Here is a 330,517-nt window from a genome sequence, read left to right on the forward strand (position 1 = left end):
GAACCCAAGACCCCAACATTAAAAGTGTTGTGCTCTACCTGCTGAGCTAGCGAATCAGACCTTATTGCTGTTAAGCGGGTGCAAAGATAGCTACTTTTGTTTAAAAAACAAATGGATTAAGGGAAAAAGTTTTGAGAACGACTTCTGCTTTTACTCTTCTTGTTGATTATCAGTCTGTTCAAACTTGTGAATTTTTTCTCTGTTTATGATGAAACGTTGATAGTAGGAGAGCATAAGGGTGGTAAGCGGAAGTGCTATAATCATACCCAGCATCCCCATCAATGACCCCCAAATCGATAAAGACAGTAGGATGATGGCAGGGTTCAGGCCCGTAATTTTCCCCATGACACGCGGTACGATGAATCCGTCTTGAATGGCTTGTACTATGATGAATACCGCAAGGGCCGATGCAATGATAATCCAGAAGTTTCCTCCCGTATCCGCTGCTTTCAGTATGGCCAGCACGATGGTAGGTATAAAGCCGATAATCTGTAAATAGGGCACTAGGTTTAAAGCACCGATGAACAAGCCGAGCCCAATGGCCAGTGGGAAATCAATAATCAGAAAACCTATACTGAACAGAATACCTACACACAATGCCACGAATGCTTGTCCGCGGAAGTATCTGTTCATGCCGTCTTTTACATCGTTCATCACACTGACTACGAAAGGCCGGTATTTTTGCGGTACCAGGTGGGTCCATCCTTCGGCAATGCTTTCGTAATCCAGCAATATGAAAACTATATAGAGAAGAATGAGGAAGAAAGTGAAGAAGCTGAACAGCAGATTGACGGATTCTGACAACAAGGACCAGAGCCGGGGAACGGTTTCCTTGATGGCGTTCAGCATATTCTCTTCCTTGAACAATTGGGTGACGAACTGGGTGTCTATGTTCTCACGGAGGAATTCAGAGAGTGTTTTGGGCACATTGCCGTCGTGGGTTCCGTTGGAAAAGTAGTCTATTACCAAATCTTTTACCCTGACGAATTCGTCCATCATGGGAGGCACAAGCAGATAGAAGGCGGTTCCTCCTACAATCAGAATACTGAACAAGGCGCAGAAAATGGATATGACCCGGTTCTTGAGCCTTAATCTGTACTGGAAGAAGGTGACCAGGGGGTAAATCAGATAGGCTATGAGCCATGCGATGAAGAATGGCAGCAATACGCCGCTCAAACGCTTGAAGAGCATAAGGATGCCGATAATGATGACACCGAGTATGACACCGCGGATAAAACTGTCGAATGTAATCTTTTTGCGTTCCATAATGCTCTGTTTTTTGTATTTGTTAATGACCGCTTTCCTTTTGGTCGGCTTGGATGGCTTGCTGATAGCACTCTCGGCATAGCGGTTCATACTCTTCGGTTTCCCCCAGCAGTACTTGTTTGTCGTTCTTGACGGTACGGTGGGAGAACGAGGCGAGTTGGCCGCATTTCACACAGATGGCATGTACTTTGGAAACTTCGTCTGCAATGGCACACAGTCCCGGCATAGGACCGAATGGAATACCCCGGAAGTCCATGTCCAGTCCGGCAACAATGACGCGTATACCATTGTTGGCAAGCTGGTTGCATACATCAATCAGGCCACTGTCAAAGAACTGGGCTTCGTCAATGCCCACTACATCTATCTCTGAAGTGAAGAGCAGAATGCTGGCAGACGAGTCGATGGGAGTGGAGGCTATGGAATGACTGTCATGCGATACGACATCGGCTTCGGAATAACGGGTGTCTATGGCAGGCTTGAATATCTCTACGCGTTGTTTGGCAAATTTTGCCCGTTTCAGTCTCCTTATCAGCTCTTCGGTTTTGCCGGAGAACATGGAACCGCAAATGACCTCAATTCTTCCCCTGCGTTTGGTTTCCTGTATATGATCTTCTGAAAATAATACCATGTTTTCAAGTGTTATATTTAAGCGCAAAAGTAACACTTTTGTTTGCTTTCCGATATTTTTTCATTATTTATTTCTACATTTGTAGCGTTAACACGGACTGTGTAAAGGATATGCAAACCCTATTAAACGACATAGAATTAGATATTCAGGAATTGAAATGTTTGATGCAGGCCATTTCAAGTGATGCCAATCCGACATTGAAGATTGTGGCAAAACGGAATATCCAGCAGATGAAGGCACGCTTGGAGGCGTTGCAAGAACTGCTTGAGGAGGCGCCAACGGCTGTTGTGTCGCCCCTGGAGGAACCCCCTGCTGTTACTACTCCTTTGACCGAACCGGTTTCTCCGGTCGAATCGGTTATTCCTGATACAGTGAAGATGGTATGTGAGGAACCGGAAACAGTTCCTATTTTGGCAGAACGCATCAAGCCTGCCAAGGATTTGAAACATGCCATCAGTCTGAACGATTCATTCCGTTTTGTCCGCGAACTGTTCGCAGGCGATGCTGCACGGATGAATGAAGTGGTACGACGTTTGGGTGAGGCTCCTTCTTTGGACAAGGCTATGGATATTTTTGCTTCGGAAGTGCACCCGGATGAAGAAAATGAAGCCGCCGTCGATTTTATGGAACTCCTCAAAAAATATTTCAGCTAAACGACCGATAAGTATGGGAAAACTTTATGTAGTGCCTACCCCGGTAGGAAATTTGGAAGATATGACATTCCGTGCTATCCGGATTCTGAAAGAAGTGGATTTGATTCTTGCTGAGGATACACGTACCTCCGGCATATTGCTGAAACACTTCGAAATAAAGAATGCGATGCAATCTCACCATAAATTTAATGAACATAAAACGGTTGAAAGTGTTGTTAATAGAATAAAGGGGGGAGAAACTGTAGCTTTGATTTCGGATGCAGGTACGCCAGGTATATCCGACCCGGGCTTTCTGGTAGTCAGAGAGTGTGTGCGTAACGGCATCGAAGTGCAATGCTTGCCGGGAGCGACAGCTTTTGTACCGGCATTGGTGGCTTCCGGACTGCCGAATGAGAAGTTCTGTTTTGAAGGTTTCCTTCCACAGAAGAAAGGAAGGATGACCCGCCTGAAGGCATTGGCCGAGGAGTGTCGTACCATGGTGTTCTATGAGTCTCCCCACAGATTGGTAAAAGCTTTGACGCAGTTTGCCGAACATTTCGGTGCCGAACGTCAGGCTTCTGTTTCGCGGGAAATCTCAAAGATGCACGAAGAAACGGTGCGTGGAACGCTTACAGAATTGATTGAACATTTCACGGCGAACGAACCGCGCGGTGAAATTGTGATTGTAGTAACAGGAATAGACGATTAAATAACTTCATTAACCAAACGTAAAACGAAAGCGTATGAAAAAGTTAGCAGTTTTAATTGTATGCGCGGCTGTAATGGCTTCGTGTGACAGCTTCTCTGGTGGCAGTAAGAACCAGCTGAAAGCTGAAAATGATTCTTTATTGATGGAACTGACTCAGCGTAATGCTGAATTGGACGAGATGATGGGCACTTTCAATGATATTTCAGAGGGATTCCGCCAGATTAATGCAGCAGAGAGCCGTGTGGATTTGCAGCGTGGTGCTGTGGCAGAAGGCTCTTTGAATGCCAAGCAGCAGATTGCGTCGGATATTGAATTTATCCGTAAGCAGATGGAAGAGAACAAGGAACAGATTGCCAAATTACAGTCCATGCTGAAGAACAGTAAAAATAACTCTGCCCAGTTGAAGAGGGCTGTGGAGTCCCTGACTCAGGAGTTGGTGGCAAAGACCCAGCGTATCGAGGAATTGCAGGCTGAGCTGGCTTCCAAGAATATCCGTATCCAGGAACTGGATGCTGCCGTAACCGGTTTGTCTACTGAGAAAGAAGAATTGACTGCCGAAAATGAGGCGAAGGCTCAAACCGTTGCCGAACAAGATAAGGCACTCAATACGGCTTGGTTTGTATTTGGTACGAAGAAAGAGTTGAAGGACCAGAAGATATTGACAAATACCGGACTTTTCAAAAAAGGCCAGGTGCTGAAAGATTCTGATATCAACAAGGACTACTTTACACAAGTGGATATCCGTACGACAAAAGAGATTAAACTATACTCCAAAGATGCTGATATCTTGACCACTCATCCTGCTGGCTCTTATGCGTTGGAGAAAGATGATAAAGGACAGCTGACTTTGAAGATTACAAATCCGAAAGACTTCTGGAGTGTGTCCAAGTATTTGGTAATCCAAGTAAAATAACACTGTTATAAGATTGATACAGAACGGACGCAGGTTATTGGAATTGATAATCTGCGTCTATTTTTATATATACCTTTCCTTTAAGTTATGGCATCTCAATATAAAAACCTCTTTTTTGATCTGGACGATACGCTTTGGGCATTTTCCCTTAATGCACGTGATACATTCGAAGAAATGTATCACAAGTATGACTATGGTCGTTTCTTTCGCTCTTTCCTGCATTTCTATACTCTTTATCAGCATCGTAATACAGAACTCTGGGAAGAATACGGTAGAGGGCAGGTCAGTAAGGAAGAGTTGAACCGCCAGCGTTTCCTATATCCTCTGGAGGCAGTAGGGGCGAGGGATGTTGCTTTGGCTGAGGCTTTTTCTGATGATTTCTTTTCGGTCATTCCCACAAAAAATCGGCTGATGCCGCATGCTTATGAGGTGCTGGAATATTTGGCGGGGAAATATAACCTCTATATCCTTTCCAATGGTTTCCAAGAACTGCAATGTCATAAGATGCGTTCGGCAGGTATCGACCGCTTTTTTAAGAAGATTGTTCTCTCTGATGACATCGGTATCTTGAAGCCCTGGCCCGAAATCTTTCATTTTGCACTTTCTGCCACACAATCCGAGGTGCATGATTCTTTGATGATAGGCGATAGTTGGGAAAATGATGTGATAGGAGCCAAAGGAGTGGGTATGCACCAAGTGTTTTATAATGTAACCGGGAAGGAAGAACTGCCTTTTCAACCGACTTATCATATCAGTAATCTGAAAGAATTGATGCAGATTTTGTGACATTGAAATTTTTAATTGTACTTTTGTCTGCAGAAACGTATATTATACAGCTATGGACACAATCTTACCTTTCGCTCTACTTTGTTTTACCTCCTTCTTTACGTTGACAAACCCTCTCGGCACCATGCCGGTGTTTTTGACCATGACGCATGGAATGACGGACCGTGAACGGCAGTCGGTAGTATCGCGCGCCACTTTGGTTGCCTTTATTACGATTATGGTCTTTACGTTTGCGGGACAGTTCCTCTTTAAGTTCTTCGGTATCTCTACCAATGGTTTCCGTATTGCCGGTGGAGTTATTATCTTTAAGATTGGCTTCGATATGCTGCAAGCCCGTTATACTCCAATGAAGCTGAAAGACGAGGAAATCAAGACTTATGCCGATGATATTTCCATTACTCCTCTTGGAATTCCGATGCTTTGTGGTCCCGGTGCCATAGCCAATGCCATTGTGCTGATGCAGGATGCCCACACCATTCAGATGAAAGGAGTTCTTATAGGAATGATTGCCTTTATTTATCTGATTACCTTTTTCATATTGCGTGCTTCCACGCGGTTGGTCAAAATTTTGGGTGAGACGGGAAACAATGTGATGATGCGCCTAATGGGACTTATCCTGATGGTTATTGCCGTTGAGTGTTTTGTCAGCGGAGTGAAACCTATATTGGTGGATATATTGAAAGAAGGAGGCATACCATCACTGGCACACCTCCTCTAAACACTTTATTTATAAAAACACATTGGGAAAATTCCCAAGTTTCTTTAGGCTACTATTGATTAATAGCCTGGATTTTGTTCTATGTTCGGATTGGCATTGATTTCACCGACGGGAATCAACGGGAGCGCTTTCTTGGAGTCGCGGTTGAATGTACGCGCTTCTTCGCTCAATACGTCGTGCCATCCTCTGTCATTAACGTCCGTGTAGCGTGTAACGGTTTCACCTCGGCGCATAACATCGAAGTAGCGCTGTCCTTCACCTACAAGTTCCTTGCGGCGTTCGATGTAGATGCGGTCTAATGTGATGTTTCCGCTGGTTACTTGTTTGCTTTCATCCGTTGTGCGGTTGGAGATGATATCGTTCAGCAAGTTGGCAGCCTTGTTCTTGTCTCCGGCTTGGAAAGCTGCTTCTGCTGCTGACAAGTAAACTTCTGACAAGCGCAGCAATGGGACATTGGAGTAACGTACATCTCCGTTTACAGCAGGCATTTTGTTGATGTAAACTTTACGTTTGTCAAATCCTCCTGCTGCCGCTGCCAATAATATGTCGTTACGGATGTCTGCCGGGTCGGATGTAAGCATGTCAGAGAAGTCTTTTGTGACAATTACATCTCCATATCCGGGAGAAGCGCCAGCCTTGTCTGCATATAAGTAGGCAATACCTTCACGGTCTGTCCAGTCAGTATTGTTGTTGATGGAAATCTCGAACATGATTTCTTTTGAATGATTGGCATCACTTTTGCTCCATGCAGCAACATATTCTGACGGTTCCCAAAGTTTGTAAGACGAGTTTGATATGATGTCTTCAGCTACGGATAAAGCCTTGCTCCATTCGCCTTTTGTCATATATACACGTACCTGCAAGGCTTTGGCAGCCCAAAGGTTGACATAACCCACTTCATTGGTTTTGGGCAGTGCATTTGAGTTGATTGCATCTGTCAAATCCTTTTCAATAGCCTCATAACATTGGGCTACCGTGCTGCGGCTTGGCTTTTCTGTCGATTCCAGCGGGGAGGTAGCGATGGGCACACCGGGTGAGCTGCCTTGATCTACCGTATAAGGTTTACCGTAGATACGTGTAAGGTCAAACAGTGCCATGGCGCGCAGAACTTTTGCTTCTGCATCATATTGGTCAATAGTGGCTTTTGCCTCTGCCGCGTCGGTCAGGTTGCCACTTTCTGCTGCCTGAATCAGACGGTTGGCGCGTGCTATGACTACATAAGGCATCTGCCATACGGCTGTTGAGGTGGTGAAATTGTCGGCAGTTGTATATTCCATATAGTAGTAGAAGTTTGCTCTTCCACTTCCACCGTTATATTCATATTGGATATCTTCCCCTCTCATGTCACCGTATACGAACATGAGGCGTCCATAATAATTAATCAGGCTACTGTTACCTTTAACGGCAGCATAAAGTCCCGTCCGCACATTGGCCAAATCATCGCTGTTCTTGATTGCGGTTTCAGCATCTATTCCGTCTGCGGGTGACTGATCCAGCCAACTGTTGAGGCATGATGAAGTGCTGACTGCCATAGCTGCGCAAAGCGTTGCTGTGTATAATGTCTTTAATATTTTCATTTTCGTATCTTTATTAGTTAGAAATTCAATTCTATTCCGAATGTATATGTTCTCAATGCCGGAGTCTCAAATGTGCATAGTCCGTCTACACGCATTTCCGGATCTACAAATAAGTCTTTAGATTTCCATGTAAGCAGGTTGGACCCCGAGAAGTAAATTCTTGCCTTGCTAAGTCCAAGCTTGTTGATATAGTTTTGCGGAATGCTTACACCTAATGTGAGGTTCTTCAGACGTAGATAATCAGTAGGCATCAGCCAGCGTGAAGACAGTGAAGCTACGCTTCCATATTCAAATTTAGGCAATGTGGCATTCGTGTCGCCCGGGCCGGTCCACATCTTTGAGATGTCGTAGTATGTCGGTACGGCACCACCGTATAGATGTGAACCGCCATTGGAGTGCTGCCAAGTGGAGTAGTCAAAAGCATCACCACCCAATGAATAAGTGAAAGTGAAGCCCAAGTCGATAAACTTCCATTTGAGGTTGTTGGTAAGACCACCTTCTATACTAGCCTGATGCCTGCCTACAATAGTTTTGTTGGCTTCAGAGATATTTGTAGTTGTCTTGCGGGCATTCTCTGTTCCGTCATTCAGATAGAACATTTCTTTACCGGTCTCGGCGTCGACTCCGGCGTATTCATAAACATAGTATGAATAGTAAGGTTCGCCTACACGGTGAATCAGCGGTCCTGATACGATTTCATTCTGCTGGCCATCCAATTTGGTCAGTTTGTTGCTGTTGTGTGCCATGTTCAGAGAAGTGGTCCACGTGAAATCCTTGTTTCTGAAATTGGTTGATGTAATGGTCAACTCAAAACCGGAGTTCTTCAGTGAACCGATGTTTTGCGGGGTGGTATACCCATAATTGCCATCATAATATCCGCCGACTTGTGATACGGGGAGGTCATATATAAGGTCGCTGGTTTTACGCTGATAGTAGTCGAATGTTACAGAGATACGGTCGATGAATGAAAGGTCGAGACCGATATTCCATGTTTTGTTCTTTTCCCATTTCAGGTCCGGGTTTGCAATTCCGACGATGGACATTCCTGACTGTCCATTGTATATGATTCCGTATTTATAAAGATTCATATAAGCGTAATAGTCTGATGGTTGCGTTCCGTTTACACCGTATGACACACGGAGCTTTCCATCTGTCAATACATTCTTGACAGGATTCAGGAAACTTTCGTCTATGAATCTCCATGCTCCGGAAACCGACCAGAAACTTCCCCAACGGTTTTCTCTTGCCAGACGTGAACTTCCGTCGGTACGATAGCTGAGACCGAGATAATATCTGTCTGCGTAGTTATAATTGGCACGTCCGAGGAACGAAGTCATGCGATAGCTCTGTCTGTTGGTTTCGGCACTTGTTGAACCGGCATTTGTCAATTCGTACAAATCACCCGGATAGTCTTGGCCTGCCATGTAGTTGAAAGCATATTCCGTATCTTGTGTTTCAAAACCAAGCAGGGCGTCAATATTGTGCAGACCGAAAGAGTTGATGTAAGAGAGCTGGGTTTGTGTATTCAGCTGGTCATTACGATTGACGATACGCTGCATGACACCACCGGGGGCACCATTGTTTGAGTGTCTGTCCCAAAGAACGTCATTGGTTCCTTGTGCGTAATCATAAGCAATCTTTTCACTTAAATTCAACTTGTCCCAAATATTGTAGGTCAACTTGATTGTATTGAATGCCTTCATCAGGGTATAAACGTCAGAGCTGTGTTCTCTTTCATACAAAGGATTGACTCCAAATACGCCGCAACCATTGTTTAATGTGCCGTCTTCATTATAAGGGGTTGATGAGGGGCTTTGGAAGAATGCGTAATTGGCCACAGGTCCATCATAGGAGGTAGCTTCATTAGTTTTGTTTTGTCTTACTTTTGAGAATTGGCTTGTAACCTGAACTTCAAAGTCTCCAAACTTATGAGTGAGGTTTGCATTACCAGTGAAACGTTCCAGACCTTGTTTGTAAATGATACCTTCCTGATTGGTATAAGCAGCTGAGGTGTAGAACTTGGTACGGTCGTTACCGCCAGATACGCTCAACTGGTAGTTCTGATGAGAACCGTTACGGAAAAGCAGGTCTTTCCAATCCGTCCATCCGGTCGAGGGTTTTGAAGCAAAATCCTCGATGTTCTGGTCTGCAAAAGTTGCGGCATCTGCATCGGACATGTTTCCGGTGTATAACCCGTAATTCTTGAGACCGGTCCATAAGAGTTCGCGGCGCGAGTCACCGTCGAGCATAGGACGATAATCTATTGCCATGTTTGAGAAACCCCAGTCGGAACGGAAACTTACATTTGTTTTGCCTTGTTTTCCGCTTTTCGTCGTAATGACCACAACACCGTTAGCAGCACGCGAGCCGTAAAGAGAGGCAGCAGCCGCATCTTTGATAACTGTGATAGACTCGATGTCATTGGTATTGAGTGAAGACAAAATATCAGTTCCTGCATCACTATAAGTGAACTCGGATAAGTCTCCACTTGTGACCGGTGTTCCGTCAATAACATAAAGCGGATTGTTTCCGGCATTGATGGAACCCATACCACGTACACGGATACTGCTTACAGAACCCGGATTACTTGAACTTGAGCCAAAAGTAACACCAGCGACATTACCAGAAAGTTTGTCGGCAACAGAAAGAACAGGTACATCTTCCAAGGTGGAAGTGTTTACAGTAGAAGCAGCTCCGGTAAACGATGCTTTCTTAAATGTACCGTAACCGGTAACTACAACCTCTTCAAGCAGCTCAGAATCGGATTTCAAAATTACCTTTACATGAGGTTTAATCGTTACTTCTTGGGTTTGCATACCAACAAACGAAATCACCAGAGTTTTCGCGGAACTACAATATATGTATATTGTTGAAAATTAATAATTTACAATCATTATAAAACAAGGCTTACTCTATTATATATTCTATATAAAGGTATATGGCGAAGGGAGGTAAGTGGTTTGAAGTACCCATTTCATACCATTTTGAATAATTAAAAGCTGATAATAAGCACGTTATTATTAAATTTCATTCTACCCTTTTAATTTGTGATGTACTAATTAACCCAACAAATGTTTTTTATTCAAGAATAACGATAAATTATATAGAGGAATTTATCTTGAAATATAGATTTTATCCATAAAAGTCCCAAAATTCTTTTTTGTTGAGAAATATTTAGTTTACATATATTATTTATAATGTATGAATGCGGAATATACATAGAAATATTCAATTATAATTGAAATGTTTTATATCTTTGCATATAAACTAAATCATGTTTGAATATGAAAAATTATATCTCCCGTCCTTTATACATAAAGAGAATTGAACCGTTTATTGATAAAAGTATAATAAAAGTAATAACCGGCCAACGTAGGATAGGTAAAAGCTACATTCTTTTACAGATATCAGATATCATAAAGAAAAACATACCGGAAGCCAATATCATTTTTGTAGATAAAGAGCAACTTGCCTTCACGGAAATTAGGAACTACATGGATCTTTATCAATATGTTTTAAAGAAGGTTACTGGGTATAATCATAACTATCTTTTTGTAGATGAAATCCAAGAGATTGAAGAATTCCAATTGTGTCTGCGGAGTTTATTGAACGAAAATAAATGTGATATCTATTGCACCGGAAGTAATGCTAAAATGCTGTCCAGTGAACTTGCTACTCAATTGGCAGGAAGATATATAGAATTTCCCATTCACTCACTTAGCTATGGGGAATTCTTAACTTTCAATCAACGCCAAGACTCCACCGAAAGTCTAAAACTCTATCTTACATTCGGAGGTATGCCATACATTCATAATCTAACAATGGACAAGAATGTCATATTCGAGTATTTGAGAAACGTTTATTCTACTATCCTACTAAAAGATGTGGTTGCACGTGAATCAATCCGGAATGTATCTTTTTTGGAGAATCTCGTAGCTTATCTGATAGATAATACCGGCTCTCTTTTTTCTGCCCAGAATATTAGTAAATATTTAAAGTCGCAACACGTCAACATTCCCACGCAGACAATTCTGAACTATCTAAAGGCACTGTGCAATAGTTTCTTTATTTACAAAATTCAACGAGCTGAAATCCGAGGGATGAAAATCTTTGAGATTGGTGAGAAATATTATTTTGAAGATTTGGGATTACATAATTCCATACAGCATTTTGATTTTCGAAAAGACATCAACAAGTTAATGGAAAATGTTGTATGCATTGATTTATTAAGATATGGATATGAAGTATATGTCGGAAAGAGTGGCAATAAGGAAATTGATTTCATTGCTTCCAAGGACGACCATAAAGTCTATATCCAAGTAGCATATATGCTTCCCGATGATGCAACTGTTAGGCGAGAATTTGGCAATCTTTTGGAAATAGCAGACAATTACCCCAAATATGTAGTTACAATGGATGAAATGCAAAGCGGGGGAAATTACAAAGGAATTAAACAGATTTCACTGCGAAACTTTTTGTTGGCAGAGGATAAAGAAAGATTGTAAATCTATAATTTAATTTCCAATATGAGAAGAGTAAATCAACAGATTTCCTCTGACAGATTATATGAAACAAAGTTGGAGAATCGATACAAAAGCATTGTGATATTTGCATTATAATAAGATTATAATTTTTTTTGTATAAAGCATTCACTTTATGGAGAAGAATACCCTTTCATAACCAATGGATATATATCCGCTGAATATTTTTGTGACCGTGTAGCTGAAACCGGAACATTAACCCGTTATATCACAAATGGTAACAATGTAGCTTTAATATCTTCTCGTCGTTTAGGAAAGACGGGCTTAATAGAACATTGTTTTCATCAAAAAACATATCGAAAAGGAATATTATATTTTCTTGATTGATATATATGCGACTAAGAATCTTCAAGAGTTTGTTTTTGAGCTTGGCAAAGGAATTATGAATGGTCTGAAACCACGAGGTAGAAAAGCGTGGGATTTGTTTTTAAGTTGCTTGTCATCGCTTCGGGCGGGAATTTCATTTGATTTTGCAGGAAATCCCGGTTGGAATTTGGAGATGGGAGATATAAAAACTCCTTCTATTACTTTGGATGAAATTTTTTATTATTTGGAGAAGGCCGACAAGCCCTGCCTGGTGGCTATTGACGAATTTCAAGCTATTGCCAAATATCCGGAAAAAATATTGAAGCTGTATTGCGTACCCATATTCAGCATTGCGCAAATGCAAGATTTATTTATGCAGGTTCCCAACGGCATATGATGGGCGAAATATTCACAAGTCCAGCACGCCCTTTCTATCAAAGTACAGCCATCATGGAATTACATCCAATAGACATAGGAACTTACACAAAGTTTATTAGGAAACATTTCCTCATAGCCAATAAAGACATTACAGAAGAAACTGTTCAGAACGTATATGAACGTTTTGAGGGCATTACATGGTATATTCAATTCATCTCCAACTCATTGTATGCAATGACAGCTACAGGTGAAATTTGTACGGCAGACAAAGTGAGCATAGCGATCGAAAACATTTAGTCTCAGTTGAATTTTACTTATTCCTCTCTTCTTTATCAACTTCCTCCCAAACAAAAGGAGGTATTGTTTGCCATTTGCAAAGAAGGAAAAGCAAGGGAAATAACTTCTTCCAGATTCTTGAAAACCTATAAATTGACAGCCAGCTCAGTACAAGGAGCTATAAAAGGATTGTTGGACAAGGATTTTGTTACTTGTGAACTTGGAGAATACAAGGTTTACGATAAATTCTTTGAAATATGGTTATTGAAGCAGTCTAAATAAGATTGATATGTCAGTGCATCTGCAATGATTTGTGTTGCCCTCTTTATACAACAAGAACCAGATTTCGTTATATTAAAAAAGGAGAGTATTCTAAATTTAGATACTCTCCCTCTTTTATTCATCTGATTTGCACAATCTAATGTGGCACTTTATCATTTCTGCAAATTGGGATTATTCGTTACTTCACGCTCTGGAATTTCAAAGATCAATCTGGAGTCATCGTATGAGATTGTTTCACCAGTCAATGCGTAGTTGTTGTCACCACGTACCATTGATTTGTGGAAACGTTTCAAGGTAAGTAAACCTCGTCCTTCGGCCCACATTTCTACACGCCAGTTGTAGTATATGTTTTCCAGTAATTGATCAGCATTCATATTGTCCACTTCTGCAGCCGTGGCCTGATCCCGCTGTTCTAATAGAGCCTTCAATGCTGCTTTTGCCTCGGGCAGATGATTTGCCCGTGCATTGGCTTCAGCATTTATCAGGTACATCTCTTCAACTCGCATGTAAACAATATCATTTGTCCATGTACGGTCTCCCATTGCTTTTCTTCCGGCATCATAAAATTTATACCAGCTAATCAATACAGACGGATGAAACCACTGTTTACGAGTATCTGTTTCAGGTATTTCATTATACAGATTATGGTCTATCATTTTATAATCACCTGCAGAACAGTAGCTATAAGTGAAATAATCTACCTGTCCCCAGAATGTGGGCAAACCTCCGGTGTTATCTTTGGTAATATCAAATGCCCACATCCATGAACCGATATTGATACTCCGGAATCCAGATTCGATAATTTCAGTTTCACTCATCAAAGGATATCCTGAGTTATTGATAATATCGGAAGTTAATGCAGCAGCATTCTCATATTCACCTTTGGTCAAATAAACATAGGCAAGTATTCCTTTAGCTGTCCATTGGTCGATTTGGTCCTTAGTGCCGTTGGGACGACCAATACCTGCTGATTCCAACTCTTCCAAAATATTTATTGATTCCTTCAAGTCGATAATAACCCGTTCATACACTTCCTCCACTGTGGAGAGTCCTAATGTCTCTGCTGTGGTTTGAGAACGGTAAAGAGGTATGGCCTTAGCATTTTTATCAATATCGTAAGGTTTTGCATATAAATTCACCAAATTGAAATACGAATGAGCCCTCAAAGCTTTTGCTTGTGCATAATAATTTTGGTTATCCTCATTAGCCGGTACACTTTCATCTCCTCCTACAGTGTCAAATATTTCATTGCAGGCCTTGATGATGCGGTAATAATACCTCCACAGCATGTAGGTTCTATTTTTTGTGGTAGTATTACACTGCAATCTAGCTGCATCGCTAAACCAGCCGTAGGTTTCTCCGCTCATTGCCAGATCCCCACTCATTAAATCTGTGGCAATATCAATGGATTTTTGTCCGAAATCGTCGTGATTCGTCGTACCGCCTGTCTGCCAGGCAAATGTTGTGGAATACGTACCTAATGCCTGACCTAACATGATATTAGGATTCCACACTGCATTTTCTTTTATCTGGTCAGATGAAATATATCCATTTGGATCTTCCTCCAGAAAAGATTCTTTACAGCCAGAAAGCACCAAGGCTACTAATGCAGAACAAGCTGCTATTTTATATATTACATTTCTCATATTCAAATGATTTTATTGTTAGAACTGAATCTTAATACCTCCCATAATAGTACTCAATGGAGCATACTGACTTCTGTCAGAGCCTCCGGAATCCTCATTAGGATCTGTACTGACGGTATTTCCTGCCATTGAGACAAATCCCTTACGAGCCGAAATGAACATCAGGTTGTCACCGGAAACATAAACCGACAAGGAACCAATGTTCATTCTATTCATCCATTTTTTAGGGAATGTGTAGGATAATCTTACATTGGATAAATTCAAATAAGAACGACTGGTAATGAACCGAGTAGAAGATGCATTTGTATATTCGTCATATCCGGAAGTTAAACGTGGCACGTCTGTTATATCACCCGGCTTTTGCCAACGATTTTCAATGTCATTATGCCAGTTTCCACTACCAGGTGTATTGTTAGACATTAATGTAGCATATACACCGTCGTAAGCATATCCTCCTAAGCTATAGGAGAAAGTCGTATTTAATTCGAAACCTTTAACAGCTAAATCAAAACCGAATCCCCCTTGTAAAGTCGGAATACCTGATTTCCCGACATATTTCTTAGTTGCGTTGTTATAATCGGAGGTCTTTTCTACTTCCAAACGCTCTATCTTATTGTTTTGCTGGTAAGTTACCATATCTGTAATCAAGTCCTTGCTTCCATCGGCTTTTACATTATAGTATGAGTTGTATAATGCCATACCGGTTTCTGGATCTACACCGGCATATTCTCTTATATAGAAATCATACAGAGAATGTCCTTTCGACCATCCGTAAGCACCTTGTATCTCCAATGGCTTTTCTTTTCCTGTGGTATCATCCATAGGCATCTGGGTCATTTTATTCTTATAATGTCCACCATTAACACGTAAATCAAGACTTATATCATTCGTTTTCACAAGATGTGCCACCAAAGAAAATTCGAGACCCTTATTGACCATTTTACCGTCATTGACGGGGTATTGTGCATATCCCAGCGATGGAGATACTTGCTTTAGGAACAACATATCTTTGGTAGTCTTATTGTAGTATTCCACTTCACCTTCCAAAATATCGGCTATATTAAACTCGATACCAGTATTCCATGTTTCGCTGCGTTCCCATGTCAAATCAGGATTACCTTTATATTTAAAGCTAAAACTGATTTCATCATTCAGGTTACCGATCGTATACAAATCATTGTAAGGATAATAACCTGCAATGGTAGGATTGGTGATAAAGTCTTGGTTACCCAACACACCCCAACTTAACTTGTATTTCAAATTCTTCAACCAGCTCACGTCTTTCATGAAATTTTCGTTAGTGATGGCCCAGGCGGCGCCGATAGAACCGAATGTTCCCCATTTCTGCCCTTTGGCAAAACGTGATGAACCATCACGTCTTAATGTTCCATGAAAGAAATATTTATCGTTATAATCATATCTAATTTGTCCGAAGTAGCTTTCCATGTCAAACCCGTAGGTTTGAGAATCCATATAGTCCATAATTACAGCATTAGACCATTCTGTATTGTTAGGACGAACAATCTTTGATTTCTGGCCATAGTTGTCAGATGACTTGTAGAATGTAGATTCATGCGCAACGAATGCATCGAGATTGTGCACACCAAAACTTTTCTTCCATGACAATATCTGGTTTGACGTGAAGCTGAAGAATGTACTCATGTTTTTGAAAATACGTCCTAACCCCTCTGCATCACCATAATATGGATTTGTCAATTCATTGTTTTTTGTACCAAGATATTGCAATCCAAAGTTTACCGTTCCTTTGAAGTCTTTCAAGAAAGTTGCTTCAAACATGGCATTTCCGTTGAATGAATGAGACTGGTACTCATTCTTGTCCAATTGAATCGCTCCGGCTGGATTTACGCCTGAAGCGTAAGGACGTCCATAACCTTCAGCCATACCATAATCATACAGATATCCTCCGACCACATTATCCTTTATTTTATTGCCATCTGCATCACGTTGGAATACCGGAAATATGGAAGGCATAAAATTAATGAATTGGAAACCATTGTTCATGTTGTCACCTTGACCGGGCTTATTCAGTTCCATATAGCTATAAGCCATATTAACATTTGATTTCAACCATGAGGTGATGTCTTGAGACAGATTGGAACGGGCATTAAAACGTTCAAAATCCGAACCTATATAGTATCCTTCATCTTTCAAGTAACCGAAAGAGGTATAATGTGATAACTTGTCGCTACCTCCTGATATCTTAACATTGGCTTCTACTTTTTCTCCTGTACGGAAAATATAATCTTCCCATTTCTCCGGAGTAAATTTGCGGACTACACCTGCCTTCATTCTTCCAGTAACAGGATCTATCAGATTTTTACCTTCAGCCTTCCACATATTATATACGGGGGCAATACCGTAATCTGCATCAAAAAGGTCTTCGCTTGCATATTGTTTGGCAGTAGCTTCATCCTTAGGATTGTTCGCGCGGTACATATATTTGTTTTTAATACCTTCCCATGTCAGTTCAAGAAACCTTTCAGGATTTTCCATCGTGTCATAAAGAGGAATTATACGGGTGTTGATACCATATTTTACATTTGCCTCAACCTGCGTTTTTCCTTTTTTACCTCTTTTGGTGGTCAGCAAAATTACTCCATTGGCAGCTCTTGAACCATATAGAGCTGTTGCTGTTGCGTCCTTCAATACGGTAGTTGACTCTATGTCTGAAGGATCAATTCCACTTAAATCTGAACCAAAGGGGATTCCATCCACTACATACAGCGGAGCACGGCTTGAATTTACAGAACCTAAACCGCGAATTCTGATGCTTGCATTTGAGCCGGGTTGTCCACTAGTTGAAATAACTTGTACACCTGCTACTTCACCGGTTAGCGCTTTAGATAATTCGGACGGATTTTTGTTAGCAATACGGTCTCCTTTAATTTCAGTAGCGGAACCTGTGAAGGATCTTTTTGTAGCAGTACCATAGGCAACAACTACAACTTCATCCAAAAGTTCAGTATCACTCTGCATGACAACCCGTACATGCGGCTTAATTGTAACCTCTTGAGTCTGCATGCCGATGTACGAAATTACCAGAGTTTTCGCGGAACTACAATGTGTATAATATATTGATAATAAAGAATATACAATAAGTCAAAGAATTGGCTAAAACAAGGAATACTCTTTTCAAAGCTGTCCTATATGGGTCTACAATAAACAAAACCTTACTTATGTGATACCATTAATAAATGTAATATTTTGATTAATAGCTGTTTGAGTGTCAATTAATGTACTACGGTTGTAAAATTAGTATTCCTCTTTTTAAAAGAATGGGTAATTATGTCAATATCTATTATTTGTTTGTTTTTCGTTGAATATTTACTTGTATTACTTATTTCATCCATAAGAATATTGCATTTCATGTAAATACTATTTTAAATTACAGAATAACCATTCCCATTTCAGATAGAGATAAATATTAGTTTATTCCTATTTCAAATATAGGAAGTCTGTGTTTGCTGTATAAAAAACTAATGAACTTATGAGATCATTTCTAAAGGAGCTTAATAAATTACTTTATAGTTTCTTGTGTAAAAGTTCAAGGAGAAATTCATTTTATACAAATTATCGTCTCTAATTGGTATTATCGTAATGTGCATTACGATAATAGTGGACTTGATGTAAAATGATAAGGTGTATTATGAAATTCTATAGTCGAAAAAAGAATTGGCAGTTTTAAAGAATATAGCAGAACAGTCTCAAGAAGAATCGTAAATGACGGTTTTAGGCGTATCGGTAAGACCTCACTTTTATTGAAGCCAACGGATGGAAGACCGGCATTGTATTTTTTCATTTTACGAATTGGTAAAAATTGAACACAATAATGAACGGATAGATTGGGGGATATTGAAGAAAAAAGGAGAATATTTTCTCACAATCAACAAAGAATGGGAAAAACTGCTCTGTTTCTTATAAAGGGCTTTTTGGGGAAGATATGTAATCTTGAAATAACACTTCTCCTGAAGTCTTTTGTAGGATTAAGAGAAGAAAAGCCACCCATTTCACAATGAGTGGCTTCTCAAAAACACTTTATTATGAAATTCCGGTATGTTCAACCGGATGAATCATCATAGTTGTCGCATTATTATTGTTGGGGTAATGCAGCTTGATTAGTCTGCACAGATAGCGCTTCTGTGTTATTTTTTCGTATAACATGTCCTTTGAGGTATTAATTCTGGTCGCTCGGAGAAAGCTGAGAATTATTCTCTATTTCAGAGAGAGGTAATTGGTAAAGGAACGGCCTGTCTTCTTGGTTATAACGGAACTTACCGGCAGAGAAGTGATTATTATTTTCTGCGCCCCAAGTTTCATCTGTACGATCTACAGGAATATTCAAACGACGATTATCAATATATTCCAAACCTTCACCCCAGAACTCTACACGTTTCTGATAAATGATTTCCTCTATCAGGTCAGCCTTGTTCGTGAAAGTGTAATTATAATCGGGCTGGCGAGTCTTCATAAAGCTATTCAGTTCAGTCACTGCTTCTACAGAACCCTTGTGAGCCAAAGCTTCCATTTTTATCATGTAAGCTTCTTCTGAACGCAGGTAAATATAATCTCCCAGTTCCCATCCGCTGAACACACCGGCCTTGATGTTATCACGACCTGTACCGATAAATTTTACAGCTTGGTATTCCACGGCAACTGGAGACTGAGTGTCACGAATCAATGTTATACGATTACCGGAAGCATCTGTTACACCTGTAGAACGGTCGCAGCAGAACCATTGCAGACGGATATCAGTATCCGCGATACGGTCTACTAATGGCTTAAAGGCAGCGCGCCATACACCGATGCCGGCATAACCATCGCCATAAGTATCCATCTGCGAGAAGAAAGACATATAAGTTGTACTATTGTCTGCTGTAACATCGCTACCGAATACTACATCCGGCAAGCTGATATTACTGAATCCTTGGAGTATCTGGTCTTCACTCTGCAATATAGGGAAATTATCAATCACCACTTGCGCATACTTTATCGCCTCATCCCATTCATGGATAACCATATTTGCACGAGCCAAATGCATAGCTACCACGCAGCCATCCATATCAGTGGGTGAGGAAGTACGCGTCATATCCAAATTCTTGAACAAGTCGAAAGCAGTAGTAAGGTCACTCTTGATTTGTTCATAGATTTGGGCTACAGTAGCACGTGGCTGGTCACCTTCTGTATCCTCTGTAATAAGCGGTACACACGGAGACTGGGAGAAGTCATATTTCTCTCCACGGCCCCATTTCGTTCCATCCGCACCGGTATAGTAGGAATGCTGATATAAGTAAGTCAGTTGTAAGTAGGCATAGCCACGGAAACCAAGGGCAATGGCACGATATTTCAAATTGGCGGGATCTTCACTGCTGGGGTCAATCAGCTTGAGGATATTGTTGGCATTGGCTATGACGCGATAGTACTCTTTCCAACGGTTGTTGGTCGGAGTATAGTTCTGTTGCCAGTAATCCAGCAAATAATGATACATACTCATGGCGAAACGTCCGGTCATAATCATATCGTTGCCCATCAGCGATGTTAAGTAATCAAAACTCTTTTGACCGAAATAGTTGTGACTCATATTGACGTCAACATACTGTTGCATATCAGTATACATACCTGCCACAGCAGCTGAAAAAGCCTTATCAGGATCTTCCTGAGCCACATTGCCCAGTTGGTCTTCAGTCAAATAAGCGGTAACATCAGCATCTTCAATGCAAGATGTAAGCAGGCCTCCAGCAAGAAGCACCTGCATCATATATTTCATTATCTTCATATACAATTTTATTTTTTAGTTTAGAATGTAAGGTTGATACCTCCGGAAATCACACGCATCGGAGAATAGCCTCCATATTCATCATCAGAACCAGCCATTGCTACACGAGGGTCAAATCCCTGACGTTTGGACCACAAGCCGAGATTATCTGCCGTAGCATAGATACGCAGTTTCTCAACACCCAATTTCCGCATCAGGTTCTTCGGCAATGTGTAGCCCAAAGTGATGTTACGGATGCTGAAGTAGCTGGCCTTTATCAGATTGAGGTCTGATTGCTGAGTGAAAGAGTTGGAAGCATTGTCAGCATTCCAAATAGGAAGTGAACCTTGACCGGTCTCAGGGTTGAATGTTTTCCACATATCCTTATTATGACCTACGTAGAATGAAGAGCTCATACCGGACAGATAAGAATAGTCATAAGCATAGCCACCAATTTGGAAAGCCGTTGCTATAGAAAGGTCAATTCCCTTGTAAGAGAAAGTAGTGCTCAAACCACCGTTGAAATCGGGCAGTGCAGATTTTCCAATGAAGTAGCGGGTTGCGTCTGCATAAGTGGTGGTGGTAGTACGGCCTGTCACTTCCCCTTTCTCGTTTGTCTCATCCATGTACCACATGGCATTTCCTTTTTCATCCATACCGGCATACATATAAGTATAGTATTCAAAGCGGCTCTTACCTTCGCGCAGGTTGAACGGACCGGAAGTGATACCATTTTCACGGTTTTCTTCGGGCAGTGTCACGATGCGGTTCTTGTAGTGAGATCCCACGAGCGATACCGTCCACTTTAGGTCGGGCTGATTGAAAATATCCACATTCACTTCAAACTCTATACCAGTGTTTTTCATCGCACCCAGGTTTTCCCAGTTATACGGACGTCCGGCTGTAGAGTAAGCTACAGGGCGCTTGAAGAGCATATCGTCTGTACGACGATAAAAATATTCGAATGAACCGTATACTCTGTCGAATAGACGGAAATCCACTCCCACGTCAAAAGTCTTCTGCTTTTCCCAAGTCAGGTCCGGATTACCGTAGAATTCCGGTGAATAACCCAACTCTGAACCATTCCAAGTAACTGTGTATTGGTCTTGATAAGGCGTGTACACATAGGCATAGTCATACTCCGAAAGGATGCTTTCATTACCTTGGGTACCATAAGACGCACGCAGTTTCAAGTCGTTCAGCCAAGAGTTTGTACCCTCCATGAATGCTTCGTTGGAAATACGCCAAGCGGCACCTACCGACCAGAAATTACCCCAGCGGTCTAAGAAGCGAGAAGTACCGTCGCGACGGAAGGCTGCAGAAAGATAATATTTGTTGCTATAGTCGTAGTCTGCCATACCGAAATACCCCTCGATGTTATGGTTTGCCGTGTAGCTGTTAATGTATTGCATTTGTCCACCGTTGTCCAGTTCCGGATTGTTCGGATTAAAGAAGTTGGTCTTCTGTCCTGCTAAATACTGATATTCATACTTATAGTACTCGTGACCTATCTTGGCCGACAAGTGGTGGTTATCGCCAAATACATTGCTGTAGGCCAGAATCTGGTTGAAGTTGGTAGTCGTAGTGTTGTAGCTTCCTTTTGTACCACGACCACCGAAAGACTGTCCGTCACCGATGAGCGGAGTGTAGAATACTGTCTGGCTACTGTTCGTGAAATCATAACTGTAGTTTGCTGTAAACTTGAAATTCTTCAAGAACGAGATTTCCAGATACGAGCGTGAAGTCAGATTATTGTACACAGTTTCACGAATATCCTCTTTCATATTGGCTATCACATTCTGGTTAGTAGCCGTAGGACGTTTAGATGTACCGTCTGTCTCACCGTTTCCGGCATCATACATAGGATTTCCGTCCTCATAATATTTCATATTACCTTCTGCATCATAGGCATGAACCGGGAAGATAGGAGCCCAAGATCGTGCCACCTCAAAAGGATTGGAGGCAGCTCCGGCATTCTCTTGTACACCATTCTGAGTTGCTTTGGAATACCCTACATTGGTACCTACCTTCAACCAGGATTTCAACTGAGAGTTAACGTTGGCACGAGCCGTAAAGCGCTCATAAGAAGAACCTAGCACATAAGAGTCATTGTCCAGAAAGCCCATAGATACATAGTAATCTGTGCGGTCATTACCACCCGATGCAGATACATTATACTCTTGACGGAAGGCATTGTCGAACAAGGCATCGGCAAACGAATCATTATAACGCAGACGTGCATTAGGGTTAAGTTTTCCATCTGGTGTTACCAGATACTCTCCTTGCGGGATGATATAAGCATTGTAATTACCCAGTTCGCCCAGCAAATCCTGACTGGCTGCTAAATTAGAGTCTTCAATGGATTTTCCAGCCGCCCAATAGGTGTTACGAAGACCATACCAAGACAAACGGTAGAACTCTCCCGGATCAGTAGCCATATCATAGTCCTTGTACGCACGCTGTGCCACACCCCAGGAACCGTTAAAGTTGATGGCCACCTTGTCTTTGCGTCCGGTCTTGGTAGTAATCATGACCACACCACCTGCTGCACGGGAACCATACAAAGAGTTGGATACAGCATCTTTCGACACGTTCACTGAAGCAATGTCTGTAGGGTTGATATCCGACAACTTGCCGTTGAAGGGCACACCATCTACTACAATCAGTGCATTGTTGCTGGCCGAAATAGAACCGATACCGCGTAATACGATATTGGCATCTTGTCCCGGCTGGCCGGAAGAACTTACAACTTGCAAACCAGCCACAGCTCCTTCTAGTGCATTGGACACGGATGTAGCTTGTGAATTACTGATAATCTCATTCTTTACACTGCTGATAGAACCCACCAAATCTTGTTTACGTTTAGTGCCATAAGCCACTACTGTTACTTCATCAAGTATCTCTGTATCAGGCATCATAACCACTTTTACGCTCGGTTTGATTACCACTTCTTGAGTCTTCATACCGATGTACGAAATCACCAGAGTTTTCGCGGAACTACAACACTATTATTTTATTAATAATCAAGCGATTATACCATGTAATAGAAATCACTATAGCGAAATTTCCTTTCTCACAAGGTGTATGTATAGGGGTACAATGTATAAAACCTTACTGCTGTGATACTATTTGTTGGATTAATGACTTGGTTATCATATGTATATCATAAAGTTAATACGTTGCTTAAAGATTTTAAATGATTCTTCCTCTTATATGAAGAATATCTTTTGTCAACATCTATCATCCTAGCTGCTTTCAATGAAGCATTTACTCTACATTGTCATTTTATTAGCGAAAGTACTAAAGTCTATGTAAAAGAATATTTCAATAGCTTCAAAAAACAGTAAACTCAAAACTTTGTGATTAGCTAAACAATCAAGACAACTGTTGTTTCTTCATAACAGTTTTCATCATTTTTGCTTCCACACTTCCACCCGCTCCTTGTATCCCTCTATTCATCGGCATTACAGACGCTGTGGAAGCAATGCAAAAGTGTGGAAGCAAAATTTGCTTCCACACCTCCAATCAGTCTTAAATATTGATAACACACCAATGTCAATCTTCTATTTACACTATACTATACTTAATTGATTCTCAGCAATTTCTTACTGCAAAATTTTGCAAACCTATTGCAGCGATACTGCAAAGCTGTTGCAGTGGTACTGCAAACTAATATGCAGCGCGGCTGCAAGCAATATGCAGTGATACTGCAAACAATATGCAGTGGTACTGCAAAACGTATGCAGTGAGTTTGCAGCGAGCAGGCTGAAACTGAATAGTGAGTGAACAGACTTTAAAGGAGAAGTATATGACTAATGATATGAAAGTGTAGTATCGACTATGCTAAGTTCGTGTTTTTTTAGGTAAAGGCATGAGTGCATGGTTCTTTTCTAAATCATGCACTATAGTCATATCCATTACATTTGTATACACTTGTGTGGTTTTAACACTTTTATGCCCCAATAATTTTTGCACCGTTGTAATGTTTACTCCATTATAAATCAATAGAGTTGCATTAGTATGGCGAGCAGTGTGGAATGAAATTTTTTTTGATAAACCAGCTAGGCGGGAAATCACAATTAAATCCTTGTTCACATTAGAGTTATCCCTTAAATGAAAGAAGCTTTGTAAGTCATCCCGATATTTGTCCAGAATAACAAGCCCTTTTCCTTCGAATAAGAGATAAAGAGGTAATCTGACTTCTGTACTCGTCTTTATGGATTTATAAATTAGCCAGGTTTCTTGACGAATCTCCACGATGTTATCGGGTGATAAACTGATAAAATCAGAATATCTCATTCCTGCATAGCAACAAAACAAGAATGCATCTAAAGTCTTTTGCAATTTAGTATATCTGCCAGCCAAGCTTAATTTCTCCAACTTCTCCAACTCTTCAGGAGATAAGTGCGTATGCTTGTTTTCTATAGTTTTAATCTTGTACTTTCGAAAAGCGTATTTTTGTATCTCCATATAATCCTTGTTGATGGCGACATTTATATGTCGCTTCAGATGCTTCATATGTTTGGCTATCGTATTTGTGTGATAACCTCTTGATTGCAAGAAATATTCAAAGGAGGATATGAATTCGAATGTTAAATCAGAAAAGGTTACATCCTTTTTGAACTGTTGTAATAATGAAAGAGTGGAGAGATGATTTCGTTTTGTACTTTCTTTTAGAGTAGAGTTTGCTATCTCTTGCCTAAAAAAAGGAATAAAAGAGGTTTTGTTTTCGCTTGTGCTCAAAACATCTTTTAGTAACTCTAATGAAATACGCCTTCCTTGCTGCCACAATTCCAACTCTTTTTTTTCTATCATAGCCATGAACTCATATATCAATCTATTCAGCGCATCTGCATTAGGATGATTCTTCACAATAAGCTTTTTATTGTCCCACTGTTCTGGCTTTAAATAAACTTTGGTTGAAAAATACTTTTTCTTTCTGTCCAAATAGGCTTCTACTTGTACCAATGCCATTCCTTTTTTATTCAGGCTTCTTTTTCTGTTGTACACTAGATTGTAAATAATCTTACTCATTTTACTTGATTTTAATTAATACCAATAACAAATAAGACGATATTCTGTGCTCGATGGGATTAGAATAAGAATTAATATCTCTAAAAAGTGTCTTTTTGTGTTTAGCTATTAATCGGTATTTAGCCTCCGGGAACTCTCAATTTGTTTCAAAATCAGGTCCGTTCTCTGTTTTAGCGGCTTATTTATTAACCATTTTGTTTTAAAATATGTGTATTTCTTGGAAAAATCATCCTAAAAGAGGGAATCATAGTGATAGTAAACATAAGCCAGTTTAGGTTTTTTAAGTGTGAAAAATCTGTTATTAAGCATAAAGTGGCATGTTTAATTAACAAATTGATAGATTTACAAGGTTTTTTCAATAAAATAGTTGTTCGTTTCAGTTTTATTAATATATTTGCACTTTGTTAGAGTAAAGAAACAATTAATGTAAAGTTAAACTTTAAGAGAGAATTTATGAAAAGAAAATTAATGCTGTTATTGGCCTGTCTTTTTGTCGGAATAGGCCTAGTAACTGCCCAAACCCAGAAGGTTACAGGTGTTGTAATTTCTGAAGAAGACGGGCAGCCAGTTATTGGAGCCTCTGTATTGGTAAAAGGTACACAAATTGGTGCTATTACCGGTGTAGATGGTGATTTTACATTACCAAACGTACCAAGTTCCGCGAAAACTCTGGTGATTTCTTATATTGGTATGCAGACCCAAGAAGTGGCAATAAAACCCAGCTTAAAAGTGGTGATGAAGTCTGATACTGAGATGCTTGATGAGGTAATGGTGGTTGCTTTCGGTACAGCAAAGAAGTCTGCATTTACGGGTTCGGCTAAGGTGGTTGGTACCGAAAAGCTGGAGCAGTCGCAAGTGACGAATGTTACTGATGCCTTGGCAGGTGCTGTGCCGGGTGTGACACTGACTTCCAATGACGGTGCTCCGGGTTCAAAGTCATCCATCAAGATTCGTGGTTTTAGCTCAATCAATGCAAAGAATGACCCTCTGATTATTGTGGACGGCGCTCCTTATAGCGGTGATATTAATAATATCAATCCTAACGACGTTGAGTCAATGACAGTATTGAAGGATGCGGCTTCCAATGCTCTTTACGGTGCTCGTGGTGCTAATGGTGTAATTATCATCACTACCAAAAGGGCCAATATGTCGGGAGAGGCTAAGGTGACTTTTGATGCTAAGTGGGGTGCTAACACTCGAGCGTTGCAGAAATATGAAGTGATTGACAATCCTGGCATGTACTACGAGATGCATTATCGTGCCATGAACAATTATTATAAGTCAACGGGAATGAATGACCAAGCTGCATGGCTTGAGGCAAACAAGAATCTGTTTGGCTCCAACGGTGGATTGGGATACAATGTATATACAGTTCCCGATGGGCAATTCCTCATTGGTCAGAACGGTAAACTTAATCCCAACGCCACATTGGGTAGAGTTGTGAATTATAAAGGACGTGACTATCTGCTGACTCCGGATGATTGGGAAGATGTGGGAATGCGTACCGGTCTGCGTCAGGAATACAACTTCTCGGTGAGCGCAGCCAATGAAAAGTCTTCTTTCTATGTTTCTTTAGGTTATCTTGGAAATGAGGGTATCACTGAAGGCTCTGACCTGAAACGTTTGACAGGCCGTTTGAAAGCCGACTATCAGGCAAAGAAGTGGTTGAAGATTGGTGGTAATATGGGATATGCACGTTTTGATTCCAACTCGTTGAGTAACAATGGTACCAGTTCGTCTACCGGTAATATATGGGCGTTTGTTACCCAAATGGCTCCCATCTATCCCGCCTACGTGCGCAATGCTGACGGCAGCATCATGGTGGATAATAATGGTATTGGAATGATGGACTACGGTAGTGGTATTAATGCAGGTATGCAGCGTCCTTTCATTGCTGATGCCAACCCTATTCTAGACAATAAACTAAATACCAGAAACTCTGAAGGAAATGCCATTAACGGCAACGCCTTTGTAGATATAACTCCTATAGAAGGCTTGAAGGTGACATTCAATGGTGCTTTCAACTTGGATGAGACACGTCATAGTTACGTTTACAATCCTTACTACGGGCAGTTCGACTCCACTGGCGGTACAGTGAGTAAGTATCATACACGTACTTACGATTACAACCTGCAACAACTTGTTTCTTATGCCCGTTCGTTTGGCGACAATAACTTCGATATTCTTTTAGGTCACGAATATTATGATTATCGCTACTATGAACTTGGGGCCAGCAAGTCGCAGATGTTCTCTCAAGGCAATAAGGAATTGGATGGTGCCATTATCGACGGACAAGGTGCTTCTTCCTATAAAGAGCGTCGTAACAATGAAGGTTTCTTCGGCCGTTTGCAATACAATTATGACGAACGCATCTTCGGCTCGGCTTCTTTGCGTCGTGATGCTTCCAGCCGTTTCCATCCGGACCATCGCTGGGGTACATTCTGGTCGGTAGGCGGTGCGTGGCTTATCAACAAAGAAAGCTGGTTTGATGCTTCATGGGTGCAGGAACTGAAGCTGAAGGCTTCTATTGGTTCACAAGGTAATGACAATATCGGTGACTTCCTCTATACGGATAGATTTAACATTATCAACTCTAACAACAGCCTTGGTACTTCATTTAAATCTAAGGGCACTAAAGACATCACTTGGGAAACCAACACTAACTTCAATATCGGTGCAGAGTTCCAGTTGTGGAACCGTGTAACCGGTAGCATCGAGTACTACAGACGTAAGACTTCGGATATGTTGTTCTCATTTACCGTGGCTCCATCATTGGGTTATGCTTCCTATATGGACAACGTTGGTAACATGGTCAATAGTGGTGTGGAAATGGACTTCAATGTGAATATCTTCGATACACGTAACTTTACGTGGGATGTGAATGTGAACATTTCAACCTTGAAGAACCGTATTACGATGCTTGATCCTGATAAGTTGATTACTACTGAGTATACAGCTGATGGAAAAGGATATAAGGGCTATTCTAACGGAAGCTTCTTCATTGGTGAGGATTTGTCTATGTTTACATGGCGCTTGAAGGAGTATGCCGGAGTGAATGAAAAGGGTGAGTCTTTGTTCTATAAGAATGTCAAGGACGAGGCCGGCAATATCACCGGACGTGAAACGACTACGAATCATGCTCAGGCTGACTATTACATCACAGAGGAAAGCTCAATACCTAAGGTGTATGGTGGTTTCGGTACCAAACTGAAAGTATATGGCGTGGACTTCGGCATAAACTTCACTTACCAGATTGGTGGTAAGCAATATGATGGTACGTATGCTTACTTTATGTCGTCACCTTATGGTACGGCTGGTTACAACTACCATAAGGATTTGCTGAACTCATGGACTCCTGAGAACACAAATACTAATATCCCTCGTTTCCAGATGAACGACCAATATTCAGGGGCAATGTCTACGCGCTTCTTGACAAATGCAAGCTTCTTGAATATCCAGAATATTAATGTGGGCTACACGTTACCTTCCAAGTGGACAAGAAAGTTGACCATCAACTCATTGCGCGTGTATATGTCGGCAGAAAATGTTTTCTATTGGTCTAAACGTAAAGGGTTCGACCCACGTCAGTCATACGACGAGACAACCAATGCTACTTTCTATTCACCGATGCGTACCATCTCCGGTGGTGTGTCATTTGAGTTCTAAACCTAATATATAGATTACAATGATTATGAAGAAGAATATATTCAAACTATTTTCGGTTATGGTCGTATCGGCCACGGTATTGACCGGCTGTATAGAAGAGGTTTTTCCCGAAGATTCTACAGCGACCTCCGATCAGATTGGTGCATCGGCAACAGCGATTGAGGCTTCGCTTAATGGCTTGCCATCGCAAATGGTACAAGGCTATCTAGTGTACGGTAAGCAAACACATGAGACCGACCTTGCTTATCCCTCATTGATGTTGGCCCAGACAGAACTGCTGGGTGATGTCGTGGCTACGGATTACGGATATGACTGGTGGTGGCGCTTCAATGCCAATAATGGTATGAACGACACCGGCTATTATTCATATTTGCCTTACTTCACCCTATATAAGTTCGTTAAATCGGCCAATGACGTGATTGCGGCCGTTGATGTGACTGATCCCACAATTACCGATGAAATGCGTGGGCTTGGAAGTATAGCCCATGCTTTCCGTGCATTGGACTATTATACGCTGATGGTACTTTTCGAACCGGTAGAAAACATCTATACCGATTGTAGCAAGGTACTGGGGCTGACGGTGCCCATCGTGACTGAGGCAACAACTAACGACATTGCGAAGAGCAATCCGCGTGCAACCCACGAAGAATTGGTGAATTTCATTCTTGCCGACCTTGACAAGGCAGAGATAGGTCTGGAGTCTTATACACCTGTCAGTAAGAACTTCCCTGACTTGGCGGTCGTATATGGTCTGAAGGCCAAAGTATATATGTGGGATGGTCAGTTTGCTAAAGCTGCCGAGTATGCCCGCAAGGCTATTGATAAGTCGGGAGCAACACCTATGAGCGAATCACAGTGGCATAATCCCACTACCGGTTTCAATACGGCTACTTCTGCATGGATGTGGTACCTTCACCCCACGGCTTCCAATATGGGTAATCTTGCTAATTTCATTGGTCACATTTCCAATGAAGCGGATTGGGGATATGCTTCTTTGTCTAAGCTCCAGATGGCACGTTCACTTTATGACGCGATTCCTGCTACCGATTTCCGCAAATATTCTTACCTTGACCCGGACAGAAGTACTTACGCTTACCAGTCAGTGAGAGGCAATGCATGGCTGGATGAACAACCGGATTATATGTCATTGAAGTTCCGCCCCGTGGGTGGTGACTATAACACTTATTCTGTGGGTGCGGCTGCAGATATTCCCGTGATGCGTGTGGAAGAGATGTATCTCATAGAGGCTGAAGCAGTAGGTGCCAGCCAGAATGTGGCAGCAGGCGTACAGTTGTTGAATAACTTTATGAAGCAGTACCGCCAGAGCAATTACAATTTCAGTACGGGTGATTTGCGTAATTTCCAACTTGAGGTGTTGAAACAGATGCGTATCGAGTTCTGGGGTGAGGGAATCGCATTCCCCACGGCTAAACGTCTGAAACCGGATGTCATTCAGAATTATGAGGGTACCAACTTTATAGAAGATATCTTCAAGATAAACTGTAAAGGTGTGAAGCCCAACTGGACATTGATGATTCCTAAGACCGAGGTCGATTCAAATACTGCCCTTCAGGGAATGAACAATCCGGACCCGTCCGGTGCTATTGCTAAACGTCCTACTCCGATAGGGGAGTTTGCACCGGGTAACAATTAACCAATGAACTAACTTTTAATAGAATTTGTATATGAATAAGATATTCAATAAATTGTTTTTGGGCTTGGCCGTATGCGGTTTGGCTATGACGGCTTGTTCAGACGGTGTGGAGTGGGAGCCTTCTCCGGTTCCTACCGAGGGTGTACAAGCTTATATTTATACTGATAACACTGATTTGACTTATTATCCGAATGATGAACAGGTTTTTGTGGTCAAAATCGGCCGTCAGAAAACAGATGCGGCTGCATCTATTCGCTTGACTACAGATGCGGAGAACGTAACAGTGCCGACAACGGTTGATTTTGCTGCCGGTGAAGCACTCAAAGAAGTAAAGATTGCGTTTGACATAGCTGTGGGTACTACTGCATCTTATACTATTACCATTCCTGAAGAAGATTCCTACGTTTATGGTTCACCTAAGGTGACGGTCAATATAAAGCGTGACTATACTTGGCTCAATATAGGTACAGGCTACTATGCATCTCAATTATTTGGCGAGGGTTGGGATCAACCTGTGCTGAAGGCTAAAGAGGCTAATATCTATAAACTGGAAGATTGCATTACGAAAGGATATCCCATCATGTTTACGCTAAGCGATGACAATCAAGAACTGATAGGTTGGGATCCTCAACCTACTGGTTATGACAAGACGGATTATGGTATGCTATACTTTGCAGCAGCAGGTATGGAGCGTAAAGGAAACGTGTTGTCTTTCCCGATGCAGGGCTTAGTAGTGCTTGACGGTGGTAAATGGGGAGTACTGTATCAGGGATTCACGGAAACGCTGGAGATGCCGGAAGGGTTTTGATTATCCTGGCAATTAGATAATATGTAATTTGAAATGGCATGTAAGATGAAGTTCGACTTCATTTTACATGCCATTTTTCTATTGTGTCTGTTTTTATTTTATTCCGCTTTTTAAGGCGCTTCCGCCAAAATTATTTATATTTGCTGCCCGAACCAACAATACATATATATAATAAGGTATAGAAACTATGAAAGAATTTGTAATTTCCGAAGTGCAGGCAGAAACAGCGGTATTGGTAGGTCTCATCACTAAAACGCAGGATGAGCGAAAGACGAACGAATACCTGGACGAGCTGGCATTCTTGGCTGAGACAGCCGGGGCGGAAGTAGTGAAGCGGTTTACCCAAAAGCTGGATGCAGCGCATTCCGTGACTTATGTCGGCAAGGGCAAGCTGGAAGAAATTAAAGAGTATATCCGGAATGAAGAAGAAGCCGAACGCGAAATCGGCATGGTGATTTTTGATGATGAACTCTCCGCCAAGCAGATACGCAATATAGAAGCTGAACTCAAAATCAAGATACTGGACCGTACGTCCCTGATTCTCGATATCTTTGCCATGCGTGCCCAGACTGCCAATGCAAAAACGCAGGTGGAGCTGGCGCAGTATAAGTACATGCTCCCCCGTCTGCAACGTTTGTGGACCCACTTGGAACGCCAGGGTGGTGGCTCCGGTGCCGGTGGAGGTAAAGGTTCCGTGGGACTTCGCGGTCCGGGTGAAACGCAGCTGGAAATGGACCGCCGTATCATCTTGAACCGTATGTCATTGTTGAAGGAGCGCTTGGCTGAGATTGACAAGCAGAAGTCTACCCAGCGGAAGAACCGCGGACGCTTGATTCGTGTGGCATTGGTGGGATATACCAATGTAGGAAAATCCACATTGATGACTTTGCTTTCGAAAAGTGAAGTCTTTGCAGAGAATAAGCTGTTTGCCACGTTGGATACTACGGTGCGTAAGGTGATTATTGAGAACCTGCCGTTCCTGCTATCCGATACGGTGGGCTTTATCCGTAAATTGCCGACGGATTTGGTAGACTCCTTCAAGTCTACTCTGGATGAGGTACGCGAGGCGGACTTGCTGTTGCATATCGTAGACATCTCTCATCCGGATTTTGAAGAACAGATAGAAGTTGTGAACAAGACGTTGGCAGATATCGGTGCCGCCGGTAAGCCCATGATTCTTGTATTCAATAAGATAGACGCTTATACTTATATAGAGAAAGCGGCTGACGACCTTACCCCCAGAACCAAGGAAAACTTGACACTCGAAGAACTGATGAAGACGTGGATGGCTAAGATGGAGGATAACTGCCTCTTTATTTCTGCCCGCGAAAAAATCAATATGGAGGAACTGAAGAGTGTAGTTTATCAGCGTGTGAAGGAATTGCACGTGCAGAAGTACCCCTATAATGACTTTCTTTATCAGACCTACGAAGAAGAAGTTTAATTTTAGTTATGAGTTATGAGTTATTTGCTGGCAGCGGTTTGAATCGGTAGTGCCGGCAAAGGCAATAACTTATAACTCATAACTCATAACTCGTTATAAGGATGAATTACAGAAGACTGACCGAAGATGAAATTCTCCGGTTGAAGAGCCAGTCATGTCTGGCTGATGATTGGGGGAAAGTAACCGTTGCAGAAGAGTTCTCAACGGAATTTGTGCATCATACCCGTTTTTCGGGTGAGGTGTGTTTGGGAGTGTTCCATTCAGAATTTATGTTGCCGGGAGGAATCAGGAAGCATTCCGGTTTGCGGCATGTGACGCTGCATAATGTAACGGTGGGAGATAACTGTTGCATTGAGAATATCCAGAACTACATTGCCAATTATGAAATAGGGCATGACACCTTCATTGAGAATGTGGATATTATTCTGGTAGACGGTGTGTCGAAGTTCGGTAACGGGGTAGAAGTGTCTGTCCTGAATGAGACGGGAGGCCGTGAGGTGCTGATTAATGATAAACTCTCCGCACACCAAGCCTATATTCTGGCGCTTTACCGCCATCGCCCGGAGCTGATTGCACGGATGAAGGAAATCACGGATTTTTATTCCAACAAACATGCTTCTGCTGTAGGAAGCATCGGGAACCATGTAATGATATTGAACACCGGTTCCATAAAGAATGTGCGCATCGGTGATTATTGCCGCATCTGTGGTACATGCCGTCTGTATAACGGAAGCATCAACAGCAACGAGGTGGCGCCGGTACACATCGGGCATGGGGTGATTTGTGATGATTTCATCATCTCTACCGGGTCTCATGTAGATGACGGAGCTATGCTGAGCCGCTGCTTCGTGGGGCAGGCATGCAAGTTGGGACACAACTACTCTGCCTCGGATTCTTTGTTTTTCAGCAACTGCCAGGGAGAGAACGGGGAGGCGTGCGCTATTTTTGCCGGACCTTATACGGTGACGCACCATAAATCCACGTTGCTGATTGCCGGTATGTTTTCCTTTATGAATGCCGGTTCGGGGTCCAATCAGAGCAACCATATGTATAAGTTAGGGCCTATCCATCAAGGCACTTTGGAGCGTGGTGCCAAGACGACTTCCGATTCGTACATCTTGTGGCCTGCAAGGGTGGGAGCGTTCTCCTTGGTAATGGGGCGCCATGTCAACCATTCTGATACTTCGAACCTGCCGTTCTCTTACTTGATAGAGCAGAATAATACGACTTATCTCGTGCCCGGTGTCAACCTGCGTAGTGTGGGTACCATCCGCGATGCCCAGAAGTGGCCGAAACGTGACGGGCGTACCGACCCGAACAAACTGGATTACATCAACTATAATCTTCTCAGCCCCTACACGGTGCAGAAAATGTTCAAGGGACGGGAAACGTTGCAGAATCTGCGTCATGCCAGTGGCGAGCTTTCGGATATCTATTCTTTCCATAGTGCGAAGATACGTAACTCGGCTTTGGTGAAAGGTATCCGCTTCTATGAAATAGCCATTCATAAGTTCCTCGGAAACTCTGTCATCAAGCGCTTGGAAGGCATTGACTTCCGGAGCAATGAAGAAATACGTGCCCGTTTGAAGCCCGATACTGCCATTGGCAGCGGCGAATGGGTGGATATTTCCGGATTGATAGCCCCAAAGAGTGAGATAGATGCGCTGATAGACGGTATTGAGTCCGGCAAAGTCAATCGCTTGAAGTCTATCAATACCGAGTTTGAGAAGATGCACAGCAACTACTATACCTACGAATGGACCTGGGCGTATGAGAAGCTGGAAGAGTTCTATGGTATCAGACCGGAAGGTATGACGGCGGAAGACGTCATACATATTGTCGAAAAATGGAAAGAAGCAGTAGTTGGCCTCGACCGCATGGTGTATGAGGATGCCAAGAAAGAATTTTCACTGGCTTCCATGACGGGCTTTGGAGCCGATGGCTCACGCTTGGAAAAGGAACTCGACTTTGAGCAGGTACGCGGCGATTTTGAAAGCAATCCGTTTGTAATGGCTGTACTGAAACACATTGAGGTGAAGACGGCGCTGGGCGATGAACTGATAGGGCGGATGCAGCGGGTATCAGAAAATTAATTATGATTTGTTGCGTTTTTACTCTAATTAAAGAATTATTTCAATAATAGTTTTTACCTTTGCTCGGTAAAGGCGGTTTTGTGCTGCCTTTGCTACCCGAATCACTTTTAAACATTAAATATACGAGTAATTATGGCAACAACACCTCCGTTCAAGTATCAACCCATGTTCGAGAAGGGAAAAGATACTACTGAGTATTATCTGCTTACGAAAGATTACGTGTCAGTAAGCGAGTTTGAAGGAAAACCTATCTTGAAGATTGAAAAAGAAGGTTTGACGGCAATGGCCAATGCGGCTTTCCGTGATGTATCGTTCATGTTGCGTCGTTCGCACAACGAGCAGGTTGCTAAGATTCTGAGTGACCCCGAGGCAAGCGACAACGATAAATACGTGGCACTCACCTTCCTGCGCAATGCCGAGGTAGCATCCAAGGGGGTACTTCCTTTCTGCCAGGATACGGGTACGGCAATCATCCATGGTGAGAAGGGACAGCAGGTATGGACCGGCTACTGTGACGAAGAAGCTCTCTCACTGGGTGTTTACAAGACTTATACCGAAGAGAATCTGCGTTATTCTCAGAACGCTCCCCTCACCATGTACGATGAGGTGAATACGAAGTGCAACCTCCCCGCACAGATTGACATTGAAGCTACGGAAGGTATGGAGTACGAGTTCCTCTGCGTAACCAAGGGTGGTGGCTCTGCCAACAAGACTTATCTCTACCAGGAGACAAAGGCTATCCTCAACCCCGAAACATTGGTTCCCTTCCTTATCTCAAAAATCAAGACTTTGGGTACGGCAGCTTGTCCTCCCTATCACATCGCATTCGTTATCGGCGGTACCTCTGCCGAAAAGAACTTGCTGACTGTGAAACTGGCTTCCACCCACTTCTACGATAACCTACCCACTACCGGCAATGAGTTCGGCCGCGCTTTCCGCGATGTGGAACTGGAGAAGCTGGTACTGGAAGAAGCTCATAAGATTGGCCTCGGTGCCCAGTTCGGCGGCAAGTATCTGGCTCACGACATCCGCATCATCCGCCTGCCGCGTCACGGTGCGTCCTGTCCCGTGGGTCTGGGTGTTTCCTGCTCTGCCGACCGTAACATCAAGTGTAAAATCAATAAAGAAGGTATCTGGATTGAAAAGCTCGACAGCAATCCGGGTGAACTGATTCCCGAAGAACTCCGTAAGGCCGGTGAAGGCGACGTGGTGAAGATTGACTTGAACCAGCCGATGGCCGATATTCTGAAGGAACTGACCAAGTATCCGGTTTCCACCCGTTTGTCTCTGAATGGAACCATTATCGTAGGCCGTGACATCGCACACGCCAAGCTGAAAGAACGTCTGGACCGTGGCGAAGACCTGCCGCAGTACATCAAAGACCATCCCATCTACTACGCCGGTCCTGCCAAGACTCCTCAAGGCATGGCTTGCGGCTCCATGGGCCCGACTACTGCCGGACGTATGGACCCGTATGTAGACCTCTTCCAAAGCCACGGCGGCAGCATGATTATGCTTGCCAAAGGTAACCGCAGCCAGCAAGTGACAGATGCCTGCCAAAAGTATGGCGGTTTCTACTTGGGCTCTATCGGTGGTCCTGCCGCTATCTTGGCACAGAACAACATCAAGAGCATTGAGTGCGTGGAATATCCCGAACTCGGTATGGAAGCTATCTGGAAGATTGAGGTGGAGAACTTCCCTGCATTCATCTTGGTGGACGATAAGGGCAACGACTTCTTCAAGCAACTGAAGCCCTGGAATTGCAGCAAGTAAAACAGAAGCCTTTTAGAAAGGCATAATATAAGGAAAGCCGTAACGGAGAAAATCTTGTTACGGCTTTTTTGTTTTGTAGAGGAAAACAAAGTGTTTCGCGGCATAGAACACTCTGTTTCATCAAGCAAAACAAACTGTTCCTTTATGTTGAAACAAATTGTTTCAATAGGAAGAAACAAACTGTTCTTTCATGTTGGAACAAAGTGTTCTTCCCTATTGGAACACTCTGTTCTGCCTTGATAAAACAGATTGTTCTCTATAGGAGAATAAAACTGAAACTCGTTTGTTGTCGTATTTTTGTTACATTCTCCTTTTCATTTCTCGGTTAACTTCTTTATCTTTAGCCCTCCAAACAACCAATTTAATAAAACATGGAACCAACTCTTACACGACAAACTCCGGCACAACACATCGTATGGCTGGATGTGGTACGCCTTGTTGCAATGTTTACAGTAGTTTGCTGCCATTGCACAGACCCTTTTAACTTCTATCCGGGCACATCGCCCGACATTGTTGACATCAAGTTCTGGGGAGCTGTCTACGGTGCGGCGCTCCGTCCTTGCGTACCGCTTTTTGTAATGATTACCGGTGCATTGCTGTTGCCGGTACGGGGTGACGCCTCGGCATTCTACAAGAAACGTATCCCCCGCGTATTCTTTCCTTTCCTCATCTGGTCTGTGATTTACAATCTGTTCCCCTGGATAACGGGACTGCTGGGAGTGGAGCCGAAAGTGATTCTGGATTTCTTCCCTTATTCGGGTGAGGAAGTGATGCGCCAGTCTCTGGCAGTGAGCCTGGGATATATTGCAGAAATGCCTTTTAATTTCTCTCTATTGGATGTACACATGTGGTATATCTATCTGCTGATAGGGCTTTATCTCTATCTTCCGATATTCTCGGCATGGGTGGAGAAGGCCTCGGAACGTGCCAAACTATGGTTTCTTGCAGCATGGGGAGTGACACTGCTGCTGCCTTATTATACCGAGTTTGCCGCTCCGTACCTTTGGGGGACTTGCTCGTGGAACTCGTTCGGTATGCTGTATTACTTTGCCGGTTTTAACGGCTACCTATTGTTGGGCCATTATCTGAGGAACCATAACTGGACGGGCCGGCAACTCTGTGGCATCGGCATTCCCATGTTTGCCATTGGCTATGCCGTAACATTCCTTGGTTTCCGTCGTATGACCTCCTTGCCGGATTTTACGGATGAGATGCTCGAACTCTTCTTCACCTACTGTTCGCTGAATGTAGTAATGATGACCATCCCCGTGTTTATGCTTTGCAAGCGGGCCAATTTCCGTTCGGAGCGCATCAAGAAAGCATTGGCAAACTTGACGCTCTGTGGTTTTGGAGTCTATATGATACACTATTTCTTTACCGGACCGAGCGTAGTCCTGATGCGTGCTATCCATGTTCCTATCTATCTTCAGATACCTTGTGCCGCAGTCGTCGCTTTCTGTACTTCCTGGTTTCTGGTGGCAATGGCATACCGTTGTTTCGGGAAGCGGACCAAGTGGGTGCTGGGGTAGTTTGGATGAAAGATTGTTTATCTTTAAAGGAGGAGATTTAGGGCTTATTATCTCCTCCAGATTCTCCACATATAGTAAGCGCAGTGCGTGAATGCGAAAACAAACGAGATAATCAGCAGCACTTTGCTTTCTCCCCATCCCACAGTCTGTTGGTGCCACAGTCCGGTGATGACACAAAGAACGGCAAGGATAAGTCCAATCATGTTCAAGGTCACCTGCCCGTGGCGGGTGTCGCCTCCATGCTCCAGCTTACTGTGCTTCATGCCGTAGCCCACGTAGATGTCCAGACCGATGAGCATCCACAGTACCAGGCGTATCCATGTATCGGCAGGAAGGAACAACATCATGCAAAGGCAAGTAAGAATACCCAGTATGGGGATAAGTGGAACAAGTGGGGTTTTAAAGGAACGGGGCACGTCAGGCATGGTTCTGCGTACTACCAGTACAGCGGCACAGACCAGCGTGAAGGCCATCAGCGTGCCGATGCTTGTCATCTCTCCGGCCAGCCGTGCGGGTACAAAAGCTGCCAGCAGGCCCACAAGTACCATGAAGAGCAGGTTGCTGCGTGCCGGAGTACGGAACTTTTCGTTGATATGCGAGAAGAAAGGAGGCAGCAGCCCGTCATGGCTCATGCTCAGGAATACGCGGCTCTGTCCCAGCAGTGTCACCATGATGACGGAGCAATATCCGAACAGAATGGACAGCACGATGGCACGGTTCAGCCAGGGATAGTCCGGCTGGATGATACCTGCAGCATCAGCCTGCCCCATGTGCTCTATGGCTATGGCAACGGGAGCAATGCCTTGCTGTCCGCTGAAGGCGGTGTAGTGTGCCACTCCCGTCATGACGTGGGCAAAAACCATATAGAGCACGGTGCATACCAGCAAGGAGACCAGAATGCCGATAGGCATGTTCCGCTTCGGGTTCTTCGTCTCTTGGGCAGCTGTGCTCACGGCGTCGAACCCGAGGAAGGCGAAGAATACGATGGCCGCCCCTCGCAGGATGCCGGAGAAGCCATATTCGCCCAGCACGCCCGTATTGGCAGGGATGTAAGGTGTATAGTTGTCGGTATTGATGTATTTCCAGCCGAGTATGACAAAAATCAGTATGACGGAAACCTTCAGGAATACAATGAAGCCGTTGAAGATGGAGCTGCCTTCCGTACCCCGTATCAGGAAGAGGCTCATCAGCACGACGATAAGGAAGGCGGGGATATTTACGACTCCACCATCCCAGGGACAGGCGGTGAGGGCTTGCGGTAGATGTATGTCCAGTCCCTCGAGAAAGACGACCAGATAGCGGCTCCAGCTGATGCTTACCGTGGTTGCGGCTACGGTGTATTCCAGTACCAGGTCCCACCCGATAATCCAGGCGATGAGTTCGCCCATCGTGGCATACGAGTAGGTGTATGCGCTGCCGGCTACGGGTATCATGGATGCAAATTCCGCATAACATAGTCCGGCGAAGCAGCATCCCAGTGCGGCAATGGCAAAGGACAGTGTGATGGCCGGTCCCGTATAGCCTGCCGCCACCGTTCCGGTGATGGAGAATAGACCCGCTCCGATGATGACTCCCACGCCCAGGGCAACAAGGCTCCACGGACCAAGTACACGTTTCAATGTTTTCTTTCCGGAGGCATTAGCCTCCGCTTGCAGTGCCTCGAATGGCTTTCTGATGAATAATCCCATTATGCTTCAATTCTGATAAACCGGGCGCAAAGGTACGGATTATATTGCTTATTCCATATAGCGCGCTACTTTTCCACTGATTTGCAGTAGGGAGATTTCACATAATTTGGTATCATATTCCGCGGAGAGAATACGTTCTTCTGCATCCAGCAGACTCTTTTGGGCTTCGCGCATCTCGATTCCCGAGAGGTTGCCCAGCATATATCGTTCCATGGCAATCTCGTGGTTCTCCTTGGCAGCCACAAGGTTCTGGCGTTCCAGGTTCAGCATTTGCAGGTTGTTTTGGTAGGCCTGCCATAGGTTGCTGAGATCGGCGCGCAGGGCTTGCTCCAGTTGCTCCCGTTCCAGGCGAGCGTTCTGCACGGCAATGCGGGCATTCTTGCGTTCGCGGCGCCGGTTGCCATCGAACAGATTGAAGCCGACCGTGACGCCGAAGTTCAGACCGAGGTTGCTGCGGCGGCTGTTGGCAGAGATGTCATACTTGTTGAGGGTGTAGCCGTATCCGCCGTTCATCTTCACGTATGGGTAGTCGCGCGAGCAGACTTTCTTGTAGTCCAGACGGGCCAGGGTATTGTTCTGTTCGGCACGTAGCAGTGAGGCGTTGATGGTGAGGGTGGCGTTCCACAGCTCCTCGAAGTTCAGGGAGGCGGTCACGTTGATGAGGCTGTCTTGTATGATAAACGGCTGGTCTACATCTTTGTTTGCCATGAGTTCGTTCAGCTGGATACGTGAGGTGTGCAGCAGTTCCTGCTGTTTCATGTATTGGGCACTGTCGGCATTGAAGTCCACTTTGGCCTGCTGGTAGTCCAGGCGCGAGAAGTTACCGATGTGGTAACGCTCTTCCACAATGCGCAGGCGCTCTTTGGATAGCGATACGGCATAACGGAAGTTCTTCAAGCGGATTTTCTGCTGCACATAGTTATAGTATTCGGCGGCTATGTTGGCTATCAGGTCCTCGATGGCGATGCGCGTATTGGTCTCGCCTTGGCGTTCCAGCTCCTTGAGCCGTTGGTAGTTGGCGGTAATGTTGAAACCGTCGAAGATGGTCCAGTTCAGGTTGATGCCTGCATCGAGAGTTTGGTCAAACACTCCGTTGTCCTTGGTTGTCTCTCCGGTGGCTCGGGCTTTGGTCTCGGTATTGTCTATGGTTCCCTTGTAGCCGGCGGAGAGGCCCAGTGTGGGCAGGTAGCCCGCATTGCCCAGTGTGGCGTTGTTCTTGCTGACCTGCTCTTCATTGCGGACAATGCGCAGGGAGTAGTTGTTCAGCAATCCTTGCTCCAGGCAGGACTTCAAGGTGTAGGTAGGCGCAGGCTGTGCATAAAGGCCCAGCGCTGTGCAGGCAGTGGCTATGAAAATTAAAACAATGCGTTTCATTCGGTCTTCAGTTTACTTCGGTTCGTTGATACATAACTATATATGGCAGGCACGATGTACATCGTCAGCAGTGTGGAGATGAGCATGCCGCCTACGACGGCAGTACCCATGGCGATGCGCTGGTTGCAGCCTTCGCCGGTGGCGTAGGCAAGCGGTATCAATCCCAGGATGGTGGAGGCACTCGTCATCAGGATGGGGCGCAGACGTTGCAGGGAGGCGTCCTTGATGGCTCGCATCTTGTCTTCACCCGCTTCCTGCTTCTGATTGGCAAATTCCACAATCAGGATACCGTTCTTTGCCACTAGACCAATCAGCATGATAATACCAATCTGGCTGAATATATTCATCGTAATCCCCCCGAAATACATGAACACCAGTGCGCCGGCAATGGCGAGAGGCACCGTCAACATGATAATCAGCGGGTCCTTGAAGCTTTCGAACTGGGCGGCCAGAATCAGGTAAATCAGCACGATGGCCAGAATGAAGGCGAACATCAGACTGGAGGAACTCTCCCTATACTCTTTGGAGTCTCCGGTCAGTGCGGTGCGGAAGGTCTCGTCCAGCGTCTCCTTGGCAATCTTGTCCATTTCATCCAGACCTTGTCCGATGGTCTTGCCGTCCGCCAGTCCCGCGGAGATGGTGGCAGAAACGAAACGGTTGTAACGGTACAGTTTCGGAGGTGCGATGCCGCCGGTAAGCTCAATCAGGTTGTCCAGCTGTACCATGTTCCCGTTGGCGCTTCGGATATAGATGCCTTTCAGGTCGGCGGGCTTGTTGCGTTGCTGGCGGTTGATTTCGCCTAATATCTCGTATTGCTTTCCGTTCATGTAGAAGTAGCCCATGCGCTGTCCGCTCAAGCCGTATTGCAGAGTTTGGGCAATGTTCTTGGTGCTTACGCCCATGATACTCGCCTTGTCACGGTTGATGTTGATGCGTGCTTCAGGCTTGCTGAACTTCAAGTTTACGTCTGCCATCTGGAATACCGGATTTTCGTAGACCTTCGTCATGAACTTGGGGAGCACCTCCTGCAATTTCTCGATATTGGTTGCCTGCAATACATACTGCACGGGCATACCGCCGCGCCGTCCTCCGAATGAGGAGGACTGCTGTACGAAAGAGCGTGCCATGGTCTTTTTCTGCACTGCCTTCGACAACTTTTCGGCAACTTCCATCTGGGTATAGTCACGGTCTTTCATGTCTTTCAGTGTGATACGTACGTTACCGCTACCACTGGACACACGCGCTGTTACCGCTTCTGCATCCGGGATAATGGAGTCCACCAGATGATTGATGTCTTCGGTATAGTCGCGGATATATTCGTAAGTCACTCCTTCGGCACCCATTGTATTGATACTGATTTGCGAACGGTCCTCCAATGGCGCCATTTCAGCCGGGATAGTATTCCAAAGGACTCCGATAAGCAGGATGGTGACGATGGTGAAGGGCAGGGCAATCCAGCGCCGTTTCAGGAAGGCGGCCAGTGACTGGCTGTATACCCGGTTCATCCCTTCGAAGAAAGGTTCGGTCTTGCGATAGAACCAGCTCTGCTGTTCCCTTTTGATTAAAAGTTTGGTGGCAAGCATCGGCGTAAAAGTCAATGCGGCGAAGGAGGAGATAATCACCGAACCGGAGACCACGATACTGAATTCGCGGAACAGTCGTCCTGTCGTACCGTCCATGAATACAATAGGGAAGAATACCGCCACCAGCGTAATGGTAGTGGAGATGACGGCAAAGAAAATCTCCTTGGCTCCTTCTATGCCGGCTTCTTTCGGTGGCATCCCTTTCTCGATGCGGACATAAATGTTCTCCGTCATCACGATGGCGTCGTCCACCACCAAGCCCACGGCAAGCACCACGGCAAGCATGGAGAGCACATTGATGGAGAAACCGGCCAGATACATGACGAAGAAAGCTCCAATCAGCGAAACGGGGATTACAATACATGGCACAAGCGTCACACGCCAATCGCGCAAGAAGAGGAAAATGATGATGATAACCAGTACAAAGGCCTCATACACCGTCTGCTTCACCTCGTCGATAGAAGCGCGGATAAACTTGGTATTGTCAAAACCGTAGTTGTAATGAACATCTTCGGGAAGGTCTTTCTTCATCTTCTCCATGCGGTCATATACGGCGTTGGCTATTTCAATGTGGTTGGCACCCGGCTGCGGAATTACTACGACACCTACCATGGGCACACCGTTCATCTTCATATAACTTTTGATGTCGGCTGGTCCCAGTTCGGCACGTCCAATGTCGCTGAAGCGGACAATACGGTTACCGTCTTCCTTCAGGATAAGATTGTTGAACTCTTCGGCTGTATGCATCAGACCCAACGTACGGATGGTGAGCTCGGTAGTGTTTCCTTCGATACTTCCGGAAGGGAGCTCTACGTTTTCGTTGTCCACCGCATTCTTTACATCCAGGGGAGTGATTCCATAGCCGGACATCTTGATGGGGTCCAGCCAAAGCCGCATGGAATAGCGCTTTTCTCCCCAGATACTGACACTACTTACATCTGAAATAGTCTGAAGCTGCTCCTTGACAGTCAGGTCGGCTATTTCACTGAGCTCCAGTAGGGAACGTTTGTCACTTTGGAGGGCAACCATCAGGATAGGGGTGGCGTCCGCATCGGCTTTTGATACGGTAGGCGGGTCACAGTCACGAGGCAGATAGCGCTGTGCACGCGACACTTTATCACGTACGTCGTTGGCGGCGGTTTCCAGGTCAACGGAAAGCTCAAATTCTACTGTAATGCGTGATGAGCCTTGCTGGCTGACACTGGAGAGGGAGCGTATGCCGGGAATACCGTTGATGTTCTGCTCCAGAGGCTCCGTTATCTGGTTCTCGATGACATCGGCGTTGGCACCCGGATAGGAGCAGGATACTGATATGATAGGATTGTCTACAGACGGGTACTCGCGTACACCCAGATAATTGTAGCCGATGAAGCCAAACAGCAGGATTATCAGGGTAAGTACTGTCGAGAGTACCGGTCGCCGTATACTTAATTCGGATATATTCATTCTTTACAATTGATAATTAACGGTTGATAATTGACAGTTGTCAATTGATATTGTCCAGTGTTACCGGTAGTCCGGTACGGAGTTGCAGGGTTCCCGAGGTGATGATGGTATCTCCTGCCTGCAAGCCTTGCAATACTTGTACTTCCGCTTCCGTACGGATTCCCGTAGTAATCTCTACCGGCTGGGCTTTTCCCGACTTATAGAGGAATATCTTGTCTTTTCCCATTTCCGGTACAATGGCTTCGGACGGTACGGCAAGGGCGTCCTGAATTTCATCCTTGTTCAGCTTGATGCTGGCATAGCGGCCCGGAAGCACAGTTCCGTTGGCATTGGGATAAAGTGCACGGATTGTCAGGGTATGGGTAGTAGGGTCTATCTTTGATTCGCGTGCATAAACCGTGGCGTGGAAGGTATTTAGCTTTCCTTCGAGAGTGAAGTCCAGTCCGGCGCCGGTCTTTACGTCATTGGCATACCGCTCGGGTACGGCAAATTCCACCTTCAACGGCGAAATCTTGGTGAGTTTGGCTACAATGGTTGTAGGGGAAGCGTAAGTACCCACACTGACTTGGCGCAGACCGATGACACCGTCGAAAGGAGCACGCAGCTCAGTTTGTGCGATGTTCGATTCTATCAGGTCAATGTCGGCATTCAGGGTGGCCAGCTCGGTCTTTACTTGTTCGTAGGCTTCTTTACTGACCGCATCCCTTTCCAGCAGGGCGTTCTGGCGAAACACGCGGTCTTCTGCCAACTTTAATTGGGAGACGAGGCGTTGCAATTGTGCTTGCAGCGGCCGGTCATTAACTTTGGCAAGTAATTGTCCTTTCTTGACGAAGCTGCCTTCTTCAAAATTTATCTCTATGATTTTGCCGGATGTCTCGAAAGAAAGGTCCACTTCCTCATCCGGCAGCAGGCTGCCGCTGATTTGTATTTCATCCTTCAGCAGTTGCGGTTTGATTATTTTTGCGTTTACGTTTAGAATTTTCTTACCGCTACGTTGACCGGTCATCACCTTGTCTGCAGCGGCTAATTCTTCATTCTCTTTAGGTAATTGGGAGTAGATTCCTCCTCCAATCAGTCCGGCACCAATCACGATAATGATGCCCCATTTAACTCTCTTATTCATGTTGTAGTATTAGTAGTAATAAAATCAGCCTTAGATTAGACTACGGGAAAAGAGAATAGTTTAAAAGATAAAGAGTTAAAAAGTGTAAGAATATGGATTGGAAAGGTGATAAAATGACAAATCAGTAAGCAGCCCGGTATTTTCCCTCCTCCTTGTCCTCCAGCATGTTCAGATAAGAAGCGTAACGGGATTCGCTGATATAGTGCTTCTCGACAGCCTCGCGTACAGCGCATCCGGGTTCGTGGCGGTGGGTACAGTTGCCGTAACGGCAGTCGGCAGATACCTTGAATATTTCCGGGAAGTAGTGGCCTATCTCTTCTTCTTCCATATCGAATGTTCCGAAACCTTTGATGCCCGGAGTGTCAATGATATATCCGTTGCCCGGAACCGGGAACATTTCTGAGAAGGTAGTGGTGTGCATACCTTTATTATGATAGGTGGATATCTCTCCGGTTTTAATCTCTATATCGGGCAGTATTGCCTTGATGAGTGTCGATTTCCCTACTCCGGAATGTCCGGAAAAGAGGGTTATGCGTCCTTTGAGTTCTTTCTCGATAGTGTCGATGCCTTCCCCTTTTCTGGCAGAAACCTTGAAACAAGGATAGCCGATGGTGGTGTAAAGGTTGATGAGACTGTCCAGATAGTGCAGTTCCTCTTCATTGTAGGCATCCACTTTGTTGAATATAATCTTGACGGGAACACGGTATGCCTCGGCAGAGGCGAGAAAACGGTCTATAAAGGTAGTGGAGGTCTCGGGATAGTTCACCGTCACTATGAGCATGCACTGGTCGAGGTTGGCAGCAAGAATGTGCGATTGCTTGGAAAGGTTGGAGGCGCGGCGGATGATGTAATTCTTCCGGTCCTCTATCTCGCTGATAAAGGCCGTACCTTCTTGGTTCAGTATGATGTTCACATAATCGCCTACAGCCACGGGATTAGTGCTTCGTATGCCTTTCAGCCGGAAGTTCCCTTTGATTTTACATTCAATCTCCCTTCCGTCGTCAGTCCGTACCAAGTACCAACTTCCGGTGTTTTTTATAACGAGTCCCCTCAAAATAATTGAAAGTTGAAAGTTGAAAGTTGAAAATGGAAGGTTGAAAGGCTTCTATACTTGGTATATCGGTTTATTTTCAACTTTCCATTTTCCGTTTTCAACTTAATTAAACGGTCATGATTTCTTTATCCTTTGCAGCCAGCATGTCATCAATCTGCTTGATGAACTTGTCGTGAATCTTCTGCAGCTTTTCTTCACCGCCTTTCTGGGCGTCTTCGGCCAGTCCGTCCTTTACGGATTTCTTCAAGGCGTCGATGGCATCACGGCGTGCATTACGTACACTTACCTTGGCAGTTTCTCCTTCTCCCTTACACTGTTTGGCAAGTTGTTTACGGCGTTCTTCCGTCAGTGGCGGGATGCCGATACGGATAATCTCACCATTGTTTTCGGGCATGATGCCGAGACTGGAGTCAATGATGGCCTTTTCAATGACGCGGAACATGCTCTTATCCCATGGCTTGATGGCAATGCTGCGTGCGTCCGGAGTGGTTACGGCTGCCACATTGTTGATAGGAACCATACTTCCATAAGAATCCACACGGATACCGTCCAGCAAACGGATATCGGCTTTTCCGGCGCGGATATGAGCCAGTGCCTCGTCCAGATACATGATGGCCATGTCCATACTTTCTTGCGCTTCGTCTAAGATGTCTTTTACGTCTCTCATATTATTTTCGTTTTGAAATAGCTTTGATTTGAAACTTTGCAAATATAATTATTAAATTGAAAATTGAGAATTAAGAATTAAATAACATTCATTTTTTATTCTCCATTTTCCATTCAATTGTGCACCAGTGTACCGATTTCTTCTCCTTGCATCACTTTTTTCAGATTACCCACTGTGTCCATGTCAAAAACGATGATGGGCAGGTTATTCTCTTTGCACATGCAGGTGGCAGTGAGGTCCATCACTTTCAGACCGCGCTTCAGCACTTCGTCGTAGGTGATGTCGTGGAACTTCGTGGCTGTCGGGTCCTTCTCCGGGTCGGCGGTGTAGATGCCGTCCACACGGGTACCTTTCAGCATGACATCCGCCTCAATCTCGATGCCGCGCAGACTGGAACCGGTATCGGTAGTGAAGAACGGATTGCCTGTACCGGCGGACATGATGACTACTTCGCCTGCTTCCATACATTCGATGGCACGCCATTTATTGTAGAATTCACCGATGGGTTCCATACGTACGGCAGTCAGCACGCGGGCCTTCACGCCGGCAGCTACCAGAGCCGAACTGAGTGCAAGGCTGTTGATGACGGTTGCCAGCATTCCCATCTGGTCGCCTTTCACACGGTCGAACCCTTTGTTGGCACCGCTCAATCCGCGGAAAATGTTTCCACCGCCTATCACGATGCCTATTTGTACTCCCAATTCGTGGATTTCTTTGATTTGAGCTGCGTACTCGGCAAGGCGTTTCTCGTCGATGCCGTATTGCTTTTCACCCATCAGGCTCTCGCCGCTGAGTTTCAATAAGATTCTTTTATAGGTTGCCATAATATATAGTTTTGTTACATTGCTTTGCAGCAAAGATAAAGAATTAAACTGAAAAGTGCAGCAGAATGTGGTAGGATAGTTGCCTAACGCACAGTCTTTAGGAACTCGTCCATGCTGTGATATAACGGAACGCCATAGCGGTTGCAAGTAATCCGCACATTGTCGTAGCGGTAGAAACCGGGTTCACAGATAACGTGCAGTTTGCCCGAACGCATGTGCAGTCCCATCTCCAGCAGGGTGATGGGGGACTTGCTGCTTGCCAGGATATTCATGATTATTAGGTCGGCTTTTTCCAGATGTTCCAGTTCCCAGTTCACTTGATGTTCAAAGTCGGACATTTCGCCGCTGAGTCCCTTGTCCCTTCGGGGATTGTATAGGATGTATTTACCTTGGGGGCGTGCGCGGAACCAGTCGCAGGTTGCCTTTTGCCAGTCTATGCTTTTGCCCATGTCGATGGTGCCTGCCAGGAAAATTCTGGTGTATTCGGCTTCGTTCACTTCGGCTTTGCCTTCATCCGGGTGGAGTACTATAACCTCGGACTGAGCCTGCAGCCCGATAGGAAACAACAGCAGTAAAAGCAGGTAGAGACTTTTCTTCATGGTTGGTGATGGTTTTATAGGATTAGTTTCTTTTCTTGCTTCTTATCGGGAGTCTTGGGAACAGTTTCCTGAAACGGACCAGTTGGCTTGTAATATTGCCTCCTGCGATGACGAACGTTACGGCTACGATAATCATCACCAGTCCGAAGCTTTCTCTGACTGTCAGGCTTTCTCCAAAGACGGCTATTCCGAAGAAGATGGCTGTCACGGGCTCCAATGCGCCGAGAATGGCGGTCGGGGTGGAGCCGATATATTGGATGGCACCGGTAGTGCAGAGGAAGGATATGGCGGTGGGGAAGACAGCCAATGCAAGCAGATTGGCCCACAGATACCACTGGTCCGGTGTGTTCAGTACGCCGGAATAGAGCAGGCGTGCCACAAAAAGCGATAGGCCGAAGAGAAGGACATAGAAGGTGACTTTAAGCGTAGCCACATTTTTCAACGATGTCTGGTTGATGCCCACGATGTATATGGCATAGGAAAGGGAAGACGCGAAAACCAGCAGTGTCCCTATCAGGCTCAGTGTGCTGCCGTCCTCGCTCTTGTAGAGCAGTCCGATACCTCCCAGTGCAAGCAGCATGCAGACGATGGTTTGCAGTGCCAGCTTCTCTTTGAAAACCATGGCCATAATAAGCGCCACCATGATGGGATAGACGAACAGCAGTGTAGACGCTATGCCGGCAGCCATGTAGTTATAGCTCAGAAAAAGCGTCAGTGAGGAGAGGGCCACGAGCAATCCCATGATGATGAGCGGAAATGTTTCTTTCCGCTGTATCTTGAATGACCGCCCTCTCGCCTTTATCATAATGCCCAGCAACGGGATGGCGAAGAGGTATCTGAAAAAAAGTACCGAGTCCGGGTCCATGCCGGCCTTGTACAACGGGAGGGCAAACAGTGGATTCATGCCGTAGGAGGCTGCGGCGATGGAACCTAAAATATATCCTTTGGCTTTTGCGTTCATATCTTTATCTGTAAATTAGCGCGCAAAGGTAGATATTTACTTTGATTTCCTCCTTCTTTTCTGTATGAAAACCGTATGAATTCTACACTTATGCCTTCAGTGTGTAGTCGCCGGCTTCTTTCGTCACTACTTTCTGCAGTTCTTCGAGCGTCTTTTCACCGTCCGAAAACTCTACGGTGGCTACCGGAGGGTTCAGGGTTACGGTGGCGTGTATGCCTTCCATACTGTTCAATGCTTTCTCTACATGCATGCGGCAATGGTTGCACATCATGCCTTCTACTTTGAATTCTTTCTTCATGATTGTTTCTGTTGGCGGTTCAACTTCTTTGTTTTCTTCTCCTTCATGTATTCTTTTCCGTTTCAGCAGCAGGCTGTTGCTCACCACACTGACACTGCTGAATGCCATGGCCGCACCGGCTATCATCGGGTTCAGCAGGAAGCCGTTGATGGGATAGAGTATTCCGGCCGCAATGGGTACACCTATTATATTATATATAAATGCCCAGAAGAGATTCTGCCGGATGGTCCGGACGGTGAGACGCGACAGACAGAGAGCTTCCGGTATCTTAGCCAGGTCGGAAGAGATGATGGTCATTTTGGCTACATCCATGGCGATGTCGCTGCCTCCACCCATGGCGATGCTTAAGTCGGCTTGGGCAAGGGCGGCGCTGTCGTTGATGCCGTCGCCCACCATGGCAACCTTCCGGCCTTCTGCCTGCAACCGGCTGACGAAGGCAGCCTTGTCCTGCGGCAATACACTGGCCTGGTAGTGGGCGATGCCTGCTTTGCGGGCAATCTCACGGGCGGTGGCCTCATTGTCTCCGGTCAGCATGTGGACTTCGATGCCGGCGGCGCGCAGCTCGCTGACAGCGCGGATGGAAGTTTCTTTTATCCGGTCTGTAATTCCGGCTATTGCCAGCACGTTTTCTTCATCGGCAAACCAGATGACGGTCTGTGCTTCCGATGTCAGTCGGGTTGCCTCTTCCTGCAGGGAGGGGGGGATGGCGATATGGTTTTCTTCCAGCAGTTTCCGGTTCCCGGCGAGGTAGGTCCGGCCTTGTGCCCGTCCTTTCACGCCTTTTCCGGTGATGCTTTCAAAGTCTTGAATGTCTATGGAGGCCGACTCCTTGAGGTGGTTCACCACGGCTTCTGCCAACGGATGTTCCGAGAGCTTCTCCAGACTATAGAAAATGTCCGACAGCGCATTGCCTGCAGTGGCGCCAGTACCGGGCGTCATTGCCTGCGTATTCCATATCAGTTTGCTGACTACCGGTTTTCCTTCGGTCACCGTTCCGGTCTTGTCGAGTACCACGGTGTCTATCTTCTTGGCAATCTCCAGGCTTTCGGCATCTTTTATCAGAATGCCCCTTTCGGCGCCCTTGCCGATGCCTACCATGATGGCGGTAGGAGTAGCCAGTCCCAGTGCACACGGGCAGGCGATGATGACCACCGTGACAAATGCCAGCAATCCGTGGGTGAATCCGCCGGTTCCGTCCAGTAGCATCCATGCGATGAAGGCAAGCACTGCGATGCCTATAATGGTAGGCACGAATATCCCGGCTATCTTGTCCACCAGCTGCTGCACCGGTGCCTTGCTTCCTTGCGCGTCCTGCACCATGTGTATAATCTTCGCCAGCAGTGTATCCGTGCCGATTTTCTCTGCCCGGAAGCGGAAACTTCCCTTCTGGTTGATGGTACCTGCAAAGACCTTGGCGTCTTTGTGCTTGGATACTGCTACCGGTTCGCCGCTCAGCATACTTTCGTCTACGTAGGAGCTACCTTCCGTCACGATGCCATCCACGGCAATCCGTTCTCCGGGCTTCACCAGGACGATGTCTCCGGGGCGAATCTGCTCGATAGGGATAACGCGCTCAAAGGAAGAGTGAGGGACAGCGTGTCCTTCATCCACAATGATGGTCACAGTCTTGGGTTGGAGCCCCATCAGTTTCTTGATGGCGGTTGAGGTGTTTCCTTTCGCTTTTTCTTCCAGCAGGCGGCCCAGCAGGATAAAGGCTATGATGACACTTGCCGCCTCAAAATATACATGCGGATGGATGCCTCTGGATAGCCAGAAGTCCGGAAATAGCATGTTGAACAGGCTGAACAGATAGGCGGTCCCCGTACTGATGGCTACCAGTGTGTCCATATTGGCGCTGCCATGCTGCAATTGTTTCCAGGCGCTGGTGAAGAATCCCCGCCCCAGCCAGAATACGACGGGAGTGGACAACGCCCACATGATGGGATTGGCATGGGGCATATCCATGAAGAACATGCCTATGATGACAACGGGCATAGACAAGATGATGGCCCAGGTTGTGCGGAATTTCAATACGCTGAATTTCTTGTTGTGGGCCTCTTCCGCCTCTTCGAGCGTGTTGCCGTCCTGGTTTATCAATAAGTCATATCCGGCCGCCTGCACAGCCTGCTGCAAAGCCTCGGAAGAACAGCTCGTAGGGTCATATTCCACGGTTGCCGTTGCCGAAGCGTAGTTTACGACCGCTTTCTTGACACCTGACTGATGGTTCAGCGTCTTTTCTACCCGTGCGGAGCATGAGGCGCAACTCATTCCCAATACGGGAAATGTCTCTTGAACTATATTCTTTTCTGCCATAACAATTTTGTATAAGTCATTACTCTTGCTATGAGTGACTTGGTTCCAAATGCAAATACCGTCAGTCTTATTCCGAGATACCGTTGGTTTCACTACTTGAAACCGTCGGTTTCTCGCATTGAAACCGATGGTGCCAAAAGTTGAAACTTGTTTGGCACCGTATACTGGCTACCTGACGCCTTGTTCTGGAGGGTGGAATCCATATTTTATATCAGTCATAGCGATACAAAGATAATGCTTTTTCCCTTGAAATTGTTCATAGCCTACCCCTAACGCCAAGCAGGTTCCTTCTTGCTGGGAAATGCCCGTCGGATGACTTCCCGGCTCAAGCCTGTCTGCACCACTCCCCGCATCAGCAGGTAAGTGAGGAAGGCAAGCCATAGAGCATGGTTTGCCAGGACGGGATGCAGCCCATAATATAAGATAAAAAAGCTGACAGCTGCCGCTGCCATGGAGAGGAGCATTCCTCGCGTGGCGGTGGCACCGATGAAGATGCCGTCCCAGATGAAGGCGGCTATCCCGACGGCGGGCACGGCAAGCGCCCAATAAAAATAGGTGTCGGCAACAGCTATCACTTCTTTGTCATCCGTCAATAGTCCGAGGAAGGCATTGCCTCCCAGCGCATAAACCAATGTAAAGAGAACCGCCATCACCGCTCCCCATCCGAAGAGGTGCCGGACGGTGTCTGTAAAGGCTTCCCGGTTGCGTGCGCCTATGTATCTGCCGCTTAAGGCTTCGCCAGCGTAGGCAAAGCCGTCCATTACATACGAGAATAAGGTGAAGAGCTGCATCAGCAGCGTGTTGACCGCCAGAATAATCTCTCCCTGCGAAGCTCCCGCCGAAGTGAAGAACAACGTGACTGCCACCAGGCAAAGGGTACGCAGAAAAATATCCCTATTCACTTGGAAAAACCGGAACATCGCCTCTTTTTCCCAGATACCTGCCCCTTCTCTCCCTTTAATCTTTAATTTATAATTTTTAATTTCCCAGAATCTTTTCAGCCTGCCGTAGTTGTGCATCCAAAGGACAATGCCCATCAGGAAGCCAGCATACTGGGCAATCAACGTCCCCAAAGCTACTCCTTCTACTTTCATCCCACACAGATAAACCAGTCCGAGGCTGGCAATGATATTGACCACATTCTGTGTGATGGCTATATACATGGGGATACGCGAATTCTGCATGCCGATGAACCATCCCGTCAGTCCGTATAGCCCCAGCATGGCAGGGGCACCCCAGATGCAGATATGGAAATAGAGCGTTGCCATCTCTCTGACTTCGTCCGTGGGATGGATGAGAAGGAAGGCTCCCTGCTTGATAGGCGTTTGCAGCAGGATGAGGCAGAATGCGACTGCCACGCCTATGCCCACAGAACGCAACAGCAGGTGGACTACCTCCGGCAAATCCCGCTTGCCGAATGCTTGCGAGGTCATTCCGCTGGTACCCATCCTCAGAAAGCCGAATATCCAGTAGATGATATTGAACAGCATGCCACCCACGGCAATGGCGCCTATGTAGGCGGGCGAACCCAGATGGCCGACGATGGCTACATCAATCAGGCCGAGCAGCGGCACGGTGATGTTCGATACGATGGAAGGTAAGGCTATTTGCAGTATTTGTCTGTCTCTGGGCTTCATTTATATTATTTAATTCATTAAGGTCGGCAAAGTTAACTATTTTTCTACTTTCAACTATTGATGGTTGCCGTAAAAATGCGTAGTTTTGTAGGTAGATTTCTATGAGACTGATTGGGCTGTTAAACTATATATATACACTAAAAATGAAAACCTTAACGTTGCTTTTCTCCTTGTTCTTGATGTGTCCGCTGTCTGTCTGGGGACAGTCGGCAGATGAGTTGCTTTCGAAAGTGTCCGATGCACTTTCCGAGGGTAAAGATGACTATGCGGTGAGTTTGTTTCGCCAGGCGGCAAATGCCGGTGAGGATAGGACGGAAATGTTCTACTGGACCAATGTGGACAAGAGCAGTGAGGTGGCTCCTCGTCTTGCGGATGTGCTGGCTGTGCACTACAAGGAAATGCGGAATTACGATAAAGCCTACCTCTTCTATAAGGAGTTCTTGCAGCGTCATCCCGAAGACGTACCTGCACTTGTCTCTTGTGCCGAAATGGAGATGATGCGGGGAAAGGAGAAAGATGCCTTAAAAACCTATGAAAAGGTATTGATGCTGGATGCCGACAATCTCCAAGCCAATATCTTCTTGGGGAATTATTATTATCTCCAAGCCGAGAAGGATAAGAAGAAGCTCGAAGAAGACTATAAAAAGATAACTTCCCCCACAAGGATGCAGTATGCACGCTATCGCAACGGATTGTCAGACGTGTTCACCAATAGCTACGGCAAGGCTAAGGCATACCTGCAACGCGTGCTTCAGGTATTCCCCTCCATGGAAGCAGGCAATACGCTGGAAAAGATAAAGAAGATGGAGCTGGAGCTGAAATAGCTGTCCGCATTCCGACTAATAGGAAGGGGCTGTTTGTCTCTTATTTCTCTCCGGTCTCTTTTAATCTCTTCAGATATTCCGAAGGTATGCAGCCGAATTCTTCCTTGAAGCATTGCCGGAAGTAGAACAGATTGTTTATACCTACCTTGAATGCTATTTCCGAAATGTTGTATTTGCCTTCCAGCAGGTATTGCTCGGCGTGTTTCATCCTTATCTTGCGGACATATTCGTTGGTGGAAAGTCCGGTAAGCGCTTTCATCTTGCGGTAGAGGGTGGAATTGCTCATGCACATTTTATCCGAAAGATAGCTGATGTCTATTTTGTCTGAAGAAAGCCGTTCCTCTATCAGCTGGTTTATCTTGTGGATAAACTCGTTGTCCAGCTTGTTGAGCGATTCTGTAATGACAGCCGCTTTATTGCTTATGGCGGCATTGGCGCTGAAATGGTTTGCCAGGTTGCGCCGCGACTGGAGCAGGTTTTCTATACGGCTATGCAGCAGGCTGGCGCTGAACGGTTTGGTGAGGTAGGAGTCGGCACCTACCTGGTAGCCTTCCTCTTTGTCGCGCAGCGAGTCTTTGGCTGTCAGCAGTATAATGGGTATGTGGCTGGTGCGCACGTCTTTTTTCAGCTCACGGCACATCTCGTTTCCGTCCATTACCGGCATCATAATGTCACTGACGATGATGTCAGGTATTTCTTTCAGGGCGCTTTCCTTGCCCAGCTTTCCGTTGGCGGCAGTCTTTACTTCAAAGTGGTCGGAGAAGGATTCGGCTATATAGTCGCAGATGTCCGGATTGTCTTCCACTACCAGCAATATGGGTTTGTCGCTGGATGAAACTTGATTTACTTGTGCCTCTTCTATATGCTGGACGTTGCTTTCCTTTTCCTGCGAATCGGCATGCAGTGCCTGCGGGTAACTGTTGTCGGTAAGCAGGCTGACGTAGAAGGTACTACCTTGATTGGGAGCACTCTCTACGCGGATTTCCCCTTCGTGTAGGGCTACGAGGTTTTTCACCAGAGAAAGTCCGATACCGGTACCCGAAGCCTGGTGTTTGCCGCCTTCCTGGTAATAACGGTCGAATATGTGGGGTAGTGCCTCCGGCTTGATACCGTATCCCGTGTCGCTGACCCGGATTTCCGTATAGTTCACTTCGGCACGTTCCACCTGTCGGATACCGATGCTGATGCTACCCTTTTCCGTGTACTTTAGGGCATTGGATATCAGATTGTCCAGGATGGTCTGGATAATTTCCTTGTCGAAGTATATAGGCATATGCTCTTTCTCCACCACCAGCCGGATATCGACGGCTGGCTTCCGGTTCAGTTCCTTGTACTTCAGGCCTATCTCGCGGATAAGGGGTACGAGGTTGTCCCGGCTCACGCAGAGTTTCTTGTTCTGGGTCTCGGTCTTTCTGAACTCCAATATCTGGTTGATGAGGTTCAGTAGCCGGATGGCACTTTGGTGAATGACGGATATCTTCTGTGCGTCTTTGGTGGATAGTGTATCACTTTTCTGTATGTCTTCCAGCGGACCCAGTATCAGCGTAAGCGGGGTGCGCAGTTCATGGGTGATGTTGGTGTAGAAGCGCAGGCGTTCGTTGTTCAGTTCCTGCTCGTGTTCGTGGCTCTGCTTCTCCAGTTGGTACAGTGCTTCAGCATCCAGTCTTTTCTTGTAGGCATAGAGTATAGAGAAAAGGATGATAAGGGACAGCAGGATATAGAATGACTTTGCCCACCAAGTAAGCCAAAGGGGTGGGGCGATGCGGATGTTCAATGAGGTGGTTGCGTCCGACCATGCTTGGTTGCGCATGCGCGTTTTCACTTGGAACTGGTATTTCCCGGGAGGAAGATTACGAAAGGTGACATTATTGGGGTCTGTAAGCGTATACCAGGAGTTCTCGAGTCCTTTCAGCATATAGGCATATTCCACTTGGTTGACCAGGGCATAGTTCTGGATGTTGAACCGGATACTGAAACTATTCTGTGTATATTTCAGTTGCACGTTCTTCTGTCCGTTTAAGGCAATGGTGCTCTGTCCGTTTTCCGGTTTGTTCAGCGGGTCGGTAATTTCAATGTTGGTGATGAATGCGGGTGGTGATTTGCGTTCCTGCAATACAACTTCCGGGTTGAAGTAGCACAGACCGTTTATAGAGCCGAAGTAAAAGTTACCGTCTTGTCCGTAGGCTACACTGCCCCGACTGAAGCTTCCCATGGGGAGGTTGTCGTGATAGTCGTAGTTATAGAAAATGTCTTTACTGTCCACAAGACAGCTGATACCTTTGTTGGTGCTCACCCAAATATTTCCTGCCTTGTCCTCACCGATGGCTTGTATGTGGGTGTTAGCCAGTCCGCTTTCACGTTGGTATACTTTGTAGTTTCTGTCTGTCAGGGAGGGGAAGCATACCAAACCTTCACCCGTGGCCACCCACAACCGCTTTCTGCTGTCTTCGTAGAGAGCATTGATGGTATTGGAGGGGAATTTGGCCAGGACGTTGAAGAGCTGGATGCTTTGGAGTTGAGGGTCATAGAGGCCCAGGCCTCCTCCGAAGAATCCTACCCATACTTGGTCTTCGGAATCCTTCAGCACACAGCGGGCCAGATTGTTCTCCAGATTGTAGTGTGCCTTGATTGTCTTGCTGTCACAATCTATAAGATAGACGCCTTCGCTGGTTCCGACCCAAATGTTTCCCTGCTTGTCTTCATGAAAGGAACGTACGTCAGTGCGTGACTTGTCTTCGGAGAAAATCTGCCGGAAGCTTTGGCTCTTGGGGTTGTAGTAGGCTATTCCTCCATAAAAAAGCCCGAACCATAATCCTCCCTTTGAGTCGCACAAGGCTGCCTGCACCGTATTGCTTCTGAATTTCTTGTTGTCAGCATTGTATATGGCTATTCGTCTTCCCTTGTTGAATACGTTGATTCCTCCTCCATCGGTTCCTATCCAGAGGTTACCGGCTTTGTCCATACAGACACCGGAGGCTATTTTACTGTTCAGGCTGTTGTTGGTGGATGGAAAAGGAGAATATTTATAAGTGCTGAAGAGTGACGGCTCGCGTTTTATGAAGTTGATGCCGCCTCCCCAGGAACCTGCCCATACATTACCGAAGGAATCTTGGAGCAGGCAACGGATACTGGAGTTGGACAAGCCGTATTCATCGTCTCCCTCCCGGATAGAAAGCGCATGAATCTGGTCCGACGAACGGAAAAGCTGTTGGGACAAATCCACTACGGCAATGCCGCCGAATTCCATGGCTATCCAAAGTCTGTTGTCATCCAGTTGGTGTATATCATATACACGGTGCGATATGCAGTTGGTTTTGTCGTCGAAGGGGATGAAACTTTCCGCTTCCGGGTTAAACAGTACCACTCCTCTATCGGTTCCTATCCATATGTTTCCGCTTTTGTCTTTGTAGACACATGTCACTTCGTTGCCGGGCAGGCTGTTGGGGGATTGCGGCTCGTGTGTGAAGTTCTTGACTGTCTTGTCTTTTATGGAAAGTATACTGAATCCCCGGTCCACATGCCCGATATAGAGTAGTCCGTTACCACCGTCTATGGCAGACCAGATATGGTTGCTTGCAAAACCTGGTACGGTTTCGGTATTGTAATGGGTGAATTGCCCGGTTTGCTTGTCAAAATAGTCCACGCCTTTCCAATAGGTGCAAATCCATAGGTTACCGTCGGAGGCGGCAATGATTTTGGTAATGTCGTCCGTAACCAGGCTTTCAGGGTTGTTTTCGTTGTGTCTGTAAGTGATGAATGAATCGTTGGCATAATTGTATGCATTGATTCCGGCACGCTGGGTTCCTATCCATAAGATGGAGTCGATGGGATCGTCCAGCAGACAGTTCAGTTCGTTGCCGGTGATGCTTTGCTTGCCGGTTGTTTCTTCTTTATAATAGGTAAGGAAGCGTATTCCGTCGAATTTATTTAAACCCTCTTCTGTGGCAAACCATAGAGAGCCCCGTTTGTCTTGGGCTATGCTTACCACATGGTTGTTGGACAGCCCTTCACGGATACTCAGATGTTTTATGGTATATGGCTGCGCGGATAGCAGGAATGGCAGGCATAGGAAAATGGAAAGTAGAATCTTCTTCATAACGGGTCGTTTTTCATTGCATGAGTCAAAAGTACAAATAAAATCTTTAGATGATGTGCACAAATCGTGCATTGACAGATTTATATGCCTTCTCTGCAAGATTTATACAGCTGTTGAATCGAAAATTGGCATATGTTTGCATTGCCGATTATTATAAATCGGAACAAAATGTACTTTTTTGTTTAACTTTAATAATAATATTTATGAAGAAGCATTTCTTTAACGCCACTTTCTGGGCGTTATTATCGCTGGCTTTATGGACTACTGGATGTAGTGACGATGACGGATACTCTGATGTAGACGGGCAGATTCCGACAATGACATTGGTGACGGATCATATTGAATCCGGTGCCGGCCATCGTTTTACCATTGAAGGTTCGTTGGCTGACCAGGATGGAATTGTATCCGTCAATCTGCAATGTGCCGATCTTTATCTGAACAAGACCATTGATTTGGTCGAAATCTATGGAGCTCCCCAAACGGAGTATGAGTTGAGCTATTCTTATGACCTCAAGCGTGATGAAATCGGTGAACGCTTCACCGTGAAAGTGACCGTAACAGATGCGGGCGGGCGTGAAGTGTCGCAGGATGTGTTGATAACGATGGATGGGGACTTTGAGAATCCTACATTTACAATTGCCCCTAGTAAGGAGGTTACCGTACTGATAAAGGATGAAACAAAGTTCAACCTGAATTTCACGGTGAAAGATGACCGCATACTGGATTATGTACTCATTGAGATTCCTGGGGTAGAAGGTTTTGAAAGCCGCCGTATAGAGGCTGGCGGGCAATCTACTTTGAGCTTTACGGAGAAGATTATTCTGCCTAATGAGGTGAAAAGTTACGATGTGACTTTGACGGCTGTGGATGCCAGAGGCAATCAGACAGTGACCAATAGTACCATCAGTGTATCTGAAATGCCTGACTTCCCCAAAATGTATCTGGCCGATGTGGCAACCGTAGAGGAATTGAACAGTGATATTTTCGGTGTACCGATGGTGATTAACCATACGGGCGAGTACCAATATCGTGCACGTTATTATAATAAAGCTGCCGGTACGGAAATTTTCTTCTTACCGCAAAAGACAGACTTTACTCCTATCTGTTTTGGCCTTGATCCGGAGGATAATACAAAATTGACGGATGACCCGGAAACGGCTAAACCTATTGTCTTGGATGAGGCTGGTGTTTATTATGAAATAGACATCAATGTGAAAGAGTCTACTTATAGTATGCGCACGTACTCGGTGACAGAGGCTACAAATCCGATGAAATATGAATATGGAAAGCCTTGTTTTGACCGTTGGGAGAATGGGGAATCGTTCATTGATTTCTATATCGGTTGGGGAGGTTCTCCTCAGGATGCGGGAAATCAGTTGTTTGCCCAGGATAAAAATAATCCTCATCTTTTCTATTATCCGGAAAATGGAACTTGGACGCTGGAAGCCGGTGAAGAAATGAACTTCATCATATCCAATTATCATCCCGACGGATGGTGGGATCATGTGGAATGGCGGTGTGACGACTCTCAGAATGTAGAGAAGTTTGGTTACTTCAGTAAGAAAGGGGATGTGAATCCTAATTGGGAAGGCACCAATCAGCGTTGGGAAGACGGCTCGATGGTAGGTGACAACTGGATGAAGCCTACGGTTACGGTGACCGGCAACTACCGCTTTGAGTTTGACGCGCATTTGGGTCGCGGCAAGATTGTGCCTGCTAATTAAAAAGTAACATTAGATTTAAGATATGAAAAAGCAAATTCTATTATTATGTCTTGCGCTGATAAGCCTTTGCGGTTATGCGCAGCAGATAACGATTAAGGGTGTGGTGACTTCGGCCACCGACCAGCAGCCGTTGATTGGAACTACAGTTCAAGTGAAAGGTACCGGTACGGGTACAATTACCGGTATCGACGGTGATTATACATTACCCAATGTAGACAAGAATGCAGTGTTGGTATTCTCTTCTATTGGTTTTGAGTCTCAGGAAATAGCTGTAGGTGGACGTACTGCGATTAACGTGGTACTGAAGGAGGCTGCGGAATTACTGGATGAAGTGGTGGTTATCGGTTATGGTGCTGTGAAAAAGAGCGATTTGACCAGTTCTATTGCTACAGTAAAAGGCGATGAAATCACTGAAACCGTGACCGGTAATGCTATGGATGCTTTGCAGGGTAAGGTAAATGGTGTACAAGTCACCAGTGGTGGTGGCCCTGGAGCTACTCCGAAGGTGCTGATTCGTGGTGTAACTACCGTAAACGGTACGAATCCGTTGTATGTAGTGGATGGTATGCCGGTAGGTGACAATATCAACTTTCTGAATAGTAACGATATTGCTTCCATGGAAGTATTGAAAGATGCTTCGGCTGCCGCTATCTATGGTACACGTGCATCAAACGGTGTCATCCTGATTACTACAAAGAAAGGTAAGACTGGTAAAGCCCGCATCAATTGGAATTCTTCTGTTGGTTTCCAGACCGTGGCCAAACCTAATATTGCCGGTGCGGCTGAATATAAAGAAGTGTTCAATACCCGTTATACGAATGATGGCCTTTCTTCTATCTGGAACGATACGGGTGCTACGACCAATCCCGGTGGTACAGACTGGTGGGATACTGTAGTCAATAAAACAGCTTTGGTGCAGAACCATTCACTTAGTGTTGCCGGTGGCTCAGAACAGTTTGTTTATAACTTTAGCGTGGGCTATTATCGTAACAACTCACAGTTTGATGTAGGTTATTGGGATAAGATAAATATCCGTCTGAATACTGAATATACATTTAATAAGTATGTAAAATTGGGAGTTGATATTGCTCCACGTGTCGAATCATGGGATGATACCCCAAACCAGTTCTCGGCAGCCATGGCTATGGACCCGACAACTCCGGTATTCCGTCCGCAGGACCAATGGGAGGATAATGAGTACAACAACTATCAACGCTCTTACAACAACCAGGAGTGGAATCCCGCCGGTTCAATTGCCCGTAGCAATGCTCATTCTCGCGAGTTGGGTGCCATTCTGAATACCTATCTGCAGGTAAACCCGATAGAAAAGCTGACGTTGCGCACCCAGTTCGGTGCCAATGCCCACTATCGCCGTTCTGATTCATTCGTTCCGAAGTTCAATATGGATCCGTTGGAGAAACAAGACTTGAACGAAATCACCCGCCGCAATCAGGAGTGGTTTGACTGGAACTGGACGAATACAGCCACTTACATGGACACTTTCGCTGAAAAGCACAACTTGAATGTAATGGCTGGCTTTACTGCCGAACGTTTTGCATGGTACAATACTCAGGCACGGCGTGATAATGTTCCCAATAATCTGGACCAGATGCAGGAAGTGAATGCCGGACAGCAGGGTACGGATGAGGCCAACGGTGAAACCACTTACAATACGCTGGTCTCTTTCCTGGGTCGTGTCATGTACAATTACGATAACCGTTACTATATTTCGGCATCTCTTCGTGCTGACGGTTCTTCCCGTTTCCCGAAGGGCAGCAAATATGCCCTCTTCCCGTCTGTTTCCGCTTCCTGGCGTGTCATCAGTGAGGCATTTATGCAGGACCAGGACATCTTCAGTGACCTGAAGCTTCGTGGAGGCTGGGGCCGTGTAGGTAATCAGAATATTAACAATAATGCTACCCTTACTTTGTTGAGCGAAACCCAATACTATTATGGCAATACGTTGGCAAATGGTTACTTCGTGTCTACAGTAGGTAACAACCAGTTGAAGTGGGAGACTGTGGAAGATTGGAACGTAGGTGTGGATATGTCATTCCTTGATTCACGTTTGGGTGTAACATTCGAATATTTCCAGAAAAAGTCCATTGACATGCTCTACCAGAAACAGAACATCCTCTCTTTGGGATATGATAACTGGAACAGCCAGATTTGGATGAACATCGGTAGTATGCAGGCCCGCGGTTGGGAAGTGGGACTTACCTGGCGCGATGAAATCGGCAAGGATTTCTCTTACGATCTTGGTCTGAACCTTTCTGCCGTGCGCAACAAGGCCATCAAGTTCTCGGGCGACGGTCCTATCAATGTTGGTGGATTCAATAGCGACCAGATTATCCGTAACGAAGATGGTGGTTTTATCTCCCGTTTCTACGGTTACGTGGCCGATGGCTTGTTCCAGAATTGGGAAGAGGTGTATGCGCACACTGACGAACACGGAACACTGATTCAGCCCAATGCAAAACCGGGAGACATCCGCTTCAAGGACCGGGACCATAACGGAGTGCTCGATGCCAATGACAAAGATTATATCGGCAATCCTTATCCTGATTTAATGATGGGTCTGACTATTGGTATGCGTTATAAGAACATTGATTTTGCAGCCAATTTCTATGGTACGTTCGGTAATGATATTTACAATGTCACCAAAGGACGGTACTCCGGTTCAGGTGGACAGAATGTCTGGGCAGGTACACTGGAGAAAGCATGGCATGGCGAGGGTACCGGCAATGATATTCCCCGTTTGTCGAGCAATGACTTGAACCTGAACTATAACCGTGTTTCCAGTTTCTATGTGGAAGATGGTTCCTACTTGCGTTGCAAGCTGTTACAGATAGGCTATACGCTTCCTAAGAAATGGGTTGGAGGTGCTGACTTGCGTCTTTCCTTCTCTGCACAGAATCCGTTTACCATTACCGGTTATTCGGGAATGGACCCCGAACGCCCGATGGTTGACGGTACTACCGACAGCTCTGGCAGTGCCATCAATACCGGTATTGACAACGTGGCTTATCCTAATCCGAGAACATTCTTGTTTGGCATTGACTTCAAATTTTAATTCTTGATTATCCATGAAACGAATATTTACAATAGTAGTTCTGATTGCTTCGCTGGTGTTTACCTCTTGCGAGGACTTCCTGACGGAAGACGTACGTGGGCAATTGAACGTGGACACTTATTATAAGTCCATAGAAGAGTGTGAATCCGCAGTCACGAGCTGTTATCAGGCCATGACATATGGAGGATGGTGGCAAATCAACACCGTGTGGTTACTTTCCGAAATGTGTGGAGATGATGCCTGGATGGGGAATACCTCTCAGTCTCAGAGTGATTATATCTCATTGGCGCATTATCAGGGAAACGGTGCCAGCAATGGCCCTATCTCCAATTTTTGGCAGTACCGTTACAAAGGTATTTTACGTTGTAACATAGCCATAGATCGCATTGCGGCTCTCGAAACCCAAGAGACAGAAACCAGAGACCGTCTGGTGGCAGAAGCCCGTTTCCTGCGTGGCTACTATTACTTCGAACTGGTGAGGAATTTTGGAGGAGTGCCTTTGATGACCAGTTTCCAAATGCCGGAAGAAGTGGAGGGAACAGAACGTGCTACGGCAGAAGCCGTGTACAAATTCATAGAAGATGACCTGATGGCAGCTGCCGAAATACTGCCGCAACGCAGTACTGCGCAAGTAGGCCATGCTACCCGTGGAGCCGCTTTAGGACTATTGGGTAAGGTGTATCTCTATCAGGAGAAATGGCAGGCTGCCCATGATGTGTTGAAGACTGTGATAGATGAAGGCGAATACCAATTGCTTCCCGATTTCGGGCAGGTATGGAATGTCGACTATGACAACAGTGCAGAGAACCTTCTGGAAATCCAGTATGAATATCATCCCACTTTGGGCTTAGGGGGAGCGCTTGCTACGGTAACCGGTGCCCGTAACGGTCCCGGTGATGGTTGGAGCTGGTGTCAGCCTACGGCAAATTTGGAACAGGCTTATATTGAGGCCGGTGATACGGAACGTTTGAAGTGGACAATAATCAAGTCGGGCTGTACAGAAATTGCCGGCGAAGACCAATTCGAAGATTTCATTGACGCAAGCAAAGCGTTGAATAAGTACCAGGAATATCTTGATAAATATGGTTGGGATCCCAATTGCTATATTATCAATCCCGCTGACCATAAGTCGGCACGTATCATCCGCAAGTATTTCCTGCCGATGAAATACCGTGCCCAAGGCGATGCGACGGCTTACGCTACGGACAAGAGTCCTTTGAATCATCGTATTCTGCGTTATGCCGATGTACTTTTAATGTATGCTGAGGCTTGCAATGAACTGGGTGATGACGCTTCTGCCCGCGATGCTCTCAATCAGGTGCGCAGACGTGCCAAGTTGGATGACGTTACGGCAAGTGGAAAGGCATTGCAAAGTGCCATTCGCCTGGAGCGCCGTTTGGAATTGGCTTTCGAGCAGAACCGTCTGTATGATATCCGCCGCTGGACTGATACAAATGGTAAAAAGATGATTAGCAATATCCTGGGACCGAACGGTTCCTTTGTGAAGTGGAACACTGAAGAGGCTACCCGTGACGCTCTTGAGTGGGAAAATCAAGGTGAAGCAAGTGACAAAGGCATCACTTTCAATGAAAACCGCGACATGGTGTTCCCCATTCCTTTGTACGAAATCACGATGTCCAACGGTTCCATTACCCAGAACCCGGGTTGGAATTAAACACATTCTGATGAAAACAGATTGTTGCAGGAACTGATTATTCAATAGGTCTTTATATTCTGTCGCGGATAGTTTGCAATGGATTATCCGCGGCAGTTTTTTTAATCCGAAACAATATCATGAATTTGAGACACATTTTTATTCTTCCGGCACTGCTTGCTGCAATGGCTTGCAGCGACGATTCTCCCGTTACGCCGGATACTCCAGACACTCCTGAGGGTCCGGACATTACAAACAGCGTAGAGAAACTGGTGAGCATTGATGCCGGACAGACTTTCCAGACAATAGCCGGCTTTGGCGCTTCGGACTGTTGGTCGCCTGCCTTTGTGGGCAAGTCATGGACTTCGCACCGTGCGGGGATTACGGAACTGCTTTTTTCTTCAGAGATTGTGGGCGGCAAGCCGAAAGGAATCGGCCTTTCCCAATGGCGGGTGAATCTTGGTGGCGGCAGTGCCGCGCAAGGTGAAGCCAGCGGCATCGAGGATAAATCCCGTCGTGCGGAATCCTATCTTACGGATGACTTGACGTACGACTGGACCCGTTGCGAGGGACAACGTTACTTCATGGACCGTGCCAAGGAGCTGGGATGTAACAATTTCGTTCTTTTCAGCAATACACCTCCCGTGCAGTACACCTATAATGGAAAAGGATTTTCCGCCAGAGGGGGACTTTCCAATCTGAAACCGGAGCATTATGGTGACTTTGCAGGATATATGGCCGATGTAGCGGCCCGTTATACCGGTGAAGGCTATCACATAAGCCATATCTCGCCCGTCAACGAGCCGCAGTACAACTGGGACAGCGGTCAGGAGGGCAGTGGCTGGACCAATGACGAAGTGGCTGCACTGGCACGCGAGTTGGATATGTCGTTGGATGACCGGGGGCTTTCCACAGACATTCTCTTGGGCGAATCCGGTGATTGGGAGTATCTGTATAAAGTGAAAGGCGATGCCAACCGCAGTAATATATTCTCAGCTTTCTTTACACCCGGCTCTTCCGCCTACGTGGGTGACTTGGCACACGTGAAGAATCTCATTTGCGGACACAGCTATTGGACTGACGGCACATGGGACGGTATGCGCAACGTGCGCAAGCAAGTGGCCCAGGCTGCCGGTCAGTATAATCTGGATGTTTGGCAGAGTGAATGGAGTATGCTGGGCGATAATTACAGCAGTTCCGAATTTGTGGGCTACGAGCAGGCTTCTGAGATGGATATCGCTTTCTACATGTCGAAGGTCATCCACAATGACCTCACTGTGGCTGGAGTGTCTTCCTGGAGTTACTGGACATCGATGGATGTTTCCCGTTGGGGGCATAAGAACCGTTTTCTCTTGATTTCGCTGGTACCTGCCGGTGGCGAGTATGGTGATATAGAGCAGGAGGGAAGCTATCAGGCTACTGCCACTCTTTGGGTACTGGGCAATTACAGCCGCTTTATCCGTCCGGGATACCGCCGTATTGCCCTCGACTTGAACGAATCGCGTACTTTTTTCGGTTCCGCCTGGCTTTCTCCCGAGGGGGATAAGGTAGTGGCCGTCTATACAAACATGTCTGATAAGGCGGTTCGCTTAGGTGAAACGCATGTGGGATGGAGCAATGAAGCGAAGTCAATAGCTACTTATACAACTACCGGTAGCAAGAATCTGGTGGAAGGAACGGTGGCGGCAGGCAAGCAGGTGATTCTGGAAGCCAAGAGTGTGACAACCGTGGTGTATAGCCTGAAGTAAGGAATTAGTTTAACTTCAAAGAAAATCTATATGAAAATGTATTTTAAGAATAACAGGACTGCTCTTATCTTTTTGCTGGCAATGCTGGTCGTTGCTCCGATAAAGGCGCAGGTGGCATTTGGCGATGCCGCAAAATTCAATGACGGATGGCTGTTCCGGCTGACGGACGACTCGGCTATTGTCCGGACTGACTATAACGACAGCGAATGGCGGAAGCTTTCTTTGCCACACGATTGGTCCATAGAGGGGCAATTGTCGCCCACACTGGCCAGTTGCACCGGGTACCTGCCGGGTGGGATAGGCTGGTATCGCAAACACTTCAGGGTTGAAGACAACGCAACACGTCATTATATCTATTTCGAAGGGGTATATAACCGGAGCGAGGTTTACCTGAACGGGCATCTGCTTGGCAGGCGCCCCAACGGCTATGTATCGTTTCTTTACGACATGACCCCTTACCTGAAGGAAGGCGACAATGTGCTGGCTGTCCGTGTAGACCATAGCCGTTATGCCGATTCACGTTGGTATACGGGGTCGGGCATCTATCGCGATGTATGGCTGGTGGCTGCTCCCGATACACATATTGCGCAATGGGGTGTGGGCTGGCATGCCGCTTCGCTGACAGACAAGCAAGCCGTCGTTGCGGTCGATGTAGAGGTGGAGAAGCACAAGGCAACTTCCGACAAACTGGAACTGAAGGCTTCACTGTACGATACTGCCGGAAAGCAGGTGGCACAACGCCGTGTGCGTGTTGCCGATGGAAAAGAGGGCATTGCCAAGCAAAGTCTTGACTTGAAAGTGTCCAAACCCCATCGTTGGAATCTGGATAATCCGTATCTGTATACATTGAAAACCGAATTGCTTGCCAATGGCAAACGCATTGACGGCAGTGAGACCAAAGTGGGACTGCGTACGCTGGAATTTGATGCCAACAAAGGTTTTGCCCTCAACGGCAACTGGATGAAGGTAAAAGGTGTATGCCTACATCATGATGCAGGAGTGCTGGGTGCAGTAGTGCCGCCGGAGGTATGGGAACGCCGCCTGAATAACTTGAAAGGGATTGGCGTAAATGCCATCCGCATGAGCCATAACCCACAAGCCCCCGTTCTTTATGAACTGTGTGACCGCCTGGGATTTCTTGTAATGGATGAAGTCTCTGACGAATGGGAGTTTCCGAAACGCAAATGGGTACAAGGCTGGAATGTGGGTACTCCGAGTTATGACGGTACTTTCGACTTCTTCGAGGAGTGGATAGAACGGGACGTAACCGATATGGTACGTCGTGACCGCAATCATACCTGTATTTTCTTGTGGAGTATCGGCAATGAAGTGGATTATCCGAACGACCCTTATTCGCATCCCGTTCTTGATGGAGCTAAAATCAACCAGCCTATGTTCGGGGGCTATAAGCCGGATGCTCCCGATGCCATGCGCATCGGAACCATAGCAAAGCGTCTGGCTGCCTGTGTACGTGCCGTGGACACTTCCCGTCCCGTGACCGGAGCTTTGGCGGGGGTCGTGATGTCGAACGAGACGGAGTATCCCGATGCTGTGGATGTGGTGGGGTATAACTATACGGAAAACCGCTACGACCAAGACCATGCCACTTATCCGGACCGCATTATCTATGGAAGCGAGACGGGTTCGGGGCTTGATGCCTGGTATGCCGTCCGCGACAAGGATTTCATCTTCGGGCAGTTCATCTGGACCGGTACGGATTATCTGGGTGAATCGGGCAGATGGCCGTCCCGCGGTTTGTACACGGGTTTGCTCGATTTCGGAAGTTTCCCCAAGCCACGCGGACATTTCCGGGCTTCGTTGTGGTGCGAGAATCCGGTCACGTATGCAGGAACATATCCGGTATATGTCAATCCCAAGCATCCCGAGCATGTATTCCTTTCGCCTGATGCATGGGACATCTGGAACTATGACGAGGGGCAGAACATACGTGTGGTGTGTTATACCAATGCTCCGCAGGCGCGTTTGCTGCTCAACGGCAGGGTGGTAGGCGAGATGAAACCTTATGATGAAAAGACCGGCATCATCTACTGGGATATTCCTTTCCGGGCTGGTGAGCTTCGTACTGAGGGCTGCGATAAGGAAGGAAATGCCTTGTCGAGCTATTCCATCCGGACATCCGGACGTCCTTATGCCATCCGTGCCACGGCGGATCGCACTATTTTGTCCGGCGACCGCGCCACTGCGCACATCACCGTAGAGGTGGTTGACGAAGAAGGTACTGTTGTGAAACTTGGCGACAATGAAATTACGTGTACAGTTGAAGGAGCGGCGCGTCTGCTTGGGCTCGAAGGCTCTGACAACAGTGACATGAGTGATTATACCGATAACCGTCACCGCGTATACCACGGGCGTTTGCTGGCCTATATACAGACTACCGGAGGAGAGGGACCGGTTAAAGTAAAGTTTGCTTCCCCCCTTCTGAAAGGAACTGAAGTAAAGTTTGAAGTAGGGCAGTAGTACACTACTATGGACTTATGTTTGTGCCATCGTATTGGCACAGTCGTGCCAGTACGATGGCAAGGCTGTGCCAGTATGGTGGCACAACTTTGCCAATGCGATGGCACGGGTTGTGCATTTCTTACAGAATGTATTGCACTTCCTTGAACAGATATTCCCGTTCACTTCCTCCTTCATCCTCCAGCACGAACCGTCCGTCTTGCTCTACACGCAGCAACCGGGCAAGGAACTTGCCGTTGGCATCTTCATAAGGGTGCAATCCCCGGCGACGGAAAAGGGAGCGGGCATACCGTGTGGATATCTCGTCGGAGTAGACGGCGAAGTCCTCCATTGGGAGGCTGTTGTAGTAGATTTGTACACGTCTCAGGATATGGGCAAGGATTTCATAACGGTCGTGCTCCTTTCCGGTGATTTGTTTCAGTGAGACGGGGTTGGGAGCATCACTGTTGAAGACTTCCTGGTTGATGTTGATGCCGATTCCGGCAATGCTGCGCTTGATATGATGTCCGGAAAGGTCGTTCTCTATCAGTATGCCGCAGATTTTCTTGTCTTTCCAATAAATGTCGTTCGGCCATTTGATGGTGATTTCATCAGACCATCTGCTCAGTTCTTCCTTAATGGCGAGGGAAACGATTTGTGAAAGGATGAACTGTCGGCGAGCTTCCAGAAAAGAAGGGTAGAGTACAAAGCTGAAAAGCAGGTTCTTGCCTTCTTCAGCTTCCCAGGTATTGCCGCGCTGGCCTTTACCGGCAGTTTGGAACTCGGCAGTCACGGTTGTTAGTTCGGCAACGGATTCTTGCAACTGGTTGCAAAGCTGGCTGAGGTATTGGTTGGTCGATGCCGTCTCGTCCAATGCCACCAGCGGGAACGGGAATGTGTCAGGGCAGGGCTTCATATTCGGTACGCATTTTTTTGGTGAACTTCTTCAATACTTCTTCCACGGAGTGGTCTATCAGTTGCTTCAACAGTTTGTCGTCGACGTCACCGTCAAGGAACACCTGGTTCCAGTACTTTTTGTTGAAGTGATAGGCACCTTCGATGGCAACATAGTGCTCCCGCAGTTCGAGTGCATATTCGGGGTCGCATTTCAGACAAATCTTGTTGGCGCTTTCCAGGTCGATAAGTGCAAACATTTTATTCATGACTTTCATCACGAGCGAGTATTCGTCAAACGGAAAGCATTCCGTGACGGCTTTTTTGCTGAGGCAATATTCGCGGGCGGTTTCGATGTCCATGATGGTATTTACGGTTTTACGGTTTACAATTTACGATTGAAATAACTCTTGCTTGTCAATTTTCAACTCTCAGAACATCGGCGGATAGAAGGCTTCTTTGAGATGCTCTATCCTGAATGCACCCGGTTCGCCTACAGCCGTTATGATGTCGAAGCGGACGGGTGCATCCAAGCAGAAGTGCTTGATATAGGCATCGACCGCTACGACAATACGTCGTATTTTCTGCCAGTTCACGGCATCCTGCGGCTCAATGTAATCCGTATTGCTACGGGTTTTCACTTCCACAATAATCAGTTCCTTATCTTTGTCGGCTACAATATCCAGCTCAAGGTGATTCTTCCGCCAGTTACGGTCACGTATGGTGTAACCGTTCTGTTCCAAGTATTTGGCAGCGGCGTCTTCACCGGCTTTTCCAAGAATATTGTGTGCACTCATTATTCTGCGTGTCTGGCAGGCATCAGCATGCCGTCGTGTCCAGGACGGAAGATAGCGGGCAACTTATAAGTTTTACCATCCAATGTATTGACCACTGCACTGCGCGTTTGGGGGGCTGGATTTGTACCGGTAATCAGTTCAATGGCCTTGGCATACAGAGGTTCTTCATTGTTTCCATAATCTTTATGAATATAGAATACACCTTGTTCGTTATAAGGATTGGTTTCGTCCATCAATATATCGGGTTCAAATCCTTTTTCATACTCCCCGAATCCTTTGGCGTTATAGCTTTGGAAGGTGATAGGAACAACACGATATGTGTTATTTCGGACAGTGTACTCCTCATATTCCATACCTACGTTCTTACCAGTGGTCTTTTCACCTATAAGTATTACGTCCAAATCTATTCCTTCTAAGGAATTAATGACGAGTTCACTGGCAGAGGCCGTTCCATTTCCGACAAGGCAGTAGACGCGGGGAAGATTGAGGCTTCCGGCTGATAAGGAAGTACCCAAGTTGGGGTAACTGGAGTATGCAAATAATTCATCTTCCCGTTTGTTATTGAGTTTTGCCATTCTTTCATCATTGTATCGTAAACTGCTGAATACTTTACCTTGAGAAGCAGTACCGGCAATACAAGTCGCTATCAGATTAGCTGACATGGTATGCCCACCACCATTGTACCGCAAGTCCAGAATCAAATCTGTGACGTTCTTGTTCTTAAAATCTTTGAAAACATTGAATAATTCTTGGTCAAAGCTTGCCTCGAACCCAGAATAAACGAGGTAACCGATTCTATGTCCTTCTATGTCTTCCTTGACATTACTGAAGATGACGGGGTTGTTGTATGTGGCTTTGGAAGTTATGGTGTATTCCTTTTGCCCGGTAATGGTGCCTCCTTCTACGACATCTTCTGTCAAAGTATAGTTGATAGTTGCATCCGGTAACAATATGTCGTAATAGAAGTTATTAATATTGTTATTATTTATCTTCTTTCCATTTATCAGGCTTATCATTGCTCCTCGTTTGAGTCCAGCTTCGGAGGCCGGTGAATCGGGATATACGCCTTGGAGACAGAAATAAATGGTATTTTCTGCTTGTGTGCCAATGCTTATGGGGGTTATACCGGTGATACCGAAACTATATGCCAGTTCCTTGTTTACAATTTTGGTGGTACGGGTTGAACTAATATTGGGCAATAGCTGGATATAAGAGAAAAGATTATAATATGTCTTGCCGTCGCTACCGACATATGTTTTTTTATCCAATGTATTGGTAGTCATACTTCCCAATGCATCATAGAAGAAGTCTTCATAGCCTTTGTTATGGTCAAGATTCAACGTTTTGTATTCATCGTTCCAGAGATACATTTCCCTCAGATATTCATCAACTTTTGCGTTAATCTCCATATCTTCAGTGGTTTGGGGAACACTGGTCCCCTTTTGTGTAACTTCAAAACTTGCAGGAGAATAGCCGTCTATATTAATGGAAATTCTGGCTGTCCGGTCGGTGGTGGAACTTGTACTTACAGATAATTTCAAGGTGCTTTGTCCTTTTGTACCCGAGGTCGTATTCAGTTTGCACCAATCCGCTCCTGAGGTGACGGAAGCTACCCATTTGGCTGCAGCATTGAAGCTTACAGACAACTCATTATCCTGGCTGATCTCCAGGGATTTTCCCTCTGTCCAACTCTGATTGGTTATGCCGGTATTAAGTTTATTATCGTCATCGTCACTACATGAGATAAAACTTATACTGAACAATGTGAGTAGAAAGAAACTAAGATAATTTACATGTTTCATACCTTTTAAATTTAGAACTCTCCAAAAATACGTTTTTAATTACTAAATTAAAATGTTTTTAAGAAATACTTTAAGTTTACCGGTCAAAAAAATATTTCAGTGCTATTTAAGTGTTTCCGATATAAAAATTACGTAGGTTCGTTTTGTTTTTACAGAAGTAAAAGTAATTTTGCAGGAAATATGAGAAAGAGAGATAAAACGTGTGCGAAAGCAACGCCCGAAGAACCGAAACGCGAGCAGCGCATGGTATGCCTGATGAGCGAGGAAGAGCAGCGGATTGTGGACCGTTATCTGGAGAAATACAAGATAACGAACAAGTCGCGTTGGCTGCGGGAGACTATTCTCATGTTTATTCATAAGAATATGGAAGAGGATTATCCTACTTTGTTCGGTGAGCACGACATGAGGAGGTGAAAATTAAAAATTAAAGGGGGTGGCGTTGGACGATAGCTATTATATGAAGCAGGCGCTTTTGGAAGCCCATAAGGCCGGTGAACGGGGAGAAGTTCCCGTAGGTGCAGTTGTGGTGTGCAAGGACCGTATCATAGCTCGTGCCCATAATTTGACGGAGACTTTGACGGATGTCACCGCCCATGCCGAGATGCAAGCCATTACCGCTGCCGCTGCAACTCTTGGCGGCAAATATCTGAATGAATGTACTCTCTATGTCACAGTGGAACCCTGCGTGATGTGTGCTGGTGCCATTGCCTGGGCGCAGATGGGACGTCTGGTGTTTGGTGCTGAAGATGAGAAAAGAGGGTATCAGCGCTATGCCTCGCAGGCATTGCATCCCAAAACACAAGTAGTAAAAGGAATTCTGGCAGATGAATGTGCCGCCCTGATGAAAGAGTTCTTTGCCGCCAAGCGCAAATAATCTCTAATCCTTTATCCCTAATCTCTACTCTTTGATTTCTTCAAAATCCACATACTCTCCCTCGTCTTTGGAGAACAGTTTCTTGTGGCGGGGGCGTATTTCACCTTCTTCAGTTTGTGCCTCCTCAGACGATTGTCTATTATCATTGTAGGAATACCCTCCCGGCTGGTAATTACCATTTCCTTTTTGGTAGGGACCGGAGTTGGAGGAAGTACGGCGTCCGCCCAATCCGAATATGTTCCGGATGACAGTACCGATAATGCTGAGGCCAATGAGCAGAATGGCAATTATGATGATGAATAAAAATCCTAAAATATGAAACATGGGCTAATGTCTTTTTATGTGTTCGTTTTCTGCGAACTTCAATACAACAACCGTGCCAAAGATTTGTTTATTTACTTTTCCTTGTAATAAGCGAAAGCAGTATATACCAGACGATGATTGCAGAAAAGCTGCAGATTCCCAAGAAGATGAGGAACGGAATGCAGACAAGCAGGAAAATGAAGCTTGTTTTATTGTCTTTCCATGACAGATTCTTGAATTTGAGTGAGAACATTGGAATCTCCGATACAAGCAGCCATGAGAAAAGGCAGACCAGCAGCAACAGATAAACCGGATGGAAATTGCTGCTCACCAGCCAGTCGTGAGCGCCCGTCACCAATGAAGCCCAGAACAAGGCGTTTGCCGGGACGGGAAGTCCTACGAAAGAGCTCGTCTGGCGGGTATCGTTGTTGAACTTGGCAAGCCGCAGTGCAGAGAATACGGACAAAAGAAATGCGAGATAGGGGAAAACGCCGGCCAAGCTTTCCATTGCGCCCGAATAGTCCATTTCCTTGAACAAGGAAAATACAATCAGGGAAGGGGCCACTCCGAAACTGACATCATCTGCCAGAGAATCCAAATCCTTGCCGATAATGGAGTGTGCGTCCAGTGCACGTGCCATCATGCCGTCGAAGAAATCGAATACGGCACTGAAGATAATGAAAGCGAGTGCCCATTCATATCTGGCTTCGAATGCCATGACACAAGCAATACACCCGGAGAATAGGTTCAGGCAGGTCAGAGTATTTGGAATATGGCGGGTAATGCAGTTTGCCATTGTTGTTCTTTTATTATTTAAGTTTGGCTATCACAGTCTGATTGCCGGTAGTCAGTTGTCCTAGTTTAACGAATACTTCGGTGCCCAACGGTAGAAAGACATCCACGCGGGAGCCGAATTTGATGAAACCCATATGTTCGTCAATATAGCATTCCTCGCCCGGTTCGGCATAGGTCACGATGCGGCGCGCCATGGCTCCGGCTATCTGTCGTGCCATAATCTCCACGCCTTCCGGAGTTTCTATTACTACGGTGGAACGCTCGTTGTCGGTGCTGGCTTTGGGCAGCCAGGCTTTCATGAACTTCCCGTTTTTGTGCCACACCTTCTTTACCGTACCATCTACCGGATACCAGTTGGCGTGTACATTAACCAGACTCATGAATATAGATACCATGATACGGCGGTCGTGGAAGTATTCGTTTTCCTCCACTTCTTCCACCACTACGATTTTACCGTCGGCAGGAGCTACCACGACTTTCTCCGTTTCTTGTCCGAACAAACGGATGGGGCAGCGGAAGAAGTTCACGAGTATGCCATATACTATGAGGCTGATGACCGCTACTACGTAAAAAGGAACTTTGCATTCCAATCCGAAGTAAAGGGCAGTGTTGACAGCCAGAATCAGAACCAGGCTGCCTGCCAATGTATGTGTTCCTTCACGGTGTATGCGTATCTTTTTTAATCTTTTTAATCGACCCATGTATATCGTATTTGCTAATTTAGATAGAAATTATCTGCAAAAATAGGCTTATTTTGAAAATCTAACAAGGATTTGGAGAGAGAAATGTGCATGTTGATAACTTTTTGGGAAATATTTTTGTTAGCTGTGATAGAGGTTGTAATTTTAGGCTCTCAATAGAAAGGATATATATGCAAGATTTTGTTCATTTACATGTCCATACCCAATACTCTCTTCTGGATGGTCAGGCAAGTGTCAGTAGGCTGGTTGACAAGGCCATGAAGGATGGTATGAAAGGCATTGCCGTGACCGACCATGGAAATATGTTCGGTATCAAGGAGTTCACCAACTATGTCAACAAGAAGAACAGCGGGCCGAAGGGGGAGATAAAGGATCTCAAGAAAAGGATTGCCGGTATTGAAAGCGGTGAGATAGAGTGTGAAGACAAGGAAGCGGAGATTGCCGATTGCCGTGCCAAGATGGCAGAAGCGGAAAGCAAGTTGTTCAAGCCGATTGTAGGCTGTGAAATGTATGTGGCCCGCCGAACCATGGATAAGAAGGAGGGGAAGCCAGACCAGAGTGGCTATCACCTGATTGTGCTGGCAAAGAATGAGAAGGGGTATCACAATCTGATAAAACTTGTATCGCATGCCTGGACAAGGGGATACTATATGCGTCCGCGTACAGACCGCAGTGAACTGGAAAAGTATCATGAGGGGCTGATTGTCTGCTCGGCTTGTATCGGTGGCGAGGTTCCTAAGAAGATTATCAATGACCAGCTGGAAGAGGCAGAAGAAGCTGTACGCTGGTATAAGAATCTGTTTGGCGATGATTACTATCTGGAGCTTCAGCGCCATAAAGCCACTGTTCCCCGTGCCAACCACGAAGCCTATCCGCTTCAGCAGAAGGCGAATGCCAAGTTGCTGGAGCTTGCCCGGAAATATGACATTAAGGTTATCTGCTCCAATGACGTCCACTTTGTGGATGAAGAGAATGCAGAAGCGCACGACCGCCTGATTTGTCTGAGCACGGGTAAAGATCTGGATGACCCTACCCGAATGCTTTATACCAAGCAGGAATGGATGAAGACAAAGGCTGAGATGAACGCCTTGTTTGAGGATGTTCCCGAAGCCTTGTCCAATACCTTGGAGATTTTGGACAAGGTGGAATATTATTCCATCGACCACGCTCCTATTATGCCTACGTTTGCTATTCCGGAAGATTTCGGAACGGAAGAGGGCTATCGGCAGAAATATACCGAAAAGGACTTATTTGATGAGTTTACCCAGGATGAAAACGGCAAGGTGGTGCTGGATGAGGATGCCGCCAATGCCAAGATAAAGCGTCTGGGGGGCTACGACAAGCTGTACCGTATCAAGCTGGAAGCCGACTATCTGGCAAAATTGGCATTCGACGGTGCTAAAAAACTGTACGGTGATCCCTTGTCCGACGAGGTGAAGGAACGTCTGGTCTTTGAGCTGTACATCATGAAGACGATGGGTTTCCCGGGATACTTCTTGATTGTGCAGGACTTTATCAATGCCGCCCGCACACAGCTGGGCGTTTCGGTAGGACCGGGACGTGGTTCGGCTGCCGGCTCGGCGGTGGCCTATTGCTTGGGCATCACGAAAATAGACCCGATTCAATACGACCTTCTGTTCGAGCGTTTCTTGAATCCCGACCGTATCTCTTTGCCTGATATCGATGTGGACTTCGATGATGACGGGCGTGGAGAAGTGCTCCGCTGGGTGACGGAGAAGTACGGGCAAGAGAAGGTGGCGCACATCATTACATATGGCACGATGGCGACCAAGATGGCCATCAAGGACGTGGCGCGCGTGCAGAAACTGCCTTTGAGCGAATCGGACCGTCTGTGCAAGCTCGTGCCGGATAAGATTCCCGACAAGAAACTCAACCTGCCCAATGCCATTGCCTACGTGCCCGAATTGCAGGCTGCGGAGGCTTCGCCCGATCCCCTGGTGCGCGATACGATGAAATATGCCAAGATGCTGGAAGGTAATGTACGCGGTACGGGTGTGCATGCCTGCGGTACTATTATTTGCCGTGACGACATCACGGATTGGGTACCCGTCAGCACGGCGGATGATAAGGAGACGGGCGAGAAGATGCTCGTTACCCAATACGAAGGTTCCGTCATCGAAGATACGGGACTTATCAAGATGGACTTCCTCGGACTGAAAACCTTGTCCATCATTAAGGAAGCCGTTGCCAATGTACGTCTGCACCGCGGCTTGGAACTCGACATCGACAAGATATCCATTTCCGACCCTGCTACCTATAAACTCTATTGCGACGGCCGCACCATCGGTACGTTCCAGTTTGAATCGGCCGGTATGCAGAAATATCTGCGTGAGTTGCAACCTAGCACTTTCGAGGACTTGATTGCCATGAATGCCCTCTACCGTCCGGGACCTATGGATTATATCCCCGACTTCATCGACCGTAAGTGGGGACGCAAGCCCATCGAGTATGACATCCCCATCATGGAGAAGTATCTGAAGGATACCTACGGCATTACGGTCTACCAGGAGCAGGTCATGCTTCTGTCGCGTTTGCTGGCAGACTTCACCCGTGGTGAGTCCGATGCCTTGCGTAAGGCGATGGGTAAGAAACTGCGTGACAAGCTGGACCACATGAAGCCGAAATTCATTTCGGGCGGACAAAAGAACGGCCACGACCCGAAAGTGCTTGAGAAAATCTGGGCCGACTGGGAAAAGTTTGCATCCTATGCCTTCAACAAGTCACATGCCACTTGCTATTCGTGGGTGGCCTATCAGACGGCTTTCCTCAAGGCCAACTATCCGGCCGAATACATGGCGGCGGTCATGAGCCGAAGTTTGGCGAATATTACCGATATAACCAAACTGATGGACGAATGCAAGGCAATGGGCATCAATACATTGGGGCCGGATGTGAATGAAAGTAACCTGAAGTTCACCGTGAACAAGGAAGGCAATATCCGTTTTGGTCTTGGCGCGGTGAAAGGGGTAGGCGAGGGTGCTGTGCAGAGCATCATGGAGGAACGCGAGAAGAATGGTCCTTTCAAGGGTATATTTGATTTTGTGCAGCGTGTCAATCTGACAGCCTGCAACAAGAAGAATCTGGAATGTCTTGCTTTGGCGGGCGGGTTCGACAGCTTCCCGGAGCTGAAGCGAGAGCAGTATTTTGCCGTAAATTCCAAGAACGAGGTCTTCCTCGAAACCTTGGTGCGGTATGGTAACCGTTACCAGGCCGACCAGGCTGCGGCTGCAAACTCCTTGTTCGGCGGTGAGAATGTGGTGGATATCGCCACTCCGGAAATACCGGTAGCGGAACGTTGGAGCGACCTCGACCGTTTGAACCGGGAGCGCGATTTGGTAGGTATCTATCTGTCCGCACACCCGTTGGATGAGTATTCCGTAGTTCTGGAGCATGTTTGCAACACTCACATGGCAGAGCTGGAAGATAAGACGGCACTTGTGGGACGCGAAATAACAATGGGTGGCATCGTGACCGCCGTGCGTCGCGGTATCAGCAAAAATGGAAATCCTTACGGCATAGCCAAGATTGAAGACTATTCCGGTTCGGCAGAGCTTCCTTTCTTCGGAAATGATTGGGTGACCTATCAGGGGTATCTGGGTGAACGTACCTTCTTGTTCATCAAAGCCCGTTGCCAGCCCAAGCAATGGCGGCAGGATGAGTTGGAGCTGAAGATAACCTCCATGGAACTGTTGCCTGACGTCAAGGAGAAACTGATTGAGAAGATAACCATTCTCATTCCGCTGAGTGTGCTGAACAAGGCTTTGATAACTGAACTGGCGGAACTGACCAAGGAACGTCCGGGCAGTACGGAGCTTTATTTCAAAGTCAGAGATGAGGATAGCAAGATGACGGTCGATTTGATTTCCCGTCCCGTGAAGCTTTCCGTGGGGCGTGAACTGATTACTTATTTAAAAGAGCGTTCGGATCTTGAGTTCAGGATTAATTAGTTATCTTTGTTGGAAAACGAAGATAGGCTGCATCTCAGCATAAAAAATGAACTAGTTCATTTTGTTTTGCATTCGGTTTGCACTATCTTTGCTTCGAAAGCGAAGGTTGATAAAACGCAATTGACAGTAAATTAATAATTATAGTTGACATTTAATATTAAAAGAAATGGCTTTAGAAATTACAGACAGCAATTTTCAAGAAATCCTGGCAGAGGGAAAACCGGTAGTTATGGATTTCTGGGCACCTTGGTGCGGCCCTTGTAAGATGGTGGGACCAATCATCGATGAATTGGCTACTGAATATGAAGGAAAGGTAATCATTGGCAAATGTGACGTGGATGAGAACGGCGACGTGGCTGCCGAATATGGTATACGCAACATCCCTACAGTCTTGTTCTTCAAGAATGGAGAGCTGGTGGACAAGCAAGTAGGTTCTGCTCCGAAATCTGCTTACGTGGCCAAGATAGAAGCGATATTATAAGGTACTATTTGACGATTTACTATTTACGATTTACCCTTTCGGCATCATAGCGCAGCCAAATAGTAAATCGTAAATCGTCAAATAGTCAATAACATTAACCCTTTAAGCAATAGTAAGTATGGGAATGGAAGACGATTTTTTGCAGAATGATGTCGATGATGAAAAGACCATCGAGTACATCAAGAATTATTTGCCGCAGGAGTTGAAAGAGAAGTTCTCTGACGACGAGTTCTATTATTTTCTCGATTTGATTGACGAGTACTATTCCGAGAGCGGCATCCTTGATGCGCAGCCGGATGCGGATGGGTACATCGAGATTGATTTGGGGAAAATCGTGGACTATATTGTCAAGGAAGCCCATAAGGATGAGATGGGTGACTATGATCCGGAAGAAATCCTTTTCATCGTACAAGGTGAGATGGAATATACGGAATCTTTGGACGAAGAATAGTCTGTATCAAAAGTATAGGAAAATCGCGGATGAGCATGGCTTCATCCGCGATTTTTTGTTTTTATGTAGCCGGTGGCGTATTCAGAAAAAAGAAGATGGACGTGCCGATGAGGATGACACCCAATACGCCGTAGAACAGGCGGGCTTGTCGCCGCCCTACATTTTGTACGATAAACTGGGTGTTTCGGGCAGTAAAGAACCAGTTCCAGTCCAATATGGCTGCCAGCAAGGCGATGATGCCTGCGACGGCAAAAATCCCTTGAACGATGTATTGGCTCATGGAGAACTAAAAATTATAAATTAAAAATTAAAAAGAGGGGGGAGGGGTTATTCAAAGTCTTCCAGGGTGACTTTCCGCTCTCCGTTCTCTATTTCCTCAATGGTCACTTTGATGGTATTACCCGGCAGAAGCTCCTCTACCAGCTCCGGCCATTCTATGAAGCAGAGGGCGCCGCTGTAGAAGTAATCTTCGTACCCCATGTCATACACTTCTTCCAGCTTCTTGATGCGGTAGAAGTCAAAATGGTAAATCAGTTCGCCGGCAGTGTCGGAACGGTATTCGTTAACAATGGCGAAGGTAGGGGAGGTGATGACGTCGGAAACGCCCAATTCCTCGCAAACGGCTTTGATGAAAGTCGTCTTGCCCGCCCCCATTTTTCCATAGAGGGCGAAGACGGTATTGTCACCCATTTCAGCGATGAACTGGCGGGCGGCTTCGTGAATCTGGTCTAATGACTGAATTTTGATTTCCATTGTGTCTTTTGATTTAGCGTTGCAAATATAGCCAAAAACTTTTTCCCGTCTTGCAAATGGCATAGATAATGATGGAAAAGAATATAATGGATGCACCCGAGGGGACATTCAAGTAGAAAGAAATCATCAGCCCGCCCAGGCAACTGAGGTAACCGATGCCGATGGAAAGCCAGATGATGCGGTGGAACCGGTGCGAGAACAAGTTGGCGGTCATCTGCGGAACGGTGAGCAGTGAAATAACCAGCACGATGCCCACCATGCGCAGGCATGCCACGATGGTCAGCGCAATGAACATCATCAGTACATATTCGAATACCTGCACCGGAATACCTTGCGAGCGAGCAAACTCCCGGTCGAAAGCCACGTAGATGATGGGATGGAGATACAGCGCGAAAAACAGTATCAGCAGGACGGCGAGCCCTCCCAATAGAGCGATGTCGCTCCAGGTAATCGTGAGAATGTTGCCGAAGAGATAGGCGGACAAGTCGGGGGCGAATCCCGGCGAGAGGAAAGTGAACATGATGCCCAGTGCCATGCCCAATGTCCAGAATACGGCAATGGCAGAGTCTTCCCGCATATCCTTCCGTTTGCTGAGCCACTCTACACCGAAAGCGGACAAGACTGCAAACAAGGCTGCCGACAGAATGGGGGAAATGCCGGTATACAATCCCAGACCGATACCGCCAAAAGATGCATGCGTCAATCCGCCGCTGATGAACACTAGTCTCCGGGTAACGATGTACGTGCCTATCAGCCCGCAAGCAATGCTTGCCAGCAGACTGCCGATGAGGGCATGTTGGAAAAAAGTGTATTGCAGTAGCTCCATTTATTCAATTAAAAATTAAGAATTAAAAATTAAAAGTTGGATGTGGAGTGTTAGGAATGGGGGGTGAGACGGCGTTCGCCGATGATGAGGAACACTTCATCCTTGATGTTGTCCGGCAAGGCTATGCCACGCAGTTGCAGGCTGCGTACCCATCCGGCTACGTCCGTGTCTTGCATGGTGTAGAACACGTCGCGGAACTCGTCTTCCTGCTCGGGAGTATAGGCATCGGGAGCGGTGCCGATGTATTTGTCCAGTTCCTCGTCATCGTAATATTCAATTTGTTTGCTGACGGCTGCCAGTAAGCTGTCACGTTCGCAGATTTCATGCTGTCCGCAGCATTCGGAATTCACTTCCTGCACTTCGGGCATGGCGTCCAGTTCGCCGCGGTCTATCTTCTTCTGCAGTTTCCGGTTGCGTATAATTCCGGCTGTGGCTGCCACGAGGGCAAGGACAATCAGGCTAATAATCAATATCCACATGGGCTTCCTTTTCTTGAAAAACATGTTCCATTAATAGAACGGACAAAGATACACATTGTTTTGTACACGACAAAATAATGAGTCAGATTGCAGGTAGGCAGATTACTTCCACCCGACGCAGGCATTACTTGCCTGGAACGCAGTATAAAACTACTTTGGATGCATCCTAATCTTAGAATGTATCCTTTATTCCTAAGAATAAAGGTTATATTCTTAAGAATAAAGGCTGTATTTCTAAGAATAAAAGCTTTATTCTAAGATTGCATTGCATCTTGGCAGACTTTAAATCCCGCCTTTTGCAAGTCTTCCCAGTAAGCAGGGTAAGATTTGGTAACGACCTGTGGTTCATTTATCCGTATTTGGGGCAGTACAAGGCAGGCGGGGGCAAATGCCATGGCCATACGGTGGTCTTCGTAGGTGGCGATGACGGGGTCAGCGTCTGCCGGGCAGCGTTCGCCATCCCACAACAAGATGCTGTCTTGCTCGGAGCGCACGACGTAACCCAGTTTGCGCAGTTCCGTAATGAGGGCGGTGATACGGTCGGTCTCCTTTATTTTGAGGCTTTGCAGTCCGGTGAAGCGGAAAGGGATGTCCATCAAGCAGCAGGTGACGACAAAGGTCTGCGCCAGGTCCGGGATGTCCACCATGTCTTCGTCGAGACGGGTGGCGGGAGTACCCTTCCGGGTCAGTTTTACTCCCCGGTCTGTATATTCGGTATGGACGCCGAGGCGGGTAAAGACTTCCGCGCCGCGGCTGTCGCCTTGATAGCTGTGGGCGAAGAGACCGAGCAGTTCGATTTCTGCCGTGTGCGCTTCTTCCTTCGTGCTGTCTTCACTTTCTTTTGCGCTACTTCTGTCTCCCCCTTTTATTTTTTCATTTTTAATTCCTTCTATTGCCATCATCTGATACCAGTAAGAGGCGGCGCTCCAATCGCTTTCTACGGTGAAAGGGGTATCCGTGTATCCGCCGGGGCTGACGGTGATGCAATCTTCGGAGACCCAGTCGGCTTGGGCGCCGAAGTCGCGCATCAGTTGCAGGGTCAGGTTGATGTAGGGGCGGGAGATGATGTCACCCGTCAAGTGCAGGCGCAGGCCTTTGGGAAGGACGGTACCAATCATCAGCAGGGCGGATATGTATTGTGAGCTGACATTGCCGGCGAGGGATATTTCGCTGCCGGTCAGTTCTGTTCCGGTGATGCGCAAGGGAGGGAACCCTTCGTTTCCGACGTATTCTATGCGGGCGCCGAGCTCTCGCAGGGCGTCTACCAGTATGCGGATGGGGCGTTGCTGCATGCGTTGCGTACCGGTGATGATTCGGGTGCCAGGAGTTACGCTGAGGTAGGCGGTGAGGAAACGCATGGCGGTGCCGGCGGCAAGGATATCTATATGTCCGGGATTTCCGTCGAGGGCGCGAGTCATCACTATGGTGTCGTCACAATCGCTCAGATTGCGGGGCAGGATATTGCCGTGGGCAAGGGAGTGGAGGATGAGTGCCCGGTTACTGATACTTTTGGATGCCGGGAGCTGTATGGCTGCGTGCAGTGAGGCAGGAGCGGAAACGGTATATCGCATGGTCGTATTTGTTAAGTTACGGTGGTAAGGAGTTTTTTTATTGTCACTGCAAAAGTAGGATAAATCTTTGGGAAATGGAAAAAAGGAAACTTGTTTCTGTGGTTTCAATCTTTCGTTTATCTTTGCGGAGGTAAGTCCTGCTATCGGGACGGATAGATATAATTAAGCATCATTCTTATGGAAATAGATTTAACCACCCCCGCCTTGCTGTTTTCGGCCATATCGCTGATTATGCTGGCCTATACCAACCGTTTCTTGTCCTATGCCCAACTGGTGCGCACCTTGAAGGAACAGTACATGGAGAACCCGTCTTCGGTGAAGGCGGCGCAGATTGCCAACCTGAGGAAGCGGCTCTACCTGACGCGTGCCATGCAGGTGGCGGGCATCGGCAGCCTGCTGCTGTGCGTGGTCAGCATGTTCTTTGTCTATATCCGTCTCCATCTGCTTTCGGCCTATATCTTCGGTTTGGCGCTGATATTGCTGATTATTTCGCTGGCCATATCGGTGTACGAAATATATATATCGGTGAAGTCTTTGGAGATACATCTCAACGATATGCACGAGTAGAGGCTCTACGGGATGATGTTCCGTACGGGGAGTTCCAGTTCTCCCCAGTCAATCATGGCATTGAACAGCCTGACAGTAGAGAATGAAGGCAAGTCTTCCGGTCTGATATCTTTTTCCTGCAAGATTCCTTCTTCCAGCAAGGCTGCCCGTTTGGTCCCTTTCAGCAGGGGATGTGCCGGCGTGTACCAGTGGGTACCGTCGGAAAGGGCGATGTTGGCGATGGAGGTGTCTGTCAGCAGGCCTTGTTTCACAATCAGAATGTCGTCGCATGCGCCGCGCAGGGCAAAGAGGCAGTTCAGCGGTTCGCGTCCGGCGCTTTTGTAGGTGTAGTCGATGGTATCGGCCTGCATCAGTGCCAGCGAATGCACGTGCCGCACGGCGTAGGGGGAGTAGCTGAGGTCTTCAATACCTTTTTCACCATACACTACGCGTGCCTTGACGATGCCCGCCCCGGTGATGCCTGCTCCACAGCCGGGAGACGACAGATAATCGGACAGTTGCAGCGGTGTGCTTTCCGGCCAGAAGTGGGCGCGGGTATCGTTCAGCCTCCGGTTGTGGCGGGAAAGGTTGCAGACCCTTCCGTGGTCGATGCGTATGGTTTCAATAAATAGGCACATATATTTTCTGTATTACTTCGTTGTATTCGCTTTCCCACCGGCTTTTGGCGGTGATGCCGCCTCCTGCCTTGAAGTGGAGCTGGCCGTTTTCCTGCTCGATGAAGCGTATCATGACAGCGCTGTCCAGCTGTCCGTCGGCATAATGCCCCATGATGCCGGTGTAGAAGCCCCGGCGGTAGTCCTCGGCCTGGGCGATGATTTCTACGGTTTTGGGCTTGGGGGCACCGGTGATGGAGCCGGCAGGAAGCAGGCGGAAGATGATGTCGCCCAGGTGTGCGGTGTAGTCTTCGGGCAGGGTGCCGCATATCTCGGAGCTGGTCTGGAGGATGGGGCCCTTATTGGTTTGCAGGCGGTCTATATATCGGTAGGAGGTCACTTCGACGTGTTCCGAAACCATGCTGAGGTCGTTGCGTATCAGGTCGACGATGGTGGCGTGCTCGGCTGCCTCTTTGGTGTCCTGCATCAAGAGCTGTTCCGCATCGGGCAGGGTAGCGTCGATGGTGCCTTTCATGGGGAAGGACTTTATCTTGCCCTTCTCTATGCGGACAAAGATTTCGGGGGAGAAGCAGACGAACCGGTCTTTCAGCCACAGCTTGTACAAGGCTTCGGAGTGGAGGAATATTTCTTCCAGTGTCAGATTGGTGGTGACGGGTACCCGGCAAGTGAGGTTCGTCAGGTAGCTGTTGCCTGCCAGCAGGTTTTGCTTCACGAGGTCGAACGAATGTCTGTATGCGGCGGGGGAAGGGGGAGTGATGTCCCACTGGATAGGGCCGGCGCATCGGGCGGCTGTGCTTCTGGCAAGGGCTGTTGCAGCCGTCTCCGTGTTGCCTGCCTTCGGGAATTGGAAAAGGCAGGTGGCGGGGTCTATCCGGTCGAGGGGCTCAATGTGCGACTGCTCTTGCGCGTAGTCTACGATGAAGAGGAAGGGCACATTGGCTCCGGCCAGTGCGTTCATGCGGGCGATGGTTTCTGTCCGGCTGTACGTCTTCATGCGTCAATAGACTGCGGAGGCTATCACCTGGATTATCAGAATGAGGAACACCATGGCAATGGGATATACCGTGGCATAGGCCACGCTCGGTATGTTGCTGTCCGTCATGGAGTCGGCGGCGGCAAGGCCGGGCGTACTGGTCATGCCGCCGGTGATGGTGCCCAGCAGGTCGAGAATGTTTATCTTGAACACGAACAGGCCTACGCATACTGCCACCAGCATGGGCACCAGCGTGATGGCGGCGCCTACGCCGAACAAGAGCCAGCCGCTTTCCTGGAACGTGGCCATCAGATTCCGTCCTGCCGATGTCCCTACTTCGGCAAGGAAGAGCAGCAGTCCCAGCTGGCGCAGCAGTTGGTTGGCAGGGCCGGACATGGACCACAGAATGGGGCCGGTCTTTCCGATGGCGCTCAGGAACAAGGCGACCATCAGGATGCCTCCCGTCAGTCCCGGAGAGAACGACAGACTGTCCGAGAAGGAGATGTTCAGCTTGCCGAAGAGCACGCCCAGCACGATGCCCAGGGCGATGGGGAAGAAGTCGGTGTCGGACAGCTGCTTGTTGTCATTGCCCAGCAGGCGTGCCACGCCTTTGATGCCGTCTTTCTCGCCCACCACCATCAGCTTGTCGCCGAACTTCAGCGCCAGGTCGGGCGAGGGGGAGAGGTCGATACCGCTTCGGCGGACGCGGGTGACGGTACAGCCGAAGTTCTTCATCAGGTTGAGGTCGCCCAGCTGTTTGTTTATCATATCCTTCTTGGTGAGCAGCAGGGATTCAATCTCCTGCATGTCTACGAGTGGCAGTTCGCCTTCTTCGCGCTGGCCCACGAGGACGGCAAGCTGGTTCAAGGCATCTTCGCTGCCCACGGCTTGTATGCAGTCTCCCTCGTGCAGGATGGTCTGGGCGGTGGGGATGGCTATCTGCTCATTGTGCTTATGGCGCGAGATGACGGCACCGGTCATGGCGCGCGCATTGATTTGCATCAGGCTGCGGCCGAAGACGGCGGGGTTGGTCACGCGGAACAGGCAGGTTGTCAGTTCCGGGAACTGGCTGCGGCGTTCCTTCTCCAACCGGCGCGCCTCCTTGTCGAGGTCGATGCGCATGATACGGGGCAGCAGCTTGACGAAGAGAATCACGCCGATAACGCCGAAAGGATAGGCAATACCGTAAGCGATGGATGCCAGTGGGGAATGGGTGCTGTCAATGGCTACGGCAAGTCCCGGTGTACTGGTCAGGGCGCCGGCTATGAGGCCCACCACGCTGGGGGTGTCTATGTCGAAGGCGTACTTCAATCCTACGGCTGTGAGGGCGGCGGAGCAGATGATGAGCAGGGTGATGATGATAAGCGTCTTGCCCTTGCTCCGGAAGGAGTCGAAAAATCCGGGACCGGCCTGGATGCCGATGGTGAAGATGAAGAGCACCAGTCCGAAGTTTCCTAACTCTTTGGGGATGATGACACCGAAGTGTCCGAACAGTAGGGCAATGAAGATGACGGCGGAGACGTCCAGCGAAAGCCCTTTAATCTTGATTCTTCCCAACATGAAGCCTAAAGCCACAATGAGAAAGAGCGCGAAATAGGAGGAGTTTAACAAGTCAGCAAACATAATCAGTTAAAGAGTTAGGAGTTTATGTCACAAAGATAGTGCAAAAAAGTGAGATAGAAAAAGTATTGCTTCCTTGTGGCATATAAAAAAAGATGATGTGCCATCAACCGTTTTGACACATCATCTTAATATATATATCGGCCTATATGACCGGTATTCCTGCGTGGGGCAGGGCGGTACTTATTTTTTGAGTTCCTTCAGCAGCTCCTCTACGGCAGCTTTCAGCTGTGTGTCTTCTCCCTTCACGATGGTCTCGGGCGAATTGGCTACTTTGATGTCCGGCTCCAGTTGCGAGTTCTCCAGATAGCTGCCGTCCGGCAGGCGATAACCGACGACGGGGATGCCGAACACGAGCGACGGGTCTTGCAGGCGCTCCCACGACACGCTGGTCATGGTTCCCGGCACGGGCATACCTACCAGCTTGCCGATGCCGCGGTGGCTGTATACCCACGGCGTGCCGTGCGCATTGGAGTAGTTGGCCTCGCACATCACCATGATGGATGGCTTGTTCCAACGGCGGCTGGGCATGTCGCACGCCTCGCGGCCGCGCACCACCTGGGTGAAGTATTTCTGTCCGCTGAAAAGTATCTCTATATCCTCGTGCAAGCGTCCGCCGCCATTGAAACGGGTGTCGATGACGATACCTTCGCGGTTGTTGTACTTGCCCAGGATGTCCGAGTAGACGGAACGGAAACTGTCGTCTCCCATAGACTCGATGTGCACGTAACCCAATCGGCCACCCGACCATCTGTCAACGTCTGCCGCACGCTGTTTCACCCAGCGGCTGTAGAGCAAATCACTGAACGCACCGTTCGTGATGGGGATAATGACCTCTTCCCAGCGCTCCTTGGTCTGCGGGTTGAAGAGAGAAACGAGTGTTTTCTTCCGTGCCTTGTTGTTGAGCAGCGTGTAGTAGTCTGCATCGGGGGTGATTTCCACGCCATCTATCTTTTCGATGACTGTGCCGGCTTTCACCCGGGTGTTGGCAGTGTCGAAGGGGCCTTTCTCCACCACTTCGGCAATGAGCATGCCCCGGCCCGTGTAGTTCCAGTCGAAGAACAGTCCCAGGCTGGCAGTAGGTTCGGATTGCCCTTTGGGATAGAAACGGCCGCCGGTGTGAGATACGTTCAGTTCGCCCAGCCATTCGCTCAGCAACTCGGCAAAGTCATAATTATTGTCGATATGGGGCAGGAAGCGGCGATAGGCGGCGGTCATCTTGTCCCAGTCCACTCCGTGCATATTGGTATTGTAGAATCGCTTCTGCTGCTGGCGGTACACGTGGTCGAACATGTATTCGCGCTCCGCAGCCAAATCCATCTTGGCATCTACCTGGAAGGTGATGGGGGTCAGCGCATCGGATGAAGTGTCCATTTTCTGCATCTTGCGGCTGCCCAGCAGGAAGAGGTTTTTACCGTCCTTGTCCAGCTGCATGTCTGCCCATCCGGCATCCATCTTGTGCAGCAGTTTGGTTTCCTTCTTGCGGAGGTTCATCTTCCAGAGGTCGTATCCGCCTTCGAAGGCAGCCAGGTAGTAGAGTGTCTCGCCATCCTTGGAGATGATGGTGCTGCCCATATCGGAAGAATTCGGGGTGAGGCGCACCACACGGTCTTCGATGCCTCGCAGCTCGACGACGATGTCTTTCGGCTGGTCATCTTTTTCGTCAGTATTGCTGTCTTTCTTGTCGTCTTTCTTCTTTTTATCCTTGTTTTTGTCTTGGGGGGTGTCTTTTCCGGCAGACTTTTTCTGTTCCTTCTCCAGCTCCTTGCGCAGTTCGTAGTCTTCCTTGCTCAGGCAGTATTTGTCGTAGGCGTCTTGGTTGAGGAAGACGAGCATGGCGTCGTTCAGCGAGCCCCATGAGGCGTGGGCACGCATGCCGTAGCGTTCGGTGGTGAAGAGGATGGCGTTGCCGTCCAGCGCAAAGCGGGGATAGCCGCTCATGTAGCCGCTATTGGTGAGGTTGATGATGTCTTTGCCTCCCTCTGCGCTGACCAGGCCGATGTCGGAGTAGGGGTCGTGCTTGTTGCCGGTGAACTCAAGTGTAAACCACTTGCCGTCCGGTGACCATGCGTAGTCAAATCCTCCGCCGGTGCTGTACCAGGTGGAGCCGTCCGTAATCTGGCGCACCTTCTTCGTCTCCAGATTGAGCACCATCAGCCGGATGCGGTCTTCGATAAAGGCGAGTTCCTTGCCGTCGGGCGAGAATTGCGGATAGGCACGTTCCACGGTGGTGGAGGGCAGCAGCACTTCTTCTTCAATCAGCGTGGCGTTCGGGAAGTTAGGGTCTTCCTTGCGGGTTATCTTGGCAAGGTAGAGCTGCCAGTTGCCACCTCGCTCGCTGGCGTAGGCCAGGGTGCGGTTGTCCGGCGCAAAGGAGAGGCCCGCTTCGCGTGCCGGTGTGTGCGTCACCTGCTTGGTAGTGGCATAGTCTGCCGAAGTGACAAAAACTTCGCCGCGCAGAGTAAAGGCAATCTGCTTTCCGTCCGGGGACACAACGGCAGAAGTGGCTCCGTCGGAAGACTGCAGGTTGGCGAATTGCGGCTGGTCATCGCGCACAATCTCTATAGCGACTTTCTTCGGGGTGGCATCCGGCTGCTGGGTATAGATTTCGCCGTCGTAACCGTAGCACAACGTCCCGCCGTCACTCATGGAGAGGAAGCGCACGGGATGTGTCTTGAAGCTGGTGATGGGCTTCACCTCTCGGGGCTGTGCCAGCGGGAAGGCATACACGTTGAATGAGCCGCCGTTTCTCTCACTCAGAAAGTAAACCGTTCTTCCATCGGGTGACAACACCGGGTTGCGGTCTTCGCCCGCGCGGTCGGTGAGGTTGGTATGGATACCCGTCTTTGCATCATACAGCCAGATGTCGCGGGTGATGGAGGAGGTGTGGTGCTTTCTCCATTCATCTTCAAATCCCTTGCGGTCTTGGTAGAGGAACTGCTGGCCCGCCTTGTCGAAGCAGACCGCTTCGGCAGGGGTACCCAGCACTTGCTCCGTACGCCCTCCCGTTGCAGGTACTTTGTAAAGCTCGGTCATGGCCGAAGTGGGGAAAAGAGCGCTGCTTGCCGGGTCCTGGATGGATGCGGAAAACAAGATATACTTTCCGTCCGGAGTGAATGTGGAGGGTATCTCACCGGTGGAGTGGGTAGTGAGCCGTTGGGCGGTTCCGCCGTCTGCCGGCATCACGAATACGTCGAAGTTGCCGTATCTGTCGCTGGCAAAGGCAATCTGTTTGCCGTCCGGTGACCATATGGGGGTACATTCGTAGCTCTCTTGGGTAGTAAGCTGTGTGGCGGTTCCACCTTTGGCGGGCACCTTGTAGATGTCTCCTTTGTAGCAGAATGCGATTTCCGTACCGTCGGGAGAGATTTGCACATCGCGCATCCAGAGCGGCGTGGCAGCATGTCCGGCAATGGCAGTAAGGCCTAGTGCAAGGATTGCAAGGGTTTTCTTCATAAGTGTGTGGGTTGATGTTAATTATAGAATGTTTATAAACGTCATGATGCTGTCCACAAGGCAAGGAGCGAGGTACGTCATTTCATACCTCGTGCCTTGTATATCTGCTCCTTGGCATTGTTGATGCTTTGGAACTTCTCTTCTGCGGCTTTCTTGATGTCTTCGCCCAGTGTTGCCACCCGGTCGGGATGGTGTTTCAAGGCTAGGCGGCGGTAAGCGGCACGCACTTCGTCATTGGTGGCAGTGGGTTCAAGTTCAAGTACTTTGTAGGCCTCGTTCAGTGAGCTACCGCCCAGGTTGAGCATGGATTCCACTTCCTTGACGGATAGTCCCATGTACATGGCCACTTCTTTCAAGGCTTCTATCTCCTCGTTGCAGACGTGTCCGTCGCTTTTGGCAATTTCTACCAAGAATACCAGCAGTTGCAAGCGTTCCTCGTATGTCAGGTTGGCGGCAATCTGCGTTCCGCAGTCACGGATGGTGTTTTTAAATGCCAGTGGGTTTTGTCTGTCCATCTGCTTGCGCTGTTCGAAGAGGTTGAGTAATATCCGTTCTCCCTCGCCCACGGCAGCCTCACCGAATGTGCTTCTCAGAAAGCGGCGGACGAATTCCATTTCACTATGCATGATGCGCCCGTCTGCACGGATAATGTACGAAGCCATCACGAGCATGGAGAAGAGGAAACTGTTCCGTTGCCCGGTATAGGTAGTGCCGTGCGTTGGTTCTTCTCCATAATAACTGCCTGCGTCACTTGAATCGGTGTCGAACAGTGAACCGAATACAAAACCTGCCAAGGCTCCCAGCGGTCCTCCGGCCATGAAGCCGATGATGCCGCCTATCCATTTAGCTGCTCCCATAATTTTTCTTGTTTAAAGTGCAAAAATAGAGATTTCTTACGAGAATTCCAGTAATTTGATGAGCTATTCCCGCTGAAGCGAATAGGCACCGTCTTCTTTTTGTACATATTCAGCATATTTATGGCAGCAAGTCTGTCATTAAGAAATACTATAAAAATTAAGGAGTTAAGTCTTAGACTTAACTCCTTAATGCTCAACAGTCGGGATGACAAGATTCGAACTTGCGACCACACGCCCCCCAGACGCGTACTCTACCGGGCTGAGCTACATCCCGAATTGCGGGTGCAAATGTACGGCTTTATTTTAAAATAGCAAATATTTATAGTGCTTTTTTTATTGAATGAACCTATATTTTGCAGTTTCAAGGCTTTCGGTCAACGTGTCCTGCTCTCTTTTTACTTGTATGCCTGCTTCGCAAGGCAATGGCTTTGAGCGGGCAGGCATACTTTGAATGAAGTTATTGCAGGTTTAGGCTGTTTCTTACGGAAGTGATAGCCGGACTTTCGGGCGTTACGGATTTCCGGGTACAATAATCGAATTCCGCAGATTTTTCGCCGCTAAATGATTTCCACTTCAGTTTCAATTTAACGGTCTTGCCTTCTGTATCAGGCAGGGCATCCAACTTGAAAGCAACCAGTCCGTCCGCATACCTGCCGTAAATGTCGCCCTTGGCATTGTGGCGGAATTCTACTTCATACGGGTTTTCCGGATTCTCGCTCAGCAGCAGATTGACAAAGTGCTTTGTTTGATAGTCTCCTTGCTGAGTTCTAAAGCGAAGGGTCAGATAACCGTCTTCTGCGATGGTTACCCAATCGTTCACTATTTCCACCGGGTCGGTGCCGTATACGGTATCGTTCTCTTCACCCAAATCCGGGGCGATGGGTTTGGTAAGGATACTGTCTATCCAGTTTATATGTACAGCTTGGGTGTAGATATCGCTGGGCTCGTCCACTTCCTTGTAGTTTACCAAAGCGCGGACTTCCTTCTCGCCGTAGGGAGATTTCGTCATGTTGATAGGCAGCAGAGTGGTCTTGTCATCCAATTGCAGGAAGACGGTCTGCTCTGCATCGGTCTTTACCGTTACCAGGGCATTGGGGAATCTCATGGCATAATTATCATCGTCGTCCAGACACGATTGGAGGCTTAAGGAGCTGATGGTTGCAATAGCGATTAAAATTTTCTTGTTAAAGATTGACTTCATTTTCATAGTGTACTCTTTTAAATTAAACATTTGGAATAGGTCTTGCTTTTATAGAAATAGCATATTTGCGAAAACCCTGCATGCAGCATTGTTAATTAATGATAAGAGCCGGAGTAAGCTGGTGCGGAATATTATTCCCCGATACATGAAAGATATTTGTATATCAGGTGGAATATGATTACCTTTGCTGTATGAGATGCACATCTCGCGTGTGTTGAGATGTATGTCTCGAACTGTATGAGATGTGCATCTCGTGCATGTTGGGGAATAGCTGTCCGGCCGTATGGAAACTGGCTTTCTGTTTAGGGGAAGTAAACTTCGGGCGGGTTGCAGACAGTCTGGTTGCAGTAAGAAACATTATGTTCATTGTGAAAAGAGTATGAGTATAGTCTATTTGGTTCGAAAGAAGGTTTTCCGCACGGCGGAAGGGGTGAAGCAACTCTATTATGCTGTGCAGCGTGTGTTACAGCGGCGTGGAGGTGTGACGGCAGAGCTGCTGGCGCAGCGTATGGCATCCAGAAAAGGGATGAGTTCGGGAGACGTGCAGAGTGTATTGATAGATTTGCCGAAGTTTATAGAGGAAGCGCTGATGGAGGGAGAGTCGGTGACCATTAAGGGGCTGGGTTCCTTCCATGTGGCGGTGACGAGTGACGGGTTTGAGCATCCCGACGATGTGATGCCGGGCAAGGTACGCTTATCCCGTGTCTATTTTCGTCCGGATAAGTCGCTGGTGGCGAGGCTGAACAGCGGGATGGATTTCTACCGTTATCCGCTTAGCCGATATTTCCCTCACGATATGTTGCGACCGGAAACGCTGCGAAAGGAGCGGGCCGAGGGAAAGACGGGAATTCCGGATGAAGACCCAGTTGGGATGGAAAATGATACGGAGGACTTTTCGGGGGAGGAGTGAGCGATGAATGTGGAAGAATTCAGAGAATACTGTCTCTCCTTGCCGGGAGTGAGCGAGAAGATGCCTTTTCCTAATGTGGCCGACAGATACAGCCGCGATGTGCTTTGCTTTTATGTGGGCGACAAGTGGTTCTGCTTTGTCAATATCGAAGTGTTCGACTTCTGCTGCATCAAGTGCCGCCCGGAGGAATCAACGGAGCTGCGGGCAAGGTACGAGGGGGTGAAGCCGGGGTGGCACATGAACAAGAAGTATTGGAACAGTGTGTATTTTAATCAGGATGTACCGGACAGCATTATCCGAGAACTGGTGGCACGCTCCTATCGGCTGGTTGTGGAGAGCCTGCCGAAGAGGGAGCGGGAGCGTTATACCCCCATGCACTCCCTATAAAAGTCGAACATTTCGAAGATAGTCTCCTTGTCTGCCGTCTGGTTGAGACAGATGTCACCCACTTCTTTCAATAGGGTGAAGTTGATGACTCCGGCGGTATTCTTCTTGTCATGCTTCATCAGTTCGTACAGCTGGTGGTACTGTTTGCAGTTGAAGGTGAAGCTGCCATAATTCTCTTTGACGAATTGGATGGTCTGGCGCATCTTGTCCTTCGGGAATCCGGTCTTTATATAAGAAAGGTAGAGTTCGCAGACCAGCCCCCATGCCACTGCATAGCCGTGCAGCACCGGACGCCTTTCGGCAAGGGCGAGGCTTTCGAAGGCGTGTCCTACGGTGTGCCCCAGGTTCAGGGCTTTGCGGATGCCATGTTCCTGCGGGTCTTCTTCTACGATGTGTTCCTTTACCTGCACGGAACGTCCTACCATGGACTTCAGTAAGGCATAATCTATCTTTTCCGTATCGAATGACAGCAGTTCTGCCAGATGTTCCGGGGTACTGATGAGGCCGTGCTTCAACATCTCCGCATAGCCGGAGAAGAAGTTATGGGCATCGAGGCTGCGCAGGAATTCGGTTTCCAGCAGCACGCAGGCGGCGGGAGCAAAGACGCCGATTTCATTCTTCAGACCGTTGAAGTTGATGCCCGTCTTGCCTCCCACGGAAGCGTCGACCATGGCGAGCAGCGTAGTGGGAACGTTGATGTAGGCGATGCCCCGCTTGAAGGTGGAAGCGGCAAAACCGCCAAGGTCGGTCACCATGCCGCCGCCCAGGTTGATGAGCAGGGAGTGGCGGCTGGCCCCTTTCTCACTCAGGGCTTGCCATACGGCAGCCAGCGTTTCCAGATTCTTGTGCACGTCTTCTGCCCCGATAATAATCTCTTCCGCTTCTTCCAGGGCGGGGATACCGTCCAGATGCGGGCGGCAGAGGCGGTGGGTATGCTCGTCGGTAAGGATGAAAAGCTTGTCATGGGGACACTTCGCTATGGCATGCGTCAGGCTGTTTGCCAGTCCTTCGCAAAGGATTACTTCTTGTTTACTCATCTTGTTAATTACAAATTACGAATTACCAATTACTGATGTTACGGATTATGAAGGAAAGGGAGCCTTCTTCATTATATTGTGGCACAAAGATAGCTCTTTTGGCAATAAAACGTTATCTTTGTCCCGTGAAATTCTATGGGTGGCAAGGTGTTTCCGTCATCTGCCTCCCGCTATTTGTAATTAGTAATTTGTAATTGATTGATAGAAATGAGAGCATTACTTCCCGTTTATTGCCGTCCGCTGGGTTATTTCATCATAGCTTTGGCGTTGTTCCTCCCTTTCATATTCCTATTGTGGGGAAAAGTGACAGATGCCAACTTGCTGTTCTATAAGGAATGCTCCAAACTCCTGATGATGATGGGGGCACTGATGATAATCTTTGCCTTGACGAAGAACGAGAATAAGGAGATAGAGCAGGTGCGCAACAAGGCCACGCGCAATGCCATCTTTCTGACCGTTCTTTTTATCTTCGGCGGTATGCTCTACCGGGTGGCGCAGGGTGACCTCCTTTCGGTCGATTCTTCTTCTTTTCTCATATTTCTTATATTGAATGTGCTTTGCTTGGAATTTGGTATAAAGAAAGCGACAGTTGATAGATTATTTAAGCGGAATGGTCGATAAATAAAGCAAATCGTCATGTGGGGCATTAAACCTTTTGCCCGGAAGTCTGTCAAATGAAACAGTGAATAAAAGGCATTGTTCATTTAAGAATAGACAAAGAATAGACACATGAAGAAAATTATCACGGGGATGGCGTTGCTGTTGGTTACAACGCTGTCTGCATTCTCACAGACCAAAAACATTACGGTATCGGGCCGTGTCGTGGAGGACACCAAGGAGCCTGCGATACAAGCTACCGTGCAGTTGCTTTTGTTGCCAGACAGTGTTCAGGCATCGGGTACGGCCACTACGGCACAAGGTTATTTCACTCTTCCCAAAGTCAGTGCGGGTAAATACGTGCTGAAGGTTTCCTACATCGGATTCAAGAGCCAGTACATCCCTTTACACCTTTATGCTACGACAACTGCCAAGAACGTGGGTACACTGACACTGGAAACGGATGCGGTGATGCTGGCCGAGGCTGTGGTTACGGCAGAAGCGCCGCAAGTGCAGGTGGTGGAAGATACACTGGTATATACCTCATCTGCCTATCGTACCCCCGAGGGAGCCATGCTCGAGGAGTTGGTGAAGAAGCTGCCCGGTGCGGAGATTGACGACGAGGGTAATGTGAAAATCAACGGTAAGGACTTGTCGAAGATTATGGTCGACGGCAAGGAGTTCTTCGGTGGAGACGTAAAGACCGGTTTGAAGAACCTGCCGGTAGATATGATAGAGAAGCTGAAAACCTACGATAAGAAGTCCGATTTGGCACGTATCACCGGTATTGACGACGGTGAGGAGGAGACGGTGCTCGACCTGACCGTAAAGAAAGGCATGAACCAGGGTTGGTTCGGTAATGCCGACGTGGCCGGAGGGACGGAAGACCGCTATATGGGCCGCTTTATGCTGAACCGCTTCGTGGACAAAACCCAGGTGTCGGTAGTGGGTTCTGCCAATAACGTGAACGACCAGGGCTTTTCGGGCGGTGGCGGTCCTCCGCGCTGGCGCAGGAACAACGGACTTACTGCAACGAAAATGCTGGGTGTGAATTTCGCTACCCAAACCGATAAGCTGGAACTGGGCGGTAGTGCACGCTACAACTATCAGGATGGGGATATTGCAAGTATCGGTTCTACCGAGGACTTTCTGCCGGACGGCAACTCTTACTCCAACTCGAACAGCAGGCAACGTAACAAAGCCAAGAATTTCAATGCCGATTTCCGTATGGAGTGGAAGCCGGACTCGATGACGAATATCATTTTCCGTCCCAACTTCTCGTACGGCAAAACGGACAATCTCTCCAATTCTGAGAGCGGTACGTTCAGTTCCGACCCTTACAGTCTGGTGAGTGACCCCAATAACTGGCTGAATCTGGAGAAGATTTTTAATCCGGACGATGACCCGTTGAGGAGTATCCGTATAAATGCTATCAACAGCGGTTCGCTGAGCGACAACAAGAGTGTGTCTACGGATGCAACCTTGCAGTTGAACAGAAAGCTGAATGACAAAGGACGCAATGTCACGTTCCGTGGAAGATTCGGTTATACCAATAATGACAACAACCAGTATACGGAGTCGGAAACACATTACTTCCAGTTACTGAATGCTTTGGGAGGAGACTCCATCTTGGTTCGTAACCAGTACATCACTACTCCTACCAAGAACTACAATTACAGTGCACAGCTGACTTACAGCGAACCGATAGCCCGCGCCACTTTCTTGCAATTCAGCTATCAGTTCCAGTACAAGTATAGCGAGAGCGACAAGACGACGTATGATTTGCAGGGCTTTCCGGATTGGGGATTGTCAACCCAGCTTCCCACGGGATATGAAGAGCATGCGGTGGATAGTCTGGGTAAGTATGCGGAATACCGCTACTACAACCACGATGCATCCGTGTCTTTGCGCTTTATCCGCGAGAAGTATCAGTTGAGCGCAGGTATGTCGTTCCAGCCGCAGCATTCTGTATTGTCCTATAAGCGCGGCGACTATATGATTGATACCACCCGCAATGTGTTCAACTTCGCTCCGAACCTGGACTTGCGCATCCGTTTCTCCAAGGTGAGCCAGCTGCGTATGACATACCGCGGGCGTAGCAGCCAACCGAGTATGGAGAATCTGTTGCCGATTGTGGACAACTCCAATCCGCAGAATGTACGTATCGGTAATCCGGGCTTGAAGCCTTCCTTTACGCACAACATGCGATTCTTCTATAATACGTATAATGCCGAAAAGCAGCGTGGTATTATGTCGCACGTCAACTTCTCGGCAACGCAGAATAGCATCAGCAATAGCCGTGTGTATAATTCGGAGACTGGTGGATGGACTACAACTCCGAAGAATATCAACGGTAATTGGAATGCGTTCGGCATGTTTGGCTTCAATACGGCACTGCCCAATAAGAAGTATACCATCAACTCCTTCTCCAATGCCAACTATCAGAACAATGTGGCTTATCTGACGTCCGGTAAGGGAGCAGATGCCGTGGAACGGAAGAATACAACCACCAACCTGACGCTGGGCGAACGTCTGAATGCCGCCTATCGTAATGACTGGTTTGAATTCGGCTTGAACGGAAGCATCTCCTATTCAATAGAGAAGGATAAACTGACGCCTGACAATAATCAGGAGCCCTATACCTTCTCTTACGGTGCCAATACGCAGATTTCCATGCCGTGGAACATGACGCTCTCTACCAATATTGCCAACCAGAGCCGTCGAGGATATACGGACAGCAGTATGAACCGTAACGAGCTTATCTGGAATGCACAGTTGTCGCAGACTTTCCTAAAAGGGAATGCTACCGTCAGCTTCGAGATGTACGACATTCTGAAGAAGCAGAGTAACATCAGCCGTTCGCTGACTGCAAGCGGCCGCTCGGTGTACGAATATAACGGCGTGAACAGCTATTGCATGCTTCACTTCATCTATCGTCTGAATATTTTCGGCAGCAAGGCCGCCCGCGATAAGATGCAGGGCAGACGCGGCTTCGGCGGTCCGGGCTTCGGTCCGGGTCATGGTCCTGGCGGTTTCGGAGGACGCAGGCCGTTCTAAAGCGGAGGGGATCACCCCCCTAATCAGCTTGTCATTCTGATACACTCTCAATTCTGTGGCAGGTTTCTTTTTGATTATTTTTCAGACGCGGATGACGCAGATAAGAATATTAAAAATCTGCGTCATCCGCGTCAAAGCGATAGCAAGTATAAGTTTTCAGACAAGTTGGGGGAAGAGGGACTTTTATGTTAATCTCTGTAATCTTCGGTGAAAGTTTCTGTGTTTTTCCTACATTTGTTTCACACTTAATTGTCTGTGAACATGCTTGATTGGAACTTCATTGCCAGCCAGATTGCTACGATAGCCTTCGACATTGTTTATTTCGGTGCCATCATCGGAACGATTGTCGTCATTATCCTCGACAACCGCAATCCGGTGAAAACCATGGCATGGATACTGATACTGATGTTCCTTCCCATCGTGGGGCTGGTGTTTTACTTCTTCTTCGGGCGTAGTCAGCGCCGTGTGCGCATGATAGGGAAGAAGAGTTACAGCCGCTTGTTGAAGAAACCTATGGCGGAATATCTGGCGCAGGACTCATGTGCGCTTCCCATCAATTACAGTCGTCTCATATCCTTGTTCCGTAATACCAACCAGGCTTTCCCCTTCGATGGAAACCGGGTGGAAGCCTATACCCTGGGGCTCTCCATGCTGCAATCCCTGCTACGCGAACTGGGGAAAGCAACGAAGCATATCCACATGGAATTCTATATCTTTGAGGACGATGCCATTGGGCGCTTGGTGCGTGATGTCCTGATGGAAAAGGCGCGTGCCGGGGTAGAGGTACGTGTGATTTATGATGATGTGGGTTGCTGGCATGTTCCCAACCGTTTTTTTGAAGAGATGCGCGAGGCCGGTATCGAGGTACGCAGCTTTCTGAAGGTACGTTTTCCGCTTTTCACCAGTAAGGTGAACTATCGTAATCATCGGAAAATAGTTGTCATTGACGGGCGCATCGGCTTTGTGGGGGGTATGAATCTTGCCGAACGCTATATGCGCGGATTCTCATGGGGCATCTGGCGGGACACACATCTGTTGTTGGAGGGCAAGGCTGTTCACGGATTGCAGACCGCCTTCCTACTCGATTGGTACTTTGTGGACCGTACACTGATTACGTCTACCCGCTATTTCCCGAAAATAGGAAACTGCGGTACTTCCTTGGCGCAGATTGTAACGAGTGAGCCCGTAGGCCCATGGAAAGACATTATGCAGGGACTTGTCATATCCATTTCCAGCGCAAAGAAATATTTCTATATCCAGACTCCCTACTTCCTGCCCACCGAAGCCGTACTTGTTGCTATGCAGACAGCCGCCTTGTCAGGTGTCGATGTGCGTCTGATGTTGCCCATGCGTGCTGATAACCGCTTGACGCATCTGGGTTCCTGCTCTTATCTGGCAGATGTGCTCTATTCGGGAGTCAAGGTCTATTTCTATAAGAAAGGCTTCTTGCACTCCAAACTGATGGTTTCGGATGATGAGTTGTCCACGGTAGGCTCTACGAATGTGGATTTCCGCAGTTTTGAACATAACTTTGAGGTGAATGCCTTCATCTATGACACAGAAACAGCGCTTCAGATGCGCGAAATCTTCCTTCAAGACCAGCGCGACTGCGTACAAGTATTCCTGAAGAACTGGGTGAAGCGCCCCTGGTATCGTAAGGCTGCAGAGAGTGTGGTGCGGCTGATGGCGCCGCTGTTATAATGAAGAATGATGAATGAAGAATTTCTTGAAGTGTATTCATATCGTACCATTCTTCATTCATCATTTAAATATCGTGAAGTTCACGCTCCCGTATACCCTTCTCTCCACAAAGTGCGGATGTTCCTCGAAACTGTTTTTCTTCCCGTGTTCCAAGACGAAGAGTCCGTCTTCTTTCAGCAAGTTGTTCTCGAAGATGAGATCGGGCAAGGTTTCCAGCCCGGCAAGCTCGTAGGGAGGGTCGGCGAAGATAAAATCGAACCGCTCGCGTCCGCTCTTGAGGTATTTGAATACGTCACCGCGTATGGGTAGGCACTTGTCCGTCTTTAATTCCTGCATAATTTTGCAGATGAAGGCATAGTGGTCGCGGTCTTTTTCCACGCTGATTACTTGGTCACAGCCTCTGGACACCAGTTCGATGCTGATGCTGCCCGTACCGGCAAATAGGTCGAGGGCACGGATGCCGTCCTCAAAGTCCATGTAGTTGGAGAGCACATTGAACAGATTCTCTTTGGCAAAGTCTGTGGTGGGGCGTGCCTTGAAGGAGTGGGGCACGTCGAAACGTCTTCTTTTGTATATTCCGCTGATTACTCGCATAGGGTTATGGCTTGCAGGTCAAGATTAGTGGCGGGATTCATGATGAATATCTGCCGGATGAATTTTCGCAGTTCGGGCAGCAGCAGTTCTTTGTCGTTCAGGTCACCGGTCAGGTGCAGCTCATCGCGCTCCTGCTCGAAGCCGAGTTGTTTCCATATATATAATAGGTAGTAGACACGGTCGGGTGTGCTTCTGCATTCAAAGGAATTGGCAAGAAGGAGGCGTCCGCGCTCGTAGCCGTATACGTCTACGGCATCTTTTCGCAAGTGTGCATACATCTTCCGGTTGTTGCCCAAGCGGCTCTTTGAGGAGAAGAACTCAATGAAGGGGCTGGCTTGGGAATAGAACTTGACATCGGGATACTGTTCGCGAAGGAAGGAGCAGGCACTCTTATCCATGCCGAACAATACGACAGTGCTGTTCTTATGCAGTATGTTGTATTGTACGGTTTCGTTTTCCCGTTTAGGATGGTTGTGATAGAAAATGATTTCCGTTTGTTCGTCCTCGAAGAACTCCAGGGGAATGAACGTGAAGCGTTTGTCTGCCATGAGCACATTGACACGGCGGAAGGGGCGTTCCAGCCATGCCAGTTCGCGGAAGGTCTGTTTCAGATTGGCAGTGAGGGAGAGGGACTCGTCCACTGCACGGTCGTAGTAAGAGAACTCACCGTCGCCCAGAGGGTTGAACACAGAAAAAGAAAATCCATCCGTACTGAGACGGATGGATAATGTATACTGTTCCGATTTATTAAAATCAGTCGTTTCTATCATACGTTTGTCGGGGTGAGATTATTCCCAGTTACCGGCGTTGTTGTTAGCTGTTTCCAAGCTACCAATCATCAGACCGCAGTACTTGCCAAGTTTGGTTTGTACGTCCTTGATGTTGGCAATTTCTTGTGCATCCAGACCGTTCAAATAAACTTCGTACGGAGTCTTCACTTCGAGCAGACAGAAAGGAGCACCGGATTTAGCTGTATCGTTCTTGATGGCCATTTCGAACTGTGCACCGTTTCCGAAGGGAACATATCTCATAGAATCGGGGTTGAAGCCTTTCGGGAAGATAGTATCCAATACGGCTACCCACATAGTGTCACGCTTGAAGTTTTCCAATCCCCATTTCTTGACGTCAGCATAGTTACCTGTCTTCTTTGCCTTATTGATGATGTTGATGGCTTTCTTTTCAGTCAGACCGTCTTCCAGCTGCTTATCGTTCAGTTCTCCTTGCTTGAAGATGAACGGAAGTTTCTGGTTTTTAACAAAGTCAATCAGAGAGTCGAAGCTTGCAGTATATTGCTGGTCATGTAAAGTACGATATTCCAATTGTGCTTTACGGATGTCAATCAGACGTGCAATGACGGCTGCGTCTCTGTGCTTCTTTGCTTTTTCAAAGTTGATAGGACCCATAATGCTGGTGTAACAAATATAAATTAGCACCAAAGCACATAAGCCTAAAATGACATTAAATACTGTTTTCATGATAAATATGTTTTTTAGTTGTTATATTCGCACCGCAAAAATAAAAGAAATTAATTTAAAAACGATAGTTCCCTTTACTTTTTTCTGTTACAAAAATGATAAATAACTATTTAGAAAGGCAAATTAAGGAAAATTTTCCTTACCAACCAACTCCTGAGCAAGAAATTGCTGTAAAATCTTTATCGGAGTTCCTTCTGTCACCCCGTAGCGAGGTGGTTTTTATGCTTCGTGGTTATGCGGGGACGGGTAAAACATCGTTGGTCGGTGCCTTGGTGCGGACGTTGGATAAGTTGCAACAAAAGTCGGTATTGCTGGCACCGACCGGACGGGCGGCAAAAGTTTTCTCGGCGTATGCGGGGCATCCGGCGTTTACAATTCATAAAAAAATCTATAGACAGCAATCTTTCTCCAACGAGCTGAGCAATTTTTCTGTGAACGATAATTTGACAACTCACACTCTCTATATAGTGGATGAGGCCTCGATGATTTCCAATGAGGGACTGTCCGGTTCCATGTTTGGCACGGGCAGGTTGCTGGACGACCTGGTGCAGTTTGTCTATTCCGGCCAGGGATGCCGTTTGCTGCTGATGGGCGATACGGCACAGCTGCCGCCAGTGGGGGAGGAGCAGAGTCCTGCCCTCTTTGCCGATGCCTTGAAAGGCTACGGGCTGGAAGTGGTGGAGGTGGACTTGACGCAGGTAGTGCGTCAGGAGCAGCAGTCGGGTATCTTGTGGAATGCCACCCGCCTGAGGCAGTTGATAGCGGAAGACGATTGTTACAGCCTGCCAAAGATAAAGGTTTCGGGTTTTGCCGATATTAAAGCTCTGCCCGGTAATGAGCTGATAGAGACGCTGAGCTCTTGCTACGACCGCGACGGGCTGGATGAAACCATCGTGGTGTGCCGTTCCAACAAGCGGGCGAACATCTACAACAAGGGCATCCGTGCGCAGATTCTCTGGCGTGAGGATGAATTGAACACCGGTGATTTGTTGATGGTGGCGAAAAATAACTACTTCTGGACGGAAAAAGAGAAGGAGATGGACTTCATTGCCAACGGTGAGACTGCCGTAGTGCGCCGCGTGCGCCGTACGCGGGAGCTGTATGGTTTCCGCTTTGCGGACGTGACGCTGGTCTTTCCCGACTATAACGACTTTGAACTGGAAGTGAACATGCTGCTTGATACGCTGCATACCGACTCGCCTGCGCTGCCCAAGGCAGAAAACGACCGGCTTTTCTACTCCGTCCTCGAAGATTATGCCGACATCACCGTGAAGCGCGAGCGGATGAAGAAGATGAAGGCAGACCCGTACTACAACGCCTTGCAAGTGAAGTATGCCTATGCCGTGACTTGCCACAAGGCGCAGGGCGGGCAATGGAAGAATGTCTTTCTGGACCAGGGGTATATGACGGATGAATACCTGACACCCGATTATTTCCGTTGGCTCTACACCGCCTTTACCCGTGCCACGGGAACGCTCTACTTGGTGAACTATCCGGAAGAACAAATAGTTTGAAAAAGAGAGGGGTACCGATGCAGTATTCCGGCATTTTTTGTATTTTTGTAGATAGAACAACTATAACTGAACAAGTATGAAGAAACTATACTCTCTCTTTGCCTTGATAGCACTGCTGTTTACCGCTTCCGGTTGCGAGGACGATTACCGAAGCATGGTACTTTTCGAAGGTGTGGAGCCTATCTACCAGATTGGGACATGTGACAATCTGGTGTCCAATCTTTCTTATTATCTTTCTGAAACAAACGAAGATACAGTGCTGGGCATTGACGGCGGCGACGGTTCCTATAATGTGATTAACGAGCACGAGTCGGTGGCTTCCGTGACTTTTACCGATGATGTCAACGGGTATCAGCGTATCAAGATTCATCCGCTGGCAGAGGGGGAGACGATTGTGAAGGTGATGGATGGTTCCGGTGAGGAAACACAACTGCGCATCACGGTGAAAGGTCGTAGGCAATATACGTTGACGAAAATGGGCTTCGAGTATGGTATCAGTAGTGGTGCACCGACGGAACTGCTGGGTGATGTTTCTAAGGCACTTGCCGAGCGTCCTTGGGTGAAGGATGGCGGGTATTATGTGCTGGTGCCCGAAGATTTCTCCAATAGTATGTGGAAAGGTGTATTGGAAATCTATCCGACGGGAAAAGAGGAGGAACCGCTAATGGGGATATACGAGACAGTTCCAGTGGAAGATGAGAACGGAGATACATATGCATTGTGGCAGTTTACTTATAATGGAGAGAAGAGGCTCTTTACGCGGACGGTCTCGGGAAATGGTAAATGTGTACTTGCGGAAAATGTAACTCCTTTCTGTCCTTCCGGTTTGCTGCCCGAAGGTGCACTGGTGGTTTATCGCGAAATGTTTATACTTCGGATGGAATAAGGTTTTAGTGGAAATCTTGTCAAGAGCAGATTTACGAAAGATTAACAGACGGGAGGCTTAGGCTTCCCGTTTTTGTTTCTGTTGCGCATCATCTGTCTGTTCTGTATGCATCATTCGTTTGCTTCGAATGCATTGTCTGTTTGTTCTGGACTAATCATCCGTTCCCTCCACTTCACTGTCCCAAACCTTAGGGTTTTTCACGGAAACCCCAGGGCTTTGGAGGGTAAATGCCAGCCATTTCACTTGCTAAGGTGTGGCATTTAGGATGGTAAGGTGTGGAGTTTGGGGAGCCGGCATGTGGCATTTCAAATGGAATACCGTGGAGGATAAAAAGAAAAGGAGAAGCAATGCTCCTCCTTTCCCGGTAGTTTAATTTTGAAATATCTAAAAAATGACATTACAAATATACAACATCACAGAGGCGATGTCAAGTGTTTCGCCAATTATTTTCAATTATAATCCTGCCAATTCCAAAACTTTGTCAATGGCAGCGTTCAGTCCGTCAGCATTCTTACCGCCGGCAGTTGCAAAGTGGGGCTGGCCACCGCCACCGCCTTGGATAAGTTTGGCAGCTTCTTTCACCAGGTTACCGGCTTTCAGTCCGCCTGCCACGAGGTTGTCGCTCAGCATGACGGTCAGCATCGGCTTGCCTTCGGCTTCTGTTCCCGCTACGAAGAACAGGTTTTCCGTAATCTGGCCACGCAACTGGAAGGCGATGTTCTTCACTGTTTCTGCCGGCAGGGGAGCACAGAACTTGATGACTTTAACGCCATTGACTTCCTGCACGTTCTTCAGCAGTCTTTCTTTCAGCTGTGCTTCTTTCTCTTTCATGAAGTCCTCTACCTGCTTCTTCAGTCCGGCGTTTTCGTCAATATACTTACGGATGGTTCCGGCAAGGTCGGGTGCGTTGTTGAAGAGCGCCTTCAAGTCGTGCAGCGTGTCCTCGATGGTGTTCATCAGTTCCTCCACGCGTGCACCCGTGTAGGCTTCGATACGGCGCACACCGGCAGCCACGGAGCTTTCGGAGATAATCTTCACCATACCGATGTTTCCGGTTGCAGCCACGTGCGTACCACCACAGAATTCTACGGAAGAACCGAACTGGATAACGCGTACATGGTCGCCGTACTTCTCGCCGAACAGAGCGATGGCGCCCAGTTCTTTGGCTTCTTCGATAGGAATGTTGCGGTATTCCTTCAAAGGTATGTTGGCGCGAATCTTTGCATTAACGATGTGTTCCACCTTGCGGATTTCCTCGTCCGTCACCTTCTGGAAGTGTGAGAAGTCGAAACGCAGGGAGTCCGGTGTAACCAAAGAACCCTTCTGCTCTACGTGCTCGCCCAATACTTCGCGCAGTGCGGCATCCAGCAAGTGGGTGGCAGAGTGGTTGGCAGCACAAGCAGCACGTTTGTCGGTATCCACGCATGCCATCATCGGAGCTTCCATGTGTTCGGGCAGCTTCTTGGTGATGTGGATAGGCAGGTTGTTCTCCTTCTTGGTGTCTACCACTTCGATGGTTTCAAACTCGTTCACCAATACACCGGTGTCACCTACCTGACCGCCGCTTTCGGCATAGAACGGAGTCTTGTCCAGTACAATCTGATACAAGGTTTGGTTCTTCTGCTTCACTTGGCGGTAGCGCAGAATGGATGTTTCGTATTCCGTATAGTCATATCCTACGAATTCGGTAGTACCCTCCTTTAGCGTAATCCAGTCACCGGTCTCTATGGCGGCGGCATTGCGGGCACGCTGTTTCTGCTGCTGCATTTCGGCGTCAAACTCCTTGATGTCGGCAGTCATGCCGTTTTCGCGGAGAATCAGTTCCGTCAAGTCGAGCGGGAAACCGAAGGTATCATATAAGGTAAAGGCATCCTTTCCGCTGATTTCGTTCTTGCCGGTGGATTTGGCGTCTGCCATGGTCTTTTCCAGCAGGCGGATACCCGTCTCCAGGGTGCGGAGGAAGGAGTCTTCTTCTTCCTTGATAACTTTGGCAATCAGTTCCTTCTGTGCATCCAGTTCGGGATAAGCGGCGCCCATGTTCTCGATGAGTACGGGGAGGAGCTTGTACATGAATGCCTGCTTCTGTCCGAGGAACGTGTAACCGTAGCGCACGGCACGGCGGAGGATACGACGGATGACGTAACCTGCCTTGGCATTGCTCGGAAGCTGTCCGTCGGTGATGGAGAAGGCGATGGTGCGGATGTGGTCGGCAATTACACGCATGGCGATGTCCGACTTCTCATCTTCGCCATACTTCTTGCCTGCCATGTCTCCGATGGCTTTCAGTATCGGTTGGAATACGTCGGTGTCGTAGTTGGAGGTCTTTCCTTGCAGTGTGCGCACCAGTCGCTCGAAGCCCATGCCGGTGTCGATGACCTTGGCGGGAAGTCCTTCCAGGCTGCCGTCCGCCTTGCGGTTGAACTGCATGAACACGAGGTTCCAGATTTCAATCACCTGCGGGTGGTCTTTGTTCACCAGCTGGCTGCCGGATACTTTGGCCTTCTCTTCTTCCGAACGGGAGTCCACATGGATTTCCGAACACGGACCGCACGGTCCCGTATCACCCATTTCCCAGAAGTTATCGTGTTTGTTGCCATTCAGAATGTGGTCTTTCGGCAAGAACTGCTCCCAGTAAGAAGCGGCTTCGTTGTCGCGTTCCAGTCCTTCTTCGGCGCTACCTTCGAATACGGTGGCGTAGAGGTCTTTGGGGTCGAGTTTCAATACATCCACCAGATACTCCCATGCCCAGGAGATGGCTTCCTTCTTGAAGTAGTCGCCAAACGACCAGTTGCCCAGCATCTCGAACATGGTGTGGTGGTAGGTATCGTGACCCACTTCCTCCAGGTCGTTGTGCTTTCCGCTTACGCGAAGGCATTTCTGCGAGTCAGCAACTCTTTTGTATTTCGCCGGGTGGTTGCCCAAAATGATATCTTTAAACTGGTTCATTCCCGCATTGGTGAACATCAACGTGGGGTCATCCTTAATCACCATCGGGGCCGAAGGCACTATCTGGTGACCTTTACTTTCGAAGAAACTCTTGAAAGAGTCTCTGATTTCGTTTGCAGTCAACATACTCTCTATTGATTTATCTGATTCTAATTTGATTTACCTTCTCTTGTCGTTTTTTGCCCGTTTCTTACTACTAACGACTTGCTACTTAGTCTTAATATTCTTGAAAAAACTGTGCAAAGATAGCTTGTTTTTATTACTTTTGTCGCATTGACAAGCGAAATATTTCCTAAGATGCGCAAAGTTTACTACATTTATAATCCCCAGACGCAGACGTATGACCGTATTTATCCTACCGTGAGGCAGCGGGCGCTGAGCATTCTCCGCCGTTTGTTCATCGGTATGGGGCTGGGTGCGGGCAGTTTCATCGTATTGCTGCTTATCTTCGGCTCTCCGTCGGAGAAGGAGTTGCGAAAGGAGAACAGCAAACTGCAGGCGCAGTACAACGTCCTCTCCCGCCGGCTGGACGAGGCTATGGGAGTGCTGCAAGACATACAGCAGCGTGATGACAATCTGTACCGGGTGATTTTCATGGCCGACCCTATTCCTTCTGCCATCCGTCAGGCTGGATACGGCGGTACCAACCGCTATGAGCATCTGATGGATATGGCAAACTCCGACCTGGTTATCAATACCACGCAGAAAATGGACATGATTAGCAAGCAGCTCTATATCCAGTCCCGCTCCTTTGACGATGTGGTGGAGATGTGCAAGAATCATGATGAAATGCTGCGCTGCATTCCTGCCATACAGCCGGTTTCCAATAAAGACCTCCGTAAGACCGCTTCGGGTTACGGTACGCGTATCGACCCCATTTATGGTACCAGCAAGTTCCATGAGGGTATGGACTTTTCGGCTCCCCAGGGCACGGATGTCTATGCCACGGGAGATGGCACCGTGGTGCAGATGGGCTGGCAATCGGGCTATGGCAACAGAATTGTGATAGACCACGGCTTCGGTTATCAGACGGTGTATGCACACTTGCGCGATTTCCGGACGAAGTTGGGCAAGAAAGTGGTACGTGGTGAGGTCATTGGCGGGGTAGGCAGTACGGGCAAGAGTACTGGTCCGCACTTGCACTACGAAGTACACGTTAAGGGAAAAGTTGTGAATCCCGTCAACTACTACTTCATGGATCTCAGTGCCGAGGATTATGACCGCATGATACAGATTGCGGCGAACCATGGTAAGGTGCTTGATTGACGGATGATTTATAGAGAAAGGATTACATCATGCTGAATACAGATAAGAATTTAAAGTTATATTACTCCATCAGCGAGGTGGCTGCCATGTTCGATGTCAACGAATCACTGCTCCGTTTCTGGGAAAAGGAGTTTCCGCAACTCAATCCGAAGAAGGGGGGGCGGGGAATACGCCAGTACCGTAAGGAGGACATTGAGACAGTGAAACTTATCTATCATCTGGTGAAGGAGCGCGGAATGACCTTGCCCGGCGCCCGCCAACGGATGAAAGACAATAAAGAAGCTACGATACGCAACTTTGAAATCGTAGATCGCCTGAGAGCTATCCGCGAAGAACTGGTAGGCATGAAACTGGCATTGGATGAGTTTACTTACGAGGATGTGGAGAGCTTGAAGGAAAATATTCAAGGACTGAAGTAGAATAAATACCACTCCGTTTATTCCTCTACTCTCGTCACTTGTTTTATATTCTGTATCTGCTTCAGGTTATTGCAGATAGTGCGCACGTCGTCTACATCGTGTACATAGAGTTGTATCTTTCCTTCGAAGATACCGTCGTTGGTTTCGATGGTCAGTTTACGGATATTCACGTTGAGCTGGCGGGAGATGACTTGGGTCACTTCGTTCAGCAATCCCATGCTGTCTATACCTTTTATATATATGGTGACGAGGAACGACAAATCCTTGTGAGTGTCCCACTCGGTGGCGATGATACGGTTTCCGTAGCTACTCTTAAGGCGGGTGGCAACGGGGCATTGGCGCTTGTGGATGACAACACGGTTTTGCTCGTCGATGTATCCCAGTACGTCGTCACCCGGAATGGGATGGCAACAGTCGGCCATAATATAGTTCTTTGAGATGGTCTCTTCCGTCAGCTTCAGAATCTGCTTAGTGTTGATTTTCTCTTGCGGTGTTTTCTCTTCCGGTTGTTCTTTGGCATCCTTGTTGTCCTTGTTACCGAAGGAGAAGGTCAGGAACTTCTTCCAGTTGCTGTTCTGCTTTTCCTTGAACACGTTCTTGTCGGCATCGCCCAGCACAACCCGTTTGTTGCCGATGGCAACGAGCAGCTCGTCGCGGGTGTGGAAGCCGTGCAGCCTGGTCAGCTTGTCCAGAGCAGCATCATCCATACGTATATCCTCGTTTTTGAAGAATTCGTTCAGTATGGTTTCACCTTCTTTCTGATAGGCTTTCGCCTCTTTGCGCAGGATGGCGGCAATCTTGGCGCGGGCGCGGGCAGTGGTGGCATACACTTCCCACTCCGGCTGTACGCGTTGCGATTTGGAGGTCAATATCTCTACCTGGTCACCGCTTTGCAGTTTGTGGCTTAGGGGAACCAGTTTGTGGTTTACCTTGGCGCCGATGCAGTGGCTGCCGATGTCGGTATGCAAGGAGAAGGCAAAGTCCAGTGCCGTAGAGTTCTGCGGCATGGTCTTGAGGTCGCCTTTCGGGGTGAAGACGAAAATTTCCGATGCAAACAAGTTCAGTTTGATGGTATCGAGAAAATCGATGGCGTCCGGTTGTGGGTCGTCCAGAATTTCCTTGATGGTACGCAACCATTTCTCCAGTTCGCCTTCATCTTCGCTGCCTCCGCCTTCTTTGTATTTCCAGTGGGCGGCAAAGCCTTGTTCGGCAACGTCATTCATGCGTTCACTGCGGATTTGTACTTCAATCCATTGCCCGTTGTTACCCATAAGGGTGACGTGCAGGGCTTGGTAGCCGTTGGCTTTGGGATGGCTCACCCAGTCGCGCAGGCGGTCAGGGTGGGGCTTGTATATCTTGGATATGGAGACGTAAATGTCGAAGCAGTCGTTTAGCTCTTCCTCTATATTGCGGGGCTCGAAGATGATGCGGACAGCAAGCAAATCATAGATTTCCTCGAAGGGGACATGCTTGGTCTGCATTTTGTTCCAGATGGAGTAGATGGACTTTACACGGGCAAGGATACGGTATTTCAGTCCCATTTTGTCCAGTTGCGCCCGTATCGGAGCGGTGAACTCATTGAATACCTTGTCGCGCTCCACGGCGGTGGCTTCCAGTTTCTCTTCTATCTCGTGGTACTCTTCCGGATGTTCGTACTTGAAGCTCAGGTTTTCCAGTTCTGTCTTGATTTTGTACAAGCCGAGGCGGTTGGCGAGCGGGGCATAAATATAGAGTGTTTCGCCTGCAATCTTGAACTGCTTGTTGGGCAGCATGGAGCCGAGTGTACGCATGTTATGCAGACGGTCGGCTATCTTGATGAGGATAACCCGGATATCGTCGGACATGGTGAGCAGCAGCTTCTTGAAGTTCTCTGCCTGCGCCGAGGCACGGTCGCCGAAGATACCGCCGGAAATCTTTGTCAGCCCGTCTACAATCTGGGCGATTTTGGGACCGAAGATGTTTTCAATATCCTCTACGGTGTAGTCGGTGTCCTCCACCACATCATGCAGCAATGCCGAGCATATGGAAGTAGACCCCAGTCCTATCTCATTACAGACAATCTTTGCCACAGCAATGGGGTGCATGATGTAGGGCTCGCCGGAACGACGCTTGATGCCCTTATGCGCCTGGTTGGCAAAGTTGAATGCTTTGGTTATTATTTCGACGCGCTTGCGGTGCTTGGTGGCCAAATAGTCGTTCAACAGTTCTTGGAATGCCTGTTCGATCATTTCCTCTTCGGCTTTTTCCTTTTCCTTCTGACTTATATTTTCTTCCATATACTGCTTTCTCCTTTCTTCACTTCACTTTTTGCAAAAATAAGCAATTTTCAACACCGGGCAAGCGTTTATGTCTTTATTTATAAATCTTCAAGCGCTTTCCTGCGGAGATTCTGGTACTGCGCAATCCATTCCAACTTTTTAACTGATTGACAGTGACACCGTATTTCCGTGCAATGCTGCCGAGATTCTCGCCACTGCGTATCTTGTGGTAGGTGACATTCCCCGTAGCGGTACTGCCTTTGCTGCTGCGTGCCGTCGAGCGTGTATCGGAAACGGCCACGACTCTGCGGTTCTTGAACAGTTCGTTGCTGCGGTGGGCATAGATGGTGTCTTGCTTGTCAATGAAGGCACTGATGTAGTTGATGGGGAGGCGTAGCGTCTGCGGCTTGCTCTCTCCGGGGATGATGCTTTTCTTGAATTGGGGATTCAGGCTCTTTATCTGGTCCAGGCTGATGCCGCATAGGTCGGAAATCTGCTCGAAATGAAGGTTACGGCTTACTTGCACCGTATCGGTTGCTTCCGGAATGTCGGTTTCCATGGGGCAGATGTTGTGCTTGCAGTAGTAGGTCATTACGTAGTTGGCGGCAATGAAGGCGGGCACGTAGCCGCGTGTCTCTTTGGGCAGATAGTTGTAGATTTCCCAATAATCGGTTTTCCCTCCCGAGCGGCGGATGGCTTTGTTGATGGTGCCCGGACCGCAGTTGTAGGCGGCAATCACCAGGTTCCAGTCTTTGTAAATGTCATACATGTCCTTCAGGTAGCGTGCTGCCGCCCAGGTCGCCTTTATCGGGTCACGGCGTTCGTCTACGAGGCTATTGCTTTCCAGTCCGTATATCTTTCCGGTGGCAAGCATAAATTGCCATAGTCCGCAAGCTCCCGCACGGGATACGGCAGAAGGGTTGAGAGCGGATTCTATGATGGGCAGGTATTTCAGTTCGAGCGGCAGGCCGTAGGCATCCAGTGCTTCTTCGAAGATGGGCATATAGAAGTTGCAGGCGCTCAGCATGAAGGCAACCTGGTTGCGCAGGCGTCCGGCATACATGTCGATGAACTTGCGCACAATCTCGTTGTATGGCATTTCCATGACGGTCGGCATGCGCGACAACCGGTCTATGTATACAGAGTCACTGAACATCGGGTTTACGGTAGAGGTGCTGCAGTCTTTTCCCAAGTCTATGTAATTCTTGGCTTTCCAGTCATTGAGCAGGCTGTCCAGCGGATAGGTCATGCTTTTGGGCAGCTCGATGGATTCCTGGCGTTCCGTGCCGTTTTCGCGGATAAGCACTTCCACGCTTTCTTGCGCATGCATGGCCGGAGCGGTGAAGAGGGCGCAAAACAGAAGCGAGGAACCGAGGATAATTCTTTTCATATATATGGCCTTGTGTATCATAGGTAATAATTTATGCTTTAATTTTCGTTTTTAGAATCGGAAACTGCATTGTACACCGACGTTCCTATTAGAGGAACCGGTCATCTGGCTGTTGATTATGGCAGGTTCCACTTTCATGCTGAGGTCGGGGGTGATGTCAAAGTTGGACAGCTCTGCGTCTACGTATGCGTCGACAACGGACAGCAGGTATACACCGATAAAGGCGAAGATGCTCAAGTCGCGGTATCGCCGGAAGGTGTCCTTACGCTTCCGTAGTGTCTCCGTCAGCTGGCTTTCGGTATAGTTATAGTTGGGAGGCAGCAGGTCGGTAATGGTACTGGAGTTGAAATTACCATTTACGGCATCCTTGTAGGCGGCCGAATAGTCCTTATACATCTTGCTGTTCCACGTAAGGGCATAGGCACAACCGGCAAATCCTCCATAGAAGATGGGCAGTTTCCAATACTTGCGGTTGTAAATTTGTCCACCGCCGGGAATGACGAGGGCAAGCCAGGTGGCTTTTGTGGGATTAGGTACCCACCTTTTGGGGTCGATGGCCTTTTGCAGACTGTCTGTAGGCACGGGCTGTTCCTTCAGGTCGGGGCTGGCAGTCATTTCCAGCATCTTCCGCTTGTTTTCGGCTGCAAGACTGTCGGCAACAGTGAGGCTGTCCCGGTTCACCACGGTGTTGAGTGTATCGGTCTGATGCCGCTGCGCACGCTTGGAAGCGGCACGTGGACGGTCTTGACCATACATAGCAATCCCTGCCATCTGTAAAAAACAGAGCAGCAGGGCAATGGCTAACTGATATATTCTTCCTTTTTTCCTCATTTATTTCTTCAGCGTATCAAGAATGCCGATGATACGTTCCAATTCTTCTTCGTTATTGAACGGGATACTGATTTTACCTTTTCCTTTCTCCGAGCAGGTTAGCTGCACCTTGGTACTGAAAAAGCCCGAGAGCTGTTGTTTCAGCATATTGAATTCTTCGGGCAGTTTGGCGCGCTTGGGGGCAATCTTACGACCACCGCTCTTCACGCTTTCGCCTTCACTCAGTGACTTTACGATTTCTTCCACTTTGCGTACGGAATACCCGTGCTCCAGGATTTCTTCGAAAATCTTCACTTGCAGTTTGGGATCGCCAAGCGTTACCAAAGCGCGGGCATGTCCCATGTCTATCTGCTTGTTCTGCAGTCCCATCTGGACGGGGGCGGGCAGTTTGAGCAGGCGCAGGTAGTTGGCAATGGTGGTACGCTTCTTACCTACGCGTTCGCTGAGGCGTTCCTGCGTCAGTCCGTATTGTTCCAACAGATGCTGGTAAGCGAGGGCTATTTCTACGGAGTTCAAGTCTTCGCGCTGTATGTTTTCGATGAGCGCCATTTCCATGACGTTCTCGTCATCTGCAGTGCGGATATAGGCAGGGATGCTTGTCAGTCCGGCAAGCTGCGAAGCACGGAAACGACGCTCGCCGGCGATAATCTGGTATTCGTCGTCGCTAAGCTTGCGCAGGGTGATGGGCTGTATGATGCCGATTTCGGAGATGGAATCGGCTAACTCCTGCAACGCAACCGGGTCGAATTCATGACGGGGCTGGTTGGGATTGACCGTAATCTTCGACAGCTCTATCTCATTGATAGAGGAGGAGCCTTCGGTCTTTACTTCATCCATGGAGAAGAGGGCGTCTAGCCCGCGTCCTAATGCATTTCTTTGTGCCATCTGTTTATTTACTATTTGACGATTTACAATTTAACCATACGGGATGATTTGTTTGTGCATTGTAAATATGGTATTTATCACTAATCATTAATCACTAACCACTATAATCACTTCTTTTCGTTTCTGCTTATCAATTCCTTGGCAAGTGCCATGTGGTTTTTGGCTCCGGTTGAGTCTGCGTCATAGAGAATGGTGGGCAGGCCGTAGCTGGGAGCTTCGCTCAGTTTCACATTGCGCTGGATGACGGTGTTGAATACCAATTCCTGGAAGTGGCGTTTCACTTCATCGTAAATCTGGTTGGCCTGGCGCAGACGCGAGTCGTACATCGTCAGCAGGAAGCCTTCGATTTCGAGGGCAGGGTTCAGCTTGGACTTGATGATTTTAATGGTATTCAGCAATTTGCTGATGCCTTCCAGTGCAAAATATTCCGCTTGTACGGGGATGATTACCGAATCGGCGGCAGTCAGTGCGTTGACCGTAATCAGACCCAAAGACGGGGAACAGTCTATCAAGATATAATCAAACTCATTCTTCAGCGGAGCGAGTACTTCTTTCAGTATCTTTTCGCGGTTTTTCAGATTGAGCATCTCTATTTCGGCACCTACCAGATTGATGTGGGAGGAGATTACCTTCAGTGTGTCTATCTCCGTGTCATGAAGGGCCTCGCGTACGTCTGCACGGTCAATAATGCACTCGTAGATAGTACATTCCGACTGCTTGATGTCCACACCCAATCCTGAGGAGGCATTGGCCTGCGGGTCGGCATCTACAACGAGCACTTTCTTTTCAAGCGTGGCGAGTGAGGCTGCGAGGTTGATTGTCGTCGTAGTCTTGCCTACACCACCCTTTTGGTTAGCCATAGCAATTATTTTTCCCATAATCTCAATATTTATTGGCAGCGAAATAAGTGATAATTCCGGATAGCGCCTACAAATTTGGAGAAAGATTGCAAAAACGGTTGATAAGTCGGCTGTTTTGTTAATAACTCACAGACGTTTACCGCTGTTTTTCTTCTTGTAAATTGCGCGTAAAGCGTTCTTTCTCTGTTTAGTGGGCAAATATACGTATTTATCTTGAAATGAAGCTGATTTTTTGTCTCGCTTGCAGAAGATTAAGATTTGTAAACCAATGGAAGACATTGGCTTGGACTATTCTCTCTACTTGCATGAGATGTACATCTCGTGTTGTTTGAAACGTGCATCTCATGTTGCTCGAGATGTACATCTCATGCAGATGGACTACCGTGTGGAAGATGGTCGGGGGATAAGTTGTTCCCGGGCAGAAGGAGAGGAGCTGGTGTCAGACCAAGGCTTTGACGAACTCCCAGCAGAAGTACGCACACATCACACATTTCACTACTGTGCCCAGCAAGAATCCAAGCAGCGAGCCCAGCCCCGATTTCAAGGCCTGGTCTGTCTTGCTGCCTCCCATCAGTTCGCCGGCAAAGGCTCCGAGAAAGGGGCCGAGGATGATGCCCCAAGGCATGAAGAACAACCCTACGATGGTGCCTATGAGGCAGCCGCGCGTTCCCCACCGACTGCCTCCGCTGTATTTGCTGCCCAGCATCGGGACGAAATAATCCAGTATCTGTACAAGGACGACTGCTGCCAGCCATAAAAGTAACTGCGTGGTGGAAAACTGCGCCTTGTCCGTGAAATGTAGAAGCAACAAGCCTGCATAGGCTACGGGCGGTCCCGGAATCATAGGCAGGATGCAGCCTGCCAATCCGACAATCAGGCAGAGGATGCCCAAGATGATGAGAAGAATGTCCATAGGTGTATCGTTTCTGTTGGTGAAGATGACAGCGGTTGTTCCCTGCTACTCGAATCGGTTGTATATGACAATGGGGCGGGAGCGGCGTGTGCTCATCGACGGGAACCATATATCGTCGGCTGTGAGGCCGCATTGCTTGATGGCTTCGGCGCAGTATTCCAGTCGTCCGAAGTCGGCATCGACATTGTTTGTACCGAATGTGAATTTGATTCCACGTGCTTTGGCGCGACGGATAATCTCGAAACTGGGAATCCGGTAGCGTGCATTGATTTCCAGAGCGATTCCATGTTGTTGCAATACATCCAATACGCGTTCAATGCGTCCGTCCGTCCAGTACTTGTCGTAATCATGCGCCATAGTATCGGGCAAGAAGGTAGGGTTGGCATAAATGTCGGCAGGCTCGTTGGTCAGAATCAGGACTGTTTGGTCGACAAGGTGGTCCATATACTGTTCAAGCGTAATGTCATCAAAGAGTGCTTCTTCGGCCCGGTAGATGCGCGAATTACGTCCCTTGTGGTCTATGATGGTCATGGCGTCGGTAAACAGGTAATCGAAAATCCCCAAGGCTTCCTGCGAGAAAGTTGCCGTCCATTTGCGTCCCTCACCTTGTACACCGCACAGGAATGGCATCCCTTTTACTTCATTAAAATAGTCGTACACTTCTTTGTCATCGGCCAGCATACGTCCTACGCCTCCTTCTCCGGCATTGGGGGCGACACCATAGTTGATACCGTAATTCATGGACATGGCGTGTGCCATTTCCTTCGTCAGCCCTCCTTTCAAGTGAACGTGATAGTCTATAACTGGGAAATCGTGCTGCTGTAGCCTGATTATCTCATCCGTGCGCTCGTCTACCGGAGCAAGCGTGTCGGCTTCGTTGCGTGCTTCCTTGGCAAGCCGTTCGATGGCGAGATTCTGGAATGACACTTCGCCGTGTATGCCTTGCAGGGCAATGGAACCTTGACTCAGCAGTTGCCGGGCGTGCTCCTCTGTGCGATATGGATGTTCGGGTTCGGTATAGCAGACAACTTCGGTTCCGTTAATGCAGACAATGATGTTTTGTCCGCGTACGGTTATCTCGAAGTCAAACCATTCTCCATCTTTTGCGAGTGAGCGATAGAGGTTGCGCACCGAGGCGAGTGAGCCGCTCTTGCGTGTGCCGTCGATGTCTCCGTTACGGAATATCACTTCATAACCGGACTCGCCGTCCGTATGAAAGAGGAGGCCTGCTTCGGAGCCGGGTTGTGTGAGGGCTTCTCCGGTGAGTCGGAAATTTTGGTATTCTTTGTCGTTGAAGAGCTTCCGGCCTTCTGCAATGACCGAGTCTGCCGTGTGAAGTGTAGATGTCCCGTCATTCCATTGGTCAAGTGGCTCGGGAGAACTGCTCCTGCCACAGCTTGTCAGGGTTGTTAGAAACAGAATAATTGCGGCAGCTGCCGTCTCGATGCGTGCAGCAATGGTAGAATGGCAAAAAGTGCTCATTATAGCATGGATTTTATGAATGATTATATTCCAATTATTGTCGGTACAAAGTTAGCCTTTTCTGAAAATATCTTTGAATACAAAAGAATTATTATCTTTGTAGTATTCTGTTTAAAGCCTTTTTAGCTACTTTTGCACGATAATAAAAAAGAAAGTTATGGAAAATCAGAGACCTTTGATATTGATTTCCAATGATGACGGCATCATTGCGAAAGGTATTAGCGAGTTAATCAAATTCCTCCGTCCGCTGGGCGAGATTGTGGTAATGGCGCCGGATGCACCCCGCTCTGGAAGTGCGTGTGCGCTGACTGTAACGGAACCTATCCACTACCAGTTGGTCCGTAAGGATGTTGGGCTGACGGTATACAAGTGTTCCGGTACGCCGACTGATTGTGTGAAGCTGGCTTTTCATACGGTGCTCGACCGCAAGCCCGACTTGGTGGTAGGCGGCATCAACCACGGCGACAATTCTTCTGTAAACCTGCATTATTCCGGTACGATGGGCGTTGTGATAGAGGGATGCCTGAAAGGAGTGCCTTCCATCGGATTCTCCCTTTGCAACCATGAGCCGAACGCTGATTTTGAACCTGCAGGTCCTTACATCCGCGAGATAGCCCGGCTGGTATTGGAGAAAGGACTCCCTCCGTTGACATGCCTCAATGTCAACTTCCCCGATACCAAAGAATTGAAGGGCGTGAAGATTTGCGAACAAACCAAGGGGCAATGGACCAATGAATGGGAAAACTTTGCCCATAGAGGAGATGTCCATTACTACTGGCTGACCGGCGAGTTTGAGAACAACGATGCCGAAAATGAGAAGAATGACCATTGGGCGCTTGATAACGGTTATGTGGCAATCACCCCGACCACGGTGGATGCAACGGCATACGGCTTGATTGATGAACTGAAAGCATGGTTCTGAATTAATTGACAATTATCAATTGATATGAAGTATTACTTGATTGTCGGTGAAGCTTCCGGCGACCTGCATGCCTCCCATCTGATGGCTGCATTGAAGGAGGAGGACTCGCAAGCGGAGTTCCGTTTCTTCGGAGGCGACCTCATGGCTGCAGTGGGCGGTGTGATGGTGAAGCATTACAAAGAGTTGGCGTATATGGGGTTCATTCCCGTATTGCTGCATCTGCGCACCATCTTTGCCAATATGAAGCGCTGCAAGGAGGATATTGTTGCGTGGCAGCCGGATGTGCTGATTTTGGTGGACTATCCGGGCTTTAATCTGGATATAGCCAAGTTTGTCCATGCCAACACAAGGATTCCTGTCTTTTATTATATCTCTCCCAAGATTTGGGCATGGAAGGAATACCGCATCAAGAATATTAAACGGGATGTGGATGAGCTGTTCTCCATCCTACCGTTCGAGGTGGAGTTTTTTGAAGGGAAGCACCGGTATCCGATACATTATGTCGGCAATCCGACAGTGGATGAAGTGACGGCTTTTCTTGCTTCCAGCTCAGAGACATTCGACGACTTTGTCCGGGCAAACGGACTTTCGGCCAAACCCGTCATTGCTCTGCTGGCCGGTAGTCGCAAGCAGGAAATCAAGGACAATCTGCCGGACATGCTTCGTGCGGTAGCTTCTTTTCCCGATTATCAACTGGTGCTGGCCGGTGCTCCGGGCATTTCTCCCGAGTATTACAAACGTTATGTGGGTGGGGCGGACGTGAAGATTATCTTCAACAAGACATTTCCTTTGTTGAGGCAGGCAGAGGCTGCACTGGTCACTTCGGGGACAGCAACGCTGGAAACTGCTCTGTTCCGTGTGCCGCAAGCGGTGTGCTACCATACTCCGATAGGGAAGGTTATCGCTTTCCTGAAACGGCATGTACTGAAAGTGAAGTACATTTCCCTGGTCAATCTCATAGCCAACCGGGAGGTGGTGAAAGAGCTGGTTGCAGATACCATGACGGTAGAGCAGGTACGCTCGGAGCTGAACCGCATTTTGTACGATAAGGAATACCGCCGTCAGATGCTCGAGGGATATGAGTATATGGCATCCCGTCTGGGAGAGGCAGGGGCACCCAAACATGCTGCCCGCAAGATGGTGGCATTGTTGAGGAGGAGCAGGGAGGAATAGTCGAAAAATTAAGAATTTGTTAAAATGGGGAAAGCCGGTGCAGTAAATGCCCGGCTTTTGTATTTTCTATACAGAAACAAATGAAAAGGACTTTGATTATGAAAAAGCTACATTGGTTATTTATGGCAATATGTTTGGCAGTGATGCCCGCTTTGCAATCATGTGATGATAACGACGGATATTCTTTGGGTAATTTTACCCCGCCTTTGTGGGCTACTGTGCGTGTTACGGGAAATGCCTTTTATTTAAACTGCGATGTCTGGGGGACACTCTGGCCGGTAAATACGGACATTGGGTGGTATGATGCTGTGGATGGGCAGCGTGTGATTACCGTGTTCAATCCTTTGTGGGACAACTATGCAGGATATGACCATGCTGTGAAGCTGCTGCGTCTGCAGAACGTCTTGACGAAAGAGGTGGAGATGCTGATTCCCGAAACCGAAGAGGAATTCGGTAATGACCCCGTGCTTATATATAAAGGTGATATTACCATCAGTGGTGGCTATATGAACATTTTTTTCATGCAGAACCTGCCATCTTCGACTGATAATAAACACCGCATCAGCCTGGTGCGTCCGCAAGAAGATGATGCTTTGTATGGCGAAGATGGATATGTCCATTTGGAACTCCGCTATAACGACTATGATGACTTGACGGGACGTCGTAGTCCTGGTGCTGTCTCCTATAACTTGAACAGTCTGGACATCCCTTCTGAAACCAAAGGCATCAAGTTGAAACTCAATTCAGAAGAGAATGGAGAGGTGGAAGTAACCTTTGATTTGAAAACTGCGGGGAGTAATGAAAAGCTGACTACTAATGTGGATTTGTCCAATATGCAGTTGAAGTAAGAAAGAGTTTGCGAGAGTATATAGTTAGAAAGAGCACCCGGGATTTTGATGTCATTCATCTTGCCCGGGTGCTCTTTTTATATCTGTTTTATGTAAGTTTGGTCATGTGAGCCGTCGTTAGAACATCGTCAAGGCATATAGATAAACAACTGCTGCAGGAATTGCCATCAGGGCACTGTCGAAACGGTCGAGCATCCCTCCATGCCCCGGCAGAATGTTACCGGAATCCTTGATGCCCAATTGGCGTTTCATGAGTGATTCGGTCAGATCGCCCCAAGTGCCGAAAATGACGACAACGATTGCCAGACCTACCCATTGCCATCCTGGCATAAAAGGAAAGAAATGTGCAAAGCCAAGAGAGGAAGCGATGGAGAATATTCCGCCGCCGATGCTGCCCTCCCAGGATTTTTTAGGTGAGATGCGTTCGAACAGACGGTGTTTGCCTATCAGCGAACCTACGCAATAGGCACCTGTATCGCTCAACCAGATAAAAACGAAAATGGAAAGCGGTAGAATAGGGTTGTAGGTCACACTGCCCGTTTCCGGGGAGTTCTGAAAAGCAAGTACGTTCAGCAGGGCAAAGGGGAGTGCCACGTACAATTGGCTTAGCATGGAGTAGGCCCAGTTACCCGTCGGATTCTTTTTCTTGAGGTAAAGTTCCGTAATCATCATGTAGAGCAATAGTCCCAAATAAGGAAGGAATACTCGTGCTCCTACAGACTGCTGGGTACAGAAACTCATCAATGCAAGGAAAAGGTAGGCTCCCCCCAATGCAGTGATGGTCTTGTTTATGCTTACTTCGCCGCTCTTGCTGACTAATTGGGCAAACTCATGTACGCTCAGTGCGCTGATAATGGTGAACAGTATACCGAACGAAAGGGGGCTGTAAAGAATACAGCCCACCAATACTATGACGAATAACACGCCGGTAACGGCACGTTGGATAAAGTTATTTTTCATGCTTTTCTTCTTCCTTAACTTCCTTTTCTGCTTCTATGGCTTTTTGCTCTTCTTCTTGCTCCGCTTTTTTCAGCTCGGCAGCAGTCTTGTTTGCACTGATTTCTTCCGAACGGGAAGCCCATGGACGTTTCCCAAAGATGTGTTCAACGTCTTCGGCAAAGATTACTTCTTTGTCAATCAGCAGTTGTGCCAGCCGGTTGTGCCCTTCTTGGTTTTCGGACAATATTTTCTTGGCACGTTCGTACTGTTCATTAACCATCTGCTTCACTTCTTCGTCAATCAATTCCGCAGTCTTTTCGCTATACGGGCGGTTGAAGGAATATTCCTCATTATTATAATAGCAGAGGTTGGGTAGTTTTTCGCTCATACCCAGATAGGCAATCATACCGTACGCCTGCTTTGTCACGCGTTCCAAGTCATTCATGGCTCCGGTGGATATTCTACCTAAGAATAGGTCTTCGGCGGCACGTCCTCCCAAGGTGGCACACATCTCATCGAGCATCTGTTCCTTAGTGGTGATTTGCCGTTCTTCCGGCAGATACCAAGCCGCGCCCAAAGCGCGTCCACGGGGTACAATGGTTACTTTAATCAGTGGATTGGCGTATTCCAGTAACCAGGAGATACTGGCATGGCCGGCTTCGTGTATGGCAATGGAACGGCGTTCGGCCTCGGTAGTGATTTTGGTTTTCTTTTCCAACCCACCCACAATGCGGTCTACAGCGTCCAGGAAGTCTTGCTTTCCGACAAACTTTTTGCCGTGGCGGGCGGCTATCAAAGCTGCTTCGTTACATACATTGGCAATGTCTGCCCCCGAGAATCCGGGAGTCTGGCGTGCCAGAAGGTCTACATCCACACTATTGTCTATCTTGATGGGGCGCAGGTGTACACCGAATACTTCCTTACGCTCATTAAGGTCGGGTAGGTCTACATGTATCTGGCGGTCAAAACGTCCGGCGCGCAGCAATGCCTTATCCAAAACATCCACACGGTTGGTGGCGGCTAAGATGATAACACCACTGTTGGAGCCGAAACCGTCCATCTCGGTCAGTAACTGGTTCAATGTGTTCTCGCGCTCGTCGTTGCCACCCATAGCGGCTGCTTTGGCACGGGCACGCCCTACAGCGTCAATCTCGTCGATGAACACGATACAAGGTGCTTTTTCCTTTGCTTGGCGGAACAAATCGCGGACACGGGAAGCTCCCACGCCGACAAACATTTCCACAAAGTCGGAACCTGCCAAAGAGAAGAAAGGTACGTTGGCTTCTCCGGCCACGGCCTTTGCAAGCAGGGTCTTTCCGGTTCCCGGAGGGCCTACCAGCAAGGCGCCCTTGGGTATCTTACCTCCCAAATCGGTATATTTCTGGGGCTCTTTCAAGAACTCGACAATTTCTTCTACCTCTTGCTTGGCTTCAGCAAGTCCTGCCACATCCTTGAATGTAATCTTGATGGGGGAACCTTTTTCAAACAATTGGGCCTTGGACTTTCCTACGCTGAAGATGCCTCCACCTCCGCCCATGCCTCCACCACCGCTCATGCGGCGGGACATGAAAATCCAGAAACCGATAAGGAATGCAAAGGGGAGAATCTGCCACAAAATGGCACCGAAGTAGTTCCGCTTTTTTTCGTAGTTAATGGAGCCGTCAAAGTGGGCGTCGTCTCTTTCCTTTTGCAGGAAATTACCTAGGCTCTCGCGTGAGGGGGCCTCGGTCGTAATAAGCGGATTCTTGCCTACGCGGCTGGAGTCCTGACGAAATACGTTTCCTACGTGCTGGGGTTTGACGTATGCTTCGACGGAATTGTCGTCGTAGCCGATGACTTTGCTTATATAACCGTCTCGTACATATTGCTGGAATTCATCATAAGAGATGTTTTTAGTTGCCGTACCACTTTCATTGGTCAGGTACAACCCCAGCAACATCATCGCTATAATCATATACAGCCAGTTCAGGTTGAACTTGGGCATATTCACTTTATTGGGTTTCTTGTTGGTATTATTGTCCATACGTTTTGATTAATCGAGGTCAGGAATTTGAGTTAATTTGGCGTCTGCCCATAGGTGCTCCAGATTGTAGAATTCCCTTGTTTCAGGCAGGAAGACATGCACCAATATGTCCGAGTAGTCCATAGCTACCCATTCGGCATTGCGCAGCCCGTCTACGGCAAAGGGCTTGGTATCGGCACCCTTGCGTGTGAAGTCCCTGATGGATTCTACAATGGCTGTCACTTGGCTGGGAGAGTTTCCTTGGCAGATGACGAAATAATTGCATATTGTATCGTCGATTTTTGTCAGATCTGCGATGACGATTTTTTTTCCTTTTTTATCTTGAATACCTTCTGTTATCTGTTGAATCAGTTTCTTCGTTTCGTTCATTATACATTATTATATTAAAACAGTTGACAAATATACGTTGATTTCTCATATCAAACACGCAAAAGAGGAAAACTCTTTCAATTTTTGATTTTTTTTAGTTATATAATTCTTTGGATTACGGTATCTTATCAGTTTTTTGCGAAAAAAATACTCGTTTTTGTTTTGATTTATAGAAATCTTTGTATCTTTGCAACCGCAAAACGGAAATAATAACAATTGGGCTATGGTGTAATGGTAACACTACAGATTCTGGTCCTGTCATTCCTGGTTCGAATCCAGGTAGCCCAACGAACTTACCTTATTTAAGTCAAAAAACCACTAAAATCGCAAGTTTTAGTGGTTTTTTGTTGCTTTTCGACCATGTACGAAAATTTCAGTGTAGGCATTCGGTGGCAAATTCAGTGACAAGGCTTCTGTAAGCCGGAAATATTCTGTAAATTTGTAGCATTTCAACATTAAAGCAGAATTTTATGGCAAAAGAATTAGCACTGAAGTACGGCTGTAACCCTAACCAGAAGCCGGCTCGCATTTTCATGCAGGAGGGGGAGTTACCTATTGAGGTTTTGAATGGACGTCCGGGGTATATTAATTTTATGGATGCCTTGAATGGATGGCAGTTGGTAAAGGAACTGAAAGAGGCGACCGGTATGCCTGCTGCAACTTCATTCAAACACGTCAGTCCGGCGGGTGCCGCCATCGGCTTGGAACTCAACGAGACAATGAAGAAGATTTATTTTGTGGATAATCTTCCGCTCTCTCCGCTTGCTTGCGCATATGTGCGTGCCCGCGGTGCCGACCGTATGTCTTCCTATGGTGACTTTATCGCTTTGAGTGATGTGTGCGACGAGGCTACTGCACGTTTTATTAACCGCGAGGTCTCGGATGGCGTTATTGCTCCGGGGTATACGGACGAAGCACTGGCTATCTTGAGGGAAAAGCGTAAAGGAACTTACAATGTGATTCAGATAAGTCCCGACTATAATCCTGCCCCGATTGAACATAAGGATGTCTTTGGTATCACGTTTGAGCAGGGACGTAATGAGATAAAGCTGAACGGAGATGAACTCTTTGCGAACATTCCTACTCGGAATAAGAATTTTCCGGAAGCTGCGAAGCGTGATTTGATGATAGCGCTTATCACTTTAAAATATACGCAGTCGAATTCTGTATGCTATGTGAAGGACGGTCAAGCTATCGGTATTGGTGCCGGCCAGCAGAGCCGTATCCACTGTACTCGCTTGGCGGGCAACAAGGCTGACATTTGGTATTTACGCCAGCATCCGAAGGTGTTGAATTTGCCATGGGTAGAGAAAATCCGCCGTGCCGACCGTGATAATACGATTGATGTCTATATCAGTGAAGACCATGACGATGTGCTGGCTAACGGTGTTTGGCAGCAGCTCTTTACGGAGAAACCTGAAGTGCTGACCCGTGAAGAAAAACGGGCTTGGTTGGATACATTGAAAGGTGTTTCTTTGGGTTCGGATGCATTCTTCCCTTTTGGAGACAATATTGAGCGTGCCCATAAGAGTGGAGTAGATTACATTGCCCAAGCGGGTGGTTCTGTACGCGATGACCATGTGATTGAAACTTGCGATAAATATGGCATTGCCATGTCGTTCACGGGTATCCGTCTGTTCCATCATTGATAAGGTGTATAAAAAGTAGACCCGCCCCCACGGCTGCATAGCTGTAGGGGCGGGTTCCTTTTTTATTAAGTCTTATCTTGTTACGTTATCCTTGGTTTTTGATGTTCTCGTCCACCACTTTTATCTTTTCTTTTACAAGTTCGATGTCTGCTTTCAGCTTTTCCACCTTGCGGTTGATTTCTGTCAGCAGACTGTTTCCCTTCTTGGAAGAAGTGGTTAGGAAGCCGAGATTGTTTTCATATGTCTGGAGCTCGTTCTTCATATTGTCGAAGGCACGTACCAGTTTCTCACGTTCCCGGTAAAGGGCTTGTGGACTACCTTCTTGAATGGAGCTGATAGTCGACTTGAAGTTGCTTAGCTTCTTGTTGGAGGCGCTGATGTTGAAGCGTTCAAACAATTTGTCTACCTGGCTGTGGTATTGCTTATAGATTCGGTCTTTCTCTTTGAAAGGTACATGTCCTATGCCGTTCCACTCTTTCATGAGGTCGCGTACCAGTTGGGTAGCTTCCTCCGTATCCATTTGGTCATCGATAGCATTCAGTTTCTCGATGATGGCTTTTTTCTTTTCCAGATTTTCTTGCTCTACGCTGCGCTGTGAAGAAGTGGCTTTGTTCTTTTGTTCGAAGAAGTAGTCACAAGCGGAGATGAAACGTTTCCATACGGCATCCGAATATTTCTTTGCTACTGGGCCGATGGTTTTCCATTCTTTCTGAAGTTTGGTCAGTTCATCGGCGGTTGCTTTCCAGTCGGTACTGTCCTTCAGAGCTTCTGCTTTTTCGCACAAGGCACGCTTCTTTTCCAAGTTTTCGTTCATACCTTCCTTCAGGCTCTTGAAGAACTCTCCCTTTTTACGGAAGAACTCGTCGCACGCTTTGCGGAAACGTTCGAAAATCTTCACGTTCATTTTTTGCGGAGCGAAACCGATGGTTTTCCATTTGTTTTGAAGTGCGATGACTTCTTGCGTCTTGCTCTCCCAAGAAGCAAAGTTTGTCAGTTCTTTGTAGTCAATGGCTTCTATGATTTCGCAAATTACAGTCTTTTGGTCAAGATTGTGTTGTTCCACTTCCTTCAATGCTTCGAAATGTTGCTGGTGACGTCGGTTTACGGTTGTAGAGGCTGCTTTGAAACGTGCCCAGATTTCGTCGCGTAGTTCCTTGGCTACCGGCCCTGTATCACGAAATTCTTGATGTAGCTTCTGTAACTGATGGAAAGCTGAAACTACATCCGCTTCATCCGCCAGCTTTTCGGCAGCTTCACAGAGATGTGTCTTGATTTCCAAATTCTTCTTGAAATCGTATTCGCGGAATTCATTGTTCAGTTTCAGAAGGTCATAGAATTTCTCAACATACAATTGGTAGTTTTTCCAAAGCTCGTTGACCTTAGCTTGCGGAACGAGTTTAACTTCGTTCCATTGCTGCTGTAGTTTCTTGAACTCCGTATAGCTCTTGTTGGCGTCATCTGGAGATTCAACCAGCTCCTTCAGCTCTTCGATGATGGAAAGCTTTACCTGCAGGTTCATTTCCTTTTGCTTCTCCAATTCGGCTGTGAGTGCACTTCTTTTTTCTTTGATGACGGACATGATATTCTTGAACTCTTCCTCCACACAGTCTGTTTGTGGAACAAAGTTCTCCGCGGCGCCTCCGTTTTCAATGAACAGTTTTCTGGCCGCATCCTGCTCAGCATTGTGCAGCTTGTAGAAAGATTGCTTCAAACCGTCTATTTCAGGTTTTGCCACGTTCTCCACGTCTGCAACCACCTCTTTGAGTTTGGCAAGTATTTCCTCTTTCGTGAGCTTCTGAACTGGCTCTACCGGCTTTTCCGAAACGATTTCTTCAGCGGGAGTTTCTGTTGTTGCCGGTTCAGAAACCTCTGCTGCCTTCTTTTCTTCTTCTAATTCCACCGGCTTTTCGGGGAGATTAGTGTCATGAGTGTCCGTCATTGTATTTACTTTTTTAGAAACGGGTTCCTCCCGTTCGGGTTACATTAGGCTACAAATTAATGAAATAAAATGATTACTTCATACAATTTGCCTTGATTTTTTTCTATTTTCTTGTTTTTATGACAGTAAGACAGTGATACCCATGTACAGCATCATGCCTATAATGTCATTGGTAATGGAGATAAACGGGCCGGTGGCAATGGCCGGGTCAACCTTCAGTTTCTCTAAAGTCATGGGGACTAGCGTTCCGAAGATGGAGGCGAACATGACGACTGCAAAGAGGCTGATGGAGACGGAATAAGTGACCGTAGCCGTAGCTCCGAACCGGATAAAATTATAGATGTATACCAGCAGGGAGATGATGGTGGCATTGATGACCGCCACTACTGCTTCCTTGGCTACCTGCTTGAAGGTGTCTTTGGCATCCAGTGAGCTGTTGGCAAGGCCTTGCACGATGATGGCAGACGACTGGGTTCCCACGTTTCCCCCCGTACCACCAATCAACGGAATATAAAGGGCCATTTCCGGATGGGCGGCGAAAGTCGTGTCGAAGTTACCCAATATCATGGAGTTGCCTATACCGCCTAACATACCGATAAGTAACCATGGAAGGCGAGCAGAAGTTTGGCGCATGACATTATCGTCCGTTTCTACATCTTGGGACAAACCGGATGCCAGCTGGTAATCACGTTCCGACTGTTCGCGGACTTCGTCCATAACGTCGTCTACGGTAATCTGGCCTACCAGACGCCCGATACTGTCTACAACAGGAGCTGCCACCAAGTCATACTTTTCGATGATTTGTACCACTTCGTCAATGGGGGTATCTACATGGACGGAGATAGGATCTTTCCGCATCACATGCTTTACCTTGGAGACAGAAGGGGAAGTTATCATTTTCTTCAATGGGAATACCCCTTGCAGACGGTCTTCGTCGTCGATGACGTATACGTAGTAAATTTCATCCAGCTTTTCAGCTTGCAGGCGCATTTCCTTCAGGCACTCCGGCATACTCCAGTTTTCATTGACAGTCACCATTTCCGTACCCATCAAACCACCGGCAGTGTCTTCATCATATTTCAGCAGGTCAACGATGTCACCGGCTTGTTCTATATCTTCGATGTGCGAAAGTACTTCCTCCTGCTTGTCTTCATCAAGTTCGCGCATCAGGTCTACGGCATCGTCCGTGTCCATATAATCCACGAAACGCTTGGCAATGGTCTCCGAAGGAAGAAGTTCCAGGAATTCTTTCCGGATGTCTTCGTCCATTTCAACCAGTACGTCCGCTGCCGTTTCGTTGTCAAGGAGGCGGTAAACGAAGCGGGCTTCCTCCAAGCCGAGGTCATTACACAGTTCTGCAATATCCGCCGGGTGAAGGTCTGTCAAAAGTGTTTTGACGTTTTCCGCGTCTTTCTGTTCTATCAGGCTTTTGACTTTGTCTATGTATTCTTCGTCTATTTCCATGATTGTTCGTGTTTGATCACTAATCATTAATCGTTTTCAATGCCTGCTCCACTTGGTTGGTCAGCTGAATAAATTCCTTTACGGACAGTTGTTCCGGGCGTTTATTAAATAATACGTCCTCCGTCAGTGGACAGTCTTTGCCGAGTATCGGCTTTATGGAGTTCCGTAGAGTCTTGCGTCGTTGATTGAACGTGGTTTTCACTACTTGCTTGAACAATTTCTCATCGCATCCTAAATCGTGCGTTTCATTGCGCATCATGCGGATGACGGCACTTTTAACTTTTGGGGGTGGGTTGAAGACATGTTCGTGTACCGTAAACAAGTACTCCACTTTGTACCATGCTTGTATCAGTACGCTTAGGATTCCGTATGTCTTGCTGCCCGGTCCGGCTGCTATGCGCTCGGCTACTTCCTTTTGTATCATACCCGTACAGCAGGGAATCAGGTCCTTATATTCCAGCATTTTGAAGAATATCTGGCTGGAGATATTATAAGGATAGTTTCCCGTCAATACAAAAGCTTGTCCGCCAAACAACCGTTGCAGGTTCATTTTGAGGAAGTCGTCCTCAATGATGTTGTCTTCCAGTTGCGGATAGGCTTCCCGTAGGTAGGCCACTGACTCGTAGTCCAGTTCTACTACTTTGACGTTGCGCTCTTTGGGCAGAAGAAACTGGGTCAGTACTCCCATTCCCGGACCAACTTCGAGGATGGGAATTTCGGGACAGACATCTACCGTGTCGGCGATGTCTTGTGCCACTTTCAGGTCTTTCAGGAAGTGCTGCCCGAGAAACTTTTTAGGTTTAACTACTCTCATGTATCAACTAAATCATTACTTTTGCTCCGTAAATGCAGGCTGTAATGCGAACTACAACCTATCTTTACACGGAGCAAAGGTAGTTCTTTTCAATGAAGAATGAAGAATGAAGAATGAAGAATTTGGGAATATCGTATGAATAAGCTGCTAAAAAAGACATTGAAAATCATCTTACCCATTTTATTAGGTGGTTTTATCCTCTATTGGGTATATCGTGATTTTGACTTTTCAAAGGCAGAAGAAGTTCTCCTTCATCAGACGAACTGGTGGTGGATGTTGTTGTCCTTGTTCTTCGGTGTGATGAGCCATGTGTTACGAGGCTGGCGTTGGAAGCAGACTTTGGAGCCACTGGATGCTCATCCCAAAACAAGCGATTGCGTCGATGCCATTTTCGTATCTTATGCCACCAATCTGGTACTGCCCCGTGTGGGAGAGGTTTCACGTTGTGGAGTACTTGCCAAATATGATAATGTTTCCTTTGCGAAGTCCTTGGGGACGGTGGTGACAGAGCGGTTGGTAGATACGCTTTGCATTCTGCTGATTACGGGGATTACTTTTTTGGTGCAGATGCCCGTTTTTTTCCGTTTTTTCGAGGAGACGGGCACCAAGATTCCTTCGCTGGTGCATCTTGTGACTTCCCCTTGGTTTTATGTGGCTTTTTTTTCTATTATTGGTGTTTTGGTACTTCTCTATTTTCTGTTGCGTATGCTTTCTTTTTTTGAAAAGGTAAAGGGAGTAGTCTTGAATATATGGGAAGGTGTGATGTCGCTTAAGAATGTGAAGAATGTGCCTTTGTTTGTTCTTTACACTTTACTTATTTGGCTATGCTATTTCTATCATTTCTATATAACTTTCTATTGCTTCCAGTTTACGGAGCACCTTAGTTTCCTTGCCGGGCTGGTGATGTTTGTCGGCGGAACGTTTGCAGTCATTGTTCCCACGCCCAACGGGGCAGGACCCTGGCACTTTGCTGTCATCACTATGATGATGCTTTATGGGGTAAATGCTACGGATGCGGGTATATTTGCTCTGATAGTGCATGGCATACAGACGTTGCTGGTGATAGTGTTAGGCATCTACGGGTCGTTACACCTGGCATTGGCGAATAGGGCAAAGAAATAGACGTTTCTTGTGGTGGGTTCCTATATTGTCACTTCTTGTGTTAGAGGACAGAGACAGTACTTATAGAGAGTACTCCTTTAAAAGTACTGTAATACTTCTTTGCAAGTACTTCAGTACTTCCTTATAAGTACTGAAGCCTAAAGGTTGTTGGAAGATTGGTTTCTTTAAACGATATTGTTGCTTGGATATAGAAGTGGGAGAAATTCCTAAATATGGTAGCTATATTAGGTGCAGATGTTCTATCGCAATATGTGAAGATGTAAAAGCCATGTTTAAGATAGCTGATGATTTAGTACTTTAGAAAAATCCCGGTTTATTGTACTTTCCGAGAATAAACCGTTATATTTGCGAAAACTAACTTTTTAGAATTATGAGTACAATCTTACAGTTAGCTCCACAGAATGTATGGAAGCACTTTTATTCACTGACCCAGATTCCCCGTCCGTCAGGACATATGGAGAAGATTACCAAATTCCTTATTGATTTTGGAAAAGGCTTGGGGTTGGAATCATTTGTCGACGAGGTCGGCAATGTTATTATTCGTAAGCCTGCCACTCCGGGTATGGAAAACCGCAAAGGCATCATCCTTCAGGCGCATATGGACATGGTGCCTCAGAAGAACAACGATACTATTCACGATTTTACAACAGATCCCATTGAAACCTATGTTGACGGTGATTGGGTGAAAGCCAAAGGTACCACGCTGGGAGCAGATAATGGTTTGGGAGTAGCTGCCATTATGGCGGTGCTCGAAGATAATAACTTGAAGCATGGCCCATTGGAAGCCCTGATTACCAAGGATGAAGAAACGGGAATGTATGGTGCATTCGGTTTGAAACCCGGAACTATGCAAGGGGAAATTCTGCTGAACCTTGACTCTGAGGACGAAGGCGAACTCTATATCGGCTGTGCCGGTGGTCTTGATATTACTGCTACTTTGGAATATAAGGAGGAGACGCCTATGGCCGATTTCGTTGCCCGTAAGATTACGCTGAAAGGTTTGCGTGGCGGTCACTCCGGTTTGGAAATCAATGAAGGGCGCGGTAATGCCAATAAATTGCTGGCACGCATCGTACATGATTTGCTGATTGAGTTTGACTCCCAGCTGGCAAGTTTTGAAGGTGGTAATATGCGTAATGCTATCCCCCGCGAAGCACATGCGGTATTGGTGTTCAATCCTGAGGATATGGACGGTTTGGAAGATTATATGAAGGAATACGAGGCACAACTGAATGACGAATATGCTCCGATTGAAAGTGGTATTACCCTGAGTATAGAAGAGGTAACTCTACCCACTGCCGTTGTTCCTTCAGAAATTCAGGATAATATGATTAACGTGTTGATGGCTTGCCAGAATGGTGTGATGCGTATGATTCCTACTGTTCCCGATACTGTAGAAACCTCCTCTAATTTGGCTATCGTAATCATTGCAGATGGTAAGGCCGAAGTTCGTATTTTGGCGCGTAGTTCTTGCGATACGATGAAGGATTTCCTGGCAGACAGCCTGACAGCTTGTTTCGCTATGGCAGGTATGAAGGTGGAGTTGAGTGGTGGCTATTCCGGATGGCAACCCAATGTGGATTCTCCCATACTGCATGCCATGAAGCTGTCCTATAAGCAGCAGTTTGGTGTGGAACCTGCCGTGAAGGTTATTCACGCAGGTCTGGAATGCGGTATTATTGGTGCCAATTGTCCAGGACTCGATATGATTTCTTTCGGTCCCACTTTGCGTTCTCCGCATTCACCGGACGAGCGTGCGTTAATTCCTACTGTTTCCAAGTTCTATGATTTCTTGGTGGCTACATTGGAGCAGACTCCTGAAAAGTAGAGAATACTTTATGTAATGAATAGGGGCAGGGTGCTTTATTAAGTATCCTGCCTTTTTTGTCTGTGACAGTTTGTCCTCTTTCTGCCAGAATGTCCCAGACTTATTACAATGGTATGTCAATATCCTTGCACTTTCTCCCTAAAAATTGACCTAAGTCAAGAAATATGTTATAAAACATGTTTTCTATCCGTTTTTTGCTTGTTATCTTGAACAAAGGCTCTATTTTTGTGTTGTAAAACATGAAAACAATAGAAAACTAGTAGATTTTTTAAGGATAACAAGATTGATTTTAGGAGGATAACAAAATGAAAATGTTAAAGAGTTTTTTTAAGCATGTCGGCGAAGCCGATAAGAACATTTGGGGTTACGTAATGCTTTAAGCATTCCCCCCCTTTCGTGAAGTATTGAATTTTAGTTTTCAGGTATTAGTTTAATTTTTTAAGATTATGAAAAAGAAGATTGCAAATTCATTTAAGCACATTCTTACCGCAGCTGGTAAGAATTGGATGGAGGCAATGAGATATTATAGCCTCCAAATGTGAGTACACTAACATTTAAGTATAGCACAAGGGATATGTTTGCAAACATATCCCTTGTTTTTTTGTAGGAGTAGAATAAGATTTTTTATGTCCAAAAGTACATTTGTTTGAACTTTATTCACTTCCTTTGTTATTAATACAAAGACTAACAAACGAATAATTATGAGAGTAATTCAAAGAATTTGTAGCATATTGTTACTGCTGGTTACATTTGGGGCTTCGGCATTGTATGCGCAGACGTACGATAAGTTGTGGAAGCAGGTGGAGCAGGCTCAAAAGAAAAGCCTGCCTCAAACAGTGATAAAACTGGCTGATGAAATCTATCGGAAAGGTCGGCAAGAGCAGAATGCTCCGCAAATGTTGAAAGCCTACATTTGTAGGGAGACTTATCAAGAGGGGCTGACTCCGGACAGCCTTTACTCCAGTCTGAAATATATGGAATCTTGGGCACAATCGGAGAGGAATCCGGTGAACAAGGCTATTCTACACTCTTTGTTGGCATATGAATATGCTGACTTGATGCGGAAGAATCGCCGTGTCTTGCTGTCACGTACTTTACTGACTGTTGACGAGGTTCCAGCAGATATCCGTGAGTGGAGTATCAGCCAGTTTGTGGATAAAATAGATAGGTGTAACCGTGCATCCTTGCAGGATTCCATCCGCTTGCTCAATACATCTGCAGAACAATATGTGCCTTTTGTGGTGTTGGAAGACGGTAGCCGGTTCTATGGGCACGATATGTACCATCTATTGGTGAGCCGTGCTGTTGATGCTTATCGGCAGCTGGATGGTTTCAGCGTGGATTCTTTGGTACAGACCCGTATCGAAAGGATTTATCTGGATATGATGAATGCTTATCGCCATCGTGCCGGTTCGGAAGATGCTATGTTGCTCTGTTCTCTTGATTATTGGAACTGGAAGTTGACCGGTGGTATCAGCCAGCAGCCTTATCCTACTTTCCGAATGCGTCAGGAAAAGGCTAATCGGGAATATCTTGAGGTTTTGAATAAATTGATAAAGGAATACGGTTCACGAGAGGTTTGTGCCGAGGTTTACATTCATAAAGCCAACCACCTGCGCCGTTTGGAACCGAAACGCGCTGATGAGGCTCTAAAAGTCTGTGAAGAAGGCTTGAAGCGCTATCCTGCGTATAAGCGTATCAATGAGTTGAAAAATATCCGTGAACAGATTTTACAGCCTGAACTCATTCTGACTATGAATGAAAGCGGTTATCCCGGCGATTCGGTGAATATGAGGCTGCATTATCGTAATGTCGAGGGCTTCACTCTCAACTTATATACCACTACTTTAAGTGAAGTACCTTGGATGGACCATGGTATAAATAAAGATACTTATAGAAAGTATGCCCGGAAGTTTTCTTCCACGCATTTTGGCTTAAAGCCGTTGCCAGGCAAGGATAAATTGCCTGAAGATGTCCCTTATCTTGCCTCGGACACTGTATTTAAGTTCATGATTCCTCGGGAAACGGGAGTCTATATTCTTCAAATAGTACCTGATACTGAAACGGCCCGTACAGATGATAAATTTCTGGTATCTACCCGCTTCAAGGTGCTGACATTGGATTTGGGTGACAACCGTATGGAAGTGGCTACATTGGATGCCCGTAGTGGACAGCCGATTGCTGGTGCCAAGGTGAGTTTCTACTCTTTTTATGATGAGAAGAATAGAAAAGCGATGGCAGAGGTACTGACTGATGCCGGGGGGAAAGCTGTATTACCCTGGCAGAGTGAAATCCGAAGTTATGTGGCGCGTAAAGGCAGAGACACAGCCATGATGCCGCAGAACGTTTATATGAATCATCCTTATTACGGTATTAAGGATACAGATTGGAGGCAGATGGCATTGCTGACAGACCGTTCGCTTTATCGTCCCGGGCAGACCGTTCATGTAAAAGGGATAGCTTACAAGCAGAATAGTGATAGCGCCCAGGTACTACAAGGAGTTGATTATGAGCTTGTCTTGTTGGATGCCAACCGCAAGGAACTTGCCACCAGGAAGGGGCGGACCAATGATTTCGGCTCTTTTGCTACGGAGTTTGTACTTCCGGCAGCTTGCCTGAATGGCATGTTCAGCATACGAACCAAAGAGCCTCAATCTACCGTCACTTTTAGGGTAGAGGAGTACAAGCGACCTACGTTCGAGATTGCCTTCACTCCGGTTTCGGAAGCTTATCGGCTGGGTGACAAGGTTGTGTTGAAAGGAAATGTCAAGGCCTTCAATGGCATGATGGTGCAGGATGTGCCATTGGCATATACGGTGACTCGCCGGAATCCGAGACCTGGTTATTGGAGCAATGCTGATAAACCATTATTGTCTGACACCATACAATTGGATACCAACGGGGATTTTTCCATACCCTTGACTTTGGAAGCTCCGGCTGTAGATACAGACGGGTATGGGAGTGTGTATACTTATCATGTGGAGGCGGTGGTGACGGATGAGGCCGGTGAAACGCAATCCGCTTCGTATAACTTGTTGGCAGGTCCTAAGGCTTATTCCTTTGATATTCGCTTGCCTCAATATGTTTGTAAGGAAGACAGTATGCTTTTCACTTTTGGAGTGAATAATGTAATGAATATTCCTCAGCACATTGAAGGTTCCTATTGCCTTTATCCATTTGCAGAACAAAATGGGGCAAGGAATATTGCAGGTTCTGAACCTTTGGATGATGTTGTATTGGAGGGTACCTTCACAGCCAATCGGCTCCAGGATTTTTCGGCTTGGAACAAGCTTCCTTCAGGTAACTATCGCTTGAAACTTTCTGTACGTGATAGTTTGGGACGTGAAGAGAATAACGGGGCATATGGCAGTGACAGTTTCATGCTCTTTTCAAAGAGTGACAAGCGTCCGGCTGCGTTTACAGATTTCTTTTATTATAAAGAAAATGAGGAATTTGATGTACAGTACCCTGCCGCTTTTCTTTTGGGGACTTCTTATCGGGATGCATATGTGCTGATGGATGTCTTTTGTGACAGAAAACGCATTGAAAGCCGTGTGTTGCAGTTGAATGATACTATTATTCGTATGGAATTCCCTTATAAGGAAGCATATGGCAAGGGAATCACCATTCTTTTCAGTTTTGTGAAAGCTGGAGAGATGTACAGTCATCAGGTTGAACTGAAGAAGCGGGAGCCGGAACGTGCTCTCGACATGAAATGGGAAGTGTTCCGTGACCGTTTGCGTCCCGGACAGGAAGAAGAGTGGAAGCTCGTCATAAAGACGCCTCAAGGTATGCCTGCTGCGGCTGAGATGTTGGCTACGATGTACGACGCTTCACTGGATAAGATTTATAAGAGTAACCAGATACTACGGGTTTTCTATCCGGATAATCTGTATGGGGCATTCCGTGGTGCGAGCCGTTATAATAGCAATTACTTCTCCGTTTGTTTCCCGTTGAAGGCTTGGAGGGTTCCGGTGTGGTCGTTTGACTACTTCTGTTCTCCTTATATGGATGGGAGGATGCGGATAGTGATGGTAGAAGACAATGCGCTTTTGGAAGAAGTAAGTGTTGTGGGGTATGGGACTACCCGGAATAGCTCTTTGACCGGTAATCTTAGAATACGTGGTGCCAACCAGCCGATGTTTGCTGCCAAAGAAGACTCCGGGAATGCTGTTGAAGTGAAATATGTTCCTGCACAAGTAGCGGAAGACGCGGTGGAAGATGTTGTTTTTGAATCGGAAACGATACCGGTTGGCGAGGCCTTGCAACCTATTGAGGGGCTTCGCACCAACTTTGCCGAAACAGCCTTTTTTTATCCTCAACTTCGTACAAACGAACAAGGGGAGCTTGCGTTTTCTTTTACGATGCCGCAGAGCTTGACTTGTTGGAATTTCCGTGGTTACTCACATACTAAGGATATGCTGACTGGGATGTTGGATGCTTCCGTTGTAACTGCCAAGGAGTTTATGCTGACTCCGAATATGCCTCGGTTTGTCCGCGTTGGAGATAAAACGCAGATAGCCGGAACAATAGCCAATCTGACGGGTAAAGCGGTGAAAGGAACAGCAGTATTCACACTGTTCGACCCTATGACGGAGAAAGTTATTGCTACTCAACGTCAGAAATTCTTGGTAGAAGCAGGAAGAAATACTGCTGTCAACTTCCATTTCGAAGTGTCCGACCGCTATGATTTGCTTGGTATTCGTATGGTTGCCGATGGAGGTACGTTTAGCGATGGCGAGCAGCATCTGTTGCCCGTATTAAGTAATAAGGAGTATATTACAGAAACGCTTGCTATGCCTATCCGTGGCGAGGAAACCCGTACGTTCTCATTAGACAGCCTTTTCAACCGTAATAGCCGTACAGCGACAGACCGTCGTCTGACTGTAGAATTTACCGGGAATCCGGCTTGGTATGCTGTACAAGCGTTGCCGGCATTGAGCCTGCCTGCCAATGATAATGCCATTTCTTGGGCTACAGCTTGGTATGCCAATAGTCTGGCAGGCTTCATTGCCAACAGCCAGCCCCGCATTAAGACTGTATTTGACAGTTGGAAGGCTGCCGGTGGCACGAAAGAAACCTTCCTCAGCCAGTTGGAGAAGAATCAGGATGTGAAGAATATCCTGCTCAGCGAGTCTCCGTGGGTACTGGAAGCTACTACTGAAGCCGAACAGCAGGCACGTATTGCCACGTTGTTTGATATCAACCAACTGAATAACCGCAATCTTTCCGCTTTTACCAAATTGAAAGAATTGCAGGGTGAAGACGGTGGATGGAGCTGGTATAAGGGAATGTCCGGTAGCCGCTATATAACTGGCTATATTACAGAATTACTTGTTCGTCTTCCTCTGCTGACGAAAAATGGACTGTCTGAAGAAGTTGCCGCCATGCGGCAGAAAGCTTTCGGCTATTTGAATCGGCAGGCTTTGGAAGAGTATCGCAATATCCGTAAAGCCGAAAAAAATGGCACCAGAATTACTGCCAACTCCGAATCGGCAATGACATATCTATATCTGATAGCCCTTAGCGGCGAACAAGTGCCGGCAGACAATCAAGCGGCTTACCGCTATTTCCTATCAAAAGTAGGTGCCAATCTTAAAGATGGAACCATGAGCAGCAAGGCGCAGTCTGCCATCATCCTGAAAGCAGTAGGGCGTACAGCCGAGGCGAATGAATTCATCGCTTCCCTCAAGGAACATCTGGTACAGACGGATGAACTGGGTGCATACTTTGCTTTCCAAGCAAATCCGTATAACTGGGGTATGCTGCCCATCCCTGCCCATGTGGAAGTAATGGAAGCCCTGCGTATGGCAGGTGGCAACGATGCTTTGGTGGAGGAAATGAAACTCTGGCTGCTGAAACAGAAGCAGACTACCAGTTGGAATTCTCCGGTTGCAACGGCTGATGCTGTTTATGCATTGCTTTGTCAAGGTACTAATCTGCTGGAAAGTCGGGGAGACGTACGTATCACGTTAGGTAACAAAGTTTTGGAAACATTGTCGCCTACAAAGACCATAATCCCGGGTTTGGGTTATGTCAAGGAAACCTTCGCTCAAGGAAGTCCGGAGCTGAAAGCTAAAACCGTCACCGTAGAGAAACGGGATGCAGGCATTGCCTGGGGAGCTGTTTATGCCCAGTATCTGTCACCCATATCTGATGTAAAGCAGCAGGGGGGTGAATTGAATGTAGAGAAGAAACTTTATGTAGAGCGTATATCGGCCGGTGGTAGCAAGTCCTTGCAACCGGTTACGGAAGGGACCGTATTATCCGTCGGTGATAAAATAGTGGCCCGTTTGACTATCCGCTTGGACCGTACTATGGATTTTGTTCAGTTGAAAGACCAGCGGGGTGCCTGCTTTGAACCTATAGGCTCGCTTTCCGGTTATCGTTGGAGTAATGGCCTCGGTTATTATGCAGAAGTGGAAGATGCCGCAACCAATTTCTTCTTCGACCATTTGGGCAAAGGCGTTTATGTCTTAGAGCACAGTTATCGCATAGCCCGTGGCGGAACATACGAAACGGGGCTGGCCACGATACAGTGTGCGTATGCTCCGGAGTATGCTTCGCATTCGGCGGGAGGGATAATTGTAATAAAGTAACAATAGAGTATGGAGCGGAGCGCAATTTGTACAAATTGCGCTCCGCTATTTTAGGTACTCTCGCTAAAAACACCTATTTTTGTCCGACTAATATTGAATGAGAGTGGCAGAATTAGGAAATCTTGATATTAAGAAAAATAGATGAAGCGGATATTGATAACTTTATATGTGCTTGCAAGTGTGGTATTGACTGCTGTAGCGCAAGCTCGTTTTACCTCGAATACAGAGATGTACAGTTTCGGCCAGATAGAATGGAAGCATCCCGTGACTGTGCAATATACCATCACCAATACGGGTGACCAGCCTTTAGTGCTTACAGAAGTAGAGCCGGATTGCGCCTGCTCTGTGGCCCAGTGGACAAAAACGCCTATTGCTCCGGGGGCAAAAGGAACAGTAAATGTGACTTTTGACGCCAAGGCATTGGGACATTTCCAGAAATCCGTGGCTATTTACAGCAATGCGCAACCCAATCTGGTCTATTTGAAGTTCAATGGTGAAGTAGTACAGGAAATCAAGGACTTTACCAAGACGCATCCCTATCTTATCGGTCAGATACGTATTGACAAGAACAGCCTTGACTTCCCCGATATTCAGCATGGTGAGCAGCCGGTGATTCATATCGGCGTGGTCAATCTTTCCGACCGTCCTTATGAACCGGTACTGATGCATCTGCCCCCTTATTTGCAGACAAAAGTAGAACCTAACGTGCTGCAAAAGGGAGAAAAAGGAGTGATTACACTTACATTGAATTCGGAAAGACTGACTGACCTCGGACTGACTCAAGCGTCGGTCTATCTTTCTCGCTTCTCCGGTGACAAGGTGGGCGATGAAAACGAAATTCCCGTTTCTGCCATTCTTTTACCGGATTTCTCCGGAATGACGGAAGTGGAGAAGGCAAATGCTCCTGTCATCAGCCTTTCTACCAAAGAAGTTGATATGAGTGCGATATTGGCCAAGAAGTCAAAAGCACGTCAAGATATTACCATTACCAATACCGGGCGTTCTCCTTTACAGATAAACAAGCTCCAGGTATTCCACCCGGCAGTGGGAGTTAACCTCAAGAAGAGTGTATTGCAACCCGGTGAAAGCACTCGCCTGCGGGTAACGGTAGTGAAGAAGAATATAGGCAAGAAGCGCCGTCATCTGCGTCTGCTGATGATTACCAATGACCCGATGCAGCCGAAAGTTGAAATCAACATTAAAGCAAAACAATAAGAAGTCGTAAAGTCCTTCATAACTCATAACTTATAACTCACAAATAGCCATGGAACATCCCGAAAATAATGAAGCATATAAAGGCTTGGTTGTCAATGCAGGCATTGAGCAACCTTCATCGGTCAATCCTTACTTGAAGAACCGTCCCAGGCGGAAGAAACGCGAGCTTTCCGTATCAGACTATGTGGAGGGTATAGTGAAAGGTGATGTTACGGTACTCAGCCAGGCTGTAACACTGGTGGAAAGTGTGAAACCGGAGCACCAGGCTGTGGCGCAGGAGGTGATAGAGAAGTGTTTGCCCTATTCGGGCAACTCCGTCCGTGTGGGTATCAGTGGTGTGCCCGGTGCCGGTAAAAGTACCTCTATTGATGTATTTGGCTTGCATGTACTGGAGGAACACGGCGGCAAGTTGGCCGTTCTTGCCATTGACCCGAGCAGTGAACGCAGCAAAGGCAGTATTCTCGGTGATAAGACGCGTATGGAGAAGCTCTCCGTTCATCCCAAGTCCTTTATACGTCCCAGTCCCTCTGCCGGTTCGCTGGGTGGCGTGGCACGCAAGACGCGTGAAACGATTGTGCTTTGTGAGGCTGCCGGTTTCGACAAGATATTTGTAGAGACGGTAGGGGTGGGGCAGAGTGAGACTGCCGTACATTCTATGGTAGACTTCTTCCTGCTGATACAGCTGGCGGGTACGGGCGATGAGTTGCAAGGCATCAAACGCGGCATCATGGAAATGGCCGATGGCATTGTTATTAATAAGGCTGATGGCGACAATCTGGAGCGGGCCAGACTGGCAGCAACGCAGTTCCGTAATGCGCTGCACCTCTTCCCGGCTCCGGAGAGCGGTTGGACACCCCAAGTGCTGACTTATTCCGGTTTCTATAATCTTGGTGTAAAAGAAGTGTGGGATATGGTCTATAAATACATTGACTTTGTGAAAGATAACGGCTATTTTGAATACCGCCGCAATGAGCAAAGCAAATACTGGATGTACGAGACCATTAACGAACAGCTGCGCGACAGCTTCTACCACAATCCGCAGATTGAAGCGATGCTGACTGGCAAGGAAAAACAAGTGCTACAGGGCAACTTGACTTCTTTTGTGGCTGCCAAGAACTTGCTGGACACCTATTTTGCAGAACTGAAGAAATAGGGGCATATCCCTTTCTCTATATCGATGACTAAGGAAAACAACATGGAAGTGGCGCGGCGGTTTACCCGCCGCCTTCATGAACTCCCTTCTGAGGAGCTGGAGCTCATTGCCGGTTTGTTTGTACGCCGTGAGGTGCACAAAGGAGAACTGTTGATTAGTGAAAAAGATATAGCCAGGGATATTGTTTTTGTAGAGAAAGGACTGCTTCGCCAGTTCTATTTCAAAGAAGGCCGGGACATTACAGAGAACTTTGCCTGCGACGGTGACGGCGCTATGTGTATCGTCAGCCTTTTCACCGGACGCCGTAATTGCCTTCAGCTGGAATCCTTGGAGGAAGGCGTCATCTGGAGCATTTCGTATGCAGGACTGGTCGAACTCTCTGAGCGTTATCTGCATATAGCCCGTCTGCTTCGCCATTTATTGGAGGGGTCTTTAATGCTTTCCCAATATAAAGCAGACTCTTGGCGTTTCGAAACCTCACGCGAGCGGTATGCGCGCTTCGTCAGGGATTATCCGGAGATAGCCCGGCGTGCCTCAGTCAACCACATAGCATCTTATCTGTTAATGACTCCCGAGTCTCTGAGCCGGGTACGTGCCGGAGTACTGTGACGGTGGAACGGCTGTTTTATACGGCTTTCCCTTCTTTCTCGAAATCCTTGCGTGACTTGCTTTGTGTCACGATGTACACTCCCAGGAATACCAAGGCTATGGCTATTCCCTTTTCCAAATTGAACACTCCCAATCCTAAGATGATGGCAACGGTTGAGGCCACGATGGGCTGCATGTAGTTGTACATGCTCACCACAGTGGGGCGCAACAGCCTCTGCGCACTCATTATGAAGATATAGGCAAGGAAGCTTCCTCCCACAACCACATATCCCGCTTGCAGCAGGGCGGCTGTAGATATTTCGCTCCACTGTATGGCAGCCACGTCGTGGTAAGAGAACGGGATGTAGCACATGGAGGCATAGACAAACATCCATTTGTTCAGGGTGATGGGAGAGTATTTTTGCGACAACCCCTTGAATACGGTCAGATAAATGGAGAAGCTGATTTGGGCGAGCAGGCAGAGAAGGTCTCCGATGAGGCTGCCATTGCCGGCACCGGTGGTCTGGCTGCTCATGATGAGTATAAATGCTCCCATAGCCCCTACAAAGATGCCCAGCACTTTCTTGTTGGTGACCGGTTCTTTCAGATAGATTGCAGCCACTATCATGGTGACGATAGGCAGCGTGGTTGTAACGATGGAGGCGTCTATGGGCGAAGTCATGGAGAGTCCGAAGATATAGACACCCTGATTGAATACCAGTGCGAAGAGTGCGGCGAAGAATATCTTCAGCATGTCCCGGTGGTCCACCTGTTCGCGTTTGCAGAATAAGGAGAGGAGCCAGAAGCAGGCGGCTGCGCCTACCATGCGGAATGTGGTTACTGACAATGCGGAAAACTCTACCAGAGCTGACTTGCCTATAGGTGCCATCAAGCCCCATAAGATATTTGCGGTAAGGGCGAACAGATGCCCTTGAATGTTCTTGTTCATACTCTTTTGTTCTTTGCGGGTGCAAAAGAACAACTATTTTCTGAAAAGAGAAAATCTTTCATTATATGATTTTTCTGGTTCATGGGCGTAGAAATAAGAGATTATCGTGTATATTTGCTTCTAATTAAAGCAAGAAACCATGGAAGTACAAGCCAATTACATCAAGCGTATCGAAATACACGGATTGTGGCATCGGTACGATATTGCCTGGGACCTGCGTCCTGACGTCAATATACTTTCCGGCATCAACGGAGTGGGGAAAACCACTATCCTGAACCGTTCGGTCAACTATCTGGAACAGACATCGGGTGAAGTGAAGAGTGACGAGAAGAACGGCGTACACGTCTACTTCGACAATTCTGCAGCCACCTTTATCCCCTATGATGTAATCCGCAGCTACGACCGTCCCCTTATCATGGGCGACTTTACGGCACGCATGGCCGATGCCAACGTGAAGTCGGAACTGGACTGGCAGCTCTATCTGCTCCAGCGCCGTTATCTGGACTATCAGGTGAACATCGGCAACAAGATGATAGAACTGCTCAGCGGTGATGAAGAGCAGCGTAGCCTGGCTCCCTCCCTTTCCCTCCCCAAGCGGAAGTTCCAGGATATGATTGACGAGCTTTTCAGCTATACCCATAAGACGATAGACCGCAAAAGCAACGACATCGTTTTCTATCAGAACGGTGAACGCCTGCTGCCCTACAAACTGTCTTCGGGCGAGAAGCAGATGCTGGTCATCCTGCTGACCGTGCTGGTGCGTGACGATGACCACTGCGTACTCTTCATGGACGAGCCGGAAGCCTCCCTGCACATCGAATGGCAGCAGAAGCTTATCGGCATGATACGCAATCTGAATCCCAATGTGCAGCTTATCCTCACCACCCATTCGCCCGCAGTCATCATGGAAGGCTGGCTGGATGCCGTCACCGAAGTCAGCGAAATCTCATCCCTAATCCCTAATCCTTAATTCCTACCCAAGTGCCCACTTCCCTAAGACATAACCTTACTTCCGCCTATCTGGATGCCGCCCGCAAGTTGTCCCCCAAGAGAGCACGCAGGCGCATAGTGGCGTATGTGGAAAGCTATGACGACATCGCTTTCTGGCGGACGCTGCTGTCTGAGTTCGAGAATGAGGAACGTTATTTTCAAGTGATGCTTCCCTCGGCCACCTCCCTGGCAAAGGGCAAGAAGATGGTGCTGATGAATACGTTGAACACATCGGAACTGGGGCGCAGCCTGATAGCGTGTGTAGACAGCGACTACGACTTCCTGCTGCAAGGTGCCACCAAGGTGTCGCATAGGATAAACAAGAGTCCCTATATCTTCCAGACTTACGGTTATGCCATCGAGAACTTCCACTGCTTTGCCGACAGTCTGCATGAAGTCTGTGTGCAGGCGACGTTGAACGACCGGCATATCCTGGACTTCCCCGCTTTCCTGAAGCGTTATTCGCAGATTGCCTATCCGCTGTTTCTGTGGAATGTCTGGTTCTACCGCCAGCACGACACGCATACCTTCCCGATGTACGACTTCAACGCCTGCGTGCGCCTGCAGGAGATAAACCTGCGTCATCCTTACCGTAGTCTGGACGAGATGCAAAAGACGGTGTCGGCAAAGCTGTCCGAACTGCAAGCCCGTTTCCCCCGCTACATCGACCGGGTGGAGCAGCTGGGCACGGAGTTGGAACGTTTGGGACTGACTCCGGACAATACCTATCTTTATATCCAAGGACACCATATCATGGATTGTGTAGTGCTGAAAATCCTTATCCCGGTATGTACGGTGCTGCGTCGTGAACGCGAGCAGGAGATAAAGCGCCTGGCAGAGCATAACGAACAGTTCCGCAACGAACTGACGGGGTATGAGAACAGTCAGGTCAATGTATCCGTGATGCTGAAAAAAAACAGCGGCTACAAGAACCTTTATCTTTATCAGTGGTTGAAAGAAGACATTATGGAGTTCCTCGAGCGGGAGGAACAGTCGCGTAGATAAGATTGCCGTTATGATAAACATACGATTATGGAGATATTGAAGAAGATAGACGACCTTTTAATCGGGTGGGGCATATCCCCTTCCCGGGCTGATATGCTCGACCAATTCATTGCCTTCGCACTGATACTTGCCGTTGCTTTCCTGGCGGATGCCCTATGCCGGAAAATCCTGCTGAAGGTAGTGGCACAACTGGTGAAGAAGACCAAGGCTACGTGGGACGACATCGTATTCGACCGTAAAGTGATGGTGCACCTCAGCCGCATGGTGGCTCCCGTTATCATCTATCTGTTTGTTCCATTGGCATTTGTCGAAGTCGGTTCATCGGCAATGGATTTCATCCGGCGTATCTGCCTTATTTACATCATCATTACTTTCCTGAGTTTCGTTAACTCGTTCCTGAAGGCTGTTTACAGTGTATACAGTGAGAAGGAGCAATTTCGTGACCGCCCTTTAAAGGGGATGTTGCAAACCATGCAAGTCATCCTATGGCTGGTGGGCGGCATTGTGGTCGTGGGCGAACTGATAGGCCGCGACCCGCTTTCGCTGCTTGCCGGATTGGGTGCTTCGGCAGCCATCCTGATGCTGGTATTCAAGGATTCCATTATGGGCTTTGTCTCCGGTGTGCAGCTTTCGGCCAACGACATGCTGAAGGTGGGCGACTGGATTGAGATGCCCAAGTACGGTGCCAACGGTACGGTGATAGAGGTAACGTTGAACACCGTAAAAGTGCGCAACTGGGACAATACCATTACCACCATCCCTCCTTACCTGCTTGTCAGCGACTCCTTCCAGAACTGGCGCGGCATGCGCGAGAGCGGTGGGCGGCGAGTGAAGCGCAGTATCAATATCGACATGACCAGCGTCCGTTTCTGCACCCCGGAGATGCTGGCAAAATATCGCAAGATACAGCTACTGAAAGATTATGTGGAGCAGACGGAGGAAGTGATTGAAAAGTACAATGTGGAAAACGGCATCGATAACTCCATCCTCGTCAACGGACGCCGCCAGACCAATCTGGGTGTGTTCCGGGCGTATCTGACGGCTTATTTGAAAAGTCTTCCTGACGTAAATCAGGAACTGACCTGCATGGTGCGCCAACTCCAGCCTACCGACCGCGGTATCCCGATAGAACTTTATTTCTTCTGTGCGCTGAAGGATTGGGTGCCCTATGAAGGGGTGCAGGCGGATGTATTCGACCATGTGCTGGCAATCATCCCCGAATTCGATTTGCAGGTATTCCAGTCTCCGTCCGGCAGAGATTTCCAGCGGGTACTGCCTGCTGCTTCCGAAGAAAAAGGAGCTTGATTCCGACCATCAAAAAGGCCTATATCTATTGTATTTCTCATAGGGAGTCATTACCTTTGAACCCTATACTGAAAGGTCAGAACATCCCCATCTTTTCTCCCAAAACATCCCCATGTTTTGGGGTATTACATCCGGGTGTTTTGGGTGAAAACATCCCCATGTTTTGGGGCAATACATCCGGGTGTTTTAGGTATTCAGTCATATAGTGAAAGGTATTCGGTCACGGAGTCTTTACCGTAAGGTATAGGCTTTGTGTATGCAAGTTGTAGGTGTGCCTCGCGTCGGGCGGGAATATCTTTCGTTTTTTACGAACCTAATTATAAAGAAAGATTGGTATGTCAATGAATTATGTGGTCCGCAAGAAGGTGGACAAGAGTGGAGACAAGGAAGTGGTGCGCTACTACGCGGCGTCAAAAGTGCTTCAGCCGGAACCGGTGAGCAATGACGAACTGGCCAAGAGGCTGGCTTTTGTCAGCTCCCTGCAGGTGGGCGATGCCCAGTCCGTGCTGGTGCAACTGCCGGATATTATAGCGGACTATCTGGCCAGTGGACGCACGGTGAACATCAAGGGACTTGGAAACTTTTTTCCCTCCATCACCAGCGAACCGGTGGAACGGATAGAGGACTGTACGGCAGATAAAGTGCGCATTTCGCGTATCTGCTTCAGGGCGGCAGGCAGTTTCATGCAGCGCGTTTGCCGTCATCTGGACTTGTTCAGCTTTCAGGTTCAGGAATTGAAGAAGGAGCTGAAGAAGAAGTAAACGGTACTTTTAGTTTCTTTTTTGAAACAGCGCGTACCCCTTGAAGCCGGAAGGCATTCGAGGGGCACGCTGTTGAAGAAGTTGTGTGTTTTTTTATAGCCTTGCGAGTGCTTCTTTTTTTTACTTCACCCAGCTTCCGTTCATCCAGCTGCATTCTTTCCTGATGTCCTCGAAAGAGCTGTAGCTCAGGTTGGCGTCCACCTTGTTGCTTGTCACGGCGATGAAGTCGGCATGGGTGTAGATGCCTTCTTTGCTGCTCAGCTCGGAGGTGAGGGTGATGTTGGTCAGCTTGGAGGTGCCGTTCTTCAGGGCGTTTTCGGTAAGGGCGGTTTCCACGGTCAGGGGTTGGCCTTTGCCGCAGACCTTGGCGTTGTCTATTTCCACTTCCGTGCCGGCACGCAGACGGATGCCTTGCTTGCTGCCGCCGTTGCCGACGAGGATGAGGTTCTTCAATACGGGGTGGGCAACGGGAGTGGCGGCGTTGTTGCTGCCGTTGTTGTCGCACTCCATCAGGCAGTCGCAGTCGTAGCCCAGTGTGGATTCGGCTTCTTGGTAAGCCACGAGGTTGGTGCCTTTGCCGTTCCAGCCTTCGGTCCAGTCGAAGGAGTCGTCGCTACAGCTTACGGCTACGAGGTTGCTCACGTTTACCGAGCCGCCGAAGAACTCAAAGCCGTCGTCGGAACCTTTGTAGGCTTGGCAGTGGTCCACGATGGTACCGTTGCCTACGCTGTAGAAAGAGATACCGTTGGCTTCGTGCTCTTCATCGAAGGCAAAGCCGGTGTATTCCAGACGAATGTATTGCAGCGTGCCCGAGTTGTCGGCATCATCGTTGCCGCCGTAAACGGCACCGCCTATTTCAGAACTTCCCTTGCCGCCTTCGGCATTGGTGTGGGCGCGTCCGCAGATGTGGATGCCTCCCCATGCGCCCGGCTCTTCTTTTTCGCTGGTCATTACGATGGGTTTGTCCGGCGTGCCTACGGCGTTGATTTTACCGCCCTGCTTCACGAGGATGTAGTCTGCGATGTCATCGTAAACGGCGATAATCTTCACGCCTTCTTCTATGTGGAGCGTGCCACCTTCTTCTACGATGTATTCGCCGCTCAGCTTGTAGGTGTTTCCGGCAGCCAGGGTCACGTCGGAGGTGATGGTACCTTTCAGTATCGTACCGTTTTCGATTTCATTGCCGTTTCCGTTGCCGCCGTTGCCGTCATTGTCGTTGTTGTCGTCGCTGCTGCAAGCGGTGAGGATAGACATTCCGGCTACAAAGGCCAGAGAGTAGAATTTCCATTTCATTGTTTTCATAATTCAATTGTTTTAGTTGTTATATCCAATTTATCTGTCTGTCATTCAGATTGATTCTCTTAAATCTGCTTGTTTGTCAAAGAGTGTTCTCCGTTCCCTTCAGGGGGAGGGCGGGGGCTTTATAGGTTGTAGCTTATTCCCACCTCGAAGTTCGTTCCCTTGCGGTAGCGTTCCACTTCCATCTCCTGCCCCGTGGTGGGCACATCTTGCTTGAAGATGACATCGCGGTTCAGCAGGTCGTTCACTTGCAGCTTCAGGCTGAAGTGCTTGTTCAGGCTATATCCGGCGCTGAAGTTCAACGTGTGCAGCGTCTGTTGCCTGACATCGCCCAGACCCGACACGCCTACCGCATGGATGCGGCTGCCTTGCAGGTTGTAGAGCAGGGCGAGGTTGAGTTGCCTGTCTTCACCGAAGCGCGGCGAGTAGGTGAGGTCGGCATTGGCAAGTATGGGCGATGCGCCTTGCAGCGAACGTTCCTTGTTGGTGTAGGCACCGCTTTGGGGCAGCTTCACGTTGGTGTACATGTAACTGATGTTGGCACCTAGGCGCAGGTCTTTGACGAGCCGTTTGCGCATCTCCAGCTCCACGCCGGCAGCCATGCCGTTGTCGGCATTCTTGAAGCTGTGCAGCGTGGCGCCGCCTTGCAGGTCTTGGATGCGTTCGATAGGGCTGTCGAGGTATTTGAAGTAGCCGGTCACGGAGAGCATGTCGCCGTCCTTGCCGAAGCGTTCGTAACGTAGGTCGAAGTTGTAGTTGTAACCGTTCTGCAACTCTTCGTTACCGCGGATTTGTGCCGAACCGTAGGACTCTTGGTAGAGGAAGGGTGCCATCTCGATGAACGAGGGACGGGTGACGGTGCGCGAGGCAGAGAAGCGGATGCTGTTGGCGGGGTTCACCGCATATTTCAGGTTCAGGGCGGGGAAGAGGTCGTTCTTGTCTAAATTGCGCCGACGGGAGTACCAGTCGCCGCCGTCGCTGGCGTAGCGCACCCATTGCTTGCTCATTTCGTAGCGCAGGCCGAGGTTCACCAGGAGGGCTTCGGTGGGATAGAAGTCGGTCAGCAGGTAGGCGGAGTAGATTTCGTTTCCGGCGCGGTAGCTGTCTTTGGGCTGCATCACACGCTGTACCATGATTTGTCCGTCGGCAATGTTCTGCTGGTTGAGGAAGCCGTCGGTGTTGTAGATGTCGGTGATGACGGGGTCCAGCTTGTTCAGGTTGTAGTAGAAGCGGGTAGCGCTGTAGTCGCGGTTCTTGTCCTTGTAGTTGAAGCCGAGCTTGAGGTGGCTGGTGTCGTTCCACTTCCAGCGCATGGCGAGGTTGGCGTTCCACTCTTCTTCGTCCAGGCTGCCGAAGTAGCGCATGGTCTCTTGGCGGTTCAGCTTGAAGAGCCTGAGGCTGCCGTCGTTGTCCTTGACGTACATCACTTGGCGGCGGTCGGGTTCTTCGCTACCGGTCTTGCTGTACGAGCCTCCCCAGGTCAGTTGCCACCTGTCGCTCTCGCCGAAGTTATGGATTCCGTTCAGTTGATGGTTTTGCAGGGTGTATATGTGCATGATGTTGTTGCTGCCGGTCAGCTCGTGTCCTTCGGCATCAGTACCTTCGCGGCGCTGGTAGGTGTCGATGGCGTTGCGGGCGTAGAAGAAAGTGTAGCCTATGCGGTCGCTCCGGCGCAGGGTGTAGCCCAGGTAGCCGAGGGCGGCGAGCTTCAGTTCCTGCGCAAAGCTGTCGTAGGAGAAGTCGTCCTGCACGGTGCCGGTGGCCTCGAGTGTCTTGTAGAAGGCATCTTCCATGTTTTGGTAGCCGTTGCTGGCGCTGAAGGAGGCGAGCAGGCTGAGTGTCTGGTTGCCTATACCGAAGTTCTTGCCGAAGCCGAGGTTCCCGCCCAGTTCGGGTAACGAACTCTTCTTGCCGGCGCTGAAGGAGGTATCGAAGATATTGCGGGTCTTCACGTATTTGTCAAACTCCATCAGGGGCATGCCGAGGGCGGCTGCGTCCACTCTGGGTGTCTTCAGGAGCGAGCCGCTGCGGTCCATCTGATAGCGGTCTTTGCCTAAGGTGTTGAACTTCCCGCCCGTGTTGAGGCTCAGTTGGAAGAAATCTTGCGGTATGTTTTCTTTGGTGCTGATGTTGATGTGCGCACCGCTGTAGTCGGCAAAGGCGGCTGCGTCATACACCTTGCTGACGGTGATGTTCTGTACGGTGGACGAGGGGAACAGGTCGAGCGGCACCAGCTTGTTGTCCGGGTTGGGCGAGGCGATGGGCAGTCCGTTCAGCGTGGTGGTGCTGTAGCGGTCGCCCAGTCCGCGGACGATAAGTTGTCCGGCGCTGGCGATGGAGATGCCCGTTATTTTCTTTACTCCTTCTTCCACATTGCCGATGCCTTTGAGGGACATCTCTTTGGAACCGAGGTTCTCGATGGCGAGGGTCGCTTTTTGCCGTTCCATCTGCAAGGCGCGTTCGCCCTCAAGGTTCTTCTTGGCGGTGACCTGCACTTCGCCCAAGGTTTGCGTGTCCGGCTCCATGTCGAAGTTCAGCACGGTTTCACCCTTTATCTCTACGGCATTTATCGTCATGTCTTTGTAGCCGATGTAACGGACGGTGAGGGTATAGGTTCCGTTTTTCAGCTCCAGTGTATAGTTACCATCCAAATCGGCGACGGCGCCTTGTGCCGTTCCGCTCACTTGCACGGTGGCTCCCGTCAGCGGTTCTTTGGTTTGTCGGTCGGTGATTGTCCCTTTGATGGTTCCCGCCGTGGCAGCCATGACGGAAAGTGTGAGGAATAAAATAAGGAAGAAAATCTTTCCCAAGTCTAATTTCATGCTCATCTCTTTTCTTTGTACGTTTTTTAATCCGCTGCAAAGATGAGGCAATGACATTACACCGGTGATACATGGAACATACGTTTCATTTTCAAATCTATTACGATTTGGTTACCGCACATTCTTCCGGATTGTTTGTTATCCTTATATATAGGCTGCTTGGGACGAAAAAGGTTTCTAATGGTTGCTTATTAGAGTTTTATGGCTATTTTTGTATCTCAAACCAATATTGATAAATATATGGCTGTTCATCGTGACGATAGTGAACGTTTCCGGCGCCTTTCCATTCTTGGCCGGATAGGTTGGTGGGAGGCTGATTTTTCTTCAAGGCAGTATCTCTGCTCCGAATATGTCTGTAAGTTGTTAGGCTTGGAAGGGGAATACCTGAGCTTTGAGGATTTCGGTAAAATGATACGCGAAGACTATCGGACGCGTATCAGCCGGGAGTTCCTTGCCATTCAGAATATGGAGGTCTATGAACAGACGTTTCCTATCTATTCTACTGAAGGAGTGGTCTGGGTCTACTCGCGCGTGGGGTATAAGGAGCATTTGCCGGATGGTACATTGAAGGCTTTCGGAGTGTTGCAGCGCGTAGAGATGCCGAAGGAGGAAGCTGCGAAGCAGGCTTTGCAAAGAGTGAACAATTTGCTTTATCGGCAGACCTCAATATCCCATTCCTTATTCCGTTTCCTGAAAGACGAGGATATCAGTGCGGGCATTTACGACATACTGAAAGATATTCTCGATTTCTTTCGCGGCGGGCGTGTCTATATATTCCAATACGATGAGAAGTGCCGGTACCAGAGCTGCACATACGAGGTGGTGGCTCCGGGAGTGGCTCCTGAGAAAGAAATGCTTCAGGGAGTCCAGGCTGACAGCTTGCCGTGGTGGACGTCACAGATTATGGCACAAAAGCCCGTTCTGCTGGAAACGCTGGGGCAACTGCCGGAGCACGCTTACGCCGAATATGAAATTCTGGCGAGACAGAATATAAAGTCCTTGATGGTAACTCCGCTGGTTGCCAATGACCAGGTGTGGGGATATATGGGCATTGATTTGGTGGACCGTACCCGAATGTGGACTAACGAGGATTACCAATGGTTTAGTTCGTTGGCAAATGTCATCAGCATTTGCATAGAGTTGCGCAAAACGAAGGATGAGGCTGTGCGTGAACGTACTTTCCTCAGCAATTTGTTCCGCTATATGCCTTTGGGGTATGTGCGGATGTCCATTGTCTGTGATGAAAAGGACAATCCCTACGGGTATTATGTGACAGATGCGAATTCTATCTTTGCCGATTTTCTGGGAAAACCCGCGTCGACGTTTATCGGCAAGACTGCCTCGTCTTTTTCAAGGGAGGCGGCCCCCAGACTGGAATATCTGCTTGATATAGTGAACACCGGGACACATAAGGAAATGGACATGTGTTTTGAGCTCACCAACAAGCACTGCCACGTGGTGATATACTCTCCGGAAAAGAATGAAGTGGTGGCGTTATTCCTCGATACGACAGACTCGGTACAGACTCATCTGGCTTTGGACCATAGCGAAAAACTGTTCAAGAATATCTTTGCCAATATACCGGCCGGGGTGGAAATCTATGACAAAGACGGATTCCTGGTAGACATCAACAATAAGGATATGGAGATATTCGGGGTCCGTGACAAACAGGATGTCATTGGAGTGAACTTATTCGAGAACCCGAATGTGTCCGCCCAATTGGCAGAACGTATACAGACCGAGGATATGGTCGACTTCCGCCTGAATTATGCTTTCGACCGGACTGAAGGGTATTACTCCACTTCCAAACAGCCGAAGGATGTGATACATCTTTATACGAAAGTGAGCAAGGTGTATGACAGTAAAGGTAACTTTACCGGCTATGCCATGATTAACATCGACAATACGGAACGGATTGATGCCATGAGCCGTATCTGTGATTTCGAGAATTTCTTCCTGCTTATATCGGATTATGCGAAGGTAGGTTATGCCAAGCTGAACCTGCTCGACCGGAAAGGCTATGCCATCAAGCAATGGTATAAGAATATGGGAGAGGACGAGAATACCCAATTGGCAGATGTCGTGGGAATATACAGCAAGATGTACCCCAGTGACCGCAGGAGGATGCTTGATTTCTTCAGTAAGGCCCGTGTGGGCGAAGCCAAACATTTCCAGGGAGAGATGCGCATTGAGCGTCCGGGCGAAAAGGGAAAATGGAACTGGGTACGTACCAATGTGGTTGTCAATCTGTTCGAACCGGAGAACGGACAAATAGAGCTGATAGGCGTCAACTATGACATTACGGAATTGAAGGAGACGGAGGCTATGCTGATTGAAGCCAAGGAGAAGGCAGAAACCGCCGACCGTCTGAAGAGTGCCTTCCTTGCCAATATGAGTCATGAGATACGTACGCCCCTGAATGCGATTGTCGGTTTCTCCAGTCTGATGGGAGAGACCGGGGACATGGAGGAAAAAAGGCAGTATATGGCGATTATCGAAGAAAACAATGACCTGCTGTTGCAGCTGATTTCCGACATACTGGATTTGTCCAAGATAGAGGCCGGGACATTTGACTTTGTGGAAAAAGAGCTGGACGTGAACGTACTATGTGAGGACATTGTGCGCTTCATGAAGATGAAGGCTAAACCGGGTGTGGAAGTTCTCTTCGACCATCATCTGCCGGAATGCCGGATTGTCAGTGACCGTAACCGTTTGAATCAGGTCATAGCCAACTTTGTCAACAATGCCATCAAGTTCACCACTGCGGGAAGTATACGTGTAGGATATGATAAGGTGGATGAAACTCATTTGCGTTTTTATGTGGCCGATACGGGCCTTGGCATTGAGCCGGAAATGCAGGCTCAGATATTCGACCGTTTTATAAAGCTGAATACGTTTGTGCATGGCACCGGCCTGGGGCTTTCTATCAGCAAGAGCATTATAGAGCAGTTGGGTGGCACAATCGGTGTGGACAGTGAACCGGGGAAAGGCTCATGCTTTTGGTTTGTGCTGCCGATTGTATAGTATGGAAATGTGCTAAAATACACACTCACCACAAATTATGCAGATTAACACAAGTCAAAGCTCTTGATTATCAGAACTTCTAAAGATGATTTGTGCCAATCTGTGTAATTTGTGGTAAGTGATGATACCCTCCGGTTATAATCCGAATGAGAACTTATCGATGGATTGATATACCACACTTGCAATACTCAGTACCACAATACCCAGCGTGCAAATGGCCAGGCTGGCACGTGTATAGTTGTCACTGCGGAATGCTGCAATCGGCTCGTCGCTCTTGTTGATGTACATTGCCTTTACAATCTTCAGATAGTAATAAAGCGAGATGATTGTATTGATAAGGGCAATGAATACCAGCAGATGGAAGCCGCCTTCGAAAGCTGCCGCAAAGATGAAGAACTTCGAGAAGAAGCCCGCAAACGGCGGGATGCCTGCCAGAGAGAACAAGGCTAAGGTCATCAGGAAAGCGAGCTTTGGATTGGTATTGTACAGCCCGTTGTAGTCGTCGAGCGTGAATTTATGGGCACGCAGGGCTACAATCGTGATGACTGTAAATACGCTGAGGTTGGCAAACATGTAAATCAATACATAAAAGACCAATGAAGTCATACCTTGTGAAGTGCCGCTGATAATACCCAGCATGATATAACCTGCCTGCGAGATACTGGAAAAAGCCATCAATCGTTTCAAGTTCTGCTGACGCAAGGCGAAGAGATTGGCAAGCGTGATAGAGGCGATGATGATCCAGTAGAGCACTTCTTGCCATTGAGCTACCATCGGGGCGAATACCTTGATGAGGATAGTCATCAGCACGAAAGCGGCAGAGCCTTTGGAGATAACGCTTAAATAAGCGGTTACCGTACTTGGAGCGCCTTCGTAAACGTCTGCTGTCCAAAGATGGAAAGGCACCAGTGATATTTTGAATCCCATGCCGGAGAAGAAGAATACGAATGCCATAATCTGCAACGGGTCGCCGGTGAGGCGTGCCGGTATGTCGGCAAAGTAGAGAGTGCCTACCGTACCGTAAATCAAAGATAATCCGTATAGCAGCAATCCGCTGGAGAACAGTGCCGTGAGAATATATTTGGCACCTGCCTCGGCAGAGTGGTGGCGGTATTTGTCGAAGGCAACCAGCGCTGCCATTGGGATGCTTGCCGTCTCCAGTCCGATGAAGAACATCAGGAAGTGTCCGGCAGAAATCATGAAGTACATACCCAGCAGGGTGGAAAGTGTCAGAATGTAGAACTCACCTTGTTTGATGGCAGTGTCTGGACGGCGCATCCATTCGTGCGCCATCAGGAATACAATCAGTGTACCTATACTGAGGATGGATTTCACGATGCTCTGTATCGGCTGATTGTGATACATGCCGCCGAAAGCATCTGCCACAGGACCGGGAACGATGGTGATAAGTGTGTGTATGGTCAGCAGAGCAACGGGCAGCATTGTGTTCAGCACCGGTTTGCCGTCATTCTTGTGTGCATCCGGACTCATGAAGAGGTCGGCGACAAAAAGGATGACGATGACCAATATCAGCGAAAGCTCTTCTTTGAGCAGGAGGAATTGGGAATAATCCATATCTATTTACGATTTTACGATTTACGATTTACGATTGAAATTACTCTTGGGATTTACGATTTTACGATTTACGATTGAGGTTACTCTTGGGATTTACAAGTCATTTATCAATCGTAAATCGTCAAATCGTAAATAAATCAGTTATTGGCAGCACGCTGTCTCCAATCATGCCGCTAATCCACCATGGTGCCATACCGAGGGCGGCAACGCATGCGATGAGGATGATGACCGCTGTACGTTCGTCCCAGGTTGCATCGCTCAAGGTGAGGTGATGCTTGTTAGTGCAGGTGCCATAGAGAATCTTTCCTACCAGTCGCAGGATATAGACTGCCGTAATCACGATGGAGCTGCATGCAATGACCGTCCACACGCGGTGGAACGTATCGGGATGCTGGAACGAACCGGTGAAGATGGTCATTTCGGCAATGAAACCGCTGAGTCCGGGCAGTCCCAGATTGGCAAGACCGGCGATTACATAGCAGACAGCCAGAAAAGGCATAATCTTCATCAGACCGGAGAGTTCGCGGACGTCACGCGTATGGGTACGTCCGTATATCATACCGATAAGGGCGAAGAACAAGGCTGTCATCAGTCCGTGAGAGAGCATCTGCAGAACGGCACCCGTGCAAGCTGTCTGGTTCATCATCAGGATGGCGAACAACACCAGGCCGCAATGGCTGACGGAAGAGTAGGCATTGATATACTTCAAGTCGGTTTGTACACAAGCGGAGAATGCACCGTATACCACGGAGATTCCGGTAAGAATCAGGAATATCCATCCCAGTTCTTGTGCAGCTTCGGGCATCAGGTACATGGCTATGCGGAAACATCCGTAACCTCCCAGTTTCATCAATACACCGGCATGGAGCATGGATACGGCAGTCGGTGCGGAGGCGTGACCGTCGGGGCTCCATGTGTGGAACGGGAACAGAGCGCCCAGCACACCGAAACCGAGGAAGGTGAGCGGGAACCAGATACGTTGCTGTTCGATGGGAATATTGTGCATCTGTGCTATTTCCAATAGGTTCATAGAGGTGGCTCCGGCACCGTAGTAGATACCCAGGATACCGATAAGCAGGAAGGCGGAGCCGCCCATCAGCATCAGTGTCAGCTTCATGGCGGAGTACTCCTTGCGTCCCGACCCCCATACACCGATAAGCAGATACATGGGAATGAGGGCAACCTCGTAGAACATGAACATGGTGAACAGGTCTATCGAGATGAAGAACCCGAACACACCGATGGAGAGGAAGGTGAACCAAAGGAAATATTCTTTAGTCAGCGGTTGCAGCCTCCAGGAGGCGAATGTTCCGGTAAAGACAATGATGGCCGAAAGCAGCAGCATGGCTACCGAAATACCGTCTACTCCTACCGAATAGTGGATGTTGAGTGCAGGATACCAGACCATGTCGGCACGGAACAGCATTTCATCCGTGGCACCAGCGTGGCGTGCATTGAGGTACATCACGGTCAATGCTGCAGAAAGAACCAGCAGAGCCGATGCACCGGTCACCATCACCGCGCGTATTTGTGCGATGTTGCGGCTGAGCCAAAGACCCAGCAACATCAGCAAGGGGATGAGTACGAATAATGATAAAAAGTTCATCTTTATATTTACGATTTAACGATTTACGATTTACGATTGAAAAATCTCGGGTTATAGCAATAGTAGCAGTATCAGTGCCAGCGTGCCCAGCAGGAATACAAATGTATATTGCTGGATGCGTCCGCTTTGCAGGCCGCGTATCTCTTCACTGGTAGCTTCAGCCCCCCAGGCAAGGAAGTTGAAGAAACCGTCGACCACGTGGCGGTCCCACCATGCAATGGGGTGGCAGATGCAGCCGAAGATGATGCGGTGGGTGATGAACTGGTAGACCTCGTCCAGATAGAAGCGGTGGTAAGCTGCTGTCCACAAGCCTTTGAAACGGTGTGCCAATGTATCGGCAACGGGTTGCCGGCTACCTGCATAGATGTAGGTGGCAATGGCTATGGAAACCACCGCTACGGCGATACTTGTACCTGCCACACTCCAATCCAGATGGATGTTATATGCTTCACCGTTGGAACTGATGAAGTGTCCGAAAGGAATGAAACCGGCAACTATCGTAACAACAGCCAGGAGCATCAGGGGCAGGGTCATCGCCAGTGGACTCTCGTGGGGGTGAGGCACGTGGCTGTCGCCCCCATCACTTGCCGACTTTTGTCCCGGCTCTGAGCCGGCCCAAAAGATACCATAATAAAGACGGAACATATAGAATGCTGTCATACCTGCAATCACTGTCATAATCCATCCCATAGTGGGGCTGAACAGGAAGCATGCCGTCAGGATTTCATCTTTGGAGAAGAATCCGGAGAACGGCGGGATACCTGCAATGGCGAGACATGCGATGAGGAACGTGATATGCGTAATGGGCATATACTTCCGCAGTCCACCCATGGCAGACATCTCGTTACTGTGTACGGCATGGATGATGCTACCCGCTCCGAGGAACAGCAATGCCTTGAACATGGCATGTGTGAACAAGTGGAACATGCCTGCCATGTAGCCCAGTCCCCCTTCGTGCGGGTCGGTTGATGTACATACACCCAGCGCCACCATCATGAAACCGATTTGGGAGATGGTGGAGAATGCCAGTACACGTTTGATATCACTCTGCACACATGCCACACTGGCGGCATAGAATGCCGTGAAAGCTCCTACGTATGCCACGATGTGCAGCACGCTGGGAGCATACTCTATGAACAACGGGAACATGCGTGCCACCAGATAGACCCCTGCAACCACCATCGTGGCGGCATGAATCAGTGCACTGACTGGCGTAGGACCTTCCATGGCATCGGGCAGCCAGATGTGCAACGGGAACATGGCACTCTTTCCGGCGCCACCGATGAACATCAGTCCCAAGGCAAGCGGAATCATGGCCGCACCGCCCTTTGCCAGCGCCATCTCATTGGGGCTGAAGGTGTATGTGCCGGCATAATATCCATAGACAAGGATACCTATAAGGAAACCTAGGTCAGCAAAACGGGTAACGATAAATGCTTTCTTCGAAGCAGCAATAGCTGCGGGTTTCGTATAGTAGAAACCAATCAGCAGATAGGAGGACACGCCCACCAACTCCCAGAACAGATACATCTGGAAGATATTCGTTGCTACTACCAGTCCGAGCATGGACATGGTGAAGAGCGACAGGAAGGCGTAGTAACGCTGGAAACCGCGTTCGCCCTTCATGTAGCCGAAAGAGTATATGTGTACCAGCAGCGAAACGGTACTGATGACCACGAGCATCATAACCGAAATCGGGTCGAGTAGGATACCCATGTCGATACTGAGGCTTTCTGTGAAAGGCAGCCATTTGAAGTTATAGGGCATCAGCGCCTCGTACGTACCATCGGCAAGGCGGGGAGCGCTGAAGTACATTCCTGCGGTGAGATAGGAAAGCACTGCGACCACACTCAGTGCCGCAGTTCCGATAAGGCCGGCAGTGCGGTGTGACATCCATTTACCTCCAAGTCCCAGAGCGAGGAAAGAGAGGAAAGGGAGTAGAAGGATTAATATTGTATATTCCATATATACTATGTTTATCAATTATTACTATTCAAGAAACATCGCTTGGCGATTCTTGCTCTTACCACTTCATCTCATCCAGTTTGTTCACCTGGATGCTGCGGATGTTGCGGTAGATGTTAATCATGATGGCAATGGCTACAGCCGTTTCGGCCGCCGAGATGGCGATGGAGAATAAAGAGAAGAAATATCCTTCCAGTCCTCCGGGGAATAGGAAACGGTTGAATACAGCAAAGTTGATGTCCGTGGCATTCAGTATCAGCTCGATGCTGATAAGTATCGCCAGCGTGTTGCGGCGGGTGAAGAACCCGTAGATGCCTGCGAAGAACATGATAGCCGAAACTATCAGATAATATTCCATGTGTATCATAATTCTTATCTTTTACGTGCTATTAATAATCCACCTACGATACATGCCAATAACAAGATGCTGACAGCTTCGAAGGGAAGCAGATAACCATACTTGTCACCGCTCAGCATGTGGTGACCGATGGTCTTGATGTTGACTTCCAAAGGCTCCACGTCGGTGGTGGCAATGAACTTATGCTTCAAAGTGATGAATACTACGATGATGGCACCGCCCACGGTGGCACCCAGTCCGGCAAGGAACCTGCTACGCTTTAACTTCTCGATGACATCGCCTTCGCCACTGGTAAGCAGTATGGAGAAGACGTAAAGCACTACGATACCGCCGGCATAGACCATAATCTGCACGGAACCGAGGAAGGTGTAACCCAGCAGAAAGTAGATGCCTGCCGTACCGAAAAGCACGAACAGCAGGTAGGTGGCCGAGCGCACCATGCGGTGGGTCGTTACCGTCAAGATGGAAAATACGGTGATAAAGGCCGCAAGGAAGTAGAATACTACTGTTTCAAGAGTTATTTCCATGTTGTTTAATTACAAGTTACTATTAACGAATTACTTTGTTGTCTCTTCTTTGGGAGTAGCGGGTTTCTTTTTTTCTTCTACATGGCTGCCTGGACGGTTCAGCGTCATGACCAGTTTCGTGCGGTCGAACACTGCATGCTCAAAATCCTGGTCGAACGTGATGGCATCGTGAGGGCAGGCATTCACACAGAGTTGGCAGAACATGCACGAACCGAGGTCGTATTCGTACTTAACCAATATCTTCTTTTTCTTACCGTCTTCCGTTTCAACCATCTCGCCGGTCACCTTGATGGTGTCGTTGGGACAAGCCATCTGGCACAAACCGCAAGCTACACACCGATGTTCATTTTTATCATTATGGGGCATGGTCAGCGTGCCACGGAAACGGTCGGAGAGTTTCAATGTCGAGCGGTTTTCCGGATATTGTTCGGTAGTCTTTCGTCGGCAGAATACGGTCATGGTTGTCTTCATACCTGTCAGCAGAGAAGTGACGCCGTGTATGAGTCCGCCGATATAAGAGTTCTTTTCTTTCATTACTTTTGCCTTTATTAAAATTATCCGCAAGGAAATCTTGCTCCGGCGCTACGCCGGTTAGAAATGCAATTTAAATACTACAATTAATACCATCAAAATCAAGTTCACCATAGAGATGGGTACCAGGTACTTCCACTCCAGATTCAGAATCTGGTCAATACGCAGGCGGGGGAAGGTCCACTTTATCCACATCAGCAGGAAGACTACGAAGAAGGCCTTTCCGAAGAACCATACAAATCCCGGAATGTAATCCATCACTGCGTTGAAGCCGTCCAGGCCTACGATGTGTAGCGGCATCCAGCCTCCCAGGAAGATGGTGGCTGCCACGGAGGCTACGATAAACAGATTCAAATATTCTGCCAGATAGAAGAATCCGAAGCCCATACCGCTGTATTCCGTATGGTATCCGGCAGTCAACTCGCTTTCGGCTTCGGGCAAGTCGAAGGGACCGCGGTTGGTTTCCGCATTTCCGGCAATGAGGTAGATGATGAAGGCTATCAATGCAGGGATATGTCCCTTGAAGATGAACCAGCCGTCAGCTTGTCCTTCTACTATTTCGGAGAACTGCATGGTTCCCATCAACACTACCATTGTCAGTATGCTCAATCCGCAGGACAACTCGTAGCTGATAATCTGCGCACCGCTTCGCATGGCTCCAATCAGCGAGAATTTATTGTTGGAACTCCAGCCTGCCAGCAGGATACCCACTACGCCGATACTCGATGCAGCCAGCAGGAAGAACACTCCTACATTGAAGTCCAATACCTCCAATCCCTTGTTGATGGGCAGGCAGGCAAATGTCAGGAAAGAAGCGATGATTACCATGAACGGTGCCAGATTGTAGAGGAACCGGTCAGAGAATTTCAAATCAATGATTTCCTTTGTCAACATCTTGATGACGTCGCAGGGCACTTGGAGCAATCCCCATTTCCCCACGCGCATCGGACCGAGGCGGCATTGGAAGAAGGCGCATATTTTACGCTCCATGTAAATCAGGATGATGGCAAGCACGGCATACATCAAGATGATGCATACGCCAATCACCACGCATTCGAGGAATATTGCCAGACCTTCCGGCATCAGGGAAGTCAGCATCTGGTGTATCCAGTTGGTTATTATACTAAAGTCAAACACGTTGTTCATTTACTATTTACTATTTACAATGTACAATTTACGAGGCGCTTTTTGATTTACAATGTACAATTTACAATTTGGCTGCGCTGTAATTCCGCATGGTAAATTGTAAATTGTCAAATCGTAAATCCTTTTATCTGTCAATATCTGGTACTACATAATCCAATGTTCCGCCAATGGCAATAAGGTCGGCGATTTTAGCTCCGCGGCAAATCGTATTTACGGTCGATACCAATGGCAAGCCCGTACTGCGGAAATGCAGGCGGTAAGGCATCTTGTCGCCATGGCTTTCGAGGAAGACGCCGAACTCACCGCGGCTACCTTCTACGGCTGCATAATAAGTGCCTTCCGGTACGCGGATAATAGGTTTCATCTTTTCCTGGTAGGCTCCTTCCGGGATGTTGTCTATCAGTTGCTCGATAATCTTCAGGCTCTCCAGAATTTCATCCATACGGATAAGGTAGCGTGCCCATGAATCGCCTTCGGTGCGGATGATTTCTTTAAAGTCCACCTTGTCATATACGGCATATGGCATACGCTTACGCACGTCGCAGGCCCATCCGCTGGCGCGTCCGGTGCCTCCGGTAGCTCCAAAGGCGATGGCATCTTCCCGTGAGAGTATACCCACACCTTTCAGACGTTGCTGGGCAATGATGTTCCCGGTGAATACGTCGTGATATTCGTGTAGGATACCGCGGAGGTAGGGGATAAACTCCTTCACTTTCTTTACGAAGCCGGGAGCAATGTCTGCCTGCACGCCACCGATGGTGTTGTAGTTCATGATGAGGCGTCCGCCGCAAGTTTCCTCAAAGATGTCGAGTATCTTTTCGCGGTCGCGGAAACCGTAGAAGAAGGCCGTTAATGCACCCAGGTCCATAGCAAGACAAGAATAGAACAGCAGGTGAGAGTCTATTCGCTGCAACTCGTCCATGATGGTACGTATGTACTGCACGCGTTCGCTTACTTCCACGCCCATTGCCTTTTCGATACACATGCACAAGGCATGGCGGTTCTGGTGTGCGCCCAGGTAGTCCAGACGGTCGGTCAGAGCCAAGGTCTGCGGATAGGTCAGGCTTTCGCACATCTTCTCGATACCCCGGTGGATGTAGCCGCAGTTGGCATCAATCTTGTCGATGATTTCACCCTCCAATGATACACGGAAGCGCATTACGCCGTGGGTGGCCGGATGTTGGGGACCGATGTTCACCACATATTCCTCATCACCGAAAAGTTGCATCTCCTTATTTTTGATGCTACCGTCGGGATTCAGCTCCAATTCCATGGTAGTGTCCACCGTTTCTTCGTTGTCCATACGCAACGGATTATCTTTTTCCGGCTCATTGTCTTTACGCATGGGATAGCCTACCCAGTCATTGCGCAGATAGAGTCGGCGCATATCCGGATGACCGATGAAAACGATGCCGTAAAAGTCGTAGACTTCGCGCTCGTTGAAATCCGCAGCTTTCCAGATATCGCTGACGGAAGGAAGTTCGGGATGTTCCCGGTTTAGAGTGGCGGTGCGTACCGCTATCCGTTCGCCGGTAACAGTAGATCCCAACAGATAGACTACGCCGAGTCCGCGGGGGGTGTCCGGTGCGTCTTTCTCGTCGGGTATTCCCCAATCCATACCGCTGAGGCATTCCAGGAAGTCCATTTGTTTCTCTTTCCGCAGACGCAGCATTTCGTCGTGCAGGACTGAGGGCTCTATGTATTTTATTTCCATATTTTTAAGTACTGATTAGTGGTTCTCTTCTTTTCTGTTTACTCCACCGAAGTATTTCTCTATTTTCACTTTACGCTGCAATTGCATCATGCCGTAGTAGAATGCTTCCGGACGCGGAGGACAACCGGGAATGTAGACATCCACCGGCAGAATCTTGTCCACACCGTTCACCACGTGATAGGATTTCTTGAACGGGCCTCCGCTGACGGCACAGCCGCCTACGGCTACTACATATTTCGGATCGGCCATCTGGTCGTAAAGACGTTTCAGAACGGGAGCCATCTTGTTGGTTATTGTTCCGCAAACCATAATCATGTCTGCCTGGCGCGGACTGGCACGGGCTACCTCGAACCCGAAGCGCGCCATATCGTAGCGGGCTGCGCCGAGGGCCATGAATTCGATACCGCAACAGCTGGTTGCAAACGTAAGAGGCCACAGTGAGTTGCTGCGTCCCCAGTTGACGAAGTCGTCCAGTACGCCAAGGGCGACATTGGCGCCTCCGGCATTAAGTTCCCGAACCAGTTTCTCCAACGTTTCGTTGTCTGTAAACTCCTCATAAGGGATAGATTTAATTTTCGGCTTCTTTGTTACTTCCATTCCAAAGCTCCTTTCCTCCAGGCATAAGCAAGGCCCAGAATCAATATAATCAGGAAAAATAAAACACTGAAAAGTCCTGCCACGCCAAGTTCGCGGGTGATGACTGCCCAAGGGAACAGAAATACCGTTTCCACTTCGAACATCAGGAACAAGATGGCAAACAGATAGTAACCTACCCGGAATTGCATCCACGATTTACCGCGGGTAGGGATACCACACTCGTACGGCTCCATCTTCTGTGCATTGTACGAACGGGGTGCTATCGCATTGGAGAGCGCGATGACGATACCCACGAAAGCGATTGCCGTCAATAAGACGACCACTAACAAAGTAAAGTTCATAAACCTGATAAGATTTTAGATATATAATAATAGATACATCGCACCGGAGGACAAAACCTCTGAATTGTTGTCCGGCGAGTCAGGGGCAAGCGTCTGCGCTTGCAGGCCTTCTAAATGATAATCTTTCTTAGCCCGAACACGTAATAGTTCGCGTCGGGTACGGGATGCGGAGACAGATTCAACAAACGGTCGCATTCCGGTGCATAGGCATGCTGCTGCATCTTGTAGATGTACATGCGCAGGAGTACGTTTTTGTTGGTTGGTACTTGCGTATGGTCTACATGTTCTATGCAGAGGGAGTTTGGTGAAAACAAGTCGTAGAACTTCTGGACTGCTTGTTGGGTGGTAGGAGCTTGTGACAGCGTGCAGCATTCTGCTTGTCGGGTGGCAGGAACGCACAAAATGTCTACAGCTCCGGTTGCACTGTCGTGCAATAGGGCTGCAAAGATTATGATTAAACAGTATTTAATGCATTGCTTCATACCACAATTCTCTCTTTCAAGGGCGCAAAGATATAATAAGTATTGTTCAATTTGCTATCCCCGCATAACAAAAAATGATTATTTTTACACTTTTTATCCTAAATCAATTCCGTTTCCAGAAATCCGGTGTGAAAAGCAGCAGTACGGTAAATAACTCAAGACGACCCAGAAGCATTAAAAAGGATAACAGCCATTTAGCTGCATCGGGCAGGGCATTCCACGAATAGGCAGGTCCGGTTTCACCCAATCCGGGTCCCATATTACCGATACTGGAAATGACGCAGCCCATTGATTCTTCAGCCCCGACACCCATAGCCATCATGAGCAGTGTGCCGATGACTATAATGGCGATATAAATAAAACAAAAAGCCAGTACGGTGGAGACAATGGAGGGAGAGATTACCTGCTTGTTTATCCGTACCGGAAGTATGGCATTGGGGTGTAGGATGTGTTTGAACTCGTTTCGTGAGACTTTGGTAAGAATTACCATACGTATACACTTCAAGCCTCCGGTGGTACTGCCTGCACACGCCCCCATCAGCATGATGATGGTAAGCAGCCCCCACAGGACGGGTGTCCATTGCATGTAGTCATCTGTCGCAAAACCGGTGGATGTATGGAGGGAAATTACTTGGAACAAGGATTTGCGGAAGGATTCTTCCATCCCCATGGGACTGGTATAGTAAAGTACGATGGCTATGACGGCAGTGAAGAGCACAACTGAACCGAAATAGAATTTCAGCTCGGCATTGCTGATGAACTTCTTGAATTTCCGGTTGACGAACAATAATAGCAAGGTGAAGTTGATGCCGGAGATAAACATGAAAATGGAGATGACATATTCTATATAAGGAGAATTGTAGTAGGCAACGCTGGCCTGCTTGGTGGAGAAGCCACCGGTACCGGTAGTGGCAAATGCATGGCAGATACTGTCGAACCAGTCCATACCTCCAAGCATCAGCAGGCCGACAAGCAGAGCGGTTATGCCGGCATAGATACTCCAAATCCATTTGGCGGTGATACCGATACGGGGATGAACCTTGTCATGTGTAGGGCCGCTTGCCTCGGCGGCGAACACCTGCAGGCCACTGACTCCGAAGATGGGAAGCACTGCAATGGTGAACATGATGATTCCCAAGCCGCCAATCCACTGTGTCATACTGCGCCAGAACAGTATTCCATGAGGAAGTGACTCGATGTCGTCCAAGATGGTGGCACCCGTACTGCTGAAACCGGACATGGTTTCGAAGAATGCATTGGCAATGTCGGGTATGTATCTGCCTATATAGAAAGGCAGCATTCCGAAAAGAGAGAATGCCACCCAGGCAAAGCTGACCAGTACATATCCGTCACGGCGCGTCAGTTGCCGTTCACCTCCCTTGCCGAGAGCCGCCAGCAATAAGCCTACCCCTGCTGTGATGCCTCCTGCTTTCCAGAAGTCGAGCATATCGCTTTCTCTGTAGTAGAAGGACACGCCCGAACAGACCAGAAACATGACTGTTTCCAGCAATAGCAGAATACCGATAATCCGTATGATTGTCTTGAAGTTAATCATTTACCAACTACTCATTCTCAATTAGTTAAAGTATTTTTCGATTTTCTTAATCATCATGTTCAGGCAGAATACCACTACATGGTCACCCGGCTGTATCAGGGTGTTACCCATAACCACAACGCCTTCCCCCTGGCGGATAAGTCCGCCGATGGTGGCTCCTTTCGGGAGGCCGAGGTCTTTTACCGGATGTTTGGTAATCTTCGAGCCGGCCTTAACGGTAAATTCTGCTACATCGGCATTGGCAAAGGTCAGGCATTTCACGTTGCTGACGTCCGCATCCAGCATCATCTGGTAGATGTGGCTGGCAGCAATCATCTTTTTGTTGATGACGGTGCCGATGTCAAGGCTTTCGGCCATGCCTATGTAGTCGATGTTCTCCACTTCCGCTACGGTTTTGCTGACTCCCATGCGTTTGGCGGCAAGGCAGGCCAGGATATTAGTCTCCGAGTTGCCGGTCAAGGCAACGAAGGCTTCCGTATTTTTCAGTCCCTCTTCCACAAGCAGGTCCATATCCCGTCCGTCGCCATTGATAATCATGGTACGGTCGTCAAGCAGCTCGGTCAGGCGGTTGCAGCGGTTCAGGTCGTTGTCCACGATTTTCACCTGCATGTAGTCCGGGACATATTGGGCGGTTCGTACGGCAATCCGGCTTCCACCCATAATCATCACGTTGCGCACATCGGCATAATCTTCCTTGCCGGCTATTTTGCGGATGTAGGGGACGTATTTTCGTGTGGTGGTAAAGTATACGATGTCATGTAGCTTGATGGTATCGTCACCACGGGGAATCAGTGTCTCGCTTCCCCGTTTGATGGCTACCACGTGATAGGGCAGCTCCGGTCCACCCAGTTCGTGGAGGGGGATGTTCAGTATCTCGGCTTTTTCGCGCATCTTGGTACCTATCAGTATCAAGGCTCCTCCGCAGAATTCCCACCATTGGCGTACCCAGCTCATGCGGATGGAGGACACGATTTCTTTGGCGGCAAGCATTTCCGGATAGATGAGTGAATCGACACCCAGCTTCTGGAAAAATTCCTTGTTTTTGGGCAGCAGGTATTCGTAGTTGTCAATACGGGCTACGGTCTTTTGTGCTCCCAGATTGTTTGCCAGCATGCATGCGGTCATGTTCCGGCTTTCATCGGGGGTGACGGCTATGAACAAGTCTGCCTCTCCCACTCCCACTTCTTTCAAGCCTTTTATGGAGGTAGGGGAGGCCGTAGCCGTCATCAAGTCAAAGTTGGAGTTCAGTGTGCTCAACTTGTCTTCGTTGTCGTCCATCAGAATGATGTCCTGCTTCTCGCGGGACAGCAATTTGGCCAAGTGTGTGCCTACTGCGCCGGCACCTGCAATAATTATTTTCACTTTCTTTATGGAAATGAAGAATGAGGAATGAAGAATGAAGAATTTGCCATGCGGCGTGCTTGCATCGCGTAGCTGAATTCTTCATTCCTCATTCCTCATTCTTAATTAATAATGTATAAATTCCTTCTTCGTCCATTTCGCAAAGATGATACAACTCTTGTATGGTGCCGTGTTCTATGAAGGCATCGGGTACACCGATACGCCTGATATGGGGAATATAGTCATTGTCTGCCATGAACTCCAGTACGGCACTGCCCATTCCTCCTTTTTTGACACCGTCTTCTATAGTGACAACATGCTGGAAGTTGAGTCCTACCTCGTGCAGCAGCGCTTCGTCGAGCGGCTTGAGAAAACGCAGGTCGTAGTGGGCTATGGAGATTCCTTTGTCCTTCTCCGCACGCTCTATGGCACGTGCGGCTACGTTGCCTATGGGACCGAGGCTGATGACTGCCAGGTCTTTGCCTTCTTTCAGTTTACGCCCTTTGCCTACGGGGATTTCTTCCAGCGGACATTTCCAATCCAGCAATACGCCGCGTCCGCGGGGATAGCGGATGACGAACGGACCTTGGTCCGGTAACTGTGCCGTGTACATCAGACGGCGCAATTCATGTTCGTCCATCGGTGAAGATATGGTCAGGTTGGGAATCGGACGGAAATAGGCCAGGTCGAAAACTCCGTGGTGTGTCGGTCCGTCTTCTCCTACCAGTCCGGCGCGGTCCAGGCAAAGTACGACGGGGAGGCGGAGCAGGGCGATGTCATGGATGACATTATCGTATGCCCGCTGCATGAAGGAGGAGTAGATGTTGCAGAAAGGTTGCATTCCTTCTTTAGCCATACCGCCCGAGAAAGTGGCTGCATGCCCTTCGGCAATACCCACATCGAAGGCACGGTCGGGCATGGTGTCCATCAGCTTGTTCATGGAGCAGCCGGTGGGCATGGCGGGGGTTACTCCGACGATTTTCGGATTTTCCTTTGCCAGTTCTACCAGCGTTTCCCCAAACACGTCCTGGAAAAGCGGAGGCAAATTGCTGGTGTCCACCTTGAGGCGTTCTCCGGTTTCCGGATCGAACTTGCCCGGTGCATGCCAGATATCGGGATTCTTCTCGGCAGGTTCGAATCCTTTTCCTTTTACAGTGTGCAGATGCAGTATTTTCGGTCCCTGCATATCTTTAATGTCCCGTAGGACACGGGCTATGTTTTTCACATCGTGTCCGTTGATAGGGCCGAAGTAGCGGATGTTCATCCCTTCAAAGATATTCTGCTGCTGGGCGGCCATTGATTTCAGACTGTTGGCGAAGCGAATCAGCGCTTTGCGGCGGTCCTCGTTCAAAAGTCCCATTTTGAACAGCAGTCTGGATGTCTTGAAGCGCAGCTGGTTATAGCGGTTGCTGGTAGTCAAGTTGAAAAGGTACTGCTTCATGCCGCCTACACTTCTGTCTATCGACATATCATTGTCGTTGAGAATGATAAGAAGGTTGTTAGGGGTAGACGAAGCGTTGTTCAGTCCTTCGAAAGCCAGGCCGCCGCTCATGCTTCCATCACCGATGACGGCGACCACATGGCGGTCCTTCTCGCCTTTTTCGGCAGCGGCAACAGCCATGCCAAGGGCGGCGGAGATTGAATTTGACGCATGTCCGCAGGTGAATGTGTCATAATCGCTTTCCTCTGGTGAGGGAAAAGGACGAACTCCCTTGAATTTACGGTTGGTGGAGAATGCTTCACGGCGTCCGGTCAGTATCTTGTGCCCGTACGCCTGATGGCCTACATCCCAGACTATGCGGTCGTACGGAGTATTGAATACATAGTGCAAGGCAACGGTCAGCTCTACCGTGCCCAGGCTGGCAGCGAAATGTCCGGGGTTACACGAAACCTCCTTTATAATGTCTTGCCTCAATTCTTCACAGACTTCAGGAAGCTCTTCTACGCTGAGTCGGCGTAAATCCTCGGGAAATGTAATGGTGTTAAGCAAGTTATATGTTGTTGGTTCTGTTCTCATTTCTAATCTGAAGATTACAAAATGCAAAAATAGCAAAAGAAAACGGATGACGGGAAGTTTTAGAAGGAAAAAAAGCCTCTTTTGTTCACTTCGGTTTTTACTTTCTCTTTGCATACGCCACATTTCTCGTTCAGCCTGCCTATGGTTAAGGGAAAAGATACCTGATGGTAAATCGTTCCTCCATGGAGAAAATATTGTTCCATCCTAGGGGAAAAATCGTTCCACCATGGTGGAACGATTTTTTCTCCATATAGGAATGATTTAATTTTGGTAGGCAAAGATATTAATCCTTTCAAAGATTGACTTGTACTCTCGTATGTGTGCATCTATGATAAGATATGCTTTAAATTTAATGTTTGTTGAAAAATGTAACTTAATAAATTATTTATTGCAACTTTTTTGAGATTTTGGTTGTTATCTGATATAGTATTATGTATATTTGCGAAGTAGAATATGTCCTATTTATCAATATGTTATACAATTTTGAGTTGTATATAATGATATTCTTAATTGTAATATGTGTCGGCATGGGGCGTAATCACGAATTGTTAAATGAATAAACAATGAATGATATGAAGAAAAAGCTCAACTTTGGAATTTTGGCTATTATGGGCGTAGTGGTATTTTCCGCTTGCGGTTCTGATAGCGATTTGTTCGACCCGGAAAAGGCGGCGGCTAAGAAAGAGGCACAGTATGCATCGGCTTTCGTGCAGAAGTATGGAGAAATTGCAGTTGATCAGGATTGGGGATTTGGGGCAACACCGACAACGCGTGTTGCTAACACTAATAGCAATCAATGGAAAGATTTTACGGAAGTACCCGAGGGTATTACGGCTACAGAAAAAGAAGTGGTTACGGAATGGTTTAAAACACATCAGAATCCACAATCCATTGGTGTGGATTGGACCGACTTTTTTGTTCAACATGTAAGTGGCTCACACTCTAATATGGATTTTTTGGTTGCAGCATCAGATGACCATGTCAATAATTTTAATGCTACTGAGGGGGCTATAATGCTAATGCAGAATAGTGGAACGTCTTCTTTTGGCTATAGGGTTTCTTTGGATGGTAAAATGCACTATAATTATACTATACAATATATTGGGGGTGCTTATTATGTGGGATTTGACTTTGAAGCTACCGGACAGAACCCAAATCAACAAGTGGCTGCAGATGGGTATTATAGTGATTGGATTGTGAAAATCTCTCCGGCCGTATATACGAATGCGTACAGAATCATAGCAGAAGACCTTGGAGACAGTGATGATTTTGACTTCAACGATGTCGTGTTTGATGTAGCGACCAATGGGGGAGCAACTATCATTACCCTGCAGGCTGCGGGTGGTACTTTGCCTTTGTATATTGAGGTAGGCGGTGATAGCCGTGAAGTTCATGAACTCTTTGGTGTTTCTAATACTACAATGGTAAATACGGATGCTGGGGCAACTAAGGCTCCGGTGATGTACAGAGTTAACGGTACCGGTGCCGTAAATATCAAAGTGGAAGGCCAAAATGCTGAAGTATATACACTGAAAGCAGAGATTGGCAAAGCTCCGCAGAAGATACGTGTAGAGACAAGATATGAATGGACTACTGAGCGTCAGGCTATTAATGATAAATATCCAGGTTTTGCAGATTGGGTGGCTGATCCTACGGCTAATTGGTATTAATAGAATATATAGTATTTTTATTTAAGGCAGATGATATAATGAGAGGTTATATCACCTGCCTTTTTTATATTGAAATTTACTATCTTTGTGGCGTAGCAAGCAGTTGGTACATCATTTTTTCAGAGAAAGTGAATGGTTTATTTATTTCGAACTTATGAATCTTTATACGCCTGTAGAAGTAGTTTCCAGTATGCCCCTTCTTTCGCAAGAGAATAATCTGTTGCTGATGGGTTCTTGTTTTGCGTCCGAGATGGGGCAAAGGCTGGCGGATGCCAAGTTCCGTTGTGACGTCAATCCTTATGGTGTGCTTTATAATCCGTTTTCCATTTCTGCGGCATTGCGTGAAATCATTGCGGGCAGATGCTACAATGAAAACGATATTTTCCTCTTTCATGAACTTTGGCACAGTGCCATGCATCATGGTAGCTTTTCCTCAGTCTCTGCAGAGGAAACATTGGCAGGCATTAACGGGCGTTTGAAAAGCGCCCATGAAAGGCTGGACCGGTTGGATTGTCTGCTGCTGACTTTCGGCTCTGCCTGGGTTTATGAAAATAAAAAGACGGGAACTGTAGTTGCCAACTGTCATAAGCAACCTGAGTCCTGCTTTACCCGCCGTATGCTTTCTGTCAGTGAAATAGTATCTGACTACACCTCTTTGCTTTCCGGCTTGCTGGCGCGGATTCCCCGGTTGAAAGTGTTGTTCACCGTCAGCCCCATCCGCCACGTGCGTGACGGAATGCATGCCAACCAGCTCAGTAAAGCTACCTTGCTGCTTGCTGTGAACCAGTTGCAAGCCACTTTCCCAGAACATGTTTTCTATTTTCCGGCTTATGAGTTGCTGCTCGACGAGCTTCGTGACTATCGCTTCTATGCAGAAGACATGGTGCATCCTTCCGAAACGGCCATTCGCTATGTCTGGGAACGGTTTACCCAGTCGTGCATCTCTGCCGATGCGTTACGGATTATGGAAGAAAGTGAAAATATCCGTAAGATGTTGTTGCATAAGCCATTTTATCCCGCTTCAGAAGAGTATAAGCGTTTTTTAGGACAAATTGTGTTAAAAATAGACCAACTTAACGGAAAATACCCGTACTTAGATTTCCAAAAAGAGAGAGAAATATGTCGTATTCGATTGAAAGCATAACCGAAAGTATTGGCGCACGGCGTATGGGAAACGCGCCGGCTACCATAGACTGGCTGCTCACTGACAGCCGTTCCCTGAATTTTCCTGAGGAAACATTATTCTTTGCCTTGACCACCAAGAGGAATGACGGTGCGCGCTATATTGCAGATTTATATGCCCGTGGAGTACGTAATTTTGTGCTTAGCGAAGAAAGCTTTAGATTAATGGACAATGGACAATTGACAATTGACAATGCTATGCAGCGTGATGATGCGCAGTCAATTGTCAATTATCTCATTGTTCCCAACCCGCTGAAAGCCTTGCAAAAACTGGCGGAACAGCATCGGAACCGGTTCCAGATACCGGTCATCGGTATTACGGGAAGCAACGGTAAGACTGTTGTGAAGGAATGGCTGCACCAGTTGCTCAGTCCGGAACGTGCCATTATCCGTTCTCCCCGCAGTTATAACTCCCAGATTGGAGTGCCTTTGTCTGTGTGGCAGATGAACGAACAGTCCGAACTTGCTATTTTTGAAGCCGGTATTTCCGAGCCGGGGGAAATGCGTGCTTTGCAGAACATCATCAAGCCTACCATAGGTATCCTGACCAATATAGGAGGGGCTCACCAGGAAAATTTCTTCTCGTTGCAGGAGAAATGCATGGAGAAGCTGACGCTTTTCAAGAATTGTGATGTAGTGATTTATAATGGTGACGATGAGTTCGTCAGCAACTGTGTGGCGAAGTCCATGCTGTCTGCACGTGAGATTGCGTGGAGCCGGAAAGATATGGAACGTCCTCTATATATAAGTAAGGTGGAGAAACGGGATGACTGTACTGTCATTTCCTATCGCTATCTGGATATGGATAATACGTTTACTCTACCGTTCATAGATGATGCTTCCATCGAGAATTCGCTGAACTGCCTGGCCGCATGCCTCTATCTGATGCTTCCTGCCGAACAGATTACAGAACGTATGGCAAGGCTAGAACCCATCGCCATGCGGCTGGAAGTCAAGGAGGGAAAAAACAACTGTCTGTTGATTAACGACAGTTATAATTCTGACCTTGGCTCATTGGATATTGCACTCGATTTTCTTTACCGCCGTTCGCAAAGTAAGGGATTGAGGCGGACTTTGGTTCTTTCGGATATATTGGAGACCGGTCAGAACACGCCGACACTTTACCGACAAGTGGCACAGCTGGTAAACAGCCGTGGCATTGAACGCATCATAGGTGTAGGAAATGAAATATCTTCCTGCGCTGCACGCTTTAATATAGAGAAGACCTTTTATCCGGATACAGCGGCCTTGATACGTGCCATTCAGCGTGGGGAACTTCGCCTTGGAAACGAAATAATTCTGATTAAGGGTGCACGTAAGTTCGGTTTTGACTCCTTGACGGAAGTATTGGAGAAGAAGGTGCACGAAACCATTCTGGAGGTTAATCTTGGAGCGATGATTGCCAATCTGAACTATTATCGTGGCAAGCTGAAGCCGGAAACAAAGATGGTCTGCATGGTGAAAGCCTCCGCTTACGGTGCAGGTTCTTACGAGATAGCCAAGACTTTGCAGGAACATCATGTCGATTATCTTGCCGTGGCGGTTGCCGACGAAGGCTCCGAACTCCGCAAAGCGGGCATCACTGCGAATATCATTATCATGAATCCTGAGATGACTGCTTTCAAGACCATGTTCGATTACAAGCTGGAGCCCGAAGTATATAGCTTCCATCTGCTGGACGCTTTGATTAAAGAAGCGGAAAAGGAAGGTATCACAAACTTCCCCATCCACATAAAGCTGGATACCGGTATGCACCGCCTGGGGTTTGCTCCGGAGGATATGCCCCGGCTGATAGAACGGCTGAAGGGACAGAATGCCGTGATTGCCCGTTCCGTCTTCTCGCATTTGGTAGGGAGCGATTCGCAACAATTCGACAGTTTTACACGCCGGCAGATAGAAATGTTCGAGAAAGCGTCCATGGAATTGCAGGAGGCTTTTCCGCATAAGATACTTCGCCATATCTGCAATTCCGCAGGTATCGAGCGTTTCCCGGGGGCGCAATTCGATATGGTGCGCCTGGGTATCGGCCTCTATGGTGTCAATCCCATAGACAATTCCATTATGAATAATGTGAGCACGTTGAAGACTACCATCCTCCAGATACGTGATGTTCCCGAAGAGGATACGGTGGGGTATAGCCGGAAAGGGCATCTCACCCGTCCGTCGCGTATAGCGGCTCTTCCCATCGGTTACGCCGACGGCCTGAACCGCCATCTTGGAAATGGACATGCCTATTGTCTTGTAAACGGCCAACGGGCAGCCTATGTAGGGAATATCTGCATGGATGTCTGTATGATTGACGTGACGGACATTGATTGCAAGGAGGGTGACAGTGTGGAAATTTTTGGTGACCATCTGCCTATAACCGTTCTTTCCGATGTACTCGAAACTATTCCTTATGAGGTGTTGACAAGCGTTTCTACGCGGGTAAAACGTATTTATTATCAAGACTGAAGATAGGGGGCAGGGATTAGGGATTAGGGATTGCGATAAAATTAATCCTTAATCCTTAATCCCTAATCCTTAATTTTCCTATCTTTGCACTATAATTAATCAGATATAACTATGACAAACTTACTTTTATTAGGCTTTCTGCCCAGCGGTTCCGAATGGATAATTATTGCATTGGTCATCTTACTGTTGTTTGGTGGTAAGAAAATTCCCGAATTGATGCGTGGTTTGGGCAAAGGAGTGAAGAGCTTCAAGGATGGCGTGAATGAAGCCAAAGAAGAGATAAACAAGGCTCAGGAAGATTTGGATAAACCGGCTGAAAAGAAATAAAGGAACAAGGGTATTTACTATTTGACAATTTACTATTTACTATTTGATACTCTGAGAAGTTCAGGAGTATGGGTAGGCTTGTTGCCTTTTCCACAGCGCAGCCCAAATAGTAAATTGTCAAATAGTAAATCCCCACAGCGCAGCCCAAATAGTAAATAGTAAATTGTCAAATAGTAAATCCCTTTATGTCAGAAAAAGAACTAACCTTTTGGGACCACTTGGACGAGTTGCGCCGGGTGTTGTTTCGTGTACTCGGTGTGTGGTTTGTATTGGCTATCGGTTATTTTATTGCCATGCCTTATCTGTTTGACAATGTGATATTGGCTCCTTGCCATAACGACTTCATTTTCTATGACTTGCTGCGCTGGATAGGGCAGAGACTGGACTTGCAGGATGAATTCTTTACCCAGGAGTTTCATGTGAAGCTCGTCAATATCAATCTTGCCGCACCGTTCTTTGTCCACATGTCTACCGCTTTCTGGATGTCGGTGGTAACGGCTGCTCCTTATATTTTCTATGAAATCTGGCGCTTTGTAAGCCCTGCACTCTATCCAAACGAGCGTAAAGGGGTGAGGAAAGCGCTGGGTATAGGTACGGTGATGTTCTTCATCGGTGTGTTGCTGGGGTATTTTATGGTCTATCCGCTGACATTGCGTTTCCTTTCCACTTATCAATTGAGCGCAGCCATCGAGAATCAAATTTCCCTGAACTCGTACATCGACAATTTCATGATGTTGGTGCTTTGCATGGGACTGGCATTCGAACTGCCGCTGGTGACATGGCTGCTTTCCCTGCTGGGACTGGTGCACAAGACCTTTTTGCGGAAATACCGCCGTCATGCTGTTGTCATCATTGTTATTGCCTCGGCCATCATTACTCCGACCGGTGACCCGTTTACCTTGACAGTAGTGGCGGTGCCGCTTTATCTGCTCTATGAGTTGAGTATCCTGATGATAAAGGATAAAAAGACTGATGATGAAGCGGAAGAAGTGGAGACAGAGGAATGATGGATTGTGAAGTAAAGGAATATTTTAGTATATTGCTGGAAGCCTGCCACGTTGAGGAAATCTCCTTGGACGTGGCCTATCGGCAATTGCGCGAGTTGCTGGAGCGTTTGTGCCGTACACAGATGTCCGACGGCAGCTTGCAGATGACAGACCTTTCTGCACGTATCAGTTTCGTGGCTTCGAAGGTCGGACTTTCCACCGTGGAACAGAACCGTCTGCATACCTTCCGGCTGACCTCCAATGCTATTCTGAACCGCCAGGCGGAACCGCAACGTGAACAGTTGTTGCGTGATGCCAAGACACTGGCATTCTTTGTCAAGCGCTTGACGGGGGAGGAGATACCTGCCGAACTTTATCGCCTGCTACCCCGTGCGGATGCCACCTATATAGTGGCACCGCCCGCCAAAGAACGGATAAAGCGCATGCGCGTCTGTTTTCAGTATGCCGATGATACTTATTTATATGTACTGCCCGTAGACACTGTAGCCGATGAGCCGTTGCGTGTCCGTTATAATGTACCTCAGATTAATGAAGAGTTTGCAGAAATCTGCCGGATTCTGTGGCGGCATGCCCAGGTCAATCTGCTGGATGTTACGGTGGACGAAGTCGGCATACTCACCCCTTCCTTTATTATACTTGAGCCCGATTACTTGATAGACATCAGTTCGCTTGCCGAATGCTTCAAGGATTACGGGCATCATCCTGCCAATTATATCCTGGCACGGCTCCAGTCGCCAGACAATACCCGTCCGTTACTGTTGGGTAATATTGCCAACCTCTTTCTGGACGAATGGATTCATGCCAAGGAGGCACCCGATTATTTGGCATGCATGAAGAAGGCCTTCCGTTCTTATCCCATCGAGCTGGCAGCATGTGCCGACCTGCGCGACCGGGAGAAGGAAGCTGAATTCTTTTCCGATTGCAAGCGCCATTTCGATAATATCCACCGGACGGTGACAGAAACATTTCGTGCATCCGGCTATGAGCTCGATAGGACTGATGCCGTGCTGGAACCCTCTTACATCTGTGAAGCATTGGGTTTGCAAGGGCGTCTGGACTACATGCAGCGGGATATGACCTCGTTCATTGAAATGAAGTCCGGTAAGGCGGACGAGTATTCCATCCGTGGTAAGGTGGAGCCTAAAGAAAACAATAAGGTGCAGATGTTGCTCTATCAGGCTGTGTTGGAGTATTCTATGGGAATGGACCATCGACGTGTAAAGGCTTATCTGCTCTATACCCGTTATCCGTTGCTTTATCCGGCGCGTCCTTCGTGGGCAATGGTGCGCCGTGTGATGGATGTGCGTAACCGGATTGTAGCCAATGAATATGGCATCCAGTTACGGAATAGCCCACAGTATACGGCAGAGCGCCTGAAAGACATCCATCCGGATACCTTGAATGAGCGCGGTTTGGACAATACCTTGTGGAAACGCTTCCTTTGCCCCTCCATCGATGCCGTAGCGCAACGCATCCGTTCGCTTTCGTCGTTGGAACAAAGCTATTTTTATACGCTCTATAACTTTATAACCAAGGAACTCTATACCTCCAAATCTGGAGATGTGGATTATGAAGGACGTACCGGTGCTGCCGCCCTCTGGCTTTCCACACTGGCTGAGAAATGTGAGGCAGGTGAAATTCTGTACGATTTGGCTATTTGCGAGAATCATGCGGCAGATGCGCATAAACCGTATTTGTCACTCAGAACGAAGCAAATGGTTGCTTCCCGGCAGGAGCGGGTTCTGCCCAATTTCCGTCAGGGTGATGCGGTGGTTCTTTACGAACGGAATACGGATACCGACAACGTTACCAACAAGATGGTGTTTAAAGGTAATATAGAGCGCATATCCGATAACGAGGTCTGTATCCGTCTTCGTGCCACTCAGCAGAATGCGGGTGTATTGCCTGCTGCTAGCCTTTATGCCATAGAACACGACTATATGGACACCTCCTTTCGTAGCATGTATCTGGGACTTTCCGCTTTCCTTTCTGCCACTCAAAGACGGCGTGATTTGTTGTTGGGGCAGCGCCCTCCCGAGTTCGATGCTTCTTTGGATACTGGTATTGCGACCGCTCCGGATGATTTTTCGCGGATTATTCTAAAAGCGCAGGCTGCCCGCGACTATTTCCTTTTAATCGGTCCGCCGGGTACCGGCAAGACCTCTCGCGCGCTGCGGGGCATGGTAGAAGCCTTTTACCGGGAGGGGAAACAGATTCTACTGCTTTCGTATACCAATCGTGCTGTAGATGAAATCAGTAAGGCGCTGGCTTCCATTGAGCCTGAAATAGACTTTATCCGTTTAGGCAGTGAGTTGTCTTGCGATGACTCATTCCGCCCGTATCTGATTGAGAATGTGTTGGAATCTTGTGCCACTCGGCGGCAGGTGCAGGAGCGCATTGCCCGTTGCCGTGTTTTTGTCGGTACGGTTGCCACGCTTTCTTCCAAGACCGAACTTTTCCGGTTGAAGACTTTTGATGTAGCGATTGTGGATGAGGCTACCCAAATTTTGGAACCACAACTGCTGGGATTACTCTGTACCCGCAATCCCGCAGGCGCGGATGCCATCGGCAAATTTATTTTGATAGGTGACCATAAGCAGCTACCCGCAGTGGTCTTGCAGTCGTCCGAGCAGTCGGAAGTGTGTGACGAAGCTTTGCAGGCCATCGGATTGTATAATTTGAAAGATTCCCTTTTCGAACGCCTTTATAGGAATCTCTCCAAGGAAAGTGCCAATCGCCAGGCATCAACCTCTCATTCTTCATCTTTTATCCCTCATCCCTCCTACGACATGCTCTGCCGTCAGGGTCGTATGAATATCGAGGTAGCTTTGTTTCCTAACCGGGCTTTTTACGGTGGTCTGTTGGAACCGGTTGGTCTGCCGCACCAGCAGGGAGAGCTGATTCTTGCTCCTGAGCTGTGTGATTGTGAGTTTGCCGGCTTGCTGACTCGTCGTGTCGCTTTTCTGCCTGCCGCAGTCGAACCGCCGGCACAGTCGGCCAAGATGAACCATTCGGAGGCGCGGATTGTGGCACGGTTGGCAGCGGCTATCTATCGGCAGTATGCAGCTGTTTCCGGTTTCAACCCGGCTGTCACTTTAGGTGTCATCACTCCTTATCGCAGTCAGATAGCCTTGATTAAGAAAGAGATTGCTGCTTTGGGTATTGCTCCTTTGGAGGATATATTGGTAGACACCGTGGAACGCTTCCAAGGTAGCGAACGGGATGTTATTATCTACTCTTTCTGTGTGAACCGGGCTTATCAGTTGAAGTTTCTGGCAAATATGACGGAGGAAAACGGTACTCGGATTGACCGGAAATTGAATGTTGCCCTTACTCGTGCCCGCAGGCAGATGTTTATGACAGGAGTGCCGCAACTATTGAAACTTAATCCTATTTATGCCGAGCTCTTGTCTGTAGTTTGCCATTCGTAACCGTCTTATTTAGTAAATCTTAAATATTTTCTGCTTCTTTATAGAGTTTATTAATAACGCTGTGTGAGATAAACCATTATCTTTGCATCACGTTTTTTTCATAGAGATTTAGATTTAAGGTTAGAAGAATTGTGGAAGTCGTGAGACTTCCCTTTTTTTCATCTTAAATTGTGTTCCATTTACAGTTTTTTGTTTTTGACTGTAATTGAACGAAGAAAAGCCATTTCGTGAGAAAAGGCTTTTTTTGTGCGGAGTTTGCAAGGCATGTAATGCAGTTTGCAAACTCCGCATGATTCTGAATATCTATATAGAGACTTCTGATTAGTCCACTATAATCGGTTTGTACTTCGGAACCAGTGCCTTCATGATGCACCAGCCTATCAGGTAGGACACTGCACATACACAGAAGATGATGAAATATCCGGCAGGCTTGCCCTGGAATCCAAGAAATACCATTTGTGTCTTGTCGGCATAGTCGAACAGCAAACCGGAACTCATGTTGATAAGGAATGAGCTGATACCGCCCGCCATACCTCCGATTCCCACAATGGTGGCAATGGTGCTCTTGGGAAACATATCACCTACCACAGAATAGATGTTGGCCGACCAGGACTGATGGGCAGCGCCTGCAATACCTATGATGATAATCGGGAACCAATAGGCTTGTTCGCCAAATACTTCCTTGTTGCCCAATGGCTGTGCAAACAATGCCAATAGCGGGAACAGTGCAAAGATGAACATGGCCTGCATGCGTGCGGCGTAGGGGTTCTTACCGGTTTTGTTGATAATGATGGTGGGCAATTTCCCGCCATAGACGGACAACATCGTGATGGCATAGAGCACAAAGATAAGCATCTGTGCCGTGGGAGTATCTGAGGAGAATCCGTAAACGTCCGAAATGTATGCGGGTGCCCAGAAGAGGAAGAACCACCATACACCGTCAGTCATGAATTTGCCGAAAAATACAGCCCAGGTTTGCGGATATTTGAAACATTGCAGGAAAGAAATGCTCTTTTCATCCTTGGTTGTCGGAGTAGTCGCCTTTTTATCCTCCTCATTGTCTTTGTCTTGTTCTATATATGCCAGCTCAGCTGCGTTTACGTGTGGATTTTCATCAGGTTTCTTGTACATGAATATCCACAGTCCCATCCAGATGAAACCCAATCCGCCGATAACGATAAAAGCCATTTCCCAGCCGTTGCCCACGCCCATGCGTTGGAAGTAGCGGGCCAGGGTGGGGATACACAATGGGGCTATCAGTGCTCCGATGGTAGAGCCGGCATTGAATATGGAAGTGGAGAAGGCACGGTCTTTCTTTGGAAAATATTCGGCAGTCACCTTGATGGCGGCAGGAAAGTTTCCTGCTTCACCGATGCCCAGTATGATACGGGCGGCAATGAAGTAGTAAACGCTGGTGATGGCTATGGTAGAGGCCAATGCACCGGTAGCGCTAATCATGTTGGCGGCATTTTCAATGCCGAGGGTCATTTCTGTGGCAAGTCCGCAGAGGGCGTGCATACAAGCGCCGATAGACCATACGGCAATGGCCCATAAATACCCTTTTTTCGTTCCCATCCAGTCGATGAAACGTCCGGCAAACAGATTGCCTAAGGCATAGACAATGGAAAAGATAGCTGTGATGTAGCCGTAGTGTGTATCGGTCCAGTGGAATTCGGGGGAGATGAAATCTTTCCAGGTCAATGAAAGAACCTGGCGGTCGAGGTAGTTGACGGTTGTCGCGAAGAATAGCATGGCGCAGATAATCCAACGGTAATTGGTCATCCGCCCTGCGGTGTTTTGAAATGTACTCATGATAATAGATTTATATTTTGATGCAAATGTAGGGGTTTGTGTGTTGTTCGAGGTGTAATATTGAGTAAAAAGGATGTAGAAAATGACAAAAATAGGCATGGATTATTTAAGTCCATGCCTATCGGACGTTGCAGGGCAACTTTATTTCATATCGATGTATTTGATTTCGTCTTTGTCGCTGTATTTCAGGTTTTCACCGCCCATACCCCAGATGAAAGTATAGTTGCTGGTTCCGGCAGCAGCGTGGATGGACCATTCGGGAGAAGTGATGGCTTGTTCGTTGTGCAGCCATATCAAACGTTCTTCCTGCGGTTCGCCCATCAGGTGACAGATAGCGTTGCCGGGTTTCAGGTTGAAGTAGTAGTAAGCTTCCATGCGGCGAGTGTGCGTGTGGGCAGGCATGGTATTCCATACAGAGCCGGGAGCCAGTTCCGTGAGTCCCATCTGCAACTGGTTGGTACCGCCGTCTTTCACTCTTTCCAGTACATCTTTCACAATCAGCTGGTTTACGATACGGTCGTTGCTGTCTTCCATTTTTCCATAATGGTCGGAGATGCCCAGTGCATATTTCTTGGGGTTGGCTTTCTGAAGCTTGGCATCGGTGGTAATCAGCTGAGTAACATAGGGTTTGTAGGCCGGGGCCGAGTTGATGTAGAACTTGGCGGGATTGGTAGCGTCGTTGCTCTTGAAGGTTACTTCCTTATTTCCGCAGCCTACGTAAAGGGCTTCCTTATACTTCATGGGGTATTCCTTACCGTCTACAGTAACCACTCCGTCACCGCCGGTATTGATGACACCCAGTTCGCGGCGTTCGAGGAAGTAAGTGATTTCCGGACCCAGTTCACGGAACACTTCCAACTTCAATGTCTTGTTCACCGGCATGGCGCCACCGTAAATCAATCGGTCGTAGAGGGTGTAGGTTACGTTGATTTCATCCGGAGCCATCACTTTGTCCATCATGAATCTGCTGCGCAGAAGTTCCGTGTCATAATGCTTCACGTCCTGCGGATGGCAGGCGGTCTGCACTTTGTAATTCACTTGGGCATTGGCTGCCATGGCAGCTGCTCCCATCATAAATGCAAGTACTAACTTTTTCATAATCCGTTACTATTTAATTTTTAACTTTTAATTTTTGATTGATTTCTGGTATTTGATGATAGCACGACGGTTCATAATCATCAGGAACAATGTGCATAATACAAGGATACCGGAGCCTATCCATTTCAACGAGTAGGTCAGGTGGAAAATGACCCAAGCAAAGGGGCTGGATGCAAAATCCAGTGCGCCGCCTTCAAAGCCGGCGGGGATATTCACGGCAGCATCTTGTGTCTTCTCGTATACATCGTGGGCTGCTTGTGTGAAATAGGGGGCGAGGTCTGTTACGAAATAAAGACCGATGGTCAGTACAACGAGTCCGATGATGAACGTCTTTACTACATTTCCTTTCGTGATGGGCAGTACCAGCGGGAAGAGGTAGAACATTCCGGCCAGCGACGCCAGAGGCAGGAACTGGTTACCCGGCAGGATGACAGCCAGCAGTATGGTTACGGGAATCAGCAGCAGGGAAACCACCAGCGTTGCAGGATGGCCGATAACCAATGCGGGGCTCATACCGATGTTCAGGCCGACAGCACCTTTGAACTTCTTGGCAATCAGCTCGCGGGTAGCATCAGAAATAGGCTTCAAGCCTTCGATGAACAAAGCGGTGATACGCGGAATCAGCTCCATTACGGCGCCCATCTTGATACCCAAACCTAATATATAAGGTATCTTGTCTACCAGTTCCTGACCGTTCTTGCAAGACAAAGCACCGATACCGCAACCGACCAGAATACCCAGGAACAGAGGCTCACCCAGCAAACCGAATTTCTTCTTCATGCCTTCCGCATCAATGTTCAATTTGTCAAAACCGGGGATTTTGTCCAATGCTTTATTGATGACTACGGCAAATGGAACGAAACCTGCGCAGAAAGGCTGGGGAATGGAGATACCCTCCATCTTGTCGTAGAATCCCTGGAATTTGTCGGCGGTATAGTCGGCCATAATCAGGGTAATGATGTAGCAGATAATAGCGGCGAAGAAACCCCACCAGATATTGTCGCTGGCAAAATAAACGACTGCGCCGATAAATGCGAAATGCCAGTAGTTCCAAAGGTCGATATTGACCGTACGGGTCGTTTTCGTTAATAACATCAGAAGATTTACTCCCAAACATACCGGAATGATGAATGCACCCACCGATGTGTTATAGGCTACAGCCGCAGCTGCAGGCCATCCCATATCGAATACTTTCAACTGAAGACCGTAAATTTCAACGACTTGGCTCAGAGCAGGACCGAGGCTGCTGGTCAACAGCGCAGTGACAACTGACAGACCTACGAAACCGACACCTACCAGCAGACCACTCTTTAGCGCCTTACTGAATTTGATGCCGATGCATACTCCCAAAATTGTAAAGATTATAGGCATCATCACTGCTGCTCCTAAGCCGATGATATAGCCGAAAACTTGTTCCATTCTCTTGTGATTTAATTAGGTAATTGAGTTTGTTTTTGCAATAGTATGAATTAAAAACCGGGTCAAAAATAAGACCTTTTCTCAATTAATCAAACTCGAAAAGCATAATTATTTAGTAAATGGGACAATTTTGGACGAAATTGGTCGTTATCGTGCACAAAATTGCTCGTTTTCGTACACGAAAACCAAATAATACACTCTCTGCATTGAAAAGTATACATAGGAAAAACAACAATTTTGGGTGGAGTGAACTTTAATCCAGTTTACTGTGTTATTATAAGACATTGAAACAAACCGGACTATAATGATATATTTGATTTTTTTATTGGCAATAGGACTATTGGTCGGATGGAGCTTATGGAAAGCTCCATCCGATATTGATTTATGGGGAAAAGATTTAGAGGATTGATAGTTATATTGGTTATATTCTGAAAATTTAACTATATTAGCGCCTGAAAAGCATAAATATGGCGCTAAATCTGATAAAAAAGGATAAATCCCACTCTGTTGTAAGCATTAAGCTGGATGAGCAAGAGTTTCATAATATTTTTAAGGAATATTATGCGGCGCTTTGTTCTTTCGCGTTCCAATACATGGAGGATGCGGATATGTCAGCAGATATAGTACAAGACGTATTTGCCAAGTTGTGGCAGATAAGAGACGATTTCTTTTATCTTCATCAGGTGAAAGCTTTTCTTTATACGGCCGTACGTAACCATGCCTTGAACGAACTTGAGCATTCGAAGGTAGCTCATGAATACGAGCAAAAGATTATAGCCAAAAAAGCAGATGCTTTTTTTCGTGATGCGATTGTGGAAGAAGAGACTTTCCGGATTCTGTCAGAAGCTATAGAGAAACTTCCTACCCAAATGAGAGCCATCATGCAGTTGGCTTTGGAAGGCAAAAAGAATGCAGAAATAGCAGAGCGTCTCAATGTCTCTCCCGAAACGGTACATACTCTTAAAAAAGTGGCTTATAAAAAGCTTCGTGCATTCCTTACCGATTATTATTATTGCCTTCTGTTATTTATCTAAAAGCACATTTTTTTCTATTTTTTCAAAAAAAAGTCTTTATCGATTCACCATGTTTTCATTTTGGCTTGTATTATCATTAAAGATAGACTAAAACATGCCAAATTATGATAAAAGAGTACTTTCATATAGCTCATCTTATTTCCAGGCACCTATCCGGTGAAGTAACACCGGAAGAAAGCCGTTTTTTGGATAAATGGCGCAAAGAGAGCAAAAGCCATGAGCAGCTTTTCCAAAAGATTTGTAGTGATGAACATTATGTACAGCACGAAATTCGTAAAATGGAGTTTGATTCGCAGGCTGGATGGAAAGGTGTCGAAACACGTATCAAGAGGATGGAGCTCAGAAGGAGACATTTGAAACTGTTACGGTACGTTGCTCTTTTTATTGCACCAGTGCTGATATTGGTTTTTGCACTTCAGGATATTTCTGTACCCCATGTCATGGATGGCAATCAATTATTGGCTGCCCAGCAAATACTGCCGGGTGGAGCCAAAGCTATTCTTACATTGGATAATGGGGAAACGGTTTATCTGGATGAGAATGCCGATGGGCGGCAGTTGCAGTTGGCTGGTAAACAAATACAGATAGATTCAACGACCTTGAACTACAGCGCTGCAGACGGGCAGGTTGTGCAGTCAGCTTTGGTATATAATAAAGTTGAAGTGCCTCAAGGCGGTGAGTATACACTTGTTCTGAATGATGGTACAAAAGTACATCTGAATTCAATGAGCAGTCTACGTTTTCCGCTTACTTTCGAAGCTGGGAAGCGGGAAGTGGAATTGGCGGGAGAAGCTTATTTTGAAGTAAATAAGACCGGTCATCCCTTCACTGTATCGACTCAAGGTATGCAGATTGAGGTGTTGGGAACAACTTTCAATATTTCGGCCTATCCGGGTGAAGAATATCAGGCGACTCTTGTCAGTGGTTCTGTTAAGGTGGACACCGGGGAGGGACAGAGTCTTGTCTTAAAACCTTCACAGCAGGCATCATTAATTCCCGGGAGCGGGAATATACAAGTGCGTACAGTAGATACTGCCTTCTATACATCATGGGTGAAGGGAAAAATCAATTTTAAAGATCAACGGCTGGAAGATATTATGAGAATCCTTTCAAGGTGGTATAATATTGAAGTGGACTATTCAGACGAAGCGTTAAAGAACCTGCGTTTCGGTTGCTATGTGAACCGTTATGAGGAAATAGCTCCTTTCCTTGAGCTACTGGAAGCGACGGAAAACATACATGTCAAAATCAACGGTAAAACTATTATATTCTATAAATAACCATTTAATAATTTAATTATGACTAAGGAACAGAGCTACACCAGGTTTTGGGAAGGTAGTAAACGTATGTGGATTACATTCCTGTTTTTCAGTTTTATTATGATTGGCTTTGTGCAGGCCGCCAATACGGCGTTTGCCCAGACAACAGTTACTGTAAATGTGCAGGACGCCACTTTAAGTGACGTGTTATGGGAAATTCAACGCCAGACGGATTTTACTTTCATTTATAGTACAAATGACGTAAAGAATGTCAAGGTACGTAATTTGAGTGTCACGAATGGAAAAATCGCAGCAGTGCTGGATGAATGTCTTAAGAATAGCGGATTGGCTTATGTCGTAAAAGACGGGGCCATTGCTATCCGTCCAGCCAATGAAGTGAATGCTGTGAAGGCAGTAGAACAAGCTAATGTTATTTCCGGAACAGTGGTGGATGAGACCGGTGAGCCCGTCATTGGAGCCAATGTTTTGGTCAAAGGTACTACAAACGGTCAGATTACCGATTTGAATGGAGGTTTCTCTATCAAGGTGGAGCATGCATCGGCTACCTTGCTTGTCTCTTATGTCGGCTATGTTCGTCAGGAAGTGAAAGCTACTTCGGGTAAGATATTGAAGATTGTATTGGTGCCGGATGCAAATATGATGGAAGAGGTGGTTGTAACTGGTTACGGTACATTCAAGAAATCTGCTTATGCGGGTTCGGCTGCCAGTGTGAAGAATGAAAAGATTGCCGATGTGCCTTCCGTTTCTTTCCAGGATTTGTTGCAGGGAAATGCTACGGGTGTACAGTTTACTTCTGCTTCCGGCCAGCCGGGTTCTTCAGCTTCTTTGAGTATTCGTGGTATGGGCTCTTTCAATGCCTCCAACTCTCCGCTGTATGTTATTGATGGAGTGCCCGTTACTTCCGGTTCGATAAACTCCATCAGTTCGGATGGTGGTCTGGATGCCATGTCAACCGTCAACACTTCGGATATTGAGAATATTACGATTATCAAGGATGCCGCTGCTGCATCACTCTACGGTTCGCGCGCTGCGAATGGTGTGGTTCTGATTACGACGAAGAAAGGTAAAACCGGTAAGGCTTCTATCAGTTTGAAAGCCGATTGGGGATTCAGTGACTTTGCTATGGATTATCGTCCTACTTTGAGCGGAGCAGAACGTCGCGAATACATATACAATGGTATGGTGCTTGGACAACAGCGCAGCGGCAAATCGGATGCGGATGCCATAGCTTATGCTGATAAGAATATCGACAAATATGCTCCGGTTCCCTGGTGCGGCTATACGGATTGGGGAGATTATCTGTTCAAGAAAGGAAACCATTCCAGTTATGAGGCTTCCATATCCGGAGGAACCGACAAATTCAAATACTATTCTTCATTGTCCTATCTCAACCAAGAGGGCATTGTAAAAACATCGGGTCTGGAAAGAATTACCGGACGTTTGAATGTTGATTTTCAGGCTACGGATAAATTGAAATTCGGTGCCAACATCATGTTTACCAATCTGAATCAGGATGTATATAGTGAAGGAACCGGTTATACTGCTCCTTTCTACTCCAGCGTAAGCAAATTGACGCCTTCAGATCCGGTTTACAATGAAGATGGAAGCTATAACCAGGACTTGATTTCGTTGTCAAGAAGAAATCCCGTTCTTGCCCAGGAGTACAATTACCAGCGTGAGTATGTTACCCGTATGTTCAATACGATTAATGCCGAATATGAATTTATCAAGGACTTGAAGTTAAAGTCTATTTTGAGCTATGACTATAACATCAGTAAGGGTAAGGAATGGAAAGACTCCCGTACCTCCGACGGTGAGAAGAATAATGGTGGAGCCGAAAAGGCATATAGTGAATATAACAAGTTGGTGTGGTCAAACCAGTTGACTTACAAGACTACTATCCAAAAGGACCACAATTTAGATGCCCTTGTCGGATATGAAATCGATTCCAAGTACAATGATTTCTTGTCGGGATATGCTACTAACTTCCTGACTCCGATAAAGAATGACATTGCCAACGGGCAGACTTTGGAGAGCATAGATGGTTCTTCCAAGAGGTCAAGAATGGTTTCTTACATCACCCGTCTCAACTATGACTACAAGAACAAGTATTATCTGGGTGGGAGCTATCGTATGGATGGCAGTTCACGCTTGCACAGAGATAATCGCTGGGGAAGTTTCTGGTCTGTTTCAGGAGCATGGCGTATTATCGAAGAGGATTTCATGAAACCCACGTCCAAATGGCTGACCGATTTGAAACTCCGTGCATCCTACGGTGTGAATGGTACGTTGCCCTCCGACTTATACGGCTATATGGGCCTGACAAGCCTTAGTGGCGGCTATATGGAGAATCCCGCATTGATTCAGTCGCAGATTGAAAATAGGGATTTGGAATGGGAAACGAATTACAACCTGAATATCGGTCTGGATTTCGGCTTCTTCAACCGTTTGAACTTCACTTTGGAGTACTATACCCGTACTACTAAGAACCTTTTGATGGACTGTCCCGTATCTATGACTACCGGTTTCAGTTCCTATCTGATGAATATCGGTGAGGTGAAGAACCAGGGTGTGGAATTGGAAATCAATTCCAAGAACATTGTGTCCAAAGACTTTGACTGGTCTACCTCTTTCACCCTTTCGCACAACAAGAATAAGATTGTGAAACTGGACGGCGAACAGACCCAGATTATCAGCGGCTCGCAGATTCACATGATTGGCAAGTCCTACCGTACATTCTACATGATAGAATTTGCCGGAATCAACCCCGAGACCGGTGCACCTCAGTTCTATACCAACGACGTGGACGAGAATGGAAACTATATTAAGGAAATCACAGAGAATAACAAGGATGCCAAAGCCATTCCTCTGAAGAAACATGCCGAGCCCAATGTGACCGGTGGTCTCTCTAATACTTTGCGTTACAAGTGGTTCGATTTGAGCTTCATGTTCTCTTATCAGTTCGGTGCTTATGGATATGATAACTGGGCACAGAAAACAGAACATGGCGGCAAGGACTTTACTCTTAATATTCCGGCCTATTATCGTGACAATTGGAAGCAACCGGGAGATATCAGTAAATATGAAGTGTTTATAGAGAAGCCGGCGGTAGCCATGAATGGCGTTACCACTACCCGCCGCTTGCACAGCACGGACTTTATCCGTCTGAAAACGTTGACTTTCGGTGTGACCGTTCCTAAAACATGGACTCGGAAAATCGGCGTAAACAGCCTGCGCCTTTACGCATCTGCCAACAACTTGTGGACTTGGGCGGCTTACGATTTCTATGATCCGGAATCAGTCAGTGCAGGTACAGCCGGCTGGGGAACACCTCCTTTGAAAACAGTAACTTTCGGTCTTAATTTGAATTTCTAACCTCATAATAAAGAAACACAATGAAAGCATTAAAATATATGATGATGGGGATGTTGGTCAGCCTGACCGCCTCCTGTGGCAATGACTGGCTTGATGTTGAATCCAGTACAAAGATTCCGACTGAAACCGCCATACAGAATCTGGATGATGTGGAATATAGCTTGAACGGTATCTACGACGTGATGCGCAGTACCAACTATTACTCGGGCCGTATGATTTATTACGGAGACGTGACGGGTGACGATACGCAGTCCATAAAGACCGGAAAGCGTACCACCAGCTACTATATGCTGGACTATACAAAGGATTCCGGTCCGTCTTCCCACTGGTCTTATGCCTATAAGATTATCCAGAATTGTAATATCATTTTGTCTCAAATAGACGGATTGGATGTCAGTGAGGATGATACGGAATACTTCAACGACCTGAAAGGTCAGACCTTGGCTCTCCGTGGATTTGCCTTGTTCGACCTGACCCGTTTCTTCGGCTATCCGTATGCCAAGGATGGAGGAGCTTCTTTGGGAGTGCCTATTGTGACCGAAGTATCCAATACGGAAAACAAGCCGTCGCGCAATACCGTCGCCCAGTGTTATGAGGCAATCATCAAGGATTTGAAGGAAGGTGCTGACCTGCTGGATGAAGAATTCAACAAGGGTAAGATTAATAAGTGGGCGGCAATGCTGTTGCTGAGTAGAGCCTATTTGTATATGGAAGATAATCAGAATGCCTTGATTACGGCTGAAGCTGCCATTGCGGGAGCGGAAAAGAATAAGTACCGTTTGTGGACCAATGATGAGTATGGCACGATATGGGGAACTGATTTTGCCTCTTCCGATCCGGGAGAAGTCTTGTTTGAGTTGGTGAATCTGACAGTGGACGGCGTTGGCAAAGAAAGTGTGGCTTACCTTTGCTGGCAGGCGGGTTATGATGATTATTGCCTGACCAGTTCTTTCTATGAACTGATGCAGGAAGATCCGGATGATGTCAGAAATCAGGCATATACGGTTGTTCCTAAGACAAAGAGAGCTTACATAGCCAAGTATCAGCCGCAGAGCGGCAAGGCTGTGGAAGATTCCAATATTCCAGTACTTCGTCTGTCCGAACTTTATCTGATTGCTGCCGAAGCGGCTGTAAAGCTCAATAACAATGACAAGGCTGTAAAGTATCTGGATGCTATTGTCAGCCGTGCCAATCCGGAAAAGACCGTGCAGGGTAAGACGGTGACGTTGGATGATGTTCTGTTGGAACGCCGTAAAGAGTTGTTCGGTGAAGGACACCGTTTCTTCGACGCCCTTCGTAATCATCAGACTATCGTGCGCAAGGAGTCGACCAAGGAATTCCCGGAAATAGCCGAGACTTCACATCTGAAGATGGTGGATGAGAGCGTATCTTTTGATTGGAACTATTATCGTGTAGTATTGCCCATTCCTAAGGCGGAGATGAATTCCAATCCGAATATGCAGCAGAATCCGACTTATGGTGATTAATTCCAAAAAAGCGAGAATATGAAGTATCAGACTACTATTGTAAAGTCTTTTTTTACTGTATTTATTCTAACTTTCATCAGTTCCGGCCTAAGTGCCGGAACTCTTGGTTTAGACGGTAAGAAGAAGGATAAGGAGAAGAAGGAGGAATTGTCGGCAGACGGACCTTATGTGATTTATGAACCGGACGGCAAGGTGTGCGTCATAAGTGTTACAGCCCAAGGGCAGATAGAAGATACGACTTATACGGTGCTTCCTCAGGATTTCACCCTTCATGTCACGGACCACAAAGGGCGTTATCCGTTTGATGTGAAGCTGCATCCGGTCAAACGTCCGGAATGGCAATACAGACAACCGGATAAAGTGTTTGTGATGTCTGACCCCCATGGCAAGTTGAATTGCGTGATGAGCTTGCTGCGAGGCAACAATGTCATTGATAAAGACTACCATTGGAGTTTTGGAACCAACCATCTGGTGGTTATCGGTGATATATTTGACCGTGGCAAAGATGTGCCGCAGATATTTTGGCTGTTCTATAAATTGGAGAAGGAGGCGGCAGATGCAGGTGGTCATGTTTCGTTTCTGTTGGGTAACCATGAACCACTTGTGACGGCAAATGATTTGCGTTATACCAAAGAAAAGTACAAGACATTGGCCCGAAAACTGGGTATGGATTATCCGGCATTGTTCGGTCCGGACACAGAACTTGGCAAATGGCTTGGTACCCGTAATACGATGCAGACCATCGGACCTAATCTGTATGTGCACGCAGGTTTGGGAAAGGAGTTTTATGACCGTGACTTGAATATTCCCACAGTGAATGAGGAAATGAGCCGTGCATTGTTCATGAGCAAGAAGGAACGTAAGGCCTTATCGCCTCTCACGGCTTTCCTATATGGTAATAGCGGACCTATCTGGTATCGTGGATTGGTACGGACGGATGCAAAATACCATCCATTGGCACAAGACTCCCTGCAACTGATGTTGAAACGTTATGACGTCGAACATATCATTGTGGGGCATACTATCTTTAAGGATATTTCCACTTTCTATGATGGACGGGTGATTGGAGTGAATGTGGATAACGAGGAAAACCGAAAGAAGAAACGTGGGCGCGCTTTACTGATTGACGGGAATACCTATCTTGTGGTAGGAGATAAAGGAGCGATGCGAAAATTGTTCTGAGGCTGTTCTCTTTCTGATTATTTTTTAGGCGTGGAAGTACGTGGATTTCACGGAGAGACAAAGAAAAACTCCGTGTTTTTCGCGTAATCCGCGCCTAAAAAATATCATAATGTAAATATGCACTCTCGGATAGCTGGGGGGGAGGGAGTGCCTTCTCAAAGAGCGGCGATAACGGCAATCTCCGTAGCATTGTCTACGATATGTGCCGGATGAAACTCTTCCAGTTCTGTGCGGGGACGGAATCCCCAGGTGACTCCGCAGGCAGTGACTCCGGCATTGGCGGCCGTCTGCATATCCACTCCGGAGTCTCCCACATATAGCACGTCTTCACGGGATATCCGGGTGATGTCCAGAATGTCATGCACCACTGTTGGGTCGGGCTTCACGTTGACCCCTTCCCGTTGTCCGAAGACGGCGGTAAAACGTATGTTGGGGAAATAATGTGAAATCAGTTTCACGGTAGCCGATTGATATTTGTTGGAAGCCACTGCCAATATCATCCCTTTCTCCTGCAACTGTTCCAGTAGTTCGGGGATGCCGGGGTAAGGGCGGCTTTTATCAGCATTGTGCACGTCATAATAAGGCACAAACTCCTTGCGGACGCGCAGGACGTTTTCTTCGCTCTTTTCCCCTTCCGGGAGGGCGCGCTCGAACAGTTTGTTGATTCCGTTGCCAACCATGAAGTTATAGGCCGATTCCGGGTGAGTGGGATAGCCAAGCGCTTGCAGGGCATGGTTTGTACTTTGTGCCAAATCGGCTATTGTATTCAGTAAAGTTCCGTCCAGGTCAAATATAATCAACTTCTTCATTGCCTTCTCTATTTTTTAGTTTGCTGCAAATATAGGGCTTTTTGCGCTCATGTTCAAATGCTGTCTCGGGTTTCATCAGGTATTTGCAGAATAGGAAGCCCTGGGCTGATAATCAGTGCGTTATTACTGCATTCCTGCTGCATGCGTTTTGCAGTAGTACTGCAGATGGAGTGCAGCGTTACTGCAAATATGTTTGCAGTGATACTGCAACTGTATTGCAGTGGTACTGCACAAGCGTTGCAGTAGTTTTGCAGTGGGTGATCGGTATATTTTTTGCCGTTCTTCCCTTTTCTTTGCACACTTTCGGGCTTTTTATGCAAAAACTTCCTATCTTTGCAGCCGAATTTTACTAAAAATAGGTATGAGTTACAATTTGTTGAAAGGAAAAAGAGGCATTATTTTCGGTGCTCTGAATGAGCAGTCCATTGCCTGGAAAGTAGCAGAAAAAGCAGTAAAAGAAGGTGCAACCATCACTTTATCGAATACACCGGTTGCTGTCCGTATGGGCGAAGTGTCCGCTCTTTCGGAGAAACTGAACTGCGAGGTGATTCCCGCAGATGCTACAAGTGTAGAAGATTTGGAAAATGTATTCAAACGCTCTATGGAAGTATTGGGTGGCCCGGTTGACTTCGTGCTGCACTCCATTGGTATGTCTCCCAATGTGCGTAAGAAACGTACATATGATGATTTGGATTACGATATGTTGGAAAAGACGCTGGACATCTCCGCTGTCTCTTTCCACAAGATGATACAAGCTGCCAAGAAACTCAACGCCATTGCCGACTACGGTTCAATTCTGGCTTTGAGTTATGTGGCTGCGCAACGTACGTTCTACGGTTACAACGATATGGCAGATGCCAAGGCACTGCTGGAATCCATTGCCCGCAGCTTCGGTTACATCTACGGACGTGAACACCATGTACGTGTCAACACCATTTCCCAGTCTCCCACGATGACCACTGCCGGTTCCGGTGTGAAGGGTATGGACAAACTGTTCGACTTCGCCAACCGCATGTCTCCTCTGGGTAATGCTTCTGCCGATGAGTGTGCGGACTACTGTATCGTGATGTTTTCCGACCTCACCCGCAAGGTCACTATGCAGAACTTGTTCCACGATGGAGGTTTCTCCAGCGTAGGTATGAGCCTTCGCGCCATGGCTACTTACGAGAAGGGACTGGATGAGTATAAGGACGAAAACGGAAATATCATTTACGGCTAATGGAACTCGCACTTTATCTTTTGCCAGTCACGCTGGGCGATACGCCTATTGAAACGGTGTTGCCTCCTTATAATAAGGAGATAATACTGGGAATCCGCTATTTCATCGTGGAGGATGTGCGCTCGGCACGCCGTTTTTTGAAAAAGGTGGACAAGGGAATAGATATTGATGCGCTGACATTCTATACGTTGAACAAGCATACGTCGCCCGAAGACATCTCCGGCTATCTGAAGCCGCTGGTGGAGGGGCATCCGATGGGCGTGATCTCCGAAGCCGGTTGTCCGGCTGTGGCCGACCCGGGAGCGGACGTAGTGGCTATTGCACAACGGAAAAACTTGAGAGTGGTCCCCTTGGTGGGGCCCTCTTCCATTATCCTCTCCGTCATGGGTTCCGGCTTCAACGGTCAGAGCTTTGCCTTCCATGGTTATCTTCCCATTGAACCGGCAGAGCGTGCCAAAAAGCTGAAAATGCTGGAACAACGCGTCTATAATGAACATCAGACTCAGCTTTTCATTGAAACGCCTTATCGCAATAATAAGATGATAGAGGATATTCTTCATAACTGCCGTCCGCAGACCAAGCTCTGCATTGCGGCGAACATTACTTGTGAAGGGGAGTATATCAAAACCAAGACCGTGAGGGAGTGGCAGGGCAAGACTCCCGACCTTTCTAAGATTCCTTGTATTTTTCTCTTGTATAAATAATAGCTTCCAGGTGCTCGAATTCATATTCCAGGCAACTGCTGAAGAAGTTCCGTCCCAGGTTGTGTTCCATTTGCTGGAATGTCCATAGCTTTCCCCCCTTGAAATTCTTATTGCATAGGATGGAGTCATCGTCCAGGTCTAGTGTGAAGAGATAGACCAGGCGGTTGGTGGCTTCATTCTCAAAATGATACATGAAGTTGAAGTGCAAATGGTCTAATGGGGCGGTGGGAAGCGTTTGTCGTAAAATTCTGTGTGCGCCTTGTTCCAATGTTTCTCCATATATCAGGTAACCCTCCATCAGCAAGTCGATTTTATCTTTCTCGAAAACGTTGCATTTGGGGCGGGGGAGGAGAAACAGCATGCCGTGTGAGGCAACGGCAATCCGGATGACCGGATTGATATAGTCGTTTTTCCGGTTGATGGCTTCTGAGGCGATGGCTTTCCCCATGACATCTCCTTTGGTATTGACTATCGGTACGAAAACCGTGTGGTTCATCACTATATTGAAATAGAAAATGCCGAACTGATTGAACAGAATGCCTGATATAAAGACGAGGGGAGGCGCCACATAAAACAGAATGTGGCGGGTAGTGTCTCCCAAAGGGTAACTGACCAGAACCGCCAAGAAGATAATCAGAAAATGCAGCAGGCTTATGATAAGGATTACGCGTGAGGATACGATGGCGGCTTCTGCCCCTTGTGCAAAAAGCTGCTTGCAGCATTTCTGTGTCTGAGACATGTGGTAGTCCAGAAATTTTCTCCTATTGAGGTAGATGACGAATGGGGGAATGATGGCACTGATTTCCAGCGTGAACGGAAGCATGAAACGGGGACAGTAGTTTACGAGGAATAGGGTTGTTACCGATAACAGCAGTAACATTCCGGTAGTACAGTAAAGTATGATTTGCGGAACATGCGTTCCTCTATGCCTCACCGAATAGATGCTAAACAAGAGTCCTACACCTGCACCGATGTAGATGGACATGTCCTGCGTTATAAACTCGCATAATATGATGGATATTATAACGGGGATGAATCCCAGCGACATATTGAATCTTGATGATAAAATTCTTTGATGGCTCATTATCCGTATTATGATTTTGTCGTTTACATCATAACAACTGGGAAATTTAAATGTTTCCTATTTTACTTCTTTTTTGTATAAAATGGATCTGTTTTTCCGCATGATAAGAGGAGCGTACCAATGGAGCGCTTTCCACTTGCTGAAACCCTTTTTTCAATCCTTTCTCTCTGTAGAGTGCAAATTGTTCGGGAGTAATATATGCTGCTACCGGATAATGCTTGTGTGTGGGTTGAAGGTATTGGCCTATAGTCAGTATGTGGCAGTCCACCCGGCGGAGGTCGTCCATCAGTTCTTCCACTTCTTCCGGAGTCTCGCCCAATCCCACCATAATGCCGGACTTGGTGGTAGTATTGCTTTCTGCAATTTGCCGCAACACTTCCAGGCTTGTTTCATACTTGGCGGCACTGCGTACGAGGGGGCTGATGCGACGGACAGTCTCCATGTTGTGCGAAATGATTTCCGGTTGTGCATCGATGACTTGTGCCACGAGTTCCTTTCTTCCCTGGAAGTCGGGAATCAGCACTTCGACGGTGGTGTCAGGGTTGAGCCGCTTGATTTCCCGGATGGTACGTACCCAGTGTGACGCGCCTAAGTCGGGCAGGTCGTCACGGTCTACGGAGGTGACGACTGCATGGGAGAGTTTCATCAAGGCAATGGACTCTGCCACATGTGTAGGCTCATCGGCATCCAGTGGCAAGGGCTTCCCGCTTGCCGTGTTGCAGAACTTACAGCACCGGGTGCAGATATTTCCCCCAATCATGAAGGTTGCGGTGCCTTTCCCCCAACATTCCCCCATATTGGGGCAACGGCCGCTGCTACAGATGGTATGTAGGCAATGCGATTCGACAATGCGTTTGGTCTCGGTATAGCGCTCGTTGGCACCGATGCTTATTTTGAGCCACTCAGGCTTACGTACTCTTTCGGGCATTATTTCAATTCTTTGTTGAAGAAGTTGGTCAACCGCGTGTATAGGTGTAACCGGGTATTTCCTCCGTAGATACTGTGGTTGCGGTTGGTGTAAACCTGCATATCGAACTGTTTGCCGAGTTGTACCAGTTGTTCGGCATATTCGGCACAGTTCTGGAAGTGTACATTGTCGTCTGCCATGCCGTGTACCAGCAGCAGGTTGCCGTGAAGCTTGTCGGCACGGGTAAAGGTGGAACTGGCCTTATAGCCTTCGGCGTTTTCTTTCGGTGTGCGCATAAAGCGTTCGCCATAAACGGTGTCGTAGTAGTTCCAGTCGGTAACGGCAGCTACGGCTACTCCGGCCTTGAATACCGGTGTTCCTTCACTCATACTCATAATGGTCATGTATCCACCGTAACTCCATCCCCAGATTCCGATGCGGTTTTTGTCCACATAAGGCTGGTTGCCCATGTAGAGGGCGGTTTCCACCTGGTCTTTGGCTTCCTTGATACCCAGGTTCAGATAGGTGCATTTGGCGAATTCGGCACCCCGTCCTCCGGTGCCACGCCCGTCTACGCAAACCACGATATAGCCTTGTGATGCCATGTAGGTTTCCCAGCTTACACTGAACTTGTCAAGCACTTGCTGTGAACCGGGGCCGCTGTACTGGTACATCAGTACCGGGTATTTCTTGCCGGCAGAGAAGTCGGCAGGTTTCATCATCCAGCCATTCAATGTGGTTCCGTCGGAAGTCTGGAAAGTGAAGAATTCCTTCCGTGGCATGTCATAGCCGCTGATTTCCTGCTTCAATGCCGCATTGTCCATCAGGGTGGCAAGAGTCTTGCCGGTATTGTCGTTCAGCGTAATGACGGTCGGAGTGTCCAGATTGGAATAACGGTTCATATAGTACTTCATGTTCGCACTGAACTGCGCACTGTTTGTTCCGGCTTGTGACGATAGTCTGGTCTTTTTACCTTTCCGGTCAATCTTGTAGATGGCACTGCGCATGGGGCTTTCCTCGTTGCTGCTGAAGTAGAAGCTTCCTTCTTCGGGGTCATAACCCAGGAACTCCTGCACTTCATATTGTCCGGCTGTCACTTGTTTCAGCAGATTGCCGCCTATGCTATACCAGTACAGATGGTTGTATCCGCTCTTTTCGCTGACAAAACTGAAATTTTCCGGATAGAAGACGATGTTGTCGAATACATTCTCGCGGATATAGGTATCGCTTTCATCACGCAGAGCCAGTTTGGCTACCGTGCTGCGAGGGTCGGCAAAGTATAGGTCGAACCGGTTCTGATGGCGGTTCAGTGTCATGACGGCAAGTTTGTTGGGGTCTTGGGTAAAGCGGATGCGGGGAATATAGCCGTCTGCATCTACCGGCACGTTTATCTTGCGGGTCACTTTCGACTTGATGTCGAAGGTGTGTACGGACACTTTGGAATTTACTTCTCCCGTTTTAGGATATTTGTAAGTATACTCTCCCGGATACTTCTCGAAAGGGGTGAAGTGGGGGGCTTGTCCGGCAAAAAGAGGGAAAGAGTAGGAGGGAACATCTTTCTCGTCGAAGCGGATGAAAGCCAGCATCTGGCTGTCGGCACTGAATTCCAGCGCACGGTTGAAGGAGAACTCCTCTTCGTAAACCCAGTCGGGGATGCCGTTCAGCACCTCGTTCTGTTTCCCGTCTTCCGTCACCTGGCTTTCGCTGTTGCCGTAGAGCAGTTTTACAAGGAAGATGTTGTTGTCGCGTACAAAAGCCACCTGGTTGCCGTCCGGTGAAAATACGGGCACCTGTTGCGGGCCGCCGTCCGAAAGCTTTTCCACAATGTTGTTGATTTTACCGTCCAGATTGCGCTTTAGGCTGTAGATGTAATGCACAGCCGTATAGGAATGACGGTAGATGGGAGTTGTTTCGGTGGCAATGAGCAGCTTACTGCCGTCCGGAGCAAAGCTGTAGCTGTCGAATGTCTTGAACGTGCATTCGCGTGCGGTAGCGGCATCAAACAGCACTTCCACGGGTTTTCCCGTTTTGAAGGAGTACTTGATGATTTGTGTCCTGTCCGCATTCATCTGCGAATAATGTTCCCCGTCTCCCGGGATGGGGATAACGCCGGAAATATTCTTCGGAGTGAACTTGCCCGATACGATTTCTTTCAAATCGAGTGCCTTGCCACTTTGGGCGAAACCTGCCAGCGTACAGAGGCAGAGGAGAAGTGCGATGCTTATCTGTTTCATATCTATCTTTTATGCTTATCTGTTTCCCTATTTTTTCTGGGGAACAAATATACAACAAAGGGAAGATTTATCGAAGCAGTGGGCCGATTTTATTCTTTTTGAACAGAAAAAGCCCGTCCTGCTTCTTGGGGGCGAAGCAGGAACGGGCCTCCGTCACTCATAGATGATGATTGGATGAGATGATGATTGGAATATCTTTCGTTACAAGCACTTGACTTTTCTTTGATATTCTGCAATGGCTGCATCCAGTCGTTCGTGGGCGGTTGTGTCACCCGGAACGTTGTGCGACGGATGGATGTACAAGTGTACGCCACGGTCGGCAAGGATTTCAGCAACGGTAGTGATGGTCATCCATACCATGGTGACGAAACTCAATGTAGACAACGGACCTACCTTGTCGAAGTGGTTCTTCAAAGGTACAGAGGCGTCTACCAGGGGAACGCAGGAATCCACTACGATATCTGCCAACTGGAAGAGGTTCTTTCCGCTGGAGTGGCGGCTGGCCTTGTCGCCCGTTTCGCTGGCCGAACCGTATACGATAACTTTCATGCCGCGCTTCTTGGCTTCCAATGCCATGTCTATATTGACGGCATTGATACCGGTATGTGAGAAAATCCACATACAGTCTTTGGAATCAAAATCATAATTCTTCATGATTTCCTGGCCGTAGCCTTCTGCCCGTTCCAGGAAGAGGAACTGGTGAATACCCATCTGGCCGATAATCTGCGTGAAGAATGTCAGAGGCAATTCGCAAAGCGGGTGGAATCCTACAAAGCTGCCGATACGCGGATACATTTCTTCTACGGGAATTGTTGCGTGGCCGCAACCAAACGTGTGGACCCAACGACCGGCTTCGATGGAATCTGCCATAACAGTGGCTGCTTTTTTGATGTTTTCCAACTGGGTAGCCTCCAGTTTTTCCATAATGCCATGGGCATTCTTTAACCATTCGAGTGCTAACATAACTTTTTTTGTTTTTTAAGAAGTTAATAAATTTATTTGAGTGAGCGTTTATACAAAAGGAGCATGACGGCAAGTGAGGCAATCATCAGATAAGGATAAAGCCCGATGCCATTGGTGTATTGGGAAACCATTCCCATCAGGCCGTTCATTGCAGTCTGGCCGACGAGGGCTATGGCAAGCGCCACGCTGAATGCTGTTCCCGATAAGGACGGGTACCGGCTTCCAAGAATGCTGAGTATCACGGGATACGTGGCCGACAGCCCCATACCTACCAGCACCATGCCGACTGCCGCGCGTGCAAACCCCGGCGAGAACATAAGGAAACAGAAGCCTATGGCAGTGAGTGCAAGGCTGTAGGGCAGCACGGTTTCCGGTTTTATCTTCTTGAATATCGCAACCTGCACCATACGTGCCACGGTCAGTCCCGCTACCATGCAGGTCAGTGCAATCAATGCCTGATTGGCCGGAATATCCGTCATCTGCCCAAAGTAACTCGTGGACCAGTTGTTGCAGACACCCTCGATGCCGCTTTGGAAAAAAAGAATGAAGCTGAGTAGCAGTAAGCTGCTTTCTTTCAGCAGTCCCAATCCCTCTTTTACCGGGAAACCTTGCGCCTGCTTAGGGGCGGGGAAGCGTACGGGGATACAGAATATAATGCCCGCAAGCATCACTACGCCAATTCCCAGTAAGATGGTTTCGAATGAATAATGCCTGGAAAGGGAGCCCAGCAACATTGGTATGCCCAATGCGCCCAGTCCGTAGAACATGCCCAGAAAACTGAGGCGTGAGCCTTTTTCGGATTCTCCTGAGATGTCGGATACCAATGCATTGGTTTCTCCGTTGAGGATGCCTCCGCCCAGGCCGATGCCGACGATGGAAGCTTGCAGCAGTGGCACGCTTTCAAAGAAGGCAAGTCCTTCCATCCCCAGCAGTACGATGATGCAGCTGGGCACCAGCAGGGCTTTATGTCCGAACCGGTCTACGATGGGACCGAAAATCAGGGAACCGGCCAGCATGCCCAGAGGCAGGAAAGTGACCAGTGAGGTTGTCTGCAACCCGCTCAGATTCAGCTTGGCTATGAGGGATGGCAGCACTGCTCCCAATGTAATCATGGAGACTCCGAAGAAACACATCCCGATGCACGCTGCCGTGAATACGAGATTCTTGTGATAACTGTTACTCATACAAGTGATTTTTGATGGCAAGAAACGCTGCTCCTATCAGTCCGGCATTACCGGACAATTGAGAAGGTACAAATTCCACCTGCTTGATGCTGAGCGGTTGCGCCCATTTGCAGGCTTCCTTGTAAATGTCATCTATAAAGATACCGGCAGGGCCGAATACGCCTCCGCCCCAAATTATCTTCTGCGGGTTGAGCAGGCTGACCAGATTTGCGGAAGCCATGCCCCACATCTCGACAGCTTTGTGCAATACGGAGATGGCAATAGGGTCTTTTTCATTATAGGCACTGAACACATCATAGGCCGATATGCGACAGATGGGTTTCTGGCGCAGTTTTCCTTTATATGACTTGTTGGCGCGTACGGCATCGCGTACCCGTGCCCCGATACCATTGCCGGAAGCGTAATATTCGAAACATCCGCATGCGTCATACTCTTCCCGGTAGGGAGGTTGCAGGGCCATCCAGCCGGTGGCGCCGATAATGTCGTTGGCTCCGTGCAACACGTGCCCGTCGATGATGATGCCGGCACCGATACCGGTTCCCACGGCAATGAATATGGCACTGTGACATTCTTTGGCGGCACCTTGCCACATCTCTCCATACATATAGCAGGTACGGTCGCTGTCGATGTATATCTCGATGCCCGGAGGCGTTACACTGCGCAGCTCCTCATAGAGGGGGTAGTTGTCCCAGCCCGGTATGTTGGGGGCCCATACCCGGTTGGTTTGGGAGTAAACGATACCGGGGATGCAGACACCTATTCCGTCGACGTGTATACGGCTTCTGCGTGCTACGGTAAGAAGTTTGGCGAGGATATCCGCGGCGAGCTTGCCCACTTCGTGTCCGGTTCTTCCTTTCAGGAGCCGTTTGCGGTTAAACATCATGCTTCCGTCCGGAAAGAAAATGGCGCTGGCTATTTTTGTGCCGCCTATGTCCAATGCGATTGTTGCCATGGTGTTATAGTATTTATAGGTTGATTCATTAAGGTTGTATGCAAAGCTATGAATTTATTTCATTCTTGAGGTGTATAAACTGAGGAAATTGTGTGTAAAAAGAGTGTCTAATCACTAAATTGTGTTTAATGTAATTGCACTTGGATGTACTCTTTCTCAATTAATTAGTTATATATCAGTGGATGAAACATTTTTTAGTGCAGGTGGAAATTCTTTGTTTTATGTTCGTTAACAAATCGGGTGGAAAGTATTCTTGTTTTTGCAGGTTCATCCCACGGAAAAATCCTATATTTGCCACTTACATAAGGAATATGTATGGAAACCAAATCTACGCTCTATAATGAGTTCCCTCTTTTTCTGAAGCGATATTTTTCCTATAAGGTACAGAAAATATCGCTGAATGCCGGTTTTACGTGCCCCAACCGGGATGGAAACAAAGGAGTCGGCGGTTGCACCTATTGCAACAACCAGACCTTCAACCCCGATTATTGCCGTACGGAGAAATCCATTACCCGCCAGCTGGAAGAAGGCAAGCAGTTCTTTGCACACAAATATCCGGAGATGAAGTATCTCGCCTATTTCCAGGCCTATACCAATACGTATGGCGAACTGGAAGACCTGAAGCGGAAATACGAGGAAGCCTTGTCGGCAGACGGGGTGGTGGGCCTGGTCATCGGCACCCGTCCGGACTGTATGCCCGACAGCCTGCTGGACTATTTGGAGGAGATGAACCGGCATACATTCCTTTTAGTGGAGTACGGCATAGAGAGTACCGACGACAAGACACTTTGCCGCATCAACCGCGGGCATACTTTCCATGCCGCCGCCGATGCGGTGGAAAGAACCGCTTCACGCGGAATCCTGACCGGTGGGCATGTCATCCTCGGACTGCCGGGCGAGACGCACGAAAGCATCGTGGCACAAGCCGGCGTACTGTCCCGTCTGCCGCTCACTACCTTGAAGATGCACCAGCTGCAACTGATAAGGGGCACCCGCATGGCTCTGGAGTACCGGCAGCATCCCGAAGATTTCCATCTGTTCGGTGTGGACGAATATATCGACCTCGTGATAGACTATATCGAGCATCTGCGGCCGGACTTGGTGCTGGAGCGTTTCGTCTCCCAGTCTCCTAAGGAACTGCTCATTGCACCCGACTGGGGACTAAAAAATTATGAATTTAATCATCGGGTTCAAAAAAGAATGAAAGAACTCGGTGCATATCAGGGAAAGAAGTATGAAATGTGAGAAAAAAGAATTATTTTTGCCGCAACTTTAAATATGGAATCAATCTAAATAAAGAATAATTATGAACCCAAAAACAGTGATAAAAGGAAAAATCCACTACGTGGGAGTGAATGACCGCAATAAGCATTTGTTTGAAGGTATGTGGCCGTTGCCGTATGGGGTTTCCTACAACTCTTACCTGATAGATGATGAGACGGTCGCTTTGGTCGATACGGTGGACATCTGCTACTTCGAGGTGTATCTGCGCAAGATAAAGAGCATTATCGGCGAGCGCCCCATCCAGTATCTCATCATCAACCATATGGAGCCGGACCATTCGGGCTCTATCCGCCTGATAAAGCAGCATTACCCCGACATCATCATCGTGGGCAACAAGCAGACCTTCGGCATGATAGAGGGCTTTTATGGCGTGACGGGCGAACAGTACATGGTGAAGGACGAGGATTTTCTGGCTTTGGGGCATCATAAGCTCCGTTTCTATATGACCCCGATGGTGCACTGGCCCGAGACGATGATGACTTTTGACGAAACGGAAGGAGTCCTTTTCGCCGGTGACGGCTTCGGCTGTTTCGGTACGTTGGACGGCGGGTTCCTGGATACGCGCATCAATCTGGACAGATACTGGGACGAGATGGTGCGTTACTATTCCAACATCGTGGGCAAGTACGGCTCTCCGGTGCAGAAGGCACTTGCCAAGCTGGGCGGTCTGCCCATTTCCACCATCTGCTCCACGCACGGGCCGGTGTGGACGGAAAACATAGCCAAGGTTATCGGCATCTACGACAAGTTGAGCCGCTACGCCGCTGACGAAGGTGTGGTCATTGCCTATGGTTCCATGTACGGCAACACGGAGCAGATGGCGGAAGCCATTGCGGCGGAACTTTCTGCACAAGGCATCAAGAACATCGTGATGCACAATGTGAGCAAGAGCAATCCTTCTTATATCATTGCCGACATATTCAAGTATCGCGGACTTATCATCGGCAGCCCCACCTACAGCAACCAGATTTATCCTGAGATAGAATCCTTGCTCTCCAAGATTCTGGTACGCGAAGTGAAGGGACGCTATCTGGGATACTTCGGCTCCTTCTGCTGGGCGGGTGCCGCCGTGAAGCGCATGGGCGAGTTTGCCGAAAAGAGCAAGTTCGAGATTGTGGGCGACCCGGTAGAGATGAAGCAGGCCATGAAGGACATTACTTACGAACAATGCGAAAACCTGGCACGTGCCATGGCAGAGCGTTTGAAGAAGGATAGGAAGTAGTTGAAAATTACCCCTAATTTATTAACCTAATAAAACAATCACAATGAGACTAATCATTCAACCGGATTATCAATCCGTATCAAAGTGGGCGGCACATTATGTGGCTGCCAAAATCAAGGCCGCTCATCCGACACCTGAAAAACCGTTTGTATTGGGATGCCCCACCGGTTCTTCTCCGTTGGGCATGTACAAGGAACTTATCGACCTGAACAAGAAAGGCATCGTGTCTTTTCAGAACGTAGTGACTTTCAATATGGACGAGTATGTAGGTTTGCCCAAGGAACATCCCGAAAGCTACTATTCCTTTATGTGGAACAACTTCTTCAGCCATATAGACATCAAGCCGGAGAACACCAATATCCTGAACGGCAACGCTGCCGACCTGGATGCCGAGTGTGCACGCTATGAAGAGAAAATCAAGTCCTACGGTGGCATCGACCTCTTCATGGGCGGTATCGGCCCCGACGGACATATCGCTTTCAACGAGCCGGGTTCTTCCCTTTCGTCACGCACCCGCCAGAAGACATTGACTACCGATACCATCATTGCCAACTCCCGTTTCTTTGACAACGACGTGAACAAGGTGCCCAAGACTGCCCTGACCGTCGGTGTCGGTACTGTGCTTAGCGCCCGCGAGGTAATGATTATCGTAAACGGACACAACAAGGCACGTGCCCTCTATCATGCAGTCGAGGGTCCCGTGATGCAGATGTGGACTATCAGCGCCTTGCAGATGCACGAAAAGGGTATCATCGTTTGTGACGATGCGGCCACCGAAGAATTGAAGGTGGGTACTTACCGCTACTTCAAGGATATTGAGGCTGAGCACCTGGATGCGGAAAGCTTGCTGAAATAAGCAAACTAATAAAAGTTTTGCAATTCCACCCTCACCACCCTCACCGCTTGTCTGCATCTGCTTGTTCATCGGTGTTTCAGGGGTGAGTGAGAGCAATTTAAAAGGGTGAGGGCAAATTTTGCCCTCACCCTTTTTGTTCTCCTGATTTTGGTTGACTGTTTTCAGGACAGGGCGTTATGTGATGAAAACGGGCTCTGCTCCGCTGTAAGGCTTTGGGTGCCAATGTTAAAGATACCAAATACTCACTGCAAAACCAGTGCATCGTTTTTGCAGTGCCGCTGCAACATAGATGCAGTGCCACTGCAACTGTTTTGCAGTGCTACTGCAACGCCTTTGCAGTGTTACTGCAAAAGATGTGCAGTAGGTTTGCAGTGAGGGCTTGTGATGAAAAAGCCATGGGCGTGCTTTCTTTTTTGCGGAATATGTGCTATCTTTGTCATACTTGTAATTTAAACAGTAGCAGCTATGGAATTGAGTGGCAGACGCTATCCGATAGGGATACAGAATTTTGAGCAACTGCGTACGCGGAATTGTGTGTATGTGGATAAGACGGAGCTGGTGTACAAATTGGTGAATACAGACCAAATTTATTTCTTCAGCCGCCCCCGTCGGTTTGGCAAAAGCTTGCTCGTGTCTACGCTGGAGGCCTATTTCCAGGGGAAAAAGGAACTTTTCGAAGGGCTGGCTATGGAACGTCTGGAGCAGGAATGGGAGGTTTGCCCGGTGCTGCACGTTGATTTCAGCTTGACGAAATATACTGAGCTGCGTGACTTGACGGGGCAATTGAATTTGTTTTTATCTCGTTGGGAAGAAATTTACGGAAAAAAGGAAGAGGAAGAGGGGGCGGCAGAGCGTCTGCAAGGCATCATCCTGCGTGCCTACGCCAAGACCGGAAAGCCGGTTGTAGTGCTGATTGACGAGTACGATGCTCCTCTGCTTGACAGTAATTCCGATGCCCTTTTGCAACAACAGCTTCGCAACGAGATGCGCAAGTTCTTCAGTCCTCTCAAGGGGCTGGGGCAATATCTCCGTTTTCTTTTTATCACGGGTATCAGCAAGTTCAGCCAGCTGAGCATCTTCAGCGAACTGAACAATTTGCAAAATATCAGTATGCGCGATGACTTCAGTGCCCTCTGCGGCATCACCGAGGAGGAACTGCTGACGCAGTTGAAACCCGATATTGAGCGGATGGCCGAGGCTAATGATGAGACTTACGAGGAGGCATGCTTGCATTTGAAGCGGCAATATGACGGTTATCATTTCAGTAAGGCTTGTGCGGATATTTACAACCCGTTCAGCCTGTTCAATGCTTTCAATTCCAAAGAATACAAGAACTATTGGTTCTCCACGGGCACGCCTACTTTCCTGATAGATATTCTGCGCCATGCAGACTTCGATGTGCGTGCGCTGGAAGGTGTTGAGGCTACCGATGAGCAGTTTGATGCGCCTACGGAACAGATAACGAGTCCCATCCCGGTGCTCTACCAGAGCGGTTATCTGACCATTAAGGGCTATGACCGTAATTTCCAAATCTATCGTTTGGCCTATCCCAACGGTGAGGTCCGTAAAGGGTTCATTGAATCCCTGCTTCCCTCTTACGTGCACTTGCCTGCCCAGAACAACACCTTCTACGTCGTCTCTTTCCTTCGCGACTTGATGAAGGGTGATGTGGAGAGCTGCCTGGAGCGTACCCGTTCCTTCTTTGCCTCCATTCCCAATGATTTGGAGAACAAGACCGAAAAGCATTATCAGACCATTTTCTATTTGCTATTCCGGTTGATGGGGCAATATGTGGAGTCGGAAGTGAAGAGTTCCGTAGGCCGTGCGGATGTGGTGGTGCAGTTGCAGGATGTCGTTTATGTCTTCGAGTTCAAATACGACGGTACCCCGGAAGAGGCGTTGGCTCAGATTGACAGCAAGCAGTATGCCATCCCTTACCGGGCGGACGGCAGGCGTGTGGTCAAGATTGGTGTGAATTTTGACAGTGCCACGCGGACGATTGGCGGGTGGAAAATAGCTAAAGCAGATTAGAAGAAGAAACTGTTTTGATTTTATATCCTTCTTTCTCAAGTCATTTTCCTTTTTTCTTTATATTATTGTTTAACTTTGGCGCTATTAAGCGGATGCCTCTTCGAGTGCATGGGTAGAAATGAATAGGCAACAGAAAGGAAGGAGTAGATGAAACGCTATAAGAAGATTCTTATGATATGGATATGTGCCATTGTAGTGGTGGCAGTGTCTGTGATAGTAGCATTATATGATAATGCCAACCAGGGACAAGATGTGGCTAAGGAGGTTGCTGTAGAAACTCTGCGGAAGGTTGCGGAACGGGTCGTGAATCGGGAATTTGATGGGCTGGGGATGTTCTATGCATCTGGGTCTGATGGTGGTAAGAAGCATACCAAAAGGAAAGCGATATCAGAAGATGGTGAATTTGAAGTGATAATAGATTCATTGAAAGAGGCACAAGGACTATTTCCGTTGGATGTCGTAGGGTTTAAAGCCGATATGTTGAATTATTATGGAAAATTTCCATTGGAAGAGATTTGTCTTGAGTGGAAAGCTGAGATGAATGATCGGTATGGCGGAGCCATGTGTGCTCTTTTTCTGAAGGTTAATCCGATGGGAAAGGGCATTGTGCAAGAATCATCTACTGGAGATGAAACTATAATTGCTTCACAGAATGATTTAGGTACTTACTATTTGAACGGTATGTACACAATGAGGTTGACAGCTTATATGCTGCCTGATTTTTGGCACTGTGTGGATTGGGCAGACCATGTACTGCAGATACTATCCTGCATTTTGTGCATTCTGTTATTGGGACTGGCGATTTATGTAGGGGGTCAACAGTATAGAAAGAGAAAAACGGCTGATACGTTGACAAAGAGCACTTATCGGTTCGGGAAGTATATATTTGATTCCGTCAACCATACACTGACTTATGAAGGTGAAAAAGTATCTTGTACGCCACAAGCCGCGAAGTTATTACTTGGTTTTGCCAAGTCGTCCGAACTTTTCCTGACGAACGATGAAATAGCGGAAATTTGCGGTTGGCCATTGAGTGATTTGAATTTAGGCAGCCGCCGCAGAAAAGCAATAAGCTTATTGGGTAAACTCTTTGAGGCGGACGATTCCGTTCAGATTCTTCTTCTGCCGGAAAGGAAGGGGTATCAAATTGTTATCTCCAAGTAGATGAAATGTTAACCCATATTGGTGTGTCGGGTGTGAACTTTTTTTCACGCCCCAACTTTGGGCGTTTTCCAAATAAAGACTGGCAAAAGCCAAAATAATCCTTTTATCTTTGCTTGTGTAACAAAAAACAAAAACACTATGAAAAGCAAGGTGAAGTTATTAGGAGCTTTGGCAATTAGTGCCATTTCGGTTTTAAGCTATGTTCAAATTAGTCATTCGGAAAAGCTGGATGATTTGCTATTGGAAAATATAGAGGCATTGGCTGCTGGTGAGAGTGGGGATGATAGCAAATGTTTTGGGAGTGGTTCAATAGTTTGTCCTTTAACAAATCAAGGAGTAGCTCATGTGCAAATTTATTATAGCCTGCCTCATTAGCCTATCCGCACTGTCCTTTTCCTCTTGTACGCAGAAAAAAGTAGCAACTTCTGTTGCCTACATGGATTTTCCGCAAACAATCGAGCTGAAAGCGAGGGTGCAGCCATTGGACACCGCTTTGTTCCGTTATCCGTTCCGCGTTCGGGTGCAGGGTGATAAGGCTGTGGTAATGGATTTGCATGGCACAGACTACTTTTGCCATGTTTTCCACTATCCGGGTTTCCGCTATTTTGCTTCGTTCGGCAAGCGGGGCGAGGCTCCCGAAGAGATGCTTTCTGCTGAAAATATCCGATGGCATGGTCAATCTCTGTGGGGACTTGATGCTGGTAAGTCCGTATTAACCAAGTATGATTTTACTTCGTCGGGTTGCTCAATCGTTCCTCAGAAAGTGATAAATATGGATGCTGACATGCTTCGCGTTTTAGACTTTGTGATGGTTGACGACTTTACCTTCATTGTTCCGGACGGATCTGGCAGTAGCCGCTTTTGCTGGGTAAACTATCAAGGGAAATTATTGCGCAGAACCGGTCAAATACCGTCAGCCAATGCGGAGGCTTTACAGAATGCCCGTCCTGCATTGGCTCAGGCATGGCGTAGCTTCATCGACTATAATCCCCGAAATGGAGTGCTGGCAGCAGTTACCCAGTTGGGCGAAGTACTTGAAGTCTTTAATTTGAAAGATAGTACGCATGTGGTACGCATTGGTCCGCACGGTGAACCGGAGTTTAAGATTTCTCAGGGTTATGGTATTCCTACGGGTATCATGGGATTTAGCGATGTCCAAGTGGCAGACAGTGCTATCTATGCGGTTTTTCATGGGCGCTCTTTTAAGGAAATTGCGCAAAATGTACAGCAAGGTGTCTATTTGCCGGATGGAGGACGGTATATCTATGTTTTTAGTCTGACCGGCGAACCTCTCTGCAGGTATGTGTTAGATCATTATGTTTATGGCATATCGGTAGATGAACAAAAAGGAATAATCTTGGCAACGGATGTGAATAAAGATGATCCGATAATAGAGTATAGTATGAAATAAAGTAAACTATAATATGGATGGAGAGGAACGGACGGTTCACGTTTGGTTGGTGCATCTCGTACCGTCCGTTCCATAACCCACCAAGAAAGGTGGTCGAGGCAAAGATAGTAATTTGAATTGAAAACAGAGTGTGTTTTCTGCCATTTCGATAGGTATGGCAAGAAAAGAGTTCTCCAAGATTTTTATATCTTGATTCTGGTACGCAAGCATTATGCTTGTGGTAAATGATAAAAAAGAATAATCTTATACTAATAAAATTGAAGAATAGTATGAAGAAAATGATTAAGATAGCTTTTGTTGCAGCATTTGTAGCGATTGCAGGATATGGTGTTTATACAAATCAGAAATCGGAGACATTGTCTGATTTAACATTGGCTAATGTGGAAGCATTGGCTGGTGGTGAAAGTGGAGGGTATTATTGCTGCAGTCCATATAGTTACGAGTGTTATCGCATTGTAGGTGGTGGTATTGTGCATGGACTGAGACTTCCTTTACCTTGTTAATAGAATAAAAACAAGTTCGATTAGAGAAATATATTTTCCTATAATTTCTCTTCTAAATCTACTAGTTAGATACTGATTTTATAGTATATATTCTTTTGAAATTAGAACTATAGTAGAGGATTTGTCTGGAATCTAATCCCATGTCATTCATGATGCTACAATACAATAAGTGTGCTTTGAGCCTTTTTGGGGGTCTCTAACTTAGTTGGGGATATATACAAAATCTTGAAGAATAATTATACTTTAGTTAAATGATGGCATGGGGTTGAAAATTCAGACACTAATATATTAAAAATAAACTATATGAATAAAATGAATAGATTCTTTTGGGGAGTATTGTACATCGTGTTTTTAAGTGCTTGCAATAATAAACCACCTCAAACAATTGGGGAATTATTTCCTGAAACGTTTTCCTTGAATCAAAGAAAAGAATGCCTAATCAGTGAAGATTCCTTAGGTCGTGTAGAAGGTATTGCATGTGACGAGGAAAATCTGGTTGTTTTTGATACACGTTCCAATCAATGTTTTACATTGTTCGATCAACAGTCGGGTAGACAGATTGGTCGTTTTGGAAATATAGGGCAGGGTCCTTTGGAAATAATGTTTGGTAGTAGTGGCTATTTAGAAAAAAAGTGTCTAGTGACATATAATGACCAAAGTAGAATAGTGATGAAATATAGCCTTGATTCTTTGCGGAGTGGTGTGGTTGATGGTGCTCCTACACGTCTGACGAAGCATAAAATATCGAATGCTCTAATATCGAGGCTTATTACTATTAATGATTCTATTTTTGTAGTAGGAGGAATGTATGAAGCGCGTTATCAGCATTTAATATTTGATGCAAACAATCGTGTGTTAGATTATGGTATAGATGTTTATAATGCTGCTGATAGTAGTTTCAATGCTATAACTAGATATCTTTCCAATCAAGGATGTATGGCAAAGCATCCGTATAAAAATGAGTTTGCCTATTCTGTTAATTTTTCGTCTAACTTGGATTTCTTTGAAATAGTTGATAATAAAATTAAACTTAAAAAAACGATGCGTTTAGGGAATCCTATATGTGAATCTGTAGTAGAGGATGGTGGGCAATTGTTTAGTACACGTCTAACCAAAGAAAGTATTCATGGTTTTATTGAAGTGTGCCCAACACCTAAGTATCTGTATGCTTTATATTCGGCTGGGAAAATATATGAAGTTCAAAGAAAATCGAAAACTGTATTTGTCTTTGATTGGGATGGTAATCCCATAAAAGAACTTCTACTTGATATGGATGTGTTTCATATTGCAGTTAATGAAAAAGATAAAAAGATGTTTGCTGTTGTAAAAAATGAAGAGGGTGGGTTTAATATTATATGTTATGTATTATAAATCTTTCAATGGTGTATGAACTGAAAAAATAAATTTCCATAGAGATGAAAAAAGGGTTTGTATTTACAATGTATATTATGGTATTACTGATTCTGTTCTCTTCTTGTCAGAACAAAACAAAGAATCATGTTATACAATTAGTGAGAGAGTGGGAAGGAAAAGAAATACAATTCCCTCCTAATTCTGTGTTTACTATTCAAGGGAAAGACACTATAAAGCATTCAGGAGATAACTGTGATTACAAAATAGTAACTTATATTGATTCTATAGGTTGCACGAGCTGTAAATTGCAGTTGCAAAATTGGAAAGATTTTATACTTAAGATGGATTCTCTAAACCATGATAAAGTATCATTCCTTTTTTACTTTTATCCTAAAGATAAGTCTGAACTACGTTTTATATTTCAACGTGACAGTTTTGAGTATCCGATTTGTTTGGATGAGAATGATAGTTTTAATAAGCTAAATCATTTTCCTTCAGATATGACTTTTCAAACTTTTCTATTGAATCGGAATAATAAAGTACTTGCTATCGGTAATCCTATTCATAATCCTAAAATAAGAGAGTTGTATGTTAAGATAATTCGAGGTGAGAGTATAGCAATAGAGAATGAAAGTAAGGATATTAAAACAGAAGTTGCCACGGACAAAGTTTCCATCTTGTTAGGTGTTTTTGATTGGCAGAAAGAACAAAAGGCAATTTTTACTTTGAAGAATATCGGAGATAACCCATTGGTTATACAAGATGTTGCTACTTCTTGTGGTTGTACTACCGTAGCTTATTCAAAGGAACCGGCATTACCGGGTAAGGAAATAGATTTGGAAGTGGTTTATAAAGCTGAACATCCGGAGCACTTTGACAAGACGATAACGGTATATTGCAATGCAGAAACTTCTCCGTTGGTATTGAAGATTAGCGGGGATGCAAAATAACTGATTGATGGGATGAAGGAGCGGCTGCAATTGAAAAAATGGTTGAATGGAATAACAAACGTATTATTCTGTCTGTGCCTGCTTGTTGTGATACTGATAGTATTGCAGGTGTTTGTGGTGACCTCCTTCAAGATACCGTCGGACTCGATGGAACCGTCGTTGCTGGCGGGTGATTGTATTCTGGTGGATAAATGTTCGGGTGGAGCACGCCTATTCAATGTGCTTGATGCCGTGGAGAAAAAGGAGGTGAGGATGCACCGTATGTCCGGATGGAGAAATTTTCAGCGGAATGATGTACTAGTGTTCAATTTTCCTTATCCGGGCAGGTGGGACAACATTGCGCTGGACGTGATGTTGTATTACGTGAAGCGCTGTATCGCCGTGCCGGGTGATACGTTGGAGATAAGGAATACACATTATCGTGTGTCCGGATTTGATGGTATCGCAGGAAATGTGCAGGCGCAGGAGGAATTAGGTAAATTGATATCTTCGGGCATGACGGAGGAACGGGGCCTTGTTCTTAAGAGCTTTCCCGATGGTGGCTGTAATGGGTGGACTATCAGCGAGTTTGGGCCTCTTTATATACCGGCCAAAGGCAGCGTGGTAGGAATGAATCCGGAAACACGGTTGCTGTATCGGAACGTGATAGAGTGGGAACAGAAAAAGAAACTGACATTGCATGGAGATTCGGTTCTGCTGGGGGACAGTGTGATACACAATTACCGCTTCTGTGAGAACTATTATTTTGTTTCGGGTGACAAGATGGTGAATTCAAAAGATTCCCGCTACTGGGGATTACTGCCGGAACCATTTATAGTGGGAAGGGCATGGCTGGTATGGAAGTCCGTCAGCCCGAATACTGGAAAAATGAGATGGAAACGTATCTTTAAAAGAATAGACTAAGATGAAAGTTCTGTTTAAATTGCTCTGGATATTATTGATTGCCGGGATATTGGAGGCTTGCAATGCTTCCGGCAGATTGGAGTACGCACTGGAGTGTGCTGCAACCAACAAAGGCGAACTGGAAAAGGTACTGGAACATTATAAAGATGAGCCTGAAAAATATAAAGCCGCTTGTTTCTTGATAGAAAATATGCCTTATCACTATGCCCTTGAAGGTGAAGAACTGGATTCTTTGAAAACAGTGCTGGCTTCGGCAGATGCTTATGGGGTGATGCTGAAGGATACTGCCGTACCGGATTGGGATTATTATACCCCTTCCGGATTGCAGAGAAAACCGGATGTACTGAATATAAGGGCTGAATTCTTGATAAATAACATTGATTTGGCTTTTGATGGTTGGAAAAAGCGTCCGTGGAATGCTTCCCTTTCTTTTGCAGATTTCTGTGAATGGCTGCTTCCCTATCGTATCGGAAATGAGACTCCGGACAACTGGCGGCAGATATACCATGACCGTTATTCCTTTTTGCTGGACGAGGTTTATACGGGTATCGATGTAGTGGAGGCGATTAGCGTAGTTTGGGAGTATTTGCAGAAGGAAGACCCTTACCGGTTTACATGGGTCTTTAACTATCCGCATTTGGGAGGAGAGTACCTGCTGCATAATCGTATCGGCAAGTGTCAGGATGCTTGTGATTTTATGATTTATGTGATGCGGGCCATCGGCGTCCCGGTAGCCTATGATTTCTATACTTTCAATGCGGAAACACGGAAAGGGCATGTGTGGAATGTGGTGAGGGATGTAACGGGTGTCTGCCTTCCTTTTACTTTCCCTTCCCGGAAGCCGAAACGGGGAAGTTTCTATATTGACAGTCGGCGCCCGAGCGTGGTTTACCGCCGGTGTTTTGGCAGACAATGGGACATGGATGGCGATTTTATGCGGAACCGGTCCGTACCGGCTGCTTTTAAGGATGTGTTTGCAAGAAAAGTGTCGGATAATTATTTTGATTCGAATCTGGAACTGCCGGTAGAAGGGATGGACGGGAATTATGTTTATGTGGGGTTGTTCAGTGCTTATGGGTGGCGGGGAATAGATTTTACTAAGGTAGAAAGTGGAAAAGCGCTTTTCAGGAATTTGGCTTCGAGGCAGGTTTATATATTGTTGGCATTCGCAAACGGGCAGTATCGCCCTATTGGAAATCCTTTTTATTTTGATGGCAAGGATATACATCCTTATGTTGCAGATACCTCCAAGTGCTATTCTGCTGAATTGTATCGGAAATACCCTCTTTCGGAACGTATCAGGAACTATATGGGAGGGATAAAAGACGGGCATTTTGAGGCGGCTTGTGATAAGGATTTTAAAAATGCGGAGTTGTTGTGTACTGTGAAAGATACGCCCGGTATCAATTATAATCACGTTATTCTTGAGAAACCGGTAAGGGGTCGCTATGCCCGTTTTTGTTCTTCGGCAGAGGGATATGCGGAAGTTGCCGAAATGCATTTTTATAAAGGAGAGGAAGAGATTGTCCCTATAGACAGTTGGGGAGATGCTCCAGCCACAGCAAATACTTTTGCCTATCAGGTCTATGATAATGAACCGTTGTCGTATTTCATTTCATCAAAACCCGGTGCAAGTGTAACGGTGGATTTTGGAAAGGTTGTTACTATAGACAATTTTATGTATATGCCCCGTAACGATGATAACTTTGTCAGGATAGGGGATTATTATGAACTCTTCTATTGGGGAGAGGGCTGTTGGAACTCATTGGGGAAGAAAATGGCAGAAAAACCTTTTCTACCATATGACGGGATACCATCGGGAGCTTTGCTCTATTTGCATGACAGTACCCGTGGAGAAGAAGAACTGATATTTCATATGGAAGATGGTAAGCAGGTATTTGTATCGGATTGTAAGGATTGATTGGATTGTCTTTCAGATTGGAATAGAAAAAAATGGAATAGTGATATGAAACATTGGTGTGTATGGGTATGGTTTACAGCAGGTCTGTTTATGGCTTGTTCTTCGGAAAATCAGTGGTTGGACACAGCTTTGAATCTTGCCGGTGATAACCGTGCGGAGTTGCAAAAGGTACTGGACCGTTACAAGGAAGAGGACGGTGACAAATATCGTGCTGCTTGTTTTCTGATAGAGAATATGCCTTTTCATGGTGCTTACGAGGGAAAGGCCTTGGAGAATTACAGGAAGTATTTCAGTGAATACGTTTCATTTCCTTATTCCAGGCATGTGCAAGAGTTGATTGATTCCTTGAAAAGAGCAGATGGAGAATTTTCTATAAATCAATTGACTTATAAGAGGGACATTATGACGGTGGATTCCGCTTTTTTGGTCAATCATATAGAATGGGCATTCAAAGTCTGGCGGGAGCAACCTTGGGGAAAGCATGTTGATTTTGATACTTTCTGCGAATATATATTGCCTTATAGAATAGGGGATGAGCCGCTTTCTCTCTGGCGCAAAGAAATTTATGAGTGCTATAGCCCGATTTTGGATGAATTCAGGAAGACAGATGAGGCTGATAATCCTAAGGTTGCCGCCCAGTTGTTGATGGATACGTTGCGGAAAGCGAACTACCGGAATACGGCTCTTTTTCCGGTGGGGCCTCATTTGGGACCGGATGTACTGAAATGGCATACGGGCAGTTGCCGAGAGTTTACGGATGCCATGATATATGTGTTGCGGGCATTGGGCATTCCGTGCGGAGTAGATAGGGTGATGGTATTAGGAGACAACAATGCCTCTCATTTCTGGAATTTTGTTTTGGATAAGGAAGGAAAGACATACATTGCAAATCTTCCTTATGAAGAAGTATGGAGCAAAGCGGAAGAATATAGCATTTCGAGGGGAAAAATGTACCGGGCAACCTATAGTATTGATAAGGAGGCGGTACGGAAACTGGGGAAATATTCCGATGTTTACCCGGCATTCCGACGTCCGTTCTTCCGCGATGTCACTGCACTTTATACCGGTAGCAGGAATTGGACTGTAGCTCTTCCGGATTCTTTGCTTTCCGGACAGTTTCGTGAGGGGGATATGGTGTATTTGTGCCTTGCCAACAGACTACAATGGCAACCTATAGGATATACTTTCTTTAAGAAGCGGGAGGCTCGTTTTGAGGATGTGGGAGGCGGGGCGGTCTTTACGCTGGCTGCCTGGAACGGAAAGGAATACGCTGCAGTATCTTCTCCTTTTCTTCTGGAGCGTGAAACCGGAAAGATACGGTTCATTGTTCCGGAAGCTGAAAAGCAGGAATTGGTCTTGTATAGGAAGTGCCATCTTACTTTGAGTGTTCTTTTCAATGACCGGATGATTGGGGGAGTAGTGGAAGGAAGCGACCGGGCAGACTTTGGGTGGAAGGATACTCTACTTTTGATAAAGGAGGCTCCGTATCGGCTATATACTGTGGCCCGGTTGAAGTCTGATAAACCGTATCGGTATATGCGCTATAAGGGTGCTGACGGATGTTTCTGTAATATCTCGGAACTGGCTTTTTATGAGAATACGGAAGATACCATACCTCTATATGGGGAAATCATAGGTACTCCGGGAAGTTTTGAAGACAATACACATGAATATTTGAACGCATTTGACGGTAATCCGGATACTTCATTTGATTATATACATCCGGATGGAGGATGGACCGGGATGGACTTTGGAAGTCCCCATCGTGTGGAGAAGGTGGTGTATACTCCTCGTAATGAGGTGAATTTTATTTATAAAGGTAATTTGTATGAATTGTTTTATTGGGGTGGAGGAAAATGGAATTCTGTCGGGCGGCAAATGGCTGTGTCAGATTCTATTGTCTATTCAGGGTTTCAAGGTGCTTTATTTTATCTGAAGAATCACACAGCCGGTAAAGATGAACGGATTTTTGAATATAAAGACGGGAAACAAATCTTTTGGTGAATTATAGAATACTATTGAATATTTGATAGATAGAATGAATAATGTACGTAATCTATTGACTGGAAGTTTGGTCTACATTGCTTGTATAGTTTTATTGTCTTTGGCATGTAACGTTTCTTCCGGACTTCCTGTAGCTGATGTTATAGGGCAATGGCTCTATTTCGATAAAAGTGCATTGGTAGTTGCAGGATGTCTGTTGATGGCTGGATTGATGATGGAAAAAAGGTATTTTCTTTTTATACCGGTTTCGTGGGTATTGGTAATGCTGGGGGGCATTGAGGCTGTTTGGGGATTGAGGCAGCTTTATGGTTATGCTGTGTCCAACCATTCCTTGTATGTATTGACAGGTTCTTTCTTCAATCCGGGGCCTTATTCCGGCTATTTGGCCATGATACTTCCGGTCTGTCTGCATCAATGGCTGACCAAGAGGGGGGAGATTCTCTGCTCTGACCGGAATGACGGGAAAGGATGGAAAAAGGTGATGGATAAAGTTGGAGCTATGGTCGCTGGTGGTGTGATGCTGCTTATCCTTTGTGTGCTTCCGGCAGGAATGAGCCGTTCGGCATGGTTGGCGGCAGGAGTTTCCTGTCTGTGTGTATATGCTTGGCATATGGATTGGACGGATAAGTTCAGATTATTATGGCAGCAGCAAAGGCAGCGTGTGGTGATGGTAGTGGTCGGTGGATTCTGTGTCTTGCTATTGGCGGGCTATTTACTGTTTGTCTTGAAACCCGATTCTGCACGTGGCCGTCTTTTCATGTGGAAGATAACTTGTCGTGCCATTGCAGAAAAGCCGTTGACCGGATATGGGATTCATAATTTCGCAGCAGCCTACGGAAATGCGCAGGAAACTTATTTTGCAGCAGGTGATTATGAACCGTGGGAGGAACGTGTGGCGGGAAGTCCGGAATATGCATTCAATGAATATCTGCAGGTTGCGGTCGAACTGGGTATTCCTTTGGCTGTATGTCTATTGGTTGTGGTCGTGCTGTGTTTGTATAGGGGAGTCCGTAAAGGACGTTATGGTATCTGTGGGGCCATTCTTTCCTTGATGATATTTTCTTTTTCCTCCTATCCGCTACAACTTCCGGTATTTATCGTTACATTTGGAGGATTGCTTGTGGCGTGCTTGTCCGGTGCCGACCGTTGGCAATGGTTGGGGCTGGCTGTATCAGTAGGCATCATTGGCGGTTTTCGCCTGAAGAATGACTTGCAAGTGGAGCAGGCCTGTCGGGAGTGGATGAATGCGCGGGTGCTGTATAATGCAGGTGCGTATCAATCGGCAGAGAAAGAGTACGGGCGCCTTTATCCTCTGTTGAGGGACCGGGCATCTTTCTTGTTCGAATATGGGCATGGATTGCACAAGCAGCAGCAGTTCAGTAAATCCAACCGTATTTTGAAAGAAGCTTTACAGCGTAGTTGTGACCCCATGATACTGAATGTGATAGGCAAAAACTATCAGCAGATGGGTGATTGCTTGTCAGCGGAAGACTGGTTTATCCGTTCCACCCATCGTTTGCCGGGACGTATTTATCCCTATTATCTGCTTGCGAAGCTTTATGCGGAACCAAGCTTCAGGCAACCGGACAAGTTTGAAAAAATGAAGTGGATGGTATTGACGAAAGAGCCGAAAGTGCATTCTACGGCAATACGACAGATGAGGGAGGAAATAAAAAAGATTCAGCTTATTTTTGTCCATATTAAAAAAGATGAATAAAAACGTAAAGCGTTAATAATGAGCGAACTAATTACTAAAGTGCTATGAAAAAAGTGTCCACATGCAAATATCGGTTCGTTTTTTTGAAACGATTAATTTTATCAATTTATAATTGAGTATGAATATGAAGACACAGAACTATCGATACCTGCTATGCATGGCCGTTGCCCTGCTTGCCGCCTGCTCCGATGCCGGAAAGGGAAAAGAGTCCGAGGAAGGGGTGGCAACCGTCCTGCCAAGTGAAAGCAATGAAGTGACCGTGAAAGTCCTGAAGCGGGCGACCTTTGAGCATGAACTGGTGAGCAACGGAAAAGTAACCGCCGGTGCCATGGCGGATTTGCGTTTTGAGACTACCGGTGTAGTGGCACACATCTACGTGAAGAACGGTGACCCGGTGCGCAAAGGGCAGAAACTTGCCGAACTGGATAAGTTCCGCCTGAAGAACAAGACCGCGCAGGCCAAGGATGCCTTGGAAAAAGCGGAACTTGAGTTGCAGGATGTATTGATAGGGCAAGGCTATCCGGTGGGGGATGCCTCCAAAGTACCTGCTGACATCATGAAGCTGGCCCGCGTGAGGAGCGGTTACGACCAGAGCCTCGCCCAGTATGAGCTTGCCGCGTATGAAGAGGAACACGCCACGCTGGTTGCGCCTTTTGACGGGGTAGTGGCGAACCTGTTCTCCAAACCGTTCAACGAGGCAAGTACCTCGGAAGCCTTCTGCTCCATTATCGGCACTCAAGGTATGGAGGTGGACTTCACGGTGCTGGAAAGCGAACTGCCGTTGATAAAGAGTGGCGACAAGGTGATTGTTACCCCTTATTCGGATGCCGGCTTTAGGCAGGAGGGGCGCATCACCCAAATCAATCCTCTGGTGGATGACAAGGGGATGGTTAAGGTGAAGGCTGCCGTCAATGGCAAGGGACGGCTGTTCAGTGGGATGAACGTGAGGGTGAACGTGCACCGCTCTCTGGGCGGACAGCTTGTAATCCCGAAGAGTGCCGTGGTGTTGCGTTCGGGCAAGCAGGTGGTGTTTACCCTGAAAGACGGAAAGGCGCAGTGGAACTATGTGCAGACCGGTCTGGAGAATGCGGAAAGCTATAGTATGGCCGACGATGCCCTGAAAGAAGGCGATACGGTCATTGTGACGGGAAATGTGAATCTGGCACATGAAGCATCGGTGAAGGTGGTTGATAGATAATGAGTGATAAGTGGTAATTCAAAATTCATAGTTCAATTGATAAAGTTTTTGATACAGCGGCCTATTGCCGTACTGATGGCATTTACAGCATGCTTCATTGTCGGGCTGGTGACTTACTTCACCCTGCCGGTATCCCTGCTGCCCGATATAGCCATTCCGGAAATTACCGTGCAGGTGTCGGCGCAGAATACCTCGGCGCGTGAATTGGAGAATACGGTGGTGAAACCGCTTCGCCAGCAGCTTATCCAGGTGGCGAAACTGAAGGACATGGACAGCGAGACGCGCGATGGTGCAGGCATCATCCGCCTGGGCTTCGACTTCGGTACGAATACCGACCTTGCCTTCATAGAAGTGAACGAGAAGATTGACGCCGCCATGAACTATCTGCCCAAGGATGCCGAACGCCCGAAGGTGATAAAGGCAAGTGCGACGGACATTCCTGTCTTCTACCTCAATCTGACCCTAAAAAGCGACAGTGCATACGGCAAGGTGGACGAACGCGCGTTTCTTGATTTGTGCGAGTTTGCCGAAAATGTCATAAAGCGTCGCATCGAGCAGTTGGCGGAAGTGGCAATGGTGGATGTCACGGGTTTGGTCGAACGCCAGTTACAGATTGTGCCCGACCCGGATAAGCTTGCTGTGTTGGGGCTCTCCATTGAAGACATAGAAAACGTGCTGGCGCAAAACAACGTGGAGCCGGGCAGCATGACTGTGCGCGACGGCTACTACGAATACAACATTAAGTTCTCCACCCTGCTGCGGACAGAGGAGGACGTGAAGGGCATCCTGCTGCGAAAGGAAGGACGTATCATCCGCTTGGGAGACTTCTGCCGGGTAGAGATTGTTCCTGCCAAGGAGAAAGGTGTCTCCATGAGCAATGGCAAGCGTGCCGTTACCCTTGCCGTCATCAAGCAGGCGGACGAGAATATGGAAGACATGAAGCTTGCCATCAACAGCACGATGGACTACTTCAAGAAAGTATATCCCGACATTGATTTTAGCATCAGCCGTAACCAGACGGAGTTGCTGGACTATACCATCTCCAATCTTCAGCAAAATTTGTCGTTGGGTTTCCTGTTCATCTGCATTGTGGCGGTACTCTTCTTGGGGGATGTCAAGTCGCCGTTCATCATCGGCCTGAGCATGGTGGTGTCCATTGTAATCTGTTTCTTGTTCTTCTATCTGTTCAGGATGTCGCTCAATATAATTTCTCTGTCCGGATTGATTCTGGCGTTGGGTATGATGATTGACAGCAGCATCATTGTCACGGAAAATATTTCGCAGTACCGCGAACGGGGTTATTCGTTGAGGCGGGCTTGCGTGGCGGGTACGGGTGAGGTGGTGACGCCGATGCTGAGCTCATCCCTGACCACGGTTGCCGTGTTTGTGCCGCTGATATTTATGAGCGGCATTGCGGGAGCGCTTTTCTATGACCAGGCATTCTCTGTTACGGTGGGGCTGCTGGTTTCCTACTTCACGGGTATCATGCTGCTGCCGGTCCTCTATATGCTGGTCTACCGGACGGGGTTGCGCGGCAGGTCGTGGTTCTCCCGCATCCGCATCAACAATCCGTTGAAGGAACATACGCTGGACCGTTTTTATGATGTGGGCATCGACTGGGTATTTTCCCATAAGACGGTAAGTATCATATTCTGTGTGGTTTCTATTCCTCTTTGTGTCTTTCTGTTTTATTCCATAGCCAAGGAGCGTATGCCGCAGATAGACCAGAATGAACTGATAGTCCACGTGGAATGGAACGAAAATATACATGTGGACGAGAACCGGCATCGTGTGAATGTGCTGTTCGGACAGTTGTTGGACAAGACTGTGGAACAGACGGCTGCCATAGGCCAGCAGGACTATCTGCTGAACCGTGAGCAGGCTCTTTCTTCTTCGGAGGCGGAATTGTATTTCAAGACTTCCTCGCCTGACGGGATTGCTCCCTTGCAGAAACAGGCGGGTGAGTGGCTGACACGGGAATATCCGTTGGCGACAGTCTCCTTTTCTCCACCCGAAACCGTGTTCGAGAAGCTTTTCGTGACCGGGGAGGCCGATGTGGTGGCGGAACTTTATGCCCGCAATAAGGAGAAGGCGCCGGCGGCGGAAGAATTGCGCGGACTGGAACAACAGTTTGCGGAGCTTACGGGGACAGCGCCCGTAGGTATCGCTTTCGAGAACCAGCTCGACATAAGCATCCTGCAGGAAAGGCTGTTGCTCTATGACGTTTCGTATGACGAGCTTTACCGTACGCTGCGGACGGCATTCAAGGAGAACAGCGTAGCTATGCTCCATTCCTACCAGCAATACCTGCCTATCAGCATTGTGGGCGAGGAGCGGACAGTGAATGAGGTGCTGCAGCAGACATTGATACAGACCCGTCCGGACAGTAAGGGCGAAGTGGAGCATATTCCGCTTCGGGAGCTGGTAAAGGTGCGTCCGGCCGAGGATTTGAAAACGATTACGGCAGGACGCAACGGTGAATATATACCGTTCCGTTTCTATGAAGTGGACGATGCTCCGGAGTTGATGGAAAAGGTGAAGCGGGAGGCGGATGCCACGGGTGACTGGGATACGGCCTTTTCCGGCAGTTTCTTCTCCAACCGCCAGATGCTGGACGAGTTGGTGGTGATTCTTTTCATCTCTATCATGCTGATGTATTTCATTCTTGCCGCCCAGTTCGAAAGCTTCGTGCAGCCGCTCATCGTGCTGCTGGAAATCCCGATAGATGTGGCGTTTGCCCTGCTTCTGTTGTGGATATGCGGACATACCTTGAACCTGATGTCTGCCATCGGACTGATAGTGACGTGCGGTATCATCATCAACGACTCCATCCTGAAGCTGGATGCCATTAATGAATTACGGAGGGCTGGTATGCCGTTGCTCGAGGCCATCCACGAGGCGGGGCGCAGAAGGCTCCGGCCCATCATCATGACATCGCTCACCACCATTTTCGCTATGGTTCCGCTGCTGTTCTCGTTCGACATGGGCTCGGAGCTGCAGAAGCCGCTTTCCATAGCGATGATTGGGGCTATGTCTGTAGGAACACTGGTCAGTCTGTTCATCATCCCGTTGATATATTGGTTTATTTATAGAAAAGAAAGAGCATGAAGAAATTAAGTCTTATACTTTTGTTCAGTCTGGGAGCCCTTTCCGCTTTTGCCCAACAGCGGATAACGCTCGATTTGCAGCAGACCATTGCCCTGGCGAATGACAGTTCGCTGGAAGCCTTCCGCACCAAGAACATGTATCTGGCCGGTTATTGGGAATACCGCACCTATAAGGCAAACCGCCTTCCCAGCCTGACGCTGAACATGACTCCGGCACAGTACAACCGCGATATCACCAAGCGTTACGACTCCGAACAGGACCTTGACATCTATCGCAGCCAGCAATCCTTCTATGCATACGGCAATCTTGCCGTCAGACAGAATTTCGACTTGACGGGCGGTACGTTCTATCTGGATACGGAGCTGGGCTATATGCGGAGCTTCGGTGGAAACAAGTATACCCAGTTCACCAGTGTTCCGGTTCGTCTGGGCTACTCGCAGAGTCTGGTCGGTTACAATCCTTTCCGTTGGGAACGCAGGATTGAGCCGCTGAAGTACGAGAAGGTGAAGAAGGAGTATATCTACAATGCAGAGCGGGTGTCCGAGCAGGCCACTACCTATTTCTTTGCGCTTGCCATGGCACAGGCGGAATATGACTTGGCCAAGGACAATGCCGTCTCCACCGATACCCTCTACCGCATCGGCATGCAGCGCTTGAAAATAGCCGCCATCAGCCGTGCCGACCTGCTGACGCTGAAACTCGACGTGGTGAACGCCCGCAATACTTTGCAGAATGCCGCCAGTGCCTTGAAGCGCGCCATGTTTTCGTTGGCATCTTTCCTGAATATGGAGAAGAACACGGATATCAGGGTGTCGCTTCCGGGACGTCCGAGGGCGCTGACCATACCGGTTGATGAGGCTTTGCTGGCCGCTCAAACCAACAATCCGGAATTTCTGGGGCTTCGTCAGGAAGTGCTGGAAGCCGAGCAGACAGTAGACAAGACGAAGAAGGAATCGCGCTTCAACGCCAGCATCAACGCCAGCGTCGGCTTCAACCAGGTGGCAGAGAAATTCGGTGAAGCATACAGGCATCCCATGCAGCAGGAGATGGTGTCGGTCAGTGTCTCCATTCCACTGGTGGACTGGGGCGTGAGGAAAGGCAAATACAACATGGCGAGGAACAATCTGAACGTGGTGAAGACTTCTGCCAGGCAAAGTGAAATCAGCATTGAGGAGGAGGTTATCATGACCGTCAGCGACTTCAACGTCCAGCAAGCCCTCGTCGCCAGTGCCGAAGAGGCCCTCGACCTTGCCATCCTGGCGTATAACGAAACCCGCCAGCGCTTCATTATCGGCAAGGCAGACATCAACAGCCTGACCCTCTCGCTGAACCGCCAGCAGGAAGCGCAACGCAATTACATCTCCGCCTTGCAGGACTACTGGCTGAATTATTACAAGATACGGAAACTGACGTTGCACGACTTTGCCAGCGGATTTTCGCTGTCGGAAAAATTTGATTATAATAACTGATGAAACGAGTTTCTTCCTTCACCGTCATAGTGGCGTTTGTCTGCCTTGCTTTGGTAGGAGTGGCGTTGATACCGCTGCTCCCCGTCAAGCTGAATCCGTCACGCAGCCTGCCCGGCTTCACGGTGGGTTTCAGCATGCCTGGCACTTCGTCGCGGGTGGTGGAGATGGAAGTGACCAGCAAGCTGGAATCCATGCTGGCGCGTATCCGCGGAGTGAAGCGGCTGAACTCCACCTCGGGCAACGGCTACGGCAACATTACTGTGGAGCTGGACAAGCATGCCGATGTCGAGGCAGTCCGCTTCGAAGCTTCCACCATCATCCGGCAGACGTGGCCCCAATTGCCCGAAGGTGTCAGCTATCCCACCATTCACATGAAAGTGCCCGACGAGAACGCCTCACGCCCTTTCATGTCCTTCACACTGAATGCCCCTTCCACTCCGATATTGATTCAGCAGTATGCCGAGGAGCATATCAAGCCGCGGCTGGCAAATATTCCGGGTATCTATAAGGTGGAACTCAGCGGTGCCACGCCCATGGAGTGGAGACTGGAATATGACAGTGAACAGTTGCGCTTGCTGGGTGTGACCCTATCGGACATCAGCGAGGCAGTACAGCGGCATTACCGGAAGGAATTTCTGGGTACGCACAATGTGGATACAGGTAACGGTAGCCGGGAATGGATACGCCTGGCACTGGTGCCGGAGAGCAACTCCCTTGGTTTTAATCCTGCTGCCATCACCGTGACGGCTACCGACGGGAAACTGCTCCGCTTGGACGAACTGGTGTCGGCTGTCCGTATGGAGGAGGAGCCGCAAAGCTATTACCGCATCAATGGGCTGAATTCCGTCTATCTATCCATTACTGCGGAAGAAACTGCCAACCAGTTGCAACTGAACCGTGCCGTGATGGACGAGATGGAAGCTGTTCGGCAGGTACTTCCTGTCGGATATGAAGTGCATACCAGCTATGATGCGACCGAGTACATACGGGAAGAACTGGACAAGATTTACTTCCGTACCGGTTTGACGGTACTCATCCTGCTTGTATTCGTATGGCTCATTACTCGTAAGTTGAAATATCTTTTTCTGATAGTTACCAGCCTGGCTGTAAATATAGCGGTGGCACTTATCTTCTACTACCTCTTCGGACTTGAGATGCAGCTTTATTCGCTGGCGGGTATCACTGTCTCGCTGAATCTGGTGATAGACAGCACCATTGTCATGACCGACCACATTCTGCATCGGCGTAATCTCAAGGCCTTCCTGTCGGTGTTGGCGGCAACCCTCACTACGATGGGTGCGCTTGTTATCATTTTCTTCCTTGACGAGAAGATACGGCTCAACCTGCAGGACTTTGCAGCGGTAGTGATCATCAATCTGGCTGTTTCCTTGATGGTGGCATTGTTCTTTGTTCCGTCGATGATTGAGAAGATAGGACTGGTGAGGCGGATTACGGGGAAGAAGAGGCGTCTTGTCTTGCCGGGGCTGACGCAAACATTCAAAACAAGGTTGGGACGGATTTTCAGACGTTTCCCCGTTTATTTCTCCTGCTGTTACTCTGCTCTCATCCGTTTTCTGTGCCGTTGGCGCTGGGCTGTATGCCTGCTGTTACTGTTGGGTTTCGGTCTGCCCGTTTTTCTGTTGCCCGACAAACTGGAAGGAGGGGGAAAATGGGAAGCTGCTTACAATAAGGTATTCGGTTCGGATACCTATAAGGAGTCGGTGAAACCCGTTGTGGACAAGGCGCTGGGCGGCAGCTTGCGGCTTTTCATACAGAAGGTGTACGAAGGCAGTTACTTCACCCGTAATGAGGAGGTGGTGCTCTATGCCAACGCCAACCTTCCCAATGGCAGCACCCTCGAGCAGATGAACACTTTGATGAAACGTATGGAGACCTACCTCAGCCGGTTCAAGGAAATCAGGCAGTTTCATACTTCCATCTACAGCCCCCGGCGTGCCAGTATGCAGATTTATTTCAAGAAGGAAGCCCGGAACAGCGGTTTCCCCTATACACTGAAAGCCAATATGATAAGCAAGGCGCTGGAACTGGGAGGCGGCAGCTGGGGCATCTACGGATTGCAGGACCAGGGGTTCAGTAATGACGTCCGCGAGAGTGCCGGCTCCTACCGCATCAGGATGTACGGCTACAACTACGACGAACTCTATGAGTGGGCGGAGAAGCTGAAGGCCAAGCTGCTGACGCACCGGCGTATCAAGGAAGTGCTCATCAATTCGGAGTTCTCCTGGTGGAAGGATGACTATCAGGAATTCTACTTCAACCTGAACAAGGAGCGCATGGCGCAAGAGGGCATCGACGCGCAAGTGCTTTTCTCTGCGGTGCGCCCCATCTTTGGCAAGAATCTGGAGATTGGTTCGGTAGCGGCCGAGCAGGGGATGGAGAAAATCAAGCTCTCTTCCCGCCAGTCTGCCGAATATGACATCTGGGCAATGCAGTTCTTTCCCTATGGAGTAGGAAACGGCAAGCATTACAAACTTTCCGAACTGGCTACTGTGGAAAAGGGACAGATGCCGCAGGAGATTGCCAAAGAAAACCAGCAGTACCGCCTCTGCCTGCAATACGAATATATCGGCTCCAATGAGATGGGCAACAAGATACAGAAACGTGACCTGGAGGAGTTCAACAAACTGTTGCCGATGGGTTATACAGCCGAGTCGGACAGCAACAGTTGGTCATGGGGCGAGAAGGACAACCGCCAATACCTGCTTCTGCTGGTGGTGATAGCCATCATCTTCTTTACGACCAGCGTTCTGTTCAACTCCCTGAAGCAGCCGCTTGCCATCATCTTTGTGATTCCGGTTTCTTATATCGGGGTATTTCTTACTTTCTATTGGTTCCGGCTGAACTTCGACCAGGGCGGTTTTGCCTCGTTCGTCCTGCTGTGCGGCATCACGGTGAATGCCAGCATCTATATCCTGAACGAGTACAACAGCATCCGACGTCGTTTCCCCCGTCTTTCCGCTCTTCGTGCCTACGTCAAGGCGTGGAATGCGAAGGTCGTTCCTATTTTCCTCACGGTAGTTTCTACCATTCTGGGATTTATCCCTTTCATGATAGGTGAGGACAAGGAAGCTTTCTGGTTTCCATTGGCGGCGGGTACCATTGGCGGACTGGTGATGTCCGTCATCGGTATCTTCTTTTTCCTGCCGGTTTTTGTGCTGAAACAGCGTGATTTTCTTAGGAAATGATTACTTTTGCTCGATTTTGTTACCTGAATGGATACTTGAATTTTAAATATGGAAAGTGCGGAGTACTCTTTGGATGAGTTATTATGTCAGTCTCTTCTGTTGTTTCGTCAGTATCGGTTTTATGATGCTCCGGAATGTGGAGAAAAGGCATTCCGGATATTGGAGGAAGCCCATGTATGGATGGGGCGTACGCAAGAGTGTGTGGATATGGCGAAATGGGGGTGCGTGATAGAGTGTCTTGCGCAGAAATACTACATAGAAGATGATACGGATGCGATTCTGGAAGAAATTGATGCTGCCTTGGTTGCGCATTGGAAGAGGATAGAGAAAATCCATGCAGAAGTCACCACCGTTTATTTATGGCTGGGGTACTATTTCCTGCTACGTTTCAGAAACCGGGAATCCCGTTCCCATTCCCGTTGTAAACAGATAATGTCCAGCTTGTTGTGTGCTTTGGTCGAAATCTTCCGTAAGGTGGAGAAGGGGGGAGCCCCGACAGAAGTCTTGTCACATCTTTCGGTAGATGTTTGGGGAGAGACCGTCTGCTGGATGGAGCAGGTACATGATTCCCGTCTTTGCGAGAAGCAGTCGTCAGCTTTGCTGGCACAACTCTATAACCTGAAAAGTGTGGAGTTGGAAAAAGGTCCGGGAAAGCAGGATGCTTTGCTCCAGCAGATTCTGGAGTTTTATTGCTTTTAAGGGAAAATTATCTCTGCTTAGTTTTATCATTTCTGCTTCCACACTTCCACCTACTTCCTGCATCCCTTTATTCATCGGCATTACAAGTGCTGTGGAAGCAACTCAAAAAGGTGGAAGCAACTTTTGCTTCCACAGCGGAAATACGCCGGAAGGTAAGTTAATATCTTGTTTGTTAGTGTATTAATAGAATGTGCAGCATTTTGCAAATATCTTGTTTACACGATAAGCGTTTCGTGTAAACACGGTATTAACTTCGTAAAAGACCGTTTACCGATAGACTGCAGCTGGGCTCATAATAGGAATAAGATAGGTGCACAGTATGGGGAAACTATGAGTATAATAGGTGTTCAACGGTTATGAAGCACCTTGTTGACGGTCGTTAGTCGAGTGGTTGACGGCCGTTGGCAGAGCGCATCACGGCCGATAGGCGCTGATAACTCCGTACAGAAAATGGAAAGGAAGCCTATGTAAGGGGAAACAAGCTCTGAGCTATTTGTTTTGTTTGCCACATTTATCTTGTTTTTGTACATTGTTGAAGCGGTTTTTTGTATCTTTGAAGGGAGAGGCCGTAAAAAAGCTTATTCTCATCCAAAGTTTAATTATATATACATGGATTATGAAGTGATGTATAGTACTGTTCATAACATTCTGCTGTGCAGTTGTTTCTAATGCGTAGACAAATGGCATTGTGACTGATGGGGAAAAAGGATTGCCGTTGGCTGGTGTGAATATTTATCTCCAAAAGGATTCTGTGGGCATAGGAGTTATACGTAATGATAATCTGGTAAAGAACATGTTCATATGAAAAAACTGCTATATCTTGGACTTTTGTCCGTTTGCGTACTGTTAGGTTCTTGCGTAGAGAAGAACGTATTCAATGCTTTTGATAAGGTAGAGAGGTATATGGATGTATATTCTGACAGTGCATTGCTGCTGTTGGAGCAAATTCCTCATCCGGAGAAGCTTCGTGGAAAGCAGCGGGCAGACTATGTGCTGCTGTTGACACAAGCCCGTGATAAGAACTATCTGGATAGCATGCAGTCGGATTCGTTGATAAAGTTGGCGGTAGATTATTATAAGAATGGGGGTGATAACGTGAAAGCGGGGAAGGCATTGTTTTATTATGGCAAAGTGATGGATTTGCAGGGGAATGATACGCTGGCTATGCAAGCCTATTTGAATGCTTTGGCTAAATTGGAGAAAACGGAAGAGTATAAGCTACAAGGCTTGGCATATGAGTATATCGGTATTTTGAATGCAGATAGAAAGCTACACAAAGATGCTCTTGATAATTATCAAAGTTCGGTATATTGTTTTCAAAAGGCAGCCGATACTTTAGGGGTTATATATGCTTATCGGGATATTGCTCGTATTTATTATGTAGAACAACAATATGACAGTGTTTATAACTACATCAATAGGGCTTTGTCCTTGTGTGAAGAAAAGAAAGGATGTATCGATTTTGAACGAGTAACTCCTTCTTTGTTACAAGTAAAAGGAATTGCAAAAAGAAATGAGGGAGATTTGGAAAATGCAATAATCTTGTTGAAAACTGCGGTAGAGACTGAACAAGATAGGCATTCTATGCATCACTGTTCAATGTCATTGGGGAACATTTATTTAAATCAAAATAAGTTGGATGAGGCAAAAAGATATTTTACTTTAGCTTTGAAATCAGAAAGGCCTCGTACTCTGGCAGGGGCATACCACTATTTGTATCTGTTGGAAAAGAGGCAGAAAAAGTATGCAATGGCTCTCTATTTCAAAGAGAAGTCTGATTCGTTGTTGTCCGTTGACCTGGATGCTAAACAAGCATCTCAAATTTTGACTTTGCAACGTAAATATGAAAAAGGAAAGCTTCTTTTAGAAAAGCAACAAGTTGAACACGAAAAGAAAATACAGTTTTATTTTGGGATGGTAATCGTTTTATTTATTATCCTATTATGTCTTGTTTTGTATTTTCTTTTAAGAAAAAGATACAAAGAGATGTTCCGGAAAAATATGCAAGTAATAAAGGAGAATGAGTGCATGATTAAACGATATGTTTATGAACTTGATGTGTTGAAACAAAAAGCAGGTGAAACAGCGGAAACAAATAGAGAGAAGGTTGGTAAATTGAATCAAAAGATTTTGCTGTTGGAGAGTGAGAATAAAAAAATACGTGAAAATGTATGTGTAAATGGTGTTTATCTCTTGGATCAATTGAAGAAGGAAAAGCTGATTGTGAAGAATATGACCAAACAAGAGAAAGAACAGCTCCTTGAATACATGGATTTGATATATGGTAATTTGATTTCTCGGTTAAAGAAAGATTTTAAATTAACGAGTGGTAACCTGATATTGATAGCTTTGCTTAAAGTTGGTTTCACTACCACTGAGTTGATGTTTACTTTTGACTGCGAGATGAATTCTATTTTTACGAAAAAACGGAGATTGAGGGAGAGCTTAAATTTGGATACTACTGATAAATTGGAAGAATTTATAACTCTTTATTAGAAGAACTTCTTGCTTTTCGTCCATTAACTTAGTAGCTTTTTTTTTAGTATTTTCTTGATATATAGTTTGTTATTCTCTTTTGTGTTGTCCACTTGTACTTTCCCTAAGAAGTGATTAAATGGCTATCTTTGTTACATTCAAAACTAAAGATACTATGAAATCATTTTTTATTTTGTTAAGTTTATACTGCTTCTTTGTGGTAAATGTAGTGAATGGAAAGTCAGTAACTTTTCCTTCAAGAGTAGAAATCATCATGGATGAGGATTTTGATTTACCGGATGGTCCGGGGAATGGTCACCGTTCTATTCCTCCAGTGACTCCTTTTTTAGCATTTTTGAATGATGACCACTCCATTGACTTGGAGTTCTATCAATCTATAGGTGAGATTGAAATTGTAATTTCTCAGAATGGGGATGTTGTTTACTCTTCTACTGAGAATATTGACTCTCCAATATTGAGAAAAGTACAATTACAGAAAGGCTTAGTTGGTGATTTTTTACTTGAGATAAAAGGTTTGGATGGAGCTTATGCATTCGGTAGATTTACTATTCATTAATAATGGCTATATAGCACTATGAAACAAATCTCATTTTGCATCACTTGTATGAATCGGCTTAAACATTTACAAGAAACTTTGGAGAAGAATATTCTTGATAATTTCTTAGTAGATGAGGTCGAGTTTGTTGTGCTGGATTATAATTCGCAAGATGGATTAGAAGAATGGATTGCTCAATCTATGATGAAATATATTGAGATGGGTATTCTTGTCTATTATAGGACTACTGAACCAGCTTATTATCGACGCAGCCATAGCAGGAATATGGTTTTCAGATTGGCAGAAGGAGAAGTAGTATGCAATTTGGATGCAGATAATTACTTAGGTAGAGGGTTTGCAGAGTTTATGTTAAAAGAATTTAACAATAAAGAGCGTCTATTTTATACGAGTAATCTTTGTTATCGTGATGTTTTCGGAAGGGTCTGCTTGGAAAGAAAGGAGTTCGTTGAGGCGAGAGGATACAATGAAGTGTTTGTAGGATATGGTTTGGAAGATGTTGAATTTTTCAATCGTTTGTTGTGTAGAGGGCTTGTGCAGGAAATTTTTAATCAGAAGGAATTTTATAATGTTTTGATGCATGCAGATGAAGAGCGGATAGCACAAGAGTTTTTGTTGAAGAAGTTGCAGAGTGTCTATCTGGATTATATAAATCCCTACTCTACGAGAGTATTGATGTTGTATAAAGGACAACGTTTTGGCATAGGAGTGATACAGAACAATATTGCAATGAATTATAATCATCCGGATGAATCAGACATGCTAAAACAATGTATAGGGGATAAATATCGACTTGTGATAAAAGGAGAATGGAAAGAAGGAATATGGGATGAGATGGAGAACGGAATTCGACTGAATTTTAAAGATGAGGAAATGATACTTAGAAACAAATCTAATTGTTTGTATGATTTTAATCATCAATATTATAAAGTTAAAGATGCGAATCTGATAGTGGTAATTGTCATGGGTGTAACAGAGGCTATAAACTATCTGAAGATGAAAAAAATGGATAATGATTGTAAAACGGTAAATCCGAATGGGTTCGGACAAGGGATTGTATATCGGAATTTTGATTATACTAATAAAATACTCTTGGCATAATATGAAACAGAATTATACGTTGATGGGAGGAAAAGCGTGGTGTTGTTTTTCTGTTTTTTATTCTCGAAAAGCGTGGGGAAGCCTCTTGACTGAGGTTGTCTCATTCTATCGTGAGTTCCAAAGTTTGTTTCATTATTTTGTGGCTTATTTCTCTGAACAACAAGGAGAACATATCAAAGTCACTTTTTCGTTTGATATTGAGAATATGGTTGAAATACAGGAAAGGGTCGATACTCATTTTTTACTTTTCTTGAATCAAAATCCGTCAGTCCATCCTAAACAGTTCCCTTTCGGAGAAGATTTGTGGTGCTTTTATCCTAACAATTCTTTGGTCTGGAATCAGTATAAGATACAATATCCGGATTTAGATTTATTGCTGGATAAACAATTTACACTTTGCCTTTCCGGATTTTTGAGTGATACTTATGTGGGAGGCAAAAAGCAAATGGAGGGAGAGAACTTTAATTTGCTGGAGCAAATACAACAAAAAGTGTTTACAGAACAAAATGGGATTAGGCTTGCCAAATGGGGATGTTTGATAGAATGTTTAGCTCAAAAGTCTTTGATAGAGATGGATGTGGATGAACAACTTACAGATGTGGATGAATTCTTGATAGCTTTGTGGCAAGAGATGAAAGTGCCTTATATGGGTACATTTCAGTTCTTATTGTGGGTAGGAGATTATTTTCTATTTCGTTTCTATGACGAGAATTCTTTGTTTCGCTCTCGGACTTCTTGGATGTTGGAGCAAATAGTATTAGGTGTTGAACGGTTTTTCTGTCAGTTTGAGTATAGAGTGAGGTATGTTGAACCATTGTTTTTATTTCCAGTTGATGTTTGGCGAGATTTAGGTGAATGGTTACTGTGTGTGGAGAAAGTTTGTATATGTGAGTCGGTAAAAAATGTATTAGCTAAGTTATATGCTTTACCTGAAATGGAGTTTTTGTTACATTGTAATTTCCCAAAGAATACTTTGCGTTGGAAATATCGTGAAATAATATTTGTGGATAAATAATAGAGATAGTTTTATGCTATACATAAATTGAATGTTTAATTAAAATTTTGATGACAATGAAAAAGTTAGGTAAGATTAAATTGGATCAGCTTAATAAAGCTGAACTCAGTGAAAAGGAGTTGAATCGCCTTTTGGGAGGAGAAAACTGTTGTTTGTGTGCTTGCGCTGGACCGTCTGGACCGGTTGACAACTTTAATGCAAATGTTGCAGGTAGTCTGTACTCTCCATCGTGGACTGGCGGTACTCATGGATCACATAGCATGTAGGAATAGTAGTAAATAATACAAGTTTGATGTTTTTTATTCTTGCCTTGTTTATAGGAGAATAAAAATTGTATTTTGCAACTGTTTGAATTGTGAAGTAAGTAATTTGTACCGTTATTTTGGAAGTAGTGGAAGTGCATGATATGTGTGTTTTCTACTACTTTCAGAATGAGGTATATTGATGATTGTATTTATGAAAAATTGTTTTTTACTGATAGCTATTGCTTCATTCTTATTAGGATGTAGTGGCAATAAAAAGGAGAATACTTTGCAAGATGAAGAGGGTACTCCAGTTATTAATCTATCATCAGACAATGTGTCTAAGGTTGCTTTACTACCATTGAGCGAAGCTGCTGCGAAAGTGGAGATTGTTTCGTTGGAGGTGACGGACGAATCTCTAATAGGAGAAATTACTAAAATGAAGGTGACTGATTCTGACATCTGGGTGAAACATTATAAAGACAATCATGTCCTCCGATTTTCACGTTCCGGAAAGTTCTTGAATAAGGTAGGCAAAGTTGGACAAGGACCGGAAGAATATATCAGAATGGCTGATTTCTTCGTGGACGAGAACACCAAAGAAGTATATATCCAGACGACAATAGTTGGAGTTAAAGTCTATGATTATGAAGGCAATTATAAGCGGACAGCTGCAAAAACATCTCCGGATGATGTATTTATGACAATGTATTTCCAATTTGCATTGTATGATAACAAGTTCTTTATAGCTCAAAATCTGGCATTTATCAATAAACCGACACCAAAAGATTCGGTATGGTCTTTTGCATGGGTTGATAGTACTTACCAGAAAAAAAAGATATTCAAAAATCCGGCACATATCGGGCGTGAAGAGGAAATTATGAAGAACGGAATTAATTTCCAGCAGTTTGTTAACTATTGGTTAGAACCTTTTACCAGTATAGATACCTATGGCAATCAGTTGACCTTGAAATATCCGGATACCGATACGATTTATCGTTATGACAGCCCTGCGAATGAGTTGGTACCTCAATATATCATTTCAACCCATGAAGAAAAAGGTGATTATGGGGCGACTCATGTTTGGTTTAGGGAAAGAAGCGCTTTCGATTATTTTTCCATATATTCTTATTATCCGAGTAAGGATAATATCTATCTGTTGTGCAGTAAGGGGGAAACCATTTATACTTATTGTTATGGCAAACAGACTGGAAAAGTGAAAGTAAAAGAGCGAAAATCCGAGATTACGGAACGAATGCTGGGTAATCACACCCTTCGTAGGCTGGAAGGTGCTAAGTACTTTATCTTGGATAATGATTTGTGTGGAGGGTCGTTCCATGTAGATTATCGTTCACAAGGAAAGTATTGGATAGATGTACTTATTCCGAACAGTGAAGACAACTGGATAGATATAGACGAGATGAGAACTTCTGACGTAAAGGATGAATCTCTAAAAGCAAAATTCATCCATACTTTGGAGAATGTAGAGGAAGAGAGTAATCCGATATTGGTAATTGCTACATTAAAATAGTAAATGATGGATAAGTCTTTTTTGATAACTACTGGGAATCAGCATCAATATGTATATTCGGATGCTTTGTGCTATTTTCTTTATGTGCCGGAAGAAATGGCAACTGTAATGGAACATATGGATGCATCACTTGTTGATAGAACAAATTATTACGAACGTAAACTGAAATTTCTGAAAGAACATTGTTTTTTTGAAAAGAGAGGGGTAACATTTCAAACAGATTATAGTGAAGAATTGGTAAAACGAAACCTTGCAGGGTTGCGGCAATTATTGATTGAAGTAACTGATAGGTGTAATTTGGAATGTAAGTATTGTGGTTATGGTGAATTTTATTCTAATTATGACCGGCGAGAAACAGGTGACCAGGCTTTTGAAAACGTAAAACTATTGGTAGATTATTTGACTAAACTATGGTGTTCTGATTATAATGTTTCTCATAAAAATGAGATTACAATTGGATTTTATGGCGGAGAACCTCTGCTGAATATGAAACTGGTGAAGGAAACAATTGCCTATATTGAGAGTTTGAATTTGCCTTCTTTGATTTTTAATTACAATACAACCACGAATGCTATGCTACTGGACCGGTATATGGACTATTTGGTGGAAAAGAATTTTAGTATTCTGATTAGTTTGGACGGGAATGAGGTGCAATCTGCTTATCGGGTAGATAAGCATGGAAATTCGTCTTTCTCACGTGTAGTCAGAAACGTAAAGAAACTGCAAGAAACCTATCCGGATTATTTTGAAAAGAAAGTAAATTTCAACTCTGTATTGCATAACTTGAATTCTGTTGCAGAATGTTATTATTCCATCAAAGAACTGTTTGGGAAGAATCCTCGTATGGCGCAGCTAAATACTACTGGGCTTATTCCGGAACGTGTTGAAGAGTTTTCTAAAATGTTTAATGATAGAGTGAGGAGCTTTGATGAAGCAGTGCAACACGAGGATTTGAAGTATACTTTCATTAAGGATGGCAGCCGTTCCGTGAGCTATCATTCGATGTTGATGCGATATGGTGGTAATCGTTATGCTACTTATTTGGATTTGTTTGATACGGGGTGGGAAGACCGATACATTCCCACAGGCACTTGTCGCCCTTTTGAACGCAAATTATTTTTGACAGTTCGTGGAAAAATTCTTCCATGCGAAAAGATTGGACAAGAACATGCTATTGGATATCTGAAGGATGGAAAACTGAATTTGGACTGTGCAGCTGTAGCTAAATATTATAGTTCGATGTACGAAAAGGTAGTAAAAAGCTGTCGACACTGTTATTTAAAAAGGAGCTGCGGTCAGTGCTTGTTTTTGTTGAAGGAAAAGAATGGGCAATTGATATGTCCCGGCATACAAACGGATGCTAAGTTGAAAGAGGAGTTTGGGATTTTTTTAACGTATGCTGAGAATTATCCGAATCATTATGAGGAGTTGTTATCTTCTATTGTAGTCGATTAATTGAAAAAGGAGTAAATGCAATGAATTATTTATTTTATTTGGAGCCTTATGCGTTTTTGTTGCGTAGTAATGACAAAACAGTAGTTTATAATACTCTGAATGCAACTTATTTGATTTGTCCTGATTATCCGATTGTACAGTTGATTATTGAACAGTGGCAAAATCCGACGAATGGGTATAGTGTTTTGTTGGATAAGGAAATGATGGAAAACGAAGTTGTAAGACATTTTGTTGAGGCTGTAAGAGAATTGTTTTCGGGTGATTGTATAGAATATGACGGGAAATTTCCTAAGCCTTATATCTTTCAGCCAACTTTGTTCTTGAATTCAGATATACGTGTCAAAGATGAGGAAAAAAAAGCCTCTTTGGGAAATCGTGTTATGGAAAACCTTAATGAAGTAAATCTGTATTTACCGGCAACGTGTGAGTTGGAGTGTCCGGCTTGTACTTCTTACTTCCATCAAATAAATCACTGTACTGTTCACTCCGGTGATGGACTGAAAACAGACGATTATCGTCGATTAATACGCCAATTCTTGATGAATGGCATTAAACGGATTAATATATTTGCAGGAGGAAATCCGAATAAAAATAGCTATGTTAGGCAATTGCTTCCTGACATGGAAAAATCAAAGGTAGATGTGCATTTGTATTTGGATAATACATTCTTGTGTAGTGAATATGAAGAATTGGTGCAACAGACCAAATGTGTTTTAGAAGTTTTAGTCCATGCTGAAGGTTTTGGTAATCAGCTGACTGAAGATATGCAGAAGTTCCCGTACGATAGAGTGAAGTGGAATTTGATAGTATCCAATGAATCTGATATGGAACGTATAGAAAAAATGGAGATACCTGCAGAAACGGTAGTTCAAATAAAACCTTTTTATACAGCGGAAAATAAAGATTTCTTTAGAGAGTATGTCTACTTGGATATGCAAGATATATTGGCTGCCCCTATTGATAGAAAAACGATATTTAGGCATCGGACTTTGAATGATAATTTTTTCGGTAAGTTAACAATTTATCCTTCGGGAGAAGTCTATGCCAATGTGAATTGCAGTGTATTAGGAAATATACAAGATTCATCTTTAAAGGAACTTCTCTATAAAGAAATAACAGAAGGAAATGCTTGGCTTAGAATTAGAGGCAATGAAAAACCTTGTAACCAATGTGTTAATAGGGATTTATGTCCCTCTATCTCTAATTATGAGCTGGTGATAGGAAAAAACAATTTATGTAATATACCAATTGAATAAGTGGACGTATTCCCATATTATCGTCAGCTTGATGCCATGGATTGTGGTCCTACTTGCCTACGTATGATAGCTAAGTTTTATGGTAAGAGCTATTCTTTGCAGACTTTGCGTGCCCGTTCTTTTATTTCTCGCAATGGTGTTTCCATGTTAGGCATCAGCGATGCCGCTGAGTCTATTGGTTTCAGAACGTCCGGAGTTCGTGTCTCTTTTGAACAATTGGCGGAAGATGTTCCTCTGCCTTGCATTTTGCATTGGAATCAGAGTCATTTTGTGGTTTGCTATGATGTTAAGAAAAAGAAAGGGCAATACTCGTTTAGAATAGCAGACCCTGCAACTCAGTTGGTTACGTATAATGAACTGGAATTGAAGCGATGCTGGTTAGCTACCAAATCGGACGGAGAAGAGAAGGGGACTGCACTTGCACTGGAACCCACTCCTGACTTTTATAATGGTGAGGGAGAACCGGAACTGAAAGAAAGAGGGTTGCGTTTTTTCTTCCGTTATCTGACTCCCTATAGGAAAGAGTTGTTTCAGCTGATATTGGGCATGTTGGTGGTGAGCTTACTTCAGCTTATCCTACCTTTTCTTACGCAAGCCTTGGTGGATGTGGGTATCAGTGACGGAAATTTGAGCTTTATTACCTTAGTGCTGGTTGCGCAGATTATAATCTCGGTATCACAACTATCGGTAGAGTTTATCCGTAGCTGGATATTGTTGCATGTGAATACGCGTATATCCATCTCCCTTATTTCGGACTTTTTGGCAAAGTTGATGAAGTTGCCGCTTCATTTTTTTGATACGAAGATGGTGGGAGACATTATACAGCGCATTGGTGACCATGACCGTATAAAGAATTTTCTGACAGGTTCTTCTATTAGTACGCTCTTTTCCTTTGTCAGTTTTTTCATCTTTGCTATTGTACTTGCTTACTACAATTTGGTGGTATTGGGAATCTTTCTTTTAGGTAACAGCTTGTATATTGCCTGGATACTTGCTTTTATGAAATATCGCCGTGAATTGGATATCCGTCGGTTTGCACAAGCAGCCGGAGAGCAGAGTAACCTTGTGCAGATGGTGACCGCTATGCAGGAAATAAAGTTGAATAACTGCGAGACACAGAAGCGCTGGCAGTGGGAGCGTATTCAGGTGAAACTGTTTAAAATCAGCGTAAAAGGGTTGGCTTTGGGGCAAGTACAACAAGTAGGTTCTGTATTTTTCAATCAGACCACGAATATTATAATCTCGTTTATTGCGGCAAAGGCGGTGGTGGAAGGGGAGATGACACTGGGTATGATGATGTCTCTGACTTATATCATCGGTCAGCTCAGTGCGCCGGTCTCTTCTTTTATAGGATTTGCGCAGCAGTTTCAGGACGCCAAGATAAGTCTGGAACGGCTGAATGAGGTACATGGGAAACCGGATGAGGAGCAGGATATTGCTTCCAAATTGTCCGTTTTGCCTGAGAGACGGGATATAAAGATGGAAAATGTGTGCTTCAGTTACGATGGAGCGGATAGAGACTATGTGCTGGATAATGTCTCTTTAGTGATTCCCGAACATAAAGTGACAGCTATTGTAGGTGCGAGCGGGAGTGGAAAGACTACTCTGGTGAAACTGATGCTTGGTTTCTATTCGCCCAATAAGGGGGCTGTGAAGGTGGGTGATGCTTCGTTAGAGAACATAAATCCCCACTTGTGGCGTGCCAAGACGGGAGCCGTGATGCAGGACGGCTTTATCTTTTCGGAAACCATTGCGCAGAATATTGCTGTGGGAGAGGAGCAGATTGATGTGGAGCGGCTGCGCCATGCCGTGGCGGTAGCCAATATCCGTGATTTCATAGACTCGCTTCCATTGGGGTATAACACCAAAATCGGTATGGAGGGAAACGGTATCAGTCAGGGGCAGAAACAACGTTTGCTGATAGCGCGTGCCGTGTATAAAAATCCGGAATTTCTTTTCTTCGACGAAGCCACCAATGCCTTGGATGCGAATAATGAAAAGGAGATTATGGAACATCTGCATGAATTCTATAAAGGGAAAACCGTAGTGGTAGTGGCGCATAGGCTCAGTACGGTGAAGGATGCCGACAAGATTGTGGTGCTGGATAGGGGATGCATTGCGGAAGAAGGTACCCATCGGGAACTGACGGAGCGGAAAGGAATGTATTATCGGCTGGTTAAGAATCAGCTGGAATTGGGTAGCTAATGAATGGAGGAAGAGAAGATATATAAGGATATAGAACTTCGCAGTGAAGAAGTGCAGGAGGTGATGAACCACATTTCTCCTTGGGTGGTGAGGTGTGGGATTACTGTCTTGGCAGTGATTCTGTTGATGGTACTGGTTGGTTGTTGGATATTCAGGTATCCGGACACCTTGGCGGCAGAGGTGACTCTGGCCACGGAGGAACCTCCCGCCTTTGTGCTGTCACATGCTACTGGGAAACTCGATACGCTTTATGTGAAGAACGGGAGTTCGGTGGAGGCAGATACGGATTTGGGTGTGATTGGTAATGCGGCATGTTCTGAAGATGTACGTCTCCTTAAGAAATGGATGAAGGCATGGGAAACGCAGGATTATGATTGGCAGAAAGGAGTGGAGCTTTTTATCGGCAGGCGCTGGCAGTTGGGGGAACTGCAATCGGCTTTTGCAGCTTTCATTACTTCACTTACAGAATATGCACGTTTTATGGAGTTGGACTATTACGCTCGGAAACTTCGTTTTCAGGAAAAACAACTGGGTGGACAACGCTCCTATCTTCGGTTGGCAGAGCGGGAATATGAGTTGATTGATAAGGATATAAAGCTTGCCGAGAGTATGTATATCCGTGATTCTATTTTATATGTGCGCAAGGCGATGATTGCTGCGGAATTTGAGGAGTCTGGAAGCAGATATTTGCAAAGTTTGCGTTCTAAAGAAGAGGTACGTATGAGTTTGCTTCAGGCAGAAATGCAGTTGGTGCAACATGAGGAGAATATGTTGGATATACGTAAGCAAGCATACGATGAGGAACAGAGTCGTCGGACTGATTTAAAGAATGCCATAGGGCAGTTAGCCGCGCAATTGAGTGCATGGGAGCACTCTTATTTATTGAAAAGTCCGGTCAGGGGGAAGGTTACTTTTATGACGGTTTGGAGTCGTAACCAGAATGTGAAAGCCGGTGAGACGGTTTTCACGATTCAGCCATCCGACAGTTCAAGGGTGTTAGGTAAGGCTCTACTTCCTTTGCAGGGTTCGGGTAAGGTACATGTGGGACAGCGGGTGCATATACGTCTGAATAATTATCCCGACCAGGAGTTTGGCTATGTAAAAGGGCAGGTTGCAAGTATCTCTCCTGCTCCAACGGAAGAGGGAATGTATATAGTAGAAATAACTTTGCCTGACGGCATGCAGACCAACTACGGCAAACAGCTACCTGTTTCGCGTGAGTTGAAAGGTACGGCAGACATTATCCTTGCTGACAAGAATGTACTGGAAAGGTTGTTGGCTCCGTTGAGGAAAGTGGTGGAATATGAAAAATGAAAAATAGTTCTATGTAAATTTCGTAATTCATTTGTTTTTAGTATGTTTGTGCTATTCGTATATATAGTATGAAATACTAAGGAAGAGAATGTTCTTAATGAAAGTATGAAAAGAAGAGTTAAAGCATTGACTGTTGTTTTGGCAATATGTCTTATAACTGTTTTTATTCGATGTCAGTCGGATGAAACTCCTATTCAGCAACTTATAGTTGTTGTGAATGGGGATTCTATTGAGATGGTTTTTGTGAAAGGAGGTACATTTATGATGGGATGTACAGATGAGCAGGGATGTGACTGTGAGGATAACGAGAAACCAGCACGTAAGGAGTCGGTATCTGATTTTTACATAGGAAAATATGAAGTTACTCAAAGGCTGTGGAGGGCGGTTATGGATACTGATTCCATTTTGCCGTTTAATGGGGGATGCGAAGATTGCCCGATGGAAAATGTAAGCTGGAAAAATGCGCAGGAGTTTATCGGTAGATTAAATGCTATGACCGGTAAAACATTTCGTCTTCCGACTGAGGCCGAATGGGAATACGCAGCGCGTGGTGGACACAAAAGTAAGCACTATAAATACAGTGGCAGCAATCAGGTAAGTGAGGTGGCTTGGCATGTTGGGAATTCCTCTGGCGGACAATATGGAGAAGCTGGAACTACCCGTCCGGTAGGTCTGAAAAAAAGCAATGAATTGGGATTGTATGATATGAGTGGCAATGTTTGGGAGTGGTGTGGTGATTTGTACACTAAAGAATACAAGCAAGGTGGTAAGTCTATCCATCCGGGATGGCCTTTTGAGGGTACTTATCTTTTTTTCCGCCGAATATTGCGAGGTGGAAGTTGGGGAGGAACAGCAAAGGGGTGTCGGGTGTCGTACATTGATTACGACATTGAGAATTATAGTGACGAGTATGGAGGTTTTCGCCTTGTGATGGAGCCGGAATCGATTAAATAATGTAATTAATGATGATAAGTGATATTTTACTACTTTCAGAGTAATGAATAGAAATGGTATGAGATATATGTGGAAATTCTTTTTATTATTGATGTTGGTTGTAACTTCGTGTTCCGAAAAGCAGATTGATGGCAATGTAATTAATGTTGCGGAAGCAATGAGTAGATTGTCAGAAGGACAATCTGTACAAAATTTGTTTTCCAGCATAAGTTATATTCCTTTGGAGACTAATGAGCAGGCTATTATAGGAAAATATCCGGAGTGCATAATTATGGATAGTGCGATATTGGTATCTTCTGTCCATCAGAATCTGAAGCTTTTTGACCGTACTAACGGGAAGTATATTCGGGATATTGGACACGTAGGTACTGATCCGGAAGGATATGCAAAGGATTCATGGGGGAAAGTGAGCTTTTGGGCTGATACGGTTCGGAGAACCGTTTATCTATTGGGATGGAATAATGATTTCCTACTATATGGATTTGATGGGAAATATAAGGATAGAATTCGATTGCAAGATACAGTCAATTGTATTCTGTCCCAAAATTACTATTTGATGGATGCGGACAGAATTTGGGGACATAATAAAATGAAACTCTCTCCGGAGACGCCATCAGTCTTTTATATGGATAGAAATACGATGTCATTGACCGGTATTGCTACATGGAATTCAGCCCTGCTTCCCATGGATGAGGTTTTGTCGGTTTCAAATTTGTTGGGGGGCAATGTTGCTTATGGAGGTGACTTGGCAATGGCAGAATTTGTTGGTGACCGGAAATATTATACGGCAATCAATAGCCCTTCGTTATGGAAATCTAAGGATGCCATCCGAGTGAAACAAGCTTTTAATGATACTATCTATACTATTTCAGAGCAGGGACTTACTCCATATCTGGTTTTTGAACTGGGTGAGTGGCACTGGAATGAGCAGCAGCAATTGGATGTAGAAGGATGTGATAAAAAAATAGCCATAGACTATATTCTGGAGAATGCAGAGTACATCTATTTCCATTTTCATACAAGCTTATATTTAGAAGAAAGTCAGTCATATTGTGGATTTTACCATAAGGAAAAGAAAACTGTTGTTTGCCAAAAGGGTGATAGCTTATTTGATAAAATGAATAATCAGCATATCCAAATCAGGGGAGTCACTTCGGATGGACATTTTTTTGCTTTGTTACAACCGGATGAACTCAGTGATGATAATCAACGGAGAATGGGAGTAGAAGAGGAAGGTAACCCTATTATGGTCATGCTTTATTAAGTACTTATTCCGTCGTCTTCCCCCTTGCATCCAAATACCCTCTTTTAAACATATCCACGAACAGAAAGAATAGTGACAAGAGCAGTGGCCCGAAGATGACACCCATGAATCCGAAAAGGGACAAGCCGATTACAACTCCGAAGACAGTGATAAGCGGATGAATGTCTGCCATTTTCTTCTGGATGATGAAGCGTATCAGGTTGTCGAGCTGTGAAATGACTGCACCGCCATAGATGGCCAGGCCGATAGCTTGAACCCAGTTGCCTATCAATGCCATGTAGACAGCTATCGGAAACCATACCAGCGCTGTTCCTACCATTGGGATGATGCTGGCGAAGCAGGTCAGGAAACCGGCGAACAAGATGTTGGGAGCACCGAAAATCCAGTAGCCTATCATGGCTACTCCTCCTTGTATGACGGCGAGTAAGGGGATGCCGATGGCATTGGAGCGGACAATCATGTTGATTTCGTGGATGACGTTTTGTGTATTGTCATCGTTGAACGGCAGTAGGTCGTTGACGTACTGTTCCATCTTTTTGCCCCCTATCAGCATGAAGTAGAGTACAAAGACCAGTACGAAGATGTTGACGGCAAAACTGCTGATACCTCCCATGATGGCTTGCCCGATGCGGGGAAGAATTGAAATGACGTATGCCACCGTGTCTTTCCCCAAGATATAGTAGCCGGTTTTGGCTTTAATGATGTTGGCCGCTTCTTCGAAAGGAGCTATAATGGCTTGCGGGTCCAGATTGATGTTTTGAAGATTGACCACAGCCAGCCATACCACCAGCCCAAGTGGAACCAGAAAGCAGAGAATTGCCTCTGCCGTAATGAGGGTGGCAGCTATGCTGCGCTTCATTTTCCGCTTGTCGGAAAGATACATCATCTGCTTTCTTACCAGGATATAGATAGTCAAGGCTCCCAGCAGACCGCCCATGAATGGGGCTATTTGTCTGAAAAGAATGATTCCCAGCCCGATAATGATAGCTATCAATGAATATTTCCAGTATTGTTCTTTTGTGCTCATAAAGTTCCTGTATTTCTTAGTAAAGAAACATAAAAGAAGTTGAAAAGGTTTGGAAATTGTGGCCGGAATTCAATATTTATCCTTCGTCCAGCCAGCCTAACCCCTGGCGTATGATTTCCGGCTCCCCATTGGTGCAATCCACTACGGTAGAGCCTTCCGTACCGCCGATACCGCCGTCTATTACCAAATCGACAATATCACCGAATTTCTCGTCAATCAGTTCCGGGTCTGTGCAGTATTCAATGTCCTCATTGTCATCATGCGGCAATGTAGTTGTCATGATGGGAGCATCCAGCAGGCGGGCTATTTCCTGAATGATGGAATTGTCCGGCATACGGATGCCGACCTCCTTACGGTTACGGAATATCTTGGGCAGGCGGGTGGTGCCGTTCAGAATGAAGGTGAAAGCTCCGGGCAGATTACGCTTCATCAACTTGAAGGTGCTGTTGTCCACTTTGGCGTATTCGCTAACCTTGCTCAAGTCGTAGCAGATGATGGAAAGATTGTTCTTCTTGGGGTCGATGTCCTTGAGGCGGCAGATGCGCTCGATGGCGCGCTCCTTCAGTCCGTGGCAGCCGATGGCATACATGGTGTCGGTAGGGTAGATAAGGATACCTCCGTCATTCAGTAGGTCGATCACCTGCTGCAGGTCGGCGGGATTGTTATTTTTTTCATAAAGTTTCAGAAGCATGGCGGAAATGGATTTGAGTTTTATATTACATGCAAAAATAGATAATAATCGGCTTATAAACAAGCGATTCACCTTTTTAGCATCTCTTTCTCCAGTTTCTTTATCTTCTTCCAGGCCTCTTTGAATTTGGGACAGAGGGTGACGGCTTTCTCATAGTTTTTCATGGCTGCCTCCTTCATGTCATGCTTCAGGCATTCGTCACCCATAAGGATGTATTCGCGGGCATACTTTACAAGGGCTTTCTCTTTCTCCAATGCTGCTTGTTTCAGTGCACGGTTTTCCTCTTTCAGACGGTTGATGATGTTCAGCTTCCGGCGGATGAGGCGCTGCACGTTGGGCTTCTCGATGTCGTAGCGGGAATGGATGGCTTTGAAAAACTCATCCAGGAAAGTGCCGAAATCCCCTTTGTCGAAGGCTTTGGCGGCGGCAACGTATTGAACGTCTGCCTGTGCTTGCTTCAAGGCACGGTCGATGGCGGTGCGGTTGTTGAAGCGTTCGGAGAAACTGACAATCTCCGGACGCACGAATACATCGGCACGGCTGATGGGCTTTTTCAGCTGGATGCCTTCCAGCGAGGTGCAGCGGCTGAGGGCTACGTATGCCTGCCCACCGGCAAACACGCCGCCGGTAAAGTCGATGACTACCCGGCTGAAGGTCAGCCCTTGGCTCTTGTGGACGGTGATGGCCCATGCCAGGCGCACGGGATATTGTGTAAAGGTACCCAGCTCTTCCTCTTCAATCTGTTTCTTTTCTTCGTTGTATTTGTAGCGGATGTTTCGCCACGACTCTCGTTTGACGTCACATTCCTTGCCGTCGTCGGTGATGACGTAGAGGGTCTCTTCAATAGGGTCGAAGCCGCTGATGACGCCGATGGTGCCGTTCACCCAGCGGCGGTCGAAGTCATTCTTGATGAAGATGATTTGTGCGCCCGGTTTCAGTACCAGTTCCTGCGAGGTGGGGAGGCTGCTTTCGGGAAAGTCTCCCATGATTTCGCCGTAGAAGGTGACCGGGTCACCGGGAAGTTCCGCCAGTTTCTTGTCGTTGATGTAGTCCACATTATCACGGCGGGTGGCGAGGGTGATGTACATGTCGGCTTCCGATTGCTCTATTTGGGTGCCATAGCGGGTGTTGAGCAGCTGAAGTTCGGTAGAGCCGACGGTATTGTTGCGGATGTGGTCCAGCACATGGATGAACTTGCTGTCTGTTTGACGGTATACTTTCTGCAGTTCGATGGAGACAAGGTCTATCTGGCCGAATACCCTGGCAGAGAAGAAATAAGGGGTAGGGTAGAATCGGTTCAGTATCTCCCGTTCATCTCCTTTGACGACGGGTTCCAACTGGAACACATCGCCCACCAATAGTATCTGTTTGCCGCCGAAGGGTTCGCGCAGGTTGCGGGAATAGACGCGCAGGATGCGGTCTACGGCGTCGATGATGTCGGCGCGTACCATGGAAATCTCGTCGATGATGACCAGTTCCAGTTCTTCTAGTAGTTTGCGGTGGGGTTTGGTGTATTTGAAAAATTCGTGGATGCGTCCTCGTTGCAGACTGAAGTTCGGGTCATCGGGCAGCAGGGGGTAGAAGGGCAGTTTGAAGAAGCTGTGCAGGGTACTGCCTCCGGCATTGATGGCGGCTATGCCGGTCGGTGCAAGCACCACGTGCTTTTTCTTTGTATTCGCGCAGATGTACTTCAGGAAGGTCGATTTGCCCGTACCTGCTTTGCCCGTCAGGAATACGGACTGACGGGTATACTGGATGAGGTTCAAGGCGTCTTGAAACTCTTTGTTTTGGGTATCGGGAACGAAGCTCAAAAGATTTCAGATTTATGATGGATTCCCGACTATGCCGAAATATTTCAGGGCGTTGGCGATACCGTCTTCATCAACAGAAGTGGTTGTGTAGTTACTGGCAGCTTTCACGTCGTCATTGGCATTGCCCATGGCTACACCGATACCGGCATGGCGCAACATGCTGATGTCATTTCCTCCGTCGCCGAAGGCCATGGTTTCTTCCAGCTTGATGCCGAAGTGGCGGATAATCTGGTCGATACCGTTCTGCTTGGTGTTTCCTTTGGCTGTCACGTCTACGAAGGCGGGATGCCAGCGGCCCATCTCGCAGTGGGGGACGGCGGGCAGGATGATTGCTTCTTCCTCGGCGTTGATAAAGGGAGTCAGCTGGAAGAAGGCTTTGTCGGCATGGCTGTCGGTATAGGGCTTTGCTTCGATGGAGTCCACTTTGAGTTGGCGGTGGAAGATTTCCTCCACTACTTCGCCGGGCTGGTTCACGCAGATGTCGTGCTCTCCCACCAGGATGCATGGGATGTTACGTTCGTGGCAGAAAGCTGTCAAGGCATCCACTTCCGCTGTCGGTATGGGGCTTTTGTAGATAACGGTGTCTTCTACAAAGCAATAGGCGCCGTTCATCGTGATGTAGCCGTCTATCAGATTCCGTTCCTGCAAGGCGGACAAGTTGTTGATGATGACGCGCGGACGTCCGGTAGAAATGAAGATATGTATGCCTTTGGCCTTGGCGGCAGTCAACGCTTCAATAGTGGAAACAGGAATTTCGTGGGTCTTGAAGCTGACCAAGGTTCCGTCGATGTCAAAAAACAGAGCTTTTATCATAAGGGGTTCTTTTATCTTGTGCGCGAAATTACTTAAAAAAGCGAAGATATTTCGTACTTTTGCGCACAAATAAATGATAAATAACAAATGAAGAAACATTCTTTGAAAGATTGGATGATAGCGGTGCGTCCGTGGTCATTCCCCGCCTCTTCGATGCCGGTGGTGGTGACGTTGGCATATCTGTATTGGATGCAGCAGGACATAAACTGGGTGAACGGCATCTGGGCATTGCTGAACATCATTGTGTTTCACGCTGCCGGGAATACCTGGAGTGATTATTTTGACTATAAGCATAAGGTCGATGCAAGGGATACCTTTGGCGCCAAGACACTGACTGATGGGATGTTTACCCCGCGCGAGATATACCGCTTGTCGATGGCATTGCTGGCAGTTGCCCTTGTTGCGGGTGTCGGCCTGCTGTGGCGTACGGGGTTGCCGTTGCTGTACATCGGTATAGGCGGTGCAGCTTGCTCGTTGCTTTATCCACCGCTCAAGTATCGTGCGTTGGGCGATGTCGTCATCTTTTTGGCGTATGCCTTGCTGCCGACGTTGGGCACCTGCTATGTGGCTACGGGAGTAGTTGACTGGAATGTCTTGTGGATAGCTCTGCCGGTGGGACTGATTACGGTGGCCATTCTGCATGCCAATAATACACGGGATATGCGTACCGATGCCCGTGCAGAGATTCAGACACTGGCCATGAAGCTGGGAGGAAAGGCGTCGATGTACGTTTATTGTGCCGAAGTCCTTTTTCCTTTTGGCTGGATAGCCGGCTTGATAGCTGCGGGAACTCTTCCTTTATGGACCCTGCTGGTGATGCCGGCACTGGTTCCTGCCATAGGCAATGTACGGGTGGTGTCCCGTTTTCCCGGAAAGGGAGAAAGTGCCATAGCCGGTCTGGATGAGATGACTGCAAAACTCCAGTTGTTGTTCAGTCTGCTGTTCACGTTGTCGTTCGTTGTAGCCGGTCTGCTGTCATGAAGAAGCTGATTTTTACCATTCTGCTGGCTGCCGTGCTGTGGACGGTCATGTTTTCGCCTTGGACGGCTCCTTTCGTGAATTTCTGGTGGATGATGACCGGTTCTGCGCTCACACTGTCCGTGTTTGCCACCTTGTTCAATCCCGGCTGGTGGCGGGAGGTGAAGTGGAGCTTGCCGAATGTCTTGCTGGGACTTGGCATTGCTGTTGCTTTGTGGGGCGTTTTCTGGTTGGGAGACAAGGTGTCATCTTGGATGTTCGATTTTGCCCGTCCGCAGGTGGACTCCATTTATGGGATGAAAGAGGGAGAGTCTCCTTGGCTGCTGGCAGCATTGCTGCTGTTGCTGATAGGGCCGGCGGAAGAGATTTTCTGGCGCGGCTATGTGCAACGCACGCTTTCCAAACGCTGGAATCCGAATGCGGGTTTTGTGGTGGCTACTTTGATTTATGCACTGGTGCATGCCGGTTCCTGCAACTTCATGCTGGTCATGGCGGCTCTGGTGGTGGGGGCGGCATGGGGGGCGCTTTACCGTTTCTTTCCGAACCGCTTTGCCGCTATTATCTTGTCTCATGCAGTGTGGGATGTGGCGGTATTTATATTTTTCCCGATATGATTATTGTTTACAAAAATAAGGTGGCGGTAATGGGTCGTATAAAAACAAGACAAATTGATGCGTTGAATTATAAAAAAGCAAGCATATGACTTACAATTTTGATGAAGTAATAGAGCGCCGTGGTACCGACTCCGTGAAATGGGACGGTGTGAAGAGTGTATGGGGACGCGATGACCTCCTCCCCATGTGGGTGGCGGATATGGATTTCCGCACGCCCCCGTTTGTGATGGAAGCCTTGCGGAAGCGTCTTGAACATGAAGTGCTGGGCTATACGTCTGCGTGTGAGGAATGGTATACTTCCATTTGTAGCTGGCTCAGTCGTCGCCACGGTTGGGACGTCACTCGCGAGATGCTGACTTTTGTACCCGGCATTGTCCGCGGTCAAGCCTTCGCATTGCAATGCTTCACCAATCCCGGCGACCGGGTAATGGTGATGACTCCCGTTTATCATCCCTTCTTCCTGGTGACGCAACGCATGAAGCGCGAAGTGGTTTACTCTCCGCTCGACCTGAAAGACGGACAGTATCAGATTGACTTTGAGCGTTTCCGTAAGGATATACAAGGATGCAAAGTATTGATTCTCTGCAATCCCCATAACCCGGGCGGGCGTGTATGGACGGTGGACGAATTACGCCGGATTGCTGATATTTGTACGGAAAGCCATACGTTTGTCATCTCCGATGAAATTCATGCCGACTTGACTCTGCCACCTTACAAACACCATCCTTTTGCTACTGTTTCGGGGGCTGCCGCGCAGAATTCCCTCACCTTCATGGCACCCAGCAAAACATTCAATATGCCGGGATTGGGAAGTTCGTACGCCATTATCCTCAATGAGGACATCCGCCACCGTTTTCAGGAGTTCATGGAAGCGGGCGAGTTCAGCGAAGGGCACATGTTGGCCTATATCGGTGCGGCTGCTGCCTATATGCATGGTGAGGAATGGTTGGAACAGCTGCTGGACTATATAAAGGGCAATATCGATTTCACGGAGAACTACCTGCGCGAGCATATTCCGGGCATCGGCATGATACGTCCGCAGGCTTCTTACCTGATTTATCTGGACTGCCGGGGATTGGGGCTGACTCAGGAGGAACTGGTGAGACTATTTGTGGACAAGGCACACCTGGCACTGAATGACGGCACCATGTTCGGTGAACCGGGTAAGGGATTTATGCGGCTGAATATCGGCTGCCCGCGTTCGGTGTTGGAGCAGGCGCTGAAGCAACTGGAAACTGCGGTTGCAGACAAATGATAGAAAAAACTATATCTCCTATATTATGAATAGATTACCTTTCCTTGGACTATTGTTTGCGTTGCTGTGCCTTGTTGCCTGCCGGCAGATGAATGAGGCACATCTGTTACATCTGGCAGAAAAGCAGGTGAATATGAATGTGGACAGCGTGTATGCCTTGCTGGTACAGATAGAGAGGCCATCGCAACTTTCGGATGAGGAGAGGCTGTTGTATGGATGGCTGAATGCTTATGTGCACTATAAGCGGCACAACTCGATGGCGGAAGATTCCTTGATATTGCCTGCTTCCGATTATTACGTCTTCCGCAACGACACGGCGAAGAATCTGTTTTCCTATCAGTTGAAAGCCTGGTACTGGTATTGGCTGAAAGAGCACGAACGGTGTATAGCTGCCATTGACAGCGGCGTAGCTTTGGCCAAGGCGCTGCAGGACACGGGAAGAATGGCTGATATGCTGATTGATAAGGCATACTGGTATGTGTATGTCTGGAAAGATTATGAGAAAGCGATAGAAACTTTCCGTACCGCCATAGCTTTGGACGCAAGAGCCGGAAGCTTCTTCTCTATGGGAATTGCCATGGGGCTGAACAAGAATGATTCTGCATCCTATTACATGGAGCGCAGCATAGAACTGGCAGTGGAGGCAGAAGATACCAGTAAGATAGTGCATTATTTGCGTAACTATGCCCAGATGCAGGCTTACTCTTTTGATGAACCTTCCGGTGCAATAGCTACTATTCGTCGTATGGAGCAGTATGTCGTCGACCCGGTGCAGTTGCGTATGGGAGATCTGGTGAAAGTGGAAGTGTTCTTGAAAGAAGGGCTGCTTGATTCGGCGGAATACTATTTGAATAAGGAGAGGAAACGTGGCGAGGGCCGGAACCGGTTTCTGACGGAAGAGAATATGGTGGCGGTATATAGGGCATTGATAGATTATACACGTCACCGTACGTTTGATGTGCTGGACGTGGCGCGCTATAATGATTCTGTAGCCAATGCTCTTACTGCGTTGCAGAGTACTGTCCGGCGTAAGGACGAGTCGAAGGAGACGCTTTCGCAAGCCAACTTGATTCTGACGGTGGAACGGAAGCAGGCACAACTGAATTTGTTGCTGGCACTGTTGGTACTGGTGCTTGCAGGTGGCGGTGTGTCCCTTTATATCCGTAACCGGCGTAACCGGTTGATTGAAGCGGAAGAACGGGCGGAAACACTGACCCGGTTGCTGGAAGATGCGACCAGGAACCAGTCGAAAGGGGAAGACGGGCAGTTTTTTCGGAAAATACTGTTGCAGCAATTAGGCATGATACGGCTGGTGGCTAAACAACCTACCTCACAGAATCAGGAGCTGCTTCGCCGCATTTCGGGTATTACCAGCCATGAACTGCCGGTAGAGAGTTTGCTGGTATGGGAGGACTTGTATCCTATCATAGACCGGATTTATGATAACTTCTACACAAAGATGGACAGCTGTTTTGGCGATGTGCTCATTGACAAAGAAAAGCAGCTTTGCTGCCTGCTCTGTGCGGACTTCTCGACGAAGGAGATTAGTGTGGTGACACAACAGAGCATTCCTACCATTTACCAGCGAAAGACGAATATCCGCAAGAAACTGGGGATGGGGGAGAAGGAAGGCATCGTAGAGTTTATAGGCAGCATATAGACCGGAAAAGGCATAATATAGACTTTTGTGAAATTAAAGTGTTGATATGTAGTGATTTGTAGTTTTGGAATATAGACTTTTTATTCCTCGATATAGACCGTTTGAGGCATGTTTTACCCCTACCTTTGTATCAGCGAAATACAAGGTGTGAAATATTGAAATCAAACGCATGATGAAAGAAAAACTACTGAACAACGTTAGAAAAAGAGTGATGGTATGGGTGGCCTTGGCAAGTATGGCAACTCTGCTTCCTGCTCAGACTTACCGGCTTTCCGGTTGTGTGCAGGACGAGAACCGCCAACCGGTAGAGGTGGCGAATGTGCTGCTGAAGCAGGCAAAAGACAGTACCTATATTACCGGTATGCTGACCGACACACAAGGTTGTTTTTCCTTTGACCAGCCACTGGGAGAATACTTGTTGCATATTACCCTTATCGGCAGCGAAGACCTCTACGTTCCCGTTGTGCTGCAAGGAAACAAAAACGTTGGCGAATTGACATTGAAATCTTCTTCCGCCTTGCTGGACGAAGTGACCGTTACGGCCGCGCGTCCCGTTATCAAGCGTCTGGTGGATAGGGTAGTGTTCGATGCACATAATACCATAGCCTCTGCCGGAGGCAGTGCACTCGACCTTCTGCGTGAAGTGCCCGGTCTGCAGGTTGGACAAAACAGTATTGGTATTATAGGTAAAGGGGGTATCAAGGTTTATATCAACGACCGTGAGACGAAGCTGTCGGGAGATGAACTGATAGATTACCTCCGTTCCTATGACGCCTCCCAGATACTGAAGGTGGAGGTGATTACCACGCCTCCGTCCAAGTACGATGCCGCCGGAAATGCAGGCATCATCAATATCCGCTTGAAGTCACGTCCCAAAGATTACGTGGGTGGTACGGCTTCCGCTTCCTACAGCGCTGGTGAAAAGGACAATTACGGATATGGCGGGGTAAGCCTGAATCTCAGCAAGGGGCGCGTGTCATCCTTCCTCAACGGGGGTACTACGCAGGGCAACTATGAGACGTGTGAGAAGAATTACCGCTATTTTCCGCAGAACACCTGGAACAGCCGTGCCGACTACACCAATTACATGAATAGCTTCTACCTTCAGGGAGGTGTGGACGTATCGTTGGAACGGGACTGGACTGTAGGTATGCAGGCCATCTATAATCACAGTGCTCCCAAACCGGGCAACGCCCTTTCATGGACGGAAGTTTACGATGCCTCTACCGCCGTATTGGATTCTTTGCTGTACTCCAACAGTGACAAGGATACCAGTTCCGACCGCCTCAATCTGAATTTTCATACCGATAAGGTCTGGGATGACAAAGGCAAGAAAATGACTTGGGATGTAGATTACCTGCGTGACAACCGGGACGAAAATATGGGCTTTCTCTCGAAAACCCTCCTGCCTGACGGTACGGAGATTCCGGGCACAAACTTCGATTACAACTATCTGCAACATCGCAAGGTAGATGTAGTCTCCTCCGCTCTTGATTTCATCCTTCCTTTTGAAAAGTACAAGATAACGGCAGGTGCCAAGGTCTCCTTTACCAACACTCGCAACGGTATCAATTACGATACGTCGGACCCTACGCTGGTGCAGGATGATTATTTCCGTTACAAGGAGCAAATCTATGCCTTATATGCTGATTATAGCCGTGAATATTCCGAACGTTTTTCCATGCAGTTGGGCTTGCGTATGGAGCACACCCGCACTACCGGTATTTCCGAAGCGAAGGATACGGAGGACAAGCACGACTATACGCGCTTATTCCCTACTGTCTATCTGCTTTATTCGCCTACAGACGGGCATGCGCTGAACTTCAGTTTCTCCAACCGCATCTCCCGTCCGTCACAGAATATGGTCAATCCTTTTCCGTTCTATCAGAACAAGTACACTTACGCTTGCGGTCGTGAAGACTTGAAACCCAGTTATACTTACAATGCCGAACTGGGATATACGTTGAAGAATAACTTCAATGTTTCCGCTTATTATTCTTATTCGGACGATGTATTCTTCCAGGTTGTGGACTTGGATGCCGAAACGAATGTGACTTCTTTCCTTTGGGAGAATTTCATGAAGACGCATGCTTTCGGGCTTAACAATTCGTACACTTTCCGTACCAAATGGCTGCAAGCTTACGCCCAGCATGGAGTGAGCTATCGCCGGACTACCTCCAGCGCTGTCACCACCTCTCCCGAGGAGAAAGGATGGGCTTATGACGCCAGTCTGCGCAACACTTTCTTCTTCAATGAAAAGAAGACTCTTCTGGCCACGTTGTCCGGTTCCTATTCTTCCCGTCAGTATCAGGGCATCTATCTGATGAGTCCCACTTACAGCGTCAGTGCAGGTATGCTTTACCGGTTGTTGGACAATAAGCTCAACCTCAGCCTGAATGTCAACAATTTGTTTGTCAGCCATTCCAAATTGGAAACCATGTCCAACGGGTTGAAGATAATTGCCGACAATCAGTTTGCCTTTGCCAGTTTCCGTATCGGTGTATCCTATACTTTCGGTGGAGATATACGTAGCAAGGGGCAGCGGAACAGTAACGAGGATATTCAGAGAAGATTATAATAAGAAGTTTATTGCGTGTTGGCAATTGGGAGAAAATATTTATCTTTGTGATACAAGCGATTGTAACAACGATTAATATAAAACCATGATGAAACAGAAACTTCTTTACCTATTGCCACTCTTCCTATTGTCGGGATGCGGGCAGGCTACTTACAAGAATGCATCTCTGCCGGCAGAAGAGCGTGCTGGACTTTTGCTGAAGGAACTGACGCTCGAAGAGAAGGTGTCCTTGATGATGGACAGCTCCAAACCGGTGGAACGTCTGGGTATCAAGCCCTATAACTGGTGGAATGAAGCGTTGCATGGAGTGGCGCGTGCCGGGCTGGCCACAGTGTTTCCCCAACCGATTGGTATGGCGGCATCTTTCTCGCCGGAGACTGTATACGAGGTATTTACTGCCGTATCCGATGAGGCCCGTGCCAAGAATGCCTACTATGCATCTCAGGGAAGTCGTGAACGCTATCAAGGATTGACGATGTGGACGCCTACGGTGAACATCTACCGCGACCCCCGTTGGGGAAGGGGTATAGAGACTTATGGGGAAGACCCTTATCTGACCAGCCGTATGGGAGTGATGGTTGTAAAGGGGTTGCAGGGTACGAACGATGGAAAATATGACAAGCTGCATGCTTGTGCCAAGCACTTTGCCGTACACTCAGGTCCGGAATGGAACCGCCATGAGTTTAATGCGGAAAATATCAAGCCCCGTGATTTGTATGAAACTTATCTTCCTCCTTTCGAGGCTTTGGTGAAAGAAGGAAAAGTGAAGGAGGTGATGTGTGCCTACAACCGTTTTGAGGGCGATCCTTGCTGCGGTAGCGACCGCCTACTGATGCAGATTTTGCGCGATGAGTGGGGATTTGACGGTATTGTCCTTTCGGACTGTGGAGCTATTGCCGATTTTTACAGAGACTATGGTCATAAGACGCATCCTGATGCAGAGTCCGCTTCGGCAGTTGCGGTGCTGAGTGGAACTGACTTGGAGTGCGGTTCGAGTTACGAGGCCCTGGTAGAAGCGGTGAAGCAGGGAAAGATTGATGAAAAAGCAGTGGATGTAGCAGTCAAGCGTCTTTTGACGGCTCGCTTTGCCTTGGGTGAAATGGACGAGCCGGAGAAGGTGTCCTGGACCGGCATTCCTTTTTCTGTGGTGGCTTCTGCCGGACACGACTCTCTGGCGCTCGACATGGCTCGCAAGTCAATGACACTGCTTATGAACAAGGATAATACCTTGCCGTTGAAGCGTGGAGGGCTGACTGTAGCCGTGATGGGTCCGAACGCCAATGATTCTGTGATGCAGTGGGGAAATTATAACGGTATGCCTCCGCACACAGTCACCATTCTGGACGGAATTAGAAAAGCCTTGGGGACTGATGACCGGCTTATTTATGAACAAGGCTGCGGATGGGTGGAGAGAGCTCAGATACAGAGCGTCTTCAACCGTTGCAAGACTGCCGACGGGAAACCCGGATTCAGTGCACGCTACTGGAATAACGTGACTCGTGACGGTGAGCCAGTCACTACTGCCCAAGTGACCACTCCTTTCCATTTCTGTACATCCGGTGCCACGGTTTTTGCTCCGGGTGTGAACCTTACCGACTTCTCGGCTACCTACAACAGCGTATTCACTCCCGACCAGTCGGGAGAGGTGGTCTTTGACATCTATGCTTATGGCTCAGGGAGATTGCGGATAAATGGGGAGGAAGTGAGAGGATTCTCCAATCAGCACGGTGGGCAGAAGAGTGCTTATACTTTGCAGGTACAAGCAGGAAAAACGTATGACGTTGAATTGGATTTTGAATATTTCCGTAGCGATGCACTGCTGAACTTCGACCTTGGATTTAAGAATGAAGTGGATGTGAGGAAATCTGTGGAGCGTGTAAAGGATGCTGATATCGTGGTCTTTGTGGGAGGAGTCTCTCCGAACCTCGAAGGCGAGGAGATGGGTGTTGAGCTTCCCGGATTCAGAGGAGGCGATCGTACTGATATTGAGTTGCCTGCTGTCCAGCGAGAACTGATTGCCGCTTTGCACCGTGCCGGTAAAAAGGTGGTGTTGGTGAACTGTTCGGGTTCTCCCATTGGTTTGGAGCCGGAAACCGGGAGGTGTGGAGCCATTCTGCAGGCATGGTATCCCGGTCAGGCAGGCGGTACGGCTGTAGCCGAAGTATTGTTCGGTGATTACAATCCGGCAGGACGCTTGCCGGTCACCTTCTACCGTAATGTGTCACAGCTTCCTGATTTTGAGGATTATAATATGACCGGCCGGACTTACCGTTACATGACCCAGGAACCGCTTTTCCCCTTCGGTCATGGATTGAGCTATACCTCTTTCAGCTATGGCGCTGTGGTGCTTGGTTCGGATAATATAAAGTCCGGTGAGAAATTGAGATTGAGTGTCCCCGTAACCAATACCGGCAAATGTGACGGTGAAGAGGTTGTGCAGGTCTATTTGAAGAAAAACGATGATGTAGAAGGACCGAGCAAGGCATTGCGTGCTTTCAAGCGGGTACATATCCCGGCAGGAAAGACGGTCGATGTAGAGTTTGATTTGGGTGATAAAGAGTTGGTGTGGTGGAATCCGCAAAGCAATACCATGTGCGTTTCCGAAGGCAGTTATGAACTGATGGTGGGCGGTAGCTCGCAAACTGCTGATTTGCTGCGCCGGTCTTTTGTCATTCAGCCTTGATACATCACTGACAGAGTCAAAAAAAGTTTTCCGCTTGAGGGTGAGTTATGACCCTCAAACGGAATTTTTATATACTGGGAATACATGTTCTTAATAATCCTTAATACTATATGTTAACTCCCTTGTTTCTTTGTACTTCTCTAATTTTAATTGATATATTTGTGATATCATTATGATATCAATTAAATTTATAGAATATGGAAACAAAAGAGTGTGGTTTCAGTGGTTTCAAGATGAATGGCTTTCTGGCCTTGTTCCTTCATTTGGTAGTGCTTACGGCAGTGATAATCTTTGGGTTTATCATTTCTGTGCCTACCTTGATCCTTTCGGTGTGTCTGTGCCTGGTATGGTTCATTATGTTTGCCGGCTATATGGAGCTGGAGCCGAACGAGGCGCGTGCTATGGTGTTCTTTGGCAAATATAAAGGGACGTTCAAGGAGACCGGCTTTTTCTGGGTAAACCCTTTTCTTAATAAGAAGAAGCTTTCGCTTCGTGCACGCAATCTGGATGTGGAGCCAATAAAGGTGAATGATAAGATTGGTAATCCTATTCTCATAGGACTGGTATTGGTGTGGAAGCTGAAGGACACCTATAAAGCCATGTTTGAGATTGATTCACAAACAATGGCTGCATCCGCTCCGACAGCGGGTAATGCGAACCAGGTCAGTCTTGGCAATGCGGTGGCCAACCGTATGAATGCGTTCGAGAACTTCGTCATGATACAGAGTGATGCCGCTCTTCGTCAAGTTGCCGGTCAGTATGCCTATGATGATAATGAGGCTGATACGGAAGAGTTGACACTTCGTTCGGGCGGTGAGGAAATCAATGAACAGCTGGAGCAGAAACTGAATGAACGCCTGGCCATGGCGGGTATGGAAGTGGTGGAAGCCCGCATCAACTATCTGGCGTATGCACCCGAAATTGCTGCTGTGATGCTGCGTCGCCAGCAAGCATCCGCCATCATTACGGCACGCGAGAAGATTGTGGAAGGGGCAGTCTCTATGGTAAAAATGGCGCTCCATAAACTTTCTGAAGAAGAAATTGTTGAACTGGACGAAGACAAGAAAGCAGCAATGGTCAGCAATCTGTTGGTAGTGCTTTGTGCGGATGAGGCTGCCCAACCGGTAGTCAATACGGGAACGTTGAACCATTGATAAAGGATACGGATGAAAGAGATGGGGGTTATAGGACGATGGGCTCTTATACTGCTCTTGCTGGGCAATGTATATGGGGGCTTTGCACAAGATGCGAATACTGCGCGCGCGCAGCACATTTATGAATTGTTTGTGGCAGGGCAAGGTGACAGTATCCATGCGGCATTGAACCGGGAGTTGCAGGAGAAGCTGGCTCCGGCACTCTTCAATGATTCTTTCCGGCAGGCGGAGAAAATGTTCGGTAAATCCATATCAAAAGGAGAATGGAAGACCGATTCTGCCCAGGGAATTACTATCTATTATTCCGATGTGGAGTTTGAACGCTATAATCTCCGCTTTCTGGTGGCTTTTGATGCTGACGGGGCGCTGAACACAATCCGATTGGTACCTGCGCCTGCTGCCAGCACTGCCCAACCGGTAGCCTATGACAAGACAAAGATGGATGAAAGGGATATTACGCTGGGAGCCGACGGCTACAAGCTTCCCGGAACGTTGACTTTGCCCAAGCGGGCAGTCGGTCCGGATGCATGCAGGGTTCCTTGTGTTATTTTGGTACATGGTTCCGGTCCTCACGACCGTGACGAGACGATAGGTCCCAACAAGCCTTTCCGTGACCTTGCCTGGGGATTGGCGAAACGCGGCATTGCTGTCGTCCGCTATGAAAAACGGACAAAGGCATATGGTGCGGCTTGCGTTCCTGCCGGTCGCGAACTCGATTATGATACTGAGGCCGTGGACGATGCCGTTGCCATAGTGGAGCAGGTAAGGGCTTTGCCCGAGCTGGCTCCTGACAGTGTGTATGTGTTGGGGCACAGCCTGGGAGGTACATTGGCTCCCCGTATTGCCGGGCGTTCGAAAGGTTTGGCAGGTATCATTATCCTTGCCGGACTGGCAAGATCGCTTGAAGATGCTCTTGAGGAACAGTTTTATTATACCTCTTCTTTGACGGATTCTTCAGTCAATGTAAAGGTTCAACTTGATGAGCTGAAACAACAGTTGGCTAATGTCAAAAAGCTTGGTACGGAAGAGTTTGATGAAACGATTTCCTTGCCATTGGGGCAGCCCCGCTCATATTGGTTGTTTGCCAATGCTTACAAACCGGTGGAAGTTGCCGCTAAACTAAAGCTGCCTATATTTGTTCTTCAAGGGGAGAGAGATTATCAGGTGACTATGGAAGACTTCGGTTTATGGCGTTCCGGTTTGTTGCGCTGCAAGAATGCATATTTCAAATCTTATCCGAAATTGAATCACTTGTTGCAGGAAGGCAGCGGCAAGGCGACTCCGTTTGAGTATAGCCATGCTTCGCCCGTCCCAGCATATGTTATGGATGACATTGCCTCCTTCGTGCGGGGCAAGCAGAATACTCTTTGATTGGTACTTGGTTATATCAAAGTAACTTCAATCGTAAATCGTAAATTGTTAAATAGTAAATAAATAGTGGCTAAAAAAGAAACTTCAACCAAAAGCTTTGTCCTCCGTGTGGATGCTGCAACGATGGATGCCATTGAAAAATGGGCAGCCGACGAGTTCCGTAGTACCAATGGACAGCTTCAGTGGATTATCGCTGAAGCATTGCGGAAGAGTGGGCGGATGAAGAAGTCCAAGAATCCTCCTCCGTCTGAAGAGAAAGCAGAGGAGGATTCGTAATAACAGATTCTAAATCGCAGATAGTATGATTAATCTTGGTCCTTATTCCGGCAAGAATTGCCCTAATGTCCGTTTTCAACCCACTGTGATTGACCGTATTCTGGAAGGTACGGCCCTGCTTATCGTGCTCGTTACGTGGATTAGCATTTACTGGCTGTATACCCAAAGAGAAGGTGCCCTGCTGCCCGCCGTCTGGGTGATGGGTGGCTGTTCCATTTTCTGTTTCCTTTTGATGGGGGGATTGGCGTATCTTCCCGTCCGTTTCATCAATTTCCCTATTCGGGTCACCGAGCGCAATGCGGCTGTTCAATATTTGTTTGCCATACGCCTTACCCGGGTGATGAACATCATTCTGTTGTTAGTGCTTTTGGGCAGTGTTTGGGGCTTGTATTATGCATTCGGCAAACTCCTGCTCCTTGTCTCGTTTGTTTTGTTGGGGGTGGCATTTATAGGGTACTATATACTGGCGTTTAAATATAAGTAGCCTTACAGTCTGTTTAATAGTCCTTTTTACCACTTACCCTCCTTTCTCATCTTTATTTGTTGTTATAAATCTGCCATTACCTACTAATGGTTACTCCTTCTCTTCTTTTCGTAATTTTTAGGTATTGTTCTCCTTTTTAACTACCTCTACCTTTGCCCCAATAAAATTTAAGATAAAAGATGAGAAAATTAACAGGCTTATTCGTTTTATGTTTTCTGCTTTCTGCCAATGCTTTGCAGGCTGCTGAACCTGAAAAAGTTACTTCTGCAGCAGAGAGTACGAAAATTTCAACAGACAAAGAGAAAAAGGAAAAAGTAGCGAATGATGGCGACAACTACAAGAAATTCCGTTTCGGTGGATACGGAGAAATGGTTGCAAGTTTTAAGGATTATGGTATTAACCGTTTCTATGGTGCGCCTGAAGGCAATCCGGACAAACATAGGAATACAATTTCTATACCCCGTTTCGTGTTGGCTCTGGATTACAAGTTCAATTCCAAATGGATACTCGGTGCTGAAATCGAGTTTGAATCCGGTGGTACGGGTACTGCTTATGAACTTGAGAATACGGAAAACGGTGAGTATGAAACGGAGGTGGAAAAGGGTGGCGAAGTGGCTATCGAGCAATTCCACATTACCCGTTTAATTGTTCCACAATTCAACATACGTGCCGGTCACGTCATTGTCCCGGTAGGATTGACCAACGCCCATCATGAACCAATCAATTTCTTTGGAACTTATCGGCCGGAAGGAGAGACAACCATCCTTCCTTCTACGTGGCATGAAAACGGACTCGAGTTTTTTGGTTCTTTTGGAAAAGGATATGCCAGCTTTGATTATCAAGCCATGATAGTGGCCGGTCTGAATGCCAATGGTTTTGACCGTAACACCTGGATAGCAAGTGGCAAACAAGGCATCTTTGAAGAAGACAACTTTACTTCACCGGGCTATGTGGCTCGTCTGGACTACAAGGGGGTTCCGGGGTTGCGTATAGGTGCTTCGTTCTATTACTGCGCTGATGCCGGTTCCAATTCTGACAAAGCGGATACTTATTCGTCTACCGGTAAGATTCCGGTAAGAATCTACACGGCAGATGCCCAATACCGTAATAAATATGTGATTGCCCGTACCAATATAGTATACGGAAATCTGGGTAATTCAGCAAAGCTTAGTGAGGCAAATACCAAATTGTCGAATAAATCTCCTTACAGCCGTATAACCCCCATTGCAAAGAATGTAGTCAGTTATGCAGCCGAGGCCGGTTTGAATATCAGCGCTTTCTTCAAAGGAAACAAGAAAGTTCCGGTTATCTACCCCTTTACACGTTATGAATATTACAATCCGCAAGAAAAGGGAGAGGCCAGCCAGATAATGGAGAAACGTTGTCAAGTAAGCATGTGGACTGCCGGATTGAATTGGTATGCCTTGCCTAATCTGGTGGTAAAGGCTGATTACACCACCCGCCAAATCGGGACAAACAAGGTTTTTGGAACTGGTAAGTATAACAGTGAAAATGAGTTTTCGATCGGTATTGCCTATATCGGTTGGTTTGTCAAGAAGTAGATGAATAGTAATCAATTAATTTTATACAGATGAAGAAAAATTTCTTTTATGCGACAGCTTTGGCATTAGGGCTGGCATTTACGGCTACTGCTTGTAGCGATGATGATGACAACAGTACAGTTAATCCTGCTGACATTGAGTATAATTCGGAGAATGCGGCAAGTTGGCACAACTACATGAGAAATGTGGCGGCTTTGTTGAAGACAGATGCCACCAATCTTTATGATTCTTGGAATACGAGTTATAAGGGTGGGGCAAGTTTTGCAACTTCCTTCAAAGCTCATAATGGTGCCTATAACTTTTCAAGTGCCTGGAACTGTATAGAGCAGGTTATCGACGGTTGTGTTGAAATCTCCAATGAGGTAGGTGAGACGAAGATTGGTGATCCATATAATAAATATATGGCAAACAATGTTACAGAGGCCCTCTATGCTGTTGAGTCATGGTATAGCTGGCATTCCCGTGATGATTATACCAATAATATTTACTCAATCCGCAATGCCTATTACGGCTCTTTGGACGGTAAGGTGAGCGACAAGTCAATTTCAAAATTGGTGGCTGGAGTCAATGCGGAGTTGGATACGAAAGTGTCGGCAGCTATCACTACGGCAGCATCGGCTATTCAGGCTATTCCCCAACCTTTCCGTAATAATATTAACAGTCAGGAAACGGTAGCGGCTATCAAGGCTTGTGAAGAACTGGAAAGTGTATTGGATAAGGAGTTGAAACCTTATATCAGGGACAATAGCACCATTAACAGCAATGAAGCACTTGACCCGATTGTTGAAAATTATGTCAATGTTGTGGTTTTGCCTACCTATAAGGATTTGAAGGAGAAGAATAGTACGCTGTATGACGCTGTGGTGGCTCTTGCCAACAATCCCTCTAACAGTGCTTTTGAGACGGCATGCAATGCTTGGATAACAGCCCGTGAACCTTGGGAGGAAAGTGAGGCGTTCCTATTTGGGCCGGTGGATGAGCTGGGACTTGACCCGAATATGGATAGTTGGCCTTTGGACCAGAACGCCATTGTCCAGATTCTGAATTCCCAGAAATGGGGCGATTTGGAATGGAGCGAGGGTGATGATGATGCAAAAGTTGAATCTGCTCAAAATGTACGCGGATTCCATACTTTAGAATTCCTGCTTTTCAAGGATGGCAAACCTCGTACAGTTAAATAAGAATTATTTATAAACAATACTCAAGAAGTAAAGGGGGGGATTTGGAGAATCCTGCCTTTACTTCTTTGGTATGTTTGGATATGCCATTATTAAAAAGTAGATAAAGATGATGAATCATTTAATGAGATATTCATGTCTTCTCCTTTGTTTGTCGGCAGGTTTGACTGCTTGTGATGATGATGGGATTGACGTGTTGGATATAGAGATTCCTGAAGGATACGCTCTGTCTGCCGGAACGTCCACAATCTTCATGAATTCATCCAAGGCCTATGATTCACCGGCAGATTGGGTGTCGGGTGTTTACAACAGTCGCTTTAATGATGGTGACGGGCTTTACGATGATGTGCGTACGAGTAGCAATGGCATGGGAGGGGGGCTTGGCCCGGTCTATGCGGGGTATTCTTGTGGCAGTTGTCATCGTAATGCCGGCCGTACCAAACCGACGCTGTGGAGTGAAGGCGGATCGGGTAGTTACGGGTTTTCCTCGATGCTGGTTTATATAAGCCGCAAGAATGGTGCGTTTTTTCAGGATTATGGTCGTGTCCTCCATGACCAGGCAATTTATGGAGTGAAACCGGAGGGGAAGCTTTCTGTGGAGTATACTTATGAGACTTTTACCTTTCCCGACGGAGAGAAGTATGAACTTTGCAGACCGGCTTATTCCATATCCGAATGGTATGCTGACAGTATAAAGCCTGAAGATATGTTCTGTACGGTGCGTATCCCGTTGAGACATGTCGGTATGGGGCAAATGATGGCTTTGGAACCTACGGAGATTGAAGCGCTTGCTGCAAAAAGTAATTATCCGGAGTATGGTATAAGTGGCCGTTGCAATTACATTACCGAACGTGGTGTGAGAAGCTTGGGGCTGTCGGGAAATAAGGCTCAACATGCGGATTTGACTGTTGAACTTGGTTTTTCAAGTGATATGGGTGTTACCAATAGCCGCTATCCGGAAGAGATATGCGAGGGACAGGCCCAGGTGAATCAAGGCAGCATGATGGGGCTTTCTTATGCCCAGTTGGATGTTTCTACAGAAGATATGGAAGATGTTGACTTGTATATGCAGAGTCTTGGTGTTCCTGCACGGCGTAATGTGAATGACCCGCAGGTGATAAGGGGAGAACAGAATTTCTATAAAGCCAAGTGCCATCTTTGCCATGTCACCACGTTGCATACCAAGCCTCGGGGCTCCGTGCTGTTGAACGGTACCCGTTTGCCATGGTTGGGAAGTCAGACAATTCACCCCTATTCGGATTTTTTGCTGCATGATATGGGCTCCGAAATTATGGGAGTCGGTCTGAATGATAACTATGTAAGTGGGTTGGCGCGTGGCAATGAATGGCGCACTACTCCGCTTTGGGGTATTGGGCTTCAGGAAAAGGTAAACGGACATACCTACTTCTTGCACGATGGTCGTGCCCGCAATCTTGTTGAAGCCATAATGTGGCATGGGGGAGAGGGAGAAGCATCGAAAAATCTCTTTAAGAACATGAGTAAGGATGACCGTGATGCCCTGATTGTATTTTTAAATTCACTTTAGAACTAATAAGCTTTATATAAAAAGTAATTATGAAGAAATTTTTATATGTCGCCATGCTGGCTGTTTTGCCTTTGACCGCTATGGCGCAACATGAGGAAGATACGGAGAATGGTGTAGTGTCATTGGCCGGAAGAGAAGGTTTTACCATTGAAACAAAGAAAGGTGACTTTGTTTTCAAGCCTTATCTGTTGGTACAAACGAGTGCTAATTTCAATTGGTATGATGATGAAGGCTTGGATAAGGCTTATAACCAAGATAATATTGCCAATTCGGGTTTTTCCATTCCTTATGCCGTACTTGGCTTTACTGGCAAGGCTTTTGGAAAAGTAGCTTTCAATCTGTCCATCAATGCTGCTGCAAGTGGAGGAGCGCTGTTACAGCAGGCGTGGTTTGATGTACAGCTGAAAAAACAATTTGCGATTCGTGTCGGAAAGTTCAAGACTCCATTCTCGCATGCCTATCTGACAACTCTTGGCGAAACACTGCTTCCTCAGTTGCCGGTTTCTCTGACGTCTTCTGTAATTTTGCCTTATTCGTTGAATGCCGTGACGCCTAATATCGGTACGGGATTTGACCTGGGTGTTGAAATTCACGGTCTGGTGGCAGATAAGTTCGGTTATGAAGTCGGCTTGTTCAATGGAACCGGAGCTTCCGTGAATACAGCTTCAAAGACGATGAGTGATGACTGGCATATCCCTTCATTGCTGTATGCCGGACGTCTGACTTATATGCCCAAGGGGGTGATGCCTTCCACACAAGGTAATCCTAACCGTTTGAACGAGGATAAGATATTATTCGGTCTTTCGGGTTCTATCAATGTGGAGAGTGAAAATGAGAGTACCAATGATACCCGTGTGGGGTTGGAATTTGCCATGTTGAAGAACAAGCTCTATCTGGCGGCTGAAGCTTATTATATGAATGTAGGTTTCACCAAACGGCAAAAGATAAATGAATCGTATAGCTTTTTAGGCGGTTATGTGCAAGGTGGTTACTTTGTCGCTCCCCGCCTACAGCTTGCCGCACGCTACGATATCTTCAATCGTAACGGTACGGATGACGACGGTTTCCTGAATATGCCTGCTGTAGGTATGAACTACTTTTTCAGAGGATGCAACTTGAAATTGCAGGCAATGTATCAGTATGTAGCCCGTTGGGGACACGACACGCAGCTCGACCGTGATAATGATAATTTAGGTCTGGCCACTCACTCTGCCACGGTGATGCTTCAATATACATTCTAAATGAAGTCAGGAAAGGATTCGTCTATGAAAAAATACATTCTTTTCTTTTTTCTGCCCGTGCTTCTTATAGGTCTGCATGCATGCGATGAGGGGAGAATTTATGAGAATGCCGTAGTGGCCACGGGTGAAGGACGCACAGTGAAGATGACAGGCCGGATTAGTGGTGTGGATAAGTGGTCGGGCGACTATAGTGTGGTAGTGGCAGGATTTGATGATGAAAGCGATTATGCCATTGTTTCAAAGGTTGTTCCGGTATCCGAATCGGATAATGATGAAATCCAGTTGACAATGTCCGGCATAACGGATGAGGTGACAACTGTCGAGCTATGTGTAATCAATAAGTTGAGAAAGCGCATTGTCAGTTTGGTGGCAATGGAATGTACTGAAATCGCTGATACTATACTTATGGATGCAGGAACAGTTGATGCAAGTATGTACAATGCCATTCAACAAAAAATATTCAATGCCACTTGTACGGCTTGCCATGGTCTTAGCACCACTCCGGGTGGTGGCTTGAATCTGCTGGAAGGACATAGCCATGCTGATCTGGTCAACCGGGCTTCAACGACGGTGGACGGTAAAATGAGGGTTATGCCCGGCAATGCGTCAGAAAGTGTCTTGCATCTCATATTGGGTACGGACATCAGCTCGGATTGGCGTATAGACCATTCTCAGATGATAACCTCATCTGATATGCAGTCTTTGATTGGCAACTGGATTGACGATGGTGCACAGCCGTAATAATGATGGGCCTTGCTGGTAATACCGGTACTTTTTTGAACAACAACGACTAATTGATATTTAATATGAAAGATAAACAACAACAAACTAATCAATCGGAGAATACCTTAACCGAAATCTTTAAATATGAGGTAGAAGCGGGTGTTTCGGAATATCATGTAATGATTCATGCCACCAGACCGGAAGCGACTTATGAAGAACAGCTGAATGCGGTGGTCGACACTTACTGCCAACTGCGTGAAAGTGAACTACAAGGTGCTGTTGCCATCTTTAAACGCTACTTTCTAAGTGACGCCGCCAATCAGGCAGATATGCTACTGGCGCTTTCGGCAGAATGTTCGGATTGTGCACTCTCCGTGGTAGAGCAGCCGCCGTTGAACGGTACAAAGATCGCACTGTGGGTCTATCTGCAGAAAGGTGTGGAAACACAGGTACTCCATAACGGATTGTTCGAAGTGAGACATGGCGCCTACCGTCACCTTTGGGGAGGCGGCTCTTTCAATCGTGCAGCCAATTCGGAATACCAGACCCGTCTGCTGTTGAATGACTATGTGATGCAGCTGATGGAACAGGGCTGCAAGCTGGCTGATAATTGCATACGTACCTGGTTCTTTGTACAGAACGTGGATGTGAATTATGCCGGAGTGGTGAAGGCACGTAATGAGGTGTTTGTTACCCAGGACTTGACGGAGAAGACTCATTATATTTCCAGTACCGGTATCGGTGGCCGTCATGCCGACCCAAAAGTGACGGTTCAGATGGATACTTATGCTGTAGATGGTTTGAAATCTGAACAAATTCACTACCTTTACGCACCGACACATCTGAATCCCACATACGAATACGGTGTGAGTTTCGAGCGAGGTACGTATGTGGATTATGGCGACCGTCGCCAGGTGTTTATTTCGGGTACTGCGAGCATCAATAATAAAGGTGAGGTGGTATATCCCGGAGACATTCGCAAGCAGACGGAACGTATGTGGGAGAATGTGGAGGCTTTGTTGAAAGAGGCTGGCTGTACGTTTGATGATTTAGGACAGATGATTGTTTATCTGCGGGATGTTGCAGACTATACCGTGGTCAAAGGAATGTATGACGAGCGTTTTCCGGATACTCCGAGAGTGTTTGTATATGCTCCCGTATGTCGTCCGGGTTGGCTGATAGAGATGGAATGTATGGGAGTCAAGTCTTTAGAAAACAAGGAGTTTGCTCCATATTGATTTTTTACTTTTAATTGATAGCTCTTAATTGAAAAAGTTTCTCATAGCTGTTTATGGTTGTTTGCTGCTCTTACTTGCTGCAACTACGTTTGTAGAGCAGACATACAGTACGGATTTTGTAGAAAAGCATGTTTATCATACGATTTGGTTCTGTTGTTTGTGGGGAGCCCTTGCTGCGATGACTGTTGTTGTGCTTGTAAGACAGCGGTTGTGGCGGCGTCTCCCGACGTTGTTGTTGCATGGCTCCTTCCTCGTGATTTTGGCGGGAGCCATGACTACGTTTCTTTGTGGCCGAAAAGGATATGTGCATCTTACTGTCGGCAGTGAGGTGAACTGCTTTTTGGAACAAGACGGCAGGCAGGTTGTAGAGTTACCGTTCACCTTACGTCTGGACAGTTTCCGGATTGAGTACTATCCGGGTACGGATGCTCCTGCAGATTATATCAGCTATATTCACGGTGAGACGCCCGTCTCCATGAACCGTATTCTTTCACGGCAGGGGTTCCGCTTTTATCAGTCTTCCTTTGATGAGGATATGCAGGGGAGCTGGCTGACAGTGAATTATGACCCGTGGGGGATAGGGGTTACCTATAGTGGATACTTCTTGTTAGGTGTCTCCATGCTCTGGATGCTGGTCAGCCGGGGTGGAGAGTTCCGCAGGCTGCTGAGGCATCCGTTGTTGAAGAAGGGAGGAATGTTTGTTCTATTGTTGCTGTGTCTGGGAAGTGGGGTACATGCGCAGAAGAGAAGCCTTCCGGCACTGGCACGCAAGCAGGCGGATAGTCTCGCCCGTAAGCAGGTGATTTATAATGACCGTGTGGTTCCTTTCAATACCCTTGCGCGCGATTTTGTACTGAAACTGACGGGAAAACCGTCTTATGGAGGCATGACGCCGGAGCAGGTGATTGGTGGATGGCTTCTGCGTCCGGAAGTTTGGCAGAATGAGCCGATGATTTATATCAAAAACGAGGCACTCCGTCGCCTGCTTCATTTGGAGATACCCTATGCATGTCTGGCTGATTTGTTCGACGGTGAGAAGTATCGCTTGCAGAAGTTCTGGAAGGGGAAGCAAGACCATCATCAGAAAATGACTTCTCTGGAAAAGGCCATTGTAGAGGCGGATGAAAAGGTGGGACTGATTTTGATGCTCCAAAATGGTACATTGATTCGTCCTTTGCCGGAAGACGGGAGTGTGGAGCCTGTTTCCGATACTAAAATACAAGCCGAATTGCTGTATAACCGTATTCCTTTCAGCAAATTGCTGTTCATGTTCAACCTTACGGTGGGGATGCTGGCTTTCTTCCGTCTGCTGTATCGCGGCCTGCGCCGTTCGTCGGCATTGTCAGACTCTTCCGGTAGGATTGTAGCGCTCTCTTTCTCTTCGCGTTTGGCAGATACTTTTTTCCCGTTTTCTCTTTATGCGGCGTTTCTCTTTCAGCTCTTCGGGTATGGCCTGAGGTGGTACATCGGTGGGCGAATACCGTTGGGCAACGGATACGAAACGATGCAGTTCATGGCATTGTGTGCGCTGTTCCTGGCTTGTCTGTTTCGGCGGCGCTTCCCGTTTATGGTGCCTTTCGGCTTTTTGCTGTCCGGTTTTGCCTTGCTAGTGTCTTATTTGGGACAGATGAATCCCCAAATCACTCCCTTGATGCCCGTGCTTGTTTCTCCATGGCTCAGTACGCATGTGTCGTTGATAATGATGTCTTATGCTTTGTTTGCCTTTATGATGCTGAACGGCATACTGGCATTGTGTCTTCGCCGTTCAGCCCGGATGTTGATGCTGCTCAGCCGATTGCTGCTTTATCCCGCCGTTTTCTTTTTGGGAGCCGGTATTTTTCTGGGTGCGGTTTGGGCCAATGCTTCTTGGGGGCGATATTGGGCTTGGGACCCGAAGGAAGTATGGGCGCTGATTACCTTTATGGTTTATGGAGCGGCGTTCCATGCGCGCAGCCTACGCATTTTCCGCAGGCCGTTATTCTTCCACATCTATATGATTGTCGCCTTTCTGACAGTCCTGATGACCTATTTCGGGGTGAACTACATCCTTGGAGGAATGCACAGCTATGCCAATGCCTGATTTGTGGGTGGTTCTACCTATTTATGATGACTGACTTGTTTTATTATACCTAATTTAAGTGATTGCGTACTGTCTGCCGATGCCTTATCTTTGCAACATCAGATTTGAATGAATTAGTTAGTCATAATTACGTAACCACTTTTATGAAGATAAAAGGATCCCCGCTTCCCGATGTGATATCGTGAAGCGGGGATTTGTGTATGGCGTGACGGATACTGTGGGTAAGGTTGGATAAGGATACTTGTGGGGCATAAAGAGTCATAGGATGGGGAGGGATGACATAGGGGATGAGCTTTGTCTTCAGGCACAGGATAAACCTTAATCAATAGGCAGAGGGCTTTTCCCGTATGGAGGAGCATACTTTTGCAAGGGATTCATCCGGTTTTTCCCTATAGGCCGCAGCGGGTAGGGAGACAGTTGCCGGAAGAACCTTATAGAGAGTCCTTGATGTCGCCCAATTCCACCAGCTTGTTCACAATAGCGTAGATGGTAAGCCCTGCCGGAGAATGTATCTGCAGTTTGCGTGCAATGTTACGGCGATGGGTAATGACAGTATGAATGGAGAGGTAGAGTTTGTCGGCGATGGCTTTGTTGGTCATGCCCTTCACAACGCAGGTGATGATTTCTTTTTCGCGCTGGCTCAGGGTTTCTTGTTCGCCGTCTTTTTCCTCTTCCTCCTCGGTGTGCAGCAAGTGGTTGATTTTGGAGGCGATGACATCTACGTCATCGCACATGGCGAAGTTCTCGTCATATTCCTTCAATATGTTGTTGTCGATGACGGAGCATACCATAGCAATGTACTTGATACCGGATTTTCCGTGTTCTGCCTTGAAGGCGGGCAGGTCGAACCAGCCACCGAAAGTGGGGTTGATGATGATAATGTCTGCCGGATGCATGTGAATGTAGTTCTGCAGCGATTCCGGAGAAGAAACCTCAATAGGGTGTGCATTCAAGTTGGGAATACGCTTCAAAACAGCCGTCAGACCACTCCGGATGATGACCGAAGTTTCTGCAATGACAATCTTCAAAGAAGTATTATTGTTCATTTTTCAGTTTCCTTTCTATTTGCGCTACGGCGGGAACAAACATATAATCTTCTACCTGGCAGTGGGTGGCAAGGTCTTGTTCGCAGTTGAATATATCGAACAAGACCGCATTCAGGAGATTGTTGTTCTCCTTTTCCGGGTAGTATTTGATGATGATGTTCTTCAGCTCTTTCAGTTTGGTATCTATCTGATTATGTTTGCTGGCAAAAGTGGCAATGTTGTATTCATCCGATAGGTTGCCTTGGAGTAATTGCTCTACATAGGTGAATACGGCCTGGTTTTCATATTCCATGTGGCGGCGTACCTCCTTGGCATATTCATCGAAGAACTTCAGGATGAGGTAGGCTACATCGTTTGTACTGGAACAATCGATGGCTTCGATGAGTTTGCGGCGGATGGCCGGCAGGTTGAAGTCGAGGAAATATGTGTGGGCACGCTTCAGATAATCCATAAGGGCGGGAATGGAAAAATCACTTTCATTGCCGCTGTAAGAGTATTGTTCTTCGCTGATAAAGTTGGCTACGGCGAGGAATGTAGGGCAATCGACGCCTTGTGCTTCGCAGACGTCCTTCACGCTCTTGTCTCCGAATCCTAATGACAGTCCGAAGCGGCTCATCACCATTAATAAGGAGTAATTGTCACAGATGAGGTCGCTCATCTTGTCCGTGGAGCGGTACTTATGTTGCTCATTCATTGTATGTTATTGTTTTTAATTCTCTGATTCGTGCGCAAAGTAACGGCTTTTATCCGAGAACTGCAATCACTATTAGTAGGTATTTTGCTTGTCGGGAGACGGTTGGAGACTGGTGTTTGCCGAATAAACTAAAAGCTTTAGTTTTATTTAACGAGAGAAATTAGTTTTTGAACTAAATAATTTAGTTATTTGCGGAAAACAAAGAATGTTATGAAAGGATTGACTGCAAAAGAAGAAGAAATCATGGGCTTTTTCTGGGAAAAGGGACCCTTGTTTGTGAAGGAAATGCTGGCATTCTATGAAGAGCCGAAACCACATTTCAATACTTTGTCCACCATTGTGAGAGGATTGGAGGATAAGGGATTCCTGAGCCATCATACGTACGGCAACACGTATCAGTATTATGCGGTGGTCAGCGAGGAGGATTTCCGCAAGCGGACACTGAAGAACGTTATCAGCAAATATTTCAATAATTCCTATCTCAGCGCAGTGTCGTCTCTGGTGAAGGAAGAGGATATATCCCTGGAAGAACTGAAGCAGTTGATACAAGACGTGGAAAAGGGAAGGGACTGAGATTGTTGAGGCTCTAATAACTCTGGCTTATGAAAAACATCGGATTGGTTTGTTTGCTGCTGGTAAGTATTTGCTGCGGATTGCAGGCAAAGAAAATCGTAAAGGTACCCTATTTCATGGCATGCAATACGCGTAGCATTGAAGTGGAGCAAGTGACGCTTGGAAAAGATACGACCTGGCTGGCGGTGAGGCTTTATGGCATGCAGGGCGATAGGGTCAGGATTGATTCGACAGCTGTGTTGCGGGCATCCGGAAAGGATTACGGATATTTGGGAAATACCGGTTTTGCCAGGGATGAATGGACGCATATTCCCGCTTCCGGTGAAATGACTGCTGTTTTGAAGTTTAGTCCGCTTCCGATGGATACTGAGAGCTTTGATTTTGTAGAGACACCGGACAGTGATGAAGGATGGGTAATTTATGGTATACAGCTCAACGGAGAGAAACCTCGGGTGGATATTCCCGAACGTTTGCGGAATAAGAAACCGGATGAGGTTTTGCCATTGCCCGGACCGGAATTGAATATGGGAAAGACTGTCATAAAGGGGCAGATATTGGGGTATAAACCGGAGTATGGAGTGACGTTACGCTACTATGACTTGCCTTGGTTCTTCATGTATTTCACCGGTAAGGACTTGAAGATAGCGGAGGATGGCACGTTCCGTTATGAGACAGAGGTGCTGTTGCCGAGCGGTGCTACGCTGTGGATATCCCGTTCGAAAATAGAATTGTTTCTCGTTCCGGGTGGAGAACTGGATGTCACAATCAATCTGCCTGAAATATTCTATTCGCAAAGCCGTCTTTTAAGCCGGAAAAGGGATGGTGTAACGGACAACTGTGTTTGGTTTGAAGGAGACTATGCCGGTCTGAATACCGAGTTGCTGCGGTTCGGTGAAATGAAAAGCTTATCGGGAGCTGATGATTTTTATGCAGATATTTGTGGGATGACTCCGCAGGCATATAAAAAGTATCTGTTCAGGCATTATGAAGATATGCAAAAGAAACTTGTAAAAAACAAGGATATGAGCCAGGCTTGCCGTACTTATATCCGGGCAAATCTGGATATGAATCTGTTCAGCCTTATCTATAATTACAAGAGTAACCTTAGTTATGCCCCGATGCTTTCGGGCAGGAAGGGGGTGAAAAGGGCGGACATGACGGTGGACAGTACCTCATACTTCAAGGAAATACTGCAACTGGATATTCTGCATACCCCCGAACAGAAATATTACAATTATTATACGGACTTTGTGAAGACCGCTACCGGAAATTTCCGGGATAAGTTTGTGCAAGACCCTCTTTGGCCGGACATGCTTCTTGCCGGGCGTGCTTCCCGTAATCTGAGCAAGTACATGCCTTTGACTGAGGAAGAGCGTCGGACGGTGGACAGCATCGCTTCTCCCGACCTCAGGCAATTGTTCCTGATGAGAAACGGGAGGATTGAAGCCGAACTGAAATCAGAGTTGGAAGCTACTAAGGGAAAGACCGGATATAAGATTGTTGAGGTGGAAAAGGAGGTAGCGGCAGACAGTTTGTTGCAGGTCATTACTCGTCCTTATCGTGGCAAGATGGTACTGGTGGATATGTGGAACACCTGGTGTGGTCCTTGTATGCGGGCCATGAAAAGCCTGAAACCGTTGAAAGAGGAGCTGAAAGAGGTGGTTTATCTATATATTGTCGACGAAACATCTCCTGAAGGAAAATGGAAAGTAATGATACCGGATATACCCGGTATTCACTGTCGCATTAGCAATGAGCAAAGTACGGCATTGGCAAAGCTGTACGAATATCCGGGTATCCCGACCTATTTCGTCGTGAACCGTGAAGGAGATATTTCCTACAAAGCAACCGGATTTCCCGGAGTGGAGATGCTACGGAATGAACTGACCAAGTAACTGTAAATAGTAAATAGTAAATCGTAAATCCCTAAATAGTAAATAATTCCATGGGTCTGTTTTTTGTTTATATACTCAAATCTTCTGTTTGCCTGGCGATATTCTATTTGTTTTATCGCTTGTTGCTGGCACGCGAGACGTTTCATCGTTTCAACCGTTTTTCATTGTTGGGCATTTTGCTGTTGTCCTGCCTATTGCCTTTGGTAGAGGTAAGTGTGAAGCAGGAGACGGAAGTGCACCAGACGATGCTGACATTGGAGCAGTTGCTGATGATGGCAGATGCAGTGAATGCCACTGAGGCCGGAGCAAGGGCTGAAACGGCAACAGTCATCTGGATACAAGTGGCGCTGCTTGTCTATCTGGCAGGAATCGTTTTCTTTGCCTTCCGCAACGTATATTCGTTGGTACGGTTACTGATGTTGCTGAAATCGGGTAAAAAAGAGGATATTGGCAGCTACTTACCGGGCAGGAAAGAGCGCGTTACTTTGATTGTACACAACTGTGACATCGCTCCGTTCAGTTGGATGGGATATATTGTCATTTCACGGAAAGACTTGGAGGAGAACGGACGGGAAATCCTTATCCACGAGCTTGCCCATATCCATAACCGCCATTCCTGGGACTTGCTGGTGGCTGATGTCTGCATTTTCTTTCAGTGGTTCAATCCGGCATCATGGCTCCTGAAGCAGGAATTGCAGAATATCCATGAGTTTGAAGCGGATGAAACGGTGATAAAGGAGGGTGTGGATGCAAAACAGTATCAACTATTATTAATAAAAAAAGCTGTCGGCACAAGGCTCTACTCTATGGCCAACAGCTTTAATCACAGTAAACTTAAAAAACGTATCACTATGATGTTAAAAGAAAAATCAAGTCCGTGGGCACGTTTGAAGTATCTTTATGTACTTCCGGTAGCTGCCATTGCAGTGACAGCTTTTGCCCGTCCCGAAGTCTCCGATAAGGTTGAGGAGATTTCAAGCGTCAAAGTTAACGATTTGGCTGCAATTGTAGAAACAAAAGTGGCAGAAAGTGCAGGTGACACTACGAAGCCTACCGATGTGAAGTATGTACCGACGGAAGTCCGCAAGCAGTTGAAGGGAACTCCGGTCTTCGAGGTGGTAGAGGAGATGCCGGAATTTCCCGGCGGCGGAATGAGCGCTTTCATGGATTATATCAAGACGAATATGCGTTATCCGGCATCTGCCAAAGAGAAAGGTACGCAGGGACGCGTGACTGTCCAATTTGTGGTGGATAAAGATGGTAGTATCAAGGAGCCGAAGCTTCTCCGTTCTGTAGATAAGGATATGAATGCTGAAGCGTTGCGTTTGATAAGTAGTATGCCGAAGTGGAAACCAGGGAGACAGAAGGGGCAGCCGGTGGCAGTGAAATATACGGCTCCGGTGATGTTCAGGCTGGATAACGACAAACTTGAAAAAACTTCTTCTGCCAATGGTATTACAGTTGAAGGATATGCAGGTAATGGGAAAGAACCATTGTATATTGTGGATGGAAAAGAGGTGACGCCATCTGTCATGAGTGCATTGAATCCTGATAAGATAGAACGTGTAACGGTTTTGAAAGATAAATCTGCCACGGAATTATATGGAGAAAAGGGAAAGAATGGTGTTCTTTTGATAACCCTGAAACAAGGAACTCCAGGTATAGTTATCCGTCGGGATAATGAGGTGACAGAGAACGCTAAAGTACAGCATAACGGTAGTCTTGATTTAATAAAGACTATCTATATTGATGGAGAAAAAGTTGATTTGAGTACTAAAACTATCGATGATTTAATACCTGCCGAGAATATTGAGGGTATTGAGGTGAAGAAAGAGGCAGGTGGAAAAGGTGAGATTTACATTACTACTAAAAAAACTAAAGCTGTAGAAAAGACTTCCGTTCAAGGTAATATGAAAGTGGAAGGTAAAGTGGTGGATGAGCAGGGTGAGCCTATTATCGGTGCGGCTGTTCTGATAGAAGGTACCACTACGGGAAGCGTTACCGATGTCAATGGCAATTTTGTCCTTTCTGTACCTTCTAAGGATGCTGTATTGGTTGTTTCGTATATAGGTATGGCTACCGGCAAAGTGAAGGTGCAGCCCAAGCTTACGATTACGCTGAAAAGTGAATAGTCTCTAACAATTATGATAAGGAAAATTCTCTCTTTGTTTCTGATTCTGGTAGCTGTGGGGGCAGGGCTTTGCTCTGCCCAGACAGCCGGTAAGAAATATTATTTGGTGGGCGGGCTTTTCTTCGAAGGCATGCCGCCTGGTGTGGGTTCGGACAACGTGGCGGCTTTCATAATACATGAGGACGGCGCGAGACACGAGGTTACGGAACTCCGCTTGCGCAAGGGCATTGTGCTGTCTGAGGAGGTGAGAGAATATGCTACTCCTGCCGACGAGGTGCCTGGTGCGGAAGCTTTCTTGATGAGTTACCGTGGAGGAACGGGGAAGAAGTTGCCGATAGGCGGTGCCGTACAGACTTTGAAGAAGGAAGAATGGATAGGAAAGGCTTTTCCGGAATTCAAAGTGAAAGACATAGAAGGACAGGAGTGGAGCAAGGCCGATGTGACGGGACGTCCTATGGTCTTGAACTTCTGGTATACCGGCTGTGGTCCTTGTATCCGTGAAATGCCGGAGCTGAACAAATGGATAGAAGTCTATCCTGATGTAACCTATCTTGCTACGACTTTTGACAGTGCTGCACAAATAAAGAAAATTGTAGAGAGCCGTCCTTTCCTCTTTACCCAGATAGCCGATGACTTGTTTTTCTTCGAGACCTTTCATGTGAGTGGTATGCCGGTCACTATACTGGTGGATAAGAAAGGCATTATCCGTCATATAGAACAAGGTACTGGAACTGCGAAACTTCGGTATATGCAGGATAAGTTGCAGAAACTTGTCAGCGAATAATTCTTTCCTGATGAATAGGGGATAAGGATTTCAGAGGATTTCTTTTGCCCTTTCACAGATTATCATACCTTTGCGAATATAAATCTAAGGAAGGCAAGGTTATGATAAAACATCTTTTTTTAATATGGGGACTGCTTGCGGCACTCACTGCTGAGCCGGTTCTGGCTTGTACATCTGCCGTCGTTTCTGGAAAGGTTACTCCTGACGGCCGTCCGTTGCTATGGAAAAACCGTGATACGGACTATCTGCGAAATCATGTTGCTTATATAAAAGGGGAGAAGTATAACTTCATTGCCGATGTGAATAGTGCTAACTTTCCTGCCTTGAAAGAGGCATGGATGGGTACAAACTCCGTTGGTTTTGCCTTGATGAACACCCAATCCTACAATCTGGTGGAAGTGAAAGATGGGGAAGAACGGGGGGCAGCCAACGGGAGGATTATCTACCGTGCCTTGGAGGTTTGTGCCACGGTGGAGGATTTCTGCCATTTCCTCGATACCATTTCCAAGCCCAGCTTGATAGAGGCCAATTTTGGCGTAATCGACGCTCAAGGCGCTGCCGCCATGTTTGAGGTGGATTATTATAAATATACGATGTATGATGCCAATAATCCCAAAGATGCTCCTTACGGCTACATTGCCCGTACCAACTTCTCTTTTGCCGGTGAAGCAAATCGGGGGGCAGGTTATGTACGCTATATGGAGGCAGACAGGGTACTGATGAGGGCTTCTGCAACGGGAGGGATCACACCGCAGGGTATATTCAATGATCTTTCACGTTCGTTTCGCAATGGCATGCTTGATATTGATTTGAAGAACGGGAAATTTAATCGCCCGCAAGGTTCCGGTTGGTTTGTCGACCAGGATTTTATTCCCCGTAACAGTACTTCTTGTTCCATTGTGGTGCAGGGCGTAAAACCGGGTGAGAAGGTGGAACTTACTACGATGTGGACAATGCTGGGATATCCTCCTACGGGTATTGCCGTGCCGCTTTGGGTGAAGGATGCGGATAGACTTCTGCCTCCGATGGTATGTTGGGACAAGGCGTGTGCCGCCGCTCCGCTCAGTGATTGGTCACTCCGGCTTTCCAACAATGTCTTTTGTTATAATCAGGGGATGGGAACCAATCGTTATCTGAATTGGGAAAAACTGTACAATATGGAGAATAATGGCTATATGCAGCAGCTTGTTACGGTAGAGGCAGAGGTGTTTCGCCGTACATGCCTATTGTTGGACAGCTGGAGACAGCAAGGAAGCATTGATTCTCAAGAAATGCAGAAGCTTTATCAAGATGTGGAAGCACTTGTCCGAAAGGCTTATACGCCTTTGATGGAACAATGACAGTATTCCAGTATTTCCCCTTCCTGCTCCGGGTGGAACCAGTGGATTTCCTCGTCTCGTTTGAACCAGGTCATTTGCTTACGGGAATAGATGCGTGAGTTCTGCTTTATCTTTTCGATGGCAAAGGGTAATGTCCATTCACCATCCAGGTACTTGAATATTTCTTTGTAGCCTACTGTATTTAGGGAATTTAGACTTTTATGCGGGTAGACCATGCGCGCTTCTTCCACTAAACCCTCTTCCACCATTTGGTCCACCCGGCAGTTGATGCGTTCATAAAGCTCTTCCCGGTTACGTGTTAATCCTATTTTGATGATACGGAAGGGGCGTTCTTTCTTTTGTTGAGTGCGGAAGGAAGTGTAGGCCTTTCCCGTCATGTAGCAGATTTCCAAAGCATGGACTACGCGTTTGGGATTCTTCAAATCTACTATTTTGTAATATTCCGGATCCAACAGCTTAAGTTCCGCACAAAGTCTTTCCAGACCTTCTGTTTCGTATTTGTGCAGCATGAGCTGGCGTGTATCGGCATCTACGGTCGGAATGTCGTCAATTCCTTTACAGACTGCATCTACATACATCATTGAGCCTCCGGTCAGCAGTACGGTGTTATGCTTTGTAAACAGGTCTTCCAGCAGCTTCATCACTTCCGCTTCGTATTGGGCGGCACTGTAATAGTCTGTCAGCTTCAGGGTACCGACGAAGTGATGCTGTACCCGTTGCAGTTGCTCCGGTGTAGGGGCAGCCGTGCCTATCTTTAAATCTGCATAGAGTTGTCTCGAATCGGCCGAGACGATACAAGTATGGAAATGTTCTGCCAATCGGAGGCTGAGCTCTGTTTTGCCTACTCCGGTGGGACCGATAAGTACGATTAGGGTGTGCATGCGGGTAAAAAAATAGGCACGGATTACGCGGATTACACGGAATATTCAATAACAACCGTGTGTTTCCGTGTAATCCGTGCCTAAAAGAAATCTGTATGGTATGTCTGTTTAATATTTCTCTTCTTCAAAGGAGTTTCCGGCTTCGTCCAAACCGCCGAAACCCTCTTTGTCGAAATCTTCCATATCGAAGTCCTGGTCGCCGTAAAAGTTTTCGTCCAAATCAAGGGAACCGCCAGCAGCTGCCATCTCTTCAAAATCAATGGTCTGCTTGGGAGCTTCACCTGCTTTCTTGGTGCATTTGGCTCCTTTCATTTCCTTTCCGGTAATGATTTCAGAAAGCTCGATGAAGAAGCAGCGCTCAGTCATATAATCGAATACATAGAGAAGTTTCTGCTTCTCGTCTTCAACCAGTTCGCTCAGCTGGGTCTCTTTCATCACCCAACTGTCCATTTCCGGATTGTCATCCATTTCTTCCAGCGTAATTTCTTTCTCTTTCTCCCAGTCATCATCGCAAATGAAGAAAGACGTCATTTGGTCGTTAGTGTAGCCTGCCGACTTTAGAATCGCTTCATGGAAGTCATAAAAGGTAGCTTCCGGGTCTATCTGTATTTCTCTGACAAAATCGTCCACCTCATCAGAGATGATTGTAAATCTGTAGATCATGATGATTTATAATTTATGATTTCTGACTTTGTGTAAATCATACGTTTTTCATTTTCCTGCGGGGATAATGCCGCGGGCTGATTCACGTATAAAGTTTACGATATAGCTTATTTCCGGTGTCATTTCCATTTCATCCTCGATTTTCTTCAAGGCATCCGTATTGTTCAGACCGCCTTGATAGATAATACGATAGGCATCATGGATTTTCTCAATGGTCTCGTTGGAGAAGCCACGGCGGCGTAACCCTACCACATTGATTCCCGCATAGCAGATAGGCTCGCGTCCGGCAATGATGTACGGCGGGATGTCCTTGCTGAAACGGCATCCGCCCTGTATCATACCATAACCGCCCACATGGCAGAATTGGTGCATCAGTACATTGGCGCTGATGATGGAATAATCGTCGATGACAATTTCACCCGCCATTTTTGTAGAGTTGCCAATGATACAGCCGTTGCCTATCAGGGCATCGTGCGCCACGTGCACACTTTCCATTAGGAGATTGTTATTGCCGACGATGGTTCTGCCTTTGGCAGCTGTACCGCGGTTGACAGTTACGTTTTCACGTATGATATTGTTGTCTCCGATTTCAGCAGTGCTTTCCTCCCCTCTGAACTTTAAATCCTGGGGAATGGCACCGATAACGGCTCCCGGGAAAATGGTGTTTCCATTACCGATGCGTGCACCGTACAGAATGTTGGCGTTTGCCATAATCTTGTTGTTATCACCGATTACCACATTCTTGTCAATGAAAACAAAAGGAGCAATCTCTACGTTTTCCCCGATTTTAGCTTCGGGATGAATATACGCTAAGGGACTTATCATATTATTTACGATTTAGCTATTTACGATTTACGATTGAGAATACTTGCGATTTACTGTATATACGATTTTATCCGAATGTGATAATTCTCACGAGTAATTTGAATCGTAAATCGTAAATAGTCTAATCGTAAATTTTATTATTTGTTCTTAACTATTTGTGCCATAAACTCTGCTTCGCAGACCACCTTTTCGCCTACGAACACATAACCTTTCATGGTGGAGATGCCGCGGCGTATGGGGGCCATCAGCTCTACACGGAAGATGAGCGTGTCTCCCGGTACCACTTTCTGGCGGAATTTCACACCGTCAATCTTCATGAAGTAGGTGGAGTAACGTTCCGGTTCGTCCACTGAATTCAGTACAAGCAAACCTCCCGTCTGTGCCATTGCCTCTATCTGCAATACACCGGGCATTACGGGTTCCTGCGGGAAGTGTCCCTGGAAGAAAGGTTCGTTGGAAGTTACGTTCTTGACACCTACAATGTAGTTGGCACCTATTTCTATGACTTTGTCCACCAATTGCATCGGGTAACGGTGAGGCAGAAGTTCTCGGATGCGGTTTACATCCATAATCGGTTCGCGGTTGCAGTCGTAGGTAGGAGCCTGGATTTCGTGCAGGCGGATTTCCTTGCGCATCTGGCGAGCGAACTTATTGTTGATGGTGTGTCCCGGGCGGGTAGCGATGATACGGCCCTTGATGGGCTTGCCTATCAAAGCCAGGTCACCGATGACGTCGAGCAACTTGTGGCGGGCGCATTCATTGGGCCACACCAAAGGTTTGTGGTTGATATATCCCAATTGTTTGGCGTCCATGTGAGGAACACCCATCACATCGGCCAGCTTGTCATAGTTCTCCTGGGACATTTCGCGTTCGTAAATAACAATCGCATTGTCAAGGTCACCGCCCTTGATAAGACCGGCTTGCAGCAACGGCTCAATTTCGCGTACAAACACGAAAGTACGGCTTGCGGCGATTTCATCCTTGAACTTCGTCATGTCCTCCAGCGTTGCAAACTGGTTGGGGAGGATGTTGGAATCGTATGATACCAATACATTCAAGCTGAAGTTCTCGTCCGGCAACACGATGATGGAAGAGCCGGTTGTTTCGTCACGGAATTCAATTTTGGACTTGATGATATAGAAATCTTTTACGGCATTTTGTTCTACAGTGCCTACGCGCTCTATTTCGTTGACATAATATTGGGCGCTTCCGTCCAGAATGGGAAATTCCGGTCCGTTTACCTGTATCAAGCAGTTATCGATACCCAATGCATAGAGGGCTGCCATACCATGCTCCACTGTGCTCACCTTTACTCCGTTTTTGGAGATTACAGTTCCACGGGTAGTTTCGGATACGTTGTCTGCAACGGCATCGAAGGTAGGCTGTCCTTCCAAGTCGATACGTTGGATTTTGTATCCATGGTTATCCGGAGCAGGATTGAAAGTAACGGTTAGGTCAAGTCCCGTATGAAGACCTTTTCCACTAAGCGAAAAGCTATCTTTTAGAGTCTTTTGTTTTAACATTGGTTACTTATTTAATAGTTGTTTAAGTTCATTCAATTCTTTGCGGAGCTGGCGCAGTTCCACTTGCATTTCCGGCAAACTTCTTTGTGCGATGGATGCCTTGAAATATTGTTTCAGCTCCATAGGAGGGGTACCGATAAGTTGGCTACCGTCCTTTATGCTACTGGGAACACCAGACTGTGCGCCAAGGTTCACTTTGTTGCCAATATGAATATGACCTGCAATGCCTACCTGCCCGCCGAACATGCACCATTCTCCTATCTTGGTAGAACCTGCTACACCTACTTGCGCCGCCATTACGGTGTGGGAGCCTATTTCATCATTGTGTGCCACCTGAATCAAATTATCCAGTTTCACACCGCTATGTACGATGGTGGCTCCCATAGTAGCACGGTCCACACACGTGTTGGCACCGATTTCCACATGGTCTTCCAGGATAGTGATACCTATTTGCGGTATTTTTTCATAGCCCTCGGAAGTGGGGGCGAAGCCGAAACCGTCTGCACCGATAACGCAACCGGAGTGCAGGATGCAGTGGTTTCCTACCCGGCAATCGTGGTAGATGGTGGAGTTAGCGTAAATAATACAGTCATTGCCCACTTTGGCACCGCTGCCAATCGTGACGTGCGGATGAATGACCGTATTGTCTCCCACCTCTGCGTATTCGCCAATGCAGGCAAAAGGCGCAATGTAAACATCCTTGCCAATTTTAGCTGTCTCGGCAACAAAGGCCAGAGAGTCAATTCCCACCCGCTTTGGCTTGCTTTGCTCATAAAGATTTAGCAATTTAGCAAGACTTTCATACGCATTGTCCACTTTAATCAGGGTGGCTTTCACTTCTTGTTCCGGAACAAAGTCCTTGTTTACCAGAACAATGCTTGATTGGGTTTCGTATATGTAGGGGGTATATTTGGGGTTGGATAGAAAGGAGATGGCTCCCGGTATTCCCTCTTCGATTTTCGCAAAGGTGTGAACGGTAGCATTCTCGTCTCCAACAATTTCTCCTTGGATAAATGTTGCAATTTGTTTAGCAGAGAACTCCATGTCTTATTCTTGTTAGATGGTTTCAAAACGCAAATAACGGACTTTTTTTTTATATTTCCTTGTCCTGAGGTGAATATTTTATACTTATCTATGCAAACGTTGGTAGCATAAGTAGTACTTTTTTACTTTCTTGGACAGAAGAGAGATATTGAGCATATCCGATGCTTCGGCAATATTCTTGATGCTGCCGTCGTTGTAGAGGATGTCAATACTGTCATCTGCCTCGTCGTACATATTCTTCTCGATGCTGGGGGTAGAGATGAAATATCTCGCTTCGGAGAGAGGGATGTTCAGTTGTTCACTGATTTGCAAAGTTAGTTCTTTTTTCCGTTCCTCACTAATAGGTTCGGTAGAAATCTCGACTTTGAAGATGTTTCGGTTAATCATGCCGGCGCTCAGGGTGGACAAAACCTTGTCCGAATGGCGGCTCCATACCTTGAGGGCAGTCCAGATGTCATTATCGTCCAACTGAATGAAATTCTCCAAACATTCGGGATTGTTGTAGAATGCCTCCCGGCTGATGTCGTTGTATAGAAAGAATTTCAAGGCGGGTGAGGCAAAGAGGTCTATGCCGCGGCTTGCCAGTTCCTTGGCGCGGAGCAGGGTGCTAATCAGCATTTTCTCGTAGGCAACGGAGGTTTTGTGCAGATAGACTTGCCAGTACATCAGGCGGCGGGCGGTGAGGAAGTTCTCAATAGAATAGATGCCTTTGGACTCTACTACCAGGTGGTCATCCTTTACATCCAGCATCTTGATAATGCGGGCGGAGCCAATGTTGCCTTCGGTCACTCCGGTATAGAAGCTGTCGCGGCGCAGGTAGTCCAGGCGGTCCATATCCAGTTGCCCGCTTACCAGTTGGTGCAGGAAGCGCTTGGGGTATTCATCCTTGAAAATTTGAATGGCGAGTGTCAACTGTCCGTTCATTTCCTTGTTGATACGTTCCATCAGCATCAAGGAGATGTCTTCGTGGGAGACGCCCTGCACGATGGTATTTTCCAGTACGTGGGAGAAGGGGCCGTGGCCGATGTCGTGCATCAGGATAGCGGCTTCCACAGCTTCGGCTTCGCTGTCGAAGATAAAGTTTCCTTTGGTGGCAAGTTGCTGGATGGCCTCACTCATCAGGTAGAAGGCTCCCAAAGAGTGTTGGAACCGTGTATGCTGCGCACCGGGATATACGACAGAGGACAACCCCAGTTGCTTGATACGGTTTAGACGTTGCAAAAGAGGATGTCGTACAACATCGTACAACAACCCCTTTGGTATGTTGATGAACCCGAAGACAGGGTCGTTGATAATCTTTCTTTCGAACATTAAGCGTTAGTCGTTAATCACTTTTTTCAACTCTTCCGCCATCTGTGCCTGCACTTTTTGGGCTGCTTTTCGGCTGGCGGCGGCGAAGTTCTCTGTCTTGTCCACGTAGATGATGCCACGGCTGGAGTTGACAATCAGGCCGCAAGTCTTGTTCATGCCATACTTGCAGACTTCTTCCAGGGAGCCGCCTTGTGCGCCTACGCCGGGAACCAATAGGAAGTGTTCGGGAACAATCTTGCGGATATCTTCGAAGGCGCGGCCTTGTGTGGCGCCTACTACGTACATCATCTGTTCGTCACTGGCCCACTCCTGGGATTTGCGGAGCACTTTTTCGAAGAGGCGTTCGCCGTTGGTGTCTTCCGTCAGCTGGAAGTCGTGCGAGCCTTTGTTGCTGGTCAACGCAAGCAGGATTACCCATTTGCCTTCGTACGTAAGGAACGGGGTCACACTGTCTTCGCCCATGTAGGGAGCTACGGTTACGGAATCTATATCCAGCTCTTCGAAGAAGGTACGGGCATACATGGCAGAGGTGTTCCCGATGTCACCGCGTTTGGCGTCGGCGATGATGAATTGGTCGGGATAGTTCTGCTTGATGTAGTTTACGGTTTTCTCGAAAGCTATCCAGCCTTTCACGCCCATGCTCTCATAAAATGCCAGATTGGGCTTGTAGGCGATGCAGAGGTCGGCAGTAGCGTCGATGATGGCTTTGTTGAAAGCGAATATAGGGTCTTCCTCTTTCAGAAGATGTTCGGGTATTTTCTTGATGTCGGTGTCAAGACCTACGCAAAGGAATGACTTCTTGCGCTTGATGTTCTCGAATAATTGCTGTTTGTTCATATTATTTTTTAGTTACGGGTTACTTATCACTGCCTTACAGTTCGCTCTCTTTCAGTCTTTCTGCATTTTCCGCCACAATCAGGTGGTCGATGCAGTCTTGGATGTCTCCGTCCATGAAGGCGGCGAGATTGTAGATGGTGTAGTTGATGCGGTGGTCCGTGATGCGTCCTTGCGGATAGTTGTAGGTGCGTATCTTGGCGGAGCGGTCGCCAGTGCTGACCATCGTCTTACGCTTGGAGGCGATGTCGTCGATGTACTTCTGGTGTTCCTTGTCGTAGATGAAGGTACGCAAGCGCGAGAGGGCGCGTTCCTTGTTCTTGGGCTGGTCGCGCGTCTCGGTACATTCGATGAGGATTTCTTCGACTATGCCTGTGTTGGGATTCTTCCAGTTGTAGCGCAGGCGCACGCCGGATTCCACCTTGTTCACGTTCTGACCGCCGGCACCACCGCTTCGGAAGGTGTCCCACTTGATTTCACCTTCGTTGATAACTACGTCGAACTCTTCGGCTTCGGGAAGCACGGCTACGCTGGCAGCTGAGGTGTGTACCCGTCCTTGCGTTTCTGTGGCCGGTACGCGCTGCACGCGGTGCACGCCCGATTCATATTTCAGTGTGCCGTATACATTGTCGCCCGTCACGGAGCAGACAATTTCCTTGAAACCGCCGGCTGCACCTTCGTTGGCGCTGGATATCTCCATTCTCCATCCCTTGGATTCGCAGTACTTGGTGTACATGCGGAAGAGGTCGCCGGCAAAGATTGCCGCTTCGTCACCACCCGTGCCGCCACGAATTTCGAGGATGGCATTACGGCCATCCTGCGGGTCGGCGGGGACGAGCAGCAGCTTTATCTGCTCTTCCAGTTCCGGTTGGCGGGTTTGGCAGGCATCCAGCTCTTCGCGTGCCATTTCCCGCATTTCCTGGTCTGTTTCGTTGGCGATAATTTCTTTGGCTTCTTCTATGCCGCCCAGTACTTGCATGTACTCTTTGCGGGCATTCATCAGGTCGCCCAGTTCTTTATATTCTTTGGTGAGCTTGACGTAACGCTTCTGGTCCGCAATCACTGCCGGGTCTGTAATCAAGGTCGACACTTCTTCGAAGCGGGCGACAAGCCCTTCCAGCTTTTCGAGTATGGTATTGTTGTCTGCCATATATTTAATACTTGAACTCTCCGAATTCGCTCTTGATAATCAGTTCTTTCTTGTCGCTTTCTTCCACGCGGCCTACAATCTGTGCATCGATGTTGAAACTCTTCGAAATAGCAATCACCTCTTCTGCATGTTCGGGAGAGAGGTACACTTCCAGGCGATGCCCCATATTGAACACCTTGTACATTTCGCTCCAGTCCGTATCGCTCTGCTCCTTGATGGTCTTGAACAACGGTGGAACGGGGAAGAGATTGTCTTTGATGACACGGCAGTTGTCTCCCACAAAGTGCAGTACCTTGGTTTGTGCGCCGCCCGAGCAGTGTACCATACCGTGGATTTGGGGACGGAGCGCATCGAGCAGTTTCTTAACTACCGGTGCGTAGGTGCGGGTGGGGGAAAGTACCAGCTTTCCTGCATCCAGCGGACTGTCTTCGACACTGTCTGTCAGTTTTAGCTTGCCACTGTATACCAGTTCTTCGGGTACAGCCTTGTCATAGCTTTCAGGGTATTTCTCTGCCAGGTATTTGGAGAATACATCGTGGCGTGCGCTGGTCAGTCCGTTACTGCCCATACCGCCATTGTATTCTTTCTCATAAGTAGCCTTTCCGTAAGATGCCAGACCTACAATCACATCGCCCGGACGGATATTGGCATTGTCTATAACATCTGAGCGCTTCATGCGGCAGGTCACTGTCGAGTCTACGATAATGGTACGTACAAGGTCGCCCACATCGGCTGTTTCGCCACCGGTGGCATAAACGCCTACTCCCATTTCGCGGAGTTCGGCAAGCAGTTCATCCGTACCGTTGATGATGGCTGAGATTACTTCGCCGGGGATGAGCAGTTTATTACGTCCGATGGTAGAGGATACCAGAATGTTGTCTACCGCACCCACACAAAGCAGGTCGTCGATGTTCATAATCAGTGCATCTTGTGCAATGCCTTTCCACACACCCAGGTCGCCGGTTTCCTTCCAGTACATATAGGCAAGACTGGACTTGGTGCCTGCTCCATCGGCATGCATAATGTTGCAATACTCCGGGTCACCGCCCAAAATGTCGGGGATAATTTTGCAGAAAGCCTGCGGGAAAATACCTTTGTCGATATTCTTGATGGCGTTGTGCACATCTTCCTTTGATGCGCTGACGCCTCGCATCATGTATCGTTGATTACTCATGAGATAATAGGTTTGTTCAATTGAATGTGCAAAGATACATCTAATCTTCTACAACACAAAGCGAGGCACAAAGTTTCTCGCCTTTGTGCCTCGCTATAGAGTTGTGTATTTATCAGAATTGTACCTGGGGAGCTTGTTCCGCTCCTTCTGCCGCTTCGAAATAAGCTCGTTTCTCAAAACCGAAGAGACCGGCAAGGATATTCTTGGGGAAACGGCGAATGGCTGTATTGAAGTTCTTGGCTGCATTGTTGAAGTTGGTACGTGCTACGTTGATACGGTTTTCCGTACCTTCCAGCTGTGCCTGCAGTTCCAGGAAATTCTGATTTGCTTTCAAGTCCGGATAGTTTTCTGTGATGGCAAGCAATTTACCGAGGGCGGAAGTCACCGCACCTTGTGCTTTCTGATATTCAGCCAGCTTTTCCGGAGTAAGGTCTGCCGCATCCACTTTGATTTGAGTGGCTTTGCTGCGGGCTTCTACTACACCTTCCAGTGTTTCCTTCTCGTGCGTGGCATATCCTTTCACGGTATTCACCAAGTTCGGAATCAGGTCGGCACGGCGTTGGTATTGGGTTTCTACGTTCGACCATTGTCCGCTGACATTTTCGTCCATGGTTACGAGTCCGTTATAGCCGGTTACACCCCAAATGGCGAGAAGAGCTATAACAACGATAATGATAATGGTTGATTTCTTCATACTTTTCATTTTTAGGCCTCACCTCCGATTCCTCTCCGATAGAGAGAGGGGAGGAGGGGAAGGCAGTTATTAATCATTTAATTATATTCTATGTAAACGTTTTATTTTCTTCCAGTATCCTCGAAGGTGTGTCAAAACGGTTGATGGCACACAGATGACACATCCTCGGCGTTAGAACCGGGAACCGGCTCCACCGCCACCTCCCATACCGCCTCCGAAGCTACCACCGCTGAAGCCTCCTCCGCCACTTCCGCCGAAGAGACCTCCACCACCGAAGATGACCGGACCACCTCCGCCTCCTCCCCGGTAATTTTCATCGTATGACTGCTGGCGGCGCACTACTTTATGTCCGCAATTGCGGCAGGTGTAGGTCACATCTTCCGTTTTCACTCCATTGCGGCGTGAGATGAGTATGCTGCTGCTACGTTGCAATTTATGTTGTCCGCAGTTGGGGCATTTGTTGGCAGCGCGTTGGGCAAGGATGCCTATAATAGATGCCACTGCGAGGAAACCGATAAGCCCCAGTAGGATACCTCCTACGGAGAGGTCATCCTCCTCTTCCGTGTCATTCACCATAGTGCCGTCAAGACGTGAACAGACTGCCTTTACACCCGCTACCATTCCAGCATCCCAATTACCGTCTTTCAGATAGGGAATCATGTATTTGGTCTGTATACGTTTGCAGATGGCATCAGGAAGGTCCCCTTCTAAACCGTATCCCGTATAAAACTGGATGCAGCGTTGGTCGGTTACCAGCAGAATGACCAAACCGTTGTTTTTTTCTTTTTTCCCTACTCCCCATTCATTGAGCAGCTGGTGTGAGAAATCAAAACAGTCTTCTTGTCCGATGGACGGGACAACGGCAACTACCGTTTCAATGCCAGTTTGCTGCTCCAATGCATAGAGCATACGGTCTATATTGTCACATGCCTCCGTGGATAGGATTCCGGCTGGGTTGCACACATAGCGTGTCTTGTCCTGAAGGTGTACTTTAGGAATATTCTTAGTGGTGTAGACTTCTTGTGCCTGCAAGGATAAGAGCAGGCATAAGAAGAATGTTATGGAAATAAATCGTCTCATACTACCAATATTTGTTGCGGCGAAGATAGGTAAAATCACATCAATGTATGTATTTTCCTACGAATTTCTTTACATGTTCGGTGTATTCCTGCGGATAATCCTTGTAAGACATAGCATGCGTGGCACCGGGCACAATCCATAATTCTTTGGGTTCGGGCTTGGCTTCGTAGAGGGGATAGACCATCCACGTCGGCACAAAGGTGTCGGCATCGCCGTGGATGAAGAGCATCGGCAAAGTACATTTCTTTACTTGCTCCAAAGCAGAGGCTTCCAGGAAGTCCCATCCGTACTCTTGCCGGCAGAGCCAGTTTGCTGTATGCAGAAGAGGGAAGGCGGGCAGGTTGAACTGTGCTTTCAGTTCTCCGCGAAACTCGTCCCATACGCTTGTGTAGCCGCAGTCTTCTACGAAACACTTGATGAAAGGCTGTTGGTATTGACCATGCTCCACTTCGCCGGATACCATCATGGTGGTGGCGGCTCCCATGGAGATACCGTGCACTACCATCTCTGTGCTGCGGGATGCTACGCTGTCTGTATGGCGGCGCCCGAAGAGTTCGTCGGCGGTTTCGGTCCATTGCAGTACGTCAAGCCGGTCTTTCCAGCCCATCTGTGCATGGTTTCCCTCGCTCATCCCGTGCCCGTAGAGGTCGGGCAGCAAGATGTTGAAGTCCATCTCCTTGTTGTACAGATAGCCTATCATCAGCATGCGCACGGCATTATCTGTATATCCGTGTACGATGACTGCTGTTTTTGGGGTGGGGTGGGTGGCGGCAACGTAGAGTGCGTGTAGCGTCTCTCCATGGTCGTTCTCAATGTAGAAGTCCTTCAATGCTCCTACGGTCACCAAACTGTCTACCCACGGTTGCAGTTCGGGATATTGCTCGAACATGAAGTTGTAGGATTCGGCAATGTTGCGACTGCGTGTGATAAGGCCTTCGGGTTTCAGAGCATGCCCCAGCATATAGTACCCTCCGCACAGTACTACGGTGCAGAGGGCAGCCAGACCGAGAATCGAATATTTTATGGTTTTCTTCATTATTTATTCCAAATTTCCCATGCAGCAAAGGCTTGCAGCAGTAACATTTCCAGACCGTTCTTAGTGACGGCTCCTTGTGCCTGGCCTTTCTTCATGAAAAGGGTTTCGTTTGGATTATATAACAAATCATAGAGCAAATGGTTGGGAGTCAGTAGTTCGTAAGGAATATTGGGACAGAAATCCACTTTGGGATACATGCCTACTGGGGTACAGTTGACAATCACTGTGTACTCTTGCATGATTTCCGGTGTCAGTTCTTCGTATGTGAGGTATTTATCCTCTTTCTTGGCGCGTGATACGAAGGAACTTTTTATACCCAGGTTCTCCAGCCCGCGATATACGGCTTTCGATGCACCGCCGGTACCCAAAATCAGGGCTTTCTTGTGTTGTGGTTGCAAAAGTGGTTCTATGGATTGTGTAAATCCTATGATGTCGGAGTTGTAGCCAACCAGTTTCACTTTGCCTTTGGAAAGGCGGATAATCTTAATGACATTGACGGCGCCTATCTTGGCTGTGTCTTTGTCCAGTTCGTCCAGGTAGGGGATGACTTGCTCCTTGTAAGGGATAGTCACATTCAGTCCACAGAGGTTGGGATTTTCCTCGATAACTTCCATGAAATCCTCGATACGTGGAATTTCGAAATTTACATATTCTGCATCAATATTTTCTGCCTTGAATTTCTCATTGAAATATCCGATAGAAAAGGAATGTTTCAACGGGTAACCTATTAAACCGTATTTCTGCATAATATTTTAGTTATTGATTGAACTATATTCGTTTGTTTATGGAGTACATTATTGGTCGGAAGTAGTTGAGGAGGTGATTACCGGTTCTTTGATGATAACAAAACCTCCGAATTGCAATCCGTTGTCTTTTCCGTTCAAACAGAACTTTCTGTCGAATACGGGTTTATTTTTTGATTTCCAGATCAGTTTGCTAGAGAAGGTGATGACGTCTTGAGTACCATCGTTCCAGTCTATTATCACTTTTTCGTTATCGAATGTATCGTCGCCATTGAATTCTCCAAAAGTGAGAAAGTATTTGCCAGTTTCAAATTTCATTGTTTGCAGACCGTTGAAGTGTGCAAGGTAAGCTTTGGTTTGGCTTATTGGAACGTCCTTTTCATATATTTTTCCATTATAGATTGCCTTGATTCCTTGCTTGGCAATGTTGCCGGGAGTTTCAGGATTCAACAAATCATTACCTTGAGCATCTTGTACTGCGATATGCAGTTCGATAGGAGCAAAATCCCATATCATATCATCACTTCCCGAATCATCGCAAGCTGTGAAACCGGCAACGCAAAGGAGGGTAATAAATAATAAATAGAGGGTGTGTGTAGCTTTCATAAGGTCTCTTTTTTATATAAGTTTCTTCTTTTTATTTAGTTGCCACATAAAGTGTACATATCCCGAAAGTCAGCCGCTTGAAGTGCACTTCGCTGAAGCCTGCCTTGCGGATTACCTCCTGCATCACTTCTCCCTGCGGGAAGGCGCGAATACTTTCCGGTAGATAGGTGTAGGCGCTGTTGTCTTTCGAAATACATTTACCGAGCAGGGGGATGACAACTTTGGAGTAGATGGTGAACAACTGTTTCATCGGGAAGCGGTCTGGTGTGGAGAGCTCCAGTATGACGAGATGTCCGCCGGTCTTTAGTACGCGGCACATCTCGGACAGTCCCTTGTCCAGCCCTTCGAAGTTGCGGATGCCGAACGCTACGGTCACGGCGTCGAAGCTTTCGTCGGCAAACGAGAGGGAGGTGCAGTCCTCCCGGACAAATGAAATCTTGTTCGAGAGGTGCGCCTGCTTTACTTTTTCACGTCCCACGTTCATCATGCCTTCCGAGATGTCGGTGCCAATCAGGCTATCGGGTTGCAGTTCGCGGCATGCAAGGATGGCGAAATCGCCGGTGCCGGTAGCTACGTCCATAATACGCCGGGGGCGGAAAGGACGTAGGTACTTGATTGCTTTCCTACGCCAGCTGCGGTCGATGCCCATGGATAGGGTGTGATTCAGCTTGTCGTAGGCAGGAGCGATGTTGTCGAACATTTCTTCCACTTGTTCGCTCTTCTTGCCGTCATTACCGTAGGGCTTGATGTGTTCTTGGGGATAGTCCATTTACTTTAAATATTCGGTTACATTCTTTTCAATGCGTTCGGCGATGTTGCCGGTATCTTCTTTTACGAACTTCTCGCCGGTGATGTGTTCGTACAGTTCGATGTAACGTTCGCTGATTGAAGTAACGATTTCGTCGGTCATTTCCGGTACCTGCTGTCCTTCCTTGCCTTGGAAACCGTTGTCCATCAGCCATTCGCGTACAAACTCCTTGGAGAGTTGCTTTTGCGGTTCGCCGTTGGCAAAACGTTCTTCGTAGCCTTCGGAGTAGAAGTAGCGGCTGGAGTCGGGCGTATGGATTTCGTCCATCAGGTAAATCTTGCCGTCGTGCTTGCCGAATTCGTATTTGGTGTCTACCAGAATCAATCCGCGTTCCGCTGCAATCTCGGTACCGCGTTTGAAGAGGGCCATGGTGTATTGCTCCAATACGGCATATTCTTCGGGTGTGGCAAGACCTTGTGCCAGGATTTCTTCTTTGGAGATGTCGGCATCGTGTTCGCCAATCTCGGCTTTAGTGGTCGGGGTGATGATGGGTTCAGGGAATTTCTGGTTTTCCTTCATCCCTTCGGGCAACTTCACGCCGCAGATTTCACGTACACCGCTCTTGTAGGCACGCCATGCGCTGCCACAGAGGTAACCGCGTACAATCATTTCTACGGGGAATCCTTCACACATCACACCTACCGTCACCATCGGATCGGGTGTAGCCATTTTCCAGTTGGGGCAGATGTCGGTTGTGGCATCCAGGAATTTTGCTGCAATCTGGTTCAACATTTGTCCTTTGAAGGGAATACCTTTCGGCAATACTACGTCAAAGGCTGAGATGCGGTCGGTAGCTACCATGACCAACTTTTCACCATTGATGTTGTACACATCACGAACTTTTCCGTGGTACACGCTTTTCTGTCCGGGAAAGTTAAATTCAGTTGCTGTTAATGCTTTCATCTTTGTAATATTTACGATTTTGAGAATTTACTGTTTCTGTTCAATCTTACTATCGGCTTGTTCGGCTTTGCGTCGTTCACGCTCCGCTTTCGCTTCCTTGTCGAACTTCTCGTAGGCCTCCACAATCTGAGTTACCAACTTATGGCGTACGATGTCTTTCTTGTTCAGCTCCACGAAACTGATGCCTTTTACGCCTTTCAGAATCTTCAGTGCCTGCACCAGACCGGAAGTCTGGGAAGAAGGCAAGTCAATCTGCGTCATGTCTCCCGTGACAATCATCTTGGTGTTCATGCCCATGCGGGTGAGGAACATCTTGATTTGCTGGGTGGTCGTGTTCTGCGCTTCATCCAGAATGACGACGGCATCGTTCAGTGTGCGTCCGCGCATAAAGGCGAGGGGGGCAATCTGGATGATGTTCAGCTCCATATACTCTTTCAGCTTGGCGGCAGGTATCATGTCCTGCAGGGCGTCATAGAGTGGTTGCAGATACGGGTCTATCTTGTCCTTCATGTCGCCGGGCAGGAAACCGAGCTTTTCTCCGGCTTCTACGGCAGGGCGGCTGAGGATGATTTTCTTTATCTCCTTATTCTTTAGTGCCCGCACGGCAAGCGCGATGGCTGTATAGGTCTTTCCTGAACCGGCGGGACCGATGGCAAACAGCATGTCATTCTTGGCAAATGCCTCTACCAGCTTCAGCTGGTTCTCGCTGCGCGGGATAATCGGCTTTCCGGTTACGCTGAATACAATGACATTGCCCGATTTTTCCGCTTGCGGGGCATTGCCTTTGATGATGTCTATAATGACCTCTTCTTTCAAAGAGTTGTATTCGGCACAGTATTTCTCCAGCTTGGTGATGTTCTCCTCGAATGCACACATTTCCTCCTCATCACCCAATACTTTGATGACATTACCGCGGGCAACGATGCGAAGCTTGGGATACAAGGCCTTTATCAGCTGCATGTTGGCGTTGTTTACGCCATAAAATATTACCGGGTCAATATCTTCAAGAACAATCAGTTTTTCTATCATTGATATGTTTTAAAGTTCAATTCGTTCTTTTAGTGAAACGTTCTGCAAATGTAGTGAAACGTTTGGATACTTAAACAGTTCCATTGGGTATTTTTTTTGCAGTGGCTTCGGGTAGATTGTCGGTAATTGTTGCACGACGATGCCGTTTCCTTTTTTTGAGCATCCGATACGTTGTCGGTTCAGCGTCTGTTCCTTCATGTTGAAGATAATATTGGGGTCGAAGTGCTGCCCGTTGACGCGTGTCTCGAAGTGCAGATGCTCAGTAGAGGCGCGTCCGGTGCGTCCGGTCAGTGCGATGGGCTGTCCGGCTTTGACTGTGTCGCCACAATGTACAAGGTTTTTGAAGTTGTGGCTGTATATCGTTTCCAGTCCGAAGTCATGGCGTACGACGACGACATTGCCGTAGGCGCTATAAGGCTTGGACATCCGTACTACGCCGTTGAAGGCACTCCGTATGGTGTCTTTGGCGTAGGTCTTGATGTCTATGCCACTGTGGCGTCCCCGCCCCCGTCCGTAAGGGGAGATGACTTTTCCTCCAGGCAGGGGAAAGGAGTATTCCGTGTCCGGAATGTCCTCCAAAGGTAGCTCTATCAGTTCTCTTTGCGAAAACAGTCCCGGAGTGGCAACGCGGATATGGTTGGTTTCCATGGTGGAAAAGACCGTTTTCTTCCCTTGTGCCGTGGCACCAAGGGCTATGAGCAGGAGAGGGACAAGAATACGGATTCTCATTTATTCAAAATATTGTATAGTCCCACTGGTAGAGGAAGTATATTTCTCCAACAGTTCCAATATCATTTCGGCTGCTTCTTTCAGACCTTCCTGCCCGTTGTAGCCGTTGACAATGGCAAGGATATGGCGGGTTTCAAGTTTCATCTTGGTGCGTTCGTGGTCGCTGGTCGGGGTACCGATACCGCCTATACGGTCGCGGTAGACGGGCAGCCCTTCTATGTTCAGCATGCCGCGGCCTATACCCTCGAACAATTCCTCGGCACGTCCTATGCCCAGCTCAAGGTCGGTCCCTTGTATCTCGTCGGCATCAAATCCGCCGATAGAGTGGCCCGTACGTAGGGAGACAAGGTTGATAAGGTCTACCAACGTATCTATCTGATAGAGTTCCAATCCGCGCAGCAGTCGCCGTCTCAGTGCTTCGGCCGAGGGACGGTAGCGGCTGGGGTCCTTGCCGCAACGTTTATAGGCTTCGCGGGTGGCGGCAATGACGGGTTGGTACTTGATGCTGTCCGTGGTTTCACGGGCTCTTAGCTCTTGGGTGAAAGTTGCGATTTCCTGCCACAACCCTTCGCAATATGGGGTATTTGTCACTTCGGCAAATACGGCTGCACCGCGGAATTCGGGGCAATTCTGCTTGATTTCTTTAGAAAGTGTGATATGATACATTAATGCAATCCGTTTGAATGGGTTAACATGATTCCCGACAATATCCTTCCGGATTTGATACCCATCCGGCGTGCCGAGAAAAACTCTTCATATTGGGTAAAAGTACATATATTGGCTGTCTCCACTTGTGCGGAAGGTACTCCGAAGTCCAGTAGTTGCAGTCGGTTGGCAGCCCATAGGTCGATATGGTATTTGTGGGTGGCGGGTTTCCATTCGGAGATGTAATCCATCTGGAAACCGTTCTTGCGGAATGCTTCATAGACTTCGTCGCCTACCTCGAAGGCGGAAAGGGAGATGCCGGGGCCGATGCAGGCTATCACTTCTTTGCCCTCTGTGCCATAGCGGGCACGCATCTTGTCGAGTGTGTGGCCGAGGATGTAATTCACAGTGCCGCGCCATCCGGCATGAACAGCGGCTATCACGGCATTCTTCCGGTCGTAGAGCAGGATGGGAATGCAGTCTGCCGTAGAGATGCAGATGCAGCAGCCCGGTTCACGGGTTATCAGTGCATCAATGCCCTGCAACATGGAGTGGCGTTCTTCTGCTGTTGCATGCAGATAAGTTCCGTCAATGACAAGTGCCTTTGTCCCGTGGGTCTGAAACGGGATGACCAGTTCTTGGGGGCGTTGGGGCAGGGAAGAACATACTATTTCCTGGTTGCGGCGTACAGCTTCGGCTTCGTCTCCCGTGTAAGGTGTACAGTTGAGGGAGGCATAGTTACCTTGGCTGCATCCACCGTGGCGGGTGGTTACAAAACAAGAAATGCCGGGATATGAGGCAAGCAGCTCATATCCCAACATTTTCCTATCTTCTGTAAGAGGAATCATTTTTTATCTTCCTCCCAATCTTCTTCGTATTCAAAGTCCTCGAGGTCCTCTATGTCCTCGTCGTCGTTGACGTATTCATAGCTGAGGTCCTCGTCCTCACCCTCTTCTTTCAATTCTTCCTGCAGGTGGCTGAGGTCTTTGGCGCGATGGGCAATGCTGTCCACTTTGCCTTCTATCTTATTACTTTCCTTGTTCAGCTCTTCCCAAAGGATGTCTTTCAGCGTAGAGATGCCCATGCCGGAGACAGCAGAGATGAATATATGCGGAATCCCTTCGGGCAGTGTCGGCTCTATCTCGTCCATCAGTTCCTGGTCGAGCATGTCGCATTTGGTGACGGCAAGCACTCTCTGTTTGTCCAGCATTTCGGGGTTGAAAGTGCGAAGCTCGTTCAACAGGATTTCGTATTCCTTACGGATGTCGTCACTGTCGGCAGGCACCATGAACAGCAACAATGAGTTGCGCTCGATGTGGCGCAGGAAACGCAATCCTAAGCCTTTGCCGGCACTGGCTCCTTCGATGATGCCGGGAATGTCCGCCATCACAAACGATTTGCTGTCGCGATAGGACACGATGCCCAGATTGGGTTCCAGCGTTGTAAACGGATAATTGGCGATTTTGGGCTTCGCCGCAGAAACGGATGCCAGTAAAGTGGATTTTCCTGCATTGGGGAAACCTACCAGACCGACGTCTGCCAGCAGCTTCAGTTCCATGATTACCGTCAACTCCTGCATCGGTTCGCCCGGTTGTGCAAAGCGGGGAGCCTGGCGTGTGGCGGTTTTGAAGTGCCAGTTACCCAGACCTCCGCGTCCGCCTTTCAGCAAGATGACTTCTTGTTCGTGCTCGGTGACGTCGCAGATATATTCACCCGTTTCGGCGTTGTACACCACCGTGCCGCAGGGCACTTCAATCACCTTGTCCGCTCCGTCTTTTCCGAAACTGCGGTTTTTGGAACCGGATTCTCCGTGACCTGCCAGGATGTGGCGATCGTACTTCAGATGGAGTAGCGTCCAGTAGTTGCGGTTACCCCGCAGGATGACATGGCCTCCTCGTCCTCCGTCACCTCCGTCGGGGCCTCCGTTGGGTATGTATTTCTCACGCCGCATATGCGTAGAACCTCGTCCGCCCTTTCCGGAGCGGCAATATATTTTTACGTAGTCAACAAAATTCGATTCAGCCATATTCTGTTTTATTGTTATTTCACTGCGTCAATAGCCTTGCAAACATCGGCAAAGATTTCTTCCAATACGCCGAAGCCCTGGATGTGTTGGTATTTGCCGTCCTGTTTGTACCAGTCAATCAGCGGAGCTGTCTGTGAGTGGTAAACCACAAGGCGTTTCTTGATGGTCTCTTCGTTGTCGTCTGCACGTCCTGATTCTTGTCCGCGCTTGATAAGGCGTTTCATCAGTTCTTCTTCGGGCACGTCGAGGTCGAGCATTACGCTGACTTCCTGTCCGCGTTCGGCGAGCATCTTCTTTAATGCTTCAGCCTGGGCGATTGTTCTGGGGAAGCCGTCGAAAATCACGCCTTTGCTATCCTTGAAGCTGTCGAATACGCTTGCCAGAATATCAATCATCAGCTCATCGGGAATCAACTGGCCCTGGTCGATGTAGCCTTTGGCCGTCTTGCCCAGTTCTGTACCGTTCTTCATTTCAGCACGGAGCACGTCTCCGGTAGAGATGTGGTTGATGCCATACTTTTCTACAATCTTTTCACTTTGTGTTCCCTTACCTGAACCGGGAGCACCAAAAATTACAATGTTCAACATTTGCTTAGTTATTATTGAATGATTTACTATATTATGCCTGTATCAGTCTACTACAGTATAAATGTCGGGATAGTTGCGCCCGAAGCCGTCATAATCCAACCCGTAGCCCACGATGAAGTCGTTCGGAATATTCATGGCCACATATTCTATGTTCAAATCAACTTTCAGCTTATCAGGTTTCACCAGTAGGGAGGCAATATGAATCTCCCTGGGACCGCGAGTGCCGAGGGTGTCCAGTAAGCGTTGCATGGTGAGTCCCGTATCTACGATGTCTTCTACAATGACCACTGTACGGTCTGTGAGGTCTTCATTGATGCCTATTACTTCCTTGATTACCCCGGTAGAGGATACTCCTTGATAGGATGCCAATTTGACAAACGAAATTTCGCAGGGAATCGTGATTCGTTTCAGCAAATCGGCGGTAAACATGAACGAACCGTTCAGTACACTGAGGAATAGAGGATTCTTTCCTGCCAGGTCGCGGTTGATTTCGTTCGCTACACGGGTTACTTCTTTCAGTATGTCCTGCTCCTTGATGGAGACTGTGAACATCTTGTCTTTTATTTGTATGGTATCCATAGATGGGATGTTTTTAGAAAGTTGGGGCAAAAATACGATATTTGTTTGAAAGTGAAAAGTTTTGTTCTAGTATATTCTCAAAGGGCTATGAATTAGTTGGATCCGTTACTAAAAACCAGTTTATGAATGCATGGTTTTCATCAACGGAATCGGATGCAATTTCAACCTTGGAAAATTCAAATCCGAGAAACTGACAGAACTTTTTTGTAGTACGCGTCAGGAATAGACAGATAAAACTTTCCACTGGAGTAGAGAACAGTCTAGAATAGTGAAATGTAAAAAATAAGTGGTGTGTGTCGGTTGTCGGCTGACAGAACCAGACAGCTATGTCAATAACTTTAGGAAACTCTTATTTCTCAGTTTCTGGAGATATTGTAACTCCGGAGTAAGACGATATTCAGCTCGAATATTTGTAATGCCATAGTTCCCGACGCTGGACTTTCTTGTAATTTTATTAAGCCAAGACGGTGCTCCCACCGATTATGGTTATAGAATTTCGATTTCTTCAGCTTCTTATGATTTTTCTTCCGGTACAAGCTCCCATTGCATGTAAACTTGTCTATAGGTCTTCTGTAGATGTCGGATCCGAAAATTATGTATCTGCAATATCCTTCGAAGGAACAGTGTTTATGGTGAAAATATTACTGATTTTCATTGATTGATAAGATGCTATGCCAGATAATGGTAGCGGAAGACCTCTTGAAGATAGCATCTGTCGTTACTTCTTTCTTGACTAGGTTTTGTCAGAATCTTGTGTCGATACTGCTATTTCTGATTGGTTATGTATGGTTGATGCACTAATGACAGAAAAAAACAATGCTTAGGAGTAAGAAAACAAAGAGAAATATGTTGAAAAATGTACTCCAAAAGTTTTTTATCTAACCTTTGGAGTACATTTTATTTGAGACAGCTTTCTTTCGACTTTTTATTTTTTATGTTGGAGAATTCGGGATTAGCCGATTCTTCTTTCTGCTTTTCTGTTCCTACTCTAGAAGTGTAACTTTCCTAATCTTCGTTATGCTCGTAATATCTCCGAGTATACCCTATAGATTCCATCTTCTCTTTAATTGATAGTTTAATTATTTGCATTCTTGAATTCAATGTAGGGCAATACTGGAAATCGGTTATCATGATACTAATTTATTCTGTCTTTTTATCAGTAACCAATTACAGATTCGCTTTTTTATATATAATAATTGTGTTTTTGGTGTAAGTCTTGTCATTTCCATTATGATGGCAACGGTCGTCTTAAATTTCGAACATTCTGCTCCGTGCCAGCATGCAGGCTCCAACTACACCAGCCTTGTCTTTTAACTTGGAAACAGTCACCGTGGCGTCTTTGTTGACCAGATTCAATGAGTATTTCCTTATTGCCGTTTTGATTGGCTGTACTATATAGTCTCCCGTCGATGATAATGTGCCTCCGATTATTACCAGTTCCGGATTGAATATGCTGATCAGTCCTGCTATTTGCCTTCCCAACTTTTGGCCTATTTCTTCCACTATCTCAATACATAGCAAATCCTCTTTATTGACTGCAGTGATGATTTCGTCCAATGTGGGTGGATTTTCTATAGTTCGTTTTGACAGTATGGAACTTTCTCCTTTACCGATTCTTTCCAATAGGATGCGGTGCAGTGCCGAACCTGAGGCTTCCGTTTCCAGGCATCCTTTTTTGCCGCAATGGCACAGTATTTCATTGTCGAATACATTGACGTGCCCGAATTCTCCGGAAAATCCGGATTTTCCCGTGTATACCTTCCCGTCTATGATGATGCCAATTCCAAGTCCCCAGCTTATATTGACAAAGATGATGTCTTTTTCCCCTTTGACGCATCCTTGCATATGTTCTCCATAGGTCATGGCCCTTGTGTCGTTGTCTATACAGACTGGGTACCCTATTTTTTCATTCAGCACATCTGCCAAAGGACGCTCTGAAAAGTTGAACATACTGAAACTGTATCCTGATTCCGGATTTACTCTTCCAGAGATGTTGATGCAGATGTTCATTATCTTCTTGTCATTGATTTCTGTTTCCTTTATGAAGCCTCGAATGAGTGCACATAGTTCTTCCAAAGCCTCTTGTGTATTTTCGAACTTGTACGGTATGTTCATCCTGATTTCCACCATATCTCCCTTGAAATTGATTAGTCCTATGTTTATGGCAAATTTTTTAATGTCCACCCCAATGAAGTATCCTGATTCTGGGTTGAGCCCGTATAGGCTTGGGTGACGGCCGCTACTAGTCTCCAGTTTTCCATAGTCATTTATATAGTTGTCCTCACACATTTCATTGATAAATTTGGTAATTGTGGGCACACTTAGGTCAAGTTCCTTGGCCAAATCAGTAATAGTGGAGCTTCCATTATATATATAATGTGTGATGATCCTTTTTTTTAAGAGTGCATTCTTGCTCCCGGTTTCCATTTCTTTTAATAAATCCTGCTTCATTAGTGTATATTTTTAAATTATTCGCCTTATTTTTATTTATATATTGGTATACTAAAGTATATGGGCTAATATTATTGTATTCTGTCTATTGTTTTGCAATTTATTTAGTAATAACCGGTTAATATATATTAAATATATGGTATATATTAATTAAATACTTTATTAAGTATTGCAAAGATAATAAATATATCTATATTTGTGACGTGATAATTGAATAATAATGGTTAATATCCATAACGATGAAAAACATAATTGGATTTTTTTTCTAAAATATGCATTCAATAGGGCTTTTAATATATAATGGTTGATCTTAATTTTATTAATGATGAAAACACGCAGGGATTTTTTAAAAAAGACCGCTTTGTTTGGTGCATCTGCATTCATGCCCCCTTCATTGTTGGGGCAAGAGAGTGATGGGAATTGTTCTTTTTCTCGGGAGACTACCTCTTCCATGCTGGTTCCCATGGGTGATGCACTTAAAATTACCGGTACATTTTTAGATGAGATATCTCATGATATTCCCCATCAGAATTGGGGAGAAATAGAATGGGATCGGGATTTCCGGTATATGCGGGATGTTGGGATTGATACGGTTATTATGATTCGTTCCGGTTATCGTAAATTCATTACTTACCCTTCGAAGCACTTGTTAAGCAAGGGTTGTTATATGCCTTCTGTTGATTTGTTGGATATGTTTCTTCGACTGGCAGAAAAATATCACATGAAGTTTTATTTTGGTTTATATGACTCTGGTAAGTATTGGGATACCGGTGATTTGTCGTGGGAGATTGAGGATAATAAGTATGTGATTGATGAAGTGTGGGATAAATACGGTGAAAAATATAAGAGTTTTGGTGGCTGGTATATTAGTGGTGAAATAAGCCGTAAGACGAAAGGCGCTATTGATGCCTTTCGTACAATGGGTAAACAATGCAAAGATGTATCCGGAGGTTTACCGACTTTTATTTCTCCATGGATTGATGGGAAAAAGGCTGTTATGGGAACAGGCAAGCTAACAAAAGAAGATGCTGTCTCTGTTCAGGAACATGAAAGGGAATGGAATGAAATTTTCGATGGCGTTCATGATGTGGTTGACGCTTGTGCCTTCCAAGATGGACATATTGATTATGATGAACTGGATGCTTTTTTTGCTGTAAATAAGAAATTGGCTGATAAATATGGTATGCAGTGCTGGACAAATGCCGAAACTTTTGACCGTGATATGCCCATTGATTTCTTGCCTATTAAGTTTGATAAGTTGCGTATGAAATTGGAAGCTGCCAAACGGGCAGGTTATGACAAAGCTATCACTTTTGAATTTTCTCATTTTATGAGTCCGCAATCGGCGTATTTGCAGGCAGGGCATTTATATAATAGGTATAAAGAATATTTTAATATAAGATGACATGAAAAACATAATAAGACAGTTATTGGTATTTTTTGTTTTTGTCGTCAGCTTAAATTTGGCGGCACAAACTCTACCTGTTATAACGGGACAGGTTAAATGTCAGGGACGTGGAGTTGCGAATGTAGTGGTTACAAATGGTTTCGATTGTGTTTCGACCGATGTTGCCGGCAAATATACTATTCCTTATCATCGTGATGCCCGTTTTGTATATGTTACTACTCCAGCAGGTTATTTGCCCCAACGGGATGGTAGCCTCCCTTTGTTTTATCAACGCATTACTAAAGGGACTTCTGTATATGATTTTTCTTTAGTCAAAAATTCTAAGAATGATGACAAGCATCTTTTCTTGGTTCAGGCCGATGTTCAGCTTGGAAAAGACGAAGATGTTACTGCTTATTCAGAATATCTGAGGGATGTGAAGGAATTTGTCGACAAATGTTCGAAATATGATTTATTTATGCTGGATTGTGGTGATATTGTAGGTAATGCCTTGTCGCTTTTTTCCTCATATAAAAAAGCATCGGACGTGTTGGATGTCCCTATGTATCGAGTGATTGGAAATCATGATATGGAATATGGAGTACGTTCTTACGAGCATTCGTATAAATCCTATGAAGAGAATTTCGGCCCTATTTATTATTCCTTTAACCGTGGAAAGGCTCATTATATCGTGCTTGATAACTGTTACTATATCAATAGGCATTACCGCTACATCGGTTATATTGATGAGCGTACTTTGCAATGGATTGAGAAGGATTTGGCCTTTGTGCCGAAGGACCATTTGGTGTTTGTTTCCATGCATATCCCTTCCAGTTCTACTAAGGAGCTGGAATTTAATGCGCTACTTCCTGATGAGACCAGTAATGCTTCAAGCTTGTATGACCTCTTGAAAGGGTACGAGGCACATTTGCTGACTGGTCATACCCATAACAACGGTAATGTTGTATTCAATGATAGCTTGATGGAACATAACACAGCAGCTGTATGCGGTACTTTTTGGAAGGCTGATATTTGCACCGATGGCACTCCCGCTGGTTATGGTGTATATGAAGTTGATGGAAACAAGCTGACTTGGCGTTATAAGAGTGCGGGGTATCCCATTGAACATCAATTCAGGGCTTATCCGGTAGGAGTTTCAGAGGATTACCCTGAGTATATTCTTGCGAATGTATGGAATTGGGATGAAAACTGGAAGGTAGAGTGGTATGAGAATGGGAAATGTATGGGTGAAATGGAGCATTTCACGGGCTTTGATCCGGAAGCAAAAGCCATTTGCTCGGATAAAAAGCGCGTAGAGTATGATTGGATTTCTCCGATAAAAACAGAACACATGTTTCGTGCTTTACCTAAAAATGGTAGTGCTTCAGTGGAGGTGTGTGTGACAGACCGTTTTGGTAATGTATATAAAGTTAAACTATAAACAATGATGAAGAAAAATGTAAATATCGGATATTTAGTATTTCTGTCCTTTGTTGCAGCCTTAGGAGGTTTTCTCTTTGGCTATGATACTGCTGTGATTTCTGGTACCATTGCCCAAGTGACTGTACTTTTTCATTTGGATACCTTGCAGCAGGGATGGTATGTGGGTTGTGCGCTGATAGGCTCTATTGTGGGTGTACTTTTTGCTGGCGTGTTGAGCGATAAGTTCGGTCGTAAACTGACGATGGTTCTTTCTGCTGTGTTGTTTTCCACTTCGGCCATAGGCTGTGCCATTTGTGCTAATTTCGATGAGTTGGTTGTATATCGTATTATTGGTGGTGTGGGTATTGGTGTTGTTTCTATTATATCTCCTTTGTATATCTCAGAAGTTTCTGTGGCCCAATACAGAGGACGTTTAGTCTCTTTGTACCAATTGGCCGTTACAGTAGGATTTTTGGGCGCTTATTTGGTAAATTTCCAGTTGCTTGGATATTCAGAAAGTCATGTCGTTTCTGGTATAGGTTTATTTGAAAAAATCTTTGTAGCTGAAGTATGGCGTGGCATGTTGGGGATGGAAACACTACCAGCTCTTTTGTTTTTTACCATTATCTTTTTTATTCCCGAAAGCCCTCGTTGGTTGATTTTGAAAGGTAGAGAAGAACGTGGTCTTAATGTTTTGCAACGAATTTACAACTCGGCTGAGGAGGCTATGAACCAGATGAACGAAACCAAATCTGTTGTATCAGAAACTAAATCCGAGTGGGCATTATTGTTGCAGCCTGGCATTCTGAAAGCTGTGATAATCGGTGTTGCCATTGCCATATTGGGACAGTTCATGGGTGTGAATGCCGTATTGTATTATGGTCCTTCTATTTTTGAAAAAGCTGGGCTTTCCGGTGGTGATTCTTTGTTTTATCAAGTGTTGGTTGGCTTGGTTAATACGTTGACTACTGTCTTGGCACTTGCTATTATTGATAGAGTGGGACGTAAGAAGTTGGTATATTATGGCGTTTCAGGGATGGTTCTTTCTTTGTTGCTTATCGGTATTTACTTTTTGTGGGAAGAGAGTTTGGAGTTGTCAAGTCTTTTCTTGTTGGTTTGCTTCTTGTCTTATGTGTTTTGTTGTGCTGTATCTATTTGTGCAGTGGTATTTGTGCTTCTTTCAGAAATGTATCCTACCAAAGTACGTGGTTTGGCTATGTCTATAGCAGGATTTTCTCTTTGGATTGGAACATATTTAATTGGGCAGTTGACTCCTTGGATGCTCCAGAATCTTACCCCCGCCGGAACATTCTTCTTGTTTGCTGCAATGTGTGTGCCTTATATGCTCATTGTATGGAAACTTGTACCGGAAACGACTGGCAAATCTTTGGAAGAGATAGAACGGTATTGGACACGTATGAAATAAATTGACCTTATGAACTAAAATATAAAAAAAATATGGACTTTAAAAAATTAGCAACACAGTATAAGGATGAACTGATGAATCATATTCTTCCTTTTTGGCTTGAATGTTCTCAAGATCATGAATATGGTGGATATTTTACATGCTTGGATCGTCAAGGCAATGTATTTGATACGGATAAATTTATTTGGTTGCAGGGACGTGAGGTATGGATGTTTTCGATGCTTTATAATAAGGTAGAGAAGCGTCAAGAGTGGTTAGATTGTGCCATTCAAGGAGGAGAATTCTTGAAAAAGTATGGTCACGATGGTAACTATAACTGGTATTTCTCATTGGACAGACAAGGAAATCCATTAGTTGAGCCTTATAATATTTTTTCATATACGTTTGCTACGATGGCATTTGGGCAGTTAAGCTTAGCCACAGGGAATGAAGAGTATGCAGAAATTGCCAAGAAAACGTTTGATATAATCTTGTCGAAGGTTGATAATCCCAAAGGGCATTGGAATAAGTTGCATGCAGGTACACGTGATTTGAAGAACTTTGCATTGCCAATGATTTTATGCAATTTGGCTTTGGAGATAGAACATTTGCTGGATGAGGATTATCTGGAAAAGACCATGGAAGTCTGTATCCATGAGGTTATGGAAGAATTTTATCGTCCGGAATTAGGAGGTATTATTGTTGAAAACATACAAATGGACGGACAGCTTTCCGATTCGTTCGAGGGAAGACAAATTACTCCCGGACATGCAATTGAAGCCATGTGGTTTATCATGGATTTAGGGAAACGTTTGGGGCGTTTGGACTTGATAGAAAAGGCGAAAAATACCACTTTGACTATGCTCGATTACGGCTGGGATAAAGAGTTCGGAGGTATTTATTATTTTATGGATCGTAAAGGTTGTCCTCCTCAACAATTGGAGTGGGATCAGAAGCTTTGGTGGGTACATATCGAGACTCTGATTTCTCTATTGAAAGGGTATCATTTGACTGGCGACCAGCAATGTTTGGAGTGGTTTAATAAAGTGCATGATTATACATGGACTCATTTTAAAGATACAGAACATCCTGAATGGTTTGGATACCTGAATAGAAGAGGTGAAGTTTTGCTTCCGCTGAAAGGTGGAAAATGGAAAGGATGTTTCCATGTTCCCAGAGGATTGTATCAGTGTTGGACTGTTTTGGAGGAAATAGCAAATTCATAAATAGAATCTGTATGAGCAAAATCATAGTAGTAGGCAGTTCAAATACGGATATGGTAGTGCATACCTCCCATTTACCAGCACCGGGAGAGACAATCCTTGGTGGTAAGTTTCTTATGAATCAGGGTGGTAAAGGAGCAAATCAGGCAGTTGCAGTGAAGCGATTGGGGGGTGACTTGTTATTTGTGGCGAGAGTGGGCAATGATGTTTTGGGACAGCAGACCTTGCGTGTTTTTCAAAATGAAGGCATAGAAACAAGCTATATTGCTTTAGATAATGAAACTCCATCCGGAGTTGCGTTGATAAGCGTGGACCAATATGCTGAAAATTGTATTGTTGTGGCTTCGGGGGCTAATATGTTACTTGGACAAGAGGATATTGACAGTATGGAAAAAGAGATGTTGGTTGGAGATATATTATTGATGCAACTGGAAATTCCTCTTTCAACTGTAGAATATGCTGCACGGAAGGCTTATGAAAAGGGAGTGAAAGTTGTATTGAATCCTGCTCCTGCCTGTTCTTTGCCGGAATCTTTGTTCCAATATTTATATATGATAACTCCCAATCGGATAGAGGCTGAAATGCTGACCGGAGTTAAGATAAACAGCAAAGAAGACGTGGCTATGGCGGCTGGTGTCTTGTATCGGAAAGGTGTGAAAAATATAATAATAACTTTGGGTAGCGAAGGAAGCTTTGTAAGAGAAGGAGAAAAAACTTATTATGTAGATGCCTACAAAGTGGTTCCGGTTGATACTACGGCCGCAGGAGATACTTTCAATGGAGCTGTTTGCGTGGGTGTTTCCGAAGGGATGAGCTTGGAACAAGCAGTATTGTTTGCATCTAAAGCTTCTTCTATTTCTGTTACAAGAATGGGGGCTCAATCATCTATTCCTTATCGGAAAGAGTTGGATATGAATAATTTAGTTTAATCTGTTAAAAGAAGAATATTGTGGATAGACGTCATTTTTTATCAATGTTAGGTCTGGGAGCAGTTGGTTTGACTCTGCCGGGAGTAGCTCAAGCAGATATTTTAAAGCAAGCAGCTGCCAATCCGAATATAAAACCTATTTCCGGTTCTTGGTTTGAATTTCAGCATCCGGGAGGTAAAGAAGGAGTATATTGGGACAAAGACTTAAGACAGTTTACTGCTGCCCAGTGGAGAGAAAAAATTCGTGAAATCAGTGAGACCGGTATGGAATATTTGGTGATGATGAATGTGGCTGCTCACGGCAAAGCTTTTTTTGATACGAAATTGGCTCCTAAATTTGAAATGGGTTGTGAAGATCCTATTGAAACAGTCCTTTCTGCGGCAGATGAGTTTGGTGTGAAGTTCTTTGTGAGCAATGATTATTGGGGACCGGATCTTGATGCTCATCGGATGATGACAGATAGGGAACTGGGTAAGAAAAGGAATCAATCAATGGAAGAAATCTATAAGAAATATGGGCATCACAAGAGCTTTTATGGGTGGTATTTCCCTAATGAATCGTGGTTAGATCCTTATTTTTGTGATTTTGTGATACCTTATGTCAATGAGTGTGCGCAAGTGGCTAAGTCGTTGAATGCTAACTGTGTGAATATAATAGCTCCATACAATATAAAGAAAGAAAAATGTGATGATTATTTTGTGAGACAGCTTGAACAACTCAATGTGGAAATCGTGGCCTATCAGGATGGAGTGGGAGTAGGTGCAACCAGATTGGAAGATTCTGCCCGTTATTATGAGAATTTGTCAAAAGCGCATCAAAAGGCAGGGCGTTCCAGAATATGGGCTGATATGGAGTTGTTTTACTTTGAACAGACCACTCATGGCAGTTTACTTCCAGCGGACTTTAACAATAGAATAATTCATCAAATGGAAGCTATTTCACCTTTCGTGGACAAAATTTTGGTTTACCAATATCTTGGAATCATGAACAAACCCCAATCTAAGGCTCATGCCGGATTAAGAGGAGAGACGGTAAGGTTATATAATCAATATATGGATTGGTATAACAAACAAAATTTTAAATGAATAGGAATGATATGAAAAGAATTGTATACTTTTTAGTTTCTCTGTTGGGATTTACCAAACTGGCAGCACAAGATCCTGCTGATTTTGTTCTTCCATCTATTATAAGTGATCATGCAGTGATGCAACGTGATGCCGAAGTAAAGCTTTGGGGATGGTGTCCCAGTGTTTGGGATTTGAAGATTGTATGTAGTTGGGCTCCCAATGATACGGTTCATGTATCTTCTGATAAATATAAGTATTGGGAAACTTATATAAACACTCCCAAGGCCGAAGGACCGCACGCCATTCGGTTTTATGGTTGGGAAGGTAAACTTTGCGCAGAAGTGAAAGACATTCTGATGGGAGAAACTTGGCTTTGTTCCGGTCAGTCAAATATGGAGTATTGCTTTAAGTGGCGTGTAGATGACATCACCGATAGAAGTACACTGTTTGACAATAAAAAGATTCGTTTTTTCAAGGTGGCTAAGTCATCCTCCGCGTATCCGGTTGAAAGAATTCAGGGAAAGTGGGAAATTTGTTCTCCCGAAACTGCAGAAGATTTTAGCGTAGTGGCTTTTTGCTTTGGAAAAAGGCTGAATGAAGAATTGGGTAATCTTCCTATCGGGTTGATAGGCTCTTATTGGGGAGGTACAGCCATTGAGCCTTGGATGGACGAATTTACATTGCGTCATGAGAAATTGGAAGAAAAGACTAAAGCATTGACTGCCGGATGGGCACCGACTGCAAATTCTTCTCTTTACAATGCAATGATTCATCCCATTATAAACTACACTATTGCCGGGGTTGTCTGGTATCAAGGAGAAGCCAATAATGAAAGGCATCAGGATTATGGAGTTATGTTTGATGCTATGATTAGAGGTTGGCGTAATGCTTTTCATCATTATTTGCCTTTCTATTTTGTCCAGATAACTCCTTGGAGTGGTTATGCGGATAAAAATGCTGCATATTTGCGTGAACAACAAGCCGATGTGGCTGCTACATTGAGAAATACTGGTATGGTTGTGGCGGGAGACTTAGTAAACGACCTAACAGATATTCATCCGAGTCTGAAGAGACAAGTAGGAGAACGATTAGCTAATATGGCTTTGAAAAATAGTTATCATAAAGAGGATATACAACCGTATTCGCCTATGCTAAAATCCTTTAGAGTAGATGGTCGTAAAGTAATAGTAACAACTACCGCTATTGGCAAACTTGCTTGCAAGGATAAGGTCATTCGTCACTTTGAGGTCCTGGATAAAGAGGGTAATTTGCATCCGGCTAAGGCTTCTATATTAAAGAATGGAGATATCAGTGTCATTGCCGATAAGGTGAAGGAACCGGTAGGAGTACGTTATTGTTTTTCCAATGATGCTATGCCTAATTTATTTGATAGTAACGGATTACCTTTGGCTCCATTTAGAACAGATCGTAAAAAATGAAAAAGTCTTTATTATATTTAATTTGTTGTTTTATTTGCTTCTCTGCTTTTTCTCAAGCTTCTGATTTGAAGTTTCGTGACGGGAAGTTCAAGATTGTTCAGTTGACAGACCTGCATTGGGTAGAGAGTGATTCTTATAAATTGAAGAATGACAGCACTTGTCATTTGATTCGTGAAGTTATTCGTATAGAAGATCCCGATTTGGTTGTTCTTACAGGTGATGTAGTAGTTTCCTGGAATGCTAAGAAAGGATGGGAGAAATTGACCAAAATATTTGGGGAAACCAAAACTCCTTTTGTTGTGACCTTTGGTAATCATGATGAAGAAACGGATATGAACAATGCTCAGATATTGGACTATCTGTGTACACGACCTTATAACCTGACTTATGATGCTGAAAAAGGACTTTCGGGCTCGGGCAATTGCATGTTGACCGTCCGTTCTTCTGATGCTACATCTGAAAAATGGGTACTCTATTTCTTCGATTCTCACAATAATACCAAAGACCGTTCTTTTGGTTATTATGATTGGATTAAGCATAATCAGATAGAGTGGTATAGGAAAAGTAGCAGTCGGGTTACCGCTCGCAACAAGCGCATATTGCCTTCCTTGGCTTTCTTCCATATTCCTCTGCCAGAGCATGAAACGGCAAGGTGGACATGCCGGGAGTTTGGCGAGAAGCAGGAGGGTGTTTGTGCTCCAAGTGTAAATACCGGATTGTACTCCTCGTTTATAGAAAAGAGGGATGTTATTGGGGTGTTTGTAGGTCATGACCATAATAATGACTATATGGTTGATTTAGACGGTAACATAACTTTGGCCTATGGTCGGAAGACGGGTTATCCTTCTGCCTATAATGAAACGCTTAGCCGAGGGGTACGTGTCATTAATCTGCATGAAGACGAATCGGTTTTTGATACTTATATAAGAGATTTGAAAGGAACTTATTTTCATTATCAATTTGAGCAGAAAAATAAGGGCAGTAATATTCCTCGTTTCAGTGGTTCCTTTGTGCAAGAGTTTTTGGTAGCAAATTGGGACAACGAACGTTGGAATCAGGAAATGGATATGCTGAAAGAAGCTGGCATGAAGTACTTGATCTATGCACCTGCATTGCTGGTAGATGAAAAGGGGAAAACAACTACAAATTATCCGTCTGCTCTGACGAAGAAGAAGCAAGGCAATAGAACGCTTGAAAAGTGTTTGCAAAGTGCGCAAAAAAATGGCATTAAAGTATTTGTAGGATTAAACTTTAATGAACGTTGGTGGAAAGTGGATTATGATGCTCGCTGGTTACTGGAGCAAATGGAAATGGGTAATAAGGTGGCAGATGAGCTTGTTGTTTTGTATAAAGAAAAGTATCCGGATGCCATGTATGGTTGGTATTGGGTTTGGGAGGTAGACAACTTGAACTGTATGACTTCTGAGCGTCAATCAATTTTGGCAGAGGCATTGAATACGAATTTGAATCATCTTTCTGAGATTGCTCCGGAAATGCCCCTTATGTTGTCTCCGTTTATGAATTACAAGGTAGGTGGAAATGCTGAAGAATGTGGCAAGATGTGGACGAACGTCTTTGCGCAAACCGACTTCCGTCCGGGAGATATATTCGCTCCTCAGGATTGTGTCGGTGCAGGTGGACTGAATTTGGATAATTTGTGGGAATGGTTTTCTAATTTGAAGAAGGCTGTCAATACTAAACCTGGGCTGAAGTTTTGGGGAAATGTAGAGACATTCGATCAGCGCTTTTGGACTAGCGCTCCTTTAGAAAGGGTTCAAAAACAGTTAGAGATTGTAAATGGCTATGTTGGCAATTTGATTTGTTTTGCATACAATCATTACAATAGCCCGTTTGTAGTTAATCCGGCGTATCATCAGGCATATCTTCAATATTGCCGGACGGGATGTTTGCCTATAATGGATATTCCTGAAAAAGTGAAGAATGCTGCTGTACGAAAGGTGGCTAAGGGAATTGAAGTTTCTTGGATACCGAATGAAATGAAAGCAGTTGACGGATATAGTATCTATCGTGATGGGCAGTTGATTATGAAATTACAAATACGTGACGGACAACTTCCGAGAACTTTTGTTGATGCAGAAGGTACAGTAGATAATGTTTATGAAGTAGCTGTTTATAATGTGATTGGTAAAGAATCTGCTAAAGTAAAAGCTGAATAACAATTGTAAAATTGATAAATATGAAGAATGTAACTTTTATTATTTGGGCTTTTGTTGTACTGTGTGCAGGATGCAGTTCTTCCACTTCAGTTGTGCAAGATGAAGTCTCTATGACTAAAAAACAATTGGCTGATAAAGTGAAAGGTGGTTGGGCAGCGAAAACCATTGGTTGTACCTATGGAGGACCGGTTGAATTTCTGCATAATGGTACTATGATTCAAGACTATACTCCCATAAAATGGTCCAAAGATAGAGTGAAATATTATTATGATACATTTCCCGGATTGTATGATGATATATATGTGGATATTGTATTTGTGAATGTGTTCGACCGTTTGGGTTTAGAGGCACCGGCCGATTCTTTTGCTGTTTCGTTTGCTGATGCCGGATTTCCTTTGTGGCATGCCAACCAAGTTGCAAAATATAATATTAAGCAAGGCATTATGCCCCCCATGTCCGGACATTGGTTGAATAATCCTCATGCAGATGATATTGACTATCAGATAGAAGCAGATTTTGCAGGTCTAATGTCACCGGGCATGCCTAATACTGCTTCTGAAATTTCAGATAAAATCGGTCACATCTTTACGTATGGCGACGGCTGGTATGGTGGTGTGTATGTGGGCGCTCTATATTCCATGGCTTTTGTTTCAGATGATATGGAGTATGTGGTAGAAGAGGCATTGAATACAATTCCCGAGCAAAGTGATTTTTATGCTTGCATAAAAGATGTGATTGGTTGGTATCGGCAATATCCAGATGACTGGAAACAGACTTGGTTTGAATGCCAGAAGAAGTGGACTTCGGAAGTGGGGTGTCCCGATGGCGTTTTTGTTCCGTTTAATATTGATGCCAAGATAAATAGTGCCTATGTGGCTATAGGTCTGTTATATGGCAAGAAAGATTTTTATCAGACTATTGATATTTCGGCACGTTGTGGGCAAGATTCTGATTGTAATGCGGCTACTGCTGCCGGTATATTGGGTACAATGCTTGGATATAGTAATATTCCGGAATTATGGAAAGAAAGTCTTTACGAAGTAGAGGACATCCCATTTGCCTATACGGAAGTTTCGCTGAATAAGCTTTATGAGTTAAGTCTGAAACAAGCTTTGCAGGTGATAGAGCAAGAAGGAGGTTCTGTTCAGGGAGAGCAGGTTGTTATTAAAACGCAACAGCCGGTTGCTGTAAAGTATGAGAAAGCTTTTGAAGGTCATTATCCGGCAGAGAAGAAAGCTGTTAACCTTTTGTTACAGGATGCTACAGAGTTTATGTTTGATGGTAACGGATTTGTTTTGAAAGGATATGTGAAGTGTGCTGATGAATCGTATGTTGCGAGTGTTGCGATGTATATAGATGGCGCTTTAGCAGAAACTGCCAATCTTCCCGTTGCTAAATCTACTTCTATAGATGACAGAAGGGTTGATTCGTTTCATAAATACCAGTTGCCTGATGCAGCGCACACGGTTGTTTTGAAATGGTTGAATCCTCGTACGGATGCACAAGTTTATTTAGGTGAGGCGGTTATTTATTCCAGCCAGCCCAATCAATTAACCTATAAATAATTAATTGTAATGTATATAGTTGAAAATTATGGATTGGCAGTAGCTCTTTGTTGGGTTACCATGCTTTGCTGGGGCTCTTGGGGGAATACTCAAAAGCTGGCAGCGAAAACTTGGCGATATGAACTTTTTTATTGGGATTATGTCGTTGGAATTCTTCTCTTCTCTTTGATATGGGGATTTACTTTAGGAAGTACGGGCGAAGCTGGTAGAGGCTTTGTCGATGATTTGCTTCAGGTTGATATCTCTAATTTGGTGAGTGCGTTTTTGGGAGGTGTCATTTTTAATGCATCCAACATTTTGTTATCTTCTTCCATGTCATTGGCTGGTATGTCTGTCGCTTTCCCCGTAGGCGTTGGGTTAGCTCTGGTATTGGGTGTATTTATAAATTACTTTAGTGCTCCTCAAGGTGATGCAACTGTTTTGTTTTCTGGAGTATTTCTGATTGTACTTGCTATTATTTTTAATGGTATAGCTTCTGGGAAAGTTGCTAAAGGAGGAACATACCAGGCAATGAGGAAAAAAGGGATTATTATAGCTGTGTGTGCAGGTATATTGATGGCATTTTTCTATCGTTTTGTAGCGGCTGCTATGGATTTAGAGAATCTGGAAACGCCGACTGCGGGTATGATGACTCCTTATTCAGCATTGTTTGTGTTTGCAGTGGGTATTTTTGTCAGCAACTTTTTCTTCAATACATTGGTCATGAAGAAACCCTTTGTCGGCAAGCCGATAGCGTATAGTGACTATTTCAGTGGAAATATGAAGACACATCTTGTTGGAATTCTGGGAGGAACCATCTGGGCATTGGGGACTGCTTGTAGTTATATTGCTGCAGGGAAAGCTGGTGCAGCTATCTCCTATGCTTTGGGACAAGGTGCCACTATGGTTGCTGCCTTATGGGGAATATTTATCTGGAAAGAATTCAAGGGCGCATCTAAGTCAATAAATATGCTGCTTGTATTTATGCTGATACTTTTCCTTTCAGGCTTGGGGTTGATAATTATATCTGGTGGTAATTAAATTCTTTATTTTAAATAATATACTATGAGACAAAAAAAACAAATGAAAATGTTGGGACTATTGGGATTGTTGGCTGCATTACCGATAATTTCTGCATGTGCGGGAAATAAGGGTTCTGACGAATCTCGAAAAGAAAAAATGGTCCAATCGGTTTCTGTGGTACAGCCTATTACGGGTACATGGATTAATTTAGCCTACAAGGATGTGCGGAATAAGTATACTAATCCACAACATTTTGATAATATGGATCCTAAATTATGGACTGCTAAAGTGCGTGAATTGGCTAACATGGGGATTGAATATTTGGTGTTCATGGAGGTTGCTAATGAAGGGAAAGCATATTATCCGTCAAAGTTGATGCCGTGGTTATATAATGATAAATTGCAAAGCCCCGTTGATGCGATTCTTGACGAAGCTGCCAAACATGGCATGAAGGTTTTTATGAGTACCGGTTGGGCAAAAGATCAGGATGATAATCTGCTTGATCCAGTGATTAAGGAGCGTCAGCTTCAGATTATGGAGGAATTGGCATCTCTCTATAAAAATCATAAAGCTTTCTATGGCTGGTATCTTCCGGTTGAAGATTGTCTTTGCCCTATCTTTGCCGAGCATGCTGTTCAGTCAGTAAATGCATTGACAGAGAAGGCTCATTCTTTGACTCCCGGAAAGAAGACCTTGATTTCTCCGTATGGTATTGGTCTGTCCGAATTTGATCATCCTGATTTTGAGAAGCAGATGGCAAAATTGAAAGTCGATATTATTGCTTATCAAGATGAGGTGGGATGTGTACGTGACAAATTTACTCTTCCTCGCTTGAAAAAGAATTGGCAAAGGATGCGCGATATTCACAATCGCCTGAATATTGAGATGTGGGCGAACTGCGAAACCTTTACTTGGGAAGAGGGAACCAATGACCGCCAATCTGCTTTGATTCCGGCTGCTTATTCCCGTTTGCTGTCACAGCAGGTAGCGGCTTCGGTTGCTGGTGTCGACAAAATAATTTCGTTTATGTTCGGTGGAATTATCGAAGACCCAAAGTCTGCTTATCAATTGGGACAACCTGTGTGGTCTAATAATTTATACAACAATTATATGGCTTGGAAAGAAGGTGACAGTTTTTGGAAATTATTTGAAGCTGCTTTGCTTGACAAGTTGGTCAATTCAGCCAAATCGGAAATGATTGGTAAAGTTGATATGAAGGCACTGGCAGATGGTCGGGTAGCCGAAGAGGATAGTGGAGACAGCCGTTGGGTAAGGTTTGAAAAAGGTCATCATGAGGTAGTGATTGATTTGCAAAAGAATACTTCGCTTCAAAAGGTGCTGGTACGTACTTTGAACTATAATCAGGAAAAGATAGGTGCTCCTTTGAAGGTTTATGTTTACACTTCTCAAGATGGCCAGACTTATAATCTGGCTTCAATAAAGGATACTCCGTATTTTCCTAACAACAAGCATGATGCTTGGATTGACGCAGTCTTGATTGATAATTTAAAAGAAAAGACACGTTATGTGAAAGTTGCTTTTGACGCTTTGGAAAATGTGTATATGGATGAGATTTTTGTAAATCCAAGTATTCGTTAACCGGGTAATATAATGAAGGAATAATAGGGTCATCCGGAAAATATGAAATATAGTTTGAGATGAATTGATATTATATGGGAATGAAGCCGCCCGGATATGGAAGATGCAGCCATCTTAAACAGATATGTCTAAGTAGAAAAAGTATGATTTCAGGCTAATAGAAACGTCAATTATCGCATTTCATTAATATAATAAAGTGCGATATAAAAAACAATACAATGAAAAAAATCTTAATTTATTAATCCAAAAATGAATCTATGAAAAGATTACACAAAACTATGAATCGAATTGTCGGAGTGCTTTTAATGGCACTTATGATGGTTCCAAGTGGTTTGAAAGCTGAGACGGCAGAAATGCTTCAAACTTCTAAAATTACGGGTGTAGTAATTGACGATTTCGGCGAGCCGATAATCGGTGCTACTGTTCGTGTGAAGAATGCACAGAATGGCGCTGTAACAGATGTTAATGGACGTTACTCTGTAAATGCTACTAAAAATGCGACATTGGTTTTTTCTTTTATTGGCTATAGAACACAAGAGGTAGCTGTTAAGGGTAGGACTACTGTTAATGTAACTTTGAAAGAGGACAGCCAAATGTTGGAAGAAACAGTTGTTATTGGTTATGGTGCTGTTCCTAAAAGAGATTTAACGGGATCTGTATCTTCTTTAAAGAGCGAAGATTTGCTGAAAACAAACCCTGTGAGTGTGAATCAAGGTTTGCAAGGCAAAATGGCAGGTGTAAATGTGTCCCAGTCTGACGGAGCCCCGGGTGCCGGTATAAATATCCAAATTCGTGGTGCCAATTCGTTTACTACCAGTACAGAGCCTTTGTATGTAGTCGACGGTATGCCGTATTCTATGGGTGAAGGACGTACAACGGATTATGGTATGAAACAGAGTAATAATCCATTGAGTACCATTAGTCCACAAGATATATTATCTATTGAAGTTTTAAAAGATGCATCTGCTACCGCTATTTATGGTTCTCGTGCTGCCAATGGTGTTGTGCTTATTACTACTAAATCCGGTGCTGAGGGAAAGGCAAAAGTTCAGCTTTCTGCTAACCTTAGCATCTCTAATCCGGTAAAACGTATTGATGTGCTCGATGCTTGTGATTACGCTTTGTACCGTAATGAACGTATCACGAATGGTCTCTTGTATGACGGTTACTCTGAGGCAGACAGCCAATTGGAATATCCTTTGGTGGGATATTGGGCTCCGGTGAAAGCTCCGGATCCTATTACAGGAGAAATGGTTGTAGTAGGTCAGGAGTATAAGCCAAGTCCATGGGATTACCGGAAGGGTTTTGTCGAAAAAGAAGGAGGACCGGTACGTTATGGAACAAATTGGCAGGATGAAATTTTTCAGACAGCAATAAGCCAAGATTATAATGTTACAGTATCGGGTGGTGATAAGAAAGGTAACTATATGTATTCCGGTGGTTATACTGACCAGCAGGGTGTGATTGTTAATTCTTATTATAGACGTTATACAGCGAGAGCTAACAACAGCCGTAAAATCAATGATTTTTTAGAGTTAGGTACTAACATCAGTTTTGCAACTTCCGATAATCGTTTGGCACGTACCAATAGTGAAACGTATGGTGTAATTCCTGCAGCTATTTCGTTTAATCCTACTCGTCCGGTATTCGATCCCAATAAAGACTCTGGCTTTTCGGAAGATTTCTCTACCGGTTTGGCTAATCCTTATTTGACTGTACATACGGAGAAGAATATCCAAGAGACGTTGAATGTATTTATCTCAAGCTTTGGTGAATTGAAGTTTACCGACTGGTTGAAATTCCGTCAGAATTTTGGTTACGGTTATAGCTATTATGAACGTAATACCTATAATAACCGTTGGACCGGTGCGGGTATAGCTCCTACAAATGGTTATGCAACGAAGTCAGATGATGCTTATGAAAGCATTTCGACAGAGTCTTTGTTGACTTTCAACAAGAAGTTTGGAGTTCATGGCATTAATGCTGTGCTTGGTATGACTTATGAAAACAGCATGTGGCATAGTAAGTGGATGGCTGCATCTAATTTCCCGAACGATATGACTGAAGACAACGTCATTGAAGCAGGAACTAAGGACCGTCGTATGGAAAGTAGTCGTGGAAAGTCTCAGCTGATGTCCTATCTGTTCAGAGCCAATTATAATTTGCTGGACCGTTATTTATTCACTTTTTCTATGCGTCGTGACGGTTCCAGTAAATTGTCAGAGTTAAATCGTTGGAATAACTTCTATTCGGGAGCCGTTGCTTGGCGTTTGTCTGATGAGTCTTTTGTAAAGCAGCTGAATTTCTTCGATGACTTGAAATTGCGTGTCAGTGCCGGACAGACCGGAGGTCAGGGGGTCAGTGCCTATGCTACCCGTTCCCGTTTTGTTGTTTCTAACTACGGTATGGGTGGTTCATTGCAGAGTGGTATGGCAGAATCCCGCTGGGGAGGACCTGCAGCAGCTCTTCTGAAATGGGAGACAACCAATCAGTTTGACATAGGTTTGGACATTGCTTTCTTGAATAACCGTGTTAATTTGACAGTAGATGCCTATTATAAGAAGACAAAAGACCTATTGTTGGATAAGCTTATTCCTATGAGTTCCGGTTTTAGCCGTATTCAGGCAAACTATGGTAATGTAACAAATAAAGGGTTGGAAATTTCCGGTCATTTCATTCCTGTAAAGGCACGTAATTTCTTGTGGTCTATAGATGCCAATATTTCATTCAACCGTAATAAGGTGGGTGGTTTGGATGCCGACCAATATTCTGATGTGGCTTGGGGTATTGAGAACATGTTCTTGGTACGTAATGGTGAGCCTATCGGTACTCTATATGGGTATGTGGAAGATGGCTTTTATGACAATGAGGCCGAAGTCCGTGCAGATCCGTTGTATAGAAATGAGACGGACTCTAAGGTTAAAAGCATGGTAGGTGAAGTGAAATACAAGAATCTTGATGACGATCCTGTAATTGATAATCGAGACCGTCAGATTATAGGTAATACCAACCCGGATTACCAATATGGTATAACCAATACATTGGAATGGAAGAACTGGACATTCAGTTTCTTCTTGCAGGGTACACAAGGTAATGACGTGTTGAATGTCAATCTTAAGAAATTTGATATGGCCAGCGTGGATAATATGCCTTATTTTATTTATAACAATCGTTGGACTGCCGAAAATAGGGCAAATGCCAAATGGCCGCGTGCCAATAGAACCAGTACACGTTCTATGAGGGCATCTGACCGTTACATTGAGGATGGATCTTACTTGCGTTGCAAGAATGTCAGCTTGAGCTACCGTTTCCGCCATCCGATGAAGTTTGTGGAGAGTATTAATTTGGTTGCCAGCGTTTCCAATCTATTTACAATTTCCGGTTATAGTTGGATGGACCCTGATGTGAATTCATTTGGTAGTGACCCTAAACGCAGAGGTGTGGATATGGCTTCTTATCCAAGTGCCCGTACATTTAATTTTGGTGTTCAAATTGGATTTTAAATAATGATGACTATGAAATTTAAGAATATATTAATGGCATTGGGCTTAGGCTCCATGTTGATGACTTCTTGTACGTTGGATGAAGAAGTATATACATTTATTTCAGGTGAAGACTTGTCTGCTGATGGTGAGTATGAACTGTTGGTAAATGGCGCTTACCAACCGTTGGCCTGGATGTTTGAATGGGGTAGTTATGATTCTGCTACTAATTATGATAATGACTATCAGACAGGGCCGGGTTGGGCTTTTAAAGAAACCGGTACCGGTAACTTTTATAACAATGGTAGTATAAATAATGTGTTTGCATATTATTCAACCGCCATTCATCGTGCCAATTACCACTATTATCTGATTGACAAGATGACCAATGTACCTGAGAAAGCCAAGAATAATGCGTTGGGTGAACTTCGTTTTCTCAAGGCATGGTCGGAGTTTGAATTAGTACGTCGTTTTGGTGGTATTCCTTTGTTTAAAACTTCTATTGGTGAAGGTAACAGCAGTTACCAGCCCAGAGCTTCCGTCAAGGAAGTGTATGAGGACATTATAGCCAATTTAAAGGAGGCTGAAACGTTGCTGATGCCTCGTACAGACTCGGATTATAAGAAAGGGCATGTATTTCGTGCGTCAGCCAAGTCGCTGTTGGCTTTAGTCTATGCTACGATTGGTTCTGCTTCGATGGAGAGTGGCAAAGTCATGGTAAAGGGTGGTCCCGGCAAGGTTACGAATCCGGATGGAACAGAATCGGCATTGATGCCTCAGGAAATCTGGCATAACAAGATTCGTCTTCCGGGATATGAAGAGTTCAATTCTCAGGAGTATTACAAACTGGCCAAAGAGAAAGCAGCCGAAGTGATTGCAGAAGGAGAGTGTGTGTTGGCTTCTAGTCAGAAAGAATTATGGAAAATCGACAATAAGAACGGGCCGGAATTCCTGTTTACATTACAGACTTATCCCGAAGGGGATAATCTTGCCGGAAACTATATCAGCGAATCGTATTACGGCTATTGGAAAGAGGATAGAACTCTGGGTTCTGGTTATTATACTTATCGCGATCACTGGCTACAGATGTTCGATGATTGGAAAGATGAACGTATTACATGGGGCATTCTGCACCGTTACCCCGATTCTTATAACGAAGAACTGGGCATTTATACCTGGCGTTACTACCCGTTGCGTGACAGTGTATACGTGAACCGTGAAGAGGCTCCGTATGCCGACCAGGGTATTGGAGCTTATCAGAAGACCGACCAGCCTACGTATGGTGCTTATTACGGTTCTCGTTTTACTAAGTTTACGGCAGTGACGGGTGAAATTGACGGTAATCGTAAAGACTTTAACTGGCCTTTTATGCGTTACGCAGAAGTGCTGTTACTGTATGCGGAAGCTGATAATGAATTGAATGGACCTACCCAAGATGCATTCTCTAAGATTGAATTGTTGAATAAGCGTAACAATAGTACGCTGGTAAGCAAGCGTCATGAGAAGATTCCGTTTACGAAAGAAACTTTCCGTTCGTTTATCTTGGAAGAGCGTGCTAAAGAGTTTGCAGTTGAGGGGAATCGTCGTACCGATTTGATTCGTTGGGGTATTTATTTATCGGTAATGAATGCTATCGGTATGGATGAAAACGGTAATTTGAAGAGACGTGAGGAGAAGCATTGGCTGATGCCCCTTCCGCCCGATGAAATTAACGGTAACCCTTATATTGAGAAAAATAATCCCGGATGGTAATCCTATTTATTAACTATATGATGAAAAATACAATGAAAAAGATATTGAGTTTTAGGAAGATGTATCTCGTCGGTGCTCTTCTTATGGGAATTTCTTGGACATCTTGCTCTGACGATAACGGAGTTGCACTTCCTATTGAACTGACCAATGTGACCACCATTGCTGATATGAATACCACCATTGAAGAAGCTGCTTTGGGGGATTTTATAGCTGTTCATGGAACCGGTTTGGATGTTCATAATATCGATTCTATTTTGATTGATGACATTAAGCTGGATATGCAAGAGGTATATACAGAAGATGATATTCTGTTTATAAAGATACCGGTAAAGCTGGCAACCAAGAAAACCGATAAAATAAGTATTTATAATACGGCCGGTTGTTTTGAAATTCCTTTTAAAACGGTAGCGCCCAATTTAAAGCTTTCCCGCATGTTCAATGAATATACGGCACCGGGTGATACGATTATGATTTATGGAGATTTCTTCAACCTCTATGAAATAGATTCGCTCAATGCTGTTGTCGATTTCAATGGAAAGGTATCTCCGGTCATTAAATCGGCTAATAATTATCTGACTGCTAAAGTACCGGTTGATGTAGATAAGAACATAAAAATTAAAGTGAAAGGGGTGAAGTATAATGTTGAGGCGGTATGCCCCGGACGTTACTACGATTGTGATTTTATGATTATGGACTTTGACGAATATTTGCCCAGTTCTATGACAAATGTGGTGACTGATGAGAAAGATCCACAACGGTTGAGCGGTAACTTCTTGAGAATAGATGATAAATCTGAATATAGCTCTTGGTGGTATATTGCAGAAAGAGGCGATATACCTTATACTGATGATATGTTAGGACTTGAATCATGTAAGAATTATGTGGTGAAATGTGAATTCCGCACATCCAATCAATTCATCAAGGACAGAATAAGGTTCTGTAATTATCTTTATTGGGCTGCTCCCACATGCGATTGGGTTGCTACAGACTTTAATATACAGAACTTCAACCGTTGGGAGACAATTACGTTGCCGTTTAATGTATATTTGTCAGAGGATTATCCGGACTACCATCCAGGTTCGTACACAAGCTTCAATATGCGTTTGGAGATAGATCCTGAGATAGCCCGTAATTTTGCATTCGATAATATTCGTATTTGTAGAAAAGGCGATTGATTGATGTGGTAATTGATCATTACGGATAATGGCCGCTTTTGGGGATTCGCGAATTGTGTTCCGAAGTGAACCCTATTCAGTCGTATACTGATTATAGCCCCTCTCAGAGTGTGCCCTGGAGGGGCTTTTTAAAAACATCGCATGCTGGTAGGGATTATTTACAATAAATTGGATCTTGCAGGCGAGTATAATCTCACTTGATTTTACAAAAAACACAAAGAAATGAAAATTAAAAAATGTGCAGCACTTATGGCTGCAATGTTGATGGGCGCTTGGAGCTTGCAGTCTTGCGACAACGGGCCTACTAAAGAAGTGTGGCTGGATGAATTCGGTCAAGATTCCTGTTATGTTCAGGACTGGGGAATGCTTGAAGTCAACCGTTCCGTAGTACATACTCCGCTTACAGTGAATGGAGTTGTTTATGAACGTGGACTTGGTGCCCATTCCATCAGCCGCCTGCTGTACGATTTGGATAGAAAGGCCGTTTCGATCTCCGGTTTGGCAGGAGCTGATGACAAGAACTTGTTTGCAGGCAAACTTCAGTTCAAGATTCTCGGTGACAAGAAGGAACTCTGGAAGAGTGGAGTGATGCAGAAAGGAGACCCAGTAAAAGAGTTTAATGTAAACCTGAAAGGGGTGGACAAAGTGCTGCTATTGGTAGAAGAATGTGGTGACGGCATTATGTACGACCATGCCGACTGGCTCAATGTGAAGATAACGACTCGTGGCGATGTGAAACCTGTTCCTGCGTGGGCAAAACCGGTGGCAAAGGAGAAGTATATCCTTACGCCTCCTGCTCCCGAAAGTCCGGTCATCAACAATCCGCTGGTCTATGGCGCACGTCCGGGTAATCCGTTCCTATGGTCTGTGATGGCTACCGGCAACCGCCCCATGAAGTTTGAGGCCGAAGGGCTTCCGGCTGGTGTGAAATTGGATGCTGTTACCGGTCGCATTACGGGTAAAGCCACAGTAGAGGGAGAGTATAAGGTAACGCTCAAAGCCACCAATGACAAAGGTACGGCCCAGAAAGAGGTAACTGTTAAAATAGGAGATGCCATAGCCTTGACTCCTTCTATGGGATGGAACAGTTGGAACTGTTGGGGGCTTTCTGTGAACGACGAGAAAGTGCGTGACGCAGCCCGCATGATGAACGAAAAACTGCATGCCTACGGATGGGAATACGTGAATATAGATGATGGTTGGGAAGCTGCGTCGCGTACCAAGCAGGGCGAGATACTTTCAAACGATAAATTCCCCGATTTCAAGGCATTGACAGACTATATTCATGGATTGGGCTTGAAGTTCGGTATTTATTCCTCACCGGGACATATCACTTGTGGCGGACATGTGGGCAGCTACCAGCACGAAGAAATTGATGCCAAGACATGGGAACGCTGGGGAGTGGATTATTTGAAATATGATTATTGCGGATATTTGGAGATAGAAAAAGATTCGGAGGAGAAGACTATTCAGGAACCCTATATCGTGATGCGCAAGGCATTGGATAAGGTGAACCGTGACATTGTTTACTGTGTGGGTTATGGCGCTCCCAATGTGTGGAACTGGGCACCGGAAGCAGGAGGAAACCAATGGCGCACTACTCGCGACATCACGGACGAATGGAATGTTGTGACAGCTATAGGTACTTTCCAGGATGTTTGTGCGGATGCTACGGCTCCGGGCAGAAACAATGACCCCGACATGCTGGTTGTTGGTAAGCTTGGTCAAGGCTGGGGAAGCAAAGTGCACGATTCATATCTTACGGCAGACGAACAGTACTCTCATATTTCTTTGTGGTGCCTTCTTTCTTCTCCTTTACTCATAGGTTGCGACATGGCAAATATGGACGATTTTACGCTGAATCTGCTGACCAACAACGAAGTGATAGCAGTCAGCCAAGACCCCATGGTGGCTCCCGCCAAGAAGATGATGGTAGAGAACGGCCAAGTATGGAGTAAAAAACTGTACGACGGTTCTTATGCGGTGGGCTTCTTCCATGTAGACCCTTATTTCATTCTTTGGGATCAGGAGGATGCTGAAGCTATGCAGATGAGAGAGTATGCTTTTGATTTTGATTTGAAACAGCTTGGCATTGAAGGAAAAGCAATGGTTCGTGACTTGTGGCGACAGAAAGACTTGGGAGAGGTGAACGGCATCTTCCGGACGGAAGTTCCCTATCACGGTGTCACCTTCGTGAAGATTACTCCTGCAAAATAGCAAACTATAAAATAGAGAGACGAATGAAAAAGTTAATTTTATCTTTGGTTTTTTTATCGGCTTTCACACTTCGGGGCTCTGCACAGTTGCAGGGCCTGGAAGTAGTGAAGGTACCGGAAGCACAGCAGCCTTATTCGGGCGAATATATTTATATCCCCGATGTGGAAGGATATAAAACTCTGAAGTGTGATTTTCATACCCACACCATCTTCTCCGATGGAGATATAAAACCTGAAAATCGGGTGTGGGAAGCTGCTATTCGCGGGCTGGATGTGATAGCCATTACCGACCATATAGAATATCGCCCCAATAAAGACTATATCAAGGCCGACCATAACGAATCTTACAAAAGGGCAAAGACTGTAGAGAAAGCTTCCAATCTGATAGTAATTCAGGGAGCCGAGATAACCCGTTCCAAGCCGATAGGGCACATCAATGCTCTCTTCTTGACGGATGCCAATGCGCTGGACGTGGAAGATCCTCTGAGAGCTGTTGACAACGCTTTGGAGCAAGGGGCCTTCATTATGTGGAATCATCCGGGGTGGCCTAACGACACAAGCACTTTATATAATGTCCATAAAGATTTGATTAAGCAAAAAAAGATACATGGAATAGAGGTGGTGAACGGCTTTGAGTACTATCCGAAAGCTTTTAATTACTGTAAGGAATACGGCCTGACATATATGGGAAATACCGATATACATGGCGTTTATAAGCAAACGTATCGTACGGACAAACAAAGTGGACCGATGACGATTGTATTTGCCAAAGAACGTTCTCAGGAAGGAGTGAAAGAAGCTCTCCTTGCCGGGCGTTCGGTAGTGAAGTTCGGGGATATACTGATAGGCTCTGAGAAGAACCTGCTATCTCTGGTCAAGGCGTGCCTCTCTTATGAAGTGAAGGAGGTGAAAGGCAATCAGGCTCTGGTGAAAGTGACGAACAAGTCGACATTGAACTTTGAAATTCTACTGGACAACAAGGCTGGTACTATCCTTGGCAATGCTACAGTAGAGATTAAGGTAAGGCTGGATGATAAAGTAAAGTTTACTACTACACACATCACGGATGATAGCCGGTTGGTGATTGATATAGCATCATTGCGATAGTGGTTTTATAAGACCGATAATCTGATATTTAAGGAACCATTGATTTTGTGTTTGCTGAATTCAACTTGCAAATGCAACAGAATTCTGATTAATAATTTGTTTA

245 protein-coding genes, 3 tRNA genes and 1 pseudogene (1 of these 249 running past the window's edge) are annotated in these 330,517 nt (G+C 46.6%); 133 read left to right on the plus strand and 116 right to left on the minus strand.

Annotation, left to right across the window (positions count from 1 at the left end; all coding sequences use genetic code 11):
• From DXD78_RS20990 to DXD78_RS00565, 3 genes are all read right to left on the minus strand, one after another.
• A tRNA-Lys gene (locus DXD78_RS20990) sits at positions 1-56 on the minus strand (it extends 67 nt beyond the left edge of the window).
• Positions 57-150: 94 nt separating this feature from the next.
• A complete protein-coding gene (locus DXD78_RS00560; RefSeq protein ID WP_009037213.1) occupies positions 151-1,266 on the minus strand; it encodes an AI-2E family transporter in 1,116 nt (371 codons plus the stop codon).
• A 22-nt stretch (positions 1,267-1,288) separates the two neighbouring features.
• Positions 1,289-1,894 (minus strand): thymidine kinase, encoded by a 606-nt coding sequence (locus DXD78_RS00565; protein WP_005828444.1) that lies wholly within the window; start codon positions 1,892-1,894, stop codon positions 1,289-1,291.
• Positions 1,895-2,004: 110 nt separating this feature from the next.
• Between DXD78_RS00565 and DXD78_RS00570 the strand changes: the two genes are divergently transcribed.
• The 5 genes from DXD78_RS00570 to DXD78_RS00590 all read left to right on the plus strand — a co-directional run bounded on the left by DXD78_RS00570 (position 2,005) and on the right by DXD78_RS00590 (position 5,652).
• Entirely contained in the window at positions 2,005-2,547 is a 543-nt protein-coding gene (locus DXD78_RS00570; RefSeq protein ID WP_009037212.1) for a hypothetical protein, read from the plus strand.
• Positions 2,548-2,560: 13 nt separating this feature from the next.
• Positions 2,561-3,235 (plus strand): 16S rRNA (cytidine(1402)-2'-O)-methyltransferase, encoded by a 675-nt coding sequence (gene rsmI / locus DXD78_RS00575; RefSeq protein WP_008665787.1) that lies wholly within the window; start codon positions 2,561-2,563, stop codon positions 3,233-3,235.
• Between the two features lie 34 nt (positions 3,236-3,269).
• On the plus strand, positions 3,270-4,148 hold the full coding sequence (locus DXD78_RS00580; protein ID WP_005835026.1) for a hypothetical protein: 879 nt from the start codon (positions 3,270-3,272) through the stop codon (positions 4,146-4,148).
• Between the two features lie 87 nt (positions 4,149-4,235).
• The gene (locus tag DXD78_RS00585) at positions 4,236-4,934 is read left to right on the plus strand and encodes a YjjG family noncanonical pyrimidine nucleotidase (protein ID WP_008665786.1); all 699 of its coding nucleotides are present in this window, start codon (positions 4,236-4,238) and stop codon (positions 4,932-4,934) included.
• 52 nt (positions 4,935-4,986) lie between these two features.
• Complete coding sequence (locus tag DXD78_RS00590; protein WP_008665785.1) at positions 4,987-5,652, plus strand: MarC family protein; 666 nt, start codon at positions 4,987-4,989, stop codon at positions 5,650-5,652.
• Between the two features lie 59 nt (positions 5,653-5,711).
• Here the strand turns inward: DXD78_RS00590 and DXD78_RS00595 are convergent, their stop codons facing one another.
• Both DXD78_RS00595 and DXD78_RS00600 read right to left on the minus strand, forming a co-directional pair.
• Positions 5,712-7,229: a RagB/SusD family nutrient uptake outer membrane protein gene (locus DXD78_RS00595; protein ID WP_008665784.1), complete on the minus strand. Its 1,518-nt coding sequence runs from the start codon at positions 7,227-7,229 to the stop codon at positions 5,712-5,714.
• Positions 7,230-7,246: 17 nt separating this feature from the next.
• Positions 7,247-10,090, minus strand: a complete 2,844-nt coding sequence (locus tag DXD78_RS00600) for a SusC/RagA family TonB-linked outer membrane protein (protein ID WP_317126626.1) — start codon at positions 10,088-10,090, stop codon at positions 7,247-7,249.
• A 423-nt stretch (positions 10,091-10,513) separates the two neighbouring features.
• Between DXD78_RS00600 and DXD78_RS00605 the strand changes: the two genes are divergently transcribed.
• Together DXD78_RS00605 and DXD78_RS00610 are read left to right on the plus strand one after the other, a co-directional pair.
• Positions 10,514-11,734 (plus strand): ATP-binding protein, encoded by a 1,221-nt coding sequence (locus tag DXD78_RS00605; RefSeq protein ID WP_005828427.1) that lies wholly within the window; start codon positions 10,514-10,516, stop codon positions 11,732-11,734.
• 135 nt (positions 11,735-11,869) lie between these two features.
• Positions 11,870-13,012: pseudogene (locus DXD78_RS00610) on the plus strand (ATP-binding protein).
• Positions 13,013-13,164: 152 nt separating this feature from the next.
• On the opposite strand, the gene DXD78_RS00615 reads toward DXD78_RS00610, so the two are convergent.
• The 5 genes from DXD78_RS00615 to DXD78_RS00640 form a co-directional block, all read right to left on the minus strand.
• On the minus strand, positions 13,165-14,658 hold the full coding sequence (locus tag DXD78_RS00615; RefSeq protein WP_005828414.1) for a RagB/SusD family nutrient uptake outer membrane protein: 1,494 nt from the start codon (positions 14,656-14,658) through the stop codon (positions 13,165-13,167).
• An 18-nt stretch (positions 14,659-14,676) separates the two neighbouring features.
• A complete protein-coding gene (locus DXD78_RS00620) occupies positions 14,677-17,775 on the minus strand; it encodes a SusC/RagA family TonB-linked outer membrane protein (RefSeq protein WP_347781439.1) in 3,099 nt (1,032 codons plus the stop codon).
• 1,078 nt (positions 17,776-18,853) lie between these two features.
• Positions 18,854-20,452: a RagB/SusD family nutrient uptake outer membrane protein gene (locus DXD78_RS00630; protein ID WP_117652452.1), complete on the minus strand. Its 1,599-nt coding sequence runs from the start codon at positions 20,450-20,452 to the stop codon at positions 18,854-18,856.
• A gap of 20 nt (positions 20,453-20,472) precedes the next feature.
• Complete coding sequence (locus tag DXD78_RS00635; protein WP_074668631.1) at positions 20,473-23,415, minus strand: SusC/RagA family TonB-linked outer membrane protein; 2,943 nt, start codon at positions 23,413-23,415, stop codon at positions 20,473-20,475.
• Positions 23,416-24,274: 859 nt separating this feature from the next.
• Positions 24,275-25,465, minus strand: a complete 1,191-nt coding sequence (locus DXD78_RS00640) for a site-specific integrase (protein ID WP_005824324.1) — start codon at positions 25,463-25,465, stop codon at positions 24,275-24,277.
• A gap of 453 nt (positions 25,466-25,918) precedes the next feature.
• On the opposite strand from DXD78_RS00640, the gene DXD78_RS00645 reads away from it, so the two are divergent.
• The 7 genes from DXD78_RS00645 (at position 25,919) to DXD78_RS00680 (ending at position 38,432) form a co-directional block, all read left to right on the plus strand.
• The gene (locus DXD78_RS00645; protein WP_199607931.1) at positions 25,919-29,131 is read left to right on the plus strand and encodes a TonB-dependent receptor; all 3,213 of its coding nucleotides are present in this window, start codon (positions 25,919-25,921) and stop codon (positions 29,129-29,131) included.
• A gap of 25 nt (positions 29,132-29,156) precedes the next feature.
• Positions 29,157-30,785: a RagB/SusD family nutrient uptake outer membrane protein gene (locus DXD78_RS00650; protein ID WP_225982625.1), complete on the plus strand. Its 1,629-nt coding sequence runs from the start codon at positions 29,157-29,159 to the stop codon at positions 30,783-30,785.
• Positions 30,786-30,816: 31 nt separating this feature from the next.
• Positions 30,817-31,593: a hypothetical protein gene (locus DXD78_RS00655; protein ID WP_009037208.1), complete on the plus strand. Its 777-nt coding sequence runs from the start codon at positions 30,817-30,819 to the stop codon at positions 31,591-31,593.
• A gap of 187 nt (positions 31,594-31,780) precedes the next feature.
• On the plus strand, positions 31,781-33,037 hold the full coding sequence (gene hflX, locus DXD78_RS00660; RefSeq protein ID WP_009037207.1) for a GTPase HflX: 1,257 nt from the start codon (positions 31,781-31,783) through the stop codon (positions 33,035-33,037).
• A 101-nt stretch (positions 33,038-33,138) separates the two neighbouring features.
• Complete coding sequence (locus tag DXD78_RS00665; RefSeq protein WP_009037206.1) at positions 33,139-35,130, plus strand: DUF4954 family protein; 1,992 nt, start codon at positions 33,139-33,141, stop codon at positions 35,128-35,130.
• 132 nt (positions 35,131-35,262) lie between these two features.
• On the plus strand, positions 35,263-36,903 hold the full coding sequence (locus DXD78_RS00670) for a fumarate hydratase (protein ID WP_005824254.1): 1,641 nt from the start codon (positions 35,263-35,265) through the stop codon (positions 36,901-36,903).
• Positions 36,904-37,274: 371 nt separating this feature from the next.
• Positions 37,275-38,432, plus strand: a complete 1,158-nt coding sequence (locus tag DXD78_RS00680; RefSeq protein ID WP_009037205.1) for an acyltransferase — start codon at positions 37,275-37,277, stop codon at positions 38,430-38,432.
• A gap of 47 nt (positions 38,433-38,479) precedes the next feature.
• On the opposite strand, the gene DXD78_RS00685 is transcribed toward DXD78_RS00680, so the two are convergent.
• The 11 genes from DXD78_RS00685 to DXD78_RS00735 all read right to left on the minus strand — a co-directional run bounded on the left by DXD78_RS00685 (position 38,480) and on the right by DXD78_RS00735 (position 53,999).
• On the minus strand, positions 38,480-40,120 hold the full coding sequence (locus DXD78_RS00685; RefSeq protein ID WP_005835078.1) for an amino acid permease: 1,641 nt from the start codon (positions 40,118-40,120) through the stop codon (positions 38,480-38,482).
• A 48-nt stretch (positions 40,121-40,168) separates the two neighbouring features.
• Positions 40,169-41,494 carry a TolC family protein gene (locus DXD78_RS00690; RefSeq protein ID WP_022402284.1) on the minus strand — a complete coding sequence of 442 codons (1,326 nt, stop codon included), beginning with the start codon at positions 41,492-41,494 and terminating at the stop codon, positions 40,169-40,171.
• Positions 41,491-44,523, minus strand: coding sequence for an efflux RND transporter permease subunit (locus DXD78_RS00695; protein WP_009037203.1), 3,033 nt, complete (start codon positions 44,521-44,523; stop codon positions 41,491-41,493). The genes DXD78_RS00690 and DXD78_RS00695 overlap by 4 nt, the downstream gene beginning before the upstream one ends.
• A gap of 40 nt (positions 44,524-44,563) precedes the next feature.
• Positions 44,564-45,646: an efflux RND transporter periplasmic adaptor subunit gene (locus DXD78_RS00700; RefSeq protein ID WP_117652454.1), complete on the minus strand. Its 1,083-nt coding sequence runs from the start codon at positions 45,644-45,646 to the stop codon at positions 44,564-44,566.
• A 121-nt stretch (positions 45,647-45,767) separates the two neighbouring features.
• The gene (gene rsgA, locus DXD78_RS00705) at positions 45,768-46,700 is read right to left on the minus strand and encodes a ribosome small subunit-dependent GTPase A (protein ID WP_005824247.1); all 933 of its coding nucleotides are present in this window, start codon (positions 46,698-46,700) and stop codon (positions 45,768-45,770) included.
• A 106-nt stretch (positions 46,701-46,806) separates the two neighbouring features.
• Complete coding sequence (gene frr, locus DXD78_RS00710) at positions 46,807-47,367, minus strand: ribosome recycling factor (protein ID WP_005824243.1); 561 nt, start codon at positions 47,365-47,367, stop codon at positions 46,807-46,809.
• Positions 47,368-47,480: 113 nt separating this feature from the next.
• Positions 47,481-48,191, minus strand: a complete 711-nt coding sequence (gene pyrH, locus DXD78_RS00715; protein ID WP_005835090.1) for a UMP kinase — start codon at positions 48,189-48,191, stop codon at positions 47,481-47,483.
• A gap of 83 nt (positions 48,192-48,274) precedes the next feature.
• Complete coding sequence (locus DXD78_RS00720) at positions 48,275-48,790, minus strand: nucleoside 2-deoxyribosyltransferase domain-containing protein (RefSeq protein ID WP_005824239.1); 516 nt, start codon at positions 48,788-48,790, stop codon at positions 48,275-48,277.
• A 22-nt stretch (positions 48,791-48,812) separates the two neighbouring features.
• Positions 48,813-49,751 (minus strand): DMT family transporter, encoded by a 939-nt coding sequence (locus DXD78_RS00725; RefSeq protein WP_005824237.1) that lies wholly within the window; start codon positions 49,749-49,751, stop codon positions 48,813-48,815.
• A gap of 88 nt (positions 49,752-49,839) precedes the next feature.
• A complete protein-coding gene (locus tag DXD78_RS00730) occupies positions 49,840-52,362 on the minus strand; it encodes a heavy metal translocating P-type ATPase (protein WP_117652455.1) in 2,523 nt (840 codons plus the stop codon).
• 269 nt (positions 52,363-52,631) lie between these two features.
• Entirely contained in the window at positions 52,632-53,999 is a 1,368-nt protein-coding gene (locus tag DXD78_RS00735; RefSeq protein ID WP_117652456.1) for an MATE family efflux transporter, read from the minus strand.
• A 143-nt stretch (positions 54,000-54,142) separates the two neighbouring features.
• Between DXD78_RS00735 and DXD78_RS00740 the strand changes: the two genes are divergently transcribed.
• Positions 54,143-54,823, plus strand: coding sequence for a lipopolysaccharide assembly protein LapB (locus DXD78_RS00740; RefSeq protein ID WP_034523335.1), 681 nt, complete (start codon positions 54,143-54,145; stop codon positions 54,821-54,823).
• Between the two features lie 40 nt (positions 54,824-54,863).
• Here DXD78_RS00740 and DXD78_RS00745 read toward each other — a convergent pair whose 3' ends face one another.
• Positions 54,864-58,919 (minus strand): hybrid sensor histidine kinase/response regulator transcription factor, encoded by a 4,056-nt coding sequence (locus tag DXD78_RS00745; protein WP_009037200.1) that lies wholly within the window; start codon positions 58,917-58,919, stop codon positions 54,864-54,866.
• A gap of 203 nt (positions 58,920-59,122) precedes the next feature.
• Here DXD78_RS00745 and DXD78_RS00750 point away from each other — a divergent pair, with 203 nt between their 5' ends.
• The 5 genes from DXD78_RS00750 (at position 59,123) to DXD78_RS00770 (ending at position 69,596) form a co-directional block, all read left to right on the plus strand.
• Positions 59,123-60,643 carry a hypothetical protein gene (locus tag DXD78_RS00750; protein ID WP_009037199.1) on the plus strand — a complete coding sequence of 507 codons (1,521 nt, stop codon included), beginning with the start codon at positions 59,123-59,125 and terminating at the stop codon, positions 60,641-60,643.
• Between the two features lie 22 nt (positions 60,644-60,665).
• Positions 60,666-63,716 (plus strand): TonB-dependent receptor, encoded by a 3,051-nt coding sequence (locus DXD78_RS00755; protein WP_009037198.1) that lies wholly within the window; start codon positions 60,666-60,668, stop codon positions 63,714-63,716.
• A 13-nt stretch (positions 63,717-63,729) separates the two neighbouring features.
• The gene (locus DXD78_RS00760) at positions 63,730-65,391 is read left to right on the plus strand and encodes a RagB/SusD family nutrient uptake outer membrane protein (protein ID WP_009037197.1); all 1,662 of its coding nucleotides are present in this window, start codon (positions 63,730-63,732) and stop codon (positions 65,389-65,391) included.
• A gap of 119 nt (positions 65,392-65,510) precedes the next feature.
• Positions 65,511-67,118 (plus strand): glycoside hydrolase, encoded by a 1,608-nt coding sequence (locus DXD78_RS00765; protein WP_005824217.1) that lies wholly within the window; start codon positions 65,511-65,513, stop codon positions 67,116-67,118.
• Between the two features lie 36 nt (positions 67,119-67,154).
• Positions 67,155-69,596, plus strand: coding sequence for a sugar-binding domain-containing protein (locus tag DXD78_RS00770; protein ID WP_009037196.1), 2,442 nt, complete (start codon positions 67,155-67,157; stop codon positions 69,594-69,596).
• A 121-nt stretch (positions 69,597-69,717) separates the two neighbouring features.
• Here the strand turns inward: DXD78_RS00770 and DXD78_RS00775 are convergent, their stop codons facing one another.
• The 4 genes from DXD78_RS00775 to DXD78_RS00790 form a co-directional block, all read right to left on the minus strand.
• Positions 69,718-70,491 carry a biotin--[acetyl-CoA-carboxylase] ligase gene (locus DXD78_RS00775; RefSeq protein ID WP_009037195.1) on the minus strand — a complete coding sequence of 258 codons (774 nt, stop codon included), beginning with the start codon at positions 70,489-70,491 and terminating at the stop codon, positions 69,718-69,720.
• Positions 70,475-70,831, minus strand: coding sequence for an MmcQ/YjbR family DNA-binding protein (locus tag DXD78_RS00780; protein ID WP_005824210.1), 357 nt, complete (start codon positions 70,829-70,831; stop codon positions 70,475-70,477). The genes DXD78_RS00775 and DXD78_RS00780 overlap by 17 nt, the downstream gene beginning before the upstream one ends.
• A 69-nt stretch (positions 70,832-70,900) precedes the next feature.
• Positions 70,901-71,266, minus strand: coding sequence for a YraN family protein (locus DXD78_RS00785; protein WP_117652457.1), 366 nt, complete (start codon positions 71,264-71,266; stop codon positions 70,901-70,903).
• Positions 71,266-73,068: a S41 family peptidase gene (locus tag DXD78_RS00790; RefSeq protein WP_009037194.1), complete on the minus strand. Its 1,803-nt coding sequence runs from the start codon at positions 73,066-73,068 to the stop codon at positions 71,266-71,268. The genes DXD78_RS00785 and DXD78_RS00790 overlap by 1 nt, the downstream gene beginning before the upstream one ends.
• 180 nt (positions 73,069-73,248) lie before the next feature.
• Here DXD78_RS00790 and DXD78_RS00795 point away from each other — a divergent pair, with 180 nt between their 5' ends.
• Both DXD78_RS00795 and DXD78_RS00800 read left to right on the plus strand, forming a co-directional pair.
• Positions 73,249-73,482 carry a hypothetical protein gene (locus DXD78_RS00795; RefSeq protein WP_005824205.1) on the plus strand — a complete coding sequence of 78 codons (234 nt, stop codon included), beginning with the start codon at positions 73,249-73,251 and terminating at the stop codon, positions 73,480-73,482.
• Positions 73,483-73,507: 25 nt separating this feature from the next.
• The gene (locus DXD78_RS00800) at positions 73,508-73,942 is read left to right on the plus strand and encodes a nucleoside deaminase (RefSeq protein WP_009037193.1); all 435 of its coding nucleotides are present in this window, start codon (positions 73,508-73,510) and stop codon (positions 73,940-73,942) included.
• A 24-nt stretch (positions 73,943-73,966) separates the two neighbouring features.
• Here the strand turns inward: DXD78_RS00800 and DXD78_RS00805 are convergent, their stop codons facing one another.
• The 3 genes from DXD78_RS00805 to DXD78_RS00815 form a co-directional block, all read right to left on the minus strand.
• On the minus strand, positions 73,967-74,266 hold the full coding sequence (locus DXD78_RS00805; RefSeq protein ID WP_005824202.1) for a DUF4834 family protein: 300 nt from the start codon (positions 74,264-74,266) through the stop codon (positions 73,967-73,969).
• Between the two features lie 67 nt (positions 74,267-74,333).
• Positions 74,334-75,041, minus strand: a complete 708-nt coding sequence (gene pssA, locus DXD78_RS00810; RefSeq protein ID WP_005835110.1) for a CDP-diacylglycerol--serine O-phosphatidyltransferase — start codon at positions 75,039-75,041, stop codon at positions 74,334-74,336.
• A 13-nt stretch (positions 75,042-75,054) separates the two neighbouring features.
• Positions 75,055-75,741 (minus strand): phosphatidylserine decarboxylase family protein, encoded by a 687-nt coding sequence (locus DXD78_RS00815; protein ID WP_005824199.1) that lies wholly within the window; start codon positions 75,739-75,741, stop codon positions 75,055-75,057.
• A 170-nt stretch (positions 75,742-75,911) separates the two neighbouring features.
• Between DXD78_RS00815 and dnaE the strand changes: the two genes are divergently transcribed.
• The 3 genes from dnaE to DXD78_RS00835 all read left to right on the plus strand — a co-directional run bounded on the left by dnaE (position 75,912) and on the right by DXD78_RS00835 (position 80,641).
• Positions 75,912-79,709, plus strand: a complete 3,798-nt coding sequence (dnaE, locus tag DXD78_RS00820) for a DNA polymerase III subunit alpha (RefSeq protein WP_009037192.1) — start codon at positions 75,912-75,914, stop codon at positions 79,707-79,709.
• Positions 79,710-79,875: 166 nt separating this feature from the next.
• Positions 79,876-80,190, plus strand: a complete 315-nt coding sequence (gene trxA / locus DXD78_RS00830; RefSeq protein WP_005824191.1) for a thioredoxin — start codon at positions 79,876-79,878, stop codon at positions 80,188-80,190.
• Between the two features lie 118 nt (positions 80,191-80,308).
• Entirely contained in the window at positions 80,309-80,641 is a 333-nt protein-coding gene (locus tag DXD78_RS00835; protein ID WP_005824189.1) for a hypothetical protein, read from the plus strand.
• Between the two features lie 61 nt (positions 80,642-80,702).
• Here the strand turns inward: DXD78_RS00835 and DXD78_RS00840 are convergent, their stop codons facing one another.
• From DXD78_RS00840 to DXD78_RS00860, 5 genes are all read right to left on the minus strand, one after another.
• On the minus strand, positions 80,703-80,921 hold the full coding sequence (locus DXD78_RS00840) for an immunity 17 family protein (protein ID WP_008665728.1): 219 nt from the start codon (positions 80,919-80,921) through the stop codon (positions 80,703-80,705).
• Positions 80,922-80,968: 47 nt separating this feature from the next.
• On the minus strand, positions 80,969-81,394 hold the full coding sequence (tsaE, locus tag DXD78_RS00845) for a tRNA (adenosine(37)-N6)-threonylcarbamoyltransferase complex ATPase subunit type 1 TsaE (protein WP_005824185.1): 426 nt from the start codon (positions 81,392-81,394) through the stop codon (positions 80,969-80,971).
• A 13-nt stretch (positions 81,395-81,407) separates the two neighbouring features.
• Positions 81,408-82,220, minus strand: a complete 813-nt coding sequence (locus DXD78_RS00850) for a metal ABC transporter permease (protein ID WP_005824182.1) — start codon at positions 82,218-82,220, stop codon at positions 81,408-81,410.
• 50 nt (positions 82,221-82,270) lie between these two features.
• A complete protein-coding gene (locus DXD78_RS00855; protein WP_008665724.1) occupies positions 82,271-82,699 on the minus strand; it encodes a hypothetical protein in 429 nt (142 codons plus the stop codon).
• A gap of 254 nt (positions 82,700-82,953) precedes the next feature.
• The gene (locus DXD78_RS00860) at positions 82,954-84,270 is read right to left on the minus strand and encodes a 3-phosphoshikimate 1-carboxyvinyltransferase (RefSeq protein ID WP_008665722.1); all 1,317 of its coding nucleotides are present in this window, start codon (positions 84,268-84,270) and stop codon (positions 82,954-82,956) included.
• A 177-nt stretch (positions 84,271-84,447) separates the two neighbouring features.
• Between DXD78_RS00860 and DXD78_RS00865 the strand changes: the two genes are divergently transcribed.
• Positions 84,448-84,837 (plus strand): DUF2721 domain-containing protein, encoded by a 390-nt coding sequence (locus DXD78_RS00865; RefSeq protein ID WP_005824170.1) that lies wholly within the window; start codon positions 84,448-84,450, stop codon positions 84,835-84,837.
• Positions 84,838-84,842: 5 nt separating this feature from the next.
• Here DXD78_RS00865 and DXD78_RS00870 read toward each other — a convergent pair whose 3' ends face one another.
• The 7 genes from DXD78_RS00870 to DXD78_RS00900 all read right to left on the minus strand — a co-directional run bounded on the left by DXD78_RS00870 (position 84,843) and on the right by DXD78_RS00900 (position 93,564).
• Entirely contained in the window at positions 84,843-85,454 is a 612-nt protein-coding gene (locus DXD78_RS00870; RefSeq protein WP_005824168.1) for an aminotransferase class IV family protein, read from the minus strand.
• Positions 85,438-86,445, minus strand: coding sequence for an aminodeoxychorismate synthase component I (locus tag DXD78_RS00875; protein WP_005824166.1), 1,008 nt, complete (start codon positions 86,443-86,445; stop codon positions 85,438-85,440). Before DXD78_RS00875 ends, DXD78_RS00870 begins: the two co-directional genes overlap by 17 nt.
• Before the next feature lie 3 nt (positions 86,446-86,448).
• On the minus strand, positions 86,449-88,047 hold the full coding sequence (locus DXD78_RS00880) for an aspartate:alanine exchanger family transporter (protein WP_009037191.1): 1,599 nt from the start codon (positions 88,045-88,047) through the stop codon (positions 86,449-86,451).
• A gap of 180 nt (positions 88,048-88,227) precedes the next feature.
• Positions 88,228-91,500, minus strand: coding sequence for a S41 family peptidase (locus DXD78_RS00885; protein ID WP_009037190.1), 3,273 nt, complete (start codon positions 91,498-91,500; stop codon positions 88,228-88,230).
• A gap of 77 nt (positions 91,501-91,577) precedes the next feature.
• On the minus strand, positions 91,578-92,357 hold the full coding sequence (locus tag DXD78_RS00890) for a DnaJ domain-containing protein (RefSeq protein ID WP_009037189.1): 780 nt from the start codon (positions 92,355-92,357) through the stop codon (positions 91,578-91,580).
• Between the two features lie 200 nt (positions 92,358-92,557).
• Positions 92,558-92,631 (minus strand) — tRNA-Pro (locus DXD78_RS00895).
• Between the two features lie 183 nt (positions 92,632-92,814).
• Positions 92,815-93,564, minus strand: coding sequence for a NigD-like protein (locus DXD78_RS00900; RefSeq protein WP_034528862.1), 750 nt, complete (start codon positions 93,562-93,564; stop codon positions 92,815-92,817).
• Positions 93,565-93,937: 373 nt separating this feature from the next.
• Between DXD78_RS00900 and DXD78_RS00905 the strand changes: the two genes are divergently transcribed.
• Together DXD78_RS00905 and DXD78_RS00910 are read left to right on the plus strand one after the other, a co-directional pair.
• Positions 93,938-94,468, plus strand: coding sequence for an HU family DNA-binding protein (locus tag DXD78_RS00905; protein ID WP_008665685.1), 531 nt, complete (start codon positions 93,938-93,940; stop codon positions 94,466-94,468).
• Between the two features lie 3 nt (positions 94,469-94,471).
• A complete protein-coding gene (locus DXD78_RS00910; RefSeq protein ID WP_005824086.1) occupies positions 94,472-94,855 on the plus strand; it encodes an MmcQ/YjbR family DNA-binding protein in 384 nt (127 codons plus the stop codon).
• On the opposite strand, the gene aroB is transcribed toward DXD78_RS00910, so the two are convergent.
• Positions 94,831-95,892, minus strand: coding sequence for a 3-dehydroquinate synthase (gene aroB, locus DXD78_RS00915; RefSeq protein WP_009037186.1), 1,062 nt, complete (start codon positions 95,890-95,892; stop codon positions 94,831-94,833). The genes DXD78_RS00910 and aroB overlap by 25 nt on opposite strands.
• 207 nt (positions 95,893-96,099) lie before the next feature.
• On the opposite strand from aroB, the gene DXD78_RS00920 reads away from it, so the two are divergent.
• The 3 genes from DXD78_RS00920 (at position 96,100) to cls (ending at position 101,247) form a co-directional block, all read left to right on the plus strand.
• Positions 96,100-96,513 (plus strand): hypothetical protein, encoded by a 414-nt coding sequence (locus DXD78_RS00920; protein ID WP_009037184.1) that lies wholly within the window; start codon positions 96,100-96,102, stop codon positions 96,511-96,513.
• A gap of 108 nt (positions 96,514-96,621) precedes the next feature.
• Positions 96,622-99,546 carry a TonB-dependent receptor gene (locus DXD78_RS00925; protein WP_009037183.1) on the plus strand — a complete coding sequence of 975 codons (2,925 nt, stop codon included), beginning with the start codon at positions 96,622-96,624 and terminating at the stop codon, positions 99,544-99,546.
• A 261-nt stretch (positions 99,547-99,807) separates the two neighbouring features.
• Complete coding sequence (gene cls, locus DXD78_RS00930) at positions 99,808-101,247, plus strand: cardiolipin synthase (RefSeq protein WP_009037181.1); 1,440 nt, start codon at positions 99,808-99,810, stop codon at positions 101,245-101,247.
• A gap of 60 nt (positions 101,248-101,307) precedes the next feature.
• Here cls and rsmD read toward each other — a convergent pair whose 3' ends face one another.
• Genes rsmD through DXD78_RS00945 form a run of 3 tightly spaced genes read right to left on the minus strand, consistent with a single transcriptional unit; the run spans position 101,308 to position 103,316 of the window.
• Positions 101,308-101,841, minus strand: a complete 534-nt coding sequence (rsmD, locus tag DXD78_RS00935) for a 16S rRNA (guanine(966)-N(2))-methyltransferase RsmD (RefSeq protein ID WP_005835154.1) — start codon at positions 101,839-101,841, stop codon at positions 101,308-101,310.
• Positions 101,832-102,611: a DUF3822 family protein gene (locus DXD78_RS00940; RefSeq protein WP_009037180.1), complete on the minus strand. Its 780-nt coding sequence runs from the start codon at positions 102,609-102,611 to the stop codon at positions 101,832-101,834. Before DXD78_RS00940 ends, rsmD begins: the two co-directional genes overlap by 10 nt.
• A gap of 18 nt (positions 102,612-102,629) precedes the next feature.
• Entirely contained in the window at positions 102,630-103,316 is a 687-nt protein-coding gene (locus tag DXD78_RS00945) for a hypothetical protein (protein WP_005824067.1), read from the minus strand.
• A gap of 95 nt (positions 103,317-103,411) precedes the next feature.
• Between DXD78_RS00945 and DXD78_RS00950 the strand changes: the two genes are divergently transcribed.
• Positions 103,412-104,830: an ATP-dependent RecD-like DNA helicase gene (locus DXD78_RS00950; protein WP_009037179.1), complete on the plus strand. Its 1,419-nt coding sequence runs from the start codon at positions 103,412-103,414 to the stop codon at positions 104,828-104,830.
• Between the two features lie 76 nt (positions 104,831-104,906).
• Positions 104,907-105,716, plus strand: coding sequence for a hypothetical protein (locus DXD78_RS00955; RefSeq protein ID WP_005835166.1), 810 nt, complete (start codon positions 104,907-104,909; stop codon positions 105,714-105,716).
• A 453-nt stretch (positions 105,717-106,169) separates the two neighbouring features.
• Here the strand turns inward: DXD78_RS00955 and alaS are convergent, their stop codons facing one another.
• On the minus strand, positions 106,170-108,788 hold the full coding sequence (alaS, locus tag DXD78_RS00960; protein WP_009037178.1) for an alanine--tRNA ligase: 2,619 nt from the start codon (positions 108,786-108,788) through the stop codon (positions 106,170-106,172).
• Positions 108,789-108,959: 171 nt separating this feature from the next.
• Between alaS and DXD78_RS00965 the strand changes: the two genes are divergently transcribed.
• Both DXD78_RS00965 and DXD78_RS00970 read left to right on the plus strand, forming a co-directional pair.
• Positions 108,960-109,928, plus strand: a complete 969-nt coding sequence (locus tag DXD78_RS00965) for a M23 family metallopeptidase (protein WP_005824061.1) — start codon at positions 108,960-108,962, stop codon at positions 109,926-109,928.
• A gap of 29 nt (positions 109,929-109,957) precedes the next feature.
• Positions 109,958-110,347: a MerR family transcriptional regulator gene (locus DXD78_RS00970; RefSeq protein ID WP_005824060.1), complete on the plus strand. Its 390-nt coding sequence runs from the start codon at positions 109,958-109,960 to the stop codon at positions 110,345-110,347.
• Positions 110,348-110,364: 17 nt separating this feature from the next.
• Here the strand turns inward: DXD78_RS00970 and DXD78_RS00975 are convergent, their stop codons facing one another.
• From DXD78_RS00975 to DXD78_RS01005, 7 genes are all read right to left on the minus strand, one after another.
• A complete protein-coding gene (locus tag DXD78_RS00975; protein ID WP_005824059.1) occupies positions 110,365-112,623 on the minus strand; it encodes a bifunctional (p)ppGpp synthetase/guanosine-3',5'-bis(diphosphate) 3'-pyrophosphohydrolase in 2,259 nt (752 codons plus the stop codon).
• Between the two features lie 76 nt (positions 112,624-112,699).
• A complete protein-coding gene (locus DXD78_RS00980; RefSeq protein WP_370448300.1) occupies positions 112,700-113,995 on the minus strand; it encodes a transglycosylase SLT domain-containing protein in 1,296 nt (431 codons plus the stop codon).
• A 51-nt stretch (positions 113,996-114,046) separates the two neighbouring features.
• Positions 114,047-114,826: a DUF5683 domain-containing protein gene (locus DXD78_RS00985; RefSeq protein WP_009037176.1), complete on the minus strand. Its 780-nt coding sequence runs from the start codon at positions 114,824-114,826 to the stop codon at positions 114,047-114,049.
• Positions 114,827-115,711: a ParB/RepB/Spo0J family partition protein gene (locus tag DXD78_RS00990; RefSeq protein WP_005824054.1), complete on the minus strand. Its 885-nt coding sequence runs from the start codon at positions 115,709-115,711 to the stop codon at positions 114,827-114,829.
• Positions 115,712-115,818: 107 nt separating this feature from the next.
• Positions 115,819-116,589, minus strand: a complete 771-nt coding sequence (locus DXD78_RS00995; RefSeq protein ID WP_008665665.1) for a ParA family protein — start codon at positions 116,587-116,589, stop codon at positions 115,819-115,821.
• Positions 116,590-117,010: 421 nt separating this feature from the next.
• Positions 117,011-117,484 (minus strand): DUF456 domain-containing protein, encoded by a 474-nt coding sequence (locus DXD78_RS01000; RefSeq protein WP_005824051.1) that lies wholly within the window; start codon positions 117,482-117,484, stop codon positions 117,011-117,013.
• 45 nt (positions 117,485-117,529) lie between these two features.
• Positions 117,530-118,966 carry a DUF1080 domain-containing protein gene (locus DXD78_RS01005; RefSeq protein ID WP_117652458.1) on the minus strand — a complete coding sequence of 479 codons (1,437 nt, stop codon included), beginning with the start codon at positions 118,964-118,966 and terminating at the stop codon, positions 117,530-117,532.
• A gap of 157 nt (positions 118,967-119,123) precedes the next feature.
• Here DXD78_RS01005 and surE point away from each other — a divergent pair, with 157 nt between their 5' ends.
• From surE to DXD78_RS01020, 3 genes are all read left to right on the plus strand, one after another.
• Positions 119,124-119,888: a 5'/3'-nucleotidase SurE gene (gene surE, locus DXD78_RS01010; RefSeq protein WP_117652459.1), complete on the plus strand. Its 765-nt coding sequence runs from the start codon at positions 119,124-119,126 to the stop codon at positions 119,886-119,888.
• A 24-nt stretch (positions 119,889-119,912) separates the two neighbouring features.
• On the plus strand, positions 119,913-121,061 hold the full coding sequence (gene lpxB, locus DXD78_RS01015) for a lipid-A-disaccharide synthase (protein ID WP_117652460.1): 1,149 nt from the start codon (positions 119,913-119,915) through the stop codon (positions 121,059-121,061).
• Between the two features lie 98 nt (positions 121,062-121,159).
• Complete coding sequence (locus DXD78_RS01020; RefSeq protein WP_034529009.1) at positions 121,160-121,909, plus strand: NigD-like protein; 750 nt, start codon at positions 121,160-121,162, stop codon at positions 121,907-121,909.
• Positions 121,910-122,026: 117 nt separating this feature from the next.
• Here DXD78_RS01020 and DXD78_RS01025 read toward each other — a convergent pair whose 3' ends face one another.
• From DXD78_RS01025 to rsfS, 3 genes are read right to left on the minus strand one after another with little or no spacing between them, the layout of a single operon-like run.
• Positions 122,027-122,869 (minus strand): phosphatidate cytidylyltransferase, encoded by an 843-nt coding sequence (locus DXD78_RS01025; RefSeq protein WP_009037172.1) that lies wholly within the window; start codon positions 122,867-122,869, stop codon positions 122,027-122,029.
• A complete protein-coding gene (gene ftsH, locus DXD78_RS01030) occupies positions 122,859-124,871 on the minus strand; it encodes an ATP-dependent zinc metalloprotease FtsH (RefSeq protein ID WP_005824037.1) in 2,013 nt (670 codons plus the stop codon). Before ftsH ends, DXD78_RS01025 begins: the two co-directional genes overlap by 11 nt.
• A gap of 9 nt (positions 124,872-124,880) precedes the next feature.
• On the minus strand, positions 124,881-125,240 hold the full coding sequence (rsfS, locus tag DXD78_RS01035; RefSeq protein WP_005824036.1) for a ribosome silencing factor: 360 nt from the start codon (positions 125,238-125,240) through the stop codon (positions 124,881-124,883).
• Between the two features lie 217 nt (positions 125,241-125,457).
• Between rsfS and DXD78_RS01040 the strand changes: the two genes are divergently transcribed.
• Together DXD78_RS01040 and DXD78_RS01045 are read left to right on the plus strand one after the other, a co-directional pair.
• Positions 125,458-125,528: transfer RNA gene (locus DXD78_RS01040), tRNA-Gln, on the plus strand.
• 182 nt (positions 125,529-125,710) lie between these two features.
• Entirely contained in the window at positions 125,711-126,889 is a 1,179-nt protein-coding gene (locus DXD78_RS01045) for a phosphoribosylaminoimidazolecarboxamide formyltransferase (RefSeq protein ID WP_009037171.1), read from the plus strand.
• Positions 126,890-126,974: 85 nt separating this feature from the next.
• Here the strand turns inward: DXD78_RS01045 and DXD78_RS01050 are convergent, their stop codons facing one another.
• The 3 genes from DXD78_RS01050 to rsmA all read right to left on the minus strand — a co-directional run bounded on the left by DXD78_RS01050 (position 126,975) and on the right by rsmA (position 131,106).
• The gene (locus DXD78_RS01050) at positions 126,975-128,828 is read right to left on the minus strand and encodes a DUF349 domain-containing protein (protein ID WP_009037170.1); all 1,854 of its coding nucleotides are present in this window, start codon (positions 128,826-128,828) and stop codon (positions 126,975-126,977) included.
• A gap of 117 nt (positions 128,829-128,945) precedes the next feature.
• The gene (gene mgtE, locus DXD78_RS01055) at positions 128,946-130,292 is read right to left on the minus strand and encodes a magnesium transporter (RefSeq protein WP_005824027.1); all 1,347 of its coding nucleotides are present in this window, start codon (positions 130,290-130,292) and stop codon (positions 128,946-128,948) included.
• 19 nt (positions 130,293-130,311) lie between these two features.
• The gene (rsmA, locus tag DXD78_RS01060) at positions 130,312-131,106 is read right to left on the minus strand and encodes a 16S rRNA (adenine(1518)-N(6)/adenine(1519)-N(6))-dimethyltransferase RsmA (protein WP_009037169.1); all 795 of its coding nucleotides are present in this window, start codon (positions 131,104-131,106) and stop codon (positions 130,312-130,314) included.
• 135 nt (positions 131,107-131,241) lie between these two features.
• Here rsmA and DXD78_RS01065 point away from each other — a divergent pair, with 135 nt between their 5' ends.
• The 6 genes from DXD78_RS01065 to DXD78_RS01090 all read left to right on the plus strand — a co-directional run bounded on the left by DXD78_RS01065 (position 131,242) and on the right by DXD78_RS01090 (position 143,632).
• On the plus strand, positions 131,242-132,228 hold the full coding sequence (locus tag DXD78_RS01065) for a lysylphosphatidylglycerol synthase transmembrane domain-containing protein (RefSeq protein WP_009037168.1): 987 nt from the start codon (positions 131,242-131,244) through the stop codon (positions 132,226-132,228).
• Between the two features lie 370 nt (positions 132,229-132,598).
• Positions 132,599-134,056, plus strand: a complete 1,458-nt coding sequence (locus tag DXD78_RS01070) for an aminoacyl-histidine dipeptidase (RefSeq protein WP_009037167.1) — start codon at positions 132,599-132,601, stop codon at positions 134,054-134,056.
• Between the two features lie 701 nt (positions 134,057-134,757).
• Positions 134,758-140,655, plus strand: coding sequence for an alpha-2-macroglobulin family protein (locus DXD78_RS01075; protein WP_034528856.1), 5,898 nt, complete (start codon positions 134,758-134,760; stop codon positions 140,653-140,655).
• A gap of 141 nt (positions 140,656-140,796) precedes the next feature.
• Positions 140,797-141,870, plus strand: a complete 1,074-nt coding sequence (locus DXD78_RS01080) for a DUF1573 domain-containing protein (RefSeq protein ID WP_005835194.1) — start codon at positions 140,797-140,799, stop codon at positions 141,868-141,870.
• A 49-nt stretch (positions 141,871-141,919) separates the two neighbouring features.
• On the plus strand, positions 141,920-143,023 hold the full coding sequence (gene meaB, locus DXD78_RS01085; RefSeq protein WP_005824008.1) for a methylmalonyl Co-A mutase-associated GTPase MeaB: 1,104 nt from the start codon (positions 141,920-141,922) through the stop codon (positions 143,021-143,023).
• A gap of 24 nt (positions 143,024-143,047) precedes the next feature.
• On the plus strand, positions 143,048-143,632 hold the full coding sequence (locus DXD78_RS01090; RefSeq protein WP_005824006.1) for a Crp/Fnr family transcriptional regulator: 585 nt from the start codon (positions 143,048-143,050) through the stop codon (positions 143,630-143,632).
• Positions 143,633-143,648: 16 nt separating this feature from the next.
• Here DXD78_RS01090 and DXD78_RS01095 read toward each other — a convergent pair whose 3' ends face one another.
• Complete coding sequence (locus DXD78_RS01095) at positions 143,649-144,560, minus strand: DMT family transporter (RefSeq protein ID WP_009037165.1); 912 nt, start codon at positions 144,558-144,560, stop codon at positions 143,649-143,651.
• 139 nt (positions 144,561-144,699) lie between these two features.
• Here DXD78_RS01095 and DXD78_RS01100 point away from each other — a divergent pair, with 139 nt between their 5' ends.
• The 4 genes from DXD78_RS01100 to DXD78_RS01120 all read left to right on the plus strand — a co-directional run bounded on the left by DXD78_RS01100 (position 144,700) and on the right by DXD78_RS01120 (position 148,621).
• Positions 144,700-145,530 carry an AAA family ATPase gene (locus DXD78_RS01100; protein WP_009037164.1) on the plus strand — a complete coding sequence of 277 codons (831 nt, stop codon included), beginning with the start codon at positions 144,700-144,702 and terminating at the stop codon, positions 145,528-145,530.
• A gap of 11 nt (positions 145,531-145,541) precedes the next feature.
• Entirely contained in the window at positions 145,542-146,555 is a 1,014-nt protein-coding gene (locus DXD78_RS01105) for a DUF4435 domain-containing protein (RefSeq protein WP_009037163.1), read from the plus strand.
• Positions 146,556-146,582: 27 nt separating this feature from the next.
• Complete coding sequence (locus tag DXD78_RS01110) at positions 146,583-147,860, plus strand: mechanosensitive ion channel family protein (protein WP_009037162.1); 1,278 nt, start codon at positions 146,583-146,585, stop codon at positions 147,858-147,860.
• 335 nt (positions 147,861-148,195) lie between these two features.
• Positions 148,196-148,621 (plus strand): hypothetical protein, encoded by a 426-nt coding sequence (locus tag DXD78_RS01120; protein ID WP_005835201.1) that lies wholly within the window; start codon positions 148,196-148,198, stop codon positions 148,619-148,621.
• Positions 148,622-148,741: 120 nt separating this feature from the next.
• On the opposite strand, the gene DXD78_RS01125 is transcribed toward DXD78_RS01120, so the two are convergent.
• Both DXD78_RS01125 and DXD78_RS01130 read right to left on the minus strand, forming a co-directional pair.
• Complete coding sequence (locus DXD78_RS01125) at positions 148,742-149,923, minus strand: hypothetical protein (RefSeq protein WP_009037161.1); 1,182 nt, start codon at positions 149,921-149,923, stop codon at positions 148,742-148,744.
• Positions 149,924-150,042: 119 nt separating this feature from the next.
• The gene (locus DXD78_RS01130) at positions 150,043-152,748 is read right to left on the minus strand and encodes a TonB-dependent receptor (protein WP_009037160.1); all 2,706 of its coding nucleotides are present in this window, start codon (positions 152,746-152,748) and stop codon (positions 150,043-150,045) included.
• Between the two features lie 234 nt (positions 152,749-152,982).
• Between DXD78_RS01130 and DXD78_RS01135 the strand changes: the two genes are divergently transcribed.
• Positions 152,983-155,766: an ATP-binding protein gene (locus tag DXD78_RS01135; RefSeq protein ID WP_022402329.1), complete on the plus strand. Its 2,784-nt coding sequence runs from the start codon at positions 152,983-152,985 to the stop codon at positions 155,764-155,766.
• A 135-nt stretch (positions 155,767-155,901) separates the two neighbouring features.
• On the opposite strand, the gene DXD78_RS01140 is transcribed toward DXD78_RS01135, so the two are convergent.
• The 14 genes from DXD78_RS01140 to dxs all read right to left on the minus strand — a co-directional run bounded on the left by DXD78_RS01140 (position 155,902) and on the right by dxs (position 171,521).
• Complete coding sequence (locus DXD78_RS01140) at positions 155,902-157,341, minus strand: NADH-quinone oxidoreductase subunit N (RefSeq protein WP_005823978.1); 1,440 nt, start codon at positions 157,339-157,341, stop codon at positions 155,902-155,904.
• Between the two features lie 121 nt (positions 157,342-157,462).
• Positions 157,463-158,947, minus strand: coding sequence for a NuoM family protein (locus DXD78_RS01145; RefSeq protein ID WP_005823976.1), 1,485 nt, complete (start codon positions 158,945-158,947; stop codon positions 157,463-157,465).
• A 51-nt stretch (positions 158,948-158,998) separates the two neighbouring features.
• Entirely contained in the window at positions 158,999-160,912 is a 1,914-nt protein-coding gene (gene nuoL / locus DXD78_RS01150) for an NADH-quinone oxidoreductase subunit L (protein WP_009037158.1), read from the minus strand.
• A gap of 58 nt (positions 160,913-160,970) precedes the next feature.
• On the minus strand, positions 160,971-161,279 hold the full coding sequence (nuoK, locus tag DXD78_RS01155; protein WP_005823972.1) for an NADH-quinone oxidoreductase subunit NuoK: 309 nt from the start codon (positions 161,277-161,279) through the stop codon (positions 160,971-160,973).
• 5 nt (positions 161,280-161,284) lie between these two features.
• The gene (locus DXD78_RS01160; RefSeq protein ID WP_005823970.1) at positions 161,285-161,797 is read right to left on the minus strand and encodes an NADH-quinone oxidoreductase subunit J; all 513 of its coding nucleotides are present in this window, start codon (positions 161,795-161,797) and stop codon (positions 161,285-161,287) included.
• 30 nt (positions 161,798-161,827) lie between these two features.
• Entirely contained in the window at positions 161,828-162,331 is a 504-nt protein-coding gene (locus DXD78_RS01165) for a 4Fe-4S binding protein (protein WP_009037157.1), read from the minus strand.
• A 57-nt stretch (positions 162,332-162,388) separates the two neighbouring features.
• Positions 162,389-163,465 carry an NADH-quinone oxidoreductase subunit NuoH gene (gene nuoH, locus DXD78_RS01170; RefSeq protein ID WP_117652473.1) on the minus strand — a complete coding sequence of 359 codons (1,077 nt, stop codon included), beginning with the start codon at positions 163,463-163,465 and terminating at the stop codon, positions 162,389-162,391.
• A gap of 133 nt (positions 163,466-163,598) precedes the next feature.
• Positions 163,599-165,188, minus strand: a complete 1,590-nt coding sequence (locus DXD78_RS01175) for an NADH-quinone oxidoreductase subunit D (protein WP_117652461.1) — start codon at positions 165,186-165,188, stop codon at positions 163,599-163,601.
• Positions 165,189-165,203: 15 nt separating this feature from the next.
• Complete coding sequence (locus DXD78_RS01180; RefSeq protein ID WP_005823959.1) at positions 165,204-165,785, minus strand: NADH-quinone oxidoreductase subunit B; 582 nt, start codon at positions 165,783-165,785, stop codon at positions 165,204-165,206.
• Entirely contained in the window at positions 165,776-166,126 is a 351-nt protein-coding gene (locus DXD78_RS01185; protein ID WP_005823956.1) for an NADH-quinone oxidoreductase subunit A, read from the minus strand. The genes DXD78_RS01180 and DXD78_RS01185 overlap by 10 nt, the downstream gene beginning before the upstream one ends.
• Before the next feature lie 110 nt (positions 166,127-166,236).
• Positions 166,237-166,608 carry a hypothetical protein gene (locus DXD78_RS01190; protein WP_016274120.1) on the minus strand — a complete coding sequence of 124 codons (372 nt, stop codon included), beginning with the start codon at positions 166,606-166,608 and terminating at the stop codon, positions 166,237-166,239.
• Between the two features lie 103 nt (positions 166,609-166,711).
• Positions 166,712-168,163: a TrkH family potassium uptake protein gene (locus tag DXD78_RS01195; RefSeq protein WP_117652462.1), complete on the minus strand. Its 1,452-nt coding sequence runs from the start codon at positions 168,161-168,163 to the stop codon at positions 166,712-166,714.
• A gap of 21 nt (positions 168,164-168,184) precedes the next feature.
• On the minus strand, positions 168,185-169,525 hold the full coding sequence (gene trkA, locus DXD78_RS01200; protein ID WP_009037154.1) for a Trk system potassium transporter TrkA: 1,341 nt from the start codon (positions 169,523-169,525) through the stop codon (positions 168,185-168,187).
• A gap of 88 nt (positions 169,526-169,613) precedes the next feature.
• Complete coding sequence (gene dxs, locus DXD78_RS01205; RefSeq protein ID WP_034528851.1) at positions 169,614-171,521, minus strand: 1-deoxy-D-xylulose-5-phosphate synthase; 1,908 nt, start codon at positions 171,519-171,521, stop codon at positions 169,614-169,616.
• Between the two features lie 572 nt (positions 171,522-172,093).
• On the opposite strand from dxs, the gene DXD78_RS01210 reads away from it, so the two are divergent.
• The 6 genes from DXD78_RS01210 (at position 172,094) to DXD78_RS01235 (ending at position 181,592) form a co-directional block, all read left to right on the plus strand.
• On the plus strand, positions 172,094-173,191 hold the full coding sequence (locus DXD78_RS01210) for a hypothetical protein (RefSeq protein WP_034529005.1): 1,098 nt from the start codon (positions 172,094-172,096) through the stop codon (positions 173,189-173,191).
• 154 nt (positions 173,192-173,345) lie between these two features.
• Positions 173,346-174,335: a GSCFA domain-containing protein gene (locus DXD78_RS01215; RefSeq protein ID WP_044468470.1), complete on the plus strand. Its 990-nt coding sequence runs from the start codon at positions 173,346-173,348 to the stop codon at positions 174,333-174,335.
• A complete protein-coding gene (locus DXD78_RS01220; RefSeq protein ID WP_117652463.1) occupies positions 174,311-176,827 on the plus strand; it encodes a bifunctional UDP-N-acetylmuramoyl-tripeptide:D-alanyl-D-alanine ligase/alanine racemase in 2,517 nt (838 codons plus the stop codon). The genes DXD78_RS01215 and DXD78_RS01220 overlap by 25 nt, the downstream gene beginning before the upstream one ends.
• Before the next feature lie 111 nt (positions 176,828-176,938).
• On the plus strand, positions 176,939-177,154 hold the full coding sequence (locus tag DXD78_RS01225) for a twin-arginine translocase TatA/TatE family subunit (protein WP_005823939.1): 216 nt from the start codon (positions 176,939-176,941) through the stop codon (positions 177,152-177,154).
• 185 nt (positions 177,155-177,339) lie between these two features.
• On the plus strand, positions 177,340-178,161 hold the full coding sequence (gene tatC / locus DXD78_RS01230) for a twin-arginine translocase subunit TatC (protein ID WP_005835227.1): 822 nt from the start codon (positions 177,340-177,342) through the stop codon (positions 178,159-178,161).
• Positions 178,161-181,592, plus strand: coding sequence for a DEAD/DEAH box helicase (locus DXD78_RS01235; protein WP_199607932.1), 3,432 nt, complete (start codon positions 178,161-178,163; stop codon positions 181,590-181,592). The genes tatC and DXD78_RS01235 overlap by 1 nt, the downstream gene beginning before the upstream one ends.
• Before the next feature lie 321 nt (positions 181,593-181,913).
• Here the strand turns inward: DXD78_RS01235 and DXD78_RS01240 are convergent, their stop codons facing one another.
• The 3 genes from DXD78_RS01240 to DXD78_RS01250 all read right to left on the minus strand — a co-directional run bounded on the left by DXD78_RS01240 (position 181,914) and on the right by DXD78_RS01250 (position 185,921).
• Positions 181,914-183,404 carry an MFS transporter gene (locus tag DXD78_RS01240; RefSeq protein ID WP_034523103.1) on the minus strand — a complete coding sequence of 497 codons (1,491 nt, stop codon included), beginning with the start codon at positions 183,402-183,404 and terminating at the stop codon, positions 181,914-181,916.
• A 141-nt stretch (positions 183,405-183,545) separates the two neighbouring features.
• Positions 183,546-184,502: a 5-dehydro-4-deoxy-D-glucuronate isomerase gene (gene kduI, locus DXD78_RS01245; RefSeq protein WP_005823932.1), complete on the minus strand. Its 957-nt coding sequence runs from the start codon at positions 184,500-184,502 to the stop codon at positions 183,546-183,548.
• Between the two features lie 27 nt (positions 184,503-184,529).
• Positions 184,530-185,921 carry a PTS galactitol transporter subunit IIC gene (locus DXD78_RS01250; RefSeq protein WP_005823931.1) on the minus strand — a complete coding sequence of 464 codons (1,392 nt, stop codon included), beginning with the start codon at positions 185,919-185,921 and terminating at the stop codon, positions 184,530-184,532.
• A gap of 467 nt (positions 185,922-186,388) precedes the next feature.
• Between DXD78_RS01250 and DXD78_RS01255 the strand changes: the two genes are divergently transcribed.
• The 5 genes from DXD78_RS01255 to DXD78_RS01275 all read left to right on the plus strand — a co-directional run bounded on the left by DXD78_RS01255 (position 186,389) and on the right by DXD78_RS01275 (position 194,279).
• Complete coding sequence (locus DXD78_RS01255; protein ID WP_005823929.1) at positions 186,389-186,955, plus strand: RNA polymerase sigma-70 factor; 567 nt, start codon at positions 186,389-186,391, stop codon at positions 186,953-186,955.
• A 104-nt stretch (positions 186,956-187,059) separates the two neighbouring features.
• Positions 187,060-188,235, plus strand: a complete 1,176-nt coding sequence (locus DXD78_RS01260) for a FecR family protein (RefSeq protein ID WP_022402340.1) — start codon at positions 187,060-187,062, stop codon at positions 188,233-188,235.
• Positions 188,236-188,253: 18 nt separating this feature from the next.
• Positions 188,254-191,610 (plus strand): TonB-dependent receptor, encoded by a 3,357-nt coding sequence (locus DXD78_RS01265; protein WP_117652465.1) that lies wholly within the window; start codon positions 188,254-188,256, stop codon positions 191,608-191,610.
• A gap of 20 nt (positions 191,611-191,630) precedes the next feature.
• The gene (locus tag DXD78_RS01270) at positions 191,631-193,097 is read left to right on the plus strand and encodes a RagB/SusD family nutrient uptake outer membrane protein (RefSeq protein WP_005835238.1); all 1,467 of its coding nucleotides are present in this window, start codon (positions 191,631-191,633) and stop codon (positions 193,095-193,097) included.
• Between the two features lie 18 nt (positions 193,098-193,115).
• Positions 193,116-194,279 (plus strand): metallophosphoesterase, encoded by a 1,164-nt coding sequence (locus DXD78_RS01275; protein WP_005823921.1) that lies wholly within the window; start codon positions 193,116-193,118, stop codon positions 194,277-194,279.
• 155 nt (positions 194,280-194,434) lie between these two features.
• Here DXD78_RS01275 and DXD78_RS01280 read toward each other — a convergent pair whose 3' ends face one another.
• Positions 194,435-195,088, minus strand: a complete 654-nt coding sequence (locus DXD78_RS01280; protein WP_009037144.1) for an HAD family hydrolase — start codon at positions 195,086-195,088, stop codon at positions 194,435-194,437.
• A 361-nt stretch (positions 195,089-195,449) separates the two neighbouring features.
• Between DXD78_RS01280 and DXD78_RS01290 the strand changes: the two genes are divergently transcribed.
• Positions 195,450-196,307 carry an enoyl-ACP reductase gene (locus DXD78_RS01290; protein ID WP_005823911.1) on the plus strand — a complete coding sequence of 286 codons (858 nt, stop codon included), beginning with the start codon at positions 195,450-195,452 and terminating at the stop codon, positions 196,305-196,307.
• On the plus strand, positions 196,307-197,011 hold the full coding sequence (locus tag DXD78_RS01295; protein ID WP_005823906.1) for an SAM-dependent methyltransferase: 705 nt from the start codon (positions 196,307-196,309) through the stop codon (positions 197,009-197,011). Before DXD78_RS01290 ends, DXD78_RS01295 begins: the two co-directional genes overlap by 1 nt.
• Here the strand turns inward: DXD78_RS01295 and DXD78_RS01300 are convergent.
• From DXD78_RS01300 to DXD78_RS01325, 6 genes are all read right to left on the minus strand, one after another.
• Positions 196,977-198,095 carry a hypothetical protein gene (locus DXD78_RS01300; RefSeq protein WP_008665606.1) on the minus strand — a complete coding sequence of 373 codons (1,119 nt, stop codon included), beginning with the start codon at positions 198,093-198,095 and terminating at the stop codon, positions 196,977-196,979. The genes DXD78_RS01295 and DXD78_RS01300 overlap by 35 nt on opposite strands.
• A gap of 46 nt (positions 198,096-198,141) precedes the next feature.
• Positions 198,142-199,023, minus strand: coding sequence for a lipoyl synthase (lipA, locus tag DXD78_RS01305; protein WP_005823900.1), 882 nt, complete (start codon positions 199,021-199,023; stop codon positions 198,142-198,144).
• Positions 199,023-201,236: a S9 family peptidase gene (locus DXD78_RS01310; RefSeq protein ID WP_009037143.1), complete on the minus strand. Its 2,214-nt coding sequence runs from the start codon at positions 201,234-201,236 to the stop codon at positions 199,023-199,025. Before DXD78_RS01310 ends, lipA begins: the two co-directional genes overlap by 1 nt.
• A gap of 201 nt (positions 201,237-201,437) precedes the next feature.
• Positions 201,438-202,199, minus strand: a complete 762-nt coding sequence (locus DXD78_RS01315; protein WP_005823892.1) for a sugar isomerase domain-containing protein — start codon at positions 202,197-202,199, stop codon at positions 201,438-201,440.
• 32 nt (positions 202,200-202,231) lie between these two features.
• The gene (locus tag DXD78_RS01320) at positions 202,232-203,383 is read right to left on the minus strand and encodes a sugar MFS transporter (protein WP_005823889.1); all 1,152 of its coding nucleotides are present in this window, start codon (positions 203,381-203,383) and stop codon (positions 202,232-202,234) included.
• A complete protein-coding gene (locus DXD78_RS01325; protein WP_009037141.1) occupies positions 203,376-204,335 on the minus strand; it encodes an ROK family protein in 960 nt (319 codons plus the stop codon). The genes DXD78_RS01320 and DXD78_RS01325 overlap by 8 nt, the downstream gene beginning before the upstream one ends.
• A gap of 315 nt (positions 204,336-204,650) precedes the next feature.
• Here DXD78_RS01325 and DXD78_RS01330 point away from each other — a divergent pair, with 315 nt between their 5' ends.
• The 31 genes from DXD78_RS01330 (at position 204,651) to DXD78_RS01485 (ending at position 246,720) form a co-directional block, all read left to right on the plus strand.
• Complete coding sequence (locus tag DXD78_RS01330) at positions 204,651-205,580, plus strand: TIGR01212 family radical SAM protein (protein WP_008665603.1); 930 nt, start codon at positions 204,651-204,653, stop codon at positions 205,578-205,580.
• Between the two features lie 61 nt (positions 205,581-205,641).
• Positions 205,642-206,841 carry an FprA family A-type flavoprotein gene (locus DXD78_RS01335; protein WP_005835258.1) on the plus strand — a complete coding sequence of 400 codons (1,200 nt, stop codon included), beginning with the start codon at positions 205,642-205,644 and terminating at the stop codon, positions 206,839-206,841.
• A gap of 43 nt (positions 206,842-206,884) precedes the next feature.
• Positions 206,885-207,697 carry a glucosamine-6-phosphate deaminase gene (gene nagB / locus DXD78_RS01340; protein WP_005823882.1) on the plus strand — a complete coding sequence of 271 codons (813 nt, stop codon included), beginning with the start codon at positions 206,885-206,887 and terminating at the stop codon, positions 207,695-207,697.
• Between the two features lie 465 nt (positions 207,698-208,162).
• Complete coding sequence (locus DXD78_RS01345) at positions 208,163-209,728, plus strand: ATP-binding protein (protein ID WP_008665600.1); 1,566 nt, start codon at positions 208,163-208,165, stop codon at positions 209,726-209,728.
• A gap of 147 nt (positions 209,729-209,875) precedes the next feature.
• Entirely contained in the window at positions 209,876-210,892 is a 1,017-nt protein-coding gene (locus DXD78_RS01350; RefSeq protein WP_005823880.1) for a response regulator transcription factor, read from the plus strand.
• A gap of 138 nt (positions 210,893-211,030) precedes the next feature.
• Complete coding sequence (locus DXD78_RS01355; RefSeq protein WP_034525331.1) at positions 211,031-211,267, plus strand: NVEALA domain-containing protein; 237 nt, start codon at positions 211,031-211,033, stop codon at positions 211,265-211,267.
• Positions 211,236-212,303 (plus strand): BF3164 family lipoprotein, encoded by a 1,068-nt coding sequence (locus tag DXD78_RS01360; protein ID WP_009037140.1) that lies wholly within the window; start codon positions 211,236-211,238, stop codon positions 212,301-212,303. Before DXD78_RS01355 ends, DXD78_RS01360 begins: the two co-directional genes overlap by 32 nt.
• Before the next feature lie 269 nt (positions 212,304-212,572).
• Positions 212,573-212,806 carry an NVEALA domain-containing protein gene (locus DXD78_RS01365; protein ID WP_009037139.1) on the plus strand — a complete coding sequence of 78 codons (234 nt, stop codon included), beginning with the start codon at positions 212,573-212,575 and terminating at the stop codon, positions 212,804-212,806.
• A 303-nt stretch (positions 212,807-213,109) separates the two neighbouring features.
• On the plus strand, positions 213,110-214,177 hold the full coding sequence (locus tag DXD78_RS01370; protein ID WP_117652466.1) for a BF3164 family lipoprotein: 1,068 nt from the start codon (positions 213,110-213,112) through the stop codon (positions 214,175-214,177).
• Between the two features lie 44 nt (positions 214,178-214,221).
• Complete coding sequence (locus DXD78_RS01375) at positions 214,222-215,109, plus strand: DUF1573 domain-containing protein (protein ID WP_005823872.1); 888 nt, start codon at positions 214,222-214,224, stop codon at positions 215,107-215,109.
• A gap of 12 nt (positions 215,110-215,121) precedes the next feature.
• Entirely contained in the window at positions 215,122-216,012 is an 891-nt protein-coding gene (gene lepB / locus DXD78_RS01380; protein WP_005823871.1) for a signal peptidase I, read from the plus strand.
• Between the two features lies 1 nt (position 216,013).
• The gene (locus DXD78_RS01385) at positions 216,014-217,933 is read left to right on the plus strand and encodes a hypothetical protein (RefSeq protein WP_009037135.1); all 1,920 of its coding nucleotides are present in this window, start codon (positions 216,014-216,016) and stop codon (positions 217,931-217,933) included.
• 45 nt (positions 217,934-217,978) lie between these two features.
• A complete protein-coding gene (locus DXD78_RS01390; RefSeq protein ID WP_034528843.1) occupies positions 217,979-219,937 on the plus strand; it encodes a transglutaminase domain-containing protein in 1,959 nt (652 codons plus the stop codon).
• A 34-nt stretch (positions 219,938-219,971) separates the two neighbouring features.
• The gene (locus DXD78_RS01395) at positions 219,972-221,654 is read left to right on the plus strand and encodes an O-antigen ligase family protein (RefSeq protein ID WP_009037133.1); all 1,683 of its coding nucleotides are present in this window, start codon (positions 219,972-219,974) and stop codon (positions 221,652-221,654) included.
• Positions 221,655-221,778: 124 nt separating this feature from the next.
• On the plus strand, positions 221,779-222,852 hold the full coding sequence (locus tag DXD78_RS01400) for an efflux RND transporter periplasmic adaptor subunit (RefSeq protein ID WP_034529001.1): 1,074 nt from the start codon (positions 221,779-221,781) through the stop codon (positions 222,850-222,852).
• 36 nt (positions 222,853-222,888) lie between these two features.
• Complete coding sequence (locus DXD78_RS01405; RefSeq protein ID WP_009037131.1) at positions 222,889-225,960, plus strand: efflux RND transporter permease subunit; 3,072 nt, start codon at positions 222,889-222,891, stop codon at positions 225,958-225,960.
• Positions 225,957-227,429 (plus strand): TolC family protein, encoded by a 1,473-nt coding sequence (locus DXD78_RS01410; RefSeq protein WP_009037130.1) that lies wholly within the window; start codon positions 225,957-225,959, stop codon positions 227,427-227,429. Before DXD78_RS01405 ends, DXD78_RS01410 begins: the two co-directional genes overlap by 4 nt.
• Positions 227,429-230,635 (plus strand): efflux RND transporter permease subunit, encoded by a 3,207-nt coding sequence (locus DXD78_RS01415; protein ID WP_009037129.1) that lies wholly within the window; start codon positions 227,429-227,431, stop codon positions 230,633-230,635. Before DXD78_RS01410 ends, DXD78_RS01415 begins: the two co-directional genes overlap by 1 nt.
• Before the next feature lie 48 nt (positions 230,636-230,683).
• Positions 230,684-231,334: a hypothetical protein gene (locus DXD78_RS01420; protein ID WP_005823861.1), complete on the plus strand. Its 651-nt coding sequence runs from the start codon at positions 230,684-230,686 to the stop codon at positions 231,332-231,334.
• Positions 231,335-232,135: 801 nt separating this feature from the next.
• Positions 232,136-233,830 carry a tetratricopeptide repeat protein gene (locus tag DXD78_RS01430; RefSeq protein WP_005823853.1) on the plus strand — a complete coding sequence of 565 codons (1,695 nt, stop codon included), beginning with the start codon at positions 232,136-232,138 and terminating at the stop codon, positions 233,828-233,830.
• A gap of 154 nt (positions 233,831-233,984) precedes the next feature.
• Complete coding sequence (locus DXD78_RS01435; RefSeq protein ID WP_151877010.1) at positions 233,985-234,386, plus strand: DUF3244 domain-containing protein; 402 nt, start codon at positions 233,985-233,987, stop codon at positions 234,384-234,386.
• Between the two features lie 18 nt (positions 234,387-234,404).
• Positions 234,405-235,484 carry a glycosyltransferase family 2 protein gene (locus tag DXD78_RS01440; protein WP_005835286.1) on the plus strand — a complete coding sequence of 360 codons (1,080 nt, stop codon included), beginning with the start codon at positions 234,405-234,407 and terminating at the stop codon, positions 235,482-235,484.
• A gap of 1 nt (position 235,485) precedes the next feature.
• Positions 235,486-236,499: a hypothetical protein gene (locus DXD78_RS01445; RefSeq protein ID WP_034528836.1), complete on the plus strand. Its 1,014-nt coding sequence runs from the start codon at positions 235,486-235,488 to the stop codon at positions 236,497-236,499.
• A gap of 56 nt (positions 236,500-236,555) precedes the next feature.
• Positions 236,556-236,765 carry a TIGR04149 family rSAM-modified RiPP gene (locus DXD78_RS01450; RefSeq protein WP_005835287.1) on the plus strand — a complete coding sequence of 70 codons (210 nt, stop codon included), beginning with the start codon at positions 236,556-236,558 and terminating at the stop codon, positions 236,763-236,765.
• Positions 236,766-236,955: 190 nt separating this feature from the next.
• Positions 236,956-238,272, plus strand: coding sequence for a 6-bladed beta-propeller (locus DXD78_RS01455; protein WP_009037127.1), 1,317 nt, complete (start codon positions 236,956-236,958; stop codon positions 238,270-238,272).
• Between the two features lie 3 nt (positions 238,273-238,275).
• A complete protein-coding gene (locus DXD78_RS01460; RefSeq protein WP_009037126.1) occupies positions 238,276-239,727 on the plus strand; it encodes a radical SAM peptide maturase in 1,452 nt (483 codons plus the stop codon).
• A gap of 20 nt (positions 239,728-239,747) precedes the next feature.
• On the plus strand, positions 239,748-240,983 hold the full coding sequence (locus DXD78_RS01465; protein WP_005823840.1) for a TIGR04150 pseudo-rSAM protein: 1,236 nt from the start codon (positions 239,748-239,750) through the stop codon (positions 240,981-240,983).
• Entirely contained in the window at positions 240,984-243,188 is a 2,205-nt protein-coding gene (locus tag DXD78_RS01470) for a peptidase domain-containing ABC transporter (RefSeq protein ID WP_009037125.1), read from the plus strand.
• Between the two features lie 3 nt (positions 243,189-243,191).
• The gene (locus tag DXD78_RS01475) at positions 243,192-244,502 is read left to right on the plus strand and encodes an HlyD family secretion protein (RefSeq protein ID WP_005835293.1); all 1,311 of its coding nucleotides are present in this window, start codon (positions 243,192-243,194) and stop codon (positions 244,500-244,502) included.
• Between the two features lie 105 nt (positions 244,503-244,607).
• Positions 244,608-245,456, plus strand: coding sequence for a formylglycine-generating enzyme family protein (locus DXD78_RS01480; RefSeq protein ID WP_009037124.1), 849 nt, complete (start codon positions 244,608-244,610; stop codon positions 245,454-245,456).
• 67 nt (positions 245,457-245,523) lie between these two features.
• On the plus strand, positions 245,524-246,720 hold the full coding sequence (locus tag DXD78_RS01485; protein WP_009037123.1) for a 6-bladed beta-propeller: 1,197 nt from the start codon (positions 245,524-245,526) through the stop codon (positions 246,718-246,720).
• Between the two features lie 4 nt (positions 246,721-246,724).
• On the opposite strand, the gene DXD78_RS01490 is transcribed toward DXD78_RS01485, so the two are convergent.
• The 4 genes from DXD78_RS01490 to DXD78_RS01505 all read right to left on the minus strand — a co-directional run bounded on the left by DXD78_RS01490 (position 246,725) and on the right by DXD78_RS01505 (position 251,062).
• Positions 246,725-247,747, minus strand: coding sequence for an AI-2E family transporter (locus DXD78_RS01490; protein WP_005823830.1), 1,023 nt, complete (start codon positions 247,745-247,747; stop codon positions 246,725-246,727).
• A 76-nt stretch (positions 247,748-247,823) separates the two neighbouring features.
• On the minus strand, positions 247,824-248,438 hold the full coding sequence (locus DXD78_RS01495; protein ID WP_009037122.1) for an L-threonylcarbamoyladenylate synthase: 615 nt from the start codon (positions 248,436-248,438) through the stop codon (positions 247,824-247,826).
• 68 nt (positions 248,439-248,506) lie between these two features.
• On the minus strand, positions 248,507-250,249 hold the full coding sequence (locus DXD78_RS01500) for an ATP-dependent RecD-like DNA helicase (RefSeq protein ID WP_009037121.1): 1,743 nt from the start codon (positions 250,247-250,249) through the stop codon (positions 248,507-248,509).
• 12 nt (positions 250,250-250,261) lie between these two features.
• Positions 250,262-251,062 carry a Cof-type HAD-IIB family hydrolase gene (locus DXD78_RS01505; RefSeq protein WP_009037120.1) on the minus strand — a complete coding sequence of 267 codons (801 nt, stop codon included), beginning with the start codon at positions 251,060-251,062 and terminating at the stop codon, positions 250,262-250,264.
• Between the two features lie 87 nt (positions 251,063-251,149).
• Between DXD78_RS01505 and DXD78_RS01510 the strand changes: the two genes are divergently transcribed.
• From DXD78_RS01510 to ccsA, 17 genes are all read left to right on the plus strand, one after another.
• Positions 251,150-252,043, plus strand: coding sequence for a prenyltransferase (locus DXD78_RS01510; protein WP_009037119.1), 894 nt, complete (start codon positions 251,150-251,152; stop codon positions 252,041-252,043).
• Positions 252,040-252,654, plus strand: coding sequence for a CPBP family intramembrane glutamic endopeptidase (locus DXD78_RS01515; RefSeq protein WP_009037118.1), 615 nt, complete (start codon positions 252,040-252,042; stop codon positions 252,652-252,654). The genes DXD78_RS01510 and DXD78_RS01515 overlap by 4 nt, the downstream gene beginning before the upstream one ends.
• 85 nt (positions 252,655-252,739) lie before the next feature.
• Entirely contained in the window at positions 252,740-253,909 is a 1,170-nt protein-coding gene (locus DXD78_RS01520) for a MalY/PatB family protein (RefSeq protein WP_005835307.1), read from the plus strand.
• A gap of 25 nt (positions 253,910-253,934) precedes the next feature.
• Positions 253,935-255,569 carry a hypothetical protein gene (locus DXD78_RS01525; protein ID WP_009037117.1) on the plus strand — a complete coding sequence of 545 codons (1,635 nt, stop codon included), beginning with the start codon at positions 253,935-253,937 and terminating at the stop codon, positions 255,567-255,569.
• Between the two features lie 172 nt (positions 255,570-255,741).
• Positions 255,742-258,147, plus strand: coding sequence for a TonB-dependent receptor domain-containing protein (locus tag DXD78_RS01530; RefSeq protein WP_009037116.1), 2,406 nt, complete (start codon positions 255,742-255,744; stop codon positions 258,145-258,147).
• A gap of 88 nt (positions 258,148-258,235) precedes the next feature.
• A complete protein-coding gene (gene xyl3A / locus DXD78_RS01535; protein ID WP_009037115.1) occupies positions 258,236-260,830 on the plus strand; it encodes a xylan 1,4-beta-xylosidase in 2,595 nt (864 codons plus the stop codon).
• A gap of 197 nt (positions 260,831-261,027) precedes the next feature.
• Positions 261,028-261,984: an SPFH domain-containing protein gene (locus DXD78_RS01540; RefSeq protein ID WP_009037114.1), complete on the plus strand. Its 957-nt coding sequence runs from the start codon at positions 261,028-261,030 to the stop codon at positions 261,982-261,984.
• 12 nt (positions 261,985-261,996) lie between these two features.
• A complete protein-coding gene (locus DXD78_RS01545) occupies positions 261,997-263,355 on the plus strand; it encodes an alpha/beta fold hydrolase (protein ID WP_034528833.1) in 1,359 nt (452 codons plus the stop codon).
• Positions 263,356-263,421: 66 nt separating this feature from the next.
• A complete protein-coding gene (locus DXD78_RS01550; protein ID WP_005835322.1) occupies positions 263,422-263,631 on the plus strand; it encodes a hypothetical protein in 210 nt (69 codons plus the stop codon).
• A gap of 25 nt (positions 263,632-263,656) precedes the next feature.
• Positions 263,657-264,115 carry a hypothetical protein gene (locus DXD78_RS01555; RefSeq protein ID WP_009037112.1) on the plus strand — a complete coding sequence of 153 codons (459 nt, stop codon included), beginning with the start codon at positions 263,657-263,659 and terminating at the stop codon, positions 264,113-264,115.
• Between the two features lie 179 nt (positions 264,116-264,294).
• The gene (locus tag DXD78_RS01560; RefSeq protein WP_117652467.1) at positions 264,295-265,677 is read left to right on the plus strand and encodes a hypothetical protein; all 1,383 of its coding nucleotides are present in this window, start codon (positions 264,295-264,297) and stop codon (positions 265,675-265,677) included.
• A gap of 29 nt (positions 265,678-265,706) precedes the next feature.
• Entirely contained in the window at positions 265,707-266,858 is a 1,152-nt protein-coding gene (locus DXD78_RS01565) for an imelysin family protein (protein ID WP_009037110.1), read from the plus strand.
• Positions 266,859-266,967: 109 nt separating this feature from the next.
• On the plus strand, positions 266,968-268,401 hold the full coding sequence (locus DXD78_RS01570) for a di-heme oxidoredictase family protein (protein ID WP_009037109.1): 1,434 nt from the start codon (positions 266,968-266,970) through the stop codon (positions 268,399-268,401).
• A gap of 29 nt (positions 268,402-268,430) precedes the next feature.
• On the plus strand, positions 268,431-269,642 hold the full coding sequence (locus tag DXD78_RS01575) for a porin (protein ID WP_005823796.1): 1,212 nt from the start codon (positions 268,431-268,433) through the stop codon (positions 269,640-269,642).
• A 24-nt stretch (positions 269,643-269,666) separates the two neighbouring features.
• A complete protein-coding gene (locus DXD78_RS01580; RefSeq protein WP_009037108.1) occupies positions 269,667-270,383 on the plus strand; it encodes a hypothetical protein in 717 nt (238 codons plus the stop codon).
• A 65-nt stretch (positions 270,384-270,448) separates the two neighbouring features.
• Positions 270,449-271,603: a Rid family hydrolase gene (locus DXD78_RS01585; RefSeq protein ID WP_009037107.1), complete on the plus strand. Its 1,155-nt coding sequence runs from the start codon at positions 270,449-270,451 to the stop codon at positions 271,601-271,603.
• Positions 271,604-271,631: 28 nt separating this feature from the next.
• On the plus strand, positions 271,632-273,683 hold the full coding sequence (gene ccsA, locus DXD78_RS01590; RefSeq protein WP_009037106.1) for a cytochrome c biogenesis protein CcsA: 2,052 nt from the start codon (positions 271,632-271,634) through the stop codon (positions 273,681-273,683).
• Positions 273,684-274,114: 431 nt separating this feature from the next.
• Here ccsA and DXD78_RS01595 read toward each other — a convergent pair whose 3' ends face one another.
• Both DXD78_RS01595 and DXD78_RS01600 read right to left on the minus strand, forming a co-directional pair.
• Positions 274,115-274,729: a response regulator transcription factor gene (locus DXD78_RS01595; protein WP_009037105.1), complete on the minus strand. Its 615-nt coding sequence runs from the start codon at positions 274,727-274,729 to the stop codon at positions 274,115-274,117.
• Positions 274,719-275,423 carry a hemerythrin domain-containing protein gene (locus DXD78_RS01600; RefSeq protein WP_008665531.1) on the minus strand — a complete coding sequence of 235 codons (705 nt, stop codon included), beginning with the start codon at positions 275,421-275,423 and terminating at the stop codon, positions 274,719-274,721. The genes DXD78_RS01595 and DXD78_RS01600 overlap by 11 nt, the downstream gene beginning before the upstream one ends.
• 210 nt (positions 275,424-275,633) lie before the next feature.
• On the opposite strand from DXD78_RS01600, the gene DXD78_RS01605 reads away from it, so the two are divergent.
• The 5 genes from DXD78_RS01605 to DXD78_RS01625 all read left to right on the plus strand — a co-directional run bounded on the left by DXD78_RS01605 (position 275,634) and on the right by DXD78_RS01625 (position 282,146).
• The gene (locus DXD78_RS01605) at positions 275,634-275,996 is read left to right on the plus strand and encodes a BlaI/MecI/CopY family transcriptional regulator (RefSeq protein WP_005823785.1); all 363 of its coding nucleotides are present in this window, start codon (positions 275,634-275,636) and stop codon (positions 275,994-275,996) included.
• Positions 275,997-276,025: 29 nt separating this feature from the next.
• Positions 276,026-277,891, plus strand: coding sequence for a TlpA disulfide reductase family protein (locus DXD78_RS01610; protein WP_117652468.1), 1,866 nt, complete (start codon positions 276,026-276,028; stop codon positions 277,889-277,891).
• 50 nt (positions 277,892-277,941) lie between these two features.
• A complete protein-coding gene (locus DXD78_RS01615; RefSeq protein WP_034528826.1) occupies positions 277,942-280,023 on the plus strand; it encodes a M56 family metallopeptidase in 2,082 nt (693 codons plus the stop codon).
• A 12-nt stretch (positions 280,024-280,035) separates the two neighbouring features.
• Positions 280,036-280,806: a TlpA disulfide reductase family protein gene (locus DXD78_RS01620; protein ID WP_005823782.1), complete on the plus strand. Its 771-nt coding sequence runs from the start codon at positions 280,036-280,038 to the stop codon at positions 280,804-280,806.
• A gap of 101 nt (positions 280,807-280,907) precedes the next feature.
• A complete protein-coding gene (locus DXD78_RS01625; protein WP_005835346.1) occupies positions 280,908-282,146 on the plus strand; it encodes a hypothetical protein in 1,239 nt (412 codons plus the stop codon).
• On the opposite strand, the gene miaA is transcribed toward DXD78_RS01625, so the two are convergent.
• The 24 genes from miaA to DXD78_RS01745 all read right to left on the minus strand — a co-directional run bounded on the left by miaA (position 282,122) and on the right by DXD78_RS01745 (position 305,467).
• On the minus strand, positions 282,122-283,027 hold the full coding sequence (gene miaA / locus DXD78_RS01630) for a tRNA (adenosine(37)-N6)-dimethylallyltransferase MiaA (RefSeq protein WP_005823716.1): 906 nt from the start codon (positions 283,025-283,027) through the stop codon (positions 282,122-282,124). The genes DXD78_RS01625 and miaA overlap by 25 nt on opposite strands.
• Before the next feature lie 108 nt (positions 283,028-283,135).
• Positions 283,136-283,690, minus strand: a complete 555-nt coding sequence (locus DXD78_RS01635) for a hypothetical protein (RefSeq protein ID WP_005823714.1) — start codon at positions 283,688-283,690, stop codon at positions 283,136-283,138.
• A 48-nt stretch (positions 283,691-283,738) separates the two neighbouring features.
• Positions 283,739-284,515: an acyl-ACP--UDP-N-acetylglucosamine O-acyltransferase gene (gene lpxA, locus DXD78_RS01640; RefSeq protein ID WP_009037103.1), complete on the minus strand. Its 777-nt coding sequence runs from the start codon at positions 284,513-284,515 to the stop codon at positions 283,739-283,741.
• Positions 284,516-284,652: 137 nt separating this feature from the next.
• Positions 284,653-286,038, minus strand: a complete 1,386-nt coding sequence (locus tag DXD78_RS01645) for a bifunctional UDP-3-O-[3-hydroxymyristoyl] N-acetylglucosamine deacetylase/3-hydroxyacyl-ACP dehydratase (RefSeq protein WP_005823709.1) — start codon at positions 286,036-286,038, stop codon at positions 284,653-284,655.
• Positions 286,039-286,041: 3 nt separating this feature from the next.
• Positions 286,042-287,082, minus strand: coding sequence for a UDP-3-O-(3-hydroxymyristoyl)glucosamine N-acyltransferase (gene lpxD, locus DXD78_RS01650; RefSeq protein WP_005823705.1), 1,041 nt, complete (start codon positions 287,080-287,082; stop codon positions 286,042-286,044).
• 84 nt (positions 287,083-287,166) lie between these two features.
• Positions 287,167-288,393 carry an HD domain-containing protein gene (locus DXD78_RS01655; RefSeq protein ID WP_005835351.1) on the minus strand — a complete coding sequence of 409 codons (1,227 nt, stop codon included), beginning with the start codon at positions 288,391-288,393 and terminating at the stop codon, positions 287,167-287,169.
• 6 nt (positions 288,394-288,399) lie between these two features.
• A complete protein-coding gene (gene pyrF / locus DXD78_RS01660) occupies positions 288,400-289,230 on the minus strand; it encodes an orotidine-5'-phosphate decarboxylase (RefSeq protein ID WP_005823701.1) in 831 nt (276 codons plus the stop codon).
• Between the two features lie 34 nt (positions 289,231-289,264).
• Complete coding sequence (gene prfA / locus DXD78_RS01665; RefSeq protein ID WP_005823698.1) at positions 289,265-290,377, minus strand: peptide chain release factor 1; 1,113 nt, start codon at positions 290,375-290,377, stop codon at positions 289,265-289,267.
• A gap of 4 nt (positions 290,378-290,381) precedes the next feature.
• On the minus strand, positions 290,382-291,551 hold the full coding sequence (locus DXD78_RS01670; RefSeq protein WP_005835357.1) for an AIR synthase-related protein: 1,170 nt from the start codon (positions 291,549-291,551) through the stop codon (positions 290,382-290,384).
• 112 nt (positions 291,552-291,663) lie between these two features.
• Positions 291,664-292,245, minus strand: a complete 582-nt coding sequence (locus tag DXD78_RS01675; RefSeq protein WP_005835359.1) for a LemA family protein — start codon at positions 292,243-292,245, stop codon at positions 291,664-291,666.
• A gap of 171 nt (positions 292,246-292,416) precedes the next feature.
• Positions 292,417-293,325 carry a YgcG family protein gene (locus DXD78_RS01680; protein WP_005823693.1) on the minus strand — a complete coding sequence of 303 codons (909 nt, stop codon included), beginning with the start codon at positions 293,323-293,325 and terminating at the stop codon, positions 292,417-292,419.
• Positions 293,326-293,365: 40 nt separating this feature from the next.
• On the minus strand, positions 293,366-294,361 hold the full coding sequence (locus DXD78_RS01685) for an alpha/beta hydrolase (RefSeq protein ID WP_005823691.1): 996 nt from the start codon (positions 294,359-294,361) through the stop codon (positions 293,366-293,368).
• On the minus strand, positions 294,361-295,107 hold the full coding sequence (locus DXD78_RS01690; protein ID WP_005823689.1) for a shikimate dehydrogenase: 747 nt from the start codon (positions 295,105-295,107) through the stop codon (positions 294,361-294,363). The genes DXD78_RS01685 and DXD78_RS01690 overlap by 1 nt, the downstream gene beginning before the upstream one ends.
• A 48-nt stretch (positions 295,108-295,155) precedes the next feature.
• Positions 295,156-295,710: a hypothetical protein gene (locus DXD78_RS01695; RefSeq protein ID WP_005823687.1), complete on the minus strand. Its 555-nt coding sequence runs from the start codon at positions 295,708-295,710 to the stop codon at positions 295,156-295,158.
• A gap of 31 nt (positions 295,711-295,741) precedes the next feature.
• The gene (gene ubiE / locus DXD78_RS01700) at positions 295,742-296,479 is read right to left on the minus strand and encodes a bifunctional demethylmenaquinone methyltransferase/2-methoxy-6-polyprenyl-1,4-benzoquinol methylase UbiE (protein WP_005823685.1); all 738 of its coding nucleotides are present in this window, start codon (positions 296,477-296,479) and stop codon (positions 295,742-295,744) included.
• Positions 296,480-297,421 (minus strand): phosphoribosylaminoimidazolesuccinocarboxamide synthase, encoded by a 942-nt coding sequence (locus DXD78_RS01705; protein ID WP_009037102.1) that lies wholly within the window; start codon positions 297,419-297,421, stop codon positions 296,480-296,482.
• A gap of 27 nt (positions 297,422-297,448) precedes the next feature.
• Positions 297,449-298,450 carry a PhoH family protein gene (locus tag DXD78_RS01710; RefSeq protein ID WP_005823681.1) on the minus strand — a complete coding sequence of 334 codons (1,002 nt, stop codon included), beginning with the start codon at positions 298,448-298,450 and terminating at the stop codon, positions 297,449-297,451.
• Between the two features lie 9 nt (positions 298,451-298,459).
• Positions 298,460-299,179 carry a M23 family metallopeptidase gene (locus tag DXD78_RS01715; protein WP_005823679.1) on the minus strand — a complete coding sequence of 240 codons (720 nt, stop codon included), beginning with the start codon at positions 299,177-299,179 and terminating at the stop codon, positions 298,460-298,462.
• Positions 299,180-299,845, minus strand: coding sequence for a B3/4 domain-containing protein (locus DXD78_RS01720; RefSeq protein WP_009037101.1), 666 nt, complete (start codon positions 299,843-299,845; stop codon positions 299,180-299,182).
• Positions 299,845-300,672 (minus strand): peptidoglycan editing factor PgeF, encoded by an 828-nt coding sequence (gene pgeF / locus DXD78_RS01725; protein ID WP_009037100.1) that lies wholly within the window; start codon positions 300,670-300,672, stop codon positions 299,845-299,847. Before pgeF ends, DXD78_RS01720 begins: the two co-directional genes overlap by 1 nt.
• Positions 300,669-301,850 (minus strand): GTPase ObgE, encoded by a 1,182-nt coding sequence (obgE, locus tag DXD78_RS01730; protein ID WP_005823673.1) that lies wholly within the window; start codon positions 301,848-301,850, stop codon positions 300,669-300,671. The genes pgeF and obgE overlap by 4 nt, the downstream gene beginning before the upstream one ends.
• A 14-nt stretch (positions 301,851-301,864) precedes the next feature.
• On the minus strand, positions 301,865-302,437 hold the full coding sequence (locus tag DXD78_RS01735; RefSeq protein ID WP_005823672.1) for an adenylate kinase: 573 nt from the start codon (positions 302,435-302,437) through the stop codon (positions 301,865-301,867).
• Positions 302,438-302,479: 42 nt separating this feature from the next.
• Positions 302,480-303,016, minus strand: coding sequence for a hypoxanthine phosphoribosyltransferase (gene hpt / locus DXD78_RS01740; RefSeq protein ID WP_005823670.1), 537 nt, complete (start codon positions 303,014-303,016; stop codon positions 302,480-302,482).
• Positions 303,017-304,264: 1,248 nt separating this feature from the next.
• Positions 304,265-305,467 carry an ROK family transcriptional regulator gene (locus DXD78_RS01745; protein ID WP_005835379.1) on the minus strand — a complete coding sequence of 401 codons (1,203 nt, stop codon included), beginning with the start codon at positions 305,465-305,467 and terminating at the stop codon, positions 304,265-304,267.
• A 325-nt stretch (positions 305,468-305,792) separates the two neighbouring features.
• Between DXD78_RS01745 and DXD78_RS01750 the strand changes: the two genes are divergently transcribed.
• The 16 genes from DXD78_RS01750 to DXD78_RS01825 all read left to right on the plus strand — a co-directional run bounded on the left by DXD78_RS01750 (position 305,793) and on the right by DXD78_RS01825 (position 330,414).
• On the plus strand, positions 305,793-306,872 hold the full coding sequence (locus DXD78_RS01750) for a DUF4434 domain-containing protein (protein ID WP_005835383.1): 1,080 nt from the start codon (positions 305,793-305,795) through the stop codon (positions 306,870-306,872).
• A gap of 1 nt (position 306,873) precedes the next feature.
• Positions 306,874-308,295: a calcineurin-like phosphoesterase family protein gene (locus DXD78_RS01755; RefSeq protein WP_009037098.1), complete on the plus strand. Its 1,422-nt coding sequence runs from the start codon at positions 306,874-306,876 to the stop codon at positions 308,293-308,295.
• A 6-nt stretch (positions 308,296-308,301) separates the two neighbouring features.
• Positions 308,302-309,702, plus strand: a complete 1,401-nt coding sequence (locus DXD78_RS01760) for a sugar porter family MFS transporter (RefSeq protein WP_034528996.1) — start codon at positions 308,302-308,304, stop codon at positions 309,700-309,702.
• Between the two features lie 32 nt (positions 309,703-309,734).
• Positions 309,735-310,907 (plus strand): AGE family epimerase/isomerase, encoded by a 1,173-nt coding sequence (locus tag DXD78_RS01765; protein ID WP_005835389.1) that lies wholly within the window; start codon positions 309,735-309,737, stop codon positions 310,905-310,907.
• A gap of 11 nt (positions 310,908-310,918) precedes the next feature.
• Positions 310,919-311,833, plus strand: coding sequence for a ribokinase (gene rbsK, locus DXD78_RS01770; RefSeq protein WP_005835391.1), 915 nt, complete (start codon positions 310,919-310,921; stop codon positions 311,831-311,833).
• Between the two features lie 20 nt (positions 311,834-311,853).
• Positions 311,854-312,918 (plus strand): DUF4434 domain-containing protein, encoded by a 1,065-nt coding sequence (locus DXD78_RS01775; protein WP_009037096.1) that lies wholly within the window; start codon positions 311,854-311,856, stop codon positions 312,916-312,918.
• Entirely contained in the window at positions 312,915-314,339 is a 1,425-nt protein-coding gene (locus DXD78_RS01780; protein ID WP_009037095.1) for a sialate O-acetylesterase, read from the plus strand. The genes DXD78_RS01775 and DXD78_RS01780 overlap by 4 nt, the downstream gene beginning before the upstream one ends.
• Entirely contained in the window at positions 314,336-316,516 is a 2,181-nt protein-coding gene (locus DXD78_RS01785) for a DUF4434 domain-containing protein (protein ID WP_016272598.1), read from the plus strand. Before DXD78_RS01780 ends, DXD78_RS01785 begins: the two co-directional genes overlap by 4 nt.
• 20 nt (positions 316,517-316,536) lie before the next feature.
• Positions 316,537-318,081: an ADP-ribosylglycohydrolase family protein gene (locus tag DXD78_RS01790; protein WP_005835404.1), complete on the plus strand. Its 1,545-nt coding sequence runs from the start codon at positions 316,537-316,539 to the stop codon at positions 318,079-318,081.
• A gap of 9 nt (positions 318,082-318,090) precedes the next feature.
• Positions 318,091-319,101, plus strand: a complete 1,011-nt coding sequence (locus DXD78_RS01795; RefSeq protein ID WP_005835407.1) for a GRP family sugar transporter — start codon at positions 318,091-318,093, stop codon at positions 319,099-319,101.
• 24 nt (positions 319,102-319,125) lie between these two features.
• Positions 319,126-320,682, plus strand: coding sequence for a DUF4434 domain-containing protein (locus DXD78_RS01800; protein ID WP_009037093.1), 1,557 nt, complete (start codon positions 319,126-319,128; stop codon positions 320,680-320,682).
• Between the two features lie 257 nt (positions 320,683-320,939).
• Positions 320,940-324,185: a TonB-dependent receptor gene (locus tag DXD78_RS01805; RefSeq protein WP_034528820.1), complete on the plus strand. Its 3,246-nt coding sequence runs from the start codon at positions 320,940-320,942 to the stop codon at positions 324,183-324,185.
• Positions 324,186-324,197: 12 nt separating this feature from the next.
• Positions 324,198-325,916, plus strand: coding sequence for a RagB/SusD family nutrient uptake outer membrane protein (locus DXD78_RS01810; protein ID WP_009037091.1), 1,719 nt, complete (start codon positions 324,198-324,200; stop codon positions 325,914-325,916).
• A 32-nt stretch (positions 325,917-325,948) separates the two neighbouring features.
• On the plus strand, positions 325,949-327,091 hold the full coding sequence (locus DXD78_RS01815; RefSeq protein WP_034523353.1) for a glycan-binding surface protein: 1,143 nt from the start codon (positions 325,949-325,951) through the stop codon (positions 327,089-327,091).
• 249 nt (positions 327,092-327,340) lie between these two features.
• On the plus strand, positions 327,341-329,308 hold the full coding sequence (locus DXD78_RS01820) for an NPCBM/NEW2 domain-containing protein (protein WP_009037090.1): 1,968 nt from the start codon (positions 327,341-327,343) through the stop codon (positions 329,306-329,308).
• Between the two features lie 23 nt (positions 329,309-329,331).
• Positions 329,332-330,414, plus strand: coding sequence for a CehA/McbA family metallohydrolase (locus DXD78_RS01825; protein WP_009037089.1), 1,083 nt, complete (start codon positions 329,332-329,334; stop codon positions 330,412-330,414).
• Positions 330,415-330,517: the final 103 nt, after the last annotated feature.

Source organism: Bacteroides sp. D20 (genome assembly GCF_003436255.1).
Lineage (GTDB): Bacteria > Bacteroidota > Bacteroidia > Bacteroidales > Bacteroidaceae > Bacteroides > Bacteroides uniformis.

Excerpts from the sequence above, each read along its gene's own strand:
- DXD78_RS01350 (WP_005823880.1), top strand. The coding sequence starts at position 209,876 with ATGAAACGCTATAAGAAGATTCTTATGATATGGATATGTGCCATTGTA.
- DXD78_RS01235 (WP_199607932.1), top strand. The coding sequence starts at position 178,161 with ATGGATTGTGAAGTAAAGGAATATTTTAGTATATTGCTGGAAGCCTGC.
- trxA (WP_005824191.1), top strand. The coding sequence starts at position 79,876 with ATGGCTTTAGAAATTACAGACAGCAATTTTCAAGAAATCCTGGCAGAG.
- DXD78_RS00740 (WP_034523335.1), top strand. The coding sequence starts at position 54,143 with ATGAAAACCTTAACGTTGCTTTTCTCCTTGTTCTTGATGTGTCCGCTG.
- DXD78_RS01580 (WP_009037108.1), top strand. The coding sequence starts at position 269,667 with ATGAAAAAATACATTCTTTTCTTTTTTCTGCCCGTGCTTCTTATAGGT.
- DXD78_RS01435 (WP_151877010.1), top strand. The coding sequence starts at position 233,985 with ATGAAATCATTTTTTATTTTGTTAAGTTTATACTGCTTCTTTGTGGTA.
- DXD78_RS01160 (WP_005823970.1), bottom strand. The coding sequence starts at position 161,797 with ATGGAAATAACTCTTGAAACAGTAGTATTCTACTTCCTTGCGGCCTTT.
- DXD78_RS01720 (WP_009037101.1), bottom strand. The coding sequence starts at position 299,845 with ATGTATCATATCACACTTTCTAAAGAAATCAAGCAGAATTGCCCCGAA.
- DXD78_RS01445 (WP_034528836.1), top strand. The coding sequence starts at position 235,486 with ATGAAACAGAATTATACGTTGATGGGAGGAAAAGCGTGGTGTTGTTTT.
- DXD78_RS01795 (WP_005835407.1), top strand. The coding sequence starts at position 318,091 with ATGTATATAGTTGAAAATTATGGATTGGCAGTAGCTCTTTGTTGGGTT.
- DXD78_RS00950 (WP_009037179.1), top strand. The coding sequence starts at position 103,412 with ATGATAAATAACTATTTAGAAAGGCAAATTAAGGAAAATTTTCCTTAC.
- DXD78_RS01080 (WP_005835194.1), top strand. The coding sequence starts at position 140,797 with ATGAAGCGGATATTGATAACTTTATATGTGCTTGCAAGTGTGGTATTG.
- DXD78_RS01135 (WP_022402329.1), top strand. The coding sequence starts at position 152,983 with ATGGCTGTTCATCGTGACGATAGTGAACGTTTCCGGCGCCTTTCCATT.
- DXD78_RS00815 (WP_005824199.1), bottom strand. The coding sequence starts at position 75,741 with ATGGGTCGATTAAAAAGATTAAAAAAGATACGCATACACCGTGAAGGA.
- DXD78_RS00905 (WP_008665685.1), top strand. The coding sequence starts at position 93,938 with ATGAGTATAGTCTATTTGGTTCGAAAGAAGGTTTTCCGCACGGCGGAA.
- DXD78_RS01310 (WP_009037143.1), bottom strand. The coding sequence starts at position 201,236 with ATGAAACAGATAAGCATCGCACTTCTCCTCTGCCTCTGTACGCTGGCA.
- DXD78_RS00690 (WP_022402284.1), bottom strand. The coding sequence starts at position 41,494 with ATGAAACGCATTGTTTTAATTTTCATAGCCACTGCCTGCACAGCGCTG.
- DXD78_RS01540 (WP_009037114.1), top strand. The coding sequence starts at position 261,028 with ATGGAAACAAAAGAGTGTGGTTTCAGTGGTTTCAAGATGAATGGCTTT.
- DXD78_RS01610 (WP_117652468.1), top strand. The coding sequence starts at position 276,026 with ATGAAAAACATCGGATTGGTTTGTTTGCTGCTGGTAAGTATTTGCTGC.
- DXD78_RS01385 (WP_009037135.1), top strand. The coding sequence starts at position 216,014 with ATGAAAGTTCTGTTTAAATTGCTCTGGATATTATTGATTGCCGGGATA.
- DXD78_RS00725 (WP_005824237.1), bottom strand. The coding sequence starts at position 49,751 with ATGAACGCAAAAGCCAAAGGATATATTTTAGGTTCCATCGCCGCAGCC.
- DXD78_RS01815 (WP_034523353.1), top strand. The coding sequence starts at position 325,949 with ATGAAAAAGATATTGAGTTTTAGGAAGATGTATCTCGTCGGTGCTCTT.
- DXD78_RS01395 (WP_009037133.1), top strand. The coding sequence starts at position 219,972 with ATGAATAATGTACGTAATCTATTGACTGGAAGTTTGGTCTACATTGCT.
- DXD78_RS00990 (WP_005824054.1), bottom strand. The coding sequence starts at position 115,711 with ATGGCACAAAGAAATGCATTAGGACGCGGGCTAGACGCCCTCTTCTCC.
- DXD78_RS01335 (WP_005835258.1), top strand. The coding sequence starts at position 205,642 with ATGAACCCAAAAACAGTGATAAAAGGAAAAATCCACTACGTGGGAGTG.
- DXD78_RS01800 (WP_009037093.1), top strand. The coding sequence starts at position 319,126 with ATGAGACAAAAAAAACAAATGAAAATGTTGGGACTATTGGGATTGTTG.
- DXD78_RS01755 (WP_009037098.1), top strand. The coding sequence starts at position 306,874 with ATGAAAAACATAATAAGACAGTTATTGGTATTTTTTGTTTTTGTCGTC.
- DXD78_RS00890 (WP_009037189.1), bottom strand. The coding sequence starts at position 92,357 with ATGGGAGCAGCTAAATGGATAGGCGGCATCATCGGCTTCATGGCCGGA.
- DXD78_RS00585 (WP_008665786.1), top strand. The coding sequence starts at position 4,236 with ATGGCATCTCAATATAAAAACCTCTTTTTTGATCTGGACGATACGCTT.
- nuoK (WP_005823972.1), bottom strand. The coding sequence starts at position 161,279 with ATGATACACATGGAATATTATCTGATAGTTTCGGCTATCATGTTCTTC.
- DXD78_RS01190 (WP_016274120.1), bottom strand. The coding sequence starts at position 166,608 with ATGAAGCAATGCATTAAATACTGTTTAATCATAATCTTTGCAGCCCTA.
- DXD78_RS01110 (WP_009037162.1), top strand. The coding sequence starts at position 146,583 with ATGGAGATATTGAAGAAGATAGACGACCTTTTAATCGGGTGGGGCATA.
- DXD78_RS01260 (WP_022402340.1), top strand. The coding sequence starts at position 187,060 with ATGATAAAAGAGTACTTTCATATAGCTCATCTTATTTCCAGGCACCTA.
- DXD78_RS00875 (WP_005824166.1), bottom strand. The coding sequence starts at position 86,445 with ATGAAGACGTACAGCCGGACAGAAACCATCGCCCGCATGAACGCACTG.
- meaB (WP_005824008.1), top strand. The coding sequence starts at position 141,920 with ATGGAACATCCCGAAAATAATGAAGCATATAAAGGCTTGGTTGTCAAT.
- DXD78_RS01175 (WP_117652461.1), bottom strand. The coding sequence starts at position 165,188 with ATGGAAATAAAATACATAGAGCCCTCAGTCCTGCACGACGAAATGCTG.
- xyl3A (WP_009037115.1), top strand. The coding sequence starts at position 258,236 with ATGAAACAGAAACTTCTTTACCTATTGCCACTCTTCCTATTGTCGGGA.
- tatC (WP_005835227.1), top strand. The coding sequence starts at position 177,340 with ATGTCAGAAAAAGAACTAACCTTTTGGGACCACTTGGACGAGTTGCGC.
- DXD78_RS01495 (WP_009037122.1), bottom strand. The coding sequence starts at position 248,438 with ATGCTTCTGAAACTTTATGAAAAAAATAACAATCCCGCCGACCTGCAG.
- DXD78_RS01655 (WP_005835351.1), bottom strand. The coding sequence starts at position 288,393 with ATGTTCGAAAGAAAGATTATCAACGACCCTGTCTTCGGGTTCATCAAC.
- DXD78_RS01250 (WP_005823931.1), bottom strand. The coding sequence starts at position 185,921 with ATGGAACAAGTTTTCGGCTATATCATCGGCTTAGGAGCAGCAGTGATG.
- DXD78_RS01695 (WP_005823687.1), bottom strand. The coding sequence starts at position 295,710 with ATGAAAGCTACACACACCCTCTATTTATTATTTATTACCCTCCTTTGC.
- DXD78_RS00685 (WP_005835078.1), bottom strand. The coding sequence starts at position 40,120 with ATGGGATTATTCATCAGAAAGCCATTCGAGGCACTGCAAGCGGAGGCT.
- DXD78_RS00775 (WP_009037195.1), bottom strand. The coding sequence starts at position 70,491 with ATGAAGCCCTGCCCTGACACATTCCCGTTCCCGCTGGTGGCATTGGAC.
- DXD78_RS01765 (WP_005835389.1), top strand. The coding sequence starts at position 309,735 with ATGGACTTTAAAAAATTAGCAACACAGTATAAGGATGAACTGATGAAT.
- alaS (WP_009037178.1), bottom strand. The coding sequence starts at position 108,788 with ATGTTGACTGCAAACGAAATCAGAGACTCTTTCAAGAGTTTCTTCGAA.
- DXD78_RS00795 (WP_005824205.1), top strand. The coding sequence starts at position 73,249 with ATGAGAAAGAGAGATAAAACGTGTGCGAAAGCAACGCCCGAAGAACCG.
- DXD78_RS01180 (WP_005823959.1), bottom strand. The coding sequence starts at position 165,785 with ATGGAAGTAACAAAGAAGCCGAAAATTAAATCTATCCCTTATGAGGAG.
- DXD78_RS00840 (WP_008665728.1), bottom strand. The coding sequence starts at position 80,921 with ATGAGCCAATACATCGTTCAAGGGATTTTTGCCGTCGCAGGCATCATC.
- pgeF (WP_009037100.1), bottom strand. The coding sequence starts at position 300,672 with ATGATTCCTCTTACAGAAGATAGGAAAATGTTGGGATATGAGCTGCTT.
- DXD78_RS01075 (WP_034528856.1), top strand. The coding sequence starts at position 134,758 with ATGAGAGTAATTCAAAGAATTTGTAGCATATTGTTACTGCTGGTTACA.
- DXD78_RS01450 (WP_005835287.1), top strand. The coding sequence starts at position 236,556 with ATGAAAAAGTTAGGTAAGATTAAATTGGATCAGCTTAATAAAGCTGAA.
- DXD78_RS01325 (WP_009037141.1), bottom strand. The coding sequence starts at position 204,335 with ATGGCAACAATCGCATTGGACATAGGCGGCACAAAAATAGCCAGCGCC.
- dxs (WP_034528851.1), bottom strand. The coding sequence starts at position 171,521 with ATGAGAACAGAACCAACAACATATAACTTGCTTAACACCATTACATTT.
- DXD78_RS01430 (WP_005823853.1), top strand. The coding sequence starts at position 232,136 with ATGAAAAAACTGCTATATCTTGGACTTTTGTCCGTTTGCGTACTGTTA.
- DXD78_RS01005 (WP_117652458.1), bottom strand. The coding sequence starts at position 118,966 with ATGAGCACTTTTTGCCATTCTACCATTGCTGCACGCATCGAGACGGCA.
- nagB (WP_005823882.1), top strand. The coding sequence starts at position 206,885 with ATGAGACTAATCATTCAACCGGATTATCAATCCGTATCAAAGTGGGCG.
- DXD78_RS01570 (WP_009037109.1), top strand. The coding sequence starts at position 266,968 with ATGAATCATTTAATGAGATATTCATGTCTTCTCCTTTGTTTGTCGGCA.
- DXD78_RS01605 (WP_005823785.1), top strand. The coding sequence starts at position 275,634 with ATGAAAGGATTGACTGCAAAAGAAGAAGAAATCATGGGCTTTTTCTGG.
- DXD78_RS01690 (WP_005823689.1), bottom strand. The coding sequence starts at position 295,107 with ATGCAGAAATACGGTTTAATAGGTTACCCGTTGAAACATTCCTTTTCT.
- DXD78_RS01710 (WP_005823681.1), bottom strand. The coding sequence starts at position 298,450 with ATGATAGAAAAACTGATTGTTCTTGAAGATATTGACCCGGTAATATTT.
- pyrH (WP_005835090.1), bottom strand. The coding sequence starts at position 48,191 with ATGGCAACCTATAAAAGAATCTTATTGAAACTCAGCGGCGAGAGCCTG.
- DXD78_RS01390 (WP_034528843.1), top strand. The coding sequence starts at position 217,979 with ATGAAACATTGGTGTGTATGGGTATGGTTTACAGCAGGTCTGTTTATG.
- DXD78_RS01575 (WP_005823796.1), top strand. The coding sequence starts at position 268,431 with ATGAAGAAATTTTTATATGTCGCCATGCTGGCTGTTTTGCCTTTGACC.
- DXD78_RS01585 (WP_009037107.1), top strand. The coding sequence starts at position 270,449 with ATGAAAGATAAACAACAACAAACTAATCAATCGGAGAATACCTTAACC.
- DXD78_RS01515 (WP_009037118.1), top strand. The coding sequence starts at position 252,040 with ATGAAGAAGCTGATTTTTACCATTCTGCTGGCTGCCGTGCTGTGGACG.
- lpxD (WP_005823705.1), bottom strand. The coding sequence starts at position 287,082 with ATGGAGTTCTCTGCTAAACAAATTGCAACATTTATCCAAGGAGAAATT.
- DXD78_RS00880 (WP_009037191.1), bottom strand. The coding sequence starts at position 88,047 with ATGTTTGCTGACTTGTTAAACTCCTCCTATTTCGCGCTCTTTCTCATT.
- DXD78_RS01785 (WP_016272598.1), top strand. The coding sequence starts at position 314,336 with ATGAAAAAGTCTTTATTATATTTAATTTGTTGTTTTATTTGCTTCTCT.
- DXD78_RS01090 (WP_005824006.1), top strand. The coding sequence starts at position 143,048 with ATGACTAAGGAAAACAACATGGAAGTGGCGCGGCGGTTTACCCGCCGC.
- DXD78_RS01555 (WP_009037112.1), top strand. The coding sequence starts at position 263,657 with ATGATTAATCTTGGTCCTTATTCCGGCAAGAATTGCCCTAATGTCCGT.
- DXD78_RS00780 (WP_005824210.1), bottom strand. The coding sequence starts at position 70,831 with ATGGACATCGAAACCGCCCGCGAATATTGCCTCAGCAAAAAAGCCGTC.
- DXD78_RS01415 (WP_009037129.1), top strand. The coding sequence starts at position 227,429 with ATGAAACGAGTTTCTTCCTTCACCGTCATAGTGGCGTTTGTCTGCCTT.
- DXD78_RS01560 (WP_117652467.1), top strand. The coding sequence starts at position 264,295 with ATGAGAAAATTAACAGGCTTATTCGTTTTATGTTTTCTGCTTTCTGCC.
- DXD78_RS00900 (WP_034528862.1), bottom strand. The coding sequence starts at position 93,564 with ATGAAAATGAAGTCAATCTTTAACAAGAAAATTTTAATCGCTATTGCA.
- DXD78_RS01320 (WP_005823889.1), bottom strand. The coding sequence starts at position 203,383 with ATGAGTAACAGTTATCACAAGAATCTCGTATTCACGGCAGCGTGCATC.
- DXD78_RS01420 (WP_005823861.1), top strand. The coding sequence starts at position 230,684 with ATGGAAAGTGCGGAGTACTCTTTGGATGAGTTATTATGTCAGTCTCTT.
- lepB (WP_005823871.1), top strand. The coding sequence starts at position 215,122 with ATGAAGGAGCGGCTGCAATTGAAAAAATGGTTGAATGGAATAACAAAC.
- DXD78_RS00615 (WP_005828414.1), bottom strand. The coding sequence starts at position 14,658 with ATGAGAAATGTAATATATAAAATAGCAGCTTGTTCTGCATTAGTAGCC.
- DXD78_RS01220 (WP_117652463.1), top strand. The coding sequence starts at position 174,311 with ATGTCGTATTCGATTGAAAGCATAACCGAAAGTATTGGCGCACGGCGT.
- DXD78_RS01270 (WP_005835238.1), top strand. The coding sequence starts at position 191,631 with ATGAAAGCATTAAAATATATGATGATGGGGATGTTGGTCAGCCTGACC.
- rsmI (WP_008665787.1), top strand. The coding sequence starts at position 2,561 with ATGGGAAAACTTTATGTAGTGCCTACCCCGGTAGGAAATTTGGAAGAT.
- DXD78_RS01520 (WP_005835307.1), top strand. The coding sequence starts at position 252,740 with ATGACTTACAATTTTGATGAAGTAATAGAGCGCCGTGGTACCGACTCC.
- DXD78_RS00835 (WP_005824189.1), top strand. The coding sequence starts at position 80,309 with ATGGGAATGGAAGACGATTTTTTGCAGAATGATGTCGATGATGAAAAG.
- dnaE (WP_009037192.1), top strand. The coding sequence starts at position 75,912 with ATGCAAGATTTTGTTCATTTACATGTCCATACCCAATACTCTCTTCTG.
- DXD78_RS01365 (WP_009037139.1), top strand. The coding sequence starts at position 212,573 with ATGAAGAAAATGATTAAGATAGCTTTTGTTGCAGCATTTGTAGCGATT.
- DXD78_RS01480 (WP_009037124.1), top strand. The coding sequence starts at position 244,608 with ATGAAAAGAAGAGTTAAAGCATTGACTGTTGTTTTGGCAATATGTCTT.
- DXD78_RS01545 (WP_034528833.1), top strand. The coding sequence starts at position 261,997 with ATGAAAGAGATGGGGGTTATAGGACGATGGGCTCTTATACTGCTCTTG.
- DXD78_RS01675 (WP_005835359.1), bottom strand. The coding sequence starts at position 292,245 with ATGAAGAAATCAACCATTATCATTATCGTTGTTATAGCTCTTCTCGCC.
- DXD78_RS01065 (WP_009037168.1), top strand. The coding sequence starts at position 131,242 with ATGAATAAGCTGCTAAAAAAGACATTGAAAATCATCTTACCCATTTTA.
- DXD78_RS01375 (WP_005823872.1), top strand. The coding sequence starts at position 214,222 with ATGAAAAAAGGGTTTGTATTTACAATGTATATTATGGTATTACTGATT.
- DXD78_RS01125 (WP_009037161.1), bottom strand. The coding sequence starts at position 149,923 with ATGAAAACAATGAAATGGAAATTCTACTCTCTGGCCTTTGTAGCCGGA.
- DXD78_RS01070 (WP_009037167.1), top strand. The coding sequence starts at position 132,599 with ATGAGTACAATCTTACAGTTAGCTCCACAGAATGTATGGAAGCACTTT.
- DXD78_RS00735 (WP_117652456.1), bottom strand. The coding sequence starts at position 53,999 with ATGAAGCCCAGAGACAGACAAATACTGCAAATAGCCTTACCTTCCATC.
- DXD78_RS01670 (WP_005835357.1), bottom strand. The coding sequence starts at position 291,551 with ATGAGTAATCAACGATACATGATGCGAGGCGTCAGCGCATCAAAGGAA.
- DXD78_RS00670 (WP_005824254.1), top strand. The coding sequence starts at position 35,263 with ATGGCAACAACACCTCCGTTCAAGTATCAACCCATGTTCGAGAAGGGA.
- DXD78_RS01790 (WP_005835404.1), top strand. The coding sequence starts at position 316,537 with ATGAAGAATGTAACTTTTATTATTTGGGCTTTTGTTGTACTGTGTGCA.
- DXD78_RS01295 (WP_005823906.1), top strand. The coding sequence starts at position 196,307 with ATGGAACTCGCACTTTATCTTTTGCCAGTCACGCTGGGCGATACGCCT.
- DXD78_RS01750 (WP_005835383.1), top strand. The coding sequence starts at position 305,793 with ATGAAAACACGCAGGGATTTTTTAAAAAAGACCGCTTTGTTTGGTGCA.
- lpxB (WP_117652460.1), top strand. The coding sequence starts at position 119,913 with ATGAAGTATTACTTGATTGTCGGTGAAGCTTCCGGCGACCTGCATGCC.
- DXD78_RS00955 (WP_005835166.1), top strand. The coding sequence starts at position 104,907 with ATGAAGAAACTATACTCTCTCTTTGCCTTGATAGCACTGCTGTTTACC.
- DXD78_RS00985 (WP_009037176.1), bottom strand. The coding sequence starts at position 114,826 with ATGAGGAAAAAAGGAAGAATATATCAGTTAGCCATTGCCCTGCTGCTC.
- DXD78_RS01400 (WP_034529001.1), top strand. The coding sequence starts at position 221,779 with ATGAAGACACAGAACTATCGATACCTGCTATGCATGGCCGTTGCCCTG.
- DXD78_RS01810 (WP_009037091.1), top strand. The coding sequence starts at position 324,198 with ATGAAATTTAAGAATATATTAATGGCATTGGGCTTAGGCTCCATGTTG.
- DXD78_RS00665 (WP_009037206.1), top strand. The coding sequence starts at position 33,139 with ATGAATTACAGAAGACTGACCGAAGATGAAATTCTCCGGTTGAAGAGC.
- DXD78_RS01625 (WP_005835346.1), top strand. The coding sequence starts at position 280,908 with ATGATAAAACATCTTTTTTTAATATGGGGACTGCTTGCGGCACTCACT.
- DXD78_RS01120 (WP_005835201.1), top strand. The coding sequence starts at position 148,196 with ATGTCAATGAATTATGTGGTCCGCAAGAAGGTGGACAAGAGTGGAGAC.
- DXD78_RS01345 (WP_008665600.1), top strand. The coding sequence starts at position 208,163 with ATGGAATTGAGTGGCAGACGCTATCCGATAGGGATACAGAATTTTGAG.
- DXD78_RS01025 (WP_009037172.1), bottom strand. The coding sequence starts at position 122,869 with ATGAAAAATAACTTTATCCAACGTGCCGTTACCGGCGTGTTATTCGTC.
- DXD78_RS01715 (WP_005823679.1), bottom strand. The coding sequence starts at position 299,179 with ATGAGAATCCGTATTCTTGTCCCTCTCCTGCTCATAGCCCTTGGTGCC.
- DXD78_RS01370 (WP_117652466.1), top strand. The coding sequence starts at position 213,110 with ATGAATAAAATGAATAGATTCTTTTGGGGAGTATTGTACATCGTGTTT.
- DXD78_RS00730 (WP_117652455.1), bottom strand. The coding sequence starts at position 52,362 with ATGGCAGAAAAGAATATAGTTCAAGAGACATTTCCCGTATTGGGAATG.
- DXD78_RS01165 (WP_009037157.1), bottom strand. The coding sequence starts at position 162,331 with ATGAAAGAAAAGAACTCTTATATCGGCGGACTCATACACGGCGTCACT.
- DXD78_RS00695 (WP_009037203.1), bottom strand. The coding sequence starts at position 44,523 with ATGAATATATCCGAATTAAGTATACGGCGACCGGTACTCTCGACAGTA.
- DXD78_RS00630 (WP_117652452.1), bottom strand. The coding sequence starts at position 20,452 with ATGAAGATAATGAAATATATGATGCAGGTGCTTCTTGCTGGAGGCCTG.
- prfA (WP_005823698.1), bottom strand. The coding sequence starts at position 290,377 with ATGGCAGACAACAATACCATACTCGAAAAGCTGGAAGGGCTTGTCGCC.
- DXD78_RS00680 (WP_009037205.1), top strand. The coding sequence starts at position 37,275 with ATGGAACCAACTCTTACACGACAAACTCCGGCACAACACATCGTATGG.
- DXD78_RS01215 (WP_044468470.1), top strand. The coding sequence starts at position 173,346 with ATGAATCTTTATACGCCTGTAGAAGTAGTTTCCAGTATGCCCCTTCTT.
- DXD78_RS01185 (WP_005823956.1), bottom strand. The coding sequence starts at position 166,126 with ATGAACTTTACTTTGTTAGTGGTCGTCTTATTGACGGCAATCGCTTTC.
- DXD78_RS01780 (WP_009037095.1), top strand. The coding sequence starts at position 312,915 with ATGAATAGGAATGATATGAAAAGAATTGTATACTTTTTAGTTTCTCTG.
- DXD78_RS01355 (WP_034525331.1), top strand. The coding sequence starts at position 211,031 with ATGAAAAGCAAGGTGAAGTTATTAGGAGCTTTGGCAATTAGTGCCATT.
- DXD78_RS01265 (WP_117652465.1), top strand. The coding sequence starts at position 188,254 with ATGACTAAGGAACAGAGCTACACCAGGTTTTGGGAAGGTAGTAAACGT.
- DXD78_RS01100 (WP_009037164.1), top strand. The coding sequence starts at position 144,700 with ATGGAAGTACAAGCCAATTACATCAAGCGTATCGAAATACACGGATTG.
- DXD78_RS01705 (WP_009037102.1), bottom strand. The coding sequence starts at position 297,421 with ATGAAAGCATTAACAGCAACTGAATTTAACTTTCCCGGACAGAAAAGC.
- DXD78_RS01210 (WP_034529005.1), top strand. The coding sequence starts at position 172,094 with ATGAAGAAAAAGCTCAACTTTGGAATTTTGGCTATTATGGGCGTAGTG.
- tsaE (WP_005824185.1), bottom strand. The coding sequence starts at position 81,394 with ATGGAAATCAAAATTCAGTCATTAGACCAGATTCACGAAGCCGCCCGC.
- DXD78_RS00605 (WP_005828427.1), top strand. The coding sequence starts at position 10,514 with ATGAAAAATTATATCTCCCGTCCTTTATACATAAAGAGAATTGAACCG.
- pssA (WP_005835110.1), bottom strand. The coding sequence starts at position 75,041 with ATGGCAAACTGCATTACCCGCCATATTCCAAATACTCTGACCTGCCTG.
- DXD78_RS00805 (WP_005824202.1), bottom strand. The coding sequence starts at position 74,266 with ATGTTTCATATTTTAGGATTTTTATTCATCATCATAATTGCCATTCTG.
- DXD78_RS01820 (WP_009037090.1), top strand. The coding sequence starts at position 327,341 with ATGGCTGCAATGTTGATGGGCGCTTGGAGCTTGCAGTCTTGCGACAAC.
- DXD78_RS00755 (WP_009037198.1), top strand. The coding sequence starts at position 60,666 with ATGAAAAAGCAAATTCTATTATTATGTCTTGCGCTGATAAGCCTTTGC.
- DXD78_RS01280 (WP_009037144.1), bottom strand. The coding sequence starts at position 195,088 with ATGAAGAAGTTGATTATATTTGACCTGGACGGAACTTTACTGAATACA.
- DXD78_RS01050 (WP_009037170.1), bottom strand. The coding sequence starts at position 128,828 with ATGACGGACACTCATGACACTAATCTCCCCGAAAAGCCGGTGGAATTA.
- DXD78_RS01455 (WP_009037127.1), top strand. The coding sequence starts at position 236,956 with ATGAAAAATTGTTTTTTACTGATAGCTATTGCTTCATTCTTATTAGGA.
- DXD78_RS00590 (WP_008665785.1), top strand. The coding sequence starts at position 4,987 with ATGGACACAATCTTACCTTTCGCTCTACTTTGTTTTACCTCCTTCTTT.
- DXD78_RS01565 (WP_009037110.1), top strand. The coding sequence starts at position 265,707 with ATGAAGAAAAATTTCTTTTATGCGACAGCTTTGGCATTAGGGCTGGCA.
- DXD78_RS00760 (WP_009037197.1), top strand. The coding sequence starts at position 63,730 with ATGAAACGAATATTTACAATAGTAGTTCTGATTGCTTCGCTGGTGTTT.
- pyrF (WP_005823701.1), bottom strand. The coding sequence starts at position 289,230 with ATGAACAAACAGCAATTATTCGAGAACATCAAGCGCAAGAAGTCATTC.
- DXD78_RS01300 (WP_008665606.1), bottom strand. The coding sequence starts at position 198,095 with ATGAGCCATCAAAGAATTTTATCATCAAGATTCAATATGTCGCTGGGA.
- DXD78_RS00745 (WP_009037200.1), bottom strand. The coding sequence starts at position 58,919 with ATGAAGAAGATTCTACTTTCCATTTTCCTATGCCTGCCATTCCTGCTA.
- DXD78_RS00580 (WP_005835026.1), top strand. The coding sequence starts at position 3,270 with ATGAAAAAGTTAGCAGTTTTAATTGTATGCGCGGCTGTAATGGCTTCG.
- DXD78_RS01685 (WP_005823691.1), bottom strand. The coding sequence starts at position 294,361 with ATGAAGAAAACCATAAAATATTCGATTCTCGGTCTGGCTGCCCTCTGC.
- DXD78_RS01465 (WP_005823840.1), top strand. The coding sequence starts at position 239,748 with ATGAATTATTTATTTTATTTGGAGCCTTATGCGTTTTTGTTGCGTAGT.
- DXD78_RS01645 (WP_005823709.1), bottom strand. The coding sequence starts at position 286,038 with ATGTTAAAACAAAAGACTCTAAAAGATAGCTTTTCGCTTAGTGGAAAA.
- DXD78_RS00995 (WP_008665665.1), bottom strand. The coding sequence starts at position 116,589 with ATGGGAAAAATAATTGCTATGGCTAACCAAAAGGGTGGTGTAGGCAAG.
- DXD78_RS01000 (WP_005824051.1), bottom strand. The coding sequence starts at position 117,484 with ATGGACATTCTTCTCATCATCTTGGGCATCCTCTGCCTGATTGTCGGA.
- DXD78_RS01225 (WP_005823939.1), top strand. The coding sequence starts at position 176,939 with ATGACAAACTTACTTTTATTAGGCTTTCTGCCCAGCGGTTCCGAATGG.
- DXD78_RS01490 (WP_005823830.1), bottom strand. The coding sequence starts at position 247,747 with ATGAGCACAAAAGAACAATACTGGAAATATTCATTGATAGCTATCATT.
- DXD78_RS00870 (WP_005824168.1), bottom strand. The coding sequence starts at position 85,454 with ATGTGCCTATTTATTGAAACCATACGCATCGACCACGGAAGGGTCTGC.
- rbsK (WP_005835391.1), top strand. The coding sequence starts at position 310,919 with ATGAGCAAAATCATAGTAGTAGGCAGTTCAAATACGGATATGGTAGTG.
- frr (WP_005824243.1), bottom strand. The coding sequence starts at position 47,367 with ATGAGAGACGTAAAAGACATCTTAGACGAAGCGCAAGAAAGTATGGAC.
- DXD78_RS00640 (WP_005824324.1), bottom strand. The coding sequence starts at position 25,465 with ATGAGTAAGATTATTTACAATCTAGTGTACAACAGAAAAAGAAGCCTG.
- DXD78_RS01195 (WP_117652462.1), bottom strand. The coding sequence starts at position 168,163 with ATGATTAACTTCAAGACAATCATACGGATTATCGGTATTCTGCTATTG.
- DXD78_RS00595 (WP_008665784.1), bottom strand. The coding sequence starts at position 7,229 with ATGAAAATATTAAAGACATTATACACAGCAACGCTTTGCGCAGCTATG.
- DXD78_RS01410 (WP_009037130.1), top strand. The coding sequence starts at position 225,957 with ATGAAGAAATTAAGTCTTATACTTTTGTTCAGTCTGGGAGCCCTTTCC.
- ftsH (WP_005824037.1), bottom strand. The coding sequence starts at position 124,871 with ATGGACAATAATACCAACAAGAAACCCAATAAAGTGAATATGCCCAAG.
- DXD78_RS01510 (WP_009037119.1), top strand. The coding sequence starts at position 251,150 with ATGAAGAAACATTCTTTGAAAGATTGGATGATAGCGGTGCGTCCGTGG.
- DXD78_RS00785 (WP_117652457.1), bottom strand. The coding sequence starts at position 71,266 with ATGAGTGCACACAATATTCTTGGAAAAGCCGGTGAAGACGCCGCTGCC.
- DXD78_RS00650 (WP_225982625.1), top strand. The coding sequence starts at position 29,157 with ATGAAGAAGAATATATTCAAACTATTTTCGGTTATGGTCGTATCGGCC.
- DXD78_RS00565 (WP_005828444.1), bottom strand. The coding sequence starts at position 1,894 with ATGGTATTATTTTCAGAAGATCATATACAGGAAACCAAACGCAGGGGA.
- DXD78_RS00970 (WP_005824060.1), top strand. The coding sequence starts at position 109,958 with ATGCTGAATACAGATAAGAATTTAAAGTTATATTACTCCATCAGCGAG.
- DXD78_RS00655 (WP_009037208.1), top strand. The coding sequence starts at position 30,817 with ATGAATAAGATATTCAATAAATTGTTTTTGGGCTTGGCCGTATGCGGT.
- rsfS (WP_005824036.1), bottom strand. The coding sequence starts at position 125,240 with ATGAACGAAACGAAGAAACTGATTCAACAGATAACAGAAGGTATTCAA.
- DXD78_RS01360 (WP_009037140.1), top strand. The coding sequence starts at position 211,236 with ATGTGCAAATTTATTATAGCCTGCCTCATTAGCCTATCCGCACTGTCC.
- DXD78_RS01255 (WP_005823929.1), top strand. The coding sequence starts at position 186,389 with ATGGCGCTAAATCTGATAAAAAAGGATAAATCCCACTCTGTTGTAAGC.
- DXD78_RS01240 (WP_034523103.1), bottom strand. The coding sequence starts at position 183,404 with ATGAGTACATTTCAAAACACCGCAGGGCGGATGACCAATTACCGTTGG.
- DXD78_RS01330 (WP_008665603.1), top strand. The coding sequence starts at position 204,651 with ATGGAAACCAAATCTACGCTCTATAATGAGTTCCCTCTTTTTCTGAAG.
- lpxA (WP_009037103.1), bottom strand. The coding sequence starts at position 284,515 with ATGATAAGTCCCTTAGCGTATATTCATCCCGAAGCTAAAATCGGGGAA.
- DXD78_RS01760 (WP_034528996.1), top strand. The coding sequence starts at position 308,302 with ATGAAGAAAAATGTAAATATCGGATATTTAGTATTTCTGTCCTTTGTT.
- DXD78_RS01615 (WP_034528826.1), top strand. The coding sequence starts at position 277,942 with ATGGGTCTGTTTTTTGTTTATATACTCAAATCTTCTGTTTGCCTGGCG.
- DXD78_RS00790 (WP_009037194.1), bottom strand. The coding sequence starts at position 73,068 with ATGAAACATGTAAATTATCTTAGTTTCTTTCTACTCACATTGTTCAGT.
- lipA (WP_005823900.1), bottom strand. The coding sequence starts at position 199,023 with ATGCCCGAAAGAGTACGTAAGCCTGAGTGGCTCAAAATAAGCATCGGT.
- mgtE (WP_005824027.1), bottom strand. The coding sequence starts at position 130,292 with ATGGAAATAGACGAAGAATACATAGACAAAGTCAAAAGCCTGATAGAA.
- DXD78_RS01475 (WP_005835293.1), top strand. The coding sequence starts at position 243,192 with ATGGAGGAAGAGAAGATATATAAGGATATAGAACTTCGCAGTGAAGAA.
- DXD78_RS01275 (WP_005823921.1), top strand. The coding sequence starts at position 193,116 with ATGAAGTATCAGACTACTATTGTAAAGTCTTTTTTTACTGTATTTATT.
- DXD78_RS00570 (WP_009037212.1), top strand. The coding sequence starts at position 2,005 with ATGCAAACCCTATTAAACGACATAGAATTAGATATTCAGGAATTGAAA.
- DXD78_RS01530 (WP_009037116.1), top strand. The coding sequence starts at position 255,742 with ATGAAAGAAAAACTACTGAACAACGTTAGAAAAAGAGTGATGGTATGG.
- DXD78_RS00860 (WP_008665722.1), bottom strand. The coding sequence starts at position 84,270 with ATGCGATATACCGTTTCCGCTCCTGCCTCACTGCACGCAGCCATACAG.
- DXD78_RS00750 (WP_009037199.1), top strand. The coding sequence starts at position 59,123 with ATGAAGAAGCATTTCTTTAACGCCACTTTCTGGGCGTTATTATCGCTG.
- DXD78_RS00855 (WP_008665724.1), bottom strand. The coding sequence starts at position 82,699 with ATGTGGATATTGATTATTAGCCTGATTGTCCTTGCCCTCGTGGCAGCC.
- DXD78_RS01460 (WP_009037126.1), top strand. The coding sequence starts at position 238,276 with ATGATGGATAAGTCTTTTTTGATAACTACTGGGAATCAGCATCAATAT.
- obgE (WP_005823673.1), bottom strand. The coding sequence starts at position 301,850 with ATGGCTGAATCGAATTTTGTTGACTACGTAAAAATATATTGCCGCTCC.
- DXD78_RS00885 (WP_009037190.1), bottom strand. The coding sequence starts at position 91,500 with ATGAAGAAAACCCTTGCAATCCTTGCACTAGGCCTTACTGCCATTGCC.
- DXD78_RS01525 (WP_009037117.1), top strand. The coding sequence starts at position 253,935 with ATGAATAGATTACCTTTCCTTGGACTATTGTTTGCGTTGCTGTGCCTT.
- DXD78_RS00965 (WP_005824061.1), top strand. The coding sequence starts at position 108,960 with ATGCGCAAAGTTTACTACATTTATAATCCCCAGACGCAGACGTATGAC.
- nuoL (WP_009037158.1), bottom strand. The coding sequence starts at position 160,912 with ATGGAATATACAATATTAATCCTTCTACTCCCTTTCCTCTCTTTCCTC.
- DXD78_RS01505 (WP_009037120.1), bottom strand. The coding sequence starts at position 251,062 with ATGATAAAAGCTCTGTTTTTTGACATCGACGGAACCTTGGTCAGCTTC.
- DXD78_RS00940 (WP_009037180.1), bottom strand. The coding sequence starts at position 102,611 with ATGATAGAAACGACTGATTTTAATAAATCGGAACAGTATACATTATCC.
- DXD78_RS01095 (WP_009037165.1), bottom strand. The coding sequence starts at position 144,560 with ATGAACAAGAACATTCAAGGGCATCTGTTCGCCCTTACCGCAAATATC.
- DXD78_RS00770 (WP_009037196.1), top strand. The coding sequence starts at position 67,155 with ATGTATTTTAAGAATAACAGGACTGCTCTTATCTTTTTGCTGGCAATG.
- miaA (WP_005823716.1), bottom strand. The coding sequence starts at position 283,027 with ATGCACACCCTAATCGTACTTATCGGTCCCACCGGAGTAGGCAAAACA.
- DXD78_RS01825 (WP_009037089.1), top strand. The coding sequence starts at position 329,332 with ATGAAAAAGTTAATTTTATCTTTGGTTTTTTTATCGGCTTTCACACTT.
- DXD78_RS00700 (WP_117652454.1), bottom strand. The coding sequence starts at position 45,646 with ATGAATAAGAGAGTTAAATGGGGCATCATTATCGTGATTGGTGCCGGA.
- DXD78_RS00765 (WP_005824217.1), top strand. The coding sequence starts at position 65,511 with ATGAATTTGAGACACATTTTTATTCTTCCGGCACTGCTTGCTGCAATG.
- DXD78_RS01735 (WP_005823672.1), bottom strand. The coding sequence starts at position 302,437 with ATGTTGAACATTGTAATTTTTGGTGCTCCCGGTTCAGGTAAGGGAACA.
- DXD78_RS01600 (WP_008665531.1), bottom strand. The coding sequence starts at position 275,423 with ATGAATGAGCAACATAAGTACCGCTCCACGGACAAGATGAGCGACCTC.
- DXD78_RS01595 (WP_009037105.1), bottom strand. The coding sequence starts at position 274,729 with ATGAACAATAATACTTCTTTGAAGATTGTCATTGCAGAAACTTCGGTC.
- kduI (WP_005823932.1), bottom strand. The coding sequence starts at position 184,502 with ATGAAAAAGTTAGTACTTGCATTTATGATGGGAGCAGCTGCCATGGCA.
- DXD78_RS00980 (WP_370448300.1), bottom strand. The coding sequence starts at position 113,995 with ATGAAAAGAATTATCCTCGGTTCCTCGCTTCTGTTTTGCGCCCTCTTC.
- rsmA (WP_009037169.1), bottom strand. The coding sequence starts at position 131,106 with ATGAGAGTAGTTAAACCTAAAAAGTTTCTCGGGCAGCACTTCCTGAAA.
- ubiE (WP_005823685.1), bottom strand. The coding sequence starts at position 296,479 with ATGGACTATCCCCAAGAACACATCAAGCCCTACGGTAATGACGGCAAG.
- DXD78_RS01290 (WP_005823911.1), top strand. The coding sequence starts at position 195,450 with ATGAGTTACAATTTGTTGAAAGGAAAAAGAGGCATTATTTTCGGTGCT.
- DXD78_RS01680 (WP_005823693.1), bottom strand. The coding sequence starts at position 293,325 with ATGAGACGATTTATTTCCATAACATTCTTCTTATGCCTGCTCTTATCC.
- DXD78_RS00865 (WP_005824170.1), top strand. The coding sequence starts at position 84,448 with ATGGAAATAGATTTAACCACCCCCGCCTTGCTGTTTTCGGCCATATCG.
- DXD78_RS00975 (WP_005824059.1), bottom strand. The coding sequence starts at position 112,623 with ATGGAAGAAAATATAAGTCAGAAGGAAAAGGAAAAAGCCGAAGAGGAA.
- DXD78_RS01145 (WP_005823976.1), bottom strand. The coding sequence starts at position 158,947 with ATGAACTTTTTATCATTATTCGTACTCATCCCCTTGCTGATGTTGCTG.
- DXD78_RS01020 (WP_034529009.1), top strand. The coding sequence starts at position 121,160 with ATGAAAAAGCTACATTGGTTATTTATGGCAATATGTTTGGCAGTGATG.
- DXD78_RS01140 (WP_005823978.1), bottom strand. The coding sequence starts at position 157,341 with ATGGATTATTCCCAATTCCTCCTGCTCAAAGAAGAGCTTTCGCTGATA.
- DXD78_RS01315 (WP_005823892.1), bottom strand. The coding sequence starts at position 202,199 with ATGTTAGCACTCGAATGGTTAAAGAATGCCCATGGCATTATGGAAAAA.
- DXD78_RS00925 (WP_009037183.1), top strand. The coding sequence starts at position 96,622 with ATGAAGAAAATTATCACGGGGATGGCGTTGCTGTTGGTTACAACGCTG.
- DXD78_RS01440 (WP_005835286.1), top strand. The coding sequence starts at position 234,405 with ATGAAACAAATCTCATTTTGCATCACTTGTATGAATCGGCTTAAACAT.
- DXD78_RS00850 (WP_005824182.1), bottom strand. The coding sequence starts at position 82,220 with ATGGAGCTACTGCAATACACTTTTTTCCAACATGCCCTCATCGGCAGT.
- surE (WP_117652459.1), top strand. The coding sequence starts at position 119,124 with ATGGAAAATCAGAGACCTTTGATATTGATTTCCAATGATGACGGCATC.
- DXD78_RS00720 (WP_005824239.1), bottom strand. The coding sequence starts at position 48,790 with ATGAAGAAAAGTCTCTACCTGCTTTTACTGCTGTTGTTTCCTATCGGG.
- DXD78_RS01620 (WP_005823782.1), top strand. The coding sequence starts at position 280,036 with ATGATAAGGAAAATTCTCTCTTTGTTTCTGATTCTGGTAGCTGTGGGG.
- aroB (WP_009037186.1), bottom strand. The coding sequence starts at position 95,892 with ATGAGTAAACAAGAAGTAATCCTTTGCGAAGGACTGGCAAACAGCCTG.
- DXD78_RS01805 (WP_034528820.1), top strand. The coding sequence starts at position 320,940 with ATGAAAAGATTACACAAAACTATGAATCGAATTGTCGGAGTGCTTTTA.
- hpt (WP_005823670.1), bottom strand. The coding sequence starts at position 303,016 with ATGGATACCATACAAATAAAAGACAAGATGTTCACAGTCTCCATCAAG.
- hflX (WP_009037207.1), top strand. The coding sequence starts at position 31,781 with ATGAAAGAATTTGTAATTTCCGAAGTGCAGGCAGAAACAGCGGTATTG.
- cls (WP_009037181.1), top strand. The coding sequence starts at position 99,808 with ATGCTTGATTGGAACTTCATTGCCAGCCAGATTGCTACGATAGCCTTC.
- DXD78_RS01635 (WP_005823714.1), bottom strand. The coding sequence starts at position 283,690 with ATGATCTACAGATTTACAATCATCTCTGATGAGGTGGACGATTTTGTC.
- DXD78_RS01045 (WP_009037171.1), top strand. The coding sequence starts at position 125,711 with ATGGCAAAAGAATTAGCACTGAAGTACGGCTGTAACCCTAACCAGAAG.
- DXD78_RS00945 (WP_005824067.1), bottom strand. The coding sequence starts at position 103,316 with ATGAAAACAGTATTTAATGTCATTTTAGGCTTATGTGCTTTGGTGCTA.
- rsmD (WP_005835154.1), bottom strand. The coding sequence starts at position 101,841 with ATGCGAGTAATCAGCGGAATATACAAAAGAAGACGTTTCGACGTGCCC.
- DXD78_RS00560 (WP_009037213.1), bottom strand. The coding sequence starts at position 1,266 with ATGGAACGCAAAAAGATTACATTCGACAGTTTTATCCGCGGTGTCATA.
- DXD78_RS00910 (WP_005824086.1), top strand. The coding sequence starts at position 94,472 with ATGAATGTGGAAGAATTCAGAGAATACTGTCTCTCCTTGCCGGGAGTG.
- DXD78_RS00645 (WP_199607931.1), top strand. The coding sequence starts at position 25,919 with ATGAAAAGAAAATTAATGCTGTTATTGGCCTGTCTTTTTGTCGGAATA.
- DXD78_RS00920 (WP_009037184.1), top strand. The coding sequence starts at position 96,100 with ATGAGAGCATTACTTCCCGTTTATTGCCGTCCGCTGGGTTATTTCATC.
- DXD78_RS01485 (WP_009037123.1), top strand. The coding sequence starts at position 245,524 with ATGTGGAAATTCTTTTTATTATTGATGTTGGTTGTAACTTCGTGTTCC.
- DXD78_RS01745 (WP_005835379.1), bottom strand. The coding sequence starts at position 305,467 with ATGAAGCAGGATTTATTAAAAGAAATGGAAACCGGGAGCAAGAATGCA.
- DXD78_RS01130 (WP_009037160.1), bottom strand. The coding sequence starts at position 152,748 with ATGAGCATGAAATTAGACTTGGGAAAGATTTTCTTCCTTATTTTATTC.